Source organism: Winogradskyella sp. PE311 (assembly GCF_046545555.1).
Classification (GTDB): domain Bacteria; phylum Bacteroidota; class Bacteroidia; order Flavobacteriales; family Flavobacteriaceae; genus Winogradskyella.
Window position 1 is genome coordinate 57,672 of record NZ_JBHZTH010000001.1, and the last position, 461,373, is coordinate 519,044.

At 32.9% G+C, this 461,373-nt stretch carries 394 protein-coding genes, 7 tRNA genes, 2 pseudogenes and 1 riboswitch (2 of these 404 running past the window's edge); of the genes and pseudogenes, 224 read left to right on the plus strand and 179 right to left on the minus strand.

All coding sequences use genetic code 11. The annotated features are described in order from the left end of the window. Both ACFWU4_RS00240 and ACFWU4_RS00245 read left to right on the plus strand, forming a co-directional pair. Positions 1-2,366, plus strand: partial view of a DUF2723 domain-containing protein gene (locus ACFWU4_RS00240; RefSeq protein ID WP_411123699.1) — the 3' portion only. The gene continues 1,048 nt to the left of window position 1, outside the view; the window shows 2,366 of its 3,414 coding nt (coding positions 1,049-3,414); its start codon lies off the left edge, out of view; it ends in the stop codon at positions 2,364-2,366. A gap of 6 nt (positions 2,367-2,372) precedes the next feature. Then, positions 2,373-3,002 carry a polysaccharide deacetylase family protein gene (locus ACFWU4_RS00245; RefSeq protein ID WP_411123700.1) on the plus strand — a complete coding sequence of 210 codons (630 nt, stop codon included), beginning with the start codon at positions 2,373-2,375 and terminating at the stop codon, positions 3,000-3,002. On the opposite strand, the gene ACFWU4_RS00250 is transcribed toward ACFWU4_RS00245, so the two are convergent. The 5 genes from ACFWU4_RS00250 to ACFWU4_RS00270 form a co-directional block, all read right to left on the minus strand. Beyond that, positions 2,999-3,295 (minus strand): thioredoxin family protein, encoded by a 297-nt coding sequence (locus tag ACFWU4_RS00250; protein WP_411123702.1) that lies wholly within the window; start codon positions 3,293-3,295, stop codon positions 2,999-3,001. The genes ACFWU4_RS00245 and ACFWU4_RS00250 overlap by 4 nt on opposite strands. Positions 3,296-3,401: 106 nt before the next feature. Next, on the minus strand, positions 3,402-4,637 hold the full coding sequence (locus ACFWU4_RS00255) for a metallophosphoesterase (protein ID WP_411123704.1): 1,236 nt from the start codon (positions 4,635-4,637) through the stop codon (positions 3,402-3,404). A gap of 42 nt (positions 4,638-4,679) precedes the next feature. Beyond that, the gene (locus tag ACFWU4_RS00260) at positions 4,680-7,148 is read right to left on the minus strand and encodes a beta-mannosidase (RefSeq protein WP_411123706.1); all 2,469 of its coding nucleotides are present in this window, start codon (positions 7,146-7,148) and stop codon (positions 4,680-4,682) included. Continuing rightward, on the minus strand, positions 7,138-7,827 hold the full coding sequence (locus ACFWU4_RS00265; RefSeq protein WP_411123708.1) for a copper homeostasis protein CutC: 690 nt from the start codon (positions 7,825-7,827) through the stop codon (positions 7,138-7,140). The genes ACFWU4_RS00260 and ACFWU4_RS00265 overlap by 11 nt, the downstream gene beginning before the upstream one ends. A gap of 82 nt (positions 7,828-7,909) precedes the next feature. Then, positions 7,910-10,198: a beta-N-acetylhexosaminidase gene (locus tag ACFWU4_RS00270; protein ID WP_411123710.1), complete on the minus strand. Its 2,289-nt coding sequence runs from the start codon at positions 10,196-10,198 to the stop codon at positions 7,910-7,912. Between the two features lie 40 nt (positions 10,199-10,238). Between ACFWU4_RS00270 and ACFWU4_RS00275 the strand changes: the two genes are divergently transcribed. Genes ACFWU4_RS00275 through ACFWU4_RS00285 form a run of 3 tightly spaced genes read left to right on the plus strand, consistent with a single transcriptional unit; the run spans position 10,239 to position 15,906 of the window. Continuing rightward, positions 10,239-13,187 carry a GH92 family glycosyl hydrolase gene (locus ACFWU4_RS00275; protein WP_411123712.1) on the plus strand — a complete coding sequence of 983 codons (2,949 nt, stop codon included), beginning with the start codon at positions 10,239-10,241 and terminating at the stop codon, positions 13,185-13,187. Between the two features lie 22 nt (positions 13,188-13,209). Continuing rightward, positions 13,210-14,880: an MFS transporter gene (locus ACFWU4_RS00280; protein ID WP_411123714.1), complete on the plus strand. Its 1,671-nt coding sequence runs from the start codon at positions 13,210-13,212 to the stop codon at positions 14,878-14,880. Positions 14,881-14,892: 12 nt separating this feature from the next. Next, positions 14,893-15,906, plus strand: a complete 1,014-nt coding sequence (locus ACFWU4_RS00285; RefSeq protein ID WP_411123716.1) for a N(4)-(beta-N-acetylglucosaminyl)-L-asparaginase — start codon at positions 14,893-14,895, stop codon at positions 15,904-15,906. Here ACFWU4_RS00285 and ACFWU4_RS00290 read toward each other — a convergent pair. Further along, positions 15,903-17,315 carry an aldehyde dehydrogenase family protein gene (locus ACFWU4_RS00290; protein ID WP_411123718.1) on the minus strand — a complete coding sequence of 471 codons (1,413 nt, stop codon included), beginning with the start codon at positions 17,313-17,315 and terminating at the stop codon, positions 15,903-15,905. The genes ACFWU4_RS00285 and ACFWU4_RS00290 overlap by 4 nt on opposite strands. Positions 17,316-17,592: 277 nt before the next feature. Here ACFWU4_RS00290 and ACFWU4_RS00295 point away from each other — a divergent pair, with 277 nt between their 5' ends. Next, positions 17,593-17,853 carry a hypothetical protein gene (locus ACFWU4_RS00295; RefSeq protein WP_411123720.1) on the plus strand — a complete coding sequence of 87 codons (261 nt, stop codon included), beginning with the start codon at positions 17,593-17,595 and terminating at the stop codon, positions 17,851-17,853. Positions 17,854-17,936: 83 nt separating this feature from the next. Here the strand turns inward: ACFWU4_RS00295 and cphA are convergent, their stop codons facing one another. Next, the gene (cphA, locus tag ACFWU4_RS00300; RefSeq protein ID WP_411123722.1) at positions 17,937-20,579 is read right to left on the minus strand and encodes a cyanophycin synthetase; all 2,643 of its coding nucleotides are present in this window, start codon (positions 20,577-20,579) and stop codon (positions 17,937-17,939) included. A gap of 106 nt (positions 20,580-20,685) precedes the next feature. Between cphA and ACFWU4_RS00305 the strand changes: the two genes are divergently transcribed. Further along, positions 20,686-21,546, plus strand: coding sequence for a cyanophycinase (locus tag ACFWU4_RS00305; protein ID WP_411123723.1), 861 nt, complete (start codon positions 20,686-20,688; stop codon positions 21,544-21,546). Here the strand turns inward: ACFWU4_RS00305 and ACFWU4_RS00310 are convergent. Next, positions 21,539-22,363 (minus strand): GNAT family N-acetyltransferase, encoded by an 825-nt coding sequence (locus tag ACFWU4_RS00310; RefSeq protein ID WP_411123725.1) that lies wholly within the window; start codon positions 22,361-22,363, stop codon positions 21,539-21,541. The two genes, ACFWU4_RS00305 and ACFWU4_RS00310, sit on opposite strands and share 8 nt — an antisense overlap. Continuing rightward, positions 22,363-23,292: an isoaspartyl peptidase/L-asparaginase family protein gene (locus tag ACFWU4_RS00315; RefSeq protein WP_411123727.1), complete on the minus strand. Its 930-nt coding sequence runs from the start codon at positions 23,290-23,292 to the stop codon at positions 22,363-22,365. Before ACFWU4_RS00315 ends, ACFWU4_RS00310 begins: the two co-directional genes overlap by 1 nt. Before the next feature lie 89 nt (positions 23,293-23,381). Here ACFWU4_RS00315 and polA point away from each other — a divergent pair, with 89 nt between their 5' ends. Continuing rightward, entirely contained in the window at positions 23,382-26,225 is a 2,844-nt protein-coding gene (gene polA / locus ACFWU4_RS00320; RefSeq protein WP_411123729.1) for a DNA polymerase I, read from the plus strand. Positions 26,226-26,237: 12 nt separating this feature from the next. After that, on the plus strand, positions 26,238-28,499 hold the full coding sequence (locus ACFWU4_RS00325; protein ID WP_411123731.1) for an aminotransferase class III-fold pyridoxal phosphate-dependent enzyme: 2,262 nt from the start codon (positions 26,238-26,240) through the stop codon (positions 28,497-28,499). Between the two features lie 5 nt (positions 28,500-28,504). Here ACFWU4_RS00325 and ACFWU4_RS00330 read toward each other — a convergent pair whose 3' ends face one another. Further along, positions 28,505-30,526: a YgiQ family radical SAM protein gene (locus ACFWU4_RS00330; protein WP_411123733.1), complete on the minus strand. Its 2,022-nt coding sequence runs from the start codon at positions 30,524-30,526 to the stop codon at positions 28,505-28,507. Between the two features lie 97 nt (positions 30,527-30,623). Beyond that, on the minus strand, positions 30,624-32,255 hold the full coding sequence (locus ACFWU4_RS00335) for an ABC-F family ATP-binding cassette domain-containing protein (RefSeq protein ID WP_411123735.1): 1,632 nt from the start codon (positions 32,253-32,255) through the stop codon (positions 30,624-30,626). 77 nt (positions 32,256-32,332) lie between these two features. On the opposite strand from ACFWU4_RS00335, the gene ACFWU4_RS00340 reads away from it, so the two are divergent. The 10 genes from ACFWU4_RS00340 (at position 32,333) to ACFWU4_RS00385 (ending at position 40,630) form a co-directional block, all read left to right on the plus strand. Next, complete coding sequence (locus ACFWU4_RS00340) at positions 32,333-33,292, plus strand: L-threonylcarbamoyladenylate synthase (protein ID WP_411123737.1); 960 nt, start codon at positions 32,333-32,335, stop codon at positions 33,290-33,292. 350 nt (positions 33,293-33,642) lie between these two features. Then, entirely contained in the window at positions 33,643-33,840 is a 198-nt protein-coding gene (locus tag ACFWU4_RS00345; RefSeq protein ID WP_411127194.1) for an adenylate/guanylate cyclase domain-containing protein, read from the plus strand. After that, on the plus strand, positions 33,841-34,752 hold the full coding sequence (locus ACFWU4_RS00350) for a hypothetical protein (protein ID WP_411123739.1): 912 nt from the start codon (positions 33,841-33,843) through the stop codon (positions 34,750-34,752). A gap of 217 nt (positions 34,753-34,969) precedes the next feature. Beyond that, complete coding sequence (gene rplM, locus ACFWU4_RS00355; protein ID WP_411123741.1) at positions 34,970-35,425, plus strand: 50S ribosomal protein L13; 456 nt, start codon at positions 34,970-34,972, stop codon at positions 35,423-35,425. Beyond that, positions 35,425-35,811, plus strand: coding sequence for a 30S ribosomal protein S9 (rpsI, locus tag ACFWU4_RS00360; RefSeq protein WP_411123743.1), 387 nt, complete (start codon positions 35,425-35,427; stop codon positions 35,809-35,811). The genes rplM and rpsI overlap by 1 nt, the downstream gene beginning before the upstream one ends. A gap of 174 nt (positions 35,812-35,985) precedes the next feature. Beyond that, complete coding sequence (gene rpsB, locus ACFWU4_RS00365) at positions 35,986-36,807, plus strand: 30S ribosomal protein S2 (protein WP_411123745.1); 822 nt, start codon at positions 35,986-35,988, stop codon at positions 36,805-36,807. Between the two features lie 81 nt (positions 36,808-36,888). Then, on the plus strand, positions 36,889-37,863 hold the full coding sequence (gene tsf, locus ACFWU4_RS00370; RefSeq protein WP_411123747.1) for a translation elongation factor Ts: 975 nt from the start codon (positions 36,889-36,891) through the stop codon (positions 37,861-37,863). Between the two features lie 123 nt (positions 37,864-37,986). Then, positions 37,987-38,694: a UMP kinase gene (pyrH, locus tag ACFWU4_RS00375; protein ID WP_411127196.1), complete on the plus strand. Its 708-nt coding sequence runs from the start codon at positions 37,987-37,989 to the stop codon at positions 38,692-38,694. Between the two features lie 34 nt (positions 38,695-38,728). After that, positions 38,729-39,283, plus strand: a complete 555-nt coding sequence (gene frr, locus ACFWU4_RS00380) for a ribosome recycling factor (protein ID WP_411123749.1) — start codon at positions 38,729-38,731, stop codon at positions 39,281-39,283. Positions 39,284-39,349: 66 nt separating this feature from the next. Then, on the plus strand, positions 39,350-40,630 hold the full coding sequence (locus tag ACFWU4_RS00385) for a DUF5686 family protein (RefSeq protein WP_411123751.1): 1,281 nt from the start codon (positions 39,350-39,352) through the stop codon (positions 40,628-40,630). A gap of 14 nt (positions 40,631-40,644) precedes the next feature. On the opposite strand, the gene ACFWU4_RS00390 is transcribed toward ACFWU4_RS00385, so the two are convergent. Then, complete coding sequence (locus ACFWU4_RS00390; RefSeq protein WP_411123753.1) at positions 40,645-43,431, minus strand: hypothetical protein; 2,787 nt, start codon at positions 43,429-43,431, stop codon at positions 40,645-40,647. A gap of 92 nt (positions 43,432-43,523) precedes the next feature. On the opposite strand from ACFWU4_RS00390, the gene ACFWU4_RS00395 reads away from it, so the two are divergent. The 3 genes from ACFWU4_RS00395 (at position 43,524) to rpoN (ending at position 48,949) form a co-directional block, all read left to right on the plus strand. Next, complete coding sequence (locus ACFWU4_RS00395) at positions 43,524-45,944, plus strand: efflux RND transporter permease subunit (RefSeq protein WP_411123755.1); 2,421 nt, start codon at positions 43,524-43,526, stop codon at positions 45,942-45,944. A 20-nt stretch (positions 45,945-45,964) separates the two neighbouring features. Beyond that, entirely contained in the window at positions 45,965-47,410 is a 1,446-nt protein-coding gene (gene asnS / locus ACFWU4_RS00400; RefSeq protein ID WP_411123757.1) for an asparagine--tRNA ligase, read from the plus strand. Between the two features lie 72 nt (positions 47,411-47,482). Continuing rightward, positions 47,483-48,949, plus strand: coding sequence for an RNA polymerase factor sigma-54 (rpoN, locus tag ACFWU4_RS00405; RefSeq protein WP_411123759.1), 1,467 nt, complete (start codon positions 47,483-47,485; stop codon positions 48,947-48,949). On the opposite strand, the gene ACFWU4_RS00410 is transcribed toward rpoN, so the two are convergent. Beyond that, on the minus strand, positions 48,946-50,841 hold the full coding sequence (locus ACFWU4_RS00410; RefSeq protein WP_411123761.1) for a hypothetical protein: 1,896 nt from the start codon (positions 50,839-50,841) through the stop codon (positions 48,946-48,948). The genes rpoN and ACFWU4_RS00410 overlap by 4 nt on opposite strands. Positions 50,842-51,269: 428 nt before the next feature. On the opposite strand from ACFWU4_RS00410, the gene ACFWU4_RS00415 reads away from it, so the two are divergent. After that, complete coding sequence (locus tag ACFWU4_RS00415; protein WP_411123763.1) at positions 51,270-51,599, plus strand: hypothetical protein; 330 nt, start codon at positions 51,270-51,272, stop codon at positions 51,597-51,599. Here the strand turns inward: ACFWU4_RS00415 and ACFWU4_RS00420 are convergent. The 8 genes from ACFWU4_RS00420 to ACFWU4_RS00455 form a co-directional block, all read right to left on the minus strand. Then, positions 51,594-52,280, minus strand: coding sequence for a porin family protein (locus tag ACFWU4_RS00420; protein ID WP_411123765.1), 687 nt, complete (start codon positions 52,278-52,280; stop codon positions 51,594-51,596). The two genes, ACFWU4_RS00415 and ACFWU4_RS00420, sit on opposite strands and share 6 nt — an antisense overlap. A 90-nt stretch (positions 52,281-52,370) precedes the next feature. Next, a complete protein-coding gene (locus ACFWU4_RS00425; protein WP_411123767.1) occupies positions 52,371-52,832 on the minus strand; it encodes an ExbD/TolR family protein in 462 nt (153 codons plus the stop codon). An 11-nt stretch (positions 52,833-52,843) separates the two neighbouring features. After that, positions 52,844-53,479, minus strand: coding sequence for an ExbD/TolR family protein (locus tag ACFWU4_RS00430; protein ID WP_411123769.1), 636 nt, complete (start codon positions 53,477-53,479; stop codon positions 52,844-52,846). 6 nt (positions 53,480-53,485) lie between these two features. Continuing rightward, entirely contained in the window at positions 53,486-53,935 is a 450-nt protein-coding gene (locus ACFWU4_RS00435; RefSeq protein WP_411123771.1) for a hypothetical protein, read from the minus strand. Between the two features lie 18 nt (positions 53,936-53,953). After that, a complete protein-coding gene (locus ACFWU4_RS00440) occupies positions 53,954-54,718 on the minus strand; it encodes a MotA/TolQ/ExbB proton channel family protein (RefSeq protein ID WP_411123772.1) in 765 nt (254 codons plus the stop codon). A gap of 75 nt (positions 54,719-54,793) precedes the next feature. Continuing rightward, positions 54,794-54,881, minus strand: a tRNA-Ser gene (locus ACFWU4_RS00445). Positions 54,882-54,956: 75 nt separating this feature from the next. Then, positions 54,957-55,982: an asparaginase gene (locus ACFWU4_RS00450; RefSeq protein WP_411123774.1), complete on the minus strand. Its 1,026-nt coding sequence runs from the start codon at positions 55,980-55,982 to the stop codon at positions 54,957-54,959. Between the two features lie 2 nt (positions 55,983-55,984). Next, on the minus strand, positions 55,985-56,752 hold the full coding sequence (locus tag ACFWU4_RS00455) for a TatD family hydrolase (protein WP_411123776.1): 768 nt from the start codon (positions 56,750-56,752) through the stop codon (positions 55,985-55,987). A 59-nt stretch (positions 56,753-56,811) separates the two neighbouring features. Between ACFWU4_RS00455 and ACFWU4_RS00460 the strand changes: the two genes are divergently transcribed. Then, a complete protein-coding gene (locus ACFWU4_RS00460; protein WP_411123778.1) occupies positions 56,812-57,261 on the plus strand; it encodes a retropepsin-like aspartic protease in 450 nt (149 codons plus the stop codon). Positions 57,262-57,309: 48 nt separating this feature from the next. After that, positions 57,310-57,939: a response regulator gene (locus ACFWU4_RS00465; RefSeq protein WP_411123780.1), complete on the plus strand. Its 630-nt coding sequence runs from the start codon at positions 57,310-57,312 to the stop codon at positions 57,937-57,939. Between the two features lie 508 nt (positions 57,940-58,447). Here the strand turns inward: ACFWU4_RS00465 and odhB are convergent. Together odhB and ACFWU4_RS00475 are read right to left on the minus strand one after the other, a co-directional pair. Further along, the gene (gene odhB, locus ACFWU4_RS00470; protein WP_411123782.1) at positions 58,448-59,683 is read right to left on the minus strand and encodes a 2-oxoglutarate dehydrogenase complex dihydrolipoyllysine-residue succinyltransferase; all 1,236 of its coding nucleotides are present in this window, start codon (positions 59,681-59,683) and stop codon (positions 58,448-58,450) included. A 44-nt stretch (positions 59,684-59,727) separates the two neighbouring features. Beyond that, positions 59,728-62,484 carry a 2-oxoglutarate dehydrogenase E1 component gene (locus tag ACFWU4_RS00475; protein ID WP_411123784.1) on the minus strand — a complete coding sequence of 919 codons (2,757 nt, stop codon included), beginning with the start codon at positions 62,482-62,484 and terminating at the stop codon, positions 59,728-59,730. A 148-nt stretch (positions 62,485-62,632) separates the two neighbouring features. Between ACFWU4_RS00475 and ACFWU4_RS00480 the strand changes: the two genes are divergently transcribed. After that, positions 62,633-63,136 (plus strand): alpha-ketoglutarate decarboxylase, encoded by a 504-nt coding sequence (locus ACFWU4_RS00480; RefSeq protein ID WP_411123786.1) that lies wholly within the window; start codon positions 62,633-62,635, stop codon positions 63,134-63,136. On the opposite strand, the gene ACFWU4_RS00485 is transcribed toward ACFWU4_RS00480, so the two are convergent. Together ACFWU4_RS00485 and ACFWU4_RS00490 are read right to left on the minus strand one after the other, a co-directional pair. After that, a complete protein-coding gene (locus ACFWU4_RS00485; RefSeq protein ID WP_411123788.1) occupies positions 63,133-63,483 on the minus strand; it encodes a hypothetical protein in 351 nt (116 codons plus the stop codon). The genes ACFWU4_RS00480 and ACFWU4_RS00485 overlap by 4 nt on opposite strands. Then, positions 63,483-64,457, minus strand: coding sequence for a polyprenyl synthetase family protein (locus ACFWU4_RS00490; RefSeq protein ID WP_411123790.1), 975 nt, complete (start codon positions 64,455-64,457; stop codon positions 63,483-63,485). Before ACFWU4_RS00490 ends, ACFWU4_RS00485 begins: the two co-directional genes overlap by 1 nt. Positions 64,458-64,577: 120 nt before the next feature. Between ACFWU4_RS00490 and ACFWU4_RS00495 the strand changes: the two genes are divergently transcribed. The 8 genes from ACFWU4_RS00495 to ACFWU4_RS00530 all read left to right on the plus strand — a co-directional run bounded on the left by ACFWU4_RS00495 (position 64,578) and on the right by ACFWU4_RS00530 (position 75,636). Continuing rightward, a complete protein-coding gene (locus ACFWU4_RS00495) occupies positions 64,578-65,183 on the plus strand; it encodes a TetR/AcrR family transcriptional regulator (protein ID WP_411123792.1) in 606 nt (201 codons plus the stop codon). Between the two features lie 6 nt (positions 65,184-65,189). Next, positions 65,190-66,533 carry a TolC family protein gene (locus ACFWU4_RS00500; protein ID WP_411123794.1) on the plus strand — a complete coding sequence of 448 codons (1,344 nt, stop codon included), beginning with the start codon at positions 65,190-65,192 and terminating at the stop codon, positions 66,531-66,533. An 11-nt stretch (positions 66,534-66,544) separates the two neighbouring features. After that, positions 66,545-67,732 (plus strand): efflux RND transporter periplasmic adaptor subunit, encoded by a 1,188-nt coding sequence (locus ACFWU4_RS00505; RefSeq protein ID WP_411123796.1) that lies wholly within the window; start codon positions 66,545-66,547, stop codon positions 67,730-67,732. Further along, on the plus strand, positions 67,725-71,261 hold the full coding sequence (locus ACFWU4_RS00510; RefSeq protein ID WP_411123798.1) for an efflux RND transporter permease subunit: 3,537 nt from the start codon (positions 67,725-67,727) through the stop codon (positions 71,259-71,261). The genes ACFWU4_RS00505 and ACFWU4_RS00510 overlap by 8 nt, the downstream gene beginning before the upstream one ends. 142 nt (positions 71,262-71,403) lie before the next feature. Beyond that, positions 71,404-73,158 (plus strand): aspartate--tRNA ligase, encoded by a 1,755-nt coding sequence (gene aspS, locus ACFWU4_RS00515; protein WP_411123800.1) that lies wholly within the window; start codon positions 71,404-71,406, stop codon positions 73,156-73,158. 46 nt (positions 73,159-73,204) lie between these two features. Next, on the plus strand, positions 73,205-74,986 hold the full coding sequence (locus ACFWU4_RS00520) for a chloride channel protein (protein WP_411123801.1): 1,782 nt from the start codon (positions 73,205-73,207) through the stop codon (positions 74,984-74,986). A 34-nt stretch (positions 74,987-75,020) separates the two neighbouring features. Continuing rightward, a complete protein-coding gene (locus ACFWU4_RS00525; protein WP_411123802.1) occupies positions 75,021-75,266 on the plus strand; it encodes a hypothetical protein in 246 nt (81 codons plus the stop codon). 178 nt (positions 75,267-75,444) lie between these two features. Continuing rightward, positions 75,445-75,636: a cold-shock protein gene (locus ACFWU4_RS00530; RefSeq protein ID WP_173279522.1), complete on the plus strand. Its 192-nt coding sequence runs from the start codon at positions 75,445-75,447 to the stop codon at positions 75,634-75,636. A 55-nt stretch (positions 75,637-75,691) separates the two neighbouring features. Here the strand turns inward: ACFWU4_RS00530 and ACFWU4_RS00535 are convergent, their stop codons facing one another. Genes ACFWU4_RS00535 through ACFWU4_RS00545 form a run of 3 tightly spaced genes read right to left on the minus strand, consistent with a single transcriptional unit; the run spans position 75,692 to position 79,263 of the window. Further along, positions 75,692-76,144: a hypothetical protein gene (locus ACFWU4_RS00535; RefSeq protein WP_411123804.1), complete on the minus strand. Its 453-nt coding sequence runs from the start codon at positions 76,142-76,144 to the stop codon at positions 75,692-75,694. A gap of 6 nt (positions 76,145-76,150) precedes the next feature. Next, entirely contained in the window at positions 76,151-76,600 is a 450-nt protein-coding gene (locus tag ACFWU4_RS00540; protein WP_411123806.1) for a nucleoside deaminase, read from the minus strand. 29 nt (positions 76,601-76,629) lie between these two features. Further along, a complete protein-coding gene (locus ACFWU4_RS00545; protein ID WP_411123808.1) occupies positions 76,630-79,263 on the minus strand; it encodes a T9SS-dependent M36 family metallopeptidase in 2,634 nt (877 codons plus the stop codon). Between the two features lie 161 nt (positions 79,264-79,424). On the opposite strand from ACFWU4_RS00545, the gene ACFWU4_RS00550 reads away from it, so the two are divergent. Both ACFWU4_RS00550 and ACFWU4_RS00555 read left to right on the plus strand, forming a co-directional pair. Continuing rightward, positions 79,425-80,411, plus strand: coding sequence for an energy transducer TonB (locus ACFWU4_RS00550; RefSeq protein ID WP_411123810.1), 987 nt, complete (start codon positions 79,425-79,427; stop codon positions 80,409-80,411). A 22-nt stretch (positions 80,412-80,433) separates the two neighbouring features. Beyond that, complete coding sequence (locus tag ACFWU4_RS00555) at positions 80,434-82,212, plus strand: 1-deoxy-D-xylulose-5-phosphate synthase (RefSeq protein ID WP_411123812.1); 1,779 nt, start codon at positions 80,434-80,436, stop codon at positions 82,210-82,212. Here ACFWU4_RS00555 and ACFWU4_RS00560 read toward each other — a convergent pair. Further along, positions 82,186-82,356, minus strand: coding sequence for a hypothetical protein (locus tag ACFWU4_RS00560; protein ID WP_411123814.1), 171 nt, complete (start codon positions 82,354-82,356; stop codon positions 82,186-82,188). The genes ACFWU4_RS00555 and ACFWU4_RS00560 overlap by 27 nt on opposite strands. An 83-nt stretch (positions 82,357-82,439) precedes the next feature. Then, positions 82,440-83,777 (minus strand): dGTP triphosphohydrolase, encoded by a 1,338-nt coding sequence (dgt, locus tag ACFWU4_RS00565; protein WP_411123816.1) that lies wholly within the window; start codon positions 83,775-83,777, stop codon positions 82,440-82,442. Positions 83,778-84,004: 227 nt separating this feature from the next. Here dgt and ACFWU4_RS00570 point away from each other — a divergent pair, with 227 nt between their 5' ends. Together ACFWU4_RS00570 and ACFWU4_RS00575 are read left to right on the plus strand one after the other, a co-directional pair. Then, positions 84,005-86,824 (plus strand): TonB-dependent receptor domain-containing protein, encoded by a 2,820-nt coding sequence (locus ACFWU4_RS00570; RefSeq protein WP_411123818.1) that lies wholly within the window; start codon positions 84,005-84,007, stop codon positions 86,822-86,824. Between the two features lie 36 nt (positions 86,825-86,860). Further along, positions 86,861-88,021, plus strand: a complete 1,161-nt coding sequence (locus tag ACFWU4_RS00575) for a multidrug transporter (RefSeq protein WP_411123820.1) — start codon at positions 86,861-86,863, stop codon at positions 88,019-88,021. Between the two features lie 85 nt (positions 88,022-88,106). Here the strand turns inward: ACFWU4_RS00575 and ACFWU4_RS00580 are convergent, their stop codons facing one another. Next, the gene (locus ACFWU4_RS00580) at positions 88,107-88,466 is read right to left on the minus strand and encodes a nicotinic acid mononucleotide adenyltransferase (RefSeq protein ID WP_411123822.1); all 360 of its coding nucleotides are present in this window, start codon (positions 88,464-88,466) and stop codon (positions 88,107-88,109) included. A 280-nt stretch (positions 88,467-88,746) separates the two neighbouring features. Here ACFWU4_RS00580 and ACFWU4_RS00585 point away from each other — a divergent pair, with 280 nt between their 5' ends. The 5 genes from ACFWU4_RS00585 (at position 88,747) to ACFWU4_RS00605 (ending at position 94,223) form a co-directional block, all read left to right on the plus strand. Continuing rightward, positions 88,747-89,334, plus strand: a complete 588-nt coding sequence (locus ACFWU4_RS00585; protein ID WP_411123824.1) for a hypothetical protein — start codon at positions 88,747-88,749, stop codon at positions 89,332-89,334. Further along, on the plus strand, positions 89,321-90,001 hold the full coding sequence (locus tag ACFWU4_RS00590; RefSeq protein WP_411123826.1) for a DUF2490 domain-containing protein: 681 nt from the start codon (positions 89,321-89,323) through the stop codon (positions 89,999-90,001). Before ACFWU4_RS00585 ends, ACFWU4_RS00590 begins: the two co-directional genes overlap by 14 nt. Before the next feature lie 123 nt (positions 90,002-90,124). Then, complete coding sequence (locus ACFWU4_RS00595) at positions 90,125-92,407, plus strand: anion permease (RefSeq protein ID WP_411123828.1); 2,283 nt, start codon at positions 90,125-90,127, stop codon at positions 92,405-92,407. 142 nt (positions 92,408-92,549) lie between these two features. Then, a complete protein-coding gene (locus ACFWU4_RS00600; protein ID WP_411123829.1) occupies positions 92,550-93,401 on the plus strand; it encodes a flagellar motor protein MotB in 852 nt (283 codons plus the stop codon). Positions 93,402-93,506: 105 nt separating this feature from the next. Next, positions 93,507-94,223: a DUF6503 family protein gene (locus tag ACFWU4_RS00605; RefSeq protein ID WP_411123831.1), complete on the plus strand. Its 717-nt coding sequence runs from the start codon at positions 93,507-93,509 to the stop codon at positions 94,221-94,223. Positions 94,224-94,295: 72 nt separating this feature from the next. Here ACFWU4_RS00605 and ACFWU4_RS00610 read toward each other — a convergent pair whose 3' ends face one another. Next, entirely contained in the window at positions 94,296-96,095 is a 1,800-nt protein-coding gene (locus tag ACFWU4_RS00610) for a ribonucleoside-diphosphate reductase subunit alpha (RefSeq protein WP_411123833.1), read from the minus strand. A gap of 3 nt (positions 96,096-96,098) precedes the next feature. Further along, entirely contained in the window at positions 96,099-97,388 is a 1,290-nt protein-coding gene (locus ACFWU4_RS00615) for a ribonucleotide-diphosphate reductase subunit beta (RefSeq protein ID WP_411123835.1), read from the minus strand. 834 nt (positions 97,389-98,222) lie between these two features. On the opposite strand from ACFWU4_RS00615, the gene ACFWU4_RS00620 reads away from it, so the two are divergent. Then, positions 98,223-98,957, plus strand: coding sequence for a LytR/AlgR family response regulator transcription factor (locus tag ACFWU4_RS00620; protein WP_411123837.1), 735 nt, complete (start codon positions 98,223-98,225; stop codon positions 98,955-98,957). A gap of 11 nt (positions 98,958-98,968) precedes the next feature. After that, positions 98,969-100,900, plus strand: a complete 1,932-nt coding sequence (locus tag ACFWU4_RS00625; protein ID WP_411123839.1) for a tetratricopeptide repeat protein — start codon at positions 98,969-98,971, stop codon at positions 100,898-100,900. Between the two features lies 1 nt (position 100,901). Here the strand turns inward: ACFWU4_RS00625 and ACFWU4_RS00630 are convergent, their stop codons facing one another. Further along, a complete protein-coding gene (locus ACFWU4_RS00630; protein WP_411123841.1) occupies positions 100,902-101,474 on the minus strand; it encodes a DUF3109 family protein in 573 nt (190 codons plus the stop codon). A 90-nt stretch (positions 101,475-101,564) separates the two neighbouring features. Here ACFWU4_RS00630 and ACFWU4_RS00635 point away from each other — a divergent pair, with 90 nt between their 5' ends. From ACFWU4_RS00635 to ACFWU4_RS00645, 3 genes are read left to right on the plus strand one after another with little or no spacing between them, the layout of a single operon-like run. Next, positions 101,565-102,146: a MarC family protein gene (locus ACFWU4_RS00635; RefSeq protein ID WP_411123842.1), complete on the plus strand. Its 582-nt coding sequence runs from the start codon at positions 101,565-101,567 to the stop codon at positions 102,144-102,146. A gap of 11 nt (positions 102,147-102,157) precedes the next feature. Further along, entirely contained in the window at positions 102,158-102,358 is a 201-nt protein-coding gene (locus ACFWU4_RS00640; protein WP_411123844.1) for a hypothetical protein, read from the plus strand. Continuing rightward, positions 102,358-102,969, plus strand: coding sequence for an NAD(P)-binding domain-containing protein (locus tag ACFWU4_RS00645; protein ID WP_411123846.1), 612 nt, complete (start codon positions 102,358-102,360; stop codon positions 102,967-102,969). Before ACFWU4_RS00640 ends, ACFWU4_RS00645 begins: the two co-directional genes overlap by 1 nt. Here ACFWU4_RS00645 and ACFWU4_RS00650 read toward each other — a convergent pair. The 3 genes from ACFWU4_RS00650 to ACFWU4_RS00660 form a co-directional block, all read right to left on the minus strand. After that, positions 102,959-104,566, minus strand: a complete 1,608-nt coding sequence (locus ACFWU4_RS00650) for a S41 family peptidase (RefSeq protein WP_411127198.1) — start codon at positions 104,564-104,566, stop codon at positions 102,959-102,961. The two genes, ACFWU4_RS00645 and ACFWU4_RS00650, sit on opposite strands and share 11 nt — an antisense overlap. Position 104,567: 1 nt before the next feature. Continuing rightward, on the minus strand, positions 104,568-105,020 hold the full coding sequence (locus tag ACFWU4_RS00655) for a deoxycytidylate deaminase (protein ID WP_411123848.1): 453 nt from the start codon (positions 105,018-105,020) through the stop codon (positions 104,568-104,570). Between the two features lie 88 nt (positions 105,021-105,108). Further along, on the minus strand, positions 105,109-105,702 hold the full coding sequence (locus ACFWU4_RS00660) for a HupE/UreJ family protein (protein ID WP_411123850.1): 594 nt from the start codon (positions 105,700-105,702) through the stop codon (positions 105,109-105,111). A 136-nt stretch (positions 105,703-105,838) separates the two neighbouring features. Further along, a riboswitch (SAM riboswitch) is annotated at positions 105,839-105,962 on the plus strand. Positions 105,963-106,071: 109 nt separating this feature from the next. Here ACFWU4_RS00660 and ACFWU4_RS00665 point away from each other — a divergent pair. The 8 genes and pseudogenes from ACFWU4_RS00665 to ACFWU4_RS00700 all read left to right on the plus strand — a co-directional run. Continuing rightward, on the plus strand, positions 106,072-107,238 hold the full coding sequence (locus ACFWU4_RS00665; RefSeq protein ID WP_411123852.1) for a trans-sulfuration enzyme family protein: 1,167 nt from the start codon (positions 106,072-106,074) through the stop codon (positions 107,236-107,238). Next, positions 107,238-108,239: a homocysteine S-methyltransferase family protein gene (locus tag ACFWU4_RS00670; RefSeq protein ID WP_411123854.1), complete on the plus strand. Its 1,002-nt coding sequence runs from the start codon at positions 107,238-107,240 to the stop codon at positions 108,237-108,239. The genes ACFWU4_RS00665 and ACFWU4_RS00670 overlap by 1 nt, the downstream gene beginning before the upstream one ends. Further along, positions 108,239-110,986: a methionine synthase gene (gene metH, locus ACFWU4_RS00675; RefSeq protein WP_411123856.1), complete on the plus strand. Its 2,748-nt coding sequence runs from the start codon at positions 108,239-108,241 to the stop codon at positions 110,984-110,986. The genes ACFWU4_RS00670 and metH overlap by 1 nt, the downstream gene beginning before the upstream one ends. A gap of 1 nt (position 110,987) precedes the next feature. Next, positions 110,988-111,944, plus strand: a complete 957-nt coding sequence (gene metF, locus ACFWU4_RS00680; RefSeq protein ID WP_411123858.1) for a methylenetetrahydrofolate reductase [NAD(P)H] — start codon at positions 110,988-110,990, stop codon at positions 111,942-111,944. Between the two features lie 132 nt (positions 111,945-112,076). Continuing rightward, on the plus strand, positions 112,077-112,730 hold the full coding sequence (locus tag ACFWU4_RS00685; protein WP_411123860.1) for a hypothetical protein: 654 nt from the start codon (positions 112,077-112,079) through the stop codon (positions 112,728-112,730). Continuing rightward, complete coding sequence (locus ACFWU4_RS00690) at positions 112,723-113,298, plus strand: hypothetical protein (protein WP_411123862.1); 576 nt, start codon at positions 112,723-112,725, stop codon at positions 113,296-113,298. Before ACFWU4_RS00685 ends, ACFWU4_RS00690 begins: the two co-directional genes overlap by 8 nt. Further along, positions 113,289-114,413 carry an MBL fold metallo-hydrolase gene (locus ACFWU4_RS00695; protein ID WP_411123864.1) on the plus strand — a complete coding sequence of 375 codons (1,125 nt, stop codon included), beginning with the start codon at positions 113,289-113,291 and terminating at the stop codon, positions 114,411-114,413. The genes ACFWU4_RS00690 and ACFWU4_RS00695 overlap by 10 nt, the downstream gene beginning before the upstream one ends. A 15-nt stretch (positions 114,414-114,428) precedes the next feature. Next, positions 114,429-114,638 (plus strand): annotated as a pseudogene (locus ACFWU4_RS00700) (methylenetetrahydrofolate reductase); the annotation flags it as partial. A gap of 2 nt (positions 114,639-114,640) precedes the next feature. On the opposite strand, the gene ACFWU4_RS00705 reads toward ACFWU4_RS00700, so the two are convergent. Both ACFWU4_RS00705 and ACFWU4_RS00710 read right to left on the minus strand, forming a co-directional pair. Continuing rightward, positions 114,641-116,176, minus strand: a complete 1,536-nt coding sequence (locus ACFWU4_RS00705; protein WP_411123866.1) for a sugar porter family MFS transporter — start codon at positions 116,174-116,176, stop codon at positions 114,641-114,643. A gap of 33 nt (positions 116,177-116,209) precedes the next feature. Then, positions 116,210-117,046 carry a DMT family transporter gene (locus tag ACFWU4_RS00710; RefSeq protein ID WP_411123868.1) on the minus strand — a complete coding sequence of 279 codons (837 nt, stop codon included), beginning with the start codon at positions 117,044-117,046 and terminating at the stop codon, positions 116,210-116,212. 173 nt (positions 117,047-117,219) lie between these two features. On the opposite strand from ACFWU4_RS00710, the gene ACFWU4_RS00715 reads away from it, so the two are divergent. Beyond that, the gene (locus tag ACFWU4_RS00715; protein WP_411123870.1) at positions 117,220-119,610 is read left to right on the plus strand and encodes a polysaccharide lyase 6 family protein; all 2,391 of its coding nucleotides are present in this window, start codon (positions 117,220-117,222) and stop codon (positions 119,608-119,610) included. Positions 119,611-119,688: 78 nt separating this feature from the next. On the opposite strand, the gene ACFWU4_RS00720 is transcribed toward ACFWU4_RS00715, so the two are convergent. From ACFWU4_RS00720 to ACFWU4_RS00735, 4 genes are all read right to left on the minus strand, one after another. Further along, the gene (locus ACFWU4_RS00720; RefSeq protein ID WP_411123872.1) at positions 119,689-121,023 is read right to left on the minus strand and encodes a T9SS type A sorting domain-containing protein; all 1,335 of its coding nucleotides are present in this window, start codon (positions 121,021-121,023) and stop codon (positions 119,689-119,691) included. A gap of 89 nt (positions 121,024-121,112) precedes the next feature. After that, a complete protein-coding gene (locus ACFWU4_RS00725; protein WP_411123874.1) occupies positions 121,113-123,527 on the minus strand; it encodes a glycoside hydrolase family 2 protein in 2,415 nt (804 codons plus the stop codon). Continuing rightward, positions 123,528-124,712, minus strand: coding sequence for a glycoside hydrolase family 88 protein (locus ACFWU4_RS00730; protein ID WP_411123876.1), 1,185 nt, complete (start codon positions 124,710-124,712; stop codon positions 123,528-123,530). Positions 124,713-124,714: 2 nt separating this feature from the next. Beyond that, complete coding sequence (locus ACFWU4_RS00735) at positions 124,715-126,373, minus strand: hypothetical protein (protein WP_411123878.1); 1,659 nt, start codon at positions 126,371-126,373, stop codon at positions 124,715-124,717. Between the two features lie 146 nt (positions 126,374-126,519). Between ACFWU4_RS00735 and ACFWU4_RS00740 the strand changes: the two genes are divergently transcribed. Next, on the plus strand, positions 126,520-127,584 hold the full coding sequence (locus ACFWU4_RS00740; RefSeq protein ID WP_411123880.1) for a heparin lyase I family protein: 1,065 nt from the start codon (positions 126,520-126,522) through the stop codon (positions 127,582-127,584). An 11-nt stretch (positions 127,585-127,595) separates the two neighbouring features. On the opposite strand, the gene ACFWU4_RS00745 is transcribed toward ACFWU4_RS00740, so the two are convergent. From ACFWU4_RS00745 to ACFWU4_RS00800, 12 genes and pseudogenes are all read right to left on the minus strand, one after another. Next, positions 127,596-128,366 carry an SDR family NAD(P)-dependent oxidoreductase gene (locus ACFWU4_RS00745; protein ID WP_411123882.1) on the minus strand — a complete coding sequence of 257 codons (771 nt, stop codon included), beginning with the start codon at positions 128,364-128,366 and terminating at the stop codon, positions 127,596-127,598. A 72-nt stretch (positions 128,367-128,438) separates the two neighbouring features. Further along, entirely contained in the window at positions 128,439-129,149 is a 711-nt protein-coding gene (locus ACFWU4_RS00750; RefSeq protein WP_411123884.1) for a FadR/GntR family transcriptional regulator, read from the minus strand. Positions 129,150-129,314: 165 nt separating this feature from the next. Then, entirely contained in the window at positions 129,315-130,634 is a 1,320-nt protein-coding gene (locus ACFWU4_RS00755) for a RagB/SusD family nutrient uptake outer membrane protein (protein ID WP_411123886.1), read from the minus strand. Positions 130,635-130,644: 10 nt separating this feature from the next. Continuing rightward, on the minus strand, positions 130,645-133,809 hold the full coding sequence (locus ACFWU4_RS00760) for a SusC/RagA family TonB-linked outer membrane protein (RefSeq protein ID WP_411123888.1): 3,165 nt from the start codon (positions 133,807-133,809) through the stop codon (positions 130,645-130,647). A gap of 529 nt (positions 133,810-134,338) precedes the next feature. Continuing rightward, positions 134,339-135,427 carry a polysaccharide lyase family 7 protein gene (locus ACFWU4_RS00765; RefSeq protein WP_411127200.1) on the minus strand — a complete coding sequence of 363 codons (1,089 nt, stop codon included), beginning with the start codon at positions 135,425-135,427 and terminating at the stop codon, positions 134,339-134,341. A 61-nt stretch (positions 135,428-135,488) separates the two neighbouring features. Continuing rightward, on the minus strand, positions 135,489-136,781 hold the full coding sequence (locus tag ACFWU4_RS00770; protein ID WP_411123890.1) for an Nramp family divalent metal transporter: 1,293 nt from the start codon (positions 136,779-136,781) through the stop codon (positions 135,489-135,491). 31 nt (positions 136,782-136,812) lie between these two features. Continuing rightward, entirely contained in the window at positions 136,813-138,696 is a 1,884-nt protein-coding gene (gene gndA, locus ACFWU4_RS00775; RefSeq protein ID WP_411123892.1) for an NADP-dependent phosphogluconate dehydrogenase, read from the minus strand. Between the two features lie 146 nt (positions 138,697-138,842). Continuing rightward, entirely contained in the window at positions 138,843-139,814 is a 972-nt protein-coding gene (locus ACFWU4_RS00780) for a Gfo/Idh/MocA family protein (protein ID WP_411123894.1), read from the minus strand. Between the two features lie 6 nt (positions 139,815-139,820). After that, positions 139,821-140,217, minus strand: a pseudogene (locus ACFWU4_RS00785) (glucuronate isomerase); the annotation flags it as partial. Between the two features lie 21 nt (positions 140,218-140,238). Next, positions 140,239-140,754, minus strand: coding sequence for a LacI family DNA-binding transcriptional regulator (locus tag ACFWU4_RS00790; RefSeq protein ID WP_411123896.1), 516 nt, complete (start codon positions 140,752-140,754; stop codon positions 140,239-140,241). A 5-nt stretch (positions 140,755-140,759) separates the two neighbouring features. Continuing rightward, positions 140,760-141,425: a bifunctional 4-hydroxy-2-oxoglutarate aldolase/2-dehydro-3-deoxy-phosphogluconate aldolase gene (locus tag ACFWU4_RS00795; protein ID WP_411123898.1), complete on the minus strand. Its 666-nt coding sequence runs from the start codon at positions 141,423-141,425 to the stop codon at positions 140,760-140,762. Positions 141,426-141,462: 37 nt separating this feature from the next. Beyond that, the gene (locus tag ACFWU4_RS00800; RefSeq protein WP_411123900.1) at positions 141,463-142,509 is read right to left on the minus strand and encodes a PfkB family carbohydrate kinase; all 1,047 of its coding nucleotides are present in this window, start codon (positions 142,507-142,509) and stop codon (positions 141,463-141,465) included. Between the two features lie 146 nt (positions 142,510-142,655). Between ACFWU4_RS00800 and ACFWU4_RS00805 the strand changes: the two genes are divergently transcribed. Then, positions 142,656-143,675: a LacI family DNA-binding transcriptional regulator gene (locus tag ACFWU4_RS00805; protein WP_411123902.1), complete on the plus strand. Its 1,020-nt coding sequence runs from the start codon at positions 142,656-142,658 to the stop codon at positions 143,673-143,675. 79 nt (positions 143,676-143,754) lie between these two features. Here the strand turns inward: ACFWU4_RS00805 and ACFWU4_RS00810 are convergent, their stop codons facing one another. The 12 genes from ACFWU4_RS00810 to ACFWU4_RS00865 form a co-directional block, all read right to left on the minus strand. Beyond that, positions 143,755-144,519: an SDR family NAD(P)-dependent oxidoreductase gene (locus ACFWU4_RS00810; RefSeq protein WP_411123904.1), complete on the minus strand. Its 765-nt coding sequence runs from the start codon at positions 144,517-144,519 to the stop codon at positions 143,755-143,757. A 62-nt stretch (positions 144,520-144,581) separates the two neighbouring features. Next, a complete protein-coding gene (locus ACFWU4_RS00815) occupies positions 144,582-145,880 on the minus strand; it encodes an MFS transporter (RefSeq protein ID WP_411123906.1) in 1,299 nt (432 codons plus the stop codon). A gap of 27 nt (positions 145,881-145,907) precedes the next feature. Continuing rightward, a complete protein-coding gene (locus tag ACFWU4_RS00820; RefSeq protein ID WP_411123908.1) occupies positions 145,908-146,609 on the minus strand; it encodes a FadR/GntR family transcriptional regulator in 702 nt (233 codons plus the stop codon). A 39-nt stretch (positions 146,610-146,648) separates the two neighbouring features. After that, positions 146,649-147,650, minus strand: coding sequence for a PKD domain-containing protein (locus ACFWU4_RS00825; protein ID WP_411123910.1), 1,002 nt, complete (start codon positions 147,648-147,650; stop codon positions 146,649-146,651). Between the two features lie 35 nt (positions 147,651-147,685). Continuing rightward, positions 147,686-149,110: a RagB/SusD family nutrient uptake outer membrane protein gene (locus tag ACFWU4_RS00830; protein WP_411123912.1), complete on the minus strand. Its 1,425-nt coding sequence runs from the start codon at positions 149,108-149,110 to the stop codon at positions 147,686-147,688. 28 nt (positions 149,111-149,138) lie between these two features. Then, positions 149,139-152,210, minus strand: a complete 3,072-nt coding sequence (locus tag ACFWU4_RS00835; protein ID WP_411123914.1) for a SusC/RagA family TonB-linked outer membrane protein — start codon at positions 152,208-152,210, stop codon at positions 149,139-149,141. Between the two features lie 259 nt (positions 152,211-152,469). Beyond that, the gene (locus ACFWU4_RS00840) at positions 152,470-152,847 is read right to left on the minus strand and encodes a cupin domain-containing protein (protein ID WP_411123916.1); all 378 of its coding nucleotides are present in this window, start codon (positions 152,845-152,847) and stop codon (positions 152,470-152,472) included. A 13-nt stretch (positions 152,848-152,860) separates the two neighbouring features. Continuing rightward, on the minus strand, positions 152,861-155,146 hold the full coding sequence (locus tag ACFWU4_RS00845; protein ID WP_411123918.1) for an alginate lyase family protein: 2,286 nt from the start codon (positions 155,144-155,146) through the stop codon (positions 152,861-152,863). Between the two features lie 24 nt (positions 155,147-155,170). Then, positions 155,171-156,190 carry a polysaccharide lyase family 7 protein gene (locus tag ACFWU4_RS00850; protein WP_411123920.1) on the minus strand — a complete coding sequence of 340 codons (1,020 nt, stop codon included), beginning with the start codon at positions 156,188-156,190 and terminating at the stop codon, positions 155,171-155,173. A gap of 9 nt (positions 156,191-156,199) precedes the next feature. Next, positions 156,200-158,524 carry a chondroitinase-B domain-containing protein gene (locus ACFWU4_RS00855; RefSeq protein ID WP_411123922.1) on the minus strand — a complete coding sequence of 775 codons (2,325 nt, stop codon included), beginning with the start codon at positions 158,522-158,524 and terminating at the stop codon, positions 156,200-156,202. A gap of 13 nt (positions 158,525-158,537) precedes the next feature. Next, a complete protein-coding gene (locus ACFWU4_RS00860) occupies positions 158,538-159,446 on the minus strand; it encodes a polysaccharide lyase family 7 protein (RefSeq protein ID WP_411123924.1) in 909 nt (302 codons plus the stop codon). A 233-nt stretch (positions 159,447-159,679) separates the two neighbouring features. Then, positions 159,680-159,761 (minus strand) — tRNA-Leu (locus ACFWU4_RS00865). 143 nt (positions 159,762-159,904) lie between these two features. On the opposite strand from ACFWU4_RS00865, the gene ACFWU4_RS00870 reads away from it, so the two are divergent. From ACFWU4_RS00870 to pth, 3 genes are all read left to right on the plus strand, one after another. Further along, on the plus strand, positions 159,905-160,846 hold the full coding sequence (locus ACFWU4_RS00870; RefSeq protein WP_411123926.1) for a ribose-phosphate pyrophosphokinase: 942 nt from the start codon (positions 159,905-159,907) through the stop codon (positions 160,844-160,846). 118 nt (positions 160,847-160,964) lie between these two features. After that, positions 160,965-161,615: a 50S ribosomal protein L25/general stress protein Ctc gene (locus tag ACFWU4_RS00875; protein WP_411123928.1), complete on the plus strand. Its 651-nt coding sequence runs from the start codon at positions 160,965-160,967 to the stop codon at positions 161,613-161,615. 77 nt (positions 161,616-161,692) lie between these two features. Further along, entirely contained in the window at positions 161,693-162,325 is a 633-nt protein-coding gene (pth, locus tag ACFWU4_RS00880) for an aminoacyl-tRNA hydrolase (RefSeq protein WP_411123930.1), read from the plus strand. A 48-nt stretch (positions 162,326-162,373) separates the two neighbouring features. Here pth and ACFWU4_RS00885 read toward each other — a convergent pair whose 3' ends face one another. Both ACFWU4_RS00885 and ACFWU4_RS00890 read right to left on the minus strand, forming a co-directional pair. After that, positions 162,374-163,276, minus strand: a complete 903-nt coding sequence (locus ACFWU4_RS00885) for a type IX secretion system membrane protein PorP/SprF (protein WP_411123932.1) — start codon at positions 163,274-163,276, stop codon at positions 162,374-162,376. 32 nt (positions 163,277-163,308) lie between these two features. After that, positions 163,309-168,258, minus strand: coding sequence for a thrombospondin type 3 repeat-containing protein (locus tag ACFWU4_RS00890; protein WP_411123934.1), 4,950 nt, complete (start codon positions 168,256-168,258; stop codon positions 163,309-163,311). A gap of 101 nt (positions 168,259-168,359) precedes the next feature. On the opposite strand from ACFWU4_RS00890, the gene ACFWU4_RS00895 reads away from it, so the two are divergent. From ACFWU4_RS00895 to ACFWU4_RS00970, 16 genes are all read left to right on the plus strand, one after another. Next, on the plus strand, positions 168,360-169,268 hold the full coding sequence (locus ACFWU4_RS00895) for a bifunctional riboflavin kinase/FAD synthetase (RefSeq protein ID WP_411123936.1): 909 nt from the start codon (positions 168,360-168,362) through the stop codon (positions 169,266-169,268). Next, positions 169,261-170,568: an HTTM domain-containing protein gene (locus ACFWU4_RS00900; protein ID WP_411123938.1), complete on the plus strand. Its 1,308-nt coding sequence runs from the start codon at positions 169,261-169,263 to the stop codon at positions 170,566-170,568. The genes ACFWU4_RS00895 and ACFWU4_RS00900 overlap by 8 nt, the downstream gene beginning before the upstream one ends. A 90-nt stretch (positions 170,569-170,658) precedes the next feature. Next, the gene (gene serS / locus ACFWU4_RS00905) at positions 170,659-171,930 is read left to right on the plus strand and encodes a serine--tRNA ligase (RefSeq protein WP_411123940.1); all 1,272 of its coding nucleotides are present in this window, start codon (positions 170,659-170,661) and stop codon (positions 171,928-171,930) included. A 410-nt stretch (positions 171,931-172,340) separates the two neighbouring features. After that, positions 172,341-174,125 (plus strand): hypothetical protein, encoded by a 1,785-nt coding sequence (locus ACFWU4_RS00910; protein WP_411123942.1) that lies wholly within the window; start codon positions 172,341-172,343, stop codon positions 174,123-174,125. Between the two features lie 42 nt (positions 174,126-174,167). After that, positions 174,168-174,488 (plus strand): DUF4286 family protein, encoded by a 321-nt coding sequence (locus tag ACFWU4_RS00915; protein ID WP_411123944.1) that lies wholly within the window; start codon positions 174,168-174,170, stop codon positions 174,486-174,488. 54 nt (positions 174,489-174,542) lie between these two features. Next, the gene (rsmA, locus tag ACFWU4_RS00920; RefSeq protein ID WP_411123946.1) at positions 174,543-175,328 is read left to right on the plus strand and encodes a 16S rRNA (adenine(1518)-N(6)/adenine(1519)-N(6))-dimethyltransferase RsmA; all 786 of its coding nucleotides are present in this window, start codon (positions 174,543-174,545) and stop codon (positions 175,326-175,328) included. A 112-nt stretch (positions 175,329-175,440) separates the two neighbouring features. After that, positions 175,441-176,790, plus strand: a complete 1,350-nt coding sequence (gene mgtE / locus ACFWU4_RS00925) for a magnesium transporter (protein WP_411127202.1) — start codon at positions 175,441-175,443, stop codon at positions 176,788-176,790. Positions 176,791-176,887: 97 nt separating this feature from the next. Beyond that, the gene (locus ACFWU4_RS00930; RefSeq protein ID WP_411123948.1) at positions 176,888-177,253 is read left to right on the plus strand and encodes a cupin domain-containing protein; all 366 of its coding nucleotides are present in this window, start codon (positions 176,888-176,890) and stop codon (positions 177,251-177,253) included. Positions 177,254-177,325: 72 nt separating this feature from the next. Continuing rightward, positions 177,326-178,042, plus strand: a complete 717-nt coding sequence (locus tag ACFWU4_RS00935) for a DUF6090 family protein (protein ID WP_411123950.1) — start codon at positions 177,326-177,328, stop codon at positions 178,040-178,042. A 45-nt stretch (positions 178,043-178,087) separates the two neighbouring features. Further along, positions 178,088-179,065, plus strand: coding sequence for a 2-hydroxyacid dehydrogenase (locus ACFWU4_RS00940; protein WP_411123952.1), 978 nt, complete (start codon positions 178,088-178,090; stop codon positions 179,063-179,065). A gap of 9 nt (positions 179,066-179,074) precedes the next feature. Further along, the gene (locus ACFWU4_RS00945) at positions 179,075-179,485 is read left to right on the plus strand and encodes a response regulator transcription factor (protein WP_411123954.1); all 411 of its coding nucleotides are present in this window, start codon (positions 179,075-179,077) and stop codon (positions 179,483-179,485) included. 105 nt (positions 179,486-179,590) lie between these two features. Beyond that, positions 179,591-180,100: a DUF4199 domain-containing protein gene (locus ACFWU4_RS00950; RefSeq protein ID WP_411123956.1), complete on the plus strand. Its 510-nt coding sequence runs from the start codon at positions 179,591-179,593 to the stop codon at positions 180,098-180,100. Between the two features lie 7 nt (positions 180,101-180,107). Continuing rightward, positions 180,108-180,563, plus strand: a complete 456-nt coding sequence (locus ACFWU4_RS00955) for a DUF1801 domain-containing protein (protein ID WP_411123958.1) — start codon at positions 180,108-180,110, stop codon at positions 180,561-180,563. 6 nt (positions 180,564-180,569) lie between these two features. Continuing rightward, entirely contained in the window at positions 180,570-180,956 is a 387-nt protein-coding gene (locus ACFWU4_RS00960; protein ID WP_411123960.1) for a VOC family protein, read from the plus strand. Between the two features lie 22 nt (positions 180,957-180,978). Beyond that, entirely contained in the window at positions 180,979-181,743 is a 765-nt protein-coding gene (locus ACFWU4_RS00965; RefSeq protein ID WP_411123962.1) for a sulfite exporter TauE/SafE family protein, read from the plus strand. A gap of 115 nt (positions 181,744-181,858) precedes the next feature. Further along, a complete protein-coding gene (locus tag ACFWU4_RS00970; protein ID WP_411123964.1) occupies positions 181,859-182,371 on the plus strand; it encodes a YtxH domain-containing protein in 513 nt (170 codons plus the stop codon). 52 nt (positions 182,372-182,423) lie between these two features. Here the strand turns inward: ACFWU4_RS00970 and ACFWU4_RS00975 are convergent, their stop codons facing one another. The 4 genes from ACFWU4_RS00975 to ACFWU4_RS00990 are packed head-to-tail and all read right to left on the minus strand — an operon-like array spanning position 182,424 to position 187,020. Beyond that, complete coding sequence (locus ACFWU4_RS00975; RefSeq protein ID WP_411123966.1) at positions 182,424-183,419, minus strand: carboxypeptidase-like regulatory domain-containing protein; 996 nt, start codon at positions 183,417-183,419, stop codon at positions 182,424-182,426. Beyond that, complete coding sequence (locus ACFWU4_RS00980; protein WP_411123968.1) at positions 183,409-185,241, minus strand: GNAT family N-acyltransferase; 1,833 nt, start codon at positions 185,239-185,241, stop codon at positions 183,409-183,411. The genes ACFWU4_RS00975 and ACFWU4_RS00980 overlap by 11 nt, the downstream gene beginning before the upstream one ends. Before the next feature lie 19 nt (positions 185,242-185,260). Next, entirely contained in the window at positions 185,261-186,511 is a 1,251-nt protein-coding gene (locus ACFWU4_RS00985; protein WP_411123970.1) for an aspartate kinase, read from the minus strand. Between the two features lie 26 nt (positions 186,512-186,537). Beyond that, positions 186,538-187,020: a GNAT family N-acetyltransferase gene (locus ACFWU4_RS00990; RefSeq protein WP_411123972.1), complete on the minus strand. Its 483-nt coding sequence runs from the start codon at positions 187,018-187,020 to the stop codon at positions 186,538-186,540. A 128-nt stretch (positions 187,021-187,148) separates the two neighbouring features. On the opposite strand from ACFWU4_RS00990, the gene fbp reads away from it, so the two are divergent. Then, positions 187,149-188,159 (plus strand): class 1 fructose-bisphosphatase, encoded by a 1,011-nt coding sequence (gene fbp / locus ACFWU4_RS00995; protein ID WP_411123974.1) that lies wholly within the window; start codon positions 187,149-187,151, stop codon positions 188,157-188,159. A gap of 59 nt (positions 188,160-188,218) precedes the next feature. Here fbp and ACFWU4_RS01000 read toward each other — a convergent pair whose 3' ends face one another. Next, entirely contained in the window at positions 188,219-188,650 is a 432-nt protein-coding gene (locus ACFWU4_RS01000) for a TerB family tellurite resistance protein (RefSeq protein WP_411123976.1), read from the minus strand. A gap of 115 nt (positions 188,651-188,765) precedes the next feature. On the opposite strand from ACFWU4_RS01000, the gene mfd reads away from it, so the two are divergent. The 3 genes from mfd to ACFWU4_RS01015 are packed head-to-tail and all read left to right on the plus strand — an operon-like array spanning position 188,766 to position 194,299. Continuing rightward, on the plus strand, positions 188,766-192,098 hold the full coding sequence (gene mfd / locus ACFWU4_RS01005; RefSeq protein ID WP_411123978.1) for a transcription-repair coupling factor: 3,333 nt from the start codon (positions 188,766-188,768) through the stop codon (positions 192,096-192,098). Beyond that, positions 192,095-192,955: a DMT family transporter gene (locus ACFWU4_RS01010; protein WP_411123980.1), complete on the plus strand. Its 861-nt coding sequence runs from the start codon at positions 192,095-192,097 to the stop codon at positions 192,953-192,955. Before mfd ends, ACFWU4_RS01010 begins: the two co-directional genes overlap by 4 nt. A 42-nt stretch (positions 192,956-192,997) precedes the next feature. Continuing rightward, on the plus strand, positions 192,998-194,299 hold the full coding sequence (locus ACFWU4_RS01015) for a TlpA family protein disulfide reductase (RefSeq protein ID WP_411123982.1): 1,302 nt from the start codon (positions 192,998-193,000) through the stop codon (positions 194,297-194,299). Positions 194,300-194,367: 68 nt separating this feature from the next. On the opposite strand, the gene ACFWU4_RS01020 is transcribed toward ACFWU4_RS01015, so the two are convergent. Further along, positions 194,368-195,321: a nicotinic acid mononucleotide adenyltransferase gene (locus ACFWU4_RS01020; RefSeq protein WP_411123984.1), complete on the minus strand. Its 954-nt coding sequence runs from the start codon at positions 195,319-195,321 to the stop codon at positions 194,368-194,370. A 199-nt stretch (positions 195,322-195,520) separates the two neighbouring features. Between ACFWU4_RS01020 and ACFWU4_RS01025 the strand changes: the two genes are divergently transcribed. Further along, positions 195,521-196,522, plus strand: coding sequence for an NAD(P)H-dependent glycerol-3-phosphate dehydrogenase (locus ACFWU4_RS01025; protein WP_411123986.1), 1,002 nt, complete (start codon positions 195,521-195,523; stop codon positions 196,520-196,522). A gap of 3 nt (positions 196,523-196,525) precedes the next feature. Here the strand turns inward: ACFWU4_RS01025 and ACFWU4_RS01030 are convergent, their stop codons facing one another. Next, on the minus strand, positions 196,526-196,816 hold the full coding sequence (locus ACFWU4_RS01030) for a hypothetical protein (RefSeq protein ID WP_411123988.1): 291 nt from the start codon (positions 196,814-196,816) through the stop codon (positions 196,526-196,528). A 7-nt stretch (positions 196,817-196,823) separates the two neighbouring features. Continuing rightward, the gene (locus ACFWU4_RS01035; protein ID WP_411123990.1) at positions 196,824-197,219 is read right to left on the minus strand and encodes a hypothetical protein; all 396 of its coding nucleotides are present in this window, start codon (positions 197,217-197,219) and stop codon (positions 196,824-196,826) included. Positions 197,220-197,314: 95 nt separating this feature from the next. Between ACFWU4_RS01035 and ACFWU4_RS01040 the strand changes: the two genes are divergently transcribed. After that, on the plus strand, positions 197,315-198,670 hold the full coding sequence (locus tag ACFWU4_RS01040; RefSeq protein ID WP_411123992.1) for a carboxypeptidase-like regulatory domain-containing protein: 1,356 nt from the start codon (positions 197,315-197,317) through the stop codon (positions 198,668-198,670). Positions 198,671-198,704: 34 nt separating this feature from the next. On the opposite strand, the gene pheS is transcribed toward ACFWU4_RS01040, so the two are convergent. Further along, the gene (pheS, locus tag ACFWU4_RS01045; RefSeq protein WP_411123994.1) at positions 198,705-199,724 is read right to left on the minus strand and encodes a phenylalanine--tRNA ligase subunit alpha; all 1,020 of its coding nucleotides are present in this window, start codon (positions 199,722-199,724) and stop codon (positions 198,705-198,707) included. A 59-nt stretch (positions 199,725-199,783) separates the two neighbouring features. Next, positions 199,784-200,140, minus strand: coding sequence for a hypothetical protein (locus ACFWU4_RS01050; RefSeq protein WP_411123996.1), 357 nt, complete (start codon positions 200,138-200,140; stop codon positions 199,784-199,786). Between the two features lie 70 nt (positions 200,141-200,210). On the opposite strand from ACFWU4_RS01050, the gene ACFWU4_RS01055 reads away from it, so the two are divergent. Beyond that, entirely contained in the window at positions 200,211-200,723 is a 513-nt protein-coding gene (locus ACFWU4_RS01055) for a CvpA family protein (protein WP_411123998.1), read from the plus strand. 48 nt (positions 200,724-200,771) lie between these two features. On the opposite strand, the gene ACFWU4_RS01060 is transcribed toward ACFWU4_RS01055, so the two are convergent. The 16 genes from ACFWU4_RS01060 to ACFWU4_RS01135 form a co-directional block, all read right to left on the minus strand. After that, on the minus strand, positions 200,772-201,401 hold the full coding sequence (locus tag ACFWU4_RS01060) for a carbonic anhydrase family protein (RefSeq protein WP_411124000.1): 630 nt from the start codon (positions 201,399-201,401) through the stop codon (positions 200,772-200,774). Positions 201,402-201,420: 19 nt separating this feature from the next. Beyond that, on the minus strand, positions 201,421-203,298 hold the full coding sequence (locus tag ACFWU4_RS01065) for a SulP family inorganic anion transporter (protein ID WP_411124002.1): 1,878 nt from the start codon (positions 203,296-203,298) through the stop codon (positions 201,421-201,423). Between the two features lie 90 nt (positions 203,299-203,388). After that, positions 203,389-204,177 carry a universal stress protein gene (locus ACFWU4_RS01070; RefSeq protein ID WP_411124004.1) on the minus strand — a complete coding sequence of 263 codons (789 nt, stop codon included), beginning with the start codon at positions 204,175-204,177 and terminating at the stop codon, positions 203,389-203,391. 11 nt (positions 204,178-204,188) lie between these two features. After that, positions 204,189-205,769, minus strand: a complete 1,581-nt coding sequence (locus tag ACFWU4_RS01075) for a SulP family inorganic anion transporter (protein ID WP_411124006.1) — start codon at positions 205,767-205,769, stop codon at positions 204,189-204,191. 90 nt (positions 205,770-205,859) lie between these two features. After that, positions 205,860-206,159, minus strand: a complete 300-nt coding sequence (locus tag ACFWU4_RS01080) for a hypothetical protein (RefSeq protein ID WP_411124008.1) — start codon at positions 206,157-206,159, stop codon at positions 205,860-205,862. A gap of 46 nt (positions 206,160-206,205) precedes the next feature. Beyond that, positions 206,206-206,964: a tetratricopeptide repeat protein gene (locus ACFWU4_RS01085; protein ID WP_411124010.1), complete on the minus strand. Its 759-nt coding sequence runs from the start codon at positions 206,962-206,964 to the stop codon at positions 206,206-206,208. A 1-nt stretch (position 206,965) separates the two neighbouring features. Continuing rightward, positions 206,966-208,735 (minus strand): BatD family protein, encoded by a 1,770-nt coding sequence (locus ACFWU4_RS01090; protein ID WP_411124012.1) that lies wholly within the window; start codon positions 208,733-208,735, stop codon positions 206,966-206,968. Between the two features lie 23 nt (positions 208,736-208,758). Continuing rightward, positions 208,759-209,256, minus strand: a complete 498-nt coding sequence (locus ACFWU4_RS01095) for a hypothetical protein (RefSeq protein ID WP_411124014.1) — start codon at positions 209,254-209,256, stop codon at positions 208,759-208,761. Positions 209,257-209,314: 58 nt separating this feature from the next. Then, positions 209,315-210,148: an aerotolerance regulator BatC gene (locus ACFWU4_RS01100; protein ID WP_411124016.1), complete on the minus strand. Its 834-nt coding sequence runs from the start codon at positions 210,146-210,148 to the stop codon at positions 209,315-209,317. Positions 210,149-210,214: 66 nt separating this feature from the next. Next, positions 210,215-211,252: a VWA domain-containing protein gene (locus ACFWU4_RS01105; RefSeq protein ID WP_411124017.1), complete on the minus strand. Its 1,038-nt coding sequence runs from the start codon at positions 211,250-211,252 to the stop codon at positions 210,215-210,217. After that, complete coding sequence (locus tag ACFWU4_RS01110) at positions 211,245-212,249, minus strand: vWA domain-containing protein (RefSeq protein ID WP_411127204.1); 1,005 nt, start codon at positions 212,247-212,249, stop codon at positions 211,245-211,247. Before ACFWU4_RS01110 ends, ACFWU4_RS01105 begins: the two co-directional genes overlap by 8 nt. Continuing rightward, positions 212,249-213,955: a hypothetical protein gene (locus tag ACFWU4_RS01115; RefSeq protein WP_411124019.1), complete on the minus strand. Its 1,707-nt coding sequence runs from the start codon at positions 213,953-213,955 to the stop codon at positions 212,249-212,251. The genes ACFWU4_RS01110 and ACFWU4_RS01115 overlap by 1 nt, the downstream gene beginning before the upstream one ends. Before the next feature lie 7 nt (positions 213,956-213,962). After that, positions 213,963-214,829 (minus strand): DUF58 domain-containing protein, encoded by an 867-nt coding sequence (locus ACFWU4_RS01120; protein ID WP_411124021.1) that lies wholly within the window; start codon positions 214,827-214,829, stop codon positions 213,963-213,965. A 90-nt stretch (positions 214,830-214,919) separates the two neighbouring features. After that, positions 214,920-215,921: an AAA family ATPase gene (locus ACFWU4_RS01125; protein WP_411124023.1), complete on the minus strand. Its 1,002-nt coding sequence runs from the start codon at positions 215,919-215,921 to the stop codon at positions 214,920-214,922. 152 nt (positions 215,922-216,073) lie between these two features. Beyond that, positions 216,074-216,886, minus strand: a complete 813-nt coding sequence (locus tag ACFWU4_RS01130) for a DUF4382 domain-containing protein (RefSeq protein WP_411124025.1) — start codon at positions 216,884-216,886, stop codon at positions 216,074-216,076. 127 nt (positions 216,887-217,013) lie between these two features. Continuing rightward, positions 217,014-217,574 (minus strand): DUF4382 domain-containing protein, encoded by a 561-nt coding sequence (locus ACFWU4_RS01135; protein WP_411124027.1) that lies wholly within the window; start codon positions 217,572-217,574, stop codon positions 217,014-217,016. A gap of 104 nt (positions 217,575-217,678) precedes the next feature. On the opposite strand from ACFWU4_RS01135, the gene ACFWU4_RS01140 reads away from it, so the two are divergent. The 4 genes from ACFWU4_RS01140 (at position 217,679) to ACFWU4_RS01155 (ending at position 221,154) form a co-directional block, all read left to right on the plus strand. Beyond that, on the plus strand, positions 217,679-218,542 hold the full coding sequence (locus tag ACFWU4_RS01140; RefSeq protein WP_411124029.1) for an aldo/keto reductase family oxidoreductase: 864 nt from the start codon (positions 217,679-217,681) through the stop codon (positions 218,540-218,542). A 75-nt stretch (positions 218,543-218,617) separates the two neighbouring features. Beyond that, positions 218,618-219,367: an SDR family NAD(P)-dependent oxidoreductase gene (locus ACFWU4_RS01145; RefSeq protein WP_411124031.1), complete on the plus strand. Its 750-nt coding sequence runs from the start codon at positions 218,618-218,620 to the stop codon at positions 219,365-219,367. Continuing rightward, entirely contained in the window at positions 219,367-219,996 is a 630-nt protein-coding gene (locus ACFWU4_RS01150; protein ID WP_411124033.1) for a hypothetical protein, read from the plus strand. The genes ACFWU4_RS01145 and ACFWU4_RS01150 overlap by 1 nt, the downstream gene beginning before the upstream one ends. A gap of 24 nt (positions 219,997-220,020) precedes the next feature. Then, on the plus strand, positions 220,021-221,154 hold the full coding sequence (locus ACFWU4_RS01155) for an ATP-binding protein (RefSeq protein WP_411124035.1): 1,134 nt from the start codon (positions 220,021-220,023) through the stop codon (positions 221,152-221,154). A gap of 211 nt (positions 221,155-221,365) precedes the next feature. Here the strand turns inward: ACFWU4_RS01155 and ACFWU4_RS01160 are convergent, their stop codons facing one another. The 6 genes from ACFWU4_RS01160 to ACFWU4_RS01185 form a co-directional block, all read right to left on the minus strand. Beyond that, positions 221,366-222,553: a DUF1501 domain-containing protein gene (locus ACFWU4_RS01160; RefSeq protein ID WP_411124037.1), complete on the minus strand. Its 1,188-nt coding sequence runs from the start codon at positions 222,551-222,553 to the stop codon at positions 221,366-221,368. Positions 222,554-222,555: 2 nt separating this feature from the next. Next, the gene (locus ACFWU4_RS01165; protein WP_411124039.1) at positions 222,556-223,929 is read right to left on the minus strand and encodes a DUF1800 family protein; all 1,374 of its coding nucleotides are present in this window, start codon (positions 223,927-223,929) and stop codon (positions 222,556-222,558) included. A gap of 170 nt (positions 223,930-224,099) precedes the next feature. After that, positions 224,100-224,636 carry a hypothetical protein gene (locus ACFWU4_RS01170; protein WP_411124041.1) on the minus strand — a complete coding sequence of 179 codons (537 nt, stop codon included), beginning with the start codon at positions 224,634-224,636 and terminating at the stop codon, positions 224,100-224,102. 22 nt (positions 224,637-224,658) lie between these two features. Further along, positions 224,659-225,588, minus strand: a complete 930-nt coding sequence (locus ACFWU4_RS01175) for an OmpA family protein (RefSeq protein ID WP_411124043.1) — start codon at positions 225,586-225,588, stop codon at positions 224,659-224,661. Positions 225,589-225,730: 142 nt separating this feature from the next. After that, complete coding sequence (locus ACFWU4_RS01180; RefSeq protein ID WP_411124045.1) at positions 225,731-226,063, minus strand: hypothetical protein; 333 nt, start codon at positions 226,061-226,063, stop codon at positions 225,731-225,733. A 252-nt stretch (positions 226,064-226,315) separates the two neighbouring features. Further along, complete coding sequence (locus ACFWU4_RS01185; RefSeq protein WP_411124047.1) at positions 226,316-227,869, minus strand: aldehyde dehydrogenase family protein; 1,554 nt, start codon at positions 227,867-227,869, stop codon at positions 226,316-226,318. Positions 227,870-227,990: 121 nt separating this feature from the next. Here ACFWU4_RS01185 and ACFWU4_RS01190 point away from each other — a divergent pair, with 121 nt between their 5' ends. The 12 genes from ACFWU4_RS01190 to ACFWU4_RS01245 all read left to right on the plus strand — a co-directional run bounded on the left by ACFWU4_RS01190 (position 227,991) and on the right by ACFWU4_RS01245 (position 242,453). Continuing rightward, positions 227,991-229,070, plus strand: a complete 1,080-nt coding sequence (locus ACFWU4_RS01190; protein ID WP_411124049.1) for an isoaspartyl peptidase/L-asparaginase family protein — start codon at positions 227,991-227,993, stop codon at positions 229,068-229,070. A gap of 153 nt (positions 229,071-229,223) precedes the next feature. Beyond that, positions 229,224-229,958: a DUF6090 family protein gene (locus tag ACFWU4_RS01195; protein WP_411124051.1), complete on the plus strand. Its 735-nt coding sequence runs from the start codon at positions 229,224-229,226 to the stop codon at positions 229,956-229,958. Next, positions 229,951-230,679, plus strand: a complete 729-nt coding sequence (locus tag ACFWU4_RS01200; RefSeq protein ID WP_411124053.1) for a DUF6090 family protein — start codon at positions 229,951-229,953, stop codon at positions 230,677-230,679. Before ACFWU4_RS01195 ends, ACFWU4_RS01200 begins: the two co-directional genes overlap by 8 nt. Next, positions 230,672-231,445, plus strand: coding sequence for a DUF6090 family protein (locus ACFWU4_RS01205; protein ID WP_411124055.1), 774 nt, complete (start codon positions 230,672-230,674; stop codon positions 231,443-231,445). The genes ACFWU4_RS01200 and ACFWU4_RS01205 overlap by 8 nt, the downstream gene beginning before the upstream one ends. Before the next feature lie 9 nt (positions 231,446-231,454). Continuing rightward, positions 231,455-232,216 carry a DUF6090 family protein gene (locus ACFWU4_RS01210; RefSeq protein WP_411124057.1) on the plus strand — a complete coding sequence of 254 codons (762 nt, stop codon included), beginning with the start codon at positions 231,455-231,457 and terminating at the stop codon, positions 232,214-232,216. Between the two features lies 1 nt (position 232,217). Then, the gene (locus tag ACFWU4_RS01215; RefSeq protein WP_411124059.1) at positions 232,218-232,982 is read left to right on the plus strand and encodes a DUF6090 family protein; all 765 of its coding nucleotides are present in this window, start codon (positions 232,218-232,220) and stop codon (positions 232,980-232,982) included. A 21-nt stretch (positions 232,983-233,003) separates the two neighbouring features. Next, the gene (locus tag ACFWU4_RS01220; RefSeq protein ID WP_411124061.1) at positions 233,004-233,720 is read left to right on the plus strand and encodes a DUF6090 family protein; all 717 of its coding nucleotides are present in this window, start codon (positions 233,004-233,006) and stop codon (positions 233,718-233,720) included. After that, entirely contained in the window at positions 233,713-234,708 is a 996-nt protein-coding gene (locus tag ACFWU4_RS01225) for a DUF6090 family protein (protein ID WP_411124063.1), read from the plus strand. Before ACFWU4_RS01220 ends, ACFWU4_RS01225 begins: the two co-directional genes overlap by 8 nt. After that, positions 234,701-235,444, plus strand: a complete 744-nt coding sequence (locus ACFWU4_RS01230; protein ID WP_411124065.1) for a DUF6090 family protein — start codon at positions 234,701-234,703, stop codon at positions 235,442-235,444. The genes ACFWU4_RS01225 and ACFWU4_RS01230 overlap by 8 nt, the downstream gene beginning before the upstream one ends. Before the next feature lie 157 nt (positions 235,445-235,601). Continuing rightward, on the plus strand, positions 235,602-241,190 hold the full coding sequence (locus ACFWU4_RS01235; protein WP_411124067.1) for an alpha-2-macroglobulin family protein: 5,589 nt from the start codon (positions 235,602-235,604) through the stop codon (positions 241,188-241,190). A gap of 96 nt (positions 241,191-241,286) precedes the next feature. Beyond that, positions 241,287-242,138: an SH3 domain-containing protein gene (locus tag ACFWU4_RS01240; protein ID WP_411124069.1), complete on the plus strand. Its 852-nt coding sequence runs from the start codon at positions 241,287-241,289 to the stop codon at positions 242,136-242,138. Between the two features lie 3 nt (positions 242,139-242,141). Further along, positions 242,142-242,453, plus strand: coding sequence for an antibiotic biosynthesis monooxygenase family protein (locus ACFWU4_RS01245; protein ID WP_411124071.1), 312 nt, complete (start codon positions 242,142-242,144; stop codon positions 242,451-242,453). Here ACFWU4_RS01245 and ACFWU4_RS01250 read toward each other — a convergent pair. Further along, the gene (locus ACFWU4_RS01250) at positions 242,450-245,083 is read right to left on the minus strand and encodes a T9SS type B sorting domain-containing protein (protein WP_411124073.1); all 2,634 of its coding nucleotides are present in this window, start codon (positions 245,081-245,083) and stop codon (positions 242,450-242,452) included. The genes ACFWU4_RS01245 and ACFWU4_RS01250 overlap by 4 nt on opposite strands. A gap of 79 nt (positions 245,084-245,162) precedes the next feature. Here ACFWU4_RS01250 and pbpC point away from each other — a divergent pair, with 79 nt between their 5' ends. Together pbpC and ACFWU4_RS01260 are read left to right on the plus strand one after the other, a co-directional pair. Next, positions 245,163-247,514 carry a penicillin-binding protein 1C gene (gene pbpC, locus ACFWU4_RS01255; protein ID WP_411124075.1) on the plus strand — a complete coding sequence of 784 codons (2,352 nt, stop codon included), beginning with the start codon at positions 245,163-245,165 and terminating at the stop codon, positions 247,512-247,514. Positions 247,515-247,562: 48 nt separating this feature from the next. Next, the gene (locus tag ACFWU4_RS01260; protein ID WP_411124077.1) at positions 247,563-247,988 is read left to right on the plus strand and encodes a hypothetical protein; all 426 of its coding nucleotides are present in this window, start codon (positions 247,563-247,565) and stop codon (positions 247,986-247,988) included. A 60-nt stretch (positions 247,989-248,048) separates the two neighbouring features. Here ACFWU4_RS01260 and ACFWU4_RS01265 read toward each other — a convergent pair whose 3' ends face one another. Further along, positions 248,049-249,110 carry an endonuclease/exonuclease/phosphatase family protein gene (locus tag ACFWU4_RS01265; protein ID WP_411124079.1) on the minus strand — a complete coding sequence of 354 codons (1,062 nt, stop codon included), beginning with the start codon at positions 249,108-249,110 and terminating at the stop codon, positions 248,049-248,051. Between the two features lie 137 nt (positions 249,111-249,247). Between ACFWU4_RS01265 and ACFWU4_RS01270 the strand changes: the two genes are divergently transcribed. The 3 genes from ACFWU4_RS01270 (at position 249,248) to ACFWU4_RS01280 (ending at position 254,078) form a co-directional block, all read left to right on the plus strand. Beyond that, the gene (locus ACFWU4_RS01270) at positions 249,248-252,151 is read left to right on the plus strand and encodes a carboxypeptidase regulatory-like domain-containing protein (RefSeq protein WP_411124081.1); all 2,904 of its coding nucleotides are present in this window, start codon (positions 249,248-249,250) and stop codon (positions 252,149-252,151) included. Positions 252,152-252,186: 35 nt separating this feature from the next. Next, complete coding sequence (locus ACFWU4_RS01275) at positions 252,187-253,647, plus strand: DUF5689 domain-containing protein (protein ID WP_411124083.1); 1,461 nt, start codon at positions 252,187-252,189, stop codon at positions 253,645-253,647. Between the two features lie 68 nt (positions 253,648-253,715). Continuing rightward, the gene (locus tag ACFWU4_RS01280) at positions 253,716-254,078 is read left to right on the plus strand and encodes a hypothetical protein (protein ID WP_411124085.1); all 363 of its coding nucleotides are present in this window, start codon (positions 253,716-253,718) and stop codon (positions 254,076-254,078) included. Positions 254,079-254,139: 61 nt separating this feature from the next. On the opposite strand, the gene ACFWU4_RS01285 is transcribed toward ACFWU4_RS01280, so the two are convergent. Then, positions 254,140-254,655, minus strand: coding sequence for a cation transporter (locus ACFWU4_RS01285; RefSeq protein WP_411124087.1), 516 nt, complete (start codon positions 254,653-254,655; stop codon positions 254,140-254,142). Between the two features lie 95 nt (positions 254,656-254,750). Between ACFWU4_RS01285 and ACFWU4_RS01290 the strand changes: the two genes are divergently transcribed. Then, positions 254,751-255,629 (plus strand): DMT family transporter, encoded by an 879-nt coding sequence (locus tag ACFWU4_RS01290; protein WP_411124089.1) that lies wholly within the window; start codon positions 254,751-254,753, stop codon positions 255,627-255,629. Between the two features lie 53 nt (positions 255,630-255,682). On the opposite strand, the gene ACFWU4_RS01295 is transcribed toward ACFWU4_RS01290, so the two are convergent. Both ACFWU4_RS01295 and ACFWU4_RS01300 read right to left on the minus strand, forming a co-directional pair. Continuing rightward, positions 255,683-257,761 (minus strand): insulinase family protein, encoded by a 2,079-nt coding sequence (locus ACFWU4_RS01295; RefSeq protein ID WP_411124090.1) that lies wholly within the window; start codon positions 257,759-257,761, stop codon positions 255,683-255,685. A gap of 16 nt (positions 257,762-257,777) precedes the next feature. Next, positions 257,778-259,097 carry a M16 family metallopeptidase gene (locus ACFWU4_RS01300; protein WP_411124092.1) on the minus strand — a complete coding sequence of 440 codons (1,320 nt, stop codon included), beginning with the start codon at positions 259,095-259,097 and terminating at the stop codon, positions 257,778-257,780. Between the two features lie 301 nt (positions 259,098-259,398). Here ACFWU4_RS01300 and rplU point away from each other — a divergent pair, with 301 nt between their 5' ends. The 3 genes from rplU to ACFWU4_RS01315 all read left to right on the plus strand — a co-directional run bounded on the left by rplU (position 259,399) and on the right by ACFWU4_RS01315 (position 260,815). Continuing rightward, the gene (rplU, locus tag ACFWU4_RS01305) at positions 259,399-260,091 is read left to right on the plus strand and encodes a 50S ribosomal protein L21 (RefSeq protein ID WP_411124094.1); all 693 of its coding nucleotides are present in this window, start codon (positions 259,399-259,401) and stop codon (positions 260,089-260,091) included. Positions 260,092-260,133: 42 nt separating this feature from the next. Beyond that, complete coding sequence (gene rpmA, locus ACFWU4_RS01310; protein ID WP_411124096.1) at positions 260,134-260,394, plus strand: 50S ribosomal protein L27; 261 nt, start codon at positions 260,134-260,136, stop codon at positions 260,392-260,394. Positions 260,395-260,482: 88 nt separating this feature from the next. Then, positions 260,483-260,815, plus strand: coding sequence for a GldM family protein (locus tag ACFWU4_RS01315; protein ID WP_411124098.1), 333 nt, complete (start codon positions 260,483-260,485; stop codon positions 260,813-260,815). Here ACFWU4_RS01315 and ACFWU4_RS01320 read toward each other — a convergent pair. From ACFWU4_RS01320 to ACFWU4_RS01350, 7 genes are all read right to left on the minus strand, one after another. Next, positions 260,812-262,584, minus strand: coding sequence for a MutS-related protein (locus tag ACFWU4_RS01320; RefSeq protein WP_411124100.1), 1,773 nt, complete (start codon positions 262,582-262,584; stop codon positions 260,812-260,814). The genes ACFWU4_RS01315 and ACFWU4_RS01320 overlap by 4 nt on opposite strands. 10 nt (positions 262,585-262,594) lie before the next feature. Beyond that, the gene (locus ACFWU4_RS01325) at positions 262,595-263,494 is read right to left on the minus strand and encodes a M28 family peptidase (protein ID WP_411124102.1); all 900 of its coding nucleotides are present in this window, start codon (positions 263,492-263,494) and stop codon (positions 262,595-262,597) included. An 87-nt stretch (positions 263,495-263,581) separates the two neighbouring features. After that, a complete protein-coding gene (locus ACFWU4_RS01330) occupies positions 263,582-264,328 on the minus strand; it encodes a succinate dehydrogenase/fumarate reductase iron-sulfur subunit (protein WP_411124104.1) in 747 nt (248 codons plus the stop codon). A gap of 9 nt (positions 264,329-264,337) precedes the next feature. Beyond that, entirely contained in the window at positions 264,338-266,335 is a 1,998-nt protein-coding gene (locus ACFWU4_RS01335; protein WP_411124106.1) for a fumarate reductase/succinate dehydrogenase flavoprotein subunit, read from the minus strand. 17 nt (positions 266,336-266,352) lie between these two features. Next, positions 266,353-267,036, minus strand: a complete 684-nt coding sequence (locus ACFWU4_RS01340) for a succinate dehydrogenase cytochrome b subunit (RefSeq protein WP_411124108.1) — start codon at positions 267,034-267,036, stop codon at positions 266,353-266,355. Positions 267,037-267,133: 97 nt separating this feature from the next. Beyond that, entirely contained in the window at positions 267,134-268,369 is a 1,236-nt protein-coding gene (locus ACFWU4_RS01345) for a hypothetical protein (RefSeq protein WP_411124110.1), read from the minus strand. Positions 268,370-268,513: 144 nt separating this feature from the next. Further along, positions 268,514-271,357 (minus strand): WD40/YVTN/BNR-like repeat-containing protein, encoded by a 2,844-nt coding sequence (locus ACFWU4_RS01350; RefSeq protein ID WP_411124112.1) that lies wholly within the window; start codon positions 271,355-271,357, stop codon positions 268,514-268,516. Positions 271,358-271,552: 195 nt separating this feature from the next. Between ACFWU4_RS01350 and ACFWU4_RS01355 the strand changes: the two genes are divergently transcribed. Together ACFWU4_RS01355 and ACFWU4_RS01360 are read left to right on the plus strand one after the other, a co-directional pair. After that, entirely contained in the window at positions 271,553-271,852 is a 300-nt protein-coding gene (locus tag ACFWU4_RS01355) for a hypothetical protein (RefSeq protein ID WP_411124114.1), read from the plus strand. A 217-nt stretch (positions 271,853-272,069) separates the two neighbouring features. Beyond that, complete coding sequence (locus tag ACFWU4_RS01360; RefSeq protein WP_411124116.1) at positions 272,070-273,362, plus strand: aminopeptidase P family protein; 1,293 nt, start codon at positions 272,070-272,072, stop codon at positions 273,360-273,362. 9 nt (positions 273,363-273,371) lie between these two features. Here the strand turns inward: ACFWU4_RS01360 and ACFWU4_RS01365 are convergent, their stop codons facing one another. Continuing rightward, positions 273,372-274,703: an aspartate kinase gene (locus ACFWU4_RS01365; RefSeq protein WP_411124118.1), complete on the minus strand. Its 1,332-nt coding sequence runs from the start codon at positions 274,701-274,703 to the stop codon at positions 273,372-273,374. A 101-nt stretch (positions 274,704-274,804) separates the two neighbouring features. On the opposite strand from ACFWU4_RS01365, the gene ACFWU4_RS01370 reads away from it, so the two are divergent. Beyond that, the gene (locus ACFWU4_RS01370) at positions 274,805-275,458 is read left to right on the plus strand and encodes a hypothetical protein (RefSeq protein ID WP_411124120.1); all 654 of its coding nucleotides are present in this window, start codon (positions 274,805-274,807) and stop codon (positions 275,456-275,458) included. Here ACFWU4_RS01370 and ACFWU4_RS01375 read toward each other — a convergent pair. From ACFWU4_RS01375 to ACFWU4_RS01385, 3 genes are read right to left on the minus strand one after another with little or no spacing between them, the layout of a single operon-like run. After that, entirely contained in the window at positions 275,455-276,159 is a 705-nt protein-coding gene (locus ACFWU4_RS01375) for a DNA adenine methylase (RefSeq protein ID WP_411124122.1), read from the minus strand. The two genes, ACFWU4_RS01370 and ACFWU4_RS01375, sit on opposite strands and share 4 nt — an antisense overlap. A 2-nt stretch (positions 276,160-276,161) precedes the next feature. Continuing rightward, entirely contained in the window at positions 276,162-277,463 is a 1,302-nt protein-coding gene (locus tag ACFWU4_RS01380; RefSeq protein WP_411124124.1) for a branched-chain amino acid transport system II carrier protein, read from the minus strand. Next, entirely contained in the window at positions 277,464-279,014 is a 1,551-nt protein-coding gene (locus ACFWU4_RS01385; protein WP_411124126.1) for a serine hydrolase, read from the minus strand. Between the two features lie 93 nt (positions 279,015-279,107). Here ACFWU4_RS01385 and ACFWU4_RS01390 point away from each other — a divergent pair, with 93 nt between their 5' ends. Then, positions 279,108-279,884: an alpha/beta fold hydrolase gene (locus ACFWU4_RS01390; protein ID WP_411124128.1), complete on the plus strand. Its 777-nt coding sequence runs from the start codon at positions 279,108-279,110 to the stop codon at positions 279,882-279,884. 621 nt (positions 279,885-280,505) lie between these two features. Here the strand turns inward: ACFWU4_RS01390 and thiL are convergent. After that, entirely contained in the window at positions 280,506-281,552 is a 1,047-nt protein-coding gene (gene thiL, locus ACFWU4_RS01395) for a thiamine-phosphate kinase (RefSeq protein ID WP_411124130.1), read from the minus strand. A gap of 108 nt (positions 281,553-281,660) precedes the next feature. Between thiL and ACFWU4_RS01400 the strand changes: the two genes are divergently transcribed. From ACFWU4_RS01400 to ACFWU4_RS01490, 19 genes are all read left to right on the plus strand, one after another. Further along, the gene (locus ACFWU4_RS01400) at positions 281,661-283,106 is read left to right on the plus strand and encodes a choice-of-anchor B family protein (protein ID WP_411124132.1); all 1,446 of its coding nucleotides are present in this window, start codon (positions 281,661-281,663) and stop codon (positions 283,104-283,106) included. A 4-nt stretch (positions 283,107-283,110) separates the two neighbouring features. Then, positions 283,111-284,445 carry a hypothetical protein gene (locus ACFWU4_RS01405; RefSeq protein ID WP_411124134.1) on the plus strand — a complete coding sequence of 445 codons (1,335 nt, stop codon included), beginning with the start codon at positions 283,111-283,113 and terminating at the stop codon, positions 284,443-284,445. Positions 284,446-284,452: 7 nt separating this feature from the next. After that, positions 284,453-285,256, plus strand: coding sequence for an MbnP family protein (locus tag ACFWU4_RS01410; protein WP_411124136.1), 804 nt, complete (start codon positions 284,453-284,455; stop codon positions 285,254-285,256). Between the two features lie 45 nt (positions 285,257-285,301). After that, positions 285,302-286,315 carry a cytochrome-c peroxidase gene (locus ACFWU4_RS01415; RefSeq protein WP_411124138.1) on the plus strand — a complete coding sequence of 338 codons (1,014 nt, stop codon included), beginning with the start codon at positions 285,302-285,304 and terminating at the stop codon, positions 286,313-286,315. 585 nt (positions 286,316-286,900) lie between these two features. Continuing rightward, positions 286,901-287,134, plus strand: coding sequence for a hypothetical protein (locus ACFWU4_RS01420; protein WP_411124140.1), 234 nt, complete (start codon positions 286,901-286,903; stop codon positions 287,132-287,134). Between the two features lie 114 nt (positions 287,135-287,248). Next, positions 287,249-287,578, plus strand: coding sequence for a HesB/IscA family protein (locus ACFWU4_RS01425; RefSeq protein ID WP_411124142.1), 330 nt, complete (start codon positions 287,249-287,251; stop codon positions 287,576-287,578). A gap of 15 nt (positions 287,579-287,593) precedes the next feature. Further along, positions 287,594-289,042, plus strand: coding sequence for a Fe-S cluster assembly protein SufB (gene sufB / locus ACFWU4_RS01430; protein ID WP_411124144.1), 1,449 nt, complete (start codon positions 287,594-287,596; stop codon positions 289,040-289,042). Between the two features lie 9 nt (positions 289,043-289,051). Continuing rightward, positions 289,052-289,933, plus strand: coding sequence for an N-acyl homoserine lactonase family protein (locus tag ACFWU4_RS01435; RefSeq protein WP_411124145.1), 882 nt, complete (start codon positions 289,052-289,054; stop codon positions 289,931-289,933). After that, positions 289,933-290,343, plus strand: coding sequence for a hypothetical protein (locus ACFWU4_RS01440; protein ID WP_411124146.1), 411 nt, complete (start codon positions 289,933-289,935; stop codon positions 290,341-290,343). The genes ACFWU4_RS01435 and ACFWU4_RS01440 overlap by 1 nt, the downstream gene beginning before the upstream one ends. A 4-nt stretch (positions 290,344-290,347) precedes the next feature. Beyond that, positions 290,348-291,100: a Fe-S cluster assembly ATPase SufC gene (gene sufC / locus ACFWU4_RS01445; RefSeq protein ID WP_411124148.1), complete on the plus strand. Its 753-nt coding sequence runs from the start codon at positions 290,348-290,350 to the stop codon at positions 291,098-291,100. 65 nt (positions 291,101-291,165) lie between these two features. Continuing rightward, a complete protein-coding gene (gene sufD, locus ACFWU4_RS01450; protein WP_411124150.1) occupies positions 291,166-292,479 on the plus strand; it encodes a Fe-S cluster assembly protein SufD in 1,314 nt (437 codons plus the stop codon). An 8-nt stretch (positions 292,480-292,487) separates the two neighbouring features. Then, entirely contained in the window at positions 292,488-292,805 is a 318-nt protein-coding gene (locus ACFWU4_RS01455) for a hypothetical protein (protein ID WP_411124152.1), read from the plus strand. Positions 292,806-292,816: 11 nt separating this feature from the next. Continuing rightward, positions 292,817-294,031, plus strand: a complete 1,215-nt coding sequence (locus ACFWU4_RS01460) for an aminotransferase class V-fold PLP-dependent enzyme (protein ID WP_411124154.1) — start codon at positions 292,817-292,819, stop codon at positions 294,029-294,031. Positions 294,032-294,195: 164 nt separating this feature from the next. Next, positions 294,196-295,251, plus strand: coding sequence for a M43 family zinc metalloprotease (locus ACFWU4_RS01465; protein WP_411124156.1), 1,056 nt, complete (start codon positions 294,196-294,198; stop codon positions 295,249-295,251). 105 nt (positions 295,252-295,356) lie between these two features. Further along, positions 295,357-295,881: a hypothetical protein gene (locus tag ACFWU4_RS01470; protein ID WP_411124158.1), complete on the plus strand. Its 525-nt coding sequence runs from the start codon at positions 295,357-295,359 to the stop codon at positions 295,879-295,881. Positions 295,882-295,914: 33 nt separating this feature from the next. Further along, positions 295,915-296,337, plus strand: coding sequence for a SufE family protein (locus ACFWU4_RS01475; RefSeq protein ID WP_411124160.1), 423 nt, complete (start codon positions 295,915-295,917; stop codon positions 296,335-296,337). Between the two features lies 1 nt (position 296,338). Then, on the plus strand, positions 296,339-296,665 hold the full coding sequence (locus ACFWU4_RS01480; protein WP_411124162.1) for a DUF59 domain-containing protein: 327 nt from the start codon (positions 296,339-296,341) through the stop codon (positions 296,663-296,665). Position 296,666: 1 nt separating this feature from the next. Further along, positions 296,667-297,173, plus strand: coding sequence for a DUF2480 family protein (locus ACFWU4_RS01485; protein ID WP_411124164.1), 507 nt, complete (start codon positions 296,667-296,669; stop codon positions 297,171-297,173). 131 nt (positions 297,174-297,304) lie between these two features. Beyond that, positions 297,305-298,213, plus strand: coding sequence for a DUF3078 domain-containing protein (locus ACFWU4_RS01490; protein WP_411124166.1), 909 nt, complete (start codon positions 297,305-297,307; stop codon positions 298,211-298,213). A 47-nt stretch (positions 298,214-298,260) separates the two neighbouring features. Here the strand turns inward: ACFWU4_RS01490 and hflX are convergent, their stop codons facing one another. Next, a complete protein-coding gene (hflX, locus tag ACFWU4_RS01495; RefSeq protein WP_411124168.1) occupies positions 298,261-299,472 on the minus strand; it encodes a GTPase HflX in 1,212 nt (403 codons plus the stop codon). Positions 299,473-299,544: 72 nt separating this feature from the next. On the opposite strand from hflX, the gene ACFWU4_RS01500 reads away from it, so the two are divergent. The 4 genes from ACFWU4_RS01500 to ACFWU4_RS01515 all read left to right on the plus strand — a co-directional run bounded on the left by ACFWU4_RS01500 (position 299,545) and on the right by ACFWU4_RS01515 (position 308,375). Further along, complete coding sequence (locus ACFWU4_RS01500) at positions 299,545-300,507, plus strand: endonuclease/exonuclease/phosphatase family protein (RefSeq protein WP_411124170.1); 963 nt, start codon at positions 299,545-299,547, stop codon at positions 300,505-300,507. 211 nt (positions 300,508-300,718) lie between these two features. Next, positions 300,719-305,503: a fibronectin type III domain-containing protein gene (locus ACFWU4_RS01505; RefSeq protein WP_411124172.1), complete on the plus strand. Its 4,785-nt coding sequence runs from the start codon at positions 300,719-300,721 to the stop codon at positions 305,501-305,503. Between the two features lie 27 nt (positions 305,504-305,530). Continuing rightward, on the plus strand, positions 305,531-306,439 hold the full coding sequence (locus ACFWU4_RS01510; RefSeq protein WP_411124174.1) for a type IX secretion system membrane protein PorP/SprF: 909 nt from the start codon (positions 305,531-305,533) through the stop codon (positions 306,437-306,439). Between the two features lie 19 nt (positions 306,440-306,458). Next, the gene (locus ACFWU4_RS01515; protein ID WP_411124176.1) at positions 306,459-308,375 is read left to right on the plus strand and encodes an OmpA family protein; all 1,917 of its coding nucleotides are present in this window, start codon (positions 306,459-306,461) and stop codon (positions 308,373-308,375) included. Positions 308,376-308,427: 52 nt separating this feature from the next. Here the strand turns inward: ACFWU4_RS01515 and ACFWU4_RS01520 are convergent, their stop codons facing one another. The 3 genes from ACFWU4_RS01520 to ACFWU4_RS01530 form a co-directional block, all read right to left on the minus strand. Then, positions 308,428-309,903 carry a PcfJ domain-containing protein gene (locus tag ACFWU4_RS01520; protein WP_411124178.1) on the minus strand — a complete coding sequence of 492 codons (1,476 nt, stop codon included), beginning with the start codon at positions 309,901-309,903 and terminating at the stop codon, positions 308,428-308,430. Positions 309,904-310,467: 564 nt separating this feature from the next. Further along, a complete protein-coding gene (locus tag ACFWU4_RS01525; RefSeq protein ID WP_411124180.1) occupies positions 310,468-311,004 on the minus strand; it encodes a YciI family protein in 537 nt (178 codons plus the stop codon). Beyond that, a complete protein-coding gene (locus ACFWU4_RS01530) occupies positions 311,001-311,477 on the minus strand; it encodes a CYTH domain-containing protein (protein ID WP_411124182.1) in 477 nt (158 codons plus the stop codon). The genes ACFWU4_RS01525 and ACFWU4_RS01530 overlap by 4 nt, the downstream gene beginning before the upstream one ends. Before the next feature lie 42 nt (positions 311,478-311,519). Here ACFWU4_RS01530 and dinB point away from each other — a divergent pair, with 42 nt between their 5' ends. The 3 genes from dinB to ACFWU4_RS01545 all read left to right on the plus strand — a co-directional run bounded on the left by dinB (position 311,520) and on the right by ACFWU4_RS01545 (position 313,652). Further along, positions 311,520-312,629, plus strand: coding sequence for a DNA polymerase IV (gene dinB, locus ACFWU4_RS01535; RefSeq protein WP_411124184.1), 1,110 nt, complete (start codon positions 311,520-311,522; stop codon positions 312,627-312,629). A gap of 108 nt (positions 312,630-312,737) precedes the next feature. After that, a complete protein-coding gene (locus ACFWU4_RS01540) occupies positions 312,738-313,364 on the plus strand; it encodes a Crp/Fnr family transcriptional regulator (protein WP_411124186.1) in 627 nt (208 codons plus the stop codon). Positions 313,365-313,439: 75 nt separating this feature from the next. Next, complete coding sequence (locus tag ACFWU4_RS01545; RefSeq protein WP_411124188.1) at positions 313,440-313,652, plus strand: DUF2892 domain-containing protein; 213 nt, start codon at positions 313,440-313,442, stop codon at positions 313,650-313,652. 61 nt (positions 313,653-313,713) lie between these two features. Here the strand turns inward: ACFWU4_RS01545 and pyk are convergent, their stop codons facing one another. From pyk to ACFWU4_RS01570, 5 genes are all read right to left on the minus strand, one after another. Beyond that, positions 313,714-315,150 (minus strand): pyruvate kinase, encoded by a 1,437-nt coding sequence (pyk, locus tag ACFWU4_RS01550; RefSeq protein WP_411124190.1) that lies wholly within the window; start codon positions 315,148-315,150, stop codon positions 313,714-313,716. A gap of 2 nt (positions 315,151-315,152) precedes the next feature. Next, positions 315,153-315,632, minus strand: coding sequence for an IPExxxVDY family protein (locus ACFWU4_RS01555; RefSeq protein WP_411124192.1), 480 nt, complete (start codon positions 315,630-315,632; stop codon positions 315,153-315,155). A 121-nt stretch (positions 315,633-315,753) separates the two neighbouring features. After that, the gene (gene rnc / locus ACFWU4_RS01560; RefSeq protein ID WP_411124194.1) at positions 315,754-316,494 is read right to left on the minus strand and encodes a ribonuclease III; all 741 of its coding nucleotides are present in this window, start codon (positions 316,492-316,494) and stop codon (positions 315,754-315,756) included. 7 nt (positions 316,495-316,501) lie between these two features. Further along, positions 316,502-317,752, minus strand: a complete 1,251-nt coding sequence (gene fabF, locus ACFWU4_RS01565) for a beta-ketoacyl-ACP synthase II (RefSeq protein WP_411124196.1) — start codon at positions 317,750-317,752, stop codon at positions 316,502-316,504. 13 nt (positions 317,753-317,765) lie between these two features. Beyond that, positions 317,766-317,999 carry an acyl carrier protein gene (locus ACFWU4_RS01570; protein WP_008269813.1) on the minus strand — a complete coding sequence of 78 codons (234 nt, stop codon included), beginning with the start codon at positions 317,997-317,999 and terminating at the stop codon, positions 317,766-317,768. A gap of 181 nt (positions 318,000-318,180) precedes the next feature. Here ACFWU4_RS01570 and ACFWU4_RS01575 point away from each other — a divergent pair, with 181 nt between their 5' ends. From ACFWU4_RS01575 to ACFWU4_RS01590, 4 genes are all read left to right on the plus strand, one after another. Beyond that, on the plus strand, positions 318,181-318,744 hold the full coding sequence (locus tag ACFWU4_RS01575) for a phosphoribosylglycinamide formyltransferase (RefSeq protein ID WP_411124201.1): 564 nt from the start codon (positions 318,181-318,183) through the stop codon (positions 318,742-318,744). A gap of 39 nt (positions 318,745-318,783) precedes the next feature. After that, positions 318,784-319,425, plus strand: a complete 642-nt coding sequence (locus tag ACFWU4_RS01580; protein WP_411124203.1) for a viroplasmin family protein — start codon at positions 318,784-318,786, stop codon at positions 319,423-319,425. Between the two features lie 79 nt (positions 319,426-319,504). Next, on the plus strand, positions 319,505-320,431 hold the full coding sequence (locus ACFWU4_RS01585) for a PfkB family carbohydrate kinase (RefSeq protein ID WP_411124205.1): 927 nt from the start codon (positions 319,505-319,507) through the stop codon (positions 320,429-320,431). Between the two features lie 85 nt (positions 320,432-320,516). Then, a complete protein-coding gene (locus tag ACFWU4_RS01590) occupies positions 320,517-322,415 on the plus strand; it encodes an amidophosphoribosyltransferase (protein ID WP_411124207.1) in 1,899 nt (632 codons plus the stop codon). 502 nt (positions 322,416-322,917) lie between these two features. On the opposite strand, the gene ACFWU4_RS01595 is transcribed toward ACFWU4_RS01590, so the two are convergent. Next, the gene (locus ACFWU4_RS01595) at positions 322,918-323,526 is read right to left on the minus strand and encodes a superoxide dismutase (protein WP_411124209.1); all 609 of its coding nucleotides are present in this window, start codon (positions 323,524-323,526) and stop codon (positions 322,918-322,920) included. A gap of 113 nt (positions 323,527-323,639) precedes the next feature. Between ACFWU4_RS01595 and ACFWU4_RS01600 the strand changes: the two genes are divergently transcribed. The 5 genes from ACFWU4_RS01600 to ACFWU4_RS01620 all read left to right on the plus strand — a co-directional run bounded on the left by ACFWU4_RS01600 (position 323,640) and on the right by ACFWU4_RS01620 (position 333,195). Next, positions 323,640-326,771, plus strand: coding sequence for a UvrD-helicase domain-containing protein (locus ACFWU4_RS01600; RefSeq protein ID WP_411124211.1), 3,132 nt, complete (start codon positions 323,640-323,642; stop codon positions 326,769-326,771). A gap of 41 nt (positions 326,772-326,812) precedes the next feature. Then, on the plus strand, positions 326,813-328,006 hold the full coding sequence (kbl, locus tag ACFWU4_RS01605; protein WP_411124213.1) for a glycine C-acetyltransferase: 1,194 nt from the start codon (positions 326,813-326,815) through the stop codon (positions 328,004-328,006). Positions 328,007-328,133: 127 nt separating this feature from the next. After that, positions 328,134-329,528 (plus strand): OmpA family protein, encoded by a 1,395-nt coding sequence (locus ACFWU4_RS01610; protein WP_411124215.1) that lies wholly within the window; start codon positions 328,134-328,136, stop codon positions 329,526-329,528. Between the two features lie 63 nt (positions 329,529-329,591). Beyond that, positions 329,592-332,360: a PD-(D/E)XK nuclease family protein gene (locus ACFWU4_RS01615; RefSeq protein ID WP_411124217.1), complete on the plus strand. Its 2,769-nt coding sequence runs from the start codon at positions 329,592-329,594 to the stop codon at positions 332,358-332,360. Next, a complete protein-coding gene (locus tag ACFWU4_RS01620; RefSeq protein WP_411124219.1) occupies positions 332,350-333,195 on the plus strand; it encodes an alpha/beta hydrolase family protein in 846 nt (281 codons plus the stop codon). Before ACFWU4_RS01615 ends, ACFWU4_RS01620 begins: the two co-directional genes overlap by 11 nt. Positions 333,196-333,199: 4 nt before the next feature. Here ACFWU4_RS01620 and ACFWU4_RS01625 read toward each other — a convergent pair. Continuing rightward, positions 333,200-333,273, minus strand: a tRNA-Ala gene (locus tag ACFWU4_RS01625). A 247-nt stretch (positions 333,274-333,520) separates the two neighbouring features. Further along, complete coding sequence (locus ACFWU4_RS01630; protein WP_411124221.1) at positions 333,521-334,318, minus strand: universal stress protein; 798 nt, start codon at positions 334,316-334,318, stop codon at positions 333,521-333,523. A 35-nt stretch (positions 334,319-334,353) separates the two neighbouring features. Between ACFWU4_RS01630 and ACFWU4_RS01635 the strand changes: the two genes are divergently transcribed. From ACFWU4_RS01635 to ACFWU4_RS01655, 5 genes are all read left to right on the plus strand, one after another. After that, the gene (locus ACFWU4_RS01635) at positions 334,354-334,854 is read left to right on the plus strand and encodes a GNAT family N-acetyltransferase (protein ID WP_411124223.1); all 501 of its coding nucleotides are present in this window, start codon (positions 334,354-334,356) and stop codon (positions 334,852-334,854) included. Continuing rightward, a complete protein-coding gene (locus tag ACFWU4_RS01640) occupies positions 334,851-336,185 on the plus strand; it encodes an MATE family efflux transporter (protein WP_411124225.1) in 1,335 nt (444 codons plus the stop codon). Before ACFWU4_RS01635 ends, ACFWU4_RS01640 begins: the two co-directional genes overlap by 4 nt. A gap of 131 nt (positions 336,186-336,316) precedes the next feature. After that, positions 336,317-336,769, plus strand: a complete 453-nt coding sequence (locus ACFWU4_RS01645) for a 6-pyruvoyl trahydropterin synthase family protein (protein ID WP_411124227.1) — start codon at positions 336,317-336,319, stop codon at positions 336,767-336,769. Between the two features lie 10 nt (positions 336,770-336,779). Beyond that, positions 336,780-337,541, plus strand: a complete 762-nt coding sequence (locus ACFWU4_RS01650; RefSeq protein ID WP_411127206.1) for a UDP-2,3-diacylglucosamine diphosphatase — start codon at positions 336,780-336,782, stop codon at positions 337,539-337,541. Positions 337,542-337,606: 65 nt separating this feature from the next. Beyond that, complete coding sequence (locus ACFWU4_RS01655; RefSeq protein ID WP_411124229.1) at positions 337,607-338,917, plus strand: sulfatase-like hydrolase/transferase; 1,311 nt, start codon at positions 337,607-337,609, stop codon at positions 338,915-338,917. On the opposite strand, the gene ACFWU4_RS01660 is transcribed toward ACFWU4_RS01655, so the two are convergent. Genes ACFWU4_RS01660 through ACFWU4_RS01675 form a run of 4 tightly spaced genes read right to left on the minus strand, consistent with a single transcriptional unit; the run spans position 338,914 to position 343,462 of the window. Beyond that, a complete protein-coding gene (locus tag ACFWU4_RS01660; protein WP_411124231.1) occupies positions 338,914-340,182 on the minus strand; it encodes an MFS transporter in 1,269 nt (422 codons plus the stop codon). The two genes, ACFWU4_RS01655 and ACFWU4_RS01660, sit on opposite strands and share 4 nt — an antisense overlap. Before the next feature lie 3 nt (positions 340,183-340,185). After that, positions 340,186-341,247, minus strand: coding sequence for an OmpA family protein (locus tag ACFWU4_RS01665; RefSeq protein WP_411124233.1), 1,062 nt, complete (start codon positions 341,245-341,247; stop codon positions 340,186-340,188). A 59-nt stretch (positions 341,248-341,306) separates the two neighbouring features. Then, the gene (gene recJ / locus ACFWU4_RS01670) at positions 341,307-342,998 is read right to left on the minus strand and encodes a single-stranded-DNA-specific exonuclease RecJ (protein ID WP_411124235.1); all 1,692 of its coding nucleotides are present in this window, start codon (positions 342,996-342,998) and stop codon (positions 341,307-341,309) included. A gap of 32 nt (positions 342,999-343,030) precedes the next feature. Continuing rightward, positions 343,031-343,462, minus strand: a complete 432-nt coding sequence (locus ACFWU4_RS01675) for an OsmC family protein (RefSeq protein ID WP_411124237.1) — start codon at positions 343,460-343,462, stop codon at positions 343,031-343,033. A 66-nt stretch (positions 343,463-343,528) separates the two neighbouring features. Here ACFWU4_RS01675 and ACFWU4_RS01680 point away from each other — a divergent pair, with 66 nt between their 5' ends. Next, positions 343,529-344,131 carry a carboxymuconolactone decarboxylase family protein gene (locus tag ACFWU4_RS01680; protein WP_411124239.1) on the plus strand — a complete coding sequence of 201 codons (603 nt, stop codon included), beginning with the start codon at positions 343,529-343,531 and terminating at the stop codon, positions 344,129-344,131. Positions 344,132-344,194: 63 nt separating this feature from the next. On the opposite strand, the gene ACFWU4_RS01685 is transcribed toward ACFWU4_RS01680, so the two are convergent. Beyond that, a complete protein-coding gene (locus ACFWU4_RS01685; RefSeq protein WP_411124241.1) occupies positions 344,195-344,764 on the minus strand; it encodes a uracil-DNA glycosylase family protein in 570 nt (189 codons plus the stop codon). A gap of 41 nt (positions 344,765-344,805) precedes the next feature. Then, positions 344,806-345,477 (minus strand): 16S rRNA (cytidine(1402)-2'-O)-methyltransferase, encoded by a 672-nt coding sequence (rsmI, locus tag ACFWU4_RS01690; RefSeq protein ID WP_411127208.1) that lies wholly within the window; start codon positions 345,475-345,477, stop codon positions 344,806-344,808. Between the two features lie 88 nt (positions 345,478-345,565). Between rsmI and ACFWU4_RS01695 the strand changes: the two genes are divergently transcribed. Beyond that, positions 345,566-348,961: a gliding motility-associated C-terminal domain-containing protein gene (locus ACFWU4_RS01695; protein ID WP_411124243.1), complete on the plus strand. Its 3,396-nt coding sequence runs from the start codon at positions 345,566-345,568 to the stop codon at positions 348,959-348,961. Here ACFWU4_RS01695 and ACFWU4_RS01700 read toward each other — a convergent pair whose 3' ends face one another. Together ACFWU4_RS01700 and ACFWU4_RS01705 are read right to left on the minus strand one after the other, a co-directional pair. Then, a complete protein-coding gene (locus ACFWU4_RS01700; RefSeq protein ID WP_411124245.1) occupies positions 348,962-349,315 on the minus strand; it encodes a DoxX family protein in 354 nt (117 codons plus the stop codon). It lies immediately after the preceding gene. Beyond that, entirely contained in the window at positions 349,315-350,061 is a 747-nt protein-coding gene (locus tag ACFWU4_RS01705; RefSeq protein WP_411124246.1) for a hypothetical protein, read from the minus strand. The genes ACFWU4_RS01700 and ACFWU4_RS01705 overlap by 1 nt, the downstream gene beginning before the upstream one ends. Before the next feature lie 83 nt (positions 350,062-350,144). Between ACFWU4_RS01705 and ACFWU4_RS01710 the strand changes: the two genes are divergently transcribed. The 7 genes from ACFWU4_RS01710 (at position 350,145) to ACFWU4_RS01740 (ending at position 358,560) form a co-directional block, all read left to right on the plus strand. Continuing rightward, complete coding sequence (locus tag ACFWU4_RS01710) at positions 350,145-350,792, plus strand: thymidine kinase (protein ID WP_411124248.1); 648 nt, start codon at positions 350,145-350,147, stop codon at positions 350,790-350,792. Next, complete coding sequence (alr, locus tag ACFWU4_RS01715) at positions 350,785-351,894, plus strand: alanine racemase (protein ID WP_411124250.1); 1,110 nt, start codon at positions 350,785-350,787, stop codon at positions 351,892-351,894. Before ACFWU4_RS01710 ends, alr begins: the two co-directional genes overlap by 8 nt. 82 nt (positions 351,895-351,976) lie before the next feature. Continuing rightward, complete coding sequence (gene mscL / locus ACFWU4_RS01720; RefSeq protein ID WP_411124252.1) at positions 351,977-352,381, plus strand: large conductance mechanosensitive channel protein MscL; 405 nt, start codon at positions 351,977-351,979, stop codon at positions 352,379-352,381. A 185-nt stretch (positions 352,382-352,566) separates the two neighbouring features. Beyond that, a complete protein-coding gene (locus ACFWU4_RS01725) occupies positions 352,567-353,556 on the plus strand; it encodes an aspartate-semialdehyde dehydrogenase (protein ID WP_411124254.1) in 990 nt (329 codons plus the stop codon). Positions 353,557-353,718: 162 nt separating this feature from the next. Then, positions 353,719-355,086 carry an SO2930 family diheme c-type cytochrome gene (locus tag ACFWU4_RS01730; RefSeq protein WP_411124256.1) on the plus strand — a complete coding sequence of 456 codons (1,368 nt, stop codon included), beginning with the start codon at positions 353,719-353,721 and terminating at the stop codon, positions 355,084-355,086. A gap of 10 nt (positions 355,087-355,096) precedes the next feature. Next, positions 355,097-357,577, plus strand: a complete 2,481-nt coding sequence (locus tag ACFWU4_RS01735; RefSeq protein WP_411124258.1) for an FG-GAP-like repeat-containing protein — start codon at positions 355,097-355,099, stop codon at positions 357,575-357,577. A 68-nt stretch (positions 357,578-357,645) separates the two neighbouring features. Then, on the plus strand, positions 357,646-358,560 hold the full coding sequence (locus ACFWU4_RS01740) for an ABC transporter ATP-binding protein (RefSeq protein WP_411124260.1): 915 nt from the start codon (positions 357,646-357,648) through the stop codon (positions 358,558-358,560). Here the strand turns inward: ACFWU4_RS01740 and ACFWU4_RS01745 are convergent. Further along, positions 358,543-360,276 carry a WYL domain-containing protein gene (locus ACFWU4_RS01745; protein WP_411124262.1) on the minus strand — a complete coding sequence of 578 codons (1,734 nt, stop codon included), beginning with the start codon at positions 360,274-360,276 and terminating at the stop codon, positions 358,543-358,545. The two genes, ACFWU4_RS01740 and ACFWU4_RS01745, sit on opposite strands and share 18 nt — an antisense overlap. A 549-nt stretch (positions 360,277-360,825) precedes the next feature. Here ACFWU4_RS01745 and ACFWU4_RS01750 point away from each other — a divergent pair. The 6 genes from ACFWU4_RS01750 to ACFWU4_RS01775 all read left to right on the plus strand — a co-directional run bounded on the left by ACFWU4_RS01750 (position 360,826) and on the right by ACFWU4_RS01775 (position 364,483). Continuing rightward, the gene (locus ACFWU4_RS01750; protein WP_411124264.1) at positions 360,826-361,377 is read left to right on the plus strand and encodes a hypothetical protein; all 552 of its coding nucleotides are present in this window, start codon (positions 360,826-360,828) and stop codon (positions 361,375-361,377) included. Positions 361,378-361,408: 31 nt separating this feature from the next. Then, complete coding sequence (locus tag ACFWU4_RS01755; protein ID WP_411124266.1) at positions 361,409-361,729, plus strand: hypothetical protein; 321 nt, start codon at positions 361,409-361,411, stop codon at positions 361,727-361,729. Positions 361,730-361,880: 151 nt separating this feature from the next. Then, positions 361,881-361,953, plus strand: a tRNA-Pro gene (locus tag ACFWU4_RS01760). A gap of 6 nt (positions 361,954-361,959) precedes the next feature. Beyond that, positions 361,960-362,043 (plus strand) — tRNA-Tyr (locus ACFWU4_RS01765). A 47-nt stretch (positions 362,044-362,090) separates the two neighbouring features. Next, positions 362,091-363,485, plus strand: a complete 1,395-nt coding sequence (locus tag ACFWU4_RS01770; RefSeq protein ID WP_411124268.1) for an RtcB family protein — start codon at positions 362,091-362,093, stop codon at positions 363,483-363,485. A gap of 119 nt (positions 363,486-363,604) precedes the next feature. Next, positions 363,605-364,483 (plus strand): hypothetical protein, encoded by an 879-nt coding sequence (locus ACFWU4_RS01775; protein WP_411124270.1) that lies wholly within the window; start codon positions 363,605-363,607, stop codon positions 364,481-364,483. Between the two features lie 9 nt (positions 364,484-364,492). Here the strand turns inward: ACFWU4_RS01775 and ACFWU4_RS01780 are convergent, their stop codons facing one another. The 19 genes from ACFWU4_RS01780 to pdxA all read right to left on the minus strand — a co-directional run bounded on the left by ACFWU4_RS01780 (position 364,493) and on the right by pdxA (position 383,311). After that, complete coding sequence (locus ACFWU4_RS01780) at positions 364,493-366,745, minus strand: efflux RND transporter permease subunit (protein ID WP_411124272.1); 2,253 nt, start codon at positions 366,743-366,745, stop codon at positions 364,493-364,495. A gap of 2 nt (positions 366,746-366,747) precedes the next feature. Then, positions 366,748-367,311, minus strand: coding sequence for a 4'-phosphopantetheinyl transferase superfamily protein (locus ACFWU4_RS01785; RefSeq protein ID WP_411124273.1), 564 nt, complete (start codon positions 367,309-367,311; stop codon positions 366,748-366,750). Next, on the minus strand, positions 367,311-367,562 hold the full coding sequence (locus ACFWU4_RS01790) for an acyl carrier protein (RefSeq protein ID WP_411124275.1): 252 nt from the start codon (positions 367,560-367,562) through the stop codon (positions 367,311-367,313). The genes ACFWU4_RS01785 and ACFWU4_RS01790 overlap by 1 nt, the downstream gene beginning before the upstream one ends. A gap of 22 nt (positions 367,563-367,584) precedes the next feature. Continuing rightward, positions 367,585-368,859, minus strand: coding sequence for a beta-ketoacyl-[acyl-carrier-protein] synthase family protein (locus ACFWU4_RS01795; protein ID WP_411124277.1), 1,275 nt, complete (start codon positions 368,857-368,859; stop codon positions 367,585-367,587). Next, positions 368,856-369,293: a 3-hydroxyacyl-ACP dehydratase FabZ family protein gene (locus tag ACFWU4_RS01800; protein WP_411124279.1), complete on the minus strand. Its 438-nt coding sequence runs from the start codon at positions 369,291-369,293 to the stop codon at positions 368,856-368,858. Before ACFWU4_RS01800 ends, ACFWU4_RS01795 begins: the two co-directional genes overlap by 4 nt. 1 nt (position 369,294) lies before the next feature. After that, positions 369,295-370,089 (minus strand): SDR family oxidoreductase, encoded by a 795-nt coding sequence (locus ACFWU4_RS01805; RefSeq protein ID WP_411124281.1) that lies wholly within the window; start codon positions 370,087-370,089, stop codon positions 369,295-369,297. A gap of 1 nt (position 370,090) precedes the next feature. Then, positions 370,091-371,143: a type III polyketide synthase gene (locus tag ACFWU4_RS01810; RefSeq protein WP_411124283.1), complete on the minus strand. Its 1,053-nt coding sequence runs from the start codon at positions 371,141-371,143 to the stop codon at positions 370,091-370,093. Continuing rightward, entirely contained in the window at positions 371,144-371,854 is a 711-nt protein-coding gene (locus ACFWU4_RS01815) for a methyltransferase domain-containing protein (protein ID WP_411124285.1), read from the minus strand. After that, positions 371,851-372,984: an NAD(P)/FAD-dependent oxidoreductase gene (locus ACFWU4_RS01820; protein ID WP_411124287.1), complete on the minus strand. Its 1,134-nt coding sequence runs from the start codon at positions 372,982-372,984 to the stop codon at positions 371,851-371,853. Before ACFWU4_RS01820 ends, ACFWU4_RS01815 begins: the two co-directional genes overlap by 4 nt. Next, a complete protein-coding gene (locus ACFWU4_RS01825; RefSeq protein ID WP_411124289.1) occupies positions 372,985-373,497 on the minus strand; it encodes a YceI family protein in 513 nt (170 codons plus the stop codon). Positions 373,498-373,563: 66 nt separating this feature from the next. After that, positions 373,564-374,013: a 3-oxoacyl-ACP synthase gene (locus tag ACFWU4_RS01830; RefSeq protein ID WP_411124291.1), complete on the minus strand. Its 450-nt coding sequence runs from the start codon at positions 374,011-374,013 to the stop codon at positions 373,564-373,566. Continuing rightward, complete coding sequence (locus tag ACFWU4_RS01835; protein ID WP_411124293.1) at positions 374,010-375,125, minus strand: NAD(P)/FAD-dependent oxidoreductase; 1,116 nt, start codon at positions 375,123-375,125, stop codon at positions 374,010-374,012. The genes ACFWU4_RS01830 and ACFWU4_RS01835 overlap by 4 nt, the downstream gene beginning before the upstream one ends. Before the next feature lie 51 nt (positions 375,126-375,176). Next, complete coding sequence (locus tag ACFWU4_RS01840; protein WP_411124295.1) at positions 375,177-378,158, minus strand: reprolysin-like metallopeptidase; 2,982 nt, start codon at positions 378,156-378,158, stop codon at positions 375,177-375,179. Positions 378,159-378,327: 169 nt separating this feature from the next. Continuing rightward, the gene (gene accC, locus ACFWU4_RS01845) at positions 378,328-379,674 is read right to left on the minus strand and encodes an acetyl-CoA carboxylase biotin carboxylase subunit (RefSeq protein WP_411124296.1); all 1,347 of its coding nucleotides are present in this window, start codon (positions 379,672-379,674) and stop codon (positions 378,328-378,330) included. Between the two features lie 82 nt (positions 379,675-379,756). Further along, positions 379,757-380,236, minus strand: a complete 480-nt coding sequence (gene accB / locus ACFWU4_RS01850) for an acetyl-CoA carboxylase biotin carboxyl carrier protein (protein ID WP_411124298.1) — start codon at positions 380,234-380,236, stop codon at positions 379,757-379,759. A gap of 28 nt (positions 380,237-380,264) precedes the next feature. Further along, positions 380,265-381,263 carry a beta-ketoacyl-ACP synthase III gene (locus ACFWU4_RS01855; protein ID WP_411124300.1) on the minus strand — a complete coding sequence of 333 codons (999 nt, stop codon included), beginning with the start codon at positions 381,261-381,263 and terminating at the stop codon, positions 380,265-380,267. A gap of 176 nt (positions 381,264-381,439) precedes the next feature. After that, positions 381,440-381,643: a 50S ribosomal protein L32 gene (gene rpmF / locus ACFWU4_RS01860; RefSeq protein WP_411124301.1), complete on the minus strand. Its 204-nt coding sequence runs from the start codon at positions 381,641-381,643 to the stop codon at positions 381,440-381,442. Between the two features lie 8 nt (positions 381,644-381,651). Beyond that, positions 381,652-382,191: a YceD family protein gene (locus ACFWU4_RS01865; protein ID WP_411124303.1), complete on the minus strand. Its 540-nt coding sequence runs from the start codon at positions 382,189-382,191 to the stop codon at positions 381,652-381,654. A gap of 79 nt (positions 382,192-382,270) precedes the next feature. Next, a complete protein-coding gene (gene pdxA, locus ACFWU4_RS01870) occupies positions 382,271-383,311 on the minus strand; it encodes a 4-hydroxythreonine-4-phosphate dehydrogenase PdxA (protein ID WP_411124305.1) in 1,041 nt (346 codons plus the stop codon). 100 nt (positions 383,312-383,411) lie between these two features. Between pdxA and ACFWU4_RS01875 the strand changes: the two genes are divergently transcribed. Further along, the gene (locus ACFWU4_RS01875) at positions 383,412-384,002 is read left to right on the plus strand and encodes a riboflavin synthase (RefSeq protein WP_411124307.1); all 591 of its coding nucleotides are present in this window, start codon (positions 383,412-383,414) and stop codon (positions 384,000-384,002) included. On the opposite strand, the gene ACFWU4_RS01880 is transcribed toward ACFWU4_RS01875, so the two are convergent. The 3 genes from ACFWU4_RS01880 to mce form a co-directional block, all read right to left on the minus strand. Then, positions 383,999-384,145 carry a hypothetical protein gene (locus ACFWU4_RS01880; protein ID WP_411124309.1) on the minus strand — a complete coding sequence of 49 codons (147 nt, stop codon included), beginning with the start codon at positions 384,143-384,145 and terminating at the stop codon, positions 383,999-384,001. The two genes, ACFWU4_RS01875 and ACFWU4_RS01880, sit on opposite strands and share 4 nt — an antisense overlap. Before the next feature lie 285 nt (positions 384,146-384,430). Further along, a tRNA-Ile gene (locus ACFWU4_RS01885) sits at positions 384,431-384,504 on the minus strand. 85 nt (positions 384,505-384,589) lie between these two features. Next, positions 384,590-384,994: a methylmalonyl-CoA epimerase gene (mce, locus tag ACFWU4_RS01890; RefSeq protein WP_411124311.1), complete on the minus strand. Its 405-nt coding sequence runs from the start codon at positions 384,992-384,994 to the stop codon at positions 384,590-384,592. A 93-nt stretch (positions 384,995-385,087) separates the two neighbouring features. On the opposite strand from mce, the gene rbfA reads away from it, so the two are divergent. Then, positions 385,088-385,486 carry a 30S ribosome-binding factor RbfA gene (gene rbfA, locus ACFWU4_RS01895; RefSeq protein WP_411124313.1) on the plus strand — a complete coding sequence of 133 codons (399 nt, stop codon included), beginning with the start codon at positions 385,088-385,090 and terminating at the stop codon, positions 385,484-385,486. After that, complete coding sequence (locus ACFWU4_RS01900; protein ID WP_411124315.1) at positions 385,487-386,686, plus strand: ABC transporter permease; 1,200 nt, start codon at positions 385,487-385,489, stop codon at positions 386,684-386,686. 3 nt (positions 386,687-386,689) lie between these two features. On the opposite strand, the gene dusB is transcribed toward ACFWU4_RS01900, so the two are convergent. Next, positions 386,690-387,682 carry a tRNA dihydrouridine synthase DusB gene (gene dusB, locus ACFWU4_RS01905; RefSeq protein ID WP_411124317.1) on the minus strand — a complete coding sequence of 331 codons (993 nt, stop codon included), beginning with the start codon at positions 387,680-387,682 and terminating at the stop codon, positions 386,690-386,692. Between the two features lie 81 nt (positions 387,683-387,763). Here dusB and ACFWU4_RS01910 point away from each other — a divergent pair, with 81 nt between their 5' ends. Genes ACFWU4_RS01910 through ACFWU4_RS01925 form a run of 4 tightly spaced genes read left to right on the plus strand, consistent with a single transcriptional unit; the run spans position 387,764 to position 390,301 of the window. Beyond that, positions 387,764-388,507, plus strand: a complete 744-nt coding sequence (locus ACFWU4_RS01910; RefSeq protein ID WP_411124319.1) for a prolipoprotein diacylglyceryl transferase — start codon at positions 387,764-387,766, stop codon at positions 388,505-388,507. Further along, positions 388,497-389,891 carry a radical SAM protein gene (locus ACFWU4_RS01915; RefSeq protein WP_411124321.1) on the plus strand — a complete coding sequence of 465 codons (1,395 nt, stop codon included), beginning with the start codon at positions 388,497-388,499 and terminating at the stop codon, positions 389,889-389,891. The genes ACFWU4_RS01910 and ACFWU4_RS01915 overlap by 11 nt, the downstream gene beginning before the upstream one ends. Next, complete coding sequence (locus ACFWU4_RS01920) at positions 389,888-390,094, plus strand: hypothetical protein (protein WP_411124322.1); 207 nt, start codon at positions 389,888-389,890, stop codon at positions 390,092-390,094. Before ACFWU4_RS01915 ends, ACFWU4_RS01920 begins: the two co-directional genes overlap by 4 nt. Positions 390,095-390,103: 9 nt before the next feature. Beyond that, entirely contained in the window at positions 390,104-390,301 is a 198-nt protein-coding gene (locus tag ACFWU4_RS01925; RefSeq protein WP_411124324.1) for a hypothetical protein, read from the plus strand. On the opposite strand, the gene ACFWU4_RS01930 is transcribed toward ACFWU4_RS01925, so the two are convergent. The 3 genes from ACFWU4_RS01930 to ACFWU4_RS01940 form a co-directional block, all read right to left on the minus strand. Continuing rightward, on the minus strand, positions 390,272-390,670 hold the full coding sequence (locus ACFWU4_RS01930; protein WP_411124326.1) for a DUF4345 domain-containing protein: 399 nt from the start codon (positions 390,668-390,670) through the stop codon (positions 390,272-390,274). The genes ACFWU4_RS01925 and ACFWU4_RS01930 overlap by 30 nt on opposite strands. A gap of 1 nt (position 390,671) precedes the next feature. Further along, complete coding sequence (locus tag ACFWU4_RS01935; RefSeq protein WP_411124328.1) at positions 390,672-391,817, minus strand: hypothetical protein; 1,146 nt, start codon at positions 391,815-391,817, stop codon at positions 390,672-390,674. 64 nt (positions 391,818-391,881) lie between these two features. Continuing rightward, on the minus strand, positions 391,882-393,126 hold the full coding sequence (locus ACFWU4_RS01940; RefSeq protein WP_411124330.1) for a M28 family peptidase: 1,245 nt from the start codon (positions 393,124-393,126) through the stop codon (positions 391,882-391,884). A 61-nt stretch (positions 393,127-393,187) separates the two neighbouring features. Between ACFWU4_RS01940 and ACFWU4_RS01945 the strand changes: the two genes are divergently transcribed. After that, on the plus strand, positions 393,188-394,297 hold the full coding sequence (locus ACFWU4_RS01945) for a TolB family protein (RefSeq protein ID WP_411124332.1): 1,110 nt from the start codon (positions 393,188-393,190) through the stop codon (positions 394,295-394,297). A gap of 53 nt (positions 394,298-394,350) precedes the next feature. Here the strand turns inward: ACFWU4_RS01945 and ACFWU4_RS01950 are convergent, their stop codons facing one another. Beyond that, entirely contained in the window at positions 394,351-396,768 is a 2,418-nt protein-coding gene (locus tag ACFWU4_RS01950; protein ID WP_411124334.1) for a TonB-dependent receptor domain-containing protein, read from the minus strand. A gap of 153 nt (positions 396,769-396,921) precedes the next feature. Here ACFWU4_RS01950 and lepA point away from each other — a divergent pair, with 153 nt between their 5' ends. Then, a complete protein-coding gene (gene lepA / locus ACFWU4_RS01955; RefSeq protein WP_411124336.1) occupies positions 396,922-398,718 on the plus strand; it encodes a translation elongation factor 4 in 1,797 nt (598 codons plus the stop codon). Here lepA and ACFWU4_RS01960 read toward each other — a convergent pair. After that, entirely contained in the window at positions 398,715-400,568 is a 1,854-nt protein-coding gene (locus tag ACFWU4_RS01960) for a cation:proton antiporter (protein WP_411124338.1), read from the minus strand. The genes lepA and ACFWU4_RS01960 overlap by 4 nt on opposite strands. Before the next feature lie 534 nt (positions 400,569-401,102). Here ACFWU4_RS01960 and ACFWU4_RS01965 point away from each other — a divergent pair. The 7 genes from ACFWU4_RS01965 (at position 401,103) to ACFWU4_RS01995 (ending at position 410,833) form a co-directional block, all read left to right on the plus strand. Next, positions 401,103-403,331: a SulP family inorganic anion transporter gene (locus tag ACFWU4_RS01965; RefSeq protein WP_411124340.1), complete on the plus strand. Its 2,229-nt coding sequence runs from the start codon at positions 401,103-401,105 to the stop codon at positions 403,329-403,331. A gap of 211 nt (positions 403,332-403,542) precedes the next feature. Further along, a complete protein-coding gene (locus ACFWU4_RS01970; protein WP_411124342.1) occupies positions 403,543-404,403 on the plus strand; it encodes an MBL fold metallo-hydrolase in 861 nt (286 codons plus the stop codon). Between the two features lie 23 nt (positions 404,404-404,426). After that, entirely contained in the window at positions 404,427-406,034 is a 1,608-nt protein-coding gene (locus ACFWU4_RS01975) for a S8 family peptidase (protein ID WP_411124344.1), read from the plus strand. A 3-nt stretch (positions 406,035-406,037) separates the two neighbouring features. Further along, positions 406,038-407,840, plus strand: coding sequence for a M1 family metallopeptidase (locus ACFWU4_RS01980; protein WP_411124346.1), 1,803 nt, complete (start codon positions 406,038-406,040; stop codon positions 407,838-407,840). A 64-nt stretch (positions 407,841-407,904) separates the two neighbouring features. Beyond that, positions 407,905-408,282 (plus strand): ribonuclease P protein component, encoded by a 378-nt coding sequence (gene rnpA, locus ACFWU4_RS01985; RefSeq protein ID WP_411124348.1) that lies wholly within the window; start codon positions 407,905-407,907, stop codon positions 408,280-408,282. Between the two features lie 10 nt (positions 408,283-408,292). Then, entirely contained in the window at positions 408,293-409,927 is a 1,635-nt protein-coding gene (locus tag ACFWU4_RS01990; RefSeq protein WP_411124350.1) for a S41 family peptidase, read from the plus strand. Positions 409,928-409,990: 63 nt separating this feature from the next. Further along, entirely contained in the window at positions 409,991-410,833 is an 843-nt protein-coding gene (locus ACFWU4_RS01995; RefSeq protein ID WP_411124352.1) for an OmpA family protein, read from the plus strand. Here the strand turns inward: ACFWU4_RS01995 and ACFWU4_RS02000 are convergent. After that, the gene (locus ACFWU4_RS02000; RefSeq protein ID WP_411124354.1) at positions 410,830-411,273 is read right to left on the minus strand and encodes a GNAT family N-acetyltransferase; all 444 of its coding nucleotides are present in this window, start codon (positions 411,271-411,273) and stop codon (positions 410,830-410,832) included. The two genes, ACFWU4_RS01995 and ACFWU4_RS02000, sit on opposite strands and share 4 nt — an antisense overlap. Next, positions 411,267-411,701 carry a ribose 5-phosphate isomerase B gene (rpiB, locus tag ACFWU4_RS02005; protein WP_411124356.1) on the minus strand — a complete coding sequence of 145 codons (435 nt, stop codon included), beginning with the start codon at positions 411,699-411,701 and terminating at the stop codon, positions 411,267-411,269. The genes ACFWU4_RS02000 and rpiB overlap by 7 nt, the downstream gene beginning before the upstream one ends. A 629-nt stretch (positions 411,702-412,330) precedes the next feature. On the opposite strand from rpiB, the gene ACFWU4_RS02010 reads away from it, so the two are divergent. The 7 genes from ACFWU4_RS02010 to ACFWU4_RS02040 all read left to right on the plus strand — a co-directional run bounded on the left by ACFWU4_RS02010 (position 412,331) and on the right by ACFWU4_RS02040 (position 417,281). Continuing rightward, a complete protein-coding gene (locus tag ACFWU4_RS02010; protein ID WP_411124358.1) occupies positions 412,331-412,432 on the plus strand; it encodes a T9SS type A sorting domain-containing protein in 102 nt (33 codons plus the stop codon). A gap of 191 nt (positions 412,433-412,623) precedes the next feature. After that, positions 412,624-414,822, plus strand: coding sequence for a ribonuclease R (gene rnr, locus ACFWU4_RS02015; RefSeq protein WP_411124360.1), 2,199 nt, complete (start codon positions 412,624-412,626; stop codon positions 414,820-414,822). Positions 414,823-414,863: 41 nt separating this feature from the next. After that, entirely contained in the window at positions 414,864-415,163 is a 300-nt protein-coding gene (locus ACFWU4_RS02020; RefSeq protein WP_411124362.1) for a YbjQ family protein, read from the plus strand. Positions 415,164-415,204: 41 nt separating this feature from the next. After that, positions 415,205-415,876, plus strand: coding sequence for a head GIN domain-containing protein (locus ACFWU4_RS02025; protein ID WP_411124364.1), 672 nt, complete (start codon positions 415,205-415,207; stop codon positions 415,874-415,876). A gap of 43 nt (positions 415,877-415,919) precedes the next feature. Continuing rightward, complete coding sequence (locus tag ACFWU4_RS02030) at positions 415,920-416,603, plus strand: LysE family translocator (RefSeq protein WP_411124366.1); 684 nt, start codon at positions 415,920-415,922, stop codon at positions 416,601-416,603. A gap of 99 nt (positions 416,604-416,702) precedes the next feature. Continuing rightward, a complete protein-coding gene (locus tag ACFWU4_RS02035; protein WP_411124368.1) occupies positions 416,703-416,867 on the plus strand; it encodes a hypothetical protein in 165 nt (54 codons plus the stop codon). Positions 416,868-416,888: 21 nt separating this feature from the next. Then, on the plus strand, positions 416,889-417,281 hold the full coding sequence (locus ACFWU4_RS02040) for an RDD family protein (protein WP_411124370.1): 393 nt from the start codon (positions 416,889-416,891) through the stop codon (positions 417,279-417,281). A gap of 46 nt (positions 417,282-417,327) precedes the next feature. On the opposite strand, the gene ACFWU4_RS02045 is transcribed toward ACFWU4_RS02040, so the two are convergent. From ACFWU4_RS02045 to ACFWU4_RS02055, 3 genes are all read right to left on the minus strand, one after another. Then, positions 417,328-417,398: transfer RNA gene (locus ACFWU4_RS02045), tRNA-Cys, on the minus strand. A gap of 50 nt (positions 417,399-417,448) precedes the next feature. Beyond that, positions 417,449-417,811 carry a dihydroneopterin aldolase gene (folB, locus tag ACFWU4_RS02050; RefSeq protein WP_411124372.1) on the minus strand — a complete coding sequence of 121 codons (363 nt, stop codon included), beginning with the start codon at positions 417,809-417,811 and terminating at the stop codon, positions 417,449-417,451. A 52-nt stretch (positions 417,812-417,863) separates the two neighbouring features. Then, the gene (locus ACFWU4_RS02055; RefSeq protein ID WP_411124374.1) at positions 417,864-418,064 is read right to left on the minus strand and encodes a zinc ribbon domain-containing protein; all 201 of its coding nucleotides are present in this window, start codon (positions 418,062-418,064) and stop codon (positions 417,864-417,866) included. 90 nt (positions 418,065-418,154) lie between these two features. On the opposite strand from ACFWU4_RS02055, the gene ACFWU4_RS02060 reads away from it, so the two are divergent. The 3 genes from ACFWU4_RS02060 (at position 418,155) to ACFWU4_RS02070 (ending at position 421,283) form a co-directional block, all read left to right on the plus strand. Further along, positions 418,155-420,155: a glutamine--tRNA ligase/YqeY domain fusion protein gene (locus ACFWU4_RS02060; RefSeq protein WP_411124376.1), complete on the plus strand. Its 2,001-nt coding sequence runs from the start codon at positions 418,155-418,157 to the stop codon at positions 420,153-420,155. A 100-nt stretch (positions 420,156-420,255) separates the two neighbouring features. Continuing rightward, positions 420,256-420,702: a hypothetical protein gene (locus tag ACFWU4_RS02065; RefSeq protein ID WP_411124378.1), complete on the plus strand. Its 447-nt coding sequence runs from the start codon at positions 420,256-420,258 to the stop codon at positions 420,700-420,702. Between the two features lie 92 nt (positions 420,703-420,794). After that, entirely contained in the window at positions 420,795-421,283 is a 489-nt protein-coding gene (locus ACFWU4_RS02070; protein WP_411124380.1) for a DUF1761 domain-containing protein, read from the plus strand. 54 nt (positions 421,284-421,337) lie between these two features. Here the strand turns inward: ACFWU4_RS02070 and ACFWU4_RS02075 are convergent, their stop codons facing one another. Then, positions 421,338-421,859, minus strand: a complete 522-nt coding sequence (locus tag ACFWU4_RS02075; RefSeq protein WP_411124382.1) for a hypothetical protein — start codon at positions 421,857-421,859, stop codon at positions 421,338-421,340. Next, on the minus strand, positions 421,852-422,778 hold the full coding sequence (locus ACFWU4_RS02080) for an SPFH domain-containing protein (RefSeq protein ID WP_411124384.1): 927 nt from the start codon (positions 422,776-422,778) through the stop codon (positions 421,852-421,854). Before ACFWU4_RS02080 ends, ACFWU4_RS02075 begins: the two co-directional genes overlap by 8 nt. Before the next feature lie 93 nt (positions 422,779-422,871). Between ACFWU4_RS02080 and ACFWU4_RS02085 the strand changes: the two genes are divergently transcribed. Continuing rightward, positions 422,872-423,549, plus strand: a complete 678-nt coding sequence (locus ACFWU4_RS02085) for a hypothetical protein (RefSeq protein ID WP_411124386.1) — start codon at positions 422,872-422,874, stop codon at positions 423,547-423,549. Here ACFWU4_RS02085 and gltX read toward each other — a convergent pair. Further along, entirely contained in the window at positions 423,546-425,066 is a 1,521-nt protein-coding gene (gene gltX, locus ACFWU4_RS02090) for a glutamate--tRNA ligase (RefSeq protein ID WP_411124388.1), read from the minus strand. The two genes, ACFWU4_RS02085 and gltX, sit on opposite strands and share 4 nt — an antisense overlap. Before the next feature lie 60 nt (positions 425,067-425,126). Further along, entirely contained in the window at positions 425,127-426,170 is a 1,044-nt protein-coding gene (locus ACFWU4_RS02095) for an alkane 1-monooxygenase (protein WP_411124390.1), read from the minus strand. Positions 426,171-426,333: 163 nt separating this feature from the next. Here ACFWU4_RS02095 and ACFWU4_RS02100 point away from each other — a divergent pair, with 163 nt between their 5' ends. The 5 genes from ACFWU4_RS02100 (at position 426,334) to ACFWU4_RS02120 (ending at position 434,017) form a co-directional block, all read left to right on the plus strand. Further along, on the plus strand, positions 426,334-429,969 hold the full coding sequence (locus ACFWU4_RS02100) for a hypothetical protein (protein WP_411124392.1): 3,636 nt from the start codon (positions 426,334-426,336) through the stop codon (positions 429,967-429,969). Then, on the plus strand, positions 429,962-430,372 hold the full coding sequence (ybeY, locus tag ACFWU4_RS02105; RefSeq protein WP_411124394.1) for an rRNA maturation RNase YbeY: 411 nt from the start codon (positions 429,962-429,964) through the stop codon (positions 430,370-430,372). The genes ACFWU4_RS02100 and ybeY overlap by 8 nt, the downstream gene beginning before the upstream one ends. Before the next feature lie 74 nt (positions 430,373-430,446). Beyond that, a complete protein-coding gene (mnmG, locus tag ACFWU4_RS02110; RefSeq protein WP_411124396.1) occupies positions 430,447-432,318 on the plus strand; it encodes a tRNA uridine-5-carboxymethylaminomethyl(34) synthesis enzyme MnmG in 1,872 nt (623 codons plus the stop codon). A gap of 107 nt (positions 432,319-432,425) precedes the next feature. Then, on the plus strand, positions 432,426-433,277 hold the full coding sequence (locus tag ACFWU4_RS02115; RefSeq protein WP_411124398.1) for a class I SAM-dependent methyltransferase: 852 nt from the start codon (positions 432,426-432,428) through the stop codon (positions 433,275-433,277). Positions 433,278-433,495: 218 nt separating this feature from the next. Next, the gene (locus tag ACFWU4_RS02120) at positions 433,496-434,017 is read left to right on the plus strand and encodes an OmpH family outer membrane protein (RefSeq protein WP_411124400.1); all 522 of its coding nucleotides are present in this window, start codon (positions 433,496-433,498) and stop codon (positions 434,015-434,017) included. A gap of 44 nt (positions 434,018-434,061) precedes the next feature. Here the strand turns inward: ACFWU4_RS02120 and ACFWU4_RS02125 are convergent, their stop codons facing one another. Continuing rightward, complete coding sequence (locus tag ACFWU4_RS02125) at positions 434,062-435,219, minus strand: ATP-binding protein (protein ID WP_411124402.1); 1,158 nt, start codon at positions 435,217-435,219, stop codon at positions 434,062-434,064. Between the two features lie 85 nt (positions 435,220-435,304). On the opposite strand from ACFWU4_RS02125, the gene ACFWU4_RS02130 reads away from it, so the two are divergent. The 3 genes from ACFWU4_RS02130 to ACFWU4_RS02140 all read left to right on the plus strand — a co-directional run bounded on the left by ACFWU4_RS02130 (position 435,305) and on the right by ACFWU4_RS02140 (position 439,103). Further along, a complete protein-coding gene (locus tag ACFWU4_RS02130; protein WP_411124404.1) occupies positions 435,305-436,492 on the plus strand; it encodes a phosphoglycerate kinase in 1,188 nt (395 codons plus the stop codon). A gap of 65 nt (positions 436,493-436,557) precedes the next feature. Further along, the gene (locus tag ACFWU4_RS02135) at positions 436,558-438,096 is read left to right on the plus strand and encodes a LysM peptidoglycan-binding domain-containing protein (protein WP_411124406.1); all 1,539 of its coding nucleotides are present in this window, start codon (positions 436,558-436,560) and stop codon (positions 438,094-438,096) included. A 23-nt stretch (positions 438,097-438,119) separates the two neighbouring features. Next, positions 438,120-439,103 carry a DUF4837 family protein gene (locus tag ACFWU4_RS02140; protein WP_411124408.1) on the plus strand — a complete coding sequence of 328 codons (984 nt, stop codon included), beginning with the start codon at positions 438,120-438,122 and terminating at the stop codon, positions 439,101-439,103. A 49-nt stretch (positions 439,104-439,152) separates the two neighbouring features. Here the strand turns inward: ACFWU4_RS02140 and ACFWU4_RS02145 are convergent, their stop codons facing one another. Continuing rightward, on the minus strand, positions 439,153-439,335 hold the full coding sequence (locus ACFWU4_RS02145) for a twin-arginine translocase TatA/TatE family subunit (RefSeq protein ID WP_411124410.1): 183 nt from the start codon (positions 439,333-439,335) through the stop codon (positions 439,153-439,155). A 113-nt stretch (positions 439,336-439,448) separates the two neighbouring features. Between ACFWU4_RS02145 and ACFWU4_RS02150 the strand changes: the two genes are divergently transcribed. The 18 genes from ACFWU4_RS02150 (at position 439,449) to ACFWU4_RS02235 (ending at position 459,076) form a co-directional block, all read left to right on the plus strand. Continuing rightward, positions 439,449-440,318, plus strand: coding sequence for a M23 family metallopeptidase (locus tag ACFWU4_RS02150; protein ID WP_411124412.1), 870 nt, complete (start codon positions 439,449-439,451; stop codon positions 440,316-440,318). Further along, entirely contained in the window at positions 440,318-441,820 is a 1,503-nt protein-coding gene (locus ACFWU4_RS02155; protein ID WP_411124414.1) for a GH3 auxin-responsive promoter family protein, read from the plus strand. The genes ACFWU4_RS02150 and ACFWU4_RS02155 overlap by 1 nt, the downstream gene beginning before the upstream one ends. Positions 441,821-441,845: 25 nt before the next feature. Beyond that, the gene (locus tag ACFWU4_RS02160) at positions 441,846-443,537 is read left to right on the plus strand and encodes a DUF6909 family protein (RefSeq protein ID WP_411124415.1); all 1,692 of its coding nucleotides are present in this window, start codon (positions 441,846-441,848) and stop codon (positions 443,535-443,537) included. Positions 443,538-443,540: 3 nt separating this feature from the next. Continuing rightward, entirely contained in the window at positions 443,541-444,593 is a 1,053-nt protein-coding gene (locus tag ACFWU4_RS02165; RefSeq protein WP_411124417.1) for a hypothetical protein, read from the plus strand. Then, positions 444,586-445,608 carry a dTDP-glucose 4,6-dehydratase gene (gene rfbB / locus ACFWU4_RS02170; RefSeq protein ID WP_411124419.1) on the plus strand — a complete coding sequence of 341 codons (1,023 nt, stop codon included), beginning with the start codon at positions 444,586-444,588 and terminating at the stop codon, positions 445,606-445,608. Before ACFWU4_RS02165 ends, rfbB begins: the two co-directional genes overlap by 8 nt. Then, positions 445,605-446,468: a glucose-1-phosphate thymidylyltransferase RfbA gene (rfbA, locus tag ACFWU4_RS02175; protein WP_411124421.1), complete on the plus strand. Its 864-nt coding sequence runs from the start codon at positions 445,605-445,607 to the stop codon at positions 446,466-446,468. Before rfbB ends, rfbA begins: the two co-directional genes overlap by 4 nt. 1 nt (position 446,469) lies before the next feature. Continuing rightward, positions 446,470-447,015, plus strand: a complete 546-nt coding sequence (rfbC, locus tag ACFWU4_RS02180) for a dTDP-4-dehydrorhamnose 3,5-epimerase (protein WP_411124423.1) — start codon at positions 446,470-446,472, stop codon at positions 447,013-447,015. Beyond that, a complete protein-coding gene (rfbD, locus tag ACFWU4_RS02185; RefSeq protein WP_411124425.1) occupies positions 447,012-447,863 on the plus strand; it encodes a dTDP-4-dehydrorhamnose reductase in 852 nt (283 codons plus the stop codon). Before rfbC ends, rfbD begins: the two co-directional genes overlap by 4 nt. A gap of 79 nt (positions 447,864-447,942) precedes the next feature. Further along, on the plus strand, positions 447,943-449,058 hold the full coding sequence (gmd, locus tag ACFWU4_RS02190) for a GDP-mannose 4,6-dehydratase (RefSeq protein WP_411127210.1): 1,116 nt from the start codon (positions 447,943-447,945) through the stop codon (positions 449,056-449,058). A gap of 4 nt (positions 449,059-449,062) precedes the next feature. Next, positions 449,063-450,115, plus strand: coding sequence for a GDP-L-fucose synthase family protein (locus ACFWU4_RS02195; RefSeq protein WP_411124427.1), 1,053 nt, complete (start codon positions 449,063-449,065; stop codon positions 450,113-450,115). An 8-nt stretch (positions 450,116-450,123) separates the two neighbouring features. Further along, complete coding sequence (locus ACFWU4_RS02200; protein WP_411124429.1) at positions 450,124-450,756, plus strand: hypothetical protein; 633 nt, start codon at positions 450,124-450,126, stop codon at positions 450,754-450,756. A 4-nt stretch (positions 450,757-450,760) separates the two neighbouring features. Then, positions 450,761-451,780 carry a UDP-N-acetylglucosamine 4,6-dehydratase (inverting) gene (gene pseB, locus ACFWU4_RS02205; protein WP_411124431.1) on the plus strand — a complete coding sequence of 340 codons (1,020 nt, stop codon included), beginning with the start codon at positions 450,761-450,763 and terminating at the stop codon, positions 451,778-451,780. After that, a complete protein-coding gene (gene pseC, locus ACFWU4_RS02210) occupies positions 451,780-452,931 on the plus strand; it encodes a UDP-4-amino-4,6-dideoxy-N-acetyl-beta-L-altrosamine transaminase (RefSeq protein WP_411124433.1) in 1,152 nt (383 codons plus the stop codon). Before pseB ends, pseC begins: the two co-directional genes overlap by 1 nt. Continuing rightward, positions 452,924-453,628 carry a pseudaminic acid cytidylyltransferase gene (gene pseF / locus ACFWU4_RS02215; protein WP_411124435.1) on the plus strand — a complete coding sequence of 235 codons (705 nt, stop codon included), beginning with the start codon at positions 452,924-452,926 and terminating at the stop codon, positions 453,626-453,628. Before pseC ends, pseF begins: the two co-directional genes overlap by 8 nt. Further along, positions 453,606-455,495: a UDP-2,4-diacetamido-2,4,6-trideoxy-beta-L-altropyranose hydrolase gene (gene pseG / locus ACFWU4_RS02220; RefSeq protein WP_411124437.1), complete on the plus strand. Its 1,890-nt coding sequence runs from the start codon at positions 453,606-453,608 to the stop codon at positions 455,493-455,495. The genes pseF and pseG overlap by 23 nt, the downstream gene beginning before the upstream one ends. Next, positions 455,479-456,525, plus strand: coding sequence for a pseudaminic acid synthase (pseI, locus tag ACFWU4_RS02225; protein WP_411124439.1), 1,047 nt, complete (start codon positions 455,479-455,481; stop codon positions 456,523-456,525). The genes pseG and pseI overlap by 17 nt, the downstream gene beginning before the upstream one ends. Positions 456,526-456,633: 108 nt before the next feature. After that, positions 456,634-457,839, plus strand: coding sequence for a hypothetical protein (locus ACFWU4_RS02230; protein ID WP_411124441.1), 1,206 nt, complete (start codon positions 456,634-456,636; stop codon positions 457,837-457,839). A gap of 391 nt (positions 457,840-458,230) precedes the next feature. Next, a complete protein-coding gene (locus ACFWU4_RS02235) occupies positions 458,231-459,076 on the plus strand; it encodes a hypothetical protein (protein WP_411124443.1) in 846 nt (281 codons plus the stop codon). Between the two features lie 209 nt (positions 459,077-459,285). On the opposite strand, the gene ACFWU4_RS02240 is transcribed toward ACFWU4_RS02235, so the two are convergent. After that, positions 459,286-459,441: a hypothetical protein gene (locus ACFWU4_RS02240; protein WP_411124445.1), complete on the minus strand. Its 156-nt coding sequence runs from the start codon at positions 459,439-459,441 to the stop codon at positions 459,286-459,288. Positions 459,442-459,550: 109 nt separating this feature from the next. Here ACFWU4_RS02240 and wzy point away from each other — a divergent pair, with 109 nt between their 5' ends. Further along, the gene (gene wzy / locus ACFWU4_RS02245) at positions 459,551-460,504 is read left to right on the plus strand and encodes an O-antigen polysaccharide polymerase Wzy (RefSeq protein WP_411124446.1); all 954 of its coding nucleotides are present in this window, start codon (positions 459,551-459,553) and stop codon (positions 460,502-460,504) included. Next, on the plus strand, positions 460,501-461,373 hold the 5' portion of the coding sequence (locus ACFWU4_RS02250; protein ID WP_411124448.1) for an O-antigen ligase family protein. 342 nt of this gene lie beyond the right edge of the window; 873 of the gene's 1,215 nt are visible here — the first part of the coding sequence; its start codon is at positions 460,501-460,503; the stop codon falls past the right edge of the window. Before wzy ends, ACFWU4_RS02250 begins: the two co-directional genes overlap by 4 nt.

Sequence of the window (461,373 nt, forward strand, 5' to 3'; positions counted from 1 at the left end):
ACGGCCCACAGTTTACAGAGATTTACTCAGGTGCGGATAAAGACGAACCTTTTGTCGATGATAAAAAGAATTATGAACGTGACGAAGAAACGGGTAAATACGTTATAATTAATGATTGGGAAGGCACAAAACAAAATTATAACCACGAGCATGCAGCTCCTTTACCAAGAATGTGGAGTAGTGAACATGCAGATAATTATATGATGTTCACGGGTTTAATTAATTTTAAAGTCAATCCTAACCTACAAACACGAACTTACAACGAAGCTCTTAACTATGGACTATCAGAAGAAGAAGCTGGTCAATATGCTCTGCAAGAAAAAAGACGCTTTGATAAAATAGTCAACGATTTTAGAATGCGTATAAGAAATGGAGATGTTGATTATGAAGATTATGACCAATTCCTTAGACGATATGGACAACAGTACTTGGAAATTGAAAAACCTTCCTTTGGTGATAATGTTGCGTATATGTTTCAATATCAATTTGGCTATATGTATTGGAGATATTTCATGTGGAATTTTACGGGTCGTCAAAACGATATTCAAGGAAAATATGATGATTTTAATGGTAATTGGATTTCTGGTATTAAACCAATCGATGCGATTCATTTAGGCTTATCTCAAGACAATTTAACGACAGATGTACTTGAAAACAAAGCAAGAAACACCTATTATTTCTTACCCTTATTACTAGGACTCGTTGGATTTTTCTTTTTAATGTATACTGATGCCAAACGCTTTTGGGTATTATTAGTTTTCTTTTTATTAACTGGTATTGCTATACAATTTTACACCAATGTTAGACCTTTTGAACCTCGTGAAAGAGACTATTCTGTTGTTGGCTCATTTTATGTTTTCGCCATTTGGATTGGTTTTGGGGTTTATGCCATTTATGATCTTTTAAAAGCCAATGTAAAATCAAAACTTTTAGCACCAATAATTTCATTGGCTTGCTTAATTATTGTACCTGGTGTTTTAGCCGCGAATAATTGGGATGATCATGACCGATCTGGGAAACATACGGCGAATGCAATGGCTCGTAAATATTTAGAATCTTGCGCACCGAATGCTATACTTTTTACTATTGGAGATAACGATTCATTCCCACTATGGTATTTGCAAGAAATTGAAGGTGTTCGCACCGATGTTCGTGTTGTAAATACAAGTCTATTTCAAACAGATTGGTACATAGACCAAATGAAGCGTAAAGCTTATGAAAGTGATCCTATACCCTCTCAACTTACCCATAAACAATATAGAGGTGGAACCAGAGATGTTATAATCTACAGAGAAATCAGCAAGCAAATTGCTAATGACACTTTAGATATTAAAGAATTTATGAATTTTGTTTCTAGTGATAAACCTAGTACAAAATTTAAATATGTCATCGAGAAACAAGGCGAAGATCCTAGACAATATCCAGGACATCTATTAAATACAAATTATTTTCCGTCTCGTCATATTAGAGTGCCAGTTGATAAGGCTACTGTTCTAAAAAATGGTATCGTAAAAGCAAAAGACGCGGATAAAATTGAAGCTAATTTATTTGCGGATATTGAAGGTAGTTATATCTATAAGAATAGATTGTTAATGTTAGATATTATAGCAAACAATAATTGGGAACGACCAATCTATTTTACTGGTGGTGCTTTTGGCGCAGATGATTATGTATGGCTTAAGGATTACTTACAACTCGATGGTATGTGTTATAAACTTGTTCCGATCAAGACGGCTGTAGATAGGGCTAATCCTTATGATATGGGACGTGTTGACCCGGAATTAATGTACGACATGGTAAAAACATGGGAATGGGGAGGCAGTGGAGAAAATATTTATCATGATATAGAAACTAGAAGAAATGGCATAACCTACAGAGGAAATCTAGCGCGTTTAATGGAAGCATTGATTAATGAAGATAAATTAGATAAGGCAGAGGAAATTGCTGACATAGCCATGGACAAAATGCCTGTAGATAAATTTGGATTCTATTCCTTACTAGAACCTTATATTAGCGCGTATTATCAGATAGGTAATATGGAAAAAGGAAGAGCACTTTACAAGGATGTTTCAAAAAAATATCAAGAAAATCTTATGTATTTTAGCGGCTTAGATGAAGAAGATCAGATTCGATTAATAGAAGATATCTATTTAGATATTCAGAGATACAGGTCCTTAGTCGACATCTTAGTAGTCTATAATGATAAAGATTTTGCGTTAGAAGAAACTAAAAAGTTTAATAGTTATTTAGGCTTACTAGATAAATTATTAGGACCATCTGAAGAAGAACCTGCTCCCAGAGAAGATTTAGATATTAATGCTATCTTAAATGATACTATAAATAATTCTATTTCACCAGAAGAATAGAAAATCATGCAGATTATACCAGCAAAAACACCTGGATTTGTAAAAACACTATTTCCAAATTTTGTCTGGAATGTTGATACCCAAAATAAAGAACTCTACCTCACTTTTGACGACGGACCTACTCCAGAGATCACAGATTGGGTACTTCAACTTTTATCAAATTATGATGCAAAAGCTACATTCTTTTGTATTGGAAATAATATAGAAAAATACCCTGAGATATTTCAAAATATAACTAAAGATGGTCACACTATAGGGAATCACACTTTTAATCATTTAAAAGGCTGGAAACATAAGACTAAAGCTTACGTAAAAGATGTTAAAAAGACACAAGATTTAATAACTTCGAACTCCTCAAATCTTTTTAGACCACCATATGGTAAGTTTAAAACAAAACAAAGCAAGCAACTCTTAAAAATGGGTTATAAAATTATTCTTTGGGATGTTTTGTCCTATGATTGGGATAAAACAGTTAGTGAAAAAGCTTGTTTAAATAATGTTATATCTGCGGCAAAGGAAGGAAGTATAATTGTTTTTCATGATAGTATAAAAGCTTCACATAATTTAAAATATGCCCTACCAAAAATTCTAGATCATTATACTCGAAGAGGGTATGTGTTTAAAGCATTAATTTAGATATACTCTTGTATAATACCAATTAATGTATTTGCATCTTGTTCACCACTTTGACGCCATTTCATTTCACCATTTTTGTAAATGATTAACGTTGGTAAGCCTTTAACTCTTAGAGCCTCAGCTAAATCTTTATTTTTATCGACATCTATTTTTATAACTTTAGCTTTATCGCCTAAAGCAGCAGCAACATCTCTTAGTACAGGATGCATAGCAACGGATAGATCATTCATTTCCGTATAGAAATCTAATAGTACCGGAATATCGACATCTATTAATTCTCCAAATTTTGACATACCTTATAGTTTTAGTCAAACGTATTTAAAAAACCTACATATATTTTAATCAGTAAAAGATAGTACGTTCGTAATGAGTTACATAAAAATAAGCAATTGCTAGCAATTATGCTTCCTTTTTTCCCTTTTTAAGCTCTATCACAGTTATTTCTGGCCAAATCCCAACACGACCTGGAAATGCCAAATAGCCAAACCCTCTATTTACATTAATGTATTGACCTAATTCTTCATAAATACCAGCCCAATGTTTATAACGCCATTTTACAGGACTCCACTTAAACCAACCTGGTATCTCAATACCGAACTGCATGCCGTGCGTATGACCACTTAATGTTAAGTGATAATGATATGAATCTTTAACCACTTCTTCATCCCAATGACTAGGATCATGACTCATTAATATCTTAAAATCATCTTGATCTATAGAAGCCGAGGCTTTCTTTAAATCACCTGCCTTTTTAAAACCACCTTTTCCCCAATTCTCAACACCAACTAACGCAATACGTTGCCCTTCTTTTTCGATAAATCTATTTTCATTTAGCAATAAATCGAATCCAATGTCTTTCTGCAGTGTTTTTAAATCTTCTAAATTTTGCCTTTTATCTTCATCAGAATTCCAATTTATATAATCACCATAATCATGATTTCCTAGGACAGAATATAAACCGTCTTTTGCTTTTAGTTTTTTAAATATATCAATATAAGGAACCATTTCTGTTGCCTTATTGTTTACCATGTCTCCAGTAAATAATATAACATCTGATTGCTGCTGATTAATTAAGTCAATAGCATAGTCAACTTTATCTATATTATCAAAACTGCCTGAATGTACATCGCTAATTTGCGTTAACTTATAACCATCAAATGCATCAGGCAAATCTTCAAAATGTAGTGTATAATTCAGAACTTTAAAATTATATTTTCCTCTATATATTCCATATAAAATAGACGCAAAAGGAATAGCCGCTAGCCCTAATGCAATTTGACTTACAAATTTTCTTCTCCCTGAGAAAGCAACTTTTTCAATATTAGAGGACTTAATATAGTTGCTATTTAAAAAAGAAAATAATCTAAAAATGTCTTCACCCAATAAAGTTAAACCGATGATAATTTTTGGTACGTATATTAGAACAATGAATGTAAATGCTAAAGAAAATCTAAATGGTATGCCATTAGATCGATCAAAAGAAAAAATTTGAAAAATAAAATTACCAATAACGCCAATGGTAAATAACCAGTAAATAATAGACCAAATATTACCCTTAACAAGTGCTCTAAATGCCTGAAAAGCATAATAATCGAGAACTACAACAATTAAAATAAAGATTATCCAACGGATCATATATAAAATTTAATTCACGAAGATACTAATATGGCGTTTGGCTTATCTTATGAAATTGTTAAAGCTTTTTAGCTGCAAATCGTCAAGAGCTTTTGCTTCCGTTTTAAAATGAATAACATATGTTTTATTAGGTAACATATCTATAAAGTTATCGTCAAAAAATCCGTTTTCTTTTGTGTATATGAATACATCTTTTTGAAAAGTTTTTGAAGCAAGTTCTATATAAAAACCATCTTCGGTATTAGTGATTTTTTGTTCAATTTTTAGATTTGATAAGAGTAACAATTTAGGTTTTACTAAATAGTGTAAAATCTCATAATGTTGAAATGTAGTTTTAACAACAACCCCCCTCTTATCTATGTTTAATGTACCTAAATTAATCTCTAGATACTTATTACTACTATTAGAATCTACAGTAACTGGTTTATTTTGGCTAAATAGCTTGTCACCTTCAAAATTTAAAAAAGTAATATTTAGGATTCCTTTTTGCTCTTGTAAAGTATCATTAGCGATCCATATTTTTAATATATCATTTTCAATACTTGATGAAATTAACACATTATCAAAACTACGTTTGGCTTTATAATGCAATGCTTTCCAATTTCCTAAATAGTCAATACTAGACCAAGATACTGCTGGCCAACAATCGTTGAGTTGCCAAAACAATGTACCCATATTGTATGGTTTAGCTCGTCTTTGCGCTTCAATACCTTTTGTGATTCCATAAGCTTGTAACAGTTGACTCATATAAACGTAATCTTCAGGGTTATGAGGCACAGGAAAATCACGCTTCATATAGTCTTCAATAATTTGAAACCCTCTAGAATGTTTTTGATGGTTTTTAAAACCTTCAGAAGTTATCTCAATCGAATCACTTTGATTGATATATCTAATCGTTTTATAACTTGGAAAAGACTGAAAGCCAAACTCACTCATAAAACGTGGTATGTTTTCTTCGAAATGTTCAAACGGATAGCCATCGTGCCAAATCCACCAATCGTGTGCATCACCTTCTGTTTTATATTTAGGATTTCCTCTTCCATATTTGGGCGAACTCTCCCAATAATCTGTATCTGTTAATTGGGCAACAGTAATTGGTAAAATAGAATCGAATACTTTAAGGTAATTGCTCCAAATCTCAGCTTTCTCTGCTTCGTTTCTACCAGCTTGCCAGCCCCAACGATGCCAGCCTTCTGAGTTTTCGTTATTACCACACCATAATGCAATACTTGGATGGTTTCTTAATTTTACGACTTGTTCGGAAGCTTCTTCCTTAACATTGTCAAGAAACGCTTTATCACCGGGATACATAGCGCAAGCAAACATAAAATCTTGCCAAACTAAAATGCCTTTTTCGTCACATAAATCATAGAAAATATCATTCTCATAAATACCTCCTCCCCAAACTCTGAGCATATTCATGTTGGCATCCACAACGTCATTTAACAGTTTGTCATAGTCTGTATCTGTTATTTTATTCTGAAAGCTATTTTGCGGAATATAATTTGCTCCTTTTGCATAAACTGGCACGTCATTAACTTTGAAATAAAAGGATTCTCCCATGCTGTCTTTTTCTGTAACTAGCTCTATGGTCCTTAAGCCATGTTTAACTGAAATACTATCAAGAATTTTATCATCATCCTTAACGACAACTTTTATATCATAGAGATATGGTTCACCCAAATTATGTGGCCACCAACGTTTTGGACCTTTCATTTCAAAAGGTATGGAATAAGGACTATATTGAAATCCACCCTCAGATTCTGCAACTAAAGAATCATTCACAAATACTTCAAAAGTATATCCATCTGTTATATTATGAGCCAGATCTAATTGTAAATTCAATTTTGCAATTGAGTCATTTAGTTTTACCTGTTGAACATAAACATCTTTTACTCTTAAATCATTATTAGCTGTAAGGTTTATTGACTTCCAAATCCCACTCGCATTTAACTTTGGTCCCCAATCCCAACCATATTGAAATTGTGCTTTTCTGGTAAAAATACGTTCTCCTTCTGGTAATTCGTAAGGCGACTTTTCTTTTCCTGTTTGCTCGTATTTTGATGTAGATTCAAAAACTATTCGTAATTGGTTTGTAGATTTCAAAAGTGATTTTACATCAACATTCCATGCTCTAAAGGCATTATTTGCTTTTAAAATTATGCTATCATTTAAATAGACGGAAGCATAAGTATCTAAACCTTCAAAATTGATTTCTAAATGTTTCTTACGGAGTGTTATTTTGTCAATAGTAAATGTGGTCTTGTACTCCCAATCGGTTTCTGAAACCCATTGCACATCTTTTTCATTGTCTCTAATAAATGGGTCCTCAATTAATTGATGATCTAATAAATCGGAAAACACATTGCCTGGAACTGTTGCTGATTGCCATAAAGAATCTTTAACTTTCTTAAATTGCCAATTACTATCTAATTCTATAGTTACTGGAACGTCGTGCTTTGGTTGACAACTAAAGCATATAAGGATAAAAAGAAACACGCTATATCTCATCTAAAATGGCTTTTATTTTTTGAGAATCTGAATAGGTTATAGGCATAGAGAATACTGAATTACCTCCTTCTAAATGAGTTGAAGCTGAAGCATGAATTTCTTTTAACCCAATCTGTTTAAAGATCTGTGCATTATCACTTGAAATCCCTCCACCTGCTAAAATTGTAATTTTACCATCTGTAATTTCATCTAATTCTTGTAATAGTTTTATCCCTTTTTCCGCTGATATTTCTTGTCCAGAAGTTAACAGACGTTCGACTCCTAAATCTACTAATTGTTCTAATGCTTGTTTTGGATTTATAACCTCATCAAACGCACGATGGAATGTAAATTGTAATGGTTTAGATAATTCTACCAACTCTTGTGTTCTATCAATATCAATAGTATTATCTTCATTTAATATTCCTGAAACAATACCATCACATCCTAAATCTTTACAGAGTTGAATATCTTTTTTCATGATTTCAAACTCGTCCTCTGAATACACAAAATTTCCACCTCTAGGTCTAATTAAAACAAAAACAGAAATATCTAAATTTTGAATCACCTGTTTTAATAAGCCATATGATGGCGTAATGCCTCCAACAGGTAATTCTTGACATAATTCTATACGATGTACTCCTGCGTTGCAGGCATTTTTTGCAGATTGGTATGAATTTGCGCAGATTTCTAAAATCATAATATTTCTCGTGAAAACGGGAATCTCTTTAATTAATACATATTATTTCAAAGTGGATTCCTACCTGCGCAGGAATGACAAATCAGTTAATTATTATCTCATCAATAAACGTCCAAGCCTTATTACCAGATCCTTGTTTGCCTTCTGGGATTGTTCCATAGTTTTCAACTTTGATAAGAATTTTAGTAACATCCTTAATTTCTTCATCAATACCTATATTCAAATTAACATTTGCCAATAATCCTGTTGGCTCAACTTGCTTGTATACTGTTGGAGCATTATCTCCATAGTAATAAGTTGCGGTAATACTTTTGGGAGCATAAATCCATTGTCCATTTCCATTGTAGAACCGCGTTGAAATATTGTTTACATCAGTAGGCTTATCGAATTCAATTTCTACCCAAATATCTTCTCCCCAAAATCCTAACCATTCTTTATCTCCATAACGAGAGTCGCTTCCGTTAATACCATTTATTAAACCTGCTGCTCCGCTACCAGAGTAGGCTTTATGTGGTTCTTTATCAATTGTTATTTTAGCACCAACCGCTTTATGTAAATTAATATCTTGAGAAAATGTTGTTCCTAATTTTTCTTCTGCATTAAAAACAGCTGCTTTTAAATTCACACTTGTTGTAATAGCAATAGGATTATTATATACTGGTGATACTGAGTCTGGCACAGTGCCATCTAAAGTATATCTAATCGTTTTTCCTTCAGAAGCTGTTTCCATTTTATAAGCAACTTGGTTTTCAGAAGTAATTAACTCTCCTTCAATTTCAAATAAATGATTTGCATAATTAATATCTAGCGCCTCTAATCGCTTATGAAAGTTTTCAACTCTAGACACAAAATCAATATAATTTCTTGTTTCAGGATCTGACCATACGACTTCACTTAAAGCCAAAATCCTAGGAAACATCATATACTCTACTTTATCAGAATTCGGCATATATTCTGTCCATATATTACCTTGGGCTCCGAGAACATATTTCGCTTCCTCTTCAGTTAATTCGTCTGGTATTGGATTAAAATCGTATACCTTCTCTAATGGTAAAAAGCCACCAATGGCCAAAGGTTCATCTTCATTTTCAGATTGGTAATGATCAAAGTAACAATGAGAACCTGGTGTTAAAATAACATTATGCTTTTGCTTTGCAGCTTCTATTGCTCCATCAAACCCTCTCCAAGACATTACTGTGGCGTTTGGTGCTAATCCACCTTCTAAGATTTCATCCCAACCAATAATCTGTCTGCCTTTATCATTTAGATATTTTTCTACTCTCGAAATGAAATAACTTTGCAACTCATGCTCATCTTTTAAACCCTCTTCCTGTATTCTTTGCTGACAGGACTTACAATTTTTCCATCGTATTTTTGGAGCTTCATCTCCTCCAATATGAATGTATTTACTTGGAAATAATTCTAAAACCTCATCTAAGACATCTTCAAGAAAACCAAATGTCTCGTCTTTTGTGCAATAAATCTCTTCAAAGACTCCCCATTTTTTTGCGACCTCAACTTGCTTACCAGAACAACCTAATTCTGGATATGCAGCAATTGCCGCCTGAGAATGTCCAGGTAACTCAATCTCTGGAATCACAGTTACAAAACGTGATGCTGCATAAGCCACTATATCTTTAATTTGCTCTTGAGTATAAAAACCTCCATATTTTTTGCCGTCAAATTGATGTGGCTGGTCGCTATAATGGCCTACTAAAGTTTCATCTCTATAAGCTCCTATTTCTTGCAATTTTGGATATTTTTTAATCTCTATACGCCAACCTTGATCTTCTGTTAAATGCCAATGAAAGGTATTCATCTTAAGCATAGCCAATGCATCGATATACTTTTTTATAAAATCAACGGAAAACATATGTCTACCAACATCTAAGTGCATTCCTCTGTATCTATACTGAGGTTGATCTTTGATACTTACTGTTCTTATACTAGTTTCATCAGAATTAAAACTATTATTCTCAAAAGTGGATGGCAGCAATTGACGTAAGGATTGCACTGCATAGAAAGCTCCTTGATCAGTTGACGCTTTTATTTTAATCGTTTTTTCATTTATATCTAAATGATACCCTTCTTTAGAAATTAAGTCTGTTTTTATAAACTCAATTTCATTCGAAGTTTTCAATTTTATAAGGCTTCCATCCTCTATAAAATTCTTTAAAAATTGACCACTTACTTTAAAATCATTACTAAAGGTAATTCCTGTTTTACTGTTTAAAACAAAAAATGCATCGCTTTCATTTATAAAATCTGGTTTTGGAATTATTAATGAAGGATTAATTTGCTTAATATTTTCGCTACAGTCAAAACTTAGAATTGATAAAATGATACATGTAATTAATCTCTTGAAATGCATTTTAGTATATTAGATGCTTTAAATTTAACAATCTTTTTGAATGAACGTAAAACTAACCTCCGTTTTAATTTTATTTCTATTAGTTTTTAATTGTCAAGATTCACCTATCATTACTGCATCTAAAAAAGATCAACCTCTAATAAATTATGTAAACACCTTTATTGGTACAGGCGGTCATGGGCATACCTATCCTGGTGCAACGATGCCTTTTGGTATGATGCAGCTGAGTCCTGATACACGTTTAGAAGGCTGGGACGGATGTTCTGGTTATCATTACACTGACGAATATATCTACGGTTTCTCGCATACACATCTTAGTGGTACAGGTATTAGCGATTATGGAGATGTGCTATTAATGCCAACAAATACGGTAAACTTTAACAATGGCGCTAATGGTAAAAAAGGGTATCGCGCTCATTTTTCTCATGATAACGAAACTGCTGAACCCGGATATTATAAAGTTCATTTAGATTCAACTAATATAGACGTTGAATTAACCGTTTCTTTAAGAAGTGGAATTCATAAATATCGATTTCCTTCGAGTGAAAATCAATATGTAGTTCTAGATTTACAACATCGTGATAAGGTGTTAGATCATAAAATCAATAAATTAAATGATTATGAAATAAATGGCTTTAGACATTCTGAAGCTTGGGCTGCAGATCAACGTTTATTTTATCATATTAAATTTTCGCATCCTATAAAAGACATTGTCTATGATGATGGAGAAGGCATAGCAATTTCTAAGAACTATAAGTTTGAAAGCAAAAAAGCAATTCTACTTTTTGATAACCCTAATAATGAACCTGTATACGTTAAAACTGGGATTTCCGCTGTTGACATAAATGGTGCAAAAGAAAATATGACTGCTGAAATTGGGAATAAAGACTTTGAAACAGTTAAAAAAGAAGCCCAAGACTATTGGGAACAACAACTTGAAAAAATAGTTATTGAAAGTGATGACCTAGATAAAAAAACGAATTTTTACTCATCTTTATATCATACCATGCTAGCTCCAAACAGATATCAAGATGTAGATGGTCGTTACAGAGGTATGGACTTACAAATTCATCATGCAGATTTCGATTACTACACGGTCTTTTCACTTTGGGATACGTATAGAGCTGCACATCCGCTCTATACCATCATTGAACAAGAAAAAACAAACGATTTTATAAATACATTTTTAGCAAAATATGATGAAGGTGGCATTATGCCAATGTGGGATTTAGCAGGAAACTATACGGATTGTATGATTGGGTATCACGCAGTGCCTGTTGTAGCTGATGCCTATTTAAAAGGGATTAGAGGTTACGATACAGAAAAGGCATTTAAAGCCATGAAACATTCTGCAACTAGAGACAAATTTGGACTGGAAGCTTATAAAAAATATGGCTTTATTCCTGTAGATGAAGAGAGTGAATCCGTTTCTAAAACTTTGGAATATGCCTATGATGATTGGACCATTGCACAAATGGCAAAAGACATGGGTAAAACTGAAGATTACAAAACTTACATACAACGTGCGCAGTACTATAAAAATGTATTTGATCCTGAATCTAGCTTTATGAGAGGTCGATTTAGAAATACGTGGTTTGCACCATTTGATCCTTACGAAGTGAATTTTAATTATACCGAAGCCAATTCTTGGCAATACAGTTTCTATGTACCACAAGATGTTTCAGGTTTTATAGACCTACTTGGCGGTAAAGACAGGTTAGAAGCTCAACTCGATGAGTTGTTTAGTGCAAAAACTGAAACTTCTGGCCGCGATCAATCAGACATTACGGGTTTAATAGGCCAATATGCGCACGGTAATGAACCTAGTCATCATATGGCTTATCTGTACAACTTTGTTAACAAGCCGCATAAGACTCAAGAAAAAGTATATCAGATTTTAACTGAACTCTATAAAAATGATCCAGACGGAGTTTCTGGCAACGAAGATTGTGGACAAATGAGTGCTTGGTATGTTTTGAGTTCAATGGGCTTTTATTCAGTGACACCTGGAAGTAATGAATATATTATTGGAACACCGCTTTTTAATAAAACGACCATCAATCTCGAAAATGGTAAACAATTTACAATTAAAGCCAACAACTTAAGTGACACTAATATTTACGTAGAATCTGTGAAGTTAAATAGTAAGGATTTAGACATCACTTATCTAAAACATGAGGATATTATAAATGGAGGTACTTTAGAATTTAATATGACTGATAATCCTACGGTTTGGGGAAGCAGAGATGGAAATGCACCAAAAACCGAAATTACAGATCATATCATTTTACCATCTCCTTATATTGAAAAAGGAGATATCACCTTTAGAGGATCTACTGAAGTTGTTTTAAATACCTCTGAAACAGACGCCAAAATTTTCTATGCTTTAGATAAGGGAGATTTTAAATTATATGAAAAACCATTTACAATAACTGAAGATACTCAAGTTAAACTTTATTCTGAAAAAGGAGACTTAAAAAGCCCTTTGTTATCCACTCCGTTTTATAAAATAGATCCTAATCTTAGCATAAAGTTAGAGAGTGAATTTGCCAATCAATATAGTGCAGGTGGAAACGACGCATTAATAGATGGTATAAGAAGTACCAAAAATTATAGAACTGGTAGCTGGCAAGGCTATTGGAATACAGACTTGGTTGCCATTGTAGATTTAGGCTCAGAAAAACCTGTTGCATCAGTTTCAACCAATTTTTTAAGAGATCAAGGCGCTTGGATTTTTCATCCTACTGAGGTGGAATATTTGGTATCTAAAGATGGAAAAACTTTTAAATCGATTGGAAAGAAAACTTTAGAAACCAAATCTAAAAATTATAACATAGACATTGAAACGGTTATAATGAACATACCGAAATCTAATTATAGATACGTAAAAGTCATCGCAAAAAAACTTGGTAAAGTCCCAGAATGGCATGTTGGCTATCCCATGGATGGCAAAAGCTGGATTTTTGTGGATGAAATTTCGATAAAATAAAACTAACTAACAACACTAATAAATGAGTAATCAAAACAACAAATCTGCACTAGCTACACTTTGTACAGTGTTCTTTTTCTGGGGATTTATAGCAGCGTCTAATGGCGTTTTTATCCCTTTTTGTAAAACGTATTTTAGTATTGACCAATTTCAATCGCAACTTGTAGATTTTGCCTTTTATGGTGCATATTATATTGGAGCTTTACTTTTATTCATTTTATCTGGTTCGATTAAAAAGGATATCCTCAATAATTGGGGATATAAAAATGGTATTGTTTACGGACTTTTATTATCTGCCATAGGTGCTTTTGTAATGTATCCTGCAACTGCAGGAGCAGAACAAGGTCAGACCGGCGTTTTCTACTTTGTATTAATAGCACTTTTTATAGTTGGCTTAGGGTTTTCATTACAGCAAACAGCTGCAAACCCTTTCACAATTGCTATTGGTGATCCTAAAACAGGTTCGCATAGACTTAACTTAACTGGTGGAATAAATTCATTTGGTACAACCATAGGACCAATTGTTGTGAGTTTAGTAATATTTGGTTCAGCTACCTGGAGTACTGATGAGTTATCTCAGATGATTACCAATAATGAAATCACTTTAGTCACTGTCCAAGGACTCTATTTAGGTGTTGGTGTTTTATTTTTAGCAGCAGCTGCCTTATTTCATTTTTCTAAAAAATTACCTGCATTGAAATCAGAAACAGTCTTTGAACCTGCTAACAAGGCGAGAAATTTATTGATTGTTTTAACCCTCATTATTGTAGGATGCTTCGGTTATATATTTAGCACATACTCTGGTGAATTCGTAACCACAGAAGATATTGAACAAACCCGCTTAATAGTGTTATTCATTGCTTTATTCGCAGTCATTGCTAGCGTTTTTGTTGCTAATTCAAGTGCTTCGAAAAAACCAGAAGGTTGGGGAGCTATGAAGTATCCGCAATTGGTTTTAGGCATGCTTGCGATATTTATGTATGTTGGTGTTGAGGTTACCATTGGGAGTAATTTAGGTGAACTTTTAAAACAAGCTGTAGGTGATACAAATTTAAATGCTTTAGGACTTACAATTTTAAACGATTCTGAAATCGGGAAATATATTTCATTGTATTGGGGAGGATTGATGATTGGTCGTTGGGTTGGTGCCATCACTGTATTTAATCCAAGTAAAGGGTTAAAAAAGGTACTACTAATTATTGTGCCCTATATAGCATTTGGAGTCATCATTCTCGCAAATTCTTTTAAAAGTAGTTTTACTACAAATGAAATTTTATTCTTTGCAGTTTGTATCGCCGTTCAAATCGGTGGATTTTTCTTGGCAAAAGATAGACCTGTTAAAACGCTTAAGATTTTTAGTTTGTTAGGAATCATAGCAATGCTAATTGGATTATTCGCCTCAGGAAATGTCGCATTATTTGCATTTTTATCTGGTGGCTTATTTTGCTCAATTATGTGGCCATGTATTTTTACATTAAGCATTGCTGGTCTGGGCAAATATACTTCGCAAGGCTCTGCATTTTTAATTATGATGATTTTAGGTGGAGCCATAATTCCTCCTGTACAAGGGAAATTAGCAGATGTATTTTCAATACAGTCCTCTTATTGGATTGCAGTAGGTTGTTTTATTTATTTATTGTTTTATGCGTTCAGAACTAAAACAGTTTTAGATAAACAAGGAGTAGAATATTAAAATTCAAAAGTAATGAATCGTAGAAAATTTATAAAAAACACGGCATTAACGGGAGCCGGATTATCCTTAGGTAGCACATTAGTAGGATGTAATAACGATACTACTAAAGAAGCAGAAACTACTACAGTAATTTCTAATGAGGATTCTAAAGCAACATTACCTTTAGTCATTGCCACGTGGCATGTAAAAGAAGCCACGGCAAAAGCAATGGAAATTTTACAAGCTGGCGGAAATGCATTGGATGCTGTAGAACAAGGTTGTAAGGTAGAAGAAGCGAATGAGAAAGGCCAGTCTGTTGGAAAAGGTGGTTTACCAGATAGAGATGGTAATGTCACTTTAGACGCTTGTATTATGGATAAGCATGGAAACTGTGGTGCTGTCGTTTATTTACAAGATATAACGCACGCCGTTTCTGTAGCACGAAAAGTTATGGAAGACACACCTCATGTGATGCTCGCTGGAGAAGGTGCAAAACAATATGCCATTTCGCAAGGTTTTGAAGCAGAAGATCTATTAACAGATGCTTCTAAAGAAGCTTGGGAAAAGTGGAAGGTTGAAGCCAAATACAAACCCATCATTAATATAGAAAATCATGACACTATTGGTATGTTAGCTATAGATAAAAATGGTGATATCTCTGGTGCATGCACTACAAGTGGCTTAGCCTACAAAATGGGCGGACGTGTTGGTGATTCACCAATTATAGGTTCAGGATTATTTGTAGACAATGAAATTGGAGCTGCGGTAGCCACAGGTTTAGGTGAAGAAGTCGTTAAAACAGTTGGTAGTTTTTTAGTGGTGGAATTGATGCGTCAAGGCAAATCACCACAAGAGGCTTGTGAGGAAGCGATTAGTAGAATTGTAAACAAACCTAATAGTGATTACGCTAATTTCCAAGTTGGTTATATTGCTGTAAATAAACAAGGAGAAACAGGAAGTTACTCAATACATCAATGGTTTAGCATGACTAAATTTCAGGATGGAGTTAATGAACAGATTCAATCTGATTATTTTAATAAAGCTTAAAACCATTTAATAGTTAATCTTGCTATCTTTTCTTTAACTCTGCCATAAGGTGGAAACATAAATTCTGATGCGCCAATAGTATGCTGTTTCACAACAGCACGTTTATTACTAAAAGCCTCAAAACCAAAAAATCCATGACTTTTGCCAATTCCACTATTATTTACTCCGCCAAAAGGTAAATGATGATTGGCATAGTGGATAATATTATTATTAATACATGTACCACCTGCTCTAGTATTCGTAATAATAGCATTTGTATTAGATTTACTCTTACTATATATATAGAGAGCTAATGGTCGTTCCTTAGTGTTAATATAATTAATCGCTTCATCTAATTTGCTATACGTGAGAATTGGCAATATTGGACCGAATATTTCTTCTTGCAATATAGTGGCTTCATCTTTTAAGTCAGAAATAAGTGTTGGCTCAATATATTTGTCTTTTGCATCCGATATTCCTCCAACAATTATAGTTGCACTAAGATCTTTAGCATTCTCTATATGTGACTTTAAACGTTCAAAATGCTTTTGAGTTACAATTCTGCCATAAGATTTTGAAGTTTTAGGTCTATCTCTGTAATAATAACTTAGCCATTTTTTGCAAGCGTTTACAAACTGTTGTTTTATCGATTCGTCTACTAATACATAATCTGGTGCGACACATATTTGACCAGTATTCAGAAATTTTCCCCACATAATCTTTTTAGCAGCCGCATCGATATTTGCAGTTTCATCTATAATTACCGGAGACTTACCTCCCAACTCTAAAGTTATTGAAGTTAGATTTTTAGAAGCTGCGTTCATTACAATCTTACCTACATTAGGAGAACCAGTGAAAAATATATGATTAAATGGCAATTTTAAAAGCTGAGTAGATACTTCCACTTCTCCTTCAACAAGAGCTACTTCGTCTTCAGAAAAAACTTCCCGAACGATCTTAGCCATTAAAGCAGAAGCATTAGGTGTCATCTCAGACGGTTTTATAATAACAGTATTTCCAGCTGCAATCGCAGAGACCAAAGGGCCAAAAGTTAAATTAAAAGGAAAATTCCAGGGAGATATAATCAAACAAACCCCTTTAGACTCATGTATAAAGTAAGAACTCGCACCAAGCATTGATAGTGGTGTCTTTACTTTTTGTTTTCGCATCCATCTATGTAAATATTTAACGGCATGCTTAATATCACCTATAATAGGATACACTTCTGTAAGTTCGGTTTCAACCTTAGGCTTCCCCAAATCTTTGCGCATAGCTTCAATAATTTGATCTCTGTACGTGATTTCTATCGCTCGACGAAGTGCATTTAATTTTTTAACTCTTTGATTATGTGTTGTTTGACCTACTTTTAACTGATTAGCCTGTTGCTTTAAAAAGAGCTCATAATGTGGATTATCTTTAAAATCTGTCATTTATCGTTACCGTATTTATTGAGTTACAAGCGTTTTTTATGTATTTGGTCGATGGTTTTAGGATTGAGACACCTTTAATCCGATGCAATCTGTTATTCATCTATAATTTTACCGTGTTTAAAGGGCTGTAAGCTCATTTTGTGTATTTCATCGATGTTTTAAACTAGCGAATGTCAGTTATCTAATTATCGTCTTGTTTCATCTAAAATTTTCACTCACACTAAATATCTGACGTTTCTTTGACCCGAAGTTAAAACAAATATAGCTTCAAACAATTATGAAAAAAGTTTTAGTAATCATATTATTTTTAACAATGTCTCTAGCAGGATTCGCTCAGCAAGAGGTAATAGTTAATAATGAAACTGAACTTGTTGAAACTAAAGAAGTTGTTAAACCAGAAGTAAAAGTAATAAGTATTTCTGCTAAAACTAAAGCGAAAGTATTAAAAATCAACCGTAAAAAAAGTAACGAAATCATAAGTATTAAGGCTTATAGAAAGAGCTTACAAATTAAAGTTAAAACTAAAAAGCTTTGCTAAGAACTAAATAATAAAGTGCTATTAACCTAAAAAGCCGAAACGTATGTTTCGGCTTTTTTTTAATTCAATGTATCAGCATTCTTTTAATCAACTAAATTAAGTTCTCCTCGAGATTCTTTGTCTTTTAATTCTTTTACTAAATCTAATGCATCAGGCACTACATCACTGCATAAAATGATTAATGACCCTTTAACTGCATTTTTAACAGCATATTTAATCGCTTCATTTTCTGAAGGAATAATCGTTGTTTTCTTGCTAGGATCCTTAGCCTTTATACCATCATTAAGCATCTTAATGAGTTCTTCTTCTGTTTTACCACGAAGGCGTTTGTCTTGTCGAATAATAATTTCATCAAACATCTCCGCCGCAATACTTCCCATTTCATTATTATCCTCAACACGACGATCTCCAATACCAGCTATAATGCCAACTTTAACTGTAGCATCTAATTCATCTGTAAACTTTTGCAAAGCCCGCATTCCTGCTGCATTATGAGCATAATCTAATAAAATAGAAAAGTTATTAAATTCAAATAAATTTAATCTACCTGGTGTTTGCGTTGCTGACGGAATAAAGGTTTCGAGACCAGCTTTCATATCTTCAATACTAATACCCTGAACATGCGCAGCTAAAATTCCTGCTAACACATTTTGAATCATAAATTTAGCCTTACCTCCATAAGTCAATGGAATATTCTCAGCTTTCATTAAACGCATTTTCCATTCACCTCTGCATATAGTAACATAACCATTTTCGTAAACAGCTGTGATACCATTAAGACGTTGCAATGCCTTAACTCTAGGATTATTTTCGTCCATAGAAAATAAAGCAACATTACATTCGAGGTTTCTTCGCATATCATAAACCAAGTCATCATCTGCATTTAAAATCGCATAACCATCTGGCAAAACTGTTTCTGGTATAACTCCTTTGACTTTTGCCAATTGCTCAATAGTGTGAATACCTTTAAGACCTAAATGATCAGCAGCCACATTAGTAACAATGGCAACATCACATTTTTTAAATCCTAGACCTGCTCTTAGTAATCCGCCTCTTGCACATTCTAAAACTGCAAAATTAACGGTAGGATCTTTAAGCACAAATTCTGCACTTGCAGGTCCTGTGCAATCACCGGTCATTAATAGTCGGTTTTGTATATAAACTCCATCACTAGTTGTATAACCTACGCGATAACCCTTCATTTTAGCAATATGAGATACTAATCTAGACGTTGTTGTTTTTCCGTTTGTTCCGGTAATTGCAATTATAGGAATACGTCCTGTTTCGCCTTTAATAGGAAATAACTTGTCGATTACTGGTGCTGCTACATTTCTTGGTAAACCAGATGTTGGTGCCAAGTGCATTCTAAATCCTGGACCTGCATTAACTTCTAATACAGCTCCACCAGTTTCTGAAAGTGGTTTAGAAATATCGGTAGTCATAATATCAATTCCACAAATATCTAAATCTATAATCTTAGAAATACGCTCCGCCATACTAACATTAGCAGGATGTATGATATCTGTAATGTCTTCTGCCGTTCCACCCGTACTTAAGTTTGCTGTATCTTTTAATATTAACCGTTCTCCTTCTGTAATTACAGATTCTAAGGTGTAACCAGCATCTTTTATAATAGTTTGTGTTAACTCATTAGTAGTTATTTTAGTTAATACATTTTCATGTCCAAATCCACGACGTGGATCACTATTAACTTGGTCTATAAGCTCTTGCACAGTTGACTTACCATCTCCAATTACATGTGCTGGAGTTCTTATTGCTCCCGCTATTAATTGATTATTAACAACTAACAATCTGTAATCCTCGCCAACAATAAATTTTTCTACTATGATAGCGCCACTTTTAGAACTTTCTTTTGCGTGATGAAAAGCAACTAATGCATCATCATAATTATTTATATCTACAGTAATTCCACGTCCATGATTGCCATCAATTGGCTTTATAACTAATGGATAACCAACATAACGACAAGCTTCTTCTAAACTTCGCTCTCGACGAATTATATCACCACGAGGCACTTCTACCTCAGCCTGTTCTAAAAGATACTTTGTATCCTCTTTATCACATGCTAATTCTACTCCAATACTACTGGTTTCACTTGTTACTGTAGCTTGAATACGTTTTTGATTTGCACCATAACCTAATTGACACAACGAATATTTATTAAGCCTAATCCAAGGAATACCTCTTGCTTCAGCCTCGGCAACGATTGAACCTGTACTTGGACCAAGACGATCAGCTTCTCGTAGTTCTCGCATTTCTTGAATATCATCAGACATATCATAATCCTCCCCAGCTATTAGAGCCTCACAAATTCTTACGGCAGATTTTGCCGCAAAACGCCCTACGGACTCTTCCATATATGAAAAGACTACGCTATAAACACCTTCTTCGCCGTAACCACGTGTGCGGCCAAAGCCAGTATCCATTCCAGCCAAAGTTTGAATCTCTAAAGCTATATGCTCAATAATATGTCCCATCCATGTACCTTCATCTACTCGCATAAAAAAGCCTCCTTCACAACCTTCTGAACAACGATGAGAATACATACTAGGAAACATAGCTTTTAACCGTTCTGGAAATCCATCTATTTTATTAGAAGGTAATTCCTCCATTTCTTCAAGATCAAGAACCATTACAATTAATTTATGTCGTCTTACAGACCAGTAATTTGGTCCTCTCATAGCATTTATCTCGCGTATCTTCATATTCTAAGTTGGTTTTTGATTATATAATGAAAGATTATAAATATAGTCTATTTCAATAAAAAAATTCGGTTATTTTTGCTCAATATGTTTAATTAGAAGAAGATTTATGCTGACGAATAAAGGGACTTTAATTCCTATTGGTGGAAACGAAGACAAAGGAATTGAAGAGAGCGAACAATATACATTAGAGTTTATTGATGAGGGTATTCTATATCATGTTGTAAAAGAAGCAGGAGGTTCCAAAGCCAAAATTGTAGTTGTTCCAACGGCATCAAGTATTCCTGTAGAAGTTGGAGAGAATTACCTAGAAGCCTTCTCTACTTTAGGTTGTGAAAATGTTACAATTTTAGACATTAGAAGCAACGAAGATTCAGAAAAACAAGAATCTATTGACTTAATAAAAACAGCTAATTGTATTATGTTTTCTGGTGGTGATCAGTCTAAAATCACTAATAAAATTGGAGGCACAAAAATTCATGAAATTATAAAACACCGTTATAAAAACGAAAAAGGTTTTGTGGTGGCTGGCACAAGTGCTGGAGCGATGATGATGTCTACTGAAATGATTGCTGGTGGAAGTGCAACAGAATCCTTTATAAAAGGAGCAGTAAATATGTATAAAGGGTTGGGCTTAGTGCCCGGTTTAATAATCGATACACACTTTATTAAACGTGGTCGTTTTGGAAGAATCTCTGAAGCCGTTGCACAATTCCCAAAATTGATTGGTATTGGTTTAGCTGAAGATACAGGCATGATTATTAAGAATAATAAATGTCGTGTAATTGGCTCAGGAATGGTTATTATTTTTGATGGCAGACGCATAAAACACAATAATCACAATATACTTTCTGAAGGGACTCCAATGTCTTTAACAAATATGAGAACACATATTTTATCTAATGGGGATCTTTTTCATATCGATAAGAAAAAAGTAAAGGTATTAGCTATTGAAGAACCTTTTATTTAATAAATAATTCCATTTCGTATTGATTAACCGTGTTTTTTAATCCTGCAGACTCTACAGCCTTTATTTTAGTTATTAATCTATTATCAATATTGTTGATTCTTATGTCTGTACATATTGACTTTATAGCAGAAAAAAGCAGATTCCAATTGGAAGGTGAATCCTTTAAAACTTCAAATTGAGCGAGATACCCACTTTTAGTATCAATAACAAAATAAGATTTAATTTTTTTATCTATCAAAATCTGAAAACAATCAAAATCACCTCTGTATAAACTCTCACTTTGATTATCCCATGAGTAATAAGTCTGGTTTGGGGAGACTTCTAAATTTAAAGTTTGCATTGCAACTTTTGTTAAAACATAATCAGACTTTGTTTTAGAAGTGACTTTGCCTTTATAGCAAGCATAATTCTTACACTTTATAAAACCAATTCCTTCGTAAGATTTAATGGCATTGGTGTTTTCTGTAATAACTTCTAATTGACATTTTGAAATACCTTTTTTTAATAATTCAGGAATCGCATGGTCATATATAGTTTTTACAATTCGACGCCCTCTGTACTTTGGAATTACACCTGTACCAGAATTATATGCAATCAAATGGTTATCACGCTCATCAATTGAATTAATAATAAAGCCAACCAATCGATTTTCATCAAACATTCCATAAGACAAATCTAATCGCACGCCAGAAGATTTCCATCGTCGTTTATAAAAATTATGATCTGTTGGCATTGTTACAAAGTAGTTTTCAAACGACAATAGAAAACATTCCATTATAATTTCAAAATCTGTTTGTCCTAAATGCCTAACAACCATTATTTATAGATTAAAATGTCTTCTTTACCTTCAGAAGTTTTGTAAGCACGATACATACCCTCAGTATTAAAAGGCATTGTAATATGCCCTTTTGCATCAACGCCTATCAATCCTCCATCTCCCTTTATTTCCAGGATACGTTTATTTATAACCTCATTTGCCGCATCTTCTAGAGATAGCCCTTTGTATTCCATTAAACAAGACACATCATAAGCAACTACTCCTCTTATAAAAAACTCACCACTTCCTGTACAACTAACAGCACAGGTTTTATTATTAGCATAATTACCTACTCCAATCATCGGAGAATCTCCTACTCGTCCCCATTTTTTATTAGTCATACCACCAGTGGATGTTGCAGCTGCAATATTTCCATTTTGATCACAAGCTACTGCTCCAACTGTACCAAATTTCCCGTCTTTTTTTACGGAATGATCTAGCTGAAACGAATCACTATCCTTTATACCTTGCCATTGTTTATAACGCACTTCATCATAGAAATAATCTGAATTTTCTAAAGTATAGTTTTGCTCTTTTGCAAACTTCATAGCTCCTTCTCCTGCTAAAAACACATGATAGCTTTTCTCCATAACATCTCTAGCCAACGAAACTGGGTTTTTAATTCCTGTAACTAAAGATACTGCGCCAGCTTCAAGATGCTTACCCTCCATAATTGCTGCATCCATTTCATGTGTGCCTTCTGCAGTAAAAACGCTTCCTTTTCCTGCGTTAAATAAAGGTGAGTTTTCTAATAGTTTAACTGAAGTCTCAACTGCATCTATGGATGAACCTCCGTTTTTTAAAACATCGAAACCTGCTTCTCTTGCAACTTTTAATGCTTCCTTATACTCTGCTTCTAATTTTTTAGTCATTAGGCCTTTTACCAAAGTTCCTGCACCTCCGTGAATAACAATTGAAAATGTTTGCATATCTATAGTTTGATTGTGGAAAATTACGAATTGCTTTTCAAATAAACCCCTAACTTTTTGTAGTTTTATAGACTTCAAAATTAAATTTCATGTCAGACCAAAAACGTCTTTTTCTTGTTGATGCATACGCATTAATTTTCCGTGGCTATTACGCTTTTATAAAAAACCCAAGAATCAACTCTAAAGGTGAGGATACATCAGCTATAATGGGCTTTATGAATTCACTTTTAGACGTTATAAAACGAGAGCGACCAGATCATTTAGCGGTTTGTTTTGATAAAGGAGGAAGTGCAGACAGAGTAGAAATGTACCAAGAGTACAAAGCCAATAGAGACGAAACTCCAGAAGGAATTAAAACTGCTGTTCCGTACATATATGAAATATTAAAAGCCATGCATATTCCTATTATGGTAAAAGAAGGCTTCGAGGCTGATGATGTTATTGGAACCTTAGCAAAAAAAGCAGAAAAAGAAGGTTATAAAACCTTTATGGTTACACCAGATAAGGATTTTGCTCAATTAGTGTCTGAAAATATATTTATGTACAGACCAGTTTTTGGAGGTGGTTATGAAACTTGGGGTATTCCTGAAGTTCAGAAAAAGTTTGAAGTTACTGATCCTTTACAAGTCATTGATTATTTGGGTATGATGGGAGATGCCTCTGATAATATTCCTGGATTGCCTGGTGTTGGTCCAAAAACAGCAAAAAAGTTTTTGGCTGCTTACGGAAGTATGGAAGGCTTACTAGCCAATACACATGAGCTTAAAGGTAAAATGAAAGAGAAAGTTGAAGCTAATGGAGAGTTAGGTTTACTATCTAAAAAATTGGCAACGATTATGCTCGATGTCCCTGTCGAATTTGATGCCAAAGACTTTGAAATGTCCAAACCAGATGTTCCTAAAGTGACCGAGATTTTTCAAGGCTTAGAATTTAGACGTCTAACAGATAATTTCTTAAAAACATTTTCAACTGAAGCTAAAACTTCTCCTACTACTAATAAAATGGAGAAAGAAGCACCTAAAGTCACAACTAAAGAAGAAAAATCTGCAGGTGCTGGCCAATTTTCACTCTTTGGTGGAGCGGCACTTTCTACATCAGAAACTCCAACCGAACATACAAGAAATACAGCAGAAACAGCATCACACTTTTATCAAAGTGTAGCCTCTGGTATGGCAACCAAGTTGTTTGTTAAGAATCTAATGAATCAGACCTCAGTGTGTTTTGATACAGAAACAACAGGACTAAACCCATTAACTGCCGAGTTGGTTGGCATTGCATTTTCTTGGGAAGTTGGTAAAGGCTTTTATGTACCATTTCCTGAAGATAAATCGGAGGCTCAAGACTTAATTGAAATCTTAAGACCGTTTTTTGAAAATGACGCCATTGAAAAAATTGGTCAGAATTTAAAATACGATATCAAAGTCTTAGCTAAATACAATGTCGAAGTGAAGGGAAAACTCTTCGATACCATGTTAGCGCATTATTTGATTAATCCAGATATGCGACATAATATGGATGTCTTAGCAGAAACCTACCTCAATTATACACCAATTTCAATAACTGAACTCATTGGGAAAAAAGGAAAGAATCAATTGTCTATGAGAGATGTGCCTTTAGACAAACAAACCGAATATGCTGTTGAAGATGCAGATATCACATTGCAACTCAAAGAACACTTCGAAAAAGAACTTGGTGAAGCTAATACTCAAAAACTATTCGATGATATCGAAGTCCCTCTTTTAAGAGTTTTGGCTGCTATGGAATTAGAAGGCATTAACTTAGATAAGGTCTTCTTAAATTCATTATCTGAAGATTTAAACTCAGATATTCTTAATCTCGAAAAAAGCATTTACGAAGCTGCAGGAGAAGAGTTTAATATTGCTTCACCGAAGCAACTTGGTATTATTTTATTCGAAAAACTAAATTTGGTTGAAAAGCCTAAGAAAACCAAAACTGGTCAATATAAAACCAGTGAAGATATCTTATCGTATTTAGCAAAAGATCACGACATTATTCGACAAGTATTAGAGTATAGAGGATTGGCAAAACTAAAAAGTACTTATGTTGATGCTTTACCATTACAAGTTGAAGAAAGTACAGGTCGCGTACACACAGATTATATGCAAACCGTTGCAGCCACAGGTCGTTTAAGTAGTAACAATCCGAATTTACAGAATATTCCAATCCGAACAGAACGTGGTCGCCAAGTCCGAAAAGCGTTTGTACCACGTAATGATGAGTATACACTATTAGCTGCCGATTATTCTCAAATAGAATTACGAATTATTGCCGCGTTAAGTGAAGAAGAAACCATGATTGAAGCCTTTAAAAATGGTGAAGATATTCATGCGTCAACAGCATCAAAGGTATTTAATGTGCCATTAGAAGACGTCAGTCGAGAACAACGTAGCAATGCAAAAACAGTGAATTTTGGTATTGTTTATGGTGTATCTGCTTTTGGTTTAAGTAACCAAACCGATTTATCGCGTGGTGAAGCCAAAGAACTCATAGATACCTATTACGAAACCTACCCAAAGTTAAAAGCTTATATGAGTGCTCAAGTAGATTTTGCGAGAGATAATGGTTACGTACAAACTGTTTTAGGGCGCCGTCGTTATTTAAAAGATATCGATTCTCGTAACGCTATGGTGCGCAGTGGCGCAGAACGTAATGCTGTAAATGCACCAATACAAGGAAGCGCAGCAGATATCATTAAAATTGCTATGATTAATATTTACAATAAACTCAATGAAGGCAATTACAAATCTAAAATGCTCTTACAAGTCCATGATGAATTGGTGTTTGACATCTACAAACCAGAACTTGAGGAACTTAAAATACTCATTAAAACCGAAATGGAAAACGCCTACATAATGGATGTACCTTTAGATGTTGAAATGGATATAGGTTTGAATTGGTTAGAGGCGCATTAAAATATTCACCAAATGATTGATACAATTAGCAACTGGTTTAACTTCAACATTACAGAGTTAAAAAAACTAAACGGTTATGATAATGTAAATTATTTGCTCAAAACCGATAAGACTAAATATATATTTAAAACATATACTTTTTCGGAAGATTTGATGGCGCTAATTGAAGCTGAGAATGAGGTACTAAATGCACTAAAAAATAATAACAACTTCCCAAAACCTATAGCTTTTAAAGATGGTGATTTTATTAAAGTAACGGATATAGACAATACCAAAACCATCTGCAGGTTACTCACTTTTTTAGACGGTGATTTTTTAGGAGATGTTACTCATACACATAGTTTAGTTCAATCTATTGGCGAATTTACAGCGCAAATGGATCTTCAACTTTTAAAGCTAAATAACTACATTTTAAAAGCAAGACAATGGGAATGGGATTTACAATATTTACAGCTCAATAAAAAACATATTTCAGCTATTGAAAATGCTAGTGCTAGAAATTTGGTGTCTTATTTTTTTCAACAATACGAATTGTATGTTACACCCATGCTTCCAGAATTACGAAAATCCGTTATTCATAATGATGCTAATGAGTGGAATATATTAATAACGGACAACGCTGTTTCAGGATTAATAGATTTTGGTGATTTAGCTCACTCCAATCTTATAAACGAAGTTGCTATCGCAATAACTTATGCGTGTTATGACAAAGAGCAACCATTAGAATGGGCAATTCATCTCATAAAAGGATATCATAATGTACTTCCGTTAGAGAAAAAGGAATTAAATGTGTTGTATTATCTCATTGCAGGACGACTATGCACAAGCCTTTGTAATTCTGCTCATGCAAAGAAAATAGACCCTAAAAACAGTTATGCATCCAGTAGTGAAAAAAATGTGTTGAAGATGCTTCATAAATGGGTAGCCATAAATCCTATATACGCTAAAAATGAATTTTATAAAGCCACAGGTTTTAACGTTGAAACTCCAAAATCCATAAATGAAGTAATATCAAAACGACATCATATCTCTAGCCCTATATTATCATTAAGTTACGATGATCCTATTTATATGATTGGTTCTGCCTTTCAGTATATGTACGATGCTTATGGTAATACCTTTTTAGATGCCTATAATAACATTCCACATATAGGACATTCGCATCCAGAGATTATAAAAAACGCAATAAAACAAATAGCAACGTTAAATACTAATACACGATATTTATTTGATGAATTTCCTGAATATGCAGAAACTTTGTTAGCTAAATTTCCGGAAACCTTAGATACTGTTTTTTTTGTTAATTCTGGTAGTGCTGCAAGTGATTTAGCTATTAGACTTGCACATGCGCATACCAAACATAATACAATAATGGTGATGGAACATGGCTATCATGGCAACACACAAGCATCTATAGATATTAGCCATTATAAGTATAATAACAATAAAGGACAAGGTCAAAAAAACCATATTCTTAAAACTGCAATTCCTGATACTTATAGAGGAAAATACACAAACAATGATGGTACAGCTGGCAAAGCTTATGCCAAAGATGCGATTGCACAAATTACAAATAGTCATACACCAATTTCTGCTTTTATCACAGAACCTATTGTAGGTTGTGGAGGACAAGTGCCACTTGCTAAAGATTACTTAAAAGAGATATATCCAGCCATTAGAAAGCAAGGTGGTGTATGTATTAGTGATGAAGTACAAACAGGCTTTGGACGTTTAGGAGATCATTTTTGGGGTTTTGAAGCACAAGAAGTTGCACCTGATATAGTGATACTTGGTAAACCTATTGCAAATGGTCATCCCATGGGAGCGGTTGTTACTACTAAAGCAATTGCAAACTCCTTTAGTAAAGGAGTTGAGTTTTTTAGCTCTTTTGGAGGTAATCCAGTATCATGTAAAATAGCATTAACTGTTTTAAAAGAAATAGAAACTAGCGAGTTACAACAAAATGCAAAAGATGTCGGTGATTATTATCAATCCCAATTCAAAAAATTAAAAGAGAAATATAGTTGTATTGGAGATGTTAGAGGTTCTGGTTTGTTTATTGGCGTAGAGATAGTTAAAGAACATTCTATGGAGGCTAACTATGAATTAGCTCATCATATTAAAAATGAGTTGAGAAACCGTTTTATACTTGTAAGCACGGATGGCCCAAACGATAGTGTCATAAAAACAAAACCACCTTTATGTTTCACAAAAACTAATGCGTTACAAGTTGTAAATGAAATAGATTCTATTTTAGAATCTTACTACTCTTAACATATTTATCTACGCTTCTTAGTTTTACGCTTCTTCTTACCTTTAAACCTTACGGCATCTTTAGGCTTTCGTCTATTAAAAGGCACAGCATCATTAAAGGTATCTTTAGCGTCACCTTTAGGCTTATTTTTACGCCATTTTTCCGTTTTCTCTGGGAGTAAGACCTTTAATAAATCTTGGCGTCCCACTTTATTTAAGGTCTTTTTAATCCACGCTTTATTTTCATCTTTATACCAAAAGAAAAAACGGTGTTGTTCATCTTTTTCTTTTCGGGTTTTTGGTGTGTTTACTTTTTTAAGCGTATAAGGATGGTAACCACTATAATAAATGACAGTAGCAACTGTCATTGGTGTTGGTGTAAAGCCTTGAACTTGCTCTAACTGAAAGCCCATATCTTTAGTTTCGGCAGCCAGATTTGCCATATCCTCAACTTCACAAGCAGGATGATTAGAAATGAAATAAGGGATCAGTTGCAACTTTAAACCTTTCTTAATATTAATCTTATCGAAACGTTCTTTAAACTTATGGAAGTAGGTAAACGATGGCTTACGCATCAATTTTAAAACAGGATCACTGGTATGTTCTGGTGCTACTTTAAGACGACCAGAAACATGCTTTGTCATTACTTCTTCAGTATAATCGTCTAACTCTTTAGGGTCTGCATTCTTATTGAATTCTGGAACCAACATATCGTGTCTAATACCAGAACCTATAAATGATTTTTTTACTTTAGGATGGCTATCTACTGCTTGGTATAATTCCGTTAACGGTTTATGAGACGTATCTAAATTACTACAAATTACTGGCGAAATACAACTAGGTGCTACACACTTATCGCATATAGATTGCACTTTTCCTTTCATCTGATACATATTGGCACTTGGACCACCAATATCACTTAAATAACCTTTAAAATCTGGCATGTTTGCCACTTTATCTACTTCTCTTAAAATAGACTCCTTACTTCGTGATGCAATAAATTTTCCTTGGTGTGCTGATATGGTACAAAAACTACAACCACCAAAACACCCACGATGAATATTGATGGAGGTTTTTATCATTTCAAACGCTGGTATTGGTCCTCGCTTGTTATATTTTGGATGTGGTAAACGTGTATAAGGCAAATCAAAAGAGGCATCAATTTCAGCTTCCGTCATGGTAGGATACGGCGGATTTATCATCAATAGCTTATCACCAACTTTCTGAAAAATTCGTCGAGCCTTTAATTTATTAGATTCTTGCTCAATTACTTTAAAATTAGAAGCGTATTTTTTCTTGTCGTTCAAACACACTTTATGTGATGCTATTTCCACATCTTCCCAATTGGCATTTTTAGGGACTTTAGCATCTGCATTCAGTAAAACTGCTGTTTGCTTTATAGTGGTAATACTACTAAAAGGTACCCCTTTTTGCAGTAATCGAACCACTTCTCGCAAGGGTTGTTCACCCATTCCGTACACCAACATATCTGCTTTAGACGTTTCTAAAATACTTGGCATAAGTTTATCACTCCAATAATCGTAATGTGTAACACGACGCAATGAGGCTTCAATACCACCTAGTAAAATTGGTGTATTTGGCCATTTTTCCTTTAATATTTTAGAATAAACTGATGTTGCATAATCTGGACGAAATCCTATATCACCATTTGGTGTGTAAGCATCTTTATCGCGTCGTTTTTTATTCGCATTGTAATTGCTAATCATAGGATCCATGCAACCGCCTGTAACTCCAAAAAACAATCGTGGCTCTCCTAATTTTGTAAAATCCTGTAGATTATCTGTAACACTTGGTTGTGGCACAATAGCAACGCGTAAGCCCATACTTTCTAACATACGTCCAATAACAGCTGGACCAAAGGTTGGATGATCTACATAAGCATCTCCACTAAAGAGGATGACATCTAGATATTCCCATCCGCGTATTTTAACCTCTTTATTTGTGGTAGGTAACCAATCTGAAAGTTGTAATTCTTGCTTCACATTGCAAAAGTAGGTAAAAATTGCTGTAACTATCGTAGAATTCATTTTGTCATTCAGAAGGAAGTATGACCGAAAAACCTTTTAAACGTTTAGAATTTACTATTGTTGAAGCGCTTCGCTTTCGCTATAAATGACAAAAACATTATAAATTCAACCCTTTCAAACTCTCAACACGATTCCTAACCAAAAAATCATCAATAGTTTCAAAATGCTCAATAACACGTTTTTCTTTAAACTCAAACACCTTTTTAGATAGACCTTGCAGAAAATCACGATCATGAGAGACCAATATTAAAGTACCATCAAAATTTTGAAGAGCTTCTTTTAAAACATCTTTAGATCTTAAATCGAGATGATTGGTTGGCTCATCGAGAATCAATAAGTTAACTGGTTCTAACAATAATTTTACCATTGCTAATCTGGTTTTTTCACCACCAGACAATACACTTACCCTTTTATCAATATCATCACCTCGAAACATAAAGCCACCCAAAATATTTTTAATTTGGGTTCTCACATCTCCTTTTGCAACCTCATCAACAGTTTGAAACACAGTTAAACTTTCATCTAGCAAAGCGGCTTGGTTCTGCGCAAAATAACCAACCTTAACATTGTGACCTAAATTGCAAGTCCCCTCAACATCTATCTCTCCCAAAATAGATTTTATCATCGTCGATTTTCCTTCACCATTTCTTCCAACAAAGCACACTTTCTCTCCTCTAGCAATAGACATATTGGCATCTTTAAATACCACATGATCGTCGTAAGACTTCGAAACATCTTTAACTGTAACAGGATAATCACCCGAACGTTGTGTTTTCGGAAAACGTAATTTTAAAGCTGATGTATCTATCTCATCGATTTCAATAATATCTAGTTTCTCAAGCATACGCTCGCGAGATGATACTTGATTAGTTTTAGAATAGGTCCCTTTAAAACGCTCTATAAATTGCATATTATCTGCAATAAACTTCTGTTGCTCTTGGTAGGCTTTTATTTGATGTGTTCTTCTGTCTTCTCGCAACTGTAAATAATGCGAATAATTGGCTTTATAATCGTAAATACGACCCATTGTGACTTCAATAGTTCGGTTAGTAATATTATCAATAAATGCGCGATCGTGAGAAATCACCACCACAGCATTAGCTTTATTGAGCAAAAAATCTTCTAACCAAATCACAGATTCTATATCTATATGATTGGTTGGCTCATCCAATAAAATTAAATCTGGTTGCTGTAATAATATTTTAGCCAATTCAATTCGCATGCGATAACCGCCAGAAAATTCATTAGTCTGTCTTACAAAATCATCTTGTTTAAATCCTAAACCTTTTAAGGCTTTTTCAACTTCTGCATCATAGTTTACATCTTCTAAGGCATAATAACGCTCACCTAAATCTGATACACGCTCAATAATTTTCATGTACTCATCAGATTCGTAGTCGGTTCTAGTTTCTAACTGCTTATTGAGTCCTTCCATTTCGTCACGTATTTCAAACACGTGTTTAAATGCTTTTGAAGCTTCGTCAAAAACCGTCGTATCATCTTCCGTTAACAGATGCTGCGGCAAGTACGCTATTTTAGCTTCGTTAGGACAACGGACATTACCACGAGTGGCATTTTGAACACCAGCAATAATTTTCATCATGGTAGATTTTCCTGCTCCATTCTTACCCATTAATGCAATTTTATCATCTGCATTTATAGTAAATGAAACATCGCTAAATAATGTGTGTCCACTAAATTCTACAGCTAAATTATCTACTGAAATCATACGGTGTTATTTAAAGGCGCAAAACTACTAATAAATCTTTCATTTTTTTGAAGTAATATTGTAGTCTGATTGATTTTATGAGTATTATTTCTAAAGACATATCTAAAGCTATTTCGCTTTTAACTAAAGAGCAATTAGTTGCTATTCCGACCGAAACAGTTTATGGATTAGCTGGTAATATTTATAGTGAAAAAGCAATAAAAGCTATTTTTGAGACTAAGAAGCGTCCATTCTTTAATCCATTAATTGTTCATATTTCTTCAGCAGATTTGCTTTCAAGTATTGTGGATCATATTCCTGAAAAAGCACAATTGCTAGCTGACGCGTTTTGGCCAGGACCGATTACTTTGGTATTAAAAAAGAAAACCTCAATTCCAGATTTAATAACTGCAGGTAAAGACACCGTTGCGGTTCGTGTACCAAATCACCTAACAACATTAAAGCTTTTAAAGGCGCTTTCGTTTCCTTTGGCTGCGCCAAGCGCTAATCCGTTTAGTAGTATTAGCCCAACAACAGCAAAACATGTAGAAGATTATTTTAAAAACGAGATTAAAATGGTGTTAGATGGTGGCTCATGTAAAAGTGGTATTGAATCTACTATTATTGGCTTTGAAAGTGATAATCCTATTATTTACCGTTTAGGCTCAACGCCAATTGAAGCAATAGAAGCAATAGTTGGTAAAATTGAAATTAAGAATAAAAAAGAAGTCGCACCAGATGCGCCTGGTATGTTAGAACGGCATTATGCACCAAAAACTAAAACTGTTTTAACCCATAATGTATTAGAGGCACTAAAGCTCTATAAAAACAAACGCGTAGGATTAATAACCTTTCAATCTGCGATTGAAAACAGTTATATAGAAGTCCAAATAACACTTTCACAAACTGGTGATTTAAAAGAATCTGCATCAAAACTTTATGACGTTCTTCATCAGTTAGACAAAAAGAATCTAGATGTTATTATTGCTGAAAAATTGCCGAATTATGGCTTAGGTAAATCTATAAATGACAGACTAAATCGTGCAACTAAGGGCTAAATTCTCAGAAAAATTAGGATTCTTTTATCCTTTGTTATTTTTATTATCCAACTTTACCAAGGTAAATTAATGAGATATCCCCTAACTATATTTCTTATTTCATGTTGTTTATTCACATTTGTACAAAATAAAATATTGAAAAAATTAAAACCATTAGTGATGCTTCTATCGCAGTAAGTGATTTGCCAATCCCAGAAGGTATTTCCGTAAAAAATACTATTTTAAGTGCAATAGAAATACAAGATTTTATAATAAAACCTGCTCTTGCTAAAAAAGTAAGAATGAATTGTTTTTTGAAATACGCTTAGGTATCAATACAGGTCCGATTGTTGGAGGTATTATTGTATTAAATTCAGTACGATGTTTGGAGAAATACTGTAAACACAGCCGCAAGAATGGAAATTAGCCGAGACATTCGTAAATTCAATATTTCAAATGACATTTATAATTTAACAAAAAATAACCCTGATTTTAAATTTGAAAGTCGCGGTAAAATAGAAGCAACAGGCAAAGGTACCATACAAATGTTCTTTGTAAAAAAAGTATAGATGTATTTAAAAGATTTTAAACAACATATTATTAACTCGCCAAAAGCAGATGTACATAGTCATTTGCATTTAGCAGGTTCCCAAAAACGATTTAAAAGACGTTTTCCAAATGCACATCTTAAGTTTCCTGAATCTTATGATGGGTTAACAGGAATGATTCATTTTATTTATAATCATCTTAATACTGTAATGCTTACTGACCAGGATCTTGTTAATTTTATGGAAATTGCTATAGAAAGTGCAATAGATGACAATGTAATATTATTAGAGGCAAGCGTCGATCTTGGACTTGCTAATTTTTTTGGACAATCAATTGAGAAAATTATTGAGGTTGTTAAAACATTACAAGAAAAATATAAATCGAAAATAGACTTTAAACCAGATTTAGGAATAAACAAAGATTTAAATTTAGAAAAGGTGTATTCTGATGGAATCAAATGTCTAGAGAGTGGATCGTTTTATGGTATTGATCTCTACGGTCAAGAAATTAATAAAGACTTAAGTCCCTTTGTTAAATTGTATGATATAGCCAGGGATTTAAATATTAAAACTAAAGTACATATTGGAGAATTTTCGGATCATGAAAGTATTGATAAAACTATCAAGCTTTTACATCCACAAGAAATACAACATGGCATTAGAGCAGTGGATTCTACAAAAACAATGGACTTAATACGCAAGGAAGATATTCGGCTTAATATATGTCCGACGAGCAATATTTTATTAGGAGCAGTAGGTAGTTTAGAATATCATCCATTACGTCAATTATTTGATAACGGAATTAATTTGACTATCAATACCGATGATCTCATTTTATTTAATGCTTCCATTTCTGAAGAATTTATAAAATTGTTTGAATTAAATCTTTTTTCTTTGGAAGAGCTAGAGGTAATAAGAACTAATGCTTTTTAACATAAAAAAAGTATCAGAACACCTAAGATTTTTTAAGTGATTAGCTATTAATATTTCGTACTCTTACAATGTTTCATAATTTAGACCATCAAATAGCCAAAAATATCTTTCACAACGTTTGGTAATCCAATACTTTATCGTAAATTTGCAAACTCTTTTTCGGAAGAGGAATGTTTAATCTTTTGCACTGTAGAGTGCAATAATAAATCAAATTAGTGTGGATACATTAAGCTACAAAACAGTTTCAGCCAACAAAGCTACCGTTAATAAGGAGTGGGTTTTAGTTGATGCTGAAGGACAAACTTTAGGTCGCTTAGCTTCAAGAGTAGCAATACTTTTAAGAGGTAAGCACAAGCCTAATTTTACGCCACACGTTGATTGCGGTGACAACGTAATTGTTGTTAATGCAGAAAAAATCAACTTAACTGGTAACAAGTGGACAGAGAAAAGTTATATCCGTCACACAGGTTATCCAGGTGGTCAAAAAAGCTTGACTGCTACTGAGATGTTTGAGAAAGACCCAACCAGATTAGTAGAAAAGTCAGTAAAAGGAATGTTACCTAAAAACAAATTAGGAGCTACCCTTTTTAGAAACTTAACAGTTGTTTCTGGCACTGAGCACGCTCACGAAGCTCAAAAACCAAAAGCAATTAAATTAAACGAAATTAACTAATGGAAGTAATTCACAAAATTGGCCGTAGAAAGACGGCTGTTGCTCGTGTGTACGTTGCCAAAGGAAAAGGCAAAATCACGGTGAACAAAAAAGACATGGCGGAATACTTTACTACTGGAACACTTCAGTATAAAGTAAACCAACCTTTAGCCTTGACTAACAATGATGGCAACTTTGATATTACTGTTAACGTATATGGAGGTGGTATCACCGGCCAGGCAGAAGCAATACGTTTAGGCCTTTCGCGTGCAATGTGCGAGTTAGATCCTGAAAACAGAACGATATTAAAGCCAGAAGGTCTATTAACTAGAGATCCACGTATGGTGGAGAGAAAGAAATTCGGTCAGAAGAAAGCCCGTAAGAAATTCCAATTCTCGAAACGTTAATATCCAACAACTTTTATTCAGAATCTGTTTCGGCAGATTCTGGATTTTTATTTATTGAAATTAATAAGATTCTGAAAAAAATTCAGAACTTAAAGTTTAGCATCTAAATGATTGAGGCGAGCCTTTGCGACCACTTAGTCATTGCTAATTTAACAGAACGTAAACTATTACAAAATGGAAAAAGTAGAAGTAAAAGAACTACTAGAAGCAGGTGTACACTTTGGTCACCTCACTCGTAAGTGGAACCCAAACATGGCTCCTTACATCTATATGGAGCGAAATGGCATCCATATTATTAACCTTTACAAAACAGCAGCTAAGATTGAAGAAACTAGTGCAGCTTTAGCAAAAATTGCAGCATCAGGTAAAAAAATCTTATTCGTAGCTACTAAAAAGCAAGCAAAAGACATCGTAGCTGAGAAAGCAGGTGCTGTAAACCAACCTTATATTACTGAGCGTTGGCCAGGTGGAATGTTAACTAACTTTGTTACAATTAGAAAAGCCGTTAAAAAAATGGCATCTATTGATAGAATGAAGAAAGACGGAACATTCAACTCTTTATCTAAGAAAGAACGTTTACAAGTTAACCGTTTACGTGCAAAATTAGAAAAGAACTTAGGTTCAATCTCTGATATGACACGTTTGCCAGGTGCTTTATTCGTAGTAGATATAATGCGCGAGCATATTGCAATTAAAGAAGCGCAAAAATTAAATATTCCGATTTTCGCAATGGTAGATACAAATTCTGACCCACGTGAAGTTGATTATTTAATTCCATCTAATGATGATGCGTCTAAATCTATTGATAAAATTTTATCTATCGTTACTTCTGCAGTTGCAGACGGTTTAAACGAAAGAAAAGCGGAACGTGCTCAAAAAGAAGGTAAGACCGAAAAAACTGAGGCGAAGCCAGCAAAAACAGAAGCTAAGAAGGAAGCAAAACCAGAAGCCAAAAAAGCTGAAAAAGCTCCTGTAGCGTCTCAAGAAGAAGAATAAATAACATTTATATAATATTAAAAGTCATTTAGTTCTTTTCATTTAGAAAATTAATTGAATGACTTTTTAAATTTTAAAACTATGGAAAATACTGTAAAAGTTACAGCAGCAGAAGTAAACAAGCTAAGACAAGCAACTGGTGCGGGTATGATGGATTGTAAAAAAGCTTTAGTTGAAGCTGGAGGTGATTTTGATAAAGCCATTGAAGTATTACGTAAAAAAGGACAAAAAGTTGCAGAAAAAAGAGCTGATAGAGACTCGTCTGAAGGTGCAGCTGTTGCTAAATTAAATGCAGACAATACCTCTGGTGTTGCCATTGTACTAGGATGTGAAACTGATTTTGTTGGAAAAAATGAAACATTTGTAGCATTAGCTAATGATTTAGCTGACGTTGCTTTAAACTACAATACAAAAGAAGAATTTTTAGCAGCAGATTTCGGTGGTATGACAGTTGCTGAAAAGTTAACTGAACAAACTGGAGTTATCGGTGAGAAATTAGATATTACTTCTTTTGAAAAACTAGATGCACCTTATGTTGGACAATACGTGCACATAAATAAAATTGCTGCATTAGTAGGTTTATCTTCAAAAGTCGATAACGTTGAAACTTTGGTTAAAGACGTTGCTATGCAAGTGGCCTCTATGGGAGCGACAACACTATCTTATAAAGATTTTGACCCTGCATTTATTGCTTCAGAAACTGAAGCACGTATTGCAGTAATAGAAAAAGATAATATTGAATTAGGCCGTTTAGGTAAAACATTAAAGAACGTACCAAGTTATATCTCTATGGCTCAATTAACGCCAGAAGTTATCGCTGCTGCTGAAGATACTGCAAAAGCAGAACTAAAAGCTGAAGGTAAACCAGAACAAATCTGGGACAGAATTTTACCAGGTAAAATGGATCGTTTCATTTCTGATAACACAACTTTAGATCAAGAACAATGTTTATTAGACCAAAAGTTTATTAAAGATGATAAGCAAACTGTAGCTCAGTATGTAGGATCTTATGGCGATGTTGCCGTAACAGGTTTTAAACGTGCTACTGTAGGATAATTTATTATTCTTTAAATAAAATTAAAAAAGCTTCTCTAATCTAGAGAGGCTTTTTTTTCACATTTTTTTCACTTTTACAAAAGCTAATAATTATGTAGCTTTGTTCAACTTTCAAAATCAATGATGAAATATAAAAGAATACTACTGAAACTTTCAGGTGAAGCCTTAATGGGTAACCGTCAATATGGTATAGACCCAGATCGTTTATCTGAATATGCTAAGGATATTAAAGAGATTACTGACTTAGGCGTAGAAGTTGCAATTGTTATTGGTGGAGGCAATATTTTCAGAGGGGTTGCTGGCGCAATGAATGGTATGGATCGTGTCCAAGGAGATCATATGGGAATGTTAGCGACAGTAATCAATGGTTTAGCGTTACAAAATGCCTTGGAAGATGCAGATGTAAAGACACGCTTACAGACAGCTATTAAAATCAATGAGGTTGCTGAACCGTTTATTAGAAGAAAAGCCCTTAGTCATCTTAGAAAAGGGCGCGTAGTGATTTTTGGAGGTGGAACAGGAAATCCATATTTTACAACTGATTCTGCTGCTGTATTGCGTGCTATTGAAATACAGGCGGATGTAATTTTAAAAGGCACAAGAGTAGATGGTATTTATACTGCTGACCCAGAAAAAGATAGTACAGCTGTAAAATTTGATCATATTTCATTTAAAGATGTATTGCTTAAAGGTTTAAAAGTTATGGATACAACTGCTTTTACTTTAAGTCAAGAAAATGAATTGCCAATTATAGTGTTTGATATGAATAAAAAAGGAAATTTACTAAAAGTTGTTTCTGGAGAAAATATAGGAACTGAAGTAAATGTTTAAACTTTGATACCTCTCAATTAAAAAAGTTAATACAATGAATGAAGATATTAAATTTATTATAGACACGGCAAAAGAGGCTATGGATGCTGCATTAAAGCATTTAGAAAAGCAGCTAATTAATATTAGAGCTGGTAAAGCAAGCCCTGCTATGCTTGGAAGTGTAATGGTTGATTATTATGGGTCGCAAACACCATTATCTCAAGTAGCTAATGTTAATACTCCAGATGGTAGAACAATTTCTGTACAGCCATGGGAAAAAAGTATGTTGCAAGAAATTGAACGTGGTATCATGCATGCAAATCTAGGTTTTAACCCAATGAATAATGGCGAAACAATTATTATTAATGTTCCACCATTAACAGAAGAACGTCGTAAGGATTTGGCTAAGCAAGCAAAGGCTGAAACTGAAGATGCGAAAGTCGGTGTTAGAAATGCGCGTAAAGAAGCCATGAATGATATTAAGAAAAGTGATGTTTCGGAAGATTTACAAGGTAATGCAGAAATAGATATACAATCGCTCACCGATTCTTACGTTAAGAAAATAGATGAAATTCTAGATGTTAAAGAAAAAGAGATTATGACCGTATAATCTTTTCACTAAAATATATAACATCCCAAAAGGGATGTTTTTTTTAACTAAAATTTTTAAATCTTAATGAGAAAGTCTCTATTTGTTGTTTTATTGTTTTTTATTGCGACAAATGGGTTTACCCAAAACCCAAATAATAGGGCAAAAGATTCAATCAAAATAGCTCAAGATTCGTTAAAGAAAACTGAGTTTTTAAAAAATATAGGTAACGGCTTTTTTCCATTTAATTACTTCAACGCTGACCTTCGTTATCTTGTTAAATTTAATCAATTCGAAGGTTTTAGAACTGGTCTTGGCGGAGTTACAAACGACCGTTTTTCTGAGCGTTACCGAATAAATTCGTATTTAGTTTATGGATTTAAAGACAAACGTTATAAATATAAAATTGGTGGCGGCTTTAGAATTAACGAGGCTTCAAATTCTTGGATAAATTTATCTTATATAGATGATTTACAAGAAACTGGTAGCTCTTCTTTTTTAACAGATAAGCGCTTTTTTACTTTTTTTGAACCTCGGCTTTTAAATATAGATTTATTTCATAGACATATTACAAAGTCTATTGCATTAGAGCATAAAATCTCTAATCATTTACTTTCTGAGACGCAATTGGCAATTAGCAAAATCAATCCTACTTACAACTATAATTTTGTTTTGGGAGCAAGATCTTTTAATACTTTTGATATAAGTACGGCTAAAATTAGTCTACAATGGAGTCCTTTCAGTATTTTTAAGTTAGAAGATAATACCATAAAAGAAACTAAAGATGGTTTTCCTAAATTTACACTTCAAGTTACTAAAGGGTTTGAGTCTGTTTTCGGTAGTGACTTTAACTTTTCAAAATTAGATTTTAGGACTATCCAAGAATTTAAACACAAGAATGACGCAATTACCAATATCACATTAGTTGCAGGAATTGCAGGAGGTGAAACACCACTTACCCACCTCTATCATGCTTATCCAAATAACATTACAAAAGAAACAATCCTACAACGTTTTTCTGTAGCTGGACTCAATAGCTTTGAGACCATGTATTTTAATGAGTTCTTTAGTGATAAATTTTCAACATTACAATTCAAGCATTTTTTTAAACCTTTTAAAATTTCAGATTGGTTTAAACCTCAACTGGTCTTAATTTCGAGATTTGCCATTGGAGATATGAATAGTATAGATAGACATCAAGGCATAACCTTTAATACACTAAAACACTTATATTCTGAATCTGGTTTTGAAATAAACAAACTACTTTTTGGCTTTGGACTCAGTTTTGCATATCGCTATGGTGGTTACCACTTACCCAATTTAGAAGATAATATTGCCTTTAAGTTTACCTTTAATATTTCTCTATAAATTTTAGTCATTGACTAATCATTAAAATCATTTGTAATAACATTATATGTTATTTCTTTATAGCCAATCTTTCCCGTATTAGAAATTGTTTCTAAAATGATTAAAAAATCTCCAGTTTTATCTGAGTTATAAAAACTTAAAGTCGCAATTCCTTTTTGGTTAAACTTAATTTCTGGTTTCCAAAATAAAGGGCTTCTAAGATCTGGATTTGACCAATCTATTTTATTAATTACATTATGTATTGGCGCATAAAACTCTTTATTTGTTGCAAAAACAGGAATACTTTGTATCTCTACTTTTTTTGTTGATTTTAAAGCACCAAACAATCCTTTTTTAGAATTAGTGTAAATAGCTAGTACACAACCATCAGTTATTCCATAAGGTGGAAAAGTAGAGTATACTTCGGCTATTAGTGCTTTAAAATTTCTTGCATTATTTATTATTTCAAAACTAGTAATTTCATCACTTCTTATATATTGCACCAAATCTAGATCTTGCTCTTTCACAGGAATTCCGTCTACAACAACAAGAGTTCTTTGACTGGGATCCTCTGCGTAAAAGTTACCATTAGGACTCCGTCTTATAATTATTTTATCTTGAAAACCGTGACGTAAAGCACTGTATAAACCATTTGACCATTTAGGCTCTTTTTCTTGAATATCTTTACCATCAATTACAATATTGGGTTTACCATACTTCTTATTAACCTTTTCCCTTTCTGGTGTTAACTTATAAGCATCAACAACAACTTCATCTAACTTCGTAACTCCATAGTAATCTTTATAATATTTATCTTGCCTGTATTTCTGAAATTGGTTGGCTTTAACTACTTTCTCAATTAAACTATCCTTAATACCAATATCTCTATTCTTAAAATCAAAACTAATTGGTAATTGTTGTTTTTTGGAAATAGCTATTTTCACTTTTTTATTTTTCTTCTTAAAGTCAGTTAAGCTTTTCGTTAAAAACTCTTTATAATCTCCGTACATATCTTCTAATCGAAAGCGAAAACTACCCGGAGATACAATAGTCTTGGCATATGTAATTGGTTTTCTATCAAAAACCATAAGTAAAATATCTACCTCTTCTTTTTCTAATTTTGAATTATTAACACTAACAACTCCTTTAACTTCTAAGCTCTTTTCTAAAGTATAGTTAAGCTTATCTAATGGTTTTCTATATTTATATTTACGCCAACCTTGGGTCAACATCAAATCATCAATATCTAAATCTATATTATCTCTAAAATAAGATCCAGGAGATTCTATATGCCCTTTTAAGTCTGAACTTAGCAAGAAATAAGACAATAAATTTTCCCTAGAATATTGCAATTCCCCAGAACTATCTTTATCTAAAACTAATATTGATGTACTTAAGTTATTAGCATCTGAATTATGATTATTTTCAATAGTTAGATTTACCTGATCGCGCTGCTTGTAACTTAGCTTATCTAAATTAATCGAAAGATCTATACGATTCTCTTCTCTGGTATTAAAAAATAGTCTTTCTGAAACAGGTTTATTAAAATCGTCTAACACCGTAAATGCAATCACTCCTTCAGGAAATTTATCCTTGGCAATTATGTAACTACATTCTCCGTTTATTAGATTTTTATTTTCTACGAAGTACTCATAACCTCTAGTTGCTCCTTTTAAAATGACTGTTTTCGGATTTTGCTTATTTAAACGAACACCTACAAATATATTTTTATCATCGCTATTAACTTCTAGGCTATAACCACTTTTTATTACTTTGGGGAGAGGTATTTTCTTAAGAATAGTTTTTAGACTGTCTCTAACAATAGCATGGTAAGTTTTTGAAATATCAATCTCATTTAATATGAAATTTCCCATTCCTAATCTATTACTTTTAAATGTAGAAACTAAATTATTATTTTCATCAACTATGTCGCCTTCAACATATTTACCAAAGCCATTAAAACCTGTTGCCTTAAGTCCAACTTTGCAAGAGAGTTGATCTATAAGATCACCACCTTCTGGAAAAAATTGTACTTCTAAATAATTTGGGTTGACAGAAAAAGAAGTAGTATAAGACAGTCCGTTCTGTGTTTGTAATTTCAAATTTATAAGACTATTAATGGCAGGTAATGTATAATCTAAAAGATATTTATTATTCTTGCCTTTTTTTAATTGTACAGTTTCTTGTTCTTTATCAAAGCTTACCGTTACTTTTAAATCATTTTTGTCATTATTATCAAACCTTTTTGGATAGATATCTATTTTAAATCTTGTACTACCTTCTAATGTATCTATGAGACGTAAATTTTCTAAAATAACATTAGAATTCTTAGGCTCTTCTGCAGAAAAAATTTGAATATATTTTTTAAAAACAAAATCAGCTTCAAAATTTCTGTTCCACTCTGTATATGCTCTTATTTGATATAGTCCCTCTTTAAAACCAGTATTTAAATCAAAATACCCTCGCCCTATACCTTCGCTAATTTTAATTATTTTGGATTCAATTACTTTTTCTTCTGCACTTATTAAATCTACATATAAAACACCACTAGATAAAAGTGTTTCATGTGCTACAGCATTAGCAATTACAGCTTTAAACCAAATCGTTTTATTTGTTGTATATACGTCATTGTCTAATTGCAAATAGATTTTTTCAGCTAAGGAATTATGGCTATATCTCTTTATACTTTGCGAATAAAGAAAGCTAGTTATACTTAATACAATAATTGAAAAACATACTTTTAAAAAGTGCATAAACTCATTTTTTAAAAGATACTTTTTGTCTTTATAATTTGCAAGAACAAAAACGTTAAATAATAGCATCCTCTTTTTCTAAAAATTAGATACTATTAATTCTCATTTTTTCTATAAGTCACAAGGATTTTTCTACCTTTGCCGCTCATTTCTAACAATAAATGTTTAAACTATTTACCACAGGATTTTGGGAAGTTGTCGCGCGATTAATTTTACGTAACAAAATCTTTATCTTAATAGCTATTATATCTGCTACTGTGTTTTTTAGTATGCAGTGGAAACATATGCGCTTTACCTATACAGAGGCCAATATGTTACCAGATGAACATGAAGTAAATATTACCTATAATGAATTCCTTAAAGTTTTTGGAGAAGAAGGTAATTTAATCGTTCTTGGCGTTAAAGATTCTAGTCTATTTTCAGTAGAAAATCTTAATGCTTGGAACACACTCGCAGAGTCCTTTAAATCTTATAATGAAGTTGAAACTGTTTTATCAATAAAAGATCTTCAGAAATTAGTAAAGAATTCTAAAAAAGAACAATTTGATTTAGAACCTTTCATTAAAGATTCTATTAAGTCTTTAAAAGAGATTGATAAGCTTCAAGATGAATTATTTAATCAATACCCATTTTACGATAACTTCTTATTTAACGCAGAGACTAAAACCATTAGAACTGCAATTTACCTCAAGAAAGATATTGTAAATACATCGGCAAGGAAGGATTTTACGCTTAACGTCCTTCAACCTCAAGTAGATGCATTCGCAACACAAACTAAATTAAATGTTCGAATTTCTGGTATGCCCTATATCAGAACCCTTAATGCACAAAATATTGTTGATGAGATACCAATTTTTATCGGTGCTGCACTATTAATAACTTCCTTAATTTTCTTCCTGTTTTTTAGATCGTTTAGAGCAACTTTTATTTCTTTAATAGTTGTTTGTATTGGTGTTATGTGGACCTTCGGAATTCTCGGATTGTTAGGTTATGAAATAACAGTGCTTACAGCTTTAATACCCCCGTTAATTATTGTCATTGGTATTCCAAATTGTATTTTTCTAATTAATAAATATCAACATGAAGTAAAATCTCACGGAAATAAAGTAAAATCCTTACAACGCGTTATTACTAAAGTTGGTAATGCAACTTTAATGACCAATGTTACAACTGCATCTGGTTTTGCAACATTTATTTTAACCGAAAGTACACTCTTAAAGGAATTTGGTATTGTTGCTTCATTAAGTATTTTGGCAATTTTCATCTTGTGTCTACTAATCATTCCGATTATGTATACATTCTTACCTTACCCTAAAGATCGGCACTTAGAGCACTTAAATAAAAGATGGATTGGTGGTTTTGTTGATTGGATGGAGCGTATGGTAAAACACAAAAAAATCACCATTTACGTAACTGCGCTTATTCTAATAATTGCCAGCATGATTGGTATAAACCAGATTAAAATATCTGGAAGTCTCATTGAAGACATGCCACAAAACAAACAGTTTTTTAAAGATATTCGATTTTTTGAAGATGAATTTAATGGCATTATGCCATTAGAAATTATGGTAGATACAAAACGTAAGAAAGGAGTTATGAAATTAGCTACTTTAAAACGGATAAACCAACTCGAAGAGTTAATAGAAGAAACTCCAGAATTATCACGCCCAATATCAGTAGTAAGTTTAGTAAAGTACAGTAAGCAAGCCTATTACAATGGTAATCCCAAGTATTATCAATTACCAACCAGCCAAGAGAATAGTTTTATATTGTCCTATGCAAAAAATTCTTCTTCTGATGTAGAGCTCTTAAATAATTTTGTAGATAGCACAGGCCAATATGCACGTATTACTACATTTATGAAAGACATTGGCACTGAGAAAATGGAGCGTATTCAAGAAAACCTTCAAACCAAAATTGATAAAGTATTTCCAAAGGAACGTTATGAAGTTACTATGACTGGTAAGGCTTTAGTTTTTCAAAAAGGCACTAAATATTTAGTCAGAAATTTAGTTATTTCATTATCCCTAGCGATTTTTCTTATCTCGTTATTTATGGCCTATTTATTCCGTTCTTTTAGAATGATTATTGTTTCATTAATCCCAAACCTTCTGCCACTCCTTGTTACTGCAGGTTTAATGGGTTATATTGGCGTGCCTATAAAGCCATCAACGATTTTGGTATTTAGTATTGCGTTTGGTATTTCTGTAGATGACACCATTCATTTTTTAGCCAAATACAGACAAGAATTACTTGCTAACCATTGGAAAATAAGAAAATCTGTATACGCAGCACTTAGAGAAACTGGGGTTAGTATGTTCTATACGTCTATTGTTTTATTCTTTGGTTTTTCCGTATTTACCATTTCTAGTTTTGGTGGTACTGTAGCTTTAGGTGCTTTAGTATCTATAACATTACTTTTTGCAATGCTTTCTAATTTACTATTATTGCCGTCTTTACTATTATCACTAGAGCGTAACATTGCAAATAAAGAAGTATTACGAAAGCCATCAATAAATATAATTCCTTCGGAAGATGATACCGAAGACGATATAAAAAATAAAGAAGAACATTTATCTTAGCATTTCAAAATAAATAAAAAATGACAACAAAAACCGTAGCAGAATTACTGTCGCAAGACGTTACCTTGCAAGATGTTACCGTAAAAGGATGGGTAAGAACTTTTAGAGCTAATCGCTTTATAGCCTTAAATGATGGTTCTACGATAAATAATATACAATGTGTTGTAGATTTTGAAAATTTTGACGAGACACTTTTAAAACGAATAACTACTGGAGCTGCACTACACGTTACTGGCGAATTAGTAGAAAGCCAAGGCAAGGGACAATCTGTTGAGATTGTTGTAAAAACACTAGAGATTTTAGGAGATTCAGATGCTGAAACATACCCAATACAACCAAAGAAGCACTCCTTCGAATTCTTGAGAGAAAATGCACATTTGCGCACAAGAACGAATACTTTTAGCGCTGTAATGCGTTTGCGTTCTTCATTATCATTTGCTGTTCATAAATATTTTAATGAAAATGGCTTCTATTATATGCACACACCTATTGTTACTGGTAGTGATGCAGAAGGTGCAGGTGAAATGTTCCGTGTAACTGGGCTAGATCCTAAAAACCCTCCTCTAAATGAAGACGGTACAATTAACTATAAGAAAGACTTCTTCGGCAAAGAAACAAACCTAACCGTTTCTGGTCAGTTAGAGGCCGAAACTTATGCGATGTCCTTAGGAAAGGTTTACACCTTTGGACCAACATTTAGAGCAGAAAACTCAAATACAACGCGTCACTTAGCAGAGTTTTGGATGATAGAACCAGAGGTTGCTTTTATGGATTTAGCAGGCAATATGGATTTAGCTGAAGACTTTATGAAATCCGTTTTAGGTTATATATTAGAACATAATAAAGACGATTTAGACTTCTTAAATAAACGATTAGAAGACGAAGAAAAAAGATTACCGCAAGCTCAAAGAAGTGATATGGGTCTAATTGAGAAAATTAAATTTGTGGTTGATAATAATTTTAAGCGCGTAAGTTATACAGAGGCTATTGATATCTTAAGAAATAGTAAGCCTAATAAAAAGAAGAAATTCAATTATTTAATTGAACAATGGGGAGCAGATTTGCAATCTGAGCATGAACGTTTTCTTGTAGAAAAACATTTTAAATGCCCTGTAATTTTATTTGATTACCCAGCTAACATTAAGGCATTCTATATGCGTTTGAACGAACCTGATGATCAAGGAAGAGAAACTGTCAGAGCTATGGATATTCTTTTTCCAGGTATTGGAGAAATGGTTGGTGGTTCTCAAAGAGAGGAACGATTAGATGTATTGAAAGAAAAAATGGCAGCCTTAGATATTTCTGAAGAAGAATTATGGTGGTATTTAGATTTACGTAAATACGGAACAGCTGTTCATTCTGGTTTCGGATTAGGATTTGAGCGATTAGTAATGTTTGCTACAGGAATGGGAAATATTAGAGATGTAATTCCTTATCCAAGAACACCTCAAAACGCAGAATTTTAAATAAAATTTAAATCTGTTAGGCTTTAATAACCTGATTGGTTTTTGTTATTTTTATAGTCAATAGAACATTTTATGTCCCTAAAGCAGTTTTTACAATTTAAACTTTCGCAGAAACTTTCTCCGCAGCAAATTCAACTTATGAAGTTGATACAACTGCCAACCCAAGCTTTTGAGCAACGTTTAAAGCAAGAACTGGAGGAAAACCCTGCATTGGATACTGGTAAAGAATCTGAAGCCACTGAGGATAATATGGACGATTTTGATAACTCCACTGATGACTATGATGATAATGAAACTATAGAAGCCGATGATATTAATATCGATGAGTACCTAAGTGATGACGAAATACCAGAATATCGCACGCAAGCCAACAATTATAGTGCAGATGATGAAGATAAAAGTGTACCATATGCCGCTGGAACTTCATTTACGCAACATTTAATAAACCAACTTAATACATTTAGACTTTCAGATAACGAGCAAGAGATTGCTTATTTTCTAGTAGGTAGTGTAGATGAAAGTGGTTACATACGACGTTCCTTATCTGATATTACAGATGATTTAGCTTTTACTCAAAATGTATTTACAACAGAAGAAGAGATTGAAAAGGTGCTTCAGATTGTACATCAATTAGATCCTGCTGGTGTAGGAGCTCGTAATTTGCAAGAATGTTTAAGTATTCAACTACATCGAAAAGAGCAGAATCCTGATGTGGAATTAGCTACATTAATGATTGACAAAGCTTTTGAGCCTTTTACTAAAAAACATTATAAAAAATTATTACAAAAGTTTAATATTAATGAAGAACAGTTAAGAGATGCCATAGAAGAAGTAGAACGTCTCAACCCAAAACCAGGAGGATCCTACGCTGGTAATAATAAAATTGTTGAACATATAGTACCTGACTTTGCCATTAAGATTGTTGAAGGAGAATTAGAATTAACCTTAAATGGACGTAATGCTCCTGAGCTACATGTCTCTAGAGAGTATAATAATATGCTTAAAGGTTACAAGGATACAAAGCAGAAATCTAAAGCTCAGAAAGACGCCGTTATGTTTATAAAACAAAAGCTAGACGCAGCTAAATGGTTTATAGAAGCTGTTAGGCAACGTCAACAGACGCTATTTGTTACTATGAGCTCTATTATGCATTATCAAAAAGCATATTTTTTAAGTGGTGATGAGCGAAATCTCCGTCCAATGATACTAAAAGATATTGCCGATGAAATAGAAATGGATGTCTCAACTATTTCTCGTGTTGCCAATAGTAAATATGTAGATACTCCTTATGGCACTAAACTTATAAAAGAATTCTTCTCAGAATCTATGACTAATGATCAAGGTGAGGAAGTCTCTACTAGAGAAATCAAAAAAATCCTTGAAACAGTCATTGAAGAAGAAAGCAAAAAGAAACCTCTTACTGATGAAGCACTTTCTAAAATTTTAAAAGAAAAAGGTTACCCAATTGCTAGACGGACTGTTGCAAAATATAGAGAACAATTAGATATACCTGTAGCTCGACTTAGAAAGAAAATTTAATTACAACTCTCGCAATAACCTTTTCGTAAATAATCATTTTCTAACAATTGAAAGGTTACTCCTCCTTTTTCAATAGCATTAAACAATTTACAATACCTTTTGCTATTTAGATTATAAGCATTTAACATAATAGCTCTATAATCGTCTGTCTGTGTTAGTTCTTTATTAACTAGAGTAAGGTTTAAGTAGTAAAATAATAAATCTTCATCTACATCAATACGCTTTGCTTTAACGGTTAATAATTCTGCTGCTTTTTCAATATTAGCATAATACGCTAAAAACTGTGCTAAACTGAAGTAATCAAAATCCGATAATGTAATTTTCTTATAGAACTTATTTATATAATTCACAGATTTGTCTTTATTGGCATAATCGCGTTTTCGCATATATTTTTCACTTTTAATAATATGATAGTTTATCATCATTCTATCAATAAGAGTTTGATCTATACCATAATTTTTTAAATTATATACTTCAGTTTTAAATTTTGCATCGTTAACAGGTTCAAAGTCGTAGCGCCAAATTCTAAATTTTAATGCGGCCAAATTATATCTAATTTTAGGATTTTTAGGATCTAATTTTTTTAAAGCTTCTAACTCATTTCTAACTATTATAATTTGTTTCTCATCTAATTGATACTTAATAGAGCTATTACTATTTAAAAAATTTAGATATTTTAGTTGATTAGGAATTTCCATTTTCGTTAAAATGTCTGGGGAAACCTCTCTGTTTTTAAGCTTATCAAAAATCGAATTTTGTATTTGAGAGGCTTTATCTAATGCACCAGAAGAAATCGATTGATTAAACAAACCAATCAATTCATTTTCTGATTTGTTTTTATAAATATCTTTTCGTTCTAACTCTAAAGTAATTACTGCTTTTCTATGATGCTTTAAATAGGTTTCCATTTCTTTAGAGAACGCACCAACTAATTTCAATTTTATTTCAGATTTACTGAGACTTTTTAAATTCATGTAATCTGTACCTTCTATATCATTTAAGAATTCAACCCAATTTTCGGAAGAAGTTATCGAGGTTTTAATTGTTGGCTTTTGGTAAGTCTGAATTGCTTCAGCTATACTGTTCGCACGTTCTTCCTGTAACTCAATATTCCGCTCTAAACTACCTTCTACGGAGGAATAAGCGTTAATATTTATTGTCTTAATATTAAAATTTGTTAATCTTAAGGAGTCATATAATGGCTTTATATCTTCTGGAGAATACTGAGATTTATTTTTTTCAAAAGGTATTTTAAATCGAAGCGTTTTATATTTAATTTCAAACTTATCATCATCTTCTTTAATTAATTTCTCATTAGTAAGACTCAAAGAATCTAAATACATACCCATATCTAATAAGTCCCATTTATAGGCTTGCAAATCAAATATAACTTGATATCTGCACAGTGATTTATTACCTAAAAATAGCATATTGTATTCTAAGTCTTCATTTTTTAGATTGTCTGGGATCCTACCCACTAGAACCCTAAACATATTTTTTCCAAAAGGTTTAAGCCCACTTTTAAGTCTCGATGCATAAACTGGTCTAAGCAGTGTACCTCTTATCTGTTCTGAATCTACATCTTCTAAAGTACAATCATAAATAGTTTTAGAAACCACATCTATTGCAATACCGTCATTAGAGTTTTTAAATAATTGATTAAACCACTTTTTATCATTAGTATGAAAAAACAAGTTCTGTTTATCCCTTTTAATAGAAAATTGTACTTCCTTAACTTTTAGCTTAAAAGTAGACCTACAATTTTGACAGTTTTTATTAATCTCGTTTTTATTTGCAGTAGTAGGTAAAACTATCCCATAATTACCTTGAGCCGAAAGCGAGTTAGCACTGATTAGAAGTATTAGACTAAAAATTAATTTTACTTTTTTCATCTTTAAGAGAATCAATGTGATTAATAGCAATTTAATTAAAAAAAGTTAAAGCCAATTTAAGGCGATATAAAATGCTTAGCATATAACAGAATGAGATCAAAAAAATAATCCAACTACATGAAAATAAAAAGGTATTTTTACGCTGCAATATGAAGGATTTTATTTTAAAAAGCGTCTCGTTTATTTTTCACCCACTAATAATGCCAATATTGGGTGTAATGTTTTATTTTCATAAAACACCGCGTTTTATACCCCAACCTCTGCAGAATGCTAAAATATTCTCGATAGTAATATTAACAATTATATTACCTATTTTACTTTTTTTTCTACTTAAAACTGTAAACAAGGTTAATAGTATATATTTAAAGAGCACAAAAGAGAGGCTAATCCCATTGTTTATTAACTGCGTCATTATTTCACTAATTCTAATGCGAGTATTAACATCTAATGAAATTGTAGAACTCTATTATTTCTTCCTTGGAATTTTATGCTCAACTCTTGCGTGCTTTATACTTGCAGTTTTTAAAATAAAGGCGAGTATACACATGATTGCTGCTTCTGGCTTCTTTATGTTTGCAGTAGCATTGGGCATTCACTATCAGATAAATATTAATGGAACAATTTCTTTAATGATGGTTGTTTTAGGTGCTATAGCAACATCTAGGCTGCACCTTAAAGCACATACTAATCAAGAATTAATTATTGGTCTTTTCACTGGTTTATTTCCGCAAATAGCATTTTTAAACTATTGGCTATAAAATGTAGAACATTAAACCAATTTTGAATGAACTTATATCTAGTGTTCTTTCACTCAGTTTTACATTATTAAAGATTGGATTAAGTCCATAATACGCATGAAAATTCCATGTGCCATAACCTGCACTTAACGTTATGCCATACTGTATATTATTAAAATTATCTATATTAGATAAATTCTGATTACCGTTATCACTTTTATATTTTGATGAATTGTATAATAAATAACCAAGTTTAAATCCAGTATAAATACGCCAAAAATTATAATCTGTAGAAGTGGATGTTCTCCATCTAAATTCAAAAGGTACTTCAACAAGATAAGTCGTAAACTTATTCTTACTCACATTAACTTCATCTTCATCAATAATATTATAAGTAATATTATTATTTGTCTCTAAAATTGAAACATTTTGATTGTATGAATTTGAAGATATACCTACTCCTATACCAATCGCTAAATTTCTTCTATCATTAACTGGCATATCTCTAATAAACCCGAAATGAATTCCTGATGAAAATCCATTTTGAGAGACTCCTTCTAATTTATCATTTAGCAAGTTATATGTTACTGAAGCATAAAACTGATCTTCTCTATAACTTGCATAAAGGTCTACGTTATCATTACTTTGAGCATATCCTATAAAACCAATAAATAGTATTAAAACCAAAATCCAATTCTTCATAAGATAAAGCTACAAAATCTTTAAATGTTTTTAAATAAAAAACGCCCTGATTTCTCAGGGCGTTTCAATATAAATTAATAAGGTTTTAACTTATTCAGTTTTCGCATTAGCTATATACATTACTTTTAATGTATTTGCTTTTCTAAGCTCTTGCTTAATATCCGATACTAAACCTGCATGTGTATTTTTATCTACTTTAAGACCTACTACAAACTTTTTCTGTAATTCTTCAACTAATTCTCCTTGAGCTGAAAGTACACTAAGCTGCACATCGTCAACCGTAATTAAGGCATCATTAAACTGAATTCTTGGCTCAGTACCTAAATGTAAAAATTGACTACTAGGTTTCCCTGCATAAATAAAAGCAGTTCTATCTTTCTTAAGCTTTTCTACTTGATCTGCGCTTGGTAAGATATTCTCTATCATTAAACTACTATCGCGCATTACAGTTGCTACCATAAAAAAGAAAAGTAACATAAATACAATATCAGGTAAGGATGCCGTTGAAATCGCTGGCAATTCACTTTTTCCTCCTTTTTTAAACTTTGACATAATTATTACTTTTAGTTTTTATCTGGTTCTGCTTCAGACAATATCATAGGGAAAAGTTCTTTTATAGTCGTTATACGACCATTAAGAATTGTATCCTTACTAAATTGATTCTTTTCCTTTTCTTCTAACATTGCAGTATACACTTTTTCAGAATTCGGGTAAAACTTTTTATATAAACGTTTTGCCTCCCGCTCCCTTAAAATGTTATAGGCTGCAACTAGTTCGTTCTGAACATCCATATATTGCTCATACGAGGTCTCCCTATCGTGCTTCATTGAGATAATTGCTTTGTCTGGGTGATCTGAAGATGCTTCGTCTCTATTACCCTTACAATAATCACAACTCTCACCAGCTGCATTAGTACCACCACCATTATCTAAAAAATCTATCGCTGCTTGCCTTAAATCTTTAACTTCCATTTGCTCATCTTCCACGAGTAATTGGTTGTTACGATTTATTAGTACAGTAAATAAATTCTTTTGCTTAATAATTGGCGGCTCAACTTCTGTATCGTCGATAGGTGGCAAACTCCTTAATAATCCTTTATCCTTTTCTATAGTAGTAGTTACTAAGAAGAAAATAAGTAATAAGAAGGCAATGTCAGCCATTGAACCTGCATTTACTTCTGGTGCCGATCTTTTTGCCATATTTAATTATTTACTAATTATTTTTTTAACTCCTGAGAATATCATTGCGACTGCCGCAACAATAATTAAAATATAAAATGCAGTTAAACCTGCACCTACCATATGCGACTGTGCTTCAGTAGCTATTCCGTCTTGTAGTTTGTACTCTCGTGTATCACCACCAGAAGCTATGTAAGAAATAATTAATACTGCTGCAAATGCGCCGATACCTATCAAGGTATTTTTAAGACCAGATGTATTTGTGAATAGATTTTTTAAAACAAAAACCACCACAAATAATAAAACCAGTCCCAATATTACATAGGCGATAATCGCTATTGGATCAACAATAGCAGTATCACCTGCTAGTGCCGCTGCCTTAATTTCTTCATCGCCCTCTGCTATTATTCTTCCAAGAAAAACAATACCAAGTACGCTAAGAACTAAAGCTACTATTTTTAAAATTTTGTGTAACATAATTTATGTGGTCTTTTTTTATTTTTTGTGTTTTACTAACATATCCATCAATGTAATTGATGCATCTTCCATATCGTTTACAATACTATCGATTTTAGCAATAATATAATTGTAAAAAATCTGTAAAATAATTGCTACGATAAGACCAAATACTGTTGTTAAAAGTGCCACTTTAATACCACCTGCTACTAAAGAAGGTTGCATATCACCAGCTGCTTCAATTTTATCAAAGGCCTGAATCATACCTATTACCGTCCCCATGAAACCAAGCATTGGTGCTAAAGCTATAAATAAAGAGATCCAAGATACATTCTTTTCTAACTGACCCATTTGTACTCCACCATATGCCACAACTGCTTTTTCTGCTGCATCAAGATCTTCATTTGCACGGTCTAATCCTTGGTAGAATATAGAAGCAACAGGACCTTTTGTATTTCTACAAACTTCCTTAGCAGCTTCAATACCACCTGAATTTAATGCATCCTCAACGTTTTGTGTTAATTTTTTTGAATTTGTTGTTGAAAGGTTTAAAAAGATAATTCTCTCAATAGCAATTGCTAACCCAAGAATTAAACATAATAATACAATACCCATAAAGCCTGGACCACCTTCAATAAAACGCTTTTTTAGTTCTTGATGGAAACCCAAATCTTCTGCAGGTGCATCATCTTGAGTTAAGGTTGTTACAGTTGCTGTTGTAGTTGCTAAAGTTGTTGCGTTAGCGTTAACAGTTCCGATAGCCATTAAACATGTTATGGCAAGGATAGAAAATAATCTTTTCATTGTTCTGAATCTTAATTTTATTAGTTAAAGTGTTAAAGATAAAAAAAATAATGTAACTATCACGTAAAATCTAAGCAGAGAGGAAGGGATTCGAACCCTCGATACCCTTTTGGAGTATACACACTTTCCAGGCGTGCGCCTTCGACCACTCGGCCACCTCTCTGTAAATTTTATTTCAAAATTACAGATGACCAAATAACGAAAAAAACTTCAAACACTAAAATTTGAGCCGTTAATTTTAAGTCAATTCGCCTCTTAATGGCTTTTCATAATAAAATGGGAACTTATCTCTTGCTATTTTATAACCTAATAAGTACATCAATTTAGCAACTGCTGCTTCAGTTGTAATATCCTTACCAGAAATCACACCGATGTTTTTTAACTGAGAACTTGTTTCATACTGCCCCATAATCACACTTCCACCAGAACACTGTGTTACATTAATAATGTACAAACCTTTATTAATAGCCTCTTTTAATAATTCTACAAACCAGTTTTCTGTTGTTGCATTACCCGAACCATAAGTTTCAATAATCAGACCTTTTAAATTATTGGTGTTTATTACAGCTTCAATTAAAGGCTTAGAAATACCTGGGAATAATTTTAAAATACCAATATTAGTGTCCATAGCTGTTCTTACTATGAGCTTTTCTTTTATAGTTTCCTTTTTTAAATACTCCTTATTCACTTTTAAATGTACTCCAGATTCTGCTAAATTGGGATAATTTGGAGAATCAAAAGCTTCAAAATGTTCTGCATTTATCTTTGTAGTCCTATTGCCACGATATAACTTATATTCAAAATATAAACCAACCTCTCTTATTATCGGTATTCCATTCTCATGCAAAGAAGCCACTTGTATAGACGTAATTAAATTTTCTTTTGCATCTGTACGTAAATCTCCTATTGGTAATTGAGATCCAGTAAAAATGACTGGTTTATCTAAATTCTCTAACATAAAGCTAAGTGCTGAAGCAGAATAACTCATGGTATCACTTCCGTGTAAAACTACGAAACCATCAAACTTGTTATAATTAACTTCAATGAGGTTTGCTATTAACTCCCAATATTTAGGGTTTATATTTGATGAGTCTATAGGTATGTCAAATGAAACTGTCTCTATATTACAATCTAATAATCGAAGTTCAGGAATTTTATCTAAAAGACTATCAAAATCGAAAGCTCTTAAAATACCTGTATGAGGATCTTTGGTCATACCAATAGTACCACCTGAATAAATAAGTAAAATATTCGCTTTATACATATCTAAATTCCGAAAATTGATTTTGAGTTTTCAGTTGTTATAAGAGCAACTTCTTCTTCGCTCATTTTATAAAGTTCAGCTAATTTTTCTAACACCTTATTAATATACGAACTTTCATTACGTTTACCTCTGTGTGGTTTTGGCGCTAAATAAGGTGAATCTGTTTCTAAAACTATGTGTTTTAAATCTATTTGATGTATAAATTGATCTATCTTCCCATTCTTAAAGGTAACAACACCACCAATTCCTAATTTCATATTATATGATATTGCTTTATTTGCTTGCTCTAAATTCCCTGTAAAGCAATGAAAAATTCCATATAAATCATCTGATTTTTCTTCTTCTAAAACTTCAAAAATTTCGTCAAAAGCTTCTCTACAATGAATAACTATTGGTAATTTATAATTCTTGGCCAATTTGATTTGATGTCTAAATGCCTTTATCTGAATATCTAAAGTACTTTTGTCCCAATACAAATCGATACCTATTTCACCAACAGCGTAAAAGTTTCGTTTTGCTAACATCTCTTCAACATGTGCTAATTCATCTTTATAATTAGCTTTAACATGTGTTGGATGTAGACCCATCATTAAGTAGATGTTTTCTGGGAAATCATTTTCAAGTTTTAACATAGATTCTGTGTAGGTAGAATCTATTGCAGGAATAAAAAAACGCTCAACCTTTGCGTCAATAGCTCTTTGTATCATTTCTGATCTATCTCCATCAAACGCCTCACTATATAAATGTGTATGTGTATCAGTAATTATCATCTCACAAAAGTAATTGTTTAGCACAGTATCTGTTTACTATATTTACACAAAATATGTTTATGGAAACACTAAAGGACTTTCTCATTAAAAGAGGATATTCTAAGATAAAGCTAAAACTAACAAAAACCAATCACTTTGAAATTAAGGCTACTATTAATAATATCAAAGGGAGTTTTATTTTAGACACAGGGGCATCTAGCAGTTGTGTTGGATTTGAAGCTATTGAAAGGTTTAATTTAAAAGTTAAAGACTCTGAAATTAAAGCGGTTGGCGCTGGTGCTTCAAACATGTTAACACAGATTTCGCGCTCAAATGAATTGAAAATTGGAAAATGGAAAAAAAGTCGTGTTGCTTTAATCTTATTTAATCTTTCTCACGTTAATAATGGATTAAAAAATCATAATGCAGAACCAGTTGATGGCATCATTGGTGCAGATATATTAAAAAAAGGTAAGGCTGTAATTGATTATGAAAAAAAATATATCTACTTAAAGTCTAAAGAAATATAATAAAATCTATATTCTTAGTATATTCACAATACTAGAATTAATAGCAAAATGAATCCTACCTTAATAATTGCGGATGACCATCCCTTAGTACTTAGAGGTCTCCAAGAGTTTTTAAACGAAAAAAACTATAACGTTATCGCCAGTGCTAAAAATGGAAAAGAGGCATTAGCTTTAATAAAGGCACATGTACCAGACGTTGCAATTTTAGATATTAAAATGCCATTCTATACTGGTTTGCAAATTGCAGAAAAATGCAAAGAGGCTCATCTAAAAACCAAAATAGTTCTTATAACTTTTGAAAAAGATGAAGAAATATATAGGCAAGCTAAGGCTATCGGTGTTTATGGTTATGTCTTAAAGGAATTTGCTTTAGATGAAATAGAAAACTGCTTAGGATACGTTTTAGAAGGTAAATCTTATTTTAGTCCCGAATTATTAAATTTTATAGAAGTTAAAGAAAAACCAAAATACATAGAGTTACTTACCAAGCACGAAATGAAAATTGTTAACCTCATTGCAGATAATAAAACTGGTGTAGAAATAGCTGAAATACTCTCTATATCACCGCGAACAGTGGAAAAACATAAAAGTAATATTATTAAAAAACTTCAGCTAGAACGAAAGCAAAATAGCCTATTAATATGGGTAAAAGAGAATTCTAATTTTATTAACTTATGATAATAAATGAAATATACGTAAAGTTACGTATATATTCAATCGATTTATTTCAGATATTTACACTGTTATTAATTAAGGGTTAATAACGAGCTATTAATTAGTTCTTAGGGGATTATTAAAGCCTCGGACTTGTGTCCGAGGCTTTTTCATTGAAAAAAAATAAAAAATACGTAATGTTACGTATAGTATGTCTTTATAATTATTAAGAACTTTACATTGCTATTAATCAATGCCTCAAGTTAAATTCTTATAAACTCTGAATTAACTTATGATTCAGAGTTTTAACTTTTAAAAAATAGTTCAAATGCAAACGATAAAAGATAATTCAGAAAAAAAAGATAAACTCTTTATGGTACTCTTAGTTGTTAGCTCGATAGTTGTTATATCAGCTAATATAGCAGTAAATTTTTTTAGTTAATTTTAGTTAGTTACCCTCTTAATTCTAAGGAGAAAAAAAGCGCAATTACTTAAGATTGCGCTTTTTTGATTATTATTATAATGACTTTAATTACATTTCTAAAGCCTTTTTAACTTCATTATTCATTAATAATTCTTCAGGGTTTTCTAAAGCTTCTTTAATTGCTACTAAGAAACCTACAGACTCTTTACCATCAATAATCCTGTGATCGTAAGACAATGCCACGTACATCATTGGATGAATTTCAACTTTGCCATCTACCGCAATTGGACGCTGAATTATGTTATGCATTCCCAAAATTCCGCTTTGTGGTGGGTTAATAATTGGTGTTGATAACATACTACCAAATACACCTCCATTTGTAATAGTAAAGGTACCTCCTGTCATTTCATCTACAGTAATTTCGCCTTCTCTAGCTCTAATTGCTAGACGTTTCACTTCAGATTCAATACCTCTAAAAGATAAGTTTTCAGCATTTCTAATTACAGGAACCATCAAACCTTTTGGTCCTGATACGGCTATGCTAATATCTACAAAATCGTATGTTAGCATTTCTTTACCATCTATCATAGAATTAACAGCAGGATACATTTTTAATGCTCTTACAACAGCCAATGAGAAGAAACTCATAAAACCAAGACTTACGCCATGCTTAGCTTTAAAGTCTTCCTTATATTGCTTACGCAATTCAAAAATCGGTGTCATATTAACTTCATTAAATGTAGTTAACATAGCGGTTGTATTCTTTGCTTCAACTAAACGTTCTGCAACTTTACGACGTAACATAGACATTTTACTGCGAGATGTTCCTCTATTTCCTCCAGTCGGAGTTCCCATTGAAGGCACAGCATTTGTTGCGTCATTCTTTGTAATTCTTCCGTCTTTTCCAGAACCAGTTACTGAGTTTGAATCTATTCCTTTCTCATCTAAAATTTTCTTTGCTGCTGGACTTGGAGTGCCTGTTGCATATGTTTTTGATTCAGATGATGCTGGTTTTTCTGCCTCTTTTTTAGGAGCTGTGTCCTTCTTTTCTTCCTTTGGTGAAGAATCAGAACTACCCTCAGGTTTTTCTGCACTTGTATCAATTAAACAGACTACTGCTCCAACAACTACAGGATCGCCTTCTTCATATCTATTTCCGTCAGCATCAGCTAAGGTAATTATTCCACTAGCTTCCGCAGGTAATTCTAATGTTGCTTTATCACTATCTACTTCTGCAATAGCCTGGTCTTTCTCAACATAATCTCCATCTTCTACTAACCATTCTGCTATTTCTACCTCAGTAATCGATTCGCCTGGTGAAGGCACTTTCATTTCTAAAATCATGGGCTTTGTTTATTTAAGCTCTAATTTGAGTTGTATTAATTCTTTTATCTCTGGTTGTTTTTGCTTTTATCAAAAACATAATCTATAATTTCTTTATGCCTAATTTTTGAACGTACAGAACTACCGGCTGCAGGTGCACCATAAGGTCTTCTACTTGCTGCCCTCCATCCTCTCGATTCATCTAAATGCATTAGCATATGACTGTAGGCTCCCATATTCCTTGGCTCTTCTTGTGCCCAAACAATATCGTCTGCATTTTTATACTTTTTTATAACCTCACGCATAGCTTCTGCAGGAAGTGGAAATAGCTGCTCTACTCTAACAAGTGCTATATCGTCCCTCCCTAAATTTTCTTGTTCTTCAAGTAAATCATAATAAAATTTACCTGTTACAAAAACTAGAGTTTTTACTTTGTTAACCTTAGCAGTTTCGTCATCTATTAACATTTTAAAACTTCCGGTTGTAAATTCCTCTACGGTTGATATTACTTTTGGATGACGTAACAAACTTTTTGGCGTAAACACAATTAATGGTTTTCTAAAATTCGCTTTCATTTGTTTACGCAACAAATGAAACATATTTGATGGTGTTGTACAATCTGCAATAAACATATTGTCTTTGGCACACATTTGCAAATAACGCTCCATACGACCAGAAGAGTGCTCTGCACCTTGTCCTTCATAACCATGTGGTAATAGCATAACTAGTCCGTTCTGTGTTTTCCACTTATCCTCACCAGAAGATATATATTGGTCAATCATTATTTGAGCTCCATTACTAAAATCACCAAATTGAGCTTCCCAAATAGTTAAAGTATTCGGACTTGCCATGGCATAACCGTAGTCAAATCCTACTACGCCATATTCTGATAATAATGAATTATATATATTAAATTGTCCTTGATCTTTAGATAACTTTTTAAGTAAAATAATTTCTTCTTCACTGTCCTCTACCTTGACTACAGCATGTCTGTGTGAAAATGTACCACGCTCAACATCTTGTCCAGAAATTCTAACATTAAAACCTTCCGTTAAGAGAGAGCCATATGCTAAATGCTCTGCCATTGCCCAATCTAATCGATTTTCATCAAACATAGTTTGGCGCGATTCTATCAGCCTTTGTATTTTTCTAATGAATTTTTTATCTGCAGGTAAATTAGATATGATTTTCGTTATACTTTTAAGAACATCTTTTGAAACCGTTGTATCTACCTGTTCCATCATTCCCTTTTCAGTGGCACGAGGAAGACCTTTCCACTCCTCTTGCATAAATGCAGTAATCTCTGTTTTATCTTCTTTACGCGAGTCTTCGAGCTTTTCTTCTAATTGCTCCTTATACTTTGATTCTATATGCTTTACGTACCCTTCCTCAATTACCCCTTCATCTAGTAAACGCTGAGCATATATATCTCTAGGATTTTTCTGTTTCGAAATAGCCTTATATAATAGTGGCTGTGTAAACTTAGGTTCATCACCTTCATTATGCCCATATTTTCGATAGCCTAACAAATCTATAAACACATCGCGTTTAAATTTCATTCTAAAATGCAAAGCAAAAAGCGCTGCATGTACCACTGCTTCAGCGTCATCTGCATTAACATGTAACACTGGTGATAACGTTACCTTAGCAACATCAGTACAATAAGTACTAGAGCGACCATCTAAATAATTTGTTGTAAAGCCAATCTGATTATTTACAACAATGTGAATTGTACCATTTGTTTTATAACCATCTAACTGTGCCATCTGCACAATTTCATAGACTAAACCTTGGCCGGCTATGGCAGCATCCCCGTGAACTACTATAGGCAGTACTTGAGACGCATCTGTAATCTCAGCCTTATCTTGTTTTGCTCTTGTAATACCTTGTACTACTGCGCCAACAGTTTCTAAGTGAGAAGGATTAGGTGCAATATTTAAATTTATTTTTTTATTGTTATATGTTTCACGATTACTTGTCCAACCTAAGTGATATTTTACATCGCCATCGAACACTTTTTCTTCATAATCCTTACCATCAAACTCACTAAAAATATCTTTTGCAGATTTACCAAAAATATTGGTCAAGGTACTTAGACGTCCTCTGTGAGCCATTCCCATTACAAATTCCTTGACTCCTTCATCTGCCGCTCTTTCAATTATAGCATCTACAGCAGGTATTAAAGATTCATTCCCTTCTAAAGAAAAACGTTTTTGACCAACATATTTTGTGTGCAAAAATGATTCAAAAGAGACAGCCTGATTTAATTTTTTTAGAATATATTTTTTCTCGTCGGCAGTAAAAATTGTATGATTATCATTACTGTTTAATTTATTCTGAATCCATTGAATTTCCTCAGGTTTACGGATATACATATACTCAACACCAATAGAATCGCAATAAATATGTTCTAAATGGTCTATTATATTTTGAAGCGTAGCAGACTTTAACCCTAATACTTCTCCTGCAGAAAATTTGGTGGTTAAATCACTTTGAGATAATCCAAAGTTCTCTATTTCTAAAGTTGGCGCATACTTTCTCCTAGCTCTTACAGGATTTGTTTTTGTAAATAAATGTCCTCTGCTTCTATAACCATCTATAAGATTGAGAACACGGAATTCTTTTTCTAATTGCTCGGGAATTTGACTCGAAACACCATCAATAATTTCGCCATCCATTCCGTAGTTTTCAGAACCAAAATCGTAACCTTGAAAAAAGGCACGCCAACTTGGCTCTACAGAATCCGGATTTTTTAAGTATTGATCGTATAAATCAGCAAAATATGCTGTATGTGCTGCGTTGAGAAAGGAATATTTATCCATTATTTTTTATGAGACGTTGGCGTTTCAACAAAATTTATTCAAAAATACAACTTTTGCGAGATATAGTAACAGTTTTGTTATATTTATAACAATTAGAAAATTAAGAATTATTAAGATGATAAATTTAATGACATTTTGTTTTAAAAAAATGATAATAACTCTCGGTTTCGTTAGTTTTTTTGCACTCTCTGTATTTTCACAAGACACAAATAATAGCTTTTGGAATAGGGTGCAATTTGGAGGTGGTGTTGGCTTAAATTTTGGTGATGGGTTTTTTAGTGGTGCACTTGCTCCCGCTGCTTTATATAGACATAACACATATGTGTCAACAGGTGTTGGACTTAACTTCCAGTATAGCTCCCAAAAAGATGTTTTTAAATCTACCGTATTAGGAGGTAGTATTATTGGGTTATTTAATCCTTACCAACAATTACAAATATCTACTGAGTTTGAGCAACTTTATGTTATCAGAGATTTTGATGATCAATTTGTAGCTAATGTTGATGATAGTTATTGGTATCCTGCCTTATTTTTAGGCGCCGGTTATCGCAGTGGAAATGTAACTTTTGGAATCCGATATGATGTGCTTTATGATGAGACTAAAAGTATACAGAACCAAGCATGGATGCCTTTTGTTCGCTTTTGGTTTTAAGAATATTTTGCTTTGTACCACACCTTTTGCCACTCGCGTTGTAAGATTAAAAAAGTAACTTCTTCAGAAAATTGATTCGTATTATTTTCATTTAACATGCTTAATTTTAATTCAGAAACATCAACGAGATACAAGAAATTTAAATACTCAGTAAATTTATTTTGAATAAGGTTGAAAACAGTTTCTCTAAGCATAAATTTTAAACTTGTTGGAGGCGTCTCAACATCGAATTCCAAGTCTATATTAGCGAGTAATAGGTCTTTATTCAACTGAATAATTAGCTTCTCATAAAGATTTAAAGTCTCTGCCTCAACTATTAAACTTTCAAAATTGAGAGGTAACGACATTATACTCGTCTGGTCATTAATTGCTCCCCAAATAGTTTTAATACATGTTTCTTCTCATCAGAAATATGTAATTGCTCTAAAACTTTGAATGCTTTATCTGTATACTGTTTTACAGCATTTTTCGTGGCTTCTGATGCTCCCGATTTATTAAAAAGTAATTTAACAGACTCCACTTTCTTATCAGACTCAATAGAATTGTCGTTTATAAAACTTACCAAACTTGATTGAATTTCAGAGGAACCCAACTCTAGAGTTTTTAAATACAAATAGGTCTTTTTATTTTCTAAAATATCACCACCGACTTGCTTACCAAAAGTTTCAGGATTGCCAAAAGCATCTAAATAATCATCTTGTAATTGAAATGCAATACCTAAGTAGCGACCAAAATCATAAATTGCACTCTGATCTTTTTCAGAAGCCTTAGCCACAATTGCACCCATTTTCATGGCGGCACCAACTAAAACGGCAGTTTTATACTCAATCATAGTAAGGTATTCGTCGATGGCAACGTCATCTCTTGACTCAAAATCAATATCATATTGTTGACCTTCGCATACCTCTAATGCAGTTTTACTGAACAATTTTGCCAAAGCTCGAAAGGTTTCAGAATCATAGTTCTCAAATAATTGATAAGCCAAAATCAACATGGCATCGCCTGAGAGAATTCCTGTATTTAAATCCCATTTTTTATGAACTGTTGCTTTACCTCTGCGCAATGGCGCTTCATCCATAATATCATCATGAACTAAAGAAAAATTGTGAAAAACCTCAACCGATAGACTTGCATCCATAGCTTTTATTGCATCGCTGCCAAAGATTTCACATGTCATTAAAGTAAGGACAGGTCTCAACCGCTTCCCGCCCAACTTTAAAATATAATTTATAGGCTCATATAAATTTTTAGGTTCTCTATTTACTGCAAAATCTTCTAAGTATTGGATAAAAGACTTTTGATACGCTTCAATGTTTTGCATACTACAAAAATAACGTTTTCGTCCTATTTTAAACTAATGTTAAGTATGTTAAAAAATTATTAAAACTTTGGAAACTTTTTTTGTTTTTAAAGTTTCCGTGATTAAATTTGCAAACTAATTATGAGACAGGAAATTATATATAAGTCAACAGAGCTTTTTTTAAATCTTGGGTTTAAGAGTGTAACAATGGATGACATTGCTAGCGAAATGGGCATATCTAAGAAAACCATTTATGTGCATTTTCCCAATAAAACAAAATTAGTAGAAGGTACTACTATGCATTTATTTGAGTTGATATCTCATGGAATCGATTGTATCTGCCAACTTAATAAGAATCCGATAGAGGAATTATTTGATATTAAGCGTTTTGTAATGGAGCACTTAAAAGATGAGAAATCTTCACCTCAATTTCAGCTTAAAAAGTATTATCCAAAAATATATGCCACATTAAAGCAAAAACAATTTGAAGTTATGCACGAATGTGTAAATGAAAACTTAAAGCGCGGAATCGATCAAAAATTATATAGAACAACAATAAACGTAGAATTTATCACTCGCATATATTTTAATTCGATGCTAGCAATAAAAGACACAGACTTATTTCCTTTAAAAATATTCTCAATGAATATGTTATTAGAAAATTATTTAGAATACCATTTAAGGGGGATATGTACCAATAAAGGGGTAGAAATATTAAATCAATTTATAACAAAAAATCAATCATAAAACATAATGAAAAACCTATCAATTTTCATTTTTCTAATGTGCTTTAGTTTTGGCTTTGGTCAAAACGCTACGACTAGTCTTAGCCTGCAAGAGGCCATTGACTTTGCATTAGAAAATAATAGACAAGCTATTAACGCAGCGCGAGATATCGATGCAGCAAAACAGCAAAAATGGGAAACCACAGCATCAGGTTTACCTCAATTGAGCGCCAATGTAGATTATCAAAATTTCTTAAAACAACAAGTGTCGGTTATTCCCGCTGAGTTTTTTGGTGGTAATCAAGGTGAATTTGCAGAGGTAGTATTTGGGACAAAACAAAGTGTAAACGCCTTTGCAACTTTAAATCAAAAAATATTTGATGGCTCTTATCTCGTCGGTCTTCAATCTGCAAAAGTATTTTTAGAAATTTCTGAAAACGCCAAAATCAAAACAGACTTAGAGGTTAGAAAAGCTGTAATAGATGCCTATGGCAATGTATTATTAGCAAAAGAGAGTGTATCAATTTTTGAGAGAAATATAGAGGTGCTTGAAAAAAATCTCTACGAAACAAGAAAAATTTATGAAAACGGTTTAGAGGAAGAAGAGAGTGTAGAACAACTTCAGATTACATTATCAGGCGTTAAAAGTAATCTAAATAATGTGAAGCGTTTAGAAACCTTAGCTTATCAAATGCTAAATATTACCTTAGGATTAGATATTTATGATACAACAAATCTTTCTGATACATTAGAAACTTTAACGGAACAAAACATTTCTTTATCTCTTTTAGAAGCGGATGAGAATCCGGGAAATACAATAGATTATTTAATTGCTCAGAATGACACAAAATCAAAAGAACTTTTAGTTAAGTTAGAAAAAAGCAAAGCTCTTCCTACATTAAACGCATTTATCAATGGTGGCTACTCAGCTTTTAGCGATGAATTTACATTTACCAATAGCAACCAAGATTGGTTTGGGTCTTCATTACTTGGTCTTAATCTTAGTATTCCTATATTTAGTTCTGGAATGAGAAATTCTGCTACGCAACGTGCAAAAATAGATCTTGAAAAATCGCAAACGGATTTATTAGAAACCGAACAAAGAATTAAACTTCAAATAGCATCTGCAAAAAGCAACTATCAATTTGCTATTGAGGATTATGAAAATAAAAAAGAAAATTTAGAACTAGCAGAACGTATCGAATCCAAAAACCAAACTAAATTTTTTGAAGGTATAGGTTCTAGTTTTGATCTGAGACAAGCACAAACCCAACTTTATAGCGCTCAACAAGAATTACTGCAGTCTATGTTAGATGTTATTAATTCTAAAGCTGAATTAGAAACCGTTTTAAACTCACCAACCAATAATTAAATCACACAATCATGAAACACATATATAAAATACTCTTAATCACTTTAATTATTTCTTCTTGCTCAGAAGGTAAAAAAAACTCAGTCGAAAATATTCTAGAAAATGGTGATCTTAAAACTATAAGAGAAAAAAGAGGTGCATTAGTTAATGAGCAGCAAGCTCTTAACGACCAAATAAAACGCTTAGACGAAAAGATAAAAAAATTAGATACAACTAAGAATATACCTCTAATAACAACATTTAAAACAAAACCTGAAATTTTTAATCACGTCTTAGAGCTTCAAGGAAATGTAACAACAAAAAACCTTTTAACTATTACACCAGAATTCAATGGTATTTTAACCAATGTCTATGTTAAAGAAGGTCAAAAAGTAAGCAAAGGACAGACTCTTGCCCGTATTGATGATGGTGGTTTGAGTCAGCAAGTGGCCCAATTAAAAATTCAAACCGATTTAGCAAAGACTACTTTTGAGCGCCAAAAACGACTTTGGGATCAAAGTATAGGTAGTGAAATACAATATCTACAAGCAAAATCAACTTACGAATCTCAAAAAGAAGCTGTAAATCGACTACAGCAACAAATTGCAAAAACAGTTGTAAGAGCACCGTTTTCTGGCACTATAGATGATGTTATTACCGAAAAAGGTAGTGTTGTAGGTGCAGGTCAAACTGCATTAATGAGAATTGTTAACCTTAATGAAATGTATATAGAAACTGAAGTGCCAGAGAGCTATGTTTCTAATGTTATTGCTGGTAAAAATGTAGAAGTAAGTATACCCGTTTTAGGTAAAACAATAGAAACAGAAATTCGACAAGCAAGTGATTTTATAAATCCAGCTAATCGAACATTTAAGGTTGAAATTGAAGTACCTAATAAAGACAAAACGATTAAACCAAATCTAACTGCCCGATTAAAGATTAATGACTACACAAATAACAATGCAATTTTAATTCCGCAAAGTGTTTTATCTGAAAATGCAAATGGAGAACAATATGTATATGTAGTTAATAACAAAGGTAATGACGGCATCGGTACTGCAAAACGCGTTATTGTAAAAACAGGCAGAACTCAAGGAGACAATATTGAGATTTTAAAAGGTTTGGTAGATGGTGCTGAAATTATAAAGGAAGGAGCCAGAAGCGTTAGAGATGGTCAATCTGTAGAAGTTATAAATTATAAAGAAGAAGACAATGGATAGCAAGAAGAAAAAAAGTATCGATAAGGAGTTTGGTCTATCGTCTTGGGCTATAAACAACAAAACAACAATGTATGTGCTCATTGCTGTCTTTTTCTATCTAGGAATTACAGCCTTTTTTAGTATGCCAAGAGAAAACTTTCCTGAGGTTAATGAGACTAAAATTTATGTGAGTACGGTATACCCTGGTAATACTGCTGAGGATATCGAAAAGTTAATAACAGATCCACTTGAGGATAAACTAAAAACAGTAAGTAATGTTGTAGAAATCACATCTACCTCTCAAGAAGATTACGCAATGCTGATCGTAGAATTTGATGAAAATATTTCTGTAGATAAAGCAAAGCAAAAGGTAAAAGACGAGATTGATTCTGAAACAGCTGGTGAAGATTGGCCAACATTTAATGGTGCTAAAGTAGAACCAGATGTATTTGAATTGAGTTTATCTGAAGAGATGCCTATCTTAAATATTAATATTTCTGGTGACTATCCTATTGAAAAATTAAAAGATTATGCAGAATACCTTCAAGATGAAATTGAAGATCTTCCTGAAATTAAAAAAGCTGACATACGAGGAGCACAAGAAAAAGAGGTTGAAGTTGCTGTAGATATTTATAAAATGATGGCTGCAAAAGTAACCTTTAATGATATTCTTGGCGCTATTGCAAATGGAAACGTAACTCAATCTGCAGGGAATTTAAAAGCCAGTGGCCAACGTCGTACGATAAGAATTATTGGAGAAATTGACAACCCTTCTGAATTAGAAAATTTTGTCGTTAAAGCGGAAAAAGGAAATGCTATTTACCTTAAAGATGTCGCAACAATAGATTTTAAAGAAGAAGACAAAACGACGTTTGCTAGAAAATCTGGTAACCCTGTTGTAATGCTAGATGTTAAAAAACGTGCTGGCAAAAATATGGTTGCGGCAGCCGAACAAATTCAGGTCATTGTAAAAAACGCAAATGAGAATATTTTCCCTAAAGATTTAGAAGTAACAATTACGAATGATCAATCAGAAAAAACTATTGGACAGGTCGATGATTTAGTTAATAATATCATTTTCGGAGTTATTCTAGTAGTTACTGTATTAATGTTCTTCCTAGGATTTAAAAATGCCCTATTTGTAGGTTTCGCTATACCTATGTCCATGTTTATGTCTTTAATGATTTTAAATATTATTGGCTATAGTCTTAATACAATGGTTCTTTTTGGACTAATTATGGGGCTTGGTATGTTAGTAGATAATGGAATTGTGGTGGTAGAGAATGTTTACCGTTTGATGGAGAAAGAAGGCATGAGCAGAATTGAAGCCGCAAAAAAGGGTATTGGTGAAATCGCCTTCCCTATAATTATTTCTACCGCGACTACAGTAGCAGCATTTGTACCATTAGCATTATGGCCAGGTATTATGGGTGAATTTATGAAGATATTACCTATCACATTAGCAACAGTATTAGGATCGTCATTGTTTGTTGCCATATTCTTTAATTCAGTTTTAGTATCTCAATTCATGAAAATTGACGATAAAGAAATGCCTCTTAATCAAATTATAAAAACTACCAGTATTGTCGCTGGTATTGGAATTCTTATCTTAATTTTTGGTGGCACTTATCGCGGTCTAGGGACTGTTATGATTTTTACAGCTCTTATGCTTTGGGCTTATCGTTTCTTCTTAAGAAAATGGGCTAATAATTTTCAAACCAAATCATTAGTAAAATTAGAAAATTGGTACGAACGTATGTTGAGTGGAGCCTTATCTAAAAAGCGTCCTTACATTTTGAGTATCGGTACATTTTTATTATTAATTGCATCCTTTATGGCATTTGGTGGTTCGTTGGCAACACAGCGCACAAAGGTGGAATTTTTTCCAGATAATAAGCCTAACCAAATTATAGTCTACATTGAATATCCTGAAGGTACAGCTATAGAAAAAACAAACGCCATCACTAAGCAAATCGAATCTAGAGTTTATGATGTAGTTAATGAAAGTCAATTCATAGAAGATGGTAGAAATTTCCTAGTAGAAAGTGCAGTATCTCAAGTGGGTGAAGGTGCTGGAAATCCTCAAACAGATGGTGGCTCTTCTGCTGGAATGCCCCATAAAGCTAAAATCACAGCTTCAATGCGAGAGTATAAATATCGTCGTGGTGAAGATAGCGAACTACTAAGACAAAAAGTACAAGAAGCATTGGTTGGTATCTATCCAGGTGTTTTAATCTCAGTTGAAAAGGATGCTAATGGACCACCAGCTGGTGCACCTATTAATATTGAAATTGAAGGTAACGACTACAATGATTTAATTGCTACAGCAGAACAAATGCGCGAGTTTATTAATGGTAGAAATATTCCTGGAATTGACGAGCTTAAAATTGATGTAAACAAAGATAAACCTACAATGCAAGTTGAGATTGATAGGGAGAAATCTGGGGAGTTAGGTATCAGTGCAAAACAAATCGGTGACCAACTACGTAATTCTATCTTTGGTTCAAAAGCAGGTATATATAAACAAGATGGTGATGATTACGATATCTACGTAAGATTTAATGAGAATCTTAGGTATAACACAAGTGCTTTATTCAATCAAAATATAACCTTTAGAGATAACACTGGTCAGATAAAAGAAATCCCTTTATCTGCCGTTGCAAAACAGAAAAATAATTCTGGTTTTAGTGCAATAAAGCACAAAGATTCTAAACGTGTTGTAACTGTTTATTCTGCACTAGCACCAGGTTATACAGATGCTGGTGCCATTGTAACTCAAATTCAGAATGAAATGAAAAGTTACGAAGGTTTACCTGCAGATATTAAAATTGATTACACTGGACAGATTGAAGAGCAAAATAAGCAAATGGCTTTTTTAATGGGAGCCTTTTTTACAGGGTTAGGACTGATTTTCTTTATTCTTATATTCCAGTTTAACTCAGTATCCAAACCAACCATTATAATGTTGGCTATATTTTTAAGTTTAATTGGTGTATTTGGCGGTATTGTAATTACAGGAAGCGCTTTTGTAATTATGATGACTATGGTTGGGATTATATCATTAGCCGGTATCGTTGTAAATAATGGAGTTGTACTTTTAGATTACGCGCAGTTATTAATCGATAGAAAAAAGAATGACTTAGGTCTAGAAAAAGAAGATTACCTTTCTAAAGAAGATTTGTTTGATAGTATCGTAATGGCTGGTAAAGCACGTTTAAGGCCTGTATTATTAACAGCAATAACGACCATACTTGGATTGATTCCTTTAGCAATTGGTTTAAACATTAATTTCTTTACACTATTTTCAGAATTTAATCCTAATATATACATGGGTGGCGACAATGTTGTGTTTTGGGGACCTCTAGCATGGACTGTTATTTACGGATTACTTATAGCAACATTCTTAACATTAATAGTTGTACCTATATTATTCTTTCTAAGTATGAGACTAAAAATGTGGTTTAACAAATCTAAAATATCTGATTCTGAGGAATTGGTTACCCAAGAAGTATTTAATATGGATAAGCGCTTGGACGAAAGCGCAATTTAAAAATCACTTGTTTTATAATAAAGTAAAAGCCTTTGAAAACATAAAAGGTTTGATTAATAGCGAGAAAAGCCTCAACAATTGTTGAGGCTTTTTATGTGTTTATACTATAAGTTGATTAAATTTGCACGATTAAATTTTCATTATGTATAGAAGTCATAGCTGTGGTGAATTAAGAGCCACTCATAACAATACAGAAGTCACGCTTTCTGGTTGGGTGCAAGGGATAAGGGATAAAGGATTTATGATTTATGTAGACTTAAGAGATCGTTATGGCATCACGCAACTCTACTTCGATGAAGAACGTTCCGCCAAAACCTTAATGGATCGAGCATCTAAATTAGGTCGTGAATTTGTGATTCAGGTTAAAGGAATTGTAATTGAGCGTGCTTCTAAAAATCCTAATATTCCCACAGGAGATATTGAAGTTTTAGTTTCAGAACTAAATATTTTAAATGCCTCTTTAGTACCACCTTTTACTATTGAAGATAAAACTGATGGTGGTGATGATCTTCGTATGAAATTTCGCTACTTAGATATTCGTCGTAATCCTGTAAAAGAAAGTTTAATCTTTAGAGCTAAAGTAACTCAAGAAGTTAGAAACTATCTTTCTGGAGATGGTTTTATAGAAGTAGAAACACCATATTTAATTAAATCTACACCAGAAGGCGCTAGAGATTTTGTGGTACCTTCTCGTATGAATGAAGGAGAATTTTATGCACTTCCTCAATCTCCACAAACCTTTAAGCAATTGCTCATGGTTGGTGGTATGGATAAATACTTTCAGATTGTAAAGTGCTTTAGAGATGAAGATTTACGTGCAGATAGACAACCCGAATTCACACAGATAGATTGTGAAATGGCATTTGTAGAGCAAGAAGATATTCTAAATGTCTTTGAAGGTCTTACACGTCATTTATTAAAAGAAGTTAATGGTGTTGAAGTTGAAAAATTCCCAAGAATGCTCTATGACGATGCAATGCGTTTGTATGGAAATGATAAACCAGATATTCGCTTTGGTATGGAATTCGGTGAGCTTAACGAAGTAGCACAACACAAAGATTTCGGAATATTTAACAATGCAGAATTAGTAGTAGGTATTGCAGTACCAGGAGGTAACTCGTATACAAGAAAAGAAATTGATAAACTAATTGATTGGATAAAACGTCCACAAGTTGGTGCTTTAGGTATGATCTATTCTCGTTGTAATGACGACGGAAGCTTCAAATCTTCTGTAGATAAATTTTACGATCAAGAGGATTTAGCAAAATGGGCCGAAGTGACTGGCGCAAAGGCTGGTGATTTAGTTTGTGTATTATCCGGTGACACTAACAAAGTAAGAGCACAATTAAGTGCTTTGCGTATGGAACTAGCAGAACGTTTAGGTCTTAGAGATCCTAAAGTATTTGCACCATTGTGGGTTGTAGATTTCCCATTATTAGAGTTAGATGAAGAAACGGGTCATTATCATGCGATGCATCACCCATTCACATCTCCAAAACCTGGACAAATAGAATTATTAGACACAAAACCAGGTGAAGTTAAAGCCAATGCTTACGATTTAGTTTTAAATGGAAACGAAATTGGTGGAGGATCAATACGTATTCACGATAAAGCAACTCAAGCGATTATGTTGAAACACCTCGGATTTTCTGATGAGGATGCTAAAGCACAATTTGGTTTCCTAATGGATGCTTTTGAGTATGGAGCACCACCGCATGGAGGTTTAGCTTTTGGTCTAGATAGATTAGTTGCAATTTTGGGAGGCCAAGAAACTATTAGAGATTTCATAGCCTTCCCAAAAAATAACTCAGGTCGTGATGTTATGATTGACGCACCTGCACCTATTGATGATGAACAACTTAAAGAGTTGAGTTTAAAACTAGATTTAAATTCTTAAATTCTGAAATCCTGCTTCTTGTAGGATTTTTTGTTAGCTTTAAGGAATGCGAGCTAAATCTAGATTTTTTAAACGCTTACTTATTTGGAGGTATAAACATATTTCTGAAAAGAATTTTGTGTTTTTATTGAGTCTAATAATTGGATTATTAGCCGGAATCGTTTCTGTTACCATTAAAAACATAACTTTTACCATACAAGTAATACTGGAAAGAGGTATTGTACTATCTAAAAATAGTATCTATTTTATTCTACCAATCGTTGGTTTATTGCTTGTTTATTTATTTGTAAAATATGTTTCTAAAAAACCAATTAGTCACGCCATTCCATCCATATTATATTCGTTGTCAAAACGAAATGGTTTGATTGATAAAAAGAACATTTATTTACCATTAATTACAGCTCCATTAACAGTAGGCTTTGGAGGTTCTGTTGGGTTATTAGGACCAGCAATACTTTCTGCCTCAGCATTAAGCTCAAATCTAAGTCGGCTACTTCACATTGATAAAAAGACACGCAGTCTTTTAATAGCCTGTGCTGCAGCTGGCGCAATTGCTTCAATCTTTAAATCTCCAATTGCTGCCGTTATTTTTGCTGTTGAAATCTTTAGTTTAGATTTAACTTTCGCAGCCTTATTACCATTGTTAATAGCATCGGTTTCTTCCGTGATTACGTCTTATTTTTTCTTAGGTGATAGTGTTCTATTCGATTTTAATGTCACTGACAAATTCGCCATAAAAGATACGTTATTTTATCTGTTATTGGGCACAGGGACTGGCGTTGCATCAATATATTTTTCTAAAATATACTTTGGTATTACAGCATTCTTTAATCGCTTTAAATCAGCACGACAAAAGTTAATTATTGGTGGTTTAGCTATAGGAATAATGCTTTTTTTTATTCCACCTCTTTATGGTGAAGGTTTTAGTTTTATAAATGATTTAATGACTGGCAATGATATTAAAGCCTTGGGTAATACCCCTTTTGATGCGCATTTAGATAATATTTGGATCGTTATAGGTTTACTCTTTGGAATAACATTGTTTAAAGCCATTGCAATGACTACAACTTTTGCTGCTGGTGGTTCAGGTGGAATTATAATTCCGACTTTAGTAATGGGCAGCGCATTAGGTAATGTAGTTGCTAAAGTGATTAATAATTGCGGTTTAGGGTTTTCAGTATCCGAAGCCAATTTTACCTTAATTGGAATGGCTGGTTTAATTGCAGGTGTTCTTCATGCTCCATTAACAGCCATTTTTTTAATTGCTGAAATAACTGGTGGTTATGAGCTGTTTGTACCACTAATGATTACAGCTTCAATGTCTTTTATTATCAATAAAAATGGATTAGATCACACAATTTACACTAAAGAACTGCTTGAGAAAGGGGCGCTTCTTACTCAAGATAAAGACAAAAATATTTTAACCTTAATGAAACTAGATACTGTTATTGAACAAGATTTTGTTCAATTACATCCTGAAATGTCCCTTGGAGATATGCTTAAAAATGGTGTTTCTAAATCTAATAGGAATTTATTCCCTGTTACAGATCGAGATGGAACTTTTGTTGGTATAATATTACTAGATGATATTAGAACTGTAATGTTTGATCAAACACTTTATAAGTCAACCAGTGTTGAAACATTTATGCGTCAAGCACCATCTTACATAATTTATAAAAAAGACACAATGCAAGATGTTATGAGAAAATTTCAATCATCTAAAGCTTGGAATTTACCTGTAATAAAAGATAATAAGTATTATGGATTTGTCTCAAAATCAAAACTATTAACCGCATATCGTCGCGAATTAATTAATTTTACATCTTAACGATTTTAAAGTTAATTTTTAGAAAAATAAAAAAATGAAACCTATACACCTTATAACTCTAATTGCATTTATAGCTTCGATAATAAGTATTATCTGTGGACTAACTCTAACTGTAGAGTACTCTCAAAAGCTTATCGGATTTGGCGTGGTTGGTTTATTTTTAGTTGTTTTCCCACTGTTTTCATATTATCGATGGAAAGGAAAAGACCCTAAAGACTATATGCTAACCAAAGAAAATCTTGATAAAATGAGGGAAAACCAAAAAAGAAACAAGATTTAATTTTAGAATCAACCACTCGTAAGTTTCTTATTAAGCCCTTTATTAACAGTGTTTTTCACAAAATCTGATAAATTTATTTTAACTCATTAACTTTCAATATTTTAAAATAAAACAATTTATTAACATTAACATTAATTTATATAGTATCTTTGCACTTTAATTTTTATTTATATTTATAATGACTGGAACAGTTAAATTTTTTAATGATTCAAAAGGATTTGGATTCATTACCAACGAAGAAACAGGAAAAGACATCTTTGTACACGTATCAAACCTTAATGGCGTAGAATTACGCGAAGGTGATAATGTAGAGTACGATGAAGAAGAAGGAAGAAAAGGAATGGTAGCTGCAAATGTGCAGGTACTGTAAGTATATATCTTAAAAGTTTCAACGCTCAACTAAAGGTTGGGCGTTTTTTTTGTACCTAATTGAATTGTATAGGTAAATTATTATTAGGAATTTTAGCAATATAATAAGGTTGAGTCATAGCGGAAACAGCCATTCCATTAGGTGATTTATAGTTTACTTTTACAAGAACATTTTGGGAATTAGTTTTGAAGTCTAATTCAATACTGTGACCACCAGTCGTTTTTAACTCATCAAAAACTGCTATAATTCTATAAATCTTAAAGTCTATTTCCGTTTCTGTAAAATCATCAGTAACCTTATTGATTGAATTCATTTTAGTTAATAAAGCGTTCCAATCATTTTGATTTAGAATAATTAAATTCTGTTTTTTTATATCCTCTGCCCCAGCGCCAAAGAGATTGCCTTTCGATATTAAAAGCGGTTCTTCATTTTCCATTTTTAAATGCTTTTCGCTAGTCTTACAATTTATAGCAAGTATTGCAATTAGTAGTAGTAAAACCTTATTCATTAAATTTTAATTTAAGTTTCGCTTTTGAATAAAAAAACGTTTCATTAATTCTGAAGCTTCATCGGCAAGAACTCCACTTATCACTTTTGTTTTAGGATGAAGTTTCGTTCCTAAAGTATTAAATCCACGTTGCTCGTCTGAAGCTGCATAAACTATTTTAGAAATTTGACTCCAATACAAAGCTCCAGCGCACATTTGGCAAGGCTCTAGAGTTACATAAATTGTGCATTTCGTTAGATATTTTCCCCCTAAAAAATTAGCAGCAGACGTAATAGCTTGCATTTCTGCATGAGCAGTTACATCATTTAACAGCTCGGTGAGGTTATGAGTTCTCGCAATAATTCTATCCTCTACAACTATTACTGCACCAACCGGGATTTCACCTTTCTCAAAAGCAGCTTCAGCTTCCTGAAGTGCTTTTTTCATAAAATAGGTATCATCAAAAGGGTTTATCATAAATTTATAAGTATAAAGTAAACTATCAATTAGTTCTTTATAACTTTCTCGTTATAGTTAAAATTATCTCCTTTAATGTTTAATATATATAATCCTGTTTGTAACTGCGATGTATTTATTTTAACTGTGTCTAATAAATTATGCTCCAATTTTAAAACGACTCTACCATTTATATCAATTAACGATATAAAAACATTACCTAAACTCTTATCTGTCGAAATTGATAGTTGCGTTTGCGTAGGATTCGGATAAACACTCAATGATTCATTTTTGAATTCTTCTACATTTAGAAAACTAGAACAATTAGCCAAGGAAGCATCATTACTTGGTGGTGTTGAAAAATCTTCTACTTGATCTTCACGTGATGTTGACAGTCCTTGTGAAGCCGCAAACCCTAAGCCACGTCTAGCAAAAACGTCCCAAATAATACATTGATCTACTCCACCAGTAGTTGCCATATCAGCTGCAAGTAAAGCATCTCTGCCATCTATAAAGCCAGGACTACATGGTTGTAATTTTAATCCTCTAATAACTAACTTCATTATTTTATTATTTCCTCCATCACCATTATACAAATCGGGATCAAAGCCATACTTATCAATATAAGCCCATGTCAAATCCCATAACATTGTAGCCCACATAAAACCAATACCATGTGGTTGACTTAAGCTTAAATTATTTGTAACATCATATGTAAGTTCATTCACGGCAAAATTTGGACTGTAGCGTCTTGGCCTAATTCCAGGACCAGTTGTTGCTTGACTTACAGCAAAAGTTCCAATACCTCTAGCATCATCTTCAACATCACTTGCTTTCATAGTTACCATTAACCCGAACCAATCTGACCAACCTTCACCCATTTGCTCTGCATTAAAAAGGCAATTAGCTGCAGATGCCCCACCTGTTAATCTATTAGAAATACCGTGTCCATATTCATGAGCTATTATCCCATTATCAAAATCGCCATCGATTAAATATGGGCCATTGTTAACTAATGTCGCGCCTAAAGTTTCACCATTAGTTAATGCTGTAATTATAGCTTCACCATCTGCTTGGCTCACCATAATAGAAGGTATAGTTACTTGGTCACCAAATACACCTCCACCCATTACTATTGTTGCACCAGGCTCATTATTAACCACAATAGCTGCCAATGCACCTGCATTTTCAGCCGCTAATACTTTTAATCCAAATTCACAATTCCCTCTTCTAATCACTGCAATGTTCCCATTTATCTGCGTTAGATTAGATAAAGATTCGCAGGCATCATTAGGATCTGGCGTTGTATCATCATTAGTTAAAATTAAATTAGCTGTTATTGGCGTATTTGGTATAGAACTACCAAATCCTCCTTCGGTACCATCATACTCACCAGAAATAGAACCAATATTAATTGTGAGTGGCGCATTTAAAGGGCCTGGTGGTGACCACATAAACATTGTCATACCTGGACTCTGACCATCTGGCGGAGTCCCAAAAGTAGCGTTATTTAATCCGCTGCCATCCTGAGCATCTGCAAATACAAAGTCATTACCTAAACCTGCCGGTGAATAATTTTTTGCCTGAAAGTTACCTGATCTTTCATCAAATCCTTGATTGTACCAAATATCGTGCATCATATTATTGACATAAAATAAATTGGTAATCGATGCGGATTGATACCCTTCTTGAGGTTGATCTGTATTCAGTGGAAAATTAAAATTTAAAGCCGAAGTTCCTTCTGGAGAAAATCCACCAGAGTTATTACCATCTCTATCTTCAACAGCTAAAACATTATTTCCTCTAGTTGTTGTAAATTCTGCCCCAACGATACCATCTACATCATGCCAACCAAAAGGAGATGCTAATACACTTGCTGGATTTGTTACTATTTCTCTACCACCATGAATTGGGCTCTCTGTTGGTAGTGCAAATACATTATAGCTAGAACCATCAACTAAAATAGAAGCTGGTGCATTAGTACTTTTATAAAAATCAATCGGCTCTGCAACGTTATTGTGAGTATGCTCTCTTTCAAAAGCGCAGCTCACAACCAAATTATTAAATTCAATTATATTACTAGTAGTAGCATCTACCCTTGCACTATACCAATGTGTATTATCATCTGCGAAAATTAAGACATTCCAAGCTAATTTTAATTCGTTTTCGATATTTACATAAACAAGTTCGACTGATATATCTCGCCTCGAAATTGAACCATTTGAAAACATAAATGAATTACCTGTTCTCTCTAATTCCTCTAAATTTTGTGGAGTCCCTAATTGAAAATGATTTGATATACTGATAATTGCAGAATCTGGTGTTACCGAAGGATTTGCAATATTTACTTTATCAGAGGTGTTTATTAAAAATCTATTCGCAAAATGAAACACTCTATCATCCTTAATTGCAATAGTAGATATCGCATTAAAAATTTTAACTCCCTCGTAGGCTTGATTTATATAAACATACGTTATATCATCATTTTCAGCATAGACTTCATTATTAACAATTAATTGTTCAATATCTTTTTCTTGAAAATTAAAATCTTCTTTTACATCCTCTATGTAATTGATAATCAACGTTCCATTTGGTGATGACTGAAGACTATTTTGACTAAAACCGAAAGATGATGCAGCTATCAAAGTTATTAATACTGCGTAGCGTGTAAAAAATTTAATCATAGCATTTAGGTGATGGTTAGGATATAAGTCTTAAAAAAGGGTTTTGACTTACAATTTTTCTTTTTATCAAAAATAAGTAATCATAAAGGAATTCTAAAATTTACTAAGGATTCAATAATAAACGGCAAGAAATTTGATGATTTTATAGAAAGAAAGAAATTATGAAAAGAAATTATTCAATTTCAATTCCTAAACCTTGTCACGAAGATTGGTCTAAAATGACTGAGAATGAAAAGGGTAGATTCTGTAAATCTTGCTCAAAGACCGTTGTCGATTTTACAAAAATGACTACTAATAAAATTGAAGATTATATTCGTAACAATGAAGATCAACTCATTTGCGGTCATATTAAACAAAGCCAATTAAACGCGATAAACTTAAAAATTCCTGAAGCGATATTTAGAGAGTATAGAACATTTAATAACTGTTTTTTATTAGTCTTATTAATTGCGATGGGAACTACATTGTTTACTTGTTCTGATATCCAAGGCAATACAAAAAAGATAGATAGTATTGAAATTATCGAAACCACTCAAAACTCTATTGATACAATTTTGAAAGACGAGATAGAAATAGAATATAATCAAGATTCAATTATAAAAAAAACTACAAAGAGCAGTAAACCTCAAATTACAGAACAGCCATTTATAGATGGTATGATGATGATTGAGACTGTTGGTGAAATCGAAATAGAAGAGGTTGAAATAAAACCTATTGAATCCGTTGAAACTGATTCTATCTTAATAGAAGCCATACCACATTGTCCTTCACCTTCTGAAGACGACATCGTATTTGGTTTATTGATTATAGAAAATCCACCTGAGTTTATAAATACTCCTAATAACTTAACACGTTTAGAAAAAAAAGACTACTTATCTAAAAACGTATCAAAAATAGTTACAGATAATTTTAATATTGAAGTAGCTTCAGATTTAAGTCTAAAAGGGAAACAAAGAATTTTAACCCAATTCAAGATTAATGAGGAAGGATATATTGAAGATATTAAAGTAAGGTCAACTCATCCTGCATTAGAAAAAGAAGCGAAGCGTGTAATGAAACTTCTACCTCAATTTAAACCCGGAAAACAGAGCGGCAAAAATATTGCTACAATATATAGCTTACCAATAGTTTTTCTAATCGAAGACTAATAAAAACTTGTATTTTTGTTCAGTGCAAAAATCACTTTTAGACCATATTAACTTTCCTAAAGATTTACGTCAACTTAAAGCAGATGACCTACCTCATCTTGCTAAAGAACTGCGCGATTTTATTATCAATATTGTTGCTACTAAAGAAGGTCATTTAGGTGCAAGTCTTGGTGTTATAGAACTCACTATTGCTTTGCATTATGTCTTTAACACCCCTCAAGACTTGTTAATATGGGATGTTGGTCACCAAGCGTATGGTCATAAAATCTTAACTGGTCGTAAAGCTGTTTTTGATACTAACAGACAGCTCAACGGTATTAGCGGTTTTCCTAAACGTAGTGAAAGTGAGTACGATACTTTTGGTGTTGGTCACTCCTCAACCTCAATATCTGCAGCTTTAGGAATGGCAATTGCGTCGCAGCTCAAAGGAGAAGAAAAACACCATATTGCTATAATAGGTGATGCGTCGATTGCTAGTGGAATGGCATTTGAAGGTTTAAATCATGCAGGAGTAACAGAAGCAAACTTATTAGTTGTTTTAAATGATAATGCTATCGGAATCGATCCAAGTGTTGGCGCATTAAAACAATATTTAACCAATGTAAAAAAAGGAACCGAAAAACAAGATAATATTTTTGAAGCCTTAAACTTTGATTATTCTGGACCAATTGATGGTCATAATATGCCGTTATTGATTTCTGAATTAAAACGTTTAAAGGGAGTAAAAGGTCCTAAATTCTTGCATATAATTACAACTAAAGGAAAAGGTTTAAAGCAAGCAGAAGAAAACCAAGTCACCTACCATGCGCCAGGAAAGTTTAATGCTAAAACGGGAGAACGTCCAATAAAGTCGAACCAAATACTGGCGCCTAAATTTCAAGATGTCTTTGGAGAAACTATTGTAGAGTTAGCAATCAAAAACAATAAAATAATTGGTATTACACCTGCAATGCCAACTGGTAGTTCTTTAAAATATATGATGAAAGAAATTCCAGATCGCGCATTCGATGTTGGTATTGCAGAACAACATGCCGTTACCTTAGCAGCAGGAATGGCAACTCAAGGTCTAATTCCATTTTGTAACATTTATTCTACCTTTTTACAACGGGCTTATGATCAGGTTATTCATGATGTGGCTTTACAAAATTTACCGGTCATTTTTTGTTTAGATCGTGCTGGTTTAGTTGGCGAAGATGGTGCAACGCATCACGGAGTTTTTGATTTAGCTTATCTAAACTGTATTCCTAATTTGGTGATTTTTGCACCAAGGGATGCAATTGCTCTTAGAAATATAATGTATACAGCTCAAAAAGGTGTTGATTTTCCCTTAGCCATTCGTTATCCAAGAGGGAGATGCCATATTTTAGATTGGAAAAAACCTTTTAAAATACTAGAAATAGGTAAAGGTGTTACACTCCAAAAAGGTGAGGACCTTGCAATTTTATCTATTGGTCCCATGGCGTCAATTGTACAAAACGTAGTTAATACAGTAAAAACAAATTTAGGGCACTATGACATGCAATTTATAAAGCCTCTAGATGAGAAACTATTGCATCATATCTTTGATGTGTATAAAGCCATTATAACTATTGAAGATGGCACTAAAGTAGGTGGGTTTGGCAGTACTATTCTTGCTTTTGCGAACCAGCATAACTACAACAATAAGATTTTAACACTAGGTATAGAAGACAATTTTATACAACACGGTACTACTGAAGACTTAAAAAAACTTCAAAAGTTAGATGCCGATTCTATTAAAAAGTCAATAGAGGATTTACTCCTCATTCTCAACAATAGCTAAATCTGTCTGGTTTTCAATTTGTTCTGTCTTAACAGAATCTTGTACAATTTGCTTCTCTTGTGGATTAGAAATATCATCAATCATTAATAGGCAAGTCAGAACAACCATGAAGATGACTAGACCTCCGAGTATATTATTTTTCATAAGTAGGTTTTTATGAGGGCTGATTATAAGCTAAATAACAACAATATATCGCTAAAAAACAAATTTATTCGATGAAATACATGTTAAAGTATATCCCCTTTTAACTTTTTATGTAATAGCATAGCATTAGTATCAGATAGTTTTGAAATATAAAGACATATTGCTATGAGATTCTGATATAAGGAATCTGTGCTAAGTTTAACAGTATCTGGCAACAGATTTAATAATAAATCATCATAATTATTTAAGTTGTTTTCAAAATAATTATAAGCTACTTTACCATAGGCTTTCAATAAATGATTTAATATTTCATAACCAGCAATTTCTTTGTGTATAACGTCCTCGGACTGGTATACATTTTTAATACTTAAATTAATAATATCTTTTATCTGAGCTTTGTACTGGCTTACGTCTAATAATGCCGTTTTAAATTTACCTTCTAATATGGCGTCTTCATGTTTCATAAAAATTGAAGCCGCTTCATCGATTAAGGTACCTATAGCCAATGCACGTAGGTAGCTAACACGATCCTCAGTAGTTTTCAATTCAGAATATTTTGCTTTATTTATATTCTTTACTAAAGTAATTAAGTATTCTAAGGCGTACTCTTCTTCAATTAACCCAAGATTAATTCCATCTTCAAAATCAATAATCGTGTAACAAATATCATCTGCAGCTTCTACTAAGAATGCTAGAGGATGTCTTTCAAAACTTAAGTAATCTTCACTGCGTCTCAACAGACCTAGTTCTGAGGCAACATCAGAAAACATTTCTTTTTCAGATTGAAAAAACCCATATTTTTTATCTACTATATCATTAGATGGTTTTTTAGGCAACGATTCTTTCGGATATTTCATAAACGCTCCAAGGGTTGCATAGCTTAATCTTAAACCACCAGCTCTACCCTCTCTGCTTTCGGTTAAAATTTTAAACCCATTTGCATTGCCTTCAAAATCGCATAAATCTTGATATTCTTTAGCATTTAAAACATCTTTAAATTTAGATCCTTTACCATATTTAAAATAAGCTCCAATAGCTTTTTCGCCAGAATGACCAAAAGGTGGATTTCCAATATCATGAGCTAAAGATGCTGCGGCAACAATAGTTCCAAAATCATTCATTTTATAACCATGTACGTTTTCTAAATGCGGATGCTTTTCTAGAAGTAATTTACCAACCTTACGTCCTAGTGAACGCCCAACCACACTCACTTCTAAGCTATGTGTTAAACGTGTATGTACAAAATCTGTTTTAGACAGAGGCACCACTTGTGTTTTATCTTGAAGCCCTCTAAACTCAGAAGAAAATACAATTCGATCATAATCCGCATCAAATCCAAGACGTGTTTCATCCTGTTCTTTTCTCAATCTTTTATTAGTATCGCCAAAGCGTTTTAAGGATAATAACTGCTCCCAATTCATGATCTAAAATTTATATAATGCAAGATAGATAAATTGATAAAGAACTGATTGTAAAAAAGTAATCTTATACAATTAATTCCTAATGTTAAGAAATTGTATCCAAATGCACATACCACTTAATACTAAGCTAACAGTTAACTAACCTTTTGATTACAAATCTTTAATTTTTCTATAACCTACAACAAGCTATATCGATGTTTCTTTGCACTTGAAAGATTTAAAAACTAATGAAAAAATTACTCTTGTTATTTACGTTGTTTATTACCGCAATTTCCTTTGCACAAAGTACAGGTTCAATTAATGGTAAATTAACAGATAAAGAATACAATAACGAACCGCTTCCTTTTGCAAATGTTGTGATTAAAGGAACATCTACAGGAACAACATCTGATATTGATGGATTATACAAGTTTGAAGACTTAGAAGTAGGTTCTTACACTTTGGTTTTTAGTTTTGTTGGTTACGAAACTCAAGAAATTAAAGTTGACGTTGTTGCTGGTGAATCTAAAATAGTAAATGTTGTAATGGGTGCTTCTGCAGCAACTTTAGATGAAGTAGTATTAACACCAATTACAGCAAGAAAAGAAAGTGAAAGCGCACTTCTAATGGATCAAAAGAAAGCCGTTACTATCAAACAAAGTATTGGAGCTGTTGAACTTTCTCGCAAAGGAGTAAGTGATGCAGCGGGAGCCGTTACTAAAATCTCTGGTATCTCGAAACAAGAAGGTGGTGGCAATGTTTATGTTCGTGGTTTAGGCGACCGTTATTTAAATACAACTTATAACGGCTTAACACTTCCTGCTAATAATATTGAAAAGAAGAACATGGATCTTAATTTATTTTCTTCAGACGTGATTCAAAATGTCGGAGTTAGTAAAACATATGCAGCTAATTTTTATGGTGATTTTGCCGCTGGTAATGTAGATGTTGTTTCTAAAGAATATACAGGAGACTTTTTCTTGGACATTAACTTAGGGTCTAACTTTAATTCAAATGCTATAGGTGAAAATTTTGTAAAGAGTGAAGGTACAGGCTATTTTGGGTTTTATAACAGGTATCGTAACAACCCATACGCTGTTATTTTATCTCATGGTGTAGATGCTCAAAATATTGATGGTAATGTTGGTGTCGAAGGTAGTATTGCTGGTGGTAAATCTTGGAATATAGGTGAAGAATCGCGATTAAGTGTTTTTGCTACAGCTTCATTTGGAAGTAGTTTTGAATACAGAAGAGGCCAGTTTGCTAATGTTACTGCTGCTGCAAATCAAATATTTCAAGATTCTGAAGAGTTTGATTTTTCGCGTAATACAACGGCAATGGCTAATGTAGTTTACCGTATAAATAATAATCACAAAATAAAATTTAATTCATTATTTATAAATGATGCTACAGACGTAGTAGGACGTTATGGTATTGATGGACGCGGTTTTAATCGTAATACCATTGCAGATAATGATGACTTTGGTTTCTTTACACAAAACGTACAGTTTGAACAAGATATGATTTTTGTAAATCAGATACTTGGAACAAGTACACTTAGCGAAACATTAAAATTAGACTATGGTTTAGGCTACAATAATGTATTAGCGCGTCAACCAGACCGTAAGCGTATTGCACTTGAACGTTTTGAAAACAGCCTTGATAATGATCCTTCTACAAACGCAATTTTTTACAGAAATGTTGACTTTGACAACCAACGTTATTTTCAGAATATTGAAGATAGTGAATTTAATACACGTATAAATTTAAGTTACGCATCATCCGAAAACTTAAAATTCAACTTTGGTTATAACGGCCGTACAAAAGAGCGAACGTTTGATAACCAGCGTTATGGTTATGAAATTATTAATCCATTTACAGAGATTGAAGATGTCAATAACCTAAATGACTTTTTTACCATAGAAAATCAAGGAGTATTATACAACACTAGTGTATTTCGTCCATTAGATGGTCTAGAGCGAGAAAACTTACCTGGACAATTAGAAAACACCTATAAAGGTAACCTCAATGTAAATGCGCTTTACGCAGATGCCGTGTATAAGGCTGGAGACAAATGGAGCTTTGTTCCTGGTATACGTGTAGAACGTTTTAATCAAAAAATTAGTTATGACGTAATTAACCTTTCTTTTAATAATCCTGGTAGTAACGAAGCTAACGAAACGTTCTTTTTGCCAAGTTTAAACGTAAAGTATGCGCTTACTGAAGATCAAAATCTTCGTTTTTCTGCAAGTAGAACTGTTTCTAACCCAGAATTTAAAGAGGTTGCTCCTTTTGTATACGAAAACGTAACCGATCGTATTGGTGGTAATCCAGACCTTTTAAATGATCCTGCTTTTTCTACAATTGTAAACTTAGATGTAAAGTATGAATGGTTTATTAATAGTGGTGAGATCTTTTCTATTGGTGTTTTTAATAAAACCATTAACGATCCTGTAAACTTAGTATCTGCAAATGATGCCACAGGTACGCAGCGCTTTTTTAGAACTGGAGATCGTGCAGATGTTTTTGGTGTAGAACTTGAAGTTAGAAAGAAAATCCTTAAAGATGAAGATGAAAATAGTCTTTTGTCTGCCGGAATGAATATTACATATACGTCTACAGATCAAGATTTAAAAACTGTTTCTGGTACATTTAATACCAACTTTAATAGAGATTCTGACGAGCTACAAGGTGCCTCTCCAATACTTATTAATGCAGATGTAAGCTACAGCCCAACTTTTGGCGAATATAAGCCTGTTGCAAATCTTGTGTTTTCTTATTTCTCTGACAGAATAGACGCCTTAGGTGCTGGTCAATTAGGAAACATTATAGAAAAAGGAGTGCCTACACTCGACTTTGTTTGGAAAAATACCATCAACAAAAATTTTGAAATTAACGCAAGTATAAAAAACATATTAAACCCTACGATTGAGCGTGTTCGCGAAAATGTGGCTTTTGACCCTACATTAGCAAGCGACTTAGGCATAAATGCAAATCTTACTGAATTTGCGCTATCTAGCTACAAAAGAGGTATTAATGCCAGCATTCAATTGAAATATAAATTTTAAAACACAATCAAAAAACGAACATTAAATTAAAACAAAATGAAAGCAAACAAATTTCTTTTAGGTCTTTTTACAGTTGCATCACTCTTTGTAGGTTGCGCAGCAGATGACACAGCAGACGTCACAATTAATCAAGGAGGTGGCGACAATCCCGACCCAACAGATCTTGAAATTGGAGGAACACTGACTTCTGATTTAACACTTGTAACAGGTACTGAATATGGTTTAACAGATGCGCTTATTGTGCCAGAAGGTATTACATTAACGATTGAGCCAGGTGTTGTTGTTAAAGCCACAACAGGTTCTGATGTATACGTTGCTATACAGCAAGGTGGTATTATTAATGCAGAAGGCACATCTTCTAATCCTATAGTATTTACATCTAATTCTGCAACTCCAAATCCTGGTGATTGGGGAGGCCTTATTATTTTGGGTCGTGCACCAATAAACTCTGTAGTTGGTGGAGATGCGACGTCTACATCTGAGATTGGAGGTTTGCCTTATGGAGGAAGCATTGCCAATGATAATTCTGGAATAATCAGATATGTTCGTATAGAATATTCTGGTGGTGCTGCAGATGCTGCATCAGAAAATAACGGCTTCTCTTTTTATGGTGTAGGAAATGGAACTACAATTGATTTCATACAAGCCTTTGAAGGTGCAGATGATGGCGTTGAGTTTTTTGGCGGCACAGTTAATGCATCTCATGTATCTGTCGTTGGAGCTCAAGATGATTCTGTAGATTGGACTGAAGGTTTTACTGGTACACTAACAGATGTATATATTGAGCACAGACAGTCTCATGACAAAGGAATAGAAGGTGATGGTTTTAATACTGATATAGGAAATAACTCAAACCCTGTTTTTTGGAGTGCACCAATTATAAATAACCTTACTATTAACGGTTTAGGTTCAAGTAATGGAAATGAAGCTATTAGATTAAGAGCAGGAACAAGAGCTGTATTTACCAACGTTTTTATTGAAGGTTTTGAAGAAGGTTATGATCTTGATGATGAAGAAACTGGTACAGGCTTCCTTGCTAATGAAACTAGTGTTACAGATATTACATTTGATGATGTTACACTTACTTTAAAGAATGATACAAATGGTGCTTTTGATGCGGACTCATTTTTTAGTGGAATTGGTAATGGAATAGGTGCTGATTACAATTCTTGGAATTCTGGATGGACAAGAAATTAATTTTTAAGGGATATATCCTAATTTATAAGTAAAAAAAAGCATCCTAGAATCTAGGATGCTTTTCTAATTATATGTGTAGTTTAATTTATTTATTGGATACTACTGAAGTATTTGTGTTTTTCCATTCACTTACACTAGCAACAGCATTGTTAGAATAATCAACTTCTTTTAAAGTATTAGCGTTCCAGTAAAACCACTTACCAACTTTAGCTCCATTCTCGTACTTTGCAGAAATAAGTTTATTACCTTCTTTGCAATAGCTAAACCAGTCACCATGTAATTTACCATCTACAGTATATTGTCCTGTTTGGCTAATTTCACCACTATCATGATAATATACTACTTCTATTAAATTTGTTTCTTTATTTAATTTTAGACTTCGTTCTTTTTGTGCATAAGTAAAACTAACACTTAACATTATTAGAAGTACAACTATCTTTTTCATATCTATTTGGGCTTTAATTAATAATTACATTACAAACATAACATTATTTTTACATTTAAACAACAATTACGTAACATTAATTTAACATTAAACTTTTAAAACACTGATTTTATGCGTTTTACAATATTAGCACACTTAAGAATACATAACATTAAGCTAACAATAGTAATAAACGGAATATCCTAAAATAACCCATTAGATATCATGATTGTATCTTACAGAAATTGCACACCATCTTAAGATGTTTTAATTTAGATACTAGAAAATTTTATATTAATAAATGAAGCTAAAATCTGTTATTTATACTGTAATAGTCACACTATTTATGTCATCTGTTGGAGCACAGGTAAAAAACGAAAAAGAAGAACGTGTTGAGCCTTCTAGTTTCCCTACAATTGCCAAAACGGTTATTGATGTGTTACCAGATAAATGCAAACGTTTGAAGTTTTACAAAGAACGCGATAATAATAAAATAAGTTTTGAGGTTAAGTTTAAGTATAACCAAAAGCGATATAGTCTGGAGTTTTCTAAAGACGGATACATAGAAGATATTGAAGTTGTTACCAAGTTTAAAAAAATTGAAACCCTTTCAAAAAGACATATTGAAGCTTATTTTAAACTTAACTTTACTAAACATAGATTTATAAAAATTCAAAAACAATTTGTTTATTCTAATGCATATAGCGCTACTCAATTTGTTTTAGACGTATTATCTCAAAATTCTAAAGTAGCGAACCAATTTGAAATTATAGCAGAGGTGAATTCCGCTAAAAAAAGAGAGATCGCCGAGTTTACTTTTAGCAGTAGCGGTAAGTTTCAAAATATACGACTAATAGAACCAACGTCTTACGAGCATGTACTATATTAAACAAACATTAGTAACAATCGTTTGTTTTATTGGCGTAATCCTTCATTCACAAAATGACTTTGAAGGTCTCGGTGAAACTGCAATCGCATTAAACCACGAAGCAACATCGAATTATAAAATGAATTTTGCTTTACGTTCGCGCTATTATATACATCGAGAACCTAAATTCAGTTTTGAAACTAGACAATTAGATTTTGTTCATTTTTCTACTTTAAATCTAGATTATAATCATAGTATAAGTGGAGGTATTCAATACCGACTTCGAGAAGTTATAGATGGAGGCAGTAACGAATTAAGGTTAACACAACAATTTAATTATACTAAAAAAAGTGAAGCTATGCGGTTTGGGCATCGCGTTAGATTTGAGCAGCGCATTTTAGAACAATTGACTATTTTCAGGTCTCGCTATCGCTTTGCATTAGATATTCCGCTAAATGGCGAAAAATTGGATGTAGGTGAGCGTTATTTTGTAATATCCATGGAAACATTACTCAGCAATGGTAGGTTGATAAAACCAGAACTAGATCATAGAACAACAGCACAACTTGGATGGCTTATCTCAGAAAAGTTAAAACTGCAGTTAGGTTTAGAATATCGCTTTGAATCGTTGAACATTAGTATAGAAGAGAAATTATTTATTCTAACTTCTTTTATTCTTAAAGTATAACATTTTTACTGCAAATTCAATTTTACAACATTCAATACAACCAACCTTAAAAAATAATGTTTAGATAACGTACCATTAAAAATAAATCAATTATTTTGCGTTCAATTTTAGCTAACTAACTACATGGAAAATCTTTATATCTATATGCTAGCTGCACTAGCTTTTTTGGCTGTTGCAGATTTAGTTGTTGGTGTAAGTAACGACGCTGTTAACTTTTTAAATTCTGCCATAGGATCTAAAGCTGTTTCGTTTAAAACTATAATGATTGTTGCTAGTATTGGTGTTGCGGTAGGCGCTATGACCTCAAGTGGCATGATGGAAGTTGCTCGTAAAGGTATTTTTAATCCAGGAGAATTTATGTTTAATGAGATTATGGTGATTTTTATGGCTGTAATGCTCACTGATATACTCTTACTAGATTTTTTTAATACACTAGGTCTGCCAACATCTACAACAGTATCTATTGTATTTGAGCTGTTAGGTGCCTCAGTAGCGGTCGCGTTAATTAAAATTTATAGCAACGAATCAGAATCCATTGCTGACTTAGCAAATTATATTAATAATGATAAGGCCATTGAGATTATACTTGGGATTTTACTTTCTGTGGGTGTAGCATTTACAATAGGAGCAATAATTCAATATATTTCTCGATTACTTCTATCTTTTAAGTTTGAAGAAAAACCACTCTGGTATAGCGCTATTTTTAGCGGATTTGCCATTACCTCTATATTGTATTTCATTATAGTTAAAGGTCTTAAAAATGCCGCATTTATGCCTCCTTCTATTAAGGATTTCTTAAGCGGATACCCTGTCACTTTTATTGGGCTGAGTTTTTTGATGTTTACAATATTATCTTATCTAGCAATTAAACTGTTTAATGCTAAAATTTATACGTTAATAATTATTGTAGGAACATTTGCCTTGGCCGTTGCATTTGCCGGTAATGATCTCGTTAACTTTATAGGAGTGCCAATCGCAGCATATAATTCTTACGAAGTTTGGTCGACCACAGGTATAGAGGCAACCGAATATGCTATGATTGCGTTGAGTGAACCAGTAAAGACTGAACCTTACTTATTACTTATAGCCGGACTGATAATGGTCTTAACACTTTGGTTTTCTAGCAAAGCAAAGGCTGTAGTTAAAACCTCTGTAGACTTATCACGACAAGACGAAGTAAAGGAAAGGTTTGAACCAAACTTTCTCTCTCGAAATATTGTGATATTAACTATTGGTATAAACGAAAGTATTAATAGTATTTTGCCTGAAGCTTATAAGTCCTGGTCAAATAGACAGTTTGTAGAGCCAAATGTTATCGTTAAAGCTCAAGATGCACCAGCATTTGATTTGGTTAGAGCAGCTGTTAATTTAATGGTAGCCAGTGTACTTATTTCTATTGCTACTTCAATGAAACTTCCTTTATCCACAACCTATGTGACCTTTATGGTGGCTATGGGAACATCTTTGGCCGACAGAGCTTGGGGAACTGAAAGTGCAGTGTATAGAGTTGCTGGTGTTTTAAATGTAATTGGTGGTTGGTTCTTCACTGCTTTTAGCGCCTTTGTTGCTGCAGCAATTATGGCTTGTATTCTTTTTTATGGAAAAGGTTATGCCCTAGTTGGGTTGCTTGTATTGGCTATTCTACTATTATTAAGAAGTTATATGTCTCATCGTAAAAATTCTAAAGTGATGAGAGAAGAAGATCAATTAGAAAAAGCAGAAAGTAGTTCTACACAAGGAGTTATACACGAGAGTGCTGCAAACATTGCTAATGTTGTTAAGAGGGGTAATAGCATTTATACTTCTGCAATTAATGGTTTGGCTGTTCAGGATTTAAAATTATTAAAAAAGAACAGAAAGCAAATTGAAAAACTATCAAATGAAATTGATGAACTAAGAGATAATATTTTTTACTTTATAAGAAACCTAGAAGAGCCAAGTTTGTCTGCAAGTAATTTTTATATCAATATCCTCGGTTATTTACAAGACATGACACAATCTTTAGATTATATATCTAAAGCGAGCCACAAACATATTAACAATAATCATAAAAAATTAAAATTCAGCCAGATTAAGGAATTAAAGGATTTAGATATAAGAATGGAAGCCTTATTTACTGAAACACAAACAGCATTTGAATCCCGTTCTTTCAAAGGAATTGGTGCTGTATTAAACGAAAAGGCCGTAATTTTTAATTTAGTAAAAGAAAAAATTCAAAAACAAGTAGAACGAACTCGTACTGAAGAATCTAGTCCAAAGAACACTACACTCTATTTCAGTCTTCTTCTTGAGACAAAAGATTTATTAACTGCTACTATGAATCTTTTAGAAGAATATTATAATTCTCACGATGATACGGTTGCACCAGCGCAACCTCTAGCAGAACCGCAAGAAGAGGAAGAATAAAAACAATTACATGAAAAAAAATGCCTTAGAGTTTTCTAAGGCATTTTTTTGCATTAAACACAACTTTTGTGTATTTGAACGTCTAAAATAAAACTTTGGTCGTATATGTACTGTATTGATTCAATTAACCTAAAAATAAAACATGAAAAAAATTTCAATCCTTTTAGTAACAACAATTTTATTAAGCGCGTGTGTATCTAAAAAGAAGTACGTTGCCTTAGAACAAGAAAATGGTGAAATTAAAAGTCAACTAACCAAAACAAGAGTCGAAAAAGAAGATTTAGAAAACAAGTTTGCTATTATAGAGCAACGTGTTAATGTCTATAATTCTAAGATACAGTCTTTAAACGACGATGTAGAAGGCTTAACTATTGAGAATAAAGCAAAATTTGAAGTTTCAGAAGATGGCACAGTTGCCTCTGGAGTGAGTAAAGAAAAGATGAGAGCTACACTTAAAAATGTAGATTCTAACAAGTTGGCTGAAGCAAAAACCCTTAAAGATTCTATGAACTTAGCTGTTCAGTACAATCTTAGTAAAGCTATGAATACTAGTGATCTTAATGAAGACGAAGATATCGTAGTAGATATTAACGAAACTGTAGTAATGATCTCTATCGCTGATGATATGTTATTTAATACAGCGAGTTACCGCGTTGGAAATAAAGCGGATAAAATTTTAAAGAAGTTAGCAGACGTTATCAACTCAGAACCAAGCTTAGATGTGATGGTAGAAGGTCATACTGATGCTAGAAGTATTAACACAGAAAAAATTGCGGACAACTGGGATTTAAGTGTATTGCGTGCAACTTCAGTCGTTAGAAAACTACAAAATCAATTTAAAGTTGCGCCAGAACAACTTATTGCATCTGGTCGCAGTAGTTACCAACCTTTAGTAGATAATAATACAAGAGAAAACCGTTCTAAAAACAGAAGAACGCGCATTATCTTAATGCCAAACATTGATAAGTTCTTTGCCTTAATGGAAACAAAATAAAACTTAACCTGTTTTAGGTAAATCAAAAAGCACCCTCCCGTAAAGTTCGGCATTGGGTGCTTTTTTTATTTTCTAAATTGTAATTTGCATAGAAATATAAATCTTATGAAATTCATTGTCTCGGTAGTCGCATTTGCTATCACGTTTAACAGCTTAAGTCAAAATAGTAAAGCTCATCAATTACTAGAGCAAGCAATAGGATACCATGACACCAATAATAATTGGCAGAAATTTAATAGCGAATTTACAGTTGTAATGACAACACCAAATTCGCCAAAACGCACAAGTAAGATTAGCATTAATTTACCCGCTGAATATTTTAGTGTAAAGGCCACAAGAGATACAGTAACTACAACTTATACTTTAAATAAAGGTAAATGTGTTATGTCATATAATGACCAAGTTTTAGACAGCACCATGGCTGCAGAAAAGAAAATGACATGCGACAGAGCTATACTTTACAAAAACTATTATAGTTATTTATATGGCTTACCAATGAAGCTAAAAGATCCTGGCACAAATCTAAATCCTATAGTTGAAAAGAAAGCCTTTAAAGGCAAAGACTATTTGGTCTTAAAAGCGACTTATGACGAAGGTGTTGGCAGCGATGTTTGGTATTTTTATTTTAACCCAAAAACCTACGCCATGGAAATTTATCAGTTTTTTAAAACAGATGAGGATGGTAAAGAAAAATCAGATACAGGAGAATATATTTTATTATCTGAAGAAACCACAGTCAATGGTATTAAAATGCCAAAAGTAAGAGCTTGGTATTATAATAAGGATGATAAGTATTTGGGGACTGATACTTTGGTGGAATAAAAAAAGCATCTCATTTCTGAGATGCTTTTTAATAATTAGAATAAAATTCCCTTTTTTATTGAGTAATAGAATTTACCCTTCGCAACTAGCACATTCTTTCTTCTGTTTGAATTTCTGTGCTGCATTCATACTGTGCTGGTAGTACAATGATTTTACTCCTAGTTGCCAAGCGGTAACATAGATTTTATTGATATCCTTAACTGGCATATCTGGGTGTACCATAATATTTAACGACTGTCCTTGGTCTATATGATTTTGTCTATTAGCTGCTTGATAGATAATAGTCATTTGGTCAATTTCAGAATAGGTTTTAAACACATCTTTTTCTTGCTCTGTAAGACCTTCTAAATGTTGCACAGAACCATCATAATCTCTTATGCTCTTCCATACCTCACTAGTGTTCATTCCTTTTTCCTTAAGAAGTGCTAATAAAAACGGATTTTTAATCGTCGTTTTTATTTTAGCAATATCTTTTACATAACTGTTAGACCAAATTGGCTCAATACCTTGAGATACTTGTCCTAAAATAAAAGCTGAAGATGTTGTTGGTGCTACAGCATTTAAAGTGGCATTACGTCTTCCGTAACCTTTTAATACCTCTGGCTCACCAAATAAAGTTGCTAATTCTTCTGAGGCTTTTTTAGATTTTTCACCAATAGTTTTAAATATCTCGCTATTTAGATTAAACGCTTCTGCACTATCAAAGCTTAACATTTTAGATTGTAATAAAGAGTGCCATCCTAAAGCTCCCATTCCTAAAGCTCTGTTTTCCTTAGCAAAGTTATAAGCCTTCTCCATAAACATAAACGTTTGTCTATCGTCTCTGTCTGGGGAATCTCTATATACTTCTAACTTGGTTACAAACTCTTCTAAAACTGCATCTAAGAAATAGACCATCGTTTCTACTGCGTCAGTATCTTTCCACTTATCGTAATGCAGTAAGTTTATAGAAGATAATACACATACAAAAGACCATCTGTCATTTGTTGGTAGCATAATTTCCGAACACAAATTACTTGCGTAAATCTCGTGCTTGTTTTCTTGGTATACTTCTGGTGCATTATTGTTAGCATTATCTCTAAAGAAGATGTAAGGGTAACCTATCTCTCCTCTTCGTTGTAATACTTTTGCCCAAATAGCACGCTTATCAGCATCGCCATCAATCATTTCTTGCATCCAATCATTACCAACAGTTACTCCGTGTGTTAACTCTTGTATTGGATTACCTTCAGTTCCTATTTCTAAAAACTCATTTATATCATTGTGTTCTATAGGTAAATATGGGGAAAAACGACCTCTACGGACAGAACCTTGACTTACAACGTCAACCATTTTTTCAAATAATTGCATAATATGAACAGCTCCCGAAGATTCGCCATTATTTTTTACTGGTGCACCTCTATGACGAAGTTTACCAAAATAACCAGAGGTACCACCTCCTAATTTAGACATCATACCAACTTCTGACTGTGTGTAGAGAATGTCTCCCATATCATCAGAGATATGCGACCCAAAACAACTAATTGGTAAGCCACGTTTTTTACCAAAGTTAGACCAAACAGGAGAAGCTAAAGAATAATAGCCTTCTGCCATATAACCGTAAAATTTATCGGCAAAACCAGGAATACCTAATATTTTTTCGGCATTATTAGCTATTTCTCTAATACGCTGTTCTGGTGTTGTATCATCTGTAAGGTAACCAGATGCTAAAAACTGACGGCTATGATCTGTTAACCATTTTATTTCTGGTTCAGCATTAGCTTCTTTTATTGCTTCTTTTCTTGCTTTGATTAAATCATCATGAGCGGACGCTTTGGTAGTTTGAGGGTTATCTACTTCTTGGTCTAGGTTTGGATTAATGTGGTTGTTCATAGTTTAAAATAAGTCGTCTCCGGTTACACTTTTTTGTCTTTTTGCATAGTTTATAGATCTTTTTACAAAGAAATCTCCATGCTTTGTTCCTATTATTTCGTCGTCAAACCATTCGGTTTGCTCTAATAATGTTTCATTAACATCAAATACTTTATCAATACCAATGCTCTGTAATGAGTTGTTGAATCTGTTTTTTATAAATTCATTAATCACATTTTTTGGAAGGAAGTCTAATTCACCTGCTTCAAAAATCCAATCAATAATTCTACTTTCAGAATCAAAAGCTTCTTCACACATTACTTTTACAATCGTATTGTGCTCTTCGCCAAACCAAGTTGGATTTTCACTTTTAATAATCTTAATTATATCAATACCAAAATCACCATGAATTTGCTCTTCTTTAGAAGTTGCCTCAACAACATTAGATATACCTTTAAGCATATTCTTATGTTTATTAAAAGCCATAATGATTAAAAATTGAGAAAATAAAGACACATGCTCTATAAAAAGTGAGAATAATAAAATTGATTCTGCATATTCTTTGTTGTCTTCACTTTTGGCATTCTTTAAAGCCGTCTCTAAATAATGAACACGCCTCATTATTACAGGATTTTTCTTCAATCTTTTAAATTCGTTATTAAGACCTAGAATCTCTAATAAATGAGAGTATGCATCGTGGTGACGCACTTCACTTTCTGCAAACGTTGCACCTACCGATCCAATCTCTGGTTTTGGCATTTTACTATAGATGTCTCCCCAAAAAGATTTCACAGCCACTTCTATTTGCGAAATAGCTAACATTGTGTTTTTTATAGCATTTTGCTCAACAATAGTCAACCTTGTTTTAAAATCTTGAATATCGCTTGTAAAATTAAATTCTGAGTGAATCCAATATGAGTGTCTTATTGCATCAACATATTCATTAAGTGCAGGATACTCGTATGGTTTTAAATTAATACGTTTTTCAAAAATATTTGTCTTTCTATTTCTAGCTTGCTCGTCTCTATATAAGATGTAAGCTTTCGCTACATCTAGAAACTGGCTATCCATTAATTTTATTTCAACAAGATCTTGCACCTCTTCTACAGTTGGCAAGTAGTTATGATCGCGTCCTTTTCGGTTTAGTAACTCGTGTAATACATTTACAGAAACTGTATTTGCATCTTGTTTAGATCCACTACCAACTGACATCATTGCTTTCTCTACAGCATTAGAAATTTTATTCAAAACAAATGGACTTGTTTCGTAATCTCTTTTAATAATTTCTGTAATCTCTAATTGTGTGGTTTCCATAATTGCTATTAATTCTAGAGGCTAAACGGTCGGTAGAATAATTGTGTTTTATTCAAATTTCCGTAGCGTATTTTGTAAAATGTGTTCTTAGTTTTTCTTTAAAAGAAATAAACGGCACGAATCTTAAACTTAATTTTTGTATAAACTCAACTTTAGTGTTTAAAAATTAATTTTCTAATGCCTTGAACAAAGATTGACAATTGTGGTTGAAAAAGAAAGGGTATTTTCTAAACGTTGTCAACAAGTTTTTAACAAACGATGTGAACCCTTGTAAAACCTGAAAAACACAATATTCAATAACAAGTAACTGATTATCAGTATTTTAAATATATTTTGTTTAACTTTTTTTTGTAGTATTTATCGTACTAAAACCAACTCTAATAGCCGTGTTTATTGAAGCTTTGCAGGTTAATATTTTGAGACGAAAATAAAACAAAAAAGAGCGTTTTTTAATAACGCTCTTTTCCCCTAATAACTAACTAAAACTATTACTAGTAAAATTATATTTACTAAATAACTCGTTAACACTTTAAAAAAACCAAGACAATGAAATCTTGATTTCTAACGATTAATAGCATTTAACCTCATAAGCGAACCCCTAATTCGCATAAAACTCGGTCAGTTTCGTTAATCAAATATCTAAATTATGCTCGTACACTTTAAATGCTTATGTATAATCGGCTTAAAAATATGTGTAACTGGTAATTTGTAACTTTAAATAATATCTTTTCAATATTATTCTGCCCAATATACATTAAACACGACTTCGTACACATCTAATGGGTCATACCACAACTAATATTATTTATATTTATAGCGTAATAATTTTACAACATGTTAAAAGCAGTAATAGTTGATGACGAACCAAAAGCCATACAAGGTTTGGCCTGGGAATTAGGCGGTTTTAAAAAAGAGATTGAAGTATCAGCCACATTTACGAGCCCAGAAGAGGCTCTGGCCTATCTAAAAACAAACTCAGCTGACTGTCTTTTTCTCGATGTACAAATGCCTACGATGGGTGGTTTTCAGTTTTTAGAAAAACTAGGCGAAACAGACCTTGCAGTAGTCATAACAACTGCCTATGACGAGTATGCCATTAAAGCACTTAAGCACGAGGCTATCGATTATTTATTAAAACCTATTGACTCTGATGATTTAGAAGAGACTATTTCAAAAATTAAAAAGAATAATAATCGCAGTCTAAACGCTTCTAAGCTAGAAAGTCTATTATTAAAATTCAATTCTCAATTCGATAAAAAACGAATTTCTATTAATACCGACGGTAAACTTATCTTTTTAGACATTGACGATATTATTTATGTAGAATCTGACGGTAACTACAGTACGCTTTTCTTAAACGAGAATAAAAAAATTGTAATTACAAAAAAGCTTAAAGAAGTGGATGCCTTATTACCAGATCATCACTTTTTTAGAATACATAATTCTTACATCGTAAATATGGGTAAAATAAAAGCGTTTATAAAAAATGAAGGTTATGTTATTACAGATAGTAATCATAAAATACCAGTAGCAAGACAACGAAAATCTGATTTTCTTGAAAAATTATAGACCATTATAATTTGAATAATTCTTTTACATATAAATTTTTATTAGTGTTTTTAACGCTATGTTACTGCACTGTGCCTATTTGTGCACAAAACGCAGATTTTGAGGCTGCTTTAGACCAACTTGTTGATACAAAACCAGCCAACTATAATGGTATTGACAGTATTCTTAAGCCTTTTGAGAAGGACAGTTTAATGATGAAACGTGTTTTAAAGACTTCTAAACTAAACACGTATAATGAAGGCTCGAGTTACGCTTTAAACGCCCTCGGAGAAATTAATCGAAATATTTCTGATTACGATAAATCTATAGCGTTGCATAAAGAAGCAAAATCATTTGCAGATAAGGCAGAAAGCGATGAGTTTAGAATTGTAAGTCTAAATATGATTGGTGTAGCCTACAGGAGAATGGATATTATTAAACCTGCCTTAGATTACCATACACAAGCTCTAAAAATAGCTTATAAAATTAAGGACCCATCGCCAGAAGTGACCTATAATATTGCAGTGTCACAAAATAGTATTGGTAATATATATTTAGCCTTGCAACAATATGACATTGCTATAACACAATTTAAAAAATCGCTCAAAATTGAAAAAGAAGCCAATAATAAATTAGGCTTAGCAATTAATTACCATAATATAGGATATGCTGAAGATGGGAAAGGAAACTTAAAAGTCGCCTTAGAAAATTATCAAAAATCACTAGAATACAATGAAGCTATAGACTCTGATATTGGAAGAATGATTTGCTATAGTAGTATTGGAGGTATCTATCTCAAACAAGAAAAGTACATAGATGCTGAACCCATTATTAGAGATGCACTAGCACGTGCTTTATCTTTAAAAGATCAATTCTATATCGCATCATCTTACATTAACCTTGGACAATTAGAGATTGAATTAAGTCAATTTTCTGAAGCAGAAAATAATTTAAAAATAGGTCTCGAAGTTGCAAAAATTTATAGCTTAAATTCCTCAATTGCCTCAGCTAGTAGATTACTTTCAGAGATTAATAAAAGAAAAGGTAATTATAAGGTTGCCCTAGACTATTACCAAAAATCTGTTGAAATAGAAAACACCATTCTCACAGAAAAAAACCTTCAATATGTCAATGATATTGTTAATGAATATGAAAATGAGAATAAGAACAATCAAATAAAAGCTTTGGCTATAGAAAATGAAGCTGTAAAACTCCGACTAGAACGCAATAAAAAGATTTTTTGGTACTCAATGTTAGCTCTTCTAATCTTAAGTATTACACTATTTATTTCTAATAGAAATAGGACATTAAAGCAAGAAAAACAAATACTTACTTTAGAACAAGATATGTTACGGAGTCAAATGAATCCTCACTTCATTTTTAACTCTCTTAATTCTATTAAACTTTATATTATTAACAATGAAAAGGAAAACGCGGTTTATTATCTCAATAAATTTTCAAAGTTAATTCGTAAAATTCTCATCGCTTCTAAAGAAAAAGAAACTCCTTTGCAAGAAGAATTGGATACGATGAAGCTTTATATGAATATTGAAAATATACGATTTGATAATCAAATAGACTTTAACATTAATGTAGAGGAGTCGATAAATACTGAGGTTACTAAAGTACCATCACTCATCTTACAACCATTCTTAGAAAATTCTTTATGGCATGGTTTATCATCAAAATCTAATGATAAAAAAATTGATTTAAACGTTTATAAAAATACACCTGAGTATATAACTATTGAAATTATTGACAATGGTATTGGACGATTTGCAGCCAGAAAAATAAGTGATGGAAAAAAACTAAAGCGAAAGTCAGTTGGTATAGAAATTACCAAAGCACGATTGGCTAATTTCTCCAAAGCTTTTGTAAATTCTTATATATTAGAGATTGACGATTTGCACAAAGATAATCTACCAACAGGAACCAAGATTACACTAAAAATCCCAATAGAATAACTTATCTACTAAAGTTAGTTTCTGCTACTTTTTCTAGTTCAGTATACCAATCTTCCCCGAACTTTCTAATTAAAGCTTCTTTTACAAATTTATAAACGGGAACCTGTAATTCTTTACCAAGTGTACATGCATCATCGCAAATTTCCCATTTTTCGTAATTAACACCAGAAAATTCAGAATACTCTTTAACTCTAATTGGGTATAAATGACACGATACTGGCTTTTTCCAGTGCACATCTCCTTGGTTGTAAGCCTCTTCAATAGCACATAGTGCGGTATTCTTTTCATCAAAAATCACATATGCACATTCGGCACCATTAATTAACGGAGTTTCTAAATCGCCAAAAACAGTTTTTACAGAAGTGCCCTGCGCTTCAATTACCTCAATACTCTCTTTTCTTAAGAATGGTTTTACTTTTGGGTAGATATCTTCTAATATTTTTACTTCATTAACATCTAATGGCGCTCCTGCATCACCATCCACGCAGCATGCACCTTTGCATGCAGATAAATTACAAACAAAATCCTTTTTAATAATATCCTCTGAAACAATAGTTTTTCCAAGTTGAAACATGCTACAAAAGTAGCTAAACTTAACCTGAATTTAATATTGAAAATCTGTAATAATGTCGCACCTTTGCAAAAAATTTGAAAAACGTACCTTATGCAACTCGATATTAAACAAATATTCACCGCCTTTATGGTACTCTTTGCAGTAATAGATATTATTGGCAACATTCCTATAATAATAGATTTACGCAAAAAAGTAGGGCACATTCAAAGTGAAAAAGCATCATTAATTGCAGGTGTTATAATGATTATCTTCTTATTTGTAGGTAAAAGTTTATTAAGCCTAATTGGTATTGATGTAAACTCATTTGCTGTTGCAGGTGCGTTTGTTATCTTTTTTATAGCGCTAGAAATGGTTTTAGGTATTACTTTATATAAAGACGAGGAACATAATGCACTTACTGCTTCCGTTTTTCCATTAGCATTTCCACTTATTGCTGGACCAGGTAGTTTAACAACATTACTTTCACTACGAGCAGAATTTGCGATTGAAAACATAATTATTGCTGTAATTTGCAATGTTATCGTTATCTATGTCGTATTAAAAACTTCTGCTAGGATTGAAAAACTTTTAGGCGCAAACGGAATTAAGATAATAAGAAAAGTTTTTGGTGTAATTTTGTTAGCAATTGCAGTTAAGCTATTTGCACAAAACATTAAAGAATTACTAGTTTAAAAATTCAAACCATGAAAATATTCACAATAACATCTAGTATCATTGCCATTATTCTAATTGTTTTTAATGCCACTAAATTAAATTTTGAAGCATTATTTAAAGGTGAAAGTTACACGGCAGTTATTACAATTATTGCCGCGTTTTGCGCCATCATCCTTTTACAAATTCTGAGAATTTCTAAAAAAATTGAGGTACTTAGTAAAAAACGCTAATGAATTACGATGTTTTAATTATAGGTGCTGGTGCTGCAGGTTTATCTTGTGCTTTAGTATTGGGCTCTGCAAAAGACAAAGCATTTGCAGAAGGTAAACAAATTGGGATTATTACACATCAAAAAACATCGCATCTTCAAAACGCACTTTTTAATAACGTGCTCGCATTAAAGCCAGGTACTTTAGGAAAAGACATTTTACGAGATGGTAAAAGTCAGCTTAAAGCGTTATATCCCCATGTTAGCCAAATTGAAAATGAAAAAGTTAAGACAATAAAAAAACAGGTAGATAGTTACACAGTGGTCACATCCAAGAAAACTTATCAATCAAAAATTGTGGTTGTAGCAGTTGGTTATACTAATTTATTGAACATAGAGGGTCTTGAATCCTATATTGAACCACATCCTAAAGCTGCAAGAGAGAAAAATAGAATTTGGTTAAAAAACACAGAACATCTCATAGAAAAGAACCTTTATGTTGCTGGTACTTTAGCTGGTTGGAGAAGCCAGTTTGCAATAGCATCTGGAAGCGGAGCACATGTAGCAACTGATATTCTAACGCTTTGGAATGGTGGAAAACACACCAAAGTACACGATAAAATTATTGTTTAAAATTAGAGTATTCTGTACTTAATAGTATAATCTCTTGCACCATAACATCTTCTTTATTCAAGATTTCTTCGAACGCATTCTCATCAAATAATTGGCGCGCTAAAGTAGCTTTTATTAAATGTCTTATTTCATCGTTATAGGCTACAAAGGTTACATTAGTGCCTTCGAGGGCATTAACATACTCTTGAAAACGAATTACAATATCATCACTAACTTCGAAATTATTAATAAAATCATATTTCGATATATGTTGGTACACATCTCTATCTTTATCTAGCTCCTCAAAAACGAAATATCCAAAATGCCCTCTTCGTCTTAAATAATTTATAGTCTCATTATCGTAAGAACGATCAACTGGTACAAATATATCTGGTATTATACCTCCACCTCCATAAACAACTTTACCCTTTGGTGTTGTAAATTTTAGTGAGTCATCTACTTCTATACTTTGTTCATCTGCCAACTCACCTGTTCTCTTACGTTTATAATAATCATTATAATAGGAGCGATTATCACCATTAGTGTAGGGTTTTTGTATGGATCGACCTGTTGGTGTATAATATCTCGAAACTGTTAATCTTACTGCACTACCGTCACCTAAAGCCATTTCGCGCTGTACTAACCCCTTTCCATAAGAACGTCTTCCAACAATTACACCTTTATCATTATCTTGCAGTGCTCCTGCAATCACTTCACTTGCTGAAGCCGAATTTTCATTAATTAAAATGAAGATTTCACCTTCCTCAAAATCACCGCGACCTGTTGCATAAGTATGTTCCTCACGTCCTTTTTTATCTCTGGTAAATAAAATAAGCTTATCGTCCTCTAAAAACTCATCTGCAATTTGCTCAGCAATGCCCAGGAAACCTCCAGGGTTATCGCGTAAATCAAGTGCTAGTTTTGTAGCTCCTTGCTCTTGTAACTCATCTAAAGCTTCTTTAAATTCTTTAAAACTAGATTCAGCAAAACGATTCATCTTTATGTAACCTAACTCATCCGTTAGCATGTAAGAGGCCTCTATACTTTTAATCGGTATACTTTTTCGTTTTACTTCAAACTCTAATAACTCATCTTCTCCTTTCCTAAAAACAGTTAATTTAACCTTAGTGTTTTTGTCTCCTTTTAACTTTTTAGTTATTAAATCGTTTGTAATTTGTTTTCCATAAATGGTATCACCATCTGCAAATAAAATCCTATCACCACTCATAATTCCAGCACGTTCACTAGGACCTCCTTCTGTCGGTTTTATTACCGCAATACTATCTTTATATGGATAATAATTAATTCCTATACCAACAAAATCACCTTTCATATTTTCCGTAATACGCTTAAGATCTTCCTTTGGAATATAGGTAGAATGAGGATCGAGATTATCTAAAATTCCATTTACAGTAACATCTACAATACTATCCGTATCTATATCATCCACATACTCATAATCTATATAATCTATTAGGCGATTTAACTTATCTTTTTTACTATTAGTTGAAAATAGATTATCTGAAGTGTCAGTAAAATTTAACTTTCCGCCGATAAGTACACCGGCACCTATCGCTAACCCAATTATAAATGGTATGTATTTGTTTTTTGTTGCCATATTATTTCCCATGCAAGTGGGAATCTTCATTTAAGTCTTCTATGCGTTCTAATATAATACCTGCTTTTTCTAAAAATTGCAAACCTGAATCGTCTTTGTATCCTTCAGAGTAAACAACTCTTATAATACCTGCTTGATGAATTAACTTACTACACTCCTTGCATGGTGATAAAGTAATATATAATGTAGAACCCTTGCACGATTGTGTGGATGCCGCTACTTTTAAAATAGCATTGGCCTCAGCATGCAATACATACCATTTTGTATAGCCTTCGTCATCTTCGCAATAATTTTCAAAACCTGTTGGTGTACCATTATAGCCATCTGAAATTATCATTCGGTCTTTAACGATAAGAGCACCTACTTGTTTCCGTTTGCAATGTGAGAGTTTACCCCACTCCTTTGCAATGCGCAAATAAGCCTTATCATAACGTAATTGTTTTTTTTGTGGCATTAATTACTATGGTATCTATAAGTAACGAATATAATAGGATAGTATTTTATAAGCAATCTACTTCTAGTTAAAGTTTTACCAAACTTAATTAAGAAGTTAATAAATCGCTCTGTATTATCATTGGTATAACAAGCCCTATTACTATTGCAGAGAGGACCATAACCCAGTCACGTCTAGAAAATCTAAATAAAGTCTGAAACAAGAACCCAAGAAATAGAACCACAAATACGACAATCACTTGAGCGATTTCAATACCTAAAGCAAATTCTATAAGTAATTCTATTTTATTATCAGCCAGCCCAGCTAACATCTTAAACTCACGCGCAAAACCTAAACCATGTATAAGACCAAAAAACAAAGTAGTAAAGAATAATAAACCAATTTTTCTACCTCTATCCTTTTTACCAGCCGTAAATACGTTGTAAATAGCCGCAATTAAAATGGTGATAGGAATTAAGAATTCTACCAATTTACCACTAACACTTACAACACCATAAGCCGCTAAAACTAATGATAGGGTGTGCCCTAATGTAAACATAGAGACCAACAATAAGACACGTTTCCAATCTTTAAAAACATAAGGCACAGCCAAAACCATTAAAAAAAGAACATGGTCATAACCATTAATATCTAAAACATGATTTAAGCCATACTCAACATTAAACCAGAAATTTTCTAACATAATTGATGCATTTGGGTAATTCAAAGTTACAATTAAAAAGCAAATTAAATTCAATTAAAATAAAGTGGATATAATTTGCTTATTCTTAATTTCTTTCAGAATATTGTAATTCACAAAGTTCAAATAACTTATTGAAATGTTATCAAGAAAGGTGGAGGGATTAGACCCTTTGAAACCTTAGCAACCCTTAAACTTATTAAGAAGGTGCTAAATTCTACGTAATTACCGATTCATTTATCGGTTAATTGGATAGATAACCGAACATAATTACACTGTTGTAATTAAACTTCTTTTTAACTTTTTTCTATTTAAACGTCCTTTTTTGGACTATTTGTATTTTGATTTATTTAGCTAGTTAAGTAACAGAAAATGAATTCAAAACATTTAGAAACACAAGCGATACGTACTCAAATAGAGCGTTCGCAATTTTTAGAACATTCTAGCCCTTTGTATCTAACATCGAGTTATGTTTTTGAAGATGCCGAAGATATGCGTGCCTCTTTTGCGGATGAAAAACAACGCAATATTTACAGTCGATATTCTAATCCAAACACTTCCGAGTTTGTAGAAAAGGTTTGTTTAATGGAAGGAGCTGAACGTGGTTATGCTTTTGCATCTGGCATGTCTGCTGTGTTTTCTACATTTGCAGCTTTATTAAATTCTGACGATCATATTGTGTCATCACGAAGTATTTTTGGCTCTACACAAACATTATTTAATAACATTTTAACTAAATGGAATGTCTCTACAAGCTATTTTAAAATTGATAAATTAGATACTATAGAAAATCTCATTCAACCTAATACAAAGGTTATCTATGCTGAAAGCCCAACAAATCCGGCTGTTGATATTTTAGATTTACAACGCATAGGAGATATTGCAAAAAAGCACAACCTAATATTTATTATAGACAATTGTTTTGCAACACCATATCTACAACAACCTATAAAATTTGGTGCAGATTTAGTGATTCATTCTGCAACTAAATTAATGGATGGCCAAGGCCGTGTTTTGGGCGGAGTTACCGTTGGAAACGCAGATTTAATTCAGAAAATCTATCTGTTTTCAAGAAATACAGGTCCTGCATTATCGCCTTTTAATGCATGGGTTTTATCTAAAAGCCTAGAGACCTTGCCTGTAAGAGTAGATAGACATTGTGATAATGCACTCAAGGTGGCAACATTTTTAGAATCTCATAATAATGTCACTATTGTAAAATATCCATTTCTAAAATCGCATCCGCAATACGAATTAGCAAAACAACAAATGAAACTAGGTGGAAATGTTGTCGCTTTTGAAATAAAAGGTGGTATTGAAGCAGGTAGAAAATTTCTAAATGCAATAAAACTGTTGTCACTTTCAGCAAATTTAGGAGATACTAGGAGTATTATTACACATCCTGCATCTACAACACATGCGAAAATACCAGAAGATATTCGTTTAGAAACAGGAATTACTGCAGGATTAATACGAATTTCTGTTGGTCTGGAGCATCCAGAAGATATCATAAACGATTTAAAACAAGCATTAAACTAATGGCAAATATTAAGCAAGAATTAAAAAAACGAATCTTAGTTCTCGATGGAGCCATGGGAACGATGCTTCAGCGATATAATTTCTCAGAAGACGATTTTAGAGGAAAACGTTTTGCAGATTATCCTTCACCTTTACAAGGAAATAATGATTTACTTTCATTAACGCAACCCAAAGCAATTGCAGAAGTACATGCCAAATATTTTGAAGCAGGAGCAGATATTGTAGAAACGAATACATTCTCTGGGACAACTATAGCAATGGCTGACTACGACATGGAAGATTTAGTTTACGAACTCAACTTTGAATCTGCCAAAATCGCCAAAGAAGTTGCTGATAAATTCACAAAAGCAAATCCAGAAAAACCACGTTTTGTTGCTGGTAGTATTGGCCCAACAAATAAAACAGCGAGTCTATCGCCAGATGTAAATCGTCCAGAATATAGAGCTATAACTTTTAATGAATTACGTATTGCCTATAAGCAACAAGTTGAAGCTTTAATCGACGGTGGAGTTGATGTGCTTTTAGTTGAAACCATTTTTGATACTTTAAACGCAAAAGCGGCTTTATTTGCCATTGAAGAAGTAAAAGAAGAACGTAATATAGATATTCCCATTATGGTTTCAGGTACCATAACTGATGCTTCAGGGAGAACATTATCCGGACAAACAGTTGAGGCCTTTTTAACCTCAGTATCTCATATTCCGTTATTAAGCGTAGGTTTTAATTGTGCACTTGGTGCAGAACAATTGAAACCTTATTTGCAAAGACTTTCTAATGAGACTGAATTTTTCACCTCAGCACATCCTAACGCAGGTTTACCAAATGCCTTTGGAGAATATGATGAATCACCTCAACAAATGCAACTGTATATCGAAGACTACCTCAAAGATGGTCTTGTAAATATAATTGGAGGTTGCTGTGGTACGAGTCCAGAGCATATAAACGCAATAGCAGAAGCCGCTCAGAAGTACAAACCAAGATTAACTCAAGAATTCGCATAATGGCAGAATCTGACTGTAATAAATATTTAACTTTATCTGGATTAGAACCTTTAGTGGTTACACCAGAAAGTAATTTCATCAACGTAGGTGAACGAACCAACGTAACTGGATCTCGCAAATTTCTGCGTCTTATAAAGGAAGAAAAATATGACGAAGCATTAGAAGTGGCGCGAGATCAAGTAGATGGTGGCGCACAAATCCTTGATGTAAACATGGACGAAGGTATGCTAGATGGTGTTTATGCCATGACAACCTTTTTAAACCTCATTGCTTCAGAACCCGATATTTCAAGAATTCCATTAATGATAGACAGTTCTAAATGGGAAATTATTGAAGCTGGTTTACAAGTTGCACAAGGGAAATGTGTAGTTAATTCTATAAGTCTAAAAGAAGGAGAAGCTGAATTTAAACGTCAAGCCAAACTGGTTAAGCGTTATGGAGCAGCGGTCATCGTTATGGCTTTTGATGAAACAGGACAAGCTGATAATTACAAAAGACGTATAGAAATTTGCAAACGATCGTACGACATATTAGTTAACGAGGTCAACTTTGCTCCACAAGACATTATTTTCGATCCTAATATTTTTCCTGTAGCAACAGGAATGGATGAGCATCGTAGAAATGCACTGGACTTTTTTGAAGCTACAAAATGGATTAGAGAAAATTTGCCTTATGCCAACGTTTCAGGTGGTGTAAGTAATGTCTCTTTTTCATTTAGAGGAAATAATATAGTTAGGGAAGCTATGCATTCCGCTTTTCTATACCATGCTATAAAAAACGGAATGAACATGGGAATCGTTAACCCAACAATGCTCGAGGTTTATGACGAAATTGATAAAGGCTTATTAGAACGTGTCGAAGATGTATTGTTTGATAGACGTGATGATGCCACAGAACGTTTATTAGATTTTGCTGAATCTGTTAAAGGTCAGAAAAAGGAACAAGAAGATAAGGTTTTAGAATGGAGAAGTGATCCATTACAAGATAGAATTACACACGCTTTAGTTAAAGGTATTGATGCCTTTATTATTGAGGATGTCGAAGAAGCTCGATTAGCCTCTGATAAACCTATTCAAGTTATTGAAGGTCATTTAATGATAGGTATGAATGTCGTTGGAGATTTATTTGGTAGTGGAAAAATGTTTTTACCACAAGTCGTAAAATCTGCAAGAGTTATGAAAAAAGCTGTGGCTTACCTTCAACCCTTTATTGAAGCCGAAAAAGATGGAAAACAAGAATTCGCTGGTCGGATTTTAATGGCTACTGTAAAAGGAGATGTTCATGATATTGGAAAGAATATTGTAAGTGTGGTTTTAGGCTGTAATAACTACGAGATTATTGATCTTGGTGTTATGGTTCCACCAGAAAAAATTATTGAAACGGCTAAGAAAGAGAATGTAGATATTATTGGTTTAAGTGGTCTAATTACACCTTCGTTAGATGAAATGGTTTATGTATCTAAAGCTCTTGAAAAAGAGAACTTAGACATTCCACTTATTATTGGAGGAGCTACAACCTCTAGAGCACATTCTGCCGTGAAAATTGCACCACACTATAGCAATACAGTAGTACATATTAATGATGCTTCAAGAGCTGTAACTGTAGTTGGTGATTTACTTAAAATGGATAACAAGGTTTATAAGAATCAGATTCGTGAAGAGTATGATTTGTTCCGTGAACAATTCATGAAACGTGGTAAAAAGAAAGAATACCTTTCTATTGAAGATGCACGAAAAAACAAGTTTCAAATTGATTGGAATACCTCTGAAATTGTAAAACCTCAACAATTAGGAATTCAAATATTAGAAGATTTTGACATTACTAAACTCGAAGATTATATCGATTGGTCTCCATTCTTTAGAAGTTGGGATTTACATGGCAAATATCCAGATATTCTTACCGATAATGTGATAGGAGAACAAGCCACAGAATTATTTGCTGATGCTAAAGAATTACTCAAACGCATTTTTGATGAAAAACTTTTAAAGGCTAAAGCTATCTTCGGATTATTTGAAGCGAATACTGTAAATGACGACGATATTGAAATAAACACAGAACATTATCACCTCGAGTACAGTCGAGAAGTCTCAAATCCTGTAGCTAAAAATGAAGGTCTCGACTGCGCTAGACCAGACAAATTAAAATTCCTAACCCTTAGACAACAGTCCAAAAAATCGGAAGGTAAGCCAAATATTGCCTTAGCAGATTTTATTGCACCAATAACATCTGACAGACAAGATTATATGGGTTGCTTCTGTGTCTCAACAGGGTTTGGCACTCAAGAATTAGCCACGCAATTCGAAGCGGATAATGACGATTACAATTCCATAATGATAAAAGCCTTAGCAGACCGATTAGCTGAAGCCTTTGCTGAATGCTTACATAAAGAAGTGCGAACTAAACATTGGAATTATGCTAAGGATGAAAACTTATCTAACCAAGAATTAATTAAGGAACACTATAAAGGTATTCGACCAGCACCTGGTTATCCTGCTTGTCCAGATCACTTAGAAAAAAATACGATTTGGAAACTTTTAAATGTTGAAGAAAATATTGGAGTACAGCTTACAGATAGCTTAGCCATGTGGCCTGCCGCTAGTGTTAGTGGTTATTACTTTGGTAATCCTGAAGCCAGATATTTTGGACTCGGAAAAATAACACAAGATCAAGTAAACGATTATAGTAAACGTAGAGAAATTTCAATTGAAGAGGCCGAAAAATGGCTAAACCCAAACATTGCTAATTAAGATGAAAGTAACTGAACATATAAAAAACGCAAACGGAAAAACACAATTCTCGTTTGAAATATTACCACCTTTAAAAGGACAACATATTCAATCTATTTTCGATAATATTGATCCTTTAATGGAATTTAAACCTCCGTTTATTGATGTCACCTATCATCGTGAAGAATATGTTTTTAAAGAAGTTGAAAATGGACTTCTAAAAAAACAAGTGGTAAAAAAACGACCAGGAACTGTTGGGATATGCGCAGCCATTCAGAATAAATATGGAGTTGATGCTATACCTCATATTTTGTGTGGTGGTTTTACAAAAGAAGACACCGAAAACTTTTTGGTCGATTTAGATTTTCTAGATATTGATAATGTCATGGCATTACGTGGTGATGCTGTAAAAAGTGAAACCTATTTCAAACCCGAAAAAGAAGGTCATGCTTATGCCAGTGAACTCATCTCTCAAATTGAGGAAATGAATCATGGTAAATATTTAGATGAGGAATTATTAAATAGTTCTGCTACTAATTTTTGCATTGGAGCTGCAGCGTACCCTGAAAAACATATGGAAGCACCAAGTTTAGAAAGCGATATTCACTTTCTAAAAAAGAAAATTAAAAATGGGGCAACTTATATTGTAACCCAAATGTTTTTTAACAATCAAAAGTATTTTGACTTCGTTACAAAATGCAGAAAAGAAGGGATTATTGTTCCTATAATTCCGGGTTTAAAGCCTATTTCAACAAGAAAGCAACTGAATTTAATTCCACATCGTTTTCATGTAGATTTACCAGAAGCACTTATTATAGATATTGTAAAATGCAAAAACAATAAACAAGTAAGACAAGTCGGTATAGAATGGTGCATAGAACAATCAAAGGAACTTCAAAAAGCTGGCATTCCTGTTTTACATTATTACTCAATGGGCAAAAGTGACAATATAAAAGTAATTGCTTCGGAGTTGTTTTAGTAATCTAAATCTCAACTTATTAACTTTTTTCTGTTAAAAAGATTATTTTTTATTAAAATAAATATAAAATAGACTTTAAAAGCCTCGAATATAACCTCCAATTCCATATATTTGAACTGATAACAACTATCGATGAAATTAAAAAACAGCGTTATATACGATTTATCAATTGTACTAGTTGGTAATTTCAATCCTTCTATTATTACTCCCTCATGGCTAGCTTACAAAAAATTAATACGAGAGTCTGATTCTGAAAATGCAGATATAACTATTATTCACCCAGAAATAAGTCATTTCTCTTTATCATTTTGTGAATTTCAAGTCTCTATGGATAAATGCATCATAACAGCTGAAAATGAAGCAGATTTTGAACTTATCCGAGATTTATCTATAAGTATTTTTTCGTTTTTAAACGAGACACCTATTAGTGGAATAGGAATTAACCACAATATGCATTTTGGTTTAGAAAATGAAGATGACTATAATCGTTTTGGAGACTGGTTAGCTCCATTAAATATTTGGAATAATCATTTAAGAAACCCTAAGCTTTTAGAATTAAAAGTTATTGAGCCATTTGAGGATAATAATCCTGTAAAAAATATGATTACAGTTACTACATCCGATAAAATATCTATTTATGGTGTACGTTACCAATTAAATTATCACATTGAATTGAGTAGAGTAAAAAATAAGTTGCCTGCTGAAGTTATATCTAAACATTGGCACATAAGTTTTGAAAAAGCTAAGCAAATATTAAATTCGACAATAGAAAAATTCTATGCATAATACTATTTCAAAAAGTAGTTGGATAAATGATGTCTTAACTACAGAAAATGAGGTTGATAAAAAAATATTATCAAAATACACCAAATATTACGCTAGTGTTACTGAACGAAATAACCTATTAGCAAAAAACGACTATTGGTTTCATATTTTTGATAATAATTTTGACGAAAATGAACATTTTGAAAAATTATTGTCCTTCAAATACCCTATTAAAGAAGCTAATTTCAATTTTCATAATAAAAATAATTATGCCAAGGCGATAACAAAATTAAAAGGATATGTCTCAGAAATTAAAGATGAATATTTTGTAGCAAAATTAGAGGAACTTGATAATTCTGATACTTATGAAATAGGAGAGTTTGATTTATCAGATGTCGATAAAGGTGATATAGAATTATTAGAAGTTGGCTCTGTATTTTATTGGAATTTCGGTTATCATGTTGATAGAGGTCAGGTTAAGAAAATGTCAGAAATACGATTTCAAAGAATTTCTAATCTAGATATAAATGAATTTGATTCTATTTGTGAAGAATCAGACAAACTTAATGATAGCTTAGATTGGGATTAAACGATGAATTTTTCACTTTACCTTCAAACGATGAAATTGAAGTTACTCTATTTGGAACAGGAGGAGGATATGGAGAATCCATAGTGATAAAAATTAATAATGATGAATGGGTTATTATAGATAGTTGTATAAACCCAAAGTCAAAAATTCCTTTAGCCTTAAATTATCTAAAAAAGATAGGTGTAAACTTGTCTAGAGATGTGAAATATGTAATTTGTACTCATTGGCATAATGATCACGTCAAAGGACTTTCAAATATATTAAGAGTTTGCAAAAATGCTGTATTCTGTATGCCTTCTGTCAGTGATACAAAGAAGTTTTTAAAACTTGTTAATCTAGATTATTCTAAAATTGAAAAAGGTTCAATTTCCTCATTTAATGAATTTAAAGATTGCCTTGATTTAATTAATCAAAGAAAGAGTAAAACAATAAGAAGATTAAAGTCGGATTTAGTTATTTATTCTGATGAAATGATTTTGTCGAACCATTCTAAAATTAAAGTTGAGTTATTTTCTCTTTCACCTTCAGAAGCTGTAATCTTAAATTTCGACAAAGAAATTTCTACTCTTTTTAGAGACTTCAACCTTTCTAAAAAGTTAGTTACTGAAAAGTCCCCAAATGATAAATCTGCAGCTATTTATTTTAAATATGGTGATTTTAGTGCACTTCTTGGGGCTGATTTGGAAATCTCTAAAAAGGAGGACGAAGGTTGGAAAGATATATACAACAACTCTGTAGTAATAAAGAACAAGTCTATTATTTATAAAATACCTCACCATGGCTCCAGTAATGGTTATGAAAAAACCATTTACGAAGGTTTGATAGAACCCAATGCTATCACAAAGTTTTCTCCATGGAACTCTGGCTCAAAACTACCAAGACCAGAAATGGTAGATAAATACAAGGGTCATAGTGATAAAGTATATATAACCTCTCCTATAAAACTCAATAACAAATCTAAAAAAAGAGATAAAAGTATTGAGAAGATCATCAATCTTTTTAGTCGTAAACTAATTGAAGTAAAGTTTGAAGAAGGAATTGTTAGGTCAAGACATTCAATATTAGATCCTGATAATATTAAAGTCGAAACGTTTGGTAACGCTTTTAAAGTTTAAAAATAGAAAGGACTATTAATTACGCATCGTTTTCACGTAGATATGCCTGAAAATTTAATTATTTCGATGCTAAAGTGTAAAGACAATAAAGAAGTAAGACAAGTCGGTATAGAGTGGTGCATAGAACAATCAAAGGAACTTCAAAACGCTGGAATTTCTGTTTTACATTGTTACTCAATGGGCAAAAGTGACAACATAAAAGCAATTGCTTCGGAGTTGTTTTAAATTTAGACAGCTAATTCGTTTTCCAACTCTTCCAAAGATTTTCCTTTTGTTTCCGGTAAAATTTTTAGAAGTACAAAAAAGCCAATAAGTGCGATTACACCAAAAATAAAAAAGGTTAATGCATTTCCTAAATTGGAAAGTTCCCAAGGGAAAATTAATTGTACTAAAGAGCTAATCAGTGAGTTCACAAATGCAATTACTCCAATTGCTAGACCTCTGTACTTTAATGGATATAATTCTGATAATAAAACCCACATTACAGGGCCCAAAGAAAATGCAAAACAAGCTATAAAACCTAAAATTCCTACCAAAATTAAACTTGCATTTATTGTTGTAGCTGCTTCTAAAATTGCACCATCATTTTTACTATAAATCTTATTTCCTAAAGCTGTTTTTATTTCATTCTTAAATTCGACATCACTATTATATTCCTTCTCAGCAAAAGGTAATAATTTTTCTGCATTAGAAAATTGAAAGGTATTAATACTTTCTTTTGATAATTGATATTTTGCTTGATTAAAGCCATAAGCACATAAGAGTAAGCTAATTGCAATACCTGCTGTACCGATTAACAACAAAGGCCTTCTACCCATCCTATCTATTAAATAAATAGCAACAAACGTAAAAACTACTGAAATTGTACTTAATAAAACACCCGAAGAAAAAGCAGCATCTGTTCCAATACCTGTTTGTTTAAATATAGATGTTGCATAGAAATAAACTGCATTTATCCCCGTAATTTGTTGCAGAACACCTACGATTAAACCTACAATTAAAATAAATCGTAATGACCGTTTTAATAACTCTTTAATCTTTAGTGGTTCTTTATTTTTATCTGCATTAATATGTTCTTCGATAGATACAATTTCTAGTTCACCTTTTGCGCTTCCATGAATTTGAACTAAAACATCCCTTGTAGCTTCATAACGTCCTTTTAAATACAACCACCGTGGACTCTTTGGAACAAAAAACAAAAACACAAAGTATAATATTGCAGGAATTAACTCAACACCTAGCATCCATCTCCAAACGTTATTATCATTAAGAAAGTTGTTTTCTGGTGTATTGTATTTATTAAAAAAATAATTACTTAAAAACGCTGCGAAAAAACCAAAGACGATATTTAATTGCTGCAACGAAACTAGCTTTCCTCTATTTTCTGCGGATGAAATTTCAGCAATGTACATCGGTGCCAAAACTAATGCAGCACCAAATGCTAAACCACCAATCATCCTAGCTATATAAAGTATTTCATAGGTAGATGCAAGAGCCGATAAAACAGCCGAAATAGCATATAAAAATGCTACAAAAATGAGCAGCTTTTTTCTTCCCAGAAAATCACTCAACCTTCCTGAAAACAACATAGCAAACATTGCTGCAAAAGATGGAGAACTAACTACCCAACCTGATTGAATTTCATTTAAATCAAATTCAGGACCAGCAAAAGACATAACACCAGAAATAATACCTGCATCAAAGCCAAAAAGGAATCCACCTAAAGACACAACAAACGCAATAAAGACGAGTTTTCTATTCATAATATCAGTGCTGCTTAAAATATTTTTTTTGATTCAATTATTGGTTTTCTTTATAATAACATTTAAGGTAAGACCAAGAACAATCAGTAAAATACCTCCCAAACTCCATAGAGTGTAGACCTCTTTAAACCATGTAAAACCAATAATTATTGTAAAAATAACCTCTAAATACTTTAATGGAGCCACTTGGTTGGTTTCACCTACTTGCATTGCTTTAGTCATATAAAGTTGGGCAAAATACCCAAAAATACCCAAACTCAAAAAGACTAACCACTCTTCTCCTTTTGGTGTGATCCAATTATTGATTGCTAAAAGACCACCAATAACCGCAGAAATAACCATAAAATAATTTACTACAACAACGGGATGATCTTCCTTGCCAATTTTTCTAATTGTAATATATACTAAACCAGCAAAAATCGAAGATACGACTGCAAAAATAACACCTTCAACTTGCACTTCTGAATTGAACCCCTTTAAAATCAAAACACCTGAAAATGCAATTGCAAAAAACAGCCATTGCATCGGTTTAATTTTTTCCTTAAGGATTATTAAAGCAAAAAATGCCGCAAAAATTGGAGCTATATACCTTATAGAAACAGCAGTTCCCATAGCTATATATTTTAGCGACAAAAAGAACAAGGTCATAGAAATAAGGCCAAATACTGATCTAGTAATAAGTAATGCTTTTTTATTACCTAAAATTGAAATGTTATTTTTTAACAAAAATGGAATTGTAAAAAACAGAGATCCTATGGATCTAAAAAATACAATCTGGTAAACACTAAAATTATTTAAAGACTTTACAAATACATTTAAAAACGTAAACGCAAGTGCGCTAATTATCATGTACTGTATTGCCTTCTTCAAAGTTTAATATTTGTTAAATTTTATTGCATTTTACAAAGAAGCAATTTAAGCATAAAATCACGAAAAATAATTAGAAAATAGTTCAATTATTGCTTATTTTTAAAGGCCTAATCAAAAACGGAACCGTTTTTGATTATTTTAATTTATTACTTAAAATAGAATCAATTTTACAAATGAAAACTTCACAACTTTTTATACTTATAAGCTCATTTATATTTATAAGTTTTTCTAACGCACAAGACATCATCGTTTCAAATATTTCTGAATATAACATTGCGCTCTCTAAAGTGAATTCTGGCGGAACGATTATTTTAAAAAATGGAGAATGGAAAGACACAAAATTATTGGCCCATGGTAATGGATCAAAAGAAAATCCTGTAATTATTAAATCCGAGACGCCAGGCAAAGTTATTTTATCTGGCGATTCTGGTCTTAACATATATGGAAATCATGTTATTGTAAGCGGTCTTTGGTTTAAGGACGGAAAAATCACTTCTAAATCTATTGTTCAATTCAGAAAAAACTCGAAAGAATTTGCTAATAATTGTAGGTTTACTAATTCAACAATATCATATGTTGGTGTCGCAGATGACAGTATTAAAGATCACTGGGTAGATATTTGGGGTAAAAACAACAGGGTCGATCATAACAATTTTACTGGTAAGACTTCTTCTGGAACAACCTTAGTAGTTTGGCTAAAGGGAGAAGAGCATATTGAAAATAATCATCAAATAGATCATAATTTTTTTGGGCCAAGACCAGATTTGGGAGAAAATGGAGGCGAAACCATAAGGATTGGTACGAGTGCGAATTCTATGAAATCATCGAAAACAATCGTAGAAAACAACACTTTTAAACAGTGCGATGGTGAAATTGAAATTATATCTAATAAGTCTAATGATAACATTTTTAGAAACAATTTATTTATAGAAAGTAAAGGAACGTTAACCCTAAGACATGGTAATAACGCTTTAGTAGAAAATAATGTTTTTTTAGGAAATAACGTTTCTAATACTGGTGGTATTAGAGTAATTAACGAGGGTCATATCGTTAGAAATAATTTAATGGTAGGTCTAAAAGGCAATGGCTATAGAGGACCTATTGTTATTATGAATGGAGTACCTAATTCACCATTAAACAGATACAATCAAGTTAAGAATGTAGATATTCAAAATAACACTATCATAAATTGTGGCCCTATGACTTTTGGTGCTGGCAAAAGTGACGAGTTAAGTTTAGCACCAGAAAATACAGTATTTGCAAATAATATAATTACAAACACAAATGGTGGAAGAATATTAGATATTGTAGATAATACAGATGGCATTTCTTTTAGCGGAAACATAGTAGATAGTGAGGCTAGTGCAGACTCAAGATATTTTATAAAAACATCTATAGACTGGAGTGTTTTAAAATCGTTACCAATGCCAACTGAAAATAATCCTGTTCTAAAAAGCGTAACAAAAACTCCAAAGAGTCCGATTGAAGATATTACACAATCTAATAGAGATGTTTACGTTGCTGGAGCTTTTAACTTAAATAATACCGGAATGCCAAAAGCTTTGTTAACCAGAACAGGTCCCGGTTGGAAACCTAATATTATTGCGCCAGTAGTAAAACCAGAAGATTTAATTATCGAACCAGGTATTGGAACTTTATCTAAAGCTCTTAGCAAAACAAAAGATGGCGATGTTATTACACTAAAAGAAGGGTTGTATATTCTAAGTAAAAGTTTGAAAGTGAAAAGTAAAGTTTCAATTATTGGCTCTGAAAATGGAGAAACCATTGTAAAAATGATAGATGATATAGACAAACCCTTCACCTATTTTCTAAGAATTAATCAAGGAACATCTCTTAATATTAAAAATGTCACTTTTGATGCATCACACAGCAGACCAGCAAAATATGCTATTGTTTCGCCAGATAAATTGGAATCTGATTTATATGAACTTAGCGCAGAAAATTGCACATTTAAAAATTTCACCACTCAAAGTGGCGGAAGCATTTTTAAAGCATATAATGGTACAATGGCAAGTAGTCTGAATTTTAAAAATTGTAAATTCTTAGATAGTTATAGAGGGCTGAATCTTTCATATGATAAAGACAACTTAGGAAAATATAACGCCGAAGCCATTTCGATAGATAACTGTATATTTAAAAATATTGAAGAATTTGCAGTTAATTATATCAGAACTACGCCAAACGTAAATATAAAAGGCGGTAAACTTTTAATTACAAATAGTGTATTTGATAAAGTAGCAAATACAGAGAAAGGGAGAATTATTAGACCAAATGGTATACATGAAGTTACAATTAAAAATTCAGTATTTATAAATAGCTATAAAGCACTAAAGCCGCTTAATTTAGAAGGTGTAAATAGCATAATAAAAAACTGTTTGTTTGATGATAGTGGTTTTCCTAAAGTGACTAAAGGTGCAAAAGAACAAAACATGGTTTATAAAAGCCCTAAGTGGGAAGATAGGAATAACTATATACCGAGTAAAAAATCACCATTGCAAAAAGAGAATAATGGTAGAGAGCAGATAGGCCTTAGAAATAAGTAAGGTTTAACGTTAAATATAAAAAAGGGCAACTTATTAAATTTAAGTTGCCCTTTTTCTATAACTGTAGTTTTAATTAACTTATTCAATAATAACTCGCCTCGTTATTGAGTTAGAACCAGAATTTATTTTCAGTAAATAAACTCCTGTCGCCATGTTAGAAACGTCAATTGAATCGTTAACAAGGTTAGTAGTTGAAAGTACATTTACACCTACTATATTATATAATTGAACAGAATCAATTTGAGTATCATCTGATGTTCTAATTGTTATATTTGTTTTTGCAGGGTTTGGAAATACACTAAATTCAGTTTGTACTATGTCGTTTGAAGAAAGTGTAGAAAAATCAACATTAATTTCACCTATTGTTAAACCGTCAATATCGCTCATTGAACCTAAACCACTTAATGAATTGCCTGTTAATTCAGAAGTTGGAAAGTTTCTCTCTGCTGTACCACTAAAAGTCCAATCTGGGCCCGAACGTGAATTTATGCGTCCTGCCATCCAATCATCGTTGTTGATTCCATCAACAGAAACGGAGTTACCTGTTTTCACTCCTTGTCTAGCAAAATATTGAGGATATTGATTAAGAGGAATTATAGTAGCAGATAATGCAGGATCAACAGTTACAGTAACAGCTGTTGGTAACATTGCCATAGGATCTTCAACAAAAACCACTGGACTATATGCATATTCTCCCGTTCCTCCAATATCATCATCATCTAAAATAGCTACAGAATCATAAATAGTCCAACCTGTTGCTAAACCATCTAAAATTCCATCCGCATTTGAATCAATTTCTTCTCCATCTGGATTACCTTCCATTGCAGGCGTTTGTATAATCATATAAGTAGCACTTTGATCGATCATAGTTCCGTCATACCCTCTTACACTCGATACACCATTAAATCTATCTAATTCATAATCACCGTCACCTTCTAAGACCCACGCTGGTACGCCTGTAAACTCTATAGTCAAAACAGAGGCTGATGAGGCAGCCAAAGCCGAAGCATAAGGATTGGTAATAGTTACACCACTGATATCAGTCGTTCCGTCAGAATCTAATGAACCAGTATCAAAAGTCATATTAGAGACAATGACTAAAATCCCGTTACTTCCAAATGTTAATCCACCTAATTCTACTGCATCTTGAATTCTTCCCGGATTTTCATCATCACCATCAATGGCAATAAAGTATACATCGTCTGGAATTGTTGCACCAGGAGTACCTCTAAACTCAAAATATTCTAAAGTATCATCTACAGCATATTCAAAGTCCTGAACTAAAGGAGTGTCTGTGTAATCGTTAAATACACCTGAATTATTTGGCGGACTGACGACAATCTCACTAATATAATATTGTGCACTCATAAATTGAGTGACTATTAAAAATGCAAAAAGTAATTTTGTTTTCATAATCGTTTTTTTAGTTATATTATTTAATTTAAAATACTATTGGTTAATTGGTAAACCAATCTGGTCAACCAAATATACATAAAATTATTTTATTCGATTGTTAAATAGGTGCCTTTGAAGTTCTGATTTAACACCATAATCTTCAAAGGTTTATCTTTTGATTCTCTTTTCACTTCAATTGAAGCCTTACCATTTGACATTTCTATAGACTCGCTTCCTCTTGGAGTGCCCAGGTTTTTATATGTCTCACCACCAGATAAACATTGAAAATAAACTCTATTTTCATAGTCTAAACATCTTAAACCTTTGCTATCATGCGCAACTGCCGTAACAAGATAGTTCCCATTTTCTAAAACTTCATAGCTTAGTTTAAGTGCTTTTGCTTTTCCATTTTTAGTAAAACGATAATTAACTTTTAATTCATCTTTAACTTCGTCTCCGTCTGTAGTCTTTCCGATTGAAATCAATTCATTTTTTCCTTCTCTAAAATTAAGTGTCCAGTTTAGACCTGCTGCCGGAAATGCTTTTGTATCTCGTTTTTTAGTTCCTATGCTCTTTCCATTTAGAAATAATTCAACCTCAGGACAGTTGCTATATACACTGATATCTCGAGCTAAACCCTTTGGGCCTTGACGCTCTGTCCAAGTATGAGATTCTATGTACGTAAAAGGATCTGATGTATTCCAATAACTTTTAAATACATAAAATGCGTCTTTTGGATTATTCTCTCTGTCCACCAAACCTTTTTGATTCATATAAGGAATCGCATTTTCTGGTCGTAATGGTGTTCCAAAATCTTTAAAAGCCCATTGCGCATTACCTATGAATGTTGAATCATTTTCAGAAATACGTAAATGCCAATCAAATAAATCTACAATATAATTCTCGCTCCAATCTCCTATTTGCGCAATATTGGCAACATTGGTTTGTACAATGGCTTCCTCCCAACCATCTGCCTTAATTTTTCCCTCTCCAGTAATTGGATTTTCTGTATGTCTGCCTACATGACTAGAACCGCCATATTCAGTGTGTATAAAATGCTTGTATTCTTCTTTATACTGATCGATAGCTTTTTGATAGCTTTTATAACTCCCAGAATACCAACCCGACCAAATTGAAGGAGAAAACACATCTACGATATCTGCACCTTCATAGTATTTTCTGATCGCGGTTTTACGTGTAGGATCTAATCTATATGCGTAGTCATTCAATTCTTTTAAATAGACATTTATATTTTCTCTATTGTCACCTCCTTCAAAATCTGGTAACCAATAAATTTCGTTTCCTAATGACCAAAAAATAATACTTGGATGATTATAGTTTTGCTCAATAATTTCTTTGAGCATACCTTTAGTATTAGTTTTCCATGTATCATTTCCAAGACCACCTCGACACCATGGCAACTCATCCCAAACTAACAAACCTAATTCATCACAAGCTTTATAAACTTCTGGATCTTGAGGGTAATGTGCTAAACGCACAAAATTGGTTCCCATCTCTTTAATGAGTTCCATATCTGCTCTGTGCATTTCATTAGTCATAGCTGCGCCAACACCTGCATGTTCTTCGTGTCTATGTGTTCCTCTTAGTAATAATCGTTTTCCGTTAAGGTAAAAAGCTCCATAATCTTTAAACTCAAACCATCTAAAACCGACGCGTTCTGAAACCTCATCTATAACTTTATCATTTTCTAAAAGTTGAACTTTTAAAGTATATAGATTAGGATGGTCTGTATGCCAAAGTTTAATATCTTTTAATTCATTAAAGCTTATTTCTAATTCAGAATCAGTGGCACCAAATGTTTGAGTCTGCACTTCTTTGCCATCTAAATCCATTAATGTTGCTTTAATTCTTGAATCATTATTTGAATTACTAATATTAAAAGTTGCGAGTAAGTCTGCACTTTTATCTGAGACATTTGGTGTCGTAATCTTTAAGTTAGATAAATGTTGTTTTGGCAAAGTCACTAACCAAACATCTCTTGTAATACCTCCAAAAATGAAGAAGTCGCTCTTTTGTGATGGAATAACCTCTGGGTCATATCCATTATCAGCTCGAACTAAAATTTCATTTGTTCCTTGTGAAATAGCGTCCGTAATATCAATCGTAAAACCGATATATCCACCAATATGACCACCCACTTTTTTTCCGTTTACGTAGACTTCACTTGTAATATTAACACCTTCAAAATAAAGTTGATAGATTTGACCTGAAACTATTGAATATATATCCAAATCCTTTTTATACCAACTCCCTGTTCGTCTATAACCAGGCTCTAAATCAGTAGCATCTAATGCATTCCATGTATGTGGTACATTTATAGGCTCCCAATTATTTTGACTTAAGGCCTCATCGATACTATTTGTATCATTTTCTAGATAAGACCAATTATCGTTAATATTTATTTTACTTCGTTCTTGATTACTATTTTCAGTAGAACTTCCACAAGAAAATAATACTATACTCAGGCAAAACAATCGTACTAATTTTGATTTTAATATCATCTATTCTAATGCTTTTAATCTTAATAAGGTTTCTAAAAAATAATAATCACCATAAACTATTGGTTCGTCCATTTCATCTTTTTTAGGCCAATTACCAGTGCTGTGATCTAATATAAATGGAGCTTGAATTGTCGTGTCTAAAACATACTTATTAGACTTTAAACTATTAATTACTTTCTTACTATAATTTAAATAAGCTTCATTCTTTGTGTAGCCATAAAGTTCTACCAATGCCGAAGAAACGACTGTCCCGGCCGATACGTCTCTTGGAGCATTTGGTATTGCAGAATCATCGAAATCCCAATATGGAATGCCATCCTCTGGCAAATTTTTATGACCTAAGTAAAAGTTTGCTGTTGCCTTGGCACGCTCTATATACTTAGGATTTTTGGTGTATCTATAAGCCATTGTAAATCCATAAATAGCCCAACCTTGTCCTCGTGCCCATGACGACTCATCGCTAAATCCTTGATGCGTTACTTTCATTCTAATAATAGTTGTTATGGTATCATAATCTAAAACATGATACGAACTATGATCTGATCTAAAATGATTTTTTAAAGTTGTATTTGCATGCGTAACTGCTAACTTATGATAAGTACTATCTCCAGATATTTTAGTGGCCTCAAAGAGCAATTCTAAATTCATCATATTATCAATAATTACAGGAAATTGCCATCGTTTTTTATTGAAATCCCATGAGCGAATACTTCCAATATTCTCATTGAATCTTGTGCTCAACGTTTGCGCACTTTTTACAATTATAGATTTATAGACTTCATTATCTTCAAACTTCAAACCATTGCCAAAACTACAGAAGACCTTAAAACCCATATCGTGAGTTCTATCATTAAACTTTTCTTTCTCAATAAAAGCAGTCCATTCCTTTGCTTTTTCTTTAAAATCTTCATCACCTGTTAACTCATAAATTTGCCATAGGTTACCTGCAAAGAAACCGCTCGTCCAATCTTTTGAAGGTACTTTTTTAATTGCTTTATTTTTGTGAGAATAACTTCTAGGAAAAGCAATTGAATCAACTTTATAATCTAACAACTTTGAATACCGATTTTCGAGTTTTGCTTTTATTGACTCAGAGTTTTCCACGATAGAATTACTCTCATTCTTGCAACTTAACATCACTAGAAAAAAGAAAATAGTTGTATAATTAAAATTCTTTTTTATCATATTCAGTCCAGTTTTAATCGCTTTTTTAATTGATATCTATATAGTGACGGAATGGTATCAACAGTTTTATTTACTAATTCTATATATGCCATGGGTTTATAATTTACAGTAAAGTTATGATTACCATTAACTCCAATAACTCTTGCATATGGTCCGTCCTTCATACCATTTAAAAGTATAGGGCTTTTTGAGTCAGTGCCATTTAAAATATTGACATGTATATTCCAAAATGTACTAAAAGCACCATGTGACGGTTTCCAATAACCAGCCCCTCCGCCAGCAAATAAAGGATAACTCATATCTTCTTTTGGAGTTAAATGCACCTTGATTCCATCAAACAAATTCTGATGATTAGCACCAGAATGCTGATCTAATATTGGATCTACAAAAACTTCGCAATCTAAATATACACTCTTGGTGGAAAGTGTATTAAAACTAAGAGGATGTACTGCTTTATTGTATACTTTAATGTCTTTAGCCAAGACGTTATAGGTACCAGACATAGCTACTGTATAATGCGCTAAATGCTCGCCTTTTGTAATAATATTATTAATAGTAACATTGGCTATTTCTTCAGTTAAGATACCACTATCAGCATTTTCAATAACAACGTCGTTCACCCAACTATTATAAACACGCGTCAAATAAATACCGTTATTACCAGGCTCTACATGATGCGCAACTCTTGGAGCATCTGGAAATGTGATTTTCAAATGTTCTATACCCACTTCTTTGAGATGCTTCCAAACCACTAATTGTGACTTATAATTTGGTTTAATATTAATCGTTAATGGACTATTTATTGTAATTGAATTACCTGAGATTTTAGTAATCTCAATTTGTTGTTTTACTATTGGTAAATCAGGAAAATTCCAATGGTGTGAACCAATTTTTTCGACTTCGTTTTTATATAAATCTTCAATAATTTCACCTTCTTTTCCATCCTTATTAAAAAGTTGAAGCTCTACAATATCACCGACATTTAAATTATTTCTATCTGTGACTTTAAACGTAAACTCACCACGTTTACCATGTGATACTTTTGCAACAACACCATAAGGCTTCTCGTATTTTTGTAGATAAGGTTTCACTCGAGTTTCAGGGACTTTAGTCCAGATAAATCCTCCTGACCAAGCATATTGAGAAAATGGTAAATCAATATTATTTTCTTTTTCTCGTTGACGCTTATCAAACTCTATTAGATATTCGCGAAGCTCTTTTAATTCTTCTGGATCTTCGCAGTACATTAGTGGTCTAGGTAAATAAATCTCTGTACCATCATCACCTGATCCTGTACCTCTTAGTACAAAATTACTGCGCTCTAAATACAAAATGTCACTTAAAATCAATCTACCAGCAGGTAACTGTAAGGTTACTTTTCCTTCTACTTTAGAAGCTTCGCTTACAGCTAATTTTAAGGCTTTAGAGTCATCACGTCCATCATTACTAATGACTCCAAAATCTACAGCATTTATAGTTTTACCTAATGATGACGGAATTTCAAATTCTCCATTATGATAACCAGCAAAACTAAAATCTGGTAAGTAATTTTCTTTAATAATTGTTTTGTCGACTATAATTCTTGGAATTTCTTGCGCGCACAAAACAGTACTAAAAAATAAGACTGAAAAAATAAAAAGGATTTTTTTTTTAAAATTCATTCTTATGCTTTTATATTATAAATAAACCATTTACCTGACTTAATACTCATGTTACCTCAACTATTTAATTTGGTATAGTTTTAGCCTTAATTCTTTTAAATATAGAAAATAACCTCTAAATTGGTTAACCAATTTAAAATTAAATTATGAAAAAGGCTATTTACAGTTTACTTGCGATTTATTTTATGACTGAAATAACAAACGCGCAAGTCACATTAAATGCTAACGGAGAAGGTAACACCTATGAAGATATTAATGCTGTTTTAGCACCTAACTATGATGTGGTTGAAGTGCCTGATTGTGCTCATAGTGGTTTTGGTCGCCATATAGATGAAATATTTGATGAAGAATTAAATACCTATGTATTTCGATTTATCGCACATACTGCTTATGATAATGATCGTTGCAAGAAGTTTGACAGACAACGTATAGAAATAAAGAGTTATGGTAAATCACCAGAAAACACAAAAGGTTCCGAGGGTGAAACGGTTGAATATAAATGGAAATTTAAACTACCAAGTAACTTCAAGGTTTCAAAAAACTTTACACATTTGCACCAAATAAAATCTGTAGGAAGCGAATATTCTTCTCGCCCAATTATTTCGTTAACTGCTAGAAAAGGAACACCTGACCGTTTAGAACTGAGATATGCACCTACTTATGAGCAAAGCACCATAAAATCAGTAGAATTAGATTTACTTAAAGGACATTGGGTTGAAGTTACTGAAGTTATTCATTATTCAAATAAAGGCAGCTATTCCATAGAAATTAAGAAAATCTCTAATGATTCTAAAATATTTGAATACTCTAATGATTATATGGATATGTGGCAAGATGGTTCTGATTTTTCACGTCCTAAATGGGGCATCTATAGAAGTTTAAAACGTAAAGAAGACTTAAAAGACGAAATGGTTTTATTTAATAGTTTTAGTATTGATGAAATTGCTGATATCACAATTGAAGAACTATCAATAAAAGCTCATAAAAAACTATTAAAAGTAGATAATAAAAAAGCCGTCGTAAATTTTAAAAACTTAAAAGCCAAAGATTACGATAGTGTTAAACTATTTGATAATAATGGTGAAGAAATTGTAATTAAAAAAAGACTTAAGAAGTATAAACTAGATATTTCAGAATTAAACACCGGACTATATTACATTGCTTTTCTAAAATCTAAGCGTGTAGTTAAAGTTCTTAAATATAATTTATAATGATTGTCCTGTTACATATTGTAAACACCACCGTTTATATCTAAAGTAGCACCAGTAATAAAGCCGTCGTATTCTGAGGCTAAATATAAAACAGCTCGTGCTACATCATCTGCATTACCTGCGCGTTGTATCGGTATACTAGAAGTTGTTGCGGCAGCCGACTCTTTAGTTGTATGCGTATTATGAAATGAAGTTCCAAGAATGAGACCTGGTGCAACTGCATTAACTCTAGTTCCTGCTGGTCCAAATTCTGTAGCTAAGGCTCTAGTAAAAGTTAAGATTGCTCCTTTACTGGTAGCATAAGCAAGGGATCCTGGATGACCACCCTTACGACCAGCGAGAGAGGCTAAATTGACAATACTGCTATTAGTATTTCTCCCTAAGTGAGGTCCTGCAGCTCTCGTGACAAACATCATAGAAGTAAGGTTTATGTCCATAACTTTATTCCAAAAGTCAGTCTCCATATCGCTTAACAAGTTGCGAGCTACGAGAGAACCAGCATTATTAATTAAGATATCCAAGCCTCCAAAAGCTTCAACTGTTTTCTCAATTAATTCGTTCGCATCTTCTTCTTTAGTTAGATCACCACTTATAGCTATTGCTTTCTGCCCTTTATCTATGGCATATTTCGTTAATTGATTAGCTTTATCAGCACTAGAAAAATAGTGAATAGATACGTTAGCACCATGATCAATAAAATGTTTAGTTATTGATTCACCTATTCCCTGAGCACCTGCCGTTATTAGGACATTTTTACCTTTCAATTTATTTTCAATTTTCAAAATAAAACAGTATTAATCGTTATTGATGATCTTATGGTAACTAGTTATTGGTTTATGTTTTATTATTCACAGCTAGCTAGCACTACAATATTCGTATAGCTTTTTAAAATGTTCTTTCATCTTTGCTCTAGCCATTTTTGCATCTTGATTTTTAATAGCTTCAAAAATTTCCGTATGTTCCTTAACCCTTAGATCATCTAAATAATTATAATCTAAATGATACTTTTTAAAATCCATAATTATTTGGGGCGTTATGGTAATCATAAACATATTTAAGGCTACATTACCACTTGCTTTGGCAATTGCTAAATGAAACAATAAATCTTCTTGAACTGCCACATCACCTGCGTCTATTTTACTATTATGAGCAAGTATTGCCTCCTTTATATTAATAAGATCTTTCTCAGTCCGCCTTTCCGCTGCCAAGCTTACAGCTTTTAATTCTAGTAAAATTCTAACCTCAATTAATGCTTTAAAATCTGGTATACCTAAATCTAAAATATCTTTTATCATACCATTCATAGCAATCGGTCCGATATTGGCTATAAACGTGCCACTTTGAGGCATCGACTTTAATATTCCGTAAGATTCTAGTTTTAAAATTGCGGCTCTTACAGTTCTTCTGCTTACATTAAATTTTTCTGATAAAACGCGTTCAGAGGGTAATTTATCTCCAGGTTCTAACTTTTTATGATTAATTAAATCACGTAGATCAATTATTAAATTATTTATACGGTTTGCTCTTTCCTGATTTTCATTCTTTGCAAGGACTTCTATATTCATAAACCTTCTTTAAACCAAATCATATTGGATTATCAAATTTATTAAAATTATATGGAAAGTGTATAAATATCTATTTTACCTAAATTCATAAAAAAGTTTACCGGTTAGACTGAACAATCTAAACCGGTAAACCAAACTAATCTCAGCAAATCAATTACTAATATTTTAATATCCTGGGTTTTGTGTGATTACACCAAAACTAGATGTTATTTCAGAGATTGGTATAGGTGCTAGGAAATAATTAGTATCAGTAAAACCTAATACTGTCGTAGCCGTACCTGTTCTTACCAAGTCAAACCATCTATGGCCTTCAAAAGCCAATTCTAATCTTCTTTCATCAGCAATAGCAGTTCTTATTGCTGCCTGACCAGATGCTGTCGAATTGGATAAACCTGCTCTTGTTCTAATCTTATTTAATTCAATTAACGCAGGACCTGTACTGTTATTTTCATTTAATGCTTCTGCATATAATAAAATAATATCGCCTAATCTCATTTCTATAAAATCATGATCAGGACCTCCTGTTTGAGGAAATTTTGGCGATGAAGATGTTGCTTCATCGATTGTTACAGCTCTTCTTAAATCAGTTTCACCACCAGCTTCACTTGCGTCGAACGCAGCTATTAAGGATGCATCTAAAGGGTTTAAAGCTTTTGTATCAAGCCCAAAAGACCATTCCCAAAATTCGGAAAAACCGTATTCATCTGGCACAGAAGCTGAAATTTGAGTTGCAAATAAAATTTCTGAATTTAAATCATTAATCTCTCCGAAGATATCAGCAAAATTAGTTTGTAACATTACACCTGCCGCTCCTGCGCTATTAACGACAGCTGCAAGTTGTGGTTCTGCACTAACAAAATCTCCCATCTGCATGTAAACTTTACCTAACATGGCTTGAGCACCTATTGAACTTGCCCGTCCACTATCTAATCCAGAATTATCTAGTGCAGCTATTGCATCTTGTAAATCAGGAATTATTACGTTATTGTAAACATCCATTGCTGGTTGTCTTACTAAAATAGATGTATCTGTTGTACTTGGCTCGGCTGCTAAATTAACAGTTACATCACCAAACATTTTCACTAATTTGAAATATGATAAGGCTCTTAGAAACTTCGCTTCACCCACATCTGTAGAATTTGAAGAGTTTTCAATTACATTATTAGAACTTAATATTGACTTGTATAATGCCGAATATAAAGGGCGGAAAAATTGATTATTTAACGTTCCGTCAAATAAATCAGCATTGTATCTGTCAAATGCAGGATATGGCTCTTCTTCCATTAAAGCGTTATCTGATCTAAAATCACCCATTACTGCCATAGGCGTAACAGAAGCATGCTGATAGAAATAAGCCGCATTTAAAACCCCTGTAAAATCGTTTAAAGAACCTGAACTTGCAATATTTGGCGGTGCTTGTTCTAAGTCTGATGAGCATGCCGTTATCAATAGCGACAATCCCAATAATAAATATATATTTTTCATTTTTCTTTATTTAAAAATTAACATTTAAACCGAATGTAAAACTTCTAGCAACTGGACTAGCACCAACTTGAACACCAGATGTAGTTGGACCTAAATAACCTCCATTGGTAGTCTCTATCCCTTCTGGATTAAAAGATGTATAATCAGAAGACCATAAGTATAATAAATTAGTTGCTGCAGCATATACTCTTAGAGAACTTATTCCAAATTTACTAGTTAAGTCATTATTTAATGTATATCCTATTGTTAAGTTACGTAATGCCACGTAAGACGCATCTTGTATTGCCGAGTCCGTTTGATCTCTCGCTCGTGTATAATGACGTCCACTAGCATCAGCTATACCATCATCATTAGCATCGAAGCTATCGCGTAGTCTTCCTCCAAATTGTGATTGCCAGTATAATGGATCTATATTGAAAACTTCTGCACCATGCGATCCTTGCCATTGCATAGAAAAATCCCAATCTTTATATCTCAATTGACTATTAAAACCCCAATAAAAATCTGGTGTATTTTGTCCTATTTTAACATAATCATCTCTATCAATTACACCATCATTATTTTGATCTACAACATAAACCTCACCACTATCAGCGCCAAGTGTTCTTGTAGGATCTGCTATGTGAACAGACTCTACTAAACCTGTAGTTTCTAATCCCCACATTTCACCAATTTCTCCTCCTACATAATTTCTAAACTCTGGACCTCTACCACTTTGACCATATACTGTAGGTGGTAATTCTGTTAAGCCATCTAATTCTTTAATTTCAGTATTTACGGTAGATAAGTTACCGCTAACATTCCACGTTAAATCTTCAGTACTTAATATATTTGCATTTATCTCAAATTCTAAACCTGAACTTTGAATATCACCTGAATTAATAACAACTTCTGTTGTACCTAACACTTCAGATACACTTCTACTTAATAGTATATTTTCTATGTTAGATGTATAATAATCTACGCTTAGTCTAAAACGGCTATTTAAGAATCCTAAATCAGTACCAAAGTTAGTTTCCGTATTAGTCTGCCATGTTAAATCAGGATTAGCTATATTATCTGGAATTAAAAATCCATTTCCAAAAATTGTTGCTGCCGGATTAAGTAGACTTAATGCGTCATAAGAGCCTAAAAAAGAAGTCGTTCCTAAAGATCCAACACTGAATCTTAATTTTAACAATGATAAAAGATCGGACTTATAAAATGCTTCATTGTGCACATTCCATCCTAAAGAAAGTGATGGAAATGTTGCGAAACGCTCATTAGAGCCAAAGCGAGAATCACCGTCACGTCTCACTGAAACTGATGCTAAATAACGGTTATCATATGCATAATTGATTCTTCCAAATACACTTTGTCTGTTAATCTCTTCGTCTCTCTCTCTTACTGTAATATCAGCAGGATCTAATAAGTTATAGTTAACAATATCTCCAAATGGTACGTTCGTAGCATTTAAAGAAGTTCCGTTTATATAGAAATTTTGAAATTCTACACCTAATAATGCAGATATATCATGTTTACCAATAACTTTAGAATAGTCTAAAGTAGTTACACTTAATATAGAGCTTCTTTTTACATCAGTTTGATCTAAGTCAGATTGATTAGTACGTAATCTAGAATCCGCTTCTAATCCTTGGTAGTAATAATCTTGGGTATCGTTAAGATCCGCCCCTAAAACAGTTTTTACATTTAATCCTTCTAAGATTTCGTATTGTAAATATGTATTAATATTAGCAAAATATGTTCTTTGCGTGCGTTCTGCATTATCTAGTTTTGTTGCTGGTCCTGCATCACCAGATCCACCAATACCATTACCTGATCTTCCGTAATGCCAATCTTGTGCCGTATCTCCGGGTTGTAAAGTATAAATACTACTATTAACACCTAAGGAAACTCCTAAATCACCACCTCTATAACCATCGTCAAATGGATCGTATCCTAAAGACTGAGCTTGCATATCTAACTGTTGCACAAATGCAATTGATTCTTCTGTATGATAAATTGGATGAACCCCATATGCTCTTAAAAGATCTCTTTGATCATGAGCAAGGATAGCTCTATCAGATTTAAATCCATTGAAACTTACTCCAGTTCTAAACTTCTCTCCTAATTTAGCATCAATATTTAAACGTGCATTTACTCTTTCGAACTCCTGAGTAATTGCAATACCCTCGGTATCTTGGTACCCAATTGAAGCAAAATAATTAACATCGTCATTTCCACCACTCATACTAAAATCGTGGCTCATACTATTACCGTTTTGAAATAGCCATTCTTCTGGACTAATTGCGCCTGGAGAATTTCTATAAGCATTTATTCGATAATTTAATAACGTAGGATCAACTTCAGAAACATCAAAAGACCCATTAGCTATATTTCTCTCGATTGTGTCTGCCCATTCACCTGCATTCAAATTTAAATTATCTCTTTGATATTTACTTGATGTACTAAAGAATGAGTTATAACTAAAAGTTGCTTTACCCGTTCTTCCTTTTTTAGTTGTAACGAGTATAACACCATTAGCTCCACGAGAACCATAAATAGAAGCAGAAGCTGCATCTTTTAAAACCTCTAAACTTTCAATATCATTTGGATTAACTGTTGCTAGATTACCTGAAATTGGAAAACCATCAACAACTATTAATGGACTAGAATCACCAGATATTGATGAAGCTGCCCTTACCTGAATCTTTAAGTCTGCACCGGGTTCACCACTTGCATTTTGAATTAAAACACCAGATAACTTTCCAGCCAAAGCCTCATCGACACGAGTAGCTTGTATAGCTGCAATTTCTTTACCCTTTACTTGTGCAACTGCACCTGTAAGATGTGATTTTTTGCGCGTACCATATCCTACAATTACAACTTCATCCAAAGCAGAATCTTCAGCTAAGGTAACATTGAGTGTTGTTTGATTTGTAATTGTAATTGATTGTTTGGCATAACCTACATAGGTAAATTCTACAACGTCACCACTTGTAACCTCTAATTGGTACTGCCCATTGAAGTCAGTTGAAACTCCATTTGTTGTGTTAGCTACAATTACATTGACGCCAGGAATTGGCATGTTTGTCTCATCAGTGACGGTGCCTGTTAATTGATAACTTTCTTGAGCAAATAACGATATATTAAATACCATTACGAGCATTAAGATTAGTTTACTTTTTAAATTCATTTGATTAAAATTAGTTAATAATTTGTGTGTTATTTAAACTTTAATTTTTTGGTAAACCAGATTGGTAAACCAATTTGGTGCACCAAATATATATAAAATTTTGTTAAATACAACGTTTTCGTGAATTTTATAAATCAATATAGTATTGTAATATGGTAAAATAGTTGCTATGCGTTTGTTAGTGTATATTTTGCAAACTTTTAAACCATATACTTTTAGCCTAAAAAATGAAGTGTGAACATCTATTTTTCTTAATAGTATAGAATTATTTAGAAATCAAAAGGTTAAGTTTATATCAAAATCTCTCAATAATTAACGGAGATATGAACATTATAGAGAGCACCCGAACTCCTATTTAAAGTTTAAAAGTTTTCTCCTTTTCTGGAAATGAAAGAAATAATAAGTTTAAATAATTATTTTTATTTGAACATTAAGTGTTTATATAATAATCACTGCATAGTTAATTGCTAAACTAGCACTTTTTGTAAGTTACTTAATTGCAAAACTTAAAAATATAAACTCGATTAATTTAATCGTTTTTAGCAAAATAACCATCATTAGAAACAGCATCCGCACTTACAGATATATTTGCAGTTTTAAACCATACCTCAGCGTAGTTGCCATCTGCGTATTGTTTTGGAATATTACCACCATGAGTCTCTGCACCCGAACACCAGTTTTTATTTATCTCTGGAGATTTACCGTTAGTCTGGTTATAGCAGCCGAGTTTAAAAAAACAACCTTCACCAGCGTATGCAATTTTACGTTCTAATCCATCTTGACCAATTGGAACAAATAACTTTTGTGTTTGATTAGGTATATCTGCGGTAGTTGTATATTCTGATTCAATTAAGTTTTTACTAAATGTTTTTGTTTCGTGTTCTTGACTGGTAAATGTCAAATTCATAATACCATCTTTAACCTCTATTTTATAACTAAATTCTTCGCCTAAAGCAATACCATCTGTAGGTTCTTTTGGATAGGTATTTTCTTCAGTCCCAACAACAGAAAAATCATCACCCCAAACAGCTGTTGAATAATCCCATCTTCCAGAATTATCATCACCTGCTGTGTTTATTTCATAATGCCAAAAAACGGAGCCTTTAGTATGGCCAGGGAACTTTTTATAAAATATTTTTAATGGTTCGTTTTCATGGCCATCAGCACTATGAATTTGACCTATAACTACAGAATAAGATGCGGCTACGCGAGCATCACCAGTTGCAGAAACATTCATTACTTTGAGTGTCGCAGATAATTTATCATTAGCTGTTTTTGGATACCATTTTTTTGCTTGTGCTAGCTCTGTTCTCGTATTATTTGAGGTTCCGTGTGTATCTCCTCCATTTGGAGCCTTAAAAACCACCCAATCTCTACTTTGTTCATTTTCGGCATAAAAGAAATCTTTGTTTTCAAAATTAGTGGCAACACCAGCATTTGATCCGTCACCTAAAATCAATTTCCACTGATCGAAAAATGGAATTACGTCACTTGCGTAAACAGTCTTTAATACTTCTTTTTCGCTTGGCGTTTTAGTATCATTTTTACAACTATTTAAAACAAGAGCAAGACTAACAAATATTAGCACAACTGCAGAAGTTATAACTTTTTTATACATTTTATTTTTAATAAGTTCCATCTTTTTCTTTTTAAATTTTCACTATCTAATTATAGATACACTATAAATATTTTGTCATTAACCCTACAACACCTGTATAAGAAATTATACAAGAGAAAAATAATGCAGCATATAACCCAATATTTACCATAAGACTGGTTTTATAACCTTTCATTATTTTTTTATTGTTTACTAATAATATAATACCCAAAACCACGAGCGGTAAAATAAAGACATTAAAGACTTGGGATAAAATTTGAACTAAAATAGGTTTACCTCCAAAAAATGCTGGACCAATTAAAGCGACCAAACATGCAATTGCAGTAATTACTCTAAATTGTTTAGAACTTGTGTCTAAAGTACCCGATTGATAATCTGCAACTAAAAGTGGTGCAATTAATAAACATGGAAAAATAGACGACAAACCAGCACTTAATGTTCCAAAAAAGAAAACAGCTACTGCAAAACTTCCTGCAATAGGCTCTAAAGGTTTTGCCATATCTAAAACGTTGTTTACTGGAGTTCCTTGATGAAATAAAGCACCACTTGCTACTGCCATAATAGCGCCACTAATAACAAACACCAATATTGCTGCGGTAATTGCATCTTTTCGTTGTCTACCTAAGTCTTTTATATTCCATTCTTTTCCCTTTACAAACAAAGGTCTAGATAGAAATGTAGCTGCTGCCATAGTAGTCCCAACAAATGCTGCAACCATCATCCTACCAGAGACTAATGGATCTTGTGAGTCTGGAATAGAAGGAATTAATCCTTCTAAAATTTCTGCTGGTAAGGGGTGAACAAAAAACAAGGAAACAACAAAAGACAATCCCATAAACGTAACGAAAATGACTAATATTTTTTCGAAAAATGAATATTTCCCTACGAGCATTAAAGCATAAAAAACACCTACAATTAAAATAGCAATAGCTAAGACTGTTTCGTACTGATAAGCTTTAAGTCCTTCAAAATTTAAAGCGAATATTTCGTAAAGCATGTTAGACGAGATTGTTAAAATTCCCATAAGTGATCCCCATTGCCCAACAGAAATTCCTATAATAATTAAGATCGCTATTATTTTACCACCTTTTAAATATTTTTTAAAACTATAAAGTGCAGTCTCCCCAGTAATTAAAGTATAATTTCCGTAAACGAACATTAGGATACCCGAAAACAAGCAACTTAATAAAAGTACCCAAGTTAATTGCATGCCATAAGCGCTTCCTGCCTTAACCATTGACGTTACACTACCTGTTCCTATGGTGTAACCAATGGCAAAAATACCTGGACCAAAACCTAAGACAATTGCTATTATCTTTTTAATTAAAGATTTACTCTTTTCTGATTCTGACATACTATTTTATATTTTAGTTTTTATTTAAATTTTACCAATTGGTATGATAAAACTTACCTGAAGCATCATCGGTACGTTGATATGTATGTGCGCCAAAATAATCACGCTGTGCTTGTATAATATTTGCTGACGATCTTCCTGTTATATAATTATTTAAAAAGTTAACAGATTCACTTAAGCATGGAACTGTTAACTCATTCAGTATACACTGTGAAACAACTTTATTTACTGAAGGTTTTAAAAATTTAATCTGATCAATGATAGAATTATGTTTCAAAATATTATCGTCTTCTTTTAAAACTGATATTAACTCAATCATAAAATCTGATTTTATAATACATCCGTTAGTCCAAATTCTTGCAATCTCACTTAGATTTAAATTCCATTTATATGCTTTTCCAGCTTCAGAAATCAACTTAAGACCTTGATAATGATTGATAATTCTTGCAAATTGATAGGCCTTTAAAACATCATCGCTATCTATATTAAACACAGATGGTTTTATATTAAAGTTTTTACTTGCTAAAAGTCTTTCTTCCTTGTAAAAAGATATATAACGTGCAAATAAGGCTGAAGCTATTAAAGTACTTGGAGCTCCTAACTTAGCGGTTGCAATGGTTGTCCAATTACCTGTTCCTTTATTACCTGCTTTATCTACTATTTTATCTACTAACCATTCATCACCATCTTTTTTTCTTAGTATATCTATAGTAATACCTAACAAATAACTATCTGCTTTAACTCGCCAAGACTCTAATATATCAGCTATTTCATCTGGGTTCTTACCCATGGTTTTAAAAATTGTATACACTTCTGCCAATAGTTGCATTTCAACGTACTCAATTCCATTATGGACCATTTTAACAAAATGCCCGCTGCCCTCTTCTCCTATATAGCTACAACAAGGTAGATTATTAGCATCTTTAGCAGCAATATTTTCTAAATATGGCTTTACCAAATTATAGATTTCCTTATTTCCACCAGGCATAATCGAAGGCCCATTAAGGGCTCCTTCTTCTCCTCCAGATACTCCTACACCTATAAAATGAATATTCTTAGAGTTTAAATAATCATAACGTTCTTTCGTTTTTAAATAATTGGAGTTACCACCATCAATGAGTATATCACCTTCAGAAAGCAATGGTATTAAGTCCTCTATAACTATATCTGTAGTTTCGCCTGCATTAACCATTAACATAATCCTTCTTGGAATTTGTAGTGAATTTACGAAGGCTTTTATATCTGAAAATGGTTGAGCGTTATGAAGCTCGTTATATTTACTTTTAAAATTAATTGCTACATCTTCTTCAACTCCTTTTACTTCTCGGTTAAATATTGATAATCGGAAACCTCTTTGGGCTAAGTTTCTACTCAAACTTTTACCCATAACGCCTAATCCAAATAATCCAAACTCAGATTTTACTTCAATAAATTTCATTATGCTTTTAACAATTTCACTTGGCTTAAAACTAATATTTATATCCAAAGCATTAAGAGGATGTTCTAATGTATTAAATTGAGACTCCAGCATATTAGCTCCCATAAAATGATCTTCCCTTTTTTTCATTCTCTGAGAAATCAAATCAAAACTCCCTTTTAGGTGAACCCATTTAACACAGTTTTGAATATCTGCATTTAAAATTTCCCTGTAGGAATCCTTGAGAGCAGAACAAACAATTATACAACTGTTTAATTGTAATTGTTTTTTGGCGAGTTCGTTTAGGGTAAGTAACCACTCCTTGCGATCTTCATCATTAAGTGGTAGGCCATTTGTCATCTTATCGATATTAGATTGGGGATGAAAATCATCTCCATCAAAAAATGGCATATTAGTTTTCTCAGATAATAGTTTACCAATGGTACTTTTTCCACTGCCAGAAACTCCCATTATAAAGATTACACTATTTAAGTTCATATAATAAATACACTTTAATTTAAAATAATTGTTCAGTTATATTAGTCAAAACTCAAATTGGTGCACCAATTTACACTTCTCAAATATAGTTTTATTTATTAACTAGCCAAATATTTAGATTTTAGAAAACTGTGGTGAAATCTAGATTATTTTATGAATTCATCTATAATTTGTAGACCCTTTAAAGCGTCATTAACAGTACAGGAGTTTTTCTCTTTACCTAAAAAAAAGTTCACTGTTGCCTGAATAATTGGTTGTTGAATATGGTTTGGATGCTTAAAATTAATAATTTCCTTTCTCCCTTCAATGTCCATATTAATTTGATTTCCAAAAAAAGGAAAACGAATGCTTCCGTTACTTCCATAAATATAACATTCATCTATTTGCTCTGCTTTAGGTGCTACAAAATTCCATTCAGCTTTGCACTTAATATTGTTATTAAAATTTAAAGTTCCATTAATTTTCGAAGCAACAGTAGGAATAGAAAACTCTGTTGACGAACTTCCAGAACATTCATTTACATCCCCAAACCAATATAACAGTAAGTCTAACTGATGTGGCGCTAAGTCATTAAAATAACCACCACCAGAAATTTGAGGATTTATGCGCCAATTAGTAGGATTGTTTTCTGCAATAATATCTTTTCTAGACTGATACATTTTTAATTCAATTCCCTTTATTTCACCTAGTATATTGTCATCTATAATACGTTTCACTTCTAAAAACATGGGTAATTTTCGTCTGTAATGCGCTACAGTTAATTTAGATGGGCTATTCTTCTCAGCGGCACTTAACAGAATTGCCTCCTCTGAATTTAAGGTCATTGGTTTTTCAATATAAAGATTCTTACCAACATCTAATACTTTTAACGCATACTCTAAGTGGGTAGATGGAGGAGTTGCTATATAGATTGCGTTAATCTTTGGGTGATTTATAATGGCATTTGCATCATCGAAATACAAAGGTACATTATGTCTTTGCGCATAATCTTTTGCTTTTGTTTTATCTCTTCGCATCACTGCTAATAATGATGATTTTTCAGCTAAATTAAAAGCAGGGCCACTCTTAATTTCAGTTACATTACCGCATCCTATAATTCCCCAAACAACGTCTTCCATTTTATACTAATTAAAATCAAAATAATTTTTTGCATTAAAATAAGAAATATTACTTATCATTTTCCCTAAGCGATTCTTATTATTTGGCAGCTCTCCATTAGCAACATCTCTAACTACGAGGTTACGCAGGATTCTTCTAAAATAGTCGTGGCAAGGAAAAGACAGAAAGCTACGTGAGCGTCTGTGAGCATACCTGCAAAATAACTCAATAAACCTTGATTAGAAAGCGTATTAAACTGCTTTTCCATACCATCTTTTTGATATAAAAAAACCATGCTGAACCAAATTGAACTTTACCTCTAATTGTTCCGTCATTAAAATTACCTAAGATTGAAGCAAACACCTAATTATCCGACGGTTTAAGATTGTGAATAATCGTTTTTGCCAACTGATTTGTACTATCTTCTAAAGGATAATTTTAAAATTACGCACCCAATAACTTAGATAAACTTTGTACGGAACCTAACTGAATTTGATCATCAGTATAAAAACTTTTGATATTTAGTACCTCAATTGGCATTGTATAATTTGCATAATCATTAATCTTTGAGTCATCATCAGATATCACAATAATACCATAAATAGAACCGTCATTTAAACTATTTAAATACGTTCTTTCCTTTTTTTCACAACCAAAGGATTGGTAAAATAACATTCTGTAATTTTTTATATCTGCCTCTTTTTGAAGAACACATAAAGCTTTACTGTAAAACCCTTCTGTTAACTTAGGAATAATTACAGCTATAGATTTAGAAACCTTATTTCTAAGGGCAACAGCATAATTATTAGGTATATAATTATGCTGTTTTGCTATATTTTGAATAGTGCTGCGAGTTTCCGAGCTAATATCTTTTTTATTATTAAGTGCCTTAGACACTGTCGATATAGAATATCCCGACAAAAAAGAGAGCTCTTTTATTGTTACTACTGCAGATTTCACTTTTTCTATTTTAATTCACTTATAATACTTAAAGCATTTTTAGTATCTGACTCAATCCTCGCTAGATCATAATTGCCATCAGCGTTTTTTGCTATAAGTTTTGAGCCCATTCCTACGCAAGTTACACCTGCTTTAAACCAACCTTCTAAATTATCTCTAGTTGGAGAAACACCACCTGTTGGCATAATACTAGTCCAAGGTTGAGGACCTCGAATAGCTTTAACAAAATCTGGTCCATAAATACCACCTGGGAATAATTTTACAACTTCACAACCAAGCTCTTCTGCTCTGCAAATCTCGGTTAAAGATCCGCAACCTGGTGACCACATTACCTTACGTCTATTACAAACTATAGCAATATCCTCTCTTAATACTGGTGTTACAATAAAATTAGCTCCTAAAGCCATAAAACGAGAAGCTGAAGCAGCATCTGTAACAGAACCAACACCCATTATCATACCAGGTAATTCTTTAAGTACCCATTTATTAAGCTCACCAAAAACTTCATGAGCAAAATCTCCTCTTGCTGTAAATTCGAGTAATCTTGCACCACCATCATAAGTGGCTTTTATCACTTTTTTACCTACCTCTAAATCTGCGTTATAAAACAATGGGACTAAACCCGTTTGTTTCATAACATTTGCTACCTCTATTCTTGTGAAATTTGCCATTTTAAAACTGTTTATTTGTTAAACGTGTAAACAAAATTTATCTTGCTACACGTCCAGAGGCGTCACCTCCCATTAATTTTTCTACCTCAGCTACAGTTACTAAATTCGCATCACCTTTAATTGTATGCTTTAAGCATGAAGCCGCAACTGCAAAATCTAATGCGTTTTGATCATCTTCTGGGTATTTTAATAATCCATAAATTAATCCACCCATAAACGAATCACCACCTCCAACACGATCAACTATATCAGTGATTTGATATTGGCGTGTTTCATACATTTTAGAACCGTCATACAATACACCTGCCCAAGTGTTATGTGATGCAGATATTGAACCTCTCAAGGTTGTAATTACTTTTTTAGCTCTTGGAAATTTTTCCATCATTTGTTTACAAACTGATAAGAATGCTTCCGCTTTTACATCATGACCATGCTTATGAACATCTAAACCTTCAGGATGAATACCAAAATGCTTTTCTGCATCTTCTTCATTACCAAGAATTATATCGCAATATGATGTTATTTCAGTCATTATTTTTTCTCTATGCTTTTCATCACAGAACGTCCAAAGTTTAGCTCTGTAATTTAAATCTGTCGAAATAGTAACACCCATTTCACTAGCAACTTTTACTGCCTCTAAACACGCATCAGCAGCTCCTTGTGAAATAGCAGGTGTAATTCCTGTCCAATGAAACCAAGCCACATCCTTAAAAACAGCTTTCCAATCTACCATACCTGGTTTAATTTCTGAAATTGCAGAATGCGCTCTATCATAAACAACTTTACTTCCTCTACTAACTGCACCAGTCTCTAAAAAGTAAATTCCTAAACGATCACCACCATAAATAATTTTATCTACTCCAACACCTCTTTTGCGCATCTCCATCATAGCACATGCGCCTATGTCATTTTTTGGGAGGCGTGTTACAAAATCAACAGGAACTCCATAATTTGCTAAGGATACTGCTACATTAGATTCACCACCACCATACACAACATCAAAGCTTGATGCTTGTGAAAATCTTAGGAATTGTTGTGGTGCCAACCTCAACATAATTTCTCCAAAAGTCACTACTTTTTTCATTCTAAATATTAGTTTTATTTGTTATAAATTGCTTCTTGCTTAAACGATTAAGCAACTATTCTAAAAATAAATCAAAACGCAGTTGTTTTGATTTTTATATCTAAAACAGTATTTTTGCTTAAACGATTAAGCAAATATAAAAAAACTTGGCAAATAACAAAAGAACAACAATAAAAGATATTGCTAAAGTACTGAACATTTCTGCTGCTGCAGTTTCTAAGGCTATGCATAATGACTCAAGAATTAGTAGCAAAACCAAGGACGCTGTTAAACGTGTTGCTAAAGAATTAAATTATCAACCTAATCATTTGGCGAGTGCTCTAAGAAAAGGAAAAAGTAATCTTGTTGGTGTTATAGTACCTCGAACTAATAGTAATTTCTTTTCTTCTGTAGTAGAACACATGGAGGCAGTCCTAAATAAGGCTGGATATAATATTATTATAACGCAGTCTAATGAATCTTTTGAAAAAGAATGTAAAAATATTGACACTTTATTATTTACGCAAGTAGACGGAATTATAGCTTCAATGGCTAATGAAACAGTTGATTTATCTTACTATGAAAAAATAAAATCTAAAGGAATTCCTCTCATATTATTTGACAGAGGTGAAAATGATTTAAACGTTGATTATATTGGGATAAACGATTACGATAGTAGCCATATGATTGTAGAGCATCTTATTTCAAAAGGCTGTAAACGAATTGCTCATATAGGTGGTTATAGACGCACAAGAATTTTTAATAATAGGATAAGAGGTTATATTGACGCTATACAAAAGAATAATCTTCCTATTGACGACAGTCTTATTATTGAGAGTGCTCTAACTCTCGAAGATGGAAGATTAAAAATGAAAAATCTTTTAAAGCTTAAAAACAGACCAGACGCAGTGTATGTAGCTGGTGATTATGCTGCCTTAGGAGCTTTACAGGTGCTGAATGAAGAACTTATTTCTGTTCCTAACGAAATACGATTAATTGGTTTTGGTAATGAACCATTCACATCTTTAGTATCACCTACCATAACAAGTGTAGATCAGCATAGCAAGGATATTGGTCGTATCGCAGCTGAAACATTTTTAAAACGAGTTGCCCAACCCGAATTAAAACAGAATTTAAATAAAATAATTTTAGACGCCGAATTGATTATTAGAGATTCTTCAAAATAAGAAAAGAGTGATTAAACTTATGCTCAACCACTCTTCTTGCTAAAACTCAAATTAAATTAGCTTATTACTAATTGTGTAATTATATTCCTAAAGCTTGTCCACCACCTATTTGGATAGTTTCAGCTGTTATAAATGACGCGTCTTTACTTGCTAAAAATGAAATTACACCAGCGACATCTTCTGGTTGACCAAGTCTACCTAACATTATATTATTAGCCCACGAAGCAAATACTTCTGGCTTAGTTGATTTAATCTGTGCATGAAATGGTGTATCTATTGTACCTGGTGATACCGCGTTAGCTCTTATACCATATTCTGCCAAATCTTTTGCTAGTGCTCTAGTTATTGCATGAACTCCAGCTTTTGATGTACCATAAACTCCAGCACCAGGACCTCCTGCAGTCCAACCTGCGTTAGAAGTATAATTTATTATAGAAGGATGCTCACCTTTTTTAAGAAAAGGAATTGCAGCTCTTGAAGCAAAAAATACTGAATCAAGATTAAGTGCCATTACGAATCTATAAAAATCAGTTGTCATTTCTTCAAAACGTGATCGCCCACCTAGACCACCAGCATTATTGACTAGTACATCTATTTTTCCATATTTTTCACCTATTTTTTTTATGTTAGAAGTCACTAAATCTTCTTTCGTTACATCGAAACCATAGTATTCTGCGGTAATTCCAGCCTCTGTAAGCTCTTTTACTCTATCTGCACCAGCTTCATCATCAATACCATTTAGAACTACAGTATATCCGTCTTGACCTAATCGTTTTGCAACTTCAAAACCTATTCCTCCTGTTGCTCCTGTTACGATTGCAACTTTTCCGTTATTATTACTCATTTAATTTATATTTAATTCTTAAAATTATTCTTGTTTATGTTTTATTCGAATATAATTTATGCTTAAGGCTTTAATGGTTCAATTTTTGGACACAAAAACCATACACTAGCTAAAACGATCAATGTTAGTGCGGCACCAACAATAAAAGCAGGAGTATAATTTCCCCCAAGTGTTAATGTAGCAACTAAAGCCGTAAGACCTACACCTGCAAATTTCGCTGACATGCCTGCCAAACCTGCTAGTGTACCAACTGTTTTTTTACCAAATAAATCACTTGGTAATGTTTGCACGTTACCTATAGCTGTTTGGAAACCAAAAAGTATAACTGCCATTATTATTACTGCATTGATTGGGCTTCCAGGATCTGATAATAAATAAAAACAAGGCAGCATTATAATACAACCTAAAGTAATTACAAATTTTCTTGTTTTATTTGTCGTCCAACCTGATTTCAAACGGTTCTGAGCCAACAGTCCACCAAACCATGCACCTAGCATAGCACCAACATAAGGCACCCAACCGTAAATTGCAATGCCTGCAACATCCATATTATATACTTCAACTAAGTATGTAGGTATCCAAAATACAAATAGCCACCAAATTGGATCTATAGCAGCTGAAGCTAATATTACACCCCAACTTTCTTTGTGAGATAACATTTTTGTTGTGGTAGGATTATATTCTTCTATATTGATGACTTCTTCATCTTCAGAATCAGTTTTAGCAGAAATTTCAAGTATATAATTTCTTTCCTTATCCGTAAGCCATGGGTGTTTTTCTGGTGGAGCTTTTACTATTAATAACCATGGTACTAACCATAATAGCCCAACTAGACCTACTACAATAAAAATAGTTTGCCATGAAAAGTATAAACTCATAGTTGCAATTGCTGGAATTGAAATTATACCACCTAATGCTGCTCCTGAATTAAAAATACCTTGGGCTAAAGCACGTTCTTTTGTAGGAAACCATTCTGCATTCCCTTTAGCTGCTCCAGGCCAATTTCCAGCTTCGGCTACACCCAAAATCGATCTAAAAATAGCAAAACTCGTGAAACCTCTTGACAATGCATGCAATGCTGTGGCTATAGACCAAAAACCTATTGAAAATGCGAATCCTAGTCTTGTTCCTATTTTATCAAATATTTTTCCAAATATTGCTTGACCAAAAGCATATGAAAATAAGAATATCGATGATATCCAACCGAAAATTTCTTTTCTTTCGTCCATATTTTTATCTGGATATAATTCTTCAGATATTTGAGGCCATAGTACATTTAATGATTGTCTATCTATATAATTAATAACGGTAGCAAGGGCAATTAAGCCTATGACCCACCATCTTAAGCCTTTTATTTTCATATTTAGTGTGTTTCTTAAATTAGTTAATTAAACATTGTAACAATATTGATATAACACACTAAAGTGTTCTTTCATTTTTTGCTTTGCCAATTTCGGGTTTCGTTGCTCTATAGCTTCATATATGGCCTGATGTTCTTGTATACCTTGTTTTGACAACCCTTTATCACAAACATGATAAGTCTCAAAATTTGTTATAATTTCAGGAGTAATCATTAACATATACGTATTCATAGTGCTGTTACCGCAAGCTTTGGCTATAGCTAGATGAAATAACAGATCCTCTTGCACAGCATCTTCCCCATCTAAAACTTTTTTTGCATATGCATCTAAAGCCTTCTTTATAGTCTTTAAATCTTCGTCTGACCTTCTAAGGGCAGCTAAACGGACAGTCTTAAGTTCTAATAAAATTCTAGTTTCTACTAAAGATTTGAAATCTTGATCTTCTAAATTTAGAATATCGTCTATCATTCCATTCATTGCTATGACGCCTATATTGGCAATAAAAGTTCCACTTTGTGGTTTAGATTGCAACAAACCATAGAATTCTAGCTTTTGAATCGCTTCTCTCACAATACCTCTTGACACTTCAAACTTTTCAGATAACATTCTTTCAGATGGCAATTTATCTCCAGGCTCAAGGTTCTTAAAATTTATTAATTCCTTAATATCTGAAATTACTCTATTCTGAATTTCTAAATTATCTGATTTGGTTAGTGTTTCTAATTTCATCTAATACATTCTTTAATAAAAACTTAATCTCTTTTTGTATTAATTATTAGCTTCTACAGTGATAGAATCCGCTCTGATTTCTTCATCTCCACTATTATATCCGTAGTCACCACCACCACCACCAGTAGCAGGTCCTCCAATACCTCTTATAAAAATGGCTACACTATCATTAGCACCTGAATTAAAGGCATATTGATATGTAAGATAACCTTCATCGTTAGGATTACTTTGTGTTGTTACTAAAAGATTATTATCAGCATCTTCGACCTGAGCAACTGAGTTATAACCCCATAAACCCGTACTACTATTACCTTGAGGCATAACTGCAGTATCAGTATAGTACACTGGTGAATATCCGGCAGTATAGCCAGAACCTTTTAAAACTCTTAATTCTAATTGACTAGGGAAAGAACCTGCCAGTGGGCTTTTAAAAGATGTAACTATAGTAATTAGATAATCTGCGTTTGCTTGTACCTCAAATTCTTGATAAGCGTGATCCGGTTCATTGTTATCCCATTTCATAACATTATCAGAACCACCGTTTCCTGAACTTGACTCTCCTTGATCACCTACATCTCTATTAATCCAACCAGCACAAGAACAATCAGAACCTGATGATTTTGGTAATTTAGTAAAATCACCGTTAACTAAAACTGGATCTGTTACAGCAGGAAGTTCTGGTTCTACGACTACGATATCTTGAGTAGAAGTATTTGAAACACCTAAATTATCTGTAGCTGTTAATGATACTGTATAGGTTCCTTCTCCCGGGAAACTATTCATTGGTTCAAAGTCTGTTGATGTGTTTCCATCACCAAAATTCCAGCTATACGTTGTAGCACTGGTTGATCCATTGGTAAATTGATAAGCAGTCCACTCTTCAATTGTAAAGCCCTCACCTTGTATTGCTGAAAAACTCGCAGTAGGTGGTGTTAAATCTTCAATAGAATTAGCATCTGGCAATTCGTACTGATCAATATTTTCACAGGATACTGCGAAGATTAATAATACTGCCATCATTTTGTAAATTATGTTTTTCATAATTTCTTATTTATTTAATTAATATTTTATAATTTTTAATATCCAGGATTTTGTTGCAGTAAACCATTACTAAGACCAATTTCTCCTTGAGGTATTGGTAATAATAAATCATTAGAACTAAAATTAGCACCAATAGTTGCAGCAAAAGCTCCTAAAATTTGATTTGCTTCACCAAATCTAATCAAATCGTATAATCTATGATTTTCAAAAGCTAATTCAACCCGCCTCTCATTTAATAGTTCATCTTTTGTAACGCTAGTCACAACGTCTGTTAAACCAGCTCTATCTCTAACCAATTGGTAAGAGTCTAAAGCGGCACCAACACTAGTTTCTTGGCCACCTGCCATTATTGATTCAACATGCATCAAAAGTACGTCTGCATATCTTAATACAATCCAATCATTTCCAGCCAATCTTGCATCAAAGTCAAAAGTCTTACCATCATCTCCACCATCTGCGCCATTTGGTAAGTATTTAGCAACCTGAGTTTGCGTAGGTTGTATTAAATCGGTTCGCATAGAAGTATCTATTCTATTTCCGCCACCGTCTAGTATTGCTTGTTTAGCGTCTTCTGTAACATAATTTACACCAACTGTTCGTCCAACCCCATTAAGGAATTCAGCTGAAAAATTTTGACTATCAGCAGTTATACCTGTTGTATAACCTATTGCAAAAATCACTTCTGAATTTCCTTCGTTGTAAAACACATCGTTAAAATTAGGCTCTAACATAAAACCACTAGCCATAACCTCTTCTAACAATAGTTGTGCACCAATATAATTAGTTCCTTGTGTTAAATATACTTTTGCTAACAGTGCTTGAGCTGCAGCCCTAGAAGCTCTATTTACAGATCCATTGTTTAAGTTGTTACTAGCAAATTCTAAGTCGCTAATAATTAAATCATATATATCTGCAACAGGCCTTCTTGTGAAAGAAATCTCTGTTTCGTCAATTCCGATAACTCTATCTACTAAAGGTAAATCTCCGTAAAGTCTAACCATATTGAAATAAACATAAGCTCTTAAAAATTTGGCTTCGCCTTCAAATAATGCTGCATTTTCTTCGGAAGCATTACCAATATTAGCTAATACCGTATTTGCTCTAAAAATAACATTGAAAAAACTTCTGTAATGATCTGCAACTAATCCATTTGTAGATTGCACTGCAAAATTATCTGACTGAGCCGCTTCTCCCTCTCCACTTTTAGATCGTGTATTATCGCTACGCATTTCGGTTACGTAAAACTCCATCTGTGTAGCGTGGTTAGAGCCTGAACTTGTGTCGTTGACACCTTGTAAACCGTCATATATGTTAAAAATACCACCTTCTATTTCTTGATCGTTCTGAAAAAATCCATCAGAACTTGCTGTTGAAACAGGATCTGGGCTTAAGAAATCCTCACCACATGAGAAAGAAATTAGCATTAATATGAATAAAACTGTATATCTATAATTTTTCATAATCTTTATTGTTTGCGTATTAATGATTTTAAAAATCAACATTTAACCCTAGTGATATAGTACGATTAATTGGAGATCCAACTCTTTGATAACCATAAGTCGTTGGACTCGTGTTATTGATTGATTCTGGGTTTAAACCAGTATAACCATCAGCCCAGAAATATAATAAATTTTGACCAGTTACATAAAATCTCGCTTTAGTTATAAATAAATCTGAAAGTAAATCTTGAGGTAAACTATAGCCTATATTTACAGTTCTTAAAGCTATGTAGGACGCATCTTGTATAATTGCATCTGTAAATATCTTTTCTTTTACGAAACCTGTATTACCTATTACATCATCTTGTACAAGAGCATCTACATCAGCAGCAGAAGAAGAACCAAAATGACGGAATATATATTGATCACCGATGTTTCTCACTTCAGCTCCGTGGCTTCCCTGAAAAATAAAACTAAAATCAACGTTTCCTAATTTAAAATCGTTAGAAACACTCCATACTAAATTTGGATATGGATCACCTAAGATAGTTTTATCATCATCATCAATCACACCATCACCATTTAAATCCTTTACAATGACTTCTCTGTTTGTTTGCCCTATACGCTCCCATGGTCTTGCGATATAGTCTGTTGGTATATCAGTATCTACAACCCAACCATAATATGAAGATATTGGATTACCTACTAAATTAATCCATTCCGCAGCACGCTTTGTATCAACATTAGATATTTGTCCGTTAGCATCAGCAAAATCTAAAAGTGTATTTTTATTCTGCGATGCAATTAAAGTGGTACTCCATTTAAAGTTAGGTCTTGAAATATTCTTAGATCTAAGTTCAAATTCTATACCTTTATTTTCAACTTTACCTCTATTGGTAAGTGCATTACTAAACCCAGTTGTTACAGAAACTGGTACGTTTAATAGTAAGTCTTCACTTGTTCTTTTATAATAATCAAAAGAACCTGTGATTCTATTATTGAAGAATCCAAAATCTACTGCTGGATTAATTTCTACAGATCGTTCCCATTTTAAATTTGCATTCGCAATATTAAGTGGATTAAATGCCGTTATAATAGAATTATCTATAACTGCAGAAGATGCCTGTAATAATGATAAGTAAGGATAACTTTCAATTTGATTACTATCTCCATCTAAGGTAGGATTTCCTGTAACACCGTAACTTACTCTAAACTTTAAGAAATTTAAGAATCTACTATCGCTAAGGAATTTCTCTTTAGTTACAACCCAACCGGCAGAAACAGCTGGAAAGGTACCATACTTATTTTCTGGACCAAAAGCAGAGTTCCCATCACGTCTTAAACTTAGAGATAATAAATACTTATCATCATAAGCATAATTTAATCTTCCAAAAAATGACATAATTCTATTTTCGTATTTCTCTGAAAAAGCACCTGAAACTAAAGTAGCTGCATCTAAGGTCTGAAAAACATCTGATGTATAACCTGTTCCTGTAGCGCTTTCAAATGATGTTTCGTAAGTCTCTGCAGAAAAACCAGCTATAGCATTAACATCATGCTTTCCAAATAATCTATCATATGAAAAGATATTGTCCGTTACAAAGTGGATTCTGTTAGAATTAGAAATATCAAGTTGGGTACCACCTGCTCCTAATCTACTAGCCTTAACACCTTGCCAACGATCTCTCCTTGTATTTTGAAAATCACCTGCAAATGTTGTTCTAAATTTTAGTCCTTTAGCTATTTTATATTCAGCAAATATATTACCATACACCTTGAACTTGTAATCGTTTCTATCTCTCTCTAAAACCTTAGCCCCTGGATTAGTATTACTAGTTGTACTAATATCTGTTTCTCCACCGTCATTAAACAAGTCATAATTATCAAAATGACCTTGAACAGCATAATCGCCAATCGCTACATCTGGATAAACATCTCTATCTACAAATCTGATTGTATTTGCATCATGGAATAAAGGCAACCATGGTGGCTGTCTTAAAATATCGTGAGTAGACCCATCAAAACGTCTTCTATTACTGTAAGAAGGAGATACATTTGCACCAAATCTAAATTTTTCACCTAATCTTGTATCTACTTTTAATTTAAAAGAATATCTCTTAAAATCGTCAGTTAATAGGACTCCTTCATCGTGTAAATAACTAAAAGCTGTACTAAATTTTGTTCTTTGACTACCTCCTCTAGCAGCGAATGAATGACTTTCTATTTTGCCTCCATCTAAAATTATGTCTTGCCAATCTTGATCTACACCTATCAACAATTTATATTGTGTTTTATCAGATAAAACGCCTGTTGCTGCTAACTCTCTATCTGCCCATTCTCTGACAGAAAAATACATATCCTCATTCTGTATGCCCTCCTTAAAACCTGTAAATGTATTATAAGAGAACCTTGTTTTACCTTCTTTTCCATTTTTAGTAGAAATAAGAATTACACCGTTTGCACCTCTAGCACCATATATGGCTGCAGAAGCTGCATCTTTCAAAACTTCGAAAGATTCAATATCATTCATATCTAAATTTGAAAGAAAGTCACTATCAACGACTAATCCATCTACAACAATAGTTGGTGAAGAACTTCCTGTAATAGAACCAACACCTCTTACCTGAATTGTTGGTGCAGAACCCGCTTCACCTTCTGTAGCTTGAATATTAACACCAGCTACTTGCCCTACAAGCGCATCATCAACACGTGCTACTGCTATTTGGTCCAGGTCATCGTTTTTTACTTTTGAAATTGCACCTGTTAAATTACTCTTCTTCTGAGTACCATAACCAATAACGACTATTTCGTCCAACGCATTTGCATTTTCTTCTAGAGTCACATTAATAACATTGTTTGCGGCAACAGTTACTAACTCTGTTCCAAAACCAAGGTAAGAAAACTGAAGAATATCTCCTGCTTTGGCCTGAATTTGATACTTTCCATCAAAATCTGTACTAGATCCTGTCGTAGTGTTTACAATAATTACGTTTACACCTGGAACGGGTAAACCATCTGCTTTAGAAACCACTTTTCCTGTAATAGTCCTTACTTCTTGTCCACTTAAAGAGAAACACATAAAAAGAAAAAAGACTAAGGCTGATTTAATTTTAAAATTCATAATGATTAATTAGTTTTTATTTTTGAGATTAGATTGAAAACCTATTTAACGCCGTTTGATATAAAAAATTAGGTAGAAAAGTTAAATTGTTGTTCAAGAAATTTAGCTACTCTAAAACTATATCAAAAAAAATTGGTTAACCAATCTGGTCAACCAAATATATATAAATTTTTGTTAAAAACAAGTTTTATAAAAGAAAACTATGTCTTGTTCAAACTTATTTCATAAAGTCTTCACGAATTTTACTCTAAGGAATTTTTTAAGACTTTTTATCCCCAAAATAAGACACTTCGCCACCTCCTAAGAAATCTTCTCTTACGGGACTAAATGTATCGATTAACTCACCTTCTTCCAAACATACTGCACTATGCAATAAATTAGGTTCAATGTATACACCATCTCCTGCTTCTACAATTTTCTTTTCTCCATCAATTTCAAATTCAAACTTACCTGACACACAAAACGTCGCTTGTGTATGAAAATGTTGATGTGGTGCACCTAATGCTCCTTTATCAAATTTTACTCTTACCATCATTATTTGGTTGTCGTAACCTAGGAATTTTCTCGATACTCCTCCTCCAAGAACTTCCCATTCTATATCTTTTGCGACGATATATTTCTCACTAAATCTTTTCATAATTTTAATTGTTTTATTTTTTTTTAAAATAATAAGGGCCTGACCACTTATAAGTCTTATTCTTAATTTCTATATTATGTTGTGCCTCATCTGAAGCATCTTTATTTGCCGTTATAAATAGTTTAACACTTTCATTTATACCAGTTATTTCAATGGCTGAATAATTATCAGTATCTAAAACTGTTCTAATTTCCTTTATACTACTATTAGAGTTGACAGCAGACTCCGACACTGGACTATAACTTCCATGAGCTTCTATAACCGAAATAAATGTTCTATTTTTTGAATTTTTCGTTCTTAAAATTAAAGCTGGATCTCGACGTAAATTAAATTCTGGATCGTTTGCACCAATTCGAGTAAATAACAAATCATCCTTATTATTAGTCATAGTTGTTAAGGTGTAAAACTTGTTATTATTAAACCATGAAAACTTGGAGTTTTGATCTGACGCTTTACCTGATCCTTCTAAAAATAAATGTTGATAGCCATTTTTAACTCCTAATGGTTTTAAAGTTTGAGGTGAATTGTACTCAAAATTTGTTTGTAATACTTGTCCTAAATAATAAAACGGAAAGTCATATTGATTCTCTGATCCGGAAGTCACCTTCATTATATCTAATACGTAAGGCTTTTCAAAATCTTCATCTTTTATAATAGCCATAGTACGAAGCATTGTGGTTCCAGGATAAGCATTTTTTTCGATAGCACTAACAACTTGTACATTTTCATTTTCTGAAGAAAAATAATGCAAATCTGAATGATGCAAACTTCCTATATCATATTTACCTGTAAAGTGTGAGGTTTCATTTTGTGTTAATGTATTGTGAGCAATGGTTTGTTTAGCCCAAGTTTTATTTTCTTTTAGATAATTACCACCACCTTTTTGTTCGATATTCACAAAACGCGATAAACCATAATCTTGAATTACTTCTTCACCTTCTTCATATAAAGAATAAGATAACTTATCATAATGCCCATGGCTAGAACCTTGTGATGCATATTTAAAAACAAGTTCTATATTTTCATTTCTCAAAATTCCAACACCTCCCTCTGAACCATCAGAACCATCAGATAAATTAATTGATTTTTTGTCAAAGGGCTGTTCTTTCCCGTTTTTAATACCCAAAGCTACGGCCAAACCAGAGTCATCTAACAATACACGATCTTGCTCTTTTGCTATACTCAACAAACCAGAGTTTTGATTTCCATAATAATAGGAAACGTCTACAGCTGTAACTAATGCACTGTTATAATAAGACATTCCTTTTTGACCATCGTTTAATGGAAAGAAATCTCCATTAGCATCAGATAAATTTAATAATGCGTTTATAGACTTTAAAAGTACGCCTTCTTTATACTCAAAGATCTTAAGTTCTGGTTTTACGTTATGCAATCCTTGTGCAAAAACTAAAAATGGATACATAGCATATCGTTGATAATATGGTCCTTCATTATAATAACCATCTGGCGAAAAAGGATCTTCAATATTTGCTAAAAAACCGGCTTTTCCATCTTTATTTAAAAAACCACCATCATCATCTTTCTCTCTAGCATCTAATTTTAAATCTTTAATCCCATACAAGGCACGATCGATTAATTCTTCATCGTCCATTACCAAACCAATCATTCCAACTGCTGCATTTCCCCAAGTACTGTGATTATGAACTCTTTGATAAAACTGCGGACTATCAACCGAAATATGGTCTGCAAATGGTCTAAATAAATTTGTTTCTAGTCTGTTGCGCTCTTCTTCAGTTAAATAATTGTAGATACAATCGTATGCCTGACTTACATATACCAACCAATTAGAATCGTTTAAACATTGCCAGAATAATTTTCCTCTTGCATACGATCTTGTTTTTGGATGTAGTGGCAAAGTTTTATACAATGCTTCATATTCCATTAGCATATCTTTTACATACTTCGCGTATTTTTCATCATCTAATATTTGATATAACAGGCCAGCTTTTTGTAATATAAACCAATTTTGCTTGTGTCTAGAATGTGTATACCCACCAGAATAATCTTTAGGGATTGGCACTTCTATTCCTTCTGCAATTTCTGTATCTACCTCTTGTTTAACTAGTTCTAAAGTTTTATCAAAAATTGGAATAGTTCCTAACTGTGCTCTAATATCTTTTACGCCTTGTGCCGTTAAAATTAACTTAGGATGCTCTTGCGAAATTGTAGTTTCGGTAATCGACTCTTTAGTTATATCACCATCTTCTTTACAAGAAAATATTACAAACAGTAATAGTGAAATTATAAAGCTGAATATTGTATTATTATTTATTTTCATTTTTCCTTTTTGTAGTAATTACAATTACTCTGGTATAGTAGAATTTCCGACGGTAGCTTCCCTAAACCAAACTTCTGCATAGCTACCATTTTCATATTGTTTGATTATATCACCACCATAAACTTCTGACTTCGTAGATTTAGGATTTGCTTGGTTATAAGCACCTTGTTTAAAATAATTTATTTCACCCGCATATGCAATCTCGCGCTCAACGCCACCGCCTTTCTCTCTATTTGCATATACTTTTAAAACTTGCTGAGGAATGTCTGATATTGTTGCAAACTCAGATGCAATCAAGCTTTTAGTAAATGTTACTGTTTTATGTCCATTACTTGAAAAGGTTAAATACATTATACCTTTATGAACGTTAACCTCGTAACTAAATTCCTCCCCTAGTGCAATACCTTCTTTAGGCTCTTCTGGATAAACCGAAACGTCTGACCCAACCACAGAAAAATCATAACCCCAAACTGCTGTAGAATAATCAAATCTTCCTATATTATCTCCTTTAGTATTTATTTCATAATTCCAAAATACAGAACCTTTTGTATGACCTGGGAATTTTTTATAATAGATTTTTAGTGGTTCGTTTTCGTGACCTTCATCACTATGAATTTGACCTACCACGACTGAATAGGATGAAGCTGCAGTAGCATCTCCCGTAGTTGATACGTGCTGTACTTTTAAGGTTCCTGTTAATTTACCTCCTTTTTCTGGAATCCAATGTCGTTTTTCACCTAATTCAGTCCTTGTGTTACTAGACGTTTTTGAGGTAATGCCAGCATTTGGTGTTTTATAAACTACCCAATCTGTTTTTCCATCATTTAAAACATAGAAAAAATCATCCTTTTGGTAGTTGACTAAGTTGTCAACGTGAGTTCCATCACCTAAAAGGATTTTCCATTTGTCCATGAAAGAAATGACGTCACTAGGATATTTTGTTATTAATTCAGTCTCGGACGTGGTCTCTAAAGACGTTCTAGGTTCATTTTTGCATGAAAAAAATACTAAAATTGTAACTATTATTAATGCTGTTTTTCTCATTTTATTTTTTTAATACATCAATGTCATTACTAAATTCTCTTCAGATTTTATCTGCCCTGAATTAATTAAAGTATTATTAGATTCTCTATTATTTTTTGCGCCCCAAAGAATAGAAACAAACTGTACATTATTATTTTTAAACGTGTTTTTGCTAATATTTACGTTTACGATTCCATTATGATTTAAAAGTCTTTTGTTTTTCTCTTTAGCACCGCAATTTGTAAATGTACTATTAGACACTAAAAGATTGCCACCAATGGTAGATTCGTCATATCCACCCCTATAATAATCAACAACATTTGCTTTAACATTATTGAAATTACAATTGTTTATGGTTAAGTATTCTGTGTTATAATCTCCTTTATCGTTAGTTTCTTCTGATAATTCTATACCATTTTCACAATTAGAAATTGATGTATTTTCAAAAGTGATACGTTCTGCAAATGATTCTTTGTATGCTTTTAAAACATAGTTAAAATTACTAATAGTAGAATTAGACACTGTTAAACCAAAATGGTTAAACATGTTTTGTTTTAAACTAGCAAACGCATAGTTAGAGCCATTTCCGTTTATCATTAAATTTTCTACAGAGATTTTTCCGTAAGGTTCTAGGGAGAATAAAGGAGTGTTTGCTTCACCAGAATAATATAAAACTGTTTTAGACTTATCTTTTGCACTAATATTGATTTTTTTATTAATCTTTAAAGATGTTGTAACTATATGTTTCCCTTGATCTAAAATTATAATATCCCCACTGTTTGCTTCATCAATTTTTGATTGAATACTCTCATTTACTTTTACATTAAAAGTTTGTTGTTCTTTTGTTTCAACTTCGTTAGAAAACCAAGTTGTCCCATATTTAGATTTATCTAAAATATTTGGGTTAAAAACGTCTTTACCTGTAATAGCTCCAATACTTTTACTATCTTTTCTAGAGATACCTAATAAATCATTTTCTATCGTATTGAAATCGAAGCCATTATAAGCTTCAAAATCATCTGATATACCAACAGGGATAAAAATATTATCTGATAATTCTCTAAGCTCAAGTGATGCTTCAACAATACCTCCTTCAAAATTATTAAAGTCTACACCTTGATTATTAATGACGTTGTTTTTAAAAGTTACTCCGTCTGCTTTATCATTTTCAACTACAATACTTTCTAAGCCTTTTTCATTGTAAATAATATTATTTGCAACTGTAGTTCTAATTGCTCTTGCCGAACGGATTTCGGATTTTGGCAGTACGTCTGATTGCGAAATATTTGTGCCTACACCAAATTGCCATGGAGCACTGCAATTTACATAGGTATTGTAAGCCACAACAACATCTGTAACTTGATTGTAACGATTTAATGGTGATTTTGGAATGCCATTCATTACAGCCAACGGACTTCTAAAGCTCTTTCCTTTTAAACCATAAAAGTAATTATTAACGACCCAGTGTCCTGTATTAATAATTCTAATACCTCCATAATTTTCATTAACACCATCACCTATAAAGTAATTGCCATCAACGGTTACATAATTGCCATGACGCGTTACTAAAGAACCTTCACTTTTGTAAAATACGTTGTTTTTAAAGACATTGAAATTTGTTTTACTTGAAATAACTTCTACTTCGCCATTACATTCTTCAAATAAATTATTAGCAACGTAGGTATGGCTTGGTGACATAGATGTATAACTATCGCCTAACTGAATTGTCTCACCACTAGGACCACCTTTTACCGGTCTTGGACCAAAATGATTATTTATAATTTGATGATAGTTATTTATACTCTCTATACCTGCAATACTAACTCTTACTGTTGGTCCTCGATTTGTTTTACCAGCAATATAAGAATTACTTAACTCATTGTGACGTCCCCAAAACTGTACCCATAAATCACTATTATCTCGTTTTGGCTTATTAAAATCTTCAATAACGCAGTTAGTAACTTTACAGTTATTAGATATTATATCAAGAGTATCTTTGTTGCTTATTTTAAAATCAATAACTGCATTAGAGGGTGAAAATCCGTTTTTAAAATGTAGCCCTTCTACGATTAAATATTCCCCACCAAATTTTAAATACGATTGTCCTTCTATAATCACTTTACCAGCAGTTTCAGCTTTTAAGGTTATCGGACTACTTTTTGTTCCTTTTCCTCTAAACTTAATTTCTAAATTTTCATAGACTCCATTAGCTAACACAATTTTATCACCTGGTTTTGCATCTGATATTGCATTCTGTAATTCTTTGGCATCAGTCACTAAAATTTCTGATACCACATTCTCATTACAAGAAAAAAGTATAAAAATGAAGCTTAAGATAATAAAGTGATTTTTCATAAAAAATATAGGATTAATGTGTGACGTTAAGTTCGTAATATTTTACATAAGAATATGCGCCTTCGTCCGTAGAACCCAAATAATTTCCAGCCTTAAAATAATTTTCAAAAGGCCATTTATTAAGACTTATATCTTCATAAACTAAAGGTTCATTATTATTGAGTTGTAGTTCTAATCTTGCATTTGTCGCTGTAATTTTAAATTCAAATTCCTCATAACCAACGTAACCCATATTAATGGATTCATCAACCCAAGTCATATTAGAAGTTTCTAAAAGATCATCCCCAGAAGTGTTTTCATTAACTAAAGACTTTTTATAAGACCATAAGTTACCGTCTATCCAGCGCATTTTAATTAAAGGAGGTCCGTTATTAGATGAAAAACCAAAAGTATCCATATCTTCTTGAGAAATAATACCATGAATTTGCATTACAATAACCGTATGGAAATCTCTACTTGTATTCGTATCTTCTGAAACATCAACAACTCTGAGTCGTCCTGATATTACACCACCCTCTTGCAAAGTCCAATTATCTCTAGCATCGGACGGATTTTTTAATTCTCGAAGCTCTGTTCTAGAATATGAGCTATTCGTTGTAGATACTCCTGGCAGTGTATAAAACTCAATTGATGAATCATTAATATCATCGTACATATAAGGTTGAATAGACGCAATAGTTCTGTAGCCACCATTAACAAGAGTATTTGGTTGATACTCATCTGGACTCCCATTATTGTTTTCATCAATTGGCAAAGTTACTTTCCAATTAGAGAAATCAATTTCTGCATATTCCACAGGAGCATCATCATCTGGATTCTCAATAGTTGTTGGCCCTAACTCCTCTTCAACATTTTCACTACTTGAACAGCCTAAACTTACAATGCTAAAGACAAAGAAAAAAATAGCTGATTTAAATTTCATTTGAGATAATTTCAATAATTGGTTAACCAGATTGGTTAACCAAAAGTAATGTTAATTTTCCGTAACTAAAAATGAATATATAACATTCTCTCCAATTGATAATTTCTGGTTATTTATTCTCAGAAGAAATATTACTTATTAAAACTACGTAGATTAATATCCTTGGAAATTTTACGAGGAGTTTTACAAAAAAGAAAAGCCCTCAAATTTGTTACAATTAAAGGACTTTTTAGTACTCAAGGTGGGAATCGAACCCACACTTCCGAAGAAACTGGATTTTGAATCCAGCGCGTCTACCAATTCCGCCACTTGAGCAATTCCGGTGAGCAAAAATATAAAATAATTACCCACAACCAACTAAAATTAGATAGGTTTTATACTTTAATGAGCAAATAATTTTCCTAAATTTGACTATTGCAAAAAACTCAACTAACAACTCTTTTAATCCCTTATTACTGATGTCTAAAAATATTACTGAAGCTAAAATTTTTACATGTTCTCAAAGTCAAGAATTAGCAGAACATATTGCCAAAGCTTATGGTGTTAAACTTGGAAAAGTTATTACATCGACTTATAGCGATGGTGAATTTCAGCCTTCTTATGAAGAATCTATAAGAGGGACGCGAATATTTATAATTGGATCTACAAATCCTGGCCCTCAGAATTTAATGGAAATGCTATTGATGATTGATGCAGCCAAACGTGCTTCTGCAAGGCATATTACAGCTGTTATGCCATATTTTGGTTGGGCTAGACAAGACAGAAAAGACAAACCAAGAGTACCTATTGCTGCCAAATTAGTTGCAAAGATGTTAGAAACAGCTGGTGCAACTCGTATTATTACGATGGATTTGCACGCAGACCAAATACAGGGTTTCTTTGAAAAACCAGTGGATCATTTATTTGCATCCACAATCTTCTTGCCGTATTTACAAAACCTAAATTTAGATAATTTGACTATTGCTTCTCCAGACATGGGAGGTTCTAAAAGAGCATATGCTTATTCTAAAGCACTAAAAAGTGATGTTGTAATCTGTTACAAACAACGTGCGAAAGCTAATGTGATTTCTCATATGGAACTCATAGGTGATGTCACAGGAAAAAATGTTGTATTAGTTGACGATATGGTAGATACTGCTGGCACTTTAACAAAAGCGGCTGACTTAATGATGGAACGCGGAGCAATTAGCGTTCGTGCTATATGTACGCACCCAATATTATCTGGTAGTGCCTATGAAAAACTAGAAAACTCTCAGCTTGAAGAGTTGATAGTTACCAATTCAATACCCGTTAAAAAAGGGAGTAAAAAATTGAAAGTTTTAAGTTGTGCAAATTTATTTGCTGATGTAATGTACAACGTACATCATAACGAATCTATAAGTAACAAATTTATAATGTAAATTATAAGTTTTTATTTCTTCAAAAAACAAGCTCAAACACTAGTTTTTTCATATAATATTTATACATTTGCAGCCTTCAAAAAGAGGGAATTAATAATAAAAAAATAAAATTTCTAAAATGAAATCAATTACAATCAATGGATCTCAAAGAGAAAGCGTAGGCAAAAAAGCAACAAAAGCCTTACGTAATGCTGGTCAGGTTCCTTGCGTTATATACGGAGGAGACAAGTCATTACATTTCTCAGCACCAGAACTGGCTTTTTCAAAACTTGTATACACACCTAACGCACACACAGTTGTGATTGCTCTAGATAACGGTGAATCATACAATGCAGTAATGCAGGACATTCAATTTCACCCTGTAACAGATAGAATTATACATGTAGATTTCTATCAAATTTTTGAAAATAAAGAAATTACTATGGAAATACCTGTGAAAACCATAGGGTCTTCCAAAGGTGTAATGAATGGTGGTAACTTAAGAATGCCATACCGTAAATTAAGAGTAAAAGCAATACCATCTAAATTACCAGATTTTATTGAAATAGACATTACTCCTTTAAAAATTGGAAGTAAATTTTATATCACAGAGCTAGAAAACGAAGATTACAAATTCTTACACCCAGAGAATACGGTTGTTTGCCAAGTAAGACGAAGTAGATTAGCTGTTGTAGATGAAGAAGAAGAAGGTGAAGAAGAAGGAGCTGAAGGAACTGAAGGAGCAGCAGAAGGATCTGAAGCACCAGCAGCAGATGCAGCACAAGAATAGATAAATTAAATTTTCTAATATTTAAAAAGCATTCTGTAAAAGAATGCTTTTTTTATTTTTACGCAAAGTATAATTTGATGTGGAAATTTTTAAAAAGATGGTTTAATTTTGAAAGTAATGTTGAAAAAGTAAAATTCGATAGCATGAAAAAATTCTTAATCGTTGGTCTAGGAAATATAGGTGAAAAGTACACTCATACTAGACATAATATTGGTTTTAAGATTTTAGATTCTCTAGCAGAAACAGAAAATGCTTCATTTGAAACTTTAAAACTAGGTGATATTGCGAAAATAAAAATCAAAGGACGTTCTTTAATACTTCTAAAACCTAGTACTTACATGAATCTGAGTGGGAAGTCCATAAAATACTGGTTAGAAAAAGAAAAAATCCCCCTAGAAAATTTATTAGTAATTACCGATGATCTCAATTTACCTTTCGGATCGTTACGCTTAAAGACAAAAGGTAGTGACGGAGGACATAATGGACTAAAAGATATTCAAGACAAATTACAAACCACTAAATACAATCGCTTTAGATTTGGTATTAGTGATACTTTCAGTAAAGGTAGACAAATAGATTATGTCCTTGGTAAATGGAGCGATGAAGAAAACTTAAAGCTAAAAGAGCGTTTAAAAGTTGCAACAGACTTAGTGAAATCCTTTCCATTAGCTGGTGTAAATAACACAATGAATAAATTTAATGGTAAATAAAAAAGACCGCAAAAGCGGTCTTTTTTATTTGAGATATCTATACAGATATTAATCTGACTTTTTCTTAAAATTAAATCTAACTAAAACCTCATGTGTTCCATTACTTAGATTAGATATATCATCTCTAGTTGAGCTTTCGTACGCATAACCTAAATCCATCCAATCAGCAATATTAATCATCATTAAACCAGAAAAAGCTTCATCTGTTCTATATGCTGCTCCTAATTCAAATTTGTTATTAAATCTAAATGCGGCAGTAATATCAGCAGATATTGGCGAACCACTTACATATCTTATCATAGTAGATGGTCTAAATTCAGTATTTTCGCTTATTCTAAAGTTGTAACCACCAGAAAGATACACATGTGCTTCTTCAGTAGCTTGCGTTACTCGTCCTTCTGACTCATCAATTCTCTCACTAGAAAGAATACTAGGAACTGAAAGAGAAAGGAAATACTTATCATTCATTAAATATGCGCCAGCACCAACATTTGGCCTAAAACCGGTATCTAAATCATTTAAGGCTGGATCATCTTGAAAACCTAAATTTGCCAAATTACCTCTTTCAATATTGTAAGTACTTCCGCCTGCTTTTAATCCTAAGAAAAGGTTTGTAGCTTCAGAAATTTGCAAACGATAAGAAAAATCTATATTTAGACTCGTTTGCCTTTCAATAAATACTTGATCTCCTACTATCGAGGCTCCAATACCTATTTTATCACCTAAAGGTTGGGAGTAAAAGAAACTCTGCGTTTCTGGTGCTCCTGGCACATTAATCCATTGACTTCTTAAATTAGATGTAAAACTTGTATTCCCATCAGCTCCCGCAAAAGCAGGATTGATAACATTCATTGTGTATCTGTATAACGAATAGTTAGGTTCTTGTTGAGCATATATAGACCCAAACAAAAGAATGGCAACTATTGTTAAAGTGTTTTTATAAAATTTCATTGTTTTCTTTTTATTTAAATTATATGCTTTCTCTATAATGTTAAGTAAATCCATCCTGTAAGAACGACAGAACCGTCACCATTTTGATCAATACTATAATAATAAGATCCAGTTGGTAAGGTATCACCTTTAAATGAACCGTTCCAATCATTGTTATAGCCTTTAGTACTATAAACTTCATTACCCCATCTGTTATAGACATTAATAGTAGCACTTGTAAATCTCTCGGCATTTAGTATTGTCCAAGTATCATTAATACCATCACCATTTGGTGTTAATACATCATTAACAATCATACCATCACATAAATCTCCTATTCCGTTACCATCAACATCTGTTTGATCCGGATTAGCATCAAATTGACAATTATCATCTTCATCAAGTACTCCGTCGTTATCATCATCATCATCGCATAAATCTCCTAAACCATCCATATCGTTATCAGCCTGATCAGAGTTTGCTACAACAACACAATTATCATTAACATTTAACACTCCATCTCCATCAATATCATCATCACAAACATCACCTTGGCCATCACCATCGATATCAGATTGATCTGTATTAGCAGTTAATACACAATTATCATCATCATTTAATATGGTGTCACCATCGTAATCATTAGGATCTCTTGTTCCACAAACTTCGATAGATATTGAATTAATCATACCTCCGTCTTCTGCTCCAAAAGTATCAACTACAGTTATAATCCAAGTCCCATCAGATAAATCACCATTGTAAGAAGATAAATCTCCTTCAGGTTGGAATACACCAGTAAATGGTGGTGCACCAGCTTGAATAGATGTATCTGCATCTTGATCAAATACAGTATCTATGTAATCATCACCTTGTCCTCCATTACCTGAAGATAAATCAACAACTACTCCATCTGGACTAGTTAAAGAAATATTTAAATCAGAATCCCAAGTATGGTTTATGTTAACGGTTACATTAACGTCGGTAATTATTAAACTCTCTGTAATATCTATGGTAGCTAAGTACTCTGCCGTTGGACCTGTAGATGCAATTTCTATCGGTGTATCTAAAGAATTACCTATTGTACACTCCACATCACACTCATCACCAATACCATCGCCATCAAAATCTGTTTGGTCTGGATTTGCGTTTGTAGGACAGTTGTCTTCGTCATTTAAGATACCATCCCCATCTATATCATCATCACAAAGATCTCCAATACCATCATTATCTAAATCTGCTTGATCTGTATTTGCTAAATCGGGACAGTTATCAGCATCATTTGGTACTCCATCACCGTCACTATCATCTTGTTCGAAACCACATACTTCAATCGACCAACTTTCTATATTACCAGTATCAAAACCAAAAGCATCAGCCACATTTAAGGTCCACGTACCGCCAGAATTTTCACCATTAAATGTTGCTAAAGCACCTTCTGGTATAAATGATCCTGTAAAAGGAGGAGCACCTGCTTGAATAGGTGTAGCTGCGTCATCATCAAATAACGTTGCAGTATAGTCATTTCCGCCACCACCATTCTGTTCTGAAAGAATAACAGAAGTTCCGGAAGGACTCGTTAAGGTTAATGTTAAATCACCAGTAAATGTATGTGTTATATTTAATGTTACATTAACATCTGTTATTTCAAAAGCATCGGAGAAATCAATTGCAGAATTAATTCCTGCATCAGAAGCATCAGGAATTGCAATTGGTGTATCTGCAGAATCTGCAATTCCACATAAGATATCACAAACATCGCCTATACCATTTCCATTTCCATCAGCTTGATCTGTATTAGCTGTTTCAGGACAGTTATCATTATCATTTAAAATGGTATCACCATCTATATCATCATCACATACGTCACCAACACCATCGCCATCTAAATCTGCTTGATCAGCATTTGCAGTTACAGGGCAATTATCATTATCGTTTGGTATACCATCACTATCGTCATCCGCTAAAGGACTCCCACAAATTTCTAGGATCCAGCTATCAATTGCACCAGTATCAAAACCAGCATTGTCTGATACATTTAATGTCCAATCACCACCTGAAAAGCCACCATAAAACGTACTTAAATCGCCGTCGGGAACAAATGTACCTGTAAAAGGTGCATCACTTGTTCCAATAGCATCAGTAGCTTCTTGATCAAAAACTGTGTCAACATAATTTTGAGCTGCATTTGATCCATTTCTATTAGATAATATTACTTCTGTGCCATCTGGTGCTACTAAAGTCAATATTAAATCATTTGCCCAAGTATGTGTTATATTAACGGTTACATTAACATCTGTAATTAAAGATGTTGTAGGGATATTAATAATTGAATTAGCTCCTAATGGATTATTATCCGGTATAGCTAAAGGCGTATCCACAGAATTATTTAATCCACAAGTTATATTGGCAGTCGTGAAACTAGCTTCTGAGTAATTACCCGTACCACAGTCGTTCACACTTCGTACACGCCAAAAATACTGTGTTACAATATTGAGAGTAGTTACCGTAAATGTAGCGTCATTTGCAACACCACCTGATACAATTGTTGTAAAAGCAGCATCAGTTGCCACATCAATCTCATATGCAGAAGCATTAGGATCTGCATCCCAAGTAAAAACTGCTGCATCTGCAGGAATATCAACAGCTCCATCAGTAGGAGTCAAAATATTTAAGGTAGCCAAGTTGGTATCAAAGACGTTAAGATCTGCATTTGCAGACTTAGTTATTGCACCAGATGTACCCTCAATAGTAAAAGGATAATTTCCAACAGCCAAACTAGCAGTACCCGAAACAGTTACTGTTACTATTGTACCATCGGCAGAAGCAGTTGCTGGCGAAAATACAGCTGTTGCTCCAGCAGGTAAACCGGTAGCATTAAATGTTGTTGTATCCGTAAAACCTAAAAAAGTATTATAAGTAAACGTGTATACTGCATCATCGGGTGTACAAACATCTACAGATGTATCATCTAAATTTAATACAAATTCTGATTCTTGTAAAGTAAAATTAACCGGGTTTATTGCATAGAAAATATTATTATTCCCTTCTACTTTAACTCTTAGCATTGAAGAATCACTTCCTGTCACAGGAACTGTAACATCGTGACTTCCATCGTTAGGAACATCCGTTGCCATAACAAAAGGAAAAGTAAAACCCCCATCTACTGACAATAGTATATTCACTGTAGGTGTGTTAACCGCACCTGCATCAGTGCCAGCAACATCCCAAGTCACAGTTTCGGTAGAACCAGCGTCCCATGTTTCGTTAGTAGATTGCGAAGTTACCATAAACGGACCAGCAGCTCCATCTACATTAACGGTCATAGTGTCAAAATCACTTTGTGGTGTTTGCCCAACACCATTTGCTTCACTTCTATCTCTAACGATTAATGCGAAATTTAATGTTCTTGCAACGTTAGACACTGTTTCCCAAGAAGTATTATCTACTGTTTCTACAGGATTAGATTCTGTTAACTGACCTGCAATTACACGCTCTACAAAAGGCATGAATCTATCTGGATTAGTACTTGGAGGTCTAGATCTCCATACAGCACCTGTAGTTTTATCTGGTCCAAAATTGCCAGAGGTTGTAACACCGTCATCAATTTGTTCCCATGTATAAGTTAGGACATCACCACCATCTGCGTCTGTAGCTGCGCCTTTAAGTACAAAAGCTGTACCAAATGGAATGGTTTGATCTGAACCTGCATCTGCTACTGGAGCACTATTTGTAATTGCTGTTCCAACCCAACATGTTCTATTATCTAAATTATTTAATATTTGAAGAATACTGTAGTAATGAAAATACGGATCTGAGTGATCTTGTACATCATTTCCACCTGTAATACCTGCATAACCCATTATAGTAGTTCCACTACCTGGCTCTGCATTTACTCCGGTACCCTCACTATTAAAAGACCATGTATGATTTCCACCCATTTGGTGACCAATTTCATGCGGCACGTAATCGATATCGAAAAAATCTGCCATATAAGGACCACCATCATTATCTAAGAATGAATGCGAAGAAAAACCGCTTCCTTTTTGCCCATCAACACAAACACAACCTATACAACCTGCGTTTCCATTATTACCGCCAAAGGCGAATAAATGGCCTATATCATAATTAGCTTCACCTACATTAGCAGTTAAGTCTCCTTGAAGTTCGCCATTAAAATTTCCACCATAAGGATCACTTGCTGGATCTGGATAAATAATTTCAGTACCAGAAACTAAAGTAAATGTTACCGCCATGTCTACTTCAAACACCTCATTACTTCTATTTAATGTAGAAACAACTTGAGCAAGGGCATCTGCTTGAGCATCACCATTGCTATCATCACCATCATCCCAAAAATTAGTATATTCTCCATTCGTTGCAATAGCAATCCTAAAAGTTCTTAACGTCTGATCATTAGCATCTCTACTCGCGAATGCATTAGTATCGATAGGAATAAACTCATCTTCAGTTAAACATTCAAACTCTTTTAAATTGTTAGCCCTAACTTCTCTGCTATAAACAATATAAGACGTGTTATCTGTTTTACTGAGAGGCACCGTAAAATTCATTGGTGCGTCTGGATAAGTAATCAAAGTTTGTAAACCCTGTGGAGTGATACTAAATCTTGCTCTAGTACCTGCATTTTCGGTACTATAACCTATATAGGTTTTAATATCAGGATGTAACTCTGATAATTCTGCTGATAATACAGGTGCTTCAACAACCATAAATTGTTCTAATTTACCATCCACATTTGGAAGGTAAATCTTTGAAGTTGAGATAGAAGGGTTTGCAGAACGTAAAGGTGCATCTGCAAGTTGCAATTTCAGAGCATCTAAGTCTAATTGATACGTCTGATAAAATTTTTCATTTAAGGTTGTTTTAGAGTCATTACTATCTAGACTTTTTTCGTTGGTATTTTGCCAATAACTCTGTTGAGCTGAAGTAGAAAATACCGTTAAAAACATCAATAATGACAAAACAAAATGTAGCTTTGTTTTCATAAGTTTTTGTGTAGAAATTAATTTTTCCCGAATTTAAGATATTTTTAACAAACACTAATAGTATTATTAAAAAAATATAAGAATCTAATAAAAACAAAGTTTTGATTGCGAAATCAGCAAAAATAATAACCATTGGAACCTTTGACGGCATCCATATTGGGCATCAAAAAATCCTAAAACGCATTGTAAAACTTGCTGAAAAACAAGGATATACGTCCACAGTTTTAACTTTATTTCCGCACCCAAGAATGGTACTTCAAAAAAACGATAAAATTCGTTTATTAAATTCTATTGATGAACGTGTCGATATCTTGAAGTCTTTTGGTATTAAAGAAGTTATTGTAAAAGAGTTTAATATAGAATTTGCAAATCTATCAGCACAAGCGTATGTAAAAAATATTTTAGTAGATGAATTAAATACCAAAAAGATTATTATTGGCTATGATCACCATTTTGGAAAAAACAGAAGTGCTAACATAAACGACTTGCGACGTTTTGCTAAAATTTATGATTTTGAAGTTGAAGAAATCTCAGCACAAGACATTAAAGATGTTACTGTAAGTTCGACTAAAATTAGAAGCGCATTAGAATTAGGTGAAGTAGATTTAGCTCATTCTTATTTGGGTTATAATTATTTTATTACAGGAAATGTGGTTAGGGGAAAAGGGTTAGGTAGAACTTTAACTTTCCCCACTGCTAATATTAAAATCAAAGAATCTTACAAATTAGTACCATCGAACGGCGTTTATATTGTAAAATCTAATATTGAAGGTTTTATTGTTTATGGAATGATGAACATTGGCACAAACCCGACAGTCAATGGCAAAACACGCTCAATCGAGGTGCATTTCTTTGATTTTAATCAAGATATTTATAATGTGAAATTAAAAATTGAATTTATTAAACGTCTGCGTAGTGAGCAAAAATTTGGAGATTTAGATGCCCTAAAAAAACAATTAAAAAAAGACAAGATAAATGCATTATCTCACATAAAATTAATTAATGTATAATATTCTATTTAAACATATTGACAACTCAGGTCTTATTGTTTTCAGAATAATCTTTGGCTTATTATGTTTTTTGGAGTCCGCAGGAGCTTTAGTAACAGGATGGGTTAGCCGCACTTTTGTTCAACCTCAATTTACATTTTCTTTCATTGGTTTTGAATGGCTACAACCACTTCCTGGTGACGGCATGTATCTTTATTATCTAATAATGGCATTGTTGGGTTTGTTTATAATGGTGGGTTTTAAATATAGACTTAGTATGTTTTTGTTTGCATTAATGTGGACGGCTACATATTTAATGCAAAAATCCTCTTATAATAATCATTATTATCTCTTATCTATATTAAGCTTTTTTATGGTGTTTTTGCCAGCGAATAGTTATGCATCTGTAGATATGAAATTTAACCCTTCAATAAAACGACTGTCAATGCCGAGTTGGTGTAAATGGGTTTTTGTTATTCAATTATTTATTCTTTACAGTTACGCTTCAATTGCTAAATTATATCCAGATTGGTTGGATACATCTGTAATTGCTATATTAATGAGAGGTAAGGCAAACTATATATTAATTGGTGATTTACTGCAACAAAAAACTGTGCATTATTTAATAGCTTATGGTGGCATTCTATTTGATGGCTTAATAATACCATTATTGCTTTTTAAACCCACTAGGAAGTATGCTTTTTTTGTATCAATCTTCTTTCACTTATTTAATTCACTAGTTTTTCAAATAGGAATTTTCCCTTATTTATCTTTAGCATTCAGTCTTTTCTTTTTTAGTCCCAAAACTATAAGAGACCTCTTTTTAAAAAAGAAACCTTTTTACAACTCAAACGAAATTATCACACCTAAGTATAAGCCTTTCATTGTAAGCTTATTGTCTATCTATTTTATTATTCAATTAATGCTTCCATTGCGACATCATTTCTTTAAAGATAATGTACTATGGACAGAAGAAGGTCACAGATTATCTTGGAGAATGATGCTTCGTGCCAAAAACGGTAACACTAAATTTTCTGTAATTGACCAAGATACAAATAATGCAATACCCATTAAACTAGACGACTATTTATCAAAAAAACAGCAGCGTAGTGTAAGCACTAAACCAGATGTTATATGGCAATTTGCACAATATTTAAAAAAAGATTTTGCAAAAAAAGGGAAATCAGTAAAAGTATATGTAACATCATATGTAAGTGTCAATGGTAAACCATCAAAACAACTAATAAATCCAAAAGTTGATATTGCCAATGAAAAATGGTTTCACTTTAAACATCACGATTGGATTTTAGCTTCAAAATAGAGATCATTATTGTTTTTCGCTGGTTAAAATCTTTTTACCTTTACATCCTGTTTTTCTTGCGCTATATGGCGTAAATTTAAAAATATAGATATGCTACAAGTTGCTTTTATTAGAGAAAATAAAGAAGACATAATTAAGCGTTTAGCGAAGCGCAATATTGACGCTACTGAAATGGTCAATGAAGCCATTAGTTTAGACGAAGATAGAAAACGTATTCAGACAGAATTGGATAATACAAAAGCAGAATCTAACAGTTTATCTAAAGAAATTGGTAATCTTTTCAAATCTGGAGAAGCCCAAAAAGCCAATTTACTAAAAGAAAAAACGACGCAATTAAAAGAGAAAACAAAAGGTTTAGATCAACAACTTAATGGGACAGCTGAAGCACTAATTACATTGCTATATCAAATTCCTAACGTGCCTCATGAGACTGTACCAAATGGAAACTCCGATAAAGACAATGAAGAAATATTTAACGAAGGAGAGGTACCAACCTTACACGAGAATGCGGTGCCACATTGGGAACTTGCCAAAAAATACGATATCATTGATTTTGAACTAGGTAATAAAATTTCTGGCTCTGGTTTCCCCGTTTACAAAGGAAAAGGTGCAAGACTACAACGTGGATTAATCGCTTATTTTTTAGATAAAAATACAGATGCTGGTTATACAGAATATCAATTACCTCATTTAGTGAATGAAGCTTCATGCTATGGTACTGGACAATTACCAGACAAAGAAGGACAAATGTATCACGACTCTCGTGACGATTTGTATTTAATACCTACAGCGGAAGTACCAGGTACAAATGTTTTTAGAGACGTTTTATTAAATGAAACAGATTTACCACAAAGCATAACAGGTTATACACCTTGCTTTAGACGTGAAGCTGGAAGTTATGGTGCACATGTTAGAGGATTAAATAGATTACACCAATTTGATAAGGTAGAGATTATCCGTGTTGAACATCCTGACAATTCATATACTGCCTTTGATAGTATGATAGAACATGTGAAAAATATTTTGCGAGAGCTTAAATTACCATTTAGAATATTAAAATTATGTGGTGGCGATACTACATTTGCTTCAGCATTAACTTATGATTTTGAGGTATTCTCTACAGCTCAAGACCGTTGGTTAGAAATCTCATCTGTCTCTAATTTTGAAACTTTCCAAGCTAATCGTTTAAAATTACGTTTCAAAAATAAGGAAGGTAAAAATGAATTATGCCATACCTTAAATGGAAGTTCATTAGCCTTACCAAGAGTTTTGGCTGGTATTTTAGAAAATTACCAAACCGAAGATGGTATTAAAATTCCTGAGGTTTTAGTCCCTTATACAGGTTTTGACTTCATTTCTTAACACCTTATTTTGCAGTTATTTACTCGTTTTTGTTAAAAAAATTGACTTTTTATCGAATTTTACCGTATTTCTTCGCTTATTTTAATTAATTTAGTGATGTTAGTAGTCCAAATCTTAGGACTAACTTAATATGAAAAACATTAAACGCATCGTATTGATCGTTGCATTAGTTGTTATGGTAAGCAAGGTTTTATTTTAACTATAACAATGGTTACAGATTAAAAAAACCAAGACAAAGTAATTGAATCATATTTATAACGAATAATGGTTAATAGCACATTTATTTTGCTGGTCAAAATGCCTAAACTTTTAGTTTAGGCATTTTTTTATACATGGATTTAACTAACATTTACAATATCTACAACTCGCATTTGTTATATTTACATAACATATCTTGATTACTTTTTTAAATGCAAAAGACTTTATTTATAATTTTAGTAGTCGTAGGACTAAACTTTAGTTTTTCACAAAACAGTGAAGTGCTTGCAGATAGCTATTTCAAAAAAGGTGAGTTTAAAAAAGCCTTAGTAATCTATGAGAATTTATTAAAAGAAAAACCTTATAGTTATAAGTACATATACAAACTAATTGAAACACATCAACAATTAGAAGACTTTGATAAGGCTGAAGATATTATTGTTCAGCGCCTAGCAAAAAGGCAAAACCCTTCTTTAATTATAGAATTAGGTTATAATTTTCAGCTTAAAGACAGCTTAAATAGAGCAAATAAACTATATGATGAGGCAATATTAACTGTAGATGAAAAGCCCAGTTATATTTATAGTGTTGCAAAAAAGTTTGAAGATCATTCTCTTTTAGAACAAGCAATACGCGTTTATGACAAAGCAAAACTATTAACACCTGATAGAAATTACAGCCTGCAATTAGCTCGTATTTATGGAGACCAAGGCAATATTGAAAAAATGTTCGGAAATTATATTGATTATATCGAATATAGACCTAATTATCTCAACAACATTAAACGTAATATCAGTGATTTTATATCAGAAAATAAAGAAAATGAAAATAATACGTATTTAAGGAGGCTTCTTTTAAAAAAAATTCAAAAAGCACCCAACCCTTACTGGTATCAGTTATTAAGTTGGTTATATGTTCAAGAAAAAGCATATAACAAATCGTTTATTCAAGAAAAGGCACTTTATAAGCGTAATCCCGAAAGTTTAGATCGTATCATTGAATTAGCGGTAACAGCACTTAACGATAATGACAAAGAAACCTCGAGGGATATTTTTGATTATATTTTAGAAACGACTCAAGATCCGAGTACTGCTTTAACAGCACACCAATATATATTAGAAATTGATACCGAAAATGCTTCTGTGAACGAACTAAAACGGATTGATGAAACTTATCGAAATTTATTTAGACAATTTGGTAAATCTGAATTAACCTTAGCTTTACAATTAGCTTATGGACAATTTTTAGCTTTTAACAAAAAAGACACAAACGGAGCAACAGCCTTTCTCCGAAAAAGTTTAAAGTTAAATATTTCGGAATTTCAAGAAGCAAAAGTAAAACTGCTACTTGCAGATATCTTAGTCCTTAAAGAAAAATTTAATGAAGCTTTAATTTTCTATTCTCAAATACAGTTAAGTTTAAAAAACAGCACTATTTCCCAAGAAGCAAGATTTAAAGTTGCAAAGACCAGTTACTATAAAGGTGACTTTGATTGGGCAGAATCTCAGTTGAAGATTCTAAAATCTTCAACATCACAGTTAATTGCCAACGATGCTTTAGATCTAAAACTTCTTATCTCTGATAATAAGTATGAGGATAGCTTGCAAACAGCGCTAAAATATTACGCCAAAGCTGATTTATTTAATTTTCAACATAGAATAGATGATGCGATTTTTCTTCTAGATAAAATACTAAAGGAGCATGCAGGAGAAAGTATTACAGATCAAGCGTTATACCAACAAGCCAAGCTCTACGAAAAGAAGAAACAATACAACAAAGCAGAGGCTAATTACTTGCTAATAATTAAAGATTGGAGAGAAGATATTTTAGCTGACGATGCACACTATTATTTAGCAGAACTTTATAACTCGTATCTGGCAAAACCTGAAGATGCAAAACAACTCTATGAAAAAATTATTTTTGAGTTTGAAGACAGTATCTATTTTATCGAAGCACGGAAGAAGTTTCGTATGCTTAGAGGAGATAGTATTAATTAGCCTCTTATCCCTACTTTTACGCATATTACTAAATCCTAGCAAATGATCATATACAACGTTACTGTAAACGTCGATAAAACCATAACTGCAGAATGGTTAACTTGGATAAAAGAACATATCCCAGAAGTTTTGGCAACAGGTAAATTTATAGAAGCTAAACTCACCAAAGTCCTAGTTGCAGATGATGAAACGGACACCTATTCTATACAGTATAGAGCACACAATAGAGAAGCCTTAAATGCATATTATGCAGAAGATGCAGAACACCTTAGAGCAGATGGGCTTAAACGTTGGGCTGATAAGTCATTAGCCTTTAGAACAGAATTAGAAGTTATTGACGAATATTCCGTTAACTTTAACTAATCTTGTCATTTAGGACTTGAGCGAAGAATATCTATAAATTAATATCTCTTATTCGTGGCAAATCATAACCAAGTAAAAGCAAAAAAACATTTAGGTCAACATTTCTTAGAAGACGAATCTATTGCGCAAGATATTGCCGATAGTTTGTCATTAGAAGGCTATAACAATGTCCTAGAAATTGGTCCAGGAATGGGAGTGCTCACAAAGTACTTACTGAAAAAAGATACTACAACTCATGTTATAGAAATTGATACAGAGTCTGTAGAGTACTTAAAAAACAACTATCTCAATCTTGCTAATCGCATCATAGAAAAAGACTTTTTAAAGTACGATTTAAATCTAGTCTTTGAGAATAAACCATTTGCAATTATAGGTAACTTCCCATATAATATATCGTCTCAAATTCTATTTAAAACTTTAGAGTTGCGCGATCAAATTCCTGAGTTTTCTGGTATGTTTCAAAAAGAGGTTGCTAAACGTATTTGCTCTAAAGAAGGTTCTAAAGTCTATGGGATTTTATCCGTTTTAACTCAGGCCTTTTATGATGCTGAATATCTCTTTACTGTACCACCAACGGTTTTTAATCCACCACCTAAAGTAGATTCTGGCGTTTTATTACTCAAACGAAAAGTAGATTTTAAATTACCATGTGATGAAAAACTGTTCTTTAGAGTTGTAAAGACAGGCTTTCAACAACGCAGAAAAACATTACGTAATAGTTTAAAAACATTTAATCTATCGGATAATTTAAAAGCAAATACTATATTTGGGCAGCGACCAGAGCAATTAAGTGTTTCACAATTTATTGAGCTAACGTCGTTGATTGAAAACGATATCTAAAAATGTATCATCATTGCGAACGCAGTGAAGCAATCTGGTCATTAAAGAGATTGCTGCGTCCTTCGTCCTCGCAATGACAGAACTAAATCAAGTGGAAGAGATTCAAGAAAACATACAATTTCAGCTCACCGATGAACTCATCGAAAAAGTAGAAATTCTTGTCGAAGACGAAAACGACAAAGAATTAAAACTACTTCTAAATGAATTTCACCATGCCGATATTGCTGAAATTATTGATGAATTAGATCTCGATGATGCAGTTTACGTTATAAAACTTCTCGATTCTGAGTTAACTTCAGACATCTTAATGGAATTAGATGAGGATGATCGAGAAGACATTCTAAAAAATCTATCTGCAAAAGAAATTGCAGAAGAAGTTGAAGAACTAGACACCGATGACGCTGCAGATATTATATCCGAGCTTTCAGAGGCACGACAAGAAGCTGTAATTTCTCAAATTGAGGATGAGGAACACAAAGCAGAAATACAAGAACTTTTAGCCTACGATGAAGATACCGCTGGTGGCCTAATGGCAAAAGAACTCGTTAAAGTTTACGAAACTTGGACAGTTGCTGGCTGTCTGCGTCGCATTAGAGGACAAGCTAAGGAAGTGTCTCGTGTGCACTCTATATATGTAGTAAATAAAGAAGAAAAACTCATTGGACGTTTATCCTTAAAAGATTTAATTGTTGCGAAAAGTGATCAAAAAATTGCTGATATCGCAAAAGATAATGTGGATTGGGTTAATGTAAATGATGATGAAGAAGATGTTGCCAAAGTAATGGCAAAATACGATTTAGAAGCCATTCCTGTTGTGGACGATAATCAAGTATTACTTGGTAGAATTACTATTGATGATATTGTAGATGTATTAAAAGAGGAAGCAGAAAAAGATTATCAATTAGCAGCAGGTATTACACAAGAAGTTGAAGCAGATGATAATGTCTGGGAATTAACCAGAGCACGTTTACCATGGCTAGTATTAGGCCTGTTCGGTGGATTGGGTAGTGTTTTTATAATGAAGGGCTATGAAAATATTATGGATACCGTCCCTTCACTCTTTTTTTACACACCTTTAATTGCCGCGATGGCAGGTAATGTTGGCGTACAATCTAGTGCAATAATTGTACAAGGTTTAGCAAATGACAATGTAAAAGGTAGTTTGTTTAATCGTCTTATGAAAGAAGTTGGCTTGGCGTTAATCAATGGGTTAGCACTAGCACTATTAGTTATACTCTTTGGATTTTTAATTGGCCAACCTTCTACAGAAAGTCTAGCCATAGCGGTTTCTATGATGAGTGTTATTATCGTTGCTGCATTAGTAGGCACATTCGTTCCTATAATTTTAGACAAACGAGGTATAGACCCAGCAATTGCAACTGGTCCTTTTATAACCACTAGTAATGATATTTTGGGCATTTATTTGTTCTTCGTTATTTCTGGATTAATTATAGGATTTTAGATTAAAAAAATACGCTTGCGAAACGGCGTAATAATCATCATAATTGTTTACAACTATTAACATTTGAATGTTAAAATAACTAATCAATATTAGAAGTATGAAAGCAATAAACATTAAAGCAAAACATTCTCTATTCTCAAAACAGTGGCATCCACATCGTATTGCCACTGTGGACAATATGCAAGTGATACTTGCTAAAATTAAAGGGGAATTTGTTTGGCATAGCCATGATAATGAAGATGAATTATTTCAAGTTGTAAAAGGCACTTTGTATATGCAATTTAGAGACCGAACCGAAGTGGTTAAAGAAGGAGAGCTCATTGTTGTACCAAAAGGAATAGAACACAATCCATCAACAAAAAATGGAGAAGAAGTGCATCTTCTTTTATTTGAAAAGTTGGATACAGCCCACACAGGCAATGTGCAAGATGAAATGACGCAGACTGAATATCCTAATATTTAGCCCAATGTCTGGTCGAGCGCAGTCAAGACCTATTTAAACACCTCTCGACTGCGCTCGAGGAGACAAATTACTATGATAAAGTTCTTCCGAAAAATACGCTACAACCTCATGGAGACAGGAAAAACAGGCAAATACTTCAAATATGCTATTGGTGAAATTATTCTTGTTGTCATAGGAATCCTCATAGCATTACAGATTAATAACTGGAATGAAAATCGTAAACAAGGCTTAAGAGAAGCTTCTGTTCTTGCAGAATTAAAACAAGGTCTAGAATCTAATAGAACTATTCTAGAAAAACGAAAACTACAATTCAAAGAGTTTCAAACCAAAAGCAAAAAACTAATCGATCATTTAGAAGCCAAACGCAGCTATCATGATTCTTTAGATCAGTATTTTTATGTGCCAACTGGTAATTATTCTTTTGGTATATCTTATGCTACCTTCGAAAATCTAAAAAGTCAAGGGTTAGATATAATTAGTAATAAAGATTTACGGCTTAATCTAGTTAAGTTATATGAAGAAGACTATTGGCTTTTAAAAGATCAAGAAACAAAAGTGGCAAATGCATTTACCAACGCAACACTACCTTTTACACGTAAGCACTTTAAGTTATTAAATGGTCCAACATACAAACCAAATAACTATAATAACATTTTAGAAAATGCAGAATTTCTGAATATACTTTATGAAAGTAATTATTTGGCACAACTTTACTTTAGACAATGTGTTAGAGTATCTAAAGCTACCTCTAAAGTTATTGAGAAGATTGAAAATGAATTAAAAGAATAAGAACTAATTTAATGTCTGGTCGAGCGCAGTCGAGACCTCTTTCATATGAAAATAATACACCTAGATAAAAATCACGACTTACTCCTAAACCAACTCAATGATTTAGGCTTCACTAATCATGAAGATTATACAGCTTCAAAGTCAGCTATTGAAGCTAAAATATCAAACTATGAAGGTATAATTATAAGAAGTCGATTCACCATTGATAAACAATTCCTAGACGCAGCCAAAAACCTAAAATTTATAGGTCGTGTTGGTGCTGGTTTAGAAAATATAGATTGCGATTTTGCTGAAGAAAAAGGCATTGTACTATTTAACGCACCTGAAGGCAACAGAAATGCGGTTGGAGAACATACATTAGGAATGTTACTATCTCTATTCAACAAACTCAATAAAGCAGACAAAGAAGTAAGCCGAGGCAAATGGTTACGCGAAGCTAATCGTGGATTAGAGCTAGATGGAAAAACAGTTGGACTTATTGGCTATGGCAACATGGGAAAAGCCTTTGCAAAAAAGCTAAGAGGTTTTGATGTTGAAGTGCTTTGTTATGATATTAAGGGCAATGTTGGAGATGACAATTGCAAGCAAGTATCGTTAGAAGATCTTCAAGAAAAAGTTGATGTATTGAGTTTGCATACACCACAAACACCATTGACTTTAAATATGGTTAATTCAGAATTCATTAATGGTTTTAAAAAATCATTTTGGCTCATAAATACTGCTCGTGGTAAAAGTGTCGTGACAAAAGATTTGGTTTCTGCATTAGACTCTGGGAAAATTTTAGGAGCTGGATTAGATGTTTTAGAATATGAAAAATCGTCATTCGAAAATTTATTTAAAGTAGAAGAACCTAAGTTTAGATGGATGCGAAAAGGCAAAAAATCAAATTTGCCAGAAGCATTTCAATATCTTATAAATGCAGATAATGTTATTCTTTCGCCACATGTTGCTGGGTGGACAGTAGAGAGTAATATTAAACTAGCACAAACCATAGTAGATAAGATTAAAGTAAAATTTTGCTAATTTTAGGACATGAAGAAAACCATTCTTGTTTTTGGATTGTTAATTCTAGCCTTACTGCTATTATTTCAGTTTAGTAAGTACACTTTAATTAGTGGTGATTTACAAATTGAATACACAATGGCATTTATTGCTCTTGCCTTTTTAGGTATAGGATTATTCATAAATAAAAAAATTCAAAAAAAAACAGCACTTCCTAGTTCAGAAATCGACTTAAACAAAATCGAAGAATTAGGATTGAGCAAACGCGAATACGAAGTATTAAAAGAAGTGGCTCTCGGATTATCTAATCTAGAGATTGCAGAGAAATTATTTGTTTCAGAAAGCACCATAAAAACACACGTTTCTAACTTGTTTATTAAGTTAAATGCCAAACGAAGAACACAAGCTATTCAGATTTCAAAAAACCTGAATATTATTTAATTTATTAGCTTTACAACTAAAGTATTATTGATTTGGTACTTTAGTATGAGCCTCCCATCTTACGATCTTCCTACTTTTAACAAACTAATCAATACATAATCTAAAATGAAAAACACAGTAATTAAATACGGTCTTTACGCATTGTTAAGTGGCTTTATTTTATTCGGATTACCTTTCCTTTTAGGAATGGGAGTAGACTTCGATTACGGAGAACTCATTGGGTATACCTCAATGATATTGTCTTTATTATTTGTCTATTTCGGAATCAAACATTATCGTGATAAAGTAAATGACGGGAAAATTTCTTTAGGTAAATCTATAGCAATTGGTATACTAATCGCATTATTCTCTGCGGTTGGTGTCGCTATTTTCGATTATATCTATACCACTCAAATAAACCCTGACTTTGCGAGCGAATATTTAGAGTATTCTATTAAAAAAATGGAAGCTACTTTATCACCTGCCGAACTAAAAGTAAAAAGCGCAGAATTAACACAACAAATGAAAGACTATGGTAGCCCATGGATAATGGCATTAATGATGTTTGTAACAGTTGTAATTCTTGGATTTATTATATCTTTAATTTCGGGATTAATTTTACAACGCAAAAACTAAACTTATTATGCAATACAAAGCCGATTCACCAGAAGACTACATTAGTCAGCTACCAGAAGAACGAAAAGGACCAATAACTAAATTACATAATCTGATTAAAAAACATATGCCTGAAGGTTTAGAAGCAGGAATGGGTTATGGTATGCCAGCGTATTTTGTTCCAAAATCAATTTATCCCGCTGGTTATCATTGTAAACCATTTCCACCTTTACCATTTATAAGTTTAGCATCTCAAAAAAACTTTATTGCATTCTATCATATGGGAATGTATGCGAAAAAAGAACTACACGATTGGTTTGTAGCAGAATACCCAAAACATTCTAAATACAAATTAGATATGGGAAAAAGTTGTGTGCGTTTTAAGAAAATAGAAGATATACCTTATGATTTAATAGAACAGCTTTTAAGTAAAATGTCTGTTGAAGAATGGGTTGAGATTTATGAAAATACAATTAAAAAATAACACATTATGAAAAAGCGAGTAACAGGAATAGGTGGTTTATTTTTTAAAACCAAAGACCCAAAAGCCTCTAAAGATTGGTATAAAAAACACCTTGGGTTTAACACCGATGATTATGGTTGTACCTTTTGGTGGAAAGATAAAGAAGGTAACGATTGTTCTACGCAATGGAGTCCCTTTACAGAAGACACCAAATATTACGAACCTTCTAAGAAAGACTTTATGTTTAATTACCGTGTTGAAAATTTAAAGGAATTATTAGAGATCTTAAAAGAAGAGGGAATAACCATAGTTGGGAAAATAGAAGAATATGATTACGGTAAATTTGGGTGGATACTAGATAATGATGGCAATAAAATAGAACTATGGGAGCCTGTAGATAGTGCTTTTCAGTAAATAAATTTTACAAAAATAAGAGTTGTCATACATAGAAATTCTTCAATCTTTTAATTTAACTGCAATACAATGGGTAGCCATTTGTTTTGCGGTTTTTTTATTAGGTTTATCCAAATCTGGTATTAAAGGAGTTGGTATTATCATCGTAGTAATACTTGCTTTTGTTTTTGGCGAAAAAACATCAACGGGTATTTTACTTCCGATGCTAATCTGTGCTGATATTTTGGCAGTTATATATTATAACCGCCATGCACAATGGACAATAATAAAAAAGCTCATACCATGGATAATTTTTGGTATTCTTATTGGAGTATGGGTTGGTAACGACATTTCCGAAACTATTTTTAAACGCTTAATGGCTACAATAATAATTTTATCTGTAATTATTATGCTTATAATGGAAAACCGAAAAACTAAGAACATTCCCACCAACAAATTATTTTCAACTACGGCAGGATTTTTAACAGGCTTTACAACAATGATTGGAAATTTAGCAGGCCCTATTTCTAATATTTATTTTTTAACCATGCGGTTTTCAAAAAACGAATTTATTGGAACAGCAGCGTGGCTCTTTTTTATCATAAATTTATTTAAACTCCCGTTTCATATTTTTATTTGGAAAACAGTAACAATAGAAACTTTAACACTGAACTCAATATTAGTGCCTGCTGTTTTTCTCGGTTTTTTCTTAGGTGTTTCCGTTGTTAAGCTAATTTCAAATGTAAATTATCGACGTTTTATAATTATAGTTACGGCTATTGGTGGTGTAATAATGCTATTTAGATAATCTAACTGTTGTAACAATTATATCATTTTACCTACCTATAATTGAAGAAACGGTTAATAGATATTTTATATGTCTAATTTTATTAACTTTATAGTCTAACTAAAAAAATAGAACTATGTCAGATGACAATAAAGATTTAGGAGATGATCTTAACGATATGTTAGGAGATGCTAAAGAAGGTGCAAAAAAAGCAGGTGACAAAATAAGTCAAAAAGCTAGCGAATTAGCTGATGATGCTAAAGAGTTTGCAGGAGACGCGAAAGAAAAAGCGAGTGAATTTGCTGATGACGCAAAAAAAGCTGCGAACGAATTTGCTGATGATGCAAAACAGGTATTAAGTGATGGAAAAAATGTAGGTATTATTGCTCATATTACATTAATTGGATGGGTGATTGCTTTAGTTATGAATAGTAGTAACAAAACTGAATTTGGCTCTTTTTATATAAGACAAATGTTAGGTCTTATTCTTGTTAGTATCGTAACTTCTTTTATTCCTATTGTAAATTTTGTAGCGTGGATACCTTTATTAGTAGCGTGGATTATGAGTTTAATAAGCGCTCTAGGTGGCAAAATGACACCTACTTGGCTATTAGGAAATCAATTTCAAGATTGGTTTAAAGGATTATAAACAATTATTTTATATAATAAGACTAACCCCAGAACTCTAGTTCTGGGTTTTTTTATTCATTTAATCCATAATCCGAAGGTAGAGTATCTCCAATACGCTGACTTCCCATATTACCTCCAAAAAGCACATCTGTTACTGGGCTAAAGTTACCGTATTTATCTATTTTAAATTCGATACCCGTCGTCTGTATTAAAGACTCTATTACATCTTTATAAAAGATGTCTAACTTTTCTTTTAGAGTCACCGTTTTATAACCAAATTTATCAGTGTCGTAAATATTAAAGAACTCATATGGATTAACCTTTAAGCCCTTTTTTCCAAATATATAACCTTCTTCTTCTAAATTTTTATTGTACAAAGCTCTAATAAAATGCTGAACAGACCCATTATAGGTGTCTTCTCTTTTCTTTAAAACTCGTTTCTTTTTTGATTCATCTAAATCCTTAAAAAAAGTAGTCCCTGAATATATAACAGAAGTTGCATTCCACTTACCTATTACGATTTCAAAATCAATAATATCAAAGCTTATTTCATATTGTAAGCTTCTGTTTTTTACGATTATCGGAGCTTTTGACCAAGCTATCAAAGTTCTCTTTTGCTTATTGTATCTTATTCTTATATCCTTTTCGTTACGGATTTTACATGATTTTCCATTTTCAGATTTACCTAAAAATTCTTTTCTAAACCACCTTAGCTTTTCAGCACGTGACATGCCATCATCTGCATCTATAACGACCTCATCTAGGGCATTTATAGATTCCTTTAACTCAATAGTTATATTATTTATGTTTCTATAATCTGAGATAAAGACTTTTTCATAACCCAAATATGAAATGACCAATGTAGATTGTATGGCAGCAGAATATTCAATTGAAAATTTCCCTTCTTCGTTTGTGGTAGTACCGATAGTAGTATTATCAAAATAAACAGTCACAACCTCTAGAGGTTGTTTAGTGTTTGCGTCTATAACTTTACCAGAAAGCGTCTGTGCATAATTTAAACTAATTACTAAAAAAAATAAGCTGACTAAATGTAGTTTACTTATCATTACTATCCATGAATTTTCGCTCTAGTTCCGCTTGAAATTCTTCCATAACAGGTCTAACTGTACTCTCTGGTAAATCTGCAATTTTTATATACATTAAACCATCAACTGCATTATTAAATAATGGATCTACGTTAAACCCAACGAGTCTTGCATTTTGTTTAATATATTTTTTTAGAAGTACAGGAAGTCTAAGTGCTCCTGGTTCTACTTCATCTATAATCTTATCAAATTTATTTAAATCTGCCTCAGTTTCATCAAACACAAACTCTTTATCTGCGTCTTTTAATTTTACTTTAAACTCTTTCTTTGGATGTACATATTGCGCCACATAAGGATCATAATAATGAGACTTCATAAACTCAATCATTAAACTCTTAGAAAAGTTCGAAAATTGATTACTAATACTTACACCACCTATTAAATATTTGTGTTCTGGGTAGCGTAACGTTGTATGCACAATACCTTTCCAAAGCAAGAACAAGGGCATTGGTTTTTGCTGGTATTCTTTAATAATAAAAGCACGACCCATTTCTATGGACTGGCTCATCATAGTGTAAAGTTCGGGTTCAAATCTAAATAAATCTTGAAGGTAAAATCCATCGATACCATGTTGTTCAAAAATCTTTGATCCTAATCCCATTCTATAAGCTCCTGCAATAAGATTTTTCTCATTATCCCACAAAAACATATGATGGTAATAAGAATCAAAAGTATCTAAATCAATTGCCTCGTTGGTACCTTCTCCAACCTCTCTAAAGGTAATTTCTCTAAGTCTACCGACTTCTCTTAATATATTTGGAATATCCTTTGCAGCGGCTAAATAGACCTCATAATTCTTACTAGTTAAAAGCTTACAATCGTTATCTTTAAGATTGTTGACTTCAGCTATCATAAATTCCGAATCAATTGGTGTTACAATGCGCTTAGGTGGTGGCTTTGGAACTTTTAATTGTGACTGTATATTATCTAAAATCTTCGGTTTATCCTCAAAACTTTTAGAAAGCATGTACGTTTTTCGTCTCAAGAAATCTGAAAAATCTGGAAGTGTTTGATGCTCTTTTTGATCTTTTACTGAAATAGGGCGCCCAATTCTAACTTTAATTGTTCTACGTTTCTGTGTTAATAATTCAGAAGGCAATTTTGCTGTTCTTAACGTATCACTAATTTTAGAAAGTCTGTAAAATAAACGACTGTTTTTTGCATGAAAGTAGATAGGTACAACAGGGACTTCTGCCTTCTTTATAAGCTTCATTGCAGCTTCTTCCCATGGTTTGTCAACAACCAATTTACCATCCCTGTAAGTAGAAACTTCACCAGCCGGAAAAACACCAAGCGGGTGACCGTCTCTTAAATGTTTTATTGAATTTTTAAATCCTGTTATACTACTCGCAACATCCTTTCTATCCTCAAAAGGATTTACTGGCATTATGTATGGCTTTAAAGGCTCTATACGATGTAATAAAAAATTAGCAATTATCTTAAAATCACTTCTTTGCTCTATCATTAACTTAAGCAGCAAAATACCATCAATACCACCCAATGGATGATTAGATATAGTGATGTATGGTCCTTCTTTAGGAAGACGTTTTAAATCTTCTTCAGGAATTTCAAACTTAATCTGAAAGTCATCTATTATACCATCTAAAAAATCGAGTTCGCTTAGGTGTTTATTTCTATTATAAACCTTATTAAGCGAAGAAATTTTAAGTACTTTCATCAATATCCAACCAAAAAAAGTACCTAAGAAACCATATTTATCTACATGAATTGCCTTGGCAACTTCTTTTGCCGTAACTAATCCTGTATTAGATGATTTCCCCATAAAACAAATGTAGTAAAGTTTATTTAGTTACTATCTGAACTGTGCCTTGCGTTAATTGCTTAAGCAATACCGTTTTATCTTTCTCAAGTTCCTTTATTGCAACGTCGTTATAATGCCTTATAGTGTACAGACTAACATTATCATAACATGTTACATTAAATTTAGCTTTTAGATGTTGTATTAATTTATCGCGATTGTTGTAGATATTATCTACACAAACTGAAAAACTTATGGCAGAATTCTGAATGACATCTACCTTCATTTTGTAATAATGTAATAAGCTAAATATTTCACTAATATTTTCCTCAACTATGTATGAAAAGTCTAGAGAAGATAACGAAATTAAAATCTGATTCTTCTTAACTATAAAGCATGGAATCTCTGGTTTTAGTGCCTTCCCTTTACTCACACACGTACCATCACTTTTTGGGTCTAAAAAAGATTTTACATATAAAGGAATTTCTTTTTGTTGCAGAGGTTGAAGTGTTTTTGGATGAATCACTGAAGCTCCGTAAAAAGCCAATTCAATGGCTTCTCGGTAAGATATTTGGTGTAATAACTGTGGGTTTTCAAAATATCGAGGATCTGCATTAAGTACTCCTGGCACATCTTTCCAAATAGTTACGTCGTTAGCATTTAAGCAATAAGCAAATATCGCTGCTGTATAATCACTTCCTTCTCTTCCCAAAGTGGTAGTAAAATTATTAGCATCGCTTCCTAAAAAACCTTGGGTAATATTTAGTTTAGTTGTGTCAAAATTAGAAGTGATATTTCCTTGTGTTTTTTCCCAATTAATATTGGCTCTCCTATAATAGTTATCCGTTTTAATAAAGTCTCTAACATCTATCCAATTGTTAGCTAACCCTATTTCATTTAGGTAATAGCTTATAATAGTTGTTGAAATTAGTTCCCCAAAACCAATAGTCTGGTCATAAACAAAATTATAATCTGGGGATTTATTACTTTTAAAAAATAATGCCAATTCATCAAAAAGAGATTTTACTGACCTAAATACTTGATGCTGCTCATTATCAAATAAATCTAGTAAAATTTCATTGTGATATTTAATAACCTCGAGAATGGAACTTTGTAACTCAGCCTTATTCTCAAAATAATTTTTAATTACTAATTCCATGGCATTAGTCGTTTTACCCATTGCAGATACAACAACTAAAGTACTTTTATAACCAGTTGTCTTTAAAACGCTTGCCAAGTTTTTTACTCCATTAGCATCTTTAACAGATGCACCACCAAATTTGTAAACCCTCATATTTATTTCCCATATAATTGGGAATCTTATTGATTAATATTCGCTAAGTAGTTTTCAATACCTTTTTCATCTAACTGCACTACATCCCAGTCTCGCATTACATTTGCCCCTTTACTCTGATAAAATTTTATTGCAGGTTCATTCCAATCTATCACCTCCCAACTCACACGTTTTACGTCTTTTTCTTTGGCATACTTAACTACAGTATCTAGAAGTTTTGTTCCTAATTTCATACCTCTACTTGCCTCACTTACGATTAAGTCTTCTAAATGTAAAACCTCACCTTTCCAAGTAGAATATCTAGGATATACTAAAGCTATACCTTCAACTTTAGCATTTACTTCTATAACAAAACAGGTGAATTTCGGATTTGCACCAAATCCATCAGTCTGCAGATCAGAGAGTGAAACTTCTACCGCCTCTGGTTCTTTCTCAAAAACAGCCAATTCATTTATCAATTCTAATACTCTTGGCATGTCTTCTATTACTGCAAGTCTTGGTTGATTCATTTTAATTTTAAATAAGAACTCAAATATAATCTAAACTCACTTTACTAAACAATTTATTTAATTTACGAAAACGTTTTAGTTTGTTAAAAAATGCGATATTTGTGGCAAACAATCAATTTTAATAGTTCATGGCTAATTCTAATCTCAATCAAACTCTAGGTGAGTTTATCATTGAAAATCAATCTTCGTTTAAATATACTTCGGGAGAGCTTTCTCGGCTAATAAATTCTATTCGTTTAGCTGCTAAAGTTGTAAATCATGAGGTTAATAAGGCTGGTTTAGTTGATATTACTGGTACAGCTGGCGATACTAATATACAAGGTGAAGATCAGCAAAAACTAGATGTTTACGCCAATGATAAGTTTATACAAACTATGACTAAGCGTAATATCGTATGTGGTATTGCGAGTGAAGAAGAAGATGATTTTATAGCCATTAATAGCCAAGATGAAAATAATCAGAATAAATATGTTGTATTAATAGATCCTTTAGATGGGTCTTCCAATATTGATGTTAATGTTTCTGTGGGAACAATTTTTTCGGTCTTTAGACGGGTAACTCCGGTAGGAACACCTGTAACCATTGATGATTTTTTGCAAAAAGGAAATCAACAAGTCGCAGCTGGTTATGTGGTTTATGGAACATCTACTATGTTGGTTTATACAACTGGTGATGGTGTTAACGGATTTACATTAAATCCTGCAATAGGTACATTTTACTTATCGCATCCAAATATGCAGTTTCCTGAGGATGGCAATATATACTCAGTTAATGAAGGTAATTATATTCACTTTCCAAGGGGTATAAAAAATTATATAAAATATTGTCAGATGGAAGAAGGAGACAGACCATATACATCGCGATATATTGGGTCTTTAGTTTCAGATTTTCATAGAAATATGATAAAGGGCGGTATCTACATGTACCCTAAAAGCTCTAAAGCAAATAATGGAAAACTTCGTTTATTGTATGAATGTAATCCAATGGCCTTTTTAGCTGAACAAGCCAATGGCAAGGCAAGTGACGGATTTATAAGAATTATGGATGTAGAACCAACAGAGCTCCATCAACGTGTACCTTTTATTTGTGGCAGCAAAAACATGGTTGAAAAGGCTGAAGAATTTATGCGGAATGTATAAAAAGTTTTATAAAAAAAGCGAACATTGATGTTCGCTTTTTTTATATCTCTAAGAATCTATTACTGATTCATTTTTTTCATTTTCTCAGTAAATTCATCTAAATCTACTTCGTAATGCACTAAGGTTAACGCTTTATCTGCAATGTACTTTACATTATCTTGATTAAAACCTAAACCTACTGCTAGTTTTTCTAATAAACCAAATTGGTTAGGACCCTCAATATGATCTGCCCAAACCATACGTGCTAAATCATATAGACGCTCTAAACGTATATCGTAAGATGTTGGTGGATTAATTGGGTGTGTTTTATAATCTTTTAATATCTCTTTGTATTCGCTTTCTGTAATATCAAGGCGCGTAGCTAAACGATCTAAAAATTGCTTTTCGGCATCATTAATAATACCATCACTCATTGCTACTCTAACTATAGCAGCAAAATGATCTTCATTACGCTTTTTAAATCCGCTTTCGAATAAATCTGAAATTGACATATTGTTTATTTTAATTGTCCATTATTTAATAGGTTAGCAAATATAATTCTATTCGTAGTATTTATCATAAACAAAGCTTCAAAAATTTTATATTTGCACCTTCAAATAAAGGAACTTGAGTAAAGCCTTCATCGCACAAACCTATTTACAGACTTTGCCATTGCAAAATCTGAAAAAATCTATTGCCCAACCTCAAATAAAAACCCAATTAAAAGGTCTTGTTGGATCAGCCTTTTCTATAGTGGTTGCTGAGGTTTTTAAAACTGCTGAAAAACCATTTTTAGTAGTTTTTGATGACAAAGAAGAGGCTGCTTATTACCTCAATGATTTAGAACAACTTATAAATGATAAAGATGTTTTATTTTACCCTGGAAGTTATAGACGACCATACCAAATAGAGGAAACTAACAATGCAAATGTACTTCTAAGGGCTGAAGTTTTAAATCGAATCAATTCAAGAAAAAAACCTTGTATTATCGTTACCTATCCTGACGCTCTTTTTGAAAAAGTGGTCACAAAAAAGGAACTCGAAAAAAATACACTTAAAATTTCTGTTGGCAATGAATTGAGCATCGACTTTGTAAACGAAGTATTATTTGAATATAAATTTAAGCGTGTCGATTTTGTAACCGAACCTGGAGAATTTTCAGTAAGAGGAGGCATTATTGATGTGTTTTCATTTTCGTATGATGAACCTTATAGAATTGAATTTTTTGGAGACGAAGTGGATAGTATTCGAACTTTTGATGTAGAAACACAACTCTCTACCGAACGTATTAAAAAAGTAAGTATAATACCAAATGTTGCGAATAAATTAATAGCAGAACAACGCGAAAGTTTCCTAAAATACATTTCATCAAAAACAGTTGTATTTGCTAAAAATACATCGCTCATATTTTCTAGAATCGATGATTTTTATGGCAAAGCAGAAGAGGCGTTTAGTAAACTATCTAACGAGATAAAACATGCATCTCCAGATCAATTATTCTGTAACTCCGAATTATTAAAACGTCAATTTTTAGACTATAGTTTAGTTGAGTTTGGTACTAATATTTTAATGAGTAAAGAGAAGATTAGTTTTTCTACCAAACCTCAGCCAACTTTTAACAAGCAGTTTAATTTACTTATTGAAAATCTAAACGACAACCATACTCAAGGTATTACTAATTATATAGCCTGTGTAAGCGAACAACAAGCTAAACGATTTCATGATATTTTCGATGATGCTGAGCAAAATGTACATTACAAAACCGTAGTGCTCTCATTATACCAAGGCTTTATAGATGCAGCCCATAATATTGCTGTTTACACCGATCATCAGATTTTTGACCGTTATCATAAATTTCATCTTAAAAATGGCTATGCAAAAAAACAAGCCATTACTCTAAAAGAGCTTACTAATTTAGAAATTGGCGATTATGTTACACACATAGATCATGGTATTGGAAAGTTTGGTGGCCTGCAAAAAATAGATGTTGAAGGCAAAAAACAAGAAGCCATAAAATTAGTCTATGGAGAACGTGATATTTTATATCTAAGCATTCACTCATTACATAAAATTACTAAGTTTAATGGTAAAGATGGCAAACCACCAACGATATACAAACTTGGTAGTAAGGCATGGAAAACACTAAAACAAAAGACCAAATCTCGTGTTAAAGAAATTGCATTTAACCTAATTAAGCTTTACGCAAAACGTAAACTAAAAAAAGGATTTCAATATGCGCCAGACAGTCATATGCAACATGAGTTAGAAGCCTCATTTGTATATGAAGACACACCAGATCAAATAAGCTCTACAGCAGATATTAAAACAGATATGGAAAGTGAACGCCCAATGGATCGTTTAATTTGTGGTGATGTAGGTTTTGGCAAAACTGAGGTTGCTATCAGAGCTGCCTTTAAAGCTGTAGATAATGGAAAGCAAGTTGCTGTTTTAGTACCAACTACTATTTTAGCATACCAACATTCTAGGACGTTTAAAGAACGCCTCAAAGATTTCCCGGTAACTGTAGATTATGTGAACCGATTTAGGACTGCAAAAGAAAAACGCCTAACTCTAGAAGGTCTTGAAAAAGGGAGTGTAGATATTATTATAGGTACACACCAACTTGCAAATAAAAATGTAAAATTTAAAGATTTAGGCCTTCTCATTGTTGATGAAGAACAAAAATTTGGTGTTGCTGTAAAAGAACGCCTTAAAACTATAAAAGAAAACGTTGATGTATTAACCTTAACAGCAACTCCGATACCAAGAACACTTCAGTTTAGTTTAATGGCTGCAAGAGATCTATCAGTTATCACTACAGCTCCACCAAACCGTTATCCTATTGAAAGTCGTGTCATACGTTTTGCAGAAGAAACGATTAGAGATGCCGTGAGTTATGAAATTCAGCGTGGTGGACAAGTGTTCTTTATTCATAACCGCATTGAGAATATTAAGGAAGTTGCTGGCATGATACAACGTTTAGTGCCAGATGCCAAAATTGGTATTGGTCATGGTAGATTAGATGGAAAAAAACTCGAAGACTTAATGCTATCTTTTATGGATGGTGAATTTGATGTTTTAGTTAGTACCACCATAGTAGAAAGTGGATTGGATGTACCTAATGCCAATACTATTTTTATTAACAACGCTAACAATTTTGGTTTAAGTGACTTACACCAAATGCGTGGTCGTGTTGGGCGAAGTAACAAAAAAGCATTCTGTTATTTTATTACACCAGAGTACTCTGCAATGACCACTGATGCGCGTAAACGTATTACAGCCTTAGAGCAATTTACAGAATTAGGCAGTGGTTTTAATATTGCGATGAAGGATTTAGAAATTCGTGGCGCAGGCGACCTTCTAGGCGGAGAACAAAGTGGGTTCATTAATGACATTGGTTTCGATACGTATCAAAAAATATTAAATGAAGCAATTGAGGAGCTCAAAGAAACTGAATTCTCTGATTTATACAAAGATGATGGCAAGCCAAGGACCTATGTAAAAGATGTTACGATAGACACCGATTTCGAATTATTATTCCCAGATGATTTTGTAAATAATATTACAGAGCGTTTAAATCTTTACACCAAGCTCAACGCTATAAAAACTGAAGAAGAACTAGCCAAGTTTGAAACTGAAATTATTGATCGTTTTGGTGAACTTCCATCTCAAGTTTCAGATTTATTGGATAGTGTAAAACTAAAGTGGATTGCTACAAAAATGGGTATTGAAAAACTCATTATGAAGCAAGGCAAGCTCATTGGATATTTTATTCAAGATCAGCAAAGCGCATTTTACCAAACTGATAACTTCTCTAAGGTGTTACAATTTGTTCAGCAAAATGCACATAAATGTAAAATGAAAGAGAAGAAGACCAGAAATGGGCTACGACTCCTTATTACATTCGAAAATATAACATCTACACAACAGGCACTTATAGCATTATCCGACATGAAATGAGTGAAAAGAGTCATCTAAATAATATATTTCTGCTCACTGTAGCGACCTTGTTTATTAGTACTTCTGGTGCTTTAGGCAAATTCATAGATATGGCACCTCCTGTTATTATCTGGTGGCGTGCTGCTTTAGCCGGTCTTTTTCTTTTACTATTTTGTATCTATAAAGGCATTAATCTAAAAATAAATAAGAAAGATCGTTGGACGTTTTTTGTAGCTGCTCTATTTATGGGAGGACACTGGGTCTCTTATTTTTACGCTTTAAAGTTATCTAACGTCGCTATTGGTATGCTTTCTGTATTTACCTTTCCTGTTATGATAGCCCTTTTAGAACCTTTATTTTCTAAAACAAAACTCGACCCAGTCCATATTCTTCTGGGTATAATGGTACTCATTGGTATTTATATTTTAGCACCAAACTTTAATTTAGAAAGCAGCCAGCTACAAGGTGTTTTATTCGGGTTACTTTCTGCATTATGCTATGCGCTAAGAATTCTGATTTTAAAAGGACATGCCGCCAATTATAATGGAACAATGCTTATGTTTTATCAAGTACTCATCGTTGCTATTATTTTAGCACCTGTATTATATTTTATGGATTCTTCTAACATTACAACACAATATCCATATGTAATCTTACTAGCGTTATTAACAACAGCTATTGGTCATACGATGTTTGTAAATAGTTTAAAATACTTTAAAGCAAGTACAGCCAGTATCATTGGTAGTGCACAACCTGTTTTCGGAATTATTATTGCATACTTTTTCTTGAATGAAATACCAACAATACATACATTTGTTGGAGGTGCTTTAATTTTAGCAACTGTCGTTATTGAAAGCATACGATCAAAAACTAAATAATGGCTTAATTATTGAAGCGTTACTGCTTGTAAAACAACTACTATGAAAAAACTCATTTTTATATTTTTCTTACTACCATTATTAACAATTGGACAAAGTGTAAAAGGTACATTTTCGCCTGCTGAAGAATTCTCCTACGCATTTTTATACAAAGCGTCTCCACAAGGTGCAGATTATGTAAATAGAGGTGAATTGGATAAAGACGGTAATTTTGAGATTAAACTAGACTCAACTGTAACACCTGGTATTTATAAAATTGTATATGCTGTTCCTCCCGAAGAAAACAACTTCGATTTTATATACGATGGTAAAGAGACTGTAGCTTTTAATTTTAGCTATGAGAAAGGTGTCGAATTTACAGAATCCGAAGAAAATAAACTTTGGAATTCTTATCTGAAAAGCATGGATATGGTTAACCAAACCATCAGTAATTACTACTCTAAAGAAACTGTTGATAAAGAAGGTTTTAATTCTATCTTTAAAGTATTAAAAGATACACAATTGGCTTATGAAGAGTCTGCAAATGGCAAATTAGTATCCGCATTTATTACAGCGAATAGACCTCATGTCCCTTTAAAATATGAAGATATTGGCATGTATTCTAAAAACTTAAAAAAGCAATACCTAAGTCAGATAGATTTTAGCAATTACTTACTACAAAGCTCTTCATTTTTGGTAGATCGTGTTACGGCTTATGTATTTAATATTGTAGAAAACCCAAGTAATTTAGTCTATAAACAGCATGTAGATGATGTTGCTGCAACAATTAATAACAACAACTTAGGTATTAAAACAAGTCTTTTAGAAATTTTATGGCAACGCTTTGTAAGTATAGAAAATCATGATTTAGCAAACTATATTACAGAAAAATACTTACTAGAATTGGCAAATAAAACCGAAAATAAAGTTTTAGCAGAAACTATTACATCTTACAAAAATACGTCTGTTGGCACAAAAGCACCCAATTTTGATATTCCTCTTAAGGACAAAAAAACAAACCTTTATGGATTAGAGGGTGCAGAGCATTACTTGCTCATTTTTTGGAGTAGTGGTTGCGGACATTGCCTCAATGAATTGCCAAAAGTAAAAGAATTAATAGCTAATAAACCTAATCTTAAGGTTGTTGCTTATGGCTTAGAAGATGATGCTATAAACTGGACAAAAGAAATAAAAAACTATCCCAATTTTACGCATGTTATTGGTTTAGGCAAATGGGATAATGCCATTGTAAAAACTTATGGTGTTGCTGCAACACCTATGTATTTTTTATTAAGTAGCTCTAAAATTATTATGGCTAAACCCTATGACTATGAAGATTTAAAGGTTGTGTTAAAAGGGTTGTAAATTAGAAAAACGCTCAGTAAAGCAAGTGCTTTAGCTGAGCGTTTTGAAACTAAATAACCAACCAAAATTTAGCTTCGTATGTTTCTTTTATTCTCTCTAGGATTATCTACCCTTGGAGATTTTTGCTTTCGCTTTTTAGGTTTGTCCTCATTTACTTCAATCTTACCTTGTGTATCAGAACTTCTTAAATAAGCGATGTAACCACGTCCTTCAAATTCATAAACTGTACCAGAACTTGCATGGAACAACTCTATAGTTCCGTCATTAATAACGCTGAGTTCAAAGAATTCATTGTCAAAGAAATCATAATCTAATGTTAATGTTTTTAGAAAGGTATTTCCTGTTACATCTCCTACTCCATAAACACCTGTATAATCCCAAAAAATGTTATTTGTATTACTTGGGTTTATATCTTGAGAACTTCTAAACGTTGAGTCGTTTCCACCAGATAAAAACTGTAAATAATTTTCTTCATCAAACTCATTTAAAGCTCCAAAGTCACTTGTATATACTTTTTCCCATGCATCATACTCTTGTAAGAAATAATGAATGTTATCATAGAAAATAAAATCGTAATCGAACGTTGCTCTTTGGTATCCATCTAAAAAGTAAGATGTATCATTAAATGGATTATATAATTCGATGGTGTTACTATCTATTTGATAGACATCAAAACTATCAAACCCATCAATAACGTGATCTACATCCAAGACCATATCATAAGCATCGTAAGTACCTATTTGCACTCCATAACCATTTCCTTGGTTACCAAAGCCTACTAAATTGTTATTAGCGTATAAGCGTCCATTATCAAAAGTGAGCGTAAATGCAATTTGCATAAACGGCGTTTCACCAAAGCCCTGAGTGCTATTTATATCTACATACCATAAGTCGTAGCTATTTAATAACTGATTTAAAGAAATTGGCTGTCCATTATCAATTAAGTTTTGCTCCTCTACATAACAAGAAGTTAACAACGTTGCACTTAGTGCAAATACGAATAGTAATTTTAATGTCCTCATAATCTAACAGTTTTAGGGTTATTAGTATGTTAATTTCAAAACGCGTGCCAAAGTTGTTTTAAACTATTTCTTCAGTATCAGGTTTAGACTGTAGAAGCCTTATTTTATTAGTTATTAAGACACTTAGACAAGCGCTGTAAGACATTAGTCATTCAATTAAACTTTCCTTATTTTTGAATATAAAATTGACATCAAATCTATGAGTGATACCACAAAATATGCCGTGTTTGGAGCCGGAAGCTGGGCTACTGCCATTGTGAAAATGCTTTGTGAAAATTTAGATGAAGTGGGCTGGTATATGCGAAGTGTTGCTGCAAAAGACCATATACTTAATGAAAAGCATAACCCAAGTTATTTGAGTTCGGTTGAATTTCATACCGAGCAATTAAAACTCAGCAATGATATTAATGAAATGGCTAGTTGGGCTGATGTACTCATTTTTGTAATTCCGTCTGCCTTTATGCATTCTGAATTAGAAAAACTGAATATAGCCATCAATACTAAGACTATAGTTTCTGCTGTTAAAGGTATCATACCAGAGACAGGATTATTAGTTGGTGAACACTTCCACGATAGATATAATATACCATTTGAAAATATTGCGGTTATTGCTGGTCCCTGCCATGCAGAAGAAGTAGCTTTAGAGCGATTATCTTATTTAACAATTTCTTGTGCTGATGCAGAAAAAGCGAAAGCAATTGCAAAGAATTTGTCTAGCGATTATATAAAAACAAAAATAAGTGATGATATCATTGGAGTTGAATATGCAGTTATGTTAAAAAATATTTACGCTATTGCAGCAGGTATAGCTCATGGCTTAGGTTATGGAGATAACTTTCAAAGTGTACTGATGAGCAATGCGATTAGAGAAATGAAACGTTTTATTAAAAAGATGCATAAAATGAAACGAAACATTAATAATTCAGCCTATTTAGGAGACTTATTGGTTACTGGTTACTCCGTATTTTCTAGAAACAGAATGTTTGGTAATATGATTGGTAAAGGGTATACCGTAAAATCTGCACAAATGGAAATGAATATGATAGCAGAAGGTTATTATGCAACAAAAAGTGCACATTTACTCAATGAAAAGAATAAAAAGAAAACCCAATTACCAATAATCAATGCTGTTTATTCTATTTTGTATGAAGGAAAAGACGCTAAAAAAGTTTTTAAAAAATTAACGGATAAATTAGACTAATATTTACTCTTCCTCATCAAATGAATTCATAAGCTCATCTAGTTTTTCTTGAGACTTTTGTATTCTTTTATTTAAAAAAATATTCCAGCCAAAGATAGATACTAGGGAAAGTAGATTTAAAGGTATATAAAAGTATAACACCCATTTTATCCATTCATAATCCCATAAATAATATATTATTATCGCAGCTATTGCCGTACGTATAAGGTAAATTACAAATTTTTTCTTTCTAAAAGTTTTAGAAAATATTGGGCTCTCGGTTAGTTTGTCTAATTCTTTTTTTAAATCGTCCATAAAGTAATTACTTAACTAAAATTCCCATTAACTGCATTAAAGGTATGCTTTGTAAAGCATTTATGTTAATCGTATTTTTTCTAAATACATAGGACTTATCAAACATTTTATTGCCTCCAAAAAAGATTACTTTAAACTCATTATTTAACGCTAAAACCTTCTCTTGCAAATACTCAATCTTAGCATAACTTCTAGCTGGTAACATGGAAATGGTATGCCGCATCGGAGGTGTCATTTTTTTGTCGTTATAACCTTGAGAAACGATAAGAACCGTTTCTAAATCTAAATCACTGTTGTTTATAATATAAGCATTCCAATCTTGAGTTTTATATTCAGGGTGTTCTTCTTGTACCACTGCGATATAAACGTCTTTAACCTCTGGAATTACAATATCTTTTTTCATGTTAACAAAACTAAAACATTAAGTTAAGATTTTTATTGTCTCACTAAAAAAGTCGAACTTAGTAAAGCTATTTGTTATTAACATAGCTTTACTCTATGAGAACCACAATTTTATTATTTCTTCTTGTTTCGCAATTTGTGATTTCTCAGAGTATATCTGGAAAAGTAATAGATTCTAAAACAAAAGAACCTATTGAAAATGTTTCTGTTTTTTTTGAGAAAAATAAGAGTGGAACAGCTTCAGATAGTAACGGAAAATTTAAGTTTACACCTAGGATTAAAGTGGGTAAAAACGAGATCATTCAATTTTCAAGAATAGGGTATCACACAAAAAAGATGACGATTGCCAAATTCAGAAGAAAAAAGAATACAATTAAACTTTCAAAAAAACTTGAACAACTTAATGAAGTTATTGTTAATGCATCCGAAGCGTTAAAGGATGAAATAGGATATAAAAAACTAGCTTCTCTAAAGTCTGGTGTTTTTGCTTTTGACTCTCAATTAGTTGGCAATCAGATTTATGTAATTGCTGGTAATTCTTCCTATGAAGAGGACCCTTCTAAAAAAGCACTTATAGAAGTTGGTAGAATGCAAATGCCATCATTTGCATGGTTTATCAGACAAGGGAGTAGAGACTTTAGCAGAGAGTCCTATAGTGATCTATTACAGATTTATGATATCGAAAAAAACGTATGGTCTATTTCTGAAACTAAATTTAGAAAACGCACAAATCATAATGTTAATTCTTATGGAAATGAACTTTATGTTTTAGGTGGGAAACGCTTATCAAACATAGGGAGATATGAATACTTAGATGAAAAAATTGAGGTTTTAAAAATGGGCTCAAATGAAATTACTTTAGATCATACCAATCCTCATCAAGCAGCAAATTTTGCATCTATGACTTATAAGGATAATATAGTTGTTATGGGAGGCTCTATTAAACAAAGAAAGAATGGAAAAAAAGTATATTCTGATGCTTCACATATTTTTAATATTACTTCTGGAAATTGGTATGAATTACCAAAAATGAAAACTGCTAAAGAAACTCAAGGAGTAATTATAGAAAATAAAATATATCTTTTTGGAGGACATGATGGCTCACTCTTAAATACAATTGAATCTTATGATCTTAAAACTGGTGTCTGGAAAAATGAAGGTAATTTATTTACTAAAATGCAAAGTCCTGCATTAACTATCCATAAACATATGGTATATATATTTGATAAAGACAAGTTACTGCTTTACAATACTATTACCAAAGCTTTAGAATCGTACTACATTAATTTAAGTATCAAAAGTCCTAAAATACACTACCACCAAAATAAACTATATTTATTAGGAGGTTATACGTTTACTGATTATTCATCTACTGCTTCACCAAATCTATATGTAATTGATGTAAATGAGTTCTCAAAGACAGCTCCCATAAAATCGAGGGTGTTTGATTAGAATTTGCCTAGGTTTCTTTGTTAAAAATCACAAATTAAAGTGCGCTTTTAAACTGCTCTAAAAACCTAACATCATTCTCACTCAACAAACGAATATCACTAATTTGATTAAGCAGCATAGCAATACGATCGATTCCCATACCAAAGGCAAAACCAGAGTATTCTTTAGAATCAATTCCGCAATTTTCTAATACATTTGGATCTACCATACCACAACCCATGATTTCTAACCAACCTGTACCTTTAGTAATTTTGTAATCGGTTTCGGTTTCCAGTCCCCAATATACATCGACTTCAGCGCTAGGCTCCGTAAAAGGAAAGTATGAAGGACGCAATCTAATCTTAGATTTACCAAACATTTCTGTTGTAAAGTATTGCAACGTTTGCTTTAAATCTGCAAAGCTTACATCTTTATCTATATACAAACCTTCTACTTGGTGAAAGAAGCAATGCGAACGCGCTGAAATAGCTTCATTTCTGTATACACGACCTGGAGAAATGGTACGGATTGGAGGTTTATTATTTTCCATATAACGTACTTGTACAGAACTCGTATGTGTACGTAATAAAATGTCTGGATTTGTTTGAATAAAGAATGTATCCTGCATGTCTCTTGCTGGATGATATTCTGGCAGGTTTAATGCTGTAAAATTATGCCAGTCATCTTCAATTTCTGGGCCTTCACTTACGTTAAAACCAATACGAGAAAAGATATCAATAATTTCATTTTTAACTATAGAAATAGGATGGCGTGCTCCCAAACCAATTGGCTCACCAGGTCGTGATAAATCACCATAAATACCTTTATCTTCTTCTTGATTTTCAAAGACTTCTTTAAGTGTATTCACTTTATCTTCAGCTGTTTTCTTTAGCTGATTTATCGTTTGTCCAAATTCCTTTTTTTGATCATTTGCTACATTTTTAAACTCAGCAAAATAGTCTTTTAATAAACCTTTAGAACCTAAATATTTTATTCTAAATGCTTCTACTTCCTCCTTAGATTGTGCCGTAAAGGCTTCTGTTTCTGCAATGAGTTCTTTAATCTTATCTATCATTATATGCTGAATTTATTTCAGAATCTCTTCGTTGATTTAGTCTACAAATTTATAAAATCTTAACTGATATAATCAGTTTCTATAAAATAGTTAACAATGGCTTCTTTCATCAATACACTCTGCTCACCAGCCTTAAGATGAGGTAATTGCGCTAATACTTTGTAATGTGGCCAACCTTCTTCATCTACATAATCAAACTCATAAAACCCATAAGGCTCTAATACCTTACAAATAGCAATATGCATTAAATCGAGCTTATGATCTTTTTTATACTCACGATGTAACTGCCCAAGCTCTTGAACACCAATGAGATATATAATAGAATCCAAATCTAATCGATCACCGTCTGCGAACTGATTAGACAGTTTTTCTACCACTAAATCCCATCGCTCTTTTAATTGTTCGTCTCTTGCCATAATTTATCTAACACTAACTGCGTTATAGAATTGGCAAAGTTAATTTATATTTGTCTAAACCGCTAGTATTATGAGTATCATTGACATTGTTTTAGGAGCACTATTATTATTTGGGCTTATTAGAGGAGCCATGAAAGGTCTTTTTGTAGAAGTTGCATCTTTAGTCGCTTTAGTTTTAGGAGTGTACGGAGCAATACATTTTAGCTATTTCGCTACAGGACTTCTAGAATCTAACGTCGACTGGAATGAAAAAACAATTAATATTGTCGCATTCGCAATAACATTTATAATTATTGTTTTAGCTATCAGTTTAGCAGGAAAAGCCCTAACGAAACTCGCCGATTTTGCCGCATTAGGCATTCTCAACAAGCTCGCTGGTGGTGTATTTGGAGCACTAAAAATCGGTTTAATTTTAAGTGTACTTTTAATTGTTTTCAATAAATTGAATAATACGCTTCCTTTTATGGAAAAAGAAGATCTAGAGGAAAGCATACTTTATGAACCTGTAAAATCATTAGCACCTATGATTTTCCCTAATTTAATAAAAAGCGAAGTAGAAGAAAAACCCGAATCTGAAGCATAAAAAAGCCACTCAATGTTGAATGGCTTTTAGATATATAATTCGTGATTATTATATCATCTCTACTTTACCAGTGTGCAAACTATAAACACCACCAACAATAGATATTTCTCCATTATCTTCCATCTCAGCTAAAATTTGACTTTTCTCTCTAATTCGATCAATAGTCAATTTTACATTATTTTCTACGGTTTTAGCGACAAAGGCTTTATTTGTAGAATTTGCTTCGCCTTCAACTTCGTCTGCAGATTTTCTAACAGCTGGCATAATATTGTCTAACATTGCAGTAATATTTCCTAATTCTACACCATCACAAGCTGCTTTTACTGCACCACAACTCTCATGACCCAAAACAAGTATTAACTTACTTCCGGCAACATTACAAGAGTATTCTAAACTTCCAAGAATATCTACATTTTCAAAATTACCAGCAACTCTAGCTACAAATATGTCTCCAATAGCTTGGTCTAAAACAGTTTCAACAGGAACTCTAGAATCTATACACGATAGAACTACTGCTTTAGGATATTGCCCTCCTGTAGTTAGATTTACCAAGGCAGAATTATCAGTAGATTGCGTATTACCTCCTACGAAACGATTATTTCCATCTAATAAATCTTCTAATACACTCTTTGGTGTCATTGCACTTTGTACATCTTTAGTTATTGCTGTATTTTTCATTTTTCTAATTATTAATTTGTTAATATTTATCTTCTACATTGGTTTTTATCCATTGTAGACATGATTTAAAATCGTTGAAAATATGCTCGTTAGGTATAAAGTCTGGAATAATATCAATACGTTCCATCATATAACGTGGTTGTTTAAGCAAGCCTACAAATAATACTTCTACATCATTCTTTTTAAGATCTTGAAGCATATCTTCCATAGCGTACAAACCCGTTTGATCCATATATTGCATTCTACCTAGTCTTAAAATAACCGTTTTAGCGGTTTTAGGTATTTGTTCTGTTAAAGCCTGGAACTCACTAGTTGAACCAAAAAACAGTGGCCCTTTAAGATGCTTAATAAAAACTTCTTCTTTTAAATTCGTTGGAAAATTTCCCTCATCTGGCCATGCTTCTTCTTTTAATGACTTTACATCCGAACGCTCCGCTGTTAAATCACCAATTTTTTTCATAAACATAAGAGATGCAATTACTAAACCGATTCCCACAGCGTAAATTAAATCCCAAAAAGTAGAAAGAATTAATACAACGAGCATTATTAAAACCTCTGAGCTTAATTTAATTTTAAAGAATTTAAAAATGGATATCGATATATCTTTTGGTAAACTTGGTATTGCGCGAAGCCCTTTATAATCCATAACACCAATACCAACCGTTATTAATATACCTGCCAAAACTGCAGCCGGAATTTTAGAGGCTACCGGAGCCAAAGCCAACATAATAATCAAAAGTACTACACCCGCAATCATTCCTGAGAGCTTCGTTTTTCCGCCAGAATTTATGTTAACCACAGTCCTTATAGTTGCACCAGCACCTGGAATACCTCCAAATATAGAAGCAATACTGTTACCAATTCCTTGGCCTATTAACTCTCTGTTAGGTTTATGTTTTGTTTTGGTCATATTATCAGCAACTACACTCGTTAGAAGAGAATCTATAGCGCCTAATAAAGATAGGGCTAATGCTGTAAATATGTATGGTGAAATATTAGCTAAATTAAAACTAGTAAACATTTCTAACTTTGGAACTGGAATACCACCAGGTATCTCAGAAATTGGTCGATATCCTAAATTAAAGCCATAAGCAATACCGGACATAACAATTAATGCAACCAAAGTACTGGGCACCGCTTTTGTAATTCGCTTAAATCCATAAATTATAAAAATAGTTCCGAGCGCCAAAATCAATTCTAACCAGTTGATATTCTTTAAAGCTCTAGGTAATACCCTTAAAGCTCCAATTGTACCAGATGCCTCTTTTGCTGCTAATGTTTGGGATTCCTTTAAAATTTCAGTAGATGATATTTTAGTTCCACGTTTTATAGTTTCTTCATAATTTTCAAGCACTAAAATACCTTCATTCACTTCATCCTTTAATATATTTTCGAGAATAACTTCCTCGGCTTGTGGTTTAAATTTTTGAACAAATGCTTCATCCTCCTTCGGATAATAACCAACTGAAGGCAATATTTGAGTTAAAAGAATTATTAAACCAATAGCTGTCATGAAACCAGAAACAACTGGGTAAGGAATATATCTAATATATTTTCCTAATCCCATTAGCCCTAATCCAATCTGTATTAGACCGGCCAATAAAAATACAGTTAGGATTGCCGGTAAAGCTTTCTCTACACTGCCATCATTTGCGGCAATAATACCTGCAATAATAACCATACTAACAGCTGTCATTGGAGCTGTTGGGCCAGAAATTTGAGTTGCTGTACCTCCAAAAAGCGCAGCAAAAAAACTAATAAAAATAGCCCCATAAAGACCAGCCTCTGGACCTAAACCTGACGAAACACCAAACGCAAGCGCTAGAGGCAAAGCAACAATTCCTGCTGTAATTCCACCAAAAGCATCACCTTTAATATTTGAAAATAAGTTCTTCATTTATGAGTATTAAACTTTTATAAGATAAGTGAATTTTTATGCTATTAAAAATAGAAGTATTAAGTTTAAATATAAATTAGTAGGTCTTTATTATGTTACTAAAAGAGAAACATTCATCCTGCTTATTGCAGTTTTAGCATAGCTCTCTTTTTTAGAATTACCAGTACCTCTATCAATGCATAAGAGATTAACATTATTCTTAGAAACATAATCAGATATTGTGTTAATAGCGTTTGAATTATCCTCAAATATATACTCTACTATCTTCTTATCTTTTATTAAATCTGACATGCTTTGATTAGCCCTTTTATTACCAATTCTAAAAGATTTTAAAGGTGTTTCTGTCTTTGCTATTAAGTTTTGGGCAAAATTAATATTCAATGAATCTTCAATATCATTTAGTATACCTAATGATAAATTAGAATTTGATTCGAATGCATTTTCTTCTGACGCAATAATAATAGCACCACTAAACTTTTTAAGTATAAACTCTGTAATGTTGTCACCAATAAAACTAATTGCTTTTCCCTTACGTCTTCCTAAAACAATAACATCTGGTTGCATTTTAGTGATATGACCTTCTATTTCATCCTTCACATTTCCGAAAGCATATCTATAACTTACATTAAAATCGTGATTTTTAGAAATTGGCTCTAATAAATTTTTTATTTTTTTATCGGTCTTAATATATTCCTGATTAATATTTCTAACAGCAGACAATTGACTTTCACTCGAGATAACGTCAGTTGGCTTTTGAACATGGAAAAATTCAATATTCCCTTGTATCATTTTTGCTAATTCTACCGTAGTCTGTAGCGTACAATTTGTCGTTTTCTTTAAATCAGAAAGCACCAGTATTTGATATTTATTATTTAACATAATATCGTCTATTAGGTGGTTTTTGGTCTTAGTTTAAAGAATTCTATAAAACTCTCAGGGTTTTCAACAATACCACGTTCCGATATTAGCTTTATATCAATATTTCGCTCTTTTGCCTTAAAAGCAAAATCATCTAGAATTTCAATAATATCATTATCTAAATAACGCGTGTCTCTTACATCTAATTCTAAATATGTATCTCTTGGTAAGCTGTCTAACTCCTTTAAAATAGCCCCTTTATTAAAGAAAGTTACTTCTTCTGCAAAGGTCATTTTAATTCTATGCTTGCCATTACTATTGTCTTCGATATGTAAAAAATGGGAATTTTGATAACTCTTTATAAGAATTACTACGATCCCTACAGCAAGACCCATTCCTATACCTACTAATAAATCTGTAAATACAATACCAGCTACTGTAACTACAAATGGAACAAACTGTTTCCAACCTAGATTGTACATTTTCTTAAATAGTGCTGGCTTAGCTAGCTTATAACCTACAATTAATAGGACTGCTGCTAATACAGAAAGAGGAATCATATTTAATAATCGAGGAATAAGAATAACTGAGATCAGTAATAAAAATCCGTGTATTATTGCCGACATTTTACTTCTACCACCTGATTGGATGTTTGCCGAACTTCTTACAATTACCTGTGTAATTGGTAATCCACCAATTAATCCAGACAATATATTTCCTGTTCCCTGTGCTAACAACTCTCTATTAGTTGGTGTTACATTTTTATGAGGATCTAATTTATCTGTTGCTTCAACGCATAAGAGTGTTTCTAAACTAGCAACTAAAGCAATGGTGAAAGCTACAATCCAAATCTCTGGATTTGTTATTGCTGCAAAATTAGGAAAGCTAAATTGCCCTATAAAAGAGTCTATTCCGTCGGGAACTGGTACACTTACAAGGTGTGACGTTGCAATACCTAAAGTTTCATTTGATTGTGTTAATACATAAAAAATAATACCGACAACAACAGCTACTAAAGGTCCTTGTACAACCTCGAAAAATTTACCTTTTTTAACAAGTACATTACTCCATAATAACAAAATTGCTAACGCTATAATTCCTATTAATGCAGAACCTGGTTGAATAAAGTTTACAGTATTAAGTATTTCTGAAAAGGTATTTTCTCCATCAATTTGAAAAAATGCGAAGTCCCCTTCGGGATCAGCGTCATAACCAAAAAAGTGTGGGATTTGTTTAAGAATAATAATAATACCGATACCTGTAAGCATTCCTTTAATAACTGAAGATGGAAAATAATATCCTATAATTCCAGCTTTTAGTATACCAAATACAAGTTGTATTATACCACCTAAAACTACGGCTACTAAAAAATTTTCATAGCCACCTAAAGTACCTATGGCTGTAAGTACAATAGCTGCTAAACCGGCAGCAGGCCCACTGACTCCAATTTTAGAGCCACTTAATGACCCAACAACGATACCTCCAATAATTCCGGCAATTAATCCTGAAAATAATGGAGCTCCACTCGCTAAAGCAATACCTAAACATAGAGGTAATGCAACAAAGAATACGACAATACTCGCTGGTATGTCATTTTTTAAGGTTTTAAACATATTATAATGGTTGTAATGTGCTTTAGAAAAAGTTCCAAAACGTAATTAATTTTAAGGCTTTATGTATGCCTAATGGTTATTGTATTTAAATTAAACTAAAGCCTTCTCAGGAGGTGGAGAAATTAAGTTAAGGTGCGGTTTCTGATAATTTTTATATGTATAACTGTGGCAATCAGTACTTCTTATTGATGAAAAATAGTTGTCAAAATCTTGAACATTAATTTCAAAAAGAAGTTTAAAGGTTTCTTTTTCCTCTTCTTCATTTTCACCAAAAACATAAGATATATCTATAGAATCATCCATTGACATAATTATTGAAGGTGCACTAATCACCGTCATAAATAATATGGTGAAGAAAATGGCTAAATTATGTTGTATATTTTTGGTCATAAATAGCTAAGATAACATTTAGCTATAACTATTTTGTTAAGTTTGTCTAAAAACCTTTTAACAATTTTATTTCACTCGATAAAATCCAACCAATCGAATTATCTGATAATTCTATTTTACTCCATTCTTGGTAAGTTTCTAATACTTGTATTTTTGTACCTTCATGTAGCCTAAACACTTCCTCTGACGTCTTATTAGCTTCAGACTTTACTCTTGTTTCTTGGACAAAAACTATTGCTGGATTATCTTTTTTATTTAAACTCTCTTTTTGAAATGCCATCAGTAGGGCAAAGAATCCGATAAACAAACTAACTATACTTGTTATAAATGCAATTCGCTTTTTTGACGTTGTGTAAGAGAAATGATACATAAGAAAGAGCAAAACAAATAGAATAACACCACCGATTGCTATTTTCGCCCAGACTTCTGTTCCAAAAGTATTAACAATATTATTTATTATTCTTGAAAAACCGACTTGCGGTACTTTATCTATTGCGTCAATCGTCATATTCTTAGCAAACAATAAATTGTTTTGAATCTCCTCGTCATTTGGATTAAGTTGTAGTGCTTTTTCGTAATAATAAATTGTTGGTGCAATATTATTTAGCTTGTAATTAGCATTACCAAGATTAAAATATAATTCTGCGGAGTGTTGTCCTGACTTTAATATAGACTCATATTGATCAATGGCTTCTATATACTTTCCATCATTATAAAGCGTATTAGCAGTCTCAAAGACGTCATCGTTCTGAGCAGTTGCCAATAAGCTAAAACAACATATAAAGAAATTTAAAAAGATTCTCATATCATCTTAATTGTTTATCAATTAACGAAATTGTTTTTGCTGCCTTGTCATAGTCGTTCTGGATAGTTACACTAGTTATTGGGGTATATCTAGCTAATTCACAATTTTCTAATATTGAGATAAAATCAGAAATCCTAGAAGGATCTATCTTACGTTCTGAAAGTAAACTTTCAATTTTTTCTTTATTAAAATCACTTGTTTCTATATTGAGTTTAGCTTTAAGATAATTATGTAAGGCACGCTCTAAAGATTCATAAAACGATTCTTTATTTCCTAAGTTCTTTTTAGCTTCACTCAAATATTTTTTAGCTAAACGATCTGCTTTTCTAATTCTATTTCCTTTTACGTCGGCATTACGTTTATCTCGGTTTCTTCTTACAAAAATAGCTAGAGGAATAATTAAAAATGGTACGAGCAATAATCCCCAAAATGCGCTTGATTTAAAAAAAGGTCTACTTGTTATATTCTTCCAATTAGAAGATGTTTTTATAAAAGCAAAGGCATTGGTATTTGGTCTAACGGTTTGCTTAGAAGGAGCTACAGAATTATCATCAGATTTAGTTGCCGCCATTGGTCCTTCTAGCACATCAACAATAATTTCATCTGACGTAATACGCTTATAACTTTCAGTTTTTAAATCAAAATAAGAAAAGGACACAGCTGGTATTGGGTACTTACCTCTATATTGAGGTACAATAGTATATTTATCTGATATACGACCTTGCATACCACTTAAATTGGTGCGCACATTTTCTGCATGCTCTGGCTCATAAACCTCTAAAGAACTTGGAGTAGATAACTTTGGAAGCTCAAATAATTTTAAATTTCCTTTACCAGAAACCTCTATCTTGGCTTCAAGAGATTCTGTCGCATTTAATTGTGTTTTATTTGTATTAACCTTAAAACTAAAATCACCAACTGCCCCTGTAAAATCAGCAGGTCTACCATCTAGAGGCAATGGCTTTACATTAATTGTTCTACTACCTGCAGTTACGGTTTGTGGAACTTTTGTCATAAGTTGACGGCCAAATATATCTTGTCTACCAGAAGGAACCTCCACCATAATATCCATAACTAAGGGTTCTATCTTTAATTTACCTGTTTTTTGAGGATAAAGTACAGTTTTCCTAACGACTACATAGCGGTAGTCTTCACCTTTAAATTGAGTTTTTTGAATTGGATATCCTTTAATTTCTATATTCTGGTTCCAAAAATCGTTATATCTAGGACTATCTTTTTCTCCCCAACTATTTACACCAGTTTCTCTTGCCACATATAATTTATAGACTACAGTTATGGCCTCATTTAAATAGGGATTGCCCTTAGAGACTTCGGCAATTAAATGAATTTTATCTGATGCAACATCTGAAGCTGTCGGTGGAGCATTAGGTCTGTCTACTGCAGCCGTTACACTAATTTTTATCGGAAACGTCTTATAAGTTTCACCATCAATCTCAATTTTAGCTTGCTTAATTGTAAAATTCCCTCGCTTTTTAGGTGCTAAAAAATAACTGTAGGTTTTATTATATGTTTTTATACCATTGGCATACGAATTACTTACCGATGTATTAGGACCACCTACAATAGTAAAGTCATTAAAACTCGGCGGTACAAAATTATCACCGTCCTGATTCATTTTAAAATCAATACGCAACCGTTCATTGATACCGAGTTTATTCTTACTTACTTTAGCTTCAAATTTTACCTGCGACGAGGCTATACTCGTTACAAGTATTAAGATTAGTACTGATATATTCTTTATTAGTTTCATGCTTTAATGCAATTATCTAAAAATTAAATAACTGTAATGGCAAAATCGTTTGCTTTAATAGTTCGGTTTACTTTTTTCATTAATGGTCTACCAAATTGATCTGTTTCTTTAGAAGGAATTTCTGCGGTAACGTTTAGCTTTAACCCAGTGAAATTATAGGCACCTTTTCTCTTTGATTTTAAGATTGACTTTTTGAAAACAAGTAATCTGTATTGTTCATTTTTAAATTGTTCATATTTTACTTTAATTCTAGGAAGTAATACATTATCTACTTTATAATCAACCGATTTACTATCTTCAATTACTTCATAATTTGATATACCAATATTTGGAGATACATAAAGCTTATACGTAACTGTTATTAATTCATCTAATTTTGTTGTTGAATTAGACACTTCTGCTACAATGTGTACTCCTTCATTAAATTGACTAATTAACTTATCCTCTAATGTGGCTTGCGATTGGCCAAGATTGGTAACAAAAACCAAAAATAAGATGAATATGTGTCTGATCAATTTCATGTTAAAACAAATTTTAATTGTTATAATTATGCTTGCAATTGCATAAGTGTACTAAATATTACCAATCTTTCTCTGTTTTTATCTTAGCGCCTTTTTGTTTTTGTGCATTTATTTTTTGCTGTACTTTTTGCTCTTGATTTTGCATAGCATCTAATATATTTTTTATCTGCTGAGGAGACATTTGACCTGGTTTGGGTTTAGATTTTTTATTTTTTTTATCTTTTTTATCATCCCCTTTACCGTCATCTTTTTTGTCATCCTTAGGTTTTCCATTTTCGTCCTCTTCCTTATCTCCTTCTTTTTTATCCTTATCTCCTTCGTCTTTTTTATCTTGATCTTTTTTATTATTGTCTTCTTTCTTCTCTTCGCTTTCTTTATCCTTTTCTTTCTCTTTATCCTTATCTTCTTTATCATCTTCTCCTCCTCCATCTTTTTGCTGTTCTGCACAGTCTTTAGCTAAAGCAAAATTATAGCGTGTTTCTTCATCATTAGGATTATTCCTTAAAGCATTCTTAAAAGCCTCAACCGCTTCTTTACAGAGATCATTCTTCATTAATATATTGCCAATATTATGGAAGGCTCTATGCTTTTCAATTTTAGTTGTAGCGTTTTTAGCAGCTTCTTTGTTTCTAAACAGCGCTTCATCAAAACTTCCTTTTTTATAATAAGAATGGGCCAAGTTATATGCGCCGACTGCTTTACTTGGTGCTTCCGAAATGGCTTTTCTATATTCCATTTCTGCCTCAATGTAATTGTCATCACCAAGTAGCTCATTTGCTTTATAAACTAAATTCGTTGCTTTTTTATCTGCCTTTAATTGCTCTTTATTGTCTTCTTGAGTAAACCCTAAAAAACTAACTAAAAACATTAGAATTAGTATCCGAAATTTCATGCCTTTTTTACTTTATTTAAAAATAACAAACCCTTCTTTCTCATAGCGTTAAAGAATATTTAAATATTAAAAATTCTCGTTAAACAAATTCAACTTCTTTAACCAACCTGTTTTTCTTTCTAAAAAGAAAATATCAATAAAAAGTAATAAGATACCAAAAGCTAAAAACCATTGAAATTGATCTTTAAAATCGGCTATTTGCTTAGACTCAAATTCTTTTTTATCCATTTTGTCTAAAACATCTTTAATACCCTCGACAACCTCAGAAGTGTTACTTCCATTAATATAAACTCCATTAGTTTCTTCAGCTATTTCTCTTAGAGTAGTCTCATCTAAACGAGTAATTACAGTTTCTCCTTTATTATCTTTTTTATAATTAAGAACTACACCATTTCTTTTAATAGGAATTGGACCACCTTTAGCATCACCAACACCGATAGTTAAAATGCGAATACCTTCTTCATTAGCCTCTTCTGCAACATCTAGGGCTTCACCACTATGATCTTCGCCATCTGAAATGATTATTAAAATTCTATTTTTCTGTTCTTCATCATCATAATAGGTCTTGGCTAACTGAATAGCCTCATGTATAGCGGTACCTTGTGAGGACAACATATCAGTATTCATGTTTTGTAAGAACATTTTTGCGGATGCATAATCTGTTGTAATTGGTAATTGAGGAAACGCTTTACCTGCATAAGCTATAATACCTACACGATCACTAGCTAAACTATTTATAATTTGAGTTACCAATTGTTTAGACTTTTCTAATCTATTAGGTGCAATGTCTTCTGCAAGCATACTTTTAGAAACATCTACAGCAAAAACAATATCTACACCTTGGCTTCTTACAGTTTCTAATTTAGTTCCAATTTTAGGATTTACCAATGCTAAGGATAAACATGCGAAAGCACCGCACAAAATAAATACCTTTAAAATAGATTTGAAAAGGGACTGATTAGGGCTTAAACGCTTTAATAAGTTAGAATCTGCAAACCTTTTCTGAGCTGAACGTCTCCAAATCTGAAGTAATAAAAACAACAGAATTATTACTGGTATAACCAGTAAAGTCCAAAACCATATTTTTTCATCAAGTCTAAACAAAGCTTCTAAATATTGTATTTCTTAATAATATTTCAAATAAAAGAAGTAATCCTGCTAGTAATACTAAAGGTCTGTATTTTTCATCATAATTATAATACTTCTTTTCTTCTACTTCTGTTTTTTCTAACTTATTTATTTCTTCATATATTTCAGCTAACTTCTTATTATTAGTTGCTCTAAAATATTTTCCTCCTGTTACATCCGCAATTTCATTTAATAAATCTTCATCAATTTCAACTTTTTGTCTTCCATATCTAAAACTACCATTTGGATTAATTGCTATCGGCGATAAAGCCATTCCGTTAGTACCTAATCCTATGGTATATACTTTAACACCATATTCTACAGCTAATTCACTAGCTATTTTAGGATCTATAAAGCCCGAATTATTTACCCCATCTGTTAGTAGAATTATGACTTTACTTTTTGCTTTACTATCTTTTAATCTATTTACAGAAGTAGCCAAACCCATACCTATTGCTGTACCACCTTCTATAATTGTATTATATTTAATATCTCTTAAAGAGCGTTGTACTATAGACTTATCGCTAGTAATTGGCGTTTTTGTATATGCTTCTCCTGCATATTCAACAAGTCCTATTCTATCATTTGGGCGACCATTTATAAAATCGGCTGCCACTTCTTTTAAAGCTTCTAATCGGTTTGGTAATAAGTCCTTTGCAAGCATACTTGCAGAAACATCAATGGACATTACAATATCAATACCTCTTGTTGTTTTAGTCTTGGTAGACACATCTACAGTTCTTGGTCTAGCCAGAGCAGTAACTAATAATGCCAAAGCAATTAACCGCAAAGCAAAAAGTATATGTCTAAATTTAGTCCAAAAAGAGGATGAAGTTTTAAAACCTTTGACACTAGAAATTTTTAACTCCGCTGTTTGTCTATTATACTTAAGGGCATACCATACTATTGCTATTGGTATAAGTAATAAAAACCAAAATAATTCTTTATTTAGAAATTCTATATTCTCAAACATCATTCTTCGGCTTCTTGTGGTTCGTCAGGATTTAACTCAATGGAATCCAAAATACGTTGAATCATTTCTTGGGCATAGATATCATCTTCTGGCCAAGTCACTACAATTTGTTGAAGTACATTATCATTAGCAAATACAAACAATGCATACTCACCACTTATTTTAACGTCTGTGTTTGGGATATTAATAGTTAAGGTTCCAAATGTTTTAAGGCCTTCTGCAGCATTTGGTGTTATAAACTGTTCTCTTTTCACAGTTATATCCGTAATTCCTTCTGTTTCAAACCCTTTAATAGTTTCTTCTGAAACTTCTAACAAATCAAAGGTTGGTTCTTTTTTATCTTTAGACTGTGATTGCTGTGGTGGAATTTTTAAGCTAGTTGTTGTTATTGAAACACTAAAAATGTCGAGCATAGTGCCATAAGCAAATGATGTAATGGTCATTTTCTCGAGCACCTCCTCTGGCAACTCAATTTCGACACGTTTCAAGACTATTGGCGTTTCAATCCAAACAGGTGGATATCCATACGCACTTTTCACCCATTCGCCTTCTAACAATTCTTTGCTTTCGTGCCCAATAATGGTATCCTTTACATAACTAAAACCATATTTAATGCCAAAGCCAACAAACGTAGCTATTAGCAAGAAAACCGAAATAGCTACTGTCAGTATTACCTTTTTTCGCTTCTTTTTACGTTCTTGTTCTTCTTTATATTGAAGATCCAAAAGTTTCTCTTCTTCTGATGGTTCTGGGAGACTCTCTTTAACATGATCAATTTCTTTGTCTATTGTTAGTTTATCCATTTCTGCCAAAGCAGTATCTGGTGCAGACTTAGCAAATTTCACCAAATCAGCACGTTTTAAAATAGACTCAAGGTTTTTAATCGTATCTTTTGATAATTCAATTTGATTGCCATCTTTTAAAAGTTGAAGTCTAGAAATAAGTTCGCTGGACGTACTTTCTAATGCACGATCATATACTTTTTCGTCTAGATATTTTCTTATAATAAACGTTAACTCAGAATAGTACTCCTTAACCTCAGCACGAATTAAATATTGACTTTCATCTAATTTTTGTAATGCGAGTTTTGCACGATCATAAGGAGGCAATAACGCTATTTCCTCTTCTTCTGTCAAAGGTTTTTTTCTCCAGATAAACCAATAGAGTAAAAATGCAATTAGTGCAATTGCTAAAAGAATTCCCAACAACCATTTCCACCAATTACCTCCACTTTTTTCAACATCAATTATGGGCTTAATATCGTAGAGTTTCTGTTTGGTCGTATCAACAACAACTGTATTCACTTCTACACGGAGCGAATCTGTAAAGAAAGGTGTTTCCCCAATTATTATTTTTTGTCTTGGTATGGTATATGAGCCCGAATCGAACTGTGTGAGTTTGTAAATTCTTGATAATAAAAACTTAGCATCTTTCTTAGTGGTATCAATCTCTAATGCCTCAACAGCCTCTAATGGCATAAAGGTCTGACCTTCTGGAAAAACCACTAAATCCAAAGAATCTACTTCTACCTTAATTTTATAGTTAATTTGCTCGCCAATTCTAATTTTGGTAGTATCTATTTCAGTTTTGACTTGGGAAAATGAGATCGAAAAAAATAGTGAAAAGAAACCAAGGACGAATAACCTAAAGCTAGAAGCTGAAGGTTTTTTCAATTCGTTATTTAGTATTGGCAACTTGTAATTCATAATTCGTTTATCCTCTTCTTTTAAAATAACCTAGTAACTTTTTTACATAGCTCTCATCAACTCTGCAATCTATTGCACCAGCACCAGATTTATTAAAACTATCCTTAAAGTAGTCTACCTTTTCATTATAAAACTTACTATAATTTTGTCTTACTTTTTTTGATGCCGTATTTACTAACATTAATTCATTAGTCTCCTCATCCTCCATTTGTACCATCCCAATATTAGGAATGGCTTCTTCATGTTTATCATAAATTCTTATACCTGTGATATCATGACGTCCTGCCGCAATTTTTAGATTTTGTTTATAATCGTCCGCAATAAAATCTGATAACACAAAAACTATAGCTTTCTTCTTCATCACATTAGACAAAAATTTAAGCGCTTCAGCAATGTTAGTATTCTTGCTTTTTGGTTTAAATTCTAACAGCTCTCTAATTATGCGTAAAACATGGGAACGCCCTTTTTTAGGTGGAATATAAAGTTCAATTTCATCAGAAAATAAAATCAATCCGATTTTATCATTATTTTGAGTTGCAGAAAATGCTAAAGTAGCTGCGATTTCTGTGACAATTTCGTCTTTAAATTGATTTTGCGTACCAAAAAGTTTACTACCAGAAACATCTGCCATCAGCATCATGGTTAACTCACGCTCTTCTTCAAACACTTTTATATAAGGTTCTCTAAAACGCGCGGTAACATTCCAATCTATATTTCTTACATCATCTCCATACTGGTATTGTCTAACTTCAGAAAATGTCATACCACGGCCTTTGAAGGTAGAATGATATTCGCCTCCAAATATATGATCAGACAAACGACGTGTCTTAATTTCTATTTTTCGTACTTTTTTTAGAAGTTCTTTAGTATCCATTTTTTCAGTTTGCAGTGAGCAGTCTTCAGTTCATAGTAATCAGAATTCGAGTAAGCTTGTGCCAACTGATACTGATTTACTGACAACTATTTATGGTACTTCGATTTCGTTTACAATCTTATTAACAATATCTTCTGAGGTGACATTTTCGGCCTCAGCTTCATAAGTAATTCCTATTCTGTGACGCAATACGTCATGCACTACTGCACGCACATCTTCTGGAATAACATAACCTCTTCGCTTTATAAATGCATAACATTTTGCAGCAGTTGCTAAATTAATACTTCCACGAGGTGACGCTCCAAATGAAATTAAAGGTTTAAGGTCACCCAATTTATATTTCTCTGGATAACGCGTTGCAAAAATAATATCTAGAATATACTTTTCAATTTTTTCATCCATATATACTTCACGAACCGCCTTTTGTGCACTTAAAATTTGAGCTACAGATACCACAGGATTTACCTTATCGTAAGATCCTTTTAAATTAGCTCTTACTATTTGCTGTTCGTCTGCTATTGTTGGGTAGTCGATCACTGTTTTTAGCATAAAACGATCCACTTGTGCTTCTGGCAATGGATATGTTCCTTCTTGCTCTACAGGATTTTGAGTTGCCATTACTAAAAATGGCTTATCTAAGATAAAAGTTTCGTCACCAATGGTAACTTGTTTTTCTTGCATAGCTTCAAGCAATGCTGATTGCACTTTTGCTGGTGCTCTATTTATCTCATCTGCTAAAACAAAATTTGCGAAAATTGGCCCTTTCTTTATTGTAAAGTCATTTTCCTTGATATTAAAGATTAAAGTACCTACAACATCGGCTGGTAATAAATCTGGAGTAAATTGTATTCTACTAAAACTGGCATCTATTGCTTTAGACAATGTATTAATGGCTAAAGTCTTCGCCAATCCTGGCACTCCTTCTAAAAGGATATGTCCTTGACCAAGCAGACCTATTAACAAGCGTTCTATCATGTGTTTTTGACCCACAATAACCTTGTTCATTTCTAAGGTTAGTAGATCCACAAATGCACTTTCTCTTTCTATCTTTTCATTAATTGATTTGATATCAATCGTACTCGTTTCTTCCATGTGTTTAAGGGTTTGTCAACGAAAGTTTAATTAGTAATAATTTCGAACCTGCAAAATGTTAAAATTATTTGTTCTTTGCTGTTAACAATTGGTTAAAAAAATAGCGCAAAATTTTAATAATTATGCGCTATTGTCTAAATCTTATATAAATTTTATTCCAAAGTAATTGTATCTAGAATTGTGATTTCACCGACTACAATTTCAACGTTTTCAATTATAACAGAATTCAGCATAGAATCATCATCTGGAGTAATGGTTATCGTATAGATACCTGGCGATAAGCCTTCTATTTGAAAATTTCCTGAATTATCTGTAATTGTAGCTGCTGTAAATTCACCGTTTGTTGCCTCTACTTCAACGACAACATCCGCAGGTAAAATTGTACCTGAAAGACTTCCTGAATTAATCTCTAAACTGGCTCTTAAAACAGGCTTCAAATTAATATTTCCAGAATTACCAGCCATAACAATTGATTCATCAGCATCAAAGTCTAGAATAAAATCGTAATTAAATCCAGAATTAATTTCTTGGTTAACCATTATTTTTAAACCTGATTGTTGTGCGCTTGGTGTATTTAAAGATCTAGGAACATCTTCGCCTTCTAAAACAACTGAATTATCATCTCCTAGGACCAATCTAATTTGCTTTAATAAACCTGTATCCACCTCCTCGTTATCGATAAGCTGTAAACTTACTCCACCAGTTAACTCTAAAAGATCGTATACTCCTGGATTGATGATTCCAATTGATTCCCATCCATTCTCATCATCGTCAGAATCTGTATCATTTTGATACTTCACCATTACATCTATTACCTCTACATAGACGTGTTCATAATCACCTGGCTCATCAACTAATTTTATCGATAGTGTTGCTTTACCGTCATTATTAGAATTTTCTGAATTACTACAAGAGCAGACAAAAACTAGGAATGCAACTATAATAATTTGTTTAAAATACTTCATATGTAAAAATCTTGTTTATTTACAAATATACGGATACAACATTACGTTTAGATGTTTATTTAAAAAACAAAAAAGAGTAATACCCTAGTATCACTCTTTAATTTTAATTAACTGTGGATTAGGATAATTAATACTCAATTTGTCGTATTGCCGTATATAGTTTTGGATTTAAAACCATCATATTTTCTTGTTCATTAAAGCTAACAGATTCGTCAATATCTACATCAATCACAATATCGTAACGTCGTTTTGAACTGAGCTCTGTGTTTATAATATTAGAAGGTGTAGCATTGCCTAAACTTGAAGTTTCTAAACTGTGCAAAATATTATTTATGTCTATAAAATTATTTTCGCCTAAGACCAATCTAATTTCATAAATGTAAGAGGCCTCTATTTCAAGATTATCTACTAACAATAACGGAGAATCTTCACTAAGATTTGAAACGTCATGTGTGCCTTGATTAATCATATTTAAACTCAACCAATCTTCGGCATTACTAGTCTCTTTTATTTTGAGTTGTACGTCTATAATATTCATATAAACTTTATCGAGCCGACCTATTGTACTCTTTAAGTTGACGCTAATACTTGTCGTATCGACATTAATATCGTCCTTAGTACAACTTGTTATGCAAACTGAACATAACAAAACGAATAGAAGTGATTTTATAGGTTGTAAATTTTTCATGATTTGGGATATGGAATAATTACAAGTCAATGATACTGTAATACTCAGGTTTTGAGTATTTTTATACACCAATTGCAATAAAACCCATATAAACAGAAAAAAAAGTGACATATTCTCGATTAATTGCAGGTACTATGACCTGGGGAAGTTGGGGCAAACAGCTCTCAAAAAAAGAAATGGCTGATTTAATGCACCATTGTATTGCCAACAATATTACCACCTTTGACCATGCTGATATTTATGGTGCTTATACTACCGAAAGTGATTTTGGTAACGCCTTTATAGATTCTAGTATTAAACGTGAAGACATACAATTAATATCTAAGTGTGGTATTCAATATGTTTGCGAAAATCGAGATAATACTGTAAAACACTATAATTACAGAAAAGATTATATCATTTGGTCTGCGGAAGAATCATTAAAAAATCTCAATACAGACTATTTAGATTTGTTCTTGCTGCACAGACCCAGTCCATTAATGGTTGCGGAAGAGATTGCAGAAGCCATCACTATTCTAAAAAAAGCCGGAAAAATTAAGGATTTTGGTGTCTCTAATTTCACACCTTCTCAAATGGATATGGTTGGTTTACGTATGGATATTGATGTAAACCAAATAGAGTTTTCTCTAACTGAACACTCAGCTATGCATAATGGTACTCTAGATTATATGACAACGACTGGCATAAAACCAATGGCTTGGTCTCCTTTAGGTTCTGTTTTTAGAGAAGATAATGAGCAAACTAGACGCATACACAAACAATTGGGTGTATTAGCAGATAAATATAATGCGACTGAAGATCAATTATTACTGGCTTGGATTTTAAAACATCCATCTGGCATTCAACCCGTAGTTGGCACAACGAATAAAAAAAGATTAAGCTTAGCAATGGAAGCTTCTAAAATTGACCTTGACCTTGAGGATTGGTTTTTAATATTAGTTGCTAGTCAAGGACATAAAGTACCATAGTCTTTTTTATAGTATTTGCTAGCAATTGAAATTAAATTATTAATTAAAAAAATCTTGCCTTCACAGGAAGAAAATATGAAAAAAACAGCATTAATAACAGGCGCAACAAGTGGTATTGGCAGAGCAACTGCTCATGAATTTGCCAAACATGGTATTAATCTAATACTTTGTGGACGACGACAAGAACGTTTGGATAGTATAGAAAAAGAATTATCAAAACAAACTGATGTATACACCTTAAATTTTGACGTACGTGATAGAGAAAAAACGTTTGAAGCTATAACGTCATTACCAAAAGAATTTCAAAATATAGATATTCTCATTAATAACGCTGGTAATGCGCACGGTTTAGATCCTATACAAACAGGTGATTTAGACGATTGGGATGCTATGATGGATATCAATGTAAAAGGATTACTTTATGTTAGCAAAGCTATAATTCCGAATATGACGGAGCGTAAATCTGGTCATATTATTAACATTGGTTCCTCGGCAGGTAAAGAAGTTTATCCTAATGGCAATGTCTATTGTGGAAGTAAACATGCTGTTTTAGCTATAACCGAAGGTATGCGTATTGACCTCAATCCCTACGGAATTAAAGTTGGTGCAATAAATCCTGGTTTGGTAGAAACTGAATTTTCCGAAGTACGGTTTAAAGGTGATCCTGCTGCAAATACTGTATATAAAGGCTATAAAGCTTTACAAGCCGAAGATGTAGCTGATGTTATCTATTTTGCAATTTCTAGACCAGCTCATGTAAATATTGCAGATGTATTAATGTTTTGCACCGCACAGGCTAGTTCTACCATTGTTAAAAAATCCTAATGGTACCTCAACTAAAATCTCAATGGACAAATTTATCTTCAAAGTATTTTGAAGACCAAACTCAAATCGAATCTTATTGGGAAGAAATAAAAACTGAATATACAGGTAAAAATAGACACTATCATAATCTGTATCATCTTCAAAATATGTTTAGTCAATTAAACGATTATAAAGATGATATTTTAGATTTAGACACTCTGAAATTTGCGATTTGGTACCACGATATAATTTACAAATCCACAAAAAAAGATAACGAAGACAAAAGTACTATTTTGGCTAAAAAACGATTACAATCGTCAAAATTAGATGAAAATAGATTAGAAAAGGTTCAAAAATTGATTATTTCTACAAAAAATCATAAACTTATTTTAAATGAAAATAACGATAATGCTTACCTTTTAGATTTAGATTTATCTATTTTAGGAACGGATTGGTTGATTTACGAAAAATACATTAGCGATATTAGAAAAGAGTATAAAGTCTATCCCAATTTTATGTATAATCCTGTAAGAAAAAAAGTGCTTTATCATTTTTTAAAAAGAGACACTTTATTCTTTACAGAGGCTTTTAAAGCTAAATATGAAAAGCAAGCAAGGGAAAATTTAAAAAAAGAAATTGAACAACTATAAACAAATAGTAATAGAAAATATAACTTGATTAACAAGCGTCTTTTAATTAAAAACTTACTAGCTCATAATGATGAGAATAGTTTCTATGACAAAAAACGAAAAATCGATATCGGTTTTAAGGAAGGTAAAGCCAAGTTTCTAAAACACATTTGTGCACTCTCTAATAGTAATCCTAAAAACAACTCTTACATCGTTATAGGTGTTGAGGATGAAGACAATAAAATTATAGGTGTTGATTTTTTTGATGATAGTAAAATTCAAAACCTTATTAATGCGTATTTAACTAATCCGCCTATTGTACAATACGAAAACATACCTTTTCCACACTTAGCAGATGATAAAGTGGTAGGCCTTGTAACCATTAGACCTATAGATGATATTACCTCTTTAAGAAAAAATATCTGGAAGTATTATGGCGGTTCTGTCTTCTTTAGAGATGGAAGTATGAGCATGCCTAAAGTATTTGATATAGCCATTAAAGACGTCAATTCTAAAATTGTATCTGCTATAGAAAATCATGCGCAAAATAATATACAATTAACACTCGATGGTGTATTTGATTTTATGAATAAGCGTAAAGATTTTAATCCGCAATATAAAGTATTTAAGGAATACTTTGTACTGTGCTGGTCTGGTGATAAAAAACAAGTGAAAGATGAAATTTTTTACTCTAGAGTAGATATTGAATTAATTAATGAACAAGTACGAATATTTTATTCAGCCTTAGATGAAGTTTCTATTTTCTTTGATAATAATTCCTTCAAAATTGTTGAATACGTTAGGCTTGGGCTGCAAAAATCTTATAAATATTATAAGTTAGAAGAAAAGACCATTCACTTTGATAATAATGCGAATTATTCTATTGAAACAAATTTAATTTTTGAACCTCCACAATTTAATAAAAGAGATTTACATCATATCTATAATAGTAATAATGCCATTCTTGAAAAACTTGAAAAAGGGCTTTCCTTAGCCGATTACGAAATTAAAGATTTAGAGCATTTAGCCGCCAACTATTTAATTTGCTATCTTAATGGTTTTGGTGATGCACTACCAAAATTAGAGTACGTAAAGCCTTACCTTAAAAAGTATAGTTCTAAACTATATAGGTCTTATAAAGAGACTATTAGGATTTTAAGAAAAGTGAAGTATAGTTAGTTTGTAAGATTTGCTAAGAGTTTCATCTGTATTTTTAGCAACTCATCGAAGGACCCTCTTAGATACTACCGATTATACATTTTTTTTAACCATTCATCAAAAAATTAAATTGTAAAAGGAATTTATATGCATCTTTGAAGTGCTATTAATCAATTACATAACCTTGTTTCGACAGGCTGAAAAGCCCTATTTGAAACAAGGTTTGTTTATTTTATATAAAGTTTAATAGTTTTGGATTGGAGGCGATTATACCTTCTGTAGAAACTCCCATCCAGTTTTTTAATACTGTCGCATAAACGGATCTAAAATCTATCTCATATTTTAAATCACCATTATCATCGAGGTTACTTAAGCTCGCTAAATTATTGTAGAAGCCTGCTGTCTTTAGGTTTTTACCAATAATAAATACATTATTTGCTGCACCATGGTCGGTACCATTTGCTGCATTTTGTTTTAGACGTCTGCCAAATTCAGAAAAGGTTAGTATAAGTGTGTCCTCAAATGTGTCATTTCGCTTTAAATCCTTTACAAATGCAGAGACACTATCTGCGTACTGAGATAATAATCGCTTTTGTCTCGTTGGTTGATTTGCATGTGTATCAAAACCATTCAATGAGGTGTAAAAAACCTTGGTTTCTAAACCAGAATTGATAAACTGAGCTACGTTTTTAAGTTGTTTTGCAAATTTATTCTGTGGATATTCTTGTTGCGACAATTTTACCTTTGTTGTATCATAAATATATTTTGCAGAAGATTTTGCTTCGATCATTGTTTGATACAAATACCTCAAATTATGCTCGCTTAAATGTGCATCATTATGATGATTTATTACATTTTTAAAGTACGGATCTTTCGAGGTGTTATATAATACCTTATAATCATTTGTAGCAATTCCATTAAAACGCTCACCTTTCATAGCTAAGCTCAATTGCTCATCCATTTCAATGGCGTTATATGGCTTCTTACCATGCGTATCTAAGTAGCGTCCTAACCAACCGCTTTGTAGGTATTCGTCCGAGCCACTAGCGGTTTGCCAAATATCCATAGATCTAAAATGAGATCGTACAGGATTAGGATAACCTACGTTATTGATGATAGAAAGCTCCCCATTATCAAACAAACTTCGTAAAGGAGCTAGACTTGGATGAAAACCTAAATCATCATTAAGTTTAATAATATCTTTTGTAACAGCTAATCTTGGTCTTGCTTTATAATACAAATCGTTGTTGTGAGGAATAATAGTATTTAATCCATCATTACCACCTGCTAGCTGAATAATAACTAATCGCTTATAACCTAATTTTTCGGTAGCAATAGATTCAAACGCTTTTACAAAACTAGGCACAAAAAATAGACTACTCGCTAGTGCTGAATCTTTTAAAAATTTTCGTCTATCCATAATTAACATATTTGATATTCTGGTAACGACATTAACTGAATACAATAATCTTGTTTTGACTTTTTGTGTAATGTCTTTAAATAGTCTGATGTACCTTTGTTAATAGCGCCTTGGATAATTACATCCGCTAAATCTTCAGTCTTTATCGATTTAAAATTCTTTGCAAAGCTTTCCCAATCTGGTAATATTTTAAATGGCAGTTTACTCTTATTACGCTTAAAATAATTAGCCCTAAAACTATCATTAAAATCACCATGTTCTTTTAATGAAATCATAGCATTGTTTAGCATTACAGAAGGTAACTTTAACCTTATCATAATTGTATTAGCGTCTATCCAACCTTTACCACCTTTCCAACCTGCTACATTTGGTGGATCTAATAGTGTTTGTCCTAATAATTTCTGGATTTTGAGAATGTCTTTTTTTCGTTCAAATTTAAATGGTACTACATTAGACATACCTACTAAAAATTCAATTGGTGATTTAATTTTTGATCCAATATTTTGTGTATTGTAAAACCAATCAGACATAAAAACATAACGCATTAGATTTTCAATATTATAATCTTTATAAAACACATTAGTCATAGCTTCTATATGATCTTTATGTGGTTTGGGATTTACAAAATAGCAGTAGATTTTTTCAGAAATAAAGTTTGCACATTCTTTTTTTTCTAAAATGATATCTATAATATCATCACCATTAAAATTTCCTGTTTTTCCAAAAAATGTTTTTAACCCAGAATCGTGTTGGCGTTCTCTTAACTTAAAATCACCTTTAATATCGTGGTTATAACCCGTAAAAGCTCTCGCACTTTCTTTAATATCAGTTTCAGAATAGTGTCCTTCTCCTAATGTAAACAACTCCATCAGCTCTCTGGCAAAATTTTCATTAGGCCTTTGCTTTCTATTTTGTTTAGCATTTAAATACTTTAACATAGCAGCTTCTTTAGAGATTGCTTTAACAAAAGCCCTAAAGTCTCCTAACGCATGCTTTCTGAGTGTATTATTGTAATTCTGGATATATACAACACTATTATCTTTACAAACAAAATGATTTGCCCAGAAGAGTGTCATTCTTTCTCGCAATATAGATTTTGAAGTTACTAATCTATCAATCCATGCATAATTAAGTTCTTTTATTTTTTTAGAATTCTGTTCTCTAACCTCTTTAGCTAAAATAGGATTACCCTTTAAATCTTTGTAGGTAATACTACTAAAATAAGAAACATCAATACGAAGCGAATCTATCGTCTCGGAAGCTTTAAAAAGGTCCTTAACAACATTTTTTCTAGTTTTATTAATAGGTCTTTGTTGTGCTGAATGTATTCCAAATCCGGCGCGCCAATATAAATGTTGTAGTTCTTTTTGGTTCATAACTCTTAGACTCTAATCTAGAGAAAACGTTTAATATTGAAAAGTTATTCTCTACAGATTGCGTTAAAATACAAAAATTATGTTCTTTTTTTATTTTAGATAGTAGTAGCTAAGAAATTAAAAAAAGCCTCTTAAATAGAGGCTTTTTTATTCATTAATTGTGCAATAAATTATTTACCACCATCAAGCTCATCTTGCCATTTTAATAAATCTGACCAACGTCCTTCGTAAGCCAATTTAGCCTGTTTTGGCCAAGAACCAGGTTTATGCATTTTAAAACGGTCTCCACCACTTGTTAATACATCTTGGCATTTTTCTATACTACATTCTGATAATGCTTTCCAAGTTTTAACTTCATGGTTATGAAATAACTGTTGTATTTTTGGTCCAATACCTTCTACAACCGTTAAATCATTTTCTTTAATTTTTTTACCAAAAACAGATTTTGCTGTGGCACCATCAAATGGAATACTAGCGACAATTGAGGTCGCAGCTAAAGAAGACGCTAAAGACGCTTTCGCAGTCTTTAAATCACCCTCTAAGCTCATTTTATGTCTTCTGCAAGCCTCTAAGTCAGCTATAAGTTTTGCCACTCTATCATCGCAATCGTCATGATTACTATCTCCACCAAGAAGTCTACCTAATAAATAACCAAGTAATGCACATATTGTGCCTACAAGTAATGGTATTAATATACACAAATTCATAATTTTATAATGTTTTAAAGTTTTAGTTAATTGTTATTACGGTACGTCTGTTTTTTGTACGCCCTTCTTCTGTAGTATTGTCTGCAATAGGTTCAGTCTGACCTTTTGAACTAGCCTCTACGTTGTCATTCAAAATTCCATTTCTTACCAAATACGTTTTAGCAAAATCTGCACGTCCTTGGCCAAGTTTCATATTAGCATCAGCATTACCAGTGTTATCTGTATGACCAACAACTTGTATTTTAACCCCAAGTTTATCAACACAACGCGACATATCTGCAATCATTTGACGTTGTTCTGCTGTTAGGCTAATTTGTGCTTCACCTGTTTTAAAATATAAGACTAAAGGATTCTTTCTTATAGCATCACATGCTGTAGCAAGGGCTTCATCTGTATTACCATCTTCAAAAGTTACTATTCCAAATTTTAACGGGCCATAAAGCGTTCCAGAATTATCTGGGTTTATATCATCGTTAAGTTGTCCATGCGTATCAATTTGTTTAGATGGTATACCTTGAGAAATCAAATAATTTTTAACCGTATTAGCCCTTGCTAATCCTAGATTTGGATATGCAGAAGTATTAGTTTCATCATTACGATAATATCCTGTAATATCAATATCCTTTAAAGGATTTAATTGTAAATAATCTTTTAGCTTAACAACTTCGGCTGTTACACCAGTTGATATTGGCTCTATGATTGAAAAGTTCGATGTTTTAAAATTAAAGTTGTCATTAATTTTAATGTTGAAGTCTCCATCGGCATCAGAAATAGCAAACGCATTTCGTGTTGCAGGAATAACTTCAGGTTCTACTATATTATTTGTGTCTTCAGTTACTACTTCTTCCCCATTAGGAAAACAGTGACAATCGTCACAGAAATAGCAATACAACAAAGTACCGATAATGATAGTAAATAAAATACCTAGAAGGTAAGACGTTTTTTTACTCATTAGTTAGTGTTTTTAGTTAGTAGACTTATGAGATATTAAAATTTTTAATAATCTTAAGCTATTAATATGAAACACAATGATTAAAAAAGTCACAAAGAGAAAAATGTCAATTTTGGGATAGACTTTTAAAGATAGATATTCATTAGGTCAATTTTCTGCGATTTTTCTTTTCTGACACGCACAATTTCCATGCAAAGAAAATGCAACAAAATATTAAGATTGATAAACTTAAATAGTGAAACCAAAACGGTTCTGCACCTTCAAAATCTCCTTTAACTCTAGCAACATAAGTTAAAATCATTACTAAACTCACATAATAGAAATAAATCAACTGCTTAATAAAACTAAGTTTATGAAGTTTAAAAGGTGCAACAATAATCATAAGGTATGCAGCACAACCACCAAGGAGTTTAATTGGTACTAGTTCTATAGCATTTAAATACACATTAGTCGCTAAAAAGCCGAAATGAATCATATGCAGTATCGCAAAAAGTTTAATACTATTTCGTGATTGTATATTTTCCGACAGTGGTTTGGGATGAAAAAAAGTGTATAAATAAAATCCGTAGAGAAAAATCACTAATGACAACCTCCCAGAATATCTGGCTGCATATCTAAAAGCGTTTTCTATTTCGGGATGCAAAATATAGGAGACTAAAAAAACAATTAGCTCGGCAACTAACCCAAGAATCAATATGTTTTTAAAGGATTTCGCTATACTAAATTTTTACAAATCAAACTTAATTCCTTGTGCTAAGGGCAATTCATCAGAATAGTTAATAGTATTAGTTTGTCTTCGCATGTAAACTTTCCAAGCATCAGAACCTGACTCTCGTCCACCTCCTGTTTCTTTTTCACCACCAAAAGCACCACCAATCTCAGCACCAGAAGTTCCAATATTTACATTTGCAATTCCACAATCAGAACCAGCATAAGATAAGAATTTTTCTGCCTCTTTCATTTCATTTGTCATAATTGCAGATGATAAGCCTTGCGCAACGCCATTCTGTTTAGCAATTGCATTTTCTACCTCACCCGAATATTTCATTAGATATAAAATCGGAGCAAAAGTTTCGTGCTGTACGATTTTAAAATGATTCTCAGCTTCAATAATAGCTGGTTTTACATAGCATCCAGATTCATAGCCTTCACCTTCTAAAACTCCACCTTCAACTAATACGTTTCCACCTTCAGATTTTGCGGATTCTATAGCTGCTAGATAGGTGTTTACAGCATCTTTATCAATTAATGGACCGATATGATTTTTTTCATCTAATGGATTTCCGATTGTTAATTGACCATAGGCACCAACAATAGCATCTCTTACTTTATCGTAAACTGATTCGTGAATTATTAATCGTCTTGTAGATGTACAACGTTGACCACAAGTACCAACAGCACCAAATACAGCACCAGGAACTACAACTTTTAAATCCGCAGATGGTGTAATTATAATCGCATTATTACCACCTAATTCTAATAAGGATTTCCCAAAACGTTCAGCAACTGTAGCGCCAACGATGCGTCCCATACGTGTAGAACCTGTAGCAGAAACTAAAGGAATTCTGTGGTCTGTCGTCATCATTTCACCTACTTTATAATCACCATTGATAATACAAGAAATACCTTCTGGTAAATCATTTACTTTTAAAACATCTGCAATAATATTTTGACAAGCTATAGAACATAAAGGTGCTTTTTCAGAACCTTTCCAAACACAAACATCACCACAAATCCAAGCTAAAGCGGTATTCCAAGCCCAAACGGCTACTGGGAAATTAAACGCAGAGATAATTCCAACTACACCAATTGGATGCCACTGCTCTCTCATTACGTGACCTGGGCGTTCCGACGGAATTGTTTGTCCGTTTAATTGTCTAGAAAGACCTACAGCAAAATCACAGATATCAATCATTTCTTGCACTTCTCCATAACCTTCTTGTAAAGACTTACCCATTTCGTATGAGACTAGTTTCCCTAGAGGTTCTTTTAACTCTCTTAATTTGTTACCAAACTGACGCACTATTTCGCCACGTTGAGGTGCTGGCTTATCTCTCCAAGATAAAAAAGCTTTAGTTGCAGTATCCATTACTTTATCGTAATCTGCTCGTGTTGTCGTTTTTACTTTACCAATTAATTGACCATCTACTGGTGAATAACTTTCAATGATATCTCCATTTGAAAAATTATTAGATCCAGTTGAAGTTCCTTCATTTAAATCTTTAACACCTAACTGATTTAAAGCTTCTTTTATTCCGAAATCGGTAGCAATGGCTTCCATATATGGTTATTTTTTGTGAATTATTAAATTATCTGGCGAAGTTACTAATAAATTGTCAGTTTTCTTTGAAGCTTGAAGTCTAAAAATGTAACTTTAAAGCACTTATAAAATCTAACCCATCATGAAAAAATTAATTCCTTTTTTTGTTGCTATGTCTTTATGTTTTGCATGCAAAAATGAAAACACTGCCAAAGCAACCGCAAAAGCTAAAAACACATCTGAAACTCCTATTGAAAAACCAGAATTTGCAATTATCATTCATGGTGGAGCTGGTACCATTCTAAAAAAGAATATGACTCCTGAAAAAGAGGCTGCCTATGAAGCTAAACTAGAAGAAGCAATTAGAGTTGGATATAATGTTTTAAAAAATGGAGGTACCAGTTTAGATGCTGTAACCAAAACCATAAATATTATGGAAGATTCACCACTCTTTAATGCTGGTAAAGGAGCGGTTTTTACAAATGCCGAAACTAACGAATTAGATGCTTCAATTATGGATGGTAAAACTTTAAATGCTGGCGCATCTGCAGGCACCACAACAGTTAGGAACCCAATTGATTTAGCAAGAGCTGTAATGGATAAGTCTAAACATGTAATGCTTTCTGGCAAAGGCGCTGAACTATTCGCCGAAGAGCAAGGCCTGACCTTAGTTGAACCCTCTTATTTTCATTCAGATCGTCGCTTAGAATCGCTTAGGCGAGTAAAAGAACGCGAAGCAAAAAAAACGGGTAAAGTAGATACAGAATCTGCTTATTTAGATTTTTACGATGCTGACATTAAGAACGCGAAATTCGGAACTGTTGGTTGTGCTGCACTCGATAAAAATGGAAACCTTGCCGCTGGAACCTCAACAGGTGGTATGACCAACAAACGCTATGGTCGTGTTGGCGATGCGCCAATTATTGGCTCTGGTACTTATGCAAACAATGCTACTTGTGCTGTATCTAGCACAGGATGGGGAGAATACTTTATAAGAGCACAGGTGGCTCATGATATTTCTGCATTAATGGATTACAAAGGATTAAGCCTAAAACAAGCTTCTAAAATAGTTTTGGATAAGGTTAAGGATTTAGGTGGAGATGGTGGTATTGTTGCCGTAGATAAAAATGGTAATATGGTTGCAGAGTTTAATACTGCTGGTATGTACAGAGCAACCATGAATGATAAAGGTGAATTAGAAATTGGGATTTATGAAAAGTAATGTCTAGTCGAGCGCAGTCGAGACCTCAAACCTCTCGACTGCGCTCGAGGAGACAAACATTATTTGTAACATTTCACTATCTTCATACACATATAATTAACCAACCTCAACTACAACCATTGACCTAATTTACTTTCAACCTAAAGAAAGTAAATGATTAAATTTTTTAGCCGATTTAGGCAACAACTTCTATCCGAAAATAAGTTTTCGAAATATCTTCTTTATGCCATTGGCGAAATAGCACTCGTAATGATCGGTATTCTACTGGCTTTGCAAGTCAATAACTGGAATGAAAACAGAAAAAAAGAAACGCTGAAAAACGAATACAAAACAGCCTTGATTAATGATTACACAAAAGATACAATACAGGTTAATGATAGGCTTTTGAGAAATAATCTTAGAATTGAACGGATTAACTCACTTGGCGACAGTCTTAGAAATGGTCATTTTAATAATCTTGAAAGTTATTATAGACTCTATAATGAAGAATTTGTTGGCATTAGAGTTACCAATGTTTACAATACCAACAGTTTTAATTTACTCATATCTAGCGGGAAAATAGATTTGTTCGATAAAGACCTAAGAAAAGAACTTATGGAACTGAATCGACTTCAAACTTTTGAAAAAACTGTACAAGATGGTAACAGGGATTATTTGATGGACTTTATGCAAAACCTTGCCAGTAAATATTCGTACGGCAGTCCTTTAAATAAAAATATAACAGAACAACTCTTATGGAAAGATGTAAAAGTAAATGATTTACCAAGAGATTTAGTGAATTACTTGCAACAAGAACGCTACACCATCTCAAGGTATCTAGAATTAACAGACGATGTATTGCAACAAACCGAATTGGTTTTAAATCTACTACACCAAACTAATGATTAAATTCTTCAGAAAAATACGCTATAACCTTATGAGTGAAAACAAAACATCCAAATACTTTAAATACGCCATTGGTGAAATATTACTTGTGGTTATTGGAATATTATTAGCACTACAGATTAATAATTGGAACCAAAAAAGGTTAGAATCCCAAAAAGAAAAAGTCGTTTTAAATCAATTAAGATTAGATTTTAAAGCCAATGATAGCATCATTAAAAAAGGACTGAATTATTTCGATAAAAGCTTTATATACAATACTTTAATTTTAAAAAATACTGGACCAAATGTAACTTTACCTAAAGACGAAATAAGTAGAGATTCTTTAAAACGCCTCGTTTATCCAAAAGTAAATTTAGTAAACAGCTCATTAAATATTTCTTCTCAACAATTTGACATTATAACTAGTGAAAACTTAAAAATTTTATTGTCAAAGTTTCCTAGTATATATACTAGTTACCTCGAAGTTGAAGAAGAAGTTAAAAAATTGACCATAAAACAACGCGTTCATTTCAAAAATTATGTTTCTGTAATAGAAAATGACAAAGATTTTGATCAAGAAAATTTTAAATCAGATATGTTAAGTGTTTTTAGAGACCGTGATTTTCAAAATACAACTGTAGATAAACGTTGGAATTTAAAAAATGCTTTAAGCGTATTAGAGAGAATTGACAAAGAAAACAATCTTATTCTAGAGCTTATTAAAACGGAGTTAAACGATGATTAAATTCTTCAGAAAAATACGATACGACCTTATGAAGCAAAATAAGACTAGCAAATACTTTAAATACGCCATTGGCGAAATTATCCTTGTTGTTATTGGTATTCTCATTGCACTGCAGATTAATAATTGGAATGAAGATAGAAAACTAGAACACAGTAAACACAAGCTCATGTTAGCCTTAAAAAACGAATTGGTTAGTAATAAAAATGAGTTAGATAATTACCAACTAGGAATACATAAAAGTAATAGCAAATTTAATAAAGTACTTCTTTACTCTGTAGGAGATTATTACATTCCTAATGATAGTCTTAAGTACTATCTATCAGAAATGATTTACGGTAGAACATTATTAATTTTAAATTCCGTTCAGGAAGAAGCCATTAACTCTGGTAAGTTTGAAATGTTAAGTGATAGCTTAAAGCAGAACCTTTCTATACTAAAAGATTATACCAATTCCAGAAATACGATTAGCGATAGAAGCGCTAATATGTTTAATCTTGATAATGATAATGAGTCAGTTAATTTAATGGCTAGATTATATATGCTTCCTGTAATTCCTGATGAATTTTTAAATCATCCGTTAATTCCAACACATCCTGAATTTTTATTAAGCGATATAGAACTATCTGCTCTAGTCAAAGATCCTGAAACTTATTTAACATTAAATAAAATATATCTAATATATGCAGCCGATGAGGTTTGGATAAAATATGGTTTATTAAGACGTACTAATGAAACCATTGCATTAATTGACCGAGAATTAAAGTAATAACGAGACATGATTAAGTTTTTTAGAAAAATTAGATACGAGCTTATGGAGCAAAATAAGACTACAAAGTACTTCAAATACGCCATTGGCGAAATCGTCCTCGTCGTCATTGGAATCTTAATTGCCTTACAGATTAATAATTTGAATGACCAACGCAAGCTCAAGCAACAAGAGCAAACGTATTACTGCAAAATTGCCGAAGATTTACAGGTGGATATCAAAAATATCGATAGCTCATTAATCACTATAGACAAGCGCTTGGAAAGCACAGAACGATTTTTAAAAAACCTTTTAAAAATCCAAAAGGATAAACAAGTTATTTTCAAAGACTTTTTACCCACAATTAGGTATTATAAATTCATCCCAACCAAAGTAGCAATTGAAGATATTACTTCATCTGGAAAACTAGAAACGCTCAAAAATCCAACGTTTAAAAAAAGAATTTTAAGCCATTATACAGCTCAAGATAATGCTCAAAACATCATTGATATTAATTATTACAAACTAGTCGATAAACTTTTTAACGTAGAAAAATTTACCGACTTTGGGTTTCAAGAAGTACCAAAATATCAAAATATATTTGATACAGAATTACAAGGTCTTTTATCCAGTACGCAATGGCAACAAAATCCAGATGACGAAATATTTATAAAGATTAAGGATATGATGGTTTTAAATATGGTTCAAGGAGAACGTGAAAAACAGCTTCTTAAAACCATTAAAACAGATGCAGAAGAATTAAACAATTTATTAATTGAAAACTGTAATTGATATGATTAAATTCTTTAGAAAAATCCGTCAAAAACTGGTAGTTGAAAATCGTTTCAACAAATATTTACTTTACGCCATTGGCGAAATTATTTTGGTGGTTATTGGTATTCTCATTGCATTACAAATAAATAATTGGAATGAAGACCGAAAAAATAGAATTACCGAAGCCGACTATTACTGTAGAATTTTAGATGACTTTACACTTAATGAGAAGCTAATTAATAAAAATTATGAACTAACAACCAACAAAATAAATCTCACCAAAGAGCTGATAAAAGATTTAAACACCATACCAAATGACAGAAGCACAATTCTAAACAAATTTGTTGTAACACTAAGACAAGATGTATTTGTACCCAGTACCATCACTTTTAAAGATATAACCTCGTCAGGGCAGTTAAAACTGTTAAAAGATATTAAATTGAAGAACAGACTCATTGAGCACAGTACATTTTTAAACAATACTATGAATCTTCTAGAAGAAAACAGGAATGAAATTGTTAAGAGATATACTGATTATGACCTTATAACTGAATTAGGATATCAGGATGTTGACTATATGAAAAAAGAGCTTGGAGATGAACTTATTTCTTTTTTGCCCAATATTGATTGGGTAAACAATCCTAAACACCCATATTTTATACAATTTCAAGACAATCTAGTTTTTATTTTAGGGATGCAAATCAGGCAGAAACAGCATTTTTATAGGTTAAAGCAAGAAATACAAGAACCCATTAAACTATTAAAAAGTAAAAACTGTAAATAACGAAAAACCACGTCCTTACTAATGATTAAATTCTTCAGAAAAATACGCTACAACCTTATGAAGCAAAACAAAACGGGCAAATACTTCAAATACGCCATTGGCGAAATTATCCTCGTTGTTATTGGTATTTTGATTGCACTACAGATTAATAATTGGAATGAAAAACGAAAAAACCAAAACTATGAGCGTAAGATTTTAACCTTAATCAATCAAAATTTAGAAAACGATTCTATTGCATTAACTAACCAATTACACAACTTAAAATCATCTAAGGATTTAACAGATAAATTATTAAAACAGGTTAGCTTAGGTAACTATAGTGATAGTTTAAATTATTGGTTAGGAGAGATTATTTCTTTTGAACGATTTAAATCCCAGTCAAGTGCATTTGAGATGCTAAAATCAAAGGGTATAGATATTATTTCTAGTGATGAGTTACAATTAGCACTAATCACCTATTATGATGAACATGTACTTAATGTTTATGCTGCTCATAAGGACGTTGAAGAATCTTTTAAAGATGATTGGATTCCTATAATGAAAGACAATTTTTCAGAGTTCGAATGGAAAACCTATGCTTCGCCTCGAGATTCTAAATCGTTTTTTGAGAACCGGGCTAATTTAAGTTTTTTCAAATTTTTCAAAACGAATAAATCCAGTTCAGAACCCTATTTAGAAGCTGCACTACAAAAACTATCTGAAATTAAAAAACTGTCTAAAAATCATTTAAATGATTAAATTCTTCCGTCATATCCGTCACTCTCTAATCCAAGAAAACAAAACGGGCAAATACTTCAAATACGCCATTGGCGAAATTATCCTTGTTGTTATTGGCATTCTCATTGCGCTACAGATTAATAATTGGAACACCAACAAAGCCAATGAAAAACAAGCCTATAATCAATTGTTAGAAGTGCAAAAAGAAGTCCTTAACAATATTGTAGTGTTTGATATAACAGGCACTTATTATTTTCAAAAATTAAGAGATGTAAGACGTGTATTTTCAGATACGCTAACCATAGAAGATTACCAAAAAAGCAGAACCTTACGGAATATTATGACCTCTTCCCGAGCTATACTCATACAAAACGAGGCTTTTAACAAACTCGCAGAAAATGCCGATAATTTACCAGATCAATATAAACCTCTAGTAGTAGAGTTAAAGAATCTTTATAACCATTCAAGGTTTAAAAGTTCTAGTACTCGCTTAGATGAGCTACAAAATAAGTACTTTGAGTTTGCTTTAGAGTTTTCTGAATCAATGTACCGTGACGAGTATGATGCTGTTTATCAGTTTATGCTAACTAATACAGGTTATAAAAATAAATTGGCAAGATATAGTTGGACTCTAGATGACCTAGCATCAGAACTCGTGGATAAAAAATATGTTGGCATTACAGTCTATAACCAAATGGTAGCATTAGGTTTTCCAAATAGTGATAATCCTATACTAAAAACGATGGTCCAAGAGGTTACACCAAAACTAGCAGAATCCTTTATTGGCAACTACACAAATACCCTTGACACGATTAGTATAAATTTTAAAAATAAAGAGTTTTTAGGTTATTACTCTAAATATAATTATACAGGTCCTTTAAGAATAAAGGATTCATCCAGCTTAATTTTATATGGCACCACCTTAGAATTTAATGCCGATAAATCTGAGTTTTATTTCTTAATGGATGCTAACCAACCCGTTTTTAAAAGGACTACAGAAAATGATTAAATTCTTTAGAAAAATAAGATACAACCTTATGGAAAAAGGTAAAACAACCAAATACTTCAAATACGCCATTGGCGAAATTATCCTTGTTGTTATTGGGATTTTGATTGCACTGCAGATTAATAATTGGAATGAGGGTAGAAAACTAAATACTAAAAGTCAAGAACTCATTGCATCTCTTATTGAAGATTTTGAATACAACAAAAATAAACTAGAAATAGAGTTAAAATTTAGAGACTCTTTACTCACTAATATGGATGCTTTTAATGAATTCATAGAAAGTGACACCGTATTAGTTTCTGTGGATTCTTTACGAGAGCTTGCACATTCATTTTTTAGAGGTCGACCCTTCTCTCCTAATCTTACTGCTTATGACGAAGCAAAGTCTACGGGCAATTTAAGTTTACTAAAGAGTAAAGCGGTATTACAACAGTTTACTTTGTTTAATGAAGCTAATAATGGTCTTATGGGTTTAAATAATGAAGGACGTTATTCTTATTTTAATGGCTCATCATGGGAGCTTAGAAAAACTGTAGACTTAGGATTGATAACTGGCAGTAATCCTATAGAAAACCTTTTATCTCATAAAGATTATAAAGCTATGGTGAGCACAACATTAGCCAGAGCAGCATTGCATAATAGCAGAGGCATAACTTGGAATACTAAAAATCATCTTGTAAGAATGAATACGGCTACCATAGAGATTCTTAGATTGCTTTATGAGATGAAAAAAAAATGATGCCTGTGGAAACCATTCCAAGTGACAATTCTTAACTTTAAGAACAATTTAACAGCAGTCAAAAATCCAAACGTTAAAAACTTGGCGTACATATTTTAACAAGAATGCACCTACCCTTCTTTTTCACTGAAGTTTTATTTTAATACCATCATCAACTATGCACATCAAAAAGCACCTTGCCTTCCTAGCTCTAATTGTAATCGCAGTATCGTGTAAAAAGAAGCCTGTAAAAACCGACAATATTTTTAAGTATAGAGATTATATCAGTTACACCACATCTGGAGTGGTTTCGGTAACAGCGCCTATTAAAATTAATCTTGCAGAAGAAGTTGAAGGTTGGGAAGCAGAGCAAGAGTTAGATACAGATTTAATTAAAACTCAGCCACATATCCAAGGCACATTAAAAGCACTCAACAAACACACATTACTGTTTACACCAGATGAAGCTTTAGAACCTGCAACAGCTTATGGAATTACTGTAAAACTGGGTGATATTTATAAAACGATCCCTCAAGAATTTAAGAACTACACCTTTGAGTTTAAAACCATCACTCCGAGTTTTAGTATCATGACTAATAATTTGCAGTCCTATAGTAAAGAATGGCAGTATGTATTAGGTCAATTACGCTCATCGGACGTTATTACTTTAGAAGATGCTAAACAATTAGTATCAGCAAAACAGAACAAAAAAGACCTCAACTTAGTTTGGTTAGAAGTGCCAGAACCTTCCAAATATTTTGAGTTTAGAATCGATAGTATTAAACGCGAAATAGAAGACAGTAAAATTGATGTCTTTTGGAATGGTAAAGCCATAAAAGCCGAAAATAAAGGAGAGAACTTCATCAACATTCCTGGGAAAAACAACTTTAGTATTGTTGAGACTAATGTGATTCAAAATCCTGAGCAATACTTAGCAATTAACTTTTCAGATCCTTTAAAAAAGCAACAAAATTTTGCGGGTTTAGTGACTATTCAGAATGTGAAAAACCCAAAATATATCGTTGATGGTAATGTGCTGAAAGTATACCCAGACACCAAATTAGTAGGAGATATTAGAGTCGATGTCTTTACAGGTATCAAAAACACAGACGGTTTCAAACTTAAAAACGCCTTTGCCCAAACCTTAACCTTTGAGGAATTAAAGCCACAAGTACGTTTAGTAAGCAACGGTTCTATTTTACCAAATTCAAAAGATTTAAAATTCAATTTTGAGGCCGTTAATTTGAGTAAAGTCGATGTAAGAATCATCAAAATATTCGAAGATAACGTGTTGCAATTTCTACAAGAAAATAACATGAATAGCAACAACGAATATCACATAAAACATGTTGGTCGTCGTATTGCAAAGGAAACGATTACTTTAATTCAAGATCCAAAACAAAGCACAGGCAAATGGAAAGCCTATAGCATCGATTTATCTAAATATTTACAAGCAGATCCTGGTGCGATTTATAGAGTAGAAGTTGGATTTAAAAAAGACTATTCCTTATACGATTGTTCATCAAAATCTGAAACTACAGACGTCGATGAAGATGAGTATTACGATGATTACTACGATGACTATTATGAGGAAGATTTTTACGCCTCAGAGGATATTTCTGAAGAAGAGCAAGAATTAAGAGAGGAGCGTTATTGGGATAATTTAAGTTACAGCTATAGAAATACTAATTACAGATATCGCGATCGAAATAATCCATGTACAGACTCGTATTTTAATTATGGTAATCGCACAGTTGCTCTTAACTTAATTGGATCTAATCTTGGCGTCATTGCAAAGCAAGGCAATGACAACACCTATTTCTTTGCGGTGACCAATATTCTATCAACAGATCCTGAAGCGAGTGCAAAGGTCACTTTATATAATTATCAGCGACAAGAACTCGCAAATGGAAATACAAATAGCGATGGTATTATAGAACTAGATGCTAAAAAACGAGCTGCTTTTGCCATTGTTTCTAAAGGAAAGAACATAAGTTATGTAAAGCTTTTTGACGGTAATTCATTATCACTAAGTAAATTCGATGTGTCAGGAAATAGATTGCAGCGTGGACTCAAAGGGTACATATATGGAGAACGTGGTGTTTGGAGACCAGAAGATAGTTTGTTCTTAACCTTTATGCTAAATGACAAAGCCAATAAGCTACCAAAACGACATCCTGTAAAACTAGAAATTACTGATCCTGTTGGGAAGTTGGTATATAGAAAGGTATCTATCGATAACATTAATAATTTCTATGATTTTAAAGTGCCAACGTCATCCGATTACAAAACCGGAAACTATAATGCTAAGGTATCTGTTGGTGGAGCAAACTTTTCTAAAAATTTAAAAATTGAAACGGTTAAACCCAACCGATTAAAAATTAAAATAGATTTTAAAGATGATATCTTAAAAAATAAAGAAGCTTTAGAAGGTGACTTAAATGTAGCATGGTTGCATGGTGCGCCTGCAAAGAATTTAAAAGCAGAAGTTAAAGCTAAATTCACCACAGCATACACCAGTTTTAAAGGGTATAAAAACTATGTATTTAATGACCCAACTAAAAATTTCAGTACTGAAGAAACTAATGTATTTGAAGGTAATTTAGATGTCAATGGAAATGCAAAAGTTGATACAGAATTAAATATAGGAAGTAATGCGCCAGGCATGTTGAACGCACAATTCTTGGTGAGAGCTTTTGAAAATGGCGGTGATTTTTCACTCGATGCATTTACAATACCTTATGCTCCTTACGAGAGTTTTGTTGGTCTACAATCACCTAAAGGCAACAATTATGGATCTTTCTTTACTGATGAAAATCACACCTTCGATATTGCAACAGTAACAGCAGAAGGGAAACCAAGTCAACGCAACAACTTAGAAGTAAAAGTCTATAAAATTGAATGGCGTTGGTGGTGGAATTCCTCCTACGATAACTTATCGACTTACGTATCGAGTAGCTATCATAGACCTGTGCAACAATATTCCATAAATACAGATGCCAACGGAAAAGCGAGTTTTAAAGTCAACATTCCTGAAAAAGATAGAGGTCGTTATTTAATTAGAGTGGTCGATCCTGTAAGCGGTCATGCTACTGGTCGTACCGCGTATTTCTATAAAAACTGGTGGTCTAACTCAGCATCTGGTGATAAAGAAGCGGCTAAAATGTTGGTGTTCTCAACAGATAAAGACAACTATAATGTTGGTGATACCGCAAAACTAACTTTCCCTTCTGGTAGTGAAGGCAGAGCTTTAGTAAGTATTGAAAATGGTACTGAGGTCTTACAACACCAATGGGTGAAAACGAAGCCAGGTGAAACCACAATTGATATTGCGGTGACAAAAGAGATGGCGCCAAATGTGTTTATTAATATTTCATTATTACAACCACATGCTATTACTTCTAATGATTTGCCAATTCGTTTATATGGAGTCATTCCTATGATGGTAGAAAATCCGGCAACAAAATTAGAACCTCAGATTAGCATGCCAGATGCTATTCAACCAGAGCAATCTTACGAAATCAAAGTCTCTGAAAAGAACAACAAAGCAATGACCTATACCATTGCTGTGGTAGAAGAAGGGCTTTTAGATTTAACCCGTTTTAAAACACCAAACGCATGGAACAGTTTCTACGCTCGTGAAGCATTAGGAGTAAAAACCTGGGATATTTTTGATGATGTCATTGGGGCCTATTCTGGCAGTATAGATCAAGTATTCGCAATTGGTGGAGATGGTGCTGCGGCTAAAGGCAAAAACAAAAAAGCAAATCGATTTAAGCCAGTGGTAACTTATTTAGGTCCTTTCCTTTTAAGTGAAGGAAAAACAAAAACGCACAAACTGAAAATGCCAAATTATGTTGGTGCAGTACGTACTATGGTTGTGGCTGGTAATAACAATAATGAAGCTTATGGTAGTGCTGAGAAATCAGTGCAAGTTAAAAAGCCACTAATGGTATTAGCAACTCTACCACGCAAGTTAAGTCCTGGTGAAAAAGTCACCTTACCAGTCACTGTTTTTGCTATGGAAAAGAAAGTAAAAGATGTTACGCTTTCAGTAAACGTAAGTGATGGAATTACCATAAAAGGAAACAAATCACAAACCCTAAAATTTAGTAAACCAGATGAAAAAATGGTCTATTTTGAATTGGATGTCACTAAAGCAAAAGGTATTAATACTATTGAAGTCGTAGCGACAGGAAATGGTGAGAAATCAACGTACAAAGTAGAAATTGATGTTGAAAACCCTAACCCAATGACGTCTCGAGTTATTGACCAAGAGCTTCAAGCAAATGGCAATCAAACTATAGATATTACAACTTTTGGTGTACCAGGAAGCAACTCAGCAACTGTAGAGTTTTCAACCTTACCTCCTATGGATTTTACAAAACGAATGGAGTATTTAATTCGTTATCCTCATGGTTGTGTTGAGCAAACCACATCTGGTGTTTTTCCTCAATTATTCTTAACAGACATATTTGATTTAACGCCTCAAAAGAAAAAACAAGTACAGCGTAATGTTGAAAGTGGCATTAGACGCTTAGGACGTTTTCAAAATGCTAGTGGTGGATTAGGCTATTGGATGGGTGAAAGCTCTGCCAATGATTGGGGAACAAGCTATGCTGGTCACTTTATGATTGAAGCTGAGAAGAAAGGTTTTGTCTTACCATTGACCTTTAAGAGTAATTGGATTGCATACCAAAGACAAGCGGCTCGTAATTGGAGACCAAGTTATAAGAATTATCATAGTGATTTTGCACAAGCTTATCGTTTATATACTTTGGCTTTGGCTGGTAGTCCGGATTTAGCGAGTATGAACCGTTTGAGAGAGTTCGAGGAAATCTCTAATGATGCTAAATGGAGATTAGCTGCTGCTTATGCTTTAGCTGGTCAAAAAGAAGCTAGTGATGCCATTTCTAAATTAGCGAATATTGATTTTGAATCAGACAAAACAGATAATTATACTTATGGTTCCGTTTATAGAAACAGAGCAATGGCTTTAGAAACCATGTTGATTACTAATCATCCTAAGAAAACGGATTTGGCAAAATCGATTGCAAAATCCTTAGCAAGTGACCGTTGGATGAGTACACAAACTACAGCCTATAATTTATTAGCGCTTGGAAAAATGATAAGTCAGAATGGTGGTGCAGCATTAAAGCTCACTTATAAAATCAATGGTAAAACTGAAACGATAGATACGCAAAATGGCATTGCGCAACGTAATATTCCTATCAATGAAGGAGTGAATCAGATCACGATTACAAATGCAAAAGACAATTTGGTCTATGTACGTGTTTTAAATTCTGGTAAACTAAAACTTGGAGAAGAATTAGCCGAACAACGTGGTTTCTCAATCTCTACAGTCTATAAAGATTTACAAGGCAATAAAATAGATGTCACGAAACTACAACAAGGACAAGACTTTGTAGCGACAGTAAGTATTTCTAACCTAACTAGAAATTACGTTAATGATGTGGCTTTGACTCAGATTTTCCCATCAGGTTGGGATATTGTAAATACACGTTTTACAGATTTTGGAGATACAACTGTGAGTCAAGCTAGATTCACAGATATACGCGATGACAGAGTGAACTTCTATTTTAATATTAGTAGAAAAGGAAAACACGGCACCAAAACATTTACTGTAATGCTAAATGCGTCCTATTTAGGCACCTATTATCTGCCAGGCGCACAAGCTGAAGCCATGTACGATAATGATGATTATCTCGTAAGGAACAAAGGGAAATGGGTAACCGTTGAAAAATAAAAAACACTAAACATAAACTAAAACTTGTCGGTCGACAGGCAAGGAAGCTAAGAGAAAAACAAACCGCTAAAATGTTTAACTTAAAAACAAGAAATTATGAACTATTTAAAAAAGATTTTAGCGATCGCATTAGTATTAAATGTAACGATAGCAACAGCACAAGAAGAAGCATATGTGGCAGCAGAAAGCGGATTATCACTTAGAGATCAGCCAGATGTTAGTGCAAAAATGTTAACTAAATTAGCCTATGGAGAAGTCATTGGTGTATTAGAAGAAACCGATATTAAACTCGTTATTGTTGATGCGGGTAAAAAGGTATCAGGTGAATGGGTAAAAGTGGAAACCACAAATCATATAGGTTATGTCTTTAATGGGTATTTGTCACCAGATAAAATTGCCAGAACAATCCGTGTTAGATTAGAAAATGTTAATGTAGAAATTAAAAACTTAGCCACTAGTGACTACAAAAGAGCGCATAGATTAAAGGAAGACGACGCTATTACAATTAACGTTGACACTAGCGATTCTCCAGAGGGTAAAGAAATTGTTCTTATAGACAATGATTACAAGCAAGTAAGCATGTTTCAACGTTACGAAAACAGTTTCTCTTTTATAAGTGCTGACCCTAAATGCAACTCAAATGAATGGAAGCAATTTGATACCGAATGGAAACCATTGAAGCAATTGAGATCTAATACTTTTGAAACATTAACTTTCACCGAAAAAGACTGGATTAATTTTATAGAAGCAGCTACAAGAGATTTAAAAGATGAGGTTGAAGATAAATGTGGTGAAGATTGGTTAGCTTATGTAAAGACTATTGAAAATGTAAAAGATTTTCCTGTTAGTGTTTCTACTAATCGTGTTTTTATTAAATTTATATTGACAGATTTTGAAGATAATGTAACTGAAAAAATAATTGAATTTGAAATGCCGGAAGGCTCTTAAATAATGGAAAACTTTAAACCATACTTTGCTGTAATATTTACATCAACCCAAACCGCAAATACTAATGGCTATGCAGAAATGGCTATTAAAATGGAAACCTTAGCTAAAACGCAAAAGGGGTATTTAGGTATAGATTCTGCTAAAAATGATGTGGGTATTACAGTAAGTTATTGGGAAAGTTTAGAGGCTATTAAAAATTGGAAAGCTAATACTGAACACTTATTTGCTCAAAAACAAGGACGTGAGCAATGGTACAATTGGTATAATGTAAGAATATGTAAAGTTGAGCGTGAGTATGAATTTAAGTTAGATTAATACTTCAACGTAAAGTGTCCTATAAATTGTTGTCCATCTAAAACAATACGATACCAATAATCTGATGCTGGTAATGAATTACCTTTGAACGTTCCGTCCCAATTTACATTTCGATTCTTTGAAGAAAAAAGTAGCTTACCATAACGATCAAAAATATAGACCTCGCTGGAGGTGAAAAATTGTTCCAAATTTAAAGAGAAGAAATCATTTTTACCATCTTCATTTGGTGTCATAAACTTTTGAATGTAAAAATGAAAATGCTCTTGCGTAACAACAATATCACATTCATAAGATTTTACAAAAATGGTATATAAACCACTCTGCATATTTGGAAAAATATTGCTAAACTGATAATCTATACCATTTACAGAATATAAATAATCACCTTCCGTAACTAGGTTTACAACAATTGTACTTCCAATAGATTCTACGCTTTCAATTACTGGTGTTTCTATTGCAATAATATTAAATGTTATAATCTCTGTAAAGCAGCCATCCGTAACTTCAACAATATATGTTCCTGAATCTTGGATCGTAAGCGTTGGAGTCATTTCACCAGAATCCCATTGATACGTTGGATTAGTAATAGCAGAGTTAGGATTTAAAATTAATTCTTCATTCTCACATAAATCCCTGACTTCATTTCTTAATTCAATAGGTTGCGTTCCTAAAATATCCCATACACAATTGGTATTATTAAACTGGGTTGTCTGCCAACATTCTAAATTAGTTGGTGCAAGAGGTTGTGTTCCTGTAATGTCCCAAGTACAAGTATTGTTATTAAATACTGCTACTTCCCAGCATTCCAAACCTGTTGGTACTGATGGTTGAGTGCCAATTATATCCCAAATACATGTTGTGTTATTGAATGAAGTAGTTTGCCAGCATTCTAAATTTGTTGGTGCAGCAGGTTGTGCTCCTGTCACTTCCCATACACAAGTCGTATTATTAAATGTTGTTATTTCCCAGCATGCAAGACCTGTTGGAACTATTGGTTGCGTGCCAGTAACATCCCAAACACAGGTTGTAGTGTTAAATGTAGCTATTTCCCAACATTCAATTGTTGGCTGCATTGGTTGTGTTCCGGTAACGTCCCAAACACATGTGGTATTATTAAATGTTGATGTTTCCCAACATTCTAAACCAGTCGGTGCTGCTGGCTGATTGCCGGTTACATCCCAAACACAGGTTGTAGTGTTAAATGTGGCTGTTTCCCAACATTCTATTGTTGGCTGTATTGGTTGTGTTCCTGAAATATCCCATACACAAGTTGTATTATTAAAAGTGGCAGTCTCCCAACATTCTAATCCTGTTGGTGCAGCTGGTTGAGTGCCAGACACATCCCAAACACATGTGGTATTATTAAACGTAATAATTTCCCAACATTCTAAATTTGTTGGAGCAGGCGGTTGAGTTCCCGTGATATCCCAAGCGCAAATTGTATTATTAAATGTCGCTGTTTCCCAACATTCAATAATCGGTTGTATTGGTTGTGTTCCTGTAATATCCCATACACAAGTTGTATCATTAAATGTAGTTGTTTCCCAACACTCTAAATTAGTCGGTGCAGGAGGTTGTGTTCCGGTTACAATCCAATCACAAATAGTATCATCAAAAGTAGCAGTTTGCCAACACTGTAAGGTTGGCTGCGCTGGTGCTTGAGTAATAATAATTTGATACACATCAGAAAAGGTAATGCAGTCTTCATTACTCAAATTAACGGCAATTTCGGCTACTTTTGCTCTATATAAGGTGGTTGTAGTGATGTTAGTAATATTTAAATTGTCAGCAGTTTCTCCTGGTATATCATTCCAAATAATACCATCTGTACTTGTTTGCCACTGATAAAAATGATTGTTAAAAACCACATTATCTGGTACAGCCGTAATATTGTTAGAATAAGGTGTCTGCGTGCTACATAAACTCACCATATTATTATTACCAGTATCTTCGACATCTATAGAATCACCGCAGCTTTTAAATACAATATCATCAATAGCTAAGTCGTTACCACAGCCACCCACACCATTATTAATCATTTTCAAAATAACAGAAGTTTGAGCTGGTAAGGTTTGAAAAACTAAGCCATATTGTTGCCAAAATGGTACTGAAGTGCTAAATATATTTCCGGTATTCCCACTTGCTAATAAATTTGTGTCGGTTATATCCCAAATTTCGAATCTAACATTTACTGGTATTCCGTTTCCACCACACCCTGAACTTGGCAATATATTCATTAGCCAAGACGAAAACTCATAAGTGGTATTTTCACACAATCCGTTAATATCGGTTGTATAAAATTCACCACTTGTAAAACTAGCATTAACTATTAAGGCTTTACCATTAATGTCACCTGGTGTATGGTCAGTTGGCATATTCCAACCATAAGCAAAAGTATTACTACCAACAGTATACTCACCATCTTGAGGTCCATTAAATCCTACAAAACTATATGTTGTTGTACCAGCTGGTAATTGAGGTCCATAATTTGTTCCTGTCCCGAAAGTTTCTGTAAAGATTGGGTCTCCTGAATTTCCCTGACAAAAACCCAATTGTGCATATATTTCTGTTGAAAAGACAGAAATACATAAAATAATAAGTAGTTTGAGATCTAAGACTTTATTTTGCACGTTTAAATATATAGATAAGTTTATGTAATAATTTTGTCTTTTCGACGAAAAGATCATAAAAACTGATTTTGTATAGTATATGTATAGGTTATTAAGATATTTTAAACGACATAAGATTAAAACGATATTCGTTTTTATTCTTTTAATTGTTTATTATTTCTGCTTACCTCGCCAATTATTTAAAGATTCTACTGCAACTGTTATAACAAGTACCTCAAACGAACTTTTAGGAGCTATTATTGCAGATGATGGCCAGTGGAGATTTCCAGAAAGCGATAGCATTCCAGAAAAATTTAAAATATGTATTCTTCAGTTTGAGGATGAATACTTTTATAAGCATCCTGGTTTTAATCCTGTTTCAATTTTTAAAGCATTAAAACAAAATTTAAGTTCTGGCTCTGTAAAACGCGGTGGAAGCACCATTACACAACAAGTCATTCGATTATCTCGTAAAGGTAAATCAAGGACTTATCTAGAAAAATTAAAAGAACTCATTCTTGCAACCCGACTAGAATTACGGTTATCAAAGCATAGTATTCTCAATCTTTACGCAAGTCACGCACCATTTGGTGGAAATGTTGTTGGCATTGATGCCGCAGCATGGCGATATTTTAATAGAAATGCCACAGATTTATCTTGGGCGGAAAGTGCAACACTTGCTGTATTGCCCAATGCACCAAGTCTCATTTATCCTGGTAAAAATCAAAAACGATTATTAAAAAAACGCAATCGACTTCTAAAAAAATTATTTGATAATAAAACTATTGATGAATTAACTTATCAGTTATCAATCGCAGAGGGCTTACCTCAAAAACCCTATCCATTACCACAAATTGCACCACACTTACTTCAAAAAATTGCTAAGACTAATAAAGGCGAACGTATTGAAACCACACTGAATGTAACACTACAACAACAAGCAAATAATATTGTAAAACGACACTACAATCTTTTAAAACAAAATGAAATTTATAATATATCTGTATTAGTTTTAGATGTCCAAACGCGAGAAGTTCTATCATATATTGGTAACTCACCAACAGATAAAGCGCATCAGAAAAATGTAGACATAATAGATAAACCCAGAAGCACAGGTAGTATTTTAAAACCCTTTTTATATGCTTCTATGCTAGATTCTGGTGATTTACTACCCAAAATGTTAATTGCAGACGTACCAACTCAGTTCGGGAGTTATCAGCCTGAAAATTTCAATAAATCTTACGATGGTGCGGTTCATGCCAATGAAGCACTATCCCGTTCTTTAAATGTGCCCGCTGTTAGGATGCTTAAAGATTTTGGATTAGACCGTTTCTACAATTATTTAAAACAATTACAACTTAAGGATTTAAAATACAATGCCAATCATTATGGTTTGTCATTAGTACTAGGTGGTGCAGAAAGTAACCTTTGGGATTTGTGTAAAAGTTATGCATCAATGGCTTCTACTTTAAACCACTTTAATGAAAACTCTAGCCAATATTTTACTAATGAATTTTCTCAACCAATTTATAATTCTAGTCAATCAGTTAATTTCGGGAAATTGACTAAAGAAAAAATCGTTTTTGATGCGGCTTCTATTTATTTAACTTTTGAAAGTATGAAACAAGTGAATAGACCAGAAAGCGATGAGAGTTGGCAATTTTATGATTCTTCTCAAGATATTGCATGGAAAACAGGTACTAGTTTTGGATTTAGAGATGCTTGGGCTATTGGTACAACCAAAGATTATGTGGTTGGTGTTTGGGTTGGGAATGCAGATGGTGAAGGAAGGCCAGGATTAGTTGGTGTACAAACTGCTGCACCTATTCTTTTTGATGTTTTCGATGTTTTACCAAAAAGTAAATGGTTTAGTAAACCTTATGATGAAATGCTAGAAGTAAATATCTGTAAAAAGAGCGGTTATAGAGCGTCTTCTGTTTGCGATGATACTGAGCTACAATTTATTCAGATTAGTGGACAAAAAACAACCCCTTGTCCTTATCATAAACTAGTGCATCTAAATAGTTCTGAACAGTTTCAAGTCAACTCTTCTTGTGAAGTGATTTCAAATATTAATAACAAATCTTGGTTTATTCTTCCTCCTTTACAAGCTTACTATTTTAAGAATAAAAACCCATTTTATAAAACCCTTCCGCCTTATAGACATGATTGTATAGACGCTTTAGAAAATTCTATGGAATTTATATATCCCAACCAACAAAGCTCTATTTTTTTACCTAAAGATTTTGAAGGTAATACAAATGAACTCATACTAAAAGTAGCACACTCAAAACCCGAATTAAAACTCTACTGGTATATTGACGATCAGTTTATTGGCACGACAAAAGATTTTCATGATATGGCTGTTTTACCTACTTCAGGTAAGCATACTATAACAGTTGTAGACGAATTAGGAAATGAGATTAAGCATAAAATTACTATTTCAGAATAATCTAATTCGTGCTCAAATCCTTATGTTTGTAATCTTAAAACTTATATCATGAATACAATGCAATTTATTCACTCTGGTTGGGCCTATGTAGTACTGCTCGTTTTAGTACTAGCGACCTTTAATGCACTTTTTAAATTTTTTGGTAATAAGGAATTTAGTCCTAGCGACTTTAGAATCTCGCTTTTTGCTTTAATTACAATGCACCTTCAACTATTAATTGGTCTTATTTTATGGTTCACGAAAGGCTATTTTGACGAAATGAGCGTTGGTGAGGTTATGAAAAATGATGCTGTTAGAAAACTAGCTGTTGAGCATCCAACAACAATGATTATAGCAGTGGCTTTAGTAACTATTGGTTATTCTAAACATAAAAAGAAATTAGTTTCTAAACCAAAATTTAAGATGTTAGCTATTTTTTACTCTATAGCTTTAGCTTTGGTATTATATATGATTCCTTGGAATCTTTGGTTTTAAAAAGCATAAAAAAGGTACAAACATTGTTTGTACCTTTTTTATTTAATCTTTTACAGAAAGTTAATCTTCTATCGCTTCTTTAATTAAATATACATAAACAGGAAAGTGATCACTAAAGCCATTGGTAAATCCTCCGTCCGCAAAACTTCTAAAAGGGTAGCCTTCATACCTACCTCTTTTATTTGTTAGGTATGCTTTATTATAAATACCTGCCTTCCAAAATCTAAATGAAGAGTAATCATCTTCTAATAATGGTTTAGTCATCATTATTTGATCAAATAAGCTCCATGCATCGCGATATGCCGTTGTTCCATAACCCTTTTCTGTAAACATTTTTTCAAATGGATTATATATGCCTTTTAAACCAACTCGTTTCTTATCCTTTTGAGCTTTTAAAACTTTCTTTACACTTTCATTTGTAGGATCATCATTCAAATCTCCCATTGTAAAAATCTTAGCATAAGGATCTTTGGACTGAATAGAATCAATAATGCGTTTGTTCAATTTAGCTGCACCTACTCGCTTAGACCTACTTCTTGCTTCTCCACCACTACGAGATGGCCAGTGATTTACTAGAATATGAATTAAATCACCTTCTAGCTTACCTGTAACAAGTAGTTGATCTCTCGTAAACACGCGCTTTCTAGATACATCATCGTAAATCAATAACTCATGAGACTTAGAATCTATAGGCTTAAAAAGTGCCTTTTGGTATAATAAAGCGACATCAATACTTCTCTTATCAGGGCCATCAAAATGAATTATACCATAATCCTTACCTAATAACAAAGGATCATTTACTAAATCCTCTAATACATCTCTATTCTCAATCTCACAAACTCCGATAATAGCAGGAGAATTGTTGGCCATATCGCTACCAATATTAGCAACAACTCGAGCCATATTTTTTACTTTTTTCTTATAAACTTCAGATCGGTTAGCCTTCATTTCCATCATTGGGCTAGCTTCATCATATTTTAATGGATCGTTGATAGTGTCAAAAAGATTTTCTAAATTGTAGAATGCGACTGTATGTATTTTAAAACGTTTTTCTCCTTGGGCCCAAACATTTGAAATACTTACTAATGCAAGTAACAAAAGAAGTGATTTTAATAATTTCATTATAACTGTATTATCTAATTGTTATATCCTACGCAAATTGCTTGCCAAAAGTATGTAATTATTATAAATGATGTACATTTGCTCGCCTTAAATAACATTTATTTAAAGTATTATAACAATCAATTTTAATATTAAGCATGAAAAAAAGTTTTTTACTCTTTCTATTCTCAATTGTCTTCTCATTAGCTGCTGTTGCGCAAACAGTTGTCAAAGGAAGTGTTTTGGATGGAACTACAGGTGAACCAATTCCTGATGTAACAATTACTATTGAAGAAACCGGACAAACTACAAAAACTGATGCTAAGGGAGAGTTTAGTTTTACTCTAAATGTTCCTCTTGGTGAACAGGTTTTAAAGGTCGAAAAAGTAGAATATGTTACTAAACGTTATCCAATTATTATCAACGAAGGACAAACTGTTGATATAAGCGGAATGACTCTCGATTTTGATTCGAGTGACAAAAAAGATTTATTCATTATTTCAATTTCTGATGACAATTTAAATAGTGAAGATGACGGTTTAACGGACAACATTTCTGGCTTGTTACAAGCTTCAAGGGATGTCTTTCTCAATGCAGCAGCATTTGATTTTAGTGCCACATTTTTTAGACCAAGAGGTTTAGATAATGCTAATGGTAAAGTACTTATTAATGGTATTGAGATGAATAAGCAATTTACCGGTAGACCACAATGGGGAAACTGGGGAGGTATAAACGACCTTCAAAGAAATCAAGAATTCTCAATGGGTATGTCTGCTAATGACTATAATTTTGGTGACTTAGCAGGTACAAATAATATCATTATGCGCGCTTCAAAATATAGAGAAGGAGGTCGTATATCTTATGCCTCTGCGAATAGAAGCTATACAGGTAGAGTAATGGCAAGCTATAGTTCTGGTTTACTAAAAGGAGGTTGGTCATATTCTGTTTTAGCATCAAGACGTTTTGGAGATGAAGGATTTGTTGATGCTACTTTATACGACTCTAATTCGTTTGTTGCCATCGTAGAAAAACAAATTAATGAAAAACACAGTTTAAACTTTACAGGTATTTATGCGCAGAATAGACGTGGTCGTTCAACAGCAATTACCGAAGAAGTTTTTAATCTTAAAGGTAGAACTTACAACCCGTTTTGGGGAAACCAAGATGGTGAAGCAAGAAATTCTAGAATACGAGAAATTGAAGAACCTATTTTAATGCTAAATCACTATTGGGATATTTCTTCTAAAGTAAAATTAAATACAAACGTAGCCTACCAATTTGGTGAAATTGCAAATACACGTATTGATAATAATGGGTCGCGCTTAGATGCTATTAATAATGGGCAATATGGTGGTGCTCGTAATCCAACACCAGAATATTATCAAAATTTACCAAGTTTCTTTCTAGATGATGCCAACCCAACTGCTAATGATTTTCAATTAGCATTTGCAGCTCAACAAGATTTTGTTAACGATGGTCAATTAGATTGGAATGAACTTTATTTTGCTAACTCTATAAATAGTTATTCTGTTTATGCACTTCAATCTGATGTTATTAATGACAAACAATTAAGTGTGAATAGTATTTTAGATGCAGAATTAGCTGATAACATAAGACTAAATGCCAATATTAGTTACAGAGGATTAAATAGTGAAAACTTTGCTCGGATTGAAGACTTGTTAGGTGGATCTGGCTATTTAGATATTGATGCTTTTGCTGAGCAACAAACAGGTCAGCAATCTCAAGGACAAGCGCAAAGTGATTTAAGAAATCCTAATAGAGTAGTTACCGAAGGAGACCGATATAAATATAACTACGAGATAGATTCTGACGTTATAAGTAGTTTTGTACAAACTCAATTTAAATATAATAAGGTAGACTTTTATATTGGTGCAAACGTGTCTCAAACAAATTATCAAAGAAACGGTCTCTATGAAAATGGCTTTTTCCCAGGAAATGGTAATGTAAGTAATTTTGGGGATGTTAGTTCTTTTGGAAAAAGTGAACAGTTAAAGTTTACAAATTATGGAGCTAAAGCAGGTTTAACTTATAAATTAACTGGTAAGCATTTAATTGATATAAATGCAAGTTACTTTACAAAAGCACCAAACATAAGAAACTCTTTTGGTAATGCTAGACAAAGTAACCAAACTGTAATTGGATTAGAAAGTGAGACTATTCAGTCCGTTGATGCGAGTTATATCTTTAGATCGCCAATTGTAAAAGCTAGACTTACAGGTTTCTACTCAAGTTTTCAAGATGGTACCGATATAGGTTTTTTCTTTACTGAAAACTCGAGTAATTTTGTACAAGAAGTCCAAACAAATATAGATAGACGTCATATAGGAGCTGAGTTAGGTATAGAAGCACAAGTAACGCCAACAATTAAATTAAAAGCAGCTGCTTCGGTTGGTCAATACACTTTTACAAACAATCCAGATTTATATTATACAGCGGCAGATTTTGTTGATGAAAATGGAGATAATACTATTTTAACCTATGGAGATGGCACCACTGCTTTAAAAGATCTTCATGTGTCTGGTGGACCTGAGCGTGCATATCAAATTGGATTTGAATATCGTGATCCAGAATTTTGGAACATAGGAGTTACTAGTAATTTCTTCTCTAACGCTTATGTGGATGCTAGTGCTTTAAAAAGATCAGCGTCATTTGCACAAGATGTAGACCTATTACCAATTGATCCTGTAACTCAAAATTTAATTATTCCTGCAGGTGGTAATATAAGCGGTTACGCAATTAACGACTATGATGAAGATGTTGCTAAAAGCCTTTTAAAACAAGAGCAGTTTGACGATTATATGTTAGTTAACATTGTAGGTGGAAAATCTTGGCGTATTGATGATTACTTTGTTGGGTTCTTCGCGACTATCAATAATGTATTCAACAAACAATTTAGAACAGGTGGTTTTGAGCAATCTCGACGAGTAGATTATAGAAGTCAACTCGCAGAACAAACTAATTCTGCTGGCCCAGTATTTGGTAATCGTTATTTCTATGGTAACGGCACTACATACTACCTTAACGTATATGTAAGATTTTAAAAAAAGCTATGTTAGATCAAAATAAATTTAAAAAAATGAAAGCATTAAAAATTAACAAAATTATACTATTACTAATTGGATTTGTAGTATATAACAGTTGTGTACAAGACGATGATTTTGGCACGCCGAATATTTCAATAGAAGAACCAAATATACCTGCATCTCAAATAAGAACTTTAGGTTCTTTAGGTGGTGATTTAGCGCAAGAACAAAGTGCTAATGACGGAATCTTTGCACCGCAACCTTTAGATTATTCTAATGAATCAGATACCGTTTCATATGTATTTAGTGATACCGATGAATATATCACAGGATATGTAGTATCATCTGATGAAGCAGGAAATTATTTTGAAGAAATAATCATTCAGGATAAAGCTGAGAATCCGACTATTGGAATTAAACTTTTAATCGATGTAAATCCATTATTTACTAAATATGAAGTTGGTAGAAAAGTATTTGTGAAAATTAGCGGACTATCTGTTGGTATTGGTAATGGTGTTTTAACCTTGGGCGTTTTAAATGGAAATGAAGTAGATAAAATACCTTCTTCATTTGAGACTCAATTTATTCAAAGATCCTCAGAAGTTGCTACTATTGTGCCACTTCCGATGAGCATCTCTGATTTAAATGAAGGAGCTCTCAATAAAACCAATATGATGATTGCATTATCTGATGTTCAATTTAACAGAAACGAAGTTTTTGATACAGTAAATAACCTAAATACCTATGCGTCGTCTGCACAAGATCAATTTGATGGAGAGCGCACACTAGAGAGCTGTGCCTCTGGTGATGCTGTTATCTTTAGCACAAGTACTTTTGCTGATTTCAAAGGTTTAGCTTTACCTTCTGGGCGCGGTAATGTTAATGCTGTTTTATCTAGAACTTTTGAAGCTGACGATTTTATAGTAGCTATAAATACACCTGAGGATATTACTTTTGGTGGTATTGAGAACCGTTGTGACCCGGACTTCTTTGAATGTACTGGTGCTTCTGGTGGAGGAAGTGCAATTTACTCTGAAAATTTTGAAGGTTTTGCTGGTTATGCCGCTGAAGGTTGGACTAATGTTAATATAAGTGGCGGAAGTACCGAATGGGTTATTGGTAGTTTTAGCGGATCGAGTTATGCTCAGATTTCTGGATTTAATAGTGGAGATGATGAGATTAATGTATGGTTAGTAACTCCACCTGTAAATATGGATGCTACAGTTGGTGAAGAGCTGTCTTTTGATGTACAATCAAACTTTGACAATGGAACTATACTAACTGTTTTCGTTTCTAGCGATTTTACTGGAGACCCAACAACGGCCACTTGGTCTTTATTAGATGCTTCTATTCCTTCAGGTCCTGGCGGAGGCTTTGGTAGCTTCGAAAGTGTTGGTCCAATAAACGTTTCTTGTGTAGACGGTACAGTGCACTATGCTTTCTTTTATGAAGGCTCTGATCCAAGCGCAACTACGAGATACCATATTGATAATATTGAAGTTACTGGCAATTAATATTTAAAATAAATTAAAAAAAGCCACAACTTTGTTTTTAAGCTGTGGCTTTTTTAATTAAAATAATTATGCTGGATAACTATTACATCTCCGTTTTTAAGTACTATAAGAAATCAATAGGTAAGCGAAGTATCGCATTAGCACTAGTTTATATTAATTTACTAGAGCTTTCATTGATACTAGTAATTTGTACTTTTTTTATGGCTTTTGCTAAACAGATGAAAATAATAACCATGACATCTCAAAAATTTTGGATTCTATTTAGTATGGTCTCTTTATTTATTGTTTTTAAAAATTGGATGCGTTATAACGGTAAAAAGAGAAATGTCCTCAATGCTAAAACCAAAGCTAAAAGAACTTCAATTTATCTTTTATGGCTATTACCTCTTGGTTATCTAATAATCTCATTCGTTCTTTTTCAAGTAGTTTAATCCAAAAAAACGCCATCCCAAAGGATAGCGTTTTATTGTATTTTAAAATTTTAATCTAGTTTTACTCAGCTTTCTTTGCCTCAGTGCAACACATTTTTTTACAATCTTCAGCACATTCCTTTTTTTCCATTTCAGTCTTGTTCTTACAACACTCTTTATCGCAATCATCAGCACATACTTTAGATTTTGCACCAAAATCATCTACAACCTTCATATCCTTCACCTTATAAATATCAGCAACTTTAGTAACAGTTTCCTCTAAGGTTTTTGGAGATACTTTAGCTTCATCATATTCTACCATAGCCAAACGATTATCAAAATCTACTTTTGCAGATTTAACGCCCTCCATTTTTGCCATTTTCTTTTCAATAGTCTTAGCACAGCCCATTGCACATGTCATTCCTTCAATACCAAACTCAACCTTTGCATAAGTTGCGTTTGGATCTAAAGTTACAGCAACATCTTTTTTAGCAACTTTCACTTCTACAGTCTTTACTTCTGGTTGTGATTGATTATTGCAAGATGCAAAAACCAAAGCCATAACGCCAATAATGCATATATTCTTAATTGTATTCATAATCATAAACTCTTAATTTGGCATAAATCTAATACATATTCCCGTTTTTTGCGAAATAATTAACGACTTTTGTGATTCTTTTACATAGCCTTTGTATGAAAAATCCTAATATAAAATGGATATACCTATTAATACTTTCTATAATATGGGGCAGTTCATTCATTTTAATTAAGAAATCTCTATTAGGTCTAACAGCCTATCAGCTTGGTGCGATTAGAACAATTATTACAGGAATCATTCTTTTATTTTTTGGTTATAAAAAACTAAAAGTTATTTCCAAATCTAAATGGAAATGGTTAATAATATCTGGCTTATTAGGTTCGTTTATTCCCGCTTTTTTTTTCGCAATTGCAGAGACAGAAATAGATAGTGCAGTAACTTCAATTTTAAACTCATTAGTGCCACTAAACACAATCTTATTAGGTTTTGCTGTATTTAAAATTACTTCTACAAAAAGACAAGTTTTTGGTGTAATCATTGGATTTATTGGGACAGCGCTGTTAATATTAAAAGGTGCTGAATTAAATCCTAGTCAAAATTATTTATATGCTTGCTTTGTAATCGCTTCAACCTTAATGTATGCTACTAATGTAAATATTATAAAACGCTATTTGCAAGACGTAAAACCATTAGCAATTGCAGCAGGTAACTATGTATTTATTGTAATACCAGCTTTAATAATACTTTTATTCACAGATTTTTTTACTCAAGAAAGACTTAATCACCCAGATTTTATAAGTTCTATAATTTATATTATAATCTTATCTGTTTTTGGGACGGCAATAGCCAAGGTAATTTTCTTTAAGTTGGTACAAATATCAACTCCTGTATTCGCTTCTTCAGTGACTTACATTATGCCAATAGTCGCTTTAATTTGGGGAATTTTAGATGGTGAAACCTTCAGTTTTATTCAGGGTTTAGCTGCTATATTAATTTTGGTAGGTGTTTATCTCGCTAATAAAAGTAAAACATAAAAAAGACCGAAGCTCTCGCCACGGTCTTTATTTTATTTAATAAGTAACTTACTCTAGTTAAAATCGTCAGCCGTTACTCCCTCATTTATTTTCACTTCTTTTGTTTCAAAAGTAAATACTTGAGGACCTGCAGTTACCTTCATTGTATACGGCATCATTATACCACCAACCTCTTTGTAATCTCCATAATCTGTTATAGTAGTAACAGATTGTCCTTGTGCTTCTGCAGTTTCTTCTGTTCTTACTAAATATCCTGTTTCAGCATCATAGTATCTAAACGACGACTTATCATCTTTAGTTACAACAATCTTATAAACATCCGTACCATCAATTGTAGTTTTACTATCTAACTTAAGTGTCGATGGCTCCATAAATAATTCTTCAAACAAACCTTTAGACGATTTTCTGTCTGATAATGTTGCGTCATCCATAGGTACTTTTCTACCTTGTTGCTCCATGTAACCGTTTTCACCATCAAAATTTTGCTTCATTAAAGTACCCATACCTTCAGCTACCACTTCCATAGAGAACTTATTAGGTGTCATTTGCTTAATGACAGCATTAGGCTTAAATGGAGCACCTGGAATTGTCATTTCAGCGCTTGTCATTGTAGAATTTACTTTTCTAAGATTTTCTTCTCCACCTATTGCTTTTACATAATTTTTAATTACTGTAGCAGCTGTTAAACCTTCTGGTAATGGTTTTGAAAAGATTGGCTTTTCTGTCTTATTTGCATAAGTATCGTAGTACATAATCGGGATTCCTGTTTTTTCAAGATTCTCTAATACTTCACTTCCTTTACCTACAACAACAATACGAGCATTTTCCGTCTTAAAGTATTTATTTGCTACACGAGTAACATCTTCTTTAGATACTGCATTAATTTTCTCTAAATAAGTTGTGTAAAAGTCTTTTGGTAAATCATTCAGCTTAATATTTAAAGCATAACGCGCAATAGTTTGTGGGCTCTCTAAAGCTAAAACAAAATCACCAACGTACTTAGCCTTAGCATTTGCTAATTTATCTGCTTCTACTGGTTCTGTTTTAATACGGTTTATTTCTTTCAAAGTCTCAACTACAGCACTATCAGTAACCATATTTCTTACCGCTGCACCAGCCGTAAAACGAGATGCATTCCATCGACTTGTACCAACGCTAGAGCGCGCTCCATAAGTATAACCATGCTCTTCACGTAAATTCATGTTAAGGTAACTACCAAAACCACCACCTAATATCTTATTAGCAATTAAAACTGAATGATAATCTGCATCCTTCATCTTTAAATCTACATTATTTGTTAATGAGATATTAGACTGTACAGCATTTGGCATATCTATAAAATTAACCTGAGTATATTGGGCATTTGCCTTTGGCTCTGGTAAAGCAATTTCTACACTAGCAGCTTTTTCCCATTTACTAAAATGTTTTTTAAGTTGCTTTTCAACATCTCTTATTTCTACATCACCAACAACAACGATATAAGCATTATTTGGGTTAAAGTACTTTTCATAAAATGCTAATACATCTGCAAATTCAATATTATTAACTGTAGCTTCTGTTGTAAATTCACCTCTTGGATGATTTGCACCATAGGATAACGCTCCACCTACTCGACCAGCAACGGCATCTACACTTTTTTCGCTAGACTTTAAATTCTCAATAAGTTTTTCTTTCTCCTTATCAAATTCTTCTTTAGTCAATAAAGGGTTAATTGCTGCATCAGCCATTAATTCTATAATTCTATCAGAATATTTAGATAACGAACTTGCAAAAGCTCCTTGAGCTCCAAAGCCTAAATTAGCTCCTAAAAAGTCAATTTCATCATTAAAATCATCCTTTGGAATATTAGTAGTTCCATTACCTAACATTGCTGCAAGAATACTAGAAACACCAGCCTTCTTTCCTTCAGTAATTGGTTTATTATCTATGCTAAGAGAATACGATACTCTTGGTAATTTATGATTCTCTACAACAAGTACCTTAATACCATTTTTTAATTCAAATTCACCAGGTACTTCTAAAGTAATTTTAGGAGCAGGACCTGGCTCTGGCATTTTAGATCGGTCTATTTGTGCATTTACTCCCATTGCCATTAAAAACAATACGACAAATGCAGATATTTTAGTTTTCATATTAAAATTTTTCATTTTATTGATCATCTTTTTTTGGTAAATACTCTAGTATTAAACGCTGATTAGAATTTAAATACTTCTTAGCAACATCTCTCATTTCTTCTCTTGTAATAGAACGGTAAATATCTATTTCATTATTGATTAAATTAATATCATCATATAACATGTAGTAACGTGCTAATGAATTTGCTATACCAGAAATACTAGAATTAGAATTTACAAACTGATTCTCAAATTGATTTTGAAGTTTTTGATAATCGCGCTCAGAAATTAAATCTGTTTGGATCTTTGCTATTTCTTCATCCATTTCGGTAATTAAAGTATCTAACGATACATCACCCAATGGCAAACCAAATAAAGCGTAAATACCGTAATCTTCTTGACTGATATTAACCGCCTGTACCTGTAAAGCTTGTTTTTGTTCGTCTACCATTTTCTTGTATAGTACCGAACTTTTTCCACCACTTAAATAACTAGAAATCATATCTAAAGCATAAGCATCTCTATCCTTAAAAGATGGCGTTCTATATGCTGCAATAACTGCAGGAATCTGAATGTTTGGATCGTAAGCTTTATCGCGCACAGACTCAGTCATAGGTTGCTCTCTTGGAAGGTCTCTTTTAACATCTGCACCTCTTGGTATTGGACCAAAATAATCCTTTACCATTTTCTTTACAGCAGCCTTGTCAATATCACCAGCTACAACTAAAACCGCATTATTTGGTACGTAGAATTTTTTATTAAATGCTTGAAACTCTTCTAAAGTTGCAGCATCTAAATGTTCCATCTCACCAATAGTTGTTCCTTTATAAGGATGCACCTTAAACATACGCTTTTTAATCTCAGCTAAGATATTTCCGTAAGGTTGGTTGTCTACTCGTAAACGTTTTTCTTCCTTTACTACTTCGTTTTGTGTATCTACACCTATTTGATTAATTACTGGGTGAAGCAAACGTTCTGATTCCATCCATAAACCTGTCTCTACAGCGTTAGAAGGAAAAACTTCGTAATAATAAGTTCTGTCGTCAGTGGTGTTAGCATTATTGCTACCGCCATTAGCAGTTACAATGTTAAACCATTCTCCTCTCGGAATATTTTCTGTTCCTTCAAATAATAAATGTTCGAAGAAATGTGCAAATCCTGTACGTTTTGGATCTTCATCTTTTGCTCCAACATGATACATTACAGATACGGTTACAACTGGAGCCGAATTATCTTGGTGCAATATTACATGCATACCATTGTCTAAATCGTACTCCTCAAATTCTACCTGCTGTGCATTGGAATGTATACCAACCAGCAGTAAAAGTGCTAGAGTAAATAAACTTTTTTTCATTATTAATTAGTGTTTAAAATTTAAATTGTTTTAGTGTTTGACTAAGTGTTATAGATTTTGTTACACAAAGCCTAGCAAAAATAAGGAATCATTGCTCTTTTTTAACATAATAATATGTGAAAACTCTATTAATTATTAACTCAAAAACAAACACATTATATAATGCGCTCAAAAACATGCTCGAAAACCGCTTGAAAACCCTTAAAACGTTTGCAGATTACGAATTTAGGAGTATATTTGCATCCGCTTTCTGAGAAAGAAAGTGAAATGATTTTAAACTAAATAATAAAAACGTTACGCTATGTACGCAATTGTAGAGATAGCAGGGCATCAATTTAAAGTTGAAAAAGACCAAAGAGTTTTTGTTAATCGTTTATCTACTGAAGAAGGTAAGAAAGTTTCTTTCGATAACGTTCTTTTAATAGGAGATGGTAGCAAAACTACACTAGGCGCCCCAGCTATAGACGGAGCACAAGTAAGTGCAAAAGTCTTGAAGCACCTTAAAGGTGATAAAGTAATAGTTTTCAAAAAGAAAAGACGTAAAGGTTACCGTGTTAAAAATGGACACAGACAATCTTTAACAGAAATCATAATTGAAAGTATTACTGCTTCTGGAGCTAAACCAGCAAAAAAGGCTGCTCCAAAAAAAGAAACTAAAAAAGCTGAACCAAAAGTAGCAGCGAAAGCTACTGCACCAAAAGCTGAAAAAGCTGCACCTAAAAAGGCTGCACCTAAAAAAGCAACTGGTAAAGCTGACGATTTAAAGAAAATTGAAGGTGTAGGACCAAAAATCGCCTCTACATTAGTAGAAGCAGGTATGGCTACATTTGCTGATGTTGCTAAGGCAACGCCAGAAGCAATTTCTGAAATCATCTCTGGTGTTCGTGGAAACCACGTTACAGATACTTGGCCAGCTCAAGCTAAATTAGCTGCTGACGGTAAGTGGGATGAGTTGAAAAAATGGCAAGACGAATTAGATGGTGGTAAAGCTTAATTGCAAAACTACTTAAGTATAACAATATAAAACCTTAAGATAATGGCTCATAAAAAAGGAGTTGGTAGTTCTAAAAATGGTAGAGAATCAGAATCTAAACGTTTAGGCGTTAAGATATTTGGTGGACAAGCTGCTATCGCTGGAAACATCATATTAAGACAAAGAGGTAATACGCATCACCCAGCTGAAAACGTTTACCAAGGAAAAGATCATACATTACACGCTAAAGTTGATGGTCTTGTAAAATTTACTAAGAAAAAAGATAACAGATCTTACGTTTCTATTGAGCCTTTTGAGGTTTAAAAAGTAGATTTCTAATAATCTATAAAAACCCTTTCTGTTTCAGAGAGGGTTTTTTGTTTATCTTTAGTTGACATAAATCACTGTAATTATGAAAAAATTATTCCTACTTGTAATTTTATTTATTTCATTTTCTATCAATGCACAGGAGAATCCAAATTGTATTCTTAAGCTTAACAAAGCATCTCTTATTTCCATGTCACTAGATTGCGATCAACTAAAAGAGAAAACAATAACATATTTTAAACTTAAAGTTCCTGGTAAAGCTACTGTGACCAATAAGGGTAGTAAACTCACAAATGAAGCTAAAAAATTAATACTACAAGCTAAAACTGGTGATACTATATTATTATTTGATATAAAGTTAATGGATTATAAAAAGGATGTTGCTCCAATATTAGTTACCTTGGTAGAATATCATTAGACAATTTGCATTTTCTTCAATAAAAAACTTGCATTCATATTTTGGCAAACCCCTTGTTTTAGTTTATAATCAAAGAAGAGTTCATCATTTATGATTTCTGCATCAAAATAATAGTTTTTTACTGCTTGTAATTCTTTTTCAATTTCTGTTAGGCTTAAATCGTGCGTAGCAATGATTCCTGTAGCATTTTGCTTTACTAATTTCTCAACGAATTTACGAGAACCAATAGCCTTGTCTGTGCTGTTAGTACCTTTTAGAATTTCATCTAGAATCACAAAGTAGTTTTTATCCTTTTCAATAGTATCTACTACAAATTTTAAACGTGTTAATTCACTAAAGAAATACGAACTGTCATCAGTCAGTGAGTCTGTTGTGCGCATACTTGTAATGAGCTTTATTGGCTTATACTTACTTTGTTTAGCACAGACAGGAAGACCTACATTTGCCATTACAATATGTAATGCTACTGTTCTTAAAAATGTACTTTTACCAGCCATATTAGCACCTGTAACAATAAAGAATTGCTCTTGTTCTAAATTTAAATCACTATCTATTCGTTTTTCAGCTTTTAATAAAGGATGACCCAATGCCTTTGCTGATATTGTGGTGTTTTGATCTGTAATTTCAGGATAGGTAAACTGTTGATGATTAAATCCGTAATTTCCTAAGCTATTAAAAGCATCAAAAAATGTTACAGCATCGAACCAATCTTCAACCTTATCTGAATAGTTGATTATCCACTGTTCTACATGATAGGCTTGTCTAATATCCCATAGTAAATAACCATTACCAAAAATGGCAGAAATAAAATTATTTCTATTATCTAATGCATCTAAAGCTTTTGAAAATTTTGAGAAAATTTGAGACGCTTTTAAAGAATCAGACTTAATTTTCTGTTGTTGCGCTTTTAGTAAATTGGACTTAAACTCTTTTTTTTCAATTTCTTGTAATAGCAATGCGTATTGTCTAAATGTATCTTTTGCTTTTTCTGTATGTTGAGCAAGAATATTGATGTTTTTGAGATATCTAGCAGTAATACCAAGTCCAATAAGTAACCAATAACCTATATATGCTATCGGAATAATTTTTGAAATACCTGAAATTATAATAATCAATGAAGCAATACTGAAAGCTATAGTTAACCAATAAATATTTGATGTTAAAAATGGTTTATAGTCTTTTAACCATTTAATAATAGACTTTGCTGAATGTTCAATTTCTACACCTTGCGCTACACCCGAATAATGTTGTCTCCACTCAGGTAATTCTGTAAGTTCCTTTATAGCCTCTTGCCTAGTTTCAATATTAGATATGTCATTAGAAAGTAAGTGTTCAACCAGTTTTTCAGTGCCTTCTTTTATTGTTGTACGATTTATAAATTGAAAGAAAGACCCTTTGCCAAAAAGGTCTATATCTAAGCTATAATAGTGGTTGGAGTTTTGGTAGTTAGAGCCATCTAGTCTCTCGTAAAAATCCCCAGAACTGATTTTTAGTTCATTTTCATTAATTATTGCAAGTCTTCTATGTAATCCTCTATTGGCTTTTAAATCTGTGTATTTAGACAATAAGAATAAAAAAACAGCTATTCCTACAATTCCAATTATTACAGCAATTTGCCATTTCTCAAAGCTTAAGTATATCCCAAAACCTGTAACTATAAAAACAACAAGTCTAAGCGTGCTCAACAAACTCATTTGTTTGAAAATACGCTTGGCTTCAGTTTTATGTAAGGTGAATTGAGATTTATAAAACGACTCTGGGTCTTGCATTATTTTAAGGTTATATACTTGAAGAATCAATAACCTCAAAAATAGATAAAATAATCCTTACTGAGTTCTTAAAAAACTCTGGTGTAATATCTTCGTAAACATCTGTTGCTTTATGATACGCAGCGTGGTCTTCGTTACCGAAATATAAAAATGGAATCTTTACCTTATGAAATGGCCCATGATCAGAGGACATTGTCCAATCTTCCTTTCCATCTGTACCGTCATGGCCTTCTAAAAGTTTTGATGACGTTGGGTTTTTAAAATCACTAATAACTTTTTGTAATGACTTGTTGTAGCGCGCACCAACAACAAATAACTCGTCTTTAGCACTACGACTAATCATATCCATATTAATATTGAGTAAAATTTTACTATTGTCAAAACTCTCAACAAAATGTTTTGCGCCTCTTAGCCCTAATTCTTCAGCATCAAAAGCTGCTAATATTACAGAGTGTTTTGGTGGATGTTTTGTAAGAAATTCAGCAAAGCTAAATAATGCTGAAACACCTGATGCATCATCATCAGCTCCATTATATATTTTATTACCTGAAATTCCCAAATGATCATGATGTGCGCTAATGACCACGTACTTTTCTGGGTATTCTGTTCCCTTAATTTCAACAAGTATATTATTCGCGTTAAATTTTCCGATTCGCGTATCAAAAGAAAAAGGGTGTTCAAAATTGCCATTTAAACCCTTTACATTTAAACTTTTAAATTGTTGTATTATATAAGATCGAGCCGAATCACTTCCTTTTTCACCAGTTCTGCGGCCTTCAAATTTATCCGAGCTTAAAATTTCTAAACGCTCTAGAAGTTTGTCTTCATCAAACTTGTTTTCTTTATTTTGTGAATAGCTTACAGTCGTAAAAAGTAAAAGGCAAGATAGGGTTGCTATTATTGTTTTCATTATTGGGATTTAAAATCAAATTAAAGAAAAATCCTAAGATATATAATATCTTAGGATAATATTTAAATTTCTATTTACAGTATAATATTAACCTTTTAAACTAGCCGATAGATATTCTCTATTCATACGTGCAATATTTTCTAAAGAGATGCCTTTAGGACACTCTACTTCACATGCTCCTGTATTTGTACAGTTACCAAAACCTTCTTCATCCATTTGCTTTACCATATTTAAAACACGATCTGAAGCTTCTACTTGCCCTTGTGGTAATAATGCAAACTGAGATACTTTTGCCGAAACAAATAGCATTGCCGAAGAATTTTTACAACTGGCAACACAGGCACCGCAACCAATACATGTAGCTGCATCAAAAGCCATATCTGCATTGTGCTTTTCAATAGGAATAGCATTAGCATCTTGTGTGTTTCCAGACGTATTCACAGAAATAAAACCACCTGCATGTTGTATACGATCAAATGCAGATCTGTCTACTATTAAATCCTTTATTACAGGAAATGCAGTTGCTCTCCATGGTTCAATGAAAATAGTATCACCATCATTAAAGCTTCGCATGTGCAATTGGCAAACTGTAATCATAGAATCTGGTCCGTGCGCCTGTCCGTTAACAAACATAGAACAAGAACCACAAATACCTTCGCGACAGTCATGATCGAAAGCCACAGGCTCTTCACCTTTATCAATAAGATCTTGATTTAATACATCGAGCATTTCTAAGAATGACATATCTGGCGACACATCCGATATAGGGTAATCAACTATCTTTCCTTTATCATTAGCGCCTTTTTGACGCCATATTTTTAACGTTAAATTCATAGCTCTTCTTTATTTGTAACTTCTCTCTTTTACTTCAATATTTTCGTAAACTAAATCCTCTTTGTGTAGCACTGCATCTTTTGGTTCTCCTTTATATTCCCATGCAGACACAAATTGAAATTCTTTGCGACGCATCGCCTCACCTTCCTTTGTTTGGTACTCTTCTCTAAAATGACCACCTGCAGACTCTTCTCTCACTAGTGCATCTTTAGCAAATAACTCTCCTAGCTCTAAAAAATCTGCAACACGACCTGCTTTTGCAAGTTCTTCATTATATTCATTTGCTTCACCAGGCACATTAACATCCTTCCAAAACTCAGCTCTTAATTCTGCAATTTCTGAAATCGCTTCTTTAAGATCTTTCTCGTTTCTTGCCATTCCACATTTGTTCCACATAATCTTACCTAAACGTTTATGAAAATGATCTACAGATTTTGTTCCATTATTATTAGCAAGCTTATTAATAATTTCAGTAGCACTTTTTTCAGCTTCTTCAAATTCTTTTGTGTCGGTAGATATTGGCCCAGTTCTAATGTCGTGAGCTAAATAATCACCTATTGTATATGGCAAAACAAAATATCCGTCTGCCAAACCTTGCATTAGTGCAGAGGCACCGAGTCTGTTTGCTCCATGATCTGAGAAATTAGCTTCACCTACAGCATACATTCCTGGAACCGTAGTCATTAAATTATAATCTACCCAAATTCCACCCATGGTATAATGCACCGCAGGATAAATCATCATTGGCGTTTCATACGGATTTTGATCTACAATTTTTTCGTACATCTGAAATAAGTTCCCATACTTATTCTTTACAATCTTTTGACCAAGTTTTCTTACTAAAGCATCATCATTTTCATCTAATCCTTTTACATGTGCTTGCTCCTTACCATAACGCATAAAAGCTGATGCGAAATCTAAATACACAGCTTCCCCTGTTTTATTAACTCCATAACCTGCATCACAACGTTCTTTGGCAGCTCTCGATGCGACGTCTCGTGGCACAAGGTTACCAAATGCAGGATAACGACGTTCTAAGTAATAATCTCTATCTTCCTCAGCTAATTGTGTTGGTTTTAAACTACCGTTACGAATAGCTTCTACATCCTTCAAATGTTTTGGTACCCAAATACGACCATCATTTCTTAAAGACTCAGACATCAATGTTAATTTCGATTGATGATCTCCTGAAACAGGTATACATGTTGGGTGAATCTGCGTGTAACATGGATTTGCAAAATACGCTCCACGTTTATGAGCTTTCCATGCAGCCGTGACATTAGATCCCATAGCGTAAGTAGAAAGGTAGAACGCATTTCCGTAACCACCTGTTCCTAAAACTACTGCATGAGCCGAATGTCTCTCTATTTCACCAGTAACTAAGTTACGTGCAATAATTCCTCTTGCCTTTCCGTCAACAATCACAACGTCTAACATTTCGTGACGTGTATGCATTTTAATTTTTCCACGACCTATTTGACGATTCATTGCTGAATAAGCTCCTAATAAGAGTTGCTGCCCTGTTTGACCTTTAGCATAAAATGTACGTGATACTAAGACCCCTCCAAACGAACGGTTATCTAATAAACCACCATAATCTCTAGCAAAAGGAACACCTTGGGCCACACACTGGTCAATAATATTGGTTGAAACCTCAGCTAAGCGATGTACATTTGATTCGCGAGAGCGATAATCACCACCTTTTACCGTATCGTAAAAAAGTCGGTACGTTGAGTCACCATCTCCTTGATAATTTTTTGCAGCATTAATACCACCTTGAGCGGCAATTGAATGCGCTCTTCTTGGCGAATCTTGAAAACAAAAAGCCTTTACATTATAACCTAATTCAGCTAGCGTTGCTGCTGCTGAACCACCAGCTAAACCTGTACCAACAACTATAACATCAATAAGACGTTTATTAGCCGGATTAACAAGGTTAATTTTATTTTTATGATTAGTCCACTTATCTGCAAGTGGTCCTTTTGGTATTTTAGAATCTAAAGCCATATTAGATATTTTTATTATTAGTTAAAGTGATGGTATAATGCAATAAAGATGAATCCTAAAGGAACACCAATAGCATAAACTTTACTAAACCCTTTTAACCCTTTTGTATATTTATTATTTGCACCTACCGATTGAAAAGCAGAACTAAAGCCATGTAACAAGTGTAGTGCTAAAAAGATAAATCCAACACAGTAAAGAACCACTCTCCAAATTGGTTGAAACTTCACCACCAATTCTTCGTAATATCTATACCCACTTGTTGGATCTTCTGGATTTATTAAACCTGTCATATCACCAGCTATATATTTTACATTCATTTCATGGACCCAAAAGTCAATCATATGAATGATCATGAAAATAAGAATAAATCCTCCACTCCATATCATATTGCGACTCATCCATGTTGAATTGGCTGAACCGTTACTTTTAGCATAGCCAACAGCTCTAGCGCGATTGTTTTTAATTTCTAATACAAAACCCATCACAAAGTGAAAAATGACACCAAAAATTAGTACAGGTTGCAATAGATACTGTACTGCCCAAAACGTTCCCATAAATTGAGACGCTTCATTAAATGTATCCGGACTAAAGACCGAGAGTATATTAATTGTAAAATGTTGTAATAAAAAAACCATTAGGAAGAGTGCCGAAAGTGCCATAGCAAACTTTCTTCCAATCGACGAATTAAGAATTCCGCTCATTGTATTGTCGTTAATTATTTGTACAACAAAGATACAGCGCAAACGTTGTAATGACAACTACACTTAATTATAATTAACTATTTAGAATGATTTTAATCTAAAAATTGAATCTTGGGTTTACGATAGAATTATAGATAGAACCAAATTGATAACTAAACCCAACGCTTACAAAGTAATTATAACCCGATTGTAACTGTTGTTGCTGCAATAACAACTCTTCTAAAGAGATGTCTCCTGCTGGCAGGTTAATTTGATCTCTAGTAATCCTATAATTGCCACTTATATTAAAGTTAAACCCTTTGAAGACACGTATACTAGCTCCTAAGAAAAACCCAAAAGATTTTAAAGCTGTATCGTGTAGAAATTGATTAAAAGACGCTTCTCCATTTATATTTCCCCATTCTTGCCTAAAACTTCCACCTAATAAAAACGAATGTTGAAATAACAATTCGTCATCTTCTCCAAAAACAGAACGTTCTATGTAATCATTAAAAACTAGACCATTTCTATAAGATAGGATCAGTTGTTTCTTTGCCGATTCTGTATATTTAAAAAAATTGTATTCGATAGCTGGTCTAAATCTCCAGAACAAATCAAAATTACTAAATGTAGAAGTGCCAATATTTCCGAAAGCACCAAAAGACCAGTGATCATTAATACTTATAACATCACTAATATTAAGTGACTTCCCATTATTAATTGCGACAATATCATCACCATCAAAAGTGAAAGTAGATTTATTTTCATTAAAGTTAACCCTAAAGGAAAATTTATTTTTATCCGTAACACGTCTTGCCGAAAAATTAACATTAAGATTACTGGAATTATTTGTCTCCTGTCCATTAAAAAACCCATTTGCACCTATTCTAAATACCCAATAATTCCAAGGGTCCTTTTCTTCAACTTTCTCTTCTTCATTTTCTGGTGTAGGGACATTTACAGACACTTCCGTTACTGTTCCTTTTGCTATCCAAAAACGTACTAAACCTAGTTTTAAATTCTCTAATATTCGTCGTCTTGTGTCATCTCTCGTCATATTAGAATCTGTAGAAAAACTAAGCTTGTAGTTTATCATCTCAAAATCCCTTTTACCAATAAAATCTACGTCATAACTTCGTCCACCACTGCCATTTCTTTGTGTAACGAAAAATAAATGGACATCGCTAAGATCTTGATCTCTTACAAATTGAACATTCCCTAAATTCTGTCTTAAATACGTGTTATCACAGACATTACAGTCTAGGAATATTTTTAGTTGCTCAGAGGTATCTTCTTGAGACGATACATTAACGAAAAATAAAAAAGTAAATACAAAAGCTATATACTTTAGCATGATTGATTGATGATTTAGTTATAAAGGTCTACCTAGTACTAAACGTAAAAAACGTATTGTAGTATAATAAAAACAATAATTACAGCCGTAAACCTAAACTAAGCCGCTAATCTATCTGTAAAAAAAATGTAAAATAAGTGTCAATTATTTTACCTCTAATTGTGTTTTTGTGCTATCAACCATAATTGTGTAAGTGCCCTTTGGTAAATAATTCTTTTTATTACCTGTCTCTCTAAAATCTAACTTACTGTCTTCTTTTAGTAATGCTTTCTTGCCCTTTTCAGTTAGTTCTAAATTGTAGTCTAAATAATTAAAGCCTTTGTCTACATTTATAGTCATTCTATTAACTTCTGATCCTTTTTCAGATAGAATTTTAAGTGTCTTTTGCCCAGAGGAATTACTGTAAAATTGAATTTTAACTTCTGGCTCAAAAGCATTAGACCATTGGCTTCTTGCACTTCCCCAACGGCTCGAATGTCTAACAGGATTTATGTCAAAAAACGTAATTGGTTTAGAACTCATATTTGCGTTCATTTCTTGTAAAGATGCGATTTCTGCTTTATAAATACTTCGACCATGTGTTCCTAATAACAAATGTTTAGCTTCTGGTTGAATTACAATATCATGTACCGCAACATTTGGTACTCCGTTAGAAAATATGTTCCAAGAACTACCCATATCGAATGATACATAAGCTCCATTATCTGTACCTAAATACAATATGTTTTCATTTTCAGAGTCTTCTCTAATCACATTTACTGGTGAAGCAGGTATAGATTCTCCAATATTTTTCCAAGTCTGCCCATAATTATCACTCATATAGATATAGACTTCAAAATCGTCCCAACGGTAACCATTTAAAGTTACATAAACACGTTCTTTTTTATGTTGAGAAGCAATGACTCTGCTTACCCATAAATCTTTAGGTAGATTCCCAGTAATATTTGCCCAACTTCCACCAGCATTTTTAGTAACACTTACAACACCATCATCGCTTCCTGTATAAATTAATCCAAATTGAAATGGGCTCTCACTTATCGATGCTATTGTTCCGTAAGCCACATTTCCTGGTTTTCCACCATTGGTTAAATCATTACTTATCGCTTCAAAATCATTACCCTGATTCATCGAGCGCATTAACTTATTACCACCTAAATACAATATATCTTGATTGTGAGAAGATAATAAAATTGGAGTTTGCCAATTAAAACGGTACGGGTTTTCACCTAATGTATGTTTAGGTTGAATATATTTTTGTTCTCCTGTTTCTAAATTCAATCTAAAATAGTTTCCAAATTGAAACCCAGTATAAACGACGTTGGAATTCCTACTATCTATCTGAATTTGCATACCATCCCCACCCATAATTGATTCCCATGGGTATTGACCTCTCTGTTCCCAGCTTTTATTTTCTCTAGCGTTGTTTGCTCCTTTCCACACACCATTATCTTGCAAACCACCATACACATTATAGGGTTTTTCATTATCCACATTAATAGCGTAAAACTGACCTACTGAAGGCGAATTGTTTTTAATCCAATTTTCGCCATCATCATAAGTAATATTAACTCCACCATCATTTCCGTTAACTAAATGGTTTGGATTCTTAGGGTTTATCCAAAGTGAATGATGATCTGCATGTACGTTTTCGGCTCCAATGGAAGACCAAGATTTTCCACTATCCTTAGATTTTAAAATTGGGACTCCATAAATATATATATCATTTTCATTTGCAGGAGATACGTGGATATGACCAAAATAATACCCATAACTATAATAGATACCATCTAAATAATCTTCATGAGTTTTCTTCCATGTTTTTCCGCCATCAATACTTTTATAGACTTCGGCCCCAACAACAGGAGTATCAAATAACATAGAATTAGCATCCTCTAAATATTTAGCTAAATCAATCGGTTTTACATTACCAGAACGTACCATTTGCTTTACATTCTCAGCTCTATATTTTTCCTGAAATCCATTAGTCTTTAAAAATTCATTTAACTTCTTATCATCTAAAGCTAAAAAATCTGAATTTGACATTGCCTTAAAATCATTCTTAGTTAAAGCATTATTATTACTACGCTTGCTCTTATCTGGTCGTCTAAATTGACTATCGTGAATAGCATAAACCACATCGTCATTAAATACAGCGACACCTAGTCTACCAACACCTTCTCCTATTGGAAACCCACTTGCCTTGGTAGACACTTTTGTCCAAGTTTCACCAGCATCCATACTTTTATAAATAGCAGAATTAGTTCCATTACCTTTAAAATTCCATGCTTTACGATCTTTTGTCCAAGATGTGGCGAACATAACATTATAATTACTTGGGCTATTTTGTAAATCTATAATGCCACTCATATCATCTATAAACAAGGTCTGTTTCCAATTTTTGCCTCCATCTGTCGTTTTATAAACTCCACGTTCGTCATTTGGAGAATATAAATGACCTGTTGCTCCAACAACAACAACATCTGGATTATCGGGATGAATTAAAATAGGTGCAAAATGATGTGCATCCATTAGTCCAAGATTTGTCCAAGACTTACCATTGTCTGTCGATTTTAAAATTCCGATACCAGCGTAAGATGAACGCGATGCATTGTTCTCTCCAGTGCCGACATAAATTGTTCGTGTTGGCCAATGCACTGCAATATCACCAACATTCTGAGTATCTGAGCTATCTAAAATTGGCGTAAATGTTGTACCATTATTGGTCGTATGCCAAACACCACCAGATGCATAACCGACATAAAATTCTGAAGGCATTTCGGGATTCACATCCACATCTACCACACGACCACTCATTATAGATGGGCCTATATTTTTAAATGGTACATTTTTCACTAAAGACGACTCCATCATCATCTTCTTTTTTAGCAGTGCTTTATTTACAGTTTCAGCAGATGTTGCTGGCTGTTGGGAAAATGCGAAACTTGCACTTATAAATATTATAAAGGCGACTAATTTTTTAATTGACATGTTGGTTGGTTTTTGTGGTATGAAATTAGTAAATAAAGATATAAGCATCAAGGACGTCAACGAAAGTTTAACAAACCTAATAATTGATAATAATGTATTTATTGAACTAATAAAATACGTATATTGTAATTTTTTAACATTTTATTAATAATATTTATTATTTTTAACATAATTAACTAATAAAATCATATTAAAATGGAAGAGTATTTACCCTTAATTATTCAATTAGTCAGTGGAGCTGTCGGTGGAAATATTGCTGGCAAACTTATGAAAGGATCATCTTTAGGCACCTTATGGAATTCTATAGTCGGTATTCTCGGTGGCGGACTCGGAGGAACCGTTTTAGGTATGTTGGGTCTCGGTGGTGCTGAAGTTGCAGAGGCATCTACCAGTATGGACCTTACAAGTATCTTAGGTAGCTTAGCTGGAGGTGGCGTTGGTGGAGGTATACTTATGGCCATTATCGGAATGGTTAAAAAAGCTATGGCTAAATAACTTAATTATCAATATTAAGAAGGCAATCTTTAGCAAGATTGCCTTTTTTTATGCCTTTCAAATTGGTATTTTTGGATTGTAGACATCTTCTGTCTGTTCGAGCGCAGTAGAGAACTATTTAAAGTTTTCACTCAAAGACATCTCGACTGCACTCAAGGTGACAGAAAAACTGATATTAATGATATTCTCACTTTTGTGGGAAAGAAAAACATTTTCTATGAAATACGATCATATCGACAATAAGCTCTTTATAAAAAACCGCAAAAACTTTATGGCTCAAATGAAGCCAACCAGTTTAGCAGTGTTTAACTCTAATGATATTTATCCAATAAGTGCAGATAGTACGATGCCATTTCAACAGCATCGCGATATCTTTTATTTAAGTGGTGTGGATCAAGAAGAAAGTATTTTAGTACTGTTTCCAGATTGCCCGAAGGAAAAGCATCGCGAGATTTTATTCTTAAAAGAAACAAACGAGCATATTGCGATTTGGGAAGGCGAAAAGTTAACCAAAGAAGCGGCTTTAAAAACGAGTGGCATTAAAACAGTGTATTGGTTACAAGACCTAGAAAAGGTGATGTTCGAACTCATGACCCAATGCGACACTGTCTATATAAATACTAACGAACATTACAGAGCCAATGTAGAAACTGAAACTAGAGAGGATCGTTTTACAAAATGGTTAACTAATAAATATCCTGCACATAGTGTTACTAAGTCTAATCCTATTTTACAGCGCTTACGTTCTGTAAAAGATCAGATTGAATTAGACTTGATTCAAAAAGCCTGTGATATCACCGAAAAAGGCTTTAGACGTGTGCTTAATTTTGTGAAACCAGACGTTTGGGAATATAATATCGAAGCTGAATTTATGCACGAGTTTCTCAATAACCGTTCTAAAGGTTTTGCATATACTCCGATTATCGGCTCAGGTAATAATGCCAATATCTTACATTATATAGAGAACAACCAACAATGTAAAACTGGTGATTTAATTTTAATAGATGCTGGTGCAGAATATGCGAATTATGCTAGTGATATGACACGCACAATTCCTGTGTCTGGCAAGTTTAACGACCGACAAAAAGCGGTGTATAATGCTGTAAACAGAGTAAAGAAGGAAGCGACTAAAATGCTAGTTCCGGGAACACTTTGGGAACAATACCACATTGAAGTAGGTAAACTGATGACCTCCGAATTATTAGGTCTTGGTCTTATTGATAAAGCCGATGTGCAAAACGAAAACCCAGATTGGCCAGCCTATAAAAAATACTTTATGCATGGCACGTCGCATCACATGGGATTAGACACTCACGATTATGGTTTACTGCACGAACCAATGCAAGCCAATATGGTCTTTACCGTAGAACCTGGTATTTATATCCCAGACGAAGGTTTTGGGATTCGTTTGGAGGATGATGTAGTAATACAGGAGAGTGGAGAGCCTTTTAATTTGATGCGTAATATTCCTATTGAGGTTGAGGAGATTGAGGATATTATGAATTCTTAGAATCCAAATCTATAAAGATTTAATTTTTTGATTTTCAAAAACATAACGCTGCAATTTCTGCAAACTTTCTAACTTATCGCTCGTATTAACCAACAGCGAAATATTATTATTACTACCACCATAGGCAATCATACGTACATTAACATCTTGTAGCACTTGAAACAATTGTGGAGTATCAGGATGGTAAATAATTTGGTTACCTACCAAACAAATAATACTCATAAAATCATCGACCTCAACGGTTGCAAACTGCTCTAAATCTACAACTATGGCCTGTAAATTGATTGTACTATCTATAGTAAGCGATACGGCGATTTCTGATGTTGTAACCATATCTATTGCTGTTTCGTAGCGTTCAAAAACCTCAAATACTTTCTTTAAAAAACCATGTGCTAACAACATTCTAACCGACTTTATTTTTATGGCTGTAATGCCATCTTTTGCTGCAATCGCCTTTATGCCTTCTCCATGGGTTTTATTAGTAATTAATGTACCATGCGCTTTGGGCTGCATGGTGTTTTTTAAACGCAACGGAATATCTAATTCGCGCACTGGCATTACCGTTTGCGGATGCAAAATTTTAGCACCAAAATAAGCTAATTCTGCTGCCTCATTATACGATAAATGCGATAACGCATTTGTATCATTTACAAAACGTGGATCATTATTATGAAATCCATCGATATCTGTCCAAATTTGTACTTCTTCAGCTTTAATGGCAGCTCCGATAATTGTAGCGGTATAGTCTGATCCTCCGCGTTGTAAATTAGTCACTTTTCCTGCAGCATCTAAACAAATAAAACCTTGTGTAATATAAATATCTGCTTCTGGCATTGAAGCCATAAGTCGGTTTAAATTCTGTTGAATATAAAAGTTATCTGGTTCATTGGTAACGTCTATTCTCATAAAGTCTAATGCTGGTAAAAGAACAGCATTGACACCTTCTTGTTGTAAAAAACGACTAAACATAAAAGTTGATAGCAGCTCCCCTTTAGCTACAATCTTATTGTGTAGCATAACGGAAAAGGTTTCATTTACAGACTTAAGAAGTTCCTTAAATTGTTGACTTACATAAGCACTAACCTCAGCACGTAAATCGGTGTGTTTTATTAAATCGTCAACTCTACTATTATAAATTTCGTTTAATGTATTTACCTTAATTATTGCCTTTTCTAAATCACCTAGGCGTGTTAACTCAGAAATTTCAACCAATGCGTTTGTTGTGCCAGACATTGCCGATAAAACCACAACTTTTTTTGTAGCATCTGATATTATCTCCTTCACATGATTCATATTTATCACAGAACCTACAGATGTACCACCAAACTTATAAACTTTCATAAACCGTTATTTTAAAATACAAATCTATTCAGCTGGTGTCAAAGATTATAATAAATTAAAGAAATGGTTTATTTTTACACAAATTGTTAATTATATAACAAATGAAAACTATTGCTGCTTGCGTTGAAGAAATATTAATCACACAACCTTTTTTAGAAGAGGCCTTATTTAGAGAGATCATTAATTTTTCTGCATTATCAGAAGAACTTCAAAAACCCATCAGTGCCATGTTGCGCAAACCTGTAAAAACAGGAGCTATTATGATGGCATTAAGACGCTATAATCCACCAAGTCATTTGCGTCAATCACATCAACTCAAATCAGTGTTGAAAGCCTTGGGTGATATTACACTGCGTTCGAATCTTGTGGACTACACATTTCAAAATTCTGACACACTTATCGAAAGTCATTCTAAGCTCTTAGACAATTTTGATTCTAAAGCATTCTACGGATTTTCTCGCGGTATTTATGAAAGCAACATTGTGGTTTCCACCTCCGAGAAACAAAAGGTCTTAAACAGTTTTAAAGATGAAACTATGATCGGATCTCAAGATAATTTATCCGCAATTAGTATTAGGTTACCAGAAAATAATTCAAAAATTTCAGGTTTATATTATCAGATATTTAAGCGTTTTGCTTGGGAAGGGATTTCACTTTACGAAGTGATTTCTACAACTAATGAATTTACCGTTTTAGTAGAAAACCAATACGTCGATCAGGCGTTTTCAGCAATTAAAAATTTGAATGCTGGTTAATGCTTGTAGATAAACAAACGCTCAACACTTTCTTTAGTTGATAGGTTTTTTGCATGCCAAGAAAATGTAGTTTTAGATCCTTTTTCCCAAATACACTCAAAATCTTCTGGAGCATTATACTCACTAACAAAAACCTGATGGCCTTCTTTACTTTGTTGTCTGCACCATTCCCAAAACACCTCATGATTAAATCCATCACGGTATTTGGTAGTAGCAGCATAAGGTGGATCGCAATATATAATACTGTTTTTTGGGATATCTAAATCTGTATAGGATTTACAAGATAATATTAGACCTTCTAATTTCGGGACCTGCTTTGTGATATTGCGGTAATGCTCTCCCCAATAATCACGTTTACCCTCTTTATCGCGTCGGTATCCTGCAAACCACTTACCACCAAAAGAATTGAAACCTACGTAGCCTACTAAATGTTTTGGATAGTCTTTTTGATTGTATTTAATATGCTTATATTTTTCTTCACTGACACTTTGTGGAGGATCCCAATTATCGATAATTAGAGCTTCCCACATCGCCATAAGTTCTTGATGTTGATCATTCGCTATACGAATCCCTTGAACCTTATCAATCATATTCATGCCACCTGCAAAAGGTTCTAAGTATGCTTGTTTTGGTCTTCTATCCTTTAAGATTATAGGTAATAAATCCTTTGCAAAACGTGCTTTGCTGCCCATATACTTCATAATCAATCTATAGGTTTAGATTGTACAAAAGATGTAATTACTAAAGTCAATAATGCTGGTAAAACCCAACCTAAGCTATGTTTTGCTAAAGGCATATAATTCATTATATCTGTTAATTTATTTGAAGGGCTAATAAAACCAATGACATCTGGAAGACTAAAAATAAATGTCACCAAAACCACAACTCTAAAAACGAAAGGTGTTGCTATATGTTCTGGCAATACATTTAAAATAATTAATACAATGGTTATGGGATAAATAAATAAAAGTACAGGATAAGCAATTACGATTATAGAATGAAAATCTAATTGTCCTACTCCAACTCCTGCAATACAAGCTATAATAGCTGTTGCAAAATACACTGTCTGTGATTTGTTGAATAATCCTCTAAAATAATCTGCCGCTCCTGCAACTATACCAATCGCTGTTGTAAAACAGGCTAAAGAAATAAGAATGCTAAGAATTGTGTTTCCAAAAGTACCTAAAGCTGCTATACTTATACCTCTTAATAAACTAGCACGCTGCATGTCGCTACTCAACTCTGAATTGACTTCAATCTCAGATCCATAATAAGCTCCTACAGAAATTAAGCCAGCATAAATTATAAATAAACCTGTACCAGCTATAAATCCTGATTTTCTAATTAATCTACGTTTAGAATCAAACGCACTAACTTTCATGTTTTTAAAGTTTAAGGAGATAATAATCACGGCACCTACTACAACTGCTCCGATAGCATCAAAAGTTTGATAACCTTCTAATATACCTGAAACAATTGGTGTTTCAATATTTGAAATGCCTGTTGTAAAGCCTGAAGAAGATAACCCAATACCTATAACTAACAATAACATAATTACTATAAACGGCGTTAAAAACTTTCCTATTAAATTCAAAATTTTTGAACGGTTTAATACAAAAACTAGTACCAATGAGAAGTAAATAGCACTGGTTAACAAAGGGCTTGTGCCAAAGATTGGATGAATAGCAATTTCGTGCGTTGCAGCTGCTGTTCTTGGTGACGGAATAGCAACAGAAATTACGTAAATAAGTATGCAATATATAGAACTAAATAATGGAGAGACCTTTTTACCAAAATCGAACAATGTACCCTGAAGTTTGGCATGTGCTAAAATCCCAATAATAGGAATTACAACAGCAGTAATCATAAAACCTATAGTAACCCAAAGCCAATTTTCGCCTGCATTATATCCTAATAATGGCGGTAGTAACAAATTGCCTGCCCCAAAAAACAAAGAAAATAAAGCAAAACTTGTAACTAAAAGTTCTTTACGTTGAATGTTCACTTAGTTTCTTTTTTTGAGTTCTAAATCGTGAAAATCGAAACTAAAATCAGTAATCGGCGCAATGTATTTCATAGTTGCTGAAATACCATTTCCTTTTTCGTCGAAGGTGAATTGTACAAAAACATCTGCATCATAGCTTCTGTCATTCCATTTCGCTATGTACGTTGTTGCGTTATATGGTAAAAGGTCTCCGAATAATCTTGGAGAACGCTTACAAGCTATACTATATTTTAATCCATCATGAGCAATCGTAATATCACCAAACCAATCGTCTGTATATGTACCAACGATTTGCTCAGGTTTTGGTAGTGTTGAACTGCCTTTTATTTTATCTACTTTGTTATAAACCTCTGCCTTTATACTGTCGTTATATTTAAGGTAATCTGCATTACGATTACCATAATTTTCTATCCAATTTCTGTTTTCATAGCCTAAGTACGAATCCTTGATGGTGTTTGTAATTGTATTAAATGCAGAACCATTCATTTGATTTGTCAGAACAACAATCGCTAAATCTAAATCTGGAATCATAGTAAATTGGGTTACCGTTCCTAACAATCCACCTGTATGATAAACCTGTTTATGTCCTCCTTTTACGTCTGTTAAAAACCAGCCTAAACCGTAACCTCTAAAATTAGAATCGTAACTGTCATTTGCTCTTACATTTAATGGAGTTTGTATTTGCCATAACTCATGAAACAAATTTTTATCTAACAAACGATCTCCACTTTCTGTAACAGCATCATTCATTAAAAATTTGGCCCAAGCCATCATGTCGTGCACATTACTTACTATACCACCAGCAGCATTGGCTGTTTCACTCCAGTCGTGCGGAATTTGAATCACCTTACCTTCTGCTCTTGTGTGAGCATCGATAATATTAGATCTATCGGTGACTCTATTATAAGAAGCTTTGCTGTTTTTCATTCCAACAGGCTTCATTATTTTTGTTTCAATAAAATCCTCCCAAGGCAAACCACTAACACGTTTTAAAACTTCACCTGCAATAATGAACATATTATTGTTGTAAGCGAATTTGCTTCTAAAAGAGGTTTCTGGCTCTAAATATCTTACGTTATTGATAACATCCTGAACATTAAAATCGTTGCCTTCTGGAAAAAACATTAAATCTCCTGCACCTAATCCCATTCCACTTCTGTGCGTTACCAAATCTCGGACTTTGAAATTTTCGGTTACCCAAGGGTCATTTAATTGAAATTCTGGAATGTATTTTCTAACAGGATCATCCCAATTTAATTTCCCAGCATCGACCATCATAGCCAACGCAAAGCAGGTAAAACCTTTGCTATTTGAAGCGACACCAACTAAGGTATTATCATTCATTTCTTTTTTTGTAGTTAATGAACGTAAACCATGTCCCTTTGCATAGACTTCTTCTCCGTCCTTAAATACACCAACCGAAATTCCTGGTACATCAAAAGTCGATAATGTTTCTTGTATGAGCTTATCGAGTTCTACTTCTTCTATTTGGGCACTTGCCGTTATACTAGTAAAGAGTATAAGAAATAATAATAAACGCTTTAAAATCATGTGATTCCTAGTTTAAATTGAAAGTACTCAAATATACTAAAATGTTAGGATGAAATAACTCTCAAATTAACATCAAAATATATCTTTGCAAGTATGACTTTAGATTATAAAAACATAAAAATTAATTACGAGAAAAAAGGTAAAGGTCCTGCTGTTGTTTTACTTCATGGGTTTTTAGAAAATTTAAATATGTGGGACACAATTTTGCCTGTTTTGTCTAAAAATCATCTAATTATAAATATTGACTTATTAGGCCATGGTAAAACAGGCTCCTTAGGTTATATACATACCATGGAAGATATGGCTGAAGCTGTTATAGCTGTTTTGGATCACCATGAGATTAACACAGCATATTTTGCAGGTCATTCTATGGGTGGTTATGTTGCTTTAGCTCTAGCAGAAAAAGATCCTCATCGAATAAATAGTTTATGTTTAATAAATTCGACTTTTGAAGCTGACGATACTGAAAGAAAAAAAATTAGAAAAAGGGCTATAAAAATGGCACATACTAATTATGAAAGTTTAGTTAGTTTATCATTCTCAAATCTATTTGTTATTGAAAGTAAATTAAAGTTTAAAAAAGAGTACAATACAGCTTTAAAACAAGCCTTAAAAACTACTGTTCAAGGTTATATAGCGGCTCAAGAAGGCATGACTTTGAGACCTAATCGTTTTGAAATATTTAAGAACATAAAAGGCAAAACACTAGTTGTAACAGGTAAAAAGGATACTTTAATTAATTCGATCAAAATTAAAAAACAAATTGAAAAAACTTTTATTATACATAAAGAACTACCTGGTGGACACATGAGCCATATTGAAAGTTTTTCAGAATTAACTTACATTTTAAAACGTTTTATCGAAAAATAAAACGTTTTAGCGTTTATTATTCATGTATTTAATAAATTTAGCTTTCAAAACAAGAACTAGCATAAAAAAATCTACATGACCCCTACTAAAATCTACTGTGACTTTTTCGGTCACAACTACCATGTAACAAAAAAAGTGACAAGACATGTTAAAGAATATACTTGTAAATGCTGCAAGAAACAGTTAACTACAAATAGTAACGGAAAATTAACGGAACTTACCCCTAAGTTTAAAGACATAAATTCTACACTCGAGCGTATTTATAATAACAGAGTAATGCGTTCAAAGCAAAAAACAATCAGTTCATCGATTTATTAAATGTTAACAACTTGTGAACAACTTGTTTTCTTATATTTAGATCCCTATAAAAATTAATCCCTTTTTTAAGACTAACAAGTTAAATGAAAAATGTTTATTGTTCTCTCTTTGGTCACGATTACAAAGTGTCCAAAAACGTGACATATCATGTCAGAGAATACAAATGCAAAAACTGCAAATCGGAAATGACTATTGACGGAAATGGAAAATTTATTCCATTAACCCCAAAATTTAAGGAAATTAATTCAGTTTTAAATCGTGTTCATTTAAAACGCTTAGAGCGAGGACAAAAGATATTAATGGTTAACTCTTAAGAGCATTCCACCCCTTTGCTATAATTGGTATTTTTTCCTCACCTCTAGTTACCAAATGCATACCTCTGTCTTCTTCTGTCATGTAGCCAATTACAGTTAAGTTTGGATTACCCTTTATTTTTGGAAAATCTTCTTGAGATATTGTCATCAATAATTCATAATCTTCACCTCCATTTAGCGCAATGGTAGTACTATCTATATTAAATTCCTCGCACGTAGAAATAACTTGAGGATCTAGTGGTATTTTATTCTCATAAACATCTGCACCTACTTTACTCTGCTTACACAAGTGTATAATTTCTGAAGACAAACCGTCGCTTATATCAATCATACTTGTTGGCCTAACCTCTAATTGCTTTAACAACTCTATAATATCCTTGCGCGCTTCTGGCTTTAATTGACGCTCAATGATGTAAGTGTACATAGATAAATCGGGCTGAGAATTTGGGTTTACTTTAAAGACCTCCTTTTCTCTTTCTAAAATTTGTAAGCCCATATAAGCACCACCAATATCGCCAGTAACAACCAATAAGTCATTTGCTTTTGCACCAGAACGCAATACAGCATTGTCTTTTTCAACTTCACCCAGCGCAGTTACAGAAATAATGAGTCCAGAGGTTGAAGAAGTAGTGTCGCCACCAACTACATCGATATTATAAAATTCAGCAGCAGCAGCAATCCCAGCGTATAATTCTTCTAACGCTTCTAATGGAAAACGATTTGAAACGGCAATAGAAACAGTAACCTGTGATGCATTGGCGTTCATAGCATAAACATCAGATAAGTTAACGATGATTGCCTTGTATCCTAAATGTTTTAGAGGTACATAACTCAAATCAAAATGTACGCCTTCAACCAATAAATCAGTCGTAACAACAACTTGCTTTTTTCCGTAACTTAATACAGCAGCATCATCACCTATACTTTTAATTGTGGACTTTTTATTCACTTTAAAATGTTCAGTGAGATGTTCAATGAGTTTAAACTCTCCTAATTCGCTCAAAGGTGTTCGTTGTGGATTCTTATCTTCAATCATTCTGCAAAAATATTGTGCTTTTATTAAATATTAATGGATTCTTCTCGTTATTTAAAGTAACGTTAAATTTCATAATTTAAATTTAACGTAAATTGCTAAAAAAAGATTATGAAATTACAACCCCTAAACGCTATACTTAGGCTTTTTTTCTTGTGCCTATTTATCGCATGCTTTAGTTGTTCTGACGATGATGATGGCGATCGTAATATAGACACAGATAACGATGAATTTTTTGATGAAAATGACAATTGTCCACTAGTATCAAATATTGATCAACTAGACACTGATGGAGATGGACTTGGTGACGCTTGCGATGATGACGATGACGATGATGGCATTTTAGATAGTGATGATAATTGCCCAACATTTCCAAATCCAAATCAAGCAGATGATGATGGAGATGGTATAGGCAACCCGTGCGATGATGAAACAATAGTGCCTCAGTTTCCTTGTATTAATGGAATGGCAGACGGTAACCCATGTAGCGGTTTTGATTTAATGAGCCATATTCCTAATAGTGTTTTAGGTGGTTCTGGCGCAGAGGGTAATGATTCTTGGGGATGGACAGACCCAACAACCGGAAAAGAATACGCTTTAGTTTGTACAACATTCGGTACAGCTTTTGTTGATATGACAAATGCTGCCAACCCTATTTTATTAGGTAGACTTGCTACTGCTACTTCGCCAAGCCCTTGGCGAGATATTAAGACATTTAACGATCATGCATTTATTGTAAGTGAAGCACCTGGACATGGCATGCAAGTTTTTGACTTAACACGTTTAAGAAATGTTACCAACCCTCCAGAAACATTTACTGCAGATGCCTTATACACAGAGTTTGGCCGCGCGCACAATTTAGTTATTAATGAAGATAGTGGTTTTGCTTATGCTGTAGGCTCAGACACCTTTAACGGTGGTCCACATTTTATTAATATACAAAATCCAACTGCACCGATTGCTGCTGGAGGCTATGCTGATGATTCTTATTCGCATGATGCACAAGTCGTTACTTATAACGGTCCTGACCCTGACCATATTGGCAAAGAAATATTAATAGGAAGTAATGAAAATGAAATTGTTATTGTAGACGTTAGCGATAAAGCTAATCCTATTCAGATTTCTACAATGGGATATGCTAATATTGGATACACACATCAAGGTTGGTTTACTGAGAATATGGAGTATTTCTTGTTAGGTGATGAAATTGATGAAATTAATTTTGGATTAAACTCACGAACCATTGTTTTTGATTTTACAGATCTCGACAATCCTATGTTTCATATGAATTATTTAGGGCCTACTGCAGCCATAGACCATAATGGTTACGTTGTAGGTAATACATTCTATGTAGCAAATTATACAGCAGGACTTAGAGCTATTGACATTTCTAATATTAGCGCTGGGGTAATGACAGAAACTGGATTTTTTGATACCTATGTGCCAAATGACAATACGGCTTTTAATGGAGCTTGGAATATATATCCATTTTTTGAAAGTGGTAATATTGTAGTCAGTGATATAGATGGCGGTTTGTTTATTGTGAGACCAAACTAATATTATGCAAATCAAAAAAATTCCTTATTTCTACCATATTGGGCTGCTACTTTTATTATGTAATTGTAGTACTGATGACAATTCCCGTAATTCTGACCAAGGTAAAATAACCTTTGTAAAAACTCTTGGAGGAACAAACAATGATAGCGCACAATCCATTGTAGCTACAACTGACGGAGGCTATGTTATTTTAGGTTTTACTCAAAGTAATGATGGTGATATTTCCGATAAGCAAGATGAAAGTTTTGACTACTGGGTTCTAAAATTTGACGCAAAAGACGACTTACAATGGCAAAAAACGTATGGAGGTTCATTAGATGAAAGAGGAAGTTCTATTATACAAACGCAAGATGGTGGTTACGCTATTTTAGGCTTTAGTTTTAGCAGCGATAGTGATGTCACAAACAATGCAGGTTTGCAAGATTATTGGTTGGCAAAATTAGATATCAATGGCAATATAATTTGGCAGAAATCGTATGGTTTTCAAGGTGCAGATTCGGGTACTTCAATAATTCAAACAGATGACCAAGGCTATTTAATTACTGGCGTTTTAGACGTTACTGCTTCTGGTGGAGAGGGTAATACATCTCGAAATGCTAACAGACACGCTGGTGGAGATTACTGGGCGCTAAAATTAGATGCTTCGGGTACTATAGAATGGAGTCGTTACTTTGGTGGAAACTTTACAGATACTCCAGAAGGAGTTGTTCAAACTAATGATAATGGATTTATTATTGTCGGAGGCTCAGACAGTGAAGATACTGATATAGCAAATAATAAAGGCACTTATGATTTTTGGGTAATTAAAATTTCTTCTTTGGGAGATTTAGTTTGGGAAAAATCATTTGGTGGCAGCCAGATTGATGAAGCTAGAGGAATTGTTAACTCAGGAGATGGAAATTATATTATTGCTGGTGATACTAGAAGCAGTGATAATGACGTTTCAACACATAAAGGCGCAGCAGATTTGTGGCTTATAAAAATTACACCAAATGGAGATTTAATTTGGGAGAAGACCTTTGGAGGCTCAAACTTTGATGTTGGGCGATCTATTACAAGCACTCAAGATAATGGATTCTTAATTACTGGAAGTTCTCGAAGTAATGATATAGATGTAGAAGAAAATAAAGGTCAAAACGATGCTTGGGTTCTGAAAGTAGATAACGATGGTAATTTACTTTGGGAAACTGCAGTGGGAGGTTCAAATATAGATTTTGCATACGGGATTGCGGAATTGAATGACCGTTCTATAATTGCTATTGGTGACACTGTAAGTAATGATGGTGATATTATTGAAAATAAAGGTTTTACTGATTTGTTAATAATAAAAATTGACTAGAGTAAGGATGAAAAGAACAAAAAATAGCTTAAGACTCACTAACTTAGTTTTAGTATTAGTCTTTACATTAAGCTCCTGCAGTGATACTGATGGTGTAGAAATAGTTACTCAAGTATCACCTACTTTTAATTTCACCCATAACTGGAATTCTCAATCGGTTACAAGTTCAGATTTTAATAATATCCAATTCACTAACGAAAATGGTGAAATACTTAGTATTGAAAGACTACGCTATGTTATATCAGACATAACATTTAGATCTACATCTGGAGAAGAACTAGTTCTAGACGGTTATAATTTAGTAGATCTTACTAATTCTAATGGTCTCAGTTATATGATCGATACACAAATCCCTATAGGAAATTATACTAATGTGTCTTTTACATTTGGCTTGGATAATGAAGATAATGCTGAAAATTATCTAGATTTAAACTCCGCATCTTTTAATGTACCAGACATGCTCGGTGGAGGTTATCACTATATGCAGTTTGATGGAAAATATTTAGATACAAACGCTAACGAACAAGGTTTTAATTATCATGCTATTAGAGCTGTAGATAATCCTGGTGCAAATCCCACTTTTCCTCAAGACACATTTTTCACTGTTAACTTAGGCCCTATAGCAGTTACCAATAATTCTCAAATTGAAGTGAAAGTTAATTTAGCAGAATGGTTTAAAAGCCCTAATATTTGGGACTTAAACACACTCAACCAAATGCTAATGCCTAATTCATCGGCACAAATTATGATGTATGAAAATGGCCAAAGCGTTTTCAGTTTAGGTTTAGTCTCAGAATCCATCGATAACTAAATGCAATTACGAAAGTTACATATCTGTATTGTTTTTTTACTTTGTTTGAATTGCTCAAATGAAGATACAGCTTACGAACCTACATCACAACCTTTAAACATCCCAGAGTTGTTTTTAGATAATATAGTTGCACCTATAATTCCTAACGATAATCCTCAAACTATTGAAGGAATTGCTTTAGGTAAACGCCTTTTTTTTGATAGAATTTTATCTAGTAATGGCACAAAAGCTTGTGCGTCTTGCCACTCTCCACAAACTGCATTTTCAGATAATTCTGCTACAAGCATAGGTGTTGATGGTATAGCAGGAAATAGAAACTCAATGCCACTATTTAATTTAGCATGGAATTATAGCGAGCGTTTTGCTTGGGATGGTAAAGAGTTAAGCTTAGAGCGTCAAGCTGAAGAACCTGTTCAAAACCCTATAGAAATGCACAGTGATTGGGATGCTGTAGTTGAAAGACTTCAAAATCACCCAGAATATCCAGAGTTATTTAATCTTGCTTTTAAAACACCAACTATTACAAAAGAATTAACCACAAAAGCTCTTGCGCAATTTGAGCGTACTTTAATATCCGCAAATTCAAAATTTGATAGATATTCTCTAGGAGAAGTGACGTTATCGGCTGAAGAATTAAATGGTTTAGATATTTTTCTAAGAGAAGATAAAGGTGATTGTTTTCATTGTCACGGAAATCCTAATAATCCACTTTGGACAGATAATGATTTTCATAATAACGGACTGGATGCTACATTTGAAGATCTAGGTTTAGGTGCCGTAACAGGAGACCCAAATGATAACGGTAAATTTCGTTCTCCTTCATTACGAAATCTAGCTTTCACAGCTCCTTACATGCACGATGGGAGATTTGCAACTTTAGATGCCGTTATAAATCATTACAGCGAAGGACTCCAGAATTCAGCCACTATAGATCCATTGATGAAACAAATAAATCAAGGAGGTGTGCAGTTAACAACTCAAGAGAAACAAGATTTAAAAGCTTTTCTATTATCATTGTCTGACCCTTCGTTTATAAATAATTCTAACTTTCAAAACTAATTTTGTAAGAATATTCTATTGAAATTATGTATTTCAACGAATAATTAAGTGTCTTTAACTTTGTTACGACACAAAATTACTAACTTTTAATTCCTAATTTATTTTTATGAAACCTACTTCGAATAAGGCATTATCTTGCGATGTGCTCGGTCATAATTATGTGAAAATAAAATCTAATTATGAGCGCAGAATCGAGCTTAGATCTTTAAATTGTTATAAAAAAGTTACAACAGGTTTTTTAGGCAACTTTGATTACAATAATCTAGCTAACAAGAACACTCGTGCCACCTCGCGACGATCGTTTTATTTGAATTTACAACAAGCCAAACCAAATTTCTCTTTGTATAAATAGAGTATTTAAGAGTTTAATTTTATTTAAAATTGAGCAGAAGTAATGATCAGTCAAAATCAATAGATATATCCAAACGTTACAATTAATAGGTATATCCAAACATTTTTATATGTGATAATATCGTATCAAAATGTACAGTATACAAACTGCAATTTAATTGAATTTGACTTATGATAAGTATTGTGCGATTTCGTTTACCTAAATTGGACTAAGTCATTTAATAAGAAAAAGTTATGAGAAAGTTAAACAAAGTAATACCATGTGCTGTTTTTGGACATAACTACATTAAAATAAAAACCTACGTTGACTATACTTCTAAATTATGTTGTCAAAATTGCGGAACTATAATTAAAACAGACCAAAAAGGGAACTTTAAAGAAACTGTTTTGCCAAGTAAAGATGTACAACGCCTGATTTACAAATTATATAGCATCAAGCGCCGATTAAATAGTCTTAATGCAAATTGATTTCCCATAACTAAAGACTATCAAATCATATCCTAATATAATGTTAGGTTATATGGTAAAAAGAGACTTATATCGTATCTTTGCACTCTATTTAGAGTAAAACTAAATAAGATTATGATAAAAGTTTCTGATACAGCTAAAAAGAAAGTCGTTGAGTTAATGACTGACGACGGCTTTAACCCAATTACAGACTATGTTAGAGTGGGTGTAAAAAGTGGTGGTTGTTCTGGTCTATCTTATGACTTAAAATTTGACAACGCCAAGGAGGATGAGGACAAAGTTTTTGAAGACAATGACGTAAAAATCATAGTTGACAAAAAAAGTTTCTTATATCTTATAGGAACTACATTAGAATATTCTGGTGGATTAAACGGAACAGGTTTCGTGTTTAATAATCCTAATGCTAACCGTACATGTGGTTGTGGTGAATCTTTTTCACTTTAAAAAATAAAAATAAAGATGTCAAAATATACTGAAGACGATTTAAGGGAAGAATTAAAAACCAAAGAATACGAATATGGTTTTTTTACAGATATTGAATCTGAAACATTTCCTGTAGGCTTAAATGAAGATATCGTTCGTGCAATTTCTAAGAAAAAAGAAGAGCCAGAATGGATGACAGCATGGCGACTCGATGCATTTAAAGTTTGGAAAGAAATGACTGAGCCAGAATGGGCAAATGTCAATTATAAAAAACCAGATTTTCAGGCTATTGCTTATTATTCTGCTCCCGTCGCTGTTGATCCTAATAAAACTTTAGACGATGTAGACCCTGATCTTTTAGCAATGTATAAAAAGTTGGGTATATCAGTGGACGAGCAAAAGAAGATGAACAACATAGCGATGGATATCGTTGTGGATTCTGTTTCTGTGGCAACAACATTTAAAAAGACGCTAGAAGAAAAGGGAATAATCTTTATGAGTATTTCTGAAGCTATTAAAGAGCATCCAGAACTTGTAAAAAAATATATCGGTACAATTGTACCAACCAAAGATAATTTCTATGCCGCTCTAAATTCGGCTGTATTTAGTGATGGATCGTTCTGTTATATCCCAAAAGGCGTAAAATGCCCAATGGAATTATCAACTTATTTCAGAATTAACCAAGGCGGTACTGGGCAATTTGAGCGGACACTTCTTATTGCCGATGAAGATAGCTATGTGAGTTATTTAGAAGGTTGTACCGCACCAAGTAGAGAGGAAAATCAATTACATGCTGCAGTTGTAGAACTGATTGCTATGGATGGTGCAGAAATAAAATACTCAACAGTACAAAACTGGTTCCCAGGAACTGCAGAAGGTAAAGGTGGAGTTTATAACTTTGTAACTAAAAGAGGTCTTTGTGAAAAAAATGCAAAAATATCTTGGACACAAGTTGAAACAGGATCTGCAGTAACATGGAAATACCCTTCATGTATTTTAAAAGGAGATAATTCTGTAGGTGAATTCTATTCAATTGCCGTTACTAACAATTATCAGCAAGCAGATACAGGTACAAAAATGATTCACTTAGGTAAGAATACGAAGTCAACAATAATTTCTAAAGGTATTTCTGCTGGCAAATCACAAAACTCATATAGAGGTTTAGTTCAGATTGGTTCACGAGCAGATAATGCACGTAATTTTTCGCAATGTGACAGTTTATTAATGGGCAATGAATGTGGTGCACACACATTTCCGTATATAGAAGCTAAAAATAAAACAGCACAAATAGAACACGAGGCTACAACCAGTAAAATTGGTGAAGATCAAATCTTTTATTGCAACCAACGTGGTATCGATACTGAAAAAGCTATTGCATTAATTGTAAATGGATTTAGCAAAGAAGTATTGAATAAATTACCTATGGAATTTGCTGTTGAAGCACAAAAATTATTAGAGATTAGCTTAGAAGGATCAGTAGGATAAAACATCAAAATGAAAAATATACTCATAATATTGCTTCTTGCCATTAGTTTCACTTCTTGTAAAGATTTTAAAGAAGGTGTACAAGATGGTTACAACGATGCTAAAGCTGAGGCAGAAGCAGAAACAGTAAACGGTGTTAAATTATACACTCTAGATGGAGGGACAGTAAAAGCGAATATGCTTCAGATTTTTTCACAAGACACAACTTATCAAGGGCAATCAAAGACTTTTGCAGATGCATTTTATATTATAGAACATCCTAAAGGACGTTTGCTTTGGGATGCTGGTTTAGCAGAAGGACTTGTAGGTCAAGAACCTTTTACAACGCCAAATGGAGCTTTTACGGTATCGCGTAAAGATTCTGTTGTAACCCAATTAAAACAATTAAATCTAACACCAGACGACTTCGATTATATAGCATTATCTCATACACATTTCGATCACTCTGGTTCGGCGTCAAAGTTTGCTAATGCTACTTGGCTCGTGCAAGAAACTGAATATAATTTTATTACAAGTGAAGAACAAAAACAAGGTGATAATTACCCAGCAATAGCTAATCTAACCAAGGTTAAGACTCTTAAAGGCGATTTTGATGTTTTTGAGGACGGTTCTGTTATTATAAAATCAATGCCAGGTCATACACCAGGTCATCAAGTTTTATTTTTGAAATTAAAAGATGCTGGTAATATTTTATTGACTGGAGATTTGTATCATTTTCAAGAGAATAGAGACAGTAAAGGAGTTCCTAGTTTTAACTACGATGTCGATGCCACTTTAAAGAGTATGGATTTGTTTGAGGACTTAGCGAAAAAAACAAATGCAGATGTTTACATTCAGCACAGTACCGCTGACTTTAATAGATTACCAAAATATCCTAAATATCTAAACTAATGCTAAAAAATATATTAATAGTTCTATTGTGTACCTTAAGTTTTACCTCATGTAAAAATGAAACTAAAACTGAAGTAAACTTAGAAGAAAATCGTTCAAAGTCATACGATGCAAATGACGGTTTTGTAACCATGAGAGGTGAATTTGTTTACTTTGATGATGCAGCCGTTTTTCAAACTGCGACAGAAATTTATGGTGTAGTAGTGGACGAAAACATGCACAAACTAGAAGAACAGGTTAAAGCATTTAAAGAAGAACCAACAGATATGGTGCCTGTGACTGTTAGAGTTAGAAAGTTTGAAAAAACTGGCACAGAAGAAGGTTGGCAATACCGCGTAGAGATTAAAGAAATATTAAAGGTGGAAGCACCGAATCGCAATAAAGAAGACGTTATAAAACTTGGAAATTAAGACTATGTTAAAAATAAACAACTTACATGCAAGTGTAGAAGACAAAGGTATTTTAAGAGGAATTAACTTAGAAGTTAAAGCTGGTGAGGTACATGCTATTATGGGACCGAATGGTTCTGGGAAAAGTACTTTAGCTTCTGTAATTGCTGGGAAAGAAGAGTATGAGGTTACTGAAGGTAATATTTTACTCAATGGTGAAGATATTGAAGAATTAGCAGCAGAAGAACGCGCGCACAAGGGTGTGTTTTTATCATTTCAATATCCTGTAGAGATTCCTGGCGTTAGTGTTACTAACTTTATGAAAACAGCAATTAACGAAACCCGTAAGGCTAAAGGTTTAAAGGATATGCCAGCAAAAGATATGCTTAAACTAATCCGTGAAAAATCTGAAATGTTAGAGATTGATCGTAAATTTTTGTCACGCTCATTAAATGAAGGTTTTTCTGGTGGAGAGAAAAAGCGAAATGAAATTTTTCAGATGGCGATGTTAGAGCCTAAATTAGCCATTTTAGATGAAACAGATTCAGGATTAGACATAGATGCACTTCGTATCGTATCTAACGGAGTTAATAAGCTAAAATCTAAGGATAATGCTGTCGTAGTTATTACGCATTATCAACGTTTATTAGATTACATAGTGCCAGATTATGTGCATGTTTTACTTAATGGAAAGATTGTAAAATCCGGAACAGCAGAACTAGCTCATGAGTTAGAGGCTAAAGGTTATGATTGGATTAAACAAGAAGTAGGAGCATAAAATCAGTTTTCAGTCACAGTTCAAAATAAGCAACTAACGACCAACAAAAAACGACTAGTAACAAAATGGATTTAAAAGATAAATTAGTGTCCTCATTCATGGCTTTTGAAAATACATTAAATGTAGATTCACCTGTTCACGAGATCAGAACTGAAGCTATAAAAGCTTTTGAAAATGAAGGCTTTCCTACAAAAAAGGAAGAAGCTTGGAAATATACTTCCTTAAATTCAGTTTTAAAACATGATTATAGTGTTTTTCCGAAGCATGAAAATGCGCTTGAATTTAAAGATGTAAAAAAATATTTCATTCATGAGATTGATTCTTATAAAATAATTTTCATCGATGGGAAATACTCTTCTCATTTATCGCAAACAACACATGACGGGATAGATGTTTGCTTAATGTCAGCAGCTTTAACACAACCTAAATATCAATTAATAATTGAAAATTATTTCAATAAAATTGCGCCTAAAGATGGATTATCATCTCTAAATACTGCCTTTTCTGCAGAGGGAGCGTATATTCATATACCAAAGAATAAATTGGTTAATAAACCAATTCAAATTATACATTTCTCTACCGGAAATGAAGCAGCCTTAATGCTTCAACCTCGTAATTTAGTTGTAGTAGACGAAAATTCTCATGTTCAGATTATAGAACGCCATCAAAGCCTTACGGATAATCCTGTTTTAACAAACAGTGTTACTGAAATTTTCGCCAATAAGCGTGCTATTGTAGACTATTATAAAATTCAGAATGATAACGAAAATGCGTCTTTAATTGACAATACTTTTGTAAATCAAAAGCAAGAAAGTCATGCAAAAGTGCATACCTTTTCTTTCGGTGGTAAGTTGATTAGAAATAACCTCAACTTCTACCAAAATGGAGAGCGCATAGATTCTACAATGAAAGGCATTACAATTATTGGTAATAAACAGCATGTAGATCATAATACATTAGTTCATCATATAGAACCGAACTGCGAAAGTCATCAAGATTATAAAGGAATTTTTGATGATAGTTCTACAGGTGTATTTAATGGAAAGGTTGTTGTTAACAAAGAGGCTCAAAAAACAAACGCATTCCAAGCTAATAACAATATTTTAATTAGCGATAAAGCTAGCATAAACACAAAACCGCAACTAGAAATTTTTGCAGATGATGTAAAATGTTCTCACGGTTGTACTATTGGTCAGTTAGATGACAGTGCTATGTTTTATTTACGCTCGCGTGGCATACCAGAAAAGGAAGCCAGAGCTTTATTAATGTTTGCGTTTAGTAATAATGTCTTAGACTCGGTTAAAATACCTGAAATTAAAAATAGAATCACTAAAATTATTGCGAACAAATTAGGTGTAAATATTGGATTTGATTTGTAGATTATATTATGAATATCCTAGAAATAAGTATAAAGAGTTTTATTAAAATAATTCTTATTTGTTTAGGAGTAATTGTCTTATTATCGTCTGTATATTATTTAACTGCTGGTGGCTTTTTTGATGGCTTTTTATTAACCTTCATGGGCTTAGCCTTCACCTATTTAGTTTTAATTCTTATTGTCCTTTTATTTCGATTAATTACTGATTTATTGATGAAAAGAAAACAGGGTCTTATACTTATGTCTATTACTTTAGTTGCAGCAATATCAATAGGTCTGTTTTTATTCAAATCTATTTTTGAAATTTTATTAAAATTTCAAAACTAAACCTATACCAAATGTTAGATATAAAATCCATAAGAAAAGATTTTCCAATCCTTCAGCGTGAAGTCAATGGGAAACCCCTCATATATTTCGATAATGCTGCCACGTCACAAACACCGCAGCAAGTAATTGATGTCATTGTAGATTACTACACTAATTACAACGCAAATATTCATAGAGGAGTACATAGCCTAAGCCAAGAAGCTACAGATGCTTATGAACAAGCTCGGATAAAAATTCAAACTCATTTTAATGCCAAACACGCTTACGAAATTATTTATACAGCAGGCACAACCCATAGTATTAATTTAGTTGCAAACGGATTTTCGTCATTATTAAAGAAAGGAGACGAAATCTTAGTATCTGCACTAGAGCATCACAGTAATATCGTTCCGTGGCAAATGATGTGCGAACGTACAGGTGCAACGTTAAAGGTTATTCCTATGAATTTAAATGGTGAGTTAATTGTTTCAGAATTTAATTCACTCCTTAATGAAAATACAAAACTTGTATTTGTCAATCATATATCTAATGCTTTAGGCACCATAAATCCTATAGAGCATATAATAAAAGAAGCACATAAAGTTGGTGCAGCTGTATTAGTAGACGGCGCACAATCTTGCCCTCATCTAAAACCAGATGTACAAGCCTTAGACGTAGATTTCTACGTATGTTCTGCACATAAAATATGTGGTCCAACAGGTATTGGTATGCTATATGGCAAAGAAGAGTGGTTAAAGAAACTACCGCCTTATCAAGGAGGTGGCGAAATGATTGCTGAGGTTTCTTTTGAAAACACAACGTATGCAGATTTACCACATAAGTTTGAAGCAGGTACACCAAATATTTGTGGTGGTATTGCTTTTGGTGCAGCTGTAGATTATATGAATAGTATTGGTTTTAAAGATATAGCTGCATACGAAAATGAACTTTTAAAATATGCTACCGAACAGTTAAATCAAATTGAAGATTTAAAAATTTACGGAACGGCAACAAACAAAACATCGGTAATTTCTTTTAATGTCGGCACTATACATCCATATGATATAGGTACCATTTTAGATAAAATGGGTATCGCAGTGCGCACAGGGCATCATTGTGCTCAGCCTATTATGGATTTTTATAAAATTCCTGGAACTATAAGAGCGTCTTTTATGTTTTATAATACCAAAGAAGAAATCGACAGCTTTATTGCTTCACTAAAAAAAGCAATTATGATGCTGTCATAACATCTAATTTGTTAACTGATAGTAACTTAATTAAAAAACACCTTCTATGGGTGTTTTTTAATTTTGCACTTTATCGAAAAAATTTAAAATTTCTGTTAATTTTTGTTAAATTATTAATTATTTGCAATATTTTCGAGTGAATTTTAACAAAACACTAATTTTTTATGAAAAAATCTATTTTTTGCTTAGCTGTGATTGCTTTGCTATTTACAGGTTGTAACAAAGATCAAAGTCAAGATGAAATCCAAGAACAAAATATTGACATGAGTGATTTCTATGTTTATACTGACCCGGTAGAATCTGGAACAGCTGACAGAGTCGCTAATAACAAAAACTGTAGTTCTATGGAGGTTTTAAACCGTCAACTTAATGATAATCCTGGCTTATACCAAAGAATGTACAACGCAGAATTGCATACAAGACGATTTATAAATAGTAAAAAACCTGATGGTGCTGGGAACGGGAACGGCAATGGCAATGGCGGTGGTGACGGTGGTGATGGAGGCGGAACTCCAGTGGACGATGGATTAGGGCAGATTCAAATTCCTGTTTATGTCTATGTGATCTACGCAAATAATTCTCAAAATATTTCCGATGCTCAAGTCAACTCTCAAATAGATGTTTTAAATGCCGATTTTAATGACACTAATTATAGTGGTGCATTTTACGCAGACCGTGGAGCAGATGTTGGAATTACTTTTTTAGACGCTGTTATTGATAGAAGAGCAAATTCAACTACATCATGGGGAACTAATAATGCCGTTAAATCTGTATACCCAGCACAACCTGGTTATTTAACAATGTGGGTTGCTAATATTGGTGGAGGCATTTTAGGATATGCACAATTTCCAGGTGGTAATGCATCAACCGATGGAATTGTAGTTTCACCTCAATATTTTGGGGATACTGGCACAGCTACAGCTCCTTTTGATGGTGGACGTACAACAACTCATGAAGTTGGTCACTGGTTAAACTTGCGTCATATTTGGGGAGATGGTAGATGTAACAGAGATGATTTTGTTGATGATACACCAAAATCTGATCGTCCTAATTATGGATGCCCAGGTTCAATAACTCACTGTAGATCAATTGATATGGTTGAAAATTATATGGATTATACAGATGATGTTTGTATGGAATTATTTTCGGAAGGTCAAAAAACAAGAATGCGTGCTCTTTTTGCTCCAGGTGGTGCAAGAGATGAATTTTCAGGTATCTAATATTAATCTTAATATTATAAAAAGGCGCTATTTTAGCGCCTTTTTACATTTTGGCACAGATTTCGATTATAAAAAAGTAATATCTTTATCTATAATATAAAAAATATGAAATTTTTATTTAGCTTAATAACACTTATAATGCTTACAGAATCTTGTAATACGCCAAAAGAGGTTGTTGAAAATTCTAAAGAGACAGAGGCCATTGCTTCTAAACCAAGTCGAGAAATTTCAACCACAAAAAGTGATATTGTTAAAGATAATTACACCAAAACCATAATTACCTATAAAGCGTTATCTAGAGGAACTTATGAGTACATAGAAGTCTCTGAGGCAGAGGTAAGAGTTTCTTCTGATAGAAACTTAAAAAATATTGATACTTATACCTGTAGATCTTCTGACTGGTTGGAATTAGAAAAACTTCTTAAAAACATAGACACAGGCAGCCTTGATAAGTTAAAAGCACCAACTGACAAACGCTTATTTGATGGAGCTGCGCATGCAACATTATCAATTCTTATGGGAGATGTTATAATGATGACGCCATCATTTGATCATGGTTATCCTCCTGAAGAAATAAAAGCACTAGTTAATAAAGTGTTATCTATCAAGGAAAATTCTGCTAAACACTAGCTATTTTGTAATTTTACATAAAAGAATTAGACTATGACTATTGAAGATATTCAAAACGAGATTGTAGATGAGTTTTCTATGTTTGAAGACTGGGAAGAGCGTTATCAATATATGATAGATCTTGGAAAAACATTACCTCTAATTGATGAAAAATATAAAACTGAAGATCATATCATAAGAGGTTGTCAAAGTAAAGTATGGGTACATGCCAAAATGGAAGAAGACAAAATAGATTTTACTGCAGATAGCGACGCCATAATCACAAAGGGTATTATAGCTATTCTCATTCGAGTGTTTTCTAATCAGAACCCGAAAGCAATAATAGAAGCAAATACAGACTTTATTGACAAAATCGGGTTAAAAGAACACTTATCACCAACCCGAGCAAATGGCCTTGTGAGTATGATAAAACAATTAAAGATGTATGCTATTGCATATCAAACACAATTAAATTAAAATGAGCGAAGTTACTATAGATACTAACGTTTTAGGAGATAAAATTGTCAGAGTATTAAAAACTATTTACGATCCTGAAATACCTGTAGACATCTATGAATTAGGATTAATTTACGATGTCTTAGTTAATGAAGATTATGATGTTAAGATTCTAATGACATTAACAACCCCAAATTGTCCTGTTGCAGAAACATTACCTTTAGAGGTTGAAGAAAAAGTAAAATCTATTAATGAAGTGAAGGATGCAGAAGTAGAAATTACTTTTGATCCGCCCTGGACGCAAGATTTAATGAGCGAAGAAGCTAAATTAGAGCTTGGCATGCTATAATATGGCAGAAGAAATAATAAATAGAGTTGCTAATAGTAAACTTAAAGTCATTGATTTAGAGGACTACTATCCTCCCGGAGATCGTGTGTTATTTGATATTAAAGATTGGCTTTTAGAGGGTCTAGTTCTTCGCGAAAAAGAATTTAGACAATTAGTTTCTAAGCACGATTGGTCACAATACAAAGATTCTTACGTTGCTCTATACTGTTCTACTGATGCTATTGTACCAGATTGGGCTTATATGCTTATTACAATTCAACTTCAAAATATTTCAAAGCTCACAGTCATCGGTTCCTTAAATTTTTTAGAATCGGTATTATATACTGCAATAATCTCAAATCTCAATATATCAATATATAAGGATATGCCAGTGATTATAAAAGGTTGCTCAAATAAGCCAGTACCTTCTAATGCTCTTGTTTTACTGTCTCAACGTTTAAAACCAGTTGCAAAGTCCATAATGTTTGGAGAAGCGTGTTCTTCAGTACCATTGTATAAAAGAAAATAAAATGTGACTTTTAATGATATAAAAGGTCTTACATAATGAAGGTTTCATTAGAGAAGATTTTCTTTTTGAAATCAATAAAACTTATATTTGCATTTTAATAACAACTTTGGTTTACTAAATTTTAATTGATTATGAACAAAAAATTACTTTTATCAGCATTCTTAATGTTTGCCATAACTATCGGTTTTTCGCAAACAAAAGAAGAATTAGAGACTCAAAAAGCTGAGAAACAAGCTGAAGCAGACAAGTTTCAAGGAGAAGCTGATGCTTTACAAGCTCAAATAGATGCTTTACCGGGCTGGAGAACAGGTGCATTTGGTACTATTGGTGGTAGCTTATCTAACTTTAACAATTGGTTTGCTCAAGGTACTCCAAATAATGCTTCTGGAAACATAGGTGTAACTGTTAACGCCTTTGCTAATAAAATTGAAGATAAATACTTCTGGAGAAATTCTCTTACTGCTAATTTAAATTGGGTAAAGTTAGATAATAAAGACATTGATACAGACAGTGATGATTTTAACCCTGTTACTGACGTATTTAATTTATCTTCTCTTTACGGTTATAAATTAAGTGATAAGTGGGCTGTTTCTGCTTTAGGAGAATACAGAACAACATTATTAGATAATTTTAACGATCCTGGATTCTTAGATATCGGTGTTGGTGCCACATGGACTCCTTTAGATAATTTAATTGTGGTTATTCACCCATTAAACTATAATTTTGTTTTTGCTGAAAATGATGCAGCTTTCGAATCTTCTGCAGGTGCTAAAATTGTAGCGGACTATACAAGACAATTTGGTGCAATTGCATTTAAATCTAACTTTTCAACATTTCAGAGTTACAAGTCTAGCGACTTATCTAACTGGACATGGACAAACTCATTTAGCTATACTTTATGGAAAATGATTGGTGTTGGTTTTGATTTTGCTTTAAGAAGCAATCAACAAGAGGCAGCAAACTTTCAAGGTGTAAATTTAGCAGATGCTGATAACAAAGTACAATCTTATTATACTATTGGACTAAGCTACGCTTTCTAATAAAAAATGAAATTAAAAAAAGAGGTCTAAAACTAGACCTCTTTTTTTTATTCAATATCCTTAACATCTGGATATAAGAAATGATTATACGGAAAACGCGTTACATGTATTTCTCTTACTTCTTTATACACTCGTTTTCTAAACTCGTCTAAGTTCTCTTTATTTAATGCAGAGATAAATAAAGCATTGTCTCCTACTCTAGCCATCCAAGTGTTTTTCCATTCTTCAATAGTAAAATTCGCTTCTGTTTTTTCTACTATTAAATCCTCCTCGTCATACGGTTCTGCTTCGTAAGCATCAATTTTATTAAAAACCATTATAGTAGGTTTATCTTTACTTTCAATCTCATCTAAAATTTGATTTACAGAATCGATATGTTCTTCAAAATTAGAATGTGATATATCTACAACATGTAACAACAAATCAGCCTCCCTCACCTCATCTAAAGTACTTTTAAAAGAATCTACTAGTTGCGTTGGCAACTTTCTAATAAAACCAACTGTATCACTTACTAAAAAGGGTAAGTTGCCTATGACCACTTTTCTAACAGTAGTGTCTAAAGTAGCAAAGAGTTTGTTTTCTGCAAACACGTCACTCTTACTAATTACATTCATTAAGGTTGATTTACCAACATTAGTATAACCAACCAACGCAACTCTCACCATTTTTCCACGATTACCGCGCTGAACAGCCATTTGCTTATCTATAGTTTTAATCTTCTTTTTTAATAAAGAAATTTTATCGCGTACAATCCTCCTATCTGTTTCAATTTCTGTTTCTCCAGGACCACGCATTCCAATACCACCTTTTTGCCGTTCAAGGTGAGTCCACATACCTTTAAGTCTTGGTAGTAAATATTCACACTGAGCCAACTCTACTTGCGTTCTGGCATAACTAGTCTGAGCGCGTTGGGCAAAAATATCGAGTATTAGATTTGTTCTATCTAAAATTTTACAATTAAGTATCTTACTAATATTACGTTCTTGAGCAGGTGATAATTCATCATCAAAAATTACAGTTCCAATATGATTGTCTTTAACGTAATGCATTACATCATCCATTTTCCCGGTACCTATAAACGTTTTAGGGTTAGGTGTAGACATTTTCTGTGTATAGCGTTTTACAACTTCACCTCCTGCAGTAAAAGTCAAAAACTCCAACTCATCTAAATATTCTTTAGATTGTTCTTCATCTTGGTTTTGCGTAACGATACCTATAAGTACAACTTTCTCTAGATCAATATTTTTTTTCTCTATCATAAATAAACTAAAGTGCAAAGTTACGCAAATGTGATATTCTAAATACGCTTTAAAAACTCTATATTTAAGCCCATGAATAATTTCACCAAAACTTATACCCTTGCATTCTATAACATAGAGAACTTATTTGATTTAGAAAATGATCCATTAACTAATGATGATGATTTTCTACCAACTTCTAGAAAAAGATGGACTCCTAAAAGATACGAGAATAAATTGCGCAAACTAGGTGACGTTATTTCTAAAATAGGAAAAACAAATTCTGAGATAGCGCCTATTCTTGTGGGACTGGCTGAAGTGGAAAACAAAAAAGTATTAACAGATTTAGTTAATAGCCAGCATCTTCTAGATGAAACATACAGCTATATTCATTATGACTCATCTGACGAAAGAGGTATTGATGTTGCTTTGCTCTATAAACCAGAGTTTTTTAAGGTAGAAAGTTCTGAAACTTTTTCTGTCTATTTACAAAATAAAGAAGGAGAACAAGATTATACTAGAGATATTCTTTTAGTGAAAGGTAAGCTAAATGGTGAAATTTTGCATGTCCTTGTTAATCATTGGTCTTCCAGAAGAGAAGGAGAAAAAGAAACTGAATTTAAAAGACTAGCAGCTGCAAAAAAAGCAAATTCATTAATCGCTAAATTGAAGATTGAGAACCCTGATGCTAAAATTATTGTTATGGGAGACTTTAATGATAACCCAAATAACAATAGTGTAAAATTAATAGAAACCAATAGTAACCTTTATAATCCATTTAAAACTATATGGTCTCAAGATAAAGGTAGTTTGAATCATAATTTTGAATGGAATTTATTTGATCAAATTTTATTTTCAACTAATTTCTTAAACTCGGATAAATCAGCTTTAACTTTTGACGAGGCGGATGTCTTTAATAGTAAATTTTTAACTCAATATCACGGAAAATATGAAGGACAACCCTTTAGAACCTATGTTGGAAAAAAATATAAAGGAGGTTACAGCGATCATTTCCCTATTTACGTGTGCTTAAAAATAAAGATTCTTAAAACTTAAACCCATTTATCGAGTAATACGGTAGTTAATCTATTATAACAATGTTAACATCTTGTTAATAGTCATTTTTTATATATTCGACTTGGTATAAAAAAAACGAATAACCATCGTAATTAATGCCATTTTTAGCCCCATCTTATCAATAATAAATCAAATCCTTTATAATCAATGTGTTATAAAGGATAAATAATTTCTAACAAACCGATTAATAATGAAAAAGATTACTCTAATTCTATTACTTCTGTGCTTTTCTTTTGGTTTAAGTGCTCAAGTATTAAATCAGTCTGCAGCTTGGCCGAATACCAACTGGACAGTGACAGGTGTTTTTAACACAGACCCTCTCGCTTTTGAAGCAGATCCAACCCTCACAAGTAATTTCGCATTTGACGATGATGATGCTGGTGGAGCAAGTGATGATGATATCGCTGCAGAATCACCCGTAATAGATCTTACAGCTGCTTTTGCTGCTGGTGAGACCTGGTTATTTTTAGATGTAGATTTCACCTATAATGACTTAGGAGATGTCTTAAATCTAGAATATTGGGATGCGGATAGTAGCACATGGGAAGTATGGCAACAATTCGCTGCAACCGCAGACCAACCTACAAATGACTTTTGTGCTGGAGGTAGAGATAGTTTTACAAGTAATCAACTTAATATTGCAGGTTTTAGTGCAACACAACTTTCAGGATTTCAGTATAGAATTGCATTTTATGACGATGGTCCTGGTGGAGGAGCTGGTTTTGAGTGGGGCTTTTGTTTTGATCCTCCTACAGTTACTTCTCAGACACCTCCAACTTGTCCTGACCCAGATATGTTAATGGTTTCTAATGTATTAGAAACTTCTGTAGATTTAGGATGGAATGAAAACGGCAGTGCAACACTATGGAATATAGAATGGGGAGCAGCTGGTTTTACACCAGGTTCTGGGACTTTAGTTTCTGGTTTAACTACTACAACTTATACACTTACCGGTTTAGTTGCGGGTACATCTTACGATTTCTATGTGCAATCTGATTGCGGTGGTGCTGAAGGAACTTCTAACTTTATAGGACCTTTTAATTTTGTAACCGCTGTACCAGGAGGTACTTGTGCGGCTGCATTCCCTATGACTGTTGAAGCTGATTGTGGAGCAGCCACACCAACTACTTTCGATTTTAGCATCGCAGAAGATATAGATGCAAATGGAGAAAATCCTTCATGTGATGGATTTGGTAACTTCGGTTATTGGGTAAGTTTTACTGCACCAGCAGTTGGTTCAGTAGTCTTTAATTTTGGTGGAGCAGCCGATAATATTGGTTTAGAGGTTTTAGATGCCTGTGGAGGAACAGCAGTTTCTGCGTGTTCTAATAATATTTTTGATACAGGAGATAGTTCTGATATCATAGGCGGACTTACACCTGGCGATACATATGTAGCAGTAATTTGGAGAGATACTCAAGCAGGTACTGCCGAAGTATGTATAGAAGAAGGGCCTTCATGTACTTTCCCTGTTAATTTAGATGCTACCAATTTATCATTAGATGGCGCAGATTTAAGTTGGACTGAAAACGGTACTGCCACAGTTTGGAATGTTGAAGTTGTTCTATCTGGTAATGCACCAACAGGAGTGCCTACAGCAACAGGTGTTACAAACCCTTATACAGTTACAGGTTTATTAGCTAATACAGATTATGATTTTTACGTGCAAGCAGATTGTGGAGGTGGAGACTTAAGTGATTTCGCTGGTCCTTTTACTTTTACTACATTATGTGATGTGTTTGTTCCAGATTATTTAGAAGACTTTACAGATATTATTCCAAATTGCTGGGATGAAGCTAGTAATGGAGACGCAACTACTGGTCCGACTGACTTTGGGGCTGGAGATTGGATTGCCGATGAATTTTTAAATATAGGTGCCAATGATGGTGCTTATAAGATAAATCTATTTAATGCAGGAACGAGCGATTGGATTATATCCCCAGAATTTGATTTAACTGGTGGACCTTTCCAAGTTGAATTTGATTTTGCAATAACAAATTGGAATAGTAGTACAGTAGCAGGAACTTTAGGATCTGATGATTTAGTACAATTATTAATAACTATAGATGACGGTGTATCATGGATACCATTATTAACTTATGATAATACGTCAGTTGTACCACTCCCAGGTATTCATCCAGTAGTAGATTTAACTGCCTACAGTGGTGAAACCGTTCAATTCGGAATTTTAGGTTCTGAAGGAACTGTATCAGATGCAGGTGTAGATGTAGATGTTTTTGTTGACAACTTTCAAGTAAGAAACGTACCAACATGTCCTGAGCCTTCTGATTTAACTTCAACAAATTTAAGTTTAACTTCAACTGAAATAGGTTGGACAGAAGCTGGAACATCAACATTATGGAATATTGAATATGGTGTAGCAGGTTTTACTCAAGGCACAGGAACAGTTGTTACAGACGTAACTACAAATCCTTACATCATAACTGGTTTAACATCAGACACTGCCTATGAGTTTTACGTACAGGCAATTTGTGACCCTACGAACTTAAGTTCTTGGACAGGTCCAGGAGAATTTTTTACGGGTTATTGCGCATCTGTGCCAACTAGTAATGATGGTGAAGGTGTTACTAATGTTACTATTGGAGTTACGGACTTTCCTAGTTTCGGTGATGTAACTTACGAAAATCAGACCTCACCTGTTGTCAATGTTTTCCAAGGAATAAACACCAATGTAGCGGTTAGTTTCGCAACTGGTTTTACATATGGAACTAATATTTGGATAGATTTCAATGACGATTTAGTATTTGATGCAACTGAACTTGTTTTTCAAGGAGAATCTACCAATGCTAACCCAACCACATTAGATGCTTCTTTTACAATGCCAATTACTGCACCGTTGGGAGAACATAGAATGCGTATTGGTACGGCAGATGCTGGTCAAGCTACTCCTAACCCATGTTATAACGGAACTTGGGGTGTTACATTAGACTTTACTGTAAATATTCAACAACTTACGTGTACACTGCCAGAGGCAGACTTCACGGTTAACACAGATTGTGATAATGATCAGTTCTTTATAGACGTAGATGTTACCAGTTTAGGGGATGCTACGTCATTAGAAATTTCTAATGATTTTGATGCGACGACTGTTCAGGCAACTGCTACTGGAGTGGTTCAAGCTGGTCCTTTCCCTTTTGGAAATACTGTTAAGATTTTTGTTACTAATGAACAAGACAATAATTGTGTTATCAGTAGTCCTTTCTTTGAAGTTTTAGCATGCCCACCATTAAATGATGAGTGTGATGGTGCGATAAGTGCAGTAGTAAACGAAGACGGTAGCTGCGATATGGTAACACCAGGAACTATTTTAGCTGCAACAACATCTAATGTACCTGCAGGAAGTTGTACTGGTGATCCAGATGATGACGTTTGGTTCGAATTTACAGCACTTAATGAAGTACATATCATATCTTTAATTAACATTGCGGGAGGAACTACTAACTTAGATCATGCAGTCTATGAGGGAAGTTGTGGTACTTTAACGGAACTTTACTGTTCTAACGATGACGCTAGTGTAACACCTCAACTTGTAGTTGGTGACACTTACTTAATTAGAGTATTTAGTGGAGGCAGCCAATCTGAGACTTCAACTTTTGATTTGTGTATAAGAAATGCACCTTCAAATATTATTTGCGAAAACGCAGAAAACTTTTGTTCAGTAGGTGGAGCACTATCTACTCCTAATATTATTGGCATACCAGATCCTAATGATTTAGCCTGTTTAGGTACAGCACCAAACCCTGTTTGGAATATCATTCAAATTGGTGAATCTGGACCAATCGAAATAGAAATTGTTCAACAAGATGACAATGGAAATGGATTAGATGTTGATTTTGTGATTTGGGGTCCATTTGATTCTATTACACAGGCTTGTACGGATATAGTATATGAGGATTGTCCTACGTGTCCGTTCTCTAATAATCCTGATACTGGATTCTATCCATTTGGTAATATAATAGATTGTAGTTATTCTGCGGCTTCTATTGAAAACCTAAGTATTGATAACGCTATAGCAGGTGAAATTTACATGCTATTAGTAACAAATTTTAACGGAAACCCTGGAACAATTACTATAGAACAAACTAATATTGCTGATACTTCTAGTGGTGAAATTTCAGCCGAAATTGAAGCAGAAATTGTAAGTAATGAAATATTCATAGATTCTAGTAACGATATCACTGAAACTGACGAAGTTGCTTTGTGTGGTTTTGATAGTGTAGTCATTCAAACAGACTCGCCATTTGCTGATGAATTTGTTTGGTTCAAGAATGGTTTTGTTGTGGAAGGTGAAACAGGATCAACTTTAACAGTAACAGAATCTGATAACTACCAAGTACAAGCATTTGACAACCAATGTGGCGTAGACACTTTTTCTCAAATTGTAAACATTAATCTATATAATGAACCAGCCGCTCTAGATTTGCAAACAATTGCAGTTTGCGATAGTGAAACGGGCCTAGGAGAGGAATTTGATTTAGATGAATTTACAGCAGAATTAAATATAGGAGATCAATTTACTGTGAGTTATTATACTAATACAGATGATGCAAATCAGGCAATAAACCAATTAGGGTCACTATATACAACTACTGGTGAGACCCTAATCATTAGAATAGAAGATGTAAATGCTGTAAATGATGGATTCACAGGGTGCCGAATACTAAGTGAATTAGATCTAGTGGTTGGTCCAGAGAAATGTGTGTTCCCGCAAGGAATTTCACCTGGCGTATCACCAGGGTTTAACGATAGTCTTGACCTAAGTAATTTTGACGTTTCTAAAATTGAAATTTTCAATAGAAATGGAACACTTGTATACTCTAAAGCTAATTATACAGATGAATGGATTGGACAGACCAATAGTGGGGAAGAATTACCTGTAGGTACATACTTCTATACTATAACCTATGCCGACGGTACTAAGACTAAAAATAACTGGATATATATTAGCAGATAATCACTAACTGAATCAACTTAAATTATAATGAAAAAACTTTCAATAATAGCGGTTTTACTCTTTGCATTTCAAATGCATGGACAACAAGATCCTCAGTACACACAGTACATGTACAATATGAATGTAATTAATCCAGCCTATGCAGGTTCTACGGAAAGTCTATCTTTTGGATTGTTATATAGAGATCAATGGTCAGGTATTGATGGTGGTCCTCAAACAGGAACACTTTTTGTTCATTCACCTGTTGGAAACAATATGGGATTAGGACTATCTGTAATTGCAGATCAAATTGGACCTGTTAAGGAAACAAATGTTTATGCCGATGTATCATATACTTTAAAATTAGGTGGTGAACATCGTTTGGCGTTTGGCGTAAAAGCTGGTGCAACTTTTCATGATATCGGCCTATTCTCTGGTGTTGATGTTTTAGATGAAGGAGATCCTTTCTTCTCAGAAGATATAAATAAGACAACACCCAATATAGGTGCTGGTTTATTTTATTATACCAATAAATATTATTTGTCTTTATCTGTGCCAAACATGCTTTCATCTGTTCATTTAGATGCTAATGGATTTCAAATAGGTTCGGAAACACAACACTACTTTTTTACTGGTGGGTATGTGTTTGATCTTTCGCCGAACACAGAACTTAAACCATCCTTTATGGTAAAATCTGCATTTAATGCACCAACATCTTTTGATGTTAATGTAAATGCTAGGTTTTTTAAGAAATTTGAGATTGGTGCTTCCTATAGATTGGATGATTCTTTTTCTGGATTAGTGAATTTTGCTATAACACCTGCGCTTAGAGTTGGTTATGCTTATGACGCTATATCTTCAGATATTAAAGCATTTGCACCTGCATCACACGAGGTAATGTTGTTATTCGACCTTAATTTTCCGAAGCGCGTCTCTCGTTCACCTAGATACTTTTAATCCGTTAAGCTAAACAATTATGAAAAACTTTAAAACACTATTATTTATTACGTTGATGAGTAGTTTATGCTTAACTGCTCAAGACAAGAATACAAAAAAGGCAGATAAAGAATTTGCTAGGTTCGAGTTTGTAGATGCAGCTGAAAGCTATAAAAAACTTGTAGATAAAGGAAATGGTTCGCCATACGTATATGCGCAACTTGCTGAAAGTTATTATAACATATTTAGCACTGTTGAGGCCGAACGTTGGTATGAAAAAGCATTAGAGTCATCACAAGATCCAGAGATGATTTATAAATATTCCGAAATGCTAAAAGCAAATGGAAAATATGAAGCATCTAATGCTCAAATGGAAAAATTTGCATCAATGCGACCATCAGATGATAGAGCATCAGCATTTAGAAAAAACCCAAATTATCTTCCTAAAATTTTAGAACAAGGTAAAAAGTTTAATGTACAAGATGCAGGCTTTAACTCACCACAAGCAGATTTTGGTGGAGTTGCAAACGATGGAAAATTATATATTACATCTGGCCGAAATGATAACCGTAAAACATATGGTTGGAATGAACAACCCTTCTTAGATATCTATAGATTATCTAAAAATTCAGATGGCTCGTATCAAGCTGCAGAATTAATGAATGATGAAATTAACACCAAATTTCATGAGGGTTTAGTTTCATTTTCTCCTGACGGTGAAACGATGTATTTTTCTAGAGAAAGTTATTCTGAAAAAGACTTTCAAAAAGACTCGTTAAGTAGCACTCGTTTTAGTCAGTTATATTTATTTAAAGCCACTAAATTAGGGTCTGATTGGGATACAGTAGAAAGTTTAGCAATTAACAGTAAAAACTATTCAGTAAAAAATCCTTCAGTTAGCACTGACGGTAATACACTTTATTTTGCATCCAATATGCCAGGTGGTTACGGTAATTTTGATATCTATAAAGCACCGATTAATGATGATGGAACACTAGGTGATCCAGTAAATTTAGGCCAAAAAGTAAATACAGAAGGGCAGGAAATGTTTCCTTATTCTAGTAGTGCTAATATCCTTTATTTCTCTTCTAACGGCCATCTTGGTCTTGGTGGTATGGATGTTTTCTATACAAAAGAGATAGATGGTAAAATGGCACCAATAAGAAACGTTGGTATACCTATTAACAGTAATGGTGATGATTTCGCTTTTACCATACACGAAGAATCTGAAGAAGGTTTTGTTTCATCAAACAGAGATGGTGGACAAGGTAGTGATGATGTATATGCATTTAAGAAACTTCAACCATTATGTGATGTATTAGTTACAGCAACTGTATTAGATGACAAAACAAGAGAACCTATAGCTGGAGCTTCTGTAAGCTTATTTGATAGTGAAGGTAATAAAGTCGTGTCTAAAATGACTGAAGCTGATGGTACTGCTGAGTTTATAGTAGAGTGCGAAAAAGATACAGAACTTGAGGTTGTAATGACTGATTACGAGAGTAAAAAAGTTGCTGTAAAAGGAAGCAATGACGAAGAACTTGCGGTTCAGATTTCACTTGATCCTATTGAAGAAATTATTACGGCTGAGGAAATTGTTTTAAACCCTATTTATTTTGATTTTGATAAATCTAATATCACAGCTCAGGCTGCATTTGAATTAGATAAACTTATTCAAATAATGAACAAATATCCAGATCTAGTAATAAACGCAACATCTCATACCGATAGCAGAGGTCCTGCGTCTTACAATCAAAGATTATCTCAACGTAGAGCAAAGAGTACACAACAATACGTTATTTCAAAAGGCATTGATGCATCACGTGTATCAGCTGAAGGTAAAGGTGAAAGTGATCTAAAGGTAAAATGCGGATCTAATTGTTCAGACGATGAGCATCAACAAAATAGACGTTCAGAATTTTTAATTGTGAGTGGAGGCCCACAATCTCAAAAATAAAAGTTCTAATATCATAAAATTATAAACGCTCTGACAATATCAGAGCGTTTTTTTATTCCACCGCAAATGGTTGTATTCCATACTTTTTCTGAAATATGGCGTCTAATTGATGCTTCATCTCGTTCGAAAAAGGATAGTCTTTTATTGTTGAATCCTGAGGTGATTGTGAATTTAACAACCTACCAAAAACCAAAAATAAATATAGAATTAAAACTATCAATCTAAATATGAAGGTTGCACCAATATCGTAATTAGTCATATTGCTCCGTTCAACCGCCCTAGCATATGCTACAGGCTCATAATCAGAAACTTCTGGCTTTACTCTATTAACAGCCGACATTGCTATCCACTCCTCAATTAAAGTAAACATCATTTCGTTTGGCTCTTCATTATATTTTGCCTTTGCCTCCACAATTTCATAAGACGGAATTGCAACTTCGATTGTTGCCAATCTTGTTGGTATTTCGCTATCTTTTTGACTTTGCAAAGAGAAAATACGGCTTTGATTTGCCTCACAATCTTCATCATATTCAGCAACACAATGATGCATTGCTACACCTTCGTCATAAAGTTCTATTGAGTTTTTAAGTTCTATAGTTTTAAAAACTACTGTTTGCCCCTCAATCACTTCGGCTTTACATAAAGGTTTTATACCAGAAGATTTCCAGGATAAAACATTCCCCATTTCATTTTTAATATAGATTCTACGATGCCAATCATTTGTCTGATTTAACAATGCATTAAAGGTTCTACCCTTCATAGAAAACGTAAGATCTTCTCTATATTTATGTCTTAAATAGTCAACGATTTGGTTAAGTTCGTTAGTTTCTAAACGTTCTATTCTAGAAAAGAACTTCACTACAGAAGTCCAAAAAACTTCTTCCACATCTCGTATACTAGATAAACTAGAGATTGCTATAATCTTGGCGGCCTCTTTAGTTGCTCCAAAACCTATGGCTTGCGCATATCTTAAAGCTTCAAAAACTCTAAAATAATCTGGTGCACTTCTAAACTCGTGCGCCATTTTATTCGTCAATTGTATTGGCATTTGTGATAAATCTTTAACACTAACACCTTTACCTAATTGTACATACCAAAGCATGTGTAATTTATGACTTTCATAAAAACTAGCCTCTAAAAACTTAGGTGTCTCATACTTAGTAAAGCAGTATTTTAATAAACTACTGATTTGTTCATCTTTTGCTGAAGACTCAGCTTTCCAAGATTCTATATCTTTATTGAATTTGTTACCAAAAGAACTCATGTTGTGTAATACCTCTACATCTGCATAACTTCTCAATAATGCATAGCACTTTTGGTGATATAAATGAATCAATAAAGCTCTAAAAGTGTCTCTTTTCCATGTATATCGATACTGGCTGGTTTTAGAAAAGAATTCTTTTAACATAGATTCTAAAGTCCCTTTATAGCGTTGCGTCTCATTTGGTGCTTTGTATATCTTCTCAACCAAGGCTATGTATCCACTAGGTCTTTCCTTTATATTCTGATTTTTGCATATAGGCTTCATTTTTTAATTTCTTTACATGTTATTAGCTATGTAAAGCCACTTAAACTTGTAATTACGATTTGTAAACGTGTTTTAATAACAGTCATTTATGTTTGTTTTGGCTTTAATTTCTTAAAAAATAAAAGCTCGATTCTTTTTACAGAACCGAGCTTTATGATGGTGTTAAATCCCTTTATTCTATAAAAGGATTTTCGGTTCAATTCTATGTCTACAGATAAACTTTACAAATAGTGTGTCTGATATATAACTATATTTTATATGTGCTTTCATAATTAAATTTTTGGCAATAAAAAACCCGAGGTTTTTATAACTCGGGTTCAAAATAATTTATTTGAGTAACTTTTATCTCTTACAAATACAAGTTACAAAACCCGAATTTAATATTGAATCTCGTTCAATATTAAACAGTTGATATGTCGAATTTTTTACTTGCATTAGATTTCTTATTTTATTTAAATGAGGTGCAAATATATAATTAGATCTTTCTTAATTCCAAATAAAATTTGAATTCAAAGGTCTATTTATAAGCAATCTAAATTTGGGTTTAGATAATTTATTGGTGAATTAACGCAACGAAAAACCCTTTGCAGCCCACCAAGGGTGGACTTCTATTATTAATCTTCCAGCTTTTACCATTGGGTCAGAATTAGCTAAACTATCTGCCATCTTTAAGGTAGGGACATTATATATAGTAATACCTTTGATGTTCCCATTATTTCCAAAAGGGCCAGAAATATCCGCATATCCTAGCTCGTACATTTTACCTAAATGTGCTAAATGCTCATTTTGTAATCTTGTTGCTTCTTCTTCGTTTTGGTTTCTTATAGGCCCACTTTTTAAAAAGGCAATAAAATATTGTTGCATTAGGATGGTGTCTTTTGTTTTTTCGTCTACATAATCAAATACTTGATAACCCTTAGCAATAAGTTTCATTTTAGTATCTTTTATAACTCCTTCATTTATAGTTTTTAAAGTATCAAAATCTACCTCTTGAAACACTTTTTCTTCTAAAACGCTATTGTTATAATCTAAGGATTGTGTTTCCTTTTTACAGGCTAGTATTGAACCAAACAATACAAATGCCAATAGAAATTTTTTCATTTTTTCCAATTTTTAAATGGGTGTTTACTTAATTGCGAATTATAGTATTTTGTATCACCTGTTACTTCTTTTCCTAGCCAATTAGGTTTTAAAAAGTTTTCATCTTCTGATTTTAACTCTACCTCCGCAATCACTAATCCTTCATTCTCACCAAAAAACTCATCAACCTCAAAAATGTGATTTCCAATTACAACTTCGTGTCTAATTTTATCAATAATACCTTCTTCGCATAGTACTAATAGGTTTTGAGCTTCAGGTTCAGGAATTTCTTTTTCCCACTCAAAACGCGACAATCCATCATCTGTGGATTTACCTTTAATAGTTAAATACCCTTTATCTTTTTTCAACCTAACACGGACCGTTCTCTCTTTATTACTGTTTAAAAATCCTTGTTGTATTGTATAACAACATGCGGCTTCTTTTCTGAATGCATTGTCATTTACTAAAAATTTACGTTCTATCTCTATGGACACAATTGATAAGGTTTAAAGGCATATAATCCCTAAATTTACGTCATGATTAACGATTTACCAATAAGAAAAATTATTCATGTAGATATGGATGCCTTTTATGCATCTGTTGCTCAGATGGACAATCCAAAACTTAAAGGTAAAGCTATTGCTGTTGGAGGTGGAGGTAAACGAGGGGTTATTAGCGCGGCAAGTTATGAAGCTCGTAAATTTGGTGTAAAAAGTGCCATGTCTGGTCGATTAGCAGAAAAACTTTGTCCTCATCTAATCTTTGTAAAAACCGATTTTACGAGGTACTCTGAAATATCTAAACACGTAAAATCAATATTCTATGATTATACAGATTTGGTAGAGCCCTTATCTCTTGATGAAGCTTACTTAGACGTAACTGAGAACAAATTAGGGCTTCCTAGTGCAACTTTGCTAGCACAAAAGATAAGAGCTAGGATTTTTAATGAAGTAGGCTTAACGGCTTCTGCAGGTATATCTATTAATAAATTTATTGCTAAGGTTGCTAGCGATTATAATAAACCTAATGGACAGAAAACGGTAAACCCAGAAGATGTCCTTAAATTTTTAGAAGATTTAGATATTAGAAAATTTTATGGTGTTGGCAAGGTTACTGCAGAAAAAATGTATCAGAAGGGGATCTTTACTGGTAAAGATTTAAAATCTAAAAGTCTTGAATATCTTGACGAAAACTTTGGGAAATCTGGACACTATTATTATAACGTCGTAAGAGGCATACATAACAGTGAAGTAAAACCAAATCGCATCAGAAAATCTTTAGCCGTAGAACGTACATTTAGCGAAAATCTATCCTCCGAAATTTTTATGCTTGAAAAATTAGAGCATATTGCTGAAGAAGTTGCTAAACGATTAGAAAAAAACAAAGTTGCAGGAAAAACTGTAACGCTTAAGATAAAATATAGCGACTTCACTTTGCAAACGAGAAGTAAAACAATCCCTTATTATGTAAGTGAAAAATCTATTATTCTTGAAACTGCTAAAGATTTATTGTATCAAGAAAAAATGAGTAATTCTGTTCGTCTTTTAGGTATTTCGTTATCTAATCTAAATACAGATCAAAAAAAACCTAAGCCTTCTGAAAAAGGCAAGAAATCTGTTAGTGTACAGTTAAAGTTTGAGTTTTAATTTTCTATTATGTTTGATTCTTCTTACTTTTTTCAACGAACATAGCTAGCATAGAAGTGCTTGGTTTGAAAAACCATCACAATTAAATTTAACCAAAAAAAGAAAGCCTTGGGATTTGATAGAAAAATATTATCATTTTTAAAACCTCAGTTACTTGAAAGTATTCTAGAGAAATCCTCAATTCAACAATTTGAAAAAGGTACTGAATTGCTTAAAGAAAAACAATATGCTAAAGTATTACCAATCGTACTAAAAGGACTACTAAAAGTATATTCTAGATTTGATGAAAAGGAATTACTGTTATATTACATAGAACCTTCTCAAAGTTGTGTAATGACATTTTATTCAGCATTAAAAAATACCCCTAGTCGAGTATTTGCAATGGTCGAAGAAGAATCTAGTGTGCTTTTACTTCCAATAAAACATTTGCCAGAATGGATAAAAAATTATCCTGATTTTAACGAACTTTTCTTCAACCAATATAATTTACGTTATTTAGAACTCCTCAGTACCATTGGTCATTTACTCAATGACAAAATGGATAAGAGACTTTATGAGCACCTAAAAAAGAAATCTCTTTTGACCAATGGAGCACTAATTAAAATGAGTCATCACCAAATCGCTACGGAATTAGGAACTGCCAGAGAAGTAATTTCTAGAGTTTTAAAAAAACTTGAAACTGATAAAAAGATTGAACAAAATACTAACGGAATTAAAATAATCTCTCAGTTGTGACTTAGGTCACAAGAAACCTTAATTAATTTTTTCAACTTTGCTGAGCAATTTTGCAAAGATTTAAAATTTAAAAAGATGAAAAAAAATATGGGTTTGGCAGATAAAACTATTAGAATAATAATTGCTGCTATAGTAGGTGTTCTTTATTTTACAGGTGTTATAACTGGTACTCTAAGTATTATATTATTAATTGTAGCTGCTGTTTTTCTGCTTACGGCATTTATTAATTTTTGCCCAATTTATTCAATTTTCGGGATAAGAAGTTGTCCTATTAAAAAGGGTGAATAGGTCATTTCTAAAATTAAACTTGTTGTTTAAAGAAATTAGGATTTAACAATTGGCAAGAGGACTATTCATTAGTAATCTCACGAACACGCAAAGTGTTTACCATGCCTTTTTCAGCAATTGGCATAGAGGCTAAACTAATTACCATATCTCCTTTATCCAAGTAACCATTTTTCTTAGCAATTCTATTGGTATCTCTAATAGTTTCGTCTGTACTTACAAACTTATCATAGAAAAATGCTGTAACCCCCCAAAGTAAACTAAGTTGCGTTAAAATTCTTTTGTTAGAGGTAAAAACTAGAATATTCGATTGAGGTCTCCACGCCGAAATTTGAAAAGCAGTATAACCACTATTAGTTAATGTAGAAATAGCTTTGGCATTAATCTCATTTGCCATATTAGCTGCGTGATAACAAATGGCCTTTGTTATGTAACGTTTAGTACGTATGTGTGGTGGAGATTGTGGCACTTCAATTAATGGAGAGTCTTCAACGCTTCTGATAATATTTGCCATTTGACGAATTACCTGAACAGGATATTGCCCAACAGACGTTTCACCAGATAACATAACTGCATCAGCACCATCCATTACAGAATTGGCCACATCGTTTACTTCTGCCCTTGTTGGTGTTAAACTAGTGATCATTGTTTCCATCATCTGTGTAGCAATAATTACTGGTATTCTTGCTTTTTTAGCCCTTAAAACTAATTGTTTTTGCACCAATGGCACTTCTTCAGCTGGTATCTCTACTCCTAAATCGCCACGAGCCACCATTAAACCATCACAATAAGCAACAATCTTATCTATATTTTCTACAGCTTCTGGTTTTTCTATCTTAGCGATAATTGGAATTTTATGATCACTATGCTCACTAATTAATTTTTCGAGCTGCATTAAATCTTCTGCATGACGTACAAATGATAATGCAATCCAATCAACCCCAAGATTACACGCAAAAATAGCATCTTCAACATCTTTCTCAGTTAAAGCGGGTTGAGAAATATCAGTATTAGGAAGATTAACTCCTTTTTTTGATTTAAGCGGACCACCTTGAATAACCTTAGCTTTAACCTCAGATTTTCCATCCGTAGATACAACTTCAAAGTGTAATTTTCCATCATCTAAGAGAATACGTTCTCCTGGCTTGGCGTCTTGAGGAAACTTATCATACGTCATGTAAACACGTTCTTTCGTACCTTCAAAACGTTTTCCTGTAGCAAAAATAATTTCATCCCCTGGATTAACTACAACCTCCCCTTTCATTGTTCCAACACGTAATTTAGGGCCTTGTAAATCCCCAAGAATAGATGCATTATATCCAAACTCTTCATTGAGCTCTCTTATCATTTCTACGCGCTCCTCCACATCCTTGTAATCAGCATGCGAAAAATTAATCCTAAACACATTAGCACCTTCGTCTAACATGGCTTTTAAAACATCTTTACTGCTTGTTGCTGGGCCTAATGTGGCTACTATTTTTGTTTTTTTATTTGACATCAATTCTAAAAAATTAAATGGTCTCTAGATTTTATTTTCAACGGATTAACCGCATAACTTGTAACGATTTGTGAAATATTCTGAAGCTTATTTAAGATCAGTTTTTCATTAACATTCTGAATTTCACCTGAAATTTTAATAAAAAAATCAACTTTATTTAATTCTGGAATCAAATGAAACGTTTTTAAAACGCTCTCATTTTGTGTAAAAAGTGATCCGGTACTATACAAACTTACTTCTTCCTTTTTACAAACATTAGAAACTAAATTCCATGTCACATACTGCGATTTGTTATTCCATTCAAAAAAACTATAAGAAGAGGTTAAATATTGAAAATCTAAATCCTTCTCATTACGTTCTAGTTTTAAATCTAAAGTTTTATTTAGTAAGTAAGCTAAACGATAATCTTCTAGACCACAATGAATAGCTATGAGCTTGTAAGCATCATCATAAAAATCATTTACTAGAAGTTTGTGTAAAGCCAAAACGTTATAACTTTAATTAGTAAATATAAGACATTATAAGGTCTGATATATCAACTTTAGGTTAATCTTACACCTTATAACTTACGAAAACGTTGTAGTTAAGGCAATTAAACTGAGACGTCTAAATGAACTTGGTAATCTGATTTTGGAATGCAAAAAAGGCACGCTTTGAGGCTTTTTCTTCAGCTTTTTTCTTAGATGTAGCTCTTGCTTTTGAAACCACCTTTTTATTAATACTTAATTTAACTGAAAAATGCTTTAACTCATCTTTTCCGGTATCTTCATAAACTTCATAATCAAAAGTATTTTTTTCTTTTTGACACCATTCAATGAGCAAACTTTTGTAACTTATTACCTTACCTTCCAATGTCTCTATATCAACATGAGGATTGATTATACGTTTATAAATAAACTTTTCGCAAGTCTTATAGCCTTTATCTAAATAAATAGCTCCGACTAAGGCTTCAAACAGATTTCCATGGATATTATTACCAAAATTAGATTTTGGAATTCTACTTTGTACTAAGTCAATAAGATTTAGCTCTTTACCTAATTCATTAAGATGTTCTCTACTTACTACTTTAGATCGCATCTTAGTAAGATAGCCTTCGTCACCTTGTGGTACTTTTTCAAACAAATACGCTGCAATAACCGAACTAAGCATTGCATCACCTACAAACTCTAAACGTTCATAATTAATAGGATTTCCTTTTTTATCCTTAATATTCATAGAACGATGTGTAAAGGCCTTAACGTAAAGCGGCTTCGATTTTGGCTTAAAACCTAGTATATCTTTGAGTTGTAAAAAAAAATTCCCGTCTTCTTCAGAGCGGGAATTTAGTATGTTACGAATGATGCTCATTCGGGATTTAATCTAATTTTTTGAATACTACACAAGCGTTGTGACCGCCAAATCCAAATGTATTACTCATAGCGACTTTTATATCTCTTTTCTGAGGTTTATTGAGTGTTAAATTTAATTCTGGGTCTATGTTTTCGTCAACCGTTTCATGGTTTATCGTTGGTGGTACAATACCGTGCTCCATTGCCAAAATTGAAGCTATTGCTTCAATAGCGCCTGCAGCACCCAACAAGTGACCTGTCATAGATTTAGTAGAATTAATATTTATATTTTTAGCATGACTGCCAAATACTTCTGATATAGCTTTTAATTCGGCAACATCACCTAGCGGTGTCGATGTGCCGTGTGTATTAATATGATCTACATCTTCCGGATTTAAACCTGCGTTGTCTAAACAATTTTTCATTACCGCGATAACACCAAGCCCATCAGGATGTGGTGCTGTCATATGATACGCATCCGAGGATAAACCGCCTCCTACAACTTCTGCGTAGATTTTGGCTCCTCTTGCCTTAGCGTGCTCGTACTCCTCTAAAACAATGGAACCCGCACCTTCACCTAACACAAAACCATCTCGGTTTGCGTCAAACGGCCTAGACGCTGTTTGTGGATCTTCGTTTCTAGTACTCATTGCGTGCATAGCATTAAAGCCACCCATACCAGCAATCGTAACTGCTGCCTCACTACCGCCAGTAATTATAACATCACAATGTCCTAAACGTATATTGTTTAAAGCATCTATCATGGAATTAGCAGAAGAAGCACAAGCAGAAACTGTTGTATAATTAGGGCCCATAAAACCATATTTTATAGATATGTTTCCTGGGGCAATATCAGCAATCATTTTAGGAATGAATCGTGGATTAAATCGAGGTGTACCATCACCAGCGGCAAAATTTAACACTTCTTCTTGAAATGTTTCTAAACCACCAATACCTGCACCCCAAATTACTCCAACTCTTAATTTATTTACCGCATCTAGATCTAGTTTTGAGTCTGCAATTGCCTCATCAGAAGCAACCATAGCATACTGCGAAAACTTATCCATTTGTCTGGCTAACTTTCTATCAATAAAGTCAGTAACTTCAAAGTTTTTTATTTCACAAGCAAATTGCGTTTTGAACTTTTCAGCATCAAAATGTGTCACAGGGGCAGCACCACTTTTTCCACTAATTAGCGCATCCCAATATTCATCTTTGGTATTGCCTATTGGTGTAAGTGCACCTAAACCGGTAACTACAACTCGCTTTAATTCCATAAAAATAAAGTTATTATTTTGCTTCTTCTATATAAGAAATAGCTTGACCTACTGTTGCAATATTTTCTGCCTGATCGTCTGGTATTTGAATATCAAATTCTTTTTCGAATTCCATTATTAATTCAACAGTATCTAATGAATCTGCTCCTAAATCGTTAGTAAAGCTAGCTTCAGTTACAACCTCGTTTTCATCAACGCCCAATTTATCTACGATAATCGCTTTTACTCTTGATGCAATGTCTGACATAATCTTTTAATTTTAAGTTTTAATTAGATGGCAAAAATAAAAAACTTTATCTTAATAATCATCTTTACCGATAAAATGTGTTTTTAATTTAGTAAAAATGAAGAGAAGTATTTCTCTTTTGCCTTAATTGTTAATTATTATTCTTTTTTTTGTTTGAATAATTGAAACAAGATACCTGTAAATGAAACGTATTGTAATTTTTGCGTCCGGAAGTGGAAGTAATGCTGAAAATTTAATTAAGTTTTTTCACAACAGCGATAATGCGTCTGTTATTCAGGTACTAACTAACAATCCTCATGCCAAAGTCCTTGATCGCTGTAAAACCTTAAAAGTAAGCGCCTTATCTTTCAACAGAATAGCGTTTTCCAAATCTGAAGATATCCTAAATATTCTAAAAATCGCACAGCCAGACCTTATAGTGTTAGCTGGTTTTCTCTGGAAATTTCCTGAATTCATTTTAAATGCCTTTGAAAATAAAGTGGTAAACATTCATCCTGCTTTGTTACCAAACTATGGAGGAAAAGGTATGTATGGGATGAATGTGCATAAAGCTGTGGTTAACAATAAAGAAACCGAAACTGGTATCACTATTCATTATGTTAATGAAAATTATGACGAAGGTGCTATAATTTTTCAGGCAAAGTGTGCTGTTTTAGCTTCGGATTCTCCAGAAGATGTCGCTGAGAAGATTCATTTATTGGAAATGGAGCATTTTCCGAAGGTGGTAAATAAATTATTGAAATAAAGAACTAAAATAAGATTGCCGTTTTTACACAAACTGAAGATGAGTAAAAAGAAAAAAAAATATTACACTGTTTGGAAAGGACATAATACTGGCGTATTCGATAAATGGGACGATTGTAAAGCTCAAATTAAAGACTTCCAAGGCGCACAGTATAAATCATTCTTAACTTTTGAAGCTGCAAAAAAAGCCTTAAAAGGAAATTACAAAGATTATATCGGCAAATATAAATCCTTTAAAAGCGAACTCACAGAAGCACAACTCAAAAAAATTGGTAAACCTAATTATAATTCTATTTCCGTAGATGCAGCCTCAAGCGGCAATCCTGGAGTAATGGAATATAGAGGTGTAGATACAAAAACAAAAAAACAACTCTTCATCCAGGGCCCTTTTGCACAAGGCACAAATAATATTGGCGAATTTTTAGCATTAGTACATGGGTTAGCTTTTCTAAAACAGCATAATAGCGAGCGAATTATGTATACGGATTCTAGAACTGCTATGAGCTGGGTAAGAAAGAAAATTTGCAATTCTAAACTAGAACGAAATAAAAAAAATAAACCCGTTTTTGATTTAGTAGATCGAGCCTTAGAGTGGTTAAAAACAAATGACTACTCTACAACTATTGTAAAATGGGAGACCAAAGCTTGGGGAGAAATTCCTGCCGATTTTGGCCGAAAGTAATCCACGTTATTTGTTGTGATTCTCTATTTTATGAGGAATATATTTTATGTACTTTTGCACCTTAATCTAAACGTAGATAATGAGTAAATTAGTGATTGTCGGAACTGTAGCTTTTGATGCTATAGAAACTCCATTCGGTAAAACTGACAAAATTCTTGGTGGTGCAGCGACCTATATAGGTTTATCAGCTTCTAACTTTAATGTTGATTCTGCAGCCGTTTCAGTAGTTGGTGGAGATTTCCCTCAAAAATATTTAGATCTTTTAGAAAATAGAAACGTTAATATTGATGGTATAGAAATTGTAAAAGATGGTAAAACCTTTTTTTGGAGTGGTAAATATCATAACGACATGAATTCTCGTGATACTTTAGTCACTGAATTAAATGTATTAGAGCATTTTAATCCAATTGTTCCCGACAGTTATAAAGATGCAGAAGTTGTGATGCTAGGTAATTTGCATCCACTAGTACAACAAGGTGTTTTAAACCAAATGACTGAAAAACCAAAATTAGCCATTTTAGACACTATGAATTTCTGGATGGATATTGCTCTAGAAGATTTACTTTCTGTTATAAAAAATGTAGATGTTATAACCATTAATGATGAAGAAGCAAGACAATTAACTGGTGAGTATTCACTATTAGTCGCAGCAAGAAAGATTCATGAAATTGGACCTAAATATGTAGTAATTAAAAAAGGAGAACATGGAGCGCTATTGTTTCATGATGATAATGTGTTCTACGCTCCTGCCTTACCATTAGAAGAAGTATTTGATCCAACAGGTGCTGGTGATACTTTTGCTGGTGGTTTTTCAGGATATCTAGCCAAAACAGAAGATTATTCTTTTGAGAATATGAAAAAAGCTGTTATATATGGCTCAACACTAGCGTCCTTCTGTGTAGAAAAGTTCGGTACCGAGCGAATGCAAAACCTAACAGATAAAGAAATACATAAACGCTTAGACCAATTTAAGAGTTTAACACAATTTGATATAGAATTAACCTAAAAACCAACGCGCTCAAATTTGAGCGCGTTTTTTTATTTTGAACTTGTTTCAGAATCTTATAGATATAACTTGGAGATAACACAACATGAGTGATGCTTTAAAACATGAGTGCGGTATTGCACATATTAGACTTTTAAAACCGTTAGAGTACTACAAAGAAAAATACGGAAGTGCTTTTTATGGAGTCAATAAAATGTACTTAATGATGGAAAAACAGCACAATCGCGGACAAGATGGTGCTGGTTTTGCAAGTATAAAACTAGATACAAAACCAGGAGAGCGTTACATTAGCCGAGTGCGCTCAGTTGCACAACAACCTATACAAGATATCTTTGCCCAAATTAATGAGCGCATTAATAAAGAGTTAACTGAACACCCTGAATATAATACTGATGTCTCTGCGCAAAAAAAGAATATTCCATATATAGGAGAAGTCTTATTAGGACATGTGCGTTATGGTACTTTTGGTAAAAATAGTGTTGAAAGTGTTCATCCTTTTCTAAGACAAAATAACTGGCAACATAGAAATTTAATAATGGCTGGTAACTTTAATATGACCAATGTTAAAGAACTTTTTGGCAACCTTATTGAGTTAGGTCAACATCCAAAAGAATATACTGACACAATAACCATAATGGAAAAAATTGGTCATTTTTTAGATGATGCAGTTTCAAAAATCTATAAAGATTTAAAAAAAGAAGGCTATAATAAGAATGAATGTTCACCTTTAATAGCGGAACGTTTAAATGTAGCTAAGATTTTAAAAAGAGCAGCTAAAAATTGGGATGGAGGTTATGCTATGGCTGGCTTATTGGGTCATGGAGATTCATTTGTGCTGAGAGATCCTGCTGGTATACGTCCTACTTATTACTATAAGGACGATGAAGTCGTGGTAGTAGCTTCTGAAAGACCCGTAATACAAACTGTATTTAATGTGCCTTTTGATAAAGTAAAGGAATTGGAACCTGGACATGCTATAATTACAAAGAAATCTGGTTCTACAGCAATTAAAAAAATATTAGAGCCTTTAGAGCGCAAAGCTTGTTCTTTTGAGCGCATTTATTTTTCTAGAGGGAGTGATGCTGAAATTTATAAAGAGCGAAAGGAACTAGGTCGTTTATTAATGCCAAAAGTTCTAGAGGCTATAGAAAATGATACAAGAAACACAGTTTTTTCGTTTATACCTAATACAGCAGAAACTTCATTTTTTGGTATGATTGATACTGTTGAGGAACATCTTAATTACAAGAAAACACAAGCCATACTCAAGGGGCAAAGGGCTTTATCTGCTAAGAAAGTTGAAGAAATATTATCAGAACGACCTAGAATTGAAAAAATAGCAATTAAAGATGTTAAGCTAAGGACATTTATTACTGAAGATAGCAGTAGAGATGATTTAGTTGCCCATGTTTATGATGTCACTTACGGTGTTATTAAACCAACCGATAATCTAGTTATTATCGATGACAGTATTGTTAGAGGTACAACACTTAAAATGAGTATCATAAAAATGATGGACCGTCTTAAGCCAAAGAAAATAATTGTAGTTTCTTCGGCACCTCAAATAAGATATCCCGATTGTTATGGTATAGATATGGCAAATCTCGAAAGTTTAGTGGCATTTAGAGCAGCTTTGGCATTATTAAAAGACAACAATCACTATCATATCGTCGACGACGTGTATAAAAAGTGTTTAACGCAAGTAAATCTTAAAGACAAAAAGGTAGTAAACTTTGTAAAAGAGATTTATAATAATTTTACTGATGAACAGATTTCAGAAAAAATTGCAGAATTATTAAGCGACTCGGAAGTTAATGCCGATGTGAAAATAATTTTTCAACCTGTTGCGAATTTACATAAAGCTTGTCCTAACAACCTAGGAGACTGGTACTTTACTGGTAATTACCCTACGCCAGGAGGTAATAGAGTTGTCAATAAAGCCTTTATCAATTTTTATGAAGGCAACAAAGAACGTGCTTACTAAATAATTAAAAAATAACGTTTTATCCGATAAAATACGTATTTCATCAGATAAAAATGTATTTCATCGGATATATACATCTACTTTAACAATTTAAATTACATTGGTCTCACCATAACATAAGTAGGTTAAGTTCATGGTAGATTTGGGGCAAAAAAAGGTGAACAATGTTCACCTTTTTTTATGAAGTTAATTGAAGTATTACTTTAAATGATTCTTGTAATTATATAATTCAGTTCCCCGATCACAATTTACCAAACACCGTGTTTTCCACTCTTAGACTAATATATAGGTCGTTTGTCCAAAAAATTGAATAGTTAAATTAAAGTACTCTTATATTTGATTCACCATAACATAAGTAGGTTAAGTTTATGGTAGATTTGGGGCAAAAAAGGTGAACGACTGTTCACCTTTTTTCATTTTCTTTACTTGCTAAAAACCAATTATCATAAAAAAAATCCAAACCTTTCGATTTGGATTTTATTAATCTATAAAAAGTTAATTTTCACTTAGCTTCTGCGTATCGTCTCTCAACTTCATTCCAATTAACAACATTAAAAAATGCGTTAATATAATCTGGTCTCCTGTTTTGATAATTTAAATAATAAGCATGCTCCCATACGTCTAATCCGAGAATAGGCGTACCTCCACATGTTACTCCTAGCATTAATGGATTATCTTGATTTGGTGTTGAACATACTTCAACTTTACCTCCTTTATGTACACAAAGCCAAGCCCAACCAGAACCAAATTGTGTTGCCGCAGCTTTTGAAAATACTTCTATAAAAGCATCTTTAGAACCAAAAGCAGATTCTATTGCATCCTTTAATTCCCCAGAAAGATATCCTTTGTCTTCTGGGTTCATAACTTCCCAAAATAATGAGTGGTTATAAAAGCCACCACCATTATTTCTAACTCCACTATTACTCATGTCGAGGTTAGTTAAAATGTCTTCAATAGATTTTCCTTCTAAATCAGTACCCTCAATTGCAGCATTTAATTTAGATGTGTAACCGTTATGATGTTTAGAATGATGAATTTCCATTGTGCGAGCATCAATGTTTGGTTCTAAAGCATCGTAAGCATATTTTAATTTTGGTAATTCAAAAGCCATAATCCTTATGTTTTTTAATGTTAGTATTTTAATTTTAACAAATTTACGATTTTGAAAACAAGAAGTTCTAAATAAATTATTAAGATTCCCTATTTTGGTATAAAATTAATCTTTTGCGAAACTCATCCTTTCAAATTTATAATGCATCAGCCGGCAGTGGAAAAACATTTACGCTAGCAAAATCATATTTAAAGATTCTTATTGAGTCTGAGAATTATGATAGATTTAAATCTATTCTTGCTATAACTTTCACCAACAAAGCAGTTAGCGAAATGAAAGAGCGTATTATTAGTATGCTTAAACTATTTTCTACTAAAGAAGGTTTAGACCAACCTCATCCAATGTTTACTGCTATTTGCAATGAGTTATCTATAAGTCCAGAATTTTTACACAGCAAATCTAAAAACTTATTAAAATATATTATTCATAATTATGGAGCTTTTGATGTCTCTACTGTAGATGGATTTACCCATAGAATAATCAGAACTTTTGCACACGATTTAAAGCTACCCGTAAATTTTGAAGTAGAACTCGATCAAGACAGAATTCTAAATGAAGCTGTAGATCGCCTCATATCAAAAGCGGGAACTGATAAAATCCTTACTAATATATTAATTGATTTTGCTATCGAAAAAGCAGATGATGATAAAAGTTGGGATGTTAGTTACGACTTTAATAAAATAGCAAAGCTCTTAGTAAGTGAAAATGATTTAGAAGCAATCAATTCACTTAGTGAAAAGACAATTCTCGATTTTAAGGAATTAAAATTGCAATTAGCTAAAGAAATTTCTACCATCGACAATAAGGTTGTAAAAATTGCGAACAATGTTTTAAATTTAATAGATGAATGTGGTTTACAGTTTGATGATTTTAATAGAAAATCTCTCCCAAATTATTTTAAGAATATCAGCCAAAGCCAATATGTTATTAATTTTGAATCTAACTGGCAGAATGATTTAATGACTGGAGATACGCTATACCCAAAACGGGTTACGGAAGAAATAGCCTCTACAATAAATAGCATTCAACCCAAATTATGTGAAGCTTTTATACAAACTAAAACTTTGATTTTTGAACTGAAACTTAAAAAAGGGCTTTATAAAAACATTACACCTCTTTCAGTTCTAAATGCCATTAAAAATGAATTAATAGGATTAAAAGATGAACAAAATAAAATGCTCATTTCTGAATTCAATAAAATAATAAGCCAAGAAATTAAGGATCAGCCCACTCCTTTTATATATGAACGATTAGGAGAAAAATTTAAGCATTATTTTATTGATGAATTTCAAGACACCTCCACAATGCAATGGGAAAACTTAGTTCCATTATTAGATAACGCATTATCTGCTTCAAACGGTTCATTGATGTTAGTAGGTGATGCCAAGCAAGCCATTTACAGATGGCGAGGTGGTGAGGCAGAACAATTTATAAACCTCTATAATAAATTTAAAAATCCTTTTCAAATTGAAGCGGATGTTTTAACTCTAGATACTAATTTTAGAAGCGCTAAAGAAATCATTAATTTTAACAATGAACTATTTCAGTTTATTGGTAACCAATACTTTAATGACACTAATTACGGCAATCTATATTTAAATGCACATCAAAATACGAATAGCGACTTAGAAGGATTTGTTAACCTAAACTTCTTAGAGATTACAAAGGGTGATGATGCAAGTGAATTATATGCATCTGAAGTACTTAAAACTATTGAGCAATGCTTAGAACATGGATATACCTTAGATGACATTTGTGTTATTATTAGAAAGCGTAAGGAAGGTATAATAATAGCGAATTATCTAAGCGAGAGAGGAATTAATATAACATCTTCCGAAACTTTACTTTTAAAAAATTCTAACAAAATTCAATTTCTAAATTCTTTTTTAAAACTATTGCTTCAACCCAAAAATGATATTCTTAAAATTGAGGTTTTATCATTTTTAGCAAATCAAAATAAAATAATTGATAAGCATAGTTTTTACACAGAACACCTCAGGCCCAAATTAAATGAAATGTTAGAAAGTTTAAAAGCTTTAAACATTACTGTAAATAAAAAAGAGTTACTACAATTACCGCTTTACGAATTAATTGAACAGTTGATTAGAGTATTTAAACTCAATAAGACTTCTGACGCGTACCTTCAATTCTATTTGGACGTTGTCCTAGAATTTACTCAGAAACAAAATTCAGATTTAGCTGCCTTTTTAGATTATTTTGATAAGAAAAAAGATAGCTTAAGTGTTGTTTCCCCAGAAAACGCCGATGCAATTCAAATAATGACAATTCATAAATCAAAAGGTCTAGAGTTTCCAATTGTTCTATTTCCTTTCGCTGAGTTAAATATTTACCAAGAATTAGAGCCCAAAGTATGGTATCCCACAGATGGAGAAGGTTATAATGGTTTTAAAACTCTATTATTAAATTTCAATAATGACTTAAAATACTTTGGCGAAACTGGTAATCAAATTTATAACACTCATAAATCACAATTAGAATTAGATAATATCAATTTATTATATGTAGTACTCACTAGAGCGGTAGAACAACTCTATGTAATTTCTAAAAAAGATATTAACTCAAAAGGTGTCGTAGCTGAAAACACATATTCTGGGATGCTAATTTCTTATCTTAAACATACTGGTAAATGGTTAGATGATAAGTATTCATACAGTTTTGGAACTATTAAAGCACGTCTAAAAAAGAAAGAACAAAAATATGGTTCTAAACCGCTTCAATTAATTTCTGTATCTAAGGAAGACCATAATTTAAGTATTATTACCAAATCTGGTCTTCTGTGGGACACTAAGCAAGAGACAGCGATTGAACGAGGTAATTTAATACATCTCTTACTATCAAAAATAAAGACACATCAAGATATTGACTTTGCGTTTAATGATTTAATAGTCTCAGGCGATATTAACAAAGAAAACTTTGATCCACTAAAATTAATCGTTAATAATGTGATAACTCACCCTAAATTAGAAACTTATTTTCAACCGGGTTATAAAGTTTATAATGAAAGAGATATTATTACTGAATCTGGTGAACTTGTTAGACCTGATCGATTAAATATAAATACCAAAAAAGAAGTCGTTATCATAGACTACAAAACAGGAGAGCAAAAAGAAGCCTATGGACATCAGCTTAAAACTTACTCCACTGTTCTGGAGTCTATGAATTATACTATTAAACACAAATTAATTATTTACATAAATGACACGGTAGAAGTCATTGAGGTCTAATATATAGATACTATCTTTGTTTAATATTTAATATCAATACAATGTACGGAGATATAAAAAAACATCTACAGCAAGAAATAGAAACCATTAAAGACGCAGGACTTTTTAAAGAAGAACGCATTATTACTTCACCTCAAGGTGCAGAAATCACTTTAAATACGGGTCAAAAAGTTCTTAATTTTTGTGCAAACAATTATTTAGGCTTGTCTTCACATCCAGATGTTGTTAAAGCAGCGAAGGATACTCTAGATACACACGGTTTCGGAATGTCTTCAGTTAGATTTATCTGCGGAACTCAAGATATTCATAAAGAATTAGAGCAAAAAATTGCCGAATTCTATGGAACGGAAGATACAATATTGTATGCTGCTGCTTTTGACGCGAATGGAGGAGTTTTTGAACCTTTATTAACTAAAGAAGATGCTATAATTTCTGATTCATTAAATCACGCTTCAATTATTGATGGTGTAAGGCTCTGCAAAGCAGCAAGATTTCGCTATGAAAATAATAACATGGCTGACCTAGAAAAGCAATTGATAGCTGCAAATGAGAATGGAGCTCGTTTTAAAATCATTGTGACAGATGGAGTCTTTTCTATGGATGGTCTTGTTGCTCCTCTAGACGAAATCTGTGACTTAGCCGATAAATACGACGCTATGGTTATGATTGATGAATGCCATGCAACGGGCTTTATTGGAGCAACAGGCATAGGTACTTTAGAAGAAAAAGGGGTTTTAGGAAGAATTGATATTATTACGGGTACTTTAGGTAAAGCAATGGGTGGTGCCATGGGAGGTTATACGACTGCTAAGAAAGAAGTTATTGAAATTTTAAGACAACGCTCAAGGCCATATTTGTTTTCTAATTCCTTGGCGCCTGCAATCGTAGGAGCCTCCATTAAAGTTTTTGATATGCTTAAAAACGATACGTCACTTAGAGACAAAGTAGATTGGAATACAAAATACTTTAAAAAGGGAATGAAAGAAGCAGGATTTGATATTATTGACGGTGATTCTGCAATTGTCCCAGTTATGCTATATGATGCAAAACTCTCTCAAACAATGGCTAACATGCTTTTAGAAGAAGGTATTTACGTCATTGGCTTCTTCTTCCCTGTTGTACCAAAGGATAAGGCCAGAATAAGAGTACAATTATCTGCTGCTCATAACAAGGAACATTTAGATAAGACAATTTCGGCGTTTATAAAGGTTGGAAAAATATTAGAGATTATTTAAAATGGTTCCAAACTCTCTATTTTAGGGCTTTATAACAATATTTTTATATATTTGTCTTTGTTAATAAAATTTAACAACTTACTTTTGCCAACAATTAACACTTAAAAAAATTAAAATTAATTAGAATATGAAAAATCTTAGCAGATTATTATTTGTTGCAGTACTCCTCTTAGGTATGAGTACTTCTAACGCACAAGATCAAAACAATCCATGGGCCTTCGGTATAGGTATGAACGCTATTGATCTTTACCCTGTAGGTGAAGATACACCACAAGGTGAGTATTTTGACGAATTCTTTAATGCTAACGATCACTGGAACATCCTTCCTTCTATCTCAAGATTCACGGTTTCAAGATATCTTAGTGATGGTTTTAGTTTTACAGCTGCTGGTTCTTTTAACAGAATCAAAAAAGTTGGTTCAAATTTTGATCCTGTAACAGGAGAAGAATCTACAGCTACAATAAATGGTGTAACATACTTTGGACTTGATGGTTTAGTGACTTATAGTTTAATGGATGTAATTAACTCAAACTCATTAGAACCATATATTGGTGCTGGTGGTGGTTATTTCTGGGTAGATAATCAAGGTGCTGGTGTTTTAAACGGAACAGCAGGATTAAGATATTGGTTCAACGAAAAATTTGGTATCGAAGTACAAACAATTTACAAGCATGCATTTGAAGATGATTCTCCAAAGCACTTTCAGCATTCTGCTGGTGTAATATTTAAGTTTGGTGGTTCTGATACTGACGGAGATGGTATTTATGATAAAGATGATGCTTGTCCTGAAGAAGCTGGTTTAGAAATCTTCAATGGTTGTCCTGATTCTGATAATGATGGTATCCAAGATTCTAAAGATGATTGTCCTAATACAGCTGGTTTAGCTGAATTTAATGGATGTCCTGACGGAGATGGTGATGGCGTAATGGATAAAGATGATAAATGTCCTACTGTTGCTGGTTTAAAATCTTTAATGGGTTGTCCAGATGCTGATTCTGATGGTGTTACTGATGGTGATGATAAATGTCCTAACGTTGCAGGTCCTGCTGCAAATAATGGATGTCCTTGGCCAGATACTGACGGAGATGGTATATTAGATAAAGATGATAAATGTCCTAACGAAGCTGGTACAGCTGCAAATAATGGGTGTCCAGAGGTTAAGCCAACAGCTGATGTAATGGAAACTTTAAATAGCTATGCTAGAACTATTTTATTTGATACAGGTAAAGCAACTTTTAAGAAAGAAACTGATCAAGTATTACAAGCAATGACAGCTATATTTAAAGAATATCCAAAAGCAGATTTCTCAATTGGTGGTCACACTGATAGTGTAGGTTCTACTTCAAGTAACCAAAGTTTATCTGAAAGAAGAGCTAACGCCGTAAGAGATTATTTAATCGCTAATGGAATTAGTGCAGCAAGATTAACTGCCACTGGTTACGGTGAGGCAAATCCTATTGCTGATAACAAAACTAGAGCTGGTAGAAAAGAAAACAGACGTGTAGAAGTGAAGTTAAATTAATAACTACTTCCAAAATATAATTTAAAAACGCTCCGAAGTTCGGAGCGTTTTTTATTTTTATAAATGGAAAGTTTTATAAAAAGTGTTTTAATTGATCTAAAGACTAAAAAAATAGATTTTGAAGGTCTTTATTTTATCCTTCCAAGTAAACGTGCTGGCACTTTTTTAAAGCACCATATATCTTCATTACTCAGTCAACCTATATTTTCACCTACAATTCTAAGTATTGAAGAATTTGTAGAAGAGCTCTCAGGTCTTCAAACTATACCTAATACAGACTTACTTTTTAAACTCTATAATGTATACATAAAGAATACCAAAAAGGGAAATCAAGAAACTTTTGATTCCTTCGTGAAATGGGCCCAAATCCTATTACAAGATTTCAACGAAATTGACAGGTATTTAATTGATGAAAATAAGATATTCGACTATTTAAGTGCCATCAAAGAATTAACCCATTGGTCATTAGAAATAAATCAAACAGATCTAGTAAAAAATCATTTAAAATTTTGGAAGCGTCTTAAAGAATATCACGCAGAATTTACTGATTATTTACTGCAAAATAAAGAAGGTTATCAAGGTTTGATTTATCGCGAAGCCAATGCAAATTTAGAAGTTTACATTGAGAGCAATACCAATAGGAAACATATTTTCCTTGGCTTTAACGCATTGAATGAAGCAGAGTCACAAATTATTCAAGGTCTATTACAAAATGATATGGCTGAAATTTATTGGGATACAGACAAAACCTTTATAAATGACACAACCCACGACGCTGGATTATTTGTAAGGCAACACAGATCTAAATGGAATTACTTTAATCAAAACCCTTTTAGTTGGCCTAAAACGTATTATCAAGAACCCAAAAATATACAAACCATTGGTGTTCCCAAACTTGTTGGGCAAGCAAAATATATTGGGCAACTTTTATCTACTATAAAACAAACAAATAAAAACTTAAAAAGTGTTGCCGTTGTATTAGGTGAAGAAAATTTGTTAATTCCAGTCCTTAATTCTATTCCTAAAGAGATCACTAAACTCAATGTTACAATGGGATTACCGCTGAAATTTGTGCCTTTAGCATCACTTTTTGAACAACTTTTTTCAATACATAAGAAAGATTCTAGCAATTTATATTACAAGGATGTAATAGGTATTATTTCGCATCCTTCTATTTACCCCTTGTTTGAGACAAAATTTGAAAACAAATCGAGCGATATTGTTTCTCATATACAAAGAAACAATCTTGTATACATCAAAGTCTCTGATTTAAAAGCTATAGCCACAGGTCACAAAAATTTAATTGATTTATTATTTAATTCTTGTGAAGATAAACCTCAAACTGCTTTAAAAAAATGCTCTAACTTAATTTTTAATATTAAAGAAAATCTTAGTTCAAATAAAAGTCTAAATAATTTAGAATTAGAATACCTTTACCGCTTTAACTCGCTATTTAATCAATTATTAGAGTTAAATAGTACTTATAAGTATCTTAACTCGATTTCTACCTTACACATTCTCTTTAAAGAACTTTTAAGCCTTGAAACACTCGATTTTAAAGGGGAGCCGTTAGAAGGTCTTCAAATAATGGGTATGTTAGAATCACGTGTTTTAGACTTTGAGACTGTGATTATAAGCTCAGTTAATGAAGGCATTCTTCCATCGGGTAAAACAAATAACTCTTTTATTCCTTTTGATGTCAAAATTCAAAATGGTTTACCAACTTTTAAAGAAAAAGATGCCGTTTACACCTATCATTTCTATAGGTTGTTGCAACGCGCTAAAAATGTATACATACTTTATAATACGGAGGTAGATACACTTAAAGGCGGAGAAAAAAGTAGGTTTATAACACAATTAGACGTCGAAAATATTCATAAAATAGAGCATTGCATTATTTCTCCAATTGTTCCAATAATTGAAAAGGAAATAAAAGAAATATCAAAAACTAATCAGGTTATAAGTGAGATAAAGAAGTTGGCTGAAAAAGGTTTTTCTCCATCAACTTTAACTAATTATATTAGAAACCCAATGGACTTTTATTACGATAAAATTCTTAAAATAAAGGAGTTTGAAGATGTTGAAGAGAATATTGCATCTAACACATTAGGCTCCGTAATACATAATACACTCGAAGATTTATACAAACCACTAGAGGGTACGTTCTTAACCTTAGAACATCTCAAAGAATTTAAAACTACAATTAATAAAAAGGTTTCAAAACACTTTAAAGATTTATATAAAGACGGAGATTTTACTAAAGGAAAAAACCTAATCATTTTTGAAATTGCACAACGCTACATTTTAAATTTTTTAAACTCTGAAATAAAGAGTCTTAAGGCTAAGAATAAAATAAAAATCGTTGCTATTGAAGCAGATGAAACAATAGATATTAATATTGAAGGTTTAAATTTTCCAATAAAATTAACAGGTAAAGTAGATAGAATAGATGAATATAATGGTATCACTCGAATTATAGATTATAAATCTGGGAAAGTAGAACAGAATAAAGTAGAAATAAGTAATTGGGAAGATCTAACCACGGATTATGATAAATACAGCAAATCGTTTCAAATCCTTAGTTATGCATATATGATGCATCAAAAAAAATTAATTCAATTACCTGTGGAAGCAGGGATTATATCTTTTAAAAATCTTAGTGGAGGGTTTCTGAAATTTGGGAAAAAAGCATCGCAGTATAGCCGAATTAAAGACCAGGCAATTACACAAAGTACCCTTGATAGTTTTGAACTGGAACTAAAAAAGCTAATTCTAGAGATTTTCAATCCAAAAATTAACTTTATCGAAAAAGAACTGACCTATGAAAATTAAAAAAAACATAGTCTTGAATAGATCAAATAAGAAGCCTATTGTAATAGATACCTTTTATTTAGAAAATAGACTTAACCAACCTATTGTTCTTTTTGCTCATGGTTACAAAGGTTTTAAAGATTGGGGACCATGGAACTTAATGGCAGAAACAATAGCTAAAGCCGGTATTTGCTTTATAAAATTTAATTTTTCGCATAATGGAGGTACAATAGAAAATCCTATTGACTTTCCAGATTTAGAGGCTTTTGGAAATAACAACTATACTAAGGAACTAGATGATTTAGACAATGTTATTTCGTGGATTAAAGAAGAGTTTCACCAAAGTAGTAATATACATAATAATAAAATATGTCTTGTTGGCCACAGTCGAGGCGGTGGTATCGCAATTTTAAAAGCTTCGGAAGATACTCGAATTAATAGTCTGATAACATTAGCCAGCGTTTGTGATTTTGGAAAGCGCACAGCTACGACAGGAGACTTAAATCAATGGAGGGAGAAAGGTGTGAAATATGTTTTAAACGGAAGAACAAAGCAGAAAATGCCTCATTATTATCAATTCTATGAAGATTTTAAAGCTAATGAAGAACGTCTTCATATAAAATCTGCAATGAAGCAAATAGAGATTCCTACGCTCATTATTCATGGCGATAATGATACATCTGTTTCAATAGATGAAGCCAAAGAATTACATAGATGGAATCCAAAAAGTGAATTAACTATAATTGAAGGTGCAGATCATGTGTTTAACACAAAGCATCCTTGGAACGCTAATATTTTATCCCTAGAATTAGAAAAAGTGAGCCGCCTAATTATTAGTTTTGCTTCATCAAAATAAGAAGTGGAGCATATCGGAGTCGAACCGATGACCTCTACGCTGCCAGCGTAGCGCTCTAGCCAGCTGAGCTAATGCCCCATTCAATATTCTATACCTAATATTTTTACTAAAATAATACTTAAAAAAATAAGTGAAATTAAAAAACCAAAGAAAGCTAATGCGTAAAACATCAACTCATAAAAATAGGACTTAGGCTTTATTCTTTCTAAATAGAATTGAGACTTCATAAACCTCTTGTTGTGAAACCATCCTATCACGAAAACAAAGGAAAAAATGCATAAAGTAAATATGTATCCCTTTGTGTTATCCAAAAGCAGCAATAGCATTATTTTAGTCCACTTAACACTAATACAGGGATTTTAGAACTATGAAAATCCTTTTTCAGGACAATGTCATCTTCCCAAAGTTTTGAGAAGAATCCTCTTTTACGCCTTACCACACATAATAAATCTGGATCGTGATTCTTGTAATGTTCTAAAACAGCTTGAAACGTAGTTGGGCTCTCTGCAGTTATGGTATTTGTAATTAAGCCGGAAAACTCTTCGTTAAAATCAAAATCACCATCCTTGTAACGACTTGTTTTTACCAATAAAATATTTGCTACTGCCTTAAATTGATTTTTAATAGATTGCAAAGGTTTTAAAACAGCTTCTTTCTTTATTACAACAGATTTTAAAGCAATTAAAATTTTCACAATAGGCTTGTAAATATAACCCTCTGGTACGATTAAAGTCGGGATTTGCGTACGCTTAATAATTTTACCGGAGGTTTTCCCTAAATAGACCTCATCCTTAATAGAATTTGTACGAGGTTCTAATATGATTAAATCTACTTCTAAAGCATCACAAACTTTCTCTAATGTATCTACCAATTTTCCCTTAAACGTTCTAGTGTAGACTTCAACATCTTTTGTGTCTATCGAAGCAACATGGCCATCTAAAAAATCTTTGGATTCTTTTTCAATAATAGAATCTACATTGATCATTGTTCCTGCTTTAGTATAAACATTATATATTTGAACAACATATAATTTAGCTCCAAAAGCTTTGGCAAAATCTACGGCATACTGTAAGTGAGATGTTGCATTTTTTGAAGATCCTACAGGTACTAATATAGTTTTCATATCCTTAAAATTTGAGACAAAAGTAAACATTATAAATGATTCGTAAAGGCAAAATTACCGATATACCCGCAATAATGGCAATGATAAGAGCATGTGCTGAAGGCATGATAGCTAAAGGAATTTACCAATGGAATGAAGATTACCCTAACTCATCTGCATTTGAGAACGACCTTAAACGAAACGAACTTTATGTTTTAGAAATCAATTCTAAAATCAATGGCACGATTGTCATCTCTACCTTAATGGATAAAGAATATCTGCCCATTAAATGGCTTACTGAAAATGAAAACAATATCTATATTCATCGCTTAGCCGTACATCCAAAATCGCAAAGTAAAGGTTATGCTCAGCACTTAATGAATTTTGCAGAGGCATACACAATAGAAAACAACTATAGCTCTATTCGTTTAGATACGTTTTCTCAGAACAAAAGAAATCAAAAATTTTACGAACTTCGTGGCTATAAACGATTAGGTGATATTTATTTCCCGATGCAAAGCGAATACCCTTTTCATTGTTATGAACTAGTCCTTTGAGTGCGTCAATAACATTAAAACAGATCAATAAACTTGCTATACCAGCATTAATTTCTGGTGTGTCTGAACCTATTTTATCTTTAACAGATTCAGCAATTATTGGTAATATGGATTTAAATGCTACCAAATCTTTAGCTGCTGTTGGTATTGTAGGCACATTTATGTCTATGTTGATTTGGGTTTTAGGTCAAACTCGTAGTTCTATATCATCAATAGTCTCTCAATATGTTGGAGCAGATAATCTCCATGTTGTAAAAAACTTACCTGCTCAAGCTATATTCTTAATTACATCGTTAAGTATTCTAATTATCCTAGCGACATATCCATTTGCTTCGCAGATTTTCGAATTTTACAACGCTTCAGGTACTATTCTAAACTATAGTGTAGATTATTACCAAATAAGAGTGTTTGGCTTTCCATTTACGCTATTCACTATTGCTGTTTTTGGCACTTTTAGAGGTCTTCAAAACACCTATTACCCAATGCTGATTGCTATTGCTGGTGCGGCTTCAAATATTATTTTAGATGTTGTTTTTGTGTATGGTATTGAAGGTGTAATCCAAGCAATGCATATTAAAGGTGCAGCTTATGCTAGTGTTATTGCGCAAGTTATTATGGCTGGTCTTTCGGCATATTACTTGCTAAAGAAAACAGATATTCCGCTATGGGTTAAGTTTCCTTTTAATCCAGAGATTAAACGTTTTACATTAATGATCCTTAATTTATTCGTTAGGACCATATTCTTAAATGTGGCTTTATATTTCGGTACAAGCTTTGCTACAAAATATGGAACAAACTATATCGCAGCCTATACCATAGCGATTAACCTCTGGTTCTTGGGTGCATTCCTAATTGATGGTTATGCCAGTGCTGGTAATATTTTATCTGGAAAGCTTCTAGGAGCAAAAGATTACAAAAACTTAGTAGATTTAAGTACAAAACTGATTAAATACGGTGTCATTATAGGTGTCGTTTTAGGTATTATTGGTGCTATCTTATATTATCCTTTAGGAAACCTCTTTAGTAATGATGAAAAAGTCTTAAATGAGTTTTATAATATCTTCTGGATTATACTTGTAATGCAACCTTTATGTGCTTTAGCGTTTATTTTTGATGGTGTTTTTAAAGGTCTAGGCAAAATGAAATACCTTAGAAATGTCTTATTATTTTCAACACTATTTGTCTTTATACCTATTGTTTATTTGGCAGATGCCTTAGACTATAAACTTTATGGTATTTTCTTCGCTTTTACGCTTTGGATAATAGCACGCGGATTACCTTTAATTATAAAATTCAGAAAAACATTTAAACCCCTTGCTCAAAACTCGTAAATTTGACCCATAGATTTACACTAAATTATAAATATGGATATTCTCAATTTTTTAGGTGGAAATGGATTATTCTTAATCCTAGGACTTGTGCTTATTATCGTATATTTTGTAAACCGAAATAAAAGACGTTAATGAGTAAAATACGTATTACAAAGCAATTTTCTTTTGAAACTGGTCACGCACTCTATGGCTATGATGGTAAATGTAAAAATGTTCATGGACATAGTTACCGTTTAGATGTTACCGTTATAGGAGTACCCATTTCTGATTCGACAAATGTAAAATTCGGTATGGTTATCGACTTTAGCGATTTAAAGAAAATTGTAAAAGAAGAAATTGTAGATGTTTTTGATCATGCAACAGTTTTTAATAAAAATACACCTCATATAGAATTAGCAAAAGAATTACAAGATAGAGGCCATAATGTTTTATTAGCAGACTATCAACCAACAAGCGAAATGATGGTAATTGACTTTGCTGAAAAAATAAAGAAACGTCTCCCTAATAATATTAAACTGCATGCTTTAAAACTTCAAGAAACAGCAACTAGCTTTGCAGAATGGTTTGCTTCTGATAATGAGTAATAATCATCACATACACGTTCCTAATGGAAAAAAAATCTACTTTGCTTCAGACAATCACCTAGGCGCACCTACAATGGAAGCTTCTCGTCCTAGAGAAAAAAAGTTTGTAGCCTGGTTAGACGAAATTAAACATGATGCAGCGGCAATTTTTTTACTTGGAGATTTATTCGATTTTTGGTTTGAATATAAAACAGTAGTGCCAAAAGGATTCACTAGAACCTTGGGTAAATTGGCAGAAATAGCAGATTCTGGTATTCCAATTCATTACTTTGTTGGTAATCATGATTTATGGATGAATGGCTATTTTGAAGAAGAACTCGGCATTCCTGTATATCATAAACCACAAGAGTTCACATTTAATGACAGATCGTTTTTTATTGGTCATGGTGATGGACTTGGTCCTGGAGATAAGGGCTACAAACGTATGAAAAAAGTTTTCTTGAGCCCATTCTTTAAATGGGTATTTAAATGGGGTCATCCAGATATTGGTATGCGTATTGCACAATATTTCTCCGTTAAAAATAAAATGATTTCTGGTGACGACGATGCGACCTTTTTAGGAGAAGAAAACGAATGGCTAGCTATTTATTGCAAACGCAAGCTAAAAGAAAAACATCGCGATTTCTTTGTGTTTGGTCATAGACATTTGCCATTAGAAATTCAACTAAATGAGTCTTCAAAATATATTAATCTAGGCGATTGGATTCAATATTACACTTATGGTGTTTTTGACGGTAATAGCTTTGAATTAAAAACCTTTCAAAAAGACTGATCGTAATATGAGATGATAGAATTAAACTTTCATTAATATTTTTAGTCCTATAAAAAATTAACTTTATGAAAGCCCCACAAATTAAGTTAGCGATAATTGTTTTAACTTTTATTTTTTCGTGCAGTAATAATGATGATTCAATTACTGAGCAAGAAACTCCAGCAAGTAATAAGCCAAACATATTACTCATCATCGCTGATGATATGGGATTAGACGCAACTCCTAGTTATGGTATTGGTAATTTAAAACCAAATATGCCAACATTACAAAGCTGGATCAATTCTGGGATTAAGTTTAATAATTTATGGTCTAATCCAACTTGTACACCGACAAGAGGTACAATTATTACAGGCAAATATGGATTTAGAACTGGTGTTACTGAGGTTGGCAACACTATGGCAATAACTGAAGTTTCAATACAAACCTATTTAGATAATACAAATTCTGGCTATAATCATGCAGTGATCGGCAAGTGGCACTTAGCTAACAATAATGCTAGCCATCCCACAAATATGGGAGTTGGTTATTACGCAGGTAATTTAGGCGGAGGTGTCCCGTCTTACACTAGCTGGAATTTAACCGAAAATGCTCAAACCAATATATCAACAGCGTATGTTACAACAAAATATACAGATTTAGCAATAGACTGGATAGATAATCAATCACAACCATGGTTTTTATGGTTAGCCTATAATGCAGCACATACGCCATTTCATTTACCACCAAACAGTTTACATTCTCAAGGTAATTTACCTTCAGATCAGGCAAGCATAGATGCTAACCCTTTGCCTTATTATCTAGCAATGTTAGAAGCTATGGATACGGAAATGGGACGATTGGTAAGTTCAATGTCAGATGCTGAAAGAGAAAATACAGTCATCATTTTTATCGGTGATAATGGTACACCTAATCAAGTAGCCCAAGAATATCAGAGTAATAGGGTTAAAGGTTCTTTATTTCAAGGTGGTATTAATGTACCTATGGTCATTGCAGGTAAAAATGTAACAAGAGTCAATGCAATTGAAGATGCTTTAATAAATACTACAGATTTATTCGCTACAATTGCGGAGTTATCCGGAAATTCAACTCCCGAAATTCATGATAGCAAAAGTTTTAAAGATTTGCTTACCAGTTCTAATGCTAATATAAGAGATTATATCTATGCTGAAAGAGGATCTATTGGATCGCAAGATTATACAATTAGAAATGCAACTCATAAATATTTACTAAATAACGGTATTGAACGTTTCTATAATTTAATTAATGATCCGCTTGAAACCACGAACTTATTAAATACAAATCAATTGCCTTTGAGCACTGAGGATACTGCTATTAAAGATGCGCTTATTGCAGAGTTAAATATCATAAGAAATTAATCTTCTTTTTCATGTTCCTCTATATCTTTAGTTAAGTCCAATTTTCTAAAGGATGGTAAAACTATACCTGTAGTGACTACTGTAATTAAAGTCATTGTACCACCAAAAACAACAGCTCTTGCAGTACCCATTAATTTTGCAGTTATACCACTTTCAAAAGCACCCAATTCATTTGAAGAACCAACAAACATAGAATTTACAGAAGCTACGCGACCACGCATATCATCAGGTGTCTTTAATTGAAGTATAGTTTGCCTAATAACCATAGATACTCCGTCTGTTACACCACTAAAGAATAAGGCCAATACCGAAAGCCAAAAAGACGTTGATAAACCAAAGACAATAATACAAATACCAAATCCAAAAATGGCAATCAATAATTTCATTCCAGCGTTTTTACTAATAGGGATGTATGCCGTAATAAGCATCGTTAAAAACGCACCAACTGATGGTGCTGCAACTAAAATACCAAAACCTCTTGGTCCAACCTTTAATATATCTTCGGCAAACACAGCGAGTAGAGCTACAGCTCCACCAAATAATACCGAAATCATATCTAAAGTCAATGCGCCCAAAATAGCTTTAGTTTTAAATACAAATCGAGCACCTTCTCTTAAACTTTGCAAGATTGGCTCACCTATTTTATGGTTAAGAATAGGTTTCTTTTTTATTCTAAACACTACTAATAAAGAAAATACAACCAAACCAAAAACAATACATAACGACCAGTGTACGCCAATCCAACTTATAGAAAATCCAGCAAACGCAACACCAAGCACACGAGAAATTTGCCATGTAGAACTACTCCATGTAGCTGCATTTGGATAAAGTTTTTTAGGCACAATCAAAGCGACTAGAGAAAATATAGTTGGGCTAAAAAAAGCACGCAGCAATCCGCCGAAAAACACTAAAAAATAAATAGAATACAATACGGTATCTGTTGACCAACTGTCTTCAATGGTCTTAGTTGTTAACCAAAATAAACCGAAACTTATAAGAGAAAATGCAGCTATAGTTTGAATAAATAAATTCCTTTTCTCGCGTTGGTCTACAATATGGCCAGCAAAAGGAGCCATTAAAAATGCTGGGATAAATTCGCAAGCACCTATGATTCCCAACGCTAATGGATCTTTAGTAATTGTATAAACCTGCCACTCAATAACTACAAATTGCATAGACCATCCAAAAATTAATGCAAAACGTACTAATAAAAAGATGTTGAACTCTTTAATTCTAAGCGCTGCATATGGATCGTTTTTGGTCAAAGCCTAGCTGTCTATTAATTTAAACTCAACACGTCTGTTTAATTGTCTTCCTTCCTCTGTTATGTTCTCTGAAATGGGTTTAGAACTCCCAAACCCAATAAATTGTATTCTTGACGGATTAAGACCTTGCGAAATTAAATAATCTACTACAGCTTTAGCACGTTGTTCTGATAATTCTTTATTTCTAGTCCCTAAACCGACATTATCAGTATGTCCGTAGATTTCGATATTCAAGTTAGAATTTTGACTCAGATATTTATAAAGTTGATCTAACTCTTCAATTGATACCTTTAATAATTTGGCTTTATCAAAATCGAAAAGCACGTTCTTAAAAGTGTAAACTTCGTTAATTTTTATTTCTGGTTCATCAATAACTTCTTCTTTTTCTTCTTTTTCGACAGTTTCTATTGAAACATCATCTATGTAATAATACGAGAAGAAATAAGGGCTATCAGAAACTGTTTTTTGTTTCTTAGTTTTAGGATTCCTATAAAAATTTCCGATAGAAAAATAGGTTTCATAACCTTCTGCTGTAAATTCAAACGTATATTCCATCCAAGATTCTTTGTCTGAAAAGTAGTTTTCATTAGCATTAGAATACATCTTAAAGTTCTTTTTAGTTGCTTTTGAAGGTTTAATAGTTTTTTCGCAATTATTAGAGTGATGACAAGGCTCTAGTTTTTCTTCAGTAATTAATACCTCAATATCTTTTAAGGCATAAGACGATTTATCTGCAAGACTTAAATAAAAAGTCATTTTGTAGCGCTTACCTACACTTAAGGTTTTTGAAAGCTGTCCTTGTACATACTCTCTGTAATTTTTATCTGTGTAATAATACATACCAGCGTAAGAGGTTCCTGATTTTGGTTTTTGAGAACCATTATAGTTTTTTTTACCCATATCCTTACTGCAAGTATCAAAGAAGTCTGTAGAACCATAATTGGGAATTGACCAATTAAGAATACCATTATTGAAACCTCCCATATAAACAAGACATTTATATGTGGAGTGTTCCTCAAAACTAGGATTTAATACGAGGTTTTGTGTATTTGATAAGCAACTCAAAAAAAGAAGTGAGATTGTGGTTAGCTGTTTCATATCTACTCAACGATCTGTTCTAGATTTTATTCTTTTATATCCTTAAGCTTCAATTGTAAACTCACATTACCATTCCAATGGTTTTCATCTACACTATAAGCAATATTAAAGGGTCTTTTGTTTTTAATAATATCTATTTTATTACCTAACCCAAAACCAATACATACAATTTTATCACTAAAAGATTGGGTTGCTGTAAAACGTATATGTTTATCATCTTCGCCAACACATTTCCCATATCCTGTATCTTTCATCCCTTGAGTCATAAATGTTGGTGACATATTTCCAGGGCCAAAAGGTGCAAATTGTTTTAAAATTCGCATTAGTTTATCATTTATTTGACCTAATTCAATTTCTAAATCAACCCTTATTTCTGGTATTAATAATTTTGGGTCAATGGTTTCTTTTACAACACTTTCAAACTTTGCTTTAAAAGCGTCATAGTTTTCTGGCAATAAAGTTAATCCTGCTGCGTACTTGTGACCACCAAATTGTTCGATATGTTCAGAACATGCTTCTAAGGCATTATAGACATCAAAACCCTTAACTGATCTCGCCGAAGCTGCAAATTTATCTCCACTTTTAGTAAATACTAAAGTGGGTCTATAGTAAGTTTCTGTTAATCGTGATGCTACAATACCAATAACACCTTTGTGCCAATCTTCTCTATAAACGACTGTTGTAAAGCCTTCTTGTTCGTTGTTTTCTTCTATTTGAATTAAAGCTTCTTCAGTAATTCGCTTGTCAGTTTCGCGACGGTCTGTATTAAACTGATCAATATCTACAGCATATTCTGCCGCAAGATTAAAGTCTGTCTCTGTAAGTAATGTCACTGCATGATTCCCATGCTTCATTCTGCCTGCTGCATTAATCCGTGGAGCGATAATGAACACTACATCGGTAATAGTGAGTTCATCTTTTTTTACCTCAGCTATAATAGCTTTCATTCCAGGTCTCGGCTCAGTATTAATAACCTGCAGACCAAAATAGGCTAAGGCTCTATTTTCGCCAATTATAGGCACAATATCTGCACCTATTGCAGTTGCTACCAGATCTAAATATTCTACTAAATCTTCAACGGTTTGGCCTTGATTAGAAGCTAAAGCAGTGATGAGTTTAAAACCAACTCCACAACCGCATAATTCTTTAAAAGGATAATCACAGTCATCTCGTTTAGGGTCTAAAACAGCAACTGCGTTTGGTAGGTTTTCTCCAGGTCTGTGATGATCGCAAATAATAAAATCAATCCCTTTTTCTTTGGCATAATCAACTTTATCAATAGCCTTAACACCACAATCTAAAGCTATAATTAATGAAAAGTCATTATCATCTGCAAAGTCAATACCTTTATAAGAAACACCATAACCTTCATCGTAACGATCAGGAATATAAGTCGCTACAGAATCTATTCGTGTTTTTAAATACGAAGACATCAAAGCTACAGACGTTGTACCATCAACATCGTAATCTCCGTAGACCATAATATTTTCACCATCTGCAATTGCTTTCTCAATACGCACCACAGCCTTCTCCATATCTTTCATTAAGAATGGGTCGTGCAAATCGCTAAAACTCGGTCTGAAAAAAGTTTTTGCAGCTTCATAAGTGTTAATACCACGCTGCAATAATAGTGTCGCAACAATATCATCAACCTGAAGTGCTTTTTTTAAGTCTTCAACCGCTGATGGTTCTGGTTTTGGTTTGAGAGTCCAACGCATATTCCCCTTTTAATTCCCCTAAGGAGAAATTCTTATCGCTTTGTCGCTATATGATAAATAATATTTGTTTCAATCTTTGCAAACTTTCTGAACATTTCCATGACTCCGCAATACTTATCGACAGATAATTCTACTGCACGTTCACATTTTTTTTTGTTTAAATCAGTTCCGTAAAAATGATAGTCAACAACGACTGAATGATAATATCTCGGATGTTCATCAGTTAATTCACCAGATACATCAATTTTAAAATCGTCAATATCTTCTTTCATTTTATCTAAAGTAGAAATCACATCTAGGGCAGAACAGCCAGCTAAAGAAGATAGCATCATAGCTTTTGGAGACAACCCATAACGCTCATCTTGTCCATCAATATTTGTATCCATTGTTACAAATTTTCCACTTGGATTATCAGATTCAAAAGTTAATCCACCTTTCCAATGTGTTGTGATTTTATCAGCCATTTTCTTTTAGTTTAAAAATTAGAAATCCTATCTTGTACATTCAAAAATACCACTAAAAAAATAACTATGGCATTAGTAACACCATTGTCTGCGGACCATGATTTAGAAACAAAAGAATTAGCTGAATTCTTTAACGAAACCCTTGGGTTTTGCCCAAATTCAGTCTTAACCATGCAACGCAGACCAGCAATATCTAAGGCTTTTATAAACTTAAATAAAGCTGTAATGGCAAACGAAGGTCGTGTAAGCTCGGCCTTAAAACGTATGATTGCTTGGGTAAGCAGTAACTCAACAGGTTGTAGATATTGCCAAGCCCATGCGATTAGAGCTGCGGAGCGTTATGGAGCAGAACAAGAGCAATTAGATAACATTTGGGAGTACCGAACGCATGCAGCATTTTCTGATGCTGAGCGTGCTGCTTTAGATTTTAGTTTAGCTGCTTCTGTAGTACCTAATGCTGTTAATGCGGACATCAAAAAAAGATTATATGAGCATTGGGATGAAGGCGAAATTGTAGAAATGCTAGGTGTGATTTCTTTGTTTGGTTACCTAAATCGTTGGAATGATTCTATGGGAACTGATATCGAAGAAGGTGCTGTAGAAAGCGGAAATAAATATTTAGGAAAACATGGTTATGAGGTTGGGAAACATGATGGAAGTCAGTATTAGACTTTTAAAACGCTTTGCTTTTAGATAAATTAGATTAAACCTCATCAGAAATGGTGAGGTTTTTTATAATATATTATAAACTGTTTTCTGTAACTCAGAAACCACCAATTCCTCAAACCAAGGATTCTTACTTCTCCAAAACCTATTCGTTGGCGATGGATGTGGAATGGGAAAATACTTTGGCAGATAGGACTTGTACTCTCCAACAGTTTCTGTCAACGTTCGTTTAGCTTTGTCTTTTAAATAATACCTCTGTGCATAAGCACCAATTAAAATTACCAATTCTACTTTAGGCATTTTATCTAGTAATTGATGATGCCATTGTGGTGCACATTCTGGTCGTGGTGGTAAATCCCCTGTTTTTGCTTTTCCTGGATAACAGAATCCCATTGGTATAATAGCAAAGTTTTCTGTGTTATAAAATTGCTCCTCTGTAACATTGAGCCATTGCCTTAGTTTCTTTCCGCTTTGATCATCCCAAGGAACACCAGATTCGTGAACTTTTATTCCTGGCGCTTGGCCAATGATTATAATTTTAGAATGGATTTGAGCAGTAACTACAGGTCTTGGACCTAATAGAAGGTGTGCTTTACAAAGGATACATTGGCTTATGTTATTCAGCAATTCTTCCAAATACATTAAATTATATCCTTAAATAAATTCAGGATGATAAGTCATTTTTTACCAGCAACAACTATAACAATCTCGCCTTTTGGTGGTTTATTAGTATAATGCTCTAAAACTTCTTTGGCCGTTCCCCTAATGGTTTCTTCATACAGCTTTGTTAACTCTCTAGAAACAGACACCAATCTATCTTCTCCAAAATACTCGCAAAAATGACCTAAAGTCTTTATTAACTTGTGTGGACTTTCATAAAAAATAATAGTTCTGGTTTCTTCGGCTAATAATAACAGTCGTGTTTGGCGACCTTTCTTTACAGGCAAAAAGCCTTCAAAAACAAATTTGTCGTTTGGCAAACCACTATTTACTAATGCAGGTACAAATGCTGTTGCTCCAGGTAAACAATCTACCTCAATATTATTTTCAACGCAAGCTCTTGCTAATAAAAAACCAGGGTCAGAAATTGCTGGTGTACCAGCATCACTAATAACTGCAATTGATAGGCCAGATTTTAGTTTTTCAATTAATCCATCTACTGTTTTATGCTCATTATGCATATGATGGCTTTGCATTTGTGTAGTGATTTCAAAATGCTTTAGAAGTTTTCCTGAAGTTCTGGTGTCTTCAGCCAAAATTAAATCTACATCCTTTAAAACTTCAATAGCTCTAAAGGTGATGTCTTTTAAATTTCCTATTGGTGTTGGTACCAGAAATAGTTTCATAATAATTATTCTAATACATCAAAAGTACAATCTTTCATTTTTATTACGCAACCATTCCGTATATTCTGTATCTTACTATAAAAACCAACTAGTGCTAAAATCAATTTATCTTTTTATCTTATTAAATTTCAGCCTGTTTATTTTATCAGCGCAAACAACCGACCTATCAATTGCTATTGAAGCTCAAAATTTAGACGGTAATGCGATATCTCAAATAAATATCTATGAAGATTTTCAATATCTAATTACAATTTCGAACAACGGTAATGCTGTAAATAACGCATCTATATTAATAGATTTTGATGATGATTTAAGCCTAATTTCTTCTACTTCACAGAATAGTGTTAATGGAGCCTCTGATGTTACTAACATTGATGATATAGATAATGTCTTAACCGCTTCTATCGCGAATATGCCTAATAACTCTAGTATTGAGTTATTGGTTATTGTAACAGCTCCGACCAATTTAGGCGGTATTGCAGCAAATGGAACTGTTAGTCCACCAACAAGTACTACAGATACAAATACTAGTAATAACCAGTCTATAATATCCATTGATGTTTTAGATATTGTTATTGACTTTTCTGTAACACATACCCAAATACAACCTACAGCAGGAACACCTATTAATGCTTGGGGAGATGAAGTGACATATCAATTTACAATTACCAATAATAGTACTATTGATTTTCCTGTTGATATCATTTCTGGGAACCTTAATTTAGCTTCACCATTTGATAATGGTCAACCATTTGTTGAGTTTATTTCTCTTGAGTGTCTTGGTGCCACAAATGGAACACAATGCCCAGACACTACTGATGTAACCTCAACCTCAATTGCAGTACAAACTACTGAAACAATTTTTGACTTTAATACGGAAACTGAAGTCACCTCTGATGGCAGTATTACTTTTGAAGTCGTTTACAGGTATTCTAATTTTTCTTGTTCGCCAAACCCAATGCCTATCGATGTTGATAGTCTTATTCAAATTAGCCTTAGTCACTCTAATGTGTCATCAAATAATTCCAACAGTGTAACCACTAATTTACTTAATGCAGATTTATGTCCAGAAACTGATATCTGTATTGAAACCGTACAAATTGATCCAGATATAAGTTCTTCGTTAGGATATGAACAAGACATAACCCTAGAAACAACCGTTTGTAATAATGGTCCTTCTGCTGCTCCTATACGTTTCTTTCTTCAAAATTTATCCCCATTAACATGGAATATTATTTCTATTAATTGTTTAGGAACTACTGGCCCTGTAACTTGTAATGATTTTACAATATCGGACAATGGGCAGATTTGGGTAAGCAATGATTTTACCTTGCAACCAAACACTACAATTACTATTGAAACCATAGTAGAATATTTAGAACCCTCTTGCAGCACAACCCAAAATAATATTACAGCTTTAATACGAAGTGCGACGAATATTTTAGATTCTGAATTGATAGATACAAATTTAGATAACAACAATTTTTCAAACTTTCTTGAATTTCCTCCAGCGGAACCTTGCGATGCTTCCAATCAATCAGATTTACAAGTAACAAAAACACAAGTTAGTCCTACATTACCAATAGGAGAATCTCAACAAAGTACCGCAGAATGGGGTTTAGTTACTTATGAAATTACGGTAATTAATGTTAGTGAAGATGTTGCTATTATAGAATTACAAGATCATATGCCAGTTCCTCCATCTGGAGCAACACCTATAAATGCCACTTTAACATCCGTAGAGTGCGTTGGCACGACTGGAACCGCATCTTGTTTTACAATTGAAAATTCATATATAGGCGAAATATTCGATGGTATTACAGAAGATGGCTCATTTGATACGTTCTGGGAAATACTACCAGAAGATAACTGGGAATTACCTGCTAATAGCTCAGTAACCTTTAGTGTTACTTTAGATTGGCAACCAGAATGTTCAGAAAATTCTATTATTGGTACAAATGTAGTTCGTGTTAATTATGCAAACAATTTAGTAGACATTAGCCCTATAAACAATATAGCAGAAGTTAACACCTATTTTGCCCCATGTATAGATTTAGTTGTACAAACCTACCCTGAATTTGTTTCAGTTGATACTAATCAAACTTTTAATTGGATTGTCGATGTAAGTAATAGTACAACAAGCTCAACTGCAACAAACACTATTTTTGAAAACACCTTAAACTCAGCATTTAGCATTACTGGTGCAGTAACTTGTAGTGTTGTTTCGGGTAATGCAATTTGCGCGCTCTCTTTTGCTACTAATGGTAATTTTATAAGTGGTATAATTCCTTCTATGGAGGCTGGTTCTACAGTTAGAATTACTATTCCTGTGACTGCACCGAGTTTTGGCGGTGCTTTTAACAATGTTGCAGAAGCATCACCAAGCGCAGCAGACAATGAGGAATTAACACCAGAAACAAATATCTCTATTAATAGTGTACAAGTTGTCTCACCTGTTCTTGAAAAATCTTTTTTTCCAGATACAATTTTTGAAGGTGCGGAAAGTGAATTAACTTTTACCGTTTTTAATATCGCAAATAACCCTACACAAAGCAGTATTTCATTTACTGATAATTTACCCTCTGGTGTAACAATAGCCGCAATGCCAAATTGGATTCAGGACAATGGATGCACAGCTAATTTTATTGGTAATACTGGAGATGATTTTGTCGGAATTTCTGATCTGATTTTTCCTGATGGTGTGGAAAGCTGCACATTTTCAGTAATTGTAACTTCAGATATTGCAGGAATATATATTAATAATTTTGAAAATTTTACGAATACCAATAATATAAACACTTCACAAACGATTGCTTCACTAAACGTTATAATAGATAATTCTAATGTAGATATTGAAGTTTTAAAAACTGTTGAACCAATGGAAGTGATTCTTGGAGACGAGGTGACCTTTACAATTACCGCTACAAACCTAGGATCTGACGTTGGAACACAAATTGAAATTATTGACCAATTGCCGTCTGGGTATGAGTTTACGTCTCACTCAACTACTTTAGGAAGCTTTGATGAAAGTACTTTTATTTGGAGTATTATGAGCTTATTCCCAGATGAATCTGGCACATTAAATATAACTGCTAGAGCAATTTCTTCATCTGATTTGTTGAATGTGGCTGTTTTAAATTCTCTAAATGAAATTGATAGAGACCAATCAAATGATGAGGGTAACGCTTTTGTTGAGATTTCGAATTGTCTTATCATTCCACAGGGTATTTCCCCAAATAACGATACAAAAAATGATTTTTTAATAATTCCATGTATAGAAGACTATCCTGATAATAGTTTTAAAATTTACAATAGATATGGAACTCAAGTATATCAAGCAAAAAATTATAGAAATACTTGGGATGGTGAATCTAATATGGGATTCCCGAATCATTCTGGATTATTACCAATTGGTACTTATTTTTATATTTTAGAAATTAAGGGATTTAATAAACCGCTACAAGGTTATATATATCTTAATTATTAGTTAATCTCTAATGTATTTACCTAAAAAGTAAGAAACGAATAAGATAGGTATTGTGTAAAAAGATAATCCTATTGGATGTGCTGCATTATGATGTGCTAGAGTGGCTAAGACTAAATCGAAGAAGAAACCAGCATAAGCCCATTCTGTTAGCCACTTATTTGGCCTCCATAGTATCATAACAATACCTAAAAACTTTGCAACTGCCAAGGGTATTACAATATATGTTGGGTAATTAAAGGTTTCAAAAAAGCCTTTAATCATATTCGTCTTTATGAAATACATAGATGCCGAATAAAAAAATATCCCACATAAAACTGCGGTACTTAACCAGTAAATAGTTTGCTTGGTTCGCATTAGTTGAACTTACCTTCTACAATTTCGATAAAACGCGTTTCGTAATCTTCTTTACCCTCCCAGTTATTATAATCTGGTTTTACCATTTCTAATATTAAGCTACGCGCTTCATTTAAAGAATCTGTTGTATTTATCTGAGAAATAACACGGTCATAGTCTTCATTCTTTCCTTCAAATAAGTGTTTTATAAAGGCTAGTTTATCATTAAGTCCAATTTGAAGAGTTTTCCCTTTTAGTTTATCATTTAAGGACTTTTTTCCTTGTTCAGCTTGTCTTTTTTGCGCGTCTTCTATTGGCTCAAATTCTGGCATAACAGCAAAATCTGAGGTTATAGTTTCAAACTCAATAGTTGTAGGAGATTCTTTTGCTATTGCCTCTTCAACAATAACATCAATTTCTTGTGTCTCTTCTGGCATTTGTGCTACCATGTCCTTAATTTTCTCCATTACGGGTTCCATGATGCCGTCATCCTCGCGCTCATCTAAATTAACATAGGTCTTGTTACCAACTTCAATATTATCACTGATTTTATTATTGAAAGCCGTATCTAACATGTCAAAAAAGGAAGAATCGTTTCCAATAGTTGGCATATCATCCTCAAAATTCTCTTGAGCAAATTTTAAAACTGTAAGTTTTTCGTATAGTTTAGCGACTTCTTCATGCATTCTATCTACATCCTCTCTACCTTTCAGTTTTAGAATCCTATGAGCAATGCTTACTAATTCTGATTCTAGTTTCTTTTTCATCCTAATAACTTTTGATTTTTAATAAATTTGATTGACCTTTATACAAACGAATAATTACTACGTTTTAGTGCTAAAATTACGAAATGTTTCTTGAAAATACTGTAAATCAGAAAGAACAATTTGGGTGGATAGAAGTGATTTGTGGATCAATGTTCTCTGGAAAAACCGAGGAATTGATTCGTAGATTAAAACGCGCCAAATTTGCAAGACAAAAGGTTGAAATTTTTAAACCAGCCGTCGATGTGCGTTATGATGACGAAATGGTTGTGTCGCACGATTCTAATGAAATTCGTTCTACACCTGTTCCTGCTGCAGCAAATATTCCAATACTTGCTGATGGTTGTGATGTTGTTGGTATTGATGAAGCTCAGTTTTTTGACGATGAAATTGTAAGAGTTTGTAATGACTTAGCCAATAAAGGGGTTAGAGTAATTGTTGCCGGATTAGATATGGATTTTAAAGGTAACCCATTTGGGCCAATGCCTTACCTTATGGCTACTGCAGAATATGTTACTAAAGTACATGCTATTTGTACAAAAACAGGAAACTTAGCCCAATATAGTTATAGAAAATCGCAAAGTGATGATCTCGTTTTACTTGGTGAAGTGGATGAATACGAACCACTAAGTCGCGCAGCTTATTATAAAAGTATGCTTCGTGACAAAGTGAAACAAATGAAGGTTTTGGATGCTGAAGAAATCAACACAAAAGAAAATAAATCTGATGTCTAAAGCGCAAGAAACAGTTTTAGAAATTGATTTAAATGCTTTAACACATAATTTCAATTATTTAAAATCCAAATTAAAGCCCAAAACAAAATTCTTAGCAGTTATAAAGGCTTTTGCTTATGGTAGTGATTCTGCAGAAGTTGCTAAACATCTTCAACAGCTAAAAGTAGATTACTTTGCAGTAGCCTACACTAGAGAAGGAGTTGCTTTAAGAGATGCTGGGATTACAACACCAATACTTGTTCTGCATCCGCAGACTACAAATTTTGAAACTATAATAGATAGATGCCTAGAGCCAAGTTTATATAACGCTAAAGTATTAAATGAATTTATAAAAATTGCTGAACAACAATCCCAGAAATCCTATCCTGTACATATTAAATTTAATACAGGACTTAATCGTTTGGGGTTCTGCAAAAGAAATGTGGATTTTATTATTGAGAAACTAAAAGCCACAAATGCTATTATTGCTAAATCTTTATTTTCTCATCTCGCTGCAAGCGAAGATAAAAATGAACTCGAATTTACTAACGATCAGATTTCAACATTCAAATCAATTGCTAAAGAATTTAGCGATAAAATAAATTATACTCCTTGGTTACATTTATGCAACACCTCTGGTGTTTTAAATTATGCTAATGCGCATTTCGATATGGTACGCTGTGGAATAGGCTTATATGGTTTTGGTAATTCTGCTAAGGAAGATAACAGCCTCAAACCAATAGCAAGCCTTAAATCTATTATCTCTCAAATTCATAAAATTGAAAAAAATCAAACAGTAGGCTATAACAGAGCCTATAAGGCTGTAGATATAGAAAAAACGGCAACAATACCTATAGGTCATGCCGATGGAATTAATCGTATTTATGGAAATGAAAAAGGGTTTGTAATTATTAATGGCCAAAAAGCAGCGATAATCGGTAATGTTTGCATGGACATGATTATGGTTAACATTACCAATATAGACTGTAATGAAGGTGATGAAGTCATTGTGTTTAATTCTACGTATAAAGCAAGTTGTCTTGCTGAATCTGTTGGTACAATTTCCTACGAAATTTTAACGTCAATATCCCAGCGTGTAAAACGCTCTTATCTACACAAATAACATTTTTTTAACATATTGTGACTTTTTTAGCTATTTTAGTGTCATAATTAACATATTAACTAACTATTTAAAACACTAAATTATGTTAAAAGAATTTAAGAATTTTATTATGACAGGTAACGTGATTGATTTCGCTGTAGCTGTTATTATGGCTGGCGCTCTTGGAGCTGTCATAAACGGTTTTGTTTCTAACATTGCTATGCCTTTTATAGGTTATTTCGCAGGTGGAATGAACTTTGAAGATCTTCATTATGCTATGGATGGAGCTGAATACGCATCTTTAGCAGCAGCTAAAGAAGCAGGTGCAGCAGTCATTGCTTATGGTGCGTGGATTAACACAATTATCAACTTATTAATTGTTGGTTTAGTAATGTTTATGATTGTAAAAGCATATAACAAAACTAAAGCACCAGCTGAAGAACCTGCACCAGCAGGACCATCTGAAGTTGATTTATTAACTGAAATCAGAGATGCTCTAAAAAAATAAAACGTTTAGCGACACCGCTACACTATTTATTAATAATTAAACCCAGACGAATGTCTGGGTTTTTCTTTTTCAACCTAAAAAGTTAAATAGTTAACATTATGTTTTTTCTTGTTAAAGGGCGTAATTAATTAAAAACAAGGTTCTTTTTTTACGTAATTTCGCTTAAAAATTTTTAAAAAATAGAAATGAAAGTAGCAATAGTTGGTGCAACTGGTTTAGTAGGAAATGTAATGCTTAAAGTATTAGAAGAACGAAAATTTCAATTTGATGAATTATTACTAGTAGCTTCTGAGCGTTCAGTAGGAAAGAAAATGATGTTCAAAGAAAAAGAGCACGAGGTTATCAGTATTCCAACAGCAATAGAAAAACGTCCAGATATTGCATTGTTTTCAGCGGGTGGAAATACATCTTTAGAATGGGCTCCAAAGTTTGCTGAAGTTGGTACAACTGTAATCGATAATTCATCCGCATGGAGAATGGATTTATCTAAAAAACTAATTGTTCCAGAAATTAATGCCAATCAACTTTCTAAAACAGATAAAATTATTGCAAATCCAAATTGCTCTACAATACAAATGGTGATGGCATTAGCCCCTTTACATATTAAATATAAAATTAAGCGTATTGTTGTTTCTACATATCAGTCTGTTTCTGGCACTGGTATAAAGGCCGTTGAACAAATGGAAAATGAAATTGCTGGTATAAAAGGAGAGATGGCCTACCCATATCCTATTCATAAAAATGCTATTCCTCATTGTGATATTTTTGAAGAAAATGGATATACCAAAGAAGAAATGAAATTGGTTAGAGAAACCCAGAAAATATTAAATGATCATACTGTTGCTGTTACAGCAACTGCTGTGAGAATACCTACGGCTGGTGGTCACAGCGAGGCTATAAATGTAGAGTTTGATAATGACTTTGACTTAACAGAAGTCCGTCAACTTCTTAATACAACAGACGGAGTAACCGTTCAAGATAATTTAGATGTTAATGTATATCCAATGCCAATGTACGCTAATGGTAAAGACGATGTTTTTGTTGGCCGTATTAGACGTGATGGGTCACAACCTAATACACTAAATTTATGGGTTGTTAGTGATAATCTCAGAAAAGGAGCTGCAACAAATACTGTGCAAATAGCAGAATATTTAGTTGAAAATCATTTAATTTAATCTTTCTATCTATTGCATTATAAAACTTGTTCTTAGGTTATCTATCTTATTTTTAGGGTTTTAAACGATTTAAATAAAAAACCTTAGATTTAGCAGAATTTTTTTACAAATCGTAGGGTTTTTATCTACTCAGTTGTTTAATAAATATACGATTGTAGCCATATGCTAAAAAAACATATTATTGGCTTACTCTTTCTGTTAGTTCTACTGCTTATTTCCTGTGGTACGGATGACGCTATAACATCTTTAGATATTGAAACTACCTCAGATTCAGTAGTCTTATCGCAAAACACAGAAATAGAAATTTTCATTTTTCAAAATGATAATTACATACCAAGTAATGGGGAGTTAACACTCTCGAACCCTTCTTTAGGTACTGTCTTTATAAATGATCCTAATAACACACCTAATAATCCAAGTGATGATAGTGTGATTTATACGACGAACTCTAATGTGGTTGGTGCAGACACTTTTCAGTACATTATTTGTGATAATTTAGGAAATTGTAAAACAGAGAATGTATCTATAACTATTACATCTTCAACAACAGTAAATTTAAACTTAGAAACAGTACCATATCAGACATTATCTGAATACAATTTCTTTCAAGAAAACATAAAAGATTTAAATCCCAATTTTGGAGTTTTGCCATATACGCTTAATTCTACTCTTTTTACAGATTATGCTAAAAAAAAGAGATTTGTTTGGATACCAAATAATACCAAAGCAACATATATAAATGATAATGTGTCGTTAGATTTTCCGATAGGGGCAGTACTTATTAAAAACTTTTATTATGATAATGTTTTGCCTAACGATACAACTAGAATATTAGAAACTCGTTTAATGATTAGAAAATCAGAAGGGTGGATATTCGCTAATTATGTTTGGAATATAGAACAAACTGAAGCCGTCTTAGATCTCAATGGGAGTTTCGTTGATCTTCAGTGGCAAGAAAATGGAGAAACAAATACGGTACAATATAGAATTCCTTCAGAATCGAAATGCTTAACATGCCATAAAATCATGGAAATACCTGAACCTATTGGCCCAAAACCGAGGAATTTAAATCTCGACTATACTTATTCCGATGGAACACAAAATCAACTTGATAAGTTAATGGCTATAGGATATCTAGAAAATTCAATACCAAATGATATCTCTAAATTACCTGATTATAATGACGCTAGCGAGTCATTAGAAAAAAGAGCTAGAGCATACCTTGACATCAACTGTGCACATTGTCATTCTGAAGAGACCCATTGCTCCTATAGATCTATGCGGTTTGATTTTATTGATACTGAAGACCATAGCAATATTGGAGTTTGCGTAGATGCGGACACAGATATTGGAGAGGGTCTTGGACATATAGTTGAGCCTGGTGATCCTCGTAATTCAGTATTACATTTTCGATTAAGTTCGGTAGAGCCTTCAACTCGTATGCCGCTTCTTGGGAGAAGCCTTAATCACACTGAAGGTATAGAACTGATAGAAGACTGGATAAACTCATTAAATATTGATTGCAACTAAACTAAATACTATGAAACAAATATTACTTTCTACTTTCATTTTCACTTTGATTTGTGTTAATGTAAATTCACAAGTATTAAACCAAGATGCTTCATGGCCAAATGAAGATTGGAACCTTTCGGGTGTTTACGATCCTCTTTTTTTATATGAGGACCCAACTACAGCTGGTGGTTCGTCATCATTCTCTTTTGATGACGATGATGCTGGAAGTGGTTCAATTAATTTTGTGGCAACTGAGTCTCCGATTATAAATGTTGCAGCGGCAGCTAATGCGGGCGAGACATACCTAAGCGTTTCATTTCTTTATGTTTTAAACGTTATTGGAAACGAAATACTAAGCGTACAGTATTGGAATGCTGATAGTGGCTTGTGGGTGAATTGGGGGACTTCCGCTGATGAGAATACAGGTTCTACTAGTAACTTTTGCTCTAGACCTAGAACGATGTTTACAACTGAATTCTTAGATATTACTTCTTTTTCTAATAACCAACAACAAAACTTTAGATACCGCATATTATATGATGACAACCTAACTTATGGTTGGGGCTTTTGTGTAGATTCACCAATAATACGTTCTTCCAATCCACCAGCTTGTCCCGAAGTAAATTCTCTAACCACAAATAATATATCTTTTAGCAGTGTTGAAGCAAATTGGAATGCAGGAAGTTCAGAAACGTCTTGGGAAGTCGCTATAGCTTTAGCGTCGGAAAACGCACCAGCATCTGGTATGATTTCAAATAATACAACATTTAATTTCACTGGCTTAATTCAAGAAACAAACTATACCGTTTATGTTAGAGCAAATTGCAACACAGATGGTTTTAGCTTGTGGGAAACGATAAACTTTACAACTAGCACCGATTTATCAAGTTACCCGGTAACATTTACCTCCAATCCCATCAATACATCAGAAACTTATGATATTGCTTTGGTTGATTTAAATGGTGATTTTCTAGATGATGTAGTTTCTGTAGGTTCTACTAATATAAATGTTCATTACCAATTAGCAACAGGTGGCTTTAATGAAGTAGATATTACTACGACAGCAGCAAATTTTTTACCAAGCTGGAGTCTAGCTGCTGGTGATTATGACCGTAATGGTTACAACGATCTTTTGTATGGTGCTGGCTCAGGTGTCACCTTTATGCGAGCTAATAATTCAGGTACTGGTTATACCGAAATTTCTGGGCCTGAAGATATATTTTCACAACGTTCTAATTTTGTCGACATTAATAATGACGGAAATTTAGATGCTTTTGTTTGTCATGATGTTGAAGCAAACGTCTACTACATTAATGATGGTTCTGGTAACTTAAATTATTATCAAGGTGAAGCACCAGGAGTTGTCCCCAATGGTCTTGGTCTCACGCCTGGTGGTGGTAACTATGGTACTGTTTGGATCGATTTCGATAACGACAGAGATATGGACCTTTTTATAGCTAAGTGTCGTGGCGGATCTACAACTATAAGTACAAACGAGTTATGGAGAAATGATGGTAATGGGTCATTTACAAATATCGCCGACAGCAATGGATGGTATAATTCCAATTATCCATCTGTTGGACACAATAATTCTTCCAATCTGGGAGATAATGTACAAACCTGGTCATCAGCATGGGCAGATTTTGATAATGATGGAGACATGGACGTTTATGTAGGAGCAAGTAGTTTAAGCAATGGAGACTCTAAACTAATGCGTAATAATGGGGACGGAACATTTACGGATGTAACTGCTGGTTCTGGCGTTTTAGATGCCTCTCTAGGTATTGAAAATGCCCCAGCGGATTTTGATAATGATGGAAACATAGATGTGCTTTCAAACGGTGATATATTATTTGGAAATGGTGATCTTACATTTAATAATTTTGCTAATAATGTACCTCCAACTGGCGCTATAGGAGATGCAAATAATGACGGGTTTTTAGATGTTTTTAGAAGTGGACAGATTTACATGAGTAATACCAATTCTAACAATTGGGTGAAAATTAATACAGTTGGTACAATTAGTAATATAAATGGTATTGGAGCGCGTGTAGAGCTTGTAACGTCATCTGGCACACAAATTAGAGACGTAAGAAGTGGCGAAGGTTTTGAGTTTATGAGTAGTTTAAATACACATTTCGGCATTGGTGCAGAAACTTCAATAACGAGTATTACAATTTACTGGCCATCAGGTATTATAGATGTTATATCAAATCCCTCAATAAACACAACTCATAACATTGTAGAGGGTGCAGTATTAACAGTTGAAGATGAAACGCTAAAGGATTTAGTCATTTACCCCAACCCTGTTGAAGACATTTTAAATATTGAAACTACCACAGATATTACAAATTATATTGCAACTGTTTTTGATCTAAATGGCAAAAAAGTACTTAATCAAAGGGTGATATCAAAAACTTTAAAGGTATCAAATCTAGAAAGTGGTATTTACTTTTTGAGACTAGAATCTAAGGGAAAAACAACCAAACGTAAGTTTATAAAAAAATAGATTACAAAGAGACCTTATAAAATTACCGTTTGAGAAATCAGGCGGTTTTTTTATATTATTTTTGTTCCATGCTTCTGGTAAAAAACATCTCTTTTAGTTATTCTAAAACACCCATTTTAAAAGATTTAGACTTTAGAATTGAGAAAGGAAAAAATCTTGCTGTTATAGGTGAAAGTGGATCTGGAAAAAGTACACTTCTCAGAGTAATTTACGGAGAATACGATTTAAATAATGGCCAAGTTTTCTGGAAAAACACAGAAATACTTGGCCCTAAATATAATCTAGTTATAGGTTATGATTTCATGAAGTACGTAACTCAAGAATTTGACTTGATGCCCTTCATAACGGTTGAAGAAAATATTGGTAAACACTTGTCTCGCTTTTTTCCTGAAGAAAAACAAAAACGTACAGATGAGCTTATAAAAGTTGTTGAGCTAGAAGCGTTTGCAAAAACCAAAGTTAAAAACTTGAGTGGTGGTCAAAAACAACGCGTTGCATTAGCACGAGCCCTTGCTAAACAACCTGAAATTTTATTATTAGATGAACCTTTTAGCCATATCGATAATTTTAAAAAACAATCCTTAAGACGTAGTGTTTTTAAATATCTAAAAGATAATAAGATCACCTGTTTGGTTGCTACTCACGACAAAAATGATGTGCTTGGGTTTTCGGATGAAATGATTGTAATTCATGAAAATAAAATCATAGCAAAAGACACCCCACAGAATTTATATAAAAATCCCAAACTACCATTAATCGCATCGTTTTTTGGTGAATTTAATGTTATAGAACCTTTTGGAATTGTTTATGCCCACCAATTAAAAATTGTAGATAACTCAAATTTAAAAGCTGTGGTGAAACAATCTTATTTCAATGGAAACTCTTGGTTAATTGAAGCTGACTTTAATAGTAAATCTATATTTATTAAACACCATTCACAATTGACAAAAGAGAAAAGTATTAATTTAGTTATTGATAATTAAAGATTCTCTTTCGGCATAATTCAATCCATTTGGTAACTCAATTGAAGAGAATTCTAAATGTAATACACGCCTTCTGCGTTGCACTTTGGATTCTGAAGAAGCATGTAATAAAAGTGGTTTCAATAACTGTACTCCACCAGATGCTACTTCGCTAACAAAGGGAATCGAATTAGAGCTTATTAATTTAACCTCATCATCACTAAGACGCTTATTATGAGAACCAGGTATTACTTTTAATGCACCATTTTTAACAGTCGTGTCATCTAAATGAATGCGCATAGAAAAGGTGTTTTTAGAAATATGTTCTGGTGGTCGTACACCTATAACATCTTTCTTATTTGTCCATGATGAAAACCCTTCAGTATCTATTCTTTCTAAAACATTAATTGGTACATCTTGGTGCCATGTTACATACCAATTATCATTAGGTGATTTATCAAAGAATATCGCTTTAGTCAAAAATGCATTCTTGTCTATTGATCTCACAAGCTTTCTGAAATTTTTATTGAACACTATTTCCTTAATTTCAGGCATTTTTTTTAAAACTTCTCTCATACCAAAAGGCTGATCTGCATTACCTTTAAAATAGTTGTCAAACCTTCTTTTTAATTTCCTAATGTCGCGTTTTGTGTATACATGATTTAGGATACTAAAACCCTTATATTCTAATCGATTAGATATTGATCTTAAATTCTTATCATTAATTTCTGTTTCGTAAGCATCTACCGCGTCATAAAGCCGTTCTTTTATATTTCGTTTTAACCGTTCTGGCGCAATGACTTTTATACCTTCACCTAAACCCAAAATCTCTTTTTCAAGCTCAAAATTTAACTGAACCAGTAAAGAAATTGTAACACCATAATGATCTCTACTTACTTCTCTTTGCGAATGATGAAATGGTTTGGTTAATACGTATGGCGCTTGCTTATGATTAATATAAAGCAAAATTTCTTCGGGCTTCAATGTAGGGCTAACTGAGACACCGATAGCATTTTGATAAAACGTTTCAGTATTAAAATTCGAGTCATGAACATAAGGCTCATAGCTCTTGTTAACTGAAATAATACGATCTAAAGCCAAATTCATAACACCTTCATTTTTTCGTCGTTTACCGATAACAAACCATCTATTTCTATATTCTTTTAAGAGATAAGGATGAAAAACAAAAGTACTTTCCTTACGAGCTTTAAAAGATTGGTATGTCATTTCAATAGCTTCTTTTTTTAGAATAAACTGATATAATTGATCTAAAAATTCTAAGCCTTTTAAGTTTTCATTCTTTTCAAAATCTATAAGTGATTTCTCTTGTGATTTTTGCGTATAAACATGGTCCTCTAATTTTTGAACCATGCTGCCCAATTCTGAAAAATGAGAAAACCCTTGAAACTGTTTTAAAAAAGAGACTGCTTCAGATAATTTACTTAAATCTTGGTTAGAAATTGGACTATTGGTTATGCTGTAATCTTCATTTTCATACTTATAAAATTTGCGATTATAAACTACTATTGGCGCATTGTAGCCCAACTTATCACTACGCATCATTTGTAAGTCTAATTGTACTGTACGTTTACTAACATCAACATCTTTACCTTCATACTCATAAAGTGCATCTGAAACTGCTTCAATTAAATCATTGAGCGTCCATTGCCTAAAGTTATTTTGAAGGCATTTGTCTATGGTTTTATATCTTATTAATGCGTTTTTATTTACTGCCATTATTATTATCAATATGATTGCTTTTTAAAGGTAAAAAATTACTACGCAATAATTCTGCGTAGATATTAAAAGTCACGAAAAAGCTGTTATTTGAAAAAATATTTGCTTTTTTCAAAAAAATATAATACTTCGTATTATGGTCGCAAATTTTAGATGATTTAAAAAATAAATTTGGTAAAGTCCGAAAATTATTTAAATCTTTGCAGCGCATTTCAACCAAAATAGAAGTTGAATTAAAAATTAGAAACTATGAGTTTATTTATAACATATCAAAAAAGTCTGGAGGCTATGCCGCCTTCTGTGACGCTTCGTGATTATCGTTAGATAAACTTTTCAAATTTATAAATGAAAAATCCGAAGCCAATTAAAAACTGTTTCGGATTTTTTGTTTTCTATCGTTAACCATTCGGTTAAAATATTTCCAAAGCAGTACTAATTAAAATTGAAACTTAATGGCATGCTGAGCTTGTCTAAGCATCTCATTTAAGTTAAAAATGCAATAATAATATTTAAAATAAGACCCTGAAACAAGTTCAGGGCAAGAAAACAATGGACACGAATTTGTTAAACAATTACGTGCTTAAAGCCATAGACGCTTATCCATATGCAATAGAAGAAACTGTAGAAAATCTAAACTACGCTTTGTCTTACGAATCTAACAACGCTTATGCTTTGTATTTAATGGGTCGTTTACAAGCCGAGCAATTAGGCGATTATGAAAAGGCAAAATACTATTTCGCCGAAGCATTAGCCAGCAAATTAGATTTTATAAAAGTATACCCAAGGTACATCTTGGTTTTATTATGGAATAGGGATTATGATGAAGCACAGAAATTAATTGACTTTGCCAAAACCGCAAAAGGAGTTGGAAAAGGAGAGCTTTTGGTTTTACAAGCACAACTTTTTGAATGTCAAGAATTATATAAGAAAGCCATAAAGGCTTTTAAAAAAGCGAAGTTGTTTATTTATAACAACAGCTACAATTCATTTGTTAATTCTGAAATAAAAAGAGTTGAGAATAAGTTAAAGCCAAAGAAAAAAAAAGCTTCCAAAAAGAAAACATCTAAAAAAGCGAAGTCGAAAAAAAAGAAAAATAACTAAAGGCCATCAGGTTTTAAAAACAAATATAATTATGAAAAGACAAGAATTGCTAAACCGATTCCTCTCGGGAACAGACAAAACAGGACGATTCATTGTAAGTTCAAAAATTACAGGTATTACATATTTTATTGAGCCCATAGACAACGGAAAGCCAGATAAACTTTGGGGAGATGTCGATCCGGCAACAAATAAACTGACTGGAGATTATGGCAACAAAGTTGTTGGAGCCGTTAAGGAAAAAGATTCTTTAATTACTAAAGATAATGGGTTTGTAAACATTTTAACCTTCAAAGGAAGTCCCTTAGGCGTAATAGATCGAAGAGATAAAATCTACGAACTCAATAAAGTTTAAAAAATATTTTTACTACGCAAAAATATTGCGCAATAGTATAAAATATTTGCAGAGTAATTAATAAGAAGTCTTTTGGAATCAGACTTTAAAAGTAGCGCTCCACCAGACAAGGAAGCTGGTGGAGCTTAATAAAAGTTCTTTAAAACAAAAGCTGAGAAGATAACGGTTGGTTGTTTACTCGCCTTGGACGCGAGAGGTTGTAGGTTCGAATCCTGCTTCTCAGACAAAACGGAAGCATTGAGTAATTGGTTGGCTCGCGAGATTGTAAATCTCGTTTCTGGCAGAACGTGTAGGTTCGAGCCCTACTGCTTCCACAAAATAGATTCGGATAAGAGTTAAGAATGATAAAAAATTAAAAAATATGAAAACAAAAATCACAGGTCACGATTTATTAGCCTTAGGTTACAGACAAGGTAAATGGATGAAAGAAGCCATTGCTCATATTAATGATAATGCATTAGAAGAAGATGCTTTGGCAATGTATTTAGAACAATTTAAATCACCGGAACCAATAGAGTTACATGCAAAGACAATTGACTTTTCTATAAATATTAAGGCAGAAAACGAAGAAGAAAAAGATAATGTTGCTAAAGTGATTAACTCTATGCAGACGTTGATGAAAACACCAACATTAGTTGATGGCGCTATCATGCCAGATGCATGTCCTGCTGGTCCAGATGGAACAATTCCTGTTGGTGGAGTTGCGGTTGCTAAAAACGCCATTCATCCAGGTATGCATAGTGCAGATATTTGTTGCTCTGTAATGTTAACCGATTTTGGTAACGCCGATCCAAAAGACATTCTGGATGCTGCACACGCCAACACACATTTTGGTCCTGGCGGACGCGATAGAGATTCGCAATTTAAATTTCCAAAAGAATTATTAGACGCTTTTGAAGCTAACTATTTTTTGAATGATGGACAAATGATTCAAGCAGCAAGATCTCATTTAGGAACACAAGGAGATGGTAATCATTTCTTGTTTGTTGGCACCTCTAAAAAAACAGGTAACACCATGATGGTTACACATCATGGATCGAGAGGTCCAGGTGCAAGATTGTATACAAAAGGAATGAAAATCGCTGAACGCTTTAGAAAAGAATTATCACCAGACACAAAGAAACAAAACGCTTGGATTCCTTTTGAAACTGAAGAAGGACAATCCTATTGGGATGCTTTGCAAGTAATAAGACAATGGACAAAAACCAATCACGAAGTATTGCATAATTCGGTGGCCGAAACTTTAGAAATTACTATTGAAAACAGATACTGGAACGAACATAACTTCGTCTTTAAAGATGGTGATTTGTTTTACCATGCTAAAGGGGCAACACCATTAGATGCTAAGTTTATGCCAGATATTAATGGGCCACGATTGATTCCGTTAAATATGAGCGAACCTGTTTTAATTGTTGAAGGCGCTACTACAAACACTAATTTAGGTTTTGCGCCACATGGAGCTGGTAGAAATGTGAGTAGAACCCAACATAGAAAAAGTAAAACAGGAACCACAATACAAATCTTTAAAGAAGAAACACGCGGTTTAGATATTCGGTTTTTCTCAAAGGAAATTGATATTACTGAGTTACCATCTGCTTATAAAAACGCAAAAGCCGTTAGAGCTCAAATGGATGAATTTAATCTCGGTAAAGTCATTGACGAAGTGATGCCTTATGGTTGTATTATGGCAGGTGATTTTCAAAAGAATGCACCTTGGAAATTAAGACGTGAGAAACGTAAAAGAAATAGACGTTAATTTTTAGAATGGAAAAGTAGACTGACTTTGGTTGGTCTGCTTTTATGATTATAATCCATATTTCGACATTCAAATTAAAATTCCATATCTTTATTCATAGCACTAAAAGCTAGCTCTAAATGATCAAATTTAAAGTATTCTTACAAATTTTATTTATTTGTTTGTTATTTACATCTTGTAACAATGAGCCTTATGAGGATGGTCCATTTTCGGGCGAAATTATTATTGATGATGATCATGACGATGATGACGATAACAATAATGGTGGCGACGATGACAATAATCCTGCTGAGCAAGCGCTTTTGGTTTCGCAAATACGTATTCAACGTCCAGGCAATTCTCAAGTATATACCACCGATTATATCTATGACTCTGAAAATAGACTCATCCGTGAAGAAGATTCTGATGGTTATATTTTAAATTACGACTATGAAGATAACAGATTGGTTGGCACAAATAGCTCAAATGGAATAGATAATTCTGAAGATATTTTAGAATATTACACTTATGATTCTCAGGGGAAAATAGATGCCGTAACGATAGATATACAAGAAGTGCCAAACCCTTATACAATTCGTTATAACTATATTTCAGATAATACTGTTATCGAAGGTTTCAGGACACTTACAGGACAATTAGAAGAGCGACAATCTTATTCGTTAACAGGTAATATATATTTACTCGATGAGTTTAATTCTGATGGTACATATTCTGAGTTTTTTGTGCATGATGATAAGAATGGTGCTTTTAAAAGTATGGCGCAACGCGAAGCAATTGCAAGTATAAATTCTGAAAATTTACCAAGTTCACTGCTGCGTTTCGGATTAAATAATCCGACATTACGAGAATTTAGAGTAAATGCCATTCTAACTCAATCCTTAACATTTTCGTATACCTACAATGACGATAATTACCCCGTTTCAATTACAGAGGTGTTTACAAATAATGGCGTCACCCAAACTTCAGTATATTCATTGACGTACATTACTGCACAGTAAACAAATCAATTACTTATCAAACCTTTTCAACAAAGCAGGCAAATAAAAGATGTCCGTTATTAAAGCAATGGCCACAGTTACGGCACAAAGCAATCCGAAATCTCTGACCGATGGTGTTGCGCTAGAAGCAATAATTAAAAAACCACCCACTAAAGCGATTGTTGTTGAAAAAAGTGCTCCTCCTGTATAGCGCATTGCATTATCCATGCGCGTAATTGGTGAGCCATCAATAGCCTTGCTTTTTTTGTATTTGTAAACCAAATGAATGGTGTCATCCATCGCAATACCGAGCATAATTGGTGTAATCATAGCTGTTGACACATCTAATGGAATACCTAAAAGGCTCATAAAAATAGCTAAAACCGTAAGTGGTAACAAATTCGGAATCAATACTAAAATTGTAGTTCTTAAACGTTTTATAAATATAAGTAGGCATAAAAACGCAACAAAAAAAGCAGCGAAAAAGGACTTAAATTGGGTTTCTAAAATAAAATTGTTAAGCTGAGAAAAGACGACGGCAAATCCATTTATCTGCAGGTTATAATCATCAGTATTAAAAGTAGATTCAAAATCTCGTTTAATATCATTTAGCACTTGCTCTAACTCTGAGGTACGCATTTCCATTAGTGTTAATGTAAAACCAGCAGTAGATAAATCTTCAGAGAATAATTTGAAAAAGCTATTCTCATTAGCATCAACCTCAGAAAGTGTGTTTTTTAATTTTTCTTCAGACACATTAGATTGAAATAAAACAGGAGTCCGTTTCTCTAAAAATGATTTTATTGAAATTACAGAAACGGGAGAAGAAATAAGCGGGTTTTTCTGGAGTTTATTATGAAAAGTTTTAAGCTTCTTGATGGCATCTTTGTTTAAAATTGTAGACCCATTTGCTGTTGAAATATTTAACTGAAGTCTATTACTACCACCGAGCTCTATTTCTACAGTTCTTAAATCCTGCTTGGCTTGTCCTTCGGCTAATAAATCTCTAGAGTTTGTATCTATATCTACTTGAAAAATAGAATACGTACCGAATAAAAGAATTGCAGTAAAAACAACAATTATAGACGTTGTATAGGTTGTTGTAAAACCATTTAACCAATCTATAAATTTGCTCTGAGAAATGCTTTTTATACTTAAAACGGGCTTAGCCTTCTTGAAATTTAAATTCATAAAACTAAAGCCAATGATGGTAATCACATAGACTAAAATAAAGCTCATTACCAATCCTATGCAGGTAAAAACACCCATGTTTTTAAACGCTGGTAATGGGGATAAATACAAAGCAAAATAGCCAACAAATGTGGTGAGTGTGGTATAAAAGCAAGGTGTAAAACTTCGTCTTAACGTAATGGCTAATAAATCAATTCTTGAAACATTTTCATTATCTAACCCTTCTTTATGATAAATATTAATAATATGCACGGCATCACTTACACTATACACCATTAAAATGGTAGGAATCAGCATGGATATCATGTTTAAGGCAAAGCCCATTGACGTAATAAGCCCAAATAATAAACTTACGGGAACCGCCACAGATAATAATGCAATAAAAAGATACCGTTTACTTGGTAATAGAAATAAAAGAAGAATCGTGATAACTAAAACCGTTAATATCCCAAAAGTTAAACTCTCCTTATATATACCTTTACTATAAGCCTCGTTTAGTACTGGAGGCCCTGTTAAATAATAATTTGAATACGATTTATCAATAACACTTCTAATCTCAACAGCGATATCTTGTCGCTTCTCTTCAATCGTCGGAGTTGGCTTCATCTGAATATAAAAAAACTGATTTCTATAATCTTTAGTTACTAATTGAGATGTAATGTCTGGCAACTTTGAAAACAAGCTTTTTAAACCTTTATCACTACGTTTTGGATTATATAAGTCATCAAAATTAATTTTATTATTGGCGTATGTAGGATACTTTGCTTTAGCCAAGCTAAAGGTGGTTTTTACATAAGGAAGTGCATCAATAGCCTTGTGTAAATTTTTTAAGTCATTGACTTCCGTCTCACCTATAGCATTTTTAACAGGCAGCATGGCAATGAAAATCTCGTCTGATCCGAAATTTTCTTGAAAATCAATGTAGGCTTTATAGCTAGGGTCGTCGTCTAAAAACCAAATAGAAAGAGAATTGTCAACACTAAGCTTATTTAGTGTTTGATGACCCGCAAAGGCCATTAAAACACCAAGGATTACAATAGTTGCAATTCTGAATTTTATTATTAATCGGATAATGTTTTTTAATCGATTCATGATTAACAAATAGCATATGCACCATAAATACCATGATGCGAGATACTTAGATTAATTTTAGTTGATTTATAAAGCACTAATGGCACTCCATTTTTAGTTTTTATAATACTTAGTTGGGATTTATCAATTGACTTTGTTTCAGAAATTAAATTTAAAACCTGTAACCTAAGTTGTTGACTTTGAATTAGTGCGTCTTTAGAATTAAATCTTACAACTTTAGATGTCATTTTAAGTCGCTCTAACCTTGCCTCAGAAATAATATATTTAGACGTAACCTTTGTTTGTGCATAGCACACATAGTTGCAGTATTTAACCAACCATTGCTGATTCTTAAGCTCACATTCAAATTGTTTTGGGTTGTAAAAACGACTTGAGTTTTCTTGAGTATATAACTTATAAGCAGCTTCCTTAATACTCCATAATTGCCAAACCATAAGAAATGGATTGCTTGAGTTATGAATATACGCTTGTTCTTTCGGAGTAAAGAGTTTATCTAAGAAACGAGGACGACGCCAATTAGTTGTCGTTTTGGTTTGAGCAATATCTACAATATCGTTACCGACCATTAATGAGACAGCTTTGAGTTGACAATTTCCATTGCAGACTTAACATCTAGCATTTTCTCCATGTCTTCATTTTCTAAACGGATATCAAACTCATCTTCTATATCTAAAATAATATCTACCAGGTTTGCAGAATTAATTTTTAAATCTTTCACAAAATCAGTATCTGCTGATAAGTTTTTAAAAGCGGCTTCGTCTTGAATATAAGGCGCAATAATAGTCTTTAATTTGGCAATTAATTCATCGTTTGTCATAACTCAATTTTGTAGTGTAAAGTTACGCTATAAATCGCTTAAATAAAACACATGCATTTACATCCCCAAACCCAAAACTTGCTTTGGCAATAACATTAAACTTAAGGTTAATTGTTTCTAAAGGTATTTTTGAAGCATCGATTAATTTAGAAATCTCAGAGTTAATATCAATACAGTTAATATTTGGCGCTACAAATTGTTCTTTTAGTTGAATAATACTGGCAACACATTCTATAGCTCCTGCAGCCGCTAAACAATGACCAATCATTGATTTAGTCGAATTTATAAATGGAAAATCACCTCCTTTTCTGTTTAAAGCTTTTGACCAATTATCAATCTCTAATGCATCTTTTGCAGTTGCGGTTAAATGACCATTGATAACTTCTATATCTTTAGGTTCGATTCCTGAGTTTTCTATCGCGCTTTTAATACAGCGTTGCACAGCCTCTGAATTTGGTGCAGTTAAGGTGCCACCTTGACGTTGACCACCAGAATTCGTATCTCCACCAAGAACCTCAGCATATATTTTAGCTCCACGATTTAATGCACTTTCTAAAGACTCTAAAACTAGAGCTCCTGCCCCACTACCAGGTACAAATCCTGAGGCAGTTGCACTCATTGGTCTAGAACCTTCTTCTGGACTTTCATTGTGCTTATAAGTCATTACACGCATCGCATCAAAACCGCCCCAAACATAAGGACCATGATCACTGCAACTACCTACCAACATACGTTTTGCTTTTCCATTAGCAATACGATCAAAACCCATTAAAACAGCTTCAGTCCCTGTAGAGCACGCAGAGGAATTTGTAGTTACCTGGTTTCCTAAGCCTAGCATACCACTTAGATAAGCACTAACACCGCTGGCCATCGTTTGTAAAACTACTGTACTACCCAAACGTCTCACATTACCATCGTCCAGTTTATAAATAGCTTCTCTAAATTTCTCAACGCCCGAAGTACCTGTGCCGAATATAAGTCCTGTATCGTAGTCTAATTCACTTTCAGGATTCTTTTCGAAACCTGCATCTTTCCATGCGTCAATACCAGCAATACAACCATATAAAATACCCGAACTATTAAATCCTCTGAGCTGTAAATCTGTGAAATAATTTGATTTTATATCTTCAGTTATTTGGGGAATACCCCCTATTTGACATGAGAAATTTAAATCTTTAAGTTGTTGATGAAATGTAATACCAGATTTACCCTGTCTTAAAGCGTCCGTAAATTGCGAAACACTTATGCCATTTGGTGCAACAACTCCTAAGCCTGTTATGACGACTCTTTTTTTCATGCTTTTAACATTCCTGAAATTGTTCCCCTTGCCACCAATTCTTCTTTTTCATTTAGCATTTTCACCTTACACTTTAGTTTATTAAAACGAAATACTTCCTTTTCTGAAATCACTGTCACCTTTTCCTTTGGAAAAACCGGAATATAAAAATCCATTTGATGCGAGGTTAAGGCGATTTGTGGTTTTTTAGTTGTGCTCAATTCGTCTTTTAATAGATAAATCCCTAGACAGACCAAACCAATTTGAGCCATACATTCTGTTAAAATAACTCCCGGTGTAACTGGGTAGTTTTTAAAATGACCTTTATAAAACGATTCATCTTCAGTAAATGTGTAAAAACCAGTAATCCCCTCTTTAGATATCTTGCCTAAACCATCAACAAACAAAAATGGTTTTTGATAAGGTAAAAGCTGTATGATTTGTGTTTCAGTCATTCTAACTTAAATGTTCTCCTCCATCTACTGGAATAATTGTTCCTGTAATCCAAGCAGCTTCATCTTTGCACAATAAATAAACGGCATTAGCGACATCTTCTGGCAACGTAAGTCGTTTATTTGGGTTACGCATTAATGTGTGTTCTATTATTTTATCACTTCCTGGTATCATTCTTAACGAAGATGTGTCAGTAACACCAGCTTGTATGCAGTTGGCTTTAATTCCAAATGGGGCAAATTCTAGAGCTATATTTCGTGTAATTGCTTCTAACGTTACTTTAGCCGCGGAAACTGCTGCATAATTTTGCCAAGCTTTAGAATTTCCTTCACTTGTAAAACTTATAATTCGAGAATCGTCAGAAAATAATTTCGCATCAAAAAGCACTTTTGTCCAATCGTATAAACTTATGCCCATTGCGCTAATGGTTAATGCAAAATCATCGTGTTTAAGAGCCGCATTATCTTCAGAGATCATAGGTTTTAGATTCCCTTTTGCCACACTATGAACCAAGACCTTAATTTTATCATTAGCATCAAATTGAGCCTTTATATCTTTAATAATCAATTCTCTCTTTTCAGTCTTAAAGGCATCACTATTATATGCTATAAATTGCACGCCCTCATTTTTAATAACATCAAATTCTTCATATATGGCAGATTCTTGTATACGGGCACTGCGGTGAATTACACAAATATTTAAACCGTGTCTTGCTAGCTTTTTTGCTGTTGCTAAACCTAAACCAGAACTGCCACCTAGAATTAACGCCCATTCGTTTTTATTTTGAAATTCTTTCATATCACCATTCTAACAAAATACGTTGTGCGGAAAATCCTGGGCCAAAACTGAGCATAATCCCTTTATCGCCTTTTGGCAAGCCCCTGTCCATAAAACGCTCTAAAACATATAGAACTGTTGCACTACTCATGTTTCCGTATAAGCGCAAAACTTCTTTTGTGTCATCAATATTTTTACCTAATGCACCAAATAAATCTTCAACGGTTTGAACTATTTTTTTTCCGCCAGGATGGAAGACTAAATGATCTATATCTTCTATATTTAATTTATTTCGTTCTAAAAACGGATGAATTATTTTCGGAAAATGATCTGCTATAGTTTGTGGTACAGTTTGATCCAAAACCATTTGCAAACCCGTATTTCTTAATTTAAAACCCATCATGTGCTCCGCATCAAAAAAGTGATACATAGCTTCATCTTTAATCTCTGGTCCTGTTTCATCTTCGTAAGATGACAAAATCACACTAGCACAGCCATCTCCAAAAATTGCTGCACTGACCACATTAACCATAGAATAATCTTCTAATTGAAAGGTTGCTGTTGGAGATTCTACAGCTATAACCACTGCGCGTTTATTTAGATTAGCTTTTAAAAAATTCTTAGCATAAATAATACCTGAAACGCCGGCTGCACAACCCATCTCAGTAACAGGTAACCGTACAATATCTTGCTTCATTTTTAAGCTATTAATTAAATATGCGTCTAAAGAAGGAATCATTATACCTGTACAACTCACTGTGATTATGTAATCTATATCTGTAGGTTTTAAATTGGCTTTGTCTAATACCTTTACCAAACTTGCTTCGGCTAACTTTATAGATTCTCTTGTGTAGATATCATTTTTTTCTTCAAACGATGTGTTTAAGAATACCTCTTCCGGATTCATAATAGAATAACGTCTATCTACTGCTGCATTTTCAAAAATCTTTAAAACTTTGCGTTTAAAACGAGATTCTTGGCCCTCTAGCCATAACTCTACAAAAGGCAAAATGTCTTTGGTTTCTCGCGTATATTTTGGTAGTTGCTTTGCAACTGTTGTTATTCTTACAGCCATTTAAGTTCTAATTAACCATTGATACCGGAATGCCCATTTCCAACGTATTTCCGATTTCAGTTTTAATTGTTTTGATATTTGATCTAATTCTTTTCTTTTAAATGCTCTTAAAATAGATGTTAATCCATCCTGAACAATCATATGATTTGAAATTACCAGTCCTAGTAACTTAAACAGCCCATAAGCCAATTTATTTCTTTGTAGGTCATTTATTATAACACCCGTTTTAGCCTTTGCTGCAATACTCTTTAATAATGTCGTAATTTCTTGATGATTAAAATGATGTAAAAAAAGTGTGGAAAGTGCTATATCATAATCTAATTCATTAAATTCTTTTGAAAATATGTCTATAGTACTAAAACTTAATTCGTCATAGTCTTGAGATAATTCGTTAGCGTAATCAACAGCGTCTTGGTTGGCATCTATTCCAAGAAGACTAAAAGTATAGCCGTTCTTTTTCCCGAAATCGGCAATCAACCGAAGAATATCACCATGACCGCAGCCCAAATCTATAATTTTATAGATTTTGTCTTTCGGCTGATTTTGTAGTAGTTTTTTAAGGCCGTCTATAGTTACATGGTTTCCCCCTAACCATTTATTGATTTTTCCAAGTTTATCCAAAGTGTCGCGCAATAACTCGCCCTTCATGGAAAAATCATCCATAAGTTCTCTCTCTTTACTTCTATATCTTGTATTGACAAATAAACTCATTTTACTTTCATGGGCTTTCCATGGGTCATTTTTATTATTAATGGAATTAAAAAAGGAAAACACCTTAACAATACTAATAATTTTGGAGCTAACCAGTTTTGCCTAAATAAATAAGCAATTGTATGACCAACCTTTAGGCGTAAACTAAAAGTTTTATTCCAATTTTTAGTATACGCTTTTTCAAGTAGTGCTCTGGAAGCAATTTTTTTATGAAGATAGTCAATAATCAAGTCTGATGCTAATTGCGCACTTCGAATAGCCATACCCATTCCGTTGCCGCATAGCGGATGAATCATTCCTGCTGAATCTCCGCACATAATCATATGATTTTCAATAGGGTTTTTTGTGTCAAATGAAATTTGACTTATGGTTAACGGTTTGTCAAATTCTACTTTTGTGTTTTTATATATGGTCTTTAATGCTTTGTTTTTAAAAACTACTTCTTCTTGAAAAGTATTTATATCCTTGTATTTTTTAAATGCATTATAATCCGTAATATAACAAAGATTAATATGGTGATTCTCAACTTTTGAAACACCACAATATCCTCCTTTAAAATTATGAAGCGCTACTTTATCATCAGGAAATTTACCTGATACATGTACCTTAACACCTAAATAAGGGGATTTATGTTTTATAAATTTTCTTTGTAATTGGATGTCTAAATTAGAGCGCTTACCAAAAGCACCAATCACTATTTTAGCTCTAAATCGATGATTTAGTTTTGTTAGAATATGAAAAATTTCAGTTTTAAAGTCAACATGTATTACCAAATCTTTAATAATCTGAACTCCGTTTTTTAAAGCCAATTGATACAACTCATGGTCCATTTTATAGCGACTCATCCCATACCCTCCTAAAGGTAATTTAGCTTCTATGTGCTTATTGTTATGGGTGGTTAATTGGAATTTTGATATCTGTTTTGCTCCAAACTTAAAAGGATCAAAGCCTAAAAAGTTTAGATAGGGCAACACTTCATTAGACACATACTCTCCACAAACTTTATGCCTTGGATACTCATTTTTTTCAATCATTAAAACCTTGAGTTTATACTTAGATAAATGGATTGCGCTTGTTAAGCCTGCCAATCCACCTCCAATAACTATAACATCAAAATCAGTTGTGATCATTTATAAATCTTCATAGTAAACAACACTAACTTTTACCGTCTTGCTCATCACAAAACTACCTCCTCCAACACCAAAATCTCTTCTGTTAATTTCAAAATTTGAAGTGAGTTTCAATCTCTCACCTGTCTTTTTAGTCTTAATAATAATAGTAAGTGTTTTCGTCTTTCCCTTGATGCTAAGATTTGCTTTTACACTATAAGTATCTGCAGATTTTTTCGTTATCGATGTACTTTCTAGTATTATGTATTTGTGATTCTCAACGTCAAAATAATCATCTTTTAAAAGGTGTTCATCTCTACTGTCAATACCTGTTTTAATAGATGAAGCTGTTATTTTTCCGTCAAGACTTTTAAGCGTTAAAGTGGAATCTATATCGGCATTAATTGAAAAAGTTTTAAAATTACCATCCACGTTGATACCCAGATTTCTTATTTCAAAATCTACTCTAGAGTTTTGAGCTAAGGAAAAGTTTAAGAAAAAAATACTGATTAAAAGAAATTGAAAACGTAACATACTGTTATGATTAGAATTGTGAAGTTACATTACATTTAAACCAAGTAAAAGCGATTTAACCTTTTTCTATATGACCTCAAGTATTGATATATTTTGGTTTCTAAACTTAAATATGTCATTTTTCTTCTTTGCCATTAGCAACTTACCAATAGGTGTTATTGGAGAAATTGCGAAGAATTTTTCATTGTCTAGTTTTAATTCACCTTCACTTATGGCAACAAAATAATTGAATTGTGTTGTATATACGACACTTCCTAGAGCAATAGCATTGTGTTTTGTCTCTGGGTTAATTTTGTTTAAAATTTGAAACTGTTTTTGAATTTCAGCCAATTGCTGTCCAGTTTTTTCGCGTTCTAGTTGTAGCATCGCCCTGCCTGTTTCGTGTTTATCTCCAGCGCTACTTTTTGTTTCTGATTGAAGGTTGTTTTGAATATCCGTAATAGTTGATTGAACGACTTTTAAGCGGTTATTTAAATGCTGTTTGCATTGGTCATATAATTTTTGTTTTATCCTCATTTTAATAAATCTGCCAATTCTTTGCCAACCAGACTACCTATAGCAACACCCATTCCACCGAGTCTCACGCCACAATATACATTATTACTTAATTGCTTAACTACTGATGTTTTTTGTCCACCAATTCCCATAATGCCTGACCATCTATGATCAATTTCAAATTGAGTATTAGGAATTATGGTTGTTTTTAATAATTCTTCTAGTTTATTTTGAATTGTTTTTGTTTCACCAAATTCAAAAGTTTCTTCTCCTTTAAAATCTAGATGTCGCCCACCTCCTAATAAAATTCTATTATCAATATTTCTAAAATAATAATAGCCTCTATCCAAATGAAATGTCCCTTTAATTGGTAAATCATCAATCGGTTTAGTGATTAAGACCTGAGCCCTTGCAGGAACAACCTTTTCTTTTATTAGTTGATTTGCAAAACCATTTGTTGAAATAAGAACCTTACTAGAGCTAAAAGTTATATTATTTACTTTTAGATTCACAGAATGATCATTATCATCAATAACACTAACCTCACAACTATTTAAAATTTTTATTCCAGACTTCGAAGCTTTCTCTAATAAGGCATCCATCATTTTACCAGTGTCTATTTGGCCTTCAAACTGATTGAAACACAGTTGAGGATTGATGGTTTTGAATCCAAAATCATTCGGAATAAAAGAAAACACATCTGCATTAAATAGTGGATATAGCAATTTATTAATTTTAGAAACTCGGCTAATACATGTTTCATAAAGGGTATGATCTGAATTCAAAAACAGTTCATATCCACCTAAATTCTTATACTCTAAGATTTCATCTCCTAAGGTCTGTCTAAGCAATTGTAACCCTTCTATTCGTTTTTTAATAAGCTTTAAAACCTCGTCTTTAGAATGACTTTTAAGGTCATCAATAATTTCGCTTAGACTCCCAAAACAAGCAAAACCTGCATTTTTAGTACTTGCTCCTTGTGGTAAGATTCCTTTTTCTAAAACAAGAATTTTTGCTTTTGGAAATCGCTGTTTTAAATTTAATGCACAGTTAAGCCCTACGATACCACTACCAATTACAGTAAAATCGACCTTAGATAACCATGTTTTTATTTCCCAATAAGATAAATTCATAACATAAAAAAACTCCTAAATTTAGGAGCTTTTTACGGCATATTTTAGTTATTAATCTATTATAATACGTTTAGTTACTTTTTGTAATCCGTTAGTAATTTGCAATAAATACACACCTGATTGTGCTTTATTGAGCCTAATCATTTCATCAAATCTAGCAGTAGTATTAAATGTTTTAATAAAAACAGATCTTCCTCTAATATCATAGACCTGAATTAAAATATCTTCACTAAACTTAGGATTAAACTGAACCGTAAATTCACCGTTATTAGGGTTTGGATAAATTGCTAAGCTATCTAATTCGTTATCATCTATACTTAAGTTATTTGTCACATTGACAGAATAATCTTCGACTTCACCATCAAAATTTGTTTCACAAGAGGTTGGGAATTGATTTGCATTTGGGTCTGTATACTTTGTACTCACACGCATTGTTGTTGTTCCCGTTATTGCGTCCGTTGGCACTGTAATACTGAGCGGTGAATTGGCTGTTAATTCATCAATAATATTTGCACTAGTTCCTAAGTCATATTCTTCACCTGCGTCATTAAATGAACAGTTTTGGTTCCAATCAATCCAAACTCTTGTTATAATTTGAAAATTACCATCAGAATTTGCTCTAACAGATAAATCATAATCCATACCAGCTTCAACATTAGTTGATGTTCCTGTAAAATCGCTATAAGCAGATGTTTTAGCACCTGCATCAAGATTATTAATTGTATTGAAAATAACGCCTGTTGTCCTCGTCTGAAATTGCAGACTTCCGTTAGAAGGACATACGTTGTCTGTTAACGTTAAATCTACAGGTGCAGATTTAGTTATTGAGGGTGATGTTCCTACTAATGTAATGGTATATGTATTACTCGCCACAGAGCTTAAGTTTGTCAAGGATAATGACACAGTCCCATCCGAATTTAATGAAGATGGCGTAATATTAGTACCAATGCTTCCGGGTACACCGGATACGGTGAAATTTGTAGTTTCAGAAAAACCATTTGATGTTAAATAATTAAACTCAAGCGTTACAGAATCTTCATTACAAACAGTTAAAACTCCTATTGTTGAATTTAAACTAAAATCTTGTGTGCTAGAAATTGAAAATGCATCAGATACTGCATAAAAAATATTATCGGCTGCTTCTACTAAAATTTTTGCATTATTCGTATTACTCACACTTGGAACAGTTACTGTTGCAGATCCAGTATTTGGTACATTAGAAGCTAATGTTGTAAATGACGCCCCGTTATCCGTAGTAAATAAAACATTTACATTCTGACAACTAATTGGCGCTACATTGGTTTGCCCAACTACCCAAGAGACTTGCTGACTTGTTCCTTGTCCCCACGTTGGTGGAGTATTTACGGTAAATGGTGTGCCACTTTGAACATCCACAACCATTGCATCTGATCCTGTAGCTCCACCACCCATTTCGTTATCTCTAACAGTCAGCGAAAAATTCATAGTTCTAGCAACTGAAGGTACAACTTGCCATGTTGTTGCTAAAGAGCCAGACATGACCGTACTTAATGGTGGCATATATCTATCAGGTAAAGCAGTTGGATCTAAGGACCTAAAAGTTGGACCAGCAGCATTAGTCGACTGTGGTGGCATTGTTGCTGGTGTTGTATCTGTTTGCTCCCAACAGTATGTTAAACCTGTTGCTGTATCTGCATCAGTTCCTGAGCCTCTTAAAACAAAAGCTGTTGACCTTGGTATGCTAAAACTTGCCCCTGCATTTACTATTGGCGCAACATTATTTGTTGTACTACCAGCAAAACACACACTACTTGGCCCATTAAAAATATTAGCCCACATTTCTTTAATATTTTCACCGTGAAAATAATCATCACTATTATTTTGAATGTTAGGTGCACAAATACCTGCATAACCCATAATGGTTGAAGCACTACCAGGTTCAACCGAAACACCGGACCTTTGACAATTATTGTTTTGAGTATGGTTACCACCATATTGATGACCCATTTCGTGAGCAACAAAGTCTATATCAAAAGCATCCCCTTGTGGCACAGAAGAACCTGTTACACCTTGAGCTTTAACACCATTTCCGCATGGAGAACGTAATGCAGCAACACCACCACCACCTGTACTAAAAACATGCCCAATATCGTAGTTTCCTATTCCAATAATATTATCACATGTTGTTTGATTTTCCCCAAGCATTGTAAAGCCATTGCCGTTTGTGTAAGGGTCAGAATTCACATTTGGGCCAAGAAAAATAATATTTTGATTATTAGCAACTATAACCATGGTAAGGCCTAAATCTCTTTCAAAAACACCGTTTACCCTTGCCATTGTTGTATTCATTGCAGCCATTACACCGCCATTAGTACCACCGTGAAATTGTGCATATTCAACCGTACATGCTAATGCTAAACGATACGTTCTGAGTGTACCATCATTAGCATTTCTTAAGGCATTAAAATCTTCATCTGAAATTTTAAAATCTGCAGGATTATATTCGGTTTCACATATAAACTTTTCTCGTGCAGCATCTTCTTCCGAATTTATGAAAACAATATAGGTTTCTAAATCCGAGGTATATGGCTCAATAAAAACAGTTTTATTATCAGAAAGAATCATTGCACTAAACCCTTTTTGAGGAGATAGACTAAAACGCAAAGTAGCCGTCGGGTTATCTATTCCCTTACCTACAAATGATCTTATATTAGGGAATTGAGCCTGTAATTGTGGCTCCATAACTGAAGCTTCTTGAACTAAATAAGATTCTGAATCACCTAAATGATTAGGCAAATTAAAAATTACGCCTTGATTTTTATTAGATAAGTTACGTTGAGGAATATTTCTTAATTGACTGATAAGATTATCTGTATTAATTTCAATAATAACAGAGTTTTTTGGTTTGGTCTTGTTATAAATAAGATGAGTTTCCTTTACATCATTAGAGTTAACTATTGACCAAATATTTTCCTTTTTCTGTGCATTTGAAATTAGCACAAAACAAATGGTTAAAACCAAACTATAGATTGGTTTTTGATAACGACATTTCATAACGATAGATTTATTTTTTACAATCTAAAGGTATAATTATATGAGGACTTAACAAAAAAGTTAAAGTCACGCATAAAACTCTGATAAAGCAACTCTTTAGATTTTAAATATTAAGAAGCATAAAATATTGTTAGAATCAAAAAACGACCATTATTAATGGTCGTTTTTTCTATTCTTCTTCTTTTATTACAAAGTCCTCCATAAACTTGGTGGTATAATTACCCGCCAAATAATCTGGGTGATCCATTAATTGTCTATGAAATGGAATCGTTGTTTTAATTCCTTCTATTACAAACTCGTCTAGCGCACGCTTCATTTTATTAATTGCCTCTTCTCTTGTCTGAGCTGTAGTGATTAACTTCGCAATCATTGAATCGTAATTAGGCGGAATGCTATAGCCAGCATAAACATGAGTGTCTAAACGTACACCATGTCCTCCTGGAGCATGTAAAGTTGTTATTTTACCAGGTGAAGGTCTAAAATTATTGAAAGGATCTTCAGCATTTATTCTACATTCAATAGAGTGTAAATTTGGCGTATAGTTTTTACCAGAAATAGGAACTCCTGCAGCAACCAAAATTTGTTCTCGAATTAAATCGAAATCTATAACTTGTTCCGTTATTGGATGTTCTACTTGAATCCGCGTATTCATCTCCATAAAATAGAAATTTCTATGCTTATCAACCAAAAACTCGACAGTTCCGGCTCCTTCATATTTAATGTACTCAGCAGCTTTAACTGCGGCTTTCCCCATTTTAGCCCTCAACTTATCGGTCATAAAAGGAGATGGCACTTCTTCTGTTAACTTTTGATGACGTCTTTGCACAGAGCAATCTCTTTCTGATAAATGACATGCCTTACCTCTAGAATCACCAACAATTTGAATTTCAATATGGCGAGGTTCTTCAATAAGCTTCTCCATGTACATATCATCATTCCCAAAAGCAGCTTTAGATTCCGCTCGAGCAGACTCCCATGCATTTTGTAGGTCTTCTGCCTTCCAAACCGCACGCATTCCCTTTCCTCCTCCACCAGCTGAAGCTTTTAACATAACAGGATAACCTGTGTCTTTTGCTAGTTTCTTACATTCTTCAAAATCCTCAATAATACCTTCACTCCCTGGCACGCAAGGAACTCCGGCAGCCTTCATAGTTGCCTTGGCATTAGCTTTATCTCCCATGCGGTCAATCATCTCTTCAGATGCACCAATGAATTTTATGCCATGCTCTTCACATATCTTAGAAAACTTAGCGTTTTCGGATAAAAATCCATATCCTGGATGAATTCCGTCTGCATTTGTGATTTCAGCGGCAGCAATAATATTAGATATTTTTAAATAGGATTCACTACTAGGAGCTGGCCCTATGCATACAGCCTCGTCGGCAAATTTTACATGCAGACTATCAGCATCTGCAGTAGAATAAACTGCTACGGTTTTAATTCCCATTTCTTTACAGGTCCTAATAACGCGCAATGCTATTTCACCTCTATTGGCGATTAGTATTTTTTTAAACATAACTTTTGTTTTAAAAATTCAATTCCAAGCACCAAATTCCAACAATTGGGTTTTGGGATTTGCGGATTGGAATTTTTAACTGTTATGATGGATCTACCAAAAATAATGGTTGATCGAACTCTACTGGAGACGAATCATCTACAAGAACTTTTACAATCTTGCCAGATATTTCAGATTCAATTTCATTGAATAATTTCATAGCCTCAATAACGCAAAGCACATCTCCTTCTTTAATTTCTGTTCCTACCTCTACAAAAACTGGTTTGTCTGGTGATGGTTTGCGATAAAAAGTTCCTATAATTGGTGATTTTATAGTGATATACTTATCGTCCCCATTTTCTTTAGCTGGTGCTGCTGGTGCTTCAGCAACAGGAGGAGAGGCTACAGGAGCTTGTTGTTGAATAACAGGAGCAGACTGCATTGGTAATTGCTGAACGATTGTGGTATCGCTTTCTGAACCTGTTCTAATGGTAATTTTAATATCATCCATTTCTAACTTAACTTCACTCGCGCCAGACTTGGCAACAAATTTTATTAAGTTCTGAATTTCTTTTAAATCCATAGTATTTAGCTGTTTTGTTAGTTAGTTTTTAATTAGGATTATAAGCCCACTTAAAATAAATTGAGCCCCAAGTAAATCCGCCACCAAAGGCGGCAAATATTATTTTATCACCTTTTTTAAGTTGTGATTCATAATCATATAATAGTAGTGGTAAAGTTGCAGATGTTGTATTACCATACTTTTGTATGTTCATCATCACTTTTTCTTCTTCTAAGTTTATCCTATTTGCTGTGGCATCTATAATTCTCTTATTAGCTTGGTGAGCTGCTAACCACGCAATATCGTCGTTAGTAAGATTATTCCTTTTTAATATGCGTTCCGAAACATCAGCCATATTAAAAACTGCGTTTTTAAATACCGTTTTACCATCTTGGAAAATATAATGCTTACCTTCATTGAACGTTTTATCATTTATCGGGTATGACGACCCTCCATATGTAGCTTGCAAAAAATCTCTCCCTTCGCCATTACTCCTTAACAACTCGTCTTGCAAACCTAATCCTTCTTCATTTGGCTCAAATAATACTGCGCCAGCTCCATCTCCAAAAATTATGCAAGTTGCTCTGTCTTTGTAATTTATAAAAGATGAATTTTTATCTGCACCAATTAATAGAATTTTTTTATAACGTCCAGACTCGATATAAGCTGAAGCGGTTGACATACCGAATAAAAAACTAGAGCATGCCGCTTCTAAATCATAAGAAAATGCATTTGTCGCACCTATTTGAGTTGCTGTATAAGCCGCAGTAGAAGCTGCTTTCATATCTGGTGTTGCAGTAGCTACTACAACTAAATCTATCGTTTTTGGGTCTAGGCTAGTTTTCTCAATTAAGTCTTTAGCTGCTTTTATAGCTAAAAAAGAGGTTCCTTTACCTTCTTCTTTTAGAATTCTTCGTTCTTTAATCCCAGTACGTGTAGTGATCCACTCATCATTAGTCTCAACCATAGTTTCTAAAACTTTATTTGTTAAAACAAAGTCTGGAACATAGCCTCCGACAGCTGTAATTGCCGCTGTGATTTTACTCATTATTAGGTTTTAGTTAATTAAAAGTATTGAAAAATGATCAAAATCAATTGATTTCGCGCAGTTTTCAGCATTATTTGGCAAATAATTATGCAAATTAAGTGGTTTTTGCCTTATTGAGAAAATTAAAACAAAAAAAACGCTCGTAGAGAGCGTTTTCTTATATGCTTGCATAGTAATTATGCTATATTTTCTTCTTCAACAGAGTTGTCAATAAGTACTTGACCTCTGTAATAAAGTTTACCTTCGTGCCAATGTGCTCTATGGTATAAATGTGCCTCGCCAGTAGTAGGGCAAGTAGCTATTTGAGGTACAGAAGCCTTATAGTGCGTTCTTCTTTTATCTCTTCTTGTTTTTGATATCTTACGTTTTGGATGTGCCATTTTAAATGTTATTTATCCGTTAATAGTTTTTTTAAATTATTCCAACGAGGATCTATATCCTCTGATGATTTTATTTTATTGTCCTTACCTGGACTTAATTCTTCTAATTTTGAAAGTATGTCTGACTTTAACGTACCGTCTTCAATACCTGGATGAACACGTTTAACAGGAACTGCCAGTACAACCAGTTCGTAAATGTATTGCGCTATATTAATTTCATACTCACCGTGAGGTATTATTAATATGTCTTCATTATCATTATTATACTCTGAACCAAACTTAACAACTAATTTAAATTGATCGTCAATTTTCTGATCGTAAGGCTCGTTTGTAATATCACAATTAACGTTAACAAAGCCAGAAGTCATAAAATACAACTCTAACAAAGTCGTTTTTTTTATAAGCTTTAGATCCAGTTTTAATTTGACTGTGTTAAACTCTTCAAACTCAAAATTATGAAAGAACGTATTATCAATTTCAAAATTAAAGTGGTGCTCTCCTTCTTTTAATCCAACAAACGGAATCGTAAATTCTTTTAATGCCTTCATTACCACACACATTTTGAGCGTGCAAATATATAAATTTTTACTTATTTAAACCTTAGATATCAACAAAATTTGTTGATATCTATTTTGAAGCCTTTCTTAACGGATCTTTACCGTAATGATTAAACTCAGTTCTGTTTCTAAAAACTTTGATTGCTGTTTGTATTGCTTGTTTAAAAGAACTTTCATCTGCTTTATTCTGACCTGCAATTTCATAGGCTGTGCCGTGATCCGGAGATGTCCTTACCTTATTTAAACCTGCAGTAAAATTTACCCCTTGTCCAAAAGCAATCGTCTTAAATGGAATTAATCCCTGATCATGATATGATGCAATAATAGCGTCAAAACCTTTATAATTATTTGAGCCAAAAAAGCTATCTGCAGAATATGGTCCATATACCAAGTCTCCTTGAGATTTTATTTTGTCTAAAGAAGGTTTTAAAATGGTATCATCTTCATCACCAATAACTCCATTATCTCCTGCGTGTGGGTTAATTGCTAATACAGCTACTTTAGGTTTTCTTATACCAAAATCTTGTTTTAAAGACTTTAGCACAGTGTTAATTTTGTCTTTTACCAGATTCTCGGTTATATGATTTGCCGCATCTTTTAAAGGAACATGATCTGTTAAAAGACCGATACGCAAACTGTCTGATACCATAAACATTAAGCTTTTACCATTTAGGGCTTTGGCTAAATAATCTGTATGTCCCGGGAAATTAAAAGAATCTGACTGAATATTACTTTTATTTATAGGGGCAGTAACTAGGACGTCTATAAAATCTTGCTTAAGGGCACTAGTAGCAGCCTCTAAAGATTTTATGGCATATTCACCGATTTTTCGGTCTTCCTTTCCAAACTCTATTTTAACCGATTCTCGCCAAACATCTACTACATTAACTTTTCCATGAGCTATTTTTTTTGGAGTATCGATATTGAAAAAATTAATCTTACTTTTAAAATGGTTTTTAAAAAATTGCATTGTTTTACCAGAAGCAAAAATAACTGGTGTACTAAGCTCTAAAGACCTAGGATCTTCATAACATTTTATAATAATCTCTGGTCCAATGCCATTAAGGTCGCCTATAGAAATTCCAACAACAACTCTATTTTCTTTCTTCATATCTTTATTACAATCCTATTTTTTTATTAAAATTTAGCTTTAGCGTCTATTATGTAGCTAACTTTACAGCTGCAAATCTAATTGAAATTAAACAAATACAATGTTTACCGGAATAATTGAAGACATAGGAAAAATAGAAAAATTAGTTATGGACAGGGGAAACCTTCATATTACTATAAAATCTAACATCACAAAAGAACTTAAAATTGACCAGAGCGTATCTCACAACGGTGTTTGTCTTACTGTAATTGATACTGAACAGAATCTTTATACAGTCACCGCAATTAAGGAGACTTTAGATAAAACAAATCTTGGTTTTCTAGATAAGAATAATTCTGTTAATCTAGAGCGCGCAATGAAACTAGGTGACCGTTTAGATGGACATATTGTGCAGGGTCATGTAGATCAGACCGCAAAGTGTATCTCTGTTAAAGAGGAAAATGGAAGTTGGTTCTTTACTTTTGAATATGACTCAAACTTAAATAATATAACAATTGAAAAAGGATCAATTACAATAAATGGTGTTAGTCTTACCGTTGTAGACTCTCAACAATCTAGATTTTCGGTAGCAATTATACCATACACTTACAATCATACAACTTTTAAAAACCTAGACATAGGCGATATTGTAAACTTAGAATTTGATGTTATTGGAAAGTATGTGAAAAGACTTAACGATCTGCGCAATTAAATAGCTTTATTCTTAGAAATTGAATGTGTCTTAATAATACCAAAAACCAAAGCGACTACAAATAAAACCATCATTCCTCCGTCAATCGGAAGTCCTGGTGGCGGTGGCGGTGTAGGTGGTGGTGGCGTAGCTCCTTGAGCCATAGCCGTTAAGCTTATTAAAAAACACTTGATTGAGGCAATCATATTTTTAAGAGCATGTTATTAATTAAGGTGCCACAAAAGTATAAAAAAAACTGAACTTACAAAATTATATCTACCAAAAACGTCTTTTAACGGTAAATTAAATCGATGAAATGCACTAAATCAAGCTCTAGAGGAAAGTTAATTGTAACTGTATCTAAACGTTATAAAAATCGATATCAATTTAGAGATTCTCATTAAAATAATAAAGACCTTAGATTAAACTAAAGTCTTTATTGTTAATTGTGGTCCCACATGGACTCGAACCATGGACCACCTGATTATGAGTCAGGTGCTCTAACCAACTGAGCTATAGGACCTATTGGTTAATACCAATCTCTTTATTACTAAAGAGTGTGCAATATTAATACATATTTTAATACTCCACAAGAAATTTAATTCAATTTACCTCTCTATCTCTTGACATAATTCAACTAAGACGCCATTTGTAGATTTTGGATGTAAAAAGGCAATTAATTTATTGTCTGCGCCTTTCTTAGGAACTTTATGAATCATCTGAAAACCCTCTTTGGTTAATCTCTTAATTTCTTTTTCAATATTATCAACAGCAAAAGCAATATGATGGATTCCTTCACCTTTCTTCTCTATAAACTTTGCGATTGGACTGTCTTTGTTTGTGGCCTGAAGCAACTCAATCTTATTTGGCCCACATTTAAAAAAAGATGTTTTAACACCTTCACTTTCTACATCTTCAATCTTATAATGTTCTTTTCCAAATAACGACGTAAAAAGATCATTAGATCGCTCTATATCTTTTACAGCAATACCAATATGCTCTATTTTTCTCATTGTAGCCTCAATTTTGTAGTGTAAAAATACTATAATACTTAAATAACCTATACTTTTGCAAATGGTTATACCAAATGAATTTTTAAAATATTAATGGAAGAATTTACACAAAGACAGAAAAAGATAGGTGGCATACTTCAACAAGACTTAGCTGAGGTACTACAAAAAGCGGCTTCTGATGGTGGATTGCGTAATATTATTATTTCAGTAAGTAAAGTAAATGTTACTACAGATTTATCAATGGCTAAGATTTATCTTAGTATTTTTCCAAATAAAGAGGCTAAACCTTTATTGGAAGGCATAAAGTCGAACAAGCCATTAATTAGACATGAACTTGCGCAGCGTACACGTCATCAATTGAGACGTATGCCTCAACTAGAGTTTTTTATAGACGATTCTTTAGAATATATTGATGGTATTGAACGTTCACTTAAAGGTGAAGATAATCCTCTTGAAAACCCAGATTTACTAGGTAAGCGCAAAAAATCTTAAGTGAATTTCCCATTATATATAGCAAAACGATACCTGTTCTCTAAAAGCAGTAACAATGCTATAAATATAATGACAGCCATAGCTTCTGGTGGAGTTATTATTGCATCATCGGCTCTATTTATTGTACTTTCCGTATTTGCTGGTCTTAAAGATTATAGTCTTCAATTTTCTTCTTTAGTAGATCCTGATTTAAAACTCATGCCAATTGAAGGAAAATCATTTCTTTTTTCTGAAAATGATATAGCTAAACTTAATTTAATAGATGGTATTGCTTCATTCTCTAAAGTAATTGAAGAACGTATTATTATTAAGTCTGAAAACAAAAGTCTATTGGCCACTCTTAAGGGTGTAGATGAAAACTATCTAAGTGTGACCAGCATAGACTCGATGATTACAAAGGGGCGTTGGATTTCTTCCGGAAGTAATGAGGTTGTAGCAGGCTGGGGAATTTCAAACAATCTGTCCTTTGGTATTCTTGATTATCTTAAACCTCTTTCATTATATGTGCCTAAACCCGGAAAAGGACAGCCAAGCTCTTTAAAAAGTATTTATAATGCTGCCTATGTTAGTAACGTGGGGCTTTTTGATATTAATGAAGAACTTAATTCTGAATATATATACGCTGATATTAGCCTAGCCAAACAATTATTAAACTATAAAGATTATCAAATAAGCGCTTTAGAATTAAATTTAATTTCTGAAGTGGATGAATCTAATATTAGAACTCAGCTAGAAAATACATTTAAAAACAGGTTTGAAATTAAAAATAGAGAGGAGCTTAACGATGCCTTATTTAAAATGCTTAACACTGAAAATTTAGCTATTTATCTCATCTTTACCTTAGTAATTATAATAGCTTTATTCAATGTAATAGGCGCTATAATTATGATGATTTTAGATAAAAAGAAATCACTAAACACATTGTTTAATCTTGGTAGTGAAACCAAAACAATAAGATACATTTTCTTCTTACAAGGTAGTTTAATGACTGTTATTAGCGGTATTGCAGGCGTAACTATTGGTGTTTTAGTCGTTCTTGTTCAACAACACTTTAATTTAGTAATGTTAACACCAGATTTACCTTACCCAGTTAAAATGAATTTTACAAATGTATTAATAGTTGTAGTAACTATTTTCGCACTTGGCATTATTGCTTCTAAAATTGCCTCTCAGCGTATTACAAAGCAACTCATTCGGTAAAACTTAAACAAACTGATGATCAGAAAACTTCTCTAACACCTCATCAAAAGCGGCAAATACATCTTTAGAATCATCACTTGTAACCATTTTCATTCTATATTCCTTAAAGTGAGGAATACCTTTAAAATAATTAGTGTAATGTCTTCTCGTTTCAAATACACCGAGAACTTCACCCTTCCAATCTATAGACATTTGTAAATGACGCCTAGCTGCTTCAACTCGCTCTTGCATTGAAATCGGTGGTAAATGTTTTCCAGTTTTAAAATAATGCTTTACTTGTTTAAAAAACCATGGGTTACCTATAGTTGCGCGGCCAATCATTGCTCCGTCTAAGCCATAGCTATCTCTCATTTCTGCAGCACGCTCTGGTGTATTAATATCACCATTCCCAAACACTGGTATGTGCATGCGTGGGTTGTTCTTAACAGCAGCAATAGGTTTCCAGTCGGCATCACCTTTATACATTTGTGCTCTCGTTCTACCATGAATCGCGATGGATTTTATACCTACATCCTGTAAACGTTCTGCAACCTCAACAATTTTTATAGAATCGTGGTCCCAACCTAGTCTGGTTTTTACAGTTACAGGAAGGTTAGTACGCTTTACCATTTCTGCAGTTAGCTTTTCCATTAAACAGATATCTTTTAGAATTCCTGCGCCAGCCCCTTTAGAGACAACTTTCTTTACAGGACAACCAAAATTAATATCAATAATATCTGGTTTCGACTTTTCAACAATATCAATAGTTTGTAACATGCTTTCCATATTAGCACCAAAAATCTGAATACCAACTGGTCGCTCTTTTTCATATATATCTAATTTCATAACGCTTTTTGCAGCATTACGAATTAGGCCTTCGCTACTCACAAACTCAGTGTAAACCACATCTGCTCCTTGTTCTTTACACAATGCTCTAAATGGTGGATCGCTAACATCTTCCATTGGTGCTAAAAGCAATGGGAAATCTGATAATTCTATGTCTCCTATTTTAACCAAGTCAAATATTTTGAAGCAAAATTACAGCTTTTTAAGTAATGTTGTATCTTCAATATTTTCTAACAACTATAACCCTTAGAATTGCAAATTCCCTTTGAGCCCATAATTTTTGGTTACCACATAAACATTCATTTAATTTTAGAATACTTAGCCTTTTTCTTAGCCTTTAGATATTATGTTGTTTTAAGGCGCAAAAATACTGACACGATAAACTCTAATAATCGTCTCTCTATAATTTTAGGTGCTGCCTTAGGTGCATTAATCGGATCGCGATTGATTGGAATTCTAGAAAATCCTTTCGTAGAATTTTCGCAACAAAACATGCTTCAGTTGCTTAATACAAAGACTATAATGGGCGGTTTATTTGGTGGTTTGCTTGGTGTTGAGTTAGCAAAGAAAATTATAGGCGAAAAACAATCCTCAGGTGATTTGTTTGTACTTCCAATTATCGTAGGCATTTTTATTGGTCGTGTTGGTTGTTTCTTGTCTGGAATTAATGAATTCACTTACGGCAAAGTAACTACTTCAGTTTTTGGAATGGACCTAGGTGATGGTTTGCTTCGTCATCCAACTTCGTTATATGAACTTATTTTTTTAATTCTATTGTTCTTTAGTTTGAAACATATTCATAATAATTCAACTTTAAAAAACGGAGATCTTTTTAAGATATTTATGCTGCTTTATTTCGGATTTCGCTTTTTTATTGAATTCTTAAAACCTAATGTGTTTTATGTAAACGGATTGAGCACCATTCAACTATTATGTGTAATTTGTTGGTTGTATTACAGCCCTTTCACCATTCAAAAGCTAAAAAATGCCAGTTAGAAACTATACCTATTACGATTTCACATTAAGTTTATGTCCTGAATGTTTAAAACGCGTTGATGCCAAAATTGTATTTGAAAATGACAACGTTTACATGTTAAAGCGTTGTAACGAGCACGGTAATTCAAAGGTGCTTATTGCAGACGATGTTGAGTACTACAAAAACATAAGGAACTACAACAAACCAAGCGAGACACCACACACATTTAATACCAAAACTCATTATGGCTGTCCTTATGATTGCGGCTTATGCCCTGACCATGAGCAACACAGTTGTTTAACCGTTGTAGAGGTTACTGATCGTTGCAATTTAACTTGTCCTACATGTTATGCTGGATCGTCGCCAACATATGGAAGACATCGTACTTTAGATGAAGTAAAAGCAATGCTCGATACTATTGTAAAGAATGAAAAAGAGCCAGATGTCGTTCAAATATCTGGTGGAGAACCAACCATTCATCCTCAGTTTTGGGAAATTATGGATTATGCAAAATCACTTCCAATTAGACATTTAATGTTGAATACTAATGGGATTAAAATTGCTAAAGATTTTGAGTTTGTAGAACGATTAAAAACATATGCTCCAGATTTTGAAATTTACTTACAATTTGATTCTTTTGAAAATGATGTTTTACAAGAATTACGTGGAGCACATTTAAATGAAATAAGAAAACAAGCAATAGAAAATCTAAATAAATTAAACCTATCAACAACTCTAGTGGTAACACTTCAAAAGGGATTAAATGATAATGAAATAGGAAAAATTATAGACTATGCTTTAAAACAAAAGTGTGTTAGAGGTGTAACCTTACAACCAACTCAAATCGCTGGCCGTTTAGATAATTTTAATCCAGAAACAGATCGTATGACTTTAACAGAAGTGCGACGAAAAATCATGGAACAGACTGATATATTTAATCCCGACGATTTGTTGCCTGTGCCTTGTAATCCTGATGCTTTGGTCATGGGTTATGCGCTTAAATTGGATGATGAAGTTTTTCCTTTGACACGCTATATAAATCCGAATGATTTATTAGATAATAGTAAGAACACCATTATCTATGAGCAAGATGATCAACTTCAGGATAAAATGATTGAATTATTTAGTACAGGAAATTCTGTTGAGGTTGCTGAAGAAAACTTAAAATCTATAATGTGCTGCCTACCTCATATTGATGCTCCAAATTTAGGTTATGATAATTTATTTAGAGTCATTATTATGCAATTTATAGACGCTTATAATTTTGATGTGCGCGCCATTAAAAAGTCTTGTGTTCATATTGTAGATAAAGACAATAAAATTATTCCTTTTGAAACCATGAACTTGTTTTATCGCGATGATAAAAAAGCCAGACTAGAAGAACTTAAAAACGAAATTGTATGATTAATTTACTCGTTGATAGTACAGATATGGGCTGGTATATCTTACTATTGGTCTTCTTGGCAATCTGTCTACCAGTAATACTTTTTATTATTGGAATAGTAGTGTTTCAGAAAAATAAAAAACGTGGCAAAATTATTCTAATTAGTGCAGCTGTATATTCTATTATTAGCCTTGGTTTATGCAGCGGATTTATTAGTTTTTAAACTAAAAATATGAAAATTTTAGAAGTAGGTAATTTAGATGGATTAGTATTATTCTTTGCGGCTATAATGTTTGGTCCTGCAATCTTATTAGCCATCATCGGCTTCGCTGTCCTTAAAAAAAACAAAAAAGCAGCTAAGGTTTTATTCATTCTTGCGGCTGTTTATGTTATTATTAGTTTAGGTGTCTGCGGTGCCTTGATTACTTAATTTTAACACCCAAAGCCCATAAAGTCCTAAAAAGAGTTCGGCAAAAATGCCGAATTTATATCCAAATGTTGGTGTGCCATCTATAAACCAACTCAATAGTCTTCCTGACCCTAAACCCAACATAAAAATCATGTTCGTAATTAATGCTGGTTTTAAATAATTAACCTTAAAAACACCCAAAAGCCACAGCATTGAAAATCCAAGATATAAACCCATTATGGCTTTAAACTGATTATGCTCATCAATAGTGTTTAATTGTATATCAAACTCTGAACTTGTATTAAAACCATAAACAATAGCTATAGGAATAACAATTAGAACAGATATAACTAAGTGAATCTTCGTTATTATATCTCGCTTAGCAATCATATTAATAATTTAAATCTGCCATACCTAAAGTGAGGCTTAAGTCCGCACCTGCAGCACTTTCTACAAAACCGCTAAAAGTTGCAATAAAAATACCTTGGCTGCTTACGGTGGTTTCAGACTCAAAATCATCTACGCCTTGTGTGGATGGAAAATAGTCGGTTCCATTAAACGTTATTACAAAATTTTGCAAAGCATTAATACCTGTTGCTCCTTCGACCACCTCAAAATAAAGGAAATAATTATTAGTTGAATTCGTTGCATCTACAATAATTACTCCTTCTTGTAGGCTAATATTTTGATTAATAAAATCTATAAAAAGAGTTCCGGCAGTAACAACTAGAGACCCTGGTTCTCCCATATTGCTAAATGAGCAATCTCCTAAATCATCAATAAGGGCCTGCAAGTTGCCGTCAATGTCTCCACATTCTGCTATTTGGTTTTCTAACGCTAATTTATAGCCGTTACAAAGGCCCTCATTTGTATCATCTTGATTAAACGCTAATTCTGCTTCATTAGTTGCCGCTTGCAGATCACATGTGTTTTGAGCTTCATCTCGTGTCCAAACAGAAGTAGAGTTTGTTGTACTCATAATTATTGTACCTGTTAACTCATCGGTCTGTGTTACTGAATTATTTTGAGTAAACGTTAATGTTTCTCCGTCATCTGCTAACTCAAAATCAACAGTTTGCTCTCCTTGCGATGACGCATTGTCTATACCTTCAATATTAAACTCAAAAAAAGACCCATCTATAGTCATTTCGTTTTCGTTTATTAAATAGGTACCCATACCCGAAACATTATCTAAGGTATATGAATCAGTAGCACTATTAATTCCATTAACATCAATATCCACGTCGTAAGAATAGTTTCCATTAGTTGAAAATGTACTTGTGTCAAACTCTAAAATGTAAGCTACGTTTGTACTAATAATATCAACATCTGAAATTGTAGTTTGATTCTCAAAAGATGCAATGCTATTTAACGTAACATAAAACTCAGACAAATTCCACTCACCTAATAGGTCGTCGTTATTTAAACCGTTTATGTTTAAATCTGTACCCTCTTCTACTGGCTCATTGTTGCAAGAAAAAGCTAAAAACAAAAATAGCAGAGTAAACAAGGAGCGAGATTTACTCGTCTTAGTCATATTCCTTTTTATTATAAATGTACAATAAAATTTAATTAGAAACCCTTGTGTTGTGGCGGCTTAGTTAAAATTTAACTGTTGTATTAATGACTTCATCATCACGTTTTACTGTAATATCTCCAATATCTCCATTGTCAAAAACAGAAAGCGCTCTCATATAACTCATCATATCTGTTATGATACTATCACCGAGTTTTATAACGACATCTCCTTTCTTTAAGCCTGCGTTAAAAGCTGGTGTCTCTTCTCTTGTACCGTCTATCCGCATACCCTTTCCGTCGTATAAATAATCTGGAACAACTCCTAAACCAACCTTAAAGCGAGGTGTTTCTTCACTTTCGTTTTTTGTTTTTCTAAAGGCTAACTCCCCATTATCATCTAAATCTGATATAATATCGTAGATATAATCTGAAATTAACCCCATGCCAACATAATTTAACTTATCTGAATCATCACCTGGTTTATGGTAATCTTCGTGCTGACCTGTAAAAAAATGTAAAACAGGAATGTCTATTAAATAAAATGACGTGTGATCGCTTGGCCCTACTCCACTCTCATTTTCAACAATTTTGAATTTATCATTGTTAGATTTTATAGTTTGCTTAAACATTGGTGATGTTCCTGTACCATATACCGCTAACGTACTATCTTGTTTCATGCGACCAACCATATCCATGTTAATCATATAGTTGATTGATTCTGCATCGACCGTTGGATTTTTAGAGAAATAGTTAGATCCTAACAAGCCCATTTCTTCACCTGAAAATGCCATAAATAAATAGTTGTTTGCATCTTTAATTTCAGCAGTCTCATTTTTAACTTTTAATCGACTCGCTAAATTTAACATCACGGCAACACCACTTGCATTATCATCCGCTCCATTATGCACTGCTTTATCCTTTTCTCTATATAATGAGCCTTCTCCACCAAAACCTAAATGGTCATAATGAGCACCAATAACGATTGTTGTTTTGGCATTATTATCAATAAACCCTATAACGTTATGGCCAGTGATAGTGCTATCCGCATTCGTTGTAAATTCTACCTCTTTATGAGGATCTGTTTTTGGTTTAAACGAAAAAGACTGTAAATAATTCTCCGTTCCTTTTGGTTGTAAACCAATAGATTTAAAACGCTTTACTATATATTCTGAAGCCAAAATTTCACCGTGAGTTCCGGTTTGACGACCCTCTAGTTTATCATCTGCCAAAAAAACAACATCTTCTTTTATTTTATCCTCGGCAATACTAGGTTTGCTGTTACAAGATACTATTCCTACTAAAAGAAATAAAAACACTAAATTTTTCATTTTGAAATCTTATTTTTGCACAAAATTAGGCATTAAAAGCCATTTATTATAATACTTCATTATGAACAAACTATTTCTTATCATTCTTGTTTTATTTACGTTTTCATCGTGTAAAAATGAAATTGCCAAGTCTGACGCATCGGAAACTACAGAAAATTTAAGGCCTGCAAAAGATACTTTAATCTATCCTGAAGAGTCTCACTTTAAATCTATAAGACAAATTACATTTGGTGGTGATAACGCAGAGGCATACTGGAGTTTTGATGATAAGCAATTAGTTTTTCAATCTAATAATGCCAAATGGAATGTTGGGTGTGACCAAATGTTTTTAATGAATGTAAACGAAACATTTACTGATAGTATTGCACCTCCGATGTTAAGTACAGGTAAGGGCAGAACTACATGTGCATATTTTTTACCAGACAATAAACATATTATTTATGCGTCTACACATTTAAAACAAGATGAGTGCCCAGATACACCTCTGCGTAAAAACGGTAAATACATTTGGCCTATCTATGACAGCTATGATATTTTTGTCGCCGATTTAGAGGGGAATATTGTAAAACAACTAACTAATGAAATTGGCTATGACGCAGAACCAACCGTATCTCCTAAAGGTGATAAAATTGTATTTACCTCAACAAGAAGTGGTGATTTAGAGCTATATACTATGAATATTGATGGTACTGATGTAAAACAAATAACCAATGAACTAGGTTACGACGGTGGTGCATTCTTTTCACCAGATGGTACAAAATTAATCTTCCGATCGTCTCGACCAAAAACTGATAAAGAAATAAAAGAATATAAAGACTTGTTGGCTGAAGGTCTTGTAGAGCCAACTGAAATGGAGTTATATATTTGCAATGCAGATGGTACTAACTTAAGACAACTTACTGATTTGGGAAATGCTAACTGGAGTCCTTTTTTCCATCCTTCTGGAGACAAAGTTTTATTCTCTTCTAATTTTGAAGCTACTCGTGGTTTTCCTTTCAACTTATATTTAATAGATATAGATGGAAAGAATTTAAAACGCGTTACACATGGTGAGACTTTTGATGCATTTCCTGTATTTTCTAATGACGGTAAATATTTAGCATTTTCCTCTAACCGAAATAATGGAGGTGGACGAGATACCAATTTGTTTATTGCTGAGTGGCAAGATTGATAAATTTTTCAACTTATCATCGTTAATATATTTTACATTCTAATAGGCTAATACTAATTTAAGTCTTTAAGACGCTCTCGCTCCTCAGCACTTGTAGCACGCTCGTTGGTAGATAACTTGGTGTTTCCAAATTTATAGCGGAAACCCAATTTAATCAAGCGATTGTCTACGTCTACAAAACTTCCACTAGATTGATTACCGTAACGTAATAAGGTTTCCTGATCTTGAAAATTAAAGATATCTTCAACCGCAAGAGATATAACACCTTTTTTATTCAACACAGTTTTTGAAATACTAAATTCAGAAAATAATTGATCTTCTTTTGTTTGCAATTGTAATAAACTTTTACCAACCCAGGTGAGCGTTAAATTAACATTTAAACTTTGATCTTCTAGCATTGAAAAACTGTTCTGTAAAACACTATAGTTAGACCATTGACTTAACTCTACAAATCCGTCATTAAAATTAACCTCTTCGGAAACATTAAAAAAAGAAGTTGCAAAATAAAGATTCCAAGTATTTGTAGGGTAATAATCAAAAGAAAAATCAAACCCAAAATCTACCTTATTATCTAAATTAGTAGGTGTGATTTCAACAACATTAGTTGCATTGTTTTGCCTTGGCAGTTCTACAATATCACCGTCATAATTCATATAATAAGCTTCTATTGTAAAATAGTCTAAGAAACTTGTTCCTATTTTATAGTGATCCCTATATGCTGGTATTAAGTTGGGATTACCAAGCACTACATTGTTTTCATTTAAGAAAAAGGTAAATGGGTTTAAATCTGTATAACTTGGTCTTGCAATACTGCGTTTATATGTTGCATATATACTAACATCCTCCAATAACTGATGAGATATGCTAGCGTTTGGAAACCAATTTAAATAGTTTTGCGTATTTACTTCCAATAAAGACAACGACTCACCTTTAATATTAGTTTGCTCTACCCTTAGGCCTAAGGCTATGTCCCACTTATCCCAGGATTTTGTAAAATTAGAATAGCCAGCTATTACCTTTTCATCATAATTAAAAGCATCTGTATTGTTTAGGTCAATAACTTCAGAAGCTCCAATTATATCTCGTTTAGTGATATCACTTTCTGTAACAATATTAGAATATTTTAAACCAACTGTGAAACTAGAGTTATCATTAAAGGGCAGGTTATAATCTATTTTTCCGGAAAAAATCTGAGTATCTTGATTGGCTAATGTGTTAAATTCAGAATCATTAGTAAAATTATTGTTTTGATCAAAGAAATTACTAAATACATTCTGATTGCGTTCATAATTATAAACTGTATAATGACCATTAAAAGTTAATGACGCACTGTTATCATAATCGTGTCTAAAAATAAGATCTGTACCAATATTATATTTTGTGTCTCTCGATAAATTATCAGCAGTAAAAGCGCCTTCTACGTTTTGATTGATATCTGTAATATTTGTAATATTCTTGATTTGGTATTTAAAATAAGGTGTGTACAAACCAGTACTTGTTAAACTCAATGTGTTTTTATCATCCAAATAATAATCAAAATTTAGATTAAGGTTGTGGCTTTCTGAGCTGGAATTTCTGTTAACGTTTGAGGTCCAGATTTCATCAACTATCTCCGCAGAATTAAAAAAGTCGACACGATCATCTTGATCTCTATTGATTTTTTTATTTGTGTAATTATAATTTACATTAACATTAACCTTGTTGTTTTTAAAATAATGACTTGTACCAGCATTATATCTCGGAAAAACACCTTGAGTGTAATTCGTTTGAACACTTCCGCGATAACCAGTAACCAGGTTCTTGCTCATAACTATATTAATTACAGAGCCCGAATCTGCATCATAACTAGCTGGTGGGTTGGTTATAACCTCAACAGACTTAATACTATTTGCTGGTGCACTTTCTAAAAGCTGTATTAACTCTGCAGATGTTAGTTGAACGCGTCGATCATTAATAAAAACTGTTGCGGGTGCGCTTTTTATATTTATACTACCTTCTGAAACTATAACACCTGGTGTGCTTTTTAAAACACCAAGCGTAGACCCTTCCGTTAAAGCTGTGTTTTCTATATTAAATATTAAGCGATCTGGTTTGCGTGTTATTGTTGGTTTTTTAGCGATGACAACAACCTCGCTTAGACGCTCAGAAATCTGTTTTAACTGAATAGTTTTGAGGTTTAAATTGCCTTTTAAAATTATCTTTTGCTCAAAAGGATTAAACCCAATGTAACTTATCTTTATAAGGTAATTAGCAGAATCTAAATCATCAAGTTTAAAAAACCCAAATTCATCTGTAGACGTTCCTTTTAAAAAGTCATTTTCAGTACCACTAAAAACAACTACATTGGCAAATTCTATTGGATTATTGTTAGCGTCAACAACTTTTCCTGAAATAGAAAAATCCTGAGCAATGCCAACAAAAGACAACGCAAAGAGTACTGCGCTAAGGTAAAGTCTGGGTATAATAATCATCAATTATAATTAAATGGCAAGATAACTATTGTTTTTTACTTTTTATTATGGTTTTTCAGCAATTCAACGAGGTTTTATTGGTCTTTTTCATGCTACAAAGCTTAAGAAATCAATTATATTTGCATTTATATTTTTGCCCTTAGAAAACGATACATGAAGAATATTCGCAACTTTTGCATTATAGCCCACATTGATCACGGAAAGAGTACCTTGGCTGATCGTTTACTCGATGTTACTGGTTCTGTCACAGCTCGTGAACAACAGGCGCAACTTTTAGATAGTATGGATTTAGAGCGTGAGCGCGGAATTACTATTAAATCGCACGCAATACAAATGGATTATGAATTTGAAGGTGAAAAATATGTATTAAATCTAATTGACACCCCTGGACATGTAGATTTCTCTTACGAGGTATCTAGGTCTATCGCTGCATGTGAAGGGGCTCTTCTCATTGTTGATGCCGCTCAGAGTATTCAGGCGCAAACAATCTCTAACTTGTATTTGGCACTAGAAAATGATTTAGAAATTATTCCTGTTCTTAATAAAGTCGATTTACCAAGTGCAAATCCGGAGGAAGTAACTGATGATATTGTTGATTTATTAGGTTGTGACCCGGAAGAAGTTATTCATGCGAGTGGAAAAACAGGTTTTGGAGTTGAAAATGTTTTAAAAGCAATTATTGAACGTATTCCGGCACCTGAAGGAGATGTTAACGCTCCATTACAAGCGTTAATTTTTGACTCTGTTTATAACACCTTCAGAGGTATTGAAACTTATTTTAGGGTATTTGATGGTGAAATTAAAAAAGGACAAAAAATTAAATTTGTAGCTACAGATAAAGACTACTTTGCAGATGAGGTTGGTACATTAAAATTAACCCAAGTTGCAAAAACATCTGTAAAAGCTGGAGACGTAGGCTACTTAATTACAGGTATAAAAACCGCTAAAGAAGTAAAGGTTGGTGATACAATTACAGACTTTGCTAACCCAACAACAAACATTGTAGAGGGTTTTGAAGATGTAAAACCGATGGTTTTTGCTGGTATTTATCCTGTAGATACAGAAGACTATGAGGAGCTTCGTAATTCTATGGAAAAACTTCAACTTAACGATGCCTCTTTGGTTTTTGCTCCAGAAAGTTCAGCCGCTTTAGGTTTTGGTTTTCGATGTGGATTCTTAGGAATGCTGCACATGGAAATTATACAAGAGCGTTTAGAGCGCGAGTTTGACATGACGGTTATCACAACGGTACCTAATGTGTCGTACCATGCCTATACTAACAAAAATCCTGATGTTGCTTTTGAGGTTAACAATCCAAGTGATTTACCAGAACCAACAACGGTTAACCGTGTTGAAGAACCGTTTATAAAAGCTACTATTATCACAAAATCTGATTTTGTTGGTAACGTAATGAGCCTGTGTATAGAAAAACGCGGTATGATTATCAACCAGACCTACTTAACGACTGAACGTGTAGAATTGATCTTTGAAATGCCACTTGCTGAAATCGTTTTTGATTTTTACGATCGGTTAAAAACAGTATCTAAAGGTTATGCCTCTTTCGATTATTCTCCAATCGGTATGAAAGTTTCAAAACTAGTGCGACTAGATGTACTTTTAAACGCTCAGCCTGTAGATGCACTTTCTGCTTTAATTCATGCAGATAATGCACAACATATAGGTAAAAAAATGTGTGAAAAGTTGAAGGAGTTAATACCAAGACAACAGTTTGATATTCCCATACAAGCCGCTATTGGAGCGAAAATTATTTCGCGCGAAACCGTAAAAGCATTACGTAAAGATGTTACAGCCAAATGTTATGGTGGTGATATTTCGCGTAAACGTAAACTTTTAGAGAAGCAGAAAAAAGGTAAAAAACGTATGCGCCAGGTTGGGAATGTAGAAATACCTCAGCAAGCATTTATGGCTGTTTTAAAGTTGAATGATTAGTCAGCCACTTCTTGCGCTACCTTCTCAACATCAAAAGGCTTTCCTAAATATACTAATTTAGAGTTCTCTTTAATTGTGTCAATATCTTTATTGTAAGACGATATTATGATAAACTCATCATTGTTGTTTTTCAAAAATAAGGGGATAATATCCTTGTCGTTATTTGCAATATCTATCAGTTTTTCATAATGCTCTTTATCATTAACATCAACTTCTTGTATTGACGGATAACTCTTGGCAACTTCACTCAGAGAATTAAAATCATCTGTATGTGAAAATAAACCTTCGTGTGGGTTATTATTTTCATCTAACATTTCTGCAGTAGACACTAATCTAAACGATCCATTTTCCCCAAATTGTTTACTAAATTTATTAATGGCGTATTTATTAATATCTGAATTTCCTGTTAGAGCCATTAAATAACCAACATCATTGAGCTCTATATTATCAGTCAACGTTTCAGAATATATATTCGTGTCGAAAGCTTCTAAACCTAATTCTTTAGCTTTTGTAATATTATTTTTATTACTATCAATTAATACAACATGTCTTCCGTTTGACTCGAGATAATGTCCTAATAAACGTGAGACTTTACCCGCGCCAACTATTAAAATTCCATTAGAATTAGTTAAAAACACGCCTACCATCTTAGCAAATAAACGTGCTGTTGTGGCATTAAGTAATACAGTGCCTAATACGATCATAAACACTAAGGGTGTAATATATTCAGCACCTTCAACTCCCTGTTTCAGTAATTTACTTCCAAACAACGATGCGATACCTGCGGCAACAATACCCCTTGGTCCTACCCAACTTATAAAGAGTTTCTCATTAAGATTAAGTTTAGAACCTTGCGTGCTCAAAAAGACCGCGATAGGCCTTATTACAAATACAACAATTGCAAATAAAGCGGCTGTTTTCCAAGTATATAAAAGTAACAAGTCTTCAATATTGATGTTTGCAGACAAAAGAATAAACAAAATGGATATTAATAAAACACTTAGTGATTCTTTAAAATAAAGTAATTCCTTAAGATTATCTAGCTTACTGTTACCTAATACCATCCCCATTACCACTACAGCTAGTAAACCAGACTCATGAGCAAATATTTCTGATTCTACAAAAACCAATAAAACTGTAGATAAAGACACTACATTTAATAAATAATGAGGAATTAATTTTTTGTTAATAGCAAAAGCTAAGGCGTGTGCAAATGTGAAACCAAATGTAGTACCAAAAAGCACAATTTTACCAAACTCCATTAAGGCTGTTTTTGTAAAGCCACTGTCCCCTTCTACGCTAATAAATTCAAAAACTAAAACGGCAACAAGGGCTCCAATAGGGTCAATTAAAATGCCTTCCCATTTTAGTACGGTTGAGATATCCTTTTTAAGTGGAATATTTCTAAGAATAGGAGTGATAACTGTTGGCCCTGTTACAATTATTAATCCAGCAAATAGAAACGATAAATCCCAGGTAAGGTTAAAAATAAAATGAGCTACAATACCAGCACCAAAAAATGTTACCGCAGAACCCAAAGTAATTAACTTTGTAATTACGGGTCCGACAGTTTTAATTTCTGACCGTTTTAGGGTAAGTCCACCTTCAAACAGAATAATACTAATAGCTAAAGACACAAAATAATACAAGCTGTCACCAGGAAAAAGTCCTTTTTCACCATTCCAAATAGGTTCTATCCATTTTTCTCCATCTGCACTTAAAAACTCAGAAGCTATTGGCCCTACTAAAAGACCGATTAAAATTAATGGTAAAATCGCTGGTATTTTAAATTTCCATGCGACCCATTGCGCTAAAATACCTAGTATAATTATTCCTGCTAATTCTAACATAACTTTCTTTTTTGTGAAAATAACAAATAAATGTAAACCTATTAAGCTTTAATGGTTTCGTACGCTTTGAATTTTAAAAAAATGCTATCTTCGAAACTTATTTTAACTCTTTTTTATAGCATTGTCCACTCAACCTTTTAGAACCGTTGGAATTGGTGTTTTATTTTCCCCAATCTTAAGGATAATGTGCTTATGTATAAAGAACAAGGTTCATATGTTGATTACTACAAACCGAAAGATAAACTAGACAATATTCCCGAAGACCAAGATGTTGTTTTGGATTACTCATTATGCGAATTTGTCGACCATACAGTCATGTATAACCTCAAATTTTATAGGGAGTTAGGCGTTATTAACGAATAAAATCAATATTATTTAATAAAGATTTATGATACAAGTCATAGATTTAAATTGAAATTTCTCGGAAATTAAACTATTTCATATATTACATGACTTAAGAATTGTGAGGCGACCTATTGACATTTTTTATATTCAAAATCTCAACATTTTACAAACACATATATAGTTAAATAAATGGAAATTACACCTAAAAAAGGCTTTAAAGGCTTAATTGAAAATTGGAAAAGTGATTTAATCGCAGCAGTGAGTGTGTCACTTATTGCCTTACCGCTTTCATTAGGTATTGCCTTAGCAGCAGGTGCACCTGCAATGGCAGGTATAATTTCTGCAATTGTTGGAGGTGTTGTTACTACACTTTATAGAGGTGGTCATATATCAGTCAACGGACCTGCCAAAGGTGTAATTGCCGTAATACTTTTAGGAATTGCATTGATGGATGATGGTTCTGGGCAAGCCTTTAATTATGTTTTAGCAGCTGTGGTTGTTTCAGGTGCTCTTCAAGTTTTTTTGGGATTATTAAAATTAGGTCGATTAGCTGATATCTTTCACTCTTCCGTTATTCACGGTATTTTAGCAGCTATTGGAATCATAATTTTTGCAAAACAAATTCATGTTGCTTTGGGCACACACTCAGATAGCCCTAGCATTATACAGAACCTAGTAGATGTTGCTTTACAGCTACCAAAAGCGAATCCATTTGTAGTAATCATCGCTCTAGTTGGCTTGCTTTTACTATTATTTCATTCCAAAATAAGTAGTCGACTTTTCCATATTCTGCCAACTCCAATGTGGGTTATTATGCTTTCTATTCCTTTTGTATATATTTTCAATTTCTTTGACCAACATACACTTTCCTTTTTTGGAAAAGCCTACGAGGTTGGACCTAAGTTGCTATTAGATATCCCAGATAATATTATGGATTCTATTATGCATCCAAATTTTAGTAAAATTAATACTATAGAATTTTGGACAACCGTAGTCTCTATTTTGATTATAACTAGCATTGAATCACTTGCCATTGCGAAAGCAGTTGATAAAATTGATCCTTATAAACGAAAAACTGATTTGAATAAGGATTTAATGGGAATAGGGTTAAGTACTATGGCAGCTGGTATGATTGGAGGCTTACCTATTATTGCTGTAATTATTCGAAGTACAGTCAACATCCATAATGGAGCAAAGACAAAGTGGTCTAACATGTATCAAGGCCTTTTGTTGTTAATTTTTATTGTGGTATTAAGCCCAATAATGAGACAAGTCCCACTATGTGCTTTTGCAATTTTACTGGTTTATACAGGATTTAAATTAGCTTCACCTGCAGTCTTCAAACAAATTTACAATCAAGGAATTGAGCAATTAATATTTTTTGTTGGCACTATGGTTTTAACGCTTTACACCAATTTATTAATTGGATTACTCGGTGGATTATTATTGACCATGGTCACTCACATGCTATTGTCTAATGTATCCATACCTCAATTTTTTAAAATGATTTATCGATCAGGCACAAATTTAGTTAAGAAACCAGATGGTAGTTATGATTTGAATATCAAAGGAATTGCTAATTTTTTAGGCATCTTAAAAATTGATAAAATGGTAGCTGAAATTCCTTCTGGAGCAGATGTTAATATTGACTTATCAGAAACAAGATTGGTCGGTATCACTTATATGGATTATATAGTAGATTACCTAAAGATTCAAAAGAATACAGGTGGGACAGTCGTTATAAAAGGATTAGATTCTCATGTATCTTCCTCTACACATAATAGAGCTTTAAAAATTTCATTAAATCGTTCTGTTACTAAATTATCATCAAGACAAACTCGATTACAAAATTTAGCTAATGAAAAAGATTATCAATACGCCAATCGAATAGATTGGAATACCAGTTATCTAAAGAAATTTCATTTTTTTGAAATTAGGCCTATTGAACGCAAATCTAATTGTCTAAAAGGAACATTTAAAGATTTAGATGTGTCTTGGGAAATTACTGATGTAACTTTCAGTGAAGGGGCAGCTTTTACGGCTGAGACATTTAACATGACGCTAATGGTCTTAAAATTACCTAAAAAAATGCCTGTTTTTACAATGGAAAAAGAAGGAGTCTTTGAAAAAATATTTGACCGTGTAATGGCATATACAGGTTATAAAGACATTGATTTTGAAATGTATCCAGATTTTTCCAAGAAGTTTCTTATTATGGGAAACAACGAATCCGAAATTAGATCCTTTTTTACAGATGAAATCATTCGCTTTTTTGAAAGTCATCAGATTTATCATTTAGAGAGTAATGGAGAAGCACTTGTTATTTTTGATAAAATTAAATTAGCAAGGACAGATGAAACGATAGCGTTTATAGATTATGGTAAAAAATTAGCCGCGATCCTAGATATAATAGATTAAGGCTATATAAATGAAACACAAAATTAAAAACCGCACCTAGCCTATATACGCAGACAATCTTAATAAAATTCGTTTTTTAGGTACAACGTTTTGCCAAGCATAAAAGAAATTAAAGCATTATTTAACTTTAGTAAACGCCTAAAACAAGTTGTTTCATAATAATATATCGAAAATAATTCTCTTTAGGTTTCATATTTATTAATTTGCAATCATGAACTTATATCCTATTAACGCTGGTAATTTTAAGTTAGATGGCGGAGCTATGTTTGGTGTTGTTCCAAAATCTTTATGGCAACGCACAAACCCAGCTGATAGCAATAATATGATTGATATTGCGGCACGTTGTTTGTTAATTGAAAATGGCAATAGACTCATTTTAATTGACACAGGTATGGGTAATAAGCAAAGTGAAAAATTCTATGGTTATTATTTTCTTTGGGGAGATGACACTATTGATACATCTTTAGCGTCTTATGGATTTCATAGAGATGATATCACTGATGTTTTTATGACCCATCTTCATTTTGATCATTGCGGTGGAAGTATTCAGTGGAATAAGGACAAAACAGGATATGAACCTGCATTTAAAAATGCTCACTTTTGGAGTAATAAAGACCATTGGAAATGGGCAACTAAACCTAATAGACGCGAAGTCGCTTCGTTCTTGAAAGAAAACATTATGCCTATGGAAGAAAGTGGGCAACTAAAGTTTACTTCTGTTCCCGAGAATCGTGTGTGTAAAAATTCAGGGTTAGGTTTTGATATTTTTTATGCCAACGGTCATACAGACAAACAAATGATTCCGATGATAAATTATAAAGGAAAAACCATTTGTTTTATGGCAGATTTATTACCAACAGCTGGTCATATACCCTTGCCTTTTGTAATGGGGTATGATACCAGACCTTTACTGACTTTAGATGAAAAAGAAAGGTTTCTAAATATGGCCGCAAATAAAAATTATTATCTTTTCCTCGAGCACGACGCGCATAACGAAATAATTACAGTACAACACACTGAAAAAGGCGTGAGGCTTAAAGATATTTATACATGTAAAAATATATTTAATTAAAAACTAACAACTATTTAGACTCTATGAAATTGAATTATAAATTACTTGCTTATACAGGAATAGCGATTTTATTTTTTGCCTGCGGCACAACAGCAGATATTCTTTCCACTCCAGTAGAAAATATTGATACATCTCCTTTGAAGGTTACAGATTTAACTGATGTTGAAAAAAAGAACTGGGGACATTTAGATCTTGAAAAAGATACTATTCCGGGTATGGCTGTAGATAGAGCCTATAAAGAAATTATAAAAAGTAAAAAGGGGCAAAAAGTGATAGTTGCCATTATAGACTCTGGTATAGATATAGACCATGAGGATTTAGATGGTGTTATTTGGACTAACAAAAATGAAATTCCTAATAACGGTAAAGACGACGATGAAAATGGTTATATAGATGACATTCATGGGTGGAATTTTATAGGTGATACTTATCATGAACAATTAGAATATGTTCGTCTACTGGCTAGTGGAAACACTTCCGACCCACGTTATAGTGAAGCACAAACCCTTTATGACAAAGAATATAAACAATATACTGATCGCAAAACGCAATACGACCAAATTCTGCAGGTTGTAAAAAAATCTGACGACATCCTTGCGGCTCACTTTAACAAAAGAGATTATACCATTCAGGAGGTTAATGCAATTAAATCATCCAATCAAGAGCTTTCTCAAGCACAACAAGTTGCCCAAAGCATAAACGCTAGTGCTGATGGAGCTAGTTTAGTTGAGGCTACAGAAGAACTAAATAAAATTCTTGAACGTATAAATAACACTTTAAACTACAATCTAAACAAAACTTTTTCTGGTCGAAAAACTAATGATGATGTTAATGACTTATCAGACATTGGTTATGGAGATGGTAATGTAAAGCCTCGTGAAAAAACTGAAGATCACGGCACTCATGTTGCCGGAATAGTCGCTGCTGAGCGCAATAACGGAAAAGGGGCGAACGGTGTTGCTAATAACGTTGAGATTATGGCTATACGCTCAACACCTAGAGGTGACGAATATGACAAAGATGTCGCACTAGCTATTAGATATGCGGTAGATAATGGAGCAAAAGTCATTAATGGTAGTTTTGGAAAGTCTTTTTCACCGCATTCAGAATGGGTTAGAGACGCTATTAAATATGCATCTGATAACGATGTTGTATTTGTTCATGCAGCTGGTAATGACAGTAATAATGTTGATGTTAAACCTAATTTTCCAGATGATAATGTAAACTTTATTGAAGTTTCTAATTCATATATTAGGGTTGGTTCATTAGCTCCTAAATATGGATCAAAAATGGTCTCTGATTTTTCAAATTATGGGAAAAAGAATGTGGATATATTTGCTCCGGGTTCTGAAATTTATTCAACCGTACCAGAAAATCAATACGAATTCAATGGAGGTACTTCTATGGCGGCACCTGCTGTTGCTGGAATCGCTGCTTTATTACGCTCTCAATATCCTAATTTATCGGCAACTCAAGTAAAACAAATAATTTTAGATTCTGGACTACCTTTAAAAACTAAGGTTGTTGTTGGCGGAGATGCTTCTAACGTAAAACCTTTTTCAGATTTATCAAAATCTGGTAAAATAGCCAACGCATATAATGCATTAATTATGGCTGCAAAAATTAAATAAACTATGAAAAAGATTCTTTTAAACCTGGCTGTAACAGCTATGGTCTTTTCTTGTGGAGCAACAGAAAAACCAATTGACAACACAAAACAAATAGATGCTAAACCACAAAGCTATTGGCAACAACATGTTGACTATAGCATGGAAATTGATATGGATGTCAACAATTTTCAATACCAAGGAAAACAAAAATTAGTATACACTAATAACTCACCTGATGTATTAAACCGCGTGTATTATCACCTATATTTTAATGCTTTTCAACCTGATAGTGAAATGGATGTGCGTTCTCGTACTATAAAAGATCCAGACCCAAGGGTTGGCGATCGTATTAGTAAGCTTATGCCGAACGAAATTGGGTATATTAAAGTAAATTCACTCAAACAAAACGGTTCTTCTATTTCTTATGAAACTGTTGGCACCGTTTTAGAAGTACAATTAGGAAAACCTATTCAACCTGGTGAAAAAGTAACATTCGATATGCTTTTTGATGCTCAAGTTCCAAAACAAATAAGGCGTTCTGGTAGAGACAATAAAGAAGGTGTTGCGCTTTCTATGACACAATGGTATCCTAAATTAGCCGAATATGACGATGAGGGTTGGCATGCAGATCCATATATAGGAAGAGAATTTCACGGTGTTTGGGGAGATTTTGATGTTAAACTAACTATAGATAAAAACTATGTTGTTGGAGGTACTGGATATAAACAGGGTGAACCAAAAGTAAAATCAGGAAAAAAAACAATTCATTTTAAAGCACCGAAAGTTCATGACTTTACTTGGGCTGCTGATCCTGATTTTGTTCATGACACATTTCAAATGCCAAACGGTCCAACTCTAAACTTCTATTACAAAAAAGATTTAGAACAAAACTATATTGATAGCTGGAAAAAACTACAAGCAGATACCGCTAAACTCATGGTTTTCTTTAGTGAGAATGTGGGTGATTATCCTTACGACCAATACTCTGTAATACAGGGTGGAGATGGTGGTATGGAATATGCGATGTGCACACTTATTACCGGTAAGCGTTCTTATGGTAGCTTATTAGGTGTAACAGCACACGAAATGGCACACACCTGGTTTCAGTTTTTATTGGCCACCAACGAAGCTAAGCACGAGTGGATGGATGAAGGATTTACAAGTTATATGTCTGCTTTAGCTATGAATGCTCTACGAGAAGAAAAAGCTAAAAACCCACTTTCTGGATCCTACAGAGGTTATATTAGACTAGCAAACTCTGGGTTTGAGCAACCTCTAACCACCCATGCAGATCGCTACAGTTTAAATGGCGCTTACGGTGCCGCTGCTTATAGTAAAGGTGCTGTATTTATAGCACAATTAGGCTATATTATTGGTGACGACAATTTAGAGAAAACAATAAAGAAATATTATAATGATTTTTCTTTTAAACATCCTAAACCATTAGATATTGTTAGGACGGCAGAACGTATTACTGATTTTGAACTCGATTGGTATTTAATGGATTTTGCACAAACTACAAACACTATTGATTATAGCATAAAGTCCGTTGAAGGTAAATCAATTACATTAGAGCGTGTTGGTTTAATGCCAATGCCTATAGATCTTTCTGTAACTTACACTGATGGTACTACTGAGGAATTTTATGTACCATTACAAATGATGCGTGGCGAAAAACCAACGTCAGCAACTAAAATTAATGATTGGGCTTGGGCAATGCCAACATATACGTTTGAAACTAACAAAACCGTTAAATCGGTGGAAATTGATGCGTCTCAAATGATGGCTGACGTTAAACGAGAAAACAATACATTCACGTTAGATTAATATATCTTATTAAATAATAGTTTAAAACCACACTTAATACGTGTGGTTTTCTATTTTTGTTTATATGCAGTTCAGTTATTCAAAAAAAGATAAATTAAAAAGTAAAAAACTTATTGAACAGTTGTTTGGTGAGGGCAAAACTGTCACAGCTTATCCGCTTAAGTTAATTTATCTTAAAACAAATTTTGAAGACGATTGTATCCTTAAAACAGGTGTTTCTGTGAGTAAGCGACTTCATAAAACTGCAGTTTCTAGAAATCGTATAAAAAGACTGCTTAGAGAAGCTTATAGACTCAATAAACCACTCTATTTTAACAATAGTTCAGCATCTTATGCGTTTATGATTTTGTATCTTAGTAAGGATGGAATAACTTTTGATAAATTAAACTGCAGTATGAAATTATTGTTTGAGAAATTTATCGCAAAAACTTCGGACTCTTAAAATCGACCCAATGAAAAAACGTCTACCTAAAAATATAACACTCCTAATTTTAGCTATTGCTATTTTCTTTAGTACCACAGCCTTTAAAAATGATTTTTTTGAAATCGCTAAACAAATAGAAATTTTCACAACCATGTTTAAAGAACTCAACATGAACTATGTGGATGAAACCAATCCGGGAGAATTAATGGATACGGCAATAAAAAGCATGCTAGATGATTTAGATCCTTACACACGCTTTTATAATGAACAAGACGTTGAAGCCTCTAGGATAAACAACGCTGGTGATTATACTGGTATTGGAGCTAAAGTTTTAACTCTAAAAGACAAACTTGTAATCGTAGAGCCATATAAAAATTATGCGGCTGATAAGGCTGGTCTTAAAGCCGGTGACGAAATTATAAAAGTAGATAATGTCGTTGTAGCAGATTTTAAAGATGATGCTGGTAATCTTCTTCAAGGTGCTGCTGGTACAGAGGTTAATGTAACATTTAAGCGTCAAGAAAAAACAAATACTGTAAAAATCATTAGAGAATCTCTTGACATTAAAGCTGTCCCTCATTACTCTATGGTAGACGAAACAACAGGTTATATTGTACTTAGAAAATTTAATGAAAAAGCTTCTGCTGAAACGCTTGGAGCCTTAAGAGCCTTAAAAAATCAAGGTGCTACAAAACTGATATTAGACCTAAGGGGTAATCCGGGTGGTTTATTAAATGAAGCTGTTAATGTAACAAACATTTTTGTTCCTAAAAACCAATTGGTAGTTACCACAAAATCTAAAGTTAAAAAGTATAATAAAACTTATTACACTAAACGCGATGCTATAGATACAGAAATTCCTTTAGTAGTATTAATAGACGGCAGTAGCGCCTCAGCTAGTGAAATTGTTTCAGGAGCATTGCAAGATATGGATAGAGCCGTTATAGTTGGTGCCCGTAGTTTTGGTAAAGGATTGGTACAACGACCAAAACCCTTAACCTACGGTACTCAAATGAAAATAACAATTTCTAGGTATTATACTCCTTCTGGTAGATGCATACAGGCTTTAGATTATTGGAACAGAGATGAAAATGGTAAAGCGACGCGAGTTAAAAAAGAAAATTACAATGCTTTTAAAACCAGAAATGGACGCGATGTTTTCGATGGTGGTGGTGTACAGCCAGATATTGAGGTTGCACTTTCTAAACAAACACCAATAACGAAAGCTATATTAAACGAAAATCTAGTTTTTAATTATGCTACGCAATATAGTTACAACAATAAGGTGAATGATTTAAATGGTTTTAAACTTTCCGACACTGACTTTAATAAATTTAAGACTTACTTAAAATCTACAGGATTCAATTTTGAAACCAAAACTGAAAAATCTTTAGAAAATGTCATAAATATTGCAAAAGAAGAGGAGTTGAGCGGAGTTATTAATTCAGAATTAAAAGATATAACTACAGCGTTGCAATCTTATAAAACCAATTCTATAAACATAAATAAAGCACAATTAAAATCATTATTAACAGACGAAATTATTAAACGTTTTTTCTATAGTGAGGGATTATATACTTACTATACTAAAAATAATACTGAGATTAAAAAAGCCTTAAGTGTACTCAATAATCCTTCGCAATACACTAGTATTTTAAGATAAAAAATAAAATTTTCTATATTTAACATTAGAGAGATTTTCAAATTATAAGAAAATTCAACAAAAATGAAGTCCTTACTAATCATATTATTTTTAAGTTTTCAGTTAGCTATTGCTCAAAAAGAGATAAAGCATCAGGTCTATTTTCTTACAGATCAATACGAAATTCCGGAAACTGAAGAAAGTCGACTTTTATTATTCTTATCTGAAATTGAAAACATGGATGTTAAGAAAATTTCTATCTATGGATTTTGTGACGATAGAGGGAGTGATAGTTATAATCTTGTGTTATCCCAGCAACGAGCAGATGCTATAAAAAGCGTATTTTCTAATAACGAATTTGACGAATCCGTAATAACTAATGTTGATGGTAAAGGTGAAATATTATTAAATGTTATAAACGATAACGATCTGTATAAAATCCGTGGGCTTAATCGTAAAGTTGAAATTATAGTTCAACCTTATGATCCACCAAGGGTAAAAGTTGAGAAAAAACCGGCAAAAGAAACAACAGAAGATTTACTTAAAGGTGATTTAAAAGAAGGTGATAAAATTCAGCTTGAAAATATTTTATTTAGAACTGGATATAGCTATCTCACCAAAGAATCTAAAGTTGTTTTAGATGATATTGCTAAAATTCTTGTAAAACGAACAGATATATTCTTTACTATAGAAGGTCATGTTTGTTGCACACATGGTAGTAGAGATGCTATAGATAGAAAAACAAAAAAACGTAACTTATCTCTTGCACGAGCTAAAACTGTTTATGATTATCTCGCAGAACGCGGTGTAAAACGTTATCGTATGAAATTTGTAGGTCATAAACGTAAATTTCCATTAGGTGGTGAACCAGAATTAGATAGACGTGTAGAGATATTAGTAACTCGTATTCTTAAACAAAAAAACTAAGATTTTATCATATTTATATGCGGAATACCATCCTCTAAGTACTCCTCTCCTACTTCTTTAAAATCTAAATTGTTATAAAATCTTTTCAAATAAGTCTGAGCTGAAATTCTAATTTCAGTTACATTATAATGACTTTTAATAGCTTTTATAGAAGCTTGCATTATTTTATAACCATATTTAAATTTTCTATCACTTTCTTTTACAACAACTCTACCAATACTCGCTTCTTTAAAATAATCTAATGGTTTAAAAATACGCGTATAAGCAACAAGCCTATTATGTGAATATCCTAAAATATGTAATGCTTTTTCATCTTTTCCATCAAGATCCTGATACACGCAATCTTGCTCAACAACAAAAACTTCACTCCGTAATTGAAGTAAATCATAAAGCTCTTTTGTAGTAAGCTCTTTAAAGGATTTAATAAATGTAGTTAACAACTTAAAGGAATTTTATCTACTCGGTTCTGATGACGACCACCTTCAAAAACAGTATTTAGAAATACATCTACCATCTTTATAGCTTGAGGAATCGATGTAAAACGTGCAGGAATACAAATAATATTAGCATCATTATGTAAACGAGTTAATTCTGTAATTTCACTTGTCCAACAAACACCTGCCCTAACCTTTTGATACTTATTAGCTGTCATTGCCACACCGTTTGCACTACCACAAATTAAAATTCCATAATCAACCTTTTCTTCTGCTACATCTTTAGCAACAGGATGCACGAAATCTGGATAATCTACACTATCTAAAGTATCAGTTCCATAATTCGTTAAGGTATATCCTTTAGCTTCTAAATGTTTTGTAATAGCAGCTTTATAATCTGGACCTGCGTGATCGTTTCCTATAGATATTTTCATCAATTTAAATTTTAAATTGTTTCCGTGAAAACGGAAATCTCTTATTAAATTTCAAAGTTAATAATTACATATAAGTATGTATAACTTATACTAGCTTACTTATCCATAAATTTTAAGTTTGATTATATAGTTTTTTATCAGCACTAATAATCGCTGTTTACAAGTACACTTAAAAATGAGGATTACTTGTTAATAACTGTTTGTAATTAGTTAAAACTAAAATTAGGTTTATCCACTTATTTTAGCAATCAAAAATAGAAAGATATAAACCTAATTAGTTAGCTGTTTTTTTAGAACGAGTTATTAAGAATCATTTATATATAAATAAACATTTTTTAACTAAAAACATATAAGTAATTTATATTAACACCTCTTATTAACAGTTGTTAATAGCTTTTAAAATAAGACTTAAAATGAAGTAGTTACCTATAATTTTTATGTTAATTACCTATTAAATAAATCTGATAAGTCACATATCAAAGCAAAATACTAAAAAGTTATAGTAGCTATTAACAGACTATAATAAGCATTATTTTATTTTTTAAATTTTAAAAGAAAAATGATGATATGTATATATATGTTGATAAGTGTGAAATTTATAATAATCTTACTTACTTTCAACTTAATTAATGAAACAAATATTGATACTTTTAAAATTTAATTCGGGCGTATATACCATCGAAGTAGAAACAAGCCAAGGAAAAATCTCTAAGAAGCTAATTATAAAATAGATTGAAAAGAATTAATTTAAAAAAGTACTGTAAAATTTACAGTGCTTTTTTATTAATTTAACAGTAACTAAACACTATTAAATTTTAATAACGTAGCTTTGTGAAAACTTAATACCTTCTCTTCCACTTGTATTAAGTTAAGAATTAAGAATTCCTAACACTTTTAGGAAAAGAATATGATTACAAATTAAATGACAAAAAAGAAAAAAAGGAAACCTTCACATAATAGGATTTCCAACTTAACAAATACAATTCTGAGTATTTTAAAAAAAGACAGAAACCAATCCTTTAACTATAAACAAATTGCCGCTAAGTTAGGTGTAAATGATGCTAGTAGCCGCAATCAAATTATTAAGAAACTTCAACAACTAAAAGCAAAACAAGAGATTGAAGAAGTAGAACGTGGTAAATTTAAGGTCGTTGTAAATACAGAATATTATACTGGTATTTTAGATTTAGGTCAAAAAGGAAACGGATATATTATAAGTGATGATTTTGAAGATGATATTTTTATTGCTTCAAATAATATTAATAAAGCTTTAAATGGTGACGAAGTAGAATTCTACGCCTATAAAAGACGTCACAGAGGTAAACAAGAAGGTGAAATTACTAGTATTATAAAACGTGCAAAAAGTGAGTATGTTGGTACTATACAAATTCATAATAAAAAGAATTTTGCTTTTGTAGTACCAGATAGTTCAAAAATGTATAAAGATATTTTTGTACCTATTAATAAAATTAATAAAGCTGAAGATGGTGATAAAGTTTTGGTTTCTCTCGAGGATTGGCCAGAAAAAGCAGATTCACCTAACGGAAAAGTACTTAAGGTATTAGGTAAACCTGGTGAGCATAGTACTGAAATTAATGCTATTATGGCAGATTATGGTTTACCAATGGAATTTCCACATGATGTAGAGTCGTATGCTAATAATCTAGATATTTCAATAAAGCCAGAAGAAATTGCGAAACGTAGAGATATGCGTAAAGATTTAACCTTTACTATAGATCCTAAAGATGCTAAAGATTTTGATGATGCTTTATCATTTACAGTATTAGATAATGGTTTATACGAAATAGGAATACATATTGCGGATGTATCACATTATGTGCAACCAGGAACAGTTTTAGATGACGAAGCCTACGAGCGTGCAACATCTATTTATTTAGTAGATCGTGTAGTACCAATGTTACCAGAACGTTTATCAAATGGAGCGTGTTCGTTACGACCTCACGAAGAGAAATATACGTTTTCTGCAGTTTTTCAGATTAATGATAAGTGCGAAATTAAAAATGAATGGTTTGGTAGAACAGTAACTTACTCTGACGCACGTTTTGCTTACGAAGAAGCACAGGCTGTTATCGAATCTAAGACAAATAAAATTCCAAAAGAAGTATCATTAACTAGTATAGCTTATAAAACAGACCAAAACATTGCTGATGCTATTTTAAAAATGGATGAACTTGCTAAAAAGATGCGCTCGCAACGTATGCGAGAAGGAGCAATTTCTTTTGATAAGGTTGAGGTAAAATTTAATTTAGACGAAGAGGCAAATCCTGTTGGAGTATTTTTTAAAACGAGTAAAGATGCTAATAAACTGATTGAAGAATTTATGTTATTAGCTAATCGAAAAGTATCTGAATTTATTGGTAAGAAAAAACCACAAAAAACATTTGTATACCGTGTGCATGATGAGCCAGATGAATCTAAACTAGCACAATTACAAACAGTTGTTGGTCGTTTTGGACATAAATTAAATTTTAAGGATAAAGGAAGTATTGCATCATCTTTGAATAATTTATTAAAGGATGTCGTTGGTAAAAAAGAACAGAATTTAGTAGATACTCTTACAATTCGCACAATGTCTAAAGCAGTTTATACAACTCATAATATTGGACATTACGGACTAGCTTTTGATTATTATAGTCATTTTACATCTCCAATTAGAAGATATCCAGATGTTATGGCGCATCGTTTATTACAACAGTATCTAGATGGAGAAAAATCTGCAAATGAAGAGGTTTACGAAGATAAATGTAAACACAGTAGTAATATGGAATACCTTGCCACTAAGGCAGAGCGTGATTCTATAAAATATATGCAGATTCGTTTTATGCAAGATCATCAAGATGAAGAATTTCTAGGAGTTATATCTGGTGTTACCGACTGGGGAATTTATGTTGAAATAATTTCAAATAAATGTGAAGGTATGGTGAGTGTTAGAGATATGAAAGATGATCATTATTATTTTGATCAAGATCAGTATGCAATGGTTGGAAAAAAGAAGGATACTGTTTATCAGCTCGGTGATGAGGTTATTGTAAAAGTTAAGAATACAGATTTAGTTAAAAAACACCTCGATTTTTATATGGTTGGTAAGCCTGAAGCGTAACGTTTTTAATATTTTTGTTACTAATAATAAAATTTGAGAGTATGATTTTAACAACGACAAATACAATAGAGGGTTATAAAATTATAGATTATTTAGGTATAGTAACTGGTGTTGCTATGAATGAAGAGGCATTAACAATGGGTTTTAGCATGGCTAAATATTCTCAAAAAATACAAAGAAGTGTTGATAAAGTTAAAGAAACGGCTTTTCAAACATTACAAGAAAATGCCACTAAATTAAAAGCTAATGCAGTAGTCGGTATAAAAATTGAAATAGAATTAACAACAAGTAATTACCCAATAGTTTCTGTTACAGGAACCGCAGTAAAAGTTGCGGTATAATTATTTAACCACAAAAAAATATTTTGCTTAAAATAAATGCCATGAAAAAGATTCTTTTTGTCTTAGTATTATTATTAAGTCTATCTATAGGAGCACAAGAAACTATTGAAAAAACTATAGGTGAATTTAGTACAGTAAAAGTTTATGATTTAATTAATCTTAAAATGATTAAATCTGATGAAAACAAAGTAGTTATTTCTGGTGATAATAAAAGAGATGTTGAAGTTTTAAATAAAAACGGAAAACTTAAAATTAGAATGGATTTAAATGAGAGCTATGACGGAAACGATACTGTTGTAATTTTGTATTATACCTCAGTAGATGTAATTGATGCTAATGAAGGAGCTAATGTTAAAGTTAATGAAGCTATAGAGCAATTTGAAATTGATTTAAAAGTTCAAGAAGGTGGTGAAATTACAGCAACATTAAAGACAACTTATGCAAATATTAGAGCTGTTACGGGAGGTGTGATTAATGTCTCAGGCACTTCTAAAAACCAAGATATTTCCATATATACAGGTGGTGTTGTTAATGGTGAAAAATGCATAACAGAGCAAACTGAAGTTAGTATTAATGCTGCAGGAGAAGCATATGTTAATGCTACCGAATATGTAGACGCAAGAATAAAAGCTGGAGGAGATATATACATTTATGGTAAACCAAAGAAAGTAAACGAAAGTAAAGTGCTGGGCGGTAGAATAAAGCGCATGTAAATTCCTATTTGTTTGTTACTTTTGTGTAAACCGCAAGATTTACATGTTTGATGATATACTAGCAGCTATTCCCTTTGGCATTATCTTAGCCTTTACTATTGGGCCAGTTTTTTTTGTGCTTCTAGAAACTAGTGCCACTAAAGGTTTTACGAGCGCATTAATATTCGATCTAGGCGTAATTTTAGCCGATATAGTTTTTATTTTAGTAATATTTAAAAGTACCGATACACTTTTAGACAAAATAAAAGATGATCCTAAACTACTGGTTTTTGGAGGTGTTTTATTAGTTATCTATGGCCTTATAAGTTTTATAAAAACATCAAAATCATTTAGGTCTATCGTACGCGAACACCATAGAATAGAATTACCTAAAAAAGATTACGGAAAGCTATTTATAAAAGGATTTCTACTCAATTTTATTAATATAGGTGTGCTTTTAGGTTGGTTAGGTTTTATAGTAATTGGCACATCAATAACAACTTCAGAAAATGGAGTAGTTGTTTTCATCACCACAATGCTTATTGCTTATTTTGTCTCTGATCTTTTTAAGATTGCAGCAGCAAAACGACTTAAAAACAAATTAACCCCAAGACGTATTTTTAAAACAAAAAAGATAGTTTCTCTAGTTATTTTAGGTTTCGGAATTTTGCTATTATCACAAGGACTTTTTCCAGAACTTTATGAAAAAAGTAAAGAGCAGATAGATAAAGTAAATCCATTAGATTAATTTTATTTTGAAAGGTATTGCCAAGAAAACATTAACACTTCTCATAAGAACAGCTCTTATTTTAGGGTACGAAGGTTCCGTGGAAAAGGCGTTTTAGAAATGAGTTATTTTATAATAACTAGTTTAGCTTTTTTTGGTGTAAGCTTTGGTTTACTTTTCAATATTCAACATTGGCTATATGGTTCAGATTTATTTGCATTAGGTATTCTAATGCTTTTAATTAAAGACTATTTTGTAATTGAGGAAGACAAATTTGAGGCTTAAATATTATAATTTAATAAAACTATGAATAAAAGTTATGCAAGTTTACAAGACAGAATAAAGGCCGCTTTTATTGATAGTATTATTCTTATATCAGCTATGTATTGTACTTCGGTTCTACTAAATTCTTTAGAAGATGTAAATCCATTTGTTAGAATGTCGCTTTTCATTTTATATTTTATGTTATACGAGCCTATAATGTTGTCTGTATTCGGACACACTTTAGGACATTATTATTGTGATATAAGGGTTAGGAGAGAAAAGGAACGTCATAAAAAAGTAAATTTTTTCGTGGCTGTAGTAAGGTTCTTGTTTAAAGCTTTTTTAGGGTGGTTATCTTTAATAACTATAACCTCAAGTTCAAGAGGGCAAGCAATTCATGACGCTGTTGCTCAATCAGTTGTATTAGTAGATTAAAGTTATATAAATAAAAAACCCTCAACATAAGTTGAAGGGTTTTTAGAGGTGTCGAGCGGATTCGAACCGCTGTAGATGGTGTTGCAGACCACTGCCTAGCCACTCGGCCACGACACCCTTTTGCGATGGCAAATATATAAATTATATACGTTTTACATTGTATACAGTTACTTTTTTCGCTTTTGAGATAGTTTTATAGTTACCATTTCCACATCACCACCAATAGGAGGATTGATTTTACTAACACATACAGTAGCTTTTGTTACTAAAACATCTTCGTTAAAAATGCGATTAAGAATTCTTTTTGCTACTGTTTCTAGTAGTTTAGACGGTATTTCCATTTCTTCTCTTACGACCTTATTTAGAAATACATAATCAACGGTATCACTTAATTCATCGGTTTTAGCTGAGGTTTTTAAATTCGCTTTAACGTTTAAATCAACCCTGTACTGACTTCCAATAGCCGTTTCTTCTTTTAAACAGCCATGATGCGCATAGATCCTTATGTTTTCTACTTTTATTATTCCCATAAGACAAAAATAAGATTAGAATTCTTTTACAGATAATTTAAATAAGATATTTCTATCTAGTGAAAAAATCAAAAACATTACTTATGGCACTCGTTCGTGATTTAAAAAACTCAGTATATGTGCATTTTTTACAAGTCACAGAAGTAAACTTTTTGTTTTGTACATCAAATATTTTAGAAAAAGTACCTCCTGTAGCTCTCATTTGGCCAAGTTCATAAGTTGTGTTATCGCATTTAGGACATTTGTAATTCATGGTTTTTGGTTTTGGTTATAACTATACTATGAGTATGAAGTAGTGTAATAATGTTACATTTTATGTAATTTTGCACCTTAATATTTTGCAATGTCAGAAGAAACTAAAGCCCTCAATTTCATTGAGCATATTATAGAAGAAGATTTAGAGAATGGTTTATCAAAAGATAAGCTTCGTTTTCGTTTTCCACCCGAACCAAATGGGTATTTACATATTGGCCATACCAAAGCCATAGGTATTAGTTTTGGTCTTGGCGAAAAGTATAATGCTCCAGTAAATTTAAGATTTGATGATACAAATCCCGCAAAGGAAGAACAAGAATATGTGGACGCTATAAAGCGAGATATAGCTTGGTTAGGGTACAAATGGGAGAATGAATTATATTCTTCAGATTATTTTGATAAACTTTACGAATGGGCTTTACAAATGATTAAAGACGGTATGGCTTATGTGGATAGTCAATCTTCTGAAGCTATGGCAGAGCAAAAAGGAACACCGACCCAAGTCGGCACTAATAGTCCTTTTAGAAATAGAAGCATAGAAGAGAACTTAGATTTGTTTAAGCGAATGAAGGAAGGGGAGTTTCCTGCTGGCACACATGTGTTACGTGCTAAGATAGATATGGAAGACCCTAATATGTTAATGCGCGATCCTTTAATGTATCGCATCCTTTACGCAACACATCATAGAACAGGAGATAAATGGTGTATTTACCCAATGTACGATTGGACACATGGTGAGAGTGATTATATCGAGCAAATCTCACATTCGTTATGTTCATTAGAATTTAAACCTCACAGAAAACTTTATGATTGGTTTAAAGCGCATGTTTTTAAATACAGCCAAGACGAATTACCACTACCGCCAAAACAGCGAGAGTTTGCAAGACTTAACTTAAGTTATACTATAATGAGTAAGCGTAAATTGTTGCGCTTAGTCGAAAAAGGTGTGGTATCTGGTTGGGATGATCCGCGTATGCCAACAATATCAGGATTACGTCGACGCGGCTATACACCAAGTTCAATTCGTCAGTTTATTGATAAGGTTGGTGTTGCAAAGCGCGAAAATGTTATTGATGTGTCGTTATTAGAGTTTTGTGTTCGCGAGGATTTAAACAAAACAGCTAATAGAGTTATGGCGGTTTTAAATCCGTTAAAAGTGGTTATCACTAATTATTCGAAAGATAATGAGGAATGGCTCGAAGCTGAGAATAATCAAGAAGATGAATCTGCAGGATACAGAAAAGTACCATTTTCTAGAGAAATTTATATCGAAAAAGAAGATTTTAAAGAAGAGGCGGGTAATAAATTCTTTCGTTTAAAATTAGGAGGAGAGGTGAGATTGAAAAACGCCTATATTATTAAAGCTAATAGTGTTGTAAAAGATGAGAATGGCGAAATAACAGAAGTGCACTGTACTTATGATACAGACACTTCTAAGAAAATAAAAGGCACACTACATTGGGTATCAATAAAGCATGCTATTTCAGCAGAAATAAGAGAATACGATCGTTTATTTGTGGACGAAGCGCCAGATAGTCACAAGGATAAGGACTTTATGGATTTTTTAAACCCCAATTCACTGACTGTAAAAACAGGTTATTTAGAACCTGGTTTATCTGATGCAAAGATCGAAGAGCGATTTCAGTTTCAGCGTTTAGGTTATTTTGTGGTGGATAAAGATTCTAAATCTGATAGTTTAGTATTTAATAAAACGGTTGGTTTAAGAGACAGTTGGGCTAGACAAAAGCCTAAACCACAGAACAACAATTCAAAACCCAAATCGCAACAGCAACGTTCCGCAATTAGTGTGATTCAGCAATTTGGAAAAAAGTACACTAACTTACCTAAAGAGAAACAGGTTAAGGTAAAAGCAGAAATCATTGATCTTGCAAAACAAGTATCTTATGAAGAATTAGAGCCTTTATTTGCTACTGCTGTAAAGAAAGCGGGCACTCGTATTGCTGTACTAATTACATTAAAAGAGCTGCTTTTAAGTGGCTTACAGAGGAATGAATCCATAAATGAATTTATTACTAAAGCTTTAGAAGATAAGAATGAGATTTTGGTTGAGGAAGCTAAATCTGTTTAGTTAGTTTGTAATCTTTTCTAATCTTTACGACATAAGAGATATGAAAAGAAAAATCTTTCTATATGTCGTGCTTATTTCATCGTTCAGTTTCTCGCAGAATATGAACAATGATAAACTTCAAGAAATTTATTTCTCAATTAGTGACTCTGTTCAGGGTAGGTTGGGTGCTTGGCAATTCCAGGTTAATGACATAAGACTTATATCGTTGACAGATATGAATCACAATAGAATGCGAATTATTTCACCAATAGCAGAAATTAGTTCGGTAAATGATAATTTACTAAAGGCCGCAATGGTGGCAAATTTTCATACTGCCTTAGATGTTAAATATGCCATTACAGACGGAATACTATGGTCGGTTTATTCACATCCATTAAAAGCACTTTCAGAAGACCAAGTTAGGGATGCTTTAAGTCAGGTTTATTATGCCAATATAAATTTCGGAAGTAGTTTTGCTAGCACATCTTTAACTTTTCCGGCCAATAACGGAGCTGATCAAAAAAGTGATAAAAAAGTAGAACCAAGTTTTAAAAAAAAGAAGGTTTAACCCTTAGTTAATTCTTTTTCCAACAACCCATAAGAATAGGACTTATGGGTTTTTTTGTACTTTTAAGTGTTACTAACCAATAATCAATTTAAATGGAATTTAATTATTTAGCAATTGCGGTAGCTGCAATTGTACCAATTGTACTAGGGTTTCTTTGGTATAACCCTATGTTGTTTGGAAATGTCTGGATGCGAGAATCTGGTATTACTGAAGAAAAAATGAAAAGTGGAAACATGGTCGTTATATTTTTTGTTTCTATTGTACTATCAGTTTTGTTATCCTTTTTTACCCAGTTTTTAGTTATTCACCAAACAGGGGCTGTTCAAATGATCGGTGGAGACCCTACCGTAGAAGGTATTTTACCTTCGTTTCAAGCTTTTATGGATGATTACGGGTCTAATTACAGAAGCTATAAACATGGTGCATTACACGGTTTATTAGCGGGAGTTTTTATTGTTTTTCCTATTATAGGTATTAACGGTTTGTTTGAGCGAAAATCATGGAAATATATCTTCGTAAATGTTGGTTATTGGACCCTCGTTTTAACGATAATGGGAGCCATTTTGTGTGGTTGGGTTTAGCTTAAAGTGTATATTAAAAATATACCCTCGAAGTTTTAAGTTCGAGGGTTTTTATTAATCTGTTATTTCTTCGACTTCGACTTGGTCATCGGGTATTTCTAGCACAGTTTCAAATTCTGGCAAGACTTGTGCTGTCATCGCTTTATTTTTTAATTGCTTTGCCTCAATAAACCACCAATGCGACTCTACATCATTATAAATTCCTAAAAGATAGCTTTTAGATTTTATCCGTTGTCCCGTCATCTTCATTTGGTTTTTACCCTCTATTATACAGCGATACTGCCCTTGTTCTTTAACAATTTCAGAGACACCAAGTATTTCTGCTTTTTCAAAAACAAAACCCTGAGTTTTCATTCCGTCAAAAGTACTTTTTAAAAGAGTTAAAGCGGCATCTTTTCCACCCATTAAGTCTATAACCTTTGGAAGTGTATATTTTAAAAGCAACTCAAAATCCATTTCTAAGGTTGCTTTAGAGGCTATTTTAGCGTCACTTAGCGCGTCTTCTTTAGTTTGAGAAAAGGCATTAAAATTTAGTGCTATAAGTAATAAAAATATTATGGTTTTTATTTTATTCATCTTTCTTCTTTTTTGCATTTTTCATAGCTTCACCTATTTGATTGCTGGCCGTGAAGCTTGCAACCATGTCATTTAACATTTGACTTCCTGCTTGTGGTGAATTTGGTAATAAAATTAAATTACTATTGGTTTCTTGTCCAATAGACTGCAATGTGTCGTAGTGTTGAGTTACAACTATTAGTGCTGAGGCTTCTTGCGAGTTAATCCCAACCTTATTAAGTACCTCTACAGATTCTTCTAAGCCTCTAGCAATTTCGCGACGTTGATCTGCAATACCTTGTCCCTGCAAACGTTTACTTTCTGCTTCTGCTTTTGCTTTTTCTACTATAAGAATACGAGCTGCGTCTCCCTCAAACTGTGCGGCTGTTTTTTCTCTATCCGCAGCATTAATTCTGTTCATGGCTGCTTTTACCTGCGCATCAGGATCAATATCCGTTACAAGGGTTTTAATGATGTCGTACCCGTATTCCATCATCGCATCATTAAGCTCTGATTTAACAGCAATAGCGATATCATCTTTACGGACAAAAACATCGTCTAATTTCATTTTTGGAACTTCGGCACGAACCACATCAAACACATAAGACGTGATTTGGTCATGGGGATAATCAAGTTTATAAAACGCCTCAAATACTTTGTCTCTTATAACTTTGTATTGCACAGAAACTTTAAGACGAACAAACACGTCGTCTAAAGTTTTAGTTTCAATGATTACATCTAGCTGTTGAATTTTTAAACTCAGCTTACCGGCAATCCGATCTACCAAAGGAATTTTAAGTTGTAATCCTGAGTGTCTAATACTTTGAAATTTACCAAAGCGCTCTATAATGGCTGCGGTTTGTTGTTTCACTACAAAGAATGATGAGATAAGAATGATTAATCCGAAGAATATGATTGGTATTAGAATAAAATTTTCCATAAGTTGTTATTTAAAGTTAGTTATACGAATTACTAAAATAAGTAATATTAAATTATTTTAATTAGGTTTGCCTAAATCAGCCTCAAAAACAAAATGAAGAATTTTAAACATAAACTATTAGTAGGTTTTTGTATAACATTTGTTACAATAAGTTATGCCCAACACAGAAATGTAGTTATTAAAAACGGTTTCTCCCTTGGTGGCGGATTAACGCAATTTGATATTATTACTGATAATTTTAATACAATAAAAGGAAATGGATGGCTAATAGGCGCTTCAGCCACAGCCGACGTGCCTCATAAATGGTATAATATTAGTTACGGAATGCAACTTTCTGAAAATAACCTTGAGATTTCTGGATTTAGATTTGATGAAGACGTTGTTGTTGGAGAGCAATTAGAATATAACTTATTTGCTGCGCAATTAGCAATGCTTTTACACGCCAAGGTTCTCAACAATTTGTTAACTATAGATTTTGGACCAATGCTGCAGTATAATGGTAAGCTCGAGCTACAGTCAGAAGATGAAGAAAATTTATCAATAAGCATCAATGAAACCTTTGTTTCAGCAAAAGATATTGAAGATATTTCTCAATTTAACGTCAATGGAGCTATAGGGGCAACATTAGGGTTAAAGTTTTTAAAGTTGCGAGCACAGTATATTTATGGCTTTACAAATATGTTGAATAAACTTAATGACAAAGATTTAACAACAGAAGAGTTTATAGGAAACCAAAGTATGATCACTTTTTCTGCATTATTTACATTTTAAGATGAAATATTTTGCAAGAAAGCTTTTATGCGTTCTATAGTCTCTGACTTTCCAATCATATATATGATATCAAAAACATCTGGTCCTTGTAATGCTCCAACAAGAGCCAAACGTAATGGCATCATTACTTTACCAAAGCCTATTTCGTTAGTTGTAATCCAACCTTTTATATTGGCCTGAAGGTTTTCGACATTAAAATCATCGGTACCTAGAATAATGTCAGATACTTTTATTAAAATATCAGAAGTGCCTTCTTTTATTGCTTTTTTAGAAGCCTTTACATCATAATCCGTTGGTGATTCAAAAAAGAAATGACTTAAGCCCCAAAAGTCTTTAATAAAAGTAGCGCGCTCTTTTATAAGCCCAATAACTAAGGCTATATAATTAACATCAATATCTGCCAATTCAAGTTGAGAACCTTTAAACTGTTTAGCTAAATCTAAATCGAGTTGTTGTTGCATGTAATGGTGATTAAACCATTTCGTTTTATCTGGGTCAAAACGTGCTCCAGCCTTATTCACTTTAGCTAAATCAAAATCCGTAACGAGTTGATCTAATCCAAATATTTCTTGCTCAGTGCCTGGGTTCCAACCTAAAAAGGCTAAGAAATTCACAACTGCATCTGAGAAATAACCATCTTCTTTATAACCTTTAGAAACAGATCCGTCAGGTGCTTTATATTCTAATGGAAAAACAGGGAACCCCAATTTATCGCCATCACGTTTACTTAATTTTCCTTTTCCTGTTGGTTTTAAGATTAACGGTAAATGCGCAAATTTTGGCGCGTTCCAATCAAAGGCATCGTATAATAGTTTATGTAAAGCCAAAGAAGGCAACCATTCTTCACCTCGAATTACATGTGTAATTTCCATTAAATGATCATCTACGATATTGGCAAGGTGATAGGTCGGCATACCATCACTTTTAAATAAAATCTTATCATCTAGTACATTAGTATCAATAGTAATATTTCCACGAATAATATCATTTAAGTGCAAGGTCTCATCTTGAGGTGATTTAAATCGTATGACATAATCTTCACCTGATTCAATTTTCTTTTTTGTTTCTTCTTCACTTAGTACTAAGGAGTTTACTAGACGACCCTTTTGGCGATTATGCCAATTATATATAAAGGTTTTACCTTCCACTTCATGTCCTTTTCTATGCGCATTGAGTTCCTCTGAAGTGTCAAAGGCATAATATGCTTTGCCGTGTGCAATTAATTTATCAGCATATTGCTTATATAAATGTTTACGCTCGCTTTGTCTGTAGGGTCCAAATTTTTCGTTCTTTCCTGGTCCTTCGTCAAAAGGAATTTTACACCAGTTTAGAGCATTTATAATATAGTCTTCAGCACCTTCTACATAGCGATTTTGGTCTGTATCTTCAATCCGCAGAACAAACTGACCGCCATGTTTTTTAGCAAATAAATAGTTGAATAATGCGGTTCTTATACCACCTATATGTAAAGGTCCCGTTGGACTTGGTGCAAAACGCACACGTATATTCTCAGACATAATTTCAAGTTAAAGCGCAAAGATAGTTTGATAAGCTATTACTGCAAAACAAAAGAATCGTTAAGATAAGATCATTTCTTTTGGAACCCTTTTATTCATTATGCCAAACCATAGTGGAGGCACCATTGCCAAAACCATAGATGTTGGGTAACCAAATGGCATTTGTGGGCTCTCCTCATGGCAGTCTAAAACCTGATATTTTTTTGAGGATTTATAATGGTGATCGCTATGTCTAGTTAGCTCATACAAAACAATTCTGCCTATAACATGGTTAGAATTCCAGGAGTGCATTTCTCTAACACGTTCGTAACGTCCAGATTTAGTTTTTAAACGCAACAAACCGTAGTGCTCAATGTAGTTAACGGTTTCTAATAAAACAAAACCAACGATGCCCGAAAAACACACAAATATTAGCCCTGTCTCACCAAAAACAACAAGAGTTGAAGCTAAATAAATGATTTGAAACACAGTATACCAAAGCATATCATTTTTTGTTGATAAGAATTTCTGATTATTGTTTTTTAAAAGCTTTTTTTGAATTTTCCAAGCGCTCAAATATTGTCTAATAGTAGAAGTAAACCAAAATGAATATACACTTTGATTATATCTTGCGGTTGCTGGATCTTCAGGTGTTGCTGCATGCAAATGGTGTCCAAAATTATGTTCAATATAAAAATGCATATAAAAAGAAGGTAGTAACAAAGCTTTCCCAATAAACCTTTCTTTTGTTGTTTGCCTATGGCCAAGTTCGTGAGCAACATTAATGCCGTTAACACCTAGGACGATGCCTACGGAAAATATAAAACCAATTAATTCATAGGTTTCTAGATTATGCCTAGTTATTTGAAACAAAGCAAATGTCACTAAGCCAAAGACAATGGGCAGATTTAAATATAACAGCCAATCAAAGACCTTTCTTTTTAACTTGCTTTCTACCTCTTTGTGCTCAAGATTATCTGTGTCAACAGGAAATATGAGTTCTAAAATTGGAATACAGACAAATGCGAAAATAGGAGTAGACCAGACCCAATAGCCTTTAAAAAACAATCCAACAAATGCTATTATTGGAATGGAAAATGCTGCGAGATATTTAAGGTCTTTCATGGTGTTTCTTTTTTCCGAGGGTGCAGGAGTCTAACTTTTAGTTCGTAAAATGTCAATTTAGAGCTCAATTTAACATGTAAAAAGTCTAAATTAACAGAATCTTACCAAATTTAAGGAAATAGCAATTAAAATAAAATTGTAGATTAGTCAGTTAGAATAGAGTATGGGCAATTTTGAGACTATAAAAAGGAAATTACAAGAGTTCATTAAGAAGTATTATACTAATGAATTGCTTAAAGGGGCTATATTGTTCTTTGCAATTGGCCTTTTATATCTTTTAGTAACACTTTTTATCGAATATATGCTTTGGCTAAACCCTACAGCGCGAACTTTTTTGTTTTGGGTTTTTATTGCTGTTGAGCTAGGTTTGTTTATAAAGCTTATTGCTTTTCCATTAACTAAATTATTTAATTTAAGAAAGGGTATAAATCACGAGACAGCATCACAACTTATAGGAAATCACTTTCCAGAGGTTAACGATAAGTTGCTTAATGTTCTTCAGCTGAACCAAAATCCAAATCAATCAGATTTATTGATTGCGAGCATAGATCAGAAATCACAAGAGTTACAACCGATTCCCTTTAAATCCGCAATAAATTTTAAATCTAACACTAGGTATTTAAAGTATGCGGCAGTTCCTATTATAATTTTGTTGATCTCATTTGTTACGGGTAAAATGAATTGGTTTAGCGACAGTTATGAGCGTGTGGTAAATTACCAGACAGCGTACGAGCCACCAGCTCCTTTTCAGTTTTTTGTGCTTAATGAATCTCTACAAGCGATAGAAGGAAACGATTTTAAACTCAAAGTTTCTACGGCTGGCGAGGTCTTTCCGGAGAATGCGCAAATTCAATTTAATGGTCAATCCTATTTTTTACAACAATTAGCAGTTGGCGAATTTCAATATACCTTTACTCTTCCTAAAGAGACGATTCAGTTTCGTCTGTTTGCTAATAATGTTAGTTCAAAACCCTATCAGCTTAACGTAGTTAAAACACCAAACCTTGTTAATTTTGAGATGGTTTTAGATTACCCATCTTATACCCAGAAGCAAGATGAGGTTTTAAAAAGTACAGGCTCAGCAATAATACCAGAGGGAACTATGGTTACATGGAGGGCAATGACAAAGTCTACGAATGAGGTTAATATTTATTCTAGCGATACTTTGAGTTTTGTAAAAAACAAAAATGGTGAATTTGAAGTCTCGAAACGTTTATATCGAAATTACAATTATAATATTTCTACCAGTAATGACGCACTTAAAGATTATGAGAATCTTAGTTACAGCATCGGAGTTGTTAAGGACTTAAACCCAGAGCTAAGTATTAAAGTGCAAAAAGACTCAATAGACCAGCAAAGCCTTTATTTTTATGGTCAGGCAAGTGACGATTTTGGACTAAGTAAGCTAAACCTTGTTTATTACCCAGTTGAAGATGAGTCTAAAAAAATTGTGGTGCCTGTTACAATATCTAAATCTAATTTTAGTGATTTTGTAACTGCATTTCCTGATCAATATGACTTAAAAGAGGGAATGAGTTATCAATTGTATTTTGAAGTATATGACAATGATGCATTGCATAATTATAAACGAACTAAAAGTAGTGTTTTTAGCTATAGGGAATTAACGAAAGATGAAGAGGAGCAAAAACAATTGCAAGAGCAGAATGAGACAATAAAGGATATTGGAAAGACTTTCCAAAAACTTGAAGAGCAAGATAAAAAATTAGAAGAGTTTTCTAAAACCCAGAAAGAAAAGGAGCAGCTTAATTTTAATGATAAAAAGAAATTTGAAGATTTTTTAAAACGTCAGAAACAACAAGAACAGTTGATGAAAGATTTTAACAAAAAGCTTCAAGATAACATTGAAGAGTTTCAGGAAGAGAAAAAAGAAGATGAATTTAAGGAAGATTTAAAAGAACGTTTAAAAGAGAATGAAAAACAACTTAAGAAAGACGAGAAGTTGTTAGAGGAGTTAGAAGAATTAAAAGATAAGATCAATAAGGAGGAGTTTACCCAAAAATTAGAAGAACTTGCTAAGCAAAATAAGAATAAGAAGCGGAGTATGAAACAGCTTTTAGAGCTGACCAAGCGTTTTTATGTAATGAAGAAAGCTGAGAAATTAGCTAATGAATTAGATGATCTAGCGAATAAGCAAGAAGAACTCGCTGATAAAGAAAAGGAAAACACTAAAAATAAGCAAGAAGGGTTAAATGAAGAATTTAAAAAGCTTCAGGAAGATATAGAGGATCTTAAGCGAGAAGATAGACAGTTGCAAAAACCAATGAAGGTTCCTGTGGATGAGTTTTTAGAAGATGGTATTGAGTATGACCAAAAAGAGGCTAAAGACGCTTTAGAGAAAAAGGAGCAGAATGAAGGTGAGCAAAAACTCAGTGAAGCCAAAGCGCAAGAGCAAAAAGCAAAAGAAAAGCAAAAGAAGGCTGCAAAAAAAATGAAAAAGATGAGCCAGATGATGATGGAGATGATGTCTGGCGGTGGTGGAAGCGGTGGTGACCAAGCTTCTGAAGATATTGATACATTAAGACAAATATTGGAGAATTTGTTATTGTATTCTTTTGATCAAGAGGGACTTATGAACACTTTTGATGAAATTGACATTAATAATAATAAGTATGGTAAATATATTATATCGCAAAGTAATCTAAGAGAGCATTTTGAGCACATAGACGACAGCCTATTTGCTTTATCACTGCGGCAACCTAAGATTTCTGAAAAAGTAAATTCGCAGATTACCGAAGTCTATTTTAATATAGATAAAGCACTAGATCAACTCACGGAGAATAGATTATATCAAGGCGTATCCTCTCAGCAATATGCAATAACAGCTAGTAATGAACTTGCTAGTTTTTTAAGCGATGTTTTAGATAATATGGAGATGTCCATGAATGCATCTCCAGGATCAGGAAGCGGAGGTGGAGAGCAACTTCAAGATATTATTATGTCTCAAGAAGAGGTGAAAAAAATGATGGAAGAGGGCTTGAAGAAAAATGAAAAGGGTAAATCTAGTGATGAGGGTAAGGAAAGTGAAGGTAAGAAAGCGGGTGAAGAAGGAAATGATGGTAAAGACGGTGAAGGAAAAAAGTCAGGAGAACAAGGTAAAAGTGGTGAGGACGGAAAGCAGGGTCAAGAAGGTAAGAATGGAGAGAGCGGTCAAGGCGGTAATAATTCAACAGGAGATGGTGGTGAACAAGATGGAAAAGATGGAGATAAAGGTAAGGGTGGAAACGAAGGCAATCAGAATGGTGAAGGTAGTCAGAATGGAAAACAAGGTGATAAAGGTAAAGGTGGTGAAAGCGGAAAAGATTCTCAAAATGGAGATGGTGGCAATGAGGGAAAAAATGAGGGTTATGGCGAAGGTGGCAGTGAAGAACAGAACGCCGAGTTATTTAAGATTTATCAGCAACAGCAACAATTGAGACAAGCCCTTGAAGATAAACTTAGTAAGGAAGGGAAAATAGAATCTGCAGGTGATTTGATTAAAGAAATGGAAGAAGTAGAGTTAGATCTTTTAAATTATGGTTTCACAAATCAAACTTTACAAAAAATGATGGAGGTACAGCATCAGTTGTTAAAGTTAGAGAATGCTACATTTATGCAAGGACAGGATACAAAACGTGAGTCTGAAACAAATAAAAAGAATTTTATTGAATCATCTCCGAGTCAAATCCTCACAGCTAAACAATATTTTAATACAACTGAAATTTTAAATCGTCAAGCATTACCTTTGCAAAATCACTTAAAGAAAAAAATTCAGGAGTATTTTAAAAAAACAAATGATTAGTTTTAATTACGAGACGGAGTTTGAATTAGAAGACGAGCTAAAAGTGTCTCAATGGATATCGGAAACTATAACAATAGAAAACTGTAAGGAGGGCGAGATAAATTTTATATTCTGTTCTGATGACTATTTACATAAACTAAATGTAAGTTTTCTTAATCACGATACACTAACGGATATTATTAGTTTCGACTACTCGGTAGGAAAAGAGCTACACGGCGACATTTATATTTCTATAGATAGAGTTAGGGATAATGCAAATAAATTTTCTGTATCATTTAATGATGAAATTACGCGGGTTATGGTTCATGGTATTTTGCATTATTGTGGGTTTAAAGACAAGTCTGACAAAGATAAATTAGTAATGCGTTCAAAAGAAGATTATTATTTGACAACTCGTTTATAGGTGGTGAGGTTTCAACGTATATTTGCAAACTGAAATTGTAATTTGTTCCACGTGGAACAAAAAGAGATATAGTTATGTTTAATGAGATTTATGATGTTATTGTTGTAGGAGCTGGTCATGCTGGAAGCGAGGCTGCGGCTGCGGCTGCAAACATGGGTAGTAGAACACTGTTAATTACAATGAATCTTCAAAACATTGCGCAGATGTCTTGCAACCCTGCAATGGGAGGGATTGCAAAGGGTCAAATTGTGCGAGAGATTGATGCCTTGGGCGGGTATAGTGGAATAGTATCAGATACTTCAGCTATTCAATTTAAAATGCTGAATAAATCTAAAGGGCCAGCAATGTGGAGCCCAAGAGTACAAAGTGATAGAATGCGTTTTGCTGAGGATTGGAGGCTGCTTTTAGAGAAAACGCCTAACTTAGATTTCTACCAAGAAATGGTTTCGGGTCTTATTGTTAAGAATCATAAAGTACTTGGTGTAAAAACATCGCTTGGAATTGAAGTAAGGGGCAAGTCTGTTGTCTTAACAAACGGCACTTTTTTAAATGGACTTATTCATATTGGGGACAAAAACTTTGGTGGAGGTAGAGCAGGTGAAAGAGCAGCTACAGGAATTACCGGACAACTGGTAAATCTCGGTTTTGAATCTGGAAGAATGAAGACCGGTACACCTCCAAGGGTAGATGGCAGATCTTTGGATTATTCTAAAATGACAGAACAACCCGGTGATGCTGAACCTCAAAAATTTTCTTATTTAGATACAACAAAGGCTTTAGAAAACCAACGTTCATGTTATATGACTTATACAAGTCAGCAGGTTCATGACTTGTTACGTGAAGGTTTTGATCGTTCACCAATGTTTAACGGAAGAATTAAAAGCGTTGGCCCACGCTATTGTCCGTCTATAGAAGATAAGATTAATCGTTTCGCGGACAAGGATAGGCACCAATTATTTATAGAGCCAGAAGGTTGGAAAACTTGTGAGGTTTATGTAAATGGATTCTCTACATCATTACCAGAAGATGTTCAATTTAAGGCGTTGCGGTCTGTAGTGGGTTTTGAAAATGTAAAATTCTTTAGACCAGGTTACGCCATAGAATACGATTATTTCCCGCCTACTCAATTAAAGCATACTTTAGAAACCAAGCTTGTCAACGGCTTGTATTTCGCAGGTCAAATTAATGGAACAACGGGTTATGAAGAGGCAGCTTCTCAGGGTTTAATGGCTGGCATTAATGCTAGTTTAAAAGTTCAAGAAAAAGATGCTTTTACATTACAAAGAGATGAAGCCTATATTGGTGTACTTATTGATGATTTAATTACAAAAGGTACTGAAGAGCCATATCGTATGTTTACATCTAGGGCAGAGTATAGAACCTTATTACGACAAGATAATGCGGATTTTAGATTAACACCAAAAGGTTATGACTTAGGTTTAGCTTCTGAAAAACGGCTAAAAAGAATGGAGCAAAAGCAAACTAAATCAAAAGGATTTGTTCAATTTTTTAAAGACACAAGTGTTAAGCCTGAAGAGGCCAATCCTGTTTTAGAATCTAAAAACTCAGCAACTGTTAAACAACAAGATAAAATGTTTAAGCTGTTTGCAAGACCGAATATAACGATTGAAGACGTGCGTAAATTTAAAGCTGTAGAAACCTATATTGAAAACAATAATTTAGATACAGAGGTTTTGGAGCAGACGGAAATTCAGGTAAAGTATTCGGGATATATTGAAAAGGAAAAGAACAACGCGGATAAATTAAATAGACTTGAGAATTTAAAGATTCCATCTAATTTTGATTATTCTAGTCTTAAGTCTATGAGTATGGAGGCGAGGCAAAAACTCAAAGAGATTCAACCTGTTACTATTTCTCAGGCCTCAAGAATAAGCGGAGTTTCACCAAATGATATTTCGGTTTTATTGGTTTATTTAGGAAGATGATTTTATAAGAACACCAAAAAGTAAAACTAATATTATTGTGTTCCACGTGAAACAATTACTGTTTAATTAGTATTTTTTCTCCGTCAATTAGTTTCTGAAATTTTAATATGAGCAATAAAAGTATTTATTTAAAAGTAAAAGATTATTCAGTGTCAGCTGAAAATTTTCAACTTTTATACAATTCAGAATTTGACATGTTGGAAACATTTCCGCAGCCAAAATCTGAGAAGCTTTCAGAATATTATAAGAGTGACGATTATATTTCCCATACAGACACAAAACGAAACCTATTAGAATTTGTTTACCACTTAGTTAGACAGATTGCTTTAAAGAAAAAGATAAAGTTGATTAATTCTTTTAAATCAGAGGCTAATAATTTATTAGATATTGGGTGCGGAACAGGTGATTTTTTAGAATTTGCTTTAAGGTCTAATTGGAATGTTGTTGGAGTAGAGCCAGATAACAAAGCTCGTAAAATTGCAAATTTAAAAACTAATAATTCTGTCTATGGAATAGAACAACTAGTAAAACTAAAACCGAATAGTTTTGATGTGATTACGCTTTGGCATGTGTTAGAACATTTACCAGATTTAGAAATGCATACCTCGTTATTTAAATCACTTTTAAAACCGAAAGGTACTTTGGTGATAGCTGTACCTAATTTTAAAAGTTATGATGCAAGCCATTATAAAAGCTTTTGGGCGGCATATGATGTGCCTAGACATCTGTGGCATTTTTCAAGAACGTCTATTTCTAAATTATTTAAAAGAGAAAATATAAAATTAATAAGAACCAGACCAATGCTTTTTGATTCTTATTATGTTAGTTTGCTTTCTGAAAAATATAAGTCAGGATGGATGAATCCTTTTAAGGCGTTTTATATAGCAACAAAATCTAATCTTAAGGCTAAACAATCAAAAGAGTATTCTTCACATATTTATATCTTGAAAAAGCAGTGATTCCTTATTTAAAAAGCGCAGCTGTGTATTCTAAGACACATAAACACATTTACACTGAAGATAATTTTAATGCTCTTAAAACGCCTTATTTGAAATCAAAATCAATAGCTTTTAGGAATAACTAAATTAAAAATCAATTGAAAAAATCTATAATAAAAAAATTAATTAAATCTGAGCTTAACTTTTATACATTTGCAAAAATTAAATAGAATATTACCATGAAAAAATTATTAATAGTCTTAATCGGCTTAATAGCATTTACATCTTGTCAGCAACAGCAAAAAATTGCCTTTGTAGATCGAACAGAAGTCATAAATAAATATCAAGCAAAAATTGATATTGAGGAAAAATATAAAGTAAAAAATGATGTCTATATAAAAAGAAGAGATAGTTTAATTCAGCGTTATGATTTTGATAGAAAAGAAGCAAGCATTAGAGCGCAAAGAATGTCTCAAAAAGATTTAGAAAAATTAGGTCAAGAGTTTCAGCAGCGTGAAGCTTTATTAGGTCAACAAATTCAATTCGAAAAAGAGGAGATAGAAAAAGCATTTTCATCAGAGATTGACTCTACAATTTCAAAAATTAAAACGTTTGTTTCTAAGTATGGAAAAGATAACGGATATTCATACATTTTAGGAACTAGTGATTCGGCAAATTCCGTTATGTATGGACCAGAACAAGATAATATTACAGAACAAGTTCTTGAAGGTCTTAATAAGGCTTATAATGAGAAGAAATAAATAAATCTGAATAATTGCGTTTGCATTATTTTATAAAGCCAAGTTTATTCTTGGCTTTTTTTATGCAGTAAACGAGTGAGTTTAATTGATAAATCTGTAAGAATAATCTTAGAGTTTCCGTTGCGTTCTATATGATAAATAGCATCTTGTAATTCATCTGATATTTCTAAAATATTAGAATCGTGAATAAATGGAGCAAACTTTTCTAGTTGAAAACTATCCGACTTTGGTTCTAAGTAAACCAAATCGTTAGCTTTATAGTTAAGCAATAAGGCTTGTCTAAAATAGTTTAAGCAAAAACTTAGAAATTTCTTTTGCGTTTCTCTTCCTGTTTTAGCAATTTCTTCGGACCAAGAGATTAAATCGTGAATAGCACTTTTGTTGCCCTTGGCTTTAAAGGCTGATCTTACCCAGAGAATAAACCACTTTTCAAATTGAATGTCTTCACTATCTTGATAAATAAGATCGCAAGCCTTGTTAAAATTACCATTAGCTTGATGGGCAATTTTTGAGGCAACGGATAATTCAATATGATATTTTTTAACCAGAGCGTCCGCAATTGAACTTTCTGCTAAAGGAGGGAAATATAAAATCTGGCAGCGAGATCTAATAGTATTAATAATTTGCTCTTCATCTTCAGCTATAAGAATAAAGATCGTTTTTTCTGGTGGCTCTTCAATTAACTTTAAAAGCTTATTAGCAGCTGGAGTATTCATTTTTTCAGCCATCCAAATGAGCATAATTTTATGGCCCCCTTCGTAAGACTTTAAGGATAAGGACTTTACAATTTTTAAAGCCTCGTCAACACCTATTTGTCCTTGTTTATTATCTACACCAAGGAGTTTATACCAATCAAATAAATTACCATAAGGTTGTTGGTTTAATAATTGTCGCCACTCTTCTAAATAAAAACTGGAAACGGGCTTACTTTTTACTTTATCGCTTGTAGTTACAGGAAATGCAAAATGTAAATCTGGATGAGAAAAGTTTTTGAACTTTATATTACACGACTCGTTTCCATTTGTGTTTTCTCCATTAGAATTAGAGCATAATATGTATTGCGCGTAGGCTAAGGCCATTGGTAACGTGCCCGAACCTTCAGGGCCTACAAATAATTGTGCATGGGCAATTCTCCCAGCATCTACACTCGTAATAAGGTGATTTTTGATGTGTTTTTGACCTAAAATTTCAGAAAAAAGCATAAAGCAAAACTATGTAATTTTTTTATCCTTTCTAATCTTTATATTTGTTCTTCAAAAAAATTAAATTTCACACCTTTTAAAACAGATGAAAACTATAAACGATTTCAATTTTCAAGATAAAAAAGCGCTAATTAGAGTAGATTTTAATGTGCCTCTAGATGATAATTTTTCAGTTAGTGATGCTACAAGAATTATTTCTGCAAAACCTACGATTATTAAAATTCTAGAAGATGGCGGAAGTTGTGTTTTAATGTCTCATTTAGGCAGACCAAAGGGAGTGCAAGAAGAATATTCATTAAAGCATATTATCAGTAAAATTGAGGATGTTCTTGGAGTAGAAGTAAAATTTTCATCAAACTGCATAGGAAAAGATGCAGAGGATAAAGCTAATGCATTAGAGCCAGGAGAAATTTTACTTCTTGAGAATTTACGATTTCATGAAGAAGAAAAACAAGGAGATAGAGATTTTGCAGAACAATTATCTAATTTAGGTGATATTTATGTCAATGATGCTTTTGGTACAGCACATAGAGCACATGCTTCTACAACAATTGTTGCAGAGTTTTTCCCAGAAAACAAATGTTTTGGTAGTCTTTTAGCTCAAGAAATAGAAAGTATCAAAAAGGTTATGGACGATGGCGAAAAGCCCGTTTTAGCTGTACTTGGAGGTGCTAAAGTGTCTTCTAAAATCACAGTAATTGAAAATATATTAGACAAAGTAGATCACTTAATAATAGGTGGAGGAATGACGTTTACCTTTGTAAAAGCCCAAGGTGGCAAAATTGGAGATTCTATTTGCGAAGATGATAAGATGGAATTAGCATTAGATATTATGAAACAAGCAGAAGCTAAAGGTGTAAAAATTCACATTCCTGTAGATGTACTGGCTGCAGATGCTTTTAGTAATGACGCCAATACTAAAGTTATGGATGTTAGAGAGATTCCTGATGGTTGGCAAGGCTTAGATGCTGGACCAAAATCTTTGGCAAATTTTGATGCAGTAGTAAACCAGTGTAAGACTATTCTTTGGAATGGACCATTAGGTGTTTTTGAAATGGAAAGCTTTGCAAAAGGGACTATCGCTTTGGGTAATTCTATTGCTAATTCCACTAAAAATGGTGCATTTTCTTTAGTTGGTGGAGGAGATTCTGTAGCTGCCGTTAAGCAATTTGGTTTTGAAAAAAAGGTGAGTTATGTAAGTACTGGTGGAGGCGCAATGCTTGAAAGCCTTGAGGGAAAAACATTACCAGGTATAGCTGCTATTTTAGCCTAAGCCTCTAAAAAAAGACTAATTCTGAGACTTTAGCGTTTTATCAAAAACAACAAACTATAATTTTTATGACGATTAAGACTTTTCTATCTACTTTACTTTGCTTAGTAGTGAGCATATCATTTTCGCAAATCAAAAAGGATAGTGTTATTAAGTCAGTTGACTCAATTATTGACGGAAAGCTGATTGCACCAGCTAAGGTTATTCCCGCAGAAATAGACTCATTAGGAATTAATAAATTAGAAGATTTAGCTGAAGCAGCGGAATTGGATCAAAAATGGTTAGATGAACTTTATAGCAACACATTATACGATACCATTTATAAGTCTGTCGCCGAATTAACATATGAGCCAGTTAATTATCCTGAACTTACAACAGATACGTTAAAGGCTAGACTTGCCCGTTTAAATGCGAGAACTCCTTTTAATGTAGAATATAACCCTTCTTTAGAAAGCGTCATAAAACGTTATTTAAAAACAAGAAGGTCTTCTATGGAGCGCTTAATGGGTCTGAGTCACTTTTATTTTCCAATGTTTGAGCAAGAGTTTGATAATTACAACATTCCCTTGGAGATGAAATACCTATCCATAGTAGAGTCTGCATTAAAACCAAGAGCAAGATCTAGGGTTGGAGCAACAGGGTTGTGGCAATTTATGTTTGCCACAGGTAAAGAATACAAATTAGACGTAAGTAGCTATGTTGATGAGCGAAGTGATCCTATAAAATCAACAACAGCAGCAGCACAATATTTATCTCGATTATACAAAATTTTTGGTGATTGGGATTTAGCATTAGCGGCTTATAACTCGGGACCTGGAAATGTCAATAAAGCCATAAGGCGCTCTGGTGGATACACTAACTATTGGAACATAAGACAGAATTTACCAAGAGAAACTGCCGGTTATGTTCCAGCATTTTTAGCTACTATGTATATTTTTGAGTTTGCAGAAGAACACGGTTTTAAGCCAGAAAGACCAGCTTTTCAGCAAATTCAAACTGATACTGTTCATGTAAAGCAAATGATTACTTTAGACCAAGTGGCCGAGACCACAGGTGTAAAGATCGAAGAACTACAGTTTCTTAATCCTTCTTATAAGTTAGATATTATACCTAAAGTAAAAGGAAAAACGTATGTTCTTAGATTGCCAAGAGAGGCTATAGGAGTTTTTGTTGCAAATGAAGATAAGATTTATGCTTTTGCTAGTGCTGAATTTAATAAGCGCGAAAAACCATTACCTCAACTTTTTAATGCAGACACTAAGGTAAGATATCGCGTAAAGAATGGTGATTATCTTGGTAAAATTGCGAGAAAATATGGTGTTAGAGTTAGCCAGATTAAACGCTGGAATGGATTAAGGAGTAATAATTTAAAAATTGGTCAACGGCTTACAATTTATCCAAGAAATCCAAGCACTACGGTAAAATCTAAAACAACTAAAAAAGCTGTAAATAAAACAGGAAAACAAACTTATAGAGTTAAATCTGGAGATTCGCTTTGGAGCATTGCTCAAAAGTTTTCTGGTGTTTCTGTTCAAAATATTAAAGATTGGAACGATATTAGTGGTAGTAAACTCAAAATAGGAATGACACTTGTTGTGTCACAATAAATAACTGACAAAATATTAAATTTATGAGAGCTTTATATGTGCTATTATTTTGTGTGCTGTTAACGGCATGTGATGATAAAAAAGATGGAGATAAGAGTATTTATTTACCAGCATCTAATGGTAATTTAAATAATATTTCTGTAGTTATTGACAACCAATTATGGGATGGAAGTGTTGGAGAAATAATCAGAGAGATATTTGCGGCACCATTAATGGGTTTGCCTTCAGATAATGAGCCAATTTTTAAGCTAAGGCAAATACCACCTCAAGTATTTGATGGATTTGCAACACGCAGTAGAATAGTATTAAAAATTGAAAAAGGTGATGTAGATGCGTCTACAAAAATTGCAAATGATGTTTTTGCTAAACCGCAGACCGTTGCTGTTGTGACGGGAGAAAAAATGCAAGACATTATAACTCAGCTTAAAGAGACAAAAGCTAAAATTATTGACGCCTTTAACAAGGAAGAAGTAAAAGAAAAGCAAAGACGTATTAAGTTATCACTATTAGCGGATGAAAAAATGGAACAGCAATTAGGTTTTACAATTGATATTCCATCAGTTTATAGAATAGCAAAAGCTACAGATGATTTTTTCTGGATCAGAAAGAATTTAACTAGTAATAAAACTATTGAAATCATGTTTTACGAAGTGCCATTAGAAACGATATCTCAAGGGGATAGTACGGTTGTGGATATCGTAAAAATGCGAGATAAAATCACAAAAACTAAAATTCCTGGAGAAGATGACATCTATATGTCTGTAGAAGATGCTTATGCTCCGTCCATGTTTAAAACAATTATAGATAACAAACCCGCTTATGAAGTAAGAGGTCTATGGGAAATGAATGGTTTTACAGGAGCAGGTCCTTTCATTACTTATGCCATAGAGGATGAGGTTAATAAACGTTACCTCATTGCAGACGGTTATGTATACGCACCATCTCTTAGTAAGAGCGAATATATTTTTGAATTAGAATCGATAATTAAATCGATAACTATTAAATAAAAAAAAGCCAACTTCTTAAGTTGGCTTTTTTATTGTTTTTTATTTAGGATTACTCCTTGTCATTAATTTCATTAGGCTCTTCTTTACTAGCATCTTTAAATTCTTTGATACCGCTTCCAAGTCCTCTCATTAATTCAGGAATTTTTCTACCACCAAAAAGTAATAAAATAACAACGACAACGAGGATTACTTGGGGCGCTCCAATCGCCAATGGGACAATACTTAAGCTCATAATAATAAATTTAGAAGACAAAGTTAGTAATTATAGTTTAAATATAACGCAGTAAACCCAACTTTAGCACTTTAAGACACCGCTATTTCACTATTTTAATTAATTTTGTTAAGATGGCAGAAAAGAAGAAGAAAGAAAAAAAACTGGCTAAAAAACTACTTCACAAGTATCGCCTTGTTGTTTTAAACGAAGATACTTTTGAAGAGCGGTTTGCCATTAAACTTACAAGGCTTAATGTGTTTGTATTAACATCTTTATCTGCTATTTTTTTAGTCTTTTTTACAATTTTATTAATTGCTTTTACACCGCTACGCGAGTACATTCCAGGGTATTCCTCTGCAAAATTAAAAAAACAAGCTTCTATTTTAAATTATAAAACAGACTCTCTTGTTAACGAATTAGAGGTTAATAAGCAATATTATGCCTCAATCAGAAAGGTATTAACTGGTGATGTAAAGACAGTAGATTTTAATAGAGATTCTATTATCGAAGCTGCAAAAAATGATATTGATATTTTACAGGTATCTACAAATAAAGAGGACTCACTATTAAGAGAGAAGGTTGAAAAAGAAGATAAATATAATTTGTTTGATGACTCTTCTAATCAGTCTAATTTTGTTTTATTTCCTCCGGTTAATGGAACAATTTCTGAAGAGTATGATATAGAAGAAAGGCATTATGCTGTCGATGTTGTAGTAGCATCAAACACACCAGTTAAGGCTACAGCCGATGGTACTGTGATTTTTGCAGAATGGACTGTAGAAACAGGTTACGTTGTTATTTTAGAGCATAACCAAGAATTGATTTCTGTATACAAACACAATTCAGCTATCACAAAAACACAAGGAGATTTGGTAAAAGCAGGTGAGGTTATTGCTTTGTCTGGTAATACAGGAGAATTAAGTACAGGACCACATTTACATTTTGAACTTTGGAGTAAAGGTTACCCAGTAAACCCAACTAATTTTATTGATTTTAGATAATGCCATCTTTTAAAGCAGCACTCTCAAAACCATTTGCTAAATATATTTCAAAACGCGTTAAAAAATGGGCTTCAAATCCTATTGAAACTCAAGAAAAAGTGTTTCAAAATTTAATATTGAACGCCAGACATACTGTTTTTGGTAAAGATCATAATTTCGAAGCTATACAAACTTATAAAGACTTTAAAACACAAGTTCCAATAAGAGATTATGAGGATTTAAAGCCATATGTGGAGCGTGTTGTGTCTGGAGAGGAAGATATACTTTGGAAAGGTAAACCGCTTTATTTTGCTAAGACTTCTGGGACGACATCGGGCTCAAAATATATTCCCATAACTAAAGAAAGTATGCCAACTCACGTTGAGGCGGCTAGAAACGCCATTTTATTGTATATCAATGAAACTGGTAAAACAAATTTTGTGGATGGTAAAATGATATTTCTGCAAGGTAGCCCAATTCTTAAAGAACAAAACGGAATTAAGCTAGGACGACTATCTGGTATTGTGGCGCATTACGTCCCAAAATATCTTCAAAGAAATAGAATGCCATCCTTAAAAACTAATTGCATCGAGGATTGGGAGACTAAAGTTGATGCTATTGTTGAGGAAACATTGAGTGAAAATATGACTATCATTTCAGGAATTCCTTCTTGGGTTCAGATGTATTTTGAAAAGCTCACTGAAAAATCTGGTGAGAAAGTAGGTGAGGTTTTTAAAAATTTCAACCTATTTATTTTTGGCGGCGTGAACTATGAACCCTACAGAGCAAAATTTGAAAATCTTATAGGAAGGAAAGTTGATAGTATAGAACTGTATCCTGCAAGTGAAGGTTTTTTTGCTTTTCAAGATAAACAAGGTGAAAAAGGGATGTTACTTCAATTAAATTCTGGTATTTTTTATGAATTCATTGAAGCAGATGAGTTTTTTGAAAAAAACGCCAAGCGTATTACCCTTAAGGATGTGGAGCTTAATATAAATTATGTGATGATAATTTCGACTACAGCTGGTTTATGGGCATATAATATTGGTGATACAATTCAGTTTACTTGTTTAAGGCCCTTTAGAGTCATTGTTAGTGGCCGCATTAAGCATTTTATTTCAGCATTTGGGGAGCACGTTATAGGTAAAGAGGTAGAGCAAGCTCTAAAGGAAGCAATAGAAAACACTTCTGTTTCTGTGAATGAATTTTCAGTTGCACCACAAATAAACCCTAAAGAGGGTTTACCCTATCACGAGTGGTTTATAGAGTTTGAAAATGAACCAGATAACATACTAATATTTATTGAGGACTTAGAAAAATCCTTACAAGAACAGAATAGTTATTATTTAGATTTAATAACCGGAAAAGTTTTACAATCTTTAAAAATAACCAAGGTTAAAAAAGAAGGGTTTCAAACTTATATGAAGTCTATTGGAAAGCTGGGCGGCCAAAATAAAATACCAAGATTAGCCAATGACCGCAAGATAGCTGATAAAATGTATGAACTTCAATTAACTAAATAACCCTATATTTGCAGGTTAAAATAGTATGAGTACAACCAAAAAGAAACACGAAAGAACAAGGGCTCAAGAGAGCTCTAGCGCCATAGAACGCATGTATATCACAATGCGTCACTTATTTAATAGGGGCTTTTATAAACCTATGGGAGTTTCAGGTGAAACACTTCGTGAAGCTTTACTTTTATTAAGACCAGAAATTTACGGCTCTATAGGGGAAGAAAAAGCAGAGTTGGAAGGTTTATTGTATGTAATCGATCGTCTACCAGAAGGTATTGAAGAATGTACATTTATAAACCTCACTAGTGATGAAGGCTATGCTAATTCTCACTTTCTGCCCATTATACCACCAAAACGAAGACGTAATTGTTATCGCATTGATGATGAGCAAATGAATATTGAGATTACAAGAGGACGTTCTGAAATTTATGATATTCTTACTCATCTTACATTTTTATTTGTTGAATCTCACAAAATAAGTAAGCGCATTATTATAGATGAAGAAGGTGCAACCGTTAGAGATTGGCAAAAATTAGAAAGCGCTGTAACATCGAAAAAAAAGCTTACGCAAAAAGAGCGTGAAATTGCGATTACGCATACAGCTAATATTCTGGGCAGGACTTTTAATGAATTAACAGAAGCTTATCCTAAATTCGCTACTGAAAATCAACCAGAACGCCTACTTCATATCGTTTATTGGTTGGGTAAATTAGCTATAGAAGAAGTTGTAAATAATAATAAACGCACCATAACTTTTAGTCCAGTTTTAAGAGAACGTTTAGGACATCATATTCATGGTGAGGTTTGGGCAGATACAATAAAGTCTACACTCTCCAAAAATGGTTTATTAGAACGACCAATTCACATCATAAGCGCTAATATGCATAGTGTAATGAATTCTATTTTTGCAAAAGGCACATTAAAAAATACGGATTCTAAAAAGAACATCTTTGATTTTTATGAGACTTTGAGTAGTTCAAAAAGTCACGCCTTACGCAATAAAGTAGAAAAATTAGCGTTGCAAAGCGGAATGATTTATATTAAAGATACTTCGGGAACAAATATTGATGTTCAAATCTTTGATACTGATAAAATAGATTTTTCTCAAACAGAATTTAAATATTTAGAGGAAGAGACAGATAAGAAAGCCGTTATCTTTGTAATGGATTATGCCTTTGGTGAGCAAGCCTATGAAACTCTTGATGAATTTCTTAAGCCTGTAAAGGTTAATGAAAAAAAAATTCATTTAGATGTTAAATCTATTTCAATAATGGGCAAGGCAGGTATTTTAGAAGGTGGAAAGGGAGATGTAATGATTCCGGCCGCACATATTTTTGAAGGTACAGCAGATAATTATCCATTTAAAAATGAGCTAAGTAAAAACGATTTGTTAGATTGCGGAGTAGATGTTTTTGAAGGCACAATGATTACTGTTTTAGGAACTTCGTTACAAAATAAGGAGATTTTAAAATTCTTTAAAAATTCTACTTGGAATGTTATTGGTCTTGAGATGGAGGGCGCGCATTACCAAAAAGCCATACAAGCAGCTTCAAAGGTTAGGGGTAGTATAAACGAAGATGTTAAGGTAAGGTATGCATATTATGCTAGTGACAATCCATTAGAAACGGGAAGTACCTTAGCTTCTGGTGGTCTTGGAACTTCCGGAGTTAAGCCAACATATGTGATAACAAAAAAGATACTAGAACAAATATTTAATTCATAAAAAATGAGTGAAAAATCACCACAAGAATCTCAAAACGAGGAAGTTGATTTAGGAGTGTTGTTTAAAGCAATAGGAGAATCATTTGAAAAGTTATTTCGATTTATAAGCAATATCTTCAAAGGCACTTTTTCATTAATTATTTTAGCTCTAAAGCCAATTGTAAATAATTTTAAGTTAGTTGCGATAATATTAATGGTTTCCGCATTAGTTGGTTTCTTCATTGAAAAAGTAAAAGAGCCAGTTTACGTTGCAGATATGTTGGTTCGCCCATATTACGACTCAAAGTATCAACTGTCAAATAATGTCAATTATTTTAACGCTTTAATTGGTTCAAAAAACTACGCTGAATTATCTGTGATTTTTGAAATTGATAGTTCAACAACTGCAAAAGAGTTATTAGGTTTTGATATTGAGATTGGCCCAGAAACGCAAAATGATTTAATTAAAGAGTATGATGATTATATAAAATCTCTTGATAGCACTTTAGCCGTTGATGTAACTTACGAAGACTTTATTAGCAATAGAGACATATTAGCTGGAAGAATTTTTTCTATTAAGGCAAAGTCCACTAGTAATAATGTTTTTCCTAGTTTAGAGAAAGGGTTTATTAAAACGTTAGAAAATGAATATTCAATAAAATTAAAAAAGAGAACAGACTCAATACGTAAAGTCAAAAGAAAAAGTTATTTAGATGAGTTGGAAAGGGTTGAAAATCTTCAAAAAACGTATTTAGACATCAAAAAGACGGAGTCAGAAAAAGATCTTGTAAAAGTTGCAGGAGGAGTATTACCCCTAATACAAGAAAAAACAGAAACAAAAGAGTTTGAGCTTTTTAAAGAGGAATTGAAAATAAGAGGTGCATTAAGACTTATTGAGGAAGAAATGGTTGATGAAGGTCAATATTATGACATATTATCAAGTTTTGAAGAAGTAGGTGCAAAAGAAAAAGACTTTTTTGAGGAGTACTCGATTATCTTTCCGGCTTTGGCCTTAATAATTTTAATATTGGGTTATAGTTTTATCAAAGTTTTTAAGTTCATTAAGGAATATGAGTAAGACCCAAACTTTATTAGTAACTGGTGGAGCTGGTTTTATAGGGTCAAATTTTATAACTTATTTATTAGAAAACTACAGAGACATTAAAGTTGTAAATTTAGATAAGCTTACCTATGCTGGTGAGCTTTCTAATTTAAGTGAATTAGTAAATAATGTTAACTATACATTTGTAAAAGGTGATATTTGTGACACAGAGTTAATTAACTCACTATTTCAAACACATACGTTTACAGGTATTATCCATTTTGCAGCAGAGTCTCATGTAGATAATTCAATAAAAAACCCTGACGCCTTTATAAACACAAATGTTTATGGAACATTTAATTTACTCAATGTCGCTAGAAAATATTGGATGAATTCTCCCTTTATTTTCAAAGAAGGATGTGAAAAAAATAGATTTCATCATATATCTACTGATGAGGTGTATGGAACTTTAGGCGAAATAGGTTTATTTACAGAAGAGACTCCTTACGCACCAAACAGTCCATATAGCGCGTCAAAAGCCTCATCAGATTTTATTGTTAGGAGCTATTACCATACTTACGGAATGAATGTCGTTACCTCTAATTGCAGTAATAACTACGGCCCAAAGCAGCATAACGAAAAGTTAATACCAACAGTAATAAGAAAGGCAATTAACAACGAGAAAATACCAATATATGGTGATGGAAAAAACATAAGAGATTGGCTTTATGTAGAAGACCATTGTAGAGGTATAGATTTAGTATATCGTAAGGGATTACCTGGAGAGACTTATAATATTGGAGGAAAAAATGAAAGAGATAATCTTCATATAGCTAATAAAATTTGCGAGATTCTCGATGAAATAAAACCAAAAAACACATCTTATTTAGATCAAATTACTTTTGTTAAAGACAGACCCGGACATGATTTCAGATATGCAATTGATGCTTCTAAAATAGAGAATAATCTAGGTTGGAAAGCAATAGAAAATTTTGAGACCGGTATAATTAAAACTGTTAATTGGTATCTCAATAAATACGAATTATTATGAAAGGAATAGTATTAGCAGGTGGTTCGGGCACAAGATTACATCCGCTTACTTTAGCAGTTAGCAAACAACTTATGCCTATTTATGATAAGCCAATGATATATTACCCTATTTCTACTTTAATGTGGTCTGGTATTAAAGATATACTTATTATTTCTACACCATCAGATTTATCACTCTTTAAAAAGTTACTTGGTGATGGAAAGAAGTATGGATGTAGTTTTAATTATGCAGAACAAGAATCTCCTAATGGTTTGGCAGAGGCCTTTATAATTGGTGAAGAGTTTATCGGAGATGACAAGGTTGCTTTAATTTTAGGTGATAATATTTTTTATGGTACAGGCTTGTCTGATTTGCTGCAGAAAAATAATGATCCAAATGGAGGTATTATTTATGCTTATCATGTCCATGATCCTGAGCGCTATGGTGTTATAGAATTTGATGATGATGGTTTTGCTGTTTCTATAGAGGAGAAGCCTAAAAAACCTAAATCTAATTACGCAGTACCTGGAATTTATTTTTACGACAATTCTGTGGTTGAAATTGCTAAAAGTATAAAGCCTAGTGATAGAGGTGAGTTAGAGATCACTGACATTAACAAAGCATATTTAGCTCAAGGAAAATTAAGTGTTAGTGTATTAGATAAAGGCACAGCATGGTTAGACACAGGTACTTTTAAATCATTAATGCAGGCATCACAGTTTGTACAGGTTATAGAAGAACGACAAGGTTTAAAGATTGGCGCTATTGAAGAAGCTGCCTATAGAATGGGGTATATTAATGAAGCTCAATTTAAAGAGGTTATTAAGCCACTTACTAAAAGTGGTTACGGTAGACATCTTTTAGGTTTATTAGGAGATTAATATGACGGTACAGGAAACTAAATTAGAGGGTTGCTTTATAATTCAGCCGCAGATTTTTGAAGATAAAAGAGGTTATTTTTTAGAAAGTTTTAATAGCAAAGAATTTTATAAAGTCACTGGCATAAAAGTTGATTTTTTGCAGGATAACGAATCACAGTCGTCAAAAGGAGTATTAAGAGGTTTACATTATCAAAAAGGAAAGTATGCTCAGGCAAAGCTAGTTAGGGTAATAAAAGGAAAAGTATTAGATGTTGTAGTAGATCTAAGACAAAACTCAAAAACATTTGGCCAATATGTTTCAATAGAATTGTCAGAAGAAAACAAAATACAAGTTTTTGTACCTAGAGGCTTTGCTCATGGGTTCTTAGTCCTAGAAGATCATTCTATTTTTAGTTATAAATGCGATAATTACTACAACAAGGATGCGGAGTCAGGCATTATTTTTAATGATAGAGATTTAAATATAGATTGGTATTATCCCAAAGAAGATTTAATTATTTCTGATAAAGATTTAATTTTACCAACGCTTAAAAATGCTGATTTATGAAAAAAATAGCTGTTTTAGGGGCTAATGGCCAGTTGGGCAAAACGCTTCAGTATTTAGCTAAAAACACCATAAACACATATACTTTTTACACTAAAGACTATATTGATGTAACAAATAAGAAAAGTATAGAGTCTATCTTTAATACTTTAAACTTTGATTTTTGTGTAAACTGCTCAGCATATACTAATGTTGAGGCTGCCGAAACTTATATCGATGAAGCTTTTGCTATAAATGCTGAAGGGGTTAAAAACATAGCTGAAGTTTGTGAGGCAAATAAAACTAAATTGATTCATATATCAACTGATTATGTGTTTGATGGAGAAAAAAAAGAACCTTATTTAGCTAACGACAAAACAAACCCAATTAATGTATACGGAGCCTCTAAATTAAAAGGCGAGTTTTATATTCAGGAAACTCTAAAAGAACATTATATTATTAGAACATCTTGGCTTTATTCGCCATATGGTAAAAACTTTGTTAAATCAATTATCAATAAAATTGATAAGGACTTAATGTTAAATATTACAACTGAAGAAAAAGGAACACCAACTAGTTGTATTGATTTATCAGAGTTTATTTTCCATTTAATTGATAAAGAGTCGATTCCATTTGGTATTTTTAATTTTTCAGCGCAAGGAAGTACAAGTTGGTATGGTTTTGCAAAGGAAATTGCTAAACAATACGATTCAAATAAAGAGAAAAATATATTACCAACAGATTATTTTAAAACTTTAGCCAATAGACCAAAATATAGTGTTTTAGATAACTCAAAAACAGAAGAAATATATAAGCGTCTTGCTAAATGGGAGAAAAGTGTCCAAGTTATAGTAACTGACTTAAAATGTTAGCTTTACTATTGTTTAATTATTTCTAGGAAAGGTTTTTAATATTACCTTTGTAACTTATAAAATGAATGATTTTTACACAATGAAGAAAATAGCATTAATTACAGGAGTTACAGGACAAGATGGGGCGTATTTAAGTGAATTTCTCCTTAAAAAAGGGTATATAGTTCACGGGTTAAAGCGTAGATCTTCTCTTTTTAATACTGATAGAATAGATCACTTATATCAAGATCCTCATGAAGACGAGATAAATTTCTTTTTGCATTATTGCGATTTAACAGACAGCACTAACTTAATAAGAATAATACAGGAAATTAAACCTGATGAGATCTATAATTTAGCTGCTATGAGTCATGTACATGTGTCTTTTGAAACACCAGAATATACGGCTAATGCAGATGGGATTGGTACATTAAGAATCCTCGAAGCTATTAGAATTCTCGGTCTAGAAAATAAGACAAGAATCTACCAAGCCTCAACCTCCGAACTTTATGGTAAGGTACAAGAAGTTCCACAAACGGAAACTACGCCATTCTACCCAAGAAGCCCATATGCTGTAGCAAAAATGTATGCCTATTGGATTACTGTAAATTATAGAGAAGCCTATGGCATGTATGCTTGTAATGGAATATTATTCAATCATGAGTCACCAATTCGTGGTGAAACTTTTGTGACACGCAAAATTACTAGGGCAACATCTAAAATTGCTTTGGGATTACAAGACAAAATATACTTAGGCAATTTAGATGCTCAAAGAGATTGGGGTCATGCAAAAGATTATATAAGAATGATGTGGATGATTCTTCAGGCTGATGAAGCAGAAGATTGGGTAATCGCAACAGGTAAAACAACCACAGTGAGAGATTTTGTAAAAATGTGTTTCTCACATGTTGGTATTGAGTTAGAATTCAGAGGTGAAGGTTCTAGTGAAAGAGGCTTTATAAAGGCTTGTAATAATCCTGATTATCAAATTAAGATAGGAAAAGAGGTTATAGCGGTAGACGAAAAGTATTTTAGACCCACAGAAGTCGATTTGTTAATTGGAGATGCATCTAAGGCTAGAAAAAAATTAGGTTGGGTACCGGAGTATGATTTACCAGCATTAGTTGAAGATATGATGTCTAGTGATGTTAAATTAATGAAGAAACAGCAATACTTAAAAGACGGTGGCTATAGAATAAAAAACTATTTCGAATAGGCTTATGAATAAAGACTCAAAAATATATATTGCTGGACACAGAGGTCTTGTGGGTAGTGCAATTTTAGAGAATTTAAAACAAAAAGGATATCATAATATTATTACAAGAACCCATTCAGAATTAAATCTTTCAGATCAAAATGAAACAAAGGCGTTTTTTGAAAAAGAAACCCCTGAATATATTTTTTTAGCCGCAGCCAAGGTGGGTGGTATTGTTGCCAACAATGTTTACAGAGCGGATTTTATTTATGAAAATTTGATGATACAGAACAATGTGATTCATCAAAGCTACTTGAGTGAAGTTAAAAAATTATTATTTTTAGGTAGTACATGTATCTATCCTAAAAACTGTCCTCAACCAATGAAAGAGGATTATTTACTAACAGACACATTAGAGTATACTAACGAGCCTTATGCCATAGCAAAAATAGCCGGTATTAAAATGTGTGAAAGTTATAACTTACAGTATGAAACTAATTTTATTTCTGTAATGCCAACAAATTTATATGGACCAAATGATAATTTTGATTTAGAAAAATCACATGTTTTACCAGCATTAATAAGGAAAATACATTTAGCAAATCTTTTAAAGAATAATGAAATTAGTGCTATTTTAAGTGATACTGGTTTCAATACTTTAGAAGAAGCAAATATTTACTTATCTTCTTTCGGCGTGTCAAATAAAAGTGTGGAAATATGGGGCACAGGTAATCCAAAAAGAGAATTTTTGTGGTCTGAAGACATGGCTGACGCGTGTGTTTTTATAATGGAAAACAGAGATTTTGAAGACACCTACGTTAATAATCAGAAAGAAATACGAAACACTCATATTAATATAGGCACAGGTAAAGATGTGTCAATAAAAGAACTTGCGTTTATTATAAAAGAAATAGTTGGTTTTGAAGGTGATTTAGTTTTTAATGCGGATAAGCCAGATGGTACAATGAGAAAACTTACAGACGTTTCTAAGTTAAACAGCTTAGGCTGGAAACATAGAATTGAACTAAAAGAAGGAATACAGAAACTATATAATTGGTATTTAAACAGTAAAAAATAGAACGTAAAATGAAAAAAACAGCTCTGCTATTATTAGTTTTAACAATGCTCGCTTGTAAGAACGAAAAGAAAGAAGAATCAACAGAAAGTATTTCTGAACCTGTAATAATCTATGATACAATAAAAACGTTTACAGATCAAGAAATTAAGGCATGGACAAAAACCAGAGTAGAATTAGAAAGAATATCTGATGAATCCGCAGTTAATTCTTTTTCTTTAAAAAGATTGTCTAGTACAGAGTCTTGTTATTTGGCAACAGGACCTTTTGCTGTTAATTATGCTTATGTATATAAGGTTTCCGTCAATGTAAAAAAGGGCGCTAATTCTAATTTCTTTGGTTTAAGGTTGGTAGGATCCTATCCAGATAGAGTAGATGCTTTTTTTAATTTAGATAAAGGTGAATTAATTGAAACGAAAACAACAAGGGATTTTGAGAATGCAAAAGCAGACATAAAAGATCTAGGTAATGGTTGGTATACCTGTTCTGTCGAAGCAGAGGTTGCTGCAGACAATGTAAGAGTAATTTTAGGACCTTCTAGTGGAAGTAAAAATGCAATCGGTTGGGAGGGAAAAACAGACAAGATGGACGATGTTATTATCGATCCATCATCATTAACTATATTTATACAAAAAGAACAATAATATTATGTTTAGCTTAAAAGATAAAACAATTTTAATTACCGGAGGAACTGGCTCACTTGGAAAAGCTTTGACCAGTCATATCTTAAATAATCACCCAGAAATTAGTAAACTGGTTATATTTTCACGAGATGAGCAAAAACAATTTCAAATGGCTCAGGAATTTCCTAACGATAAGTATCCGCAAATAAGATACTTCATAGGAAATGTAAGAGACAAGGAAAGACTGGTAAGGGCTTTTCAGCATGTAGACTATGTTATTCATGCAGCTGCAATGAAGCACGTACACATTGCAGAATATAATCCAGATGAATGTATTAAAACTAATATAAATGGTGCAGAAAATGTGGTTGATGCTTGTTTGAGAACAAATGTTCAGCGTGTTGTTGCATTATCTACTGATAAAGCCTGTGCACCAATAAATTTATATGGGGCGACCAAACTTACTTCAGATAAATTATTCATCGCGGCAAATAATATTAAAGGTAGTAATCCTATAAAATTCTCAGTTGTGAGATACGGAAATGTTATGGGATCTAATGGATCTGTAATACCATTCTTTATAAACAAGAAAAAAGAGGCAAATAGACTACCAATTACTGACCCAAATATGACTAGATTTAATATATCCCTTCAAGGAGGTGTAGATATGGTTATGCACGCTCTAGAACATGCATGGGGTGGCGAATTATTTGTCCCAAAGATACCATCATATAAAATCATGGATGTCGCAGAAGCAATCGGACCTAATTGTGAAAAGCCCGTTGTTGGTATTAGACCAGGAGAAAAAGTACATGAGGAAATGATTACAGCGTCAGATTCATTCTACACTTATGATTTGGGTAAATACTACACTATTTTACCAGCAACTCATCAGTGGAAGTTAGATGAGTTTATAAGTAAGTTTAATGCAAAGAAAGTTGAACATGGCTTTAGTTATAATTCTGGTGATAACGATGACTGGGAAACAGTAGAAAGTTTAAGAGCTCTTGTAAAGAAACATGTTGATCCAACTTTTGAAGTGTAATGAAAAAACAAGCTATTCCATACGGCAGGCAGTCTATAGATAAAAATGATATTGATTCAGTTGTAGAAACTCTAACTGCAGATTTTTTAACTCAGGGTCCAAAGGTAAAAGAGTTTGAGGATAAGTTTGCCCAATATGTTGGTTCTAAATATGCTGTGGCTGTATCTAATGCAACTGCAGGTCTCCATATTGCAGTAATGGCTTTAGGGTTAAAGCCAGGTGAACGTGTAATTACAACACCTATTACATTTGCGGCATCAGCAAATTGTGTTAGGTATTGTGGTGGCGAAGTTTGGTTTGCAGATATTAATCCAGATACATATACGCTTTCTTTAGAAAGCACAAAAAAGTTAATTGAGAGTAAACCAAAAGGGTTTTTTAAAGGAATTATACCTGTAGATTTTGCTGGCTTACCTGTAGATTTAGAGGCTTTTAGAAATTTAGCAAACGACAATAACTTATGGATAATTGAAGACGCATGTCATGCTCCTGGCGGCTATTTCGAAGATTCTAAAGAAATAAAACAGATGTGTGGTAATGGATATTATGCAGACATAGGAATATTTTCTTTTCACCCTGTAAAACATATTGCATGCGGTGAAGGTGGGATGGTAACTACCAACTCCAAAGAATTATTTGAAGCCTTATCAATGTTGAGAACACACGGTATTACAAAAGAAAACATGAGTGAAAACCATGGAGGTTGGTATTATGAAATGCAAGGACTTGGTTACAATTATAGACTTACAGATATTCAGTCCGCCCTTGGAATTACGCAATTAGCAAAAAATGATAAAGGTGTTATAAAGAGAAATAAAATTGCTAAAATCTATAAAGATGCGTTTAGAAATAAAATAAAATTTCAGAGTTTGCCAAATGGAATGTATAATGCTCACCATTTATTTATTATCGAGGTAGAAAATAGAAAAATGTTGTATGACGACTTGAGAACACATAATATTTTTGCTCAGATACATTATATACCTGTTCACACACTCCCATATTACAAGGAAATTGGTTATAATAATGCAGATTTAGATGCTTCAGAGGACTACTATTCTAAATGTATTAGTTTACCAATGTACCCAACTCTTAGTGAAGAAGAACAACAATTTGTAATTGAAAAAGTATTAAACTTTACTAATGGCTAATTTGGCAATTATACCAGCAAGAGGTGGTAGTAAGCGTATTCCTAGAAAGAATATTAAAAACTTTTTAGGTAAGCCTATTATAGCATATTCTATTGAGGCCGCTCTTAAAAGCGACTTGTTTGAAGAGGTCATGGTATCAACAGATGATAAAGAAATAGCAAAGGTTGCAATTAAATATGGCGCCAAAGTTCCTTTTTTTAGAAGTAATAAGAATGCTGACGATCATGCCGTATTAGCAGATGTTGTAAATGAAGTTATAACTAATTACAAGGCTCAAAAGAACAATTTTCTGAATGTTTGTTGTATACTACCAACAGCACCTTTTATAAATGCAGAGAAGATAAATAAGGCGTATACTAAATTAGTAGATGGGAATTTTAATAGTGTTTTTCCTGTTTTAGAATTTTCTTTTCCTATTCAACGTTCTCTTAAGATAAAAGAGGATAAAGTATCAATGGTTTGGAGCGAAAATTTAAACACACGCTCACAAGATTTAGAGGCAAGGTACCACGATTCTGGTCAACTATATTGGTTAAAAACAGACTCTTTTAGTAAAGATAAAAGGTTATTTACAGAAAACTCTGGAGCTTTAATTATATCAGAGTTAGAAGCTCAAGATATTGATACTGAAACTGACTGGAGGCTAGCTGAAATAAAATTTAAACTTATGCAGAATGACCAAAAAAATAATCTTTAGAGCAGACGGAAATTCTTCTACCGGATTAGGTCACCTGTATCGATTGTTTAGTTTAGTCGAAATCGTAAAAAATGAAATAGAATTCATCTTTTTAACCCAAGAGACCTCAACAGATTCAATTATTCCAGATGATTACGAAAAGAAAGTCATACCGCGTAAAATTACAATAGTAAAGGAAGCAGAATGGATTGCGTCTAATTTTTCATCAGACAATTATATTATAATTGCAGATGGTTATCAATTTAATTCAAATTATCAGAAACAAATAAAACAGAAGCATTTTAGACTAATCTACATAGATGATCTAGCAAATGAACACATGTATGCTGATGTGGTAATAAATCACTCGCCATATATCAATTCAAAAGATTATTCAAAGGAAAATTATACCAAATTAGCGTTAGGGACAAAATATGCGCTTTTACGCCCTCTGTTTTTAGAGGAGACTAAGCAAACGAGAGTAATAAACCATCTCGACAAGGCCTTTGTGTGTTTCGGAGGTGCAGATCCGTTTAATTTATCTCTTAAAGCGGTACAAGCCATGGTACCAATGAATGAATTTATTGAATTACACGTTGTTTTGGGTGGTGCTTATAGGCATAAAGAAATATTTACTTTAGAATCTAAATATCCAGATAAAATAAAGACTTACAGTAATTTATCAGAAGCAGAATTAATTCAAGTTATGCGCACATGCAATTTTGCAATAGCTCCCGCAAGTACAATTTTATATGAGTTATCTTGTGTTAAAATGCCTATATTAAGTGGTTATTTTGTTGATAACCAAGAATTAATTTATAAAGGTTTTAAGGATAGCGAAGCAATTTATCAAGGTAAAAGCATGAGAGACTATGACGTCTCTGATTTTACAAGTCAAATAGAAAAAATATTAAATGACAGAAGATTTAATGATAAGATTAGATCGCAACGAGCACTATTTGATGAAAAAATAACGACAAGACATTTAAAGATAATTAAAGAAACCGCTTTAACTATTGGAATCTTGTGCAGTGGTGGATTAGGTTTAGATACCTTATCAAAGATTTCAGTAGATTATAAGATACAATTTATATTAACTGATAGTAAGTCTATTAGTATTATAGAATTTGCTAAAAAAAATAGTATTCCTGTATTTGCTGGTAACCCAAGAAATGGGAAGGGTTATGATTTTATTAAAGACTTTAATACGGATATTATTGCTTCAATAAATTATTTGTTTTTAATCGACGAGGACATTATCGAACACGCTAAATTATTAACTTTTAATATTCATGGTTCGTTATTACCTAAATATAGAGGAAGAACACCTCATGTTTGGGCTATTATAAACGGAGAGGAAAAGGCTGGTATTACTGCACACATTATTGATAAAGGTTGTGATACTGGAAAAATAATTGAGCAAATTGAGGTGCCAATAAATTTTGAAAATACTGGTGCTGATATTTTGGAAAAATATGCAGAAGCTTATTACCCTTTAGTAAAAAAGGTTTTAACTTCTACCTTATCAAATCGGCTAGAATTTAAAATTCAAAATGAAAAGGATGCATCTTATTTTGGAAAAAGGACACCTGCTGATGGAGAAATTGACTGGAATTTGACTAAAGAAGATATTCGTAATTGGGTCCGTGCTCAAGCTAATCCCTATCCTGGTGCATTCACATTCAACAATAATAGAAAAATTATTATTGATAAAGTTTCTTTTTATAATGCAATAGAAATAAGTAATTATAGTAATGGTGAAATCATTAAAGCACAACCATTTGTAGTAGTTAAGACAAAAAATGGAGCCTTAAAACTAGATAATATAAGGACAGAAAAGTGTACTTTTGTTAAAGGTAATGTATTAGGAAATGAAAATAGGAAATAGAGAAATAGGTGGAAACAATCCATGTTTTATAATAGCGGAATTGTCAGCAAATCATAATGGGGATTTAAACGTTGCAATTGATACTATTAGAGCGGCAAAAAGGACTGGTGCAGACGCGATTAAATTACAAACTTATACACCAGATACTTTAACTATAGATTGCGATAAAGATTATTTTAAAATAGATGGTGGTACTTTATGGGATGGTAAGTCACTTTATGAACTATATGGTGAGGCTTATACCCCTTGGGAATGGCATAAAAGACTGTTTGAGGTAGCAGAAGAAGAGGGCCTAATTTGTTTTTCTTCACCATTTGATTTTACTGCTGTAGATTTCTTAGAAGAGTTAAATGTACCAGCATATAAAATAGCATCCTTTGAAATTCAAGATATTCCTTTAATAGAATATGCTGCTTCAAAAGGGAAGCCTATTATAATTTCTACTGGAATTGCCGAAGAATCTGATATTAGACTAGCTGTTGACGCATGTAAAAAAGTCGGGAACAATGATGTTATTTTGTTAAAATGTACATCATCTTACCCTGCACCACTCGAATTGGCGAATCTTAAAACTATTCCGGATTTAAAAGAACGATTTAATGTTGAAGTAGGCTTTAGTGACCATACTTATGGTTCATTAGCGCCAACTGTAGCTACCACATTAGGGGCTAAAGTAATTGAAAAACATTTCATATTAGACAAAGACATTGGAGGTCCTGATGCTGATTTTTCTTTAGATGTAAATGAGTTTACAGAACTAGTGAATAAAGTAAGGGATACAGAAAAATTACTGGGCACTATTTCTTATAAAATCTCAGAAAAGGTAAAAAAGAACAGAAAATTTGCAAGATCACTTTTTGTAGTTAAAAACGTAAAAAAAGGTGATTTTATAACAAAAGAGAATGTTAGATCTATCAGACCTGGTTATGGCTTACCCCCTAAATATTACGCTACAATTCTCCAGAAAAAATTCACTTGTGATATTAATTTAGGAGAGCCCCTAACTTCTGAAATGATAGAGGATTTTTAGAATTTTACTTTTTCAAATTACAACCGAAGTGTTTTAGAAAGTAAAATCGACTGGGATTAATTTATTACTATTTCATTTTTTTCAAAATATTACAATTAAAAGAGCTCAATGAAAAAAATAATTTATTTCGATAATTGGGATAAGGGTTATCGTAATTTTTTGAGATTAGATCAAGGTTTCAAATCTAAAGACTATGAGACCTTATTAATTCATACAGCTTCCTTAACTAACCCAGAGGTTAAAAAAGAGTACTTAATCAATGGTTTGAAATTGAGAGATATTTCTTTTTATAAAACAATACGCATAAAAAAGGTTATTAAAAAAGAAGGTCCTTCTGCAATTATAATGCTCAATCTTTCATTTATCTTAGATAGGGTGATTGTTCAAATTTGTAAAGATTTAGATATTAATGTTTATTATTTAGCACATGGTAAATTAGTTTCAATAGACAGTGTAAAAGAAGTAAAGGAAAACCTTGATCAAAAAGGGTTAATTTCTAAGATTAATAAAAAGAATATATTTTCCACTTTTAATTATATTTTGGGTCTCAAAAACCCACTTCAGTTGTTTGTTTTTATTAAAAAATTACTTACAAACCCTACTGAGTTTATAGTACTTCCTAAATATTCCGAAGAATTAAATGTTAACAAATGCTTCGTATATTATCAGTCGGATTTCGATTTAATGACAAAAGAATTTGGCTTTCCAAGAGATAAAATAGATGTAGTTGGTAATCCGGAACTCGATGTATTTTACAATTCAGAAATAAAAAGTAAAAAAGTTTTTTGTATTAACGAATTGGGTGTTGATGATATCGATTATGTTGCTTACTTAGATGATGGTCTTTCATCAATTCATAATTGGGATGATAATAAATGGCTTGATTTTTTGAAGGATATTAATAATATTTTGTTGAGAAATGATCTAAAATTAATTATAAAAACCCATCCTAGAAGGGATATAAAATCTCATTTAGATTTTTTTGAGTCTAACAATATTACGGTGATAAAAGATTTAGACTTTAAAAACTTCTTACACCACTCTAAATTCGTAATCAGTCATTTTTCATCTGTAATTATATATGCTCTTCTATTAAATAAAAAGGTTAAATCACCGCGTTGGGGAGTTTCAAATGGTCTTGTTGAGCAATATCCAAATTCTGTTGTAGATTATTATGATAACTCCAAGGTTTTTGAAGATAGTATTTTTAATTGCGAAGTCGATACTTTTGCTATAAAACATTATATAGAAAGCACTATTGGTAAGGTTGATGGGAAAAGTGTAGAGAGAATCGTAAATGGAATTATAAAGTAAGAATTAAACAATGTTTAAAAATAAATCTAACATATTAACCTCTGTAAAGTACATTTTTGTGTCTGGTGCATCAAAAGGGTTAAACTATATATTGTTATTTTATTTTGCGGTTGGAGTTTATTCAGATCAATATATAACCATATTGCTGCTACTTTCTCTAGAACAGATTTTAAGCCTGTTATTGCCCTTAAATCACTCTAATGTTATTTACTCTAAGTCAATTACAAGTTATAAGCATATAACTAATAAAATGACCTGTAATTCTATCGTAACTGTGCTTTTGTTTGTTTTGCTTTATCTCGTTTTTAAAGATGAAGTTTTTAATTATTTTGAGGTATTTGATAATCTGGTTTATCTAAGTTTATTTTTTAGTATGCTTATTAATTCTTACATGGTATATCTAACCAATTATTTTAAGGTAATAGGTGAGCATAATAAAGCGCTTATTGTCCAAGCCCTTTTATTAATCTCATTTATTAGTATTGTAGTTTTTATAGTATTTATTGAGGATGTGGTACTCGCCTTTTTCCTAGGGAAAGCGATAGGCTTATTTATCGCTTTAGTTATTTTGGGGTTATATAATTTATTAGGCTTTAGTTTTAGTGTTAAATTCTTAAATAAAGAGGAGCTTAAAAATGTCATGAACCTATTTTCTGTTAGCGCTCTAGGGTGGTTATCTGGACTTGGATTTTTGAATTTGGCTAAAATTTATTCAAGCGCAGAGGAGTTAGTTAAAATAGGATATATTTTAAATATTTTTAATGTTTTCTTATTACTCAGTATTGGAATCAATTCTATTTATGCTCCTGTGATTAAAAAGCATTTACAAAATCAAAATAATTTCAGAGCGTTGAAAATAAAAACAAAGACATTACTCGGTTATTTGTTGGTTGCCATTTTAACTTTTGCTTTTTACCTTGTGATTTCTAGTTTTGACTTTGGCTTTAATGAGCGTGTAGTTGCTATTATTTCAATTATTCCGTTTGTAATTTTAATATATATGTTTAATGCTTTTAATTGGGTGTCTCAACCTTTTTATTTGGTTAATAATAAATTCAAAAACTATAACCTAATTAATTTACTGTCTTATGGTATTTGGATACTTGTTCTAGTAGGTTCGATTTACTCTGGGTATAAAAATTTTATTATATATTTAATCCTTATCCATTTTATAAAAAGTGTACTTTCCTTTATGTACGCCAAAAAGTATTTTATGAATAAAAACTACATACCCTAAATAAATTGAATTTTATAAATGAAGCTTAAATCTATATTAACTTTTTTATATTTTGTTATTAGCGTTCCGTTGTTTGTGTTTTTCTATGCAGAACCTATCGTTTGGATTTCTTTTTTTATAAATTTTGTTGTGTTAACGTATATTACAAATTACCACTTAAATAAAGAAAACACCTTCTCCCCATTTTTAACTTCATTCATTATATTTAATTATTTGTTCTTTTTAATGGCACCTATGATACAGATTTCTTCTCTTAAAGCAGGAGAAAATAGTTTTCCAAATGCGATGCCATATTCAGTCCAAAGTGTGTTATATGTAAATTTCTTAATATTAATTTTTGTTGTTGGTTTTTTTACTACGTACATTTTTTTAAAAAAAAGAAAGCTTAAAAAAGAGGTTGAAGTAAAAGAAAGTGACACTAGTTTTTTTACTCCCTTGATTGTAATAATTTTATTTGTTTTGTGTCTAATTATAGTGGGTTTTAATTATAATTATGTTTTAGATGAAATAAATAATTCCATATATCAACGCTCTGAGTCTTCAGTATCTGTGCTCCTAATAAAGAAGAAATTTTTATTTTATATACCTCTTGGAGCAATAGTAATCACCTATCGATATTTAATTAAAAAGAAGGCGGTAACTACAAATACATTGTTTGCGTCCTTAGCATTAGTAGCACTAATATCAATCTTACTATTTTTTAAAAATCCATTAGTAGAAAAAAGAAATGCTTTAGGCCCAATTTATATAACACTTATTTTTCTCTTTTATCCTAAATTAATTAACAGTAATTCTAAGTTTTTCTTTTTTCTATTTCTATCAATGATTGTGGCCTTTCCATTAATTTCTACAATAACTCACTTAGATGCAAGCTTGGAAGAGACAATAGCAAATCCTGAAATTTTCTTTAAACTACTTGTTGAGTCTGGCAGCATATCAACAACATTTAACTCGTTACATTACGACGCCTATAGTAATATTTTAGCAACCGTTGAATACACTCAATTTAATGGCTTCTCCTTTGGGTATTTATTACTTGGCTCAGGGTTATTTTTTGTTCCCAGAAGTTTATGGGCATCTAAGCCAATAACTACTGGAAAAGAAGTTGGAAGCTACTTAATTGAAACGCATAGTTTTGGTGATGGAAAGTTTAATAATTTGTCTAATCCAATAATATCTGAAGGTTATATTAATTTTGGGGTATTGGGTGTTATATTAATGTTTTTAATACTAGCCTACGTTATAGTTATATTTTTAAAATGGTTTAGTTCTTCCGACTCATTAAAACAGCTTATTGCTTTCTATTTTGCTATACATTTAATATTCTTATTAAGAGGTGATTTAACAAATGGCTTTGCTTACTTTATAGGTCCTTTTTTAGGAGCCTACGTTTTTCCTAAAATTGTAAAAAGATTTTTTAGAAAATGAAGCGATTTTTAAATCTTAAGCCAATAAATTCTCTATTTGTAGTAGGCTTTTTTTTGTTTTCAATTTCTTTGCTTTTACCGCTAAATTTAAGAAATATCCCAACTTTTATATTTGTTGTTGTAATACTTTTATTATCACGAAAACTAAGGTTTAATAAAACTTTGGTTATAAACAGTCTTGTGTTTTTTATAATGCTAGTAAGCTTAACATACTCAAGCGATATTGATTTTGGATTAAAAAAAATAGTTGTCTTAATACCTATACTGGTAATGCCTTTTTGTTTTTTCTTAATTAAGAAGAGTTTTAATATTAGGCAATATCAGCTTCTTTTTTATAAAAGCTTTTTTTATTCAACTGTTATTTTTCTTGTCGGTGTATTTATTCATAATTATATAAATGGATATTTTAATGAAACAATATTTGTTCATTATCCTCAAAGAATGAATATTGGGTATGGTAAATATTCTATACATCCTATCTACATATCAATTTACATTTCTATAGCGATTATTTTTTCTATCCCTATTTTAAAACAAACCAAACATAAATTAAAACAGATACTTATCATTTTATGTGTTTTATTTATGTCAATAATATTATTAATGTTGGCACGTAAAGGACCAATAATAATTACGTTTATAATCATTTTAGGGTATTTCTTATTCAACAATAATAAGAAACGAATAAAATTACTTTTACCTCTTTTATTACTTCTAATGATTTTTATAGGTTACAGCATCCCTCCTTTAAGAATAAGGTTCATAGATTTAATAAACGTAATATTTGATAAAAACTATAGCTTGTTAGGGTCCACAACAATGAGACTTTATATTTTTGAATGTTCAACCGAAATCATTAGTAACAATTTT

Coding starts and splice junctions, on each gene's coding strand:
- sufC (WP_411124148.1), top strand. CDS start 290,348: ATGTTAAAAATAAACAACTTACATGCAAGTGTAGAAGACAAAGGTATT.
- metH (WP_411123856.1), top strand. CDS start 108,239: ATGGCAGAATCTGACTGTAATAAATATTTAACTTTATCTGGATTAGAA.
- ACFWU4_RS01300 (WP_411124092.1), bottom strand. CDS start 259,097: ATGAAAAAAAGTTTATTTACTCTAGCACTTTTACTGCTGGTTGGTATA.
- ACFWU4_RS02125 (WP_411124402.1), bottom strand. CDS start 435,219: ATGCTTTTTTCTGAAATTTTAGGTCAAAAACACATCAAAAATCACCTT.
- ACFWU4_RS00665 (WP_411123852.1), top strand. CDS start 106,072: ATGAATTCAAAACATTTAGAAACACAAGCGATACGTACTCAAATAGAG.
- ACFWU4_RS01410 (WP_411124136.1), top strand. CDS start 284,453: ATGAAAAGAACAAAAAATAGCTTAAGACTCACTAACTTAGTTTTAGTA.
- ACFWU4_RS02200 (WP_411124429.1), top strand. CDS start 450,124: ATGAAAAAAACAGCTCTGCTATTATTAGTTTTAACAATGCTCGCTTGT.
- ACFWU4_RS01785 (WP_411124273.1), bottom strand. CDS start 367,311: ATGGTCGGTAACGATATTGTAGATATTGCTCAAACCAAAACGACAACT.
- ACFWU4_RS00520 (WP_411123801.1), top strand. CDS start 73,205: ATGCGAGCTAAATCTAGATTTTTTAAACGCTTACTTATTTGGAGGTAT.
- ACFWU4_RS01475 (WP_411124160.1), top strand. CDS start 295,915: ATGACTATTGAAGATATTCAAAACGAGATTGTAGATGAGTTTTCTATG.
- ACFWU4_RS01225 (WP_411124063.1), top strand. CDS start 233,713: ATGATTAAATTCTTCCGTCATATCCGTCACTCTCTAATCCAAGAAAAC.
- ACFWU4_RS01095 (WP_411124014.1), bottom strand. CDS start 209,256: ATGAAATTGATCAGACACATATTCATCTTATTTTTGGTTTTTGTTACC.
- ACFWU4_RS01425 (WP_411124142.1), top strand. CDS start 287,249: ATGATAAAAGTTTCTGATACAGCTAAAAAGAAAGTCGTTGAGTTAATG.
- ACFWU4_RS01580 (WP_411124203.1), top strand. CDS start 318,784: ATGAGTAAAAAGAAAAAAAAATATTACACTGTTTGGAAAGGACATAAT.
- rfbC (WP_411124423.1), top strand. CDS start 446,470: ATGACGGTACAGGAAACTAAATTAGAGGGTTGCTTTATAATTCAGCCG.
- ACFWU4_RS02065 (WP_411124378.1), top strand. CDS start 420,256: ATGAACAATGATAAACTTCAAGAAATTTATTTCTCAATTAGTGACTCT.
- ACFWU4_RS02020 (WP_411124362.1), top strand. CDS start 414,864: ATGATTTTAACAACGACAAATACAATAGAGGGTTATAAAATTATAGAT.
- ACFWU4_RS01575 (WP_411124201.1), top strand. CDS start 318,181: ATGAAACGTATTGTAATTTTTGCGTCCGGAAGTGGAAGTAATGCTGAA.
- ACFWU4_RS01330 (WP_411124104.1), bottom strand. CDS start 264,328: ATGAATTTAACGTTAAAAATATGGCGTCAAAAAGGCGCTAATGATAAA.
- serS (WP_411123940.1), top strand. CDS start 170,659: ATGCTACAAGTTGCTTTTATTAGAGAAAATAAAGAAGACATAATTAAG.
- ACFWU4_RS01270 (WP_411124081.1), top strand. CDS start 249,248: ATGAAAAAAAGTTTTTTACTCTTTCTATTCTCAATTGTCTTCTCATTA.
- ACFWU4_RS01825 (WP_411124289.1), bottom strand. CDS start 373,497: ATGTTACGTTTTCAATTTCTTTTAATCAGTATTTTTTTCTTAAACTTT.
- ACFWU4_RS02120 (WP_411124400.1), top strand. CDS start 433,496: ATGAAAAAATTATTAATAGTCTTAATCGGCTTAATAGCATTTACATCT.
- ACFWU4_RS01165 (WP_411124039.1), bottom strand. CDS start 223,929: ATGAACCAAAAAGAACTACAACATTTATATTGGCGCGCCGGATTTGGA.
- ACFWU4_RS01830 (WP_411124291.1), bottom strand. CDS start 374,013: ATGAGGATAAAACAAAAATTATATGACCAATGCAAACAGCATTTAAAT.
- pyrH (WP_411127196.1), top strand. CDS start 37,987: ATGAAATATAAAAGAATACTACTGAAACTTTCAGGTGAAGCCTTAATG.
- ACFWU4_RS01035 (WP_411123990.1), bottom strand. CDS start 197,219: ATGAAAAAAGATATTGTAATTCCAGAGGTTAAAGACGTTTATATCGCA.
- ACFWU4_RS02030 (WP_411124366.1), top strand. CDS start 415,920: ATGTTTGATGATATACTAGCAGCTATTCCCTTTGGCATTATCTTAGCC.
- ACFWU4_RS01335 (WP_411124106.1), bottom strand. CDS start 266,335: ATGGCTTTAGATTCTAAAATACCAAAAGGACCACTTGCAGATAAGTGG.
- ACFWU4_RS01805 (WP_411124281.1), bottom strand. CDS start 370,089: ATGAAAGAATTTCAAAATAAAAACGAATGGGCGTTAATTCTAGGTGGC.
- ACFWU4_RS00840 (WP_411123916.1), bottom strand. CDS start 152,847: ATGAAAAGATTTAGTGAGAAATATATCGTCGCAAAAGATATAGAATGG.
- ACFWU4_RS01355 (WP_411124114.1), top strand. CDS start 271,553: ATGGAAGAGTATTTACCCTTAATTATTCAATTAGTCAGTGGAGCTGTC.
- ACFWU4_RS01620 (WP_411124219.1), top strand. CDS start 332,350: ATGAAAATTAAAAAAAACATAGTCTTGAATAGATCAAATAAGAAGCCT.
- ACFWU4_RS01680 (WP_411124239.1), top strand. CDS start 343,529: ATGGCATTAGTAACACCATTGTCTGCGGACCATGATTTAGAAACAAAA.
- ACFWU4_RS01265 (WP_411124079.1), bottom strand. CDS start 249,110: ATGAAATTATTAAAATCACTTCTTTTGTTACTTGCATTAGTAAGTATT.
- gndA (WP_411123892.1), bottom strand. CDS start 138,696: ATGAACTTAAATAGTGTAATCTTTATAATGGGAGTTTCTGGCAGTGGA.
- ACFWU4_RS00735 (WP_411123878.1), bottom strand. CDS start 126,373: ATGAATTTTAAAAAAAAAATCCTTTTTATTTTTTCAGTCTTATTTTTT.
- ACFWU4_RS00890 (WP_411123934.1), bottom strand. CDS start 168,258: ATGAAAACAAAGCTACATTTTGTTTTGTCATTATTGATGTTTTTAACG.
- gltX (WP_411124388.1), bottom strand. CDS start 425,066: ATGTCTGAGAATATACGTGTGCGTTTTGCACCAAGTCCAACGGGACCT.
- ACFWU4_RS00910 (WP_411123942.1), top strand. CDS start 172,341: ATGCAAAAGACTTTATTTATAATTTTAGTAGTCGTAGGACTAAACTTT.
- ACFWU4_RS02035 (WP_411124368.1), top strand. CDS start 416,703: ATGAGTTATTTTATAATAACTAGTTTAGCTTTTTTTGGTGTAAGCTTT.
- ACFWU4_RS01195 (WP_411124051.1), top strand. CDS start 229,224: ATGATTAAATTTTTTAGCCGATTTAGGCAACAACTTCTATCCGAAAAT.
- rpsB (WP_411123745.1), top strand. CDS start 35,986: ATGGAAAAAGTAGAAGTAAAAGAACTACTAGAAGCAGGTGTACACTTT.
- ACFWU4_RS00830 (WP_411123912.1), bottom strand. CDS start 149,110: ATGAAAAATTATAGATATACAGTTTTATTCATATTAATGCTAATTTCT.
- ACFWU4_RS01230 (WP_411124065.1), top strand. CDS start 234,701: ATGATTAAATTCTTTAGAAAAATAAGATACAACCTTATGGAAAAAGGT.
- polA (WP_411123729.1), top strand. CDS start 23,382: ATGTCAGACCAAAAACGTCTTTTTCTTGTTGATGCATACGCATTAATT.
- ACFWU4_RS01185 (WP_411124047.1), bottom strand. CDS start 227,869: ATGGAAGCCATTGCTACCGATTTCGGAATAAAAGAAGCTTTAAATCAG.
- ACFWU4_RS01485 (WP_411124164.1), top strand. CDS start 296,667: ATGGCAGAAGAAATAATAAATAGAGTTGCTAATAGTAAACTTAAAGTC.
- ACFWU4_RS01510 (WP_411124174.1), top strand. CDS start 305,531: ATGAAAAAACTTTCAATAATAGCGGTTTTACTCTTTGCATTTCAAATG.
- ACFWU4_RS01280 (WP_411124085.1), top strand. CDS start 253,716: ATGCTGGATAACTATTACATCTCCGTTTTTAAGTACTATAAGAAATCA.
- ACFWU4_RS00685 (WP_411123860.1), top strand. CDS start 112,077: ATGAAATTAAAAAACAGCGTTATATACGATTTATCAATTGTACTAGTT.
- ACFWU4_RS01385 (WP_411124126.1), bottom strand. CDS start 279,014: ATGATTTTAAAGCGTTTATTATTATTTCTTATACTCTTTACTAGTATA.
- ACFWU4_RS00615 (WP_411123835.1), bottom strand. CDS start 97,388: ATGGAAACCACACAATTAGAGATTACAGAAATTATTAAAAGAGATTAC.
- ACFWU4_RS01120 (WP_411124021.1), bottom strand. CDS start 214,829: ATGGATACTAAAGAACTTCTAAAAAAAGTACGAAAAATAGAAATTAAG.
- ACFWU4_RS01700 (WP_411124245.1), bottom strand. CDS start 349,315: ATGCGAACCAAGCAAACTATTTACTGGTTAAGTACCGCAGTTTTATGT.
- ACFWU4_RS00575 (WP_411123820.1), top strand. CDS start 86,861: ATGAAAGCAAACAAATTTCTTTTAGGTCTTTTTACAGTTGCATCACTC.
- ACFWU4_RS02195 (WP_411124427.1), top strand. CDS start 449,063: ATGAATAAAGACTCAAAAATATATATTGCTGGACACAGAGGTCTTGTG.
- rpiB (WP_411124356.1), bottom strand. CDS start 411,701: ATGAAAATATCTATAGGAAACGATCACGCAGGTCCAGATTATAAAGCT.
- ACFWU4_RS01645 (WP_411124227.1), top strand. CDS start 336,317: ATGAGTAAAATACGTATTACAAAGCAATTTTCTTTTGAAACTGGTCAC.
- ACFWU4_RS00645 (WP_411123846.1), top strand. CDS start 102,358: ATGAATTACGATGTTTTAATTATAGGTGCTGGTGCTGCAGGTTTATCT.
- ACFWU4_RS00245 (WP_411123700.1), top strand. CDS start 2,373: ATGCAGATTATACCAGCAAAAACACCTGGATTTGTAAAAACACTATTT.
- ACFWU4_RS01795 (WP_411124277.1), bottom strand. CDS start 368,859: ATGAAAAAAAGAGTCGTCATAACAGGCTTAGGAGTTGTTGCACCAAAT.
- ybeY (WP_411124394.1), top strand. CDS start 429,962: ATGATTAGTTTTAATTACGAGACGGAGTTTGAATTAGAAGACGAGCTA.
- ACFWU4_RS01990 (WP_411124350.1), top strand. CDS start 408,293: ATGAAAAAACGTCTACCTAAAAATATAACACTCCTAATTTTAGCTATT.
- ACFWU4_RS00250 (WP_411123702.1), bottom strand. CDS start 3,295: ATGTCAAAATTTGGAGAATTAATAGATGTCGATATTCCGGTACTATTA.
- ACFWU4_RS01055 (WP_411123998.1), top strand. CDS start 200,211: ATGAGTATCATTGACATTGTTTTAGGAGCACTATTATTATTTGGGCTT.
- ACFWU4_RS01295 (WP_411124090.1), bottom strand. CDS start 257,761: ATGAAAACTAAAATATCTGCATTTGTCGTATTGTTTTTAATGGCAATG.
- ACFWU4_RS02130 (WP_411124404.1), top strand. CDS start 435,305: ATGAAAACTATAAACGATTTCAATTTTCAAGATAAAAAAGCGCTAATT.
- ACFWU4_RS01440 (WP_411124146.1), top strand. CDS start 289,933: ATGCTAAAAAATATATTAATAGTTCTATTGTGTACCTTAAGTTTTACC.
- ACFWU4_RS00310 (WP_411123725.1), bottom strand. CDS start 22,363: ATGGTTGTTAGGCATTTAGGACAAACAGATTTTGAAATTATAATGGAA.
- ACFWU4_RS01875 (WP_411124307.1), top strand. CDS start 383,412: ATGTTTACCGGAATAATTGAAGACATAGGAAAAATAGAAAAATTAGTT.
- ACFWU4_RS00465 (WP_411123780.1), top strand. CDS start 57,310: ATGAATCCTACCTTAATAATTGCGGATGACCATCCCTTAGTACTTAGA.
- ACFWU4_RS01160 (WP_411124037.1), bottom strand. CDS start 222,553: ATGGATAGACGAAAATTTTTAAAAGATTCAGCACTAGCGAGTAGTCTA.
- ACFWU4_RS01800 (WP_411124279.1), bottom strand. CDS start 369,293: ATGACTGAAACACAAATCATACAGCTTTTACCTTATCAAAAACCATTT.
- ACFWU4_RS01205 (WP_411124055.1), top strand. CDS start 230,672: ATGATTAAATTCTTCAGAAAAATACGATACGACCTTATGAAGCAAAAT.
- ACFWU4_RS01285 (WP_411124087.1), bottom strand. CDS start 254,655: ATGAATACAATTAAGAATATATGCATTATTGGCGTTATGGCTTTGGTT.
- ACFWU4_RS00810 (WP_411123904.1), bottom strand. CDS start 144,519: ATGAGTAATAATAACGGAAAAGTTGCAATCGTAACAGGAGCAACAGGA.
- ACFWU4_RS01545 (WP_411124188.1), top strand. CDS start 313,440: ATGAAAAAAAATATGGGTTTGGCAGATAAAACTATTAGAATAATAATT.
- ACFWU4_RS01490 (WP_411124166.1), top strand. CDS start 297,305: ATGAACAAAAAATTACTTTTATCAGCATTCTTAATGTTTGCCATAACT.
- ACFWU4_RS00255 (WP_411123704.1), bottom strand. CDS start 4,637: ATGATCCGTTGGATAATCTTTATTTTAATTGTTGTAGTTCTCGATTAT.
- ACFWU4_RS00450 (WP_411123774.1), bottom strand. CDS start 55,982: ATGTATAAAGCGAATATTTTACTTATTTATTCAGGTGGTACTATTGGT.
- ACFWU4_RS01350 (WP_411124112.1), bottom strand. CDS start 271,357: ATGTCAATTAAAAAATTAGTCGCCTTTATAATATTTATAAGTGCAAGT.
- ACFWU4_RS01040 (WP_411123992.1), top strand. CDS start 197,315: ATGAGAACCACAATTTTATTATTTCTTCTTGTTTCGCAATTTGTGATT.
- rfbA (WP_411124421.1), top strand. CDS start 445,605: ATGAAAGGAATAGTATTAGCAGGTGGTTCGGGCACAAGATTACATCCG.
- ACFWU4_RS01835 (WP_411124293.1), bottom strand. CDS start 375,125: ATGAATTTATCTTATTGGGAAATAAAAACATGGTTATCTAAGGTCGAT.
- ACFWU4_RS02135 (WP_411124406.1), top strand. CDS start 436,558: ATGACGATTAAGACTTTTCTATCTACTTTACTTTGCTTAGTAGTGAGC.
- ACFWU4_RS02085 (WP_411124386.1), top strand. CDS start 422,872: ATGAAGAATTTTAAACATAAACTATTAGTAGGTTTTTGTATAACATTT.
- ACFWU4_RS01365 (WP_411124118.1), bottom strand. CDS start 274,703: ATGAAAGTTTATAAGTTTGGTGGTACATCTGTAGGTTCTGTGATAAAT.
- mnmG (WP_411124396.1), top strand. CDS start 430,447: ATGTTTAATGAGATTTATGATGTTATTGTTGTAGGAGCTGGTCATGCT.
- ACFWU4_RS01060 (WP_411124000.1), bottom strand. CDS start 201,401: ATGAAAAATACAGCAATAACTAAAGATGTACAAAGTGCAATGACACCA.
- ACFWU4_RS02070 (WP_411124380.1), top strand. CDS start 420,795: ATGGAATTTAATTATTTAGCAATTGCGGTAGCTGCAATTGTACCAATT.
- ACFWU4_RS01840 (WP_411124295.1), bottom strand. CDS start 378,158: ATGAAATGTCGTTATCAAAAACCAATCTATAGTTTGGTTTTAACCATT.
- ACFWU4_RS01275 (WP_411124083.1), top strand. CDS start 252,187: ATGAAAGCATTAAAAATTAACAAAATTATACTATTACTAATTGGATTT.
- ACFWU4_RS00770 (WP_411123890.1), bottom strand. CDS start 136,781: ATGTCAGAATCAGAAAAGAGTAAATCTTTAATTAAAAAGATAATAGCA.
- ACFWU4_RS00290 (WP_411123718.1), bottom strand. CDS start 17,315: ATGACAGATTTTAAAGATAATCCACATTATGAGCTCTTTTTAAAGCAA.
- metF (WP_411123858.1), top strand. CDS start 110,988: ATGAAAGTAACTGAACATATAAAAAACGCAAACGGAAAAACACAATTC.
- ACFWU4_RS00325 (WP_411123731.1), top strand. CDS start 26,238: ATGATTGATACAATTAGCAACTGGTTTAACTTCAACATTACAGAGTTA.
- ACFWU4_RS00510 (WP_411123798.1), top strand. CDS start 67,725: ATGGATAGCAAGAAGAAAAAAAGTATCGATAAGGAGTTTGGTCTATCG.
- ACFWU4_RS00630 (WP_411123841.1), bottom strand. CDS start 101,474: ATGTTTCAACTTGGAAAAACTATTGTTTCAGAGGATATTATTAAAAAG.
- ACFWU4_RS01240 (WP_411124069.1), top strand. CDS start 241,287: ATGAACTATTTAAAAAAGATTTTAGCGATCGCATTAGTATTAAATGTA.
- ACFWU4_RS02160 (WP_411124415.1), top strand. CDS start 441,846: ATGAGTACAACCAAAAAGAAACACGAAAGAACAAGGGCTCAAGAGAGC.
- ACFWU4_RS01940 (WP_411124330.1), bottom strand. CDS start 393,126: ATGAAAAATTTAGTGTTTTTATTTCTTTTAGTAGGAATAGTATCTTGT.
- rplU (WP_411124094.1), top strand. CDS start 259,399: ATGTACGCAATTGTAGAGATAGCAGGGCATCAATTTAAAGTTGAAAAA.
- ACFWU4_RS00605 (WP_411123831.1), top strand. CDS start 93,507: ATGAAATTCATTGTCTCGGTAGTCGCATTTGCTATCACGTTTAACAGC.
- cphA (WP_411123722.1), bottom strand. CDS start 20,579: ATGAAGATACGCGAGATAAATGCTATGAGAGGACCAAATTACTGGTCT.
- ACFWU4_RS00705 (WP_411123866.1), bottom strand. CDS start 116,176: ATGAATAGAAAACTCGTCTTTATTGCGTTTGTTGTGTCTTTAGGTGGA.
- ACFWU4_RS00560 (WP_411123814.1), bottom strand. CDS start 82,356: ATGAAAAATAATATACTCGGAGGTCTAGTCATCTTCATGGTTGTTCTG.
- ACFWU4_RS01585 (WP_411124205.1), top strand. CDS start 319,505: ATGAGTAAATTAGTGATTGTCGGAACTGTAGCTTTTGATGCTATAGAA.
- ACFWU4_RS00955 (WP_411123958.1), top strand. CDS start 180,108: ATGCAATACAAAGCCGATTCACCAGAAGACTACATTAGTCAGCTACCA.
- ACFWU4_RS01920 (WP_411124322.1), top strand. CDS start 389,888: ATGATTAATTTACTCGTTGATAGTACAGATATGGGCTGGTATATCTTA.
- ACFWU4_RS00340 (WP_411123737.1), top strand. CDS start 32,333: ATGAGTATTATTTCTAAAGACATATCTAAAGCTATTTCGCTTTTAACT.
- ACFWU4_RS00270 (WP_411123710.1), bottom strand. CDS start 10,198: ATGCATTTCAAGAGATTAATTACATGTATCATTTTATCAATTCTAAGT.
- ACFWU4_RS00550 (WP_411123810.1), top strand. CDS start 79,425: ATGAAAAGAAATTATTCAATTTCAATTCCTAAACCTTGTCACGAAGAT.
- ACFWU4_RS01325 (WP_411124102.1), bottom strand. CDS start 263,494: ATGAAAACAATAATAGCAACCCTATCTTGCCTTTTACTTTTTACGACT.
- ACFWU4_RS00835 (WP_411123914.1), bottom strand. CDS start 152,210: ATGAATTTTAAAATTAAATCAGCCTTAGTCTTTTTTCTTTTTATGTGT.
- ACFWU4_RS02025 (WP_411124364.1), top strand. CDS start 415,205: ATGAAAAAGATTCTTTTTGTCTTAGTATTATTATTAAGTCTATCTATA.
- ACFWU4_RS00585 (WP_411123824.1), top strand. CDS start 88,747: ATGAAGCTAAAATCTGTTATTTATACTGTAATAGTCACACTATTTATG.
- thiL (WP_411124130.1), bottom strand. CDS start 281,552: ATGATTGAAGATAAGAATCCACAACGAACACCTTTGAGCGAATTAGGA.
- ACFWU4_RS01370 (WP_411124120.1), top strand. CDS start 274,805: ATGAAAACTATTGCTGCTTGCGTTGAAGAAATATTAATCACACAACCT.
- ACFWU4_RS01065 (WP_411124002.1), bottom strand. CDS start 203,298: ATGAAGAACTTATTTTCAAATATTAAAGGTGATGCTTTTGGTGGAATT.
- ACFWU4_RS01090 (WP_411124012.1), bottom strand. CDS start 208,735: ATGAAACTAATAAAGAATATATCAGTACTAATCTTAATACTTGTAACG.
- ACFWU4_RS00970 (WP_411123964.1), top strand. CDS start 181,859: ATGTCAGATGACAATAAAGATTTAGGAGATGATCTTAACGATATGTTA.
- ACFWU4_RS00755 (WP_411123886.1), bottom strand. CDS start 130,634: ATGAAAAATATATATTTATTATTGGGATTGTCGCTATTGATAACGGCA.
- ACFWU4_RS00715 (WP_411123870.1), top strand. CDS start 117,220: ATGAAAACTTCACAACTTTTTATACTTATAAGCTCATTTATATTTATA.
- ACFWU4_RS00750 (WP_411123884.1), bottom strand. CDS start 129,149: ATGAATATAGAAGTCCTTGCAAAGAATGAAAATCAGGAAAGAGCAAAC.
- rnc (WP_411124194.1), bottom strand. CDS start 316,494: ATGAGCATCATTCGTAACATACTAAATTCCCGCTCTGAAGAAGACGGG.
- ACFWU4_RS01190 (WP_411124049.1), top strand. CDS start 227,991: ATGAAAAAATTAATTCCTTTTTTTGTTGCTATGTCTTTATGTTTTGCA.
- ACFWU4_RS01960 (WP_411124338.1), bottom strand. CDS start 400,568: ATGTTAGAATTAGCAGGAATAATTATACTAGGTATTTTAGCGCAATGG.
- ACFWU4_RS01735 (WP_411124258.1), top strand. CDS start 355,097: ATGAAACAAATATTACTTTCTACTTTCATTTTCACTTTGATTTGTGTT.
- ACFWU4_RS01200 (WP_411124053.1), top strand. CDS start 229,951: ATGATTAAATTCTTCAGAAAAATACGCTATAACCTTATGAGTGAAAAC.
- ACFWU4_RS01180 (WP_411124045.1), bottom strand. CDS start 226,063: ATGATTCATTTCGGCTTTTTAGCGACTAATGTGTATTTAAATGCTATA.
- ACFWU4_RS01810 (WP_411124283.1), bottom strand. CDS start 371,143: ATGGCTGTAAGAATAACAACAGTTGCAAAGCAACTACCAAAATATACG.
- ACFWU4_RS01110 (WP_411127204.1), bottom strand. CDS start 212,249: ATGTTTGAGAATATAGAATTTCTAAATAAAGAATTATTTTGGTTTTTA.
- ACFWU4_RS00275 (WP_411123712.1), top strand. CDS start 10,239: ATGAACGTAAAACTAACCTCCGTTTTAATTTTATTTCTATTAGTTTTT.
- ACFWU4_RS00430 (WP_411123769.1), bottom strand. CDS start 53,479: ATGGCAAAAAGATCGGCACCAGAAGTAAATGCAGGTTCAATGGCTGAC.
- ACFWU4_RS01790 (WP_411124275.1), bottom strand. CDS start 367,562: ATGACAAACGATGAATTAATTGCCAAATTAAAGACTATTATTGCGCCT.
- ACFWU4_RS02165 (WP_411124417.1), top strand. CDS start 443,541: ATGAGTGAAAAATCACCACAAGAATCTCAAAACGAGGAAGTTGATTTA.
- ACFWU4_RS00535 (WP_411123804.1), bottom strand. CDS start 76,144: ATGAATAAGGTTTTACTACTACTAATTGCAATACTTGCTATAAATTGT.
- odhB (WP_411123782.1), bottom strand. CDS start 59,683: ATGATTTTAGAAATGAAAGTGCCTTCACCAGGCGAATCGATTACTGAG.
- ACFWU4_RS02040 (WP_411124370.1), top strand. CDS start 416,889: ATGAATAAAAGTTATGCAAGTTTACAAGACAGAATAAAGGCCGCTTTT.
- ACFWU4_RS02240 (WP_411124445.1), bottom strand. CDS start 459,441: ATGTACGTAGTAAAAAAACCAACAACAAAAATTAATATTAAGAAATTT.
- ACFWU4_RS00690 (WP_411123862.1), top strand. CDS start 112,723: ATGCATAATACTATTTCAAAAAGTAGTTGGATAAATGATGTCTTAACT.
- ACFWU4_RS01315 (WP_411124098.1), top strand. CDS start 260,483: ATGAAAAAATTATTCCTACTTGTAATTTTATTTATTTCATTTTCTATC.
- ACFWU4_RS01570 (WP_008269813.1), bottom strand. CDS start 317,999: ATGTCAGACATTGCATCAAGAGTAAAAGCGATTATCGTAGATAAATTG.
- ACFWU4_RS01420 (WP_411124140.1), top strand. CDS start 286,901: ATGAGAAAGTTAAACAAAGTAATACCATGTGCTGTTTTTGGACATAAC.
- ACFWU4_RS01215 (WP_411124059.1), top strand. CDS start 232,218: ATGATTAAATTCTTTAGAAAAATCCGTCAAAAACTGGTAGTTGAAAAT.
- ACFWU4_RS00495 (WP_411123792.1), top strand. CDS start 64,578: ATGAGACAGGAAATTATATATAAGTCAACAGAGCTTTTTTTAAATCTT.
- ACFWU4_RS01610 (WP_411124215.1), top strand. CDS start 328,134: ATGAAAAATCTTAGCAGATTATTATTTGTTGCAGTACTCCTCTTAGGT.
- ACFWU4_RS01400 (WP_411124132.1), top strand. CDS start 281,661: ATGAAATTACAACCCCTAAACGCTATACTTAGGCTTTTTTTCTTGTGC.
- ACFWU4_RS00285 (WP_411123716.1), top strand. CDS start 14,893: ATGAATCGTAGAAAATTTATAAAAAACACGGCATTAACGGGAGCCGGA.
- ACFWU4_RS00915 (WP_411123944.1), top strand. CDS start 174,168: ATGATCATATACAACGTTACTGTAAACGTCGATAAAACCATAACTGCA.
- ACFWU4_RS00795 (WP_411123898.1), bottom strand. CDS start 141,425: ATGGCAAATTTCACAAGAATAGAGGTAGCAAATGTTATGAAACAAACG.
- ACFWU4_RS00570 (WP_411123818.1), top strand. CDS start 84,005: ATGAAAAAATTACTCTTGTTATTTACGTTGTTTATTACCGCAATTTCC.
- ACFWU4_RS00600 (WP_411123829.1), top strand. CDS start 92,550: ATGAAAAAAATTTCAATCCTTTTAGTAACAACAATTTTATTAAGCGCG.
- ACFWU4_RS01515 (WP_411124176.1), top strand. CDS start 306,459: ATGAAAAACTTTAAAACACTATTATTTATTACGTTGATGAGTAGTTTA.
- ACFWU4_RS00590 (WP_411123826.1), top strand. CDS start 89,321: ATGTACTATATTAAACAAACATTAGTAACAATCGTTTGTTTTATTGGC.
- ACFWU4_RS00295 (WP_411123720.1), top strand. CDS start 17,593: ATGAAAAAAGTTTTAGTAATCATATTATTTTTAACAATGTCTCTAGCA.
- ACFWU4_RS01210 (WP_411124057.1), top strand. CDS start 231,455: ATGATTAAGTTTTTTAGAAAAATTAGATACGAGCTTATGGAGCAAAAT.
- ACFWU4_RS01030 (WP_411123988.1), bottom strand. CDS start 196,816: ATGGACGATTTAAAAAAAGAATTAGACAAACTAACCGAGAGCCCAATA.
- ACFWU4_RS01375 (WP_411124122.1), bottom strand. CDS start 276,159: ATGAAGTATATGGGCAGCAAAGCACGTTTTGCAAAGGATTTATTACCT.
- ACFWU4_RS00385 (WP_411123751.1), top strand. CDS start 39,350: ATGAGAAAGTCTCTATTTGTTGTTTTATTGTTTTTTATTGCGACAAAT.
- tsf (WP_411123747.1), top strand. CDS start 36,889: ATGGAAAATACTGTAAAAGTTACAGCAGCAGAAGTAAACAAGCTAAGA.
- ACFWU4_RS01725 (WP_411124254.1), top strand. CDS start 352,567: ATGAAAGTAGCAATAGTTGGTGCAACTGGTTTAGTAGGAAATGTAATG.
- ACFWU4_RS01245 (WP_411124071.1), top strand. CDS start 242,142: ATGGAAAACTTTAAACCATACTTTGCTGTAATATTTACATCAACCCAA.
- ACFWU4_RS00425 (WP_411123767.1), bottom strand. CDS start 52,832: ATGTCAAAGTTTAAAAAAGGAGGAAAAAGTGAATTGCCAGCGATTTCA.
- ACFWU4_RS01085 (WP_411124010.1), bottom strand. CDS start 206,964: ATGAGAATCTTTTTAAATTTCTTTATATGTTGTTTTAGCTTATTGGCA.
- ACFWU4_RS01520 (WP_411124178.1), bottom strand. CDS start 309,903: ATGAAGCCTATATGCAAAAATCAGAATATAAAGGAAAGACCTAGTGGA.
- ACFWU4_RS02060 (WP_411124376.1), top strand. CDS start 418,155: ATGTCAGAAGAAACTAAAGCCCTCAATTTCATTGAGCATATTATAGAA.
- rnpA (WP_411124348.1), top strand. CDS start 407,905: ATGCAGTTCAGTTATTCAAAAAAAGATAAATTAAAAAGTAAAAAACTT.
- ACFWU4_RS01710 (WP_411124248.1), top strand. CDS start 350,145: ATGTTTCTTGAAAATACTGTAAATCAGAAAGAACAATTTGGGTGGATA.
- ACFWU4_RS01500 (WP_411124170.1), top strand. CDS start 299,545: ATGAATAATTTCACCAAAACTTATACCCTTGCATTCTATAACATAGAG.
- pbpC (WP_411124075.1), top strand. CDS start 245,163: ATGTATAGGTTATTAAGATATTTTAAACGACATAAGATTAAAACGATA.
- ACFWU4_RS01635 (WP_411124223.1), top strand. CDS start 334,354: ATGATTCGTAAAGGCAAAATTACCGATATACCCGCAATAATGGCAATG.
- ACFWU4_RS02080 (WP_411124384.1), bottom strand. CDS start 422,778: ATGGAAAATTTTATTCTAATACCAATCATATTCTTCGGATTAATCATT.
- mce (WP_411124311.1), bottom strand. CDS start 384,994: ATGAGAAAAATAGAGCATATTGGTATTGCTGTAAAAGATATAGAGCGA.
- ACFWU4_RS01340 (WP_411124108.1), bottom strand. CDS start 267,036: ATGAGCGGAATTCTTAATTCGTCGATTGGAAGAAAGTTTGCTATGGCA.
- sufD (WP_411124150.1), top strand. CDS start 291,166: ATGGATTTAAAAGATAAATTAGTGTCCTCATTCATGGCTTTTGAAAAT.
- ACFWU4_RS01220 (WP_411124061.1), top strand. CDS start 233,004: ATGATTAAATTCTTCAGAAAAATACGCTACAACCTTATGAAGCAAAAC.
- ACFWU4_RS01130 (WP_411124025.1), bottom strand. CDS start 216,886: ATGAAGTATTTTAAACAAATTATTATAGTTGCATTCCTAGTTTTTGTC.
- pheS (WP_411123994.1), bottom strand. CDS start 199,724: ATGATAGATAAGATTAAAGAACTCATTGCAGAAACAGAAGCCTTTACG.
- accC (WP_411124296.1), bottom strand. CDS start 379,674: ATGTTTAAAAAAATACTAATCGCCAATAGAGGTGAAATAGCATTGCGC.
- ACFWU4_RS01930 (WP_411124326.1), bottom strand. CDS start 390,670: ATGATTGCTAAGCGAGATATAATAACGAAGATTCACTTAGTTATATCT.
- ACFWU4_RS01465 (WP_411124156.1), top strand. CDS start 294,196: ATGAAAAAATCTATTTTTTGCTTAGCTGTGATTGCTTTGCTATTTACA.
- ACFWU4_RS01775 (WP_411124270.1), top strand. CDS start 363,605: ATGATCAAATTTAAAGTATTCTTACAAATTTTATTTATTTGTTTGTTA.
- ACFWU4_RS01975 (WP_411124344.1), top strand. CDS start 404,427: ATGAAATTGAATTATAAATTACTTGCTTATACAGGAATAGCGATTTTA.
- pseB (WP_411124431.1), top strand. CDS start 450,761: ATGTTTAGCTTAAAAGATAAAACAATTTTAATTACCGGAGGAACTGGC.
- ACFWU4_RS01345 (WP_411124110.1), bottom strand. CDS start 268,369: ATGCTAAAGTATATAGCTTTTGTATTTACTTTTTTATTTTTCGTTAAT.
- ACFWU4_RS02155 (WP_411124414.1), top strand. CDS start 440,318: ATGCCATCTTTTAAAGCAGCACTCTCAAAACCATTTGCTAAATATATT.
- ACFWU4_RS00545 (WP_411123808.1), bottom strand. CDS start 79,263: ATGATTAAATTTTTTACACGCTACGCAGTATTAATAACTTTGATAGCT.
- ACFWU4_RS01880 (WP_411124309.1), bottom strand. CDS start 384,145: ATGGCTCAAGGAGCTACGCCACCACCACCTACACCGCCACCGCCACCA.
- ACFWU4_RS01705 (WP_411124246.1), bottom strand. CDS start 350,061: ATGAAAAAGAAACTAGAATCAGAATTAGTAAGCATTGCTCATAGGATT.
- ACFWU4_RS01360 (WP_411124116.1), top strand. CDS start 272,070: ATGAAATACGATCATATCGACAATAAGCTCTTTATAAAAAACCGCAAA.
- ACFWU4_RS01480 (WP_411124162.1), top strand. CDS start 296,339: ATGAGCGAAGTTACTATAGATACTAACGTTTTAGGAGATAAAATTGTC.
- alr (WP_411124250.1), top strand. CDS start 350,785: ATGTCTAAAGCGCAAGAAACAGTTTTAGAAATTGATTTAAATGCTTTA.
- dgt (WP_411123816.1), bottom strand. CDS start 83,777: ATGAATTGGGAGCAGTTATTATCCTTAAAACGCTTTGGCGATACTAAT.
- ACFWU4_RS01505 (WP_411124172.1), top strand. CDS start 300,719: ATGAAAAAGATTACTCTAATTCTATTACTTCTGTGCTTTTCTTTTGGT.
- ACFWU4_RS01235 (WP_411124067.1), top strand. CDS start 235,602: ATGCACATCAAAAAGCACCTTGCCTTCCTAGCTCTAATTGTAATCGCA.
- ACFWU4_RS01135 (WP_411124027.1), bottom strand. CDS start 217,574: ATGAAAAATTTACAACCTATAAAATCACTTCTATTCGTTTTGTTATGT.
- ACFWU4_RS00885 (WP_411123932.1), bottom strand. CDS start 163,276: ATGAAATTTTATAAAAACACTTTAACAATAGTTGCCATTCTTTTGTTT.
- ACFWU4_RS01630 (WP_411124221.1), bottom strand. CDS start 334,318: ATGAAAACTATATTAGTACCTGTAGGATCTTCAAAAAATGCAACATCT.
- ACFWU4_RS00540 (WP_411123806.1), bottom strand. CDS start 76,600: ATGATAAACCCTTTTGATGATACCTATTTTATGAAAAAAGCACTTCAG.
- ACFWU4_RS00475 (WP_411123784.1), bottom strand. CDS start 62,484: ATGGATAAATATTCCTTTCTCAACGCAGCACATACAGCATATTTTGCT.
- ACFWU4_RS01525 (WP_411124180.1), bottom strand. CDS start 311,004: ATGAAAAAATTTCTATTGGCATTTGTATTGTTTGGTTCAATACTAGCC.
- ACFWU4_RS01070 (WP_411124004.1), bottom strand. CDS start 204,177: ATGTTAAATAATAAATATCAAATACTGGTGCTTTCTGATTTAAAGAAA.
- ACFWU4_RS00505 (WP_411123796.1), top strand. CDS start 66,545: ATGAAACACATATATAAAATACTCTTAATCACTTTAATTATTTCTTCT.
- hflX (WP_411124168.1), bottom strand. CDS start 299,472: ATGATAGAGAAAAAAAATATTGATCTAGAGAAAGTTGTACTTATAGGT.
- ACFWU4_RS00440 (WP_411123772.1), bottom strand. CDS start 54,718: ATGAAAAGATTATTTTCTATCCTTGCCATAACATGTTTAATGGCTATC.
- ACFWU4_RS01025 (WP_411123986.1), top strand. CDS start 195,521: ATGAGTGATACCACAAAATATGCCGTGTTTGGAGCCGGAAGCTGGGCT.
- ACFWU4_RS00330 (WP_411123733.1), bottom strand. CDS start 30,526: ATGAATTCTACGATAGTTACAGCAATTTTTACCTACTTTTGCAATGTG.
- recJ (WP_411124235.1), bottom strand. CDS start 342,998: ATGCGTTGGACTCTCAAACCAAAACCAGAACCATCAGCGGTTGAAGAC.
- ACFWU4_RS01970 (WP_411124342.1), top strand. CDS start 403,543: ATGAACTTATATCCTATTAACGCTGGTAATTTTAAGTTAGATGGCGGA.
- pth (WP_411123930.1), top strand. CDS start 161,693: ATGTGGAAATTTTTAAAAAGATGGTTTAATTTTGAAAGTAATGTTGAA.
- ACFWU4_RS00990 (WP_411123972.1), bottom strand. CDS start 187,020: ATGAATCAACCAAGACTTGCAGTAATAGAAGACATGCCAAGAGTATTA.
- ACFWU4_RS00800 (WP_411123900.1), bottom strand. CDS start 142,509: ATGAAAAAAGTAGTGACTTTTGGAGAAATTATGTTGAGGTTGGCACCA.
- ACFWU4_RS01925 (WP_411124324.1), top strand. CDS start 390,104: ATGAAAATTTTAGAAGTAGGTAATTTAGATGGATTAGTATTATTCTTT.
- ACFWU4_RS00820 (WP_411123908.1), bottom strand. CDS start 146,609: ATGAAATTAGAAACACTAACCAAATCAGATAATTTAGAAATTCAGAAT.
- ACFWU4_RS01915 (WP_411124321.1), top strand. CDS start 388,497: ATGCCAGTTAGAAACTATACCTATTACGATTTCACATTAAGTTTATGT.
- dinB (WP_411124184.1), top strand. CDS start 311,520: ATGATTAACGATTTACCAATAAGAAAAATTATTCATGTAGATATGGAT.
- ACFWU4_RS00620 (WP_411123837.1), top strand. CDS start 98,223: ATGTTAAAAGCAGTAATAGTTGATGACGAACCAAAAGCCATACAAGGT.
- ACFWU4_RS00530 (WP_173279522.1), top strand. CDS start 75,445: ATGACTGGAACAGTTAAATTTTTTAATGATTCAAAAGGATTTGGATTC.
- ACFWU4_RS00480 (WP_411123786.1), top strand. CDS start 62,633: ATGATAATAACTCTCGGTTTCGTTAGTTTTTTTGCACTCTCTGTATTT.
- ACFWU4_RS00455 (WP_411123776.1), bottom strand. CDS start 56,752: ATGATAATTACTGATACACATACACATTTATATAGTGAGGCGTTTGAT.
- ACFWU4_RS01945 (WP_411124332.1), top strand. CDS start 393,188: ATGAACAAACTATTTCTTATCATTCTTGTTTTATTTACGTTTTCATCG.
- ACFWU4_RS00305 (WP_411123723.1), top strand. CDS start 20,686: ATGCTGACGAATAAAGGGACTTTAATTCCTATTGGTGGAAACGAAGAC.
- ACFWU4_RS02140 (WP_411124408.1), top strand. CDS start 438,120: ATGAGAGCTTTATATGTGCTATTATTTTGTGTGCTGTTAACGGCATGT.
- ACFWU4_RS01755 (WP_411124266.1), top strand. CDS start 361,409: ATGAAAAGACAAGAATTGCTAAACCGATTCCTCTCGGGAACAGACAAA.
- ACFWU4_RS01150 (WP_411124033.1), top strand. CDS start 219,367: ATGGTACCTCAACTAAAATCTCAATGGACAAATTTATCTTCAAAGTAT.
- ACFWU4_RS01980 (WP_411124346.1), top strand. CDS start 406,038: ATGAAAAAGATTCTTTTAAACCTGGCTGTAACAGCTATGGTCTTTTCT.
- ACFWU4_RS01015 (WP_411123982.1), top strand. CDS start 192,998: ATGAAAAAACTCATTTTTATATTTTTCTTACTACCATTATTAACAATT.
- ACFWU4_RS00640 (WP_411123844.1), top strand. CDS start 102,158: ATGAAAATATTCACAATAACATCTAGTATCATTGCCATTATTCTAATT.
- ACFWU4_RS00395 (WP_411123755.1), top strand. CDS start 43,524: ATGTTTAAACTATTTACCACAGGATTTTGGGAAGTTGTCGCGCGATTA.
- ACFWU4_RS01820 (WP_411124287.1), bottom strand. CDS start 372,984: ATGATCACAACTGATTTTGATGTTATAGTTATTGGAGGTGGATTGGCA.
- ACFWU4_RS01855 (WP_411124300.1), bottom strand. CDS start 381,263: ATGAGTAAAATCACAGCGGCAATTACAGCTGTCGGAGGCTATGTTCCA.
- ACFWU4_RS00260 (WP_411123706.1), bottom strand. CDS start 7,148: ATGAGATATAGCGTGTTTCTTTTTATCCTTATATGCTTTAGTTGTCAA.
- ACFWU4_RS01865 (WP_411124303.1), bottom strand. CDS start 382,191: ATGAAGGCATTAAAAGAATTTACGATTCCGTTTGTTGGATTAAAAGAA.
- ACFWU4_RS00525 (WP_411123802.1), top strand. CDS start 75,021: ATGAAACCTATACACCTTATAACTCTAATTGCATTTATAGCTTCGATA.
- ACFWU4_RS00580 (WP_411123822.1), bottom strand. CDS start 88,466: ATGAAAAAGATAGTTGTACTTCTAATAATGTTAAGTGTTAGTTTTACT.
- ACFWU4_RS00815 (WP_411123906.1), bottom strand. CDS start 145,880: ATGAAAATAAAAGGCTTAAGATGGTGGGTCATAGGCTTAATTGCCCTT.
- ACFWU4_RS01170 (WP_411124041.1), bottom strand. CDS start 224,636: ATGAATTTGTGTATATTAATACCATTACTTGTAGGCACAATATGTGCA.
- ACFWU4_RS02095 (WP_411124390.1), bottom strand. CDS start 426,170: ATGAAAGACCTTAAATATCTCGCAGCATTTTCCATTCCAATAATAGCA.
- ACFWU4_RS01770 (WP_411124268.1), top strand. CDS start 362,091: ATGAAAACAAAAATCACAGGTCACGATTTATTAGCCTTAGGTTACAGA.
- ACFWU4_RS00410 (WP_411123761.1), bottom strand. CDS start 50,841: ATGAAAAAAGTAAAATTAATTTTTAGTCTAATACTTCTAATCAGTGCT.
- ACFWU4_RS01460 (WP_411124154.1), top strand. CDS start 292,817: ATGTTAGATATAAAATCCATAAGAAAAGATTTTCCAATCCTTCAGCGT.
- ACFWU4_RS01590 (WP_411124207.1), top strand. CDS start 320,517: ATGAGTGATGCTTTAAAACATGAGTGCGGTATTGCACATATTAGACTT.
- pdxA (WP_411124305.1), bottom strand. CDS start 383,311: ATGAAGAAAGAAAATAGAGTTGTTGTTGGAATTTCTATAGGCGACCTT.
- ACFWU4_RS00975 (WP_411123966.1), bottom strand. CDS start 183,419: ATGATAAGTAAACTACATTTAGTCAGCTTATTTTTTTTAGTAATTAGT.
- ACFWU4_RS00595 (WP_411123828.1), top strand. CDS start 90,125: ATGGAAAATCTTTATATCTATATGCTAGCTGCACTAGCTTTTTTGGCT.
- ACFWU4_RS01740 (WP_411124260.1), top strand. CDS start 357,646: ATGCTTCTGGTAAAAAACATCTCTTTTAGTTATTCTAAAACACCCATT.
- rbfA (WP_411124313.1), top strand. CDS start 385,088: ATGGAAGAATTTACACAAAGACAGAAAAAGATAGGTGGCATACTTCAA.
- ACFWU4_RS00420 (WP_411123765.1), bottom strand. CDS start 52,280: ATGAAGAATTGGATTTTGGTTTTAATACTATTTATTGGTTTTATAGGA.
- lepA (WP_411124336.1), top strand. CDS start 396,922: ATGAAGAATATTCGCAACTTTTGCATTATAGCCCACATTGATCACGGA.
- ACFWU4_RS01995 (WP_411124352.1), top strand. CDS start 409,991: ATGAAGTCCTTACTAATCATATTATTTTTAAGTTTTCAGTTAGCTATT.
- ACFWU4_RS01675 (WP_411124237.1), bottom strand. CDS start 343,462: ATGGCTGATAAAATCACAACACATTGGAAAGGTGGATTAACTTTTGAA.
- ACFWU4_RS01780 (WP_411124272.1), bottom strand. CDS start 366,745: ATGAATCGATTAAAAAACATTATCCGATTAATAATAAAATTCAGAATT.
- ACFWU4_RS01115 (WP_411124019.1), bottom strand. CDS start 213,955: ATGAATTACAAGTTGCCAATACTAAATAACGAATTGAAAAAACCTTCA.
- ACFWU4_RS01935 (WP_411124328.1), bottom strand. CDS start 391,817: ATGACTAAGACGAGTAAATCTCGCTCCTTGTTTACTCTGCTATTTTTG.
- ACFWU4_RS00460 (WP_411123778.1), top strand. CDS start 56,812: ATGGAAACACTAAAGGACTTTCTCATTAAAAGAGGATATTCTAAGATA.
- ACFWU4_RS02115 (WP_411124398.1), top strand. CDS start 432,426: ATGAGCAATAAAAGTATTTATTTAAAAGTAAAAGATTATTCAGTGTCA.
- ACFWU4_RS01745 (WP_411124262.1), bottom strand. CDS start 360,276: ATGGCAGTAAATAAAAACGCATTAATAAGATATAAAACCATAGACAAA.
- frr (WP_411123749.1), top strand. CDS start 38,729: ATGAATGAAGATATTAAATTTATTATAGACACGGCAAAAGAGGCTATG.
- ACFWU4_RS01455 (WP_411124152.1), top strand. CDS start 292,488: ATGAATATCCTAGAAATAAGTATAAAGAGTTTTATTAAAATAATTCTT.
- ACFWU4_RS01080 (WP_411124008.1), bottom strand. CDS start 206,159: ATGACCAAAAATATACAACATAATTTAGCCATTTTCTTCACCATATTA.
- ACFWU4_RS00765 (WP_411127200.1), bottom strand. CDS start 135,427: ATGTATAAAAAAGTTATAACTTCTGCAGTTGTGCTAATATTTGTTAGT.
- ACFWU4_RS01405 (WP_411124134.1), top strand. CDS start 283,111: ATGCAAATCAAAAAAATTCCTTATTTCTACCATATTGGGCTGCTACTT.
- ACFWU4_RS01000 (WP_411123976.1), bottom strand. CDS start 188,650: ATGTCAATTTCAGATTTATTCGAAAGCGGATTTAAAAAGCGTAATGAA.
- ACFWU4_RS00950 (WP_411123956.1), top strand. CDS start 179,591: ATGAAAAACACAGTAATTAAATACGGTCTTTACGCATTGTTAAGTGGC.
- ACFWU4_RS00825 (WP_411123910.1), bottom strand. CDS start 147,650: ATGAAAAACATAATTTACAAAATGATGGCAGTATTATTAATCTTCGCA.
- ACFWU4_RS02235 (WP_411124443.1), top strand. CDS start 458,231: ATGGTATATCTAACCAATTATTTTAAGGTAATAGGTGAGCATAATAAA.
- kbl (WP_411124213.1), top strand. CDS start 326,813: ATGTACGGAGATATAAAAAAACATCTACAGCAAGAAATAGAAACCATT.
- ACFWU4_RS01175 (WP_411124043.1), bottom strand. CDS start 225,588: ATGAGTAAAAAAACGTCTTACCTTCTAGGTATTTTATTTACTATCATT.
- ACFWU4_RS00660 (WP_411123850.1), bottom strand. CDS start 105,702: ATGTTAGAAAATTTCTGGTTTAATGTTGAGTATGGCTTAAATCATGTT.
- ACFWU4_RS00855 (WP_411123922.1), bottom strand. CDS start 158,524: ATGAAAAATCACTTTATTATCTTAAGCTTCATTTTTATACTTTTTTCT.
- ACFWU4_RS00760 (WP_411123888.1), bottom strand. CDS start 133,809: ATGAATTTAAAAAGTAAACTAATCTTAATGCTCGTAATGGTATTTAAT.
- ACFWU4_RS01010 (WP_411123980.1), top strand. CDS start 192,095: ATGAGTGAAAAGAGTCATCTAAATAATATATTTCTGCTCACTGTAGCG.
- ACFWU4_RS00485 (WP_411123788.1), bottom strand. CDS start 63,483: ATGTCGTTACCTCTCAATTTTGAAAGTTTAATAGTTGAGGCAGAGACT.
- rpmA (WP_411124096.1), top strand. CDS start 260,134: ATGGCTCATAAAAAAGGAGTTGGTAGTTCTAAAAATGGTAGAGAATCA.
- mscL (WP_411124252.1), top strand. CDS start 351,977: ATGTTAAAAGAATTTAAGAATTTTATTATGACAGGTAACGTGATTGAT.
- ACFWU4_RS00900 (WP_411123938.1), top strand. CDS start 169,261: ATGTATAATATTCTATTTAAACATATTGACAACTCAGGTCTTATTGTT.
- accB (WP_411124298.1), bottom strand. CDS start 380,236: ATGGATTTAAAAGAAATTCAGAACTTAATAAAATTTGTTGCCAAGTCT.
- ACFWU4_RS02055 (WP_411124374.1), bottom strand. CDS start 418,064: ATGAATTACAAATGTCCTAAATGCGATAACACAACTTATGAACTTGGC.
- ACFWU4_RS00940 (WP_411123952.1), top strand. CDS start 178,088: ATGAAAATAATACACCTAGATAAAAATCACGACTTACTCCTAAACCAA.
- aspS (WP_411123800.1), top strand. CDS start 71,404: ATGTATAGAAGTCATAGCTGTGGTGAATTAAGAGCCACTCATAACAAT.
- ACFWU4_RS00315 (WP_411123727.1), bottom strand. CDS start 23,292: ATGCAAACATTTTCAATTGTTATTCACGGAGGTGCAGGAACTTTGGTA.
- sufB (WP_411124144.1), top strand. CDS start 287,594: ATGTCAAAATATACTGAAGACGATTTAAGGGAAGAATTAAAAACCAAA.
- ACFWU4_RS00500 (WP_411123794.1), top strand. CDS start 65,190: ATGAAAAACCTATCAATTTTCATTTTTCTAATGTGCTTTAGTTTTGGC.
- ACFWU4_RS00725 (WP_411123874.1), bottom strand. CDS start 123,527: ATGATATTAAAATCAAAATTAGTACGATTGTTTTGCCTGAGTATAGTA.
- ACFWU4_RS02100 (WP_411124392.1), top strand. CDS start 426,334: ATGGGCAATTTTGAGACTATAAAAAGGAAATTACAAGAGTTCATTAAG.
- ACFWU4_RS00860 (WP_411123924.1), bottom strand. CDS start 159,446: ATGAAATTTAAATCAGCTATTTTTTTCTTTGTCTTTAGCATTGTAAGT.
- pseG (WP_411124437.1), top strand. CDS start 453,606: ATGACCAAAAAAATAATCTTTAGAGCAGACGGAAATTCTTCTACCGGA.
- ACFWU4_RS01815 (WP_411124285.1), bottom strand. CDS start 371,854: ATGAGTTTATTTGTCAATACAAGATATAGAAGTAAAGAGAGAGAACTT.
- fbp (WP_411123974.1), top strand. CDS start 187,149: ATGGCTAATTCTAATCTCAATCAAACTCTAGGTGAGTTTATCATTGAA.
- ACFWU4_RS00720 (WP_411123872.1), bottom strand. CDS start 121,023: ATGAAAACAAAATTACTTTTTGCATTTTTAATAGTCACTCAATTTATG.
- ACFWU4_RS02230 (WP_411124441.1), top strand. CDS start 456,634: ATGAAAAAAATAATTTATTTCGATAATTGGGATAAGGGTTATCGTAAT.
- ACFWU4_RS02145 (WP_411124410.1), bottom strand. CDS start 439,335: ATGAGCTTAAGTATTGTCCCATTGGCGATTGGAGCGCCCCAAGTAATC.
- ACFWU4_RS00390 (WP_411123753.1), bottom strand. CDS start 43,431: ATGCTATTATTTAACGTTTTTGTTCTTGCAAATTATAAAGACAAAAAG.
- ACFWU4_RS00435 (WP_411123771.1), bottom strand. CDS start 53,935: ATGTTACACAAAATTTTAAAAATAGTAGCTTTAGTTCTTAGCGTACTT.
- ACFWU4_RS00670 (WP_411123854.1), top strand. CDS start 107,238: ATGGCAAATATTAAGCAAGAATTAAAAAAACGAATCTTAGTTCTCGAT.
- ACFWU4_RS00655 (WP_411123848.1), bottom strand. CDS start 105,020: ATGCCACAAAAAAAACAATTACGTTATGATAAGGCTTATTTGCGCATT.
- ACFWU4_RS01100 (WP_411124016.1), bottom strand. CDS start 210,148: ATGAAATTTCGGATACTAATTCTAATGTTTTTAGTTAGTTTTTTAGGG.
- rpmF (WP_411124301.1), bottom strand. CDS start 381,643: ATGGCACATCCAAAACGTAAGATATCAAAAACAAGAAGAGATAAAAGA.
- ACFWU4_RS00350 (WP_411123739.1), top strand. CDS start 33,841: ATGTATTTAAAAGATTTTAAACAACATATTATTAACTCGCCAAAAGCA.
- rfbB (WP_411124419.1), top strand. CDS start 444,586: ATGAGTAAGACCCAAACTTTATTAGTAACTGGTGGAGCTGGTTTTATA.
- ACFWU4_RS01470 (WP_411124158.1), top strand. CDS start 295,357: ATGAAATTTTTATTTAGCTTAATAACACTTATAATGCTTACAGAATCT.
- gmd (WP_411127210.1), top strand. CDS start 447,943: ATGAAGAAAATAGCATTAATTACAGGAGTTACAGGACAAGATGGGGCG.
- ACFWU4_RS00490 (WP_411123790.1), bottom strand. CDS start 64,457: ATGCAAAACATTGAAGCGTATCAAAAGTCTTTTATCCAATACTTAGAA.
- ACFWU4_RS00850 (WP_411123920.1), bottom strand. CDS start 156,190: ATGAGAAAAACAGCATTAATAATAGTTACAATTTTAGTATTTTTTTCA.
- pseI (WP_411124439.1), top strand. CDS start 455,479: ATGAAAATAGGAAATAGAGAAATAGGTGGAAACAATCCATGTTTTATA.
- ACFWU4_RS00650 (WP_411127198.1), bottom strand. CDS start 104,566: ATGGCAACAAAAAACAAATACATACCATTTATAATTGGGTTAGCGATA.
- asnS (WP_411123757.1), top strand. CDS start 45,965: ATGACAACAAAAACCGTAGCAGAATTACTGTCGCAAGACGTTACCTTG.
- rpoN (WP_411123759.1), top strand. CDS start 47,483: ATGTCCCTAAAGCAGTTTTTACAATTTAAACTTTCGCAGAAACTTTCT.
- ACFWU4_RS01615 (WP_411124217.1), top strand. CDS start 329,592: ATGGAAAGTTTTATAAAAAGTGTTTTAATTGATCTAAAGACTAAAAAA.
- ACFWU4_RS01655 (WP_411124229.1), top strand. CDS start 337,607: ATGAAAGCCCCACAAATTAAGTTAGCGATAATTGTTTTAACTTTTATT.
- ACFWU4_RS01260 (WP_411124077.1), top strand. CDS start 247,563: ATGAATACAATGCAATTTATTCACTCTGGTTGGGCCTATGTAGTACTG.
- ACFWU4_RS00730 (WP_411123876.1), bottom strand. CDS start 124,712: ATGATAAAAAAGAATTTTAATTATACAACTATTTTCTTTTTTCTAGTG.
- ACFWU4_RS00985 (WP_411123970.1), bottom strand. CDS start 186,511: ATGAGGGTTTACAAATTTGGTGGTGCATCTGTTAAAGATGCTAATGGA.
- ACFWU4_RS01950 (WP_411124334.1), bottom strand. CDS start 396,768: ATGATTATTATACCCAGACTTTACCTTAGCGCAGTACTCTTTGCGTTG.
- fabF (WP_411124196.1), bottom strand. CDS start 317,752: ATGGAATTAAAGCGAGTTGTAGTTACCGGTTTAGGTGCACTTACACCA.
- pseF (WP_411124435.1), top strand. CDS start 452,924: ATGGCTAATTTGGCAATTATACCAGCAAGAGGTGGTAGTAAGCGTATT.
- ACFWU4_RS01750 (WP_411124264.1), top strand. CDS start 360,826: ATGGACACGAATTTGTTAAACAATTACGTGCTTAAAGCCATAGACGCT.
- ACFWU4_RS01075 (WP_411124006.1), bottom strand. CDS start 205,769: ATGTTTAAAACCTTAAAAAATGACATACCAGCGAGTATTGTCGTATTC.
- ACFWU4_RS00980 (WP_411123968.1), bottom strand. CDS start 185,241: ATGGGGAAATCATCTAATACAGGATTAGTTACGGCAAAAGAAGTTGCC.
- ACFWU4_RS00635 (WP_411123842.1), top strand. CDS start 101,565: ATGCAACTCGATATTAAACAAATATTCACCGCCTTTATGGTACTCTTT.
- rfbD (WP_411124425.1), top strand. CDS start 447,012: ATGAAAAAAATAGCTGTTTTAGGGGCTAATGGCCAGTTGGGCAAAACG.
- ACFWU4_RS02075 (WP_411124382.1), bottom strand. CDS start 421,859: ATGAATAAAATAAAAACCATAATATTTTTATTACTTATAGCACTAAAT.
- folB (WP_411124372.1), bottom strand. CDS start 417,811: ATGGGAATAATAAAAGTAGAAAACATAAGGATCTATGCGCATCATGGC.
- ACFWU4_RS00945 (WP_411123954.1), top strand. CDS start 179,075: ATGAAGAAAACCATTCTTGTTTTTGGATTGTTAATTCTAGCCTTACTG.
- ACFWU4_RS02150 (WP_411124412.1), top strand. CDS start 439,449: ATGGCAGAAAAGAAGAAGAAAGAAAAAAAACTGGCTAAAAAACTACTT.
- ACFWU4_RS01290 (WP_411124089.1), top strand. CDS start 254,751: ATGAAAAATCCTAATATAAAATGGATATACCTATTAATACTTTCTATA.
- ACFWU4_RS01145 (WP_411124031.1), top strand. CDS start 218,618: ATGAAAAAAACAGCATTAATAACAGGCGCAACAAGTGGTATTGGCAGA.
- ACFWU4_RS01730 (WP_411124256.1), top strand. CDS start 353,719: ATGCTAAAAAAACATATTATTGGCTTACTCTTTCTGTTAGTTCTACTG.
- ACFWU4_RS00415 (WP_411123763.1), top strand. CDS start 51,270: ATGCGAGTATTAACATCTAATGAAATTGTAGAACTCTATTATTTCTTC.
- ACFWU4_RS01965 (WP_411124340.1), top strand. CDS start 401,103: ATGGAAATTACACCTAAAAAAGGCTTTAAAGGCTTAATTGAAAATTGG.
- ACFWU4_RS00845 (WP_411123918.1), bottom strand. CDS start 155,146: ATGAAAATAAATAATAATACAATATTCAGCTTTATAATTTCACTATTA.
- ACFWU4_RS00740 (WP_411123880.1), top strand. CDS start 126,520: ATGAAAAAGGCTATTTACAGTTTACTTGCGATTTATTTTATGACTGAA.
- ACFWU4_RS00265 (WP_411123708.1), bottom strand. CDS start 7,827: ATGATTTTAGAAATCTGCGCAAATTCATACCAATCTGCAAAAAATGCC.
- ACFWU4_RS01050 (WP_411123996.1), bottom strand. CDS start 200,140: ATGGCAAGAGACGAACAATTAAAAGAGCGATGGGATTTAGTGGTAGAA.
- ACFWU4_RS01020 (WP_411123984.1), bottom strand. CDS start 195,321: ATGAGGACATTAAAATTACTATTCGTATTTGCACTAAGTGCAACGTTG.
- ACFWU4_RS01595 (WP_411124209.1), bottom strand. CDS start 323,526: ATGGCTTTTGAATTACCAAAATTAAAATATGCTTACGATGCTTTAGAA.
- ACFWU4_RS00610 (WP_411123833.1), bottom strand. CDS start 96,095: ATGAACAACCACATTAATCCAAACCTAGACCAAGAAGTAGATAACCCT.
- ACFWU4_RS01320 (WP_411124100.1), bottom strand. CDS start 262,584: ATGCAAGACCCAGAGTCGTTTTATAAATCTCAATTCACCTTACATAAA.
- ACFWU4_RS00870 (WP_411123926.1), top strand. CDS start 159,905: ATGTCTAAAAATATTACTGAAGCTAAAATTTTTACATGTTCTCAAAGT.
- ACFWU4_RS01390 (WP_411124128.1), top strand. CDS start 279,108: ATGACTTTAGATTATAAAAACATAAAAATTAATTACGAGAAAAAAGGT.
- ACFWU4_RS00875 (WP_411123928.1), top strand. CDS start 160,965: ATGAAATCAATTACAATCAATGGATCTCAAAGAGAAAGCGTAGGCAAA.
- ACFWU4_RS01125 (WP_411124023.1), bottom strand. CDS start 215,921: ATGGAAGAAACGAGTACGATTGATATCAAATCAATTAATGAAAAGATA.
- ACFWU4_RS01435 (WP_411124145.1), top strand. CDS start 289,052: ATGAAAAATATACTCATAATATTGCTTCTTGCCATTAGTTTCACTTCT.
- ACFWU4_RS00960 (WP_411123960.1), top strand. CDS start 180,570: ATGAAAAAGCGAGTAACAGGAATAGGTGGTTTATTTTTTAAAACCAAA.
- ACFWU4_RS00935 (WP_411123950.1), top strand. CDS start 177,326: ATGATAAAGTTCTTCCGAAAAATACGCTACAACCTCATGGAGACAGGA.
- ACFWU4_RS00335 (WP_411123735.1), bottom strand. CDS start 32,255: ATGATTTCAGTAGATAATTTAGCTGTAGAATTTAGTGGACACACATTA.
- ACFWU4_RS00930 (WP_411123948.1), top strand. CDS start 176,888: ATGAAAGCAATAAACATTAAAGCAAAACATTCTCTATTCTCAAAACAG.
- ACFWU4_RS00780 (WP_411123894.1), bottom strand. CDS start 139,814: ATGGAAGACGTTGTTTGGGGAATTATAGGATGCGGTAATGTAACTGAA.
- ACFWU4_RS02010 (WP_411124358.1), top strand. CDS start 412,331: ATGAAACAAATATTGATACTTTTAAAATTTAATTCGGGCGTATATACC.
- rpsI (WP_411123743.1), top strand. CDS start 35,425: ATGGAAGTAATTCACAAAATTGGCCGTAGAAAGACGGCTGTTGCTCGT.
- pseC (WP_411124433.1), top strand. CDS start 451,780: ATGAAAAAACAAGCTATTCCATACGGCAGGCAGTCTATAGATAAAAAT.
- ACFWU4_RS00280 (WP_411123714.1), top strand. CDS start 13,210: ATGAGTAATCAAAACAACAAATCTGCACTAGCTACACTTTGTACAGTG.
- rnr (WP_411124360.1), top strand. CDS start 412,624: ATGACAAAAAAGAAAAAAAGGAAACCTTCACATAATAGGATTTCCAAC.